413 protein-coding genes, 3 tRNA genes, 2 pseudogenes and 2 riboswitches (1 of these 420 only partly in view) are annotated in these 461,373 nt (G+C 56.6%); of the genes and pseudogenes, 238 read left to right on the plus strand and 180 right to left on the minus strand.

Going from position 1 to position 461,373, the window contains the following annotated elements; all coding sequences use genetic code 11:
• Positions 1-248 precede the first annotated feature (248 nt).
• The 4 genes from Q9R35_RS09870 to Q9R35_RS09885 all read right to left on the minus strand — a co-directional run bounded on the left by Q9R35_RS09870 (position 249) and on the right by Q9R35_RS09885 (position 7,345).
• A complete protein-coding gene (locus tag Q9R35_RS09870) occupies positions 249-3,161 on the minus strand; it encodes an EAL domain-containing protein (RefSeq protein WP_311219783.1) in 2,913 nt (970 codons plus the stop codon).
• 195 nt (positions 3,162-3,356) lie between these two features.
• Positions 3,357-4,625, minus strand: coding sequence for a diaminopimelate decarboxylase (gene lysA, locus Q9R35_RS09875; RefSeq protein WP_199265182.1), 1,269 nt, complete (start codon positions 4,623-4,625; stop codon positions 3,357-3,359).
• A gap of 41 nt (positions 4,626-4,666) precedes the next feature.
• Positions 4,667-4,801, minus strand: a complete 135-nt coding sequence (locus Q9R35_RS09880; protein ID WP_094198126.1) for an LPS translocon maturation chaperone LptM — start codon at positions 4,799-4,801, stop codon at positions 4,667-4,669.
• Positions 4,802-4,897: 96 nt separating this feature from the next.
• Positions 4,898-7,345 (minus strand): penicillin-binding protein 1A, encoded by a 2,448-nt coding sequence (locus tag Q9R35_RS09885; protein ID WP_149721014.1) that lies wholly within the window; start codon positions 7,343-7,345, stop codon positions 4,898-4,900.
• 119 nt (positions 7,346-7,464) lie between these two features.
• Here Q9R35_RS09885 and Q9R35_RS09890 point away from each other — a divergent pair, with 119 nt between their 5' ends.
• Genes Q9R35_RS09890 through Q9R35_RS09900 form a run of 3 tightly spaced genes read left to right on the plus strand, consistent with a single transcriptional unit; the run spans position 7,465 to position 10,289 of the window.
• On the plus strand, positions 7,465-8,070 hold the full coding sequence (locus tag Q9R35_RS09890) for a shikimate kinase (protein WP_042485349.1): 606 nt from the start codon (positions 7,465-7,467) through the stop codon (positions 8,068-8,070).
• Positions 8,071-9,159, plus strand: a complete 1,089-nt coding sequence (gene aroB / locus Q9R35_RS09895; protein ID WP_063692170.1) for a 3-dehydroquinate synthase — start codon at positions 8,071-8,073, stop codon at positions 9,157-9,159.
• Positions 9,160-9,164: 5 nt separating this feature from the next.
• Entirely contained in the window at positions 9,165-10,289 is a 1,125-nt protein-coding gene (locus tag Q9R35_RS09900; RefSeq protein ID WP_197314027.1) for a deoxyguanosinetriphosphate triphosphohydrolase, read from the plus strand.
• A 150-nt stretch (positions 10,290-10,439) separates the two neighbouring features.
• Here Q9R35_RS09900 and uvrA read toward each other — a convergent pair whose 3' ends face one another.
• Positions 10,440-13,403, minus strand: coding sequence for an excinuclease ABC subunit UvrA (gene uvrA / locus Q9R35_RS09905; RefSeq protein ID WP_311219917.1), 2,964 nt, complete (start codon positions 13,401-13,403; stop codon positions 10,440-10,442).
• Positions 13,404-13,514: 111 nt separating this feature from the next.
• Here uvrA and Q9R35_RS09910 point away from each other — a divergent pair, with 111 nt between their 5' ends.
• The 6 genes from Q9R35_RS09910 (at position 13,515) to Q9R35_RS09935 (ending at position 18,674) form a co-directional block, all read left to right on the plus strand.
• On the plus strand, positions 13,515-14,726 hold the full coding sequence (locus Q9R35_RS09910; protein WP_022983677.1) for an MFS transporter: 1,212 nt from the start codon (positions 13,515-13,517) through the stop codon (positions 14,724-14,726).
• Positions 14,727-14,986: 260 nt separating this feature from the next.
• The gene (gene ssb / locus Q9R35_RS09915) at positions 14,987-15,505 is read left to right on the plus strand and encodes a single-stranded DNA-binding protein (protein WP_063692165.1); all 519 of its coding nucleotides are present in this window, start codon (positions 14,987-14,989) and stop codon (positions 15,503-15,505) included.
• A gap of 147 nt (positions 15,506-15,652) precedes the next feature.
• A complete protein-coding gene (locus Q9R35_RS09920) occupies positions 15,653-16,312 on the plus strand; it encodes a GntR family transcriptional regulator (RefSeq protein ID WP_042485360.1) in 660 nt (219 codons plus the stop codon).
• A gap of 14 nt (positions 16,313-16,326) precedes the next feature.
• Positions 16,327-17,244, plus strand: coding sequence for a fumarylacetoacetate hydrolase family protein (locus Q9R35_RS09925; RefSeq protein ID WP_042485364.1), 918 nt, complete (start codon positions 16,327-16,329; stop codon positions 17,242-17,244).
• 11 nt (positions 17,245-17,255) lie between these two features.
• Positions 17,256-18,230, plus strand: a complete 975-nt coding sequence (locus Q9R35_RS09930) for a tripartite tricarboxylate transporter substrate binding protein (RefSeq protein ID WP_042485367.1) — start codon at positions 17,256-17,258, stop codon at positions 18,228-18,230.
• 57 nt (positions 18,231-18,287) lie between these two features.
• Positions 18,288-18,674, plus strand: coding sequence for a RidA family protein (locus Q9R35_RS09935; RefSeq protein ID WP_009461960.1), 387 nt, complete (start codon positions 18,288-18,290; stop codon positions 18,672-18,674).
• Between the two features lie 40 nt (positions 18,675-18,714).
• On the opposite strand, the gene Q9R35_RS09940 is transcribed toward Q9R35_RS09935, so the two are convergent.
• Both Q9R35_RS09940 and Q9R35_RS09945 read right to left on the minus strand, forming a co-directional pair.
• A complete protein-coding gene (locus Q9R35_RS09940; protein WP_404977946.1) occupies positions 18,715-19,971 on the minus strand; it encodes an MFS transporter in 1,257 nt (418 codons plus the stop codon).
• On the minus strand, positions 19,925-20,458 hold the full coding sequence (locus Q9R35_RS09945; protein ID WP_311219784.1) for a Chromate resistance protein ChrB: 534 nt from the start codon (positions 20,456-20,458) through the stop codon (positions 19,925-19,927). The genes Q9R35_RS09940 and Q9R35_RS09945 overlap by 47 nt, the downstream gene beginning before the upstream one ends.
• Before the next feature lie 555 nt (positions 20,459-21,013).
• Between Q9R35_RS09945 and Q9R35_RS09950 the strand changes: the two genes are divergently transcribed.
• From Q9R35_RS09950 to Q9R35_RS09960, 3 genes are all read left to right on the plus strand, one after another.
• A complete protein-coding gene (locus Q9R35_RS09950) occupies positions 21,014-21,562 on the plus strand; it encodes a ferritin-like domain-containing protein (RefSeq protein ID WP_045929383.1) in 549 nt (182 codons plus the stop codon).
• 183 nt (positions 21,563-21,745) lie between these two features.
• Entirely contained in the window at positions 21,746-22,981 is a 1,236-nt protein-coding gene (locus Q9R35_RS09955; protein WP_311219785.1) for a multidrug effflux MFS transporter, read from the plus strand.
• A gap of 64 nt (positions 22,982-23,045) precedes the next feature.
• Positions 23,046-23,636 (plus strand): TetR/AcrR family transcriptional regulator, encoded by a 591-nt coding sequence (locus tag Q9R35_RS09960; protein WP_125301689.1) that lies wholly within the window; start codon positions 23,046-23,048, stop codon positions 23,634-23,636.
• Here the strand turns inward: Q9R35_RS09960 and Q9R35_RS09965 are convergent, their stop codons facing one another.
• Together Q9R35_RS09965 and Q9R35_RS09970 are read right to left on the minus strand one after the other, a co-directional pair.
• Positions 23,637-24,344, minus strand: coding sequence for a GntR family transcriptional regulator (locus tag Q9R35_RS09965; RefSeq protein ID WP_042485392.1), 708 nt, complete (start codon positions 24,342-24,344; stop codon positions 23,637-23,639). It lies immediately after the preceding gene.
• A 94-nt stretch (positions 24,345-24,438) separates the two neighbouring features.
• Complete coding sequence (locus tag Q9R35_RS09970) at positions 24,439-25,179, minus strand: sulfite exporter TauE/SafE family protein (protein WP_199265175.1); 741 nt, start codon at positions 25,177-25,179, stop codon at positions 24,439-24,441.
• 170 nt (positions 25,180-25,349) lie between these two features.
• Between Q9R35_RS09970 and Q9R35_RS09975 the strand changes: the two genes are divergently transcribed.
• From Q9R35_RS09975 to Q9R35_RS10000, 6 genes are all read left to right on the plus strand, one after another.
• Positions 25,350-26,867, plus strand: coding sequence for a hypothetical protein (locus Q9R35_RS09975; RefSeq protein ID WP_086061463.1), 1,518 nt, complete (start codon positions 25,350-25,352; stop codon positions 26,865-26,867).
• A gap of 5 nt (positions 26,868-26,872) precedes the next feature.
• Positions 26,873-28,345, plus strand: coding sequence for a gamma-glutamyltransferase (locus Q9R35_RS09980; protein WP_311219786.1), 1,473 nt, complete (start codon positions 26,873-26,875; stop codon positions 28,343-28,345).
• Between the two features lie 123 nt (positions 28,346-28,468).
• Positions 28,469-29,203, plus strand: coding sequence for a TenA family transcriptional regulator (locus Q9R35_RS09985; protein WP_022983674.1), 735 nt, complete (start codon positions 28,469-28,471; stop codon positions 29,201-29,203).
• Positions 29,204-29,263: 60 nt separating this feature from the next.
• Entirely contained in the window at positions 29,264-30,724 is a 1,461-nt protein-coding gene (locus Q9R35_RS09990) for an aldehyde dehydrogenase family protein (protein WP_311219787.1), read from the plus strand.
• A 31-nt stretch (positions 30,725-30,755) separates the two neighbouring features.
• Positions 30,756-31,235: a heme-binding protein gene (locus Q9R35_RS09995; RefSeq protein WP_022983673.1), complete on the plus strand. Its 480-nt coding sequence runs from the start codon at positions 30,756-30,758 to the stop codon at positions 31,233-31,235.
• Positions 31,236-31,255: 20 nt separating this feature from the next.
• The gene (locus Q9R35_RS10000; RefSeq protein WP_125301704.1) at positions 31,256-32,290 is read left to right on the plus strand and encodes a 2Fe-2S iron-sulfur cluster-binding protein; all 1,035 of its coding nucleotides are present in this window, start codon (positions 31,256-31,258) and stop codon (positions 32,288-32,290) included.
• Here the strand turns inward: Q9R35_RS10000 and Q9R35_RS10005 are convergent.
• On the minus strand, positions 32,287-32,478 hold the full coding sequence (locus tag Q9R35_RS10005) for a hypothetical protein (RefSeq protein ID WP_125301709.1): 192 nt from the start codon (positions 32,476-32,478) through the stop codon (positions 32,287-32,289). The two genes, Q9R35_RS10000 and Q9R35_RS10005, sit on opposite strands and share 4 nt — an antisense overlap.
• 200 nt (positions 32,479-32,678) lie before the next feature.
• Here Q9R35_RS10005 and Q9R35_RS10010 point away from each other — a divergent pair, with 200 nt between their 5' ends.
• The 8 genes from Q9R35_RS10010 (at position 32,679) to Q9R35_RS10045 (ending at position 38,822) form a co-directional block, all read left to right on the plus strand.
• The gene (locus Q9R35_RS10010; RefSeq protein ID WP_042485411.1) at positions 32,679-32,987 is read left to right on the plus strand and encodes a 2Fe-2S iron-sulfur cluster-binding protein; all 309 of its coding nucleotides are present in this window, start codon (positions 32,679-32,681) and stop codon (positions 32,985-32,987) included.
• Positions 32,987-33,331 carry a ferredoxin gene (locus tag Q9R35_RS10015; protein WP_252605725.1) on the plus strand — a complete coding sequence of 115 codons (345 nt, stop codon included), beginning with the start codon at positions 32,987-32,989 and terminating at the stop codon, positions 33,329-33,331. Before Q9R35_RS10010 ends, Q9R35_RS10015 begins: the two co-directional genes overlap by 1 nt.
• An 11-nt stretch (positions 33,332-33,342) precedes the next feature.
• Positions 33,343-33,621, plus strand: coding sequence for a 2Fe-2S iron-sulfur cluster-binding protein (locus Q9R35_RS10020; RefSeq protein WP_009457378.1), 279 nt, complete (start codon positions 33,343-33,345; stop codon positions 33,619-33,621).
• Positions 33,622-33,632: 11 nt separating this feature from the next.
• Positions 33,633-34,577, plus strand: a complete 945-nt coding sequence (locus Q9R35_RS10025; protein ID WP_042485417.1) for an ornithine cyclodeaminase family protein — start codon at positions 33,633-33,635, stop codon at positions 34,575-34,577.
• A 42-nt stretch (positions 34,578-34,619) separates the two neighbouring features.
• On the plus strand, positions 34,620-34,970 hold the full coding sequence (locus Q9R35_RS10030; protein ID WP_042485420.1) for a Na-translocating system protein MpsC family protein: 351 nt from the start codon (positions 34,620-34,622) through the stop codon (positions 34,968-34,970).
• A gap of 248 nt (positions 34,971-35,218) precedes the next feature.
• On the plus strand, positions 35,219-36,241 hold the full coding sequence (locus Q9R35_RS10035) for a Nif3-like dinuclear metal center hexameric protein (protein WP_042485425.1): 1,023 nt from the start codon (positions 35,219-35,221) through the stop codon (positions 36,239-36,241).
• A 26-nt stretch (positions 36,242-36,267) separates the two neighbouring features.
• Entirely contained in the window at positions 36,268-37,374 is a 1,107-nt protein-coding gene (locus Q9R35_RS10040) for a hypothetical protein (protein ID WP_311219788.1), read from the plus strand.
• Between the two features lie 347 nt (positions 37,375-37,721).
• Positions 37,722-38,822: an MBL fold metallo-hydrolase gene (locus Q9R35_RS10045; protein WP_311219789.1), complete on the plus strand. Its 1,101-nt coding sequence runs from the start codon at positions 37,722-37,724 to the stop codon at positions 38,820-38,822.
• On the opposite strand, the gene Q9R35_RS10050 is transcribed toward Q9R35_RS10045, so the two are convergent.
• Positions 38,819-39,568: a tyrosine-protein phosphatase gene (locus Q9R35_RS10050; protein ID WP_311219790.1), complete on the minus strand. Its 750-nt coding sequence runs from the start codon at positions 39,566-39,568 to the stop codon at positions 38,819-38,821. The two genes, Q9R35_RS10045 and Q9R35_RS10050, sit on opposite strands and share 4 nt — an antisense overlap.
• 475 nt (positions 39,569-40,043) lie before the next feature.
• Between Q9R35_RS10050 and Q9R35_RS10055 the strand changes: the two genes are divergently transcribed.
• Positions 40,044-41,237 (plus strand): amino acid aminotransferase, encoded by a 1,194-nt coding sequence (locus tag Q9R35_RS10055; RefSeq protein ID WP_042485435.1) that lies wholly within the window; start codon positions 40,044-40,046, stop codon positions 41,235-41,237.
• 339 nt (positions 41,238-41,576) lie between these two features.
• Here Q9R35_RS10055 and Q9R35_RS10060 read toward each other — a convergent pair whose 3' ends face one another.
• Positions 41,577-42,527 (minus strand): LysR substrate-binding domain-containing protein, encoded by a 951-nt coding sequence (locus tag Q9R35_RS10060; protein WP_311219791.1) that lies wholly within the window; start codon positions 42,525-42,527, stop codon positions 41,577-41,579.
• 157 nt (positions 42,528-42,684) lie between these two features.
• Between Q9R35_RS10060 and Q9R35_RS10065 the strand changes: the two genes are divergently transcribed.
• Both Q9R35_RS10065 and Q9R35_RS10070 read left to right on the plus strand, forming a co-directional pair.
• The gene (locus Q9R35_RS10065) at positions 42,685-43,728 is read left to right on the plus strand and encodes an aromatic ring-hydroxylating dioxygenase subunit alpha (protein WP_086061454.1); all 1,044 of its coding nucleotides are present in this window, start codon (positions 42,685-42,687) and stop codon (positions 43,726-43,728) included.
• Between the two features lie 5 nt (positions 43,729-43,733).
• Positions 43,734-44,930 (plus strand): FAD-binding oxidoreductase, encoded by a 1,197-nt coding sequence (locus tag Q9R35_RS10070; protein WP_311219792.1) that lies wholly within the window; start codon positions 43,734-43,736, stop codon positions 44,928-44,930.
• A gap of 287 nt (positions 44,931-45,217) precedes the next feature.
• Here the strand turns inward: Q9R35_RS10070 and gcvA are convergent, their stop codons facing one another.
• Complete coding sequence (gene gcvA, locus Q9R35_RS10075; protein ID WP_311219793.1) at positions 45,218-46,102, minus strand: transcriptional regulator GcvA; 885 nt, start codon at positions 46,100-46,102, stop codon at positions 45,218-45,220.
• Positions 46,103-46,247: 145 nt separating this feature from the next.
• On the opposite strand from gcvA, the gene Q9R35_RS10080 reads away from it, so the two are divergent.
• From Q9R35_RS10080 to Q9R35_RS10090, 3 genes and pseudogenes are all read left to right on the plus strand, one after another.
• Positions 46,248-46,871 (plus strand): glutathione S-transferase family protein, encoded by a 624-nt coding sequence (locus Q9R35_RS10080; protein WP_311219794.1) that lies wholly within the window; start codon positions 46,248-46,250, stop codon positions 46,869-46,871.
• Between the two features lie 84 nt (positions 46,872-46,955).
• Positions 46,956-47,773: pseudogene (locus Q9R35_RS10085) on the plus strand (LLM class flavin-dependent oxidoreductase).
• 18 nt (positions 47,774-47,791) lie between these two features.
• Positions 47,792-48,268, plus strand: coding sequence for a GNAT family N-acetyltransferase (locus tag Q9R35_RS10090; RefSeq protein WP_042485450.1), 477 nt, complete (start codon positions 47,792-47,794; stop codon positions 48,266-48,268).
• A gap of 72 nt (positions 48,269-48,340) precedes the next feature.
• On the opposite strand, the gene Q9R35_RS10095 is transcribed toward Q9R35_RS10090, so the two are convergent.
• The 4 genes from Q9R35_RS10095 to Q9R35_RS10110 form a co-directional block, all read right to left on the minus strand.
• Entirely contained in the window at positions 48,341-49,729 is a 1,389-nt protein-coding gene (locus tag Q9R35_RS10095) for a type II toxin-antitoxin system HipA family toxin (protein WP_042485452.1), read from the minus strand.
• Entirely contained in the window at positions 49,719-50,081 is a 363-nt protein-coding gene (locus tag Q9R35_RS10100) for a helix-turn-helix domain-containing protein (RefSeq protein ID WP_042485454.1), read from the minus strand. The genes Q9R35_RS10095 and Q9R35_RS10100 overlap by 11 nt, the downstream gene beginning before the upstream one ends.
• Before the next feature lie 219 nt (positions 50,082-50,300).
• On the minus strand, positions 50,301-51,491 hold the full coding sequence (gene cml, locus Q9R35_RS10105) for a CmlA/FloR family chloramphenicol efflux MFS transporter (RefSeq protein WP_311219795.1): 1,191 nt from the start codon (positions 51,489-51,491) through the stop codon (positions 50,301-50,303).
• Positions 51,492-51,758: 267 nt separating this feature from the next.
• Positions 51,759-52,232, minus strand: a complete 474-nt coding sequence (locus tag Q9R35_RS10110) for a helix-turn-helix domain-containing protein (RefSeq protein ID WP_045929405.1) — start codon at positions 52,230-52,232, stop codon at positions 51,759-51,761.
• Positions 52,233-52,312: 80 nt separating this feature from the next.
• Here Q9R35_RS10110 and Q9R35_RS10115 point away from each other — a divergent pair, with 80 nt between their 5' ends.
• From Q9R35_RS10115 to Q9R35_RS10130, 4 genes are all read left to right on the plus strand, one after another.
• Entirely contained in the window at positions 52,313-52,804 is a 492-nt protein-coding gene (locus tag Q9R35_RS10115) for a DUF2938 domain-containing protein (RefSeq protein WP_311219796.1), read from the plus strand.
• Positions 52,805-52,832: 28 nt separating this feature from the next.
• Positions 52,833-54,023 carry an MFS transporter gene (locus Q9R35_RS10120; protein ID WP_311219797.1) on the plus strand — a complete coding sequence of 397 codons (1,191 nt, stop codon included), beginning with the start codon at positions 52,833-52,835 and terminating at the stop codon, positions 54,021-54,023.
• Between the two features lie 120 nt (positions 54,024-54,143).
• Positions 54,144-54,464 (plus strand): thioredoxin, encoded by a 321-nt coding sequence (gene trxA / locus Q9R35_RS10125; protein ID WP_270117794.1) that lies wholly within the window; start codon positions 54,144-54,146, stop codon positions 54,462-54,464.
• Positions 54,465-54,619: 155 nt separating this feature from the next.
• Entirely contained in the window at positions 54,620-55,474 is an 855-nt protein-coding gene (locus Q9R35_RS10130; protein ID WP_311219798.1) for an arylamine N-acetyltransferase, read from the plus strand.
• A 9-nt stretch (positions 55,475-55,483) separates the two neighbouring features.
• On the opposite strand, the gene Q9R35_RS10135 is transcribed toward Q9R35_RS10130, so the two are convergent.
• Positions 55,484-56,038: a GNAT family N-acetyltransferase gene (locus Q9R35_RS10135; RefSeq protein ID WP_063692096.1), complete on the minus strand. Its 555-nt coding sequence runs from the start codon at positions 56,036-56,038 to the stop codon at positions 55,484-55,486.
• A 133-nt stretch (positions 56,039-56,171) separates the two neighbouring features.
• Between Q9R35_RS10135 and Q9R35_RS10140 the strand changes: the two genes are divergently transcribed.
• Positions 56,172-57,032, plus strand: coding sequence for an AraC family transcriptional regulator (locus Q9R35_RS10140; protein WP_042485482.1), 861 nt, complete (start codon positions 56,172-56,174; stop codon positions 57,030-57,032).
• 133 nt (positions 57,033-57,165) lie between these two features.
• Here the strand turns inward: Q9R35_RS10140 and hutC are convergent, their stop codons facing one another.
• Positions 57,166-57,855: a histidine utilization repressor gene (hutC, locus tag Q9R35_RS10145; RefSeq protein ID WP_223253976.1), complete on the minus strand. Its 690-nt coding sequence runs from the start codon at positions 57,853-57,855 to the stop codon at positions 57,166-57,168.
• A gap of 316 nt (positions 57,856-58,171) precedes the next feature.
• Here hutC and hutU point away from each other — a divergent pair, with 316 nt between their 5' ends.
• Together hutU and hutH are read left to right on the plus strand one after the other, a co-directional pair.
• Positions 58,172-59,902 (plus strand): urocanate hydratase, encoded by a 1,731-nt coding sequence (hutU, locus tag Q9R35_RS10150; RefSeq protein ID WP_311219799.1) that lies wholly within the window; start codon positions 58,172-58,174, stop codon positions 59,900-59,902.
• A gap of 18 nt (positions 59,903-59,920) precedes the next feature.
• The gene (gene hutH / locus Q9R35_RS10155; protein WP_270117785.1) at positions 59,921-61,456 is read left to right on the plus strand and encodes a histidine ammonia-lyase; all 1,536 of its coding nucleotides are present in this window, start codon (positions 59,921-59,923) and stop codon (positions 61,454-61,456) included.
• Between the two features lie 90 nt (positions 61,457-61,546).
• Here the strand turns inward: hutH and Q9R35_RS10160 are convergent, their stop codons facing one another.
• The 3 genes from Q9R35_RS10160 to Q9R35_RS10170 are packed head-to-tail and all read right to left on the minus strand — an operon-like array spanning position 61,547 to position 64,804.
• Positions 61,547-62,968: a formimidoylglutamate deiminase gene (locus Q9R35_RS10160; RefSeq protein ID WP_081251500.1), complete on the minus strand. Its 1,422-nt coding sequence runs from the start codon at positions 62,966-62,968 to the stop codon at positions 61,547-61,549.
• Positions 62,965-64,194, minus strand: coding sequence for an imidazolonepropionase (gene hutI, locus Q9R35_RS10165; protein WP_311219800.1), 1,230 nt, complete (start codon positions 64,192-64,194; stop codon positions 62,965-62,967). The genes Q9R35_RS10160 and hutI overlap by 4 nt, the downstream gene beginning before the upstream one ends.
• A gap of 4 nt (positions 64,195-64,198) precedes the next feature.
• Positions 64,199-64,804: a HutD family protein gene (locus Q9R35_RS10170; protein WP_311219801.1), complete on the minus strand. Its 606-nt coding sequence runs from the start codon at positions 64,802-64,804 to the stop codon at positions 64,199-64,201.
• 295 nt (positions 64,805-65,099) lie between these two features.
• Here Q9R35_RS10170 and Q9R35_RS10175 point away from each other — a divergent pair, with 295 nt between their 5' ends.
• The 11 genes from Q9R35_RS10175 (at position 65,100) to rpoH (ending at position 77,337) form a co-directional block, all read left to right on the plus strand.
• The gene (locus Q9R35_RS10175; RefSeq protein ID WP_042485496.1) at positions 65,100-66,296 is read left to right on the plus strand and encodes a PLP-dependent aminotransferase family protein; all 1,197 of its coding nucleotides are present in this window, start codon (positions 65,100-65,102) and stop codon (positions 66,294-66,296) included.
• A 210-nt stretch (positions 66,297-66,506) separates the two neighbouring features.
• Complete coding sequence (gene ubiA, locus Q9R35_RS10180) at positions 66,507-67,451, plus strand: 4-hydroxybenzoate octaprenyltransferase (protein WP_311219802.1); 945 nt, start codon at positions 66,507-66,509, stop codon at positions 67,449-67,451.
• Between the two features lie 43 nt (positions 67,452-67,494).
• Positions 67,495-68,754, plus strand: a complete 1,260-nt coding sequence (locus tag Q9R35_RS10185) for a putative Na+/H+ antiporter (RefSeq protein WP_125301792.1) — start codon at positions 67,495-67,497, stop codon at positions 68,752-68,754.
• 264 nt (positions 68,755-69,018) lie between these two features.
• The gene (locus Q9R35_RS10190; RefSeq protein WP_332840192.1) at positions 69,019-69,222 is read left to right on the plus strand and encodes a zinc ribbon domain-containing protein; all 204 of its coding nucleotides are present in this window, start codon (positions 69,019-69,021) and stop codon (positions 69,220-69,222) included.
• 11 nt (positions 69,223-69,233) lie between these two features.
• Positions 69,234-69,893, plus strand: coding sequence for a DUF502 domain-containing protein (locus tag Q9R35_RS10195; protein WP_026483570.1), 660 nt, complete (start codon positions 69,234-69,236; stop codon positions 69,891-69,893).
• A 42-nt stretch (positions 69,894-69,935) separates the two neighbouring features.
• Entirely contained in the window at positions 69,936-71,723 is a 1,788-nt protein-coding gene (gene aspS / locus Q9R35_RS10200) for an aspartate--tRNA ligase (protein ID WP_042485503.1), read from the plus strand.
• Between the two features lie 18 nt (positions 71,724-71,741).
• On the plus strand, positions 71,742-72,593 hold the full coding sequence (locus Q9R35_RS10205; RefSeq protein WP_042485507.1) for an endonuclease/exonuclease/phosphatase family protein: 852 nt from the start codon (positions 71,742-71,744) through the stop codon (positions 72,591-72,593).
• A 40-nt stretch (positions 72,594-72,633) separates the two neighbouring features.
• A complete protein-coding gene (clsB, locus tag Q9R35_RS10210) occupies positions 72,634-73,875 on the plus strand; it encodes a cardiolipin synthase ClsB (protein ID WP_063692083.1) in 1,242 nt (413 codons plus the stop codon).
• 152 nt (positions 73,876-74,027) lie between these two features.
• Positions 74,028-75,134 (plus strand): S-(hydroxymethyl)glutathione dehydrogenase/class III alcohol dehydrogenase, encoded by a 1,107-nt coding sequence (locus Q9R35_RS10215; protein WP_026483572.1) that lies wholly within the window; start codon positions 74,028-74,030, stop codon positions 75,132-75,134.
• Positions 75,135-75,260: 126 nt separating this feature from the next.
• On the plus strand, positions 75,261-76,154 hold the full coding sequence (gene fghA / locus Q9R35_RS10220; RefSeq protein WP_063692081.1) for an S-formylglutathione hydrolase: 894 nt from the start codon (positions 75,261-75,263) through the stop codon (positions 76,152-76,154).
• A gap of 286 nt (positions 76,155-76,440) precedes the next feature.
• The gene (gene rpoH, locus Q9R35_RS10225) at positions 76,441-77,337 is read left to right on the plus strand and encodes an RNA polymerase sigma factor RpoH (protein ID WP_009457472.1); all 897 of its coding nucleotides are present in this window, start codon (positions 76,441-76,443) and stop codon (positions 77,335-77,337) included.
• Between the two features lie 250 nt (positions 77,338-77,587).
• Here the strand turns inward: rpoH and Q9R35_RS10230 are convergent, their stop codons facing one another.
• Positions 77,588-79,639: a TonB-dependent copper receptor gene (locus Q9R35_RS10230; protein WP_311219803.1), complete on the minus strand. Its 2,052-nt coding sequence runs from the start codon at positions 79,637-79,639 to the stop codon at positions 77,588-77,590.
• A gap of 98 nt (positions 79,640-79,737) precedes the next feature.
• Positions 79,738-80,175, minus strand: coding sequence for a DUF2946 family protein (locus tag Q9R35_RS10235; RefSeq protein WP_086069234.1), 438 nt, complete (start codon positions 80,173-80,175; stop codon positions 79,738-79,740).
• A 283-nt stretch (positions 80,176-80,458) separates the two neighbouring features.
• Here Q9R35_RS10235 and Q9R35_RS10240 point away from each other — a divergent pair, with 283 nt between their 5' ends.
• Complete coding sequence (locus Q9R35_RS10240) at positions 80,459-83,083, plus strand: cation:proton antiporter (RefSeq protein WP_311219919.1); 2,625 nt, start codon at positions 80,459-80,461, stop codon at positions 83,081-83,083.
• 46 nt (positions 83,084-83,129) lie between these two features.
• Here the strand turns inward: Q9R35_RS10240 and cyoE are convergent, their stop codons facing one another.
• From cyoE to Q9R35_RS10260, 4 genes are read right to left on the minus strand one after another with little or no spacing between them, the layout of a single operon-like run.
• Positions 83,130-84,023 (minus strand): heme o synthase, encoded by an 894-nt coding sequence (gene cyoE, locus Q9R35_RS10245; protein ID WP_045929422.1) that lies wholly within the window; start codon positions 84,021-84,023, stop codon positions 83,130-83,132.
• Positions 83,962-85,035 carry a heme A synthase gene (locus Q9R35_RS10250; protein WP_026483577.1) on the minus strand — a complete coding sequence of 358 codons (1,074 nt, stop codon included), beginning with the start codon at positions 85,033-85,035 and terminating at the stop codon, positions 83,962-83,964. Before Q9R35_RS10250 ends, cyoE begins: the two co-directional genes overlap by 62 nt.
• Positions 85,036-85,039: 4 nt before the next feature.
• Positions 85,040-85,633: an SCO family protein gene (locus Q9R35_RS10255; protein WP_404977948.1), complete on the minus strand. Its 594-nt coding sequence runs from the start codon at positions 85,631-85,633 to the stop codon at positions 85,040-85,042.
• Positions 85,634-85,670: 37 nt separating this feature from the next.
• Positions 85,671-86,453 carry an SURF1 family protein gene (locus Q9R35_RS10260; protein WP_063692068.1) on the minus strand — a complete coding sequence of 261 codons (783 nt, stop codon included), beginning with the start codon at positions 86,451-86,453 and terminating at the stop codon, positions 85,671-85,673.
• 28 nt (positions 86,454-86,481) lie between these two features.
• Between Q9R35_RS10260 and Q9R35_RS10265 the strand changes: the two genes are divergently transcribed.
• Complete coding sequence (locus Q9R35_RS10265; RefSeq protein ID WP_003805161.1) at positions 86,482-86,688, plus strand: twin transmembrane helix small protein; 207 nt, start codon at positions 86,482-86,484, stop codon at positions 86,686-86,688.
• 44 nt (positions 86,689-86,732) lie between these two features.
• Here Q9R35_RS10265 and Q9R35_RS10270 read toward each other — a convergent pair whose 3' ends face one another.
• From Q9R35_RS10270 to coxB, 5 genes are all read right to left on the minus strand, one after another.
• On the minus strand, positions 86,733-87,608 hold the full coding sequence (locus Q9R35_RS10270) for a cytochrome c oxidase subunit 3 (protein WP_042485545.1): 876 nt from the start codon (positions 87,606-87,608) through the stop codon (positions 86,733-86,735).
• Between the two features lie 50 nt (positions 87,609-87,658).
• Positions 87,659-87,883, minus strand: a complete 225-nt coding sequence (locus Q9R35_RS10275; RefSeq protein ID WP_003805158.1) for a DUF2970 domain-containing protein — start codon at positions 87,881-87,883, stop codon at positions 87,659-87,661.
• A 1-nt stretch (position 87,884) separates the two neighbouring features.
• On the minus strand, positions 87,885-87,998 hold the full coding sequence (locus tag Q9R35_RS10280) for a cytochrome oxidase small assembly protein (RefSeq protein WP_009457495.1): 114 nt from the start codon (positions 87,996-87,998) through the stop codon (positions 87,885-87,887).
• A gap of 17 nt (positions 87,999-88,015) precedes the next feature.
• Positions 88,016-89,623: a cytochrome c oxidase subunit I gene (gene ctaD, locus Q9R35_RS10285; protein ID WP_149721052.1), complete on the minus strand. Its 1,608-nt coding sequence runs from the start codon at positions 89,621-89,623 to the stop codon at positions 88,016-88,018.
• Positions 89,624-89,698: 75 nt separating this feature from the next.
• Positions 89,699-90,859, minus strand: coding sequence for a cytochrome c oxidase subunit II (gene coxB, locus Q9R35_RS10290; RefSeq protein WP_311219805.1), 1,161 nt, complete (start codon positions 90,857-90,859; stop codon positions 89,699-89,701).
• 275 nt (positions 90,860-91,134) lie between these two features.
• Here coxB and Q9R35_RS10295 point away from each other — a divergent pair, with 275 nt between their 5' ends.
• From Q9R35_RS10295 to Q9R35_RS10310, 4 genes are all read left to right on the plus strand, one after another.
• Positions 91,135-91,962: an NUDIX hydrolase family protein gene (locus Q9R35_RS10295; RefSeq protein ID WP_009457498.1), complete on the plus strand. Its 828-nt coding sequence runs from the start codon at positions 91,135-91,137 to the stop codon at positions 91,960-91,962.
• Positions 91,963-92,006: 44 nt separating this feature from the next.
• Positions 92,007-92,891: a PhaM family polyhydroxyalkanoate granule multifunctional regulatory protein gene (locus Q9R35_RS10300; RefSeq protein WP_311219806.1), complete on the plus strand. Its 885-nt coding sequence runs from the start codon at positions 92,007-92,009 to the stop codon at positions 92,889-92,891.
• A gap of 26 nt (positions 92,892-92,917) precedes the next feature.
• Positions 92,918-94,288 (plus strand): bifunctional UDP-N-acetylglucosamine diphosphorylase/glucosamine-1-phosphate N-acetyltransferase GlmU, encoded by a 1,371-nt coding sequence (gene glmU / locus Q9R35_RS10305; RefSeq protein ID WP_162090971.1) that lies wholly within the window; start codon positions 92,918-92,920, stop codon positions 94,286-94,288.
• A gap of 108 nt (positions 94,289-94,396) precedes the next feature.
• Positions 94,397-95,515, plus strand: coding sequence for a glycosyltransferase family 4 protein (locus Q9R35_RS10310; protein WP_203145328.1), 1,119 nt, complete (start codon positions 94,397-94,399; stop codon positions 95,513-95,515).
• Positions 95,516-95,710: 195 nt separating this feature from the next.
• On the opposite strand, the gene Q9R35_RS10315 is transcribed toward Q9R35_RS10310, so the two are convergent.
• Positions 95,711-96,187 carry an Lrp/AsnC family transcriptional regulator gene (locus tag Q9R35_RS10315; RefSeq protein WP_125301820.1) on the minus strand — a complete coding sequence of 159 codons (477 nt, stop codon included), beginning with the start codon at positions 96,185-96,187 and terminating at the stop codon, positions 95,711-95,713.
• 201 nt (positions 96,188-96,388) lie between these two features.
• On the opposite strand from Q9R35_RS10315, the gene glmS reads away from it, so the two are divergent.
• The 6 genes from glmS to Q9R35_RS10345 all read left to right on the plus strand — a co-directional run bounded on the left by glmS (position 96,389) and on the right by Q9R35_RS10345 (position 104,664).
• On the plus strand, positions 96,389-98,215 hold the full coding sequence (glmS, locus tag Q9R35_RS10320; RefSeq protein ID WP_045929428.1) for a glutamine--fructose-6-phosphate transaminase (isomerizing): 1,827 nt from the start codon (positions 96,389-96,391) through the stop codon (positions 98,213-98,215).
• Positions 98,216-98,449: 234 nt separating this feature from the next.
• Positions 98,450-99,013, plus strand: coding sequence for a sigma-70 family RNA polymerase sigma factor (locus tag Q9R35_RS10325; protein ID WP_269848141.1), 564 nt, complete (start codon positions 98,450-98,452; stop codon positions 99,011-99,013).
• An 11-nt stretch (positions 99,014-99,024) separates the two neighbouring features.
• A complete protein-coding gene (locus tag Q9R35_RS10330; RefSeq protein ID WP_197314257.1) occupies positions 99,025-100,029 on the plus strand; it encodes a FecR domain-containing protein in 1,005 nt (334 codons plus the stop codon).
• A gap of 290 nt (positions 100,030-100,319) precedes the next feature.
• Positions 100,320-102,854, plus strand: a complete 2,535-nt coding sequence (locus Q9R35_RS10335; RefSeq protein ID WP_311219807.1) for a TonB-dependent siderophore receptor — start codon at positions 100,320-100,322, stop codon at positions 102,852-102,854.
• 85 nt (positions 102,855-102,939) lie between these two features.
• The gene (locus tag Q9R35_RS10340; RefSeq protein ID WP_311219808.1) at positions 102,940-104,127 is read left to right on the plus strand and encodes a hypothetical protein; all 1,188 of its coding nucleotides are present in this window, start codon (positions 102,940-102,942) and stop codon (positions 104,125-104,127) included.
• A 198-nt stretch (positions 104,128-104,325) separates the two neighbouring features.
• Entirely contained in the window at positions 104,326-104,664 is a 339-nt protein-coding gene (locus tag Q9R35_RS10345; protein WP_311219809.1) for a DUF6616 family protein, read from the plus strand.
• A 127-nt stretch (positions 104,665-104,791) separates the two neighbouring features.
• On the opposite strand, the gene Q9R35_RS10350 is transcribed toward Q9R35_RS10345, so the two are convergent.
• From Q9R35_RS10350 to Q9R35_RS10365, 4 genes are all read right to left on the minus strand, one after another.
• Positions 104,792-105,940 (minus strand): YncE family protein, encoded by a 1,149-nt coding sequence (locus Q9R35_RS10350; RefSeq protein WP_311219810.1) that lies wholly within the window; start codon positions 105,938-105,940, stop codon positions 104,792-104,794.
• A gap of 35 nt (positions 105,941-105,975) precedes the next feature.
• The gene (locus Q9R35_RS10355) at positions 105,976-108,315 is read right to left on the minus strand and encodes a TonB-dependent receptor (protein ID WP_311219811.1); all 2,340 of its coding nucleotides are present in this window, start codon (positions 108,313-108,315) and stop codon (positions 105,976-105,978) included.
• 267 nt (positions 108,316-108,582) lie between these two features.
• Positions 108,583-109,578, minus strand: a complete 996-nt coding sequence (locus tag Q9R35_RS10360; protein ID WP_311219812.1) for a FecR family protein — start codon at positions 109,576-109,578, stop codon at positions 108,583-108,585.
• Positions 109,579-109,613: 35 nt separating this feature from the next.
• Positions 109,614-110,162, minus strand: a complete 549-nt coding sequence (locus Q9R35_RS10365) for an RNA polymerase sigma factor (protein ID WP_045929780.1) — start codon at positions 110,160-110,162, stop codon at positions 109,614-109,616.
• 225 nt (positions 110,163-110,387) lie between these two features.
• Here Q9R35_RS10365 and Q9R35_RS10370 point away from each other — a divergent pair, with 225 nt between their 5' ends.
• The 4 genes from Q9R35_RS10370 to Q9R35_RS10385 all read left to right on the plus strand — a co-directional run bounded on the left by Q9R35_RS10370 (position 110,388) and on the right by Q9R35_RS10385 (position 115,512).
• The gene (locus Q9R35_RS10370; RefSeq protein WP_311219813.1) at positions 110,388-112,343 is read left to right on the plus strand and encodes a sigma-54-dependent Fis family transcriptional regulator; all 1,956 of its coding nucleotides are present in this window, start codon (positions 110,388-110,390) and stop codon (positions 112,341-112,343) included.
• A 158-nt stretch (positions 112,344-112,501) separates the two neighbouring features.
• Entirely contained in the window at positions 112,502-114,319 is a 1,818-nt protein-coding gene (locus Q9R35_RS10375; protein ID WP_197314438.1) for an NAD(P)/FAD-dependent oxidoreductase, read from the plus strand.
• Positions 114,320-114,916: 597 nt separating this feature from the next.
• A complete protein-coding gene (locus tag Q9R35_RS10380; RefSeq protein ID WP_035269768.1) occupies positions 114,917-115,261 on the plus strand; it encodes a BON domain-containing protein in 345 nt (114 codons plus the stop codon).
• Positions 115,262-115,314: 53 nt separating this feature from the next.
• Positions 115,315-115,512 (plus strand): CsbD family protein, encoded by a 198-nt coding sequence (locus Q9R35_RS10385; protein WP_009456875.1) that lies wholly within the window; start codon positions 115,315-115,317, stop codon positions 115,510-115,512.
• Positions 115,513-115,647: 135 nt separating this feature from the next.
• Here the strand turns inward: Q9R35_RS10385 and Q9R35_RS10390 are convergent, their stop codons facing one another.
• Positions 115,648-116,553, minus strand: a complete 906-nt coding sequence (locus tag Q9R35_RS10390; protein ID WP_045929781.1) for a LysR family transcriptional regulator — start codon at positions 116,551-116,553, stop codon at positions 115,648-115,650.
• Positions 116,554-116,661: 108 nt separating this feature from the next.
• Between Q9R35_RS10390 and Q9R35_RS10395 the strand changes: the two genes are divergently transcribed.
• The 5 genes from Q9R35_RS10395 (at position 116,662) to fabG (ending at position 121,015) form a co-directional block, all read left to right on the plus strand.
• Positions 116,662-117,540: a pirin family protein gene (locus Q9R35_RS10395; protein WP_042485587.1), complete on the plus strand. Its 879-nt coding sequence runs from the start codon at positions 116,662-116,664 to the stop codon at positions 117,538-117,540.
• Positions 117,541-117,606: 66 nt separating this feature from the next.
• On the plus strand, positions 117,607-118,293 hold the full coding sequence (locus Q9R35_RS10400; RefSeq protein WP_042485591.1) for a hydrolase: 687 nt from the start codon (positions 117,607-117,609) through the stop codon (positions 118,291-118,293).
• 75 nt (positions 118,294-118,368) lie between these two features.
• A complete protein-coding gene (gene ycaC, locus Q9R35_RS10405) occupies positions 118,369-118,995 on the plus strand; it encodes an isochorismate family cysteine hydrolase YcaC (RefSeq protein WP_045929437.1) in 627 nt (208 codons plus the stop codon).
• A gap of 92 nt (positions 118,996-119,087) precedes the next feature.
• Positions 119,088-120,029, plus strand: a complete 942-nt coding sequence (locus tag Q9R35_RS10410; protein ID WP_042485597.1) for a pirin family protein — start codon at positions 119,088-119,090, stop codon at positions 120,027-120,029.
• Positions 120,030-120,274: 245 nt separating this feature from the next.
• A complete protein-coding gene (fabG, locus tag Q9R35_RS10415) occupies positions 120,275-121,015 on the plus strand; it encodes a 3-oxoacyl-ACP reductase FabG (RefSeq protein ID WP_042485601.1) in 741 nt (246 codons plus the stop codon).
• Positions 121,016-121,305: 290 nt separating this feature from the next.
• On the opposite strand, the gene proP is transcribed toward fabG, so the two are convergent.
• Both proP and Q9R35_RS10425 read right to left on the minus strand, forming a co-directional pair.
• Entirely contained in the window at positions 121,306-122,838 is a 1,533-nt protein-coding gene (proP, locus tag Q9R35_RS10420) for a glycine betaine/L-proline transporter ProP (protein WP_311219814.1), read from the minus strand.
• A gap of 249 nt (positions 122,839-123,087) precedes the next feature.
• Positions 123,088-124,032 carry a LysR family transcriptional regulator gene (locus Q9R35_RS10425; protein ID WP_311219815.1) on the minus strand — a complete coding sequence of 315 codons (945 nt, stop codon included), beginning with the start codon at positions 124,030-124,032 and terminating at the stop codon, positions 123,088-123,090.
• Positions 124,033-124,138: 106 nt separating this feature from the next.
• Between Q9R35_RS10425 and Q9R35_RS10430 the strand changes: the two genes are divergently transcribed.
• From Q9R35_RS10430 to Q9R35_RS10455, 6 genes are all read left to right on the plus strand, one after another.
• Positions 124,139-125,623 carry an amidohydrolase family protein gene (locus Q9R35_RS10430; RefSeq protein ID WP_197314182.1) on the plus strand — a complete coding sequence of 495 codons (1,485 nt, stop codon included), beginning with the start codon at positions 124,139-124,141 and terminating at the stop codon, positions 125,621-125,623.
• A 121-nt stretch (positions 125,624-125,744) separates the two neighbouring features.
• Complete coding sequence (locus Q9R35_RS10435) at positions 125,745-127,157, plus strand: hypothetical protein (protein ID WP_063692031.1); 1,413 nt, start codon at positions 125,745-125,747, stop codon at positions 127,155-127,157.
• 19 nt (positions 127,158-127,176) lie between these two features.
• Complete coding sequence (locus Q9R35_RS10440) at positions 127,177-128,022, plus strand: serine hydrolase (protein WP_063692029.1); 846 nt, start codon at positions 127,177-127,179, stop codon at positions 128,020-128,022.
• Positions 128,023-128,044: 22 nt separating this feature from the next.
• Entirely contained in the window at positions 128,045-128,869 is an 825-nt protein-coding gene (locus tag Q9R35_RS10445; protein WP_026483610.1) for a carbon-nitrogen hydrolase family protein, read from the plus strand.
• Between the two features lie 29 nt (positions 128,870-128,898).
• Positions 128,899-129,702, plus strand: coding sequence for an N-formylglutamate deformylase (hutG, locus tag Q9R35_RS10450; protein WP_042485621.1), 804 nt, complete (start codon positions 128,899-128,901; stop codon positions 129,700-129,702).
• 80 nt (positions 129,703-129,782) lie between these two features.
• The gene (locus Q9R35_RS10455; protein WP_125301863.1) at positions 129,783-130,631 is read left to right on the plus strand and encodes a putative RNA methyltransferase; all 849 of its coding nucleotides are present in this window, start codon (positions 129,783-129,785) and stop codon (positions 130,629-130,631) included.
• Here the strand turns inward: Q9R35_RS10455 and Q9R35_RS10460 are convergent.
• Positions 130,628-132,214: a diguanylate cyclase gene (locus Q9R35_RS10460; RefSeq protein WP_260466860.1), complete on the minus strand. Its 1,587-nt coding sequence runs from the start codon at positions 132,212-132,214 to the stop codon at positions 130,628-130,630. The genes Q9R35_RS10455 and Q9R35_RS10460 overlap by 4 nt on opposite strands.
• A gap of 261 nt (positions 132,215-132,475) precedes the next feature.
• Here Q9R35_RS10460 and acnA point away from each other — a divergent pair, with 261 nt between their 5' ends.
• Together acnA and Q9R35_RS10470 are read left to right on the plus strand one after the other, a co-directional pair.
• Entirely contained in the window at positions 132,476-135,229 is a 2,754-nt protein-coding gene (gene acnA / locus Q9R35_RS10465; RefSeq protein WP_149721075.1) for an aconitate hydratase AcnA, read from the plus strand.
• A 124-nt stretch (positions 135,230-135,353) separates the two neighbouring features.
• On the plus strand, positions 135,354-136,769 hold the full coding sequence (locus tag Q9R35_RS10470; RefSeq protein ID WP_063692019.1) for an MFS transporter: 1,416 nt from the start codon (positions 135,354-135,356) through the stop codon (positions 136,767-136,769).
• Here the strand turns inward: Q9R35_RS10470 and Q9R35_RS10475 are convergent.
• Entirely contained in the window at positions 136,766-137,620 is an 855-nt protein-coding gene (locus Q9R35_RS10475) for an aldo/keto reductase (protein WP_149721076.1), read from the minus strand. The genes Q9R35_RS10470 and Q9R35_RS10475 overlap by 4 nt on opposite strands.
• 300 nt (positions 137,621-137,920) lie before the next feature.
• Here Q9R35_RS10475 and panB point away from each other — a divergent pair, with 300 nt between their 5' ends.
• On the plus strand, positions 137,921-138,742 hold the full coding sequence (gene panB / locus Q9R35_RS10480) for a 3-methyl-2-oxobutanoate hydroxymethyltransferase (RefSeq protein ID WP_042485639.1): 822 nt from the start codon (positions 137,921-137,923) through the stop codon (positions 138,740-138,742).
• 64 nt (positions 138,743-138,806) lie between these two features.
• On the plus strand, positions 138,807-139,772 hold the full coding sequence (locus Q9R35_RS10485) for a LysR family transcriptional regulator (RefSeq protein WP_149721077.1): 966 nt from the start codon (positions 138,807-138,809) through the stop codon (positions 139,770-139,772).
• Between the two features lie 50 nt (positions 139,773-139,822).
• On the opposite strand, the gene Q9R35_RS10490 is transcribed toward Q9R35_RS10485, so the two are convergent.
• Genes Q9R35_RS10490 through Q9R35_RS10505 form a run of 4 tightly spaced genes read right to left on the minus strand, consistent with a single transcriptional unit; the run spans position 139,823 to position 142,176 of the window.
• Positions 139,823-140,200 (minus strand): RidA family protein, encoded by a 378-nt coding sequence (locus Q9R35_RS10490; RefSeq protein ID WP_045929449.1) that lies wholly within the window; start codon positions 140,198-140,200, stop codon positions 139,823-139,825.
• A complete protein-coding gene (locus Q9R35_RS10495; RefSeq protein ID WP_311219816.1) occupies positions 140,200-141,105 on the minus strand; it encodes an alpha/beta hydrolase in 906 nt (301 codons plus the stop codon). The genes Q9R35_RS10490 and Q9R35_RS10495 overlap by 1 nt, the downstream gene beginning before the upstream one ends.
• Complete coding sequence (gene kynA / locus Q9R35_RS10500) at positions 141,105-141,977, minus strand: tryptophan 2,3-dioxygenase (RefSeq protein ID WP_149721079.1); 873 nt, start codon at positions 141,975-141,977, stop codon at positions 141,105-141,107. Before kynA ends, Q9R35_RS10495 begins: the two co-directional genes overlap by 1 nt.
• Positions 141,978-141,996: 19 nt before the next feature.
• Entirely contained in the window at positions 141,997-142,176 is a 180-nt protein-coding gene (locus Q9R35_RS10505; protein WP_149721080.1) for a hypothetical protein, read from the minus strand.
• A 114-nt stretch (positions 142,177-142,290) separates the two neighbouring features.
• Here Q9R35_RS10505 and Q9R35_RS10510 point away from each other — a divergent pair, with 114 nt between their 5' ends.
• The 11 genes from Q9R35_RS10510 (at position 142,291) to Q9R35_RS10560 (ending at position 152,326) form a co-directional block, all read left to right on the plus strand.
• Entirely contained in the window at positions 142,291-142,779 is a 489-nt protein-coding gene (locus Q9R35_RS10510; protein WP_042485654.1) for an Lrp/AsnC family transcriptional regulator, read from the plus strand.
• Positions 142,780-142,949: 170 nt separating this feature from the next.
• Positions 142,950-143,642, plus strand: a complete 693-nt coding sequence (locus Q9R35_RS10515; protein ID WP_042485657.1) for a GntR family transcriptional regulator — start codon at positions 142,950-142,952, stop codon at positions 143,640-143,642.
• 35 nt (positions 143,643-143,677) lie between these two features.
• Positions 143,678-145,390: a dihydroxy-acid dehydratase gene (gene ilvD, locus Q9R35_RS10520; RefSeq protein WP_042485661.1), complete on the plus strand. Its 1,713-nt coding sequence runs from the start codon at positions 143,678-143,680 to the stop codon at positions 145,388-145,390.
• Position 145,391: 1 nt separating this feature from the next.
• Entirely contained in the window at positions 145,392-146,288 is an 897-nt protein-coding gene (locus Q9R35_RS10525) for an NAD(P)-dependent oxidoreductase (RefSeq protein ID WP_149721082.1), read from the plus strand.
• A 13-nt stretch (positions 146,289-146,301) separates the two neighbouring features.
• On the plus strand, positions 146,302-147,132 hold the full coding sequence (locus tag Q9R35_RS10530; protein WP_149721083.1) for a hydroxypyruvate isomerase family protein: 831 nt from the start codon (positions 146,302-146,304) through the stop codon (positions 147,130-147,132).
• Positions 147,133-147,135: 3 nt separating this feature from the next.
• Positions 147,136-148,083, plus strand: a complete 948-nt coding sequence (locus Q9R35_RS10535; RefSeq protein ID WP_311219817.1) for an NAD-dependent epimerase/dehydratase family protein — start codon at positions 147,136-147,138, stop codon at positions 148,081-148,083.
• A gap of 53 nt (positions 148,084-148,136) precedes the next feature.
• Positions 148,137-149,177: a TRAP transporter substrate-binding protein gene (locus tag Q9R35_RS10540; RefSeq protein WP_042485673.1), complete on the plus strand. Its 1,041-nt coding sequence runs from the start codon at positions 148,137-148,139 to the stop codon at positions 149,175-149,177.
• 68 nt (positions 149,178-149,245) lie between these two features.
• On the plus strand, positions 149,246-149,749 hold the full coding sequence (locus Q9R35_RS10545) for a TRAP transporter small permease (protein ID WP_223253980.1): 504 nt from the start codon (positions 149,246-149,248) through the stop codon (positions 149,747-149,749).
• Positions 149,742-151,034, plus strand: a complete 1,293-nt coding sequence (locus Q9R35_RS10550) for a TRAP transporter large permease (protein ID WP_199265142.1) — start codon at positions 149,742-149,744, stop codon at positions 151,032-151,034. The genes Q9R35_RS10545 and Q9R35_RS10550 overlap by 8 nt, the downstream gene beginning before the upstream one ends.
• A 15-nt stretch (positions 151,035-151,049) precedes the next feature.
• A complete protein-coding gene (locus tag Q9R35_RS10555; protein WP_045929458.1) occupies positions 151,050-151,379 on the plus strand; it encodes an NIPSNAP family protein in 330 nt (109 codons plus the stop codon).
• The gene (locus Q9R35_RS10560; protein ID WP_109089270.1) at positions 151,376-152,326 is read left to right on the plus strand and encodes a 2-hydroxyacid dehydrogenase; all 951 of its coding nucleotides are present in this window, start codon (positions 151,376-151,378) and stop codon (positions 152,324-152,326) included. The genes Q9R35_RS10555 and Q9R35_RS10560 overlap by 4 nt, the downstream gene beginning before the upstream one ends.
• 25 nt (positions 152,327-152,351) lie before the next feature.
• Here Q9R35_RS10560 and Q9R35_RS10565 read toward each other — a convergent pair whose 3' ends face one another.
• Complete coding sequence (locus tag Q9R35_RS10565) at positions 152,352-152,573, minus strand: hypothetical protein (RefSeq protein ID WP_311219818.1); 222 nt, start codon at positions 152,571-152,573, stop codon at positions 152,352-152,354.
• Here Q9R35_RS10565 and Q9R35_RS10570 point away from each other — a divergent pair.
• Both Q9R35_RS10570 and Q9R35_RS10575 read left to right on the plus strand, forming a co-directional pair.
• Positions 152,560-153,693, plus strand: coding sequence for an alpha-hydroxy acid oxidase (locus Q9R35_RS10570; protein ID WP_311219819.1), 1,134 nt, complete (start codon positions 152,560-152,562; stop codon positions 153,691-153,693). The genes Q9R35_RS10565 and Q9R35_RS10570 overlap by 14 nt on opposite strands.
• 85 nt (positions 153,694-153,778) lie before the next feature.
• Complete coding sequence (locus Q9R35_RS10575) at positions 153,779-154,150, plus strand: GFA family protein (RefSeq protein WP_404977949.1); 372 nt, start codon at positions 153,779-153,781, stop codon at positions 154,148-154,150.
• 68 nt (positions 154,151-154,218) lie between these two features.
• Here Q9R35_RS10575 and Q9R35_RS10580 read toward each other — a convergent pair.
• Positions 154,219-154,294, minus strand: a tRNA-Thr gene (locus Q9R35_RS10580).
• A 247-nt stretch (positions 154,295-154,541) separates the two neighbouring features.
• Here Q9R35_RS10580 and cysP point away from each other — a divergent pair.
• The 3 genes from cysP to cysW are packed head-to-tail and all read left to right on the plus strand — an operon-like array spanning position 154,542 to position 157,282.
• Complete coding sequence (gene cysP / locus Q9R35_RS10585; RefSeq protein WP_311219820.1) at positions 154,542-155,546, plus strand: thiosulfate ABC transporter substrate-binding protein CysP; 1,005 nt, start codon at positions 154,542-154,544, stop codon at positions 155,544-155,546.
• A 3-nt stretch (positions 155,547-155,549) separates the two neighbouring features.
• Positions 155,550-156,440 carry a sulfate ABC transporter permease subunit CysT gene (gene cysT / locus Q9R35_RS10590; protein ID WP_042485689.1) on the plus strand — a complete coding sequence of 297 codons (891 nt, stop codon included), beginning with the start codon at positions 155,550-155,552 and terminating at the stop codon, positions 156,438-156,440.
• Positions 156,437-157,282, plus strand: coding sequence for a sulfate ABC transporter permease subunit CysW (gene cysW, locus Q9R35_RS10595; protein WP_042485692.1), 846 nt, complete (start codon positions 156,437-156,439; stop codon positions 157,280-157,282). The genes cysT and cysW overlap by 4 nt, the downstream gene beginning before the upstream one ends.
• Positions 157,283-157,466: 184 nt before the next feature.
• On the opposite strand, the gene Q9R35_RS10600 is transcribed toward cysW, so the two are convergent.
• The 5 genes from Q9R35_RS10600 to petA form a co-directional block, all read right to left on the minus strand.
• A complete protein-coding gene (locus Q9R35_RS10600) occupies positions 157,467-157,892 on the minus strand; it encodes a ClpXP protease specificity-enhancing factor (protein WP_042485696.1) in 426 nt (141 codons plus the stop codon).
• 6 nt (positions 157,893-157,898) lie between these two features.
• Positions 157,899-158,507 carry a glutathione S-transferase N-terminal domain-containing protein gene (locus Q9R35_RS10605; RefSeq protein WP_009455466.1) on the minus strand — a complete coding sequence of 203 codons (609 nt, stop codon included), beginning with the start codon at positions 158,505-158,507 and terminating at the stop codon, positions 157,899-157,901.
• A 126-nt stretch (positions 158,508-158,633) separates the two neighbouring features.
• Complete coding sequence (locus Q9R35_RS10610) at positions 158,634-159,488, minus strand: cytochrome c1 (RefSeq protein ID WP_080723769.1); 855 nt, start codon at positions 159,486-159,488, stop codon at positions 158,634-158,636.
• A gap of 19 nt (positions 159,489-159,507) precedes the next feature.
• Positions 159,508-160,896 (minus strand): cytochrome bc complex cytochrome b subunit, encoded by a 1,389-nt coding sequence (locus Q9R35_RS10615; RefSeq protein WP_311219821.1) that lies wholly within the window; start codon positions 160,894-160,896, stop codon positions 159,508-159,510.
• 50 nt (positions 160,897-160,946) lie between these two features.
• Positions 160,947-161,591: a ubiquinol-cytochrome c reductase iron-sulfur subunit gene (gene petA / locus Q9R35_RS10620; RefSeq protein WP_035269839.1), complete on the minus strand. Its 645-nt coding sequence runs from the start codon at positions 161,589-161,591 to the stop codon at positions 160,947-160,949.
• Positions 161,592-161,717: 126 nt separating this feature from the next.
• On the opposite strand from petA, the gene mscL reads away from it, so the two are divergent.
• Entirely contained in the window at positions 161,718-162,173 is a 456-nt protein-coding gene (mscL, locus tag Q9R35_RS10625) for a large conductance mechanosensitive channel protein MscL (protein WP_042485708.1), read from the plus strand.
• 181 nt (positions 162,174-162,354) lie between these two features.
• On the opposite strand, the gene Q9R35_RS10630 is transcribed toward mscL, so the two are convergent.
• On the minus strand, positions 162,355-163,131 hold the full coding sequence (locus Q9R35_RS10630) for a Nif3-like dinuclear metal center hexameric protein (protein ID WP_311219822.1): 777 nt from the start codon (positions 163,129-163,131) through the stop codon (positions 162,355-162,357).
• Positions 163,132-163,156: 25 nt separating this feature from the next.
• Between Q9R35_RS10630 and Q9R35_RS10635 the strand changes: the two genes are divergently transcribed.
• A complete protein-coding gene (locus tag Q9R35_RS10635; RefSeq protein ID WP_045929463.1) occupies positions 163,157-164,326 on the plus strand; it encodes a S1C family serine protease in 1,170 nt (389 codons plus the stop codon).
• 263 nt (positions 164,327-164,589) lie between these two features.
• Here Q9R35_RS10635 and tatC read toward each other — a convergent pair whose 3' ends face one another.
• The 23 genes from tatC to Q9R35_RS10750 all read right to left on the minus strand — a co-directional run bounded on the left by tatC (position 164,590) and on the right by Q9R35_RS10750 (position 180,584).
• The gene (gene tatC / locus Q9R35_RS10640) at positions 164,590-165,357 is read right to left on the minus strand and encodes a twin-arginine translocase subunit TatC (RefSeq protein ID WP_042485717.1); all 768 of its coding nucleotides are present in this window, start codon (positions 165,355-165,357) and stop codon (positions 164,590-164,592) included.
• A complete protein-coding gene (gene tatB / locus Q9R35_RS10645) occupies positions 165,354-165,845 on the minus strand; it encodes a Sec-independent protein translocase protein TatB (RefSeq protein WP_042485721.1) in 492 nt (163 codons plus the stop codon). Before tatB ends, tatC begins: the two co-directional genes overlap by 4 nt.
• Before the next feature lie 22 nt (positions 165,846-165,867).
• Positions 165,868-166,101: a Sec-independent protein translocase subunit TatA gene (gene tatA / locus Q9R35_RS10650; protein ID WP_003805401.1), complete on the minus strand. Its 234-nt coding sequence runs from the start codon at positions 166,099-166,101 to the stop codon at positions 165,868-165,870.
• Between the two features lie 12 nt (positions 166,102-166,113).
• Positions 166,114-166,482: a histidine triad nucleotide-binding protein gene (locus Q9R35_RS10655; RefSeq protein ID WP_026483636.1), complete on the minus strand. Its 369-nt coding sequence runs from the start codon at positions 166,480-166,482 to the stop codon at positions 166,114-166,116.
• Between the two features lie 83 nt (positions 166,483-166,565).
• On the minus strand, positions 166,566-166,919 hold the full coding sequence (locus tag Q9R35_RS10660; RefSeq protein WP_086069093.1) for a phosphoribosyl-ATP diphosphatase: 354 nt from the start codon (positions 166,917-166,919) through the stop codon (positions 166,566-166,568).
• Positions 166,916-167,320, minus strand: a complete 405-nt coding sequence (gene hisI, locus Q9R35_RS10665; protein WP_042485724.1) for a phosphoribosyl-AMP cyclohydrolase — start codon at positions 167,318-167,320, stop codon at positions 166,916-166,918. Before hisI ends, Q9R35_RS10660 begins: the two co-directional genes overlap by 4 nt.
• On the minus strand, positions 167,320-168,111 hold the full coding sequence (hisF, locus tag Q9R35_RS10670; protein ID WP_311219823.1) for an imidazole glycerol phosphate synthase subunit HisF: 792 nt from the start codon (positions 168,109-168,111) through the stop codon (positions 167,320-167,322). Before hisF ends, hisI begins: the two co-directional genes overlap by 1 nt.
• Positions 168,108-168,848: a 1-(5-phosphoribosyl)-5-[(5-phosphoribosylamino)methylideneamino]imidazole-4-carboxamide isomerase gene (hisA, locus tag Q9R35_RS10675; RefSeq protein ID WP_042485730.1), complete on the minus strand. Its 741-nt coding sequence runs from the start codon at positions 168,846-168,848 to the stop codon at positions 168,108-168,110. The genes hisF and hisA overlap by 4 nt, the downstream gene beginning before the upstream one ends.
• A 77-nt stretch (positions 168,849-168,925) precedes the next feature.
• Positions 168,926-169,573, minus strand: a complete 648-nt coding sequence (gene hisH / locus Q9R35_RS10680) for an imidazole glycerol phosphate synthase subunit HisH (RefSeq protein ID WP_042485734.1) — start codon at positions 169,571-169,573, stop codon at positions 168,926-168,928.
• Between the two features lie 20 nt (positions 169,574-169,593).
• Positions 169,594-170,181, minus strand: coding sequence for an imidazoleglycerol-phosphate dehydratase HisB (hisB, locus tag Q9R35_RS10685; protein ID WP_009455482.1), 588 nt, complete (start codon positions 170,179-170,181; stop codon positions 169,594-169,596).
• A 25-nt stretch (positions 170,182-170,206) separates the two neighbouring features.
• On the minus strand, positions 170,207-171,511 hold the full coding sequence (gene hisD / locus Q9R35_RS10690) for a histidinol dehydrogenase (RefSeq protein ID WP_252605668.1): 1,305 nt from the start codon (positions 171,509-171,511) through the stop codon (positions 170,207-170,209).
• A gap of 129 nt (positions 171,512-171,640) precedes the next feature.
• A complete protein-coding gene (gene hisG, locus Q9R35_RS10695) occupies positions 171,641-172,315 on the minus strand; it encodes an ATP phosphoribosyltransferase (RefSeq protein WP_311219824.1) in 675 nt (224 codons plus the stop codon).
• Entirely contained in the window at positions 172,315-173,574 is a 1,260-nt protein-coding gene (murA, locus tag Q9R35_RS10700) for a UDP-N-acetylglucosamine 1-carboxyvinyltransferase (RefSeq protein ID WP_311219825.1), read from the minus strand. Before murA ends, hisG begins: the two co-directional genes overlap by 1 nt.
• A complete protein-coding gene (locus tag Q9R35_RS10705) occupies positions 173,567-173,815 on the minus strand; it encodes a BolA family protein (RefSeq protein WP_009455487.1) in 249 nt (82 codons plus the stop codon). The genes murA and Q9R35_RS10705 overlap by 8 nt, the downstream gene beginning before the upstream one ends.
• 4 nt (positions 173,816-173,819) lie before the next feature.
• Positions 173,820-174,578, minus strand: coding sequence for an ABC transporter permease (locus tag Q9R35_RS10710; protein ID WP_042486095.1), 759 nt, complete (start codon positions 174,576-174,578; stop codon positions 173,820-173,822).
• A gap of 95 nt (positions 174,579-174,673) precedes the next feature.
• The gene (locus Q9R35_RS10715; RefSeq protein ID WP_009455490.1) at positions 174,674-175,465 is read right to left on the minus strand and encodes an ABC transporter ATP-binding protein; all 792 of its coding nucleotides are present in this window, start codon (positions 175,463-175,465) and stop codon (positions 174,674-174,676) included.
• 186 nt (positions 175,466-175,651) lie between these two features.
• Positions 175,652-176,323: a phospholipid-binding protein MlaC gene (locus tag Q9R35_RS10720; protein ID WP_042485746.1), complete on the minus strand. Its 672-nt coding sequence runs from the start codon at positions 176,321-176,323 to the stop codon at positions 175,652-175,654.
• A 40-nt stretch (positions 176,324-176,363) separates the two neighbouring features.
• Positions 176,364-177,143 carry a VacJ family lipoprotein gene (locus Q9R35_RS10725; RefSeq protein WP_086061731.1) on the minus strand — a complete coding sequence of 260 codons (780 nt, stop codon included), beginning with the start codon at positions 177,141-177,143 and terminating at the stop codon, positions 176,364-176,366.
• 38 nt (positions 177,144-177,181) lie between these two features.
• The gene (mlaD, locus tag Q9R35_RS10730; protein WP_026483643.1) at positions 177,182-177,658 is read right to left on the minus strand and encodes an outer membrane lipid asymmetry maintenance protein MlaD; all 477 of its coding nucleotides are present in this window, start codon (positions 177,656-177,658) and stop codon (positions 177,182-177,184) included.
• Positions 177,659-177,679: 21 nt separating this feature from the next.
• A complete protein-coding gene (gene mlaE / locus Q9R35_RS10735) occupies positions 177,680-178,465 on the minus strand; it encodes a lipid asymmetry maintenance ABC transporter permease subunit MlaE (RefSeq protein ID WP_042485749.1) in 786 nt (261 codons plus the stop codon).
• Positions 178,462-179,286 (minus strand): ABC transporter ATP-binding protein, encoded by an 825-nt coding sequence (locus Q9R35_RS10740; RefSeq protein WP_081251494.1) that lies wholly within the window; start codon positions 179,284-179,286, stop codon positions 178,462-178,464. The genes mlaE and Q9R35_RS10740 overlap by 4 nt, the downstream gene beginning before the upstream one ends.
• A gap of 195 nt (positions 179,287-179,481) precedes the next feature.
• Positions 179,482-180,012, minus strand: coding sequence for a chromate transporter (locus tag Q9R35_RS10745; RefSeq protein WP_042485755.1), 531 nt, complete (start codon positions 180,010-180,012; stop codon positions 179,482-179,484).
• Positions 180,009-180,584, minus strand: coding sequence for a chromate transporter (locus Q9R35_RS10750; protein ID WP_026483647.1), 576 nt, complete (start codon positions 180,582-180,584; stop codon positions 180,009-180,011). Before Q9R35_RS10750 ends, Q9R35_RS10745 begins: the two co-directional genes overlap by 4 nt.
• A gap of 723 nt (positions 180,585-181,307) precedes the next feature.
• Between Q9R35_RS10750 and Q9R35_RS10755 the strand changes: the two genes are divergently transcribed.
• The 16 genes from Q9R35_RS10755 (at position 181,308) to tssG (ending at position 200,900) form a co-directional block, all read left to right on the plus strand.
• Positions 181,308-183,662 (plus strand): 3-hydroxyacyl-CoA dehydrogenase NAD-binding domain-containing protein, encoded by a 2,355-nt coding sequence (locus Q9R35_RS10755; protein ID WP_311219920.1) that lies wholly within the window; start codon positions 181,308-181,310, stop codon positions 183,660-183,662.
• Between the two features lie 19 nt (positions 183,663-183,681).
• On the plus strand, positions 183,682-184,875 hold the full coding sequence (locus Q9R35_RS10760; RefSeq protein WP_311219826.1) for an acetyl-CoA C-acyltransferase: 1,194 nt from the start codon (positions 183,682-183,684) through the stop codon (positions 184,873-184,875).
• Between the two features lie 225 nt (positions 184,876-185,100).
• A complete protein-coding gene (locus tag Q9R35_RS10765) occupies positions 185,101-185,697 on the plus strand; it encodes a DUF3540 domain-containing protein (RefSeq protein WP_042485759.1) in 597 nt (198 codons plus the stop codon).
• A gap of 2 nt (positions 185,698-185,699) precedes the next feature.
• On the plus strand, positions 185,700-188,051 hold the full coding sequence (locus tag Q9R35_RS10770; RefSeq protein WP_042485763.1) for a type VI secretion system Vgr family protein: 2,352 nt from the start codon (positions 185,700-185,702) through the stop codon (positions 188,049-188,051).
• Between the two features lie 14 nt (positions 188,052-188,065).
• Complete coding sequence (locus Q9R35_RS10775) at positions 188,066-188,554, plus strand: hypothetical protein (protein ID WP_125301953.1); 489 nt, start codon at positions 188,066-188,068, stop codon at positions 188,552-188,554.
• Between the two features lie 119 nt (positions 188,555-188,673).
• Positions 188,674-191,196, plus strand: coding sequence for a DUF2169 domain-containing protein (locus Q9R35_RS10780; RefSeq protein WP_311219827.1), 2,523 nt, complete (start codon positions 188,674-188,676; stop codon positions 191,194-191,196).
• Complete coding sequence (locus Q9R35_RS10785; RefSeq protein ID WP_311219828.1) at positions 191,196-192,257, plus strand: pentapeptide repeat-containing protein; 1,062 nt, start codon at positions 191,196-191,198, stop codon at positions 192,255-192,257. The genes Q9R35_RS10780 and Q9R35_RS10785 overlap by 1 nt, the downstream gene beginning before the upstream one ends.
• A gap of 9 nt (positions 192,258-192,266) precedes the next feature.
• Positions 192,267-193,076 carry a DUF4150 domain-containing protein gene (locus Q9R35_RS10790; protein ID WP_045929476.1) on the plus strand — a complete coding sequence of 270 codons (810 nt, stop codon included), beginning with the start codon at positions 192,267-192,269 and terminating at the stop codon, positions 193,074-193,076.
• A complete protein-coding gene (locus Q9R35_RS10795; protein ID WP_311219829.1) occupies positions 193,073-193,525 on the plus strand; it encodes a hypothetical protein in 453 nt (150 codons plus the stop codon). Before Q9R35_RS10790 ends, Q9R35_RS10795 begins: the two co-directional genes overlap by 4 nt.
• 185 nt (positions 193,526-193,710) lie before the next feature.
• Complete coding sequence (tssA, locus tag Q9R35_RS10800) at positions 193,711-194,781, plus strand: type VI secretion system protein TssA (protein ID WP_311219830.1); 1,071 nt, start codon at positions 193,711-193,713, stop codon at positions 194,779-194,781.
• Between the two features lie 27 nt (positions 194,782-194,808).
• Positions 194,809-195,366 (plus strand): type VI secretion system contractile sheath small subunit, encoded by a 558-nt coding sequence (tssB, locus tag Q9R35_RS10805; protein ID WP_172805360.1) that lies wholly within the window; start codon positions 194,809-194,811, stop codon positions 195,364-195,366.
• Positions 195,367-195,378: 12 nt separating this feature from the next.
• The gene (gene tssC, locus Q9R35_RS10810) at positions 195,379-196,872 is read left to right on the plus strand and encodes a type VI secretion system contractile sheath large subunit (RefSeq protein ID WP_009455530.1); all 1,494 of its coding nucleotides are present in this window, start codon (positions 195,379-195,381) and stop codon (positions 196,870-196,872) included.
• A 50-nt stretch (positions 196,873-196,922) separates the two neighbouring features.
• A complete protein-coding gene (locus Q9R35_RS10815) occupies positions 196,923-197,405 on the plus strand; it encodes a type VI secretion system tube protein Hcp (protein ID WP_035270090.1) in 483 nt (160 codons plus the stop codon).
• A 29-nt stretch (positions 197,406-197,434) separates the two neighbouring features.
• The gene (gene tssE, locus Q9R35_RS10820) at positions 197,435-197,977 is read left to right on the plus strand and encodes a type VI secretion system baseplate subunit TssE (RefSeq protein ID WP_042485785.1); all 543 of its coding nucleotides are present in this window, start codon (positions 197,435-197,437) and stop codon (positions 197,975-197,977) included.
• A complete protein-coding gene (gene tssF, locus Q9R35_RS10825) occupies positions 197,974-199,860 on the plus strand; it encodes a type VI secretion system baseplate subunit TssF (RefSeq protein ID WP_311219831.1) in 1,887 nt (628 codons plus the stop codon). The genes tssE and tssF overlap by 4 nt, the downstream gene beginning before the upstream one ends.
• Positions 199,857-200,900, plus strand: a complete 1,044-nt coding sequence (gene tssG, locus Q9R35_RS10830) for a type VI secretion system baseplate subunit TssG (protein WP_086061193.1) — start codon at positions 199,857-199,859, stop codon at positions 200,898-200,900. Before tssF ends, tssG begins: the two co-directional genes overlap by 4 nt.
• A 3-nt stretch (positions 200,901-200,903) precedes the next feature.
• Here tssG and Q9R35_RS10835 read toward each other — a convergent pair whose 3' ends face one another.
• Positions 200,904-201,494 carry a hypothetical protein gene (locus tag Q9R35_RS10835; protein WP_311219832.1) on the minus strand — a complete coding sequence of 197 codons (591 nt, stop codon included), beginning with the start codon at positions 201,492-201,494 and terminating at the stop codon, positions 200,904-200,906.
• Positions 201,491-201,880, minus strand: a complete 390-nt coding sequence (locus Q9R35_RS10840) for a TssQ family T6SS-associated lipoprotein (protein ID WP_222654105.1) — start codon at positions 201,878-201,880, stop codon at positions 201,491-201,493. The genes Q9R35_RS10835 and Q9R35_RS10840 overlap by 4 nt, the downstream gene beginning before the upstream one ends.
• A gap of 186 nt (positions 201,881-202,066) precedes the next feature.
• Here Q9R35_RS10840 and tssJ point away from each other — a divergent pair, with 186 nt between their 5' ends.
• From tssJ to Q9R35_RS10870, 6 genes are read left to right on the plus strand one after another with little or no spacing between them, the layout of a single operon-like run.
• Positions 202,067-202,570 carry a type VI secretion system lipoprotein TssJ gene (gene tssJ / locus Q9R35_RS10845; RefSeq protein WP_283737987.1) on the plus strand — a complete coding sequence of 168 codons (504 nt, stop codon included), beginning with the start codon at positions 202,067-202,069 and terminating at the stop codon, positions 202,568-202,570.
• A 24-nt stretch (positions 202,571-202,594) separates the two neighbouring features.
• Positions 202,595-203,917, plus strand: coding sequence for a type VI secretion system baseplate subunit TssK (gene tssK, locus Q9R35_RS10850; RefSeq protein WP_311219833.1), 1,323 nt, complete (start codon positions 202,595-202,597; stop codon positions 203,915-203,917).
• Between the two features lie 14 nt (positions 203,918-203,931).
• Positions 203,932-205,188 carry a DotU family type VI secretion system protein gene (locus Q9R35_RS10855; protein ID WP_042485803.1) on the plus strand — a complete coding sequence of 419 codons (1,257 nt, stop codon included), beginning with the start codon at positions 203,932-203,934 and terminating at the stop codon, positions 205,186-205,188.
• The gene (gene tssM, locus Q9R35_RS10860; RefSeq protein WP_311219834.1) at positions 205,185-208,784 is read left to right on the plus strand and encodes a type VI secretion system membrane subunit TssM; all 3,600 of its coding nucleotides are present in this window, start codon (positions 205,185-205,187) and stop codon (positions 208,782-208,784) included. Before Q9R35_RS10855 ends, tssM begins: the two co-directional genes overlap by 4 nt.
• Position 208,785: 1 nt before the next feature.
• Positions 208,786-209,529 (plus strand): type VI secretion system-associated protein TagF, encoded by a 744-nt coding sequence (gene tagF, locus Q9R35_RS10865; RefSeq protein WP_042485810.1) that lies wholly within the window; start codon positions 208,786-208,788, stop codon positions 209,527-209,529.
• Between the two features lie 8 nt (positions 209,530-209,537).
• Positions 209,538-211,151 carry a PEGA domain-containing protein gene (locus Q9R35_RS10870; protein ID WP_311219835.1) on the plus strand — a complete coding sequence of 538 codons (1,614 nt, stop codon included), beginning with the start codon at positions 209,538-209,540 and terminating at the stop codon, positions 211,149-211,151.
• A 55-nt stretch (positions 211,152-211,206) separates the two neighbouring features.
• Here the strand turns inward: Q9R35_RS10870 and Q9R35_RS10875 are convergent, their stop codons facing one another.
• Positions 211,207-212,112 carry a DMT family transporter gene (locus tag Q9R35_RS10875; RefSeq protein ID WP_311219836.1) on the minus strand — a complete coding sequence of 302 codons (906 nt, stop codon included), beginning with the start codon at positions 212,110-212,112 and terminating at the stop codon, positions 211,207-211,209.
• Positions 212,113-212,205: 93 nt separating this feature from the next.
• Entirely contained in the window at positions 212,206-213,597 is a 1,392-nt protein-coding gene (locus Q9R35_RS10880; protein WP_311219837.1) for a PLP-dependent aminotransferase family protein, read from the minus strand.
• 128 nt (positions 213,598-213,725) lie between these two features.
• On the opposite strand from Q9R35_RS10880, the gene Q9R35_RS10885 reads away from it, so the two are divergent.
• Positions 213,726-214,589, plus strand: coding sequence for a DMT family transporter (locus Q9R35_RS10885; protein WP_311219838.1), 864 nt, complete (start codon positions 213,726-213,728; stop codon positions 214,587-214,589).
• Positions 214,590-214,804: 215 nt separating this feature from the next.
• On the opposite strand, the gene Q9R35_RS10890 is transcribed toward Q9R35_RS10885, so the two are convergent.
• A complete protein-coding gene (locus Q9R35_RS10890) occupies positions 214,805-216,295 on the minus strand; it encodes a nucleobase:cation symporter-2 family protein (protein WP_311219839.1) in 1,491 nt (496 codons plus the stop codon).
• 1,001 nt (positions 216,296-217,296) lie between these two features.
• Here Q9R35_RS10890 and Q9R35_RS10895 point away from each other — a divergent pair.
• From Q9R35_RS10895 to Q9R35_RS10945, 11 genes are read left to right on the plus strand one after another with little or no spacing between them, the layout of a single operon-like run.
• The gene (locus tag Q9R35_RS10895; RefSeq protein WP_311219840.1) at positions 217,297-224,871 is read left to right on the plus strand and encodes an SDR family NAD(P)-dependent oxidoreductase; all 7,575 of its coding nucleotides are present in this window, start codon (positions 217,297-217,299) and stop codon (positions 224,869-224,871) included.
• Positions 224,864-226,204: an aminotransferase class I/II-fold pyridoxal phosphate-dependent enzyme gene (locus Q9R35_RS10900; protein ID WP_311219841.1), complete on the plus strand. Its 1,341-nt coding sequence runs from the start codon at positions 224,864-224,866 to the stop codon at positions 226,202-226,204. Before Q9R35_RS10895 ends, Q9R35_RS10900 begins: the two co-directional genes overlap by 8 nt.
• Positions 226,205-226,206: 2 nt before the next feature.
• Positions 226,207-227,406 carry a polysaccharide biosynthesis/export family protein gene (locus Q9R35_RS10905; RefSeq protein ID WP_262479182.1) on the plus strand — a complete coding sequence of 400 codons (1,200 nt, stop codon included), beginning with the start codon at positions 226,207-226,209 and terminating at the stop codon, positions 227,404-227,406.
• 42 nt (positions 227,407-227,448) lie between these two features.
• Positions 227,449-228,237, plus strand: coding sequence for an ABC transporter permease (locus Q9R35_RS10910; protein ID WP_149721109.1), 789 nt, complete (start codon positions 227,449-227,451; stop codon positions 228,235-228,237).
• The gene (locus Q9R35_RS10915) at positions 228,234-228,896 is read left to right on the plus strand and encodes an ABC transporter ATP-binding protein (protein WP_149721110.1); all 663 of its coding nucleotides are present in this window, start codon (positions 228,234-228,236) and stop codon (positions 228,894-228,896) included. Before Q9R35_RS10910 ends, Q9R35_RS10915 begins: the two co-directional genes overlap by 4 nt.
• Complete coding sequence (locus Q9R35_RS10920) at positions 228,893-230,083, plus strand: chain-length determining protein (RefSeq protein WP_149721111.1); 1,191 nt, start codon at positions 228,893-228,895, stop codon at positions 230,081-230,083. The genes Q9R35_RS10915 and Q9R35_RS10920 overlap by 4 nt, the downstream gene beginning before the upstream one ends.
• A gap of 24 nt (positions 230,084-230,107) precedes the next feature.
• Entirely contained in the window at positions 230,108-232,807 is a 2,700-nt protein-coding gene (locus tag Q9R35_RS10925) for a hypothetical protein (protein WP_149721112.1), read from the plus strand.
• Positions 232,808-232,817: 10 nt separating this feature from the next.
• The gene (wecB, locus tag Q9R35_RS10930; protein ID WP_149721113.1) at positions 232,818-233,939 is read left to right on the plus strand and encodes a non-hydrolyzing UDP-N-acetylglucosamine 2-epimerase; all 1,122 of its coding nucleotides are present in this window, start codon (positions 232,818-232,820) and stop codon (positions 233,937-233,939) included.
• Positions 233,940-233,953: 14 nt separating this feature from the next.
• Entirely contained in the window at positions 233,954-235,219 is a 1,266-nt protein-coding gene (gene wecC / locus Q9R35_RS10935; protein WP_149721114.1) for a UDP-N-acetyl-D-mannosamine dehydrogenase, read from the plus strand.
• A 26-nt stretch (positions 235,220-235,245) separates the two neighbouring features.
• Positions 235,246-238,611 (plus strand): glycosyltransferase, encoded by a 3,366-nt coding sequence (locus Q9R35_RS10940; RefSeq protein WP_149721115.1) that lies wholly within the window; start codon positions 235,246-235,248, stop codon positions 238,609-238,611.
• Between the two features lie 47 nt (positions 238,612-238,658).
• Positions 238,659-240,212: a heparinase II/III family protein gene (locus Q9R35_RS10945; protein WP_149721116.1), complete on the plus strand. Its 1,554-nt coding sequence runs from the start codon at positions 238,659-238,661 to the stop codon at positions 240,210-240,212.
• Between the two features lie 298 nt (positions 240,213-240,510).
• Here the strand turns inward: Q9R35_RS10945 and Q9R35_RS10950 are convergent.
• Both Q9R35_RS10950 and Q9R35_RS10955 read right to left on the minus strand, forming a co-directional pair.
• Positions 240,511-241,278 (minus strand): annotated as a pseudogene (locus Q9R35_RS10950) (integrase core domain-containing protein); the annotation flags it as partial.
• Positions 241,279-241,706: 428 nt separating this feature from the next.
• The gene (locus Q9R35_RS10955) at positions 241,707-243,215 is read right to left on the minus strand and encodes a hypothetical protein (protein ID WP_149721118.1); all 1,509 of its coding nucleotides are present in this window, start codon (positions 243,213-243,215) and stop codon (positions 241,707-241,709) included.
• 717 nt (positions 243,216-243,932) lie between these two features.
• Here Q9R35_RS10955 and Q9R35_RS10960 point away from each other — a divergent pair.
• The 8 genes from Q9R35_RS10960 to Q9R35_RS10995 all read left to right on the plus strand — a co-directional run bounded on the left by Q9R35_RS10960 (position 243,933) and on the right by Q9R35_RS10995 (position 253,312).
• A complete protein-coding gene (locus Q9R35_RS10960) occupies positions 243,933-245,153 on the plus strand; it encodes a heparinase II/III family protein (RefSeq protein WP_149721119.1) in 1,221 nt (406 codons plus the stop codon).
• Between the two features lie 156 nt (positions 245,154-245,309).
• A complete protein-coding gene (locus tag Q9R35_RS10965; protein WP_115634511.1) occupies positions 245,310-246,140 on the plus strand; it encodes a polysaccharide deacetylase in 831 nt (276 codons plus the stop codon).
• A 14-nt stretch (positions 246,141-246,154) separates the two neighbouring features.
• Complete coding sequence (locus tag Q9R35_RS10970) at positions 246,155-247,117, plus strand: polysaccharide deacetylase (protein ID WP_311219842.1); 963 nt, start codon at positions 246,155-246,157, stop codon at positions 247,115-247,117.
• Between the two features lie 5 nt (positions 247,118-247,122).
• On the plus strand, positions 247,123-248,439 hold the full coding sequence (locus Q9R35_RS10975; RefSeq protein WP_311219843.1) for a glycosyltransferase: 1,317 nt from the start codon (positions 247,123-247,125) through the stop codon (positions 248,437-248,439).
• Positions 248,436-249,521 carry a glycosyltransferase gene (locus tag Q9R35_RS10980; RefSeq protein WP_042485845.1) on the plus strand — a complete coding sequence of 362 codons (1,086 nt, stop codon included), beginning with the start codon at positions 248,436-248,438 and terminating at the stop codon, positions 249,519-249,521. The genes Q9R35_RS10975 and Q9R35_RS10980 overlap by 4 nt, the downstream gene beginning before the upstream one ends.
• Before the next feature lie 15 nt (positions 249,522-249,536).
• Entirely contained in the window at positions 249,537-251,015 is a 1,479-nt protein-coding gene (locus tag Q9R35_RS10985) for a glycosyltransferase (RefSeq protein WP_109089234.1), read from the plus strand.
• A complete protein-coding gene (locus Q9R35_RS10990; RefSeq protein WP_311219844.1) occupies positions 251,002-251,775 on the plus strand; it encodes an SDR family NAD(P)-dependent oxidoreductase in 774 nt (257 codons plus the stop codon). Before Q9R35_RS10985 ends, Q9R35_RS10990 begins: the two co-directional genes overlap by 14 nt.
• Positions 251,765-253,312, plus strand: a complete 1,548-nt coding sequence (locus Q9R35_RS10995) for an LTA synthase family protein (protein WP_311219845.1) — start codon at positions 251,765-251,767, stop codon at positions 253,310-253,312. Before Q9R35_RS10990 ends, Q9R35_RS10995 begins: the two co-directional genes overlap by 11 nt.
• Before the next feature lie 40 nt (positions 253,313-253,352).
• Here Q9R35_RS10995 and Q9R35_RS11000 read toward each other — a convergent pair whose 3' ends face one another.
• The 12 genes from Q9R35_RS11000 to Q9R35_RS11055 form a co-directional block, all read right to left on the minus strand.
• Positions 253,353-253,733, minus strand: a complete 381-nt coding sequence (locus tag Q9R35_RS11000; RefSeq protein ID WP_157664317.1) for a PIN domain-containing protein — start codon at positions 253,731-253,733, stop codon at positions 253,353-253,355.
• Between the two features lie 5 nt (positions 253,734-253,738).
• The gene (locus tag Q9R35_RS11005) at positions 253,739-254,050 is read right to left on the minus strand and encodes an antitoxin (protein WP_042485857.1); all 312 of its coding nucleotides are present in this window, start codon (positions 254,048-254,050) and stop codon (positions 253,739-253,741) included.
• Between the two features lie 117 nt (positions 254,051-254,167).
• Entirely contained in the window at positions 254,168-255,739 is a 1,572-nt protein-coding gene (gene pgi / locus Q9R35_RS11010) for a glucose-6-phosphate isomerase (protein WP_311219846.1), read from the minus strand.
• Positions 255,740-255,828: 89 nt separating this feature from the next.
• Entirely contained in the window at positions 255,829-256,836 is a 1,008-nt protein-coding gene (locus Q9R35_RS11015) for an FAD:protein FMN transferase (protein ID WP_063691823.1), read from the minus strand.
• 32 nt (positions 256,837-256,868) lie between these two features.
• Positions 256,869-257,384, minus strand: a complete 516-nt coding sequence (locus tag Q9R35_RS11020) for a nitrous oxide reductase accessory protein NosL (protein ID WP_086061209.1) — start codon at positions 257,382-257,384, stop codon at positions 256,869-256,871.
• Positions 257,381-258,211: an ABC transporter permease gene (locus tag Q9R35_RS11025; protein ID WP_042485871.1), complete on the minus strand. Its 831-nt coding sequence runs from the start codon at positions 258,209-258,211 to the stop codon at positions 257,381-257,383. The genes Q9R35_RS11020 and Q9R35_RS11025 overlap by 4 nt, the downstream gene beginning before the upstream one ends.
• Before the next feature lie 3 nt (positions 258,212-258,214).
• A complete protein-coding gene (locus tag Q9R35_RS11030; protein WP_311219847.1) occupies positions 258,215-259,126 on the minus strand; it encodes an ABC transporter ATP-binding protein in 912 nt (303 codons plus the stop codon).
• A complete protein-coding gene (locus tag Q9R35_RS11035; RefSeq protein WP_226348264.1) occupies positions 259,110-260,450 on the minus strand; it encodes a nitrous oxide reductase family maturation protein NosD in 1,341 nt (446 codons plus the stop codon). The genes Q9R35_RS11030 and Q9R35_RS11035 overlap by 17 nt, the downstream gene beginning before the upstream one ends.
• Before the next feature lie 7 nt (positions 260,451-260,457).
• Entirely contained in the window at positions 260,458-262,362 is a 1,905-nt protein-coding gene (nosZ, locus tag Q9R35_RS11040; RefSeq protein ID WP_042485877.1) for a TAT-dependent nitrous-oxide reductase, read from the minus strand.
• A 62-nt stretch (positions 262,363-262,424) separates the two neighbouring features.
• Positions 262,425-264,686, minus strand: a complete 2,262-nt coding sequence (locus tag Q9R35_RS11045) for a 4Fe-4S binding protein (RefSeq protein WP_311219848.1) — start codon at positions 264,684-264,686, stop codon at positions 262,425-262,427.
• Positions 264,687-264,857: 171 nt separating this feature from the next.
• Positions 264,858-265,952, minus strand: a complete 1,095-nt coding sequence (gene mnmH, locus Q9R35_RS11050) for a tRNA 2-selenouridine(34) synthase MnmH (RefSeq protein ID WP_311219849.1) — start codon at positions 265,950-265,952, stop codon at positions 264,858-264,860.
• Positions 265,942-266,946, minus strand: coding sequence for a LysR substrate-binding domain-containing protein (locus tag Q9R35_RS11055; RefSeq protein WP_042485889.1), 1,005 nt, complete (start codon positions 266,944-266,946; stop codon positions 265,942-265,944). The genes mnmH and Q9R35_RS11055 overlap by 11 nt, the downstream gene beginning before the upstream one ends.
• A 104-nt stretch (positions 266,947-267,050) precedes the next feature.
• Between Q9R35_RS11055 and gntH the strand changes: the two genes are divergently transcribed.
• Both gntH and Q9R35_RS11065 read left to right on the plus strand, forming a co-directional pair.
• A complete protein-coding gene (gene gntH / locus Q9R35_RS11060; protein WP_042485892.1) occupies positions 267,051-268,106 on the plus strand; it encodes a guanitoxin biosynthesis MBL fold metallo-hydrolase GntH in 1,056 nt (351 codons plus the stop codon).
• 8 nt (positions 268,107-268,114) lie between these two features.
• Positions 268,115-269,137 carry a tripartite tricarboxylate transporter substrate binding protein gene (locus tag Q9R35_RS11065; protein WP_197314068.1) on the plus strand — a complete coding sequence of 341 codons (1,023 nt, stop codon included), beginning with the start codon at positions 268,115-268,117 and terminating at the stop codon, positions 269,135-269,137.
• 137 nt (positions 269,138-269,274) lie between these two features.
• Here Q9R35_RS11065 and selD read toward each other — a convergent pair whose 3' ends face one another.
• Entirely contained in the window at positions 269,275-270,309 is a 1,035-nt protein-coding gene (selD, locus tag Q9R35_RS11070) for a selenide, water dikinase SelD (protein WP_063691807.1), read from the minus strand.
• A gap of 237 nt (positions 270,310-270,546) precedes the next feature.
• Between selD and Q9R35_RS11075 the strand changes: the two genes are divergently transcribed.
• On the plus strand, positions 270,547-272,667 hold the full coding sequence (locus Q9R35_RS11075) for a TonB-dependent siderophore receptor (protein ID WP_311219850.1): 2,121 nt from the start codon (positions 270,547-270,549) through the stop codon (positions 272,665-272,667).
• 33 nt (positions 272,668-272,700) lie between these two features.
• On the opposite strand, the gene Q9R35_RS11080 is transcribed toward Q9R35_RS11075, so the two are convergent.
• Both Q9R35_RS11080 and Q9R35_RS11085 read right to left on the minus strand, forming a co-directional pair.
• Positions 272,701-273,789, minus strand: coding sequence for a hypothetical protein (locus Q9R35_RS11080; protein WP_311219851.1), 1,089 nt, complete (start codon positions 273,787-273,789; stop codon positions 272,701-272,703).
• 208 nt (positions 273,790-273,997) lie between these two features.
• Positions 273,998-276,256 (minus strand): FepA family TonB-dependent siderophore receptor, encoded by a 2,259-nt coding sequence (locus tag Q9R35_RS11085; RefSeq protein ID WP_311219852.1) that lies wholly within the window; start codon positions 276,254-276,256, stop codon positions 273,998-274,000.
• A gap of 358 nt (positions 276,257-276,614) precedes the next feature.
• Between Q9R35_RS11085 and Q9R35_RS11090 the strand changes: the two genes are divergently transcribed.
• From Q9R35_RS11090 to Q9R35_RS11105, 4 genes are all read left to right on the plus strand, one after another.
• Positions 276,615-277,586, plus strand: a complete 972-nt coding sequence (locus Q9R35_RS11090; protein ID WP_311219853.1) for a tripartite tricarboxylate transporter substrate binding protein — start codon at positions 276,615-276,617, stop codon at positions 277,584-277,586.
• Between the two features lie 10 nt (positions 277,587-277,596).
• Positions 277,597-278,208 carry a glutathione S-transferase family protein gene (locus tag Q9R35_RS11095; protein WP_311219854.1) on the plus strand — a complete coding sequence of 204 codons (612 nt, stop codon included), beginning with the start codon at positions 277,597-277,599 and terminating at the stop codon, positions 278,206-278,208.
• 30 nt (positions 278,209-278,238) lie between these two features.
• A complete protein-coding gene (locus Q9R35_RS11100) occupies positions 278,239-279,021 on the plus strand; it encodes an aldolase (protein ID WP_311219855.1) in 783 nt (260 codons plus the stop codon).
• Between the two features lie 67 nt (positions 279,022-279,088).
• Positions 279,089-279,688, plus strand: coding sequence for a helix-turn-helix domain-containing protein (locus Q9R35_RS11105; protein WP_042485912.1), 600 nt, complete (start codon positions 279,089-279,091; stop codon positions 279,686-279,688).
• A 57-nt stretch (positions 279,689-279,745) separates the two neighbouring features.
• Here Q9R35_RS11105 and Q9R35_RS11110 read toward each other — a convergent pair.
• From Q9R35_RS11110 to Q9R35_RS11150, 9 genes are all read right to left on the minus strand, one after another.
• Positions 279,746-279,841 (minus strand) — tRNA-Sec (locus Q9R35_RS11110).
• Positions 279,842-279,928: 87 nt separating this feature from the next.
• On the minus strand, positions 279,929-281,848 hold the full coding sequence (selB, locus tag Q9R35_RS11115) for a selenocysteine-specific translation elongation factor (RefSeq protein WP_311219856.1): 1,920 nt from the start codon (positions 281,846-281,848) through the stop codon (positions 279,929-279,931).
• The gene (gene selA / locus Q9R35_RS11120) at positions 281,845-283,263 is read right to left on the minus strand and encodes an L-seryl-tRNA(Sec) selenium transferase (protein ID WP_311219921.1); all 1,419 of its coding nucleotides are present in this window, start codon (positions 283,261-283,263) and stop codon (positions 281,845-281,847) included. Before selA ends, selB begins: the two co-directional genes overlap by 4 nt.
• Positions 283,264-283,350: 87 nt before the next feature.
• A complete protein-coding gene (gene fdhE / locus Q9R35_RS11125) occupies positions 283,351-284,277 on the minus strand; it encodes a formate dehydrogenase accessory protein FdhE (RefSeq protein WP_063691782.1) in 927 nt (308 codons plus the stop codon).
• A 77-nt stretch (positions 284,278-284,354) separates the two neighbouring features.
• Entirely contained in the window at positions 284,355-285,008 is a 654-nt protein-coding gene (locus Q9R35_RS11130; RefSeq protein WP_026483687.1) for a formate dehydrogenase subunit gamma, read from the minus strand.
• Entirely contained in the window at positions 285,001-285,918 is a 918-nt protein-coding gene (gene fdxH, locus Q9R35_RS11135; RefSeq protein ID WP_149720898.1) for a formate dehydrogenase subunit beta, read from the minus strand. The genes Q9R35_RS11130 and fdxH overlap by 8 nt, the downstream gene beginning before the upstream one ends.
• A gap of 3 nt (positions 285,919-285,921) precedes the next feature.
• On the minus strand, positions 285,922-288,996 hold the full coding sequence (fdnG, locus tag Q9R35_RS11140) for a formate dehydrogenase-N subunit alpha (RefSeq protein WP_270117525.1): 3,075 nt from the start codon (positions 288,994-288,996) through the stop codon (positions 285,922-285,924).
• A gap of 237 nt (positions 288,997-289,233) precedes the next feature.
• Positions 289,234-289,908, minus strand: coding sequence for a DUF1971 domain-containing protein (locus Q9R35_RS11145; protein WP_042486141.1), 675 nt, complete (start codon positions 289,906-289,908; stop codon positions 289,234-289,236).
• Positions 289,909-289,996: 88 nt separating this feature from the next.
• Positions 289,997-290,710 carry a Crp/Fnr family transcriptional regulator gene (locus Q9R35_RS11150; RefSeq protein ID WP_270117522.1) on the minus strand — a complete coding sequence of 238 codons (714 nt, stop codon included), beginning with the start codon at positions 290,708-290,710 and terminating at the stop codon, positions 289,997-289,999.
• 358 nt (positions 290,711-291,068) lie between these two features.
• On the opposite strand from Q9R35_RS11150, the gene Q9R35_RS11155 reads away from it, so the two are divergent.
• From Q9R35_RS11155 to Q9R35_RS11180, 6 genes are all read left to right on the plus strand, one after another.
• A complete protein-coding gene (locus Q9R35_RS11155; RefSeq protein ID WP_311219857.1) occupies positions 291,069-292,052 on the plus strand; it encodes an MqnA/MqnD/SBP family protein in 984 nt (327 codons plus the stop codon).
• A complete protein-coding gene (locus Q9R35_RS11160; protein WP_311219858.1) occupies positions 292,049-292,828 on the plus strand; it encodes an ABC transporter permease in 780 nt (259 codons plus the stop codon). Before Q9R35_RS11155 ends, Q9R35_RS11160 begins: the two co-directional genes overlap by 4 nt.
• Positions 292,821-293,522, plus strand: a complete 702-nt coding sequence (locus Q9R35_RS11165; protein WP_086069053.1) for an ABC transporter ATP-binding protein — start codon at positions 292,821-292,823, stop codon at positions 293,520-293,522. The genes Q9R35_RS11160 and Q9R35_RS11165 overlap by 8 nt, the downstream gene beginning before the upstream one ends.
• A complete protein-coding gene (locus Q9R35_RS11170) occupies positions 293,519-293,962 on the plus strand; it encodes a CopD family copper resistance protein (RefSeq protein ID WP_035270184.1) in 444 nt (147 codons plus the stop codon). Before Q9R35_RS11165 ends, Q9R35_RS11170 begins: the two co-directional genes overlap by 4 nt.
• A 23-nt stretch (positions 293,963-293,985) precedes the next feature.
• Entirely contained in the window at positions 293,986-296,094 is a 2,109-nt protein-coding gene (locus Q9R35_RS11175; RefSeq protein ID WP_311219859.1) for a TonB-dependent receptor, read from the plus strand.
• Positions 296,095-296,754: 660 nt separating this feature from the next.
• Complete coding sequence (locus tag Q9R35_RS11180) at positions 296,755-297,174, plus strand: helix-turn-helix transcriptional regulator (protein ID WP_081251488.1); 420 nt, start codon at positions 296,755-296,757, stop codon at positions 297,172-297,174.
• A 143-nt stretch (positions 297,175-297,317) separates the two neighbouring features.
• On the opposite strand, the gene Q9R35_RS11185 is transcribed toward Q9R35_RS11180, so the two are convergent.
• Together Q9R35_RS11185 and Q9R35_RS11190 are read right to left on the minus strand one after the other, a co-directional pair.
• Entirely contained in the window at positions 297,318-298,268 is a 951-nt protein-coding gene (locus Q9R35_RS11185; protein ID WP_311219860.1) for a carbon-nitrogen hydrolase family protein, read from the minus strand.
• A gap of 20 nt (positions 298,269-298,288) precedes the next feature.
• On the minus strand, positions 298,289-299,611 hold the full coding sequence (locus Q9R35_RS11190; protein WP_042485943.1) for an MFS transporter: 1,323 nt from the start codon (positions 299,609-299,611) through the stop codon (positions 298,289-298,291).
• A 135-nt stretch (positions 299,612-299,746) separates the two neighbouring features.
• Between Q9R35_RS11190 and Q9R35_RS11195 the strand changes: the two genes are divergently transcribed.
• The 7 genes from Q9R35_RS11195 (at position 299,747) to Q9R35_RS11225 (ending at position 307,115) form a co-directional block, all read left to right on the plus strand.
• Positions 299,747-300,646, plus strand: a complete 900-nt coding sequence (locus Q9R35_RS11195; protein ID WP_223253989.1) for a LysR family transcriptional regulator — start codon at positions 299,747-299,749, stop codon at positions 300,644-300,646.
• A gap of 67 nt (positions 300,647-300,713) precedes the next feature.
• On the plus strand, positions 300,714-301,397 hold the full coding sequence (locus Q9R35_RS11200; protein ID WP_042485950.1) for a response regulator: 684 nt from the start codon (positions 300,714-300,716) through the stop codon (positions 301,395-301,397).
• A gap of 30 nt (positions 301,398-301,427) precedes the next feature.
• A complete protein-coding gene (locus Q9R35_RS11205; RefSeq protein WP_226791391.1) occupies positions 301,428-302,828 on the plus strand; it encodes a sensor histidine kinase in 1,401 nt (466 codons plus the stop codon).
• A gap of 124 nt (positions 302,829-302,952) precedes the next feature.
• The gene (locus Q9R35_RS11210; RefSeq protein ID WP_042485957.1) at positions 302,953-303,945 is read left to right on the plus strand and encodes a tripartite tricarboxylate transporter substrate binding protein; all 993 of its coding nucleotides are present in this window, start codon (positions 302,953-302,955) and stop codon (positions 303,943-303,945) included.
• A gap of 86 nt (positions 303,946-304,031) precedes the next feature.
• Positions 304,032-304,475: a tripartite tricarboxylate transporter TctB family protein gene (locus Q9R35_RS11215; RefSeq protein ID WP_042485960.1), complete on the plus strand. Its 444-nt coding sequence runs from the start codon at positions 304,032-304,034 to the stop codon at positions 304,473-304,475.
• The gene (locus tag Q9R35_RS11220) at positions 304,472-305,995 is read left to right on the plus strand and encodes a tripartite tricarboxylate transporter permease (protein WP_042485963.1); all 1,524 of its coding nucleotides are present in this window, start codon (positions 304,472-304,474) and stop codon (positions 305,993-305,995) included. Before Q9R35_RS11215 ends, Q9R35_RS11220 begins: the two co-directional genes overlap by 4 nt.
• Before the next feature lie 79 nt (positions 305,996-306,074).
• Entirely contained in the window at positions 306,075-307,115 is a 1,041-nt protein-coding gene (locus tag Q9R35_RS11225) for an AbrB family transcriptional regulator (RefSeq protein ID WP_311219861.1), read from the plus strand.
• Positions 307,116-307,202: 87 nt separating this feature from the next.
• On the opposite strand, the gene Q9R35_RS11230 is transcribed toward Q9R35_RS11225, so the two are convergent.
• The 6 genes from Q9R35_RS11230 to Q9R35_RS11255 all read right to left on the minus strand — a co-directional run bounded on the left by Q9R35_RS11230 (position 307,203) and on the right by Q9R35_RS11255 (position 312,891).
• Positions 307,203-307,742: a pyridoxamine 5'-phosphate oxidase family protein gene (locus Q9R35_RS11230; RefSeq protein ID WP_042485969.1), complete on the minus strand. Its 540-nt coding sequence runs from the start codon at positions 307,740-307,742 to the stop codon at positions 307,203-307,205.
• Positions 307,743-307,778: 36 nt separating this feature from the next.
• Positions 307,779-308,327, minus strand: a complete 549-nt coding sequence (gene sodC / locus Q9R35_RS11235; RefSeq protein ID WP_042485972.1) for a superoxide dismutase family protein — start codon at positions 308,325-308,327, stop codon at positions 307,779-307,781.
• Between the two features lie 114 nt (positions 308,328-308,441).
• Positions 308,442-309,368 (minus strand): LysR family transcriptional regulator, encoded by a 927-nt coding sequence (locus Q9R35_RS11240; protein ID WP_063691735.1) that lies wholly within the window; start codon positions 309,366-309,368, stop codon positions 308,442-308,444.
• Positions 309,369-309,613: 245 nt separating this feature from the next.
• Positions 309,614-310,675, minus strand: a complete 1,062-nt coding sequence (locus tag Q9R35_RS11245) for a carbon-nitrogen hydrolase family protein (RefSeq protein WP_311219862.1) — start codon at positions 310,673-310,675, stop codon at positions 309,614-309,616.
• Between the two features lie 19 nt (positions 310,676-310,694).
• A complete protein-coding gene (locus tag Q9R35_RS11250; protein ID WP_270117499.1) occupies positions 310,695-312,542 on the minus strand; it encodes a cation acetate symporter in 1,848 nt (615 codons plus the stop codon).
• Positions 312,543-312,552: 10 nt separating this feature from the next.
• Positions 312,553-312,891 (minus strand): DUF485 domain-containing protein, encoded by a 339-nt coding sequence (locus Q9R35_RS11255; RefSeq protein ID WP_060185399.1) that lies wholly within the window; start codon positions 312,889-312,891, stop codon positions 312,553-312,555.
• Between the two features lie 199 nt (positions 312,892-313,090).
• Between Q9R35_RS11255 and Q9R35_RS11260 the strand changes: the two genes are divergently transcribed.
• The 3 genes from Q9R35_RS11260 to Q9R35_RS11270 all read left to right on the plus strand — a co-directional run bounded on the left by Q9R35_RS11260 (position 313,091) and on the right by Q9R35_RS11270 (position 317,406).
• A complete protein-coding gene (locus tag Q9R35_RS11260; protein WP_042485975.1) occupies positions 313,091-313,597 on the plus strand; it encodes an RNA polymerase sigma factor in 507 nt (168 codons plus the stop codon).
• Positions 313,598-313,675: 78 nt separating this feature from the next.
• On the plus strand, positions 313,676-314,662 hold the full coding sequence (locus Q9R35_RS11265; RefSeq protein WP_311219863.1) for a FecR domain-containing protein: 987 nt from the start codon (positions 313,676-313,678) through the stop codon (positions 314,660-314,662).
• Between the two features lie 470 nt (positions 314,663-315,132).
• The gene (locus Q9R35_RS11270) at positions 315,133-317,406 is read left to right on the plus strand and encodes a TonB-dependent receptor (protein WP_197314000.1); all 2,274 of its coding nucleotides are present in this window, start codon (positions 315,133-315,135) and stop codon (positions 317,404-317,406) included.
• A 69-nt stretch (positions 317,407-317,475) separates the two neighbouring features.
• Here Q9R35_RS11270 and Q9R35_RS11275 read toward each other — a convergent pair whose 3' ends face one another.
• The gene (locus tag Q9R35_RS11275; protein WP_311219864.1) at positions 317,476-318,240 is read right to left on the minus strand and encodes a class I SAM-dependent methyltransferase; all 765 of its coding nucleotides are present in this window, start codon (positions 318,238-318,240) and stop codon (positions 317,476-317,478) included.
• A 120-nt stretch (positions 318,241-318,360) separates the two neighbouring features.
• Here Q9R35_RS11275 and Q9R35_RS11280 point away from each other — a divergent pair, with 120 nt between their 5' ends.
• Positions 318,361-319,104 carry a methyltransferase gene (locus Q9R35_RS11280; protein ID WP_042486151.1) on the plus strand — a complete coding sequence of 248 codons (744 nt, stop codon included), beginning with the start codon at positions 318,361-318,363 and terminating at the stop codon, positions 319,102-319,104.
• A gap of 142 nt (positions 319,105-319,246) precedes the next feature.
• On the opposite strand, the gene Q9R35_RS11285 is transcribed toward Q9R35_RS11280, so the two are convergent.
• A complete protein-coding gene (locus Q9R35_RS11285) occupies positions 319,247-319,567 on the minus strand; it encodes a hypothetical protein (RefSeq protein ID WP_253820608.1) in 321 nt (106 codons plus the stop codon).
• Positions 319,568-319,938: 371 nt separating this feature from the next.
• Here Q9R35_RS11285 and Q9R35_RS11290 point away from each other — a divergent pair, with 371 nt between their 5' ends.
• The 3 genes from Q9R35_RS11290 to Q9R35_RS11300 all read left to right on the plus strand — a co-directional run bounded on the left by Q9R35_RS11290 (position 319,939) and on the right by Q9R35_RS11300 (position 322,910).
• Complete coding sequence (locus Q9R35_RS11290) at positions 319,939-321,552, plus strand: ShlB/FhaC/HecB family hemolysin secretion/activation protein (RefSeq protein ID WP_311219922.1); 1,614 nt, start codon at positions 319,939-319,941, stop codon at positions 321,550-321,552.
• A gap of 124 nt (positions 321,553-321,676) precedes the next feature.
• Complete coding sequence (locus Q9R35_RS11295) at positions 321,677-322,237, plus strand: filamentous haemagglutinin family protein (RefSeq protein WP_063691693.1); 561 nt, start codon at positions 321,677-321,679, stop codon at positions 322,235-322,237.
• A gap of 22 nt (positions 322,238-322,259) precedes the next feature.
• Complete coding sequence (locus tag Q9R35_RS11300) at positions 322,260-322,910, plus strand: RNA polymerase sigma factor (protein WP_052362962.1); 651 nt, start codon at positions 322,260-322,262, stop codon at positions 322,908-322,910.
• Positions 322,911-323,108: 198 nt separating this feature from the next.
• Here the strand turns inward: Q9R35_RS11300 and Q9R35_RS11305 are convergent.
• Positions 323,109-323,184 (minus strand) — tRNA-Phe (locus tag Q9R35_RS11305).
• A 295-nt stretch (positions 323,185-323,479) separates the two neighbouring features.
• Here Q9R35_RS11305 and hemA point away from each other — a divergent pair.
• The 5 genes from hemA (at position 323,480) to Q9R35_RS11330 (ending at position 327,726) form a co-directional block, all read left to right on the plus strand.
• Positions 323,480-324,754, plus strand: coding sequence for a glutamyl-tRNA reductase (gene hemA, locus Q9R35_RS11310; protein ID WP_045929550.1), 1,275 nt, complete (start codon positions 323,480-323,482; stop codon positions 324,752-324,754).
• A gap of 97 nt (positions 324,755-324,851) precedes the next feature.
• Positions 324,852-325,931, plus strand: a complete 1,080-nt coding sequence (gene prfA / locus Q9R35_RS11315) for a peptide chain release factor 1 (protein WP_042486000.1) — start codon at positions 324,852-324,854, stop codon at positions 325,929-325,931.
• Positions 325,932-325,933: 2 nt separating this feature from the next.
• Entirely contained in the window at positions 325,934-326,800 is an 867-nt protein-coding gene (prmC, locus tag Q9R35_RS11320; protein ID WP_149720875.1) for a peptide chain release factor N(5)-glutamine methyltransferase, read from the plus strand.
• Between the two features lie 21 nt (positions 326,801-326,821).
• Entirely contained in the window at positions 326,822-327,148 is a 327-nt protein-coding gene (gene grxD, locus Q9R35_RS11325) for a Grx4 family monothiol glutaredoxin (protein ID WP_003804985.1), read from the plus strand.
• Entirely contained in the window at positions 327,145-327,726 is a 582-nt protein-coding gene (locus tag Q9R35_RS11330; RefSeq protein ID WP_080723783.1) for a UbiX family flavin prenyltransferase, read from the plus strand. The genes grxD and Q9R35_RS11330 overlap by 4 nt, the downstream gene beginning before the upstream one ends.
• A gap of 160 nt (positions 327,727-327,886) precedes the next feature.
• Here the strand turns inward: Q9R35_RS11330 and ttcA are convergent, their stop codons facing one another.
• The 3 genes from ttcA to Q9R35_RS11345 are packed head-to-tail and all read right to left on the minus strand — an operon-like array spanning position 327,887 to position 331,184.
• Positions 327,887-328,942 carry a tRNA 2-thiocytidine(32) synthetase TtcA gene (gene ttcA, locus Q9R35_RS11335; protein ID WP_042486008.1) on the minus strand — a complete coding sequence of 352 codons (1,056 nt, stop codon included), beginning with the start codon at positions 328,940-328,942 and terminating at the stop codon, positions 327,887-327,889.
• Positions 328,943-328,997: 55 nt separating this feature from the next.
• Positions 328,998-329,357, minus strand: coding sequence for a dihydroneopterin aldolase (gene folB, locus Q9R35_RS11340; RefSeq protein WP_086061608.1), 360 nt, complete (start codon positions 329,355-329,357; stop codon positions 328,998-329,000).
• 51 nt (positions 329,358-329,408) lie between these two features.
• A complete protein-coding gene (locus Q9R35_RS11345) occupies positions 329,409-331,184 on the minus strand; it encodes a PDZ domain-containing protein (protein ID WP_311219865.1) in 1,776 nt (591 codons plus the stop codon).
• 34 nt (positions 331,185-331,218) lie between these two features.
• Here Q9R35_RS11345 and Q9R35_RS11350 point away from each other — a divergent pair, with 34 nt between their 5' ends.
• The 10 genes from Q9R35_RS11350 (at position 331,219) to Q9R35_RS11395 (ending at position 339,708) form a co-directional block, all read left to right on the plus strand.
• Complete coding sequence (locus Q9R35_RS11350; RefSeq protein WP_035270221.1) at positions 331,219-331,995, plus strand: enoyl-CoA hydratase; 777 nt, start codon at positions 331,219-331,221, stop codon at positions 331,993-331,995.
• A 282-nt stretch (positions 331,996-332,277) separates the two neighbouring features.
• Complete coding sequence (locus Q9R35_RS11355; protein WP_042486014.1) at positions 332,278-332,763, plus strand: ATP synthase subunit I; 486 nt, start codon at positions 332,278-332,280, stop codon at positions 332,761-332,763.
• 56 nt (positions 332,764-332,819) lie between these two features.
• The gene (atpB, locus tag Q9R35_RS11360; protein WP_042486016.1) at positions 332,820-333,701 is read left to right on the plus strand and encodes a F0F1 ATP synthase subunit A; all 882 of its coding nucleotides are present in this window, start codon (positions 332,820-332,822) and stop codon (positions 333,699-333,701) included.
• A gap of 104 nt (positions 333,702-333,805) precedes the next feature.
• Positions 333,806-334,048: a F0F1 ATP synthase subunit C gene (atpE, locus tag Q9R35_RS11365; protein WP_003805001.1), complete on the plus strand. Its 243-nt coding sequence runs from the start codon at positions 333,806-333,808 to the stop codon at positions 334,046-334,048.
• 154 nt (positions 334,049-334,202) lie between these two features.
• Positions 334,203-334,673, plus strand: a complete 471-nt coding sequence (locus tag Q9R35_RS11370; protein WP_009464119.1) for a F0F1 ATP synthase subunit B — start codon at positions 334,203-334,205, stop codon at positions 334,671-334,673.
• 14 nt (positions 334,674-334,687) lie between these two features.
• The gene (locus Q9R35_RS11375; protein WP_003805005.1) at positions 334,688-335,227 is read left to right on the plus strand and encodes a F0F1 ATP synthase subunit delta; all 540 of its coding nucleotides are present in this window, start codon (positions 334,688-334,690) and stop codon (positions 335,225-335,227) included.
• Positions 335,228-335,262: 35 nt separating this feature from the next.
• Entirely contained in the window at positions 335,263-336,804 is a 1,542-nt protein-coding gene (atpA, locus tag Q9R35_RS11380; protein WP_026483720.1) for a F0F1 ATP synthase subunit alpha, read from the plus strand.
• Positions 336,805-336,898: 94 nt separating this feature from the next.
• Positions 336,899-337,807 carry a F0F1 ATP synthase subunit gamma gene (atpG, locus tag Q9R35_RS11385; RefSeq protein ID WP_035270228.1) on the plus strand — a complete coding sequence of 303 codons (909 nt, stop codon included), beginning with the start codon at positions 336,899-336,901 and terminating at the stop codon, positions 337,805-337,807.
• 44 nt (positions 337,808-337,851) lie between these two features.
• Entirely contained in the window at positions 337,852-339,273 is a 1,422-nt protein-coding gene (gene atpD / locus Q9R35_RS11390; protein ID WP_042486019.1) for a F0F1 ATP synthase subunit beta, read from the plus strand.
• A gap of 12 nt (positions 339,274-339,285) precedes the next feature.
• Positions 339,286-339,708 carry a F0F1 ATP synthase subunit epsilon gene (locus Q9R35_RS11395; protein WP_009464130.1) on the plus strand — a complete coding sequence of 141 codons (423 nt, stop codon included), beginning with the start codon at positions 339,286-339,288 and terminating at the stop codon, positions 339,706-339,708.
• 111 nt (positions 339,709-339,819) lie between these two features.
• Here the strand turns inward: Q9R35_RS11395 and rfbD are convergent, their stop codons facing one another.
• Both rfbD and rfbC read right to left on the minus strand, forming a co-directional pair.
• Positions 339,820-340,746, minus strand: a complete 927-nt coding sequence (gene rfbD, locus Q9R35_RS11400; RefSeq protein WP_311219866.1) for a dTDP-4-dehydrorhamnose reductase — start codon at positions 340,744-340,746, stop codon at positions 339,820-339,822.
• A 4-nt stretch (positions 340,747-340,750) separates the two neighbouring features.
• A complete protein-coding gene (rfbC, locus tag Q9R35_RS11405; protein WP_311219867.1) occupies positions 340,751-341,299 on the minus strand; it encodes a dTDP-4-dehydrorhamnose 3,5-epimerase in 549 nt (182 codons plus the stop codon).
• 196 nt (positions 341,300-341,495) lie between these two features.
• On the opposite strand from rfbC, the gene Q9R35_RS11410 reads away from it, so the two are divergent.
• Positions 341,496-342,605: a hypothetical protein gene (locus Q9R35_RS11410; RefSeq protein WP_311219868.1), complete on the plus strand. Its 1,110-nt coding sequence runs from the start codon at positions 341,496-341,498 to the stop codon at positions 342,603-342,605.
• On the opposite strand, the gene rfbA is transcribed toward Q9R35_RS11410, so the two are convergent.
• Genes rfbA through Q9R35_RS11430 form a run of 4 tightly spaced genes read right to left on the minus strand, consistent with a single transcriptional unit; the run spans position 342,602 to position 347,096 of the window.
• Complete coding sequence (gene rfbA, locus Q9R35_RS11415) at positions 342,602-343,492, minus strand: glucose-1-phosphate thymidylyltransferase RfbA (protein ID WP_311219869.1); 891 nt, start codon at positions 343,490-343,492, stop codon at positions 342,602-342,604. The genes Q9R35_RS11410 and rfbA overlap by 4 nt on opposite strands.
• Positions 343,492-344,556 carry a dTDP-glucose 4,6-dehydratase gene (gene rfbB, locus Q9R35_RS11420; protein ID WP_311219870.1) on the minus strand — a complete coding sequence of 355 codons (1,065 nt, stop codon included), beginning with the start codon at positions 344,554-344,556 and terminating at the stop codon, positions 343,492-343,494. Before rfbB ends, rfbA begins: the two co-directional genes overlap by 1 nt.
• Before the next feature lie 26 nt (positions 344,557-344,582).
• Complete coding sequence (locus Q9R35_RS11425; RefSeq protein ID WP_311219871.1) at positions 344,583-345,827, minus strand: flippase; 1,245 nt, start codon at positions 345,825-345,827, stop codon at positions 344,583-344,585.
• Between the two features lie 3 nt (positions 345,828-345,830).
• Entirely contained in the window at positions 345,831-347,096 is a 1,266-nt protein-coding gene (locus tag Q9R35_RS11430) for an O-antigen ligase family protein (protein ID WP_311219872.1), read from the minus strand.
• A gap of 174 nt (positions 347,097-347,270) precedes the next feature.
• Between Q9R35_RS11430 and Q9R35_RS11435 the strand changes: the two genes are divergently transcribed.
• Positions 347,271-348,545: an exopolysaccharide biosynthesis polyprenyl glycosylphosphotransferase gene (locus tag Q9R35_RS11435; RefSeq protein WP_311219873.1), complete on the plus strand. Its 1,275-nt coding sequence runs from the start codon at positions 347,271-347,273 to the stop codon at positions 348,543-348,545.
• Here the strand turns inward: Q9R35_RS11435 and Q9R35_RS11440 are convergent.
• A complete protein-coding gene (locus tag Q9R35_RS11440) occupies positions 348,523-349,404 on the minus strand; it encodes a glycosyltransferase family 2 protein (protein WP_311219874.1) in 882 nt (293 codons plus the stop codon). The two genes, Q9R35_RS11435 and Q9R35_RS11440, sit on opposite strands and share 23 nt — an antisense overlap.
• Before the next feature lie 6 nt (positions 349,405-349,410).
• A complete protein-coding gene (locus Q9R35_RS11445; protein ID WP_311219875.1) occupies positions 349,411-350,130 on the minus strand; it encodes a glycosyltransferase family 2 protein in 720 nt (239 codons plus the stop codon).
• Between the two features lie 587 nt (positions 350,131-350,717).
• Here Q9R35_RS11445 and Q9R35_RS11450 point away from each other — a divergent pair.
• The 9 genes from Q9R35_RS11450 (at position 350,718) to hpaI (ending at position 360,450) form a co-directional block, all read left to right on the plus strand.
• The gene (locus Q9R35_RS11450; RefSeq protein ID WP_311219876.1) at positions 350,718-351,146 is read left to right on the plus strand and encodes a hypothetical protein; all 429 of its coding nucleotides are present in this window, start codon (positions 350,718-350,720) and stop codon (positions 351,144-351,146) included.
• A 187-nt stretch (positions 351,147-351,333) separates the two neighbouring features.
• On the plus strand, positions 351,334-352,125 hold the full coding sequence (locus Q9R35_RS11455; protein WP_311219877.1) for an ABC transporter permease: 792 nt from the start codon (positions 351,334-351,336) through the stop codon (positions 352,123-352,125).
• Positions 352,115-353,374: an ABC transporter ATP-binding protein gene (locus tag Q9R35_RS11460; RefSeq protein WP_311219878.1), complete on the plus strand. Its 1,260-nt coding sequence runs from the start codon at positions 352,115-352,117 to the stop codon at positions 353,372-353,374. Before Q9R35_RS11455 ends, Q9R35_RS11460 begins: the two co-directional genes overlap by 11 nt.
• Position 353,375: 1 nt before the next feature.
• Positions 353,376-355,598 (plus strand): methyltransferase domain-containing protein, encoded by a 2,223-nt coding sequence (locus Q9R35_RS11465; protein ID WP_311219879.1) that lies wholly within the window; start codon positions 353,376-353,378, stop codon positions 355,596-355,598.
• Positions 355,591-356,628: a glycosyltransferase family 4 protein gene (locus Q9R35_RS11470; RefSeq protein ID WP_311219880.1), complete on the plus strand. Its 1,038-nt coding sequence runs from the start codon at positions 355,591-355,593 to the stop codon at positions 356,626-356,628. Before Q9R35_RS11465 ends, Q9R35_RS11470 begins: the two co-directional genes overlap by 8 nt.
• Before the next feature lie 274 nt (positions 356,629-356,902).
• The gene (locus Q9R35_RS11475; RefSeq protein WP_063691600.1) at positions 356,903-357,916 is read left to right on the plus strand and encodes an ABC transporter substrate-binding protein; all 1,014 of its coding nucleotides are present in this window, start codon (positions 356,903-356,905) and stop codon (positions 357,914-357,916) included.
• Positions 357,916-358,743: an ABC transporter permease gene (locus Q9R35_RS11480; protein ID WP_172401081.1), complete on the plus strand. Its 828-nt coding sequence runs from the start codon at positions 357,916-357,918 to the stop codon at positions 358,741-358,743. Before Q9R35_RS11475 ends, Q9R35_RS11480 begins: the two co-directional genes overlap by 1 nt.
• On the plus strand, positions 358,731-359,462 hold the full coding sequence (locus Q9R35_RS11485; RefSeq protein ID WP_311219881.1) for an ABC transporter ATP-binding protein: 732 nt from the start codon (positions 358,731-358,733) through the stop codon (positions 359,460-359,462). The genes Q9R35_RS11480 and Q9R35_RS11485 overlap by 13 nt, the downstream gene beginning before the upstream one ends.
• A 181-nt stretch (positions 359,463-359,643) precedes the next feature.
• The gene (gene hpaI / locus Q9R35_RS11490) at positions 359,644-360,450 is read left to right on the plus strand and encodes a 4-hydroxy-2-oxoheptanedioate aldolase (RefSeq protein ID WP_311219882.1); all 807 of its coding nucleotides are present in this window, start codon (positions 359,644-359,646) and stop codon (positions 360,448-360,450) included.
• A gap of 120 nt (positions 360,451-360,570) precedes the next feature.
• Here hpaI and Q9R35_RS11495 read toward each other — a convergent pair whose 3' ends face one another.
• The 4 genes from Q9R35_RS11495 to rimO all read right to left on the minus strand — a co-directional run bounded on the left by Q9R35_RS11495 (position 360,571) and on the right by rimO (position 364,734).
• On the minus strand, positions 360,571-361,458 hold the full coding sequence (locus Q9R35_RS11495) for a LysR substrate-binding domain-containing protein (protein WP_063691677.1): 888 nt from the start codon (positions 361,456-361,458) through the stop codon (positions 360,571-360,573).
• A gap of 271 nt (positions 361,459-361,729) precedes the next feature.
• On the minus strand, positions 361,730-362,491 hold the full coding sequence (locus Q9R35_RS11500; protein ID WP_042486802.1) for an aspartate/glutamate racemase family protein: 762 nt from the start codon (positions 362,489-362,491) through the stop codon (positions 361,730-361,732).
• Between the two features lie 238 nt (positions 362,492-362,729).
• Positions 362,730-363,254: a gamma carbonic anhydrase family protein gene (locus tag Q9R35_RS11505; RefSeq protein WP_149720863.1), complete on the minus strand. Its 525-nt coding sequence runs from the start codon at positions 363,252-363,254 to the stop codon at positions 362,730-362,732.
• Positions 363,255-363,414: 160 nt separating this feature from the next.
• On the minus strand, positions 363,415-364,734 hold the full coding sequence (gene rimO, locus Q9R35_RS11510; protein WP_042486799.1) for a 30S ribosomal protein S12 methylthiotransferase RimO: 1,320 nt from the start codon (positions 364,732-364,734) through the stop codon (positions 363,415-363,417).
• A 204-nt stretch (positions 364,735-364,938) separates the two neighbouring features.
• Between rimO and rsmB the strand changes: the two genes are divergently transcribed.
• The 4 genes from rsmB to Q9R35_RS11530 are packed head-to-tail and all read left to right on the plus strand — an operon-like array spanning position 364,939 to position 369,929.
• On the plus strand, positions 364,939-366,243 hold the full coding sequence (gene rsmB, locus Q9R35_RS11515) for a 16S rRNA (cytosine(967)-C(5))-methyltransferase RsmB (protein WP_311219923.1): 1,305 nt from the start codon (positions 364,939-364,941) through the stop codon (positions 366,241-366,243).
• A gap of 48 nt (positions 366,244-366,291) precedes the next feature.
• Positions 366,292-366,876: a DUF4390 domain-containing protein gene (locus Q9R35_RS11520; RefSeq protein ID WP_042486797.1), complete on the plus strand. Its 585-nt coding sequence runs from the start codon at positions 366,292-366,294 to the stop codon at positions 366,874-366,876.
• Entirely contained in the window at positions 366,876-369,212 is a 2,337-nt protein-coding gene (locus tag Q9R35_RS11525) for an ATP-binding protein (RefSeq protein ID WP_035270606.1), read from the plus strand. Before Q9R35_RS11520 ends, Q9R35_RS11525 begins: the two co-directional genes overlap by 1 nt.
• Before the next feature lie 21 nt (positions 369,213-369,233).
• Positions 369,234-369,929: a response regulator gene (locus tag Q9R35_RS11530; protein WP_042486795.1), complete on the plus strand. Its 696-nt coding sequence runs from the start codon at positions 369,234-369,236 to the stop codon at positions 369,927-369,929.
• A 112-nt stretch (positions 369,930-370,041) separates the two neighbouring features.
• On the opposite strand, the gene Q9R35_RS11535 is transcribed toward Q9R35_RS11530, so the two are convergent.
• From Q9R35_RS11535 to Q9R35_RS11545, 3 genes are all read right to left on the minus strand, one after another.
• Positions 370,042-370,533 carry a 6,7-dimethyl-8-ribityllumazine synthase gene (locus Q9R35_RS11535; protein WP_045929568.1) on the minus strand — a complete coding sequence of 164 codons (492 nt, stop codon included), beginning with the start codon at positions 370,531-370,533 and terminating at the stop codon, positions 370,042-370,044.
• A gap of 98 nt (positions 370,534-370,631) precedes the next feature.
• Positions 370,632-370,773: riboswitch (FMN riboswitch) on the minus strand.
• A gap of 33 nt (positions 370,774-370,806) precedes the next feature.
• Positions 370,807-372,102, minus strand: coding sequence for a HAMP domain-containing sensor histidine kinase (locus tag Q9R35_RS11540; protein ID WP_311219883.1), 1,296 nt, complete (start codon positions 372,100-372,102; stop codon positions 370,807-370,809).
• Between the two features lie 50 nt (positions 372,103-372,152).
• Positions 372,153-372,860, minus strand: a complete 708-nt coding sequence (locus Q9R35_RS11545; RefSeq protein WP_223253991.1) for a response regulator transcription factor — start codon at positions 372,858-372,860, stop codon at positions 372,153-372,155.
• Between the two features lie 57 nt (positions 372,861-372,917).
• Here Q9R35_RS11545 and Q9R35_RS11550 point away from each other — a divergent pair, with 57 nt between their 5' ends.
• Positions 372,918-374,939 (plus strand): TonB-dependent receptor domain-containing protein, encoded by a 2,022-nt coding sequence (locus tag Q9R35_RS11550; RefSeq protein ID WP_042486784.1) that lies wholly within the window; start codon positions 372,918-372,920, stop codon positions 374,937-374,939.
• Between the two features lie 7 nt (positions 374,940-374,946).
• Here the strand turns inward: Q9R35_RS11550 and Q9R35_RS11555 are convergent, their stop codons facing one another.
• Positions 374,947-375,861: a methyltransferase domain-containing protein gene (locus Q9R35_RS11555; RefSeq protein ID WP_063691591.1), complete on the minus strand. Its 915-nt coding sequence runs from the start codon at positions 375,859-375,861 to the stop codon at positions 374,947-374,949.
• 231 nt (positions 375,862-376,092) lie between these two features.
• On the opposite strand from Q9R35_RS11555, the gene Q9R35_RS11560 reads away from it, so the two are divergent.
• A complete protein-coding gene (locus Q9R35_RS11560) occupies positions 376,093-376,692 on the plus strand; it encodes a phosphoribosyltransferase family protein (protein ID WP_311219884.1) in 600 nt (199 codons plus the stop codon).
• Positions 376,693-376,746: 54 nt separating this feature from the next.
• Positions 376,747-377,217 (plus strand): tRNA (cytidine(34)-2'-O)-methyltransferase, encoded by a 471-nt coding sequence (locus Q9R35_RS11565; RefSeq protein WP_042486775.1) that lies wholly within the window; start codon positions 376,747-376,749, stop codon positions 377,215-377,217.
• A 127-nt stretch (positions 377,218-377,344) separates the two neighbouring features.
• Here the strand turns inward: Q9R35_RS11565 and Q9R35_RS11570 are convergent, their stop codons facing one another.
• The 5 genes from Q9R35_RS11570 to Q9R35_RS11590 all read right to left on the minus strand — a co-directional run bounded on the left by Q9R35_RS11570 (position 377,345) and on the right by Q9R35_RS11590 (position 380,700).
• Entirely contained in the window at positions 377,345-378,343 is a 999-nt protein-coding gene (locus Q9R35_RS11570) for a tripartite tricarboxylate transporter substrate binding protein (protein ID WP_042486772.1), read from the minus strand.
• A gap of 79 nt (positions 378,344-378,422) precedes the next feature.
• A complete protein-coding gene (locus tag Q9R35_RS11575) occupies positions 378,423-379,475 on the minus strand; it encodes an NAD(P)H-dependent glycerol-3-phosphate dehydrogenase (RefSeq protein ID WP_404977947.1) in 1,053 nt (350 codons plus the stop codon).
• Positions 379,475-379,969, minus strand: a complete 495-nt coding sequence (gene secB / locus Q9R35_RS11580; RefSeq protein ID WP_026483747.1) for a protein-export chaperone SecB — start codon at positions 379,967-379,969, stop codon at positions 379,475-379,477. The genes Q9R35_RS11575 and secB overlap by 1 nt, the downstream gene beginning before the upstream one ends.
• Positions 379,970-380,008: 39 nt before the next feature.
• Entirely contained in the window at positions 380,009-380,266 is a 258-nt protein-coding gene (grxC, locus tag Q9R35_RS11585; RefSeq protein ID WP_009458616.1) for a glutaredoxin 3, read from the minus strand.
• 23 nt (positions 380,267-380,289) lie between these two features.
• Positions 380,290-380,700 (minus strand): rhodanese-like domain-containing protein, encoded by a 411-nt coding sequence (locus Q9R35_RS11590; protein ID WP_042486767.1) that lies wholly within the window; start codon positions 380,698-380,700, stop codon positions 380,290-380,292.
• A gap of 98 nt (positions 380,701-380,798) precedes the next feature.
• On the opposite strand from Q9R35_RS11590, the gene gpmA reads away from it, so the two are divergent.
• From gpmA to Q9R35_RS11610, 4 genes are all read left to right on the plus strand, one after another.
• The gene (gpmA, locus tag Q9R35_RS11595) at positions 380,799-381,545 is read left to right on the plus strand and encodes a 2,3-diphosphoglycerate-dependent phosphoglycerate mutase (RefSeq protein WP_026483748.1); all 747 of its coding nucleotides are present in this window, start codon (positions 380,799-380,801) and stop codon (positions 381,543-381,545) included.
• A 3-nt stretch (positions 381,546-381,548) separates the two neighbouring features.
• Positions 381,549-383,117: a murein hydrolase activator EnvC gene (locus tag Q9R35_RS11600; protein WP_045929575.1), complete on the plus strand. Its 1,569-nt coding sequence runs from the start codon at positions 381,549-381,551 to the stop codon at positions 383,115-383,117.
• Between the two features lie 164 nt (positions 383,118-383,281).
• Positions 383,282-384,793 (plus strand): S41 family peptidase, encoded by a 1,512-nt coding sequence (locus Q9R35_RS11605; protein WP_045929576.1) that lies wholly within the window; start codon positions 383,282-383,284, stop codon positions 384,791-384,793.
• A 15-nt stretch (positions 384,794-384,808) separates the two neighbouring features.
• Positions 384,809-385,582 carry a HesA/MoeB/ThiF family protein gene (locus Q9R35_RS11610; protein ID WP_042486758.1) on the plus strand — a complete coding sequence of 258 codons (774 nt, stop codon included), beginning with the start codon at positions 384,809-384,811 and terminating at the stop codon, positions 385,580-385,582.
• Between the two features lie 19 nt (positions 385,583-385,601).
• Here the strand turns inward: Q9R35_RS11610 and Q9R35_RS11615 are convergent, their stop codons facing one another.
• Positions 385,602-386,531 carry an AraC family transcriptional regulator gene (locus tag Q9R35_RS11615; protein ID WP_197313303.1) on the minus strand — a complete coding sequence of 310 codons (930 nt, stop codon included), beginning with the start codon at positions 386,529-386,531 and terminating at the stop codon, positions 385,602-385,604.
• A 195-nt stretch (positions 386,532-386,726) separates the two neighbouring features.
• Between Q9R35_RS11615 and Q9R35_RS11620 the strand changes: the two genes are divergently transcribed.
• Entirely contained in the window at positions 386,727-388,181 is a 1,455-nt protein-coding gene (locus tag Q9R35_RS11620; RefSeq protein ID WP_311219885.1) for an aldehyde dehydrogenase family protein, read from the plus strand.
• Positions 388,182-388,187: 6 nt separating this feature from the next.
• Here Q9R35_RS11620 and Q9R35_RS11625 read toward each other — a convergent pair whose 3' ends face one another.
• The 6 genes from Q9R35_RS11625 to Q9R35_RS11650 all read right to left on the minus strand — a co-directional run bounded on the left by Q9R35_RS11625 (position 388,188) and on the right by Q9R35_RS11650 (position 392,314).
• Positions 388,188-388,913, minus strand: a complete 726-nt coding sequence (locus Q9R35_RS11625; RefSeq protein WP_042486749.1) for a pyrimidine 5'-nucleotidase — start codon at positions 388,911-388,913, stop codon at positions 388,188-388,190.
• Between the two features lie 3 nt (positions 388,914-388,916).
• Complete coding sequence (gene argB / locus Q9R35_RS11630) at positions 388,917-389,813, minus strand: acetylglutamate kinase (RefSeq protein WP_042486745.1); 897 nt, start codon at positions 389,811-389,813, stop codon at positions 388,917-388,919.
• Positions 389,814-389,889: 76 nt separating this feature from the next.
• Entirely contained in the window at positions 389,890-390,393 is a 504-nt protein-coding gene (locus Q9R35_RS11635; protein WP_042486742.1) for a peroxiredoxin, read from the minus strand.
• Entirely contained in the window at positions 390,390-391,079 is a 690-nt protein-coding gene (locus tag Q9R35_RS11640; RefSeq protein WP_045929581.1) for a BON domain-containing protein, read from the minus strand. Before Q9R35_RS11640 ends, Q9R35_RS11635 begins: the two co-directional genes overlap by 4 nt.
• Entirely contained in the window at positions 391,076-391,669 is a 594-nt protein-coding gene (locus Q9R35_RS11645) for a phosphoheptose isomerase (RefSeq protein ID WP_009458645.1), read from the minus strand. Before Q9R35_RS11645 ends, Q9R35_RS11640 begins: the two co-directional genes overlap by 4 nt.
• A gap of 186 nt (positions 391,670-391,855) precedes the next feature.
• Positions 391,856-392,314, minus strand: coding sequence for a YraN family protein (locus tag Q9R35_RS11650; protein ID WP_045929582.1), 459 nt, complete (start codon positions 392,312-392,314; stop codon positions 391,856-391,858).
• A 34-nt stretch (positions 392,315-392,348) separates the two neighbouring features.
• Here Q9R35_RS11650 and rsmI point away from each other — a divergent pair, with 34 nt between their 5' ends.
• Complete coding sequence (gene rsmI, locus Q9R35_RS11655; RefSeq protein WP_063691574.1) at positions 392,349-393,287, plus strand: 16S rRNA (cytidine(1402)-2'-O)-methyltransferase; 939 nt, start codon at positions 392,349-392,351, stop codon at positions 393,285-393,287.
• 94 nt (positions 393,288-393,381) lie between these two features.
• Here rsmI and Q9R35_RS11660 read toward each other — a convergent pair whose 3' ends face one another.
• The 10 genes from Q9R35_RS11660 to Q9R35_RS11705 all read right to left on the minus strand — a co-directional run bounded on the left by Q9R35_RS11660 (position 393,382) and on the right by Q9R35_RS11705 (position 401,187).
• Positions 393,382-394,473 carry a septal ring lytic transglycosylase RlpA family protein gene (locus tag Q9R35_RS11660; protein ID WP_270117387.1) on the minus strand — a complete coding sequence of 364 codons (1,092 nt, stop codon included), beginning with the start codon at positions 394,471-394,473 and terminating at the stop codon, positions 393,382-393,384.
• Positions 394,470-395,345 (minus strand): RNase adapter RapZ, encoded by an 876-nt coding sequence (gene rapZ, locus Q9R35_RS11665; RefSeq protein ID WP_042486727.1) that lies wholly within the window; start codon positions 395,343-395,345, stop codon positions 394,470-394,472. Before rapZ ends, Q9R35_RS11660 begins: the two co-directional genes overlap by 4 nt.
• Positions 395,346-395,443: 98 nt before the next feature.
• Positions 395,444-396,370, minus strand: coding sequence for an HPr(Ser) kinase/phosphatase (gene hprK / locus Q9R35_RS11670; protein ID WP_042486723.1), 927 nt, complete (start codon positions 396,368-396,370; stop codon positions 395,444-395,446).
• Positions 396,342-396,842, minus strand: a complete 501-nt coding sequence (locus Q9R35_RS11675) for a PTS sugar transporter subunit IIA (RefSeq protein ID WP_042486920.1) — start codon at positions 396,840-396,842, stop codon at positions 396,342-396,344. Before Q9R35_RS11675 ends, hprK begins: the two co-directional genes overlap by 29 nt.
• A gap of 151 nt (positions 396,843-396,993) precedes the next feature.
• Positions 396,994-397,320 carry a ribosome hibernation-promoting factor, HPF/YfiA family gene (hpf, locus tag Q9R35_RS11680; RefSeq protein WP_009458652.1) on the minus strand — a complete coding sequence of 109 codons (327 nt, stop codon included), beginning with the start codon at positions 397,318-397,320 and terminating at the stop codon, positions 396,994-396,996.
• A gap of 189 nt (positions 397,321-397,509) precedes the next feature.
• Entirely contained in the window at positions 397,510-398,301 is a 792-nt protein-coding gene (gene lptB / locus Q9R35_RS11685; RefSeq protein WP_311219886.1) for an LPS export ABC transporter ATP-binding protein, read from the minus strand.
• A gap of 18 nt (positions 398,302-398,319) precedes the next feature.
• Complete coding sequence (lptA, locus tag Q9R35_RS11690; RefSeq protein ID WP_042486714.1) at positions 398,320-398,970, minus strand: lipopolysaccharide transport periplasmic protein LptA; 651 nt, start codon at positions 398,968-398,970, stop codon at positions 398,320-398,322.
• Positions 398,967-399,587: an LPS export ABC transporter periplasmic protein LptC gene (gene lptC, locus Q9R35_RS11695; RefSeq protein WP_042486709.1), complete on the minus strand. Its 621-nt coding sequence runs from the start codon at positions 399,585-399,587 to the stop codon at positions 398,967-398,969. The genes lptA and lptC overlap by 4 nt, the downstream gene beginning before the upstream one ends.
• Positions 399,588-399,589: 2 nt before the next feature.
• Complete coding sequence (locus Q9R35_RS11700; RefSeq protein ID WP_311219887.1) at positions 399,590-400,195, minus strand: HAD hydrolase family protein; 606 nt, start codon at positions 400,193-400,195, stop codon at positions 399,590-399,592.
• Positions 400,196-400,197: 2 nt separating this feature from the next.
• A complete protein-coding gene (locus Q9R35_RS11705; protein WP_042486706.1) occupies positions 400,198-401,187 on the minus strand; it encodes an SIS domain-containing protein in 990 nt (329 codons plus the stop codon).
• Positions 401,188-401,344: 157 nt separating this feature from the next.
• Between Q9R35_RS11705 and Q9R35_RS11710 the strand changes: the two genes are divergently transcribed.
• The 7 genes from Q9R35_RS11710 (at position 401,345) to Q9R35_RS11740 (ending at position 408,923) form a co-directional block, all read left to right on the plus strand.
• Complete coding sequence (locus tag Q9R35_RS11710; protein ID WP_042486704.1) at positions 401,345-401,911, plus strand: GbsR/MarR family transcriptional regulator; 567 nt, start codon at positions 401,345-401,347, stop codon at positions 401,909-401,911.
• Positions 401,904-403,487 (plus strand): cytochrome ubiquinol oxidase subunit I, encoded by a 1,584-nt coding sequence (locus Q9R35_RS11715; RefSeq protein WP_109089166.1) that lies wholly within the window; start codon positions 401,904-401,906, stop codon positions 403,485-403,487. Before Q9R35_RS11710 ends, Q9R35_RS11715 begins: the two co-directional genes overlap by 8 nt.
• A 15-nt stretch (positions 403,488-403,502) precedes the next feature.
• Positions 403,503-404,654 (plus strand): cytochrome d ubiquinol oxidase subunit II, encoded by a 1,152-nt coding sequence (cydB, locus tag Q9R35_RS11720; RefSeq protein ID WP_042486698.1) that lies wholly within the window; start codon positions 403,503-403,505, stop codon positions 404,652-404,654.
• Positions 404,655-404,668: 14 nt separating this feature from the next.
• Positions 404,669-404,809 (plus strand): cytochrome bd-I oxidase subunit CydX, encoded by a 141-nt coding sequence (gene cydX / locus Q9R35_RS11725; protein ID WP_042486696.1) that lies wholly within the window; start codon positions 404,669-404,671, stop codon positions 404,807-404,809.
• Positions 404,810-406,510: a thiol reductant ABC exporter subunit CydD gene (gene cydD / locus Q9R35_RS11730; protein WP_311219888.1), complete on the plus strand. Its 1,701-nt coding sequence runs from the start codon at positions 404,810-404,812 to the stop codon at positions 406,508-406,510.
• Complete coding sequence (cydC, locus tag Q9R35_RS11735; RefSeq protein ID WP_311219889.1) at positions 406,507-408,201, plus strand: thiol reductant ABC exporter subunit CydC; 1,695 nt, start codon at positions 406,507-406,509, stop codon at positions 408,199-408,201. The genes cydD and cydC overlap by 4 nt, the downstream gene beginning before the upstream one ends.
• A 170-nt stretch (positions 408,202-408,371) precedes the next feature.
• Positions 408,372-408,923 (plus strand): adenine phosphoribosyltransferase, encoded by a 552-nt coding sequence (locus Q9R35_RS11740; protein WP_045929588.1) that lies wholly within the window; start codon positions 408,372-408,374, stop codon positions 408,921-408,923.
• 144 nt (positions 408,924-409,067) lie between these two features.
• On the opposite strand, the gene Q9R35_RS11745 is transcribed toward Q9R35_RS11740, so the two are convergent.
• The 5 genes from Q9R35_RS11745 to Q9R35_RS11765 all read right to left on the minus strand — a co-directional run bounded on the left by Q9R35_RS11745 (position 409,068) and on the right by Q9R35_RS11765 (position 420,773).
• Positions 409,068-411,878, minus strand: a complete 2,811-nt coding sequence (locus tag Q9R35_RS11745; RefSeq protein ID WP_311219890.1) for an autotransporter domain-containing protein — start codon at positions 411,876-411,878, stop codon at positions 409,068-409,070.
• A 246-nt stretch (positions 411,879-412,124) separates the two neighbouring features.
• On the minus strand, positions 412,125-414,926 hold the full coding sequence (locus tag Q9R35_RS11750) for an autotransporter domain-containing protein (protein ID WP_311219891.1): 2,802 nt from the start codon (positions 414,924-414,926) through the stop codon (positions 412,125-412,127).
• Between the two features lie 418 nt (positions 414,927-415,344).
• Positions 415,345-415,839, minus strand: a complete 495-nt coding sequence (locus Q9R35_RS11755) for a pyridoxamine 5'-phosphate oxidase family protein (RefSeq protein ID WP_311219892.1) — start codon at positions 415,837-415,839, stop codon at positions 415,345-415,347.
• A gap of 303 nt (positions 415,840-416,142) precedes the next feature.
• Entirely contained in the window at positions 416,143-420,084 is a 3,942-nt protein-coding gene (locus Q9R35_RS11760; RefSeq protein WP_311219893.1) for an FAD/FMN-binding oxidoreductase, read from the minus strand.
• 146 nt (positions 420,085-420,230) lie between these two features.
• A complete protein-coding gene (locus tag Q9R35_RS11765; RefSeq protein ID WP_042486671.1) occupies positions 420,231-420,773 on the minus strand; it encodes a YqaA family protein in 543 nt (180 codons plus the stop codon).
• Between the two features lie 150 nt (positions 420,774-420,923).
• On the opposite strand from Q9R35_RS11765, the gene ilvA reads away from it, so the two are divergent.
• Complete coding sequence (gene ilvA, locus Q9R35_RS11770; protein WP_311219894.1) at positions 420,924-422,432, plus strand: threonine ammonia-lyase, biosynthetic; 1,509 nt, start codon at positions 420,924-420,926, stop codon at positions 422,430-422,432.
• Between the two features lie 277 nt (positions 422,433-422,709).
• On the opposite strand, the gene Q9R35_RS11775 is transcribed toward ilvA, so the two are convergent.
• The 5 genes from Q9R35_RS11775 to phoB all read right to left on the minus strand — a co-directional run bounded on the left by Q9R35_RS11775 (position 422,710) and on the right by phoB (position 426,946).
• On the minus strand, positions 422,710-423,723 hold the full coding sequence (locus Q9R35_RS11775; protein ID WP_311219895.1) for a biotin-dependent carboxyltransferase family protein: 1,014 nt from the start codon (positions 423,721-423,723) through the stop codon (positions 422,710-422,712).
• Positions 423,720-424,418, minus strand: coding sequence for a 5-oxoprolinase subunit PxpB (gene pxpB / locus Q9R35_RS11780; protein WP_063691554.1), 699 nt, complete (start codon positions 424,416-424,418; stop codon positions 423,720-423,722). The genes Q9R35_RS11775 and pxpB overlap by 4 nt, the downstream gene beginning before the upstream one ends.
• Positions 424,419-424,420: 2 nt before the next feature.
• A complete protein-coding gene (locus Q9R35_RS11785) occupies positions 424,421-424,852 on the minus strand; it encodes a VOC family protein (protein WP_022983640.1) in 432 nt (143 codons plus the stop codon).
• An 80-nt stretch (positions 424,853-424,932) separates the two neighbouring features.
• Complete coding sequence (gene phoR, locus Q9R35_RS11790) at positions 424,933-426,231, minus strand: phosphate regulon sensor histidine kinase PhoR (protein WP_045929596.1); 1,299 nt, start codon at positions 426,229-426,231, stop codon at positions 424,933-424,935.
• A gap of 4 nt (positions 426,232-426,235) precedes the next feature.
• Positions 426,236-426,946 carry a phosphate regulon transcriptional regulator PhoB gene (gene phoB / locus Q9R35_RS11795; RefSeq protein ID WP_042486659.1) on the minus strand — a complete coding sequence of 237 codons (711 nt, stop codon included), beginning with the start codon at positions 426,944-426,946 and terminating at the stop codon, positions 426,236-426,238.
• Between the two features lie 259 nt (positions 426,947-427,205).
• On the opposite strand from phoB, the gene ubiE reads away from it, so the two are divergent.
• The 6 genes from ubiE (at position 427,206) to rfaE2 (ending at position 433,080) form a co-directional block, all read left to right on the plus strand.
• A complete protein-coding gene (gene ubiE / locus Q9R35_RS11800; RefSeq protein ID WP_042486915.1) occupies positions 427,206-427,976 on the plus strand; it encodes a bifunctional demethylmenaquinone methyltransferase/2-methoxy-6-polyprenyl-1,4-benzoquinol methylase UbiE in 771 nt (256 codons plus the stop codon).
• Positions 427,977-428,189: 213 nt separating this feature from the next.
• Entirely contained in the window at positions 428,190-429,182 is a 993-nt protein-coding gene (locus Q9R35_RS11805; RefSeq protein WP_311219896.1) for a Tim44-like domain-containing protein, read from the plus strand.
• Positions 429,183-429,363: 181 nt separating this feature from the next.
• Complete coding sequence (locus tag Q9R35_RS11810) at positions 429,364-429,993, plus strand: SCP2 sterol-binding domain-containing protein (RefSeq protein ID WP_311219897.1); 630 nt, start codon at positions 429,364-429,366, stop codon at positions 429,991-429,993.
• Positions 429,994-429,995: 2 nt separating this feature from the next.
• On the plus strand, positions 429,996-431,552 hold the full coding sequence (gene ubiB / locus Q9R35_RS11815) for a ubiquinone biosynthesis regulatory protein kinase UbiB (protein WP_311219898.1): 1,557 nt from the start codon (positions 429,996-429,998) through the stop codon (positions 431,550-431,552).
• Positions 431,553-431,726: 174 nt separating this feature from the next.
• The gene (locus Q9R35_RS11820) at positions 431,727-432,596 is read left to right on the plus strand and encodes a ferritin (protein WP_026484472.1); all 870 of its coding nucleotides are present in this window, start codon (positions 431,727-431,729) and stop codon (positions 432,594-432,596) included.
• A gap of 1 nt (position 432,597) precedes the next feature.
• A complete protein-coding gene (rfaE2, locus tag Q9R35_RS11825) occupies positions 432,598-433,080 on the plus strand; it encodes a D-glycero-beta-D-manno-heptose 1-phosphate adenylyltransferase (protein WP_311219899.1) in 483 nt (160 codons plus the stop codon).
• A gap of 158 nt (positions 433,081-433,238) precedes the next feature.
• Here rfaE2 and Q9R35_RS11830 read toward each other — a convergent pair whose 3' ends face one another.
• The 5 genes from Q9R35_RS11830 to Q9R35_RS11850 all read right to left on the minus strand — a co-directional run bounded on the left by Q9R35_RS11830 (position 433,239) and on the right by Q9R35_RS11850 (position 437,700).
• Positions 433,239-434,561 carry a TolC family outer membrane protein gene (locus tag Q9R35_RS11830; protein WP_270117350.1) on the minus strand — a complete coding sequence of 441 codons (1,323 nt, stop codon included), beginning with the start codon at positions 434,559-434,561 and terminating at the stop codon, positions 433,239-433,241.
• 15 nt (positions 434,562-434,576) lie between these two features.
• Positions 434,577-435,257 carry a protein-L-isoaspartate O-methyltransferase gene (locus Q9R35_RS11835; protein WP_026484469.1) on the minus strand — a complete coding sequence of 227 codons (681 nt, stop codon included), beginning with the start codon at positions 435,255-435,257 and terminating at the stop codon, positions 434,577-434,579.
• A gap of 74 nt (positions 435,258-435,331) precedes the next feature.
• Entirely contained in the window at positions 435,332-436,027 is a 696-nt protein-coding gene (locus tag Q9R35_RS11840) for a 5'-methylthioadenosine/adenosylhomocysteine nucleosidase (RefSeq protein ID WP_311219900.1), read from the minus strand.
• Positions 436,028-436,067: 40 nt separating this feature from the next.
• Entirely contained in the window at positions 436,068-436,886 is an 819-nt protein-coding gene (gene thiD / locus Q9R35_RS11845) for a bifunctional hydroxymethylpyrimidine kinase/phosphomethylpyrimidine kinase (RefSeq protein ID WP_311219901.1), read from the minus strand.
• A 7-nt stretch (positions 436,887-436,893) separates the two neighbouring features.
• A complete protein-coding gene (locus tag Q9R35_RS11850) occupies positions 436,894-437,700 on the minus strand; it encodes a thiazole synthase (protein ID WP_042486634.1) in 807 nt (268 codons plus the stop codon).
• 678 nt (positions 437,701-438,378) lie between these two features.
• On the opposite strand from Q9R35_RS11850, the gene Q9R35_RS11855 reads away from it, so the two are divergent.
• The 11 genes from Q9R35_RS11855 (at position 438,379) to Q9R35_RS11905 (ending at position 449,178) form a co-directional block, all read left to right on the plus strand.
• The gene (locus Q9R35_RS11855; RefSeq protein WP_311219902.1) at positions 438,379-438,720 is read left to right on the plus strand and encodes a hypothetical protein; all 342 of its coding nucleotides are present in this window, start codon (positions 438,379-438,381) and stop codon (positions 438,718-438,720) included.
• 109 nt (positions 438,721-438,829) lie between these two features.
• Positions 438,830-439,168, plus strand: coding sequence for a hypothetical protein (locus tag Q9R35_RS11860; RefSeq protein ID WP_311219903.1), 339 nt, complete (start codon positions 438,830-438,832; stop codon positions 439,166-439,168).
• Positions 439,165-440,103, plus strand: coding sequence for a CorA family divalent cation transporter (locus Q9R35_RS11865; protein ID WP_162090840.1), 939 nt, complete (start codon positions 439,165-439,167; stop codon positions 440,101-440,103). The genes Q9R35_RS11860 and Q9R35_RS11865 overlap by 4 nt, the downstream gene beginning before the upstream one ends.
• Positions 440,104-440,166: 63 nt before the next feature.
• Positions 440,167-440,466: a hypothetical protein gene (locus Q9R35_RS11870; RefSeq protein ID WP_045929601.1), complete on the plus strand. Its 300-nt coding sequence runs from the start codon at positions 440,167-440,169 to the stop codon at positions 440,464-440,466.
• Positions 440,467-440,469: 3 nt separating this feature from the next.
• On the plus strand, positions 440,470-441,423 hold the full coding sequence (locus Q9R35_RS11875; RefSeq protein WP_311219904.1) for a CorA family divalent cation transporter: 954 nt from the start codon (positions 440,470-440,472) through the stop codon (positions 441,421-441,423).
• Positions 441,420-442,322 carry a CorA family divalent cation transporter gene (locus Q9R35_RS11880; protein ID WP_063691535.1) on the plus strand — a complete coding sequence of 301 codons (903 nt, stop codon included), beginning with the start codon at positions 441,420-441,422 and terminating at the stop codon, positions 442,320-442,322. Before Q9R35_RS11875 ends, Q9R35_RS11880 begins: the two co-directional genes overlap by 4 nt.
• Before the next feature lie 163 nt (positions 442,323-442,485).
• The gene (locus Q9R35_RS11885; protein WP_311219905.1) at positions 442,486-444,201 is read left to right on the plus strand and encodes a porin; all 1,716 of its coding nucleotides are present in this window, start codon (positions 442,486-442,488) and stop codon (positions 444,199-444,201) included.
• A 390-nt stretch (positions 444,202-444,591) separates the two neighbouring features.
• Positions 444,592-444,909, plus strand: coding sequence for a hypothetical protein (locus tag Q9R35_RS11890; protein WP_045929604.1), 318 nt, complete (start codon positions 444,592-444,594; stop codon positions 444,907-444,909).
• Positions 444,910-445,195: 286 nt separating this feature from the next.
• Positions 445,196-445,708 (plus strand): sigma-70 family RNA polymerase sigma factor, encoded by a 513-nt coding sequence (locus Q9R35_RS11895; RefSeq protein WP_042486616.1) that lies wholly within the window; start codon positions 445,196-445,198, stop codon positions 445,706-445,708.
• A 5-nt stretch (positions 445,709-445,713) separates the two neighbouring features.
• Entirely contained in the window at positions 445,714-446,691 is a 978-nt protein-coding gene (locus Q9R35_RS11900) for a FecR domain-containing protein (protein ID WP_311219906.1), read from the plus strand.
• A gap of 63 nt (positions 446,692-446,754) precedes the next feature.
• On the plus strand, positions 446,755-449,178 hold the full coding sequence (locus Q9R35_RS11905; protein ID WP_311219907.1) for a TonB-dependent siderophore receptor: 2,424 nt from the start codon (positions 446,755-446,757) through the stop codon (positions 449,176-449,178).
• An 18-nt stretch (positions 449,179-449,196) separates the two neighbouring features.
• Here Q9R35_RS11905 and Q9R35_RS11910 read toward each other — a convergent pair whose 3' ends face one another.
• Positions 449,197-450,159 carry an ABC transporter substrate-binding protein gene (locus Q9R35_RS11910; protein ID WP_404977950.1) on the minus strand — a complete coding sequence of 321 codons (963 nt, stop codon included), beginning with the start codon at positions 450,157-450,159 and terminating at the stop codon, positions 449,197-449,199.
• Positions 450,160-450,331: 172 nt separating this feature from the next.
• On the minus strand, positions 450,332-452,176 hold the full coding sequence (locus Q9R35_RS11915; RefSeq protein WP_052695569.1) for a TonB-dependent receptor domain-containing protein: 1,845 nt from the start codon (positions 452,174-452,176) through the stop codon (positions 450,332-450,334).
• 69 nt (positions 452,177-452,245) lie between these two features.
• Positions 452,246-452,411: riboswitch (cobalamin riboswitch) on the minus strand.
• Positions 452,412-452,553: 142 nt separating this feature from the next.
• Between Q9R35_RS11915 and metH the strand changes: the two genes are divergently transcribed.
• The gene (metH, locus tag Q9R35_RS11920) at positions 452,554-456,327 is read left to right on the plus strand and encodes a methionine synthase (RefSeq protein WP_311219909.1); all 3,774 of its coding nucleotides are present in this window, start codon (positions 452,554-452,556) and stop codon (positions 456,325-456,327) included.
• Position 456,328: 1 nt separating this feature from the next.
• Positions 456,329-457,168 (plus strand): helix-turn-helix transcriptional regulator, encoded by an 840-nt coding sequence (locus Q9R35_RS11925; protein WP_045929608.1) that lies wholly within the window; start codon positions 456,329-456,331, stop codon positions 457,166-457,168.
• 88 nt (positions 457,169-457,256) lie between these two features.
• Here the strand turns inward: Q9R35_RS11925 and Q9R35_RS11930 are convergent, their stop codons facing one another.
• On the minus strand, positions 457,257-458,690 hold the full coding sequence (locus Q9R35_RS11930; RefSeq protein WP_042486592.1) for a DHA2 family efflux MFS transporter permease subunit: 1,434 nt from the start codon (positions 458,688-458,690) through the stop codon (positions 457,257-457,259).
• 77 nt (positions 458,691-458,767) lie between these two features.
• Between Q9R35_RS11930 and Q9R35_RS11935 the strand changes: the two genes are divergently transcribed.
• From Q9R35_RS11935 to Q9R35_RS11950, 4 genes are all read left to right on the plus strand, one after another.
• Positions 458,768-458,959 (plus strand): DUF3460 family protein, encoded by a 192-nt coding sequence (locus tag Q9R35_RS11935; protein WP_042486589.1) that lies wholly within the window; start codon positions 458,768-458,770, stop codon positions 458,957-458,959.
• A gap of 45 nt (positions 458,960-459,004) precedes the next feature.
• Positions 459,005-459,847, plus strand: coding sequence for a ScpA family protein (locus Q9R35_RS11940; RefSeq protein WP_042486887.1), 843 nt, complete (start codon positions 459,005-459,007; stop codon positions 459,845-459,847).
• A gap of 11 nt (positions 459,848-459,858) precedes the next feature.
• Entirely contained in the window at positions 459,859-460,707 is an 849-nt protein-coding gene (gene panC, locus Q9R35_RS11945; protein WP_045929610.1) for a pantoate--beta-alanine ligase, read from the plus strand.
• Between the two features lie 226 nt (positions 460,708-460,933).
• Positions 460,934-461,209: a response regulator transcription factor gene (locus tag Q9R35_RS11950; RefSeq protein ID WP_045929611.1), complete on the plus strand. Its 276-nt coding sequence runs from the start codon at positions 460,934-460,936 to the stop codon at positions 461,207-461,209.
• Between the two features lies 1 nt (position 461,210).
• On the opposite strand, the gene Q9R35_RS11955 is transcribed toward Q9R35_RS11950, so the two are convergent.
• Positions 461,211-461,373: the 3' end of a hypothetical protein gene (locus tag Q9R35_RS11955; RefSeq protein ID WP_042486579.1), read on the minus strand. Its footprint extends 476 nt past the window's final position; the window shows 163 of its 639 coding nt (coding positions 477-639); the start codon falls outside the window, past its right edge; its stop codon occupies positions 461,211-461,213.

The following is a 461,373-nucleotide window of genomic DNA, read 5'->3' on the forward strand; positions in this document are numbered from 1 at the left end:
ACACCCCCGCCCAGCACACCAGCGGCTCACAGTGGTTATCTATGTCGCCCCTGACTTTGGAACTAGGCAGGCGGTGGGTGGGTTTCTGGCTGAGTGTGATTGTGGTTTCTGGAGCAGGTGTTGATCGGAAGCGTGTTGTATCGAGGTGGCTCGGCCTAGTCATAGCCAGACTCAGGTGAAGACCTAGACCTAGACCTAGACCTAGACCTAGACCCCAGGCCCTCTATGGGGCTTGGGTGGTTATTTGTCTACATGGATGGCGGGAATTTATCTTGCGATTCGATCAGGAACTGGCGGGCTGCCGGGTCGTTGACCAGGTCGGGCATGGCTTTGGCCTTGAGCAGGTCTGCCGGGGTGCAGGCTTTGGAGATGATGAAGCCTTGCACGTAGTCCACGCCCAGTTCTTGCAGAGCTTTCAGGGTGGGGACGTCTTCTACCCATTCGGCGATGCTGATCATGCCCAGGTTGTTGGCCAGTTCGACGATGGTGCGCACGATGGCGACATTGGTCTCTTTTTTGAGCATGTCGCAGATCAGGGCGCCGTCGATTTTGATGGCGTCGGCAGGCAGTTCGCGCAGGTAGGAGAAGGAGGTGTAACCGGCTCCAAAGTCATCCAGTGCGATGCGTACGCCCATTTGTTGCAGACGTCGCATGAAGTTGCGGGTGTGCTCCAGGTCGTCCAGGGCGACGCCTTCGGTGATCTCTACACACAGGCGGCGAGCCAGGTGTTCAAAGCGGGCCAGGATGTCAAAGAACCACTGGATGAAGGTGTCGTCGTTCAGCGACACGCCGCTCAGGTTGATGGTGACCCATTGGGTTTTGCTTAGCTGTGCTTCGTGTTTGGACATCCACTCCAGCGTGGCCGAGAACACCCATTTGTCGATGATGGTAATGGTGCCGCTTTCTTCGGCTGCGGCAATGATGCGGCCGGTGGGGATGAGCTGGCCGGAGGAGTCTCGCACGCGCAGCAGCGCCTCGAAGTTCAGGCTGTCCATGGGGCGGCGCAGGGCGGCGATGGGCTGCATTTCCAGATACAGCGCGCGTGATGAACCACCTTCCAGCTCTTCGAACAGGCGCAGTTCTTCAGCGTGTTCCTGCAAGGCGTTGGAGTCCTGCTCGTAGATGATCATGTCCTGGTGCAGGCGGCGGGCGTCGCGGGCGGCTCGGCTGGCGGCGGAGATGGCCTCTTGCGGAGCCATGCCGGGCGCAACTTCGACCAGGCCCAATGTGCTGCGCAGGTTGAAGCTGCGGTTGCCGGCCAGCAAAGGGTTTTTGTTCAGTGATTCCAGCACGCTATTGGCCAGCTCTCGTGCTTGTTCGGGTTCGCAGTCTTCGAAGATGATGACAAATTCGTCGCTACCGATGCGGCCGATTTTGTCTTTGCTGCGCAGGACCGATTCCAGTTGTTCGCAGACTTTCAGCAGCAGGGCGTCGCCCGAGGAGTGGCCAAAGGTGCCGTTCACATATTTGATGTGATTCAGGTCCAGGTAGGCCAGCAGGCAGGGTTTGTCGTCCTGGCTGCGGCTGAGCAGGCCGTCCAGTGCTTTTTCAATACCACGCTGGTTCAGGACATTGGTGACCGGATCGTTGTCGGCCATCAGACGCAGTTGGCGGTAGGTCTCGGCGCGGGCGGTGATGTCTTGCAGCGAGCCTTCTATGCTCTGGTTGACGATAGCAACGCGCAAGGCGAATTGGCACGGCTGTGCGTTGCTGTCGTAGTGGGTGATGGTGACATCCTGGCCATTCTGGGTGCTTTGTGCGACGGCCTTCCAGTCCTGCTCAGGGAAGAAGTCTGTCCAGTAAATGGTGTTTTCACTTGGGTCTGCTTCTATGTTGAGCATGCGGCTCAGCATGGGGCTGATACGCTGAAAGACACCGGATTCGTTCAGGGTGAACATGCCGACGGGGGTCAGCAGGTAGTGGGCCATCAGCTCGTTACGGGCGCGCAGGGATTCGCTGCGGTCTTCTCGCAGGCGTTCACCCACGGCCAGAGCCACCATCAGGTTGGAGAGCAGGAAGGCGATGACGCCGTTGAAGTTCTCCACGAAGCTGGAACGACCAAAAGCCACCAGGAAAATGGCTGAAATCAGCATGCACAAGGCCATGCTCAGCAGCACCAGTTGCCACAGCAGAATGCGCGAGCGGGTATGCAGGAGGATAGATAGCAGCACGGCAGAGACGCAGCACAGCGCGTAAATGGTGCTGATCCACATGACAGGCTGGAACACCGAGGCTGGGGCCAGCAGGGACACGGGCAGCAGGATCAGGCCCAGTATGCCCACCGTAGGCAGCAAGCGTTGCAGGCGGGCGGTGGTGATGGAGTTGCCCAGCAAGACGGTGAACAGGGAGTAGCTCAGGATGAAGTAGCAGGCGATGGTGACCTGACGTAGCGCAGGCATGTACTGCGAGGGCAGCATCTGGCCCAGCCATTGCGTGTCCCAGCCCATGGCCATGGAACCCAAGCGCAGGTTGCCAATCAGCCAGACCGACAGCAGCAGGTAGATCCAGGCCCGGTTGGTGGCGGCCAGTACCAGCATGAACATGGCCATGGTCAGCAAACCGCCTTCCAGCAGCCCTATACCGCGGCTAAGGCGAATGGATGAGTTGCTGATGTCCGCTCTGGCCCAGAGTTGAGCTTGCAAGAGAGTCGGGCGGGAGGTGTCGACACGGCACAGAATGGTGTCAGGATGGTTCGTCTGGCCCAGTTCCAGGGTGTAGCTTTTGACCGGCGCCGGAGACAAGGGAGCAGGCGGGTCCAGTTCGCTATCGCGCAGGGTCTGGCCGCTACGGGCATCTTGACAGTGCAGCGAGGAAATCGGAGAGGCGGGAAAGTGCAGGACTTGTTCTTGCTGGGGGAAGGGAGCAGGCAGGGTCAGCAGGAGCCAATGGGGCTCGCTCAGGTGCAGCCGTTGCCGGGACGGCGCATTTCTCAATCGCGTCAGTAACTCTGGATCCGCATGCTCTTGCTGACTGGCTAGTGCCTGAATGCTTAAGCTTTGACCGGGGGCCGTAGGGTAGCGATTCGGCAGGAACAACAATGCCCATAAAGTGAGCATGATCAGAAACAAAGGGATGACGTAAAGACTCAAGCCGCGAATCAGGCGTTCGCTAGCCGATGTAACGGGCTCAAAGCCGTGTGTCGGTATCCCTGGGGTGGTCATGATGGTGGTACAGCCTCCAGCGCTTACCATCGAACTGTCTGGCCACTGACAGCGAAATCTGTGCTTTCCCGGCTAGGACGCAACAGGCCGGGACTGCTTTGCCTGCTGATGGCAGTGCAGTCCCGGCCTGTTTTACGGTCAGATTCGAGAGTTCTTTAAGGCTGAATGGTTGTTACCTGCATTCTTGCCCCGGCTTTATGGGAGTAATCGTTCGCTGGCAAACAAACTTTCCAGTGTTTCGCGGGGGCGGATCACATGGACTTGATCCCCATCGACCAGAATTTCAGCCGCACGGGGGCGGGTGTTGTACTGGCTGGCCATGGTAAAGGCGTAGGCACCGGCGGACATGATGGCGATCAGGTCGTCCTGTTCCAGCGCCAGCTGACGGTCTCGTGCCAGCCAGTCACCGCTTTCGCAGATAGGGCCAACCAGATCGTAGCGGGGGGTGTCCTCGGTCACGGGACGAGGCTCTACCGCTTCCACACTGTGCCAGGCATCGTACAGGGTGGGGCGAATCAAGTCGTTCATGGCGGCATCAATGATGGCGAAGTTTTTGGTCTCGCCATGCTTGAGGTATTCCACGCGGCTTAGCAGCACACCGGCATTGCCCACCATGGAGCGGCCGGGTTCCAGCACGATTTCCAGATGGCCCAGGCCGTTCTTGTCCAGAGCGGCAAAGACTTCGGTCAGCAGCTGGGTGGGGGTCACCAGGGTTTCGTCGGTGTAGCGAATGCCCAGACCGCCGCCCAGATCCAGGTGGATCAGGTTAACGCCTTGCTCTTTCAGGGCCAGGATCAGCTTGATCAGCTTGTCCAGCGCATCCAGATAGGGGCTGACTTCGGTGATCTGCGAGCCGATATGGCAGTCCACACCTACAATATTCAGGCTGGGCAGCTCTTGAGCGCGTGCGTAGATGCGGGGGGCCTGATCAATCGGCACGCCGAACTTGTTGTCTTTCAGGCCCGTGGAAATATAGGGATGGGTGCGGGCATCCACGTCCGGATTCACACGCAAGGAAACAGGCGCTTTCACATTCATGCGTTCTGCAACCTGGGCAACACGCTCCAGCTCGCCTTCGGACTCGACGTTAAAACACTTTACGCCTGCTTTCAGGGCTGCTTCGATTTCCCAAACCTGTTTGCCGACACCGGAGAACACCACTTTGCCTGGATCGCCACCGGCGGCGATGACTCGGGCAAGTTCACCGCCCGAGACGATGTCAAAGCCGGTACCCAGGCGGGCAAATTCTTGCAGAATGGCCAGATTGGAGTTGGCCTTCATGCCATAGCACACCAACAACTTGCGGTCCTGACCTGCCACTCGATAGGACTCCCAGGCGTCGCGCAAGGCTTGGCGGGAATACACATACAGAGGGGTGCCGAATTCTTCAGCCAGCTTGTTCAGGGGAACTTGCTCGGCATGCAGCGTGTTGTTCTGAAATTGGAAGTGAGGTGCAACGGTCATGGTGTCGTCAAATAACAGAGGTTAAGCCAGCAGGGCGGAAATCAGCGCGGCGCTGTTTGGGCGTCCGCTGCTTCCTGCGCAGGAGGGTGGTACAAGGGGCCTTTGTAGCCGCAAGCGCTAAGAAAAACGCTTAGTGTCAGCAAGGCCAGCAGGCGGGAGGAACGTAGTTTGTTCATAAGTGTTGAGCGAGTGCGGACAATGCAGAACATTATGCCATTGTGAGGGGCAAAGCATAAAAAACGCCGGCTGGGGCCGGCGTTTGGGTACTAGATTTAGAAGGGGACGAAGGGCTGGGCTCCCGTGCCCGAAGAACCGGAGTCAGAGTCCAGTTGTCGCAGCAGGTCGCCAATACCGTCGCTTTGATCCCCACCGCCTTGTTGCAGGGCGCCGTCACCGGGAGCAGGCAGGCCAACACGGGCGATAGCTTGTCCGGGCGGGAATTCGTCAAAGTAGAAGTCCCCATTGATGCGCGACAGGCCTGAAGGTGCAGGGCCCGGAGGCACGATGGGCTTGTCCTTGAGCGCGCTGCGCATGTAGTTGATCCAGATTGGCATGGATGCACCACCGCCAGTCTCGCCCGAACCCAGGCTGCGGGGCTTGTCAAAACCCATCCAGGCAATGCCGACCAGATCAGGTGTGTAACCCGCAAACCAGGCGTCTTGCGAATCGTTGGTAGTCCCTGTCTTGCCGCCAATGTCCGTACGCTTCAACTCACGGGAGGCGCGGGCACCCGTGCCGGAGGTCGCTACACCACGCAGCAAATCGTTCATGACATATGCAGTGCGAGCGTCAATGGCGCGAGCCGCTGCGTCCCCGGCCACAATGGGCTTGGCGCGCATGATGACTTTATTGGTGCTGTCGGTGACGTAATCGATCAGATAAGGCTCGGTACGGTAGCCGCCATTGGCAAAGACCGAGTAGGCACCCGCCATTTGCAAGGGGGTCACGCTACCTGCACCCAGAGCCAGCGGCAGCACCGCAGGCTGACGAGCCTTGTCGAAACCGAAGCGAGTCACGTATTCCTGCACGTACTTGGGGCCGACGGCCTGCATGATACGGATGGACACCATGTTTTTGGATTTGTACAAACCTTGACGCATGGTCAGCATGGGTTCGTAGGTACGGCCGTAGTTCTTGGGCGTCCAGGGCTTGGAGCCAGTCTGGGCGGCGGTCAGAACAAAGGGTTCGTCCGAAATCTGGGTGGCAGGGGTCAGGCCGCGCTCCAGCGAGGAAGCGTAGATGAAAGGCTTGAAGGCCGAGCCAGGCTGGCGCCAGGCTTGCGTGACGCGGTTGAACTTCCCGTCGGAGAAGTGGAAACCACCCACCATGGCTTGAATGGCGCCGTCTTGTGGGCGTACCGACACAAAAGCGGCTTGTACCGCAGGCATATTGATCACTTCCCAGTAATCGCCATTGCGGAACAGATAGACCACGGAACCGCGCTGAATGCGTACGTCTGCCTTGGCGTTTTTCACCAAGCCACGAGCGACAATCTTCAGGGCGCGCTTGTCGTTGACGTCAATAATTTGCTGGGCGGTACGGGCTACGCGAATCTGGTTGGGGCTGGCGTCCAGCACCACACCTGTCAGCAGATCGCCCGTGTCGGGATACTTGTCCTGCAAATCATCCAGAATGGAATCCAGCTGCGCGTGGTCGTTTTCAATACCGGCAGGCAGATCCACCTGGCCTTGCGGGCCAGTGTAAGGAGCACGACGGGTGTAATCCAGAATACCGTTACGTACGGCCAGATAAGCGGCTTCCTGATCGGTGGACTTGATCGTTGTGTAGATGTTGAAACCGCGCGAGTACACATTGTCCTGGTAGACGCCGTACAGCAGTTGGCGAGCCAGTTCAGCCGCGTATTCACCGTGGATGGCGTAGCCACCCGCAGGCGTACCCAAGGCCGATTTCACAACGATTTCCTGAGCCATCGCATCCTGGTATTCCTGCTCAGTGATGTAACCCAGGCTACGCATACGGCCCAGCACATAGCCCTGGCGGGTTTTGGCGCGCTCGAAATTGGCAATCGGGTTAAAGCGCGAAGGCGCTTTGGGGATACCAGCCAGCATGGCGGCTTCTGCTGTTGTGATCTCGCCAAGCTGTTTACCCAGATAGGTTCGTGACGCTGCCGCAAAACCATAGGCGCGGTGACCCAGATAGATCTGGTTCATGTACAGATCCAGAATCTGGTCTTTGGACAGCGTGGCCTCAATCTTGAAGGTCAGCAGCAGTTCGTAGAACTTGCGGGTATAGGTCTTTTCCGATGACAGGTAGAAGTTACGCGCTACCTGCATGGTGATCGTACTGGCCCCTTGCGTCTTGGACATATGGGTCATGTTGGCCAGGGCTGCGCGGCCAACACCCATCCAGTCAATCCCGCCGTGCTGGTAGAAACGGTCGTCCTCGGCCGCCAGAATGGCCGATTTCATCACATCGGGGATTTCGTCAAAACGCAACACATTGCGGCGTTCTTCACCAAATTCGCCGATCAACACCTTATCCGCCGTGTAAATGCGCAGCGGCACTCGGGGGCGGTAGTCGATCATGGCGCTGAGATCGGGCAGGTTGGGCCAGGCCAAAGCCAGCGCAAGTGACCCGAGCAGGACGGCACACAGACCAAGCCCCACAAAAAAGACCGAGGTCTTGACGATGAGGCGGGCAAGCCAGGAACCGGAGCTTTGCTCGGGTTTAGAATTGGGGGAGCGGGAAGAAGAACTCATTAGGGCTGATTTTAAAGTCCAAACGCAGCAGGACTGGGCCTCAAACCAAGTATCAATGTAACAAAATAATACTAAGCAAGCGGACTGTGCTTAGGGAAGGCTAATGGGATAATACACAAATGAACCACTCTTTACCCGCCGAGCTGATGCCTGTAGAACATCCTGATCCCTTATCAGACGCCGAGCTGCTCCATTTACAACAAACTGGCCCACGTCCCATTATTTTGGTGGGCATGATGGGTGCCGGTAAAACGACCATTGGTCGTCAATTGGCGCGGGAACTCAAGCGCGAGTTTATGGACCTGGACCACGAGCTGGAAGCCCGTAGCGGCGTGCGAGTGTCCACTATCTTTGAGTTCGAAGGCGAGCAAGGGTTCCGCAAACGTGAATCTGCGGTGCTCGATATTTGTTCGCGCCAGACCGGAATTGTGCTGGCAACGGGAGGCGGGGCCATTTTGTCCGAGGCCAATCGCCAGATCATCAAAGATCGCGGTATCGTAGTGTACTTGTGCGCCACCGTAGACGAGCTGTACCGCCGTGTGGCCCGAGACCGTAACCGGCCGCTGCTGCAAACAGCGGACCCACGCGCCCGCATCCAGGAACTGCTGCAAGCGCGCGAACCCCTCTATGAAGAAGTGGCAGATGTCCGCTTTGAAACTGGCTCGGCGCCAGTCCATCATGCGGTGCGCCACTTATTGTCCCTGTTGAAAGAACGAGGTTGCTAAATGTCTGTAGTGCATGTTGACGCCCAGGGTGGCGCTTATCCCATCCACATCGCCGCCGGGCGTTTGGCGCAGCTTGCAGACACGGTACCAGCCGATACGTCTGCCATTGCCATCGTCACCAATCCTACGGTGGCGGCCTTGTACCTGGCGCCTGTGAAGAAAGCCCTGGCCGCAACGGGCAAGCCTGTTCATGTGATCGAGCTGCCCGATGGCGAAGCCTACAAGAACTGGGAATCCCTGAACCTGATTTTTGATGCGCTGCTGGGTGGTCACCTGGATCGCAAGGCCCTGATCGTGGCCTTGGGCGGTGGCGTTATTGGCGATATGGCCGGTTTTGCCGCAGCCTGCTTCATGCGTGGGGTGCGTTTTGTGCAAGTGCCGACGACTTTGCTGGCGCAGGTGGACTCCTCAGTAGGCGGCAAGACGGCCATCAACCACCCGCTGGGCAAGAATATGGTGGGCGCGTTCTACCAGCCTATCGCCGTGGAAGTGGACACGGACGTACTCAAGACTTTGCCTGCGCGAGAGATTTCCGCCGGTCTGGCTGAAGTCATCAAATACGGCATGATTTACGATCTGGATTTCTTCAACTGGTGTGAAGAGCAGATTGATCCCATGCGCACGTTGGCACAAGAGCAAATCGTCTATGCGATTCGCCGCTCCTGCGAGGTCAAGGCTGAAGTCGTTTCCCAGGATGAACGCGAATCTGGCTTGCGCGCTATTTTGAATTTTGGTCACACTTTTGGCCACGCGATCGAGTCCGGCATGGGCTACGGCCAATGGCTGCATGGCGAAGCCGTGGGTTGCGGCATGATCATGGCTGCCGAGCTATCCGCCCTGGTTTGTGGCTTGCCGGCTCAGGATGTGGCCCGTATCAAAGCCCTGGTGCAAGCCAGCGGATGCCCGATCACACCACCACAATGGCCTGCGGATCGCTGGCTGGAATTGATGCAGGTGGACAAGAAAAATGAAGGTGGCCAGCTGCGCTTTGTGCTGCTGGATAAATTAGGCCATGCCAAGGTGCAGGCGGTCGCGCCTGATGTGGTGCGCCAGGCATTGGCCCGCTTTACAACGGTGGAACAGGAGTAAAACCTATGCAAATGCTTGCCGCTTATGCCTGTCACCCTGAACAGTCCCGCGGTCGGCGTTATGCAGAGGCAGCGCCCCAAGGCCGTAACGCCTTTCAGCGGGACCGTGACCGGATTATTCACTGCAATGCCTTTCGTTTGCTGGAATACAAGACCCAGGTTTTCATTAACCACGAAGGTGATTTATTCCGAACACGATTGACGCATAGTCTGGAAGTGGCCCAGCTGGCGCGGGCCATTGCCCGCAATCTGGGTTTGCACGAAGATCTTATCGAAGCCATCTCCCTGGCCCATGATCTGGGCCACACCCCGTTCGGGCATGCAGGCCAGGATACGCTTAATAGCTGTATGCAGGAGTTGCGGCCCGAAGCAGGGGGCTTTGAGCACAATTTGCAAAGCCTGCGCATTGTGGACGAGCTGGAAGAGCGTTACGCCGCCTTCAATGGTTTGAACCTGTGTTTCGAAACCCGCGAGGGGATTTTGAAGCATTGTTCGCTTAAGCACGCTCGCGAGTTGGGCGAGGTGGGCCAGCGCTTTATTGATCGCACCCAGCCATCGCTGGAAGCACAAATGGCCAATCTGGCCGATGAAATTGCTTACAACAATCACGATATTGATGACGGTTTGCGCTCCGGTCTGATCCGCTTGGAACAATTGCTGGAACTGCGCCTGTTCAACAGTCATTACGAGCATGTACAGGCCCAATATCCGGGCTTGAGCGGTCAACGTTTGGTGGCGGAGATTATCCGCGGCATGATCAACACGCTAGTGGTGGATTTAACCGAAACCACGCGTGCCAAGCTGGAAGAGCATAGGCCTGACAGCGTGGATGCGATTCGCCATTTGCCTCGTTTGGCCGGATTCTCGCCAGAGATGCGGGCGCAGGCTGATGAGCTCAAACGCTTCTTGCACGCGAATCTGTATCGCCACTACAAGGTGGTGCGCATGATGAGCAAGGCGCAGAATATTGTGCGTGAACTGTTCCACGCTTTTCTGGATGATCCTCGTTTGCTGGCGGCGGAGCATCGCCGTGAAGACCCGATTGCTCAGGCCCGTGCCATTGCTGATTACATCGCTGGCATGACGGACCGCCACGCTATTCGCGAGCACGACGCTATCTTCAAGATGTAGGTTTTGCAGCCTGTGGCTAAGTCCCGCGATCTGCTATCTGCCAGTAGCCGTGTGCTGTTCAGGAGCTCTTCTTCATTGATAAAGCGCCAAAAAACCGTATTTTTTGGTGTTTGGGGCCTGAACAGAGTGGCCTTTTAAGAGAGACAGTCTTTAGCGCTGCAATAAAGGCTTCAAATAGCGCCCTGTATGGCTTTGCTCACAGGCAGCAACCGTCTCCGGGGTGCCTTGCACCACAATCTGCCCACCGCCCTGGCCACCTTCCGGTCCCATGTCCACAATCCAGTCTGCCGTTTTGATCACATCCAGATTGTGCTCAATTACGACCACGCTATTGCCCGACTCAACCAGTTTGTCCAGCACTTCCAGCAAGACAGCAATGTCCTGAAAGTGCAGGCCGGTTGTGGGCTCGTCCAGCACATACAAGGTTTGACCGGTACTGCGCTTGGACAGCTCCAGTGACAATTTCACCCGCTGCGCCTCACCACCAGACAGGGTAGTCGCGCTTTGACCCAAGCGGATGTAGGACAGGCCCACATCAATCAAGGTAGTCAATTTACGCGCGACCGCTGGCACCGCATCAAAGTATTCCAGCGCCTGCTCAACCGTCAGGTCCAGCACTTCGCTGATATTGCGGCCTCGGTAACGAATGTCCAGCGTTTCACGGTTGTAGCGACGGCCCTGGCAGACATCACAAGGTACATAGACGTCCGGCAGGAAGTGCATCTCTACCTTGACCACGCCATCGCCCTGACAAGCCTCGCAGCGGCCGCCTTTAACGTTAAAGGAGAAGCGGCCTGGGTCGTAGCCACGCAATCGTGCCTCGGGCACGCTGGCGAACAGCTCACGAATAGCCGTGAACATGCCCGTGTAGGTGGCTGGATTACTGCGTGGGGTACGACCAATTGGGGTTTGATCGACGTTGATGATCTTGTCGAAATGCTCCAGGCCTTCCATACGATCGTAGGGCGCCGGTTCGGCATGGGCACGGTGCAGCAAATGCGAGAAGGCGGTTGCCAGCGTGTCGTTGATCAGCGTGGATTTGCCCGAACCGGACACGCCGGTAATGCAGACCAGTCGTCCAGCTGGAATCGCCAGATCAACGGACTTCAGGTTATTGCCGCTGGCACCATACAGACGCAGCCAGTTCAGGCTGTCATCAACAGGACGTCGTTTGGGCACGGCAATCTGACGCTTGCCGGACAGGTACTGGCCGGTCAGAGAGTCGGGGTTCTGGGCCAGCTCTGCCGGCGAGCCTTGAGCGGTAATTTGACCACCATGTTCACCTGCGCCGGGGCCCATGTCGATGACATAGTCGGCGGTGCGTATCATGTCCTCGTCGTGCTCGACCACGATCACGCTATTGCCCAGGTCCCGCAGGTGCTGCAGGGTCTGGATCAGTTTGTCGTTATCGCGTTGGTGCAGGCCAATGGAGGGCTCGTCCAGCACGTACATCACGCCGGTCAGGCCGGAACCGATCTGGCTGGCCAGACGAATGCGCTGGGCCTCGCCACCGGAAATGGTGTCGGCGCTGCGGTCCAGAGACAGGTAGTTCAGACCCACATTGTTCAAAAACTCCAGCCGCAGGCGGATTTCACGCACGATGCGGTCGGCAATTTCTTTTTTCGCACCTGTCAGCGACAGATGCTCGAACCAGGCCAGGCAGTCGGACAGGGCCAGGGCTTCGACTTCATAGATGGCCAGTCCTTTGGCTTGTCCTTGCGCTGCGGAGTGAGTCTGCGTGCACTGTGCGGCATTGTCAGACAGCTGGTCGACATTGAGGGTTGCCGAGTTGGCAGACGCGGTGCCTGCATGATGCTTGCACCCAGTATGGCTGGGAATCGGATCATCCCCAATACGGACGTGACGCGCCTCCAGACGCAGGCGTGCGCCATGGCAGGCTGGGCAGGTCTGGGTGCGACGCAGCTTGTTCAGTTCCTCGCGCACGGCGCTGGAATCGGTTTCCGCCCAGCGACGTTGCAAATTCGGAATCACCCCTTCAAATGGGTGAGTTTTCACGGTGGTGCGGCCTTTCTCATTCAAATAGAGAAAGGGGATTTCTTCCGCGCCGGAGCCATACAGCACGGTGCGACGTAGCGCTTCGGGCAGGGACTCGAAGGGGGCCTCTATATCAAAGTGATAATGAGCCGCCAGGCTGGTCAGCAAAGTGTAGGTAAAGGCATTGCGTCGGTCCCAGCCCGCAATGGCACCGCCTGCCAGGCTCAGTTCCGGAAAGGCCACCACCCGTTCGGGGTCGAATACATCCACTTGCCCCAGGCCGCTACAGTCCGGGCAGGCTCCTGCTGGATTATTGAAACTGAACAGGCGTGGCTCCAGCTCGGGCAAGGAGTAATCGCAGACCGGGCAGGCGTAGTGACTGGAATAGGGCTGTTCCAGGCCCGTGTCCAGATTCACCACCAGACAACGCCCGTTGCTGGTGGACAGGGCGGTTTCCAGGCTCTCGGCCAGACGCTGCTGGCTATCGGGCCGAATGCGCAGACGGTCTATGACCAGGTCCAGGTCGTGTGCCTGTTGGGCATTGAGTGCGGGCAGATCTTCAATGCTGGAGATCTCGCCATCGACGCGTACCCGTACAAAGCCTTGGGCTTGCAGGCCGCGCAGTTCAAGCTGCAGGTCACCAACCAGGCCACGGTGCATGGGTGCCAGCACAGCAATACGGGTTTCAGGTTCCCATTGCAGAATCTGGTCTACCATCTGGCTCACGCTATGAGCCTGCAAGGCCAAGTGGTGTTCCGGGCAGTAAGGAGTCCCGACCCGCGCGTACAATAGGCGCAAATAATCGTGGATTTCGGTAGTGGTCCCCACGGTGGAACGCGGGTTATGGCCTGCTGCCTTTTGCTCGATGGCAATGGCAGGCGACAAACCTTCGATCAAGTCCACATCTGGCTTGTCCATCAGTTGCAAGAACTGACGTGCATAAGCGGACAGGCTTTCCACATAGCGCCGCTGGCCTTCGGCATACAAGGTGTCGAAGGCTAGAGAGGATTTCCCAGAACCGGACAGCCCCGTCAGCACGACCAACTGGTGGCGTGGCAGGTCTACGGAGACATTTTTCAGGTTGTGGGTACGGGCACCACGAATGCGGATGGCTTCCATCGCTTTATTTAGGCTTGTCAAAAGGCAACTTGCTACTATAGCGCGTTGCGTCAGAATTTATGTGAACGGGTATCCGGGCTCTCTGCTAGCCCAGTTGTGACAGAGTATTAAATGAGTACACACCAAACCATGAATACGGCCGGATCGCGCCCAGCGCGCCTGAGTCTGACTCAGCAAGAGCGCAAGGCCAGCATCCTGCTTGCCCTGTTGTTTGCCTGTCGAATGCTGGGTCTGTTTTTGCTGACCCCGGTCTTTGCAGTGGCCGCGCACTCCTTGCCCGGCGGTAATGATGCCGCCCGTGTGGGTCTGGCATTGGGTGCCTATGGTCTGACGCAGGCTGTCTTGCAGATTCCCTTGGGGATGGCATCGGACCGTTTTGGACGCAGGCCGATTATCGTCATCGGCATGGCCTTGTTCGTGATCGGCGGGGTGATCTCCGCGCTGGCCCAGAATATTGACTGGGTGACGGTAGGCCGCTGTATTCAAGGTCTGGGGGCAGTTTCAGCGGCAATTTCCGCCTGGGTTGCCGACTCCACCCGTCCCGAAGTGCGCACACGTGCCATGGCGATGGTGGGTGGCTCGATTGGGCTGTCTTTTGCTGTATCGCTGGTGCTCTCGCCAGTGCTGGTGGGGCAATTTGGTTTGTCGGGACTGTTCTGGGCCATCAGTTTGCTGGGCTTTGTCTGCTTGTTGATTGCCGCTTTTGTCGTGCCCAGCGCGCCTAAAGCACCCGCCTCGATTGTGCAGGTTACCGCCGGACAGGTGTTGCGTCATTTGGATCTGCTGCGCCTGAACTTTGGCGTGTTCTGTCTGCACTTTATCCTGATGTCCCTGTTCATCGTCGTACCGGGCATTCTGGCGACCTTGGGTGGCTACGGCACTCAGGATTTGTGGAAGGTGTACTTGCCCGTTATTCTGGTTTCTTTTGTGCTGATGGTGCCAGCGGTGTTTTGGACAGAGACCCGCAAGCGTCACAAGCATGCGCTGGAACTGTCTGTGTTGCTGCTGATTGTGGTGCTGGCCGTGATGCCATGGGCGCGCGATTCGCTGGTTCCCATGGTGGCCGCGCTGACGTTTTTCTTCATCGGCTTTAATGTGCTGGAAGCCTTGCAGCCTTCCTTGGTGTCGCGTGTGGCGCCACCAGAATACAAAGGTTTGGCGCTGGGTTTTTACAACACCTCTCAGTCCCTGGGCGTGTTTGCCGGCGGCCTGATCGGCGGCATCCTGGCAGGGCGAGGGCTCACCCAATGGGTCTTGTGGACCGGCGCTGCTCTGGCTTTGCTCTGGTTGCTGACAGCGCGTGGTTTCAAAGACAAATATTAAAAGGCATTGCCTGTTACGCTTGTGCAAAGACGTGGCAGGCAGCAACAAGTAAAGTGGCTGGATTGGCCGCAAGAATCAAGAGCTGGGCGGAACAGGCGACACCATCAGGTGCTTAGCTATATACGCCGTTCAAGATGCCGTAACGGGATCGTTTGCATGGATAAAACTGCCCTCCCTGGAGTGGGGAGGGAGTGTTAATTAAGGCACGAATCCACGATAATACGGCTTGATATCGAATTTTTGACTACAGGATTTTTTTCATGGCATCGGTAAATAAAGTCATTCTGGTGGGCAATCTTGGCCGCGACCCAGAAGTACGCTACAGCGCAGAAGGATCGGCCATCTGCAATATTTCCATTGCCACGACTTCGCAGTGGAAAGACCGTACCTCCGGCGAGCGCCGTGAGGAAACCGAATGGCACCGTGTGGTGTTCTACAACCGTCTGGCTGAAATCGCGGGTGAGTACCTGCGCAAAGGCCGTCCCGTTTACGTAGAAGGTCGCCTGCGCACCCGTAAATGGACAGGTCAGGATGGTCAGGAGCGTTTCACGACCGAGATCATCGCCGAGCAAATGCAAATGCTGGGTGGCCGTGACGGTGGTGATATGGGCGGCGGCAGCATGGGTGGTGGCGAATACGGTGGCGGCGGTGGTGGTGCACCAGCTCCGCAACGTGCTCAGCGCCCAGCGCCTCAGCAACAGCAGCAACAACAGGCCCCACGTAATAACGCTCCTATGTCGGACAATCTGGCCGATATGGATGACGATATTCCGTTCTGAGGTCTCTAGCTCTTAGCGGGCCTCAAGATCAAAACCCTGGCAAGCAGATGCTTGCCAGGGTTTTTTTTCGTTCGTACAAACACCAATGTGTACCAACATCCATTCTTGTATACAATCCATAAAAAATGAATGCAAAATAGGAAAGCAATGACCACGATCAAAACAGCAAGTCACAGCGATGGGGTGTATGAGTCGGTGCGGGCTCACGTTCTTGGCCTGGTGAAGGATATTGATGAACCCGTGCGGGTTCGGGAAGAAGAGCTGGCCAAGATGCTCAATGTCAGCCGCACGCCGGTGCGCGAAGCGCTGCTGCGTCTGGGGCAGGAGGGCATTTTGACCATGGAGCCTCGGCGCGGAGCCTTGCTCTCGCCTTTGACCAAGCAGGACTACATCGAATGGCTGAAGTTGCGTATTGAACTGGAAGCCTTTGCGGCGCGTGAAGCTGCTTTGAATGCCTCGCAGCGGGACGTGGATGCCTTGCGCGCTCTGTTTGCGCCCTTCAATCAAGACAATGTGGAAGAGCGTGTCAGCGAATACGCAGCAGCCAATGTGGAGTTTCACGCCGCCATCATGCGTCTGGCTGCAAACAGCTTGCTGGAGAAGGTGTGGAAGTCCTTTGGGCACCGCGACATGCTCAAGACCAAAACCATCGAGCGCTTGAAACGTGCACATGAGTCTTTGGCCGAGCATCTGGCCATGATCGACGCGATTGAAAAACGGGACGCGGCGCTGGCAGATCGCCTGGCGCGTGAGCACGTTCAAGGGCTGCTGACGCAAACCTTGAACAGTTCCAACAACATCCGATAAGGAGGTTTGCTGTCATGAAGTTACTGACCTTTGTAGCCGCAGGGGAAACGCATTTGGGCGGAATGCTGGACGATGATCGGGTGGTAGACCTGACGCAGGCCTGGGGGATGTACGAGCATCCCTTAAGTGCTCGGCAAGCGCCCACTGAAGTCATCGATGCCATTTTTATGGGTGACGAGATCCTGATCAGCCTGCAACTTTTGATGGAGCAGGCAAGCCAGGCCAAGGCTCCCGTCCATGCCGCTGAGGATCTGTGTTTTCTGGCTCCTGTGCCGAACCCGGCTAAAAACATTTTCTGTGTGGGACGCAATTACCGTGCCCACATCGTGGAAGGCAATCTGGCACGTGGTCGCGCGGCGGATGATTTCCCCAAAGCACTGGAGTTTTTCAGCAAACCGCCCACTACGGTGGTGGGCCATCAGGCCCTGGTCAGCCGCCATGCGGCCCACACCAAAATGCTGGATTACGAAGTGGAGCTGGGCATTGTGATCGGCAAGGAAGGCCGGGACATTCCGGTTGAAGACGCGCTGGATTACGTCTTTGGCTACACGGTGATCAACGATATTACGGCGCGCGACCTGCAAGCACTGCATGGCCAGTGGTTCAAGGGCAAGTCTTTGGACGGCACCTGCCCGATTGGGCCGGTAGTGGCACTGAAAACGTCCATCGCAGATCCCAACGCGCTGGATCTTGAATTGGAAGTGAATGGCGAACTGCGCCAATCGGCCAATACGTCGGACATGTTGTTCGATGTGCCCAACATCATCGCCCAGTTGTCGGCGGGCATGACCTTGGAGCCGGGAGACATTATTGCGACAGGTACACCTTCCGGGGTGGGTTTTGCCATGCAACCTCCGCGCTCTTTGGAACCAGGCGATGTCATCAAAGCTCGCATCCCCGCTATTGGCGAGCTGGTCACTACTATTGAGTAAGGTTGACGACTATGCGCTTCAAGTTAATTTTGTCAGGCGTGGCTGCATTAAGCGCTTTAACGGCTGTGCCTTCGCTTGCGGCGGCACAGGACTATCCCACCAAACCTATCACCATCATTGTTCCGTTCCCGGCGGGCGGCACACTGGATAACCTGACCCGCAGTCTGGCGCAGAAAATGTCGGATGATTTCAAGCAGCCCGTCATCATCGACAACAAACCCGGTGCCGGTACGGTGATTGGTACTGAAATCGTGGCCCGTGCCGCGCCGGATGGCTACACCCTGGGGATGGTGGCAAACAGTTTTGCCATTAATCCCAGCCTGTACGACAACCTGCGTTACGACACGGTGAAGGACTTTACGCCGGTTAGCTGGGTGGCCTACACGCCGCACTTGCTGGTGGCGAACCCGGATGTGCCGGTCAAGAGTCTGGCGGATGTCATTGCTACGGCGAAATCCAAACCGGGTGAGCTGTCCTTTGCTTCCTTTGGTGCAGGTACGTCACCGCATATCGCCATCGAACGTTTGAAGTCAGAAGCCAAGATTGATGTGCTGCATATTCCGTACAAAGGCCAGGCCCCGGCGTTGAACGATTTGCTGGGCGGTCATGTGGACATGATGTTTGCCAATACGCCCGATGTTTTGCCCCACGTGAAATCCGGCAAGCTGCGTGCGATTGCACTGGCGAATGACGCTCGTCTGGAATCCATCCCGGACGTGCCTACCTTCAAAGAAGCAGGCGTGGACAATATGAACTCCAACTCCTGGTATGGCGTGATTGTGCCTTCCGGTACGCCAGCACCGATTGTGGAGAAACTGAGTGCTGAATTTGTCCGCATTGTGAACCTGCCTGAAATCCGCGAGCGCTTGTTGGCTCAAGGTCTGGAACCGGCGGGTACGACCTCGGCCGAGTTTGCCGAGTATCTGAAGTCTGAAATGGAAATGGCCGCCACAGTGGTAAAAGCCTCCGGCGCCAGCGTGCAGTAAACCCTCAACGAGTACGAAAGAGCCCAGAGAGCTCAAGCTACTCACCAGGAGATGAACATGATCAAAGAAATTATCCGGTCCGACAAAGTGACTCCCCCTCGTGCCCCCTTGTCGCCTGCTGTGCGATCCAATGGCTTTGTGTTTGTGTCGGGCCAGCCAGGCTTTTTTGACGATCGCCAGATTGCTGAAAACGACTTCGACGCCCAGATGCATCAGGTCATGGCCAATGTGAAAGCCCTGCTGGAAGAGGCCGGTTCCAGCCTGGACCATATCGTCAAAGCCAATGTGATTCTGAAGAACGCTGGTGACTTTGCTCGCATGAACGAGATCTATCGCACTTACTTCAAGGACGGCGAATACCCGGCCCGCACCACGATTGCTGCGGATATGGGGAACCCCTTGTTCCTGCTGGAAATTGAGTGCATCGCTGCCGTCGCGGAATGATGAAATGAAAAAAGGCCGACATGAAGTCGGCCTTTTTTATTCAGAACGCTCCTTGAGCGGAACGTCGCAAGGTAATCAACCCTGCACCAGCCAAAACCGCAAAGATCGCGCCAGCGGCAAAGGTGCCTTGAAAGCCTAAGGTATCCCAGAGCACACCAGCGATGACGCTGGCCAGCAGCAGGGCGACGCCGGTCAGCAAATGGAACATGCCAAAGGCAGTGCCACGCAGTTCGGCGGGGGCGTTGCCGGCAATCAGGACGTTGAACAGACCTTGAGTAAAGCCCATGTGCAGGCCCCACAGGGCAACCCCCAGGCCCAGGCCAAGCAGACCAGGAACGAAGGCCAGCACCAGATCGGCTGCAATGAGAAGAGCTACGCCGATCAAGAGCAGATCGGTCTTGCGCATGCGATCCGACAGCACACCTGCAGGATAGGCAGATAAAGAAAAGGCCACGCCCATGACGACCAGGACCGCAGGAGCCCACATGGGCGGCAAACCGCTGGCTTCACCACGCAGGATCAGGAAGGCTTCGCTGAAACGGGCCAGGGTAAAGGCCAGACCGATAGCGACAACCCACCAGTAGCGGGAACCCAAGCGGCCGAGGTTTTCCCGATTCAGAGGCAATTTGCGGGGGCGGGTGTTGGCGGGCAGTTTGGGCTCGCGCACAAAGAACACCAGGATGGCGATGGCTATAAAAGCGGGCAGCACGGCGATCCAGAAGATCAGCTGGTAGTTGTTGGCGGTCCACCACATCAGGCCGATAGCCAGCAAGGGGCCAACAAAAGCACCAATGGTATCCAGAGTCTGACGCAAGCCGTAGGCGGCACCTCGCATTTCCGGCGGGGTCACATCTGCGACCAAGGCATCGCGTGGCGCACCGCGTATGCCTTTGCCGATACGGTCTACAAAGCGGGCACCAACCAGCCAGTCCAGCGAGTTCGCCAGCGGGAAAATGGGTTTGGTCAGGGCTGCCAGGCCATAGCCAATGACTGCCAGCAGTTTGCGCTTTCCAAAACGATCGCTGACCGCTCCGGAAAACACTTTCATGATGGAGGCGGTGGCTTCGGCAATACCTTCGATAAAGCCGACGGCCAGTACCGATGTACCCAGGACGGTAACCATGTAAATGGGCAGCAGGGCGTGGATCAGCTCCGAAGAAATATCCATGAACATGGACACAAAACCCAGCGCCCAGACGCTGCGGTGAATCTTGGCTCGAGGCATGTCGGCAGCCGGTGTGAACGCCGGATTAGCGGTTTTCTTCATGAGCGTCGTAGACCATTTGAGCGTACTCATCCAGCCGTGCCTTGCAGTCTTGCAGGCGCTCTTGAGCGACCTGTGCCAGGGGGGCGCCATAAAAATCCAGCTTCTGGATTTTCTCGTACCAGTTTTCCAGCTTTTTCAGGTCGGTTTCTTCTTCGTCCAGCTCGGCGTAGGTGAATTTCAGAATCGAAATTTCCTTGGCGATTTCCACTTCAAAGTCTTTGCAGCGCCCCAGCAGCTCCTGGTATTGCTCATTGCGGTCGTCCGTAAAACGGGCGATGACTTTGTCCTCTTGTGCCTTGTCCAGAGCAATGGTCTCCAGCAAGACGCATTCACCTTCCATGGTGGTGATGTCGTTTTCCAGCACCTTCAGACGGCGCACATGCTCGTCGGTTTTGGGCAGGACGCATACCCCATTTTGCAGATACACCGCACCCAGCGTTTTCAGGCGTCGCCATAAGGCCAGTCGTTTTGCACTGGGTTCAGGGGGGACTTTATAGGTCAGTAACAGCCAGCTCATTGAAGTCATGATCTTGATTTAAAAGTAACGGCCGTTTCATATTAATTGAACTTATTGAATCTGAAAAGAAGCAGTGAGGTATGAGCGCTGGAGCAGGGATTTGCCTGCTGTCGTCTGAACAGAGCCCGGATTCTGTATCCAAGTGTTTGGTCTTGTATCTCTGCTTGAACAAGAACGCGGCTCTTTATCTTGGGGAAAACCAGTAAAAAATTTCGTGCCAAGCCCGCATGCCGTGTGAGGTTGAACAGTTTTCAGACGGCCTGATTTCTGGTTCTCTGGCCTTGAAAAGCCGGTCTATTTGCTACTGGTGGCCGCGGTTTTGCGCTTTCCAAGCCAAGGAGCAATGGCTACCATGACAACACCTATCCACTTTGTTCAGTTTCTTGCACGACCGGTCTCGACCACAAGCAGCGTGCAGACTTCAAGCCCAGGTTTAGGTAAAGCGCTTGTCCCAAGGACAAGCTCTTGTTGGTTATGGAGTCAGTGTGTTCGTTTCCGGTTGTTGCGCGATACAGCGCCGCACTTTCGCGGTGGGAATCAATACGGAGGAATGCAATGAATAAGCAGAAAGCTGTCAAACCAAACCAAGGTCCAATCGATGTTGCCGCTATCCGCGCGGCTGCCAAGAAGTTTGTGGACGATGGGGCGGTGGCATCCGGCTACAAGGGCAACCGTGAAGAAATCATTCAGATGCTCAATGAGGCCCTGGCTACCGAGCTGGTCTGTGTGATGCGCTACAAGCGCCACTACTTCACCGCTACCGGCTTGAACAACGAGCCCATCAAAGCCGAGTTTCTGGAACATGCCCAGCAGGAAGCCGAGCATGCGGACCGCATTGCCGAACGTATTGTGCAACTGAACGGCGAGCCGGATTTCAACCCCCAGAACCTGGTCCAGCGCAGTCATGCGGAGTATGACGATAGCGGCGATATCAAATCCATGATTCGCGCCAACCTGATTGCCGAACGTATTGCCATCGAGTCCTATCGCCAGATGATCGAGCGTATTGGTGATACCGACCCGACCACCCGCCAGATGCTGATTGAAATCATGGCAGTGGAAGAAGAGCATGCCGACGATATGGGCGATTTGCTGGATATCTAAGTTATTTGTACAGACGCTCACCAAAACCCCGGTATTTTCCGGGGTTTTTTTCTGCCTGAATCCTGAAAAGGAGTACAGTAGCGGCTTTCCTACCTATCGGTAGGTAGTTTTAAGTATCGGCGCCATATACGGGGGTGTGAGCGTGTTTGAACTTCTGTTTTTCCGCAGTGTAGAGGGCGCGATATGAACGCGTTGTCGCGTAGCAGAGGCTTGGCCTGGCCTTTGATCTTGTTGCTGGCCTTGTTGACGGCCCTGGATGCCATGGCCATCGATATGTATTTGCCGGGCATGCCTGCCATTGCGCAGGAGCTGGGCGCTTCTGCGGGGCGGATTCAACAAACCCTGTCCGTGTTTCTGGCTGGCCTGGCGTTGGGGCAGGGTATTTATGGTCCCTTGTTGGATCGCTTCGGGCGTCGAGTCCCCTTGCTGCTGGGTGTGGTGATTTTTGTGGTGGGCTCGGTTTTTGGCGCTCTGGCCACATCGGTTGAAGCCTTGTTGGCAGCACGTTTTATCCAGGCTTTGGGCGCTGCGGCGGGCTTGGTCACACCGCGCGCCATTGTGGCGGACTTGTGCGACATAAAAGAGTCGGCACGTATCTTCTCCCTGCTGATGCAGGTGATGATGATCGCACCGATTGTGGCCCCTATCCTGGGCGCGTATCTGTTGAGCCATGCGGATTGGCGGGCCATCTTCTGGATGCTGGCCTTTTTAGGAACGTTAGGTTTGTTGTGGGGACTGAAGGCTATCCCGGATTCCCTGCCGGTGACACAGCGTGTTCCTTTGAATCCTGGTCATATTGTTCGGGCCTATGGGCGGGAGCTGCGCAACAAGACCTTCATGGCTTATACCGGTTCCGGCGGTTTTGCCTTGGCTGCCTTGTTTGTCTATATCAGCGGCTCGGCCTTTGTGTTCACACAGCATTTTTCCTTGTCGCCTGCCGTGTTCAGCTATGTGTTCGCTGGTAACTCGGTGGCACTGGTGCTGGGTGGGGTCGTCAGCAATTACTTGTTGAAGGCCGGGATGCCTACCTCTCGGGTGCTGGCCTTGGGGCTGATTGTTCATACGGCTTCAGCTTTGCTCTTGTATGGGGCGGTGCAAGCAGACGTGGCGGGCCTGATCCTGTATGCCGCCTTGATCGCCATTTCGGTCGGCTCCTTAGGGATGGTGTTTGGCAACGTAACGGCCTTGACCATGGATGTGGCTGGCCCGCAGGCTGGGACGGCTGCCGCCTTGATGGGCATGTTCCATTACCTGATTTCGGCGGTGGTGGGCTATATCGTCAGCCTGGCGGTGCCCGGGCCGCAGGTCTTGCCGCTGGCCATTGGCGGCTGCGGACTGCTGTCGATCCTGCTGTACGTCCTGGCTGGTCGTTGCCACACGGTGACAAGATCGGTCAGTGAACTGGGGGCTGTAAAATAGACAGTTGCTGCGGGCCGCGATGGCGGCCTTGATACTTGGCCTTTGACTGAGAGCTTGTTGGACTGTGAGCAAAACCACTACTGAAAAACTGCAGGATGCCGCGTTGGCGCGTTTTGCCGTTCAGGGCTTTGATGCCACCACCATGAACGAGATTGCCGCTGATGTAGGCATTAAAAAGCCCTCGGTCTATGCCCATTTTCGTAACAAGGACGAGCTGTTCCTGAGCCTGATTCCAAAGATTGTGGAAGATGAGTTGAACCATGCCCGTCAGGTTCTGCACGGAGGCGAAGGGATCAAGCAGCAGTTGCGGGCCTATCTGGAAGGAATACAGGAGCGTTTCGAGCAATCGCATCAAGTACGTTTCTGGATTCGCACCTTGTTTGCGCCGCCTGTGCATTTGTACGATGTGGTGATGGAACCCATGCATGTGTTCATGGCGGATCTGGAAGGCATCATCCATCGGGCCCTGGCACAGTCTGCCCTGGCCAGGCCTGAAATGGGCTTGAGTGTAGATACCTTGGCCATGACTTACATGGCCTTGATCGACAGCCTGCAAAGCGAGCTGTTATTTGGTGGTGCGCGCAAGTACCAGCGGCGTCTCGAATCGGTTTGGCTAGTCTTTGAGGCGGCATTGAGAACGGACCGCCCTGCTTGATCAGACCTTCTCGCCGTTCTGCGCGTCCTGATAGGCTTTGGCCGCATTGTGCACGTGCTGGGTGGCCAACAGGTTGGCCAGATCGCCATTACCGGCCACAACCGCATTGAGAATCTGGGAGTGATCTTCCCAGTTCTGGCGGATGCGCTGCAAATTGCTGGGCGCAAATAACAAGGCGGTGCGATCTCGCAGAGAGCGCATCAGCTCGGTCAGCACGATATTGCCCGACATGGTGGCCAGAGTTTCATGAAACTGGCGGTTCAGGGATTTGAGCAAATCCAGATTGCCGGCATCCATGGCTTCATGGCCCTGGCTCAAAATGGTTTGCAGCTTTTCGATATTGGCCGGGTCCCGGCGCTGGGCGGCCAGTTTTGCATTCAAGCCTTCCAGCGTGGCACGCACTTCAGCCATGTTGTAGGCAATCTCTGCCGACAGGACGGCCACAGAGGCGCCACGTCGTGGTTCGATAGTGACCAGCCCTTCGGAGGCCAGCTCGCGCAGGGCCTCTCGTACAGGAATACGCGACACACCCAGCTCGCTCGCCAATTTTCCTTCCACCAGACGGTCGCCTGGATGGAATTCACCACTCAGGATACGTTCACGTAACTGGTCGCGTATCACCGCAAACAGTGACGCGTGTTGATCGCCCAAGCGACGGTTATCTGTATCGCCAAGGGAATGGGGGAGGTGGAAACTGGGGATATTCATGGTGCGACCTGTGCAATCGGGCAGAAGGGCCAGACACGATTATACGGTGTGAACGCACTTTTCTGAATATGGTATACAGTTTGCGGCCTAAGCATTATTGCCACAGCGTACGGGTAATCAAGACCACGGCACTTAGAGAGCAAATTCCCAGTAGCAGCCTACGCATCAACGGCAGGCTGACTTTATGACGTAGTTGCCCCGATAGCGTGAAGCCCAGCAGCATGAAGGGGTAGAGCACGATGCTGAGCATTGCCTGTTGCAAGGAGAACAGGCCCGCCACAATAAGCAGGACCAAGGACAGGCTTGCGCCCAAAAACAAAATAAGACCCAATGAAGCCCGTAGCTGTGCAGGAGCCAGATTTTGCATGGCAATGGCCAGAGCGGGAGCGCCTACTGAGGTCAAGGTTCCCATGATGCCCGAGGCAATGCCCGCCAGGATCATGTTTCGTTTGGAGGCCAGGATACGCAAGCCCCAGGCACTCAGTGCGACTGCCACCAGAATGGCAAGGGCAAAACCCAGGTTGACTGCTTCTATGGGGAGTTGCGTCATGGCCAATATGGCAATGATCGATCCGGTGGCGCGGCCACCCAGTGCACAGACAACGACATCGGGCACGATATGTTGGCGCTCTCGCAAGGCGGCCAGCAGAGAGACACTGCCACCCAAGGCCAGTAGGGGGCCTGGAACCAACTGCGGAAATACCAAGGCGGCAATTGGCGCGACCAGCATCGCAAACCCAACTCCACCAACGCCTTGCAAAAAGGCAGCCAACACAACCAGCAAGGCCATGAGCAGCCAGGAGAGCGGGTCCACCAGATCAATCAAAGCCGCCATAGTTTCCTCTTTATTTGTATAAGGTATTCAATCTAAGTGTTTCAAACATGAAATTCTTAGAGTTTTCCCCAGTTTTTGATAGTTTTTTCTGATTTCGATCATTGATTGAAGATAGTATACCGTTTCAGGAATGCTAAATATTCAGAAAAAAGAGAAGGAAAGGGGGATACATGCAAAGCGACGTGGTGCTCAGTGCGGCGCACTGGGCTTATTTGATCAGCGTTCTGGTCATCATCATTACGATGATTTTTCGGGCCAACGTGGTGGTGCCATCCGTGATTGGTACTTTGGCGGTTGTCACTGCCATGACGGGCAGTCCGATTCAGGGCTTTATCAGTATTTTTTCTGCCAGCTTTGTGGCCGCTCAGGAACTGTTCAATATTTTCCTGGTGATCACGTTCATGACTGCCTTGCTGAACTCGTTAAAGCGCTTGGAGGCCGATGTGAAGATGGTGGCCCCTTTCCGCAAGGTCATGGTCAATAGTGGCTCGTCCTTTTTGATGATTGCAGCGGCTACCTACTTTATTTCGCTGTTCTTCTGGCCGACACCTGCTGTGCCTCTGGTGTCGGCCATTTTGCTGCCGGCGGCTATTGCTGCTGGCTTGCCGCCCTTGGTCGGTGCGATGGCTATCGCCATCTGTGGGCAAGGCATGGCGCTGTCGTCAGACTACATTATTGGGGTTGCCCCGGGCATCAGCGCCAAGGCGGCAGGTGTCGGTGCCGATGTGGCCGTGCTGGCTGATCGTGCTCTGGTGCTCTCCTGGATTACAGGTGGTGTTGCGCTGACGTTGGCATTTCTGCTGATGCGCCGCCATTTCAAACCGGCCGATAGTCGTTTGCTGGATGCCTGGATGCGCCAGGCGCCCGATAGCACCCTGGATGAAATGGAATCTCAAGGGACTTATGACAAGGCGGAGATTGCCCGTGGCACTGCAGGGAATGAACATACGGTGCATTCCGGTTTGAGTGCCAAGGAAGAGCGCTATTCACGCATTCTGGCCTGGATTACGCCACTGGCGTTCCTGGCGGTGATTGGCATCATGCTGCTGCCCCGCTTTATCCCGTCCTTGCCAGTCCTGCGTGGTGGAGATGCCGCCGGTTTGGTTGGGGGTGTGGCCTTTGTGCTGATGATGATTGCCACCTGTATGGCAGAAGGTCCACGCCGCATGCTGGACACCTGCCCGGACCATATGACCGATGGCTTTGTATTTGCGTTTCGAGCCATGGGCTCGGTGTTGCCCATCGCCGGCTTCTTCTTTCTGGGTGCCAGTGAAGCAACGTCTGCCATTTTGGGCACCCCACTGGAACAAACGCCCAGTCTGCTGTTCGAGCTGATCTCGGCGGGTCAGCATCTGATTCCGGACAATCATTTTCTGGTGGCTTTTGGTGTTTTGTTGGTAGGCATGATCTCGGGCATTGATGGCTCGGGCTTCTCGGGCCTGCCATTGACGGGCACGCTGGCGTCGGCTTTGAGTCCGGTGTCCGGGCTGGAGGTGGAAACTCTGGCTGCGGTAGGACAGATCGGCGCCATCTGGACCGGAGGCGGCACGCTGATTGCCTGGTCTTCATTGATTGCCGTGGCGGGCTTTGCCCGAGTGCATGTGTTGGATCTGGTGCGAGCCCTGACGGTTCCTGTGCTGGCGGGGATGGCGCTGTCGACAATTTGTGCCGTGCTGATATTCGGATGAGCGATATGGGTACGACAGCCTATCGCGCAGGTGAAAAACAGGGATTGGGGAAACATTGGGCCGTTGCTGCCGGGCACCCCTTGGCGGTGAGGGCCGCGCAGGCCATGCTGGAACTCAAGGGTAGTGCAGTGGATGCGGCTATTGCTGCCGATGCCGTCATGGGGGTCGTTGAGCCTATGGCGACAGGCATTGGTGGCGATCTGTTAGCCATGATTGCACCGCCCGACAGTATGCCAGTGGCTTACAACGGCAGCGGCGCGGCCCCCCTGTTGTTGAAGGCTGAGCCTGTTCAGGCTTTGCCTGGGGGGCGGATCCCCGAGCGTCATGTGCTGTCCATTACCACGCCCGGTCTGGTGCGAGGGTGGTGGGATATGCATCAGCGCTATGGCCGTCTGGATTGGGCGCGCTTGTTTCAGCCTGCCATTCAGGCAGCGTGGGAAGGTTTTGCGGTCGCGCCGGTGGCGGCGCGTGAATGGAAAATCTTCGATTTTGTGCTGCATCGCGATCCCGTGTGTGCCGCCCTTTATAGGGCAGGAAAGCCGCCCCAAGCAGGGGAGCAGTACCGGAATCCGGAGCTGGCGGCTGTCTTGGAGGAGATAGCCGCGCAAGGGCCAGATGCCTTTTATCTGGGTCGCCCCGCGCAGCATGCTGAACAGGCAATGGAGCAGATGCAGGGATTATTGAGGGCTGAGGACTTTCGCCGTCATAAAGGGTTTTTCTGTGAACCTGTCAGCGCATCGCTGGGTGAGTTCAGCCTTTATGAATGCCCTCCCAACACGCATGGGGTGGCGGTACTGGAGGCCGTACAACGTGCCTGGAAACGCCCCGTTGATCAAGATGCGGCGGAGCTGGAGCTGGTCAAGGCGACGGAAGCCGCAATGGCTCAGGCTTCACGAGTCGTGTGTGATCCGGCCGGGAATACGGTCTGCACTGTTGTGGTCGATGCGGACGGGCTGGCCGTTACGTTCATGTCCAGCATCTTCAAACGGTTTGGGTCAGGCTATGCCGTGCCCGGCTGTGGGTTTGTGCTGCAAAACCGGGGGTTCGGTTTCTCCGAGCCAGGGCATGTGAATGGCCCGGGGCCGGGCAAACGGCCCTATCACACGGTGGTCCCGTCTTTGGCCTTGAAGTCCGGCCAGTTCCATATGGGACTGGGCGTGGTGGGCGGCTTGATGCAACCCCAAGGGCAGATACAGATATGGACCCGTGTTTTGCGCGATGGCTGGCCTTTGGATAAAGCGATGTTTGAACCGCGCTGGCGTCTGGAAGGGGCCGGGCGTCTGGCCCTGGAGGATGGTTTTGATGCGAACCGTACAGCCTTTTTGCGTGAGCACGGGTATGTGCCGCCTGATAAAGGCGTAGGCGAACTGGCTGGCCGCAGCGACTTTGGCGGGGCTCAGGCGGTTGAGCGCTTGGCAGACGGCCGTTTGCAGGCTGTTTCTGACCCTCGTAAGGATGGTTGCGTGGCGCTGGCCTGATAAACGGGCAGGGTTATTCCCTACTTTCTAAAATAGTAGACGGTATACAATATACTTAAATAGTCCAAACCTCATCTTTCGTCGGCTGCTGTCAGGGCGACGTCTTTCAACAAGGAAACAGTCATGGAAAAACTGCTGAATCGCGATGAATTTCGCACCGCACTGGAAACCGCCATTAAAGGGAAAAGTGCCAATACTTCCCCTTTCAGTATTGCCTGGGCCAGCGGCAAGCTAAGCCGTGAACATCTGGCTCGCTGGGCTGAAAACCACTATCACTATGTCGGCCCTTTTGCCGATTACCTGGGTTATCTGTATGCCCGCACTCCCGCTGAATACGTGGAGGCCAAAGACTTCTTGCTGGCCAATATGTATGAAGAGGAAATTGGCGGTGACCGCCACACAGATCTGCTGATCCGCTTTGGCGAAGCGTGCGGCACGACACGGGCACGTATTGAAGACCCCGACAACATGAATGCCACCACCCGCGCCTTGCAGGCCTGGTGTTACGCCATTGCCATGCGCGAAGATCCGGTCGTTGCGGTGGCGGGGCTGGTTGTGGGTCTGGAGTCCCAAGTGCCCTCTATCTACCGCAAGCAGACCCCAACCTTGCGCGAAAAATACGGCTTCACGGACGAAGAAGTGGAGTTTTTCGACCTGCACATTGTGTCGGACGAAATCCACGGCGAGCGTGGCTACCAGATCGTGCTTGAGCATGCGAACACGGTGGAACTGCAGCAGCGTTGCTTGCGTATCTGCGAAATTGGTGCCGAGATGCGTCTACTGTATACCACTTCTCTGTACAACGATTACGTCAAAGACGAGATCAGCCTGCAAGAACTGCAGCTGGAAGCAGCCTGAGCCAGAAAGCCGAGCGGGCAGATGGGCTGCCCGCCGACCTAGAAACAAGGAAGTACAGCGGTGGACAATCTCAAGGACGTCGTTTTCGACAATTACATTGATGGGCAGTGGCTGCCCAGCCAGAGCGGGCGCACGACGCCTAATCTGAATCCGGCCGATCGGGACGATGTGGTGGGAGCTTTCCCTCTGTCCACGGCTGAGGACGCGCAGGCTGCCGTTGCTGCTGCTCAGGCCGCCTTTGCGGGATGGCGAGCAACGCCTATCTCTACTCGGGCCCGTGTGCTGAATGCAGCAGCAGCCTGGCTTGATGCCAATGTGGACCGTATCGCTCAGGGTCTGACGCGAGAAGAGGGCAAAACGCTGGCGCAGAGCAAGATGGAAGTTGGGCGCTCGGCCCAGACCCTGCGTTTTTATGCGGTTGAAGGCCAGACCTATACCGGCGAGACATTCCCCCAGGACGATGCACAGCAACTGGTCTATACCCAGCGTGAACCTTTGGGTGTGGTATCCGTGATTGCGCCCTGGAATTTCCCTATCTCCATCCCGGCACGCAAAATTGCCCCCGCCTTGATCACCGGTAATACCGTCGTGTTCAAACCTTCATCCGACACACCTTTGACGGGCTATTACCTGTGCGAAGCCTTTGCGCAAGCCGGGATTCCGGCGGGTGTGCTGAATCTGGTGCATGGCAGGGCCAGTGAGGTGGGGCCCACGCTGGTGCAATCCCCTCAGGTACGCGCTATTTCGTTTACTGGCTCGACCCAGGCGGGTGAAGACATTTGTCGTCAGGCCCGCATGAGCACCCGGACCCAAATGGAACTGGGTGGCAAAAACCCCTTGATTGTCATGGAAGACGCCGACCTGGATCTGGCCGTCAAACTGGTGGTTCAAGGCGGGTTCTCCTTGAGCGGCCAGGCCTGCACGGGAACCAGCCGTGTGCTGGTGCATCGTCAGGTCAAAGAAGAATTCACGCGGCGCCTGGTAGAGAAAGTCAGCGCTTTGAGCGTGGGTAATGGTTTGAATGGCAACCCCGATCTGGGGCCTATTGCCACCGAAAGCCAACTGGAAAGCATTCTGGAATATGTGGCCATCGGCAAGCAGGAAGCCACCCATTTACTGGGCGGCGAACGCTTGACTGAGGGTGACTACGCACGCGGCCTGTTCATGCGCCCGGCTTTGTTTACGGACGTGACCCAGCAGATGCGTATTGCTCGCGAAGAGATTTTTGGCCCGGTGATTGCCTTGCTGGAAATCGATTCCTACGAGCAGGCACTGGCCATGGCCAATGACACCGAATACGGCTTGTCTGCCGCCATTGTGACGCGCAGTGCTGAATATGCGCATCGCTTTGCCAATGACATTGAGGCCGGGACGGTCAAGATCAATCGCACGACAACCGGCAACTTGATCAATGCTCCTTTTGGTGGGCTGAAACAGTCCAGCACCTCCACCTTCCGCGAGTCGGGCCGGGCGGGCCTGGAGTTCTATACCCAGATCAAGACCGTGTATCGCGGTATCTGAATTTTATTAACCCGAAATACTGAGAAGACTTATGAAAAAAATCCTACGTCTCGAGCAGCGCGAAGCGCGCTTGATGGTGGACGCGGCGATTGCCAAATCCAAAGAGATTGGCGTGCTGGAGACCGTTTGCGTGGTTGACGAAGGGGGTTACCCCATCGTCATGGAGCGTATGGATGGGGCTCGTATTACCGGCGCCCAGATTGCCTGGAACAAGGCGTTTACCGCTGCCGGCCACAAGCGCTCCACCCATTTGTTCACCACGCCGCCCAATGGTCCCGCCTTGCCGGGTAATGAGGCCTTCGGGATTCAGTTGAGCTTTGAAGGGCGTTTTGCGGCCTTTGTGGGCGGCTATCCCATTGTGGTCAATGGCGAAGTCATTGGTGGCATAGGCCTGAGTGGCGGTAACGGCGAGCAGGACACGGCAGCCGGTGTGGCCGGCTTGCAGGCCTTGGCCGAGGCCTTGAAGGCAGAGGGTCTGGACGTGCTGGTTCAGGCGGACATCAAGAAATAGTGGTATCAGGAGGACGGGTCATGGCCCATCGTGTCGACATCAAGGAAACCGGCGAGCAATTCTGGGTAGAACCGCAAGAGACCATCTTGCAGGCCGCCCAGCGCCAAGGCGTGCGCATTTATAGCGACTGTGAGTTTGGCGGTTGCGGTACCTGCCGTATTCAGGTCACTCGCGGGAAGGTTTGTTATGAGGATGACTGCCTGCCCATGAGCATTGCTGATGAAGAACACGAGCAGGGCCATGCCGCCGCCTGCCAGGCTCGACTGGATGCCGATATTGAAATCAGTCTGGCCGCTCATCGTGACGAGTTGCCTGAAGTGCAGCAAGTCAGGACACAGGTTCATAGCGTGGAGCGGGCGTGTCAGGGCATCTGGCGCTTGACCTTGCAGTTGCCCCAGGACGTGCAAGTGCAGTTTCGTCCTGGTCAGTATCTGAACATCCTGTTCGAGGACGGGCGTGCACGCAGTTTTTCCATGGCCAATGCCGATGCCGCCCAGGGGCGCATTGAATTGCATGTGCGGGAAGTGGAAGGCGGCCGTTTCACCCAGGCATGTCTGCCGGCGCTGAAAGCCGGAGACGAGCTGCTGCTGGAGCTGCCCTTGGGCGTTTTCTATTGGCGCGAGCGGGACTGGAGGCCCATGGTCATGGTGGCCACCGGTACGGGTATTGCACCGATCAAGGCGATTCTGGAGTCCTTGCTGGACAAGGACGATTGCCCGCCTGTCAGCCTGTATTGGGGGATGAACCGACCCGAGGATTTGTATCTGGCCCAGGAAATTGAATCTTGGGCGGACCGCTTGTGCGAGTTCCGTTTCGTCCCTGTGCTCTCTCATGCTGACGAGAGTTGGCAAGGCGCGCGCGGCTATGTGCAGCAACAGGTGTGTCGAGATGAACCTGACCTGTCAGAGCATGCCATTTACTTGTGCGGCTCGCCCGTGATGATTGAGCAGGCCCGTGGTCTGTTCAAGGAGCATGGCGCCAATGAGCAGTTCATGTATGCCGATGCCTTCAACTTCCAGTCTGATACCAGTTCGGCAGAGCCTTCTCTTGCCTAGGCGCTGTGCGGGAGCTGATCCTGGGCCGCTTCAGGGTCGCGCTTCTTTCCGCTGCCAAACAGTTCAGTGAGCGAGGGCAGATTGATGAGTGGAATACGACGGCGCAGATGCTTGCGCTGAGCCAAATGAGGCAGCAACTGCTCGCCGACAGGACGCTGCAAATAGCGAAGTTCGACGGGGGTTTTCATGGCAATCTCGTTTAGGGTTTGAATTGAATTAAGTATACCGCAATAGGGGTTTCTACTCAAATTGACAGAAAAGTGTGTCTAAAGCCAAGAAAATCTGTTGCGGGGAAAGCGCATTTTTCGACTTGGTATACCGTTCTTGGTTTTTCAGGCGGTCAGGGCTCGCAATCCGGTCGCATCATTGGCAGCAAGCAGGAGGTCTTATGCCAACCATTACTTTTCATAAAAACGGCCAGACTCATGTGGGCGAGGTGCAGGAGAACACGAATTTGGTGGTCAGGGCGGGCATCAAGCAATTCCCCTTTCCTCATTTGACCTACGGTTGCGGCATGGGCAAGTGCGCCAAGTGTGCGTGTCGTGTGCTGGAGGGGGCCGAGCATCTGCCTGCGGCCAACTGGAAAGAGAAAAAGCAGTTGGGCGAGCGACTGGATCAGGGCTGGCGGCTGGCGTGCCAGCTGTGGATTAACCAGGACATCGTTCTGGAGCAGGCAGAAACACAGGAGGTGCAGTGATGTATGTGGTGCTGACGAGCAAGCCGGGGGAATACCGCACGGAGCCGGGAGTGGGCGTGGAAATGGTGGCAGCGTATGAATACCATTTTCAGGGTCGTTTCAAAGCGGTGTTTGCCATTGCACGCATTCAGGAAGGGTCGCGCGTTCGCATTGTGGAAGAGACGCCAAATGGCACGATCAATGACATTCCTACCCGGCAAATGGAAAAGTTTGCGACAGCCGAGCAGGCTTATGAAGAGCTGGCGGGATTGACACAGTTTGGCAGCATACAGGCCGAGTTGCGTCAGTGTGGGGTCGTCGGTCACAAGGCTGGGGTCCAGGCCCCGGTACAGCAGCAATCCTGAGGTAGCAGAATATGGTTCAGATTACATTTGCGTCGAATAATGATTTGGTGGTGTCTGCCGCCGAGAACAGTAACTTGCTGCGGGTTTCCATCCGCGAGCGCGGTGGCATCCCGTTCAAGTGCGGGGGCGGGATCTGCGGCACCTGCAAGTGCCGAATTACGGAAGGGCTGAGCAATACGGATGAGGTTAAGGCCAAGGAACACAAGCATTTGTCCGAGCAGGATCTGGCAGAGGGTTTTCGTATGGCGTGCCAGACCTTTGTTCGTGGTGACGTTACGGTGAGCTGGTAAAAGGAGCGGCCATGCTGCATTTGACCGATCAGCAACTACACGAGCTGCTTGATGCGCCTGCCGTACAAGAGGTGCTGGAGCAGGCTTTCATCGAGTTTGGACAGGGCCAGGCGGCCCAGCAGCGTCGTGTGCGCACGCAGGTGGGCGATACCCGCTTGTCGACCTTGGGCGCGGTCATCCCAGGCCAGCAAGTGGCGGGTGCCAAGATTTATACGACCGTGCATGGCGCATTCAATTTTGTCATTGTGCTGTTTGATGCACTGAGCGGACAAGCTTTGGCCACCTTGGATGCTGGCGCGATCACGCAGTGGCGTACTGCAGCCTGCTCGGTTCTGGCAGCACAGCGTGGCGCCAATCCCCATTCGCAAACCTTGGGAGTGCTGGGTCTGGGTGCCCAGGGGATGGCGCATGCCCTGCAGTTTTGCCAGACCTTTGATTTGCAGCGTGTGCTGGTGTGGAGCCCGAATGTCGATGAGAAGCGCTGCCACCAGCTGGAGCTGGAGTGTGGTGTGCCTGTGCGAGCCGCCCGAGCGGAAGAGATCGCCGCACAGGCGGATATTCTGGTCACGGCCAGCCGCAGTCGCGATCCCCTGTTTGATGGACGCAGCCTGAAGCCAGGCTGCTTTGTCGCCGCCGTTGGCTCCAGTTTGCCAACAGCGCGGGAATTGGATGATGCCTGCCTGCAGCGGGCAGGCAAGATTGTGGTGGAGTGGGGTGAGCAGACTCTCGCGGAGGCGGGGGACCTGATTCTGGCTGCGTCCAATTGCGGCGTTTCGGACAAGTTGTGCGAGTTAAGCGATTGGTTGCAATTAGACCGGGGACAAGGCTACGACGCACAGGGAATTTGCGTGTATAAATCAGTGGGTGTGGCGATTGAAGATATTGCCGTCGCTGGATTGGCGTATCGCCGTCATCAGCTTGGCAAGACAGCGCAGGAGGCGCTTGCCGCACACTGAAAAACGACAATAATTCAAGCATGTTGGGGGTAGGCAATGGCGATGGCAGGCTTTTCTTCTATAGGCGAACTCAAGCAGGCACTGACCCGGGACTACAACCGCATTAACAGCAGTATTTTTGCCTCAGGTGTGGTGACGCTAAAGATTGATGTGCTCGAGGACCGGATCAGCATGCTGGCCGTTCACAAACGACAGCCTGCCCTGCAGACGCTGAGCCGTGAAAATGCGCATATCGCTGACTTGGCAGATCTGTATCTGATCAAGGCGTTCAAAAAAGAGATGAAGCAGGTTTTGGTGGAAGAGTATGGCCTGGACGTCGTGGCCATCTTCAAGGATTACGACGCGACGGCGCAGTTGTCTTCCACCATGGTGTTGTTGCACAAAGGAGTGTGAATGCAGTGACATTGGTGAGAGCCGATGTCCTGAATTCCAAATCGATAAAAAGAAGCTGACTGGTAGACAGTCTTGTTGTCCTTCCGTCCGGAGTGGATTGCCTTGTGGGCAGTGTGCTCTGGAACCGAGTCCAGACCCTGACCGGTCCGCTTGGGGAAGTTGCCGACAGGAAGTGCTCGCATACCGCCGGCCTCGGGCCCTGGGAACTCCCAGGGCCCGAGGCCGGCTTTTTATTTGGAGACAAAATCATGGCCTATGTAGCCGATTTGCTGGATGCATTGAACGTAATTACGGGGGGACGCATGGTGTCCTGTATGGATGAGGTCAAATGCGGCCATCATCCCTTCGTGATCTGGAAGTCCTCTGGAATTTACGGCAAGGAAGTACTGGAGATCCCGGGACTGATTCATGGGGATCCCAACAAGGAAGTGCGCAAGGTGGCGGTGTGCATGACCATGTCCGAACTGAGCATTGAGCTGGCAGGTGCCACCGGGGTGGATGCCATTGTTGCGCATCATCCGATCGCCGATGCCGCCAGTTGCGGGGGCGTGACCCTGAAGGATTATCTGGACTTGTATGGCGTCGCTGCGCTGGAGTGCCACGAAGCGTTTCATGGTTTGCATCCGGGTATTGCGTATCTGCATGGCCACAAAGTGGGCAAAAGCGATATCGCTTATGGAGGCATTCATGGCAATGTGATGTTCGTGGGCGAGCCCCTGGAAGGGGTGAACACCTTGGGCGACATGCTGGATCGGCTTGACGGTTTCATGGGCTTGGATCTGGAGGATCAGGTCTTGCAGGCTGAACGCCGTATCAAGGGCAATGAAAACATTCTGGAGACCAGTACTCTGACGCGGGGAGCCATTCGGCTGGGCGAGCGTAGTAGTCGAGTCGGTCGTATTTTGCACATCTTTCCGCATACCGGCTTTAGCCCCGACCATCTGCGTCAGGCGGTGGCCGAGAACCCGGGCGTTGACACGGTGCTGGCTTCCATCAGCCGGGTCTACGACGGCCATGCGCTTATCGAATGCGCGCGTGAACTAGGCCTGAATTTCCTGGTGGGCAACAGTCATGTACTGGAAATTCTGGAAAATGGGTTGCCCTTGGCGTATGCCCTGAGCGCTTTGCTCGATGGTGTCGAGGTGGTGATGTTCCGCGACCGGGTGACATCGACACCTGTGCATCAAGTGGGTGGGGCCCGCCTGCGTGAATATGCTCAGCATTTTTCGACTGCCCATTTGATGGGCAAGAATGTGTTGAGCTTCCAGTAAGTCCAGCTTCCTGAACGGAGAGAGACATGGATAACAAAACAATAGAAATCGATAAGGTAGTGCATTCACCGCCTGCGGGCCGCCGTCCCTTGGAACGTATCGAGGTGGTGGGCCTGAGTTTGCTGGCCGTGGCCATGCTGACGCTGTTTTTCTTTCCCGCTACCTTGTCGGGCGCGTTTGATACGGTGCTCAACAAGGTCAAGCCCGTGGTAGTGGATGTATTTTTGACCGGGCAGGTTGGGGTGGCTGTCATTATCAGCGTCATCATTGGACGCCTGCTGGAGCGTTTGGGTTTTACTGACGCCATGATGCGGGTCTTTATGCCAGCGATGCGGGCCATTGGAATCAATCCGGCCGTCATCATTCCCAGCGTGTACAACATTTTTGGTGATATCAACGCGGCTGGTCGTATTTCGGGGCCTTTGTTGCGGCAGGCTGGTGCAACCAAGGACGAGCAAAAGATTGCGGTAGCCACGATGGTGCAGTCACAGCAATCGTTCTCGACCTTCATGCTGGGCATGATGGCCTTGACCTTTGCCGGGGTGAATGTCTTTGCCGTGGTGCTGATTGCGATCTTTGGCCCCTTGTTGTTGTCGCCCTTATTGCTGTCACGGCTGGTTTACCGCAATGTCCGCTCGGTGGATTTGCTGGCAGCGCCTCGTTTCACACCGAATATTGATTTCGCACCCATGCTGTTCAAGGCAGCCCGCGAAGGGGTGGAATTGTTGCTGCTGATCCTGATTCCAGCCGTGGCTTTGGTGTTCTGTGTCATTGGCTTGCTTGAACACATGGGTATTTGGGCACCTGTCAGCGATGTGCTTGAGCGCGGTTTGCTGGCCTTGAATATTCACCCTGAAACAGGCGTGTTGGCGATGCTGGTCAGCCCCACTTTGGCAATGGGCAAGTTGCAGGCGATGGCGTCAACACTGGACCCCTCTTTGGTGGTGGGCTCCTTCGTACTGGCTTCTTCAGGACTGCCGTTGTCCGCGGTATTTGGGCAGATTCCGGTGGTCTGGGCCGAGTGCTCGGATCTGAATGAAAAAGAAGTCATGCTGGCGGCCGTTCTGGGCATCGTCATGCGCTTGTTGATGGCTGTGATCCTGGCCGTATTTTTGACGCCTTTGATTATTTGATTTCCTGTTTGCAGTCCCCCCTTTTCAGGAGCGCTAAAGCTGGCGCTCTTTTTTTATTTTGTCTGTTTTACGCAGGGCAGCTCACTGCCATCGAACTGCCATAAAACTGTAACAGGGCTGAAAGAACACTTGTTTAACCTGAGCCTGTCGTGGTTTTTTTAAGGCAGGGCACTTAGGTGACTCTGGTTCTTTAAGTTGATGCCTTCTTCTGTCCGGCAGCGTGCGCTGCGGCCCATTGCGCTTATTGATGCTTTGCTTTTGTGCCCGGTGTTGCGCCGTGCTGCAAAGCAGGATGCCGGATGTGGCTTGGTGATGTATTGGCCTGCATGCCTTGTGGGGGACGGAGCATGAACCAGACCCTGGTGACGGTGTTAAGTGGCTATGGAAGTAAAGCGCCAGCCGCCATTCTCGTGCAGGCATGCGGCTTGCGATTGCTGCTGGATGCCGGCGGGCCTTTGTATCCTGGGCAGGTGTGCGACTGGTATGAAGGCCTGGAGGTAGATGCCGTTCTGGTGACGCACGATCACCAGGATCATATTGGTTCCTTGTCCAAGCTGCCTGAACACATACCTATTTATGCCACGGCCTCGACGGCACGCAGTTTGCCTGCGGGGCGGATCTGGCGTGAACTGCCAACCCGAGGCACGACCTACATTGGCGATATTGCCGTGCGTACCGGCTTGTCTGGCCATGCTTTGGGTGGTGTCTGGCTGCATCTGGATGTGGGCGGCGGGCTGTTTTATAGCGGCGACTTTTCCTGCGAGTCCTTGCTGTTCCCCTTTGATTTGCCACCCCCTGCCTATCTGGCTTTGCTGGATGCGTCTTACGGTTTGTACGACCAGTCCCATCATGTGGCCTGGAGCATTCTGGAGTCCCTGCTGGAGTCTCATCCGGCCTTGCTGCCTGTGCCACCCTCAGGCCGGGCGATAGAGATTGCCTTGTGGCGCCAGCAACAGGGTTTTGAGGACTGGAGCATGGATGCGTCCTGCTACGAAAACCTGACCCGCATGATCAGCCAAAGCAGCGATCTGTTGTTGCCAGGTGTGCAGCAATCCTTGCGAGAACTGATGCCGCGTGCGGCTACGTTTGATCCGCAAGCGCACCTGCTTCTGGCCGGTGAGCCGGACGGTTGCCAGGGCAAGGCGGGGGAGTTGATTCGGGAGCATCAGGCGCGGGCGGCAGACCCCAATGCCGACTCTAGCGAGCGCTTGCTGATTCACACCGGCTATGTAGCCCCACATGCACCGCGTGGCACGCATACCTTGTGCTGGAATGTGCATCCGCGTTTGACGGATTTGCGCTGGTTGGTCGACATGGTGCAGCCGCGATATTGCATGCCTTTGTTCACGCCAATGCATGATTTGCCGACCTGGCGCAATGTGATGGGTGCGGCCCTGAGCCTGGAAGGTCACTGGGAGTTGCCAGCGTCCTCCGTAGGCGTGGTTTAGGCGGTGTAGCGTTCCAGCAAGGCCTCGCGTCGTGCTGGGCTGAGTTTCAAGGCGTTCTGAAAGAAGTTGTCCAGATTGCCGTGTGTCTCATCAATGGTCCTGAAAGCGGTTTCCAGAAATTCGGGCTGAACGCCCCAGAGAATATCCAGCACTTCCTCGCTGATGCCACGGTTATCGGGCAGATCGGGGCGGCGGAAGAACTGATTGGTCAGCAGATAGTCGTGCATGACATCATCAGGGTGGACCCCGGCGGCGCGGTGCAGCAAGGCGACGGCAAAGCCGGTGCGATCTTTCCCGGCGGTGCAGTGCATGACGACAGGGGTATCGGTTTCCAGCAACTGGTCAAAGACCCGTCCAAACGTAGCGGCATGTCCAGTCACGAATTCCGTGTAGGTCTTGTTCATGGTGCCGTAGGCAGCTTTGACGTCCACTTCGCCCTTGGCAAGCATGTCCAGAAAATCAGGCAATACGGTGGGTTCGACGGTCAGCGCATGACTGGTCAGAAAACTGTACTGGTAGGGAGAGCGTTTGCGCTCATGTGCACCCCGGAAATCCAGTGAGCAGGCAATGCCCAGCTCTTGCAAGGTGTCCAGATCATGGCTGCTTAAATCCGCCAAATGGTCCGAACGGTAGACGCGGCCTTTACGAAAGGAGCCGGAGTCTGTGGCATAGCCGCCAATATCACGGAAGTTGCTGGCCCCTTCTAAAGGGCAGGATAGGGAACTGGGCAGCGACGATACGGACACGGCGGACTCCTGTTGAAACGGTGAAAGTCCCATGTTAACGGTCTTGGACGGGATCTGCATATGACAATGCGGTGACAGGAGGGGAGTGCGGGCGGACCAAAAGCAAAATGAATGCAAGTGCACGGTTCTGTATCGTCAGAAAGCCATGTATATTCGTTGCTGGCAAGGCCCAGGCAGACAAGCAGGTACACCGCGTTCACGTTCTTGAACCTTCGGTTTACTGGAACTGTGAACAGACTTCATGGTGACGCTGGAGTTTGACCGCCTGCACCGACTAGACAAGAACAGGTGCCGCGCCGAGCCAAGGGGGGACAAGACTGATGACGCATTCACGCATCGCTCGCGTGCTCATGTGCTGCAAAAAGATCCCCAGGATATTGGCTAAAGTAGGCCCAAGGTATAAGGTCAATGGTTATCTGAATAGACCGTCGACCAGACCGGGCGGCCCACAACCGTAATTTTTCAAGGAACAAGCATGTTTGAGCATTTGCAGGCCTATGGTGGCGATCCGATTTTCCGTTTGAACGAGGCATTTCACGCCGATCCACGTGATCGCAAGGTCAACCTGACCATTGGTTTGTATTACGACGACCAAGGCCGTCTGCCATTGCTGGATGTGGCTCGCCGGGCTGAAGAACAATGGGCGGCCAAGGGCCAGCCCCGTGGCTACCTGCCTATCGAGGGTTTGGCTTCGTACCGTAGCGCCGTGCAAAAACTGGTTTTTGGTGCCGACAGCAAAGTGCTGCAAGAAGGTCGTGTTGCGACCATTCAGACACTGGGTGGTTCGGGTGCCTTGAAAGTGGGTGGCGACTTCCTGCACGAAGCCTACCCCAATAGCGAAATGTGGATCAGCGATCCAGCCTGGGATAACCACCACTCCATTTTCCGTGGATCGGGTATTCCTACCCACACTTACCGTTACTACGATCCAGCCACTCGCGGTCTGGATTTCACCGGCCTGATGGAAGACATCTCCGTCCTGCCCGAGCACAGCATTGTCTTGCTGCACCCCTGCTGTCATAACCCCACCGGGGCTGATCTGAGCGACGAGCAATGGCTGCAACTGATTCCTGTGCTGCAACAGCGCAAGCTGATTCCTTTCCTGGACATGGCTTACCAGGGGTTTGGTCGTAGCCTGGATGAAGATGCCTTCGCCGTGCGCGCCATGGTCGATGCTGGCCTGACTTTCCTGCTGGCCAACTCTTTCTCCAAGAACTTCTCCTACTACTCCGAGCGCTGCGGCGGCTTGTCGGTGGTGTGCCAGAGCGCGGACGAAGCTGACCGCGTTCTGGGTCAGCTCAAAGCTGTGGTGCGTCGCATCTACTCCAACCCGCCATCGCACGGTGGTCAGGCCATTGCCACCATCTTGTCCGATGAGTCCTTGCTGGCCGAGTGGACGGCAGACGTGGAAACCATGCGTCAGCGTATCGCCGCCATGCGTCAGCGTGTGCACGATCGTCTGAAAGAACTGGCTCCTCAATACGACAGCAGCTACTTCGTCAAACAGCAAGGCATGTTCTGCTACACCGGCCTGACCAAAGAGCAGATCCAGAAACTGCGTGACGATTTTGGCGTGTACGTGCTGGAGTCGGGCCGCATCAGCGTGCCAGGCCTGAACCAGTCCAACGTGGATTACTTCGCGGAGTCGCTGGCTGCTGTGGTGGCCTAAGACACTGACGTCTTTCCAGCAGGATTAAAAAGCGTGTTTATGGCCCCTTTGGGGGCGGTAAACACGCTTTTTTGTTGATGCTGGAAATGCGTCCACAACTGCGTGGATCGGGAGGTAGAAAGCGCTTATGCGTACTTGTCTGATCCAGGCGCTCGACTTGTTTTGCTCACCTGGCTGGGTGTTTGAGCCTGAACTGAAAAGTGGAACGGTGTAGAGCTAAGCCATCGAACAACCCTGCGCTTATATAGCTGAAGCACTCAATGGTTTAGTGCTTAGCCACGGCCAGGCGAGCAAGGTCTATCGGCAATCCAGCCGTGTTTCGTCGTGCTGCGACATTGCTCAGGCTAATGCTTGCAGGAGCAGTTCCTGATTGATCTGCTCCTGCTGCCGCGCCCGGTTCAATAAGTAGCGATGAAAATCCTGGCTATGAGGCGACTCAAACGCACCCGCCCGTCGGGTCAGTACGTACGGCCAGGGCAGGGGCAGGGAATGGGAAAAAGGCAGGATCAACTGCCCGCTGCGCACTTCCTTTTCTATCATCGAGCATTGCGCCAATACAAAACCCTGACCGGCCACCGCAGACTCCAGCGCCATATGCGACAGGGAAAAAATGCGGAAGCGATCCAGGGGCGTATCGCCTATGTCTATATCCAAAGACTCAAACCAGTCGCGCCAGGATGGAGGCGAGGTAAAGCGTGGCTGCCAGTCCGAGGATAGCAAGGGATAGCTCAATAGATCACGGGGATGCCGCAAGCTGGCTTGTCCTTGGAGCAGGGTTGGGCTGCAGGCGGGCACGACACGGTCCGTATAAAGCTCGGTAAAGCTGCGGGGGCGGGCGGCGGCCTGGCCGTAGGTAATCCGAAAGTCGATTTGCTCGGCCTCCAGATCGGGCTCGGCATGGCTACCTTTCAGATGCAGTGTCAGCTCCGGGTCGTACTGTTCCTGCCATTGAAATGCCAGCGGTGCCATCCAGGTTTTAAGCATGGATGGCAAAGCGCTGATCGAAAGCAGGCTGGTGTTGCGCGAACGCTCCATTTCTTGCTGGCCGTCGCGCAATAGCTCAAATGCCTGGGTACAGATTTCATGAAAGCGCACCCCCGCCGCTGTCAGTCGCAAGCGTTTGCCTTCTTTGTAGGTCAGGCTGCAGCCCAGCGAGTCTTCCAGCAAACGTAATTGCTGGCTGATGGCACCGGGAGTAATTTTCAGACGACGGGCGGCTTCTTGCAGGCTTTGGCTATGGCCCAGCGTCTCAAAGACTTGCAGTGCGCGTAAGGGAGGCAAGGTATCCATGATGGTCAGACCCCGTCCAGAAAAGTAATTTAACTTTAGAAATTCTAAACGATATGGATAGTAGGCTGAATTTGATTGCGACTATCATGACAAACAAGAGAGCATGAAATGGACTCGTTCAGCCATCATGCACCGCATTTAGAGTTGGGGGTAAATCATGTTTGTACGCAATGCCTGGTATGTAGGCGCATTGGCTACGCAGCTCGGTCGCAGCTTGCAGCCCGTGCGTATGCTTGGCGAGAACCTGGTGCTGTATCGCCGTGAAGACGGCCAGCCAGTCGCCCTGGAAGATTCCTGTCCGCACCGTCGCCTGCCTTTGTCCAAAGGCCGCTTGATTGGCGATCAGGTGGAATGTGGCTACCACGGCCTGACATTTGATTGCAGCGGCTCCTGTACCAAGGCGCCCGGTGTGGCGCAAATCCCTAAAAGCGCGGTGGTGCGCAGCTACCCCTGTACGGAGCGTTTTGGTCTGGTCTGGATCTGGATGGGTGATCCTGAATTGGCTGATCCGTCCAAACTGATCGATATTCCCGAGTGGGACAATCCCGAGTGGGGTGTGAACCGTGGCGATGCCATGGAGCTGGACTGCAATTACCTGTACGTCACGGACAATTTGCTGGACCCATCGCACGTGTCCTGGGTACACCAAAGCTCGTTTGGTAGCCCCGACATCATCGGCCTGCCCTTGACGGTGAAGGTTGAAGACAATGGCGTGACGGTCTCTCGCTGGTCCAAAAATGTGGAAGTTGCGCCGTTTTACAAGCAATTTGTGAAATTTGAAGGCAATTGCGACCGCAAGCAGCAATACGAAGTGCGCTTCCCGTCGCTGGCCGTGATCAAGGCCATCTTTCTGCCCGCCGGTGCGGCTACCGAGGAGCCCAGCGAGTACCACCAGGACGTCTTCCTGATGGACTCCTATAACTTCCTGACGCCTATCGACGAGGAGCACACCCGCTACTTCTGGTTCCAGCTGCGCAACTTCAGCCCGGATGACGAGGCCATCTCCAAGATTTTCAACGAAGACGTGCGCCACGCTTTCCTGGAAGACAAAGTGGTTCTGGAAGAAGTGCATAAAGCCCTGAAAGAGCGTCCTGCCGCTTTGGACTTGCCCTTGGATTCCGGTCCCTTGCGCTTCCGTCGCAAGATCAGCCAGATGATCCAGGCCGAGCAAGCCGTCGCCAGTGAGACGGCAACGGCTTGAGCGTGATGAATACGACTGCATCATCTGCGTCTACGGAGGCTACGGCCAACCGCCGTTTCCGGGATTATCGTGTCCTGGAAAAGCAGCGCGAAAGCGAAGTGATTACTTCGTTTGTACTGCAGCCGGTGGACGGTGTTATGCCGCCTTATCAGCCGGGTCAGTATCTGGTGTTCCGTCTGGAGATTGACGGGCAAACCGTGCTGCGCAATTACAGCGTGTCAGGGGATCCCGACTGCACGGATCGTCTGCGTATTTCCGTCAAACACGAGAAGGCCCCGGCAGGGTCAAGCGTGGCCGATGGTTTGGCCTCCTCCTATCTGCACCAACAGGTGCAGCCGGGCGATGTGCTGAGCGCGGCCGGGCCGATGGGTGAATTCGTGCTGGACGAGAGCAGTCAGCGGCCTGTGGTGCTGCTAAGCGGTGGCGTGGGCCAGACTCCTTTGCTGGCCATGCTGCATCGCTTGCTTAAACGCAGTCAGCGTAAGGTGTATGTGATTCATGCCTGTGATAACAGCGCGGTGCATGCCTTTGCGGATGAGATGCGCGAGCTGGTGGCACAACGCGACGGCGTGCGGCTTTACTTCTGCTATCGCAACCCGACGGAAGATGATGAGCAAGCCGGTTTGCACCATGTGGCGGGACTGATTACACGTGAACAGTTGCAGCGTTGGTTACCGCTGGATGATTACGAGTTTTACCTGTGTGGGCCCAGTGCCTTCATGCAGAGCAATTACGGTGTGCTGCGTAGTTTGGGTGTGGCGCGAGAGCGCATTCACTACGAGTTTTTTGGCCCGGCCACGGTGTTGGAAAAGACCTTGGCTGGTGATGTTGCTGCCCGCGTTGTGCAGCCAGAGGCAGGGCCTGCCGTGTCTGGTGGTGGTGCGACTGCAAGTGCATTAGCACCGGAGTCGCTTGCAGCCGTTGATGAAATCGTCACCGATGTCACGCAGACCGTGACGTTCTTGCCCGACGGTCGTCAGGCCCAATGGCATGAGGACTGTCCTTCCTTGCTGGATCTGGCTGAAGAAACGGGCTTGAGTCCGGACTTCAATTGCCGGGCGGGCCTGTGCAATACCTGCATGTGCACTCTGGTATCGGGCGAGGTCGATTATTTTGAAGAGCCTCTGGACCCTGTGCCAGAGGGCAAAGTCTTGCTGTGCTGTTCCCGTCCCCGTGGTCCGGTGGCTGTGGAATTGCCTTAAAAGTTTTTCACTTGCCTGTTGAGGTTTGCCCCGTCCTTTTTGGACGGGGCTTTTTTTTCAAAAAATCATATGCTTCCTTGTTGGAAGTCAGGCGGTTTTTTGATGTCTGAAGCTGGGGGTGTGGACATGAGAGCTGTTGAAATGGTGGTGCTACATGGGCTGGAGTGGGAAGCGATTAAGTGCTGTTTTATTTTCCCTACCGTTGTGCGATAGCAGTCATCGTTACTGCCACTGCCACTGCCACTGCCACTGCCACCGCCGCCGCAGGAAGAAGCTTGGCTACCTTGCTATAACTGGGCTTGCTCGATTATCCAATCACTAAAGGCACGGACCTCTGCTTTTTGTGTTGCATCGGGCAAGGTCACCAGGTAGTAGGCAAAGCGGGCTGGCCAAGGCTTGTCCAGCACTTGCACCAAGCGGCCTGCGGCTATTTCATCCTGCGCATACTCCTGCGGTATCAAGGCCAGTCCCAGGCCCGCAATCGCACCGCGTATTAGCAGGTAATCATCCTCAAAAGCTGTGCCTCTATCGGCGCGCGCATCGTCCTCCACCCCGTGGGCAGACAGCCAAAGCGCCCAGTCGGCCCGGTCGGCATCTTGCAGCAGTGGCCACTCCAGGCAATCTGCTGGTTCCTGAATAGCCGGCTTGTCTTTGAGCAAAGCAGGGCTGGCTACAGGCAGCAAGACAGGGGCCATCAAGGGCTCGGCCTGCAAGCCGGGATACACGCCCAGGCCGTGGCGAATGGCGATATCCACTTTGTCGCGACGCAGGTCCACCAACGTGGGGGACGCCTCCACACGGATTTCGATATCAGGATGGCGTTGCTTGAAGTCGGCCAGCCGGGGAATCAGCCAGGATGCGGCAAAGGAAGGCACGGTGCTGATCGTCAGTGTCTTCCTTTGCTTGGTGGCTTCCAGCGTGTGCATGGCCTGTTCGATCTGGTCGAACGCCGTCAGCAGGACAGGGTAGACCTGATCACCTGCTTCGCTCAGGCTCATTTTGTGGTGGCTGCGCACAAACAGTGTCACGCCCAAGCGATCTTCCAGTAGCCGGATTTGCTGGCTGACTGCGCCCGAGGTCACGCCCAGCGCCTGGGCGGCCAGCTTGATGCTGCCGTGGCGTCCGACTTCGGTAAAGGCGCGCAGAGCCTGCAGAGGAAAGACAGGATTCATGGTTTAGTTTATCTAAATCTTTAAAGCAGATTTAATCGTTTTTATTTGTCCATATAGCTGGGGAAAATAGGCTTCTGAATCATTTTTAAAGTTTAGCTTATCTATACGTAAAAGAAGAGCGAACTTTCAGTTTGGGAGCTACATCATGATTGATCTGTACACCGATAGTTCGCCTAACGGCTTTAAGGCGACTATCGCCCTGGAAGAGCTGGCGCTTCCGTATCGCCTGCATCACGTACGTATCGAAGCGAACGAGCATAAGCAGCCGGAGTTTCTGGCTCTGAATCCGCATGGGCGTATCCCGGTGATGAGGGATGATGAAACAGGTGTTGTCCTGTTCGAGTCCGCCGCGATCCTGTTGTATCTGGCGGAGAAAACCGGCCAATTGCTTTCAAAAGATCCTGTTCAGCGCTGGGAAACGATCAAATGGCTGCAATTTCATTCCTCCAGCGTGGGGCCGATTCTGGGCCAGCGTGTGCATTTCGAGCTGTTCGCGCAAGAGAAGATTCCGGCCGCCATCGAGCGCTACCGCCGTCTGGTGAATGATCTGTTCACCGTGCTGGATACACGCTTGGCAGACCATCCTTATCTGGCAGGACAGGACTATTCCATTGCCGACATTGCGCATTTTGGCTGGACGCATATTGCGCGAATTATCGACTTTGATTTCAGCCAGTACCCTCATATGAGTGTCTGGCATGAGCGCGTGGCCCAACGCCCCGCAGTTCGTAAAGGCATCACCTTGCCTGAACCTGCTACCGGCGCTTGAGGGGAAAACATCATGACGATTGAAACAAGCCTGACTCAAGGCGCCTCTTGCCCTGCCTTTGCCACGCATCCCGGTTATAGCCGCATGTTTGCGCCGGGTTGCCTGACCATGGGTATTTTTCTGCCTCTGCGCTTTTATCAAGGCGATATGAGTGTGCTGGCCGGACAGGCGGCCCTCGTAGAGGAGATAGACCGGCAGGATTTTGCGGCGGTGTGGGTACGTGATGTGCCCTTGCATGATCCAAGTTTCGGAGATGCGGGACAGGTGTCTTGGTGCTGGGTATTGCTTCCGGGGACAGGCCGGTGGAGTTTTCCGCCTACGGCGTGGAGCGGGCCGAACGGGCAGAGCGTTTTGCGCAGGCTGTCAGCTACTTCCGTCAGCTAACGCAAGCGGGGCAACTGGATATTGATTCTCCGCTAGGTCGCTTCGATACCGCAGAGCTGTTACCCAAGCCTGTGCGTGGCTCCATTCCCTTGATTGTCACCAGCTCCTCGGGGCAGTCGCCCGAATGGATCGCAGAACATGCCGATGGTTGGCTGACCTATCCAGAAGCCACACATACTCCGTTAGGACCGCAAAAGCTGGCTGCCAAAATTCGGGCTTGGCGCGCCCGGATTCCAGATGGCGGTTTCCGTCCGCACATGACCAATGAATGGCTGGATTTGGTGGAGGACCCCGATTATCCACGCACACCTTTGCGCGGTGGTTTTACACTGCGTACCGGGCGCAAGGGGCTGATTACCTTGCTGGAGGAGTGGCAGGCAGCGGGTGTGAATCATGCCGCTTTGGGTATTCAGTTTGCGCAGCGACCGGCGGCGGAAATTATCCAGGAGCTGGCTGAGTATGTGCTCCCGCATTTTGCCTCTCACCAGGCGCAGCCTGCCCTTGCAACAGCATGGTAGCAACAGGGGAATACAAGCATGACTAGCAGTGCAGAACAGCCAGTAGCCGATGGTATTCAGATCCGGGATTTGCAGCCGCAAGACCGGGTCGCTTGGGAGCGGCTATATCGGCAGTACGCCGAGTTTTACAAAGAGCCCATGAATGAAGAGATCCTGGCTTGTACCTGGTCCTGGCTGCTGGATGCGCAGCATCCTTTGCAGGGGAAGGTGGTAGCTACGGCGAATGGTGTGCTGCTGGGTTTGGCGCATTACCGTTCTTTCCCGGAGCCCTTGCTGGGCAAGGACGCAGGTTTTCTGGACGACTTGTTTGTGTTGCCGGAACAGCGAGGCGGCGGGCTGGGCCGCCGTTTGATTGAGGCAGTCGCCCAGGCAGGTAAGGAGCAAGGCTGGCCGTTCCTGAGCTGGATTACGGCGCAGGACAATGCGCAGGCGCGAAGGCTATACGATGGTCTGGCTCAGGCGACAGCGTGGGTGACGTATGACTTGAATCTGTAGAAGGGGGCTAGGGGCGTGTAGAAGGTGATACGTTTTTCAGGTTGCCAGTATGTAAATAACAGGAATGATGGTTTAGTTCCCGAAGGCTCGCAATTCCTTCGCTAAGGAGGAGGAGGCCAAGCGCTCTAGTGGTCTGAATGCTCCCTCCAGATAGTCCATGTCTTGGGCGGATGCATCGAACTGCTCAAAATAAGGCTTCCAGGCTCTGACGACTATCCATACTTCATGCAAGGCGCGAATGGCTTCTTGGCGGCTAGAGAAGTAGGCTGCCCAACGTGTCATTAAGTTGTCCAGGGTGGCCAGCCTTCCTTGCTCTCCTAGTTCGAGGTGCAAATAACGTTCGCTTGCCACCGTGTTCATGGGCAGAACGTCATAGAGCGGACTTAACCTCCATCCTTTGCCGACCACGTCATAGATGAAGGCGTGGTTTCTCAAGTGATCGTCATTGTTGTTGGCAAAGATGTTCAGGGCTTGGCGCTTGAATAGTTCACGTAAATCACGATCGATGAAGGTGGGCAAACAACGCTCTCGTAGTTTGAGGGCCAGTGCCTGATAGGAACTGCTTCTTGCTTCGTACTCGTCAATGCCCATCAGGGTCATAGCGGAGCAAAAGCCGATACGCCCCTCAACGGTAGAAGCATTGTGTTCTGGGGTGGAGGGCGACCAACTGTCCTGGCCGGGGGCGGGTGCTTCTCCCGGAGCTGCCCAGTAACGGTCAAATCTACGAATGAAGAGCACGCGCGCCGTGCCAACAGATTGGATATGCACGGGTGGAACGCATAGATCTGCAGCACGTGCCAATTCCAAGGTGCCAGCTTCAAGTACAGCATTGCAGGCGCGATCAGACTTGGAAGGGAATTTCGCCAGCCACAGCACATCGGATTCATCGCGAATAGATGCTTTGGGCCGGGCTCCGCCAGCCGAACCTAGGCCTTCAAAGCAGTCAGCCAGGCCCTCACCGATGTCTTCGTCATTTTCAATACGATCAGCGGCTTCAAGTAGGCGTTCAAGGCTGACCTCCCCAACTGCCGATTTCTTGGCGGGGGAATCGAGCGTCAGTCGAATATCCAGTGCGCCTACGCGATCCACTCCGGCCTCCAGTAAATAGGCGACTTCAGGTAAAACGCCCGAGCCTACTTTGAGTTTGTTTTCGATGACACGTCGACCCCATGCATCAGGGGCCGCGTCGCGCAGTCCACCAAACTCGTGCAGCCCAGGTAAGGTAAAACGTTGTATGCCTCCGTTTTCTGCCGTTAGTGGCAGTGCTGCAGGATCGATTTCAATCGCGTGTTGCCGTTGTACATAGCGCTTACCGTAGGTGAAGCTTGGCGCATCGGAATTCGCGTTCTCCAGTAGTCCTGCCGGTACAAAAGCATTGCCCTGATCGCTTTGGGCAATATGAGCAAACACAGCAACCTGACTGGGTGGTCGGCTGTATGGATTGCGCGGTTTAGAAGTCATATTTGTCCTTGGCTGGAGCGATGTTGGCCGTATTCGATGCATTTTTCCTGGAGACACGCTGTACCTTGTTGGCATTGTTGAAGCTCCGCACAGCGCCGGACTGCTCTGTGAGCAGATCCAGCAAGGTAAGTTCGGGCTCAATGGCATGGAGGTAGCGCAGGATCTGAGACATCGTTCGGCTTTCATTACCTTGCTCAAGCAGGGCGGCCGTGGACCGTGAAATACCAGCACGAGCAGCCACATCGCTTTGAGTCATTCCATGGGCGATGCGCAGTTGCTGGAGCTTCTGACCAATGGCGCTGGCTTCCTGCAAACGTTTAGGGGGGGTGCGTTGTGCCTCATCGTATTTCATAGTTGGCCCTTTCTGCCATGTTCGTCATGGACAATTCTGTGAAACATGTAGAGTCAAGACTTCTGATTTATTGACCGTAATAACAGTCCTTAAATTGATTAAGGACTGTTATTACGGTCATGTTAATTGAATTTGATTGTTTGCTGAATAGACGCGTAGTCTAATGTCCGTAATATCAGTCTTAATAACTATTAAGGACTGTTATTACGGACATTTTGGTTAGGCTTTCCTTCTCTCCAGCAACATCAAAGCAAGCAAAACCACGCTGCTCATCCCCAGCCCAAACACCACTAGCGGCCACGCAGTATCCCCATCCAGCAAGGTCACTGCCAAGGTGCCGATCACGCTAACGATCAGGCTTTCTACGCAAAAGTAGATCGCCACGGCGGAACCGGCCACGTCGTTGAACTGGGCCAAGGCGCCATTGGCGGTGACGGATACGGTCATCACAATGCCAATGGCGGCCAGCCACATGGGCAGGATAAAGCTGGCAAAGGAGGGCTCCAGCAAGCGCTGTCCTGTTGCCAGCAATAGGGCGGCCAGGGCGATCAAGCCCATGCCGCGTTTCAGGCTTCCGGCGGTGCCCCAACGAGCCACAAAGGTTTTGGACAGGCGGGTGGTGGCAATCATCACCAGGGCAACGCTGGCAAAGGCCAGGCTGAAGCTCATTTCTGAATAAGCCGCTTGTCCGATCAAGACTCGTGGCGCGGTCGAGAAGTAGACAAAAAATGTCCCCATCCCGGTGGAGAAGCCCAGGGTGTAGACCCAGAACGCCGGGCTTTTGAAGACGGCCAGTGCGGATTGTTGTGACTGCATTGGTTTGGCGGGCCGGGTTTCCTGCCAACGCAACAGCGCATGGATCCAGGCCAGCAGCCCCATTCCGGCCAAGCTCAGGAAGATGGCCTGCCACCCGCCCGCACGGGCAATCAGAGCACCTGCAATAGGCCCCAAGGCGGGTACGAAAGCCAGAATGGAGCTGAACAGGCTGTAGATCACCACGCCCTCGGGGCGATCAGCATACACATCGCGCACCGTGGCAAACAAGGCCACGAGGGTGGCCGAGGCCCCCAGGGCTTGCAGCACCCGAAAACCGACAAAAGCCCAAGCGGAACTGGACAAGGCAGCGGCGGTTGAAGCCAGCACGAACAGGGCGGCGCCTGTCAGCAAAACAGGTCGTCGGCCTATGCGATCCGACAGGGGGCCAAAGAGCAGTTGCCCTGCACCCAATAGCAGCATGTACAGGCTAAGGGTCAGCTGGATGACGGCTGGAGTCGTGCCCAAAAGCTCCGGCATGGCCGGGACGACGGGCAGGTAGATATCCATCCCCAGGGAAGCGAGGATGTCGAAGGGCGCCATCAGCAGCAGGGCGGCTGGCAGCGTATAAGCCCAGGAAGAGCGTGAGGAAGACATAACAAAATTACCACTCGAAAAAGAGATCGGGCGGCGTCTGTTTGTTATCAATCAGCGGGATTGGGAGTACAGAACGCCACAACAAGACTAGAGCTTGTTGCGGCTTACTCAGTTGCTGACTCAGTGCTCGTCATGCAGACGGCTCCTCACATAAATAACTTGAAAGTGTGTCGCGGGGAAAACGTTATGGCTGCGTCTGGCCCAGTCCAAAGGGGCGGGGCGCGACAGCTGACCATTATAGGGGGAGGTTTTTACGGCCTTGAAGACTCAGTCCGTGATAGCTGTTGGTTTTTTGCCCTGCAAAGTTTTGGCAAGACGCGACACCGCCTCGCTGGAGTTGCCGGTCTTGTTCTTCTTCACCCGGACGGCGGCAGCTTTCAGCAAGCGCTGGAATGTCGGGCATTGCGTATGGTTGGCGGCGGGGCAGTGGGCAGCGTGGCGCAAGCCTTCGCTCATGGCTTTCAGGCGCTTGATAGTGGCATCCAGTTGATCGGCCTTGGACAGCAGCAATTGCCTGTCTACCTGCGGAGCCCCATCGGGAGGCAGCATGGCCCGTATTTCTTCCAGCGACAAACCGCCCGCTTGCCCCAGGGCAATCAAGGCCAGTTGATCCAGCACTTGTGGCGTAAAACGACGCCGTTCTCCGGGGGCGCTGACCGCGCTGATCAGGCCTTCCTTCTCGTAATAGCGCACGGTGGAGGAGGGTAAGCCGGTTTGTTTGGCGACTGCTGAAATATCCATCTTGCACCTATTGACTTGAAGTTGACTTCAACTTCTATGATCACTCAAAACGATGTGCTTATCAATGGAAAGGATTACCAATGTTATCGATCAATGAGTGGATGCATGTGATTCTAATCGGGGGCGGGGCCACCATCTTCATGGATATCTGGGGCCTGATTCAAAAGGCGATGGGCGTTGCCACGCTGAACTACGCCATGGTGGGCCGCTGGGCCGGACATTTGCTGCGTGGTCAGATCGCGCACAGCAATATCGGCAAGGCTGAACCGATTGCGGGGGAGTCTGCCCTGGGCTGGTTCATTCACTATGCCGTGGGCATTGTTTTCGCCTTTTTGCTGGTCGCGGTCTATGGCACCGCATGGCTGCAAGATCCCCGCTGGCTGCCCGCCGTCCTTGTGGGCACGGTGACGGTCGTGATGCCCTTTTTTGTCATGCAGCCCGCCATGGGAGCCGGAGTGGCTGCATCGCGTACCCCTACGCCTTGGATCAATCGTTTGCGCAGCTTGCTGACACACGCGATTTTTGGTCTGGGCATGTACCTTGCGGCCTTGTTGATCCAGCAAGTGGCCTAAGGCGCTGTAATTTGTTGGGACATCTGTCATGAGTAGCCTGAAAACCACTGGAACCATCCCGTCTGCCGTCTATCTGCTTGCCCTGAGCCTGTTTGCCATGGGCAGTGCCGAGTTTCTGATGGGCGGCATCCTGCCCATGATTGCGGAGGATCTGCGCATTTCCTTGCCTACCGCAGGCACCCTGATTTCAGCCTTTGCGGTGGGGGCGCTGATTGGTGGTCCGCCTTTTGCGATCCTGGCCTTGCGCTGGCCCAGCCGCAGTGCCCTGTTCATCAGTCAGCTGACTTTTATTGCGGTTACGGTGGTCAGTTTGCTGGCACAGGGCTACTGGGCCATTTTGCTGGCGCGCTTTGGCATGGGGCTGGCCTATGCCTGTTTCTGGTCCGTGGCAGCGGCCACAGCTGTGCAGTTGTCGCCACCGGATCGCCGCGCCAAGGCCTTGTCCATTGTGGTCAGTGGCTTGACGGTGGCCATGGTGCTGGGCGGCCCGGCGGGTACGTACATCAGTGAGGCGACAGGCTGGCGAGGCGGTTTCTGGGCGGTGATTGCCGTCACCGTGATTTCTGCGGTCGCCGTCCTGCTGGCCTTGCCCAAGCACACTGCCCGTGATGCAAAAGCGCCGGATCTGGTCACTGAATTGCGTGCCATGAAGCGTCCCGCCCTGTGGGTGGCCTATGCCACCACCATGTTCACCACAGCTGCGTATATGGGCACCTTTGGCTATATCGCCGCCTTGCTGATGGAGGTTAGCGGTTTGAGTGCGGAATGGCTGCCGGCGGTCCTGATCCTGTTCGGTGTCGGTGCCTTTATCGGTTTGACGATAGGTGGACGTACCGCTGATGCTCAGCCGCGTGGAACCTTGGTCGCGGGGATTATTGGCTTGATTGTGAGCTCGGCCGTCATCGCCTCGTTTGCCGCTTCTGTATGGGCAACGGTTGCCATGGTGTTCATGTTGGGCCTGGCTGGTTTTCTGTTGAACCCGGCAGTGTGGGGGCGCGTGTATGTGCTGGCACCGGATGCATCCATGCTGGCAGGGGCCACCAACGCCTCCGCTTTTCAGGCTGGTTTGACCTTGGCTCCTTTGTTGGCCGGTATCCCGATCAGTCTGGGCCACGGCTTGGCCTCGGTTGCCTGGGTGGGTGTCATCATCGCTGTGGTTTCCTTGCTGTTGGCGGGGCTGGATGCACGTTTAAGCCGTACGGCGGCTCACTCCAGGTAGAAGACTGGTCCGGCCCTCTGCCGGGACCTTGTTTGCTTGCCTGATTATTGCCTTCGATCGCCGCGATACCGTGGCGATCTGGAGCGGGCGTCTCGCCCTTACCTTATGGAGTCTCCATTCATGTTCAAGACACTTGATAACGACAATTTTGATGCCGAGCTGGGCCAGGCCTCCCATGTGTATGCCGTGCGTTTCTGGGCGCAGTGGTGTGGGCCGTGCCGGGTGATGGCTCCCATTTTCAATGCTTTGGCTGACGATATGCAGGGCCGCGCCCAGTTTGGCGAGGTGGACCTGGACAAGTCGCCGGACCTGGCCGTGCGCTATGGCGTCCAGAGCATTCCGACTGTGTTGCTGTTCAAGGATGGCATGGTCATTGACCGTTTGGTGGGTGCGGTTCCCAAACAGAATTTGCTGAACTTCGTCAGTCAGCATAGCGCTTGAGCCACTAGGGTCTGTCGCTTTGCTGGCAATGGGGTGTCGGTAGGGTGGCAGACCTGGCTCGCCGGGTGCAAGACAGCTTTGGGCGGTCGTTTTACCTGTATAAACAGGTGGAGCAGACTGCCGTTTTTCATAATCGCGATTTTTTGAGGTGTCAGATGACTGCCATTTCTACAGCGGCTTTTCTTGATTCTTACTTTGCCCGTATCGGCTATCAGGGGCCGGTGGAACCGAGCCTGGAAGTGTTGCAGCAGCTGCATTTGCTGCACCCGCAAGCGATCCCGTTTGAGAACATTGCGCCCTACCGGGGAGACAGTGTGCCCCTGGATCTGGAGGCTATTGTGGACAAGCTGATTCACCGCCGACGCGGTGGTTATTGCTTCGAGCACAACACGCTGTTTCTGGCGGTTTTGCAGCAGATGGGCTTTAACGTCACGCCTTTGATTGCCCGCGTGCGCTGGCAAGTCCCCGCCGAGGTGGAAACCGGTTTGACGCATATGTTGCTGCGAGTCGAGATTGAAGGCCGTAGCTGGTTTGCGGATGTGGCTTTTGGCTCCACCACGCAAACGGCACCTTTGGAGTTTGTGCTGGATACGCCGCAAACAACGCCACATGGCATGTATCGGATTACGCGGGCCGGAGAAGTGCTGAGCTTGCAGTTCCAAACCCGTAGCGGCTGGCAGACGGTGTATCAGTACGGCTTGGCTCCGGCCTCGCAGATCGATTTTGAAATCGGTAATTGGTATACCTCGACCTATCCGCAGTCGGTGTTCTTGAACAGCCTGCTGATCAGCCGCACCCAGCCCGGTATACGCGAGCTGATGGTCAATGACACGTATACACAGCGGGACAATGCGCGCCTGTCGCAACGGCATCAGTACAAGGACGCGGCCGCCTGGGCTGAATGCCTGCAGACACGCTTGGGCCTGACATTAAGCCGCGAAGAAGCCCAGGAGTTGTTTTTGTGTGTGAGTCAGTCCCAGGATGCCGCTTCCGAGCTGACCGGAGGGTGATGGCTGGGGTTAGGCCTGTTGTGTGGGCAAGGCCAGCCATTCCTGAGCTGTAATGCGGCTGATGTGTTCAGTCCGGTAGTCCTGCAGGAACTGGTTGTACTTGTTTTTCTCAGTGTGATGATGGCGAAAGCCGCACTTGGTTTGCGCAATTTGCGATTGGGCATTGTTGGCAAAGTAGCCGCACCACAGGGCCTTCAGCTTCAGCGTTTCAAAAGCGTGTCGCATCACTTCGCGCACGGCCTCGGGAATCAAGCCCTGACCCCAGTAAGGCACGCCGATCCAATAGGCAATTTCGCCTTCTTCTTCACTAATCTCGAAGTTGCTGTTCTTGCCGATCAGGATGCCAACGCACCCAACAGCTCGGCCATTGTCCTTGTGCTCGACGGCATACACTTCGGGCATATTGAAAACTGTGCGGATAATTTCAGCACTTTCCTCAACGCTGGTATGAACCGGCCAACCGGCAATCGGGCCGACTCGGTCGTCCTTGGCGTATTCGTATAAATCCTCGGCGTCGCTGTCCTGCCAGGGGCGTAAAATCAGCCTTTCTGTTTGGAGTTTCATTTTCTTTACTCACTAATTAAGCAGAAAACAGAATAGAACCTGGCGGCTTCAGGGAACAGAGCAGGAACTTGGCAGTTTCGGTACTTTTAGAAAATCTTGCGGATTGCCGGGCCGTAAAGGAAAGACGAATACCATGCATCAGATTCCACAATTATTCAGTGCCAAAGACAGCTGGCTGACAGGCGAGACAACGCTGGCGGAAGGCGTGGGAATACCTTTGTCTTTTGGTCATACCTATATGACCTTGATGATCTGCCTGTCGGGCCGCGCTCTGGTCAGCCTGAACTTCAAGGATCAGCTTGTACGTCCTCATGATGTGCTGGTGCTGGCGGAGGATACGATTGCGCTGCTGAAACGGCGTTCGCACAGTTTCAAGGTGTTTTTCCTGTTGATGCCCAAGAACCTGGCCTCAGAAGTGGCGTATCAGTTGCCTAACCCCTTGTTTGTATTCCTGCATGACAATCCGCTGTGTGTGCTCCCGCGGAAAGAGCGGGCTTTGCTGGCTGCCTGGCTGGTGCAGCTACGCGAGATTGTGCAGACTCGCACCTTGTATCAGCACATCATGCTGCGCAATCAGCTGCAGAACTTCTTTCTGCGCATTGCCGAGCAGATTCCGCCTGAATATCAGGGTAGTCAGCAGTTCAGCCGCAAGGAAATGATCAGTTGGCGGTTTTGGGAGCTGGTTGGCCAGCATTGTCGGGAGCATAGGGAGGTGAAGTTTTATGCCGATGCGCTCAACATCACCCCGTTTTATCTATCTCAGTTGAGCAAAGAGTTTTTCAACGACAGTCCCAAGGCCTTGATCGACAGGCAGGTGGTTTTGGAGATCAAGGCACTGCTTTCCTACAGCCGGCTGGCGATCGGGCAGATTGCCGATCAGCTGAATTTTGAGGATCCCTCTTATCTGTGCCGGTACTTCAAGCGCCACACAGGCTTGTCGTTGACCCGCTATCGCCAGCATGAGCAGGCTCGTTCCGGTGTGGTTGGCAATTGATCAGCTCAAGGGTTGGTCGTGCTAGGTCAATGCGACAAGAAAATGGCGACGGTGTATGACTCAGAAGGCCAGAAGCCTGTGCGCCTGATCGATGCGTTTGTGAGTCAAACTCTAGGCAGAGCAGATTTACGGCCTACATCTTGCCGGTGAATTTATAGCGATCCCCCGGATGCCACAGCCTGGCGTGAGTCGTGAACTGATCGCTGGAAAAAGTGCGGCGGTCCATCACCAAACAGGGCTGCTGCTCTTTCATGTGCAGGGCCTGTGCGATTCCCGTAGGCGGCACCAGCACTTCAATGCTGTAAAAGCCGGTCGGCAAGGGAGCAACCCGCACCAGATACTCATTAGGCGTGATCTGGCTCCAGTCCTGCTCCATGTAATCCGGCGCCATTTGCGCATCCACCAGACGATCCTCGTACTGGATAGGCAAGCCGTTTTCGGCATGAACAATAATGGAATGAAACAGCGCCGCGCCCGGTGCAATGCCATACAGCCGCGCTTGAGCCGGGCTGGCTTGCAGCCGCTCCATGCTCAGCACCTGACAGCTGTGTTGGTGGCCGCGCTCCCGTATGTCTTGCGCGATGCTGCGTATCTCGATCAGGGTGGACTGGAATTTGGGCTGTGCCACATAGGTGCCCGAGCCTTTGATGCGAACCAGCAGCTCATCGTTCGTCAGTTCCCGCAGCGCGCGGTTGACCGTCATGCGCGACACGCCAAACTGCTCGCATAAAGCCAGTTCGGTAGGGATCAGATCACCTTCACGCCATTGGCCGGACTGGATTTTCTCCAGCACAAAATTCTTGATTTGCAGATAGGCAGGCATGCTTGGTTCAGTTGACGAATGACTCGTCTGGGGGACATCCATTTTTATGCTTTCCTGTAGGACGTGTTCTCACGCAAAAGAGTCTCGCGCAGGCCAGATCCGAGGTCGTGCACCAGGCCACGGGTGATGCCTTGCCATGCTTACATTCACGGGCTTATGCAAGGCTCTCTTTTATATGTATAGACAACTTGGAAAAATGACTATACATTGGCATGAGCTTACAAGAAAACCGTTGTTTTGTCGGCGTTTGGACCTGCCTTCCGCGTGTGGAAACAGCCTGCCAGATAGAACCAGCGCGTATCCAGAGACACCTCAGATGGAGGACAGCATCATGCCTGATCATCACACTTCGGCGGCCAGCCAAGATCCCCGCTTCGATCCTGCGCGGCAGATTCATGCCCCTACGGGGACACAGCTCAGTTGCAAGAACTGGGTGGCGGAAGCCGCGTACCGCATGATTCAGAACAATCTGGACCCGGCCGTGGCCGAGAATCCCCAGCATCTGGTGGTGTACGGCGGCATCGGGCGTGCGGCCCGAAACTGGGAGTGCTACGACCAGATTCTGGCCAGCCTGCGCCAGCTGGAAGATGACCAGACTTTGCTGATTCAGTCCGGCAAGCCGGTGGGTGTGTTCCGTACGCATAGTGATGCGCCACGTGTGCTGCTGGCCAACTCGAATCTGGTCCCTAAATGGGCCACGTGGGAGAAGTTTCACGAGCTGGATCAGGCCGGTTTGTTCATGTACGGACAGATGACGGCGGGTAGCTGGATCTACATTGGCAGCCAGGGCATTGTGCAAGGCACGTACGAGACGTTTGCTGAAGCAGGTCGTCAGCATTTTGGTGGTTCGCTGGCCGGGCGCTGGATTCTGACTGCTGGCCTGGGTGGCATGGGCGGCGCACAGCCCTTGGCTGCCAGCTTTGCCGGGGCGGTATCGCTGACGATTGAATGCAAGCAAAGCAGTATCGACTTCCGTTTGCAGACTCGTTATCTGGATAAGCAAGCGCGCGATCTGGACCATGCGCTGGAGCTGATTGCCCAGCACACGGCCGCCAAGGAGGCTGTGTCGATTGGCTTGCTGGGTAACGCTGCCGACGTACTACCTGAACTGGTGCGACGTGCCCAAGCCGGTGGTTTGAAACCTGATCTGGTGACGGACCAGACGTCCGCCCACGATCTGCTTAATGGCTATTTGCCTTCGGGGTGGTCGGTGGAGCAGTGGCAGGCGGCGCAGAAAGACCCGGCGCAACACGCCCGCCTTCAGCAAGCCGCAGCCAAGTCCTGCGCTGTTCATGTACAGGCCATGCTGGATTTCCAGAAAATGGGTATTCCGGTTGTGGACTACGGCAATAACATTCGCCAGGTCGCGTTTGATGAAGGCGTAGCCAATGCCTTCGATTTTCCCGGTTTTGTACCTGCCTATATTCGCCCCTTGTTTTGCGAGGGCAAAGGCCCGTTCCGATGGGTGGCCTTGTCGGGCGACCCGGAAGATATTTACAAAACCGATCAAAAAATCAAAGAGCTGTTCCCCGACAATCAGCACGTGCATCGCTGGCTGGACATGGCGCAGGAACGCATTGCTTTCCAGGGCTTGCCTTCACGAATTTGCTGGCTGGGGCTGGGCGAGCGTCACCGCGCCGGTCTGGCCTTTAACGAAATGGTGCGCAAAGGCGAGCTGAAAGCGCCGATTGTGATTGGTCGTGACCATCTGGATACCGGCTCGGTGGCCAGCCCCAACCGCGAAACCGAAAGCATGCGTGATGGCACGGATGCCGTGTCGGACTGGCCGTTGTTGAATGCCTTGCTGAATACCGCAGGCGGGGCGAGCTGGGTCTCGCTGCACCACGGGGGCGGAGTAGGCATGGGTTACAGCCAGCACGCAGGCATGGTGATTGTGGCTGACGGTAGCGAGCAGGCCGCGGCCCGTCTGGAGCGGGTCTTGATTAACGATTGCGCCAGTGGTGTGATGCGTCATGCGGATGCCGGCTACGAGCTGGCGATTCAAACAGCCAAGAATTTCGGGCTGACATTGCCCATGATCAAGTAAGAAAAACAGGACAGATAAATGAGCAAGAGTATCGAGCTTTCTCCCGGCGCACTGACTTTGGCACAGCTGCGCCAAATCTGGCAGGAACCGACTGTTCTGACTCTGCCGCCAGAGGCGATCGGGGCCATGGATGCGTCCTCGGCCATTGTGGCCAAGATCATCCGCGAAGGTAATCCGGCTTATGGCATCAATACCGGCTTTGGCAAGCTGGCCCAGCAACGCATTCCCGACCACGATCTGGAGCAACTGCAAAAGAACCTGATTCTGTCGCACTCCGTGGGGGTGGGTGAGCCGGTGTCCGATGCAGTGGCCCGCTTGATCATGGCCATGAAAATTGCCAGCTTGGCGCGCGGCTTTTCGGGCATACGCTCGCATGTGGTCACGACCTTGCTGGATATTCTGAATGCGGGCGTGGTGCCGTTCATTCCGTCCAAAGGTTCTGTAGGCGCATCGGGTGATTTGGCACCCTTGTCGCACATGACCTTGACGCTGATTGGGGAAGGGCAAGCCAAGTGGCAAGGTGAATGGATGCCGGCCCAGCAGGCTTTGGCCAAGGCGGGTATCACACCGATTGTGTTGGCCGCCAAGGAAGGGCTGGCGCTGATCAATGGCACGCAAGTGTCTACGGCCCTGGCGCTGAATGGCTTGTTCCGCACCCAGACCTTGTTCCGTAATGCGATTCTGGCCGGTGCCTTGAGTGTGGATGCTGCCAAAGGCAGCGATGCGCCTTTTGATGCGCGTATCCATGAGGTGCGGGGACAGCCAGGGCAGATTTATGCGGCCCGCCTGTATCGGGAGCTGCTGGCTGGCAGCCAGATTCGTCAATCGCACCGGGACAATGACAACAAGGTGCAGGACCCCTACAGCTTGCGTTGCCAGCCCCAGGTGATGGGTGCGATTCAGGATCTGATCACGCAAAACGAACGTACCTTGCTGACCGAAGCCAATGCTGTCACGGATAACCCGCTGGTGTTCCCCGGCAAAAATGGCGAGCCGGATCAGGTGATTTCTGGTGGCAACTTTCATGCCGAGCCAGTGGCGTTCGCAGCTGATGGTTTAGCTCTGGCGATTGCTGAAATTGGTGCCTTGGCAGAGCGCCGAGTCGCTTTGTTGATTGATGCCAGTATTTCCGGCTTGCCACCGTTTCTGGTCCCATCCGCAGGCTTGAATTCAGGCTTCATGATTGCCCATGTGACCGCGGCGGCTCTGGCTTCGGAAAACAAGTCGCTGGCACATCCTGCCAGTGTGGATAGCCTGCCTACTTCCGCTAACCAGGAAGATCACGTCAGCATGGCAACCTTTGCGGCGCGCCGGCTGGAAGACATGGCACAGAACACGGCTGCGATTGTGGCGATTGAGTTGCTGTGCGCGGCACAGGGCATTGATTTCCATGCGCCTTTGCTGACTTCCGAGCGCTTGAAGAAGGTGCAGGATGTGATTCGTCAGGCCGTTCCTTTCTACGATCAGGACCGTTATCTGGCTCCCGATATCGAGGCTCTGAAAGCCCTGGTGCTGGACGAGAGCCTGGCAGCGACGGCGGCTGATCTTTTCTAGTTTTCATGAAGTACTGCTGATTGTTTTTGTCTCCACGAACTTGTCCCTGGCCTGGATCACCAAGCCGGGGATTTTTTTGCCTTCATGTATTTAAGAGCTGCTGAGCAAACTCCGCAGCGTTTTTTGGTAGGCGGCAAAGGCCGTCTTTTCTTGCGGATGATAGCCGTCCCTAATGCAGGCTCTCCCACTGACGAATACATCACGAATCGGGTTGGCGTGGGCGCGTTCCGCAAAGACCAGAGCCGACAGCCAATGCTGGCTATCCAGCACCGCCAGACTAGGGTGCTCCAGATCAATCACCATTAAATCTGCCTGATGGCCGGGGCTGAGTTGCCCGCTGGTTCGTCCTGAAGCTTGCGCGCCACCGTGTGCGCAGGTCTCGAACAAGTAGTCCGCCACAAAAGGCTGTTGGGGCGAAGCCAGTACATTGCGTTGCTGGTTGATCAATCGTTGACCATATTCCAGCAAGCGTAGTTCGGCACGCCAGTCTACGCAGATATGGCTATCCGAGCCTATGCCCATACGTCCTTGCTCGGCCAGAAAGGCGGCGGCGGGGAACAGGCCATCGCCCAGATTCGCCTCGGTGGTCAGGCACAAACCCGCTACGGCACCGCTGCGGGCAATTTGCTGGCGCTCCTGCTCGTCGATATGGGTGGCGTGAACCAGGCACCAGCGTTCATCCACATTGAAGTTGTCGTACAGATAGGCAACCGGGCTGCAGCCCTTGATGTTCCCGCACGCCAGCACTTCGGCCATCTGCTCGGCAATGTGGATGTGGATCGGGTGGCGCGAGGGCAGGCTGTGCAGGCCGTCGATCAGGGTATTGATGGAACCGACATTGGCGGCACGCAGGGAGTGGGGCGCAACACCGTAACGCCGGTCTGCATTCAAGGGATGGCTGTTGTGCAAGGACTCCAGCAGGTACAGCAACTGCGTGGGGCTGTTCAAAAAGCGCTGTTGATCCTGACGCGGCGCCTTGCTGCCGAAATCGCTGTATTGGTACAGCACGGGCAGCATGGTAATGGCCAGCCCGCTGGCGCTGGCCGCTTCCATGACACCTTGGGCCAGCAGGCCTATGGGCGCGTAATTCTGACCGTCGCGCTGGTGATGCAGGTAATGGAATTCACACACGCTGGTATAGCCCGCTTTCAGCATTTGTATATAGAGCCATTGGGCAATGGCCTGCATGTGCTCGGGCTCCAGGCGGGCAGCGAAACGGTACATCAGGTCGCGCCAGCTCCAGAAGCTGTCCTGGCCTTGCCCGCGAAACTCGGTCAGCCCGGCCATGGCACTTTGAAAGGCATGTGAATGCAGATTGGGCATGCCCGGCAATACAGCACCCTGCGCTGTGTGGACGGAGCCTGCCGCGTCTATATCCTGCTGGCTGGCGTCGGGCAGAACGTCTGTCAGTGTGCCGTGCTGGTCCCAGCGCAGCAGCACATTGGCTTGCCACTGGCCGTCCAGATAGGCCCAAGGGGCCCAGAGTGCTTCATATTGCCGGGGGATGCTCATGGTGATTCCTTACGCAGGTCGCGGCTGATGCTGCCTTGGTACACGACCAGGGCGCAGCGTGGCAGGCCCAGCCAGTAGACCAGCTCGGGCAGAGAGTCGATATCCCAGGCGACAAAGTCGGCGCGGGACCCGATGCTCAGTTCACCGCTGATGTCCGGGGCGCCCAGGGCCTGGGCGGCATGGCGGGTGACGCCTGCCAGAGCTTCGGGAACGGTCAGCCTGAAGAGTGTGCTGCCCATGTTCAACATGAGCAACAGGGAAGCACAGGGGGAAGTGCCGGGGTTGCTGTCAGTGGACAGAGCCATGGGCACGCCGTGTTTGCGTAGTAGTTCAATCGGGGGGAGCTGGGTTTCGCGCAGAAAATAGTAGGCTCCGGGCAGCAGGACGGCCACGGTACCGGCTTTTTTCATGGCGATGACGCCTGCTTCATCCAGATATTCCAGATGATCGGTGGACAGGGCCTGGTAGCGTGTCGCCATTTCCGTGCCGCCCAGATTGGATAACTGCTCGGCATGCATTTTGACGGGCAGGCCCAGGGCTTGAGCTGCTTTCAGGACGCGCTCGGACTGTTTCAGATCAAAGGCAATACGCTCGCAAAAGACGTCAACCGCATCGATCAGCCCTTCTTGTGCAAGGGTGGGCAACATTTGATCGCAGACCAGATCCAGGTAGGCATCGGTTTGCCCGGCAAATTCGGGGGGCAGGGCATGGGCGCCTAAAAAGGTGCTGCGCACCGTGACCGGACGCAACTCACCCAGACGGCGGGCGACGCGCAGCATTTTGCGTTCACTGTCCAGATTCAGGCCGTAGCCGGATTTGATTTCAATCGCGGTGACGCCTTCGTCCAGCAAGGCATCCAGACGGCGCAGCGCTTGGGCCAGCAATTCGTCCTCGCTCAGGGAGCGGGTGGCTTTGACGGAGGACACAATGCCGCCACCCTGGCGGGCGATTTCTTCATAAGAGGCCCCGGCCAGCCGCAGGGCAAATTCCTGGGCGCGGTTGTCGCCGTAAACAAGATGGGTGTGACAGTCGATCAGGCCGGGGGTCACCCAGCGATTTCCCAGCTTGTGTTCGTAAGTGGGGTGTTGCCACTGCACGGGCAGGTCATGACGTGGGCCCATCCAGGCGATACGGTCTGCCTGCACGACCAGGCAGGCATCTTCGATGACGTGCGCGGGGTCGGCGTTGGGGGCCAGGCGTAAATCAGTCCAAAGTGTGTGGCTCATCATTTCATTCCATGGGAGCGATATAGGCGTAGACCAGCGGGGCATCAGCATGGTTGGCCTGCAGTTGCAGCGACAAGGGGGCGGGGGTGTGGCCGATCAAGGCTTGCCCGGTGTCCAGGGTCCAGCTGTGTGCCTCGGCCTGGAGCTGATAGCCGCCTTGCGGCGCATACAGAAAGTGTGTGCCAGCAGCCAGGCTTATGGAGTCGTTCCGCCCTTGCCATGCCTGCAAGCTGCCTTGGGCCCGGCCTCGACGCAGCATCAGGTTCAAGTCCTGTGTCGGCCCTAGTGGTAACAAACAGGCCATCTTGTCCTCGCCAGCGAAGGCGTAGGGCTGGAATGGGTGCAGCACATGGATATGTTGGTCGTGAGTCAGCTGCATGTTGTCGCCCTCGATCAACATGATGTGTCGGTCTATGCCGGGAAAGCGGGAAAAATCGCCGGAGGTCTGGATCTGGGCCAGGCTGATGCGCCAGTCAAAGTGTTCGTAGCCAGCATGTTGAGGATGGCACAGCACTTCGCGCGTGGTGCCGCCACCATTTTTCCAGGGCTGCGCGGGCAGGCTGCTGATGTTCAGCAAGCGAAGCAAAGTGGCAGGGTGGGGATCGCTCATGGTGGCATGGCTCCGGGCGGATTTTTAATTGTATATACAATAGCTGAGTATAGACAAAGCGCGACGATTGCCTTGACGGGCGGGCCGTTTTTTCAGGGTAAATCCCGAGCATAAACCCTTTGGCTACTTGCGCTGCAAGCCGCTTGGTGGCAAGGTATACGCTAATAAACTCGCGTCATAACTCATTCAAAGGTGCAGGATGCCTGGTTTCTCCGGCATCCTGCGTTCATTGTTGCAAGCTGGAAAGTTTGCATATGAAGTATTTAATCGTTCTTCTTCAGGACTTTTCCGAATCATGGATACCCTCTCGCAGTCTTTTACCTTTTCCCAACGTGCCCAGAAACTGAGTGGCTCCGCAATTCGTGAAATTCTCAAGGTCACTGCGCGTCCCGAGATTATTTCCTTTGCGGGTGGTCTGCCCACGCCAGTCGGCTTTCCTGTCGAGGAAATGCAAAGCGCGTTCAACAAGGTACTGAGCGAGCAGGGCCGTGTGGCGCTGCAATACACCACGACAGAAGGCTATCTGCCCCTGCGCCAATGGCTGGCCGAGCAAATGAGCGCCGAAGGCGCTCCTGTGGATGCCGACGAAATTTTGCTGGTGAACGGTTCGCAGCAAGCGCTGGACATGCTGGGCAAGCTGTTCATTGACGAAGGCAGCAAGGTGCTGGTGGAGTCGCCTACTTACCTGGGCGCCTTGCAGGCTTTGTCTGTGTACGATCCGTCTTTTGTGGCGATTCCTACCGATGGCCAGGGCATGATCCCCGAGTACGTGTCGGCTCCTGAAGCCATGGGTGCCCGTCTGCTGTACGCACTGCCCAACTTCCAGAACCCCACCGGCCTGCGCCTGCCTTTGGAGCGTCGTCAGGATCTGGTAGAGCGATGTGCTGCCGCGCATATCCCGATCGTCGAGGACGATCCCTATGGTGAACTGCGTTACGCTGGCGAGCGTCTGCCCAGCCTGCTGTCCCTGGGCCGCAAGGCCGGTGCCACCGTGATACGCCTGGGTACCTTCTCCAAAGTGCTGGCTCCCGGCCTGCGCCTGGGTTACATCGTGGCTCCTGCCAAGATCATCGACAAACTGGTGCAGATCAAGCAGGCCACGGACTTGCACACGTCTACACTGACGCAGATGGCGGTTTACGAAGCCGTACATAACGGTTTTCTGGAACAGCATCTGCCCAAAGTGCGCGATATTTACCAGAAACAGTGCGCCATCATGCTGGACGCCATGGACAAGAACTTCCCGGACACGGCCCAATGGACCCGTCCTGAAGGCGGCATGTTCATTTGGGTGACCTTGCCCGAGCACGTGGATGCCACGGCCCTGTTGCAAAAAGCGATTGAAAATCTGGTAGCTTTTGTGCCTGGCGAGCCCTTCTACGCGGGCAAGGACGTCAAGCGCAATACCTTGCGCCTGAGCTTTGCCACCGTGCCTGAGGAAAAAATTCGCGAAGGCATCGCCATCTTGGGTAAACTCATCAAAGAAGCCTGATGGCTGTTTGGCAGGCAATGGACGCAGACTGATGGTCTGCGTCTTTTCATGCGCTGGCTGGGCCAGCGTTGTGGTTTTCAAGGGCCGCCCATCCAGTTTTCTGTGCTCCAGGAGCATGGGCACGTTCCCGGAATCCACCGCATACCCTCTGCCAGAGGGTATGCCTGTTTTCAGTCTATGGCCCAAGGCCTGGATTTAGGTTTTACCTCTATGACATCTCCATCCGCTTCGGAATCCTCCCCGCGCCCTGATCTGTCCGATATGCGCCCCAACAATGATTGGGTGGCCCGCTATCTTCCCGCTTCTTGGGGGCCGTATGCCCGCTTGTGCCGGCTGGACCGCCCCGTTGGTACGTGGTTGACCCTCTTGCCCGCCCTGGCCGCTCTGGTGCAGGCAGCAGACGGTATTCCTACCTTGTGGCGTGTGGTGATCTTTTCCCTGGGTGCCTTGTTGATGCGCGGCATTGGCTGTTGCTTTAACGATATGGCGGACCGTAATTTCGACCACCAGGTTGAACGCACCCGTTTCCGGCCCCTGACCAGCGGCCAGCTCACCATGCGCAAGGCCGTGATTTTCGTGCTGGCGCAGATGGCTGTGTGTGCCTTGCTGCTTTTTGCCATTAATGAGTACAGCCGCTGGCTGGCGCTGGCCCTGTTTCCCATTGTGATGATCTACCCCTTGTGCAAGCGCTTTACCTACTGGCCACAAGTGGTCCTGGGTATCTGCTTTAACTGGGGCATGCTGATGGCCTGGTCCGACACGCAGAATATGGTGCCTTTTGGCGCCATCCTGATGTGGGTGGGCGCGATTTTGTGGCAGGTGGGGTACGACTCCATCTATGCCTATATCGACGTGGCTGACGATACCAAGCTGGGCCTTCACTCCACGGCCCTGCGTTTCCGCGAGGCAGGCAAAACCTGGATCAGCGGTTTTTACATCGCCGCCATGGCCTGCTGGCTAGTGGGCGGTTTTCTGCTGAACGAGCGGATTTTGTACTACGTGGTGATGGCCGTGATTGCCATTCATCTGTTGTGGCAGATGCGGCACTTTGACGTGCGTTACCCCGAGCGGGGCTTGCGTCTGTTCCGCGCCAATATCTGGGTTGGTGTGTTGCTGGTGGTAGCCGCTTTGGTGGGCACGATCAGTCTGGCTTGAAACGCGTTCAAGCAATTTACCTAAAGCTTTAAAGGTTTGAAGAATGGCCTCTCCTCTTGAGTATGTTGCAACGGTGCTCTTTGCCATTGCTATCGTCCACACCTTCTCGGTCCCGGTGTTTGCGCGCCTGGCCAACAAGGGCGGCAATCATGCCGGCTTGTGGCATATGTTGTCCGAGGTCGAGGCCGTATTTGGCGTCTGGGCCTGTGTGCTGGTGGCCTATATGGCCGTCTTTGTGGATTTGCAGTCGGCCATCGAGTATCTGGAAGGCCGCAACTTCACCGAGCCCATGTTTGTGTTTGCCATTATGGTGGTTGCCGCCAGTCGCCCGATTCTGGAGCTGGTGAACAAGACGGTGTCGGTGCTGGCACGTGCGCTGCCCATGTCGGACAAGATTTCCACCTACTTCATCACAATTTCCGTGGTGCCTTTGGCGGGCTCCCTGATTACCGAGCCTGCTGCCATGACTTTGGCGGCTCTGCTGCTGCATAAAGCCTATTTCCGTCACCAAGGCCATGCTGGTTTCAAGTATTTGACGGTGGGCGTGCTGTTTGTGAACGTCTCCATCGGTGGTGTGCTGACGGCCTATGCCGCACCTCCCGTTCTGATGGTGGCCAGCACCTTTGGCTGGGATACTTCCTTTATGGCAACGCATTTTGGTTGGCGCGCCGTTCTGGCCGTACTGATCAATGCCATCTTGGCGACTCTGGTTTGCCGTAAGGCCTTGCTGGAAATGGGGCAGGGCATGCCCGAGTCCGGCCAGACCCAGCGTTCGGTGCCCATCACTGTCATGGCCATTCACGTGGCTTTCCTGGTGGCGATTGTGCTGGGTGCGCATCACCCCATTGTATTCATGGCTTTGCTGATGCTGTTCATTGGCTACGCCCACTCCTACAAGCATTACCAGAACCCCTTGCTGGTGCGCGAGGGGCTGATGGTGGGGTTCTTCCTGGCCGGTCTGGTGGTGTTGGGCGGTTTGCAAAAGTGGTGGTTGCAGGATCTGCTGGGCGGCTTGTCGCCCACCGTGCTGTTCTGGGGCGCAACGGCGTTGACCGCTGTGACCGACAATGCTGCCCTGACCTATCTGGGCTCTCTGGTTGAAGGCACCTCGGATATCTGGCGCTACATGCTGGTGGCCGGTGCGGTAACGGGTGGTGGCTTGACCGTCATTGCCAACGCACCCAACCCGGCGGGTTTCTCCATTTTGAAGGGCAGCTTCCCGGACGGGGCTATTTCGCCCCTGCGTTTGCTGATCAGTGCGGCTGTTCCGACCCTGATTGCCGCCTGCCTATTTTTGATTTGATCCGGATGGCCGCCTGGCGCGGCCCGTCTGGCTGAGGCAAAGTTCAGTGCGATTGAACGCCAAAAGGGCTAAAATCACGGCAGAAGTGCCCCTGGGCACTCTTTGCGGGTTCTGTTTGAGCGGGTCCCCAGCTTGAAATTTGCTGGTATCGACCCTACTTATTTGTCTCTCGAAGTTTGTTTCGGCTTTTTGTTAGGATGAGTCGTGCCTATCTATGCGTATAAATGCAGCTCGTGCCAATACGAGAAAGATGTGCTGCAAAAAATGTCGGACCCCGTTTTGGAGGTTTGTCCAGAATGTAACCAGCCTACCTTTACCAAACAGGTAACGGCGGCCGGATTCCAGCTCAAGGGTACGGGCTGGTATGTAACGGATTTTCGTAACCAGGGTGGCAGTAAGCCGGCGGATAGTGGTTCTACGTCCACACCCGCTGCTTCGACGACACCTTCTTCCTCATCGTCCAGCTAACACCATTCCTTATGCGCCCCTTCAAGCGTTATTTCGTCACTGGCCTGCTCATTTGGGTGCCCTTGGTCATCACCGTCTGGGTGCTGACTTTGCTGATCGAAACGCTGGAGAGCGTCGTGCCGGAGTTTCTGTCTTCGCAGGCCCTGTTCGGCCTGCGGATTCCCGGCTTTAGAATTGTGCTGGTGCTGGCCGTCTTGTTTGGCACGGGTTTGCTGGCGGCCAATTACCTGGGCCGTGCCGTTGTGGATCGTTGGGAATTGCTACTTGGGCGTATTCCTTTGGTGCGTTCCATTTATAATTCCGTCAAGCAAGTCAGTGATACGGTGTTGGCACCCGATGGTCAGGCGTTTCGCGAGGCCGTTCTGGTGCAGTATCCCAGGGCCGGTTCCTGGACCATTGCCTTTTTGACCGGCACGCCGGGCGGACAAGTGGCGCAGATACTGGGAGAGGACTTTGTCAGCGTCTACGTGCCCACCACGCCCAACCCGACTTCCGGTTTTTTCCTGATGATGCCTCGGGCGGATGTACACAAGCTCGACATGACAGTGGATGCGGCGCTTAAATACATCGTATCCATGGGAGTGGTCAGCCCTACCGAGCCGATCGCTTTACCCCCTGTTTCTGACCAGCCGGAGGGTCCTGAAGGGACACCCCCCTTGGCTGGAACCTGAATTTTCCAATTTGCAGTTTTTACTATTTCGGAGTCATCCTAGATGCGTACGTGTTATACCGGCGAGGTTTCCAAAGAATACCTGGGCCAGACGGTCAATTTGTTTGGCTGGGTACATCGTCGCCGCGACCACGGGGGTGTGATTTTCATTGATCTGCGCGACCGTGAGGGTCTGGCGCAGGTTGTCGTCAACCCTGACAACGTTCAGGCCTTTGAAGTGGCCGAACGTATCCGTAATGAGTACTGCCTGCGCATTACCGGCCGCGTTCAGGCTCGTCCTGAAGGCACGGTCAATCCTGATCTGCGCTCGGGCGAGATTGAAATCGTTTGCGACGAAATCGAAATCCTGAACGCTTCGGTCACGCCTGCTTTCCAGCTGGATGATGACAATCTGTCCGAAACCACGCGTCTGACGCACCGTGTGCTGGATTTGCGCCGTCCGCAAATGCAGAACAACCTGATGCTGCGCTACAAAGTGGCCATGCAGTCCCGTCGCTACCTGGACGACCTGGGTTTCATCGATATTGAAACCCCCATGTTGACCAAGAGCACCCCTGAAGGCGCTCGTGACTATCTGGTTCCCTCGCGTGTGAACGCAGGCGAATTCTTTGCACTGCCCCAGTCGCCCCAGCTGTTCAAGCAAATGCTGATGGTGTCGGGCTTTGACCGCTACTACCAGATCACCAAGTGCTTCCGCGACGAAGACTTGCGTGCTGACCGCCAGCCTGAATTTACCCAGATCGACTGCGAAACCTCCTTCCTGAACGAAGAGCAGATTCGCGATATTTTTGAAGGCATGGTCACGCACATTTTCCGTACTGTGCAAAACGTGGAACTGCCCAAGTTCCCCACCATGAGCTGGACTGAAGCCATGCAGCGCTACGGTTCGGACAAGCCTGACCTGCGCGTCAAGCTGGAGTTCGTGGACGTGGCTGACCTGATGCGTGAAGTGGATTTCAAGGTCTTCTCCGCTCCCGCCAACGACCCATCCTGCCGTGTGGTTGCCTTGCGCATTCCTGGCGGTGGCGCCATGCCCCGCAGCGAAATCGATGCCTACACCAAGTTCGTCGGTATCTACGGTGCCAAGGGCTTGGCTTACATCAAGGTCAACGATGTGACCTCGATCCCTGAAGGCCTGCAGTCGCCTATCGTCAAGAACATCAACGTTGAGGTTCTGAAGCAGGTGATGGAGCGCACCGGCGCCCAGAACGGCGACCTGATCTTCTTTGGTGCTGACAAGGCCAAGATCGTGAACGACGCGATTGGTGCCCTGCGTATCAAGATCGGTCACAGCGAATTTGGCAAGGCCAACGGTCTGGCCGAAGACGGCTGGAAGCCTCTGTGGGTGGTGGACTTCCCCATGTTCGAATACGACGAGGGCGAAAACCGCTACTTTGCTGCTCACCACCCCTTCACCAGCCCCAAGGACGGCCACGAAGATCTGCTGGAAACCGATCCCGGCAAGGCGTTTGCCAAGGCCTACGACATGGTGTTGAACGGTTGGGAAGTGGGTGGCGGTTCGGTCCGTATCCACCGCGCTGACGTTCAGAGCAAAGTGTTCAATGCCTTGAATATTGGTCCTGAGGAAGCACAACTGAAGTTCGGCTTCCTGCTGGATGCGCTGCAATACGGTGCGCCTCCACACGGTGGTCTGGCCATGGGCCTGGATCGTCTGGTCACCTTGATGGCCGGTGCCGATTCGATCCGTGACGTGATTGCTTTCCCCAAGACACAACGCGCTCAGTGTTTGCTGACCCAGGCCCCATCGGCCGTGGACGAGCAGCAACTGCGCGAGTTGCATATTCGTCTGCGGGCTGTTGAAAACAAGTAAGTCAGATGGGGGGACGGCGTGTCAGTGATTCGGGTAGTTAGCTACAACATTCACAAGGGCCGCTCGGCTTCGGGCAAACGGGAGTCTTTGGCGGATCTGCGTCTGGGGCTTTACGGGCTGTCTCCCGACTTGTTGTTTTTGCAGGAAGTGCAAGGGCGTAACCAGCTGCAAAGCAGCCTGGACGCCCAGCACGAATCGCTGGCTGCTGCCTTGCGCATGAATACGGCTTACGGCTGCAACGTGGTGCGTCCCCATACGGACCATGGCAACGCCTTGTTGTCGCGCTTTCCCATTTTGCAGTACGAAAACCAGGACATCTCCGACCATCGCATGGAACAGCGCGGTTTGCTTCATGCGGTTGTGGATGTTGGCGGCCGTCCGGTGCATTGCATTGTGGTGCACCTGGGGCTGTTCAACAGTGGTCGGGTGCGTCAGGTTCAGGCCTTGCTCGATCGCATCAAGCGCATTGTCCCTGCGGACGAACCTTTGCTGATCGCGGGCGACTTCAACGACTGGAATAACCGCCTGGCGCCTATCTTTGTGCAGCAATTGAATCTGTATGAAGTGTTTTCCTTCTCGCCTCGTGGTCAGGCCGATAACCGCTTCCGTTTGCGTCAGCCCATCAAATGGCTGCGCACCATGCGCAAAAGCGGGCTGGTCGTGCCGGATCAAGGCATTCAGCTGGGCGTGAATGGTGCCGCCCGCATGACGCCACCTCCCCGCACCTTCCCCGCCGCCTTCCCCTGGCTACGTCTGGATCGTGTCTATCAGCGTGGTTTTGCGGTGCGTAATGCCCGTGTGCTGGTGGGTGAGCCCTGGAAGCAATTGTCCGACCACGCCCCCATCCTGACCGAGCTGGAGCTGCCTTAAAGGGCATTCAGTGGTTTCCTAACGCATAGGCCTAGCAAGCATGCCGAGTCTGAAGCGCGATCCACTTTGGCACGAAGGTAATCAGATCACCTTGCTGCAAAACGGCCAGGAATTTTTTCCGGCTATTTGCAAGGCGATCGACCAGGCCCAAAAGCGCCTGCACCTGGAAACCTACATTTTCAACCTGGATGACAGCGGTAATAGTGTCCTGGACGCCTTGCGCCGGGCCTGCGAGCGGGGTGTGCGCGTCCGCGTGGTGATTGATGGTTTTGGCAGTGATGTGCATGCCTTGCAGATTGCCGAACAGCTAAAGGCCATGCGTGCCCGCTACCGGATTTATCGCCCCAAGCCCCAAGGCTGGCGCGAACCGCGCTTGTCTTTGCGACGCCTGCGCAGGCTGCACCGGAAAATGCTGGTGGTCGATGAGCGCATTGGCTTTGTCGGTGGCATCAATATTCTGGATGACTTTGATGATGTGCCCTTGATCAATGGCGAGGGCAGGCCGCGTTTTGATTTTGCCGTGCGTTGCGAAGGGCCGATTGTGGATGACATGGTGCGGGCTCAGCAGGCTTTATGGCTGCGTATGGCCTGGCGCAGACGCAAGGATTGGGACAGCTTCACCCAGCGTTTTACCTTATGGCGTGAATGGCGCAAGCGCCGTCAGGAACGCAAGAAGGCAGAGCAGGCCGGCCAGGTTTTTGAAGGCATACGGGCCAGTTTGCTGCTGCGGGATAATGTGCGCCATCGTCAGCAAATTGAGCAGGCCTACTTGCAGCTGCTGTGCAAGGCAAAGGAGCAGGTCATTTTGGCCAATGCCTATTTCTTTCCGGGGCGCACCTTGCGCCGTCGTATTGAACAGGCCGCGGAACGGGGCGTGCGGGTGCGCTTGTTGCTGCAAGGCCATGCTGAATACTTCCTGCAATATCGGGCCTGTAGATTCATGTATGGACAATTGCTGGATCATGGCATCGAGCTGTACGAGTACAAGGCCAGCTATTTGCACGCCAAAGTGGCCGTCATTGATGACTATTCCATGGTGGGTTCGTCCAATCTGGATCCGTTCAGCCTGCTCCTGGCGCGTGAGGCCAATGTACTGATTCAGGATCAGCCGTTTACCCAGAACTTGCAGGCCAGGCTGGAGTACGAGATCGAGCACAATGCCGCGCGAGTCTACCCGGAGCAGTATCAGCGTCTGGGTGTATTCAGCCGGCTGGTCGATTACCTGGCCTATGGTATGTTGCGCCTGGGCGTGCTGCTGACGGGTAAATCGTCCTTGTATTGAGGACAATCCTGTACGTTGTGCGGGTCTTTACCCATACAAGGTGCCGCCAGCCGGGCAGCACCTTATAAAATACTCTCTATACTTTAAGAGTTTGGTCCCGAAGGACCGAGTTTGCCGTAACCATAATTACTTTTATCCGGAGGGTGGACCACATGAAAACACGTGCAGCTGTTGCCTGGAAAGCGGGCGCACCGCTAACGATTGAAGAGGTCGATCTGGCAGGTCCCAAAGCGGGCGAAGTGCTGGTCGAGATCAAGGCGACGGGCATTTGCCATACCGATTACTACACCCTGTCTGGCGCGGATCCAGAAGGTTTGTTCCCAGCGATTCTGGGCCATGAAGGTGCAGGCGTGGTGCTGGATGTGGGCGCTGGCGTGACCAGCCTGCGTCCCGGCGATCACGTGATCCCTCTGTACACACCCGAGTGCCGTCAGTGCAAATCCTGCCTGTCGCGCAAGACCAATCTGTGTACCGCCATTCGCTCTACCCAGGGCAAGGGCCTGATGCCCGATGGCACCTCGCGCTTCTCTATTGGTGGCAAGCCTGTGCACCATTACATGGGCACATCGACTTTTGCCAACCATATCGTGGTGCCAGAAATTGCATTGGCCAAGATTCGTAGCGACGCGCCTTTCGACAAGGTGTGCTACATCGGCTGTGGCGTGACCACAGGCTTGGGCGCTGTGCTGTTCACCGCCAAAGTGGAAGCGGGTGCTAATGTGGTGGTCTTCGGTTTGGGCGGTATTGGCCTGAACGTGATACAGGGCGCCAAGATGGTCGGCGCTGGCAAGATCATTGGCGTGGACATCAACCCCGAGCGCGAAGCCATGGCTCGCCAGTTCGGCATGACCGATTTCGTGAACCCCAACGAGGTTGAAAACGTGGTGGATCACATCATTCAACTGACAGACGGCGGCGCGGATTACTCCTTTGAATGTATCGGCAACACCAAGGTGATGCGTCAGGCGCTGGAGTGCTGCCACCGCGGTTGGGGCCAGTCCATCATTATTGGTGTGGCCGAGGCCGGTGCTGAAATCTCCACCCGTCCGTTCCAACTGGTCACAGGCCGTGAATGGAAGGGCTCCGCTTTTGGTGGCGCCCGTGGCCGTACCGACGTGCCCACGATTGTGGACTGGTACATGGATGGCAAGATCAATATCGACGATCTGATCACCCACACCTTGCCGCTGGAGCGCATCAACGAAGGCTTTGACCTGATGAATGCCGGTAAATCCATCCGTTCGGTGGTGATGTACTGATAGACGTCGCTTGAGGAGGGCGCAGGCAGCCGCCTGCACCCTTTATCCCGGTTCCAGAGTCCGTGGCCGCCCTTGGGCGTGCCACAGGATGTGGGCCGGATCTGCAATTGAGAACAAGAGGGGGCTATGACTCAGACACTGGAACTGCTCAACGAACACCGCTGTTTTAATGGTTGGCAGCGCTACTACCAACACGCTTCGCAGACAATTGGCCTGCCCATGCGTTTTTCTGTGTATATGCCGCCGCAACTGCAGGCCAGCGCCCAAAAAGGGGCCGCCAGTCTGGCAGAGGCCATCGGACAAGGCCGTGTGCCTGTGCTGTTTTTCCTGGCAGGGCTGACCTGCACGGAAGAAACCTTCATGATCAAGGCCGGTGCCCAGCGCTACGCTGCCGAGCACGGCATCATGCTGGTCACTCCCGATACCAGCCCACGTGGCGCTGGTGTGGACGGGGAGGAGGAGGGCTGGGATCTGGGAACTGGCGCCGGTTTCTATCTGGATGCCACTGAGCCTGGCTGGAACAAGAATTACCGCATGGAAAGCTATGTGACCCAGGAGCTGTTTGATCTGGTCACGACCATCCTGCCCGGCGACGCCAGCCGTGTGGGTATTTTTGGTCATTCCATGGGCGGCCATGGTGCCTTGACGCTGGCTCTGCGCCATCCTGGCAAGTACCGCTCCGTGTCGGCCTTTGCGCCTATTGCTGCGCCAACCCGCTGCCCCTGGGGTGAAAAAGCCTTTGGTGCCTACCTGGGTCAGGATCGCCAGGCTTGGGAACAACACGACGCCAGCGCCTTGATGGCCAAGGCCAGCGCACCGTATCCCGCCGGTATTCTGGTGGATCAGGGTTTGAACGACGGTTTTCTGGCCGAGCAACTGTATCCGGAAGTATTCGAGCAGGCGTGCGAGCAGGCCAAACAGCCTTTGACCTTGCGCCGTCACGAAGGCTATGACCACGGCTACTACTTCATCTCGACCTTCATTCAGGACCATCTGAATTTCCACGCCGAGCGACTGTGATCGCTGGATAAACAAGGTCGCACTTTGTTATTTTCAGGTGGGCATGAAGGCGTTACTCTCAGGCAGCCACAGTTTTTTGCCTGTTTGTGGCGTTCTGCCCACCGATTTGTCGCAGTTTTCCTCCAAGTAGTGAACTTTTTCTTGCTGCGACGCTCTTATTCCTGTATTCGAAATTTTTAGCACTCCAGACCATCGAGTGCTAAACTCAATGATTGTTGAAATACGTTTTCTGCGGTTTGAGGGCCTTGTTTAGTGCTCTCGCCGGCTGACTTTTGAAGGATTTTCCATGACACAACAAGCGAACGCTTTGGCCCTGACGTCTGGTAATGAACTCGTCGCCGCCGTGTCTAATCCAGGCGCACTGGGGACGATCGAAGCGTATATTTCTGCTGTTAACCGCCTGCCCATGCTCAGCGCCGAACGCGAAACTGAGCTGGGTCAGCGCCTGCGCGACCAGGATGACCTGGATGCTGCGCGTGAACTGATTTTGTCGCACCTGCGTCTGGTGGTTTCCATTGCCCGCCAGTACCTGGGTTACGGCTTGCCTCATGCCGACCTGATTCAGGAAGGTAACGTGGGCCTGATGAAGGCCGTCAAACGCTTTGACCCCGATCGCGGTGTGCGCCTGGTGTCGTTTGCCGTGCACTGGATCAAGGCCGAGATCCACGAATATGTCGTGCGCAACTGGCGCATGGTGAAAGTGGCCACTACCAAGGCCCAACGCAAACTGTTTTTCAATCTGCGCCGCATGCGTCCGGACGGACAAACGCTGGATACGGCTCAGGTAGACGCGATTGCCCGCGAACTTGATGTGCGTCCACAGGACGTCAGCGAGATGGAAGTGCGTTTGTCTGGTCACGATATGGCTCTGGAAGCCCCGGCCAATGACGACGATGACAATTTTGCGCCTATCTCCTACCTGTCCGATGAAGGGCACGAGGAACCTACGCGCGTGCTGGAGCGTCGTGCCCAGGACATGCTGGAGGGCAGCGGCCTGGAAGAGGCGATCGACACGCTGGACGAGCGTTCGCAGCGCATTGTGCGCGCCCGCTGGTTGCAGGACGATGGCGGTGCCACCTTGCACGATCTGGCCGCCGAATTTGGCGTGTCGGCAGAGCGTATTCGTCAGATTGAAGTGGCGGCATTCAAGAAGCTGCGCGTCGCCTTGGCGCCAGCGGCTTAAGTCGTTTTAAAGAGTTACAACTTTTCGGGGAATCCGAAGAACTTAAGCTGATTTTCGCGGACTAAACAATACATTTGCTGATTTTTGCCACCTATGCAACTCGGCATTTGCGCATCCGCTTCGGCTTCTCCTCTTCCCCTCCCTTTTGAAGCGGATGTTTACGGGACACCAGCTAGGTGTCCCTTTTTTTTGCCCTGATTTTTCAGCTGTTTTGCCTGCTGAGTCAGCCCGACCCAGCAGGCAAAAACGATCAGAAGGTCAAAGCGGCACGCAGCCAGACGGTGCGGCCAGGGTCATTAAAGCGGCTTGCTGCGCCAAAACCAAAACCGCTGTTCCCGGCCAGATTCAGGTGCTCGCCGTAAGCCTTGTCGAACACATTATCCACACCGGCAGTCAGCGACAGATTGCGGTTGATCTTGTAGCCGCCATACAGCGACAGGGTGCTAAAGCCACCCGTAGGCCCGAAGTCGTAACCCACCACATTCCCTTGCCCCTGTGAATAGCGATTTTGCTTGGCCACAATGCGCCAGACACCGCCTGCAGACCAGGGGCCTTGCACATAGTCCGCTGTCAAACGCACATCCAGCGGGGGCATTTGCGGCAGGGCGCGGCCATCCGTACTGTTGCGGCCCCAGGCATAGGCCAGGCTGCCGCCCAAGGTCCAGTTGGGCGTGGCTTTCCAGTCCGCACCCAATTCCCCACCCATGATGCGGGCCTTGACGTTTCTGGCCTGGGTTTTCGTGCCCATCATGCCGCCGGGCAGGTAGTCGAACAGGATGTAATCCTGAATCTGGCCAATATAGGCGGAGGCCCAGGCCGAGACTGTTTCATCCTTGTACTGCGCGCCAAAATCCAGCTGTGTGGTTTTTTCAGGCTGAATGCCCAGGAAGGCACTGGCGCTGCCTTGCGGGCCGCTGGCCGGGGAAATCAGCTCCCAGTAGTCCGGCATGCGCTGCACATGGCCAATACCGGCGTACAGACTCAAAGGCAGGGAATCCAGATCATGCTCGATACGCAGGAAGCCACTGGGCAGGGTTTCTCTACGGCGCTCGTTTGCACCAGGGTTAGGCTTGCTCATCATGCCGCTGCCCAGGCTGGGGCGCAGGTCACGGGCGCTGGCCCAATCCAGACGTGCACCACCAATCAAACGGCTGGCGTCGTTCAGATCCCAACGGGCTTCGGTGAACAGGCCAATATTGTCGAACTCGGCATCTTTCACCCAATCCTGATCGCGGTAGTCCTGCATGCCCATGCCACTGCGTTTGCGATGGCGGCTGCGCATCAAATCAGCACCTGTGGTCAGGGTCAGGTCTTCGCTCAAGGCCCAGTCCATGCTGAGACGGCCGCCCCAGGTCAGGCGATCCACATTGGAGGCCATAGGCATGGACATGCCACCACCCGGTTTGAAGGTGCGCAGCCCGTAGTTGTCCATAACGTGATCGGCGTAGTTGTAGTAGAGCTGGGCCTCCACATTGCGCAGCACGCCTTCGTGCATATCCTTCTTGAAACGCAGACCCAGGGTTTCACGCTTGAATTTCGTACCATCCATGCCACGACCGGCGTAGCGGGCATAACCGTCACCCGTACCTGCGCTTAACTCCAGCAAGGTATCGGCATCCGGTGTCAGGCCAATGGCGACGTCTGTATTCCACTTTTTCCAGCGCGAGGGCACACGTTCACCATCCCCGTCCTTGTAGTCCTGTGCACGATCTTGATTGGCGGTCAGGCGGGCATAGTAAGAGGCATTGCCAGCAGCAAAGTCCACATTGCCTGCGTGACGGCCAGCCGAGCCGCCCAGAATACTGGCGTCCAGCGTGGCATCGTTTTCGGTAAAGCCGGGTGCTTTGCGCTCGAAACGTACCGTCCCGGCAGAAGCCCCTGGGCCCCAGCGCACGCTTTGCGGGCCTTTGATGATGGTCAGTTCATCAAAAGACTGGGGCGAAATGTAGGAGGTCGGCGCATCCATGCGCGACGGGCAGGCACCGGGCATGGAGCTGCCATTGGTCAGTATGTTCAGACGCGAGCCAAACATGCCGCGCAGTACCGGGTCCCCGTTGCTGCCGCCATTACGAATGGCGGCAAAGCCAGGAATGGTTTTCAAGTAATCTGTGCCGTCGCTGGCCGGCAAGGGCAGGCGGGGCAGCTTGGGGTTGGTGCTGAACTGCAAAGGGGATTCAGGAGCCACCCCGGTCACCACAATGGGGCTCAGTTGTTCAATAACGGTGGATTGGGCCAGGGCAATAGAGGGCACGCAGGCCAGCACACCGGCGCTGATCAGGCCGGGGTTTATTAATTTCTTCATGACTAAATTCCGAAGAGCAGCCGTCGTCCAGCGGCAAACCCGCTTGGGCGATAGCAACAAAGGAGAAAAGGCGTAGCGACAGGGCCGAACGCGGGGAATCAGGCAGGAAGAAGAGAGGGCGGGGCGCGTTGCCCCACAGGCGGGCCACGAATAAAGGCCTGTGCCAGGGCCGGGCTAAGAGGGGGAAGCAGGAAGGGCCGGAAGTGGCCCAGGCTCAAGGGCGTGACGACCGCAACAGGAGCCGGTGTCAGCGCGGCTTGCAGCATGACAAAGAAGGGACAGGTCGCGCTGGTGGTGGCCTCGTCCGAATGGGCGCTGTTGTCCTCGCCTAACAAGGCCGCCCAGTGCTGAATCATTTCAGGTGGCAGGCTTTGTCCTGAGGGCAGACAGAAGGCCAGCGCATAACCCTGATCGGTCTGCTTGGGCATATAGCCCGCAGGCACCATTCCGCGTAGCACCACCGCCAGCAACAACAAGCACAGGCCCAGACGATGGGGCCAGTGTGTCGCAGCGAGGAAGGTGCGTGGAAAATTCATGATGCGAAAGTATAACGAGTTATGTCAGAGACGAATTTGCGCTGGCGCAGATTTTGGCTTGCTGCCGTATCACCGTCTATTTGTGTTTCTGACTGCGGGCTCGGAGGCCAAAAAACGTAAATTTTGCGAGAAAAAGATAATTCGGCGGCTGTAGGTCGGGAAAAAGGCGCTATTCTGATTCATGCGGAAAGCGGGGGGATTTTCCGTGCCGATCTGGCTTGCCCATGCCTGAATGCGTATGCACATGCCGATCGACTCAATGCCGATGACAAAGGATGTCGCGATGCAGATTGGGCAGTTTGTTTTTGGATTGGCAGGCCTGCTAGGGCTGGTTGCCTTTATGCCGCCTTTGGCTGGACGCTTGCGACTGCCGTACTCCGTACTTCTGGCCCTGATCGGCTTTGCACTGGGTATCTTGCTGCATCTGCATGCCTGGGCGCCCAAGATGGTGTCGGACTTCCTGAATACCTTGCAGGCCTTCGACATCTCCTCCGAGACCTTCCTTTACGCCTTCCTGCCTATCCTGCTGTTCGAGACATCGCTGGCCATGAACTTGCGCCGCCTGCTCGACGATATAGGCGCCATCCTGATGATGGCTATCGTGGCTGTGGTGGTCTGTACCTTTGCCGTGGGCTACGCCCTGAATGCTGCTTCTTCCTATGGGCTGGTGGTCTGTCTGATGCTGGGCGCGATTGTGGCCACCACTGACCCAGTCGCTGTGGTGGGCATCTTCCGTGAAGTGGGCGCACCCAAACGTTTGTCCACGCTGGTGGAAGGCGAAGCCCTGTTCAACGATGCGGCCTCAATTGCCTTGTACTCCGTGCTGCTGGCCGTGCTGACCGGCGGCGGCGAGTTAAGCGGCAGCACCGTGCTGGGCAGCTTCCTGTTCAGCTTCTTAGGCGGTGGTGTGGCAGGTTTCCTGATGGGGCGTCTGGCCAGTGGCCTGTTCGTGCTCTTGCGTGGCTGGCCGGCGGCTGAAGTCACCTTGACGATTGCCTTGGCGTATCTGGCCTTCTTTGTGTCCGAGCATTATCTGGGCGTATCGGGTGTGGTCGCCACGGTGATTTCCGGCTTGGTGGTGGGCTCCACGGGGCGTACCCGCATGTCGCCTGCGACCTTCGAGCTTTTGAGCAGCTCCTGGACGCAGATGGGCTTCCTGGCTAACTCCCTGATCTTCTTGTTTGCTGCCATGCTGATTCCGCGCCTGATGGCCGAAATCACCTGGACGCAGATTGGCCTGGTGGCCTTGCTGTTTGTGGTGACCTTGCTGGCACGGGCCGCCATGGTGTTTGCCGTACTGCCTTTGCTGGGGCGCACCCGCTTTGGCACCCGAGTCAGCCGCCCCTATCGAGTGGTGATTTTATGGGGTGGCCTGCGCGGCGCTGTCTCCCTGGCACTGGCCTTGGCCGTTACGGAACAGCATGCCATTCCGCATGATGTGCGCCAGTTCATCGGCGTGGCCACGACGGGCTTTGTGCTGCTGACCCTGTTTGTGAACGGGATCAGTTTGCGACCCTTGATTCGTCGTCTAGGCCTGAACCAACTGACACCGCTGGAACGTCATTTGCGCGATCAGGCGGTGAGTCTGGCCCTGGAAGAACTGCGTGACAAGACGGAGGAGTTGGGTCGGCAAGAGCAGATCAAGCCACAGGTCATCGAGCGCCTGTGTACAGTTTTTGATGCCAGTCAGGCTGGTGTGGCATCTGGCCAGATTCAAAGCCTGACCGAGGCGCAGAAAGTGAAAATGGGCATGGCGATTCTGTCGGCCCGCGAGGTGGAGCTGTTTTACGAGCTGCTGAAATCGCAGATTGTGGATTGGAAAACAGCCGAGTCCTTGTTGAGCCGCGCCGAACGCATGAACGATACGGTGCGTCTGGCTGGCTTGGCCGGTTTCGAGGCCGCCATCGCCAATGATCTGCGCTATTCCCGAGGTTTCCGGTCTGCTTTGCGCTTGCACTATCTGTTTGGCTTGCAGGGCTGGCTGGTGCGGGAACTGGACAAGCGTTTTTCGAACCTGATCGCCAAGCGCTCGGTGGCCCAGCGTCTGATACGTTTTGCCGAAACCGAATTGGCCCCCTTACTGGGCCAACAGGCCACAGGCACGATTGTGCAGGCTCATAAGCTACGCCTGTCTCAGCTGGAAGATGCCTTGCATTCCTTGACGCTGCAATACCCGGTGTTTGCGCAGTGGTTGCAGGAGTCCTATCTGGCACGAGTGGCGGCGGCCCAGGAACGGGCGCACTACCGCACTATGCTGTCGCATTCCCTGATTACCAGCGAAATGTACGCGGATCTGGTTAAACAGATTACGCAACGCTGGCGCTATCTGGACGAGCGTCCCACGTTGGACATGACCATGAGTGCGATGGAACTGATCGCCCAGGTACCCATGTTTGACGGTATTTCCGAGCAGGCCAAGAAAGACCTGTCACGACGCTTGCGCCCACGTCTGGCTTTGCCGGATCAGAAAATCCATCTGCGCTATGGTGGCATGCGCGTCATGTTCTTTGTGGCTTCCGGAGCCTTGGAAATTACCTTGCCGGATGGCAGCCTGGTGGAGCTGGGAACAGGGCAGACAATAGGCGAGGTAGGAGTGCTGGAGCACAGTGACTATGTGGGCACCGTCCGATCCTTGGGTTACAGTCGCCTACTGATGTTGACCGAGCGCGACTTCGACACCTTGCGAGGCAAAGACCCAATCTTTAGTGAAAAGATCGAGGCGGTTGTGCGCCAACGCCAGCGCGCCTACCAGGTCTGGCAGGAGTTCGAGTCTGGCCAACGTCAGCACGAAGAGTTGCCACCGCTGTTTGGCCTGGCGCATGCCTTGAGTGAAGCGGAAAATTTTGTAGGGCCGCCCTTGCCACCCAAGCTGGTGCAACAGACAGAGCCTTCCGAGGCGCAGGTGTAAAAAAAAAGCGAGCCAAATCTGGCTCGCTTTTTTAATGTGGGGTCGATCAGATCAAACGCACCCAATGATCCAGCAGCAGCGCCCCAAACAAGACGGCCAGATAAATAATGGAAAAGCGGAATAGCTTGCGGGACAGCTCATCGCTGTAGTTGCGATGCAGTTGATGGGCGTATTGAATGAAACGTGCGCCCAGCAAGAGGGCCGCGGCCAGGTACAGAGGGCCACTCATGCGGATGATGAAGGGCAGCAGGCTGGAAGCCATCAGGATGTAGCTGTAGAGCAGCACATGCAGCGTCGTAAAGGTTTTGCCGTGGGTGACGGGCAGCATGGGCAGGCCGGAGCGCTGGTAGTCGTGCTGACGGTAGAGCGCCAATGCCCAGAAGTGCGGGGGCGTCCAGATGAAGATGATCAGCACCAGCAGCCAGGCTTCAGCCGGTACGGCATTGGCAATGGCGGCCCAGCCCAGGGCAGGGGGCATGGCACCGGACAAACCACCGATCACGATGTTCTGTGGGGTCAGGGGTTTGAGGATCACGGTATAGATCACCGCATAACCAATGAAGGTGGCCAAGGTCAGCCACATGGTCAGCGGATTCACCCAGTAATACAGCACCAGCATGCCCATGCCGCCCAGCAAACCGGACATGGCCAGGACTTGCGGCGGGGTAATGGTGCCGCGTGCCGTACCGCGCCGAGCGGTACGCAACATGCGGGCATCAATCTGGCTTTCGATCAGGCAGTTGATGGCAAAGGCGGCAGCCGCCAGCATCCATATGCCCAGCGTGCCCGCGACCACGGTGCCCGGATCGGGCAGGCCGGGAGCAGCCAGAAACATGCCGATAACGGCACAGAAAACAGCCAGCTGGGTGACTCTGGGTTTAGTCAGTACCAGATACTGGCGCAGGAGCGAGGCGGGAGCCAGGGTAGCGGTGTTTGTCATACTGTATTCCTTGGGGGACAGTCGACTTGCGGGAAAGCCGTACCAACAGGGTGACGCAGCATAAAACGAGACCGGCAGCTCCCCCATTATGCAGGACGGCAATCAAAAGAGGCCATTGGAAAAAGATCGTGGTTAACCCCGTGATGAGCTGGGCCAGCAGCAACAAAAGCACCAAAGTCGCGGGGCGACGCAAGATGGGATCGGCGCGTAATTTCCACGCAACGGAACCCAGAACCAGAAACACCAGAAAGGCCATATTGCGGTGAACCCAATGGATGGCGGTCAGCGCGGCCTGGGAAATCATTTCACCGGAAGGCAGCTCGCCCAGCGCGCGGAACAGCGAGAATCCGCCGTGCAGATCCATCTCGGGTATCCATTGGCCGTGGCACTGCGGGAAGTCCATGCAGGCCAGCGCAGCGTAGTTGGTGCTGACCCAGCCACCCAAACCAATCTGAATGGTCAGCAGGAGAAATGCGCCGATCAACCAGGGTCGCCAGCGGCGGGTTACCGGGGACACAGGCGGGCCGGGGTTCTCGCGTACAGCAAGCCAGGTCATCAAGGCCAGCACGCTCATGCCGCCCAGCAAGTGGGTGGTGACGATAATGGGCATCAGTTTGTGGGTCACGGTCCAGGCGCCAAAGGCGCCTTGCACGCACACCGCCAGCAAGGTGAACAGAGCCAGTCGGGCCGAATGGCCCAGCGTATGGCGGTGCCGCCAGGCCATCCATACAATGGCAATAATCAGCATGCCCAGGGCCGCGCCTACGTAGCGGTGGATCATTTCAATCCAGGCCTTGCCCCAGCTGACCGGGCCATAAGGCATGGCTTGATAAGCTTGTTCGATATGTGCGCCCGCGCCCAGCGGCGTGAGCTTGCCATAGCAACCGGGCCAGTCCGGGCAGCCCAGACCGGAATCTGTCAGGCGCACAAAAGCGCCAAACATGATCAGGTCCAAAGTCAGGAACCAGGTCAGGTAAACCAGCTTGCGGTAGCGTTGGCGGATATCGGCCATAAACTTATCCGATGCGTGAATTGTTCAGCAGTTTGCGTATATCGGTGCGAACCTTGAGCGGGTCGGCATCGCCGGGAAACAGCATCATCAAATTACCATTGGGGTCGATGATCCACATGCCATTCTTGACGGCTTGTTCGGGGGCCTTGCCAGCAGCGTCAGGAGTCAGAAATTCGGCCAGCTGGCGCGGATCGGCGCGCAGCATATGCGTACCTTGATAGGCCTCCAGAATTTGCTCGGTTGGTTGGCCTTGGTCGGTCACAAACCAGACACGGGCCAGGCGATCCACGTTCTTGCCTTGGCTGGCGTGGGAGTTGCGCAGGATGAACAGCTTACGCACGCAGCTTTCGGGGCAGGCGCTTTCATCGGCGCTGACCAGTACCCAGCGACCGCGCAGCGATTGCAGATCAAAGGCCTCGCCTTGCAAATTGTGCAGGGGCAGGGCGGCGGGTTCAGGCACGCTGCGCTGGGGCTCAATCAATTGACCGTAGGCATTGCTCTCGTCTGGCCGCAGTCCCAATGAAGGCATGTAGTAGGCGGCCAGTGCAAACAGCACAGGTGCCAGACTGATCGCCAGCAGCAGATACAGCGGAGTCATGGAACGCGGGCGGGCAGGGGTTTGAGTCGTGTCCACGTCAGGTTTTCCTTGTAGGGGCAGAGTTGGGCCTGGAGCGTCGCAGCCATTTCCACGCTACACCGATCCAGGCACACAGGGCAATCAGGGCAAAACCGAACCATTGCAGTGCATAGCCCCGGTTCTTTTCAAAGTCGATATTCGGGTCGGGCCAATTGGTTTGCAGCTCCGAGGCGGGGGCGGTCTGGGCCAGTACACGCGGCAGCACAGGTAGATCAATGCGGCTGCGCAGATCTTCCAGGGCCAGGTTCTGCACGACAGGGGGCGTACCCGACGAGTCGGGCAAGTGTTCAGGCAAGGGGCTGCTGCCCAGCTCAAACAGACGCGGAACGCGTTCCATCAACTCGCCCGAAATGGTTTCGGAGCCGGAAGGCGCAGCCGGAACGCTAGGGGTTTGCCCCGGTACGCGAGCCAGCCAACCACGTAGCACGAGCAGGCTGGAGCCCGCCAAATCGCCCTCATCCAGCACAAAAGGGGTAGCAATCCAGTAGCCCGGCTTACCTTTGAAATTGCGATTATCCAGGAGTACAGTTAACTCACTGCGCCAGGAGCCGTGCACCGCGACAGACTGCCACAAGGCACCTTTATCCAGGCTGGCCTGGGAATCAATATGAAGGGGAGCTTGTTGGCGGCCTTGTTCTATTTGTTGTGCCAGACTTTGACGTTCCTGCGCGCGGCTCAGTTGCCAGCGCCCCAGGCTAATGAACAGCAGCATCAGCAAACCCAGACAAACCAGGGCAAGCAGGGATCGAGTCGAAGAAGAACGAGGATTGTTGCTGGACATCAATTCAACCTGAAGCGGGGGAGACGTAATGCGTGTGCTAGTCCTGATCGTGTTTCTGGGGATTATTGTTTCGCTGGGTTCGGCCCTGGTGTATTTGATGCGTGACCGGGGTAACTCCAGTCGCATGGCCTATGCTCTGACCTGGCGAGTGGGTTTGTCCGTGGCCCTGTTCCTGTTTGTGTTGCTGGCCCATTATCTGGGTTGGATTGAAAGCACCGGCGTGCCCTTGGCCTGAAGTAAAAACCCAGGCCCGAAGAAATGGGCCTGGGGCATGAATCACTAGAACCAGTAGACGTACAGGTACAGGCCCAGCCACACCACGTCCACAAAGTGCCAGTACCAGGCGGCACCTTCAAAACCAAAGTGGTGCTCAGCGGTAAAGTGGCCGCGCATCAGCCGTATCAGCATCACCGTCAGCATGGTGGCGCCGATAATCACGTGAAAGCCGTGAAAGCCCGTCAACATATAGAACAAGGCCCCGTACGCACCGGAGGTGAACTTCAGGTTCAGTTCGGCGTAGGCGTGCATGTACTCGTAAGCCTGGCAGGCCACAAAGGCAAAGCCCAGCGCCACTGTCATGAACAGCCAGAAGATTGCACCGCCACGCTTGCTGGCGCGCAGGGCGTGGTGAGCAATGGTCAGGGTGACGCCCGAGGTCAGCAGCAAGGCCGTATTGATCGTAGGTAGCCACAGCGGGCCTACGGTCTGGAACGGGGCGACAGTGCCAGCGGGGCCCTGGTTGGGCCAGGTGCCGGTGAAGTCAGGCCAGAGCAGGGCGCGGTGATCCAGGTCGCTTAACAGCGGCGTGGCAATTTCACGGGTATACCAAAGTGCCCCGAAAAAGGCCGCAAAAAACATGACTTCGGAAAAGATGAACCACGACATGCTCCAGCGATAGGAGATATCGACACGCGTGCTGTTCAGACCCGTTTCAGACTCGCGCACGGCGTCGCTGAACCAGAAGAACAGCACCAGCAAGAAGCTGAGAATCCCGACCAGAAACACCCAGAAGCCGCCCGGCCAGTTATTGATCCAGGTAGCCGCACCCAACAGCGTCAGGCACAGGGAAATGCTGGCGCGTACCGGATGCCCCGACAAGCCGGGGACGTAGTAATACGGCGCCTTGGACGGGTGAGCCGTAGTCTCGACATGCATAGTGTTCTCCTTCGGGTCATGTGCCCTTGGGCGCAGTATCCGGCCAGGGTTCAGCTGGCCTGACCAATGAACCAGCGGGCCACCATAATCAGGCCCACAACGAAAACAACCGTGGCGATCAAGGCGGCAATAATCAGATAGACCGGATTGATCTTGGCAATGTCCTGCTCATGGTCGCGGCCACGACGGACTCCAAAAAATCCCCAGGCAATGGCTTTCAATGTCTGGAAAAAACTGAGCTTGCGCCGTGTGAGGTCCCGAAAATCGTCATCCATATCACTGTCCTAAAAATTGACTGCCTTTTAGAAAGGTCCAGGCCATGACGGCAATGACGAACACGGCCAGGAGCAATCCCAGACGGCGGTTGCGACGGCGTTGTTCGGGGGTCATACGGCGTTCCTCCAGTGTTACTTGACGACAGGGGGTACTTCAAACGTGTGATGCGGGGCGGGCGAGGGTACCGTCCATTCCAGACCCTCTGCGCCTTCCCATGGCTTGGCACTGGCCACTTCACCCTTGCCGCGCGCCGCCTGAATCACGATGTAGATCAGCAGCAGTTGCGACAGGCCGAACCAGAAGGCGCCAATGGTGGCAATCTGGTGGAAGTCCGTGAACTGACCGGCGTAGTCCACATAACGACGTGGCATGCCCGCCAGACCCAGAAAGTGCATGGGGAAGAAGGTCACGTTGAACGAGATCATGGTGGACCAGAAGTGGATCTTGCCCAGGCGCTCGTTGTACATGCGACCTGTCCACTTGGGCAGCCAGTAGTAGGCACCACCAAACAGGGCGAACAAGGAACCGGCCACCAGCACATAGTGGAAGTGAGCCACCACGTAATAGGTGTCGTGTACCGCAATATCAATCGGAGCCACGGCCAGGATCAGGCCGGTAAAGCCGCCAATCGTAAATACGAAGATAAAGCCGATGGCAAAGAGCATGGGCGTTTCAAAGGACAGCGAACCGCGCCACATGGTGGCCACCCAGTTGAAGATCTTCACCCCGGTCGGAATGGAGATCAGCATGGTGGCGTACATGAAATACAGCTGCCCGGTCACCGGCATCCCGGTGGAGAACATATGGTGGGCCCATACCAGGAAGGACAGAATTGCGATGGCGGCGGTTGCGTACACCATGGAGGCATAGCCAAACAGGGCTTTGCGCGAGAAGGCAGGCACGATGGCAGAGACAATGCCAAAGGCCGGCAAGATCATGATGTAGACCTCGGGGTGACCAAAGAACCAGAAGATGTGCTGGTACAGAACCGGGTCACCACCACCGGCGGCGTTAAAGAAGTGGGTGCCAAAGTGGCGGTCCGTCAACAACATGGTCACCGCAGCGGCCAGCACGGGCATCACGGCAATCAGCAGGTAAGCGGTAATCAGCCAGGTCCAGCAAAACAGCGGCATTTTCATCAGCGTCATGCCAGGGGCGCGCATGTTCAATACCGTCACCACAATATTGATGGCCCCCATGATGGAAGACGCGCCCAGAATATGGACTGCAAAAATCGTGAAGTCCATGCCCGGTCCCATCTGCAAGGACAGCGGGGCATACATGGTCCAGCCACCGGCAGGCGCGCCGCCAGGCACAAAGAAGGACGCGGTAAACAGAACGGCACCCACGGGCAGCAGCCAGAAGCTGAAGTTGTTCATGCGGGCAAAGGCCATGTCCGATGCGCCAATCTGCAGCGGAATCATCCAGTTGGCAAAGCCCACAAAGGCCGGCATGATCGCGCCGAAAATCATGATCAGGCCGTGCATGGTGGTGAACTGGTTGAACAGCTCGGGCCGGAAAAACTGCAGGCCCGGCTGGAACAATTCGGTACGCAGCAGCAAAGCCAGCACGCCGCCCTCCAGCAACATCACAAAGGAGAAGATCAGGTACATGGTCCCGATATCTTTGTGATTGGTGGCGAACAGCCAGCGACGCCAGCCGCTAGGGGTGGCATGGGCATGATGGTGATCATCATGTCCGCTCGGGTTCGCTACATGGTCGACGGTGACGCTACTCATGCTTGACTCCTTGCTGCACTCCCCCTGGCCGTAGTCAGGGATAGATTGATAGTGTGATAGGCGGCGCGCGCAAAATTAGCGCTGTTCCTTGACGTCGGCGGGCATCACGACAGGGTCAGGCCCTTTGCCAGCGTTGCCCCAGGCATTGCGTGTGTAGGTAATGACCGCAGCAATCTGTACATCTGTCAGTTGATTGCGGAAGGCGGCCATCGCGGTGCCAGGGTGACCATTCAACACCGTGTCGATCTGGCCTTTCTTGGGGGCGAGCACAAATTTCGTATCGCCATCCAGAGCAGGGAAAGTGCCGGGCATGCCCTTGCCATTGGCCTGGTGGCAAGCCACGCAGTTCTGCGCAAAGATCTGTTTGCCGCGCTCGGTCAACTCGTCCTTGGTCCACTCTTTATTGGGATCGTCGGCCTGAGCCGTCATCAAGTCGTTCTGCTCCTGGGCCCACTTGTCGTAGTCTTCTTGCGCCATCACTTGCACCACGATGGGCATGTAGGCGTGGTCCTTGCCACACAGCTCGGCACATTGGCCGCGGAAGGTGCCGACCTTGTCCGCACGGAACCAGGTATCGCGCAAAAAGCCGGGGATGGCATCTTGCTTGACGCCAAATTCGGGCACCATCCAGGAGTGGATGACGTCCTCGGCCGTCAGCATGACGCGCACTTTCTTGTTAACCGGCACGACCAGTGGCTTGTCCACTTCCATCAGATAGTTCGGACCAATGGGTTCGCGGCCTTCAATCTGGGCGCGCGGGGTGGACAGGTTGGACAGGTATTTCACACCCGTGGCCGGGCCGTCCAGATACTCGTAGCCCCATTTCCACTGATAGCCTGTGACCTTGACGGTCAGGTCGGCGCTGCTGGTGTCCTTCATGGCCACCACGGTTTTGGTGGCGGGTAGTGCCATGCCGATCACGATCAGGAAAGGGATGACGGTCCAGGCCACTTCCACACCCAGATGTTCGTGAAAGCGGGCGGCAATCGCGCCCTTGGACTTGCGGTGCCGGATGATGGAATAGAACATCACGCCGAACACGCCAATAAAGATGATGGTACAGATGATCAGCATCATCCAATGCAGCCAGGCAATGTCCTGAGCGATGGGGGTCACCCCGTTATGCAAATTGAGCTGATTGACACGGGGACCACCCTCCATGTGGGTGATCTGAGCCAGGCTTGGCCCTGCCGTCGAACAGGCGGTCAGAGCAAATAAACTTCTCCACATCTTCATTGTTGTCCCTCTTTTGGTGTTGCCATGCCAAACCGGGGTTCGGCTGCGTCAACGCTCCGAAAAATCCAACGCTGGAAGAAACTGCTGTGTTGCAGTGGCGGGCTTGTCGCAGCTAAGTGCTGGTCCGCTCGAAGTTTTTAGTAGCTTATCTGTTCACGGAAATTATATAGAACTTGCTTTAGCCTTCAAGGGCAGGGTATGTCCCTAGAAGACAAGGTTGGACTAAACGCTACAAAAGCCGTAATGGGGCAAGGCTTGAATTACAATCGCCGACTATGACTTTGTTCCAGAACCGATCACTTACTCAGGCCCTGCGTCAGCGCATGGCCAGCTTGACCAGTCAGCTGCAACAATTGCCCCCACCGGGCAGCCGTCCTGTCACTGTTGATGGGCGTGTTGCCGGATGGATCACCCCCAAGGCTGCTCGTTGCATCGAGCCTTTGCCAGGGGTCTCGATTGAAGAAGATGTCTTGCGTCTGAGCGATTGCCCCAGCCAGGAATTGAGCCTGGCTCAGGTCCTGGATCAGGTCGCCTTGCGTTTGCAGGAAGGCGGTTGCATTCGGGCCTGGCGTGACGAGTTGCTGGACGTGGTCGGCGAAGGGCAATGCCTGTCCCGAATTGAACGTGGTGCGGTGCGGCCTCTGGGTTTTTTGACGCAAGCGGTGCATTTGAATGGCTGGTCTACAGACGGCCGCATCTGGGCCGCGCGTCGTTCACCCACCAAATCGACAGACCCGAATATGTGGGACACGCTGGTCGGTGGACTGGCGGTCAGCGGTGAGTCGCTGCATACCTCCCTCATACGCGAAAGTTATGAAGAAGCGGGTTTGGCCGAGTCCGTGCTGGACAATTGCACCCCCTTGCGCGTGTCCTTGCGCATGCACCGTCGCCTGCCGGAAGGCTATCAGGTGGAGAACGCCCTGGTCAGCGATTGTGTGTTGGCCGACGATGTGCGGCCCTGCAATATGGACGGCGAGGTTAGTGAGTTTCGCTTATTGACGCTGGATGAAGCCTGGCAAATGATAGAAGCAGATTTGTTCACCCTGGAAGCGCAAGTGGTGCTGATCGACAGCATCAAGCAGCATCTGGAACAGCTGGCCTGAACCTGGGAATCACCGGGCAGGCACCAACCCGATGGGAGCTACGCATGAACCCGAATCCTTTTGGTATACCTGATTTCAATGCCCTGGGCGGCGGCAACAATCCATTGCTGCGCAGCATGGACATGATGGCGCAGGCCTGGAAAAACATGGCCAGTGGCGGGGCGGGCGATTTGAGCTCGGGCATGATGCCCAGCTTGTCCCCCGATGATCTGGATCGTCGTATTCGTGACTTGCGTGCGGTGGAAAGCTGGTTGCAGTTGAACCTGTCCATGCTGGGCACCACCATCCAGGGTCTGGAGATTCAGCGCTCCACCCTGGCGGCCATCAAGACCATGGCGCAGCAAGGAACGCAGGCGGCGGGTGGGGCAAATCCCTTTGAAGCCTTTATGGCCTTCAATCCTATGGCAGCGGGTGCTGCGGGTGCAGATAATGCAGCCGGTGCCAAGGCGCAGGCCAGCAAGCCGGAGGCGGCAGTGCATACGGCATCTCAGTCAGCAGCGGCTCAGCCCTCGCCACAGTCTCAACAGGCTGCGCCACAGCCCGAAGCGGCTGCCAAGCAGGACAGCCCCAAAGATAAACAGCCCGGTGCTCAGCAGGAAGCCGGTGCAGGCAATCCCGCTGCGCAAGCGTGGTGGAACATGCTGCAACAGCAATTTGATGCCATGGCGACCGCCACAGCCGCATCGATGCAGCAGGTAGAAAACTATCGCCAGCAGGCGACCAAGGCCAAAGCGGCTGGCTCGGCCAAGACCCCTAAACCGGCGGCTGCCAATGCCCAGACTTCTGCCAAGACCAGTGCTCCGGCAGCGGCCAAATCGGTAAAAACGGCAGCGAAAGCAGCCGCTAAAACTGCGGCCAAGGCGGCCACCAAAACGGCGGCTAAAAAGACCGCCACGCGCAGCACCAAAAGCAGTACCAAAAAGAACTGATCGACCAACCTAGTAGGTAAATTTTTATGCTTAATATCGTGATTCTGGCAGCAGGCATGGGCAAGCGTATGCAGTCTGACCTGCCCAAAGTACTGCATCCTATCGCCGGCAAATCCATGCTGGCCCACGTGCTCGACAGCGCACGTGAACTGGAGCCGGAAAAAGTTGTGGTCGTGGTGGGTCATGGCGCCGAGCGCGTTCAGCAAACCTTCGCACAGGCCGAGCTGGCCTTTGCCTTGCAGCAACCTCAGCATGGCACGGGCCACGCGGTGCAGCAGGCGGTACCTGAACTGGTCGGTGGCGACCAGGAAGAGGACGCGACGCTGGTTCTGTATGGCGACGTTCCTCTGGTCCAGGCCGACACTTTGCGCCGCTTGCTGCAAGCACGTGGCCAAGGTGTGGCCGTGCTGACCGAAACGCTGGCAGACTCCACCGGCTACGGCCGCATCATTCGCGGTGAAGATGGTTCGGTGCAACGCATTGTTGAGCACAAAGATGCCAATGAAGCTGAACGTGCCGTGAAAGAAGTGAACACCGGCATTCTGGTTGCACCTACGGCCCGTCTGAAAGACTGGTTGACCCGCATCACCAACGACAATGCGCAAGGCGAGTACTACCTGACCGACATCATCGCCTTGGCGGTTGCTGATGGCGTGCCTGTGCAAGCGGCTCAACCGGCTGCTGGCTGGGAAACTTTGGGTGTGAACAGCCGCATTCAACAGGCCGAGCTGGAGCGTTTGTGGCAAGCCGAGCAGGCCCGTCGCTTGCTGGAAAAAGGCGTGACGCTGGCCGATCCGACCCGCTTTGATCTGCGCGGCACACTGGAATGTGGCCGTGACGTGTTCATTGATGTGGGTTGCGTGTTTGAAGGCACGGTTGTGCTGCAAGACGGCGTGCGCGTCGGCCCGCATAGCGTACTGCGTGACGTGACTATCGGTGCCGGTACGCAAATCGAAGCCTTCAGCCATCTGCAACAAGCCCAGGTTGGCGAAGAAGCCCGTATCGGCCCTTACGCCCGTCTGCGTCCTGGTGCTGTTCTGGCCAATCACACCCACGTGGGCAACTTCGTGGAAATCAAGAACACCCAGCTGGGCGAAGGCTCCAAAGCCAATCATCTGGCCTATATCGGTGATGCCGATGTGGGGCAGCGCGTGAACATTGGCGCAGGCACCATCACCTGCAATTACGACGGCGTGAACAAGTTCCGCACCGTGATTGGTGACGATGCCTTCATTGGTTCCGATACGCAGTTGGTGGCCCCGGTGACTGTTGGCCGTGGTGCAACAATTGGTGCGGGTACGACCCTGGTGCGCAATGCGCCGGATGATCAGCTGACCTTGTCGCGTTCGGAACAGCGCAGCGTGTCCGGCTGGAAGCGCCCGGTCCGCAAATCTTGATGTGTGTTAGCCCATCTTTGGCATCCCTCCCTTTGCATTGCAAGGGGAGCATTGCTGCGTACGCTTGTGGCACACAGTGCCCGGATGGGCTGATTCTGGATTTTCGCCATGCGCATTCTGCAGCTTAATTTCGAGCGCGGCTGGCGCGGTGGCGAGCGGCAAACCCTGCTGAGTATCCAGCAGATGCAGCAGGCTGGTCATCAGGTCAGTCTCCTGGCCCGACGTGATGAAGAACTGGCCAAGCGTGCTAAAGAGCAGGGTTTGAGCGTGGTGGAATGCGCCTCTGTAGGAGCCGCGTTGCGCTATTTGCTGGTGCACGGTCGTGGTTTTGATATCGTTCACTCCCAAACCGCGTCCTGCATGAGCTGGCTGGCCTTGCTGCATTTCTGGCTGCCCAAGCGGGTGGTCTTTACGCGCCGTACGGCTTTTCCGATTGACCGCAAACGCGTCGAGCAACGTAGCGGACAGCAGCCAGACAGTGCTTTGACTTCCAAGGAACGACGCACGCGTTGGAAGTGGCGCAAGGCGGATCGTTTGGTAGCGATCAGCCAGGCAGCAGCGGCAGAGCCGCGTCGCCTGGGCTTTTCCGTAGATGTGATTCCTAGTGCCATCGAGTACGTCGAGCAGGATGAAGCCTATGTGAACCACTTGCGGCTGCGGTGGAATCCGCAGGGCTTGCACGTTCTGGGGACGATGGCGGCACTGACGTCCGAGAAAGATCCCCAGACTTTGATACGTGCGGTTCATGCCTTGTATCAGCGTCGTCAGGATTTTGTGTTTTTGCATTTCGGTGCGCCAGGCTCCGAGACCTCGGCGGCAGAGGAACTGATTGCGCAGTTGGGGCTGGAAGACTGCTACAAGCTGGCTGGTTTTGAAGCCCGTCCCGAACAGGCTTATCGCCTGATGGATGGATTTGTCTTGAGTTCCCGGCATGAAGCCCTGGGCTCCAGCGTTCTTGATGCGTTCGTGTACGGCGTGCCCGTTACGGCCACGATGGCGGGCGGTTTGAGTGAGCTGCTGGATAATGGCCGTGGCAAGTTATGCGCGGTAGGGGATGCACAAGCCATTGCACAGGCTCTGGATGATACTTTGAGTAATCCGACAGCAGCGCGGCAACAGGCAGCGCTGGCGCATCGCTGGGTGCAGCAGGAGCATGACCCCGCTGTCATGGTGCAGCGTTACTTGCGTCTGTATCAGCAACTGGTACAGCAGCGCGTACGAACCTGAGTGCGGCTGTTTTATTCGGTTGCTGAGCGTTCCACCCTTTGCTCTTGTACTGGCTTTTACGCGTGTTTTAATTCCTGCCACAGCCACAGCCACAGCCACAGCCACAGCCACAGCCACAGCCACAGCCACAGCCACAGCCACAGCCCATGCCTTGTTCATTGCCGATAGCGTTTCGGCGTAAAAACTCGGCCTGGTTTAGATCTTCGGCGCAGGCAAAGGGACTCGCGTCTCGAACTTGGCCTGATGAATCGAAAAAAAGCTGCGAATATTGCGGATATTCGCCTGGCTGGTGAACAGCGCATGAGCCAGCTTGTGATACGCCGTCATGTCGCTGACCTGCAAGATCACAATGAAATCCACCCCCGTAGAGACGCGATAGCATTGCGTCACTGCCGCTTCGGGGGCCATCAGGCGCTCGAACTGCTGCAAGTATTCTTCACCCTGACGGTCCAGCGTAATCTCCACAATCGCCGTCAAACTGGGGCCCAGTTGCTTCGGGTCCAGCAAGGCGACCTGCCTGCGAATCACTCCTTGTTCACTTAAACGGCGCACTCGCCGCAAGCAGGTTGGGGGAGAGGCATGCACGCGCAAAGCCAGCTCCTGATTGCTGATGGAAGCATCATTTTGCAGCTGCTCCAGAATGCGTAAATCCAGCTCGTCCAGTTCAATCATGACAATGTTTATCTATCTATGATGAAATAAAATTCCGTTAAATAAAATTAATTTTTTATTTATTTTAAATTGATTATGAAATGAAATTTTAATTCATTTGTCTAAAAAAATAGACATAAAATTTTCCTTGTTTCAGATCAGAATAAGCGGATTGAATTGATTAGCTGGCCCACCCAAAGGGGCCATGAACAGGAGTTGGCTATGTGTGGAATTGTTGGCGCTGTGGCGCAACGCGATATTGTTCCCGTGCTGCTGGAAGGTCTGAAGCGTCTGGAGTACCGGGGCTACGATTCGTGCGGCGTTGCTGTTCATGCGCAGGGCCAGTTGTTGCGGGCACGCAGTACTCAGCGCGTGGCCGAGCTGCAGGAACAGGTCAAGGCAGATCATCTGCAAGGCTTTACCGGCATTGCTCACACCCGCTGGGCAACGCACGGCGCGCCTGCTACTCACAATGCTCACCCGCATTTCTCCGGCAAGGGCAAAGCACGTATTGCGCTGGTGCATAACGGCATCATCGAAAACCACGACGAACTGCGCGCCGAGCTGCAAAGCATTGGCTACGTGTTCGAGAGCCAAACCGATACCGAAGTGATCGCTCACCTGATCGACCACCTGTACAACGGTGATCTGTTCGAGGCCGTGCAACAAGTCATCCGTCGCTTGACGGGCGCTTACGCCATTGCCGTGTTCTGTCAAGACGAGCCTCACCGTGTGGTCGGTGCTCGCCATGGTTCGCCCCTGGTGGTGGGCGTGGGCCAGAACGAAAACTTCCTGGCATCGGATGCCCTGGCATTGGCCGGCACGACCGATCAAATCATCTATCTGGAAGACGGTGATGTGATCGATTTGCAGATCAATAAAGTGTGGATCATGGACAAGGACGGCCGCTCCGTTGATCGTCCTGTACACACCGTGCATCTGCATACTGCAGCGGCTGAACTGGGCCCATACCGTCACTTCATGCAAAAGGAAATCTTCGAGCAGCCTCGCGCTGTGGGCGATACCTTGCAAGACATTGAAAGTGTTACGCCTGAACTGTTTGGCGACCAGGCCTACAAGGTTTTTCAGGACATCGACAATGTGCTGATTCTGGCTTGCGGCACCAGCTACTACGCCGGTCTGACTGCCCGTTACTGGATCGAGTCTCTGGCCAAGATTCCCGTCAATGTGGAAATCGCCAGCGAATACCGCTACCGCGACAGCGTGCCCAACCCGCGCACCTTGGTAGTGACAATTTCCCAGTCCGGCGAAACCGCCGATACCCTGGCCGCCTTGAAACATGCCCGCAGCCTGGGCATGGAGCAGACCCTGACCATCTGCAACGTGGCCACCAGCGCCATGGTGCGCGAGTGCAAGCTGTCCTACATCACCCGTGCTGGTGTAGAAATTGGCGTGGCTTCCACTAAAGCCTTCACCACCCAGCTGACCGCCTTGTTCCTGCTGACCATCGCACTGGCTCAAGTCAAAGGTCACTTGAATCAGGAGCAGGAAGGCGACTACCTGAAAGCCCTGCGCCACTTGCCTACTGCTATCGCGGCTGTGTTGGCTTTGGAGCCGCAAATCATGGCATGGGCTGATCGTTTTGCCAGCAAGGAAAACGCCTTGTTCCTGGGCCGTGGCATGCATTACCCCATCGCCATGGAAGGCGCGTTGAAGCTGAAAGAAATCAGCTACATCCACGCCGAAGGCTATCCCGCTGGTGAGCTGAAACACGGCCCTCTGGCCCTGGTCACCGAAGCCATGCCCGTGGTCACCATCGCCCCACGCGATGAACTGCTGGAAAAGCTGAAATCCAATATCGAAGAAGTCCACGCACGGGGTGGTGAACTGTACGTGTTTGCGGACGCCGATACCCGTATCGGCAGCAGTGAGCGAGTGCATGTGATCCGTATGCCCGAACACTACGGCAAGCTGTCACCCATTCTGCACACCGTGACCCTGCAATTGCTGGCGTATCACACGGCTTGCTCACGTGGCACGGACGTGGATAAGCCACGGAATTTGGCCAAGAGTGTCACCGTTGAATAGTTTTTTTGACTAAATCGACTGTAAAGAGCCGCTGATGCGGCTCTTTTTTCATGCCGCTTCGCTTTACGATTTCAGGCAGATTTTCAGAGAGGGATAGGCCTGACGACAGGGGGTGAAGCATGTCTCAAGGCCAGTCCATGTGTCGCCCCAAACACACACCGCTAGCGAACTGCACAAACAGCACCATATAATAATTGATAACGATTCTCATTATATGTAGTGCGGAGTACCTTCGTGTCATCTTCAGTTCTTCCCTTGTCAGGCGTGTATTCGGCCGAGTCGGTCGAGTCACTGTACTGCGACCACCACAGTTGGTTGCAGCGCTGGCTGCATCATCGATTGGGCGGAGCAGACCAGGCGGCTGACTTGGCGCAGGACACCTTTGTACGCCTGTTAAGCAGCCGTTCCCGCTGGCAATTTGCCAGTCCCGGCGAAGCCCGTGCCTACCTGCGCAAGACAGCACAAAACCTGTGCATCAACTTGTGGCGACGTCAGGAAATTGAACAGGCCTGGCTGGATATTCTGGCCACTACGCCCGAGAACTTTTACCCTTCGGCAGAACGCCAGGCCATGATTTTGCAGGCGCTGGAAGAGATCAGCGCCATGCTCAGCAGCCTGTCTCCCAAAGCGGCCAAGGCGTTTACCCTGGCCGTCATTTGCGAGATGACGGACGATGAGGTCGGCGCAGAAATGGGTATTTCCGGCCGCATGGTGCGCAAGTACGTGGCACAAGCCATGTTGGGCTGCATCAGTCTGCATGCTTGCCAGACCGTCGCCGAATTGCGTCAGGAACCTTAGTACTAAGTCTCATGAAGCACGGTTCCAGCTTTTCTTCTCCCGCTACACCTCCCCATGCCGTTTTGATGCAAGCCGCTGAATGGTATGCCTGCCTGCGCGATGGCAAAGCCAGTGCGGCGCAGCGCTCTGCCTGGCAGAGCTGGCTCAAGCAGGACGAGATGCACAGCACCGCCTGGCGATATGTGGAAGAAGTCAGCCGCAGTTTTGAGCCTGTGCGCACTGCGCCAGATTCGCGCCGAGTGGTAGAAACATTGCACACGGCCAACGAGCGTTTGCATCAGCGCCGTCGCGTGCTGACCAGTGTCGCCGTACTGGCGGGCACAGGAGTTCTCAGTTGGTTGGGCTGGCGTCAGTCCTGGCTGCCATCCAGTGTTCTGGCCTTGGCGGCTGACCACTCTACACAAACCGGCGAGCAGAACCAGATTGTGCTGGCAGACGGTTCCCGGCTTTGGCTGAACACAGCCTCTGCGATTGATGTGCAGTTCACCGCACAGGCTCGCCATATTGTTCTGATTTCAGGCGAGATCTTTATCCAGACGGCCAAGGACGACATGGACAGGCCGTTCACCGTTCAAACCCCCCAGGGCAATATGCGCGCTTTGGGTACGCAATTCAATGTGCGTATGGACCAGGACTGTACGCAGTTGGCGGTCTATGAAGGGGCCGTGCAGGTGTCTACGGCAAAAGGTCAAAACACCGCCACGGTACAGGCGGGCAAGCAGGTCCACTTTAGTGCGCAGCGTATCCGGCAAAGCATGGACGCCGAGCAGGCGCGCGAGGCCTGGACCAAAGGCGTTCTGGTGGCTGACAACATCGCCTTGCGTAGCGTGATCAAGGAATTGGGCCGTTACCGCAAAGGCTATCTAGGTGTAGATGATGCCGTGGCCGACCTGAAGGTTTATGGCAGCTTCCCCATTCATGACACGGACCGTGTGCTGAAAATGCTGGCTTCGGCATTGCCGATTCGTATCGACCAGCCCATGCCTTGGTGGACCAGTGTGCAAGCTCTGGATTGATTGAGCAGGGCATTTCACCAGCGATGGTCGTAAATAATAAAAAATAAAAACAGTTTAGATTCAAAGGCTTGCCAGGCTTTGGGCAAAAAATCCTGAAAAAACAGCAAAAGCAGGTTCCGGGTTTTGGAGACTTGGTGGTTTTAGACAGTAAGAGGACCTGATTGGCGTGAGGCCAATGAAGCAGGAGGCGGGCCGCAGTGCCCGCTCAGTACTGAACATCAACGCAAGAACATCGTTCAGGTTCATCGTTTTTATTGTGACTGACCCGTGTTTTTGAAGGATGTCTCCTTATGCATCGTCGCCCCGATCCCCTTTCCCTGTCCAAGGATGCAGGATCGCATTGCGCCCCTTTGCGTCCACTGGCCTTGGCCCTGTATGTGTTGATGGCCGGCAGCGCCTTTGTCGTGAGTACCCAGCCTGCTCAGGCGGCCACGCAAAACAGCCCGACGGCAGACAAGACCCAGCGTTATGACATTCCAGCCGGCCCCCTGAGCCGCGTGCTGATGCGTTTCTCGCAAGAAAGCGGGGTCTATCTGGTTGGCGCAGGCAGCGTGGCCGAAGGCAAACAAAGCGCGGGCCTGAAAGGCAATTACAGCGTGACGCAGGCCTTGGATACCTTGCTGGCAGGCACGGGCATTCGCTACTCGCGCGATGCCAATACGGTGAACTTGTGGCCGATCACGGAAACCACTCAGCTGGAACCTGTGCGGGTTAAAGGCACCCTGAATCGCGCAACTGAAGACACCGGCTTGTACACACTGAATGGCACCAGTAGCACCGCCACCCGATTGAATATGGACACGCAGCACACGCCGCAATCGGTCAGTGTGATGACGCGTCAGCAAATGGACGATTTTGGCCTGACCAGCTTTGATGATGTGATGAACTTCACCACCGGCGTGACGGCCAATACGGCGGCGGTGGGTGGCGGCTTTCAGTTTCAGGCTCGTGGATTTGACATCAGCAATGTGCAGGTAGATGGCGTGCAAAGCAGCTACCGGGCGGCCGGACGTGGTGCGTTCAACCCCATTTCTCTGGATATGGATTTGTACGACCGGGTGGAAGTGGTGCGCGGTGCGACAGGCTTGCTGTCTCCTACGGGCGAGCCTTCCGCCTTGATCAACCTGATCCGCAAACGCCCTCAGGCCGAGTTTGGTGGCAAGTTAAGTGCTCAGTACGGTTCCTGGAACGACAAGCGTGTGACGGCAGATGTGACTGGCCCGCTCACTGACGATGGCCGTTTACGCATGCGTGTTATTGGTTCGCGCAAGCAGGCGGATTCTTTCATGGATCACCAGGATCACAAGAACGACTTGCTGTCCGGCATGCTGGAATTCGATTTGACTGACCGAACCTTGCTGACCGCAGGCTACGACTACCAGACCGCCAAGCTGCGTGGTGAAGGCAATATGGGCGTGCCTTTGTTCACCAGCGAGGGCGACCGTATCGATGTGTCGCGCTCCATGTCGCTGGTGCCGGATTGGACCTACTGGGACAAGAAGCATCAAAACGCCTTCTTTTCGGTTGAGCACGAGTTTGAAAACAAGTGGAACGCCAAGCTCAGCTACAGCCATCAGCGTGACGATGGCGATGCCTTGATTACAGGCTTGGGGCAGGGCGTTAACCCCGTTGTGCGCCCCGATGGTTCTGGTATCGGCATTCGCGCCAACCTGGCCGCCAACGGCTACCGTCATCAGGACAATCTGGAGCTGTCGGCCAATGGTCCTTTCGAACTGTTGGGCCGTACTCACCAGTTGATGTTTGGTTTTAACGGTACACGCAAGCGTGACACTACGTACACCATGCAGGTCAGCGATACCCGCAACTGGTTCATCCCCAATATTTACGACTGGGACGGCTATATGCCCGAGCCCAGCGTCAGCCGCACGGGTGAATGGAACCGGGTCCACACACGCGAGTACGGTTTTTTTGCAGGCACGCGCTTGAACATTATTGATCCGCTGAATGTGATCATGGGCCTGCGCTTGTCGGACTATAAAACCTACCGTGACAACTACGGTAAAGATGGCCAATTCACCGGTGTGTCCAACGAACTGCGCAACCGCAATGAAATTACGCCGTACTTTGGGGTGACGTACGACATCAACCCCAATCTGACGGCTTACGCCAGCTATACCCGTCTGTTCCAGCCGCAAAGCTACAAGGACATCAACGAGAATTTCCTGGATCCTATCACCGGGGTTAACCGTGAGATCGGTCTGAAAGGCAGTTTGATGGAGGAGGCCCTGCAGTTCTCCCTGGCTGCTTTCGAGACCCGTCAAAACAACCTGGCCGTCCTGGACCCTTCGGTGCCGGATGACTTCCTCTTGCCCGATGGCAGCCGCCCTTATGTATCTTCGGGTGCAGGCAATAAAACCAAGGGTTTTGAAGTGGAGCTGAACGGCGCGCTGACCAACAACTGGAACGTGTTTGCCTCCTATAGCTACGCCAGCACCAAGAACGGTGAAGGCGAGCGGATCAACACCTATATTCCAAGCCAAACCTTCCGTCTGGGCACCATGTACCAATTCTCCGGTGCACTGCAGGGCCTGAGCGCCGGTGCCACCGTGAACTGGTTTGGCAAGCGTGATCTGTGGACGGCCGGTCGTCCTTACACCGCCAGCAATGGCAAGGTGCTGGAAGATACCCACAGCAGCTATGCCCTGGTTGGCCTGCACGCCAATTACCGCGTGAACCAGCATTGGAATGCCAAGCTCACCGTCAACAACCTCTTTGACAAGCGCTACTACGACAACTTCGTGATCTTCCGGGCACGTTACGGCGCGCCGCGCAATGTGCATCTGTCCATTGATTACCAGTGGTAATTCCTTCACCCACTTTTATCGAGCCTAAATTATGACGTCGTCTACTACTCGCCATCTTGTGCGTGGTCTTTACCTTGCTATTGCAATGAGTTTGTCGGCTGGCTACGTACACGCCAAGACTCCTGCCCCTGCGGGCTACCAAGCCGTTACCCAAGCACAGATCATGCAAAAACCGACTGCCGCCGAAGTTCTGGAAATTGTCTTCAGCCCCGCTCAATCCAGCTTGTACGTGTCCTCGCCCAACTGGAAGGACGAGACCTTGTCGCGCACGCTGGTGCTGGACCCCAAGACCCTGGAAATCAAGCAAGAGATTGCCATGGAAGCCAAGAGCTTTGGGGTGGCTCTGGATGATGCCGCCAACCGCCTGTATCTGACTCAAGGTTTCAACGGCACGATTGCCGTGGTCGATACCGCCAAGAACGAGGTAATCAAGCGCATTCCTGTGCAGGAAAAAATCAATTTCCAGGACACCATCAACGCTGCTGACTTCGGCCAGGCACGTAAAGACGGTTTGTTGAAGATGATGGAGCGCTTCAAGATCACCGAGGACTTCCAGTACAAGATGCGTGAACTGGTTGTGGACAAGAAAAACCACCGCGTGTTTGCGCCTGGTCTGGGCCTGGGTTTCGACAGCGTGCTGTTCGTGGTGAATACCCAGACCATGGAACTGGAAAAAGTGCTGCCCGGCTTTGGCTATAACGTCGTGGGCATCACCCTGGATGAGGCCAATAACCGCTTGTTTGTCTCCAATATGCAGGGCCAACTGATGGTCGTGAATACCCAGACCTTGAACATTGATCAGGTCTTGGAAATTGAGGCCGACCAACTGCTGAATCTGAGCTACGACCCGGCCCAGAACCGCTTGTTCGGTGTGGACCAAGGTATCGACCGCGATGACGCCCGTAATCTGCACCTGGAGCGTGAATACAAGCGCCGCAGCGCGGGCCACCAGGTGTTTGTGCTGAATGCCGATAACGGCAAAACCCTGGCTGTGATGCCTACTGGCGAAGTGCCAATTGGCGTGCGTTTTGATGCTGAATCCCAGCGTCTGTTTGTAGCGAATCGTGGCGGTGTGCGCGAGAAAGAAGGCAAGGGTTCGGTCAGTGTTTTCGATACGGTGAACTACAAACCGCTGCAAACCATTGAGCTGGCTCCACACCCCAACAGCCTGGAATACCTCCCCGCTGAAAAAGCCTTGTACGTGTCGGTGAAGAACGACGGCAATAGCAAGGAAAAAGGGACCAAAGAACGTATGGTGCGTATCCAGTTTTAAGCTGGTTTCGCAGGCAGCCATGCTGCACGACTGATTGACAAGGTGGGTCCAAGCCCGGGTTCGGCGTCATGCCGAGCTCGGGCTTTTTTACGTGTGTGCACTGCTTGCGATATTTAGTGTGAATCTATAAGATTTGATATCTAATCAAATTGGACTTTTCAGCACTTTGTGCCTATTTCAGCTAAAGGAAAACTGCCCATGTCTCACTATCTGATCGAGCTTTATTCGCCCAATGCCAAGTGGAAGGCATTGCCCGAAGAGCAGCGTCAGCATTTTCTGGCCAGTCTTCAGGAAGCGATGGGTGGCCTCTCCAGTCTGGGTATCGAGGTGCTGTCCCTGACAGCAGCTGAGCACGATATTGACCACGCCAGCGACCACCGCTTTATGGGTGTTTGGCGCTTCCCGGATCAACAGGCATGCAAGGCACTGCTGGCTGGTATCAAAGCCAGTGGCTGGTACGAGTATTTCGACTATATCAATGCGGCAGGGGCAGAGGGAGGCTTTGCCCAGCATCTGACGGATCTGGCCCAGGCCTGATCGCGGGCAGTGCTGTTTTGCAGGGCCGGAAGGCCGTGGTGTGAAAGCTGATGCAAATAGGGGTTGGGAACAGGCGCTCCAGCCCGTTCCCAACCCCGTTATCACTATTGGTGATCAGTTCCCAGCATCAGAACTGAATGCGCGCCACACTCTCGAACGTACCCTTGGCAGCATCTTCGCCGTTCTTTACCGTGGCATACACATCGCCGTTTTTCTTGGCGATAGCCAAGGTATTAGGGTGCGCCGGGGTGCTGATGCTGTGCAGTTGGCGGTAGGTATTGCTGTCGAACACGGTGATCTCGCCTGACTCGCGGTTGGTTACCAGCAAGCGTTGGCGTGCCGGGTCCAGCTTCAGATTGACGGGTCCGGAGGCGGGCATTTCTGCCACCATTTTCTCGGTATTCAAGTCAATGGCTACAACGCGGTGGCCGGGGTGGCGGGATTCATAACCCGGAATACCGCGCTCCTGGAAACCACGCATTTTGGGGTGGCCCTGGTCTACCGCCAACAGGCGATGGTTAGCCTCGTCATAGGCCAGATTCAAGGGCTGTTCCGCACCCAGCTTGAAGCGATTTACGATTTCATTGGATTGCGTGTCCACCACCACCGCCTCGCCCTGCATGTTGGAGACATACAAGCGTTGGTGCTTGGCATCCAAAGCAATTCCGGTTGCCGTAAAGCCAAAGCCTGGAATGATTTTCTCTACCTTATTGGCCTGGGTATCAATCACGAACAGCTTGCTTTGTGTGTTGTCGAAAGCAGGCATGTACAGGCGGTGGTTGGCGGGGTCCAGCATCAGTTGCCGGAAGTGATATTCAGGCCGTTCCTTGCCGTCCTTGCCCTTGAGCATGGGGGCCAGTTGTACGGTCTGCAGCACCTGGCGGCTTTGCGTGTCGACAATGGTGATGGCTCCTTGGCCGGTGTTGCCTACATACAAGCGGTTAGCCTGGTCATCCAGAGCCAGGCTAAATGCCTTGCGAGTCAGCGGAATGGTGCCCACCACCTTCAGGTCTGCGGGATTCACGATCAGAATTTGATAGGGCACGGTGCTGTCGCTAAAACTGCCGGCAGACGCCACAAACAGCAGGTCCAGCTTGTCGCTATAGACCAGTTCGTAAATGCCCTGGGCAATTTGGGCGCGGCTTACCGTAGGCTCGGCACGGTTTTCTACTGCGGTTGGGGCGGTGCTGTGCGTATGTTGTGCGGGTGTGCTGCATGCCATCAAGCTGGCTGCCAACGCCGCGTATACCAGGGTAGAAGCAAAAGTTCGGGTCATGGAAGTGGGCCGTATAAAAGGGTTGAACATCGCCATCAGAACTCGAAGGTGGCAGAAAGGTTGAAGGTGCGAGGCTGGCTTACGCCGCGCCACAAGACCCCATACCAGTAGTGGGAGTTGGCGACGTTATAGACCGTGCCACGGAAGGTGACAGGGGTAGACGCAATCCTGGTGGCATAGGCAAAGCCCAGGTCGTAACGGCGCCAGCTGGGGATGGACTGCACATTGGCTTGATCCAGGTATTGTTTGCCGGTGTGGATGGCATTGGCTGTCAGCGTCAGGCCGTTGATCTGCGGTACGTCATAGGCCACGCCCAGCTTGGCTTCAAAGCGTGGAACTTCCGGGGCGTCATTGCCTTGGTACAGGCCGCTTTGGGTCTTGGTCAGCTTGGCTTGTTTCCAGCTCAGACCACCGATCAGGCGCAGGCCTTTCATGGGTTCGCCAAACACTTCCCACTCCACACCGCGATTGCGCTGCTCGCCATCAAAGCTGTAGATGTTGTCGGCATTGGTGACAGCGCTAGGACGGGTGATTTCAAACACGGCCAGCGTGGTGGCGAAGCTGCCAGCGTCGTACTTCACGCCCAGCTCTTTTTGCCTGGACTTGTAGGGTGCAAACATTTCACCTGCATTGGCGGCGCTGACCGGGGCCTGGGCTCCCGCACTTAGCCCTTCAATGTAGTTTCCGTAAACCGAGACTTGATCCGTCAGCTTGAACAAGGCGGCAACCGCAGGCGTCGTGGCGCTCTCGTCATATACATCCCCTTTGACCTGGCCGGTAATGGGGTCAAAGGTCTTTTGCTTGACCCGCTGCTGGCGTACGCCCACGGTCAGCTGCAAGCGATCGTCCAGCATGGACAGGGTATCCGCTACGCCTATGCTTTGCAGGGTGTTTTCATTGCTTTTGGGGATGCTGGGTGAATAGTCGACATTGGTCGGTTTGGAGACGTAGGTGGGGTCATAAATATTGCCTCCGGGCAGACCGGCAATCGGGTAGTTGGCGCGTACTTGATAGACGGTCCGTTCCGAGGCATTGGCGTTAACCGACAATTGGTGGCTGATAGGACCCGTCTCGAATTTGGTCTGGGCACCAATGTCGGCGGCCAGATTCTTGAACTTGGAATTCCACACCAGCACGGAGTCTCGCGCAAAGTCGCCATTTTCATTCAACAAACGCCAGTTCATGACGTTGGCCGTCATCTTGCGGTCGTTGTGACCAACACTGGCCCAGACCGTGGTGTCATCGCTCAGGTCGTACTCGCCCTTAAGCATGAACAAGTCACCCTTGGTGTTGTAGATGGACCAGGGCTCGCCAGCAATCAGCTTGTCGTGGGTGGGAGGGGCCGGAACCGCAGACAGACGGGACGTGATCTGGGCAGAGACCCCGTCGGTGTTTTCTTCATTGTGAATCCAGTCCAGGCCTACGCGCAGTCGGGAACCACGGTAATCCAGCCCCAAACCAACGGCTTCGTTGTCCACCTTCTTGTGCTTGACGGCGGTTTCGCCCTTGCGCTTGCTGGCATTGATGCGAATGCCCCATTCATTGTCAGCCCCGAAGCGACGACCAAAGTCCACCTTGCCGGAGTAGATGGAGTCGCTTTCATAACCCAGCGTCACGCGGTTGATGGCTTCGTCCGTGGCTCGTTTGGTGACCGTATTGACGGTACCGGCCACGCTGCCGCTGGGCATCATGCCGTTGAGCAGGGCAGAGGGGCCTTTGAAGATTTCCACACGTTCAGCAAAGTCGCCCAGGCTACGGTTGCCGTAAGAGGCCAGACCGTACAGGCCATTGATCCCCAGATCCTCAAAACCGGCGGTGCTGAAACCACGGATATGGACCGAGGCGTAGTTGCTCAAGTCGTAGTCGCTGCCTGTGGTGGAGACCGAAGGGTCCGAGTCCGAAATTACTTTCAGCAGATTGCCGGAGGAGCTGTTTTCAATCGACTCGCGGGTATACGCCTTGGTGCTGAAAGGCGTTTCCATAAAGTCCTTGTTGCCCAGCATCCCCACCCGACTGCCCGTGGCCAGTTGTCCGCCTGCATAGGCGGGTGTCAGGCCATTCAGGGAGCCGGTAACGGTGACGGGAGCCAATTGCGTGACCTGGCTGTCTGCGTTGGGGGCCAGGGCTGTCAGGGACACATTCTTGCCGCGGCGTTGATAGCGGATATTGGTATTGGCCAGCACTTGGCCCAAGGCCTGATCCGCCGTCAGGCTGCCCGAGACTGCAGGGGCGTACAGTCCTTTGACAATCTCGGGAGAGTAAGCCAGATCCAGTGAATAGCGGTTAGCCAGTTCAAGCAGGGCCTGGCTCAAAGGTTGAGCGGGAATGCTGATGGAGATGGCAGCGCTTTGAGCGTGGGCAGGGGCCGCACTCATGCCTAAAAGCACAGCAGCAGTTAGGCAGCTTATTGAGAAGGAAACAAAAGTCTTGCTGCTCGCAGCACGGCTGCGGCCTGTTCGGGTCTGGTTCACTGAGCGAGGGTTCCGTTAGGGTTGCGGGCGTTTCGTGACACAGGCACAGCGATGGCGCGGCGGGGTGTACAAAAAACGGCCTCTTATGGATAAAGACAAAGCAGCCGAAACAAAACCTGATAAAAATCTGAGCCGAATTTGAAACTAATTGTTTCTTCATTCGGCCATGCCTTATGGGCGGCGTGACACCACGGGTGTGCCGTCCCGCAAATAACTGACGGTGACAGGAACAATATCGGGCAGCAGTTCCAGAAAGCCCGCCGTGTCCCCGGTGCTGAAGGCCCCGGCAATATGCAGTCCTTGCAGTTCCTGGTGGTTCGCCCGCAGCGCCTTGGGAGCGTAGCGGTTGATCTCGTTGATCGCGTCGAACAACGGCGTGTCGCTAAACAGCAAGCGGCCCTGCGTCCAGGCCATCAGGGAGGCGACATCACCGTCACCCATAGGAACCAGATCCGTGCCCGCTTGCGCGCTGACGCCTTGCTTGGCAGTTAGGGCGGCAGTGCTGCGGCTCCACCAAGGACCATGCTGAACCTGTACGGAGCCCGATTCCACCACTACCCGCACTTGTGCCTCATCCCGTCGCACTCCAAAGCGGGTGCCTGTGACACGTACAGAGGTATCCCCGGCATCCACCAGGAAGGGGCGCTGGGTATCACTGGCAACGGTGAAGGAGGCTTCGCCCGAAGCCAGGGTTACGACACGGCTCTGTTCAAACAGTTGCACATGCAGGGTGGTGGCCGTGTTCAGCTCAATAATCGAGCCGTCCGGTAAAGAAACCTGTTCGCGCTCGCCCTGACGAGTGGCAAATTGCTGCTCATACAGCGTTTCGCCCTGATGAAACCAGGACAGGGCAATGCCGCCACTGATGGCGGCGGTGCAGGCAGCAGCGCCACCAATCAGTAAACCACGACGTTGCAGAAAACGGGGAGCGGGGGTGGCTGGTTCCTGAGCCAGCTGACGCAGGCGATTGCCAGGCACCAGGCTGATGGCATTCCAGATCCCTTGGGCCCGCTTGTATTCCAGCAGGTGTGCCGGATTGGCATCCAGCCAGGCTTGCAGCTGTTTGCGCTCGGCCTCGTCCATGCGTCCCGATTTCTCGCGCGCAAGCCAGAACGAGGCCGCATCGCGGGGGTCCTGCTCGCTGGAAGGGGCAATGGGATCGTTCACAGAATCAAGGTCCGACAAGGGGGCGCCAAATAAACTCATGGGATTATAGGCTTGCCAGCCTTGTCCACGTGGCCGATATCAGGGGGGCAGAAGCTGTGCAGCTGCCCGCGGATATGGCGTGTTGAGTCGATGACATAGCGTTCGACAGTATTGATCGCCAGCCCCATTTTCTGGGCAATTTCAGCGTGGGTATAGCCTTCCAGTCGGTGATAAATAAAGACCTGGCGCTTTTTCAAGGGCAATTGCGCCAGCGCCGTCTCCAAGGCTTGAGCCAGATCGCTGGCATGCAAATGGGATTCGGGGTCGGCCAGCAGCGGGTGATCTTCCTCGGCCAACTCTTCCAAAGAAACCAGATTGGCACGGGACTGCCGCTTGACCTCATTGATCAGGCGATTGTGCGCAGAGCGCATCAAATACGCCTTGGGATTCAGAACCGCTTCCGAACCCTTGCTAAGAAACTGCAGGGCCGATTCCTGGGCGGCATCTTCTGCATCGCAGGGCAGGGAGTTGCGCTTTGCCCATGTCCCGATCAACCCGCTGTAATGAGCGAGCCAAGCTTTCAGGAATGGCGGTGGGCGGGACATGACAATGCAGGCAAACAAAGCGGGTGAGCAGGGAAGCGCTCATATTAGCAATAATTCTCATTCCCATGTCCGAATTGCTTGCAGAGTGTGTCTGCTTGGAGACGGTGTGTGATGCTGCACCGCATCTCAAGGAAAACCTCCATGTACGGCAGCTAAGCATGGCGGCACACTGGAAGATAGGCCGCGCCCGCCCGGGGGTGGTCTGTTTTCGGGATGAGCGCAGATATGCAGTCTTCACATGTGGCACACGTCCAAGAGATCACGGCTGTTTGGCAGGGCAGCCTGTCCCGGCGCGATCAGGCTGTGGTCCATAGCTGGCGGCGGTGCATTGAGCATCACAGGCTGGACCCGGCGCAGGCTTGCGAGGCCTATATCGTGCCGGACTCCCAGTTGCGCGAGCACCGTCAGCAGTCCGAAGCCCTGATCAATATCGCGCGCTCCGGGCTGGAGCGTCTTTATCAGCAGGTTTCCGGGCTGAATTACGTGTTGCTGCTGTCCGATAACAAGGGCGTTACGGTAGATTTCCTGGGCTCGGATGGTCAACGCGATGCCTTGCGGCAGGCCGGTCTGTATATGGGCTCGGAATGGTCTGAAGAGCGCGCGGGAACGTGCGCGGTGGGCACTTGCCTGCACACGGGCGAGGCTCTGACCATTCATCAAAACGATCATTTCGATCATATGCATGCGCCTCTGTCCTGCACGGCGGCGCCTATCTATCACTACGACGGCAAGCTGGCCGCGGTGCTGGATTTATCCTTGTTGCAGTCGCCGGAGGCCAAGGCCAGCCAAGGCTTGGCCCTGCACCTTGCCAATGCGGCGACCCGCCGTATTGAACTGGCCAATTTGATGGCCTGTCACCGTCAGGAATGGATTCTATGTTTGTCGCAGTCGCCGGAGTTTCTGGATATTGATCCGGAAGCGGCTATTGCGATTGATGGTTCTGGCCGTATCAAGGGCATGACGCATACGGGTGCCCGGATTCTGGCGCGGGCAGCGGGGGTGGACTGGCGTAATCCTGCAGATCTGCTGGGGCAGAGTTTGATGCGCTTTCTGCATCTGGAAGTGGATCAGTTACCGACCTTGATGCGCTATCGCCCCACGCAGGAGCGAGTCGTCATGGCGCGGGATGGCAGTGTGCTGTTTGCCCATGCCATTGAGCCACGGCGTGTATTGAACAATCGGTCTGTGGGGATGGATGGGGCGGCCGTGGATGCCGCCTTGCCACAGGCATTGCGAGGCTTGGCAGGCACGGATGCGGCCATGCAATCCATGTTGCTGAAGGCCGCCCGTTTGGCAACGCGGGAAATGCCGGTACTGTTGCAGGGCGAGACGGGTTCGGGCAAAGAATATCTGGCCCGTGCGATTCACACGGCCAGCGGTCGTCGCGGGAATTTTGTGGCCGTCAATTGTGCGGCCTTGCCCGAGAGTCTGATTGAAAGCGAATTGTTCGGCTATTTAGCTGGCACGTATACCGGCGGTGCTGCACGAGGTCGCACGGGTTTGATTGAGGCGGCTGATGGCGGCACTCTATTCCTGGACGAGATTGGCGACATGCCGCTGGCTCTGCAAAGTCGTTTGCTACGAGTGCTGGCCGAGTCCGAGGTAATGCCCTTGGGCGCACGCACAAGCAAGCGCGTGGACCTGCGCGTGATTTCAGCCAGCCACCATGATTTAAGCGCCTTGGTAGAGCAAGGCCGCTTCCGTGCGGATTTGCTGTATCGCTTGAATGCGGCTGTGTTGACCTTGCCTGCCTTGCGTCAGCGCAGTGACCTGGAATGGCTGGTGCAGCAGATATTGCATCGGCGTAATAAGGGTGATGTGCCCGGTTTGTCTCCCGAGGCCTGGCAAGCGCTGCAAGCGTACGAGTGGCCGGGTAATTTGCGCGAGCTGGACAATGCGCTGGTGCTGGCCCTGGCCTTGGCGGAAGGTTCCTGCATTGAGGTACAGGACTTGCCGGAGGCTTTGCGAGAGCGGCGTCTGGCCACCACATCTACAAGCAACCCGACGTCAGTTCTCTGCGCCGGAGAATCGTCCTGGCAGCAGGTTTTGCAAGCCTGTGGCGATAACGTGAGTGCGGCGGCCAGACAGCTGGGTATCAGTCGGTCCACCTTGCATCGTTATATCAAACGAGCGGGACTGGCTCAGCAAGACTCGGCTCCTGACACAGGCTGCGACACCTGATACACCACCTGTGTCACAGCTGGCACAGTTTCACCGCCTTAAAACGAGCGAGCCCCCGTTAAAACAAGCCGTTCCCGGTTTGGCACGGTGTTTGCTATGTACTCCATAGCTGGGCATAAAAAGCCCGGCGCAACATTAAAACGATATGGAGACAAATCATGCAAACACAGCAGCAACTGCAGCCGTCTGCGCGACAGTTGGACACGGTTCTTGAACAGTTGACCCATGCGCTTGCCAGCAATGCACCGGACGATGCGGCAGCCCTGTTTGCCGAAGAATGCTTTTGGCGTGATCTGGTCATGTTCACCTGGAATATTCGAACCATGGAAGGGCGCGATCAGATCCGCGACATGCTGACGCAGCAGCAACAAGGCGCCGTGTCCGCCAGGTTCGAGCGCGACAGTGCCGAGCCGGTCAGTGATGATGGTCAAGGTCTGGTGGAAGGCTGGTTTCGTGTGGAAACCGATGTGGCGCGTGGCTACGGCCATATTCGCATCAGGAACGGCAAGATCTGGACCTTTCTGACCACCATGTCGGAACTGAAAGGGCACGAGGAACCGTTGGGCGTGCGTCGCCCCATGGGTGCCGAGCATGGTATTCGACGTGGACGTCAGACCTGGCAGGAACGTCGTCAGCAGGAGCAGGCCGAACTGGGCACGACCGAGCAGCCTTATGTGCTGGTGATTGGTGGCGGGCAGGGCGGTATTGCGCTGGGGGCGCGTCTGCGGCAGTTGAATGTGCCTGCGCTCATCATTGATCAACATGCGCGCCCTGGCGATAGCTGGCGCAAGCGCTACAAGTCTCTGTGCCTGCACGACCCCGTTTGGTACGACCACCTGCCTTACATGCCTTTCCCCGACAATTGGCCTGTCTTTGCTCCCAAGGACAAGATTGGCGACTGGCTGGAAATGTACGTCAAGGTGATGGAGCTGAATTACTGGAGCAGCACCGTATGCAAGAAGGTGCGCTACGACGAGTCCAGCCAGACCTGGGAAGTGGAGATCGAGCGTGATGGCAAGCCCATGACGCTACGACCACAGCAATTGGTTTTTGCTACGGGCATGTCCGGCAAGGCCAACGTGCCCAGCATAAAGGGGCAGGATGTGTTCAAGGGTGAGCAGCAACATTCCTCGCAGCACCCCGGACCAGAAGCGTATGCGGGTAAGAAAGTAGTGGTGATCGGGGCCAATAACTCGGCGCATGATATTTGCGCCGCGTTGTGGGAGGCAGGGGCAGACGTCACCATGGTGCAGCGTTCGTCTACCCACATTGTGCGATCCGACTCCTTGATGGAGATCGGCTTGGGAGATCTGTATTCCGAACGGGCACTGGCATCGGGAGTCACCACGCGCAAGGCAGACTTGCTCTTTGCCTCTTTGCCGTATCGCATCATGGCGGACTTCCAGATTCCTGTGTACGACAAGATCCGCGAGCGTGATGCAGAGTTCTACCAGAAGCTGGAGGCGGCAGGTTTCATGCTGGATTGGGGTGACGATGGTTCTGGCTTGTTCATGAAATACCTGCGCCGTGCCTCGGGCTACTACATCGATGTGGGTGCTTGCGAGCTGATTATCGATGGCAGCATCAAGCTGAAATCCCGGACCGGCATCAGCCATTTGACCGAGAACGCTGTGGTACTGACAGACGGCACGGAATTGCCTGCGGACCTGGTGGTGTACGCCACGGGCTACGGTTCTATGAATGGCTGGGTGGCCGATCTGGCAGGTCAGGAAATGGCGGACCGGGTGGGCAAGTGCTGGGGACTGGGTTCGGAAACCACCAAAGATCCAGGGCCGTGGGAGGGCGAGCAGCGCAATATGTGGAAGCCCACTCAGCAGCCGAATCTGTGGTTCCATGGCGGCAATCTGCACCAGTCGCGCCATTACTCACAGTACCTGGCCTTGCAGCTGAAGGCGCGTCAGGCGGGCTTGCCGGTGCAGGTTTACGGGATGCAGGGGGTGCACCATCTGCGTTGATGGGTAGTGACCTTGTTGTTCGAGTGGAGGTGTGTGGGTCTGCACCTTGTTCTGATTTTGGCCAGATTATCAATTTGATGATCTGGTTTTTTTTGTGTTTACCGGCTGCGGCAGGCGTATCTGCACTGCAAGCACCGTGGCCAGGGCGCTTGTTTTGTTAGAAGTTTTGCTAAATTTTTTACTTGATGTATCTGGCCCGGACGACCCCTCTGCAGAGAGCGACGCCCTGCTTTACTGCTCTGTTCTCACTCAGGATTGCCAGTCTCAAGGGCGCGCGGGATCTTGGTTGAAAACGTGTGAAAACCAGTCGTGTTGTAGGTGGGAGCTGATTGAACTTGGCCAGCATGCAGGCCAGAATCTGACGAAACACAGCAGCCTGTCATAAGCAGGACGAATAGAATTTTATGGAAAGCAGGAAAAATTCTTATAAAGAAATCGCTTGTAGCATTTCGTAGTTTTCAGCCTGGTTGGGAATGTTACGGTGGAACCATCCATTGCAAACAACGAAAAATTTGTTGATTGAACTGGACTTCTTTTAATAGCAGGGGCAAGGGTTTTTGAAATTGAAAATTCCCTTTCTGATATTGGAGAGCATATATGAAAAAATCCGCCATCCTATCCAGTGTATTAATGGCTACTGCTTTGAGCTTTGGTCTGCAAAGCGGCGCAATGGCCAATGAGCCAGCGGTCAATCAGGATCACTCGGCAACCGCAGGCGAAGCCGTCAGCGATACCTGGATCACCACCAAGATCAAGGCTGATCTGGCCAGCACCAAGGATTTGAAGAGCACGGATATCTCTGTTGAGACCAATAACGGTGTTGCAACATTGACCGGTACCGTGCCCAGCGAAATTGAACACAAGAAAGCCGTTGCTGCAACGGAAAGTGTGAAGGGCGTTGTGAAAGTCGATTCGTCGGGATTGAAAGTAAAACCGGAATAAATGTTCCGACATCAATCCTAATTGTGAATTCCCGTTGAAACAGGAGAACGACTATGAATGAAGATACGATCAAAGGTAAATGGAAACAGTTGTCCGGAAAAATCCAGGCCAAATGGGGCAAGCTGACCAATGACGATATTGATGTTGCCGAAGGCAATACCGAATATCTGGTCGGGAAAATCCAGGAACGCTACGGCATTGCGCGTGAAGAAGCGGAAAAGCAAGTTCGCGACTTTAATGGCGGCGCCTGATCCCCTGGCTTGACTGCTCAGGAATACAAAACGCCCTGCATATGCAGGGCGTTTTTGTTTGTGCTGTAGGAGGGGCGCGGGCCAGTGATGTTGCGCTTTGATGAGACGTAGAGACCTTGGACCACAGCGTCGCTGTCAGTCCTCATCCATCTGCTGATAGCGCTCGGCCAGGTAATCCAGCAATGCCCGCACAGCAGGCATTTGCCCGCGACGGGAGGAAAACACCGCGTGAATGATCTCGCGCCGGGGTGCCCAGTCCGGAATCAGCTTCACCAACGAGCCGTCGGCCAATTGATCGCAGACCACCAGGGTAGGCAATTGCACCACACCCACGCCTTTCAAGGCGGCACAGCGCAAAGCGGTCATGTCCGTGGTAATCAGGCGGGGCGTGTGATGCAGTACGGCTTGTGCGCCATCGGGACCATACAAGGTCCAGGTATGACTTTGCTGCGGCAGGCCCAGAGCCAGGCTGGGGTAGTCCGCCAGATCCGCAGGTGAACCGGGCATGCCGTAACGGGCGATCAGCTCCGGGCTGGCAATCAGGCATTGGCTGCGGTCGGACAGCACGCGCATGACCAGATCGCTGTCTTGCAACGGAGGGGGGCGGACGCGAATGGCAATATCCAGCGCTTCGCCGATCAGGTCGACACGCCGGTTGGTCGCATCCAACTGCACGGTGACATGCGGGTAGCTGACCATGAAGTCGGCCAACATATCACTGACATGAGCGTTCAGTAAGGTGATCGGGCAACTGATGCGAACCACACCACGAGGCTCGGCGCGTGTCAGTTCGATGGCTGCTTGGGCTGCTTCAGCCTCCACCAGCATGGCCTTGCAGTGCTCGTAATAGGTCTGGCCGATCTCGGTCACGGTGAAGCGGCGGGTGGAGCGCTGGATCAGACGCACTCCCAGGCGTTCTTCCAATGCCGCCAGCCTGCGGCTAAGGGTAGATTTGGGCAAACCCAGAGCCCGACCAGCAGGGGCAAAACCTCCGTGATCCACAATCTGAACGTAGAAGTACAAGTCATTTAAATCTTGCATGGCGGTTTTATCGTTCCATAAATGGAACATAGATGGCCGATTTAGGGGGCTACTGCCTTCGTTGTCCCGAGTTTATTCTGTCTCTTATGTTGAAACAAGGAGATGGACATGAAGAAAATTCTTGGTATCTATAGCGCTCCCCGTCCTCACTGGGTGGGCGACGGCTTCCCCGTTCGCTCCCTGTTTTCGTACCACACACACGCAAAACAGTTGAGCCCTTTCCTGCTGCTGGACTATGCCGGCCCTGCCGAGTTTGCCCCTAGCAATCACAAACGCGGCGTTGGCCAGCACCCACACCGTGGTTTTGAAACCGTCACCATCGTCTACAAGGGCGAGGTGTCGCACCACGACTCCACGGGCCAGGGCGGCACGATTGGTCCCGGTGATGTGCAGTGGATGACAGCCGGTTCGGGCATTTTGCACGAGGAGTACCACTCCGACGCCTTTGCCCGCTCGGGTGGCACCTTGGAAATGGTGCAGCTGTGGGTCAACCTGCCTGCCAAAGATAAGGGCGCTCCCGCTGGCTATCAGGCCATTACCGACCAGCAAATTCCTGTAGTCGCTTTGCCCGATGCCGCTGGCATGGTGCGTGTGATTGCCGGAGAAAAGGACGGTGCCGCAGGCCCTGCCAAGACCTTCACTCCCATGAATGTATGGGATTTGCGTCTGAATCAGGGTGGGATTGCCGAGCTGGAAAGCCCAGAGGGCTGGACGGCTGCGCTGGTGGTTCTGCAAGGCACCGTACTGGTCAATGGCCAAAGCGTGGCACGTGAAGGGCAACTGGTGGTGCTGGATCGGACAGGCAGCCAGTTCAGCGTGGAAGCCAATAACGACGCCGTGGTCTTGCTGATCAGTGGTGAACCCATTGATGAGCCGATTGTGGGACACGGCCCCTTTGTTATGAATAGCAAGCAAGAGATCTTGCAGGCTATGGATGACTTCAGCAGTGGCCGCTTTGGTGCGATGGCACCAGGGTCGGCATCCTAAAGCAAGGCCCGTGAGGGGCCACACCAACCTGGTGGCCCCTCGCTTTTCCTCCACAGGAGAAACATGATGACTATCCCCAGCAATGTAGCCAATTTCAATGGCGCCGCCCCGGTAATTGATCCTGATGACGCAGTCATGCTGCTGATCGACCACCAAAGCGGTCTGTTCCAGACCGTGAAGGACATGCCCATGACCACCTTGCGTGACCATGCGGCAGCACTGGCCAAAATCGCCACCTTGAGCAAGCTGCCCGTGATTACCACGGCTTCCGTGCCACAAGGCCCGAACGGTCCTCTGATTCCCGAGATTCATCAGAACGCCCCCCACGCCCAGTATGTGGCCCGCAAAGGCGAGATCAACGCCTGGCACAACGAGGATTTTGTGGCTGCTGTCAAAGCCACTGGCCGCAAGACCCTGATCATTGCTGGCACCATTACCAGCGTGTGCATGGCGTTCCCTGCAATCAGCGCTGTGGCTGAAGGCTACAAGGTGTTTGTGGTGATTGATGCCTCCGGCACCTACTCCAAGATGGCCGAGGAAATCACCTTGGCTCGTATGATGCAGGCAGGTGTGGTGCCTATCGATACCGGCGCAGTGGCCTCCGAATTGCAGAGAACCTGGAACCGCCCTGATGCCCAGGAATGGGCGCAGGTCTACACCAAGATTTTCCCTGCCTATCAGTTGCTGATCGAGAGCTACGCCAAAGCGCAGGATGTACTCAAGAATCAGGAACAACTGGATTCGCAGCGCTAATACCCTCAGCGCTGTTGCAGTGCCGGGTGCAGTGCCTGCACCCATCCCTTTCAATCATCGTTAAGGAAAACTGAGATGACTACGCCTTACAAACGTCTTGATAAAGACCAAGCCGCTGTACTTCTGGTAGATCACCAAACCGGGCTGCTGTCTCTGGTTCGTGATATTGATCCCGACAAGTTCAAGAACAATGTGCTGGCTCTGGCTGATCTGGCCAAGTACTTCAACTTGCCTACTATTTTGACGACCAGCTTTGAGGAAGGCCCTAACGGTCCTCTGGTCCCCGAGCTGAAAGAAACCTTCCCCGATGCGCCTTACATCGCTCGTCCTGGTCAGATCAACGCCTGGGATAACGAAGACTTCGTCAAAGCCATCAAGGCCACTGGCAAGAAGCAGCTGATTATTGCGGGTGTGGTGACTGAAGTGTGCGTGGCTTTCCCGGCCTTGTCGGCTCTGGAGGAAGGCTTTGATGTGTTCGTGGTCACCGATGCGTCGGGCACCTTTAACGAACTGACTCGCCATTCCGCATGGGATCGCATGTCGGCCGCCGGTGCGCAATTGATGACCTGGTTTGGTGTGGCGTGCGAACTGCATCGCGACTGGCGTAACGACGTGGAAGGTCTGGGTGCCTTGTTCTCCAACCACATCCCTGACTACCGCAACCTGATTAACAGCCACACCAAGTTCACTTCTGGCAAGTAAGCGCCCTGGCGCAGCGCTGTCCATTTCGGTGGGCAGCGTTTTTTGCTGTTTTGATGGCTGGCCCCTGTTCATGCATTTTTGGAGTTTGACCCATGAGTACCCTCAGTTCCGAAGTCTCCGTATCCTTTGATTGTCCTGAAGACCAAAATGGTGACAAACAGATCCAGCGCGTGCCCGCACGCAGTGCACAAGTGGGCGGGGGCATCACTGTTGGCCGTATCTTGCCGTCCTCGCAGCGGCGTATGGTGGGAGCCTGGTGTTTTCTGGATCACGCCGGACCCGCCGTGTTCACTTCCGGCCCCGGTCTGCGTGTCGGGCCGCATCCCCACATTGGTCTGCAAACCTTTACCTGGATGATCCAGGGCGAGGTGCTACATCGCGACAGCCTGGGCCATGTGCAAGTGATCAAGCCTGGTCAGGTGAATTTGATGACGGCAGGCCGGGGCATCAGCCATACCGAAGAGTCCTTGCCCGGCGAGGACAAGCTGCATGCGGTGCAGTTGTGGATTGCCTTGCCCTTCAAGGATGCCGCCTGTGAGCCCGCTTTTGATCATCACCCCGATTTGCCGCGTTGGCGTGAAGGCGAGTGCGACTTCACCTTGCTGGCCGGTAGTTACGAGGGGCGGCAGGCACCCAGCAAGTTGTATTCGCCTCTGATGGGCATGGATTTGAACAGCGTCAAAGCCGGTCGGGTTGCGTTGAACTTGAAGCCGGAGTTCGAGTATGGATTTCTGGTGGTGCAAGGCACTGTGGGCATTGGCAATGAGCAGTTTCAGACCAATGAACTGGCTTATGTAGGCCGTGGCTTGACGCAGCTGTCGCTGGACTTAAGCGTGGGCTGCCGTGTCATTGTGCTGGGCGGAGAGCCGTATACCGATGAGCTGGTTCTGTGGTGGAACTTTGTAGGCCAGAACAAGGAAGTCATCACCCAGGCGCAACGCGATTGGCGGGCAGCCCATGATCGTTTTGGTGTGGTGCAGGGCTATGATGGCGATCCTTTGCAGGCTCCTGACTTGCCTTGGGAAACCGCCTGATTCTATTGAGAGGTCTGCAAGGCCGCTGCTTACCTTGATTCTGCTTCTGATGCTAGGCCTGAATGGCCCCTTTGGGGGCCATTGTTTTTGGACGAAATTTGCCTACCTTGACTGGCGGTCTGCCAGTGATCGGAGTACAAAACAGTGTGCTGGTGTGAACGAGCTTGCGGGCCATGGCCTGTTGGGGTGCGGTAAAAACCTGTGTTTGCACGACAGCGTTGAGCGATTTTTAAAAGGTAGCTGGAATGCGATTGAAAGATAAAGTGGCGGTTGTTACCGGATCGGCAGCGGGTATTGGTTTGGCAACGGCCAGGAAGTTTGCCCAGGAAGGGGCGATTGTGGTGTTGTGCGATCGCAATGCGGATGCCGTCAATCAAGCAGCGCAGTCTTTGAGCGGCAATGGCGTTACCGCTGTGGGCTATACCGTGGATGTGACGGACCGTGCGCAAATTGATGCCATGGTGGCGGAGGTGAAGCAGAAGTTTGGCCGCATTGATGTGCTGGTGAACAATGCCGGGATCACCAAAGACGCCAAGCTGGTCCGCATGACCGAGCAGCAGTTTGACGATGTGATTGACGTAAACCTGAAAGCGGTATTCAACTTCACCCAGGCCGTGGCTGCAGTGATGCTGGAGCAGGAAAGCGGTTCCATTCTGAACGCTTCCAGCGTGGTGGGTCTGTACGGTAATTATGGTCAAACCAATTACGCGGCCAGCAAGTTCGGGGTGATTGGCTTTACCAAAACCTGGGCCAGGGAATTGGGGCCCAAAGGGATTCGCGTCAATGCCGTCTGTCCCGGTTTTATCGAGACAGACATTCTGAAAACCATCCCGGAAAAAGTGCTGCAAGGCTTTCGTGACCATTGCTGGCTGCGCCGCATGGGTAAGCCTGAAGAAATCGCCAATGTGTATGCGTTTTTGGCCTCGGATGAAGCCAGCTTCATCAATGGCACCACGCTGGAAGTGTCGGGTGGTTTGACGGTTTAATGCCGCGTAGACAAGGATTGAATCGTTCGTAGCCTTTAGTTGGCAGCTTCTATTTAGTAGTGAAGGATACTGGCTCCAAAAAAACCTCCACGCTACGCCTTCGGCTGGCTGCCCCTCGAGGGGGAGTTTTTGCCTTGGGGCGGCCCGGCGACAAAAAAACGGGTCTGAGCGTTTTGCTCAGGCCCGTTTTTAATGTGCTCGTATTTAGGTGGAGAGTTAAAGGATGGGAAGGTGAACGGTTGGCATCATGGATTGATTAGATCGCACACTGCCTGCGTTCAGATTTCCCTTTAATCCAGCTCGGGGTGGCGGTCCACCAGGCGCTGGCGCTTTTGCTTCAAGGCTTCCAGTTCTTCCTCGGCCTTGGCAATGGCTTCTTCCACATCCTGCACGCTTTGTTCGATGTGGTCATAAGCCTGCTGCAGCAACTCCTTGGCCTCCTTGCGGTTGGAGGCCGTAGGCGTATCGCCGCGCAAGGGACGGTTGGCCGTTTCAGGCAGGAACAAGGCGGTAATCAAGCCGATGACGCTGGCGAAAATCAGGTAGTAGGCAGGCACCAGCAAGTTGTTGGTTTGCTCCACCAGCCAGGCCGCAACGGTAGGCGTCAGACCCGCCACAATAATGGCGATATTAAAGGAAGCGGCCAAGGCGCTGTAACGTAGCCGGGTCGGGAACAGGGCGGGCAGGGTAGAGGCCATGACCCCGGTCAGGCAGTTCAGCAAAACGGCCAGAATCAGCAGCCCCAGGAAGATCTGCACATTGCTGTCGCTGCCGATAAAGTGAAAGGCGGGAATCGCGAAAATCAGCAGGCCCAGACTACCGGCCATCAGAAAGGGTTTGCGACCTATCTTGTCGCTGACAAAACCCACCACCGGTTGCACGAACAGCATCCCTATCATCACCACCACAATAATGAAGACACCATGTTCTTCGGCATAGCCCAGGCTGCTGGACAGATAGGTGGGCATATAGGTCAGCAACATGTAGTAGGTGATGTTGGTGACCAGCACCATACCAATGCAAATCAGCAGGGCTTTGCGGTACTTGGAGAAGATCTCGCCAAAGGAAACCGTAGGACGCTCCGTCAGGGCGGCGCGGTCCTCTTTTTCCATCTTTTCCAGCTGCTCGGTAAAGGCAGGGGTCTCTTCAGCGGCATGGCGCAGGTACAAGCCCAAAATACCGAGGGGGCCGGCAATCAGGAAGGGAATGCGCCAGCCCCAATCCTGGAAGGTCTCTTCGGTCAGGGACGTTTGCAGCAGCACGACCAAACCGGCGCCCAGAACAAAGCCCGCGATAGAGCCAAAGTCCAGCCAGCTGCCCAGGAATCCGCGCTGCCGGTCGGGGGCGTACTCAGCCACAAAGACCGCCGCGCCGGTGTATTCACCGCCTACGGAAAAACCTTGGGCCAGCTTGCACAGCAGCAGCAAGACGGGAGCCCAGATGCCGATGGATAGGTAGGAGGGAATCAGGCCAATCAGGAAGGTGCTGATTGCCATGATGATGATGGTCAGGGAGAGCACCTTTTGACGACCGAACTTGTCCCCCATCAGCCCGAAGAACACACCGCCCAAAGGCCGCACCAAAAAGGGCACCGAAAAGGTACCCAGGGCAGCAATTGTTTGTACGGCAGGTGATGCGTCGGGGAAAAAGACCTTCCCCAAGGTGGCGGCCACAAAACCGTACACACCAAAGTCAAACCATTCCATGGCGTTGCCCAAGGCAGCGGCCGTCACGGCTTTTTTGAGTTTGCTGTTGTCTACGACGGTAATGTCGTCAATGTGGAGCGGCTTGGCGTTGCTGGATGCCGCGGAGGACTGCGTCATATGGCTTCTCCTGGAGAGCAGGACAATGACCTGCAGGGTCGCCCTTGTGCTGTCGATACCAGAGAAGAAGCACTGGCATGACGGCATTCTGATCAGGCGAGGCTGGCAGGCGCTACGTCCAGCTTTGCTGTTCGTCTATCAATTGAAAGGGTCGAGCAGTCAGTGCCAAGTCGCGAGAAAAACCGGGCGCGACTTGCAGTCCCTATTGTTACTGAGCCGCGGGCCGACTCCCACGACATTTGCACATACTTACAGAGCGCGGCACCCAGGCGGTAAAGGGGCTTTTTTCACGTAGGTTCGCACCTCTTCCACCAGAGCGGCGGCGGCAGGTGTCAGATCATGTTCCTGATGGAACATCAGGCACAGGGTGCGGACCAGTGTGGGGGCCTGTAACAAGGAAAACGTCAGGCCGGGCATCAGGACACGTTGTGCGGCCAGGGCTGGCAGCAGGGCAATGGCCAGACCACTTTGCACCAGTGCTGCTTGAGAGGTGGTACTGGAGGCCTCGTAAAACGGAGCCGACGCTTCGATAGGCAGATCCGGACGCGATTGCAGCACGGCCATGATGCCGGTTTCGTCTACGACGCCCACCAGCTTGCGCTCATTCAGGGCGGACCAGCTGACGGTGTTGTTGGCATCCGGTTTGATCAGCTTGTCATCGCTGCGATAGAGCACGCCAAACTGGTCTTCCAGCAAGGGGTGACTGTCCAGTCCTTGGACATCTGCCCAGGGGCTGGTCAGACCAAAGTCAATTTCCCCCGCCACGATCTGGCGCTGAATGCGTCCTGAGTTGTCATCCCGTAAATACAGACGTACGGCTGGATGCTGCTGCGAGAAATTCGCGGCCGCCGGTGCAATCAAATCCGTAATGGCTGACGGAGCGGCGGCCACGCTGACTCGCCCGCTTTTCAATTCCCCATACCGCATGACATCGCTGATGGCGCCATCAAAATCCGCCAGCAGGCGGGTGATGCGCGGCAGGAACTCCAGGCCAATAGGCGTCAGGGATACGCGGCGGCTGGTGCGGTTGAACAAGGTGGTATTCAGGGCAACTTCCAACTGCTGGATCAGGCCCGTTACCGAGGATTGTGTTTGAAAAAGACGACGCGCGGCATGGGTGAAACTGGCCTCCTGGGCCACGGCGACAAACGCGTTCAAGTGCTTGAGCGTGATGTGCTTGGGAAGTCTGTCCATATCATTTTCTGATTAATCAATTAACTTAAACAATTTTTCATATTAATAATACCTTTGGATAATGCGGTCAACTCCCCTTTTTGTGGGAGGGTTAGTGGAGACGTAGATGCAGACAGACGACCGCAGGCTGGACGTCAAGATCAGCAATGGCTGGATTATTGATGGCTTGGCCACCCCGCGTTGGCGTGGTGACGTGGGTATTCGAGAAGGGCGTATTGTCGCCCTGGGCGACCTGAGCGCCTGGCACGCCGATCAATCGGTGGACGCCAGCGGCCATGTGGTGGCTCCCGGATTTATTGATACTCACGGCCATGATGATTTGATGTTCATCGAACGGCCTGTTCTGGACTGGAAAACCAGCCAGGGCATTACGACGGTTGTGGTCGGTAATTGTGGTGTCAGCGCCTTCCCCGCCCCTTTGCCGGGCAACTCGGCAGCGGCTTTGGCCCTGCTGGGTGATTCGCCCTTGTTTGAAGACATGGCGCAGTACGTGCAAGCCGTGCGCAAGCTCAAGCCCATGATCAACGTGGCAGCTTTGGTCGGTCACGCGAATCTGCGCATGGCCGTGATGCAGGACCCCTTGTCCCAGCCGAGTACCGACGAGCAAAAGGCCATGGAAGCCTTGCTGGTCAAGGCCTTGGAAGAAGGCGCCGTGGGCTTTAGTACCGGCCTGGCTTACGAGCCTGGTTGCATGGCCCAACCGGCCGAATTGGAAGGTCTGGCCCGTGTTGCCGCTTCCAAGGGCTCTTTGCACACCAGCCATATTCGCAATGAAGGCGACACGGTGCAGGAGTCGGTAGAAGAAGTGCTGGCGGTAGGCCGCCAGACGCAGTGCGCCACCCTGGTGTCGCACCACAAGTGCATGATGCCGGCCAACTGGGGCCGCAGCAGCCATACCTTGGCCAATATTGATCGGGCCCGCGCCGATGGCGTGCAGGCCACCCTGGATATTTATCCCTATTCGGGCAGCTCCACGATCCTGATCCCCGAACGCGCCCACACCATAGACCAGATTCTTATTACCTGGTCCGAGCCTCACCCCGAGTGCAATGGCCTGTATCTGGCCGAGATTGCCGAGCAGTGGGGCTGCGACCGGGAAACTGCCGCACGGCGTTTGCTGCCTGCTGGCGCGATTTATTTTGCGATGGACGAGAAAGAAGTCCAGCGCATTTTCAGCCATCCATGTTGCATGGTGGGCTCGGACGGATTGCCTGCGGATGCGCATCCCCACCCTCGTTTGTGGGGTAGTTTCACGCGCATTTTAGGGCGGTACGTACGCGAAGATGGCCTGATGTCCCTGGAGCAGGCGGTTGCCAAAATGACCGCCATGCCTGCCTCGGTCTTCGGGCTGGAAAACCGCGGCGTGTTGCAAGTCGGCGCCTGGGCGGATCTGGTGGTGTTTAATCCCGAAACGGTGCAAGATTGCGCCACCTGGGAAGAGCCCACCTTACCGTCTCAAGGTGTGCAGACCGTGTTTGTGAATGGCGTGCAGGTTCACCCTGTCGCCCCGGAGCAGCGGCCCGGCCAGGTGCTTAATCGCGCCTTTGCCGCTCAGGCGCAAAGCCTGGATGCGCCGATTATCCCGCTATAAGCGGCGCGTCGGACAAGAAAACAGTCGCCGTGATTTGGGGTAGTCAACCAGGCCAGGGCGATTGCATCACATGCAGGCCGGTTTTTGATAACTGGCCAGGAAGGATCGTTAAGGAGACGACATGAGTGTCATTCAGCAACAAATGCCAACGGGCAAGCGCAATGCTGCCATGGTGGTGTTTTTAATTGGCATGGCGATTGCCTTGTACACCCACTTTTACATGCCGGGTGAAAGCTCCCTGTGGGGCTTGACGCCGGTAGTGGTGTTTGCGCTTATCGCCTTGTTGGGTGTGGATATTGTTCTGGCCACGATTGGTGCGATTGTATTGGGCGCCATCATGACCAGCACCACGCCCATTGCCATGGGCAAACTGCTGGCCGAGTCCCTGGGCTCGTTTATTGCCGTGGTGGGCTTGATTATTGTGCTGGGCGCCGGGGTGGGTGAAGTGGCCGCCCGTACAGGTGCTGCCGAGCAGTTGGTGCGAGCCATTGTGAAGCGTATTGGCTTGTCCAATCCGGTGCGCGTGCGTCTGGGCATCATGGTGGCGTCCACCCTGATCTGTGGCGCTCTGGGTACGCTGGCTGGTGGTAACGCCATTATTGCTGCGGTGGTGATTCCAATTGCCGCCGCCGTGCGTCTGTCTCCTCCCGCTGTGGCTGCCTTGTTCCAAAGTGCCGGTTCCGCCGGTCTGGTGCTGGGCCCATTCACCCCTAACGTGGTGACAGTAACGGGTCTGACAGGTCTGAGCTACACCGACTACCTGCTGGTTGCCGGTCTGCCCATGGCCGCTGCCACCTTGCTGACGGGCTGGTTCATGTCCGGTCGTATCCAGAAGATGACCAAGGATCAGTTCCAGTACGAAGAAGCCTCCCAAGGTCAGGCTGCTTTTGACGTGAATGCCAAGGCTTCCCCCAAGGCTGTGCGTGCTGCCTGGGCTTTCTGCATCACCATCGTGGGTTTGGCTGCGGTGGGTATCGCCTCCAAAGCCGGTTTTGCCTACGCCATTATTGTGATGGTGTCTCTGGGTGCTACCACCGGTCTGGCCGGTGGCATGAATCCGCGTGAAATTTTGCAGGCCATGTATGCCGGTGCGGGCAAGCTGATCTGGATTTTCTTCCTGTTCTGGCTGTTCAACCCGGTGCTGGTGCTGGTGGATCAGCTCAATGCCTATCACGCCTTGCTGGATTCGGTGCAGCCCTATCTGGTCGGTATTAGTGGCGCGGTGCTGTGCATGCTGATTGTGGCCTTTAACGTGGTCGGCCACATTCCGGGTGCTGCTGTGGCGCAGATGACTTTCACCGCCAAGATTTTTGGTCCTGTGCTGGCTGCCGCCGGTGTGGGTCCTGCAGCCACTGCTGCCGTGATTCTGGGCAGTTCGCAGATTGACTGGTTTGGTCCTTTCCCTTCTTCAGATATGTTCGGCCAGATGGGCCTGGCGCGTTCCACTCAGCTCAAGTACATGTTGTATAACGGCTGGGCGGTCATGGCGGTCAACTTGTTGATGTTCGTCGGCCTGTTCCTGATTCTGGTCTGAGTATTGAAGGAGTGTTTGTATGTTTACCTTAGGAAGCGAGTTGTTGGATGCGCCACTGGTTCGTGAGCGCTTGCAAGAACGACTGGAGCCTTTGCTGACCCAGGAGTCCGCCCGTATTTCGATGGCGGTCTACGCTACCGACGGTACCTCCTTGTTCGAGTGGCATGCGCAGCGCGTCATGCCCTCGGCCAGCCTGATCAAAACGCCCATGCTCCTGTGTCTGCTGGAGCAGGTTGCCCAGGGCAAGCTGTCGCTGGATACGGTTTACCCTTTGCCCGAGGGCGACCGTACCCCCGGCACCGGCATTTTGAGCCAGCTGCCCGGCGTGCCCAGCCTGAGCCTGCGCGAGCTGGCTCTGCTGATGATTATCCTGAGCGATAACGTCGCCACCAATGCCCTGATTGACTTGCTGGGCATGGATAACATCAACGCCTGGAGCGCCCAGGCTGGTTTGCAGCATACGGATTTGCAGCGCCACATGATGGACATGAAGGCGCGCGAGGCCGGTAAAGATAACTGGACGACCGCGCAGGATGCCTGCTCGACCTTGCTGTACCTGTTGCATTCGCCTGCCTTGCCCGAGAACCTGCGTCAGCAGGGGCTGGACATGCTGGCGGATCAGCGTGAACGAGGTCACTTTGCGGCAATTTTGCCTTCTATCGCCCAACTGGCTCACAAGACCGGCTCCTTGCCCGGCTTGCGTCACGATGCCGGTATCTTGACGATGGGCGAACGCAGTGTGGTGCTGGCCGTGATGGCCGATGGCTTTACCGATGGCCGCACCAGCACCTCTCTATACGGTGGCCAGGGGGCGGGTGTCTTGTCCCGTCTGGCCTTGGAAACGGCCCGCGCCCTGCAGTATTGAGCCGGTCCGAAAGGATAAAAGTATGTCTACGACACGTGTTGCCCTGGTTCAACTCGATAGCGGCCGCGACCGCCAAACCAATCTGGACCAGCTGGAACATTGGGTGCTGGCCGCTGCCAAAGACGGCGCACAACTGATTGTGACCCCCGAGTACAGCGATGTACGTGGCGATACGGAATGGTTGCAGCAAAACGCCACGCCTATTCCGGGTCTGGTGACGGATCACATGGCCAGCCTAGCGCGCCGCACCGGTGCCTGGATTCATCTGGGCTCCATGCACGAGCGCCGTCCGGATGACCATCGCCTGGGCAACACGAGCGTGACGTTTTCACCAGAGGGCGAGATCGTGGCGCAATATCGCAAAGTACATTTGTACGATGCGGTGGTGAACGGTCTGGAATACCGCGAGTCTGATGATTTCTGCCATGGCCAGCATCTGCAAAATGTGCAGGTCGGGGATTTGAATCTGGGCCTGAGCATTTGCTACGACATGCGCTTTGCCGAGCTGTTTCGTACCTTGCGTGCCCGTGGCGCGAATGTGCTGGTAGTGCCAGCTGCCTTTAATGTGCATACCGGCCGTGACCACTGGGAAGTGCTGTTGCGTGCCCGTGCGATTGAAAACCAGTGCTACGTACTGGCTGCCGCGCAGATCGGTGGTCCCGGTCCTGCCATGCCGTGTTTGGGTCGCAGCATGATTATTGACCCATGGGGCACCGTATTGGCCTGTATGCCTGATCATCCAGGCTATATTTGCGCCGATCTGGACCCCGCTCGCGTGCAGCGCATGCGTGAGTCACTTCCGGCCTGGCAGCACCGCCGGGGTGATCTGTATCCTATTCCTTCTTGATTGTGTGCTGAAACAGACTGGAGTCTGCCATGACCGTACCTGCTGCCTTTGAGTTTTATCCGGGCACTGCCCCCTTGTTGATTTCCATGCCCCATTCGGGCACCTACGTGCCGTCGGACTTGCTGGCGCGTTTTACGGAGTCAGCGCGTCAGGTGCCGGATACGGATTGGCATATTCCCCGCTTGTATGAATGTGCCCAGAAATTGGGTGCGTCCGTGTTGGTGGCGACGTATTCGCGTTTTGTGGTGGATCAGAACCGTCCGCCGGACAATGCCAGCCTGTATCCCGGTCAAAGCGTGACCAGTCTCTGTCCTGTGGACACCTTTGGCGACGAGCCTATTTACCAGCCCGGCCAGGAGCCGGACGAGCGTGAGGTTGCCCAGCGTCGCGAGACCATCTGGCTGCCGTATCACCAGAAGCTGGAAGAAGAGCTGACACGCCTGCTGGCCCTGCATGGCCGTGTGGTCTTGTGGGATGCGCATTCGATTCGTTCGGTAGTACCGCGTTTTTTTGAAGGCCGCCTGCCGGATCTGAATTTTGGGACCGCCAATGGCCAGAGTTGTGATCCTGCCTTGAGCGAAAGTCTGATGAAAACGGCCTCGGCCAACAAAGACTACAGCAGCGTGTTGAATGGCCGTTTCAAAGGTGGTTACATTACCCGCCACTACGGACGTCCCGAGCAGAACATCCATGCTGTGCAGCTGGAAATGGCGCAGTGCTGCTATATGGAAGAGCAGTGGCCCTTTGATTACAAAGAAGAGGCTGCCCGCAACATTCAGCCGCTGATCGAGGCCTTGCTGCGCGACGCGCTGGCCTTTGCGACCGAGTCGTAAATTCATCCTGAGCCCCGGCACAGACAGGCCGGGGCGCTACACTATCGCCTTGGCCACGGTGGCCGTAGAGCGATTCCTCCATGTCTGATCTTTCCCCGCCCCTGTTTCAGAAACTGTGCTGTCCCTTAGACGGTTTGCCGCTCGTGTTTGAGGCACCCAGCTGGCGCTGCGCGTCGGGCCATTGCTTCGATACGGCCAGTCAGGGCTACATCAATCTGCTGCCCGTACAAAACAAGCGTTCCCGCGATCCGGGCGACAGCAAGGAAATGGTGGCGGCGCGTCGCCGTTATCTGGAGTCGGGGGTGTACGAGCCCATCGCTGCCGGTGTGTGGCGTGCCTTGATGGATGGCCTGGAAGGGGAGGCCCCTTATGCCTGTCTGGATGCGGGCTGTGGCGAAGGTTATTACCCACGTTATCTGCGTCAGCAGGATCAGGATGGGCAGTTGGCCTTGATTGGTCTGGATATCTCCAAGTGGGCCGTCATGGCGGCGGCGCGCAGTTCCTCGGACATCCGTTGGCTGGTGGGCAGCAATGCACAATTGCCCGTGCCTGATGGCGCTTTGGATGCCTTGTTGTGCATGTTTGGTTTTGCCGTGCCCGAGGAGTTTCTGCGGGCCTTGAAGCCAGGCGGGATCTGGGTGCAGGTGGAAGCGGGTACCGACCATTTGCTGGAATTGCGCCGCATTATTTATCCGACCTTGAAGGCTGATAAGGACGAGGCCCAGGAGCCGCCCGTCGGTTTCAGCCTGGAGAGCACCGAGCGCATCCGTTGTCAGATCAGCCTGGACTCACAAGAGAAAATTGCAGATCTGCTCTTGATGACGCCTCACCTGTTTCGGGCCAGTGCACAAGGCTTGGAGCAGGCTCGTCAATTGACGAGCCTGGAGGTACAGGTGGATGTGCGTATCAAGGTCCTGCGCCGTCTTTAAGCGCTTTTTACGTCCGAATCGCTGACGATGGGGTCGCACAGTTCGACACGGTTGCGGCCATTGCGCTTGGCCTTGTAAAGCGCTGCATCAGCCAGTTTCAGCACAGTACTGTGGTCGCGGGCATGGACGGGCCAGTGCGCCAGACCAATAGAAATCGTAATCGGCGAACCCGTGGGACTATTGGTTTCGCTAATCAGAATGCGCAGTCGCTCAGCCAGTTGCAGCGCCTGATCTATATCCTGATCGGGCAGGAAAATACAGAATTCCTCCCCCCCGACACGACAGATCAGGTCTGTATCACGGGTGCAGGCTCGCATGGTGTCAGCCAGAAAGCTCAGCACCAGATCGCCCACATCGTGTCCGTAAGTGTCGTTGACGCGCTTGAAGTGGTCTATATCCACGGTCAGCACGGAAAAGGGCGTGTCCGTTTCCTTCCATTGCTGCAGGACGGTCGCCATGCCGCGTCGGTTGTTCAGGCCAGTCAGCGGGTCCGTGTTGCGCTCGACATTCATGACGCCAATCTTGCGGTTGACGCGTTTCAGGCCCAGCAGCATGGCCAGCTTGATCTGGCGGGATTCGAAATACCAGGCGTGAACCTGCGCGATGCGCGAGCTGGCGTTGGCTGAATCCAGATGCGGAGCCTGGCGAGCCAGCTGTCGCAAGGGTTTGGCAATCAACATGGCCAGCATCCAGATCAGGATTTGTACGGCCAGGAAAAAGGGGATGGAATTGCGCAGCACCTTGCCCAAGAGGACCGTTAATTCATCCAGCACGACTTTGGTGGGGCTTTGCACCACCACGCCCCATTTCACATCGCTGCTGGGAGCAAAGCCCGCCAGCATGTCCACGCCTTTGACGTTGCGCAGGGATAGTGCGTCGCTTTCGCCCTGACTGACGGCATCAATGGCCGGGTTGCCGTGTACAACTTCGCCGATACGAGCGACATCGCGGTGAAAAATCAGCCGCTTGTGCTGGTCCACCACATAAATGTAGGAGCCATCGCGGTAAAAGTGCTCGCCCAGCAAGGCGTTCAGGCTATTGGGTTCGTGCAGGTAAATAGAGCCACCGACCAGGCCCTTGTAGTTACCTTCTGCATCAAAAATTGGGTGTGACAAGAAGATCAGCAAGCGCCCGGTTGCGGACAGATAGGGTGGGCTGACCACTGGCTTTCTGGTTTTCAAGGCCAGTTGCGTGCCTTCGCCGCGAAGCGTTGTGCCAATCAGGCTGAGCTGGTGGGGGGCATTGGCCAGAACCCGGCCCTCGGCATTCAGGATCAGGACTGAATTAAAACTGTTGTTCTGTTCCTTCAGGCGCCTGACCTCATCGCCTAGCAAAAGCTCGCCCTGGTACAGAGAGCGGGAGAGCACGCTGGCGCTGTAGCTGAGTTGCTGCTGCAAATTGGCAATGAAGGCATCAGTGCTGCTGGCCAGTTTCAGGGCGTAGGCACGGTTTTTCTCCAGCGCCTGCTCGATCAGCAAGGTGCGCTCAGCCGAATAGGCCCCATACAAGGTGTAGCCCATGGTCAGCAGACTGCTGGCGGTAGCCAGCAAGAGAATCAGCCGGCGCAGATCAACAAAAAACATGAGATGGGCGAATGCTCGAAGAAAAGGGGGCGTTGAAGCCAAAAGACGGGTGGAAGGCACCTAAATCATTATACGTAAAGAATGTTTCCGAGTTTGAGTAGGTGTGACGTAAGGCCACAGGAGGGACGCTGCACAGGGCGGGGGATTACGCCAGAGTGTAAGATGTGGAATGGTCTAGACCAATAGACAATTACCACATGTGTATCGCTGGCTGGGTAAATTGGATGGTATCGGCCGGCACTTTTCCATGGAGATCCCGATATGAAAAGCGTAGATAGTTTTAAGGCTTTGCACCAGTTGGATGTCGGCGGGCAGTCCTACGACTACTATCGGTTGGATGCGGTTCGTGGAGATGGCCTGGATGTTGCCAGCCTGCCCTATGGCTTGAAGATTCTGCTGGAAAACTTGCTGCGCACCGAAGATGGTGGCGATGTAACGGCCGATGATATTCGCGCCCTGGCCGCCTGGGACCCTGCTGCCGAGCCCGATCGTGAAATCGCCTTTACCCCCGCACGTGTTGTGCTGCAGGACTTTACCGGCGTGCCAGCCGTTGTGGACCTGGCTGCCATGCGTGAAGCCATGCAGGCGCTCGGTGGTGACCCGCAAAAAATCAATCCCCTGGCACCGGTAGAGCTGGTTATTGACCACTCGGTGATCGTGGACGATTTTGGCAAGCCCAGCTCGTTCGAGCGCAACGTGGAAATCGAATACGAGCGCAATATGGAGCGTTACCAGTTCCTGCGCTGGGGCCAAAGTGCATTCGATAACTTCAAGGTCGTGCCACCTGGCACAGGTATTGTTCACCAGGTGAACCTGGAACACCTGGCTCGCGTAGTCTTTACACGCGACGAGCAGGGCCGTCAGCTGGCCTATCCCGACACCTGTGTGGGCACGGACTCGCACACGCCCATGGTGAACGGTCTGGGCGTGGTGGCCTGGGGCGTAGGCGGTATCGAGGCCGAAGCCGCCATGCTGGGCCAGCCCATTTCCATGCTGATTCCCCGTGTTGTGGGTTTCAAGCTGACAGGTCAAATGCCTGAAGGCACTACCGCCACCGACCTGGTGCTGACGATTACCGATATGCTGCGTCAGCATGGTGTGGTTGGTAAGTTTGTGGAGTTCTATGGCCCTGGTGTGAGCGCTGTGCCTTTGGCCAACCGTGCCACGATCGGCAATATGAGTCCCGAATACGGCTCCACCATCTCCATGTTTCCCATTGACGAAGAAACCCTGCGTTATATGGAGCTGACGGGCCGCAGCAAAGAACAGATCGAACTGGTGCGCGCCTACGCCAAGGCTCAGGGCCTGTGGCACGATCCGCAGCATGAGCCTCGCTACTCCGAGCGTCTGGAGCTGGATCTGTCCACCGTCGTTCCTTCGATTGCCGGTCCCAAGCGTCCTCAGGACCGCATCGCCCTGTCTTCGTCCAAGCCGGCATTCCGTACTGCGGTGCGTGATTTGTTGGGTGATGATGTGGCCACCTATGACGAAGCCGTCGAAGAGAGCTTTCCTGCCTCGGACGTGCCGTCGCACAAACCGCCAGCACCCCGGAAAGCGGCGGTGGAATTTACGCTGGCCGATGGCAGCCAGTGCACACTGGATCATGGCTCGGTCGTCATTGCCGCGATTACTTCGTGTACCAACACCTCCAACCCCAGCGTCATGATGGCGGCGGGTCTGCTGGCCAAGAAGGCCGTGGAAAAGGGCCTGAGCCGCAAACCTTGGGTGAAAACCAGTCTGGCCCCCGGATCGCGCGTGGTCACGGACTACTACCAGCGCGCAGGTCTGACCCCCTACCTGGACAAGCTGGGTTTTGATCTGGTTGGCTACGGGTGCACCACATGTATTGGTAACTCAGGCCCCTTGATTCCGGAAGTCAGCCAGGCCATTAACCAGAATGATCTGGCTGTAGTGTCCACACTGTCCGGCAACCGCAACTTCGAAGGCCGTATTCACCCCGAAGTAAAGATGAACTATCTGATGTCGCCACCACTGGTGGTGGCGTACGCCCTGGCTGGCACCATGGATATCGACCTGTACCATGAGCCGCTGGGACAGGGCAGCGATGGCAAAGATGTGTTCCTGAAAGACATCTGGCCGTCTGCCGCTGAAGTGCAGGATGTGATCAGCAAGGCCATCGCCTCGGATATGTACCGTGATGGTTATGCCGATGTGTTCGCTGGTGATGAGCGTTGGCGCTCTTTGCCTACCCCCAAAGGGGATCGTTTCGAGTGGCAGGAAGACTCCACCTACGTGCGTAAACCGCCGTATTTCATCGACCTGAAACGCGATCCAAGCCCGGTCTCGGACATTCGTGGTGCCCGCGTGCTGGCCAAGCTGGGTGATTCGGTCACCACCGACCACATCAGCCCGGCTGGTTCGATTGCACGTATGTCGCCTGCCGCCACGTATCTGATGGATCACGAAGTCAAGCCGCAGGATTTCAACTCCTACGGCTCGCGTCGCGGTAACCATGAAGTCATGATTCGCGGCACCTTTGCTAACGTGCGTTTGCGCAACCAGTTGGCCCCAGGCACGGAAGGGGGTTATACACGCGACTTCACGCAAGACGGCGCGCCCGTGGCAACGATTTACGATGCCTCGCGCAATTACTTGAGTGCCGGCGTCCCGCTGGTGATTCTGGCAGGCAAGGAATACGGTTCCGGTTCCTCGCGTGACTGGGCCGCCAAAGGTACGGTGCTCTTGGGTGTACGTGCCGTGATTGCCGAGTCTTACGAGCGTATTCACCGCAGCAACTTGCTGGGCATGGGCGTGATGCCTTTGCAGTTCCCGGCCGGCCAAAACGCTGAAACTCTGGGTCTGACGGGAGATGAGGTCTTTGATATTGAAGGCATTACCGCCCTGAATCAGGACAAGATCCCCGAGAAGGTCAAAGTGCGTGCGGGCGATATCGAATTCGAGGCCCTGGTCCGAATTGATACGCCTAGCGAAGCGCATTACTACCGTCACGGCGGTATCATGCAGTACGTTTTGCGGGGCTTGTTGAAAGCATAAGCTTGGCAGCAGGTCAAGGCGTGGTTTGACACGCCAGCAGGTGCGTCAGTGGTGTCATGCCCCTGGCGCACTTGTGTGTTTAGGGGCCGGCTCCTGCGCCGGCTTTTTGCTTGGATACAGAAAAATGGCGAATACCCAAGAAGCTTCTTGGTCCGAATTACTGTCTGGCCGCAATGGCTTGCGTTCGCTGGCGTTGGCCGGTGGCGTGGCGGTTCACGCGATCAACGTGTATGTGGCGACCACGATTTTGCCCTCGGTGGTGGAGGATATTGGCGGGCTGGAGTACTACGCCTGGAACACCACGCTCTTTGTGGTGGCTTCGATCCTGGGCTCGGCCCTGTCGCCACAAGTTCTGGAAAAACTGGGTCTGCGACACAGCTTTCTGGTGTCGCTGCTGTTTTTTGCCATTGGTACAACCTTGTGCGCGGCAGCACCTTCCATGCCTTTTCTGCTTTTTGCCCGCACGATTCAGGGCTTGGGCGGCGGCCTGCTGCTGGGTCTGAGCTATTCCTCGATCCGGCTGGTGTTTGAAGAGCGCCTTTGGCCGCGCGTCATGGCTTTGGTGTCCAGTATGTGGGGCGTGGCCACTTTGTCAGGCCCGGCGATTGGCGGGGTGTTTGCCCAGATGGGGCAGTGGCGTCTGGCCTTCTGGAGCGTCCTGCCGTGTGCCGCTTTGCTGGCGATTCTGGTCTGGACGCAATTGCGCGACGCGCGTGCGCCCGAATCGCGTAAATCCGGCTCCACCTTGGGCAAGGTCTTGCTGCTAACGGCCTCTGTGCTGGTGATGTCGGCAGGGAGCCTGTCGACTTCCTGGATGATCAATCTGGCTGGTGTGGCAGGTGGTGCAATTCTGGTGTATTTGATGGCGCGTGCCGATAGCAAGTCTACCAGCCGCCTGTTTCCGCAGGGCACCTACTCCATCAGCACGGCCTTGGGCAGTCTATATGCCGGTATTGGCCTGGTCAGCGTGGCCGTGGCAACGGAAATCTTCATTCCGTATTTCCTGCAGATCATCCACCACATGAGCCCCCTTAAAGCAGGTTACCTGACCGCCTTGATGTCAGGTGGCTGGACCTTGGGTTCTATTGCCAGTTCCAGCCGGGGGCTGAAAACCGGGGATCGCATGATTATTGCCGGGCCTGTGCTCTCGGGCTTGTCCTTGGTTGCCTTGGGCGTGTTTATTCCATGGGAAGGCTTGAGCGAAGGCACGGATTATTCCTGGGCCTTGTACCTGTCCCTATTGGGAGTCGGGGTGGGGATTGGTCTGGCCTGGCCGCATCTGCTGACGCGGGTGTTTCATTCCGCACCCAAGGGGCAGGAGAATATTGCCTCGGCTGCCATTACCACCTTGCAGCTGTTCACGATGGCATTGGGGGCCGCTCTGGCCGGGATCATCACCACGGCCTCGGGCTTTGTAGACCCCGGTGGGGTGCAGGGCGCGCGCCAGTCGGCGCAGGCTCTGCTGTGGCTGTTTGCTCTGGCGCCCCTGCTTGCCGCCTTCTTGTCCGGCCCTGCAAGACGGGTGCGCCCCAAGGCTTAGTCTTGGACGGTGCTTTTGGGCAGGCGGAACAGTTCTGGATCCGGGCCAAGACGACCGTCGGCCTGGTCCAGACCGGCAATGGCAGCCATATCCTGTTCGCTTAGCTCGAAGCTGAAAATGTCCATATTGTCGCGCTGACGCTTGGGGGAATTGGACTTGGTAATCACCATATTGCCCAGCTGAATCTGCCAGCGCAGCATGATTTGCGCCACCGAACGGCCATGTTCCTTGGCGATCTTGTTCAGCACCGGATTGTCCCACAGCGTACCCAATCCCAGCGGGCTCCAGGCCTGGGTCTGGATGGCGTGGTCTTCATGGTAGTGACGTGACTCGGCCTGCTGAAAGCCGGGGTGCAGTTCGATCTGGTTCAGCACGGGCAGCACGCCTGTCTTGTCCAGCAAGGTTTGCAGGTGCTGGGGCAGGAAGTTGCACACGCCAATGGATTTCACGCGGCCTTCGTTGCGCAGATTGATCAGTGTTTCCCAGGTCTGGATGTACTGACGGTTCTTGGGCACGGGCCAGTGGATCAGGTACAGATCCACATAATCGAGCTGCAGCTTGTCCATGCTTTCTTCAAAGCCTGCACGGGTGTTGTCGTGGCCATGCATGTCATTCCACAGCTTGGTGGTCACAAACAGTTCTTCGCGTGGCACCTTGGACTGACGAATCCCTTGGCCGACTTCGGCTTCGTTGCCATAAATGGCGGCAGTATCGATCAGGCGGTAGCCCGCTTCGATGCCACTGCACACCACATCGGCCGTTTGCTCGGCAGGTACCTGCCACACGCCCATGCCCAGTTGGGGCGCACGGTTATCGTCGTGGAAGGTGATGGTTGGGGGGGTAGTCGACATAGGTCTCTCCTCGGTAGAGTGCATGGCAAAACAGCCAGGACATGGCTGATGAAACCACCGCGCATTGGGAACGATCGGGCTCTAGAGTACAGGCGATGTCAAAACAAAAGTCCTTAAAAGGACCTGAATCCGCACGGGATGGACACGCGAAGCTTGTACGTAGGCAGGAAATTAGCTTATTGTTTTTTGTCCTGCGGCGATTATAGAGGCGTCGACTGGATTTTTGATTAAGATGTTGCAATCTGCATCATTCATAATCCCATATAAGCTTTTGCCTATGGGGTTCCAGCTGGAGTAAGTATGAGCGTACATACCACGCAGGTTCGCATTAGCGTTCCCGCTCTGACCGCCTATAAGGGCAAACAAAAAATTGCTTCGTTAACAGCCTACATCGCGCCTATTGCACGAATGCTGGACGAGCACATGGACATGATCCTGGTGGGCGACTCGACCGCGATGGTAGGTTATGCCATGCCTGACACCCTGAGCATTACGGTGGATATGTTGGCTGCCCATGCCGCGGCCGTGGTGCGTGCAACTAAACACGCTTGTATTGTCGTGGATATGCCTTTTGGCAGCTATCAGGAATCACCCCAGCAGGCATTTGCCAATGCATCGCGTATGCTCGCGGCCAGCGGCGCCCAGGCGGTGAAGATGGAAGGCGGCCAAGCCATGGCTGAAACCACGCGTTTCCTGGTTGAGCGCGGCGTGCCTGTGCTGGCCCACGTGGGCTTGATGCCCCAGTACGTCAACACCATGGGCGGTTACAAAGCTCAGGGCATGACCGATGCCGCCGCCCAGCGCGTGCTGGACGATGCCGTCGCCCATGCTCAGGCAGGTGCCTGGGGCGTGGTGCTGGAAGGTGTGGCCGAAAGCGTAGGCCGCCGGATTACTGAAACCATCGCCATTCCTACTATTGGTATCGGCGCTTCACCTGCATGTGATGGCCAGGTTCTGGTGACAGAAGACATTCTGGGCCTGACAAACGGCAAGATTCCCAAATTCGCCAAACCCTACGCGGATGTGGGTGCCCTGATCTCGCAAGCAGCGGCGCAATATGCGGCCGAGGTGCGTGATGGCTCTTTCCCCACGCTGGATCAATGTTTCGGTGTGAAACGCTAGTCCGCCTAACTATTCCGCATTAGAATATTCCATGTTGATAAATGCGGCATCCACATAGAACGACATGGAAATTCGCCAATTAGAAGCTTTTGCAGCTGTGATGTCCGCAGGCAGCGTTACCGCTGCCGGCCGCTTGCTTGACCGCTCTCAGCCAGTGGTTAGCCGCCAGATCCAGGAGCTGGAGCAGGAGCTGGGGTTCAGACTCTTTACTCGCACCCGTCCGCAAGTTACCCTGACCGAGCAGGGGCGCGAGTTTTATCTGGAAGCCCGGCCTGTGCTGATGAATCTGGAGGTGCTGCAAACCCGCGCTCTGGAAATCGCCCGTGGGGGGCTGCGCCCCCTGCGTATCGTGACCACTCACGCCTTGGCGATTGGCCTGGTGCCGCAAGCGCTGGGCATCATGGAGCAGCACGATCCGGCCTTCAAGCAAAAGCTGATTATTGATACGGTGAAACCGGAAGAAGTGGTGCAAGCCATCGACGAAGGACGGGCAGATCTGGCGGTGACCAGTTTGCCGCTGGACATTGATGGCTGCACCTTGCATTGGTCGGGTCAAAGCCCGTGCCTGTTGGGCATGGCCGTGAACCATCCCCTGGCCAAACAGGAACTGGTGCGTCTCAGCGACATTCAGGGCACTCCCCTGATTTCCATCCAGAACCGCCACCGCTTGCGTCATACCCTGGCCACCGCCTTGCTGCGTGCCAGTCCGCAAGCCCCGGAAGATATCCGTCACATCGAGGTTGCCTCGTCTCTGGAAGGCCTGGTTCTGGCCAGCCAAGGGGTAGGCGTGTCCTTGATCGATCCCTTCACCGCCCACGGCCTGCCGCTGCCTAATGTGGTGCTGCGCCCGATTGATATCCACGTGCCTTATATGGTCGGCGTGGTGTCCTTGCGGTCTCGCGAACTGCGCCCCGATGCGCAGCGCCTGGTCGAAGCCATGCGGCAGTACGTGCTGCAATTCATCCCGCGCTTTGTGCTGGGGGATGACACAGGCTTACCCAGTACGCAGGACCCGTTCGACTCGCTGTAATCCGGCGGGTACGGGCAGGTTTTGACTGCAGCTTCCCGACTTTGTCAGCCTCAAGGAATCATGGCGTAAGCTACCACCTCCAGCTTCATGCCCGGCTCCACCAAGGCCGCAACGCCCACACTGGCGCGGTTGGGGAAGGGCGCGGAGAAAAACTCCCTGTACACCTTGTCGATGATGTCCATGTCGGCAACATCGGTCATGTAGATCAGCACTTGGGTGACATTTTCCAGGCTGCCACCTGCCGCTTGTGTGGCCCGCTGCATATTTGCGAAGGTCAGGCGAGCTTGCTGCTCGATGCTTCCCGTATCGATGCTGCCGTCCGGCCGCACAGGCCCGTTCACCATGAACAGCATTTCTCCTTTGGCTTTGACGGCCCAGGAAAACGCTTGCTTCAGGGGCGGAAGCCCGACGTCGACAACTTGTTTCATCACTTGCTCCGAGTAGAGGTGACCGGCAAGGACGCAAAGAGCGCGTGCGTGGCATCGCCCAAGCGGGTGTGGGGACGAGCCTGGTCAAGAATGACATCGAAGTGGTTGCGTGCTGGCATTTCGATGGGGGGCAGATACTGGGCACTCTGTGCGTTCAGCGCATCGGCAAAAGCCTGGCTCTGGCGCTTGAACTCCGAGGTTTCAATTTCTCCCCAGCTGATGATGGCGGGCGGAAAACCCGTCAAATCAAGCAGTTGGGGGCTGATCGCCTGTGCGCTTGCTACATCCAGGGACAGTGCCTCATTGATGCTGGTGCCAATCAGAGGTTGCAGCTCGTAAATGCCGGAAACCAGCACTGCTGCTGCGGGTGCGCCTGCAGGCAAATCGGCATCATCCTTCCACCCACGCAAGCAGCACATGGCCGCCAGATGCGCCCCGGCAGAACTGCCGGAAATGACGATGCGTTGTGGGTCAAAGCCCAGTTCTTCGCCATGTTGATGCAGCCAGCGCAGAGCCTGGCGGCACTCCAGCACCATGTCGTGGACAGAGGCTTGCGGCGCCAAGGTGTAATCAATAGCGGCAAAGGCGATGCCCGTGTTGGTGCAATCCGGGGCTGAGAACAAAGAGGACGCCTTGGAGAGCTCCTGCCAGTAGCCGCCGTGGATAAACAGCAGCAAGGGCGGAAGCGCCTCCGAATCGCGGGGCTCAGGCAGGAACAGGTCAAGCCGGTGCGCGGCAGCGCTGCCATAGGCATGCTCGGTATGCCGTGATCCGCTTGCCAACGCCGCTGCGCTAAGCGTGGCGTAGTCCTCGATGTAGGGCGCGTAGTTCCCGCCTATACAGGAGCTGGGCGAATATTCGCGCTCGCGCTCCTGCGCGGAGAGGGAGTCGTGGGGAGCCTGCATTACAGCGCGGTCCGAACAGTCCAGATCTCGGGGAACAACACAACATCCAGCATCTTGCGCAGGTAGCTGACGCCGCCTGTGCCACCAGTGCCGCGCTTGAAACCGATAACGCGTTCCACCGTCGTGACATGACGGAAACGCCAAAGACGGAAGGCGTCCTCAATGTCGGTCAGTTTTTCGCCCAGTTGGTACAGATCCCAGTGCGCATACGGGTCACGGTAAACCTGCAACCAGGCGGCTTCGACCTCGGGGCTGGCCACGTAGGGCTGCGTCCAGTCACGGTCCAGATAGTCAGCGGGAATGTGGAAACCCTGGCGGGCCAACAGGCGCAGCGACTCGTCGTACAGCGAAGGCGCTTGGTAGGCAGCTTCCACCTGACGGAGCAGGTCAGGGCGGTGCGCATGCGGCTTGAGCATGGCGGCGTTCTTGTTGCCCAGAGCAAACTCAATGCAGCGATATTGCGCGCTTTGAAAGCCGCTGGAACTGGCCAGATAAGGCCGCATGGCGGTGTATTCCGGCGGGGTCATGGTCGACAGCACAGTCCATGCACTGACCAGTTGCTCCATGATGCGCGAGACACGCGCCAGCATCTTGAAGCTGTCGGCATAGCGGTCGGCGGCGACCGATGCGGTGGCCGCATTCAGTTCGTGCAGCATCAGTTTCATCCAGAGTTCGCTGGTCTGGTGCTGGATGATGAACAGCATTTCGTCGTGGGCAGGCGAGAGCGGGTGTTGGGCGCCCAGCACCTCGTCCAGGTGCAAGTAGTCGCCATAGCTCATGGATTGGCTGAAATCCAACTGCGCTTTTTCTTCCGAAACAATGCGCTCTGTCTCGCCGATTCCCTTGTCAGCCGATGCTTTGGAAGCATTCATTTGTTCTGTTCCCGGTACGTTAATAATGACCTGTGCGACGTGTGGAACAGGTCGCGTGAGTCGATAAAAAACCAAAGTCGCGTTGCGCGCCGAGGGGAGCTTGCAGTGCATCCTGCCCGAAGGTCTCCATCAGCGGCAGGATGCGGTCACCCGAGTAGGCGGGCATAGGGGTGAAGCTGAAATTTCTCTGTGGTTTCATGATTTCATCCCACTTAAATTTATGCGTTGATCTTATGTATTTAAGGGTCTTGCGCCAAGCTGTTTTTTATAGAAGCATAACTTTTTCTGAAAAACTTAAAAAACGGGTTTTTTTATGCAAATAGAACTGGATGAAGTGGACTGCAGTTTGCTGGCCGAGCTGCAACGAAACGCCCGGCTCACAACGAGCGAGCTGGCGCAAAAAGTGGGCATATCGCAGTCGCCCTGCTGGCGCCGGATTCGACGCATGGAAGAAGCCGGGCTTATTTCAGGCTACCACGCCCGGCTGGATCGGCGCGGCCTGGGCTATGGCGTGGTGGCCTTCGTCAGCATCAGTGTGGACTTTCAAAATGAAGAGCGTTCGGTGCAGTTTGTGGAGGCCGTGCGCGATATTCCGGAGGTGGTGATGTGCCACGGTATTGCCGGTCCAGCTGACTTTTTGCTGATGGTGGTGGCCAAGGATCTGGACAGCTATTCGGAATTATTGCAAAGAAAATTGCATCGTTTGCCGGGTGTTCGGCAAGCGCAGACCAGTTTTTCCTTGCAGGAATTCAAGGGTCTTCACGAGCTACCTATCCCAGCAATGGCCAGCCCTACGGCCTGATTTACCGCGTTGCAAAACCGGATGCGCGGCTCGCTCGCAAGGCTTGCCGCGTCGTCCATGACGAATTAGGAGGCTAAGGGTTAGCTCTGATTTGTTGTCGGAGAAGTCCGTCCTTAGAATTGATCAAAAATCACAAATCTTTGCTCGAATTCACTTTGTGACGGAATTTAATGAAACATTCAGATGCTGCAAGCACCAGTGCTCCGCTCGAAGCTTTCCAACCTATCGTTCGGCAATCCGTTAACGAAGCGGTCTATCAAGCCCTGCGCAACAAGCTGATGCACGGTGAATACCGTGCCGGCCAAGTGCTTGGCATCCAGTACCTGGCCGATGCGCTGGGCACCAGCACCATGCCGGTGCGCGAAGCCCTGCGTCGTCTGGTGGCTCAGCAAGGGCTGGAGCCCTTGCCCAACGGCACCACGCGTGTCCCCCTGATCACCAAAGCCTGCCTGAGCGACATTCGCCGTGCTCGCGTTCTGATCGAAGGCACCGTCACCGAATGGGCTGGCCCCCTGCTGACATCTTCCGTGCTGGATCAGCTGGAACAGTTGGCGCAAGAAATTACACAAGAGCGCCGCACGCCCAAAGGCGTGGCCAGCAGCCTGGAAAAAAACCGGATCTTTCATTTCACGATCTATGCCGCCGCCCAGTCCCCCGTCATGCTCGCCATGATCGAGAGCCTGTGGTTGCAGTCGGGGGCCTATTTGCGTGAAACCCGCGAACTGCTCCATAACGAAGACTCCTCAGACCAGTTGCATGAGTCCACCGTCAACGCGCTGCGTGCCGGTAACTTCGCCCAGGCGCGCCAATACATTCAGGAAGATGTTTCCTGGATCTTTGATCGCTTGGACCTGACCGATTAAATCGATCTTTCAATTACTCATCACCACCAAAGACCATGCTAAAAAAACATAGATCAAAAGCAGTTACCGAGGGCGTGACCCGCACACCACACCGAGCCTTTCTGCGTGCCACGGGCCTGGACGATGATGATCTGGACCGCTCGATGGTCGCCATCATTGGAACCGCCGGAGACAATACACCCTGTTCCAAATCGCTGGGCCCGCAGGCAGACAGCGTGCGCCTGGGTGTAGCACAGGGTGGTGGCGTACCCGTCATGATGAACACGATCTCCGTGTCTGATGGCACCTCCATGAACCACGCTGGCATGCGCATGAGTCTGGTCTCGCGCGAGATGATTGCCGACAGCATGGAAATAGCTGTACGTGGCCATGCCTATGACGCTCTGGTCGGTCTGGGTGGTTGCGACAAGACCTTGCCTGGCACCCTGATGGCCATGGCGCGGCTCAACGTCCCCTCAGTCTTCATTTATGGTGGCTCCATGTTGCCGGGCTACTCACCCGATGGCACTGAAAACACGGTGCTTACCGCCATTGAGGGTGTGGGTCGCTACCAGACTGGGGCGATTTCCCTGGAGCAACTGCATGGCATCGAGCGTACCTGTGCCATGACCGTGGGCTCCTGTCCGGGCCAGTTCACCGCCAATACCATGGGTATGGTGGCAGAGGCCCTGGGCCTGTCTTTTCTGGGTTCCTCGACCACCCCGGCGGTCTACAGCCAACGACACGCGCTGGCTCGTCGCGCCGGTCGCCGTGTGATGGAGATTCTGGAACACGGTGGTCCTTTGCCGCGTGATCTCATCACCCGCAAGAGTCTGGAAAATGCCACTGCTGCTGTTGCTGCGACTGGCGGATCGACCAATGTGGCCTTGCATATTCCTGCCATTGCGCACGAAGTCGGTATTCGTTTCACCACGGACGATATGGCCGAGGTGTTCAACCGCACGCCATTGATTGCCGACTTGCAGCCCGGCGGCCGTTATCTGGCACGCGATCTGGACGTGATCGGCGGGGTGCCCGTAGTGCTCAAGGCCCTCTTGAAGAGCGGTCACCTGCACGGCGATGCCTTGACCATTACCGGCGAAACCTTGGCCGAGGCTCTGGAAAACTTCCCCGATGTGGATGGTCGTATCGTGCGCAGCAGCGATCAGCCGATTCACGCGTCGGGCGGCCTGGTCGTGCTCAAGGGCAATCTGTGCCCCGATGGCGCCTTACTGAAAATTGCTGGCTTGAAGTCTCTGGTATTTGACGGGCGCGCACGCGTTTTTGAAACCGAAGAAGACTGTATGGCGGTGGTATCCAAGCAGGCCTATGAGGCTGGCGACGTACTGATTATCCGTAACGAAGGCCCTAAAGGCGGCCCCGGTATGCGCGAGATGCTAAGTGTCACTGCCGCCATTTATGGTCATGGCAATGGCGAAAAAGTGGCACTGCTGACGGATGGCCGTTTCTCCGGTGCGACACGCGGCATGTGTATCGGCTATGCCAGCCCCGAAGCAGCAGCCGGTGGGAACATCGGTTTGGTAAAAGACGGCGACCGTATCACCATCGATGCTACCCAAAGCAGCATGCAGCTGCATGTGTCCGAGGAGGAACTGGCTGCACGCCGGGCGCAATGGAAACCTTACGTACGAGACCGCTTGGCTGGCGCGCTGGAGAAATACGCACGCCTGGTTGGACCGACCAATGAAGGTGCAGTGACCCATTCGGGTGCTGCCGAGTGGCCGCAAGAACAGCTTGAGGACGTATAAGATGAAACTCGGTTTTTGCGGTTTGGGATTGATGGGGGCTGCCATGGTGCAGCGCCTGTTGAAAGCGGGTCACGAGGTCAAGGTCTGGAACCGTTCCAGAGAAAAGGCCGAGCCGCTGGCGGCGCTGGGTGCGCAGGTCGTAAGCACGCCACGCGAAGCGGCTGAAGGCGCCGATGGCGTGTTGTTATGCCTGTTTGATGCCAAGGCCGCCGAGGCCGTGGTGTTTGGCGCGGACGGGATTGCTCAGGCAGCGGGCCTTAAATGGCTGGTGGATCACTCCAGTATCGACCCTGAGGCCACACGCAAGCTGGCCGCTCGTTTGGCGGAGATCTGCGGCGCTGACTGGATTGATGCCCCGGTGTCCGGCGGTATTCCCGGCGTGGAGGCCGGTACGCTGGCCATCATGACGGGCGGTAGCGAAACCCATATGCCTGAAGCCGAGGCCGCCATGCGCGCCTACGCCGGCAATATCACGCATATGGGGCCTTCCGGGACCGGGCAGGCAACCAAGCTGTGCAACCAGGCCATCGTGGCAACCTCGATTGCGGCATTGGCTGAAGCCATTGGCTTTGCCCAGCGCAATAACATCAATGTGGACAAGCTGGCGCCCGCGCTGGCGGGTGGTTGGGCGGACTCCAAGCCCTTGCAGATCTTTGCCCCGCGCATGATAGAGGCCCAGGAAAAAAGTATTGGTGCGCTGTCCACCATGCTCAAGGATATCGACACCCTGATCGCCAATGCCCAACAAAGCGGCGCGCCTATGCCGGTTGCCGCCAGCGTGCAGCAAATGTTGCGCGTGGCAAGCGCCATGGGGCTGGGTCAGGCCGAGGTGTCTGCCTTGGTCAGCGTTGTGCTGCCCGAGCAGCGTGACGCTTTTCTTCGCCAGATAAGCACATAAGGCAGGCTGCCCCATGCAACTATCCGCTAATCTCAGCTGGTTGTATCGGCATCTGGACTGGAGCGAACGCTTTGAGGCTGCGGCGGCCGATGGGTTTCAGGGCGTCGAGATTTTGCTGCCTTACGACTACGCTCCGGCTTGGTACGCTCAGCGACTGCAAGCCGCACAGCTGGAGCTGACGCTGATCAACACGCCTATAGGCGAGGGGCAGGGCAGGTTGGGCTGGGCGGCCATTCCCGGCGCACAGGCCCAGTTCCAGGAAGCCTTTGATCGCGCCCGTGCTGTTGCACAGGCTACCGGGTGCCGCCGTATCCATGTGATGGCGGGCGATGTCAGCCCCTTCGATCAGGAAGATTGCCGGGCTGCACTGCTCAGTAATCTGGAACAGGCTTTGGCCTTGGCTGAAGCAGATGATCTGGTGCTGACGCTGGAAGCGCTCAACCGCAGCGATATGGCCGGGTATTTTTATTACTTGCCAGAGCAGGTGATTGAGGTGCTCCAGCACTTCAATTCCCCGCGCCTGCGTCTGCAGTTTGATTACTACCATTGCGTCAAAGAAAGCTTGGACGTCCCTTCCAGTGTGGAGGCCTGTGCTCCGTGGATCGGCTATGTGCAGATCGCGGGTGCCGATGGGCGCTACGAGCCGGATCTTGCACAGCACGATTTGCTGGCAGGCGTGGCGGCCTTGCCTGCCTTGGCTTACGACAGCTGGCTGGGCTGCGAGTATCAGCCTCGTGGATCATCTTCGGACGGTTTAGCCTGGTGCCAGCCCTTGTGTGATCGCGGTGTGCTGGCTGCGCCACGTCGTCGTGATGCGGCTTGCACGCAGGCTGCCGGGAGATAAGCCATGAAGCATGTCTTGATTACCGGCGCCAACGGCTACATCGGCCAAGCGCTTGCCCGTGCGGCGGCCAAACTGCTTGAAGCCAAAGAGATTCAAAGCCTGACGCTGACCGATCTGGCCTTTGAAGAGCAAAGCCATCACCACGTGCCTGGCCTGCGCTGCATTAGTGGCGACCTGGCCGATAAAACCGTGCTGGAAGCGGTGTTGTCGCCAGCACCCGACACGGTTTTCCATCTGGCATCGGTGACCAGTCGGCTGGCTGAAGAGAATTTCGCACTGGGTTTGCGCGTCAATATAGACAGCACCATAGGCTTGTTTGAGCATCTGCGACAGCAAGGCCAGTGCCCCGTTGTGGTGTATGCCAGCAGTATCGGCGTCTTTGGGACGCCACTGCCCCAGCAGGTGGATGACGACACGCCCGTCGCACCTACTTTAAGTTATGGAACGCAGAAGCGGATGGTGGAGCTGCTGCTGGCCGATTACAGCCGCCGGGGTTTTCTGGATGGCCGCTCGGTTCGCTTGCCTACCGTGGTCGCCAGACCCATGACCGCTGAAACAGCGCTGTCTTCCTTTGCCAGCTCTTTGATCCATGCCTTGGCTGCGGGCGGCACCTACGAGTGCCCCATCGGCCTGCAAGGGTGGATCTGGCTGCTTTCCTTGCCCGCCTGTGTGCAGCACCTTCTGACAACAGCGAGCCTGGCAGCCGCTCGCTTGCCTGCAGGTCGGGTGTGGAATCTTCCCGCCCAGCGTCTTCAGGTGGCAGAGCTGGTACAGGCTGCCAAAACCCGCTATGGCCGGGGGGCCGACGCGGGATTGAGCTTTCAGTCCAACCCTCAGTTTGACCAGCAGTTTGCCCAGTGGCCGCCTTTGACAACGGCAATCGCCACACAGTTGGGCATGCATCATGACGGCGATGCCGAAACCTTGATTGAGCAGGCCCTTTTCTCCTGACGGGCCTGGCTAACTATACCTATAACGATCTACCACCAAAAAAGGATTTCCCCATGAAGAACCGATGGATTTCTCGCCTGTTGGGTATGGCCTTAACCAGCCTGGCTGTGGCGGCTGGCCCCGCAAAAGCGGACAAGCCTGTGGAGCTGACTTTTTCTGCCTGGATCCCGCAAACACATGTTCTGGTGGCTAACTTCATGAAGCCCTGGGCCAAAGAGGTGGAGCAGGCCACAGAAGGGCGCGTCAAGATCAACTTCCTGACCAAGGCAGCCACTAATCCGGTTGGGCATCTGGATGCGGTGCGCAATGGCATTGTTGATCTGGCCTTTATTTCCTACTCCTATTACCCCGGCAATTTTGATTTGATGAAATTTGCCATGTTGCCGTTCTCGGGCAATAGCGCCGAGTCCACTTCGCTGGCGGCCTGGAACATCTACAGCAAGTACCTGCAAGATGCCAAAGAGCATCGCGGCATCAAATTGCTTGGGCTTTATGGTCATGGCCCGGGCAGTGTCTACACGACCGGCAAACAGGTGCAGACCATTGCAGACTTCGATGGCCTGAAGCTGCGTATTGGTGGTGGCATGCAGGCTGATCTGTCCAAGGCGCTGAACGTGAATGCGGTTGTAAAGCCTGCGTCCGAATCGTACGAATTGCTTAGCACCGGCGTGGTGGATGGGGTACTTTTCCCTCCGGAGTCCGTGGTTTCCTTCCGTCTGGACAGTGTGGTCAAACATGCGACGGTTTTCCCGGGCGGTCTCTATGCGGATCTGCACGGCATCATCATGAATCCGGGTGCGTTTGATCGCTTGTCTGAAAAGGACCGCGAGATCGTGATGAGTCTTTCCGGTGAGCATATTGCTCGCATGGGGGGCAAGGCCTGGGGGGATGCGGATGTCGCCGCCATGAAAACTCTGGAGGCCAACAATGTGCAGTTCCATCCCGCCAGTGAAGAGCTGATTGCCGCCGTCAAAGAGCGCACAGCATCCTTCGAGCAGGCCTGGCTGGATGCCGCCAAGGCCAAGGGTATAGACGGGCCTGCCGTGCTGGCCGAGTTCCGTGCCGACCTGAAGCAGCGGGAAAGTGCCAACTGATCAGTACACGCAGACTGTCTTGAATCTGCTGTGCGCCTCGTGCGCCAGCAGCCCCGGAGCTACAAAGCATGAACTCCATTCTCTCTTTATTAAGAGCGGGTCTTCGACGTCTGACCGAGTTATGCATGGTCTCGCTGGCCTTGCTGACTTTGGCCGATGTATTAGGGCGCTACATTTTCAACGTATCGGTGATGGGGGCGGTAGAACTCACTGAAATACTCATGGTGGGGGTGATCTTTTGCGGCATCGTGTTTGCCACCATGGAGCGCGAACACGTTGTGGTTGATCTGGTGCCCGTCCCCGGTGGGGAGAAGGGGGCGCGGATTGTCCATGTCTCCAGCCACTTGCTGGCCGCTGGGATCAGCGCGTTGTTGGCCATGGTCAGCTGGACACAGGCCGAATCGGCAGCCGAATACCTGGATCAGACCACCTTGCTGGGGTTGCCACTGGCCCCGGTTGTTTATTTCATGAGCATCATGCTGTTCGTCAACACTATCGTGGAGCTGGCGCAGCTTCGTCGAGATCTGAGCGCAGACACGGCCCATCTGGAAGAAGAGGCACAGAATGACTGAAGCACTGATTGGCTTTGCCGCCATGCTTGTCTTGATCTTCCTGCGGGTGCCAGTGGCCTTTTCCATGGCACTGGTGGGCTTTATCGGCGTAGGACTCATGCGCAACTGGCCGTCCGCCTATGCCATGACCGGCGCAGTTGTGCGTGAAAGCGGTTTTCAGTATTTGTTGTCCGTACTGCCCTTGTTCATCTTGATGGGCAACTTCATTACTCAGGCCAAGCTGTCCAAAGAACTGTACGCCGCCGCCTATGCATTTCTGGGCCATAGAAAAGGTGGGCTGGCCATGTCTACGGTGGTGGCCTGTGGCGGCTTTGGGGCGGTGTGTGGTTCCAGTCTGGCAACGGCAGCCACCATGTCCAAGGTGGCTTATCCGGAAATGCGCAGACTGGGCTACAGCCGTGCGCTGGCTTCCGGTTCCATCGCTGCCGGTGGCACGCTGGGCATTTTGATTCCGCCCTCTATTGTCATGGTGGTCTATGCCATCCTGACTGAACAAAGCATAGGCAAGATGTTTGCCGCCGGTATTTTGCCGGGTCTGCTAGCTGTGGGTTTTTACCTTTTGGCAGTCAGGTGGACGATCTGGCGCGACCCCAATGCCGGGCCGCCCGGAGAGCGCATGAGCTGGAAAGAGCGCTTGCATGCATTGCGAGATGTCTGGGGTGTGCTGGTGCTGTTCATCATCGTCATGGGCGGTATCTATGGCGGGGTTTTCAGCTCGACGGAAGCCGCCGGGATTGGTGCTTGCGGAGCCTTCCTGTTTGCTCTGCTACGTGGCCGTTTAACCTGGCAGATACTGTCCAACGTGTTGGTTGAGTCGGCTCGTACCACGGGCATGTTGTTCATGGTGCTGATCGGAGCCCTGCTGTTTTCCAGCTTCATCAATTTCACGTCCATGCCCAGTGATCTGCAGGACTGGGTGCAGCAGGTCGACATGAGCCCGATCGTGGTGATCCTGTTGATTTGCGCGATTTACATTGTGCTGGGCAGTGTGCTGGAGAGCATGTCCATGGTCTTGCTGACCGTGCCTATTTTCTATCCACTGGTGCAGCACCTGGGCTTTGATCTGATCTGGTTCGGCATCATCGTGGTGGTGGTCACTGAAATCAGTTTCATCACTCCGCCTGTGGGCATGAACGTCATGGTTCTGAAAAGCCTGCTCCCAGACGTGAAGATGAGCACGCTGTATCGGGGTGTGATTCCCTTCGTGGTAGCCGATGTTTTCCGCCTGGCAGTGCTCTTGGCTTTCCCAGTCATTTCGCTGCTCTTGCCCAAATACCTTGGATAAAAACGGATTCACAACATGATTATCGACCAAAGAACCTATACCATCCCCACCGGCCTGCTGCGCGATTTTCTGTCCCTGTATGCGACGGAAGGGCGTGCCGTACAAATCGAGCATCTGGGCGCTTGCCACGGTTACTACACCACGGAAGTGGGTGAGCTGAATCAGGTGGTGCATCTGTGGGCATACGAGGATATGGCTGACCGGGAAGCCCGTCGCAATGCACTGGAAGCGGATCCGCGCTGGTTGGCCTATCGTCGCAAAGCCTCTGCTGCCGGCCATGTCATACGCCAGAGCAATGCACTGCTGAAACAAGTCGATTTCGACGCCTTTACGAGCGAAGCATGACCATGAACCAGAAGATTCTCCAAGCCTGCCCCTTGCCGCCACCGCTGGCGGGCAAGCTGCCTGCCTTGTGCCCGGTTGAGATCCTGAGTGATGCATCTGATCAAACGGCATTCTTGCGTGAGCACGGTGACGAGTTCACAGTGCTGATCACCACAGGAACGCATGGCGCAGACAAGGCGCTGATTGATGCACTGCCCAACTTGAAGGCTATTTGCAGCTTGGGCGTGGGCTACGATGCCATCGACCTGGATGCAGTCCGTGCGCGTGGGGTGATGCTAAGCAATACTCCGGACGTTCTGAACGACTGCGTGGCCGACTTGGCTATAGGCTTGCTGATCGATGCGGTACGCGGCATTTCTGCTTCCGACCGCCATGTTCGACGTGGCGACTGGCCTCGTGTCGGTCCTACCATGCCAAGCATGCGGGTCAGCGGCAAGCGTCTGGGCATGTTGGGCATGGGGCGAGTTGGTCAGGTCATTGCACGGCGCGCGGTTGGTTTCGATATGGATATCCGCTACCACACACGCAGTGCGAATCCCCAGTTGCCTTGGCATCACGAGCCTTCACTGCTGACCTTGGCGCAATGGTGCGATTTTCTTGTTGTGGCGTGTCCAGGCAGCCCGGAAACCTACCATCTGGTGTCTGCCGAGGTCTTGAAAGCCTTGGGCCCCAACGGCTACCTGGTCAACGTCGCCCGTGGCTCCGTAGTGGATGAAAAAGCATTGGTTGCGGCTCTGGAAAATGGCCAATTGGGCGGAGCAGGACTGGATGTGTTCGAGAACGAACCTGAAGTGCCTGCTGAATTGCTCAGGAACGAGCGAGTCGTGGTGCTGCCCCATGTAGGGAGCGCAACTCGCGAAACCCGAGCGGCCATGTGTGAATTGGTGCTGAGGAATGTCGAGCGCTTCGTCACGGAAGGGGGGCTTGTGACACCGGTGAACCTGTAAGGGTTGGCGTAGAAAAACAGCGGTTTCAAGCTTCAGGTTTGAACCGCTGCTTTTTTATGAGCAATCGATCGTGTGTATCGCCTGATTCTGGCAAAACCTTCCCCTCTGGCTGAGCAGAGACAGGCGTGTTTTCTTTGCATGGCGCAGCGTTTTCAGTCATATACTTGATGCTTAAATAATTAAATTGAATCGGGTCTTGAACGCCCGGCATCAGGTGGGAGACAGCTGGCATCATGCGGCTCAACATTCAGGATTTTCAGTTAGCGGCTCAAAGCAGCCTGCCACGTTTTGTCTATGACTATGTAGCGGGTGGAGCAGAAGACGAGCTTTGTCTGGCTCGCAATCAGGCCGATTTGCAGGCTCTGACTCTAGCGCCACGCAGTCTGCGTGATACTTCAGCGCTTTCAACCGAGATAGAAGTCTTTGGACGGCGATGGTCAGCGCCTTTTGGCGTTGCTCCTGTTGGCCTGATTGATGTTGTACGTCCTCGTGGAGATCTGCACGCCGCACGTGCCGCAGGCAAGGCGGGCTTGCCATACATCCTGTCTACTGCCTCCAATAGTCCTTTGGAGCAAGTGCGCGAAGCCTGCGCAGGTCCATGCTGGATGCAACTGTATGTGATGCAGGACAGGGGCATGGCCAATTCCATTCTGGATCGCGCCCGCCAGACCGGCTTCGAGGCTCTGGTTTTGACCGTAGATGTGCCTGTAGGCGGCTACAGAGAAAAAGACATACGTCATGGCTTCAAATTGCCCTTCCGCCCTGGTCCGCGTTTGTTGCTGGACATGGCGTCGCAGCCTCGCTGGCTGTGGCGTCAGGCCTTGGCCGGCCAACCCCAGTTCGTCAACCTGATGCCGACAGAGGGGGCCAGCTCCGCCCAGGCGCAGGCGGCACTGCTGGCGCGGAGCATGGATCGCCGTTTGATTTGGGACGATGTCTCCTGGTTGCGTTCAAAATGGGATGGCCCCGTATTGATCAAGGGTGTTCTGCATCCCGAAGATGCACGTCAGGCGCTGCATTATGGCGTCGATGGGCTTATCGTCTCCAACCACGGTGGCCGACAACTGGACTGCGCACCTTCAACAATCAGTGTGCTCCCGCAGATCATGGATATCGTCAAAACGCAGATGCCGGTATTTATCGACAGCGGTTTTCGGCGGGGTTCGGATGTCGCCAAGGCCATCGCTTGTGGAGCGACGGGCGCATTCCTGGGGCGTGCCGTTGCCTATGGTTTAGCGCAAGGCGGCGAGCAGGGAGTGGCGCAGGTGCTGGGACTGGTAGCCCAGGAGCTGGAGCGGACGATGGTTCTACTGGGGGCTTCATGCCCGGCAGATTTGGCCCAATGTCTTGTATCCTCTACTAAGTAGCGTGTTAGATAAGCGCTGAAATCAGCAGCGGGAAATTTACCTTGTGGGGGTGTGGCTTGTGAAAGGAAGCTGTCTTTGCCAAGGCGTGGTCTTTGAGATTGAGGGCGCTGTTACGGATCTGCTGTATTGCCATTGCAGCATGTGTCGCAAGTCTCATGGTTCTGCGTTCAGGGCGCGGGGCAAGGTAAAGACCAAGGAATTTCATTGGCGTCGCGGTCAGGAGTTACTGCGGTTTTATGAGTCTTCACCCGGAGAGCACCGTGGTTTTTGCTCTCGGTGTGGATCAAATATTTTGACCAAATTTGATCAGAAGCCGGGGGAGCTAGGTTTGGCTCTAGGTGTATTGGACGATGACCCTGGCGCGCGTCCGACATGCCATGTGTTTGTAGGCTCGAAGGCACCTTGGCATGAGATTTCTGATGAACTGCCTCAGTATGAAGCGTTCCCGCCGGAGTAAAGACAGGTTCCGACAGCAGAAAAACAAAACGCCAAGCTTTTTGAAAGCTTGGCGTTCTATTTTATTCGTGGTGCCGGCTAAAGGAGTTGAACCCTCGACCTTCGCATTACAAGTGCGCTGCTCTACCAACTGAGCTAAGCCGGCGAATTGACGATTATAGCCGGGTTTTTTGCAAAGAAGCAATCACCAGAAAAATATCGTTGCGGCCCAAGACGCACACGCTCAGCCAATAGATAGGTTCTGGTTATAAGAGCATGATGAAAATGTCGTTTTAAATGCCTTTTCCCCTACCCATAATCTGATCTATCCAAGCTGTGCTTATATAGATAGCACGCGATTGAACATCAGTGACGGGCTCCGAAGGCCGCGTCCGGGAACTTTGGGGAACACCATGAAATTGAAGTCTGTTGTTGGCTCTGCCTTGTTGTTGGCGTCTTTGCTGGGTGGCACAGCCAGTGCCCAGGTTTCTTTGCTGAACGCCTCGTTTGACGTGGCACGCGAGACCTTTGCGGCGATCAACCCCAAGTTTGCCGAACACTGGAAAGCGACTACAGGCGAAGACATCAAGATTGATCAGTCGTTTGCCGGTACCTCCCGTCAGGCCCAGGACATTATTCAGGGCAAGAAAGTCGATACGGTGACCTTCAACCAGGTCACCGATATTGAGTTCCTGGCCGAGCGCGGTGCCGTTGCCAAGGATTGGGCCTCTAAATTCCCGAACAACAGCTCGCCTTACTACAGCACCATTGCTTTCCTGGTGCGCAAAGGCAATCCCAAGAACATCAAGTCCTGGGATGATCTGGTGCGTGACGACGTGAAGCTGGTGTTCCCGAACCCCAAGACCTCGGGCAATGCTCGCTACACCTACCTGGCTTCCTGGTTGTATGCCAACGAAGCATTCGGCGGTGACGAGGCCAAGATCAAGGAGTTTGTCGGCAAGGTGCTGGGTAATGTAGAGAGCTTCCCTACGGGTGGTCGTGGCGCGACGGTCGCTTTTGCCCAGAACGGTCAGGGCGATGTGTTGCTGACCTTTGAATCTGAAGTGATCAATATCGCTGCCAGCGACGAGTTCAAGGGCAGCGAGCTGGAAGTGGTGGTGCCACCTGTCAGCGTATTGGCCGAGTTCCCTGTCGCCGTGGTGGACCGTGTGGTTGACCAGAAGGGCACCCGCAAGGAAGCAACCGAATACCTGAAGTTCCAGTACACCCCCGAGATTCAGCGCCTGCTGGCTGGCTTCAACTACCGTGTGACGGACCCTGCCGTGGCCAAGGAATTCGAGTCCAAGTATGCGCCGGTCAAGCTGATCAATCCTACCGACGTTCTGGGTTCCTGGACTGACATTCAAAGCCGTCACTTTGCCGCAAACGGCGTGTTGGACCAGTTGCTGGCCAAGTAATTCATGAGTCGTACTCTTGTGGGCGGGGCGCAGGATTCCGGGGCGAAGACTGCGCTAAAGCCCATCTTCTTTCTGCGCCGCCCCGTCATGCCGGGTTTTGGACTGAGCTTTGGCTTTAGCGTCCTGTACCTGTCCATTATTGTGCTGCTGCCTTTGTCGGCCTTGTTCATGTACGTCAGTGACATGAGCCTGGCCGATTATTGGCGTGCGGTGACTGATAAACGTGTTGTCAGCAGTTATCAGGTCACGATCAGTGCTGCTTTTTACTCCACCGTGATCGCCAGTGTGGTGGGGTTCATCATTGCCTGGATCATTACACGCTTTGAGTTTCCGGGGCGTCGTCTGATTGATGCCTTGGTGGATCTGCCGTTTGCCTTGCCAACTTCGGTGGCGGGTTTGACCCTGGCGACGCTGTTTGTGCCTGGCGGTTGGTTTGGCCAGTTTCTGCCGGAGGGCTGGAAGGTGGCTTATCAGTACCCTGGTATTGTTCTGGCCATGACGTTCACCAGCTTGCCCTTTGTGGTGCGTATTGTGCAGCCCGTGATTGAAGAGCTGGGGGCCGAGTACGAAGAGGTTGCCCACACACTGGGTGCCAATGGCTGGCAGACCTTCAGCAAAGTGGTGTTTCCTCCGTTGATTCCCGCTCTGGTGACCGGGGCTTCCCAAGCCTTTATTCGTAGTTTGGGTGAATTTGGCGCCGTCATCATGATTGCGGGCAATATCCCCTTCAAAACTGAAGTGTCATCCCTGATGATTTTTGTGCGTCTGCAAGAGTTCAACTATCCGGCCGCGGCTGCGATTGCCTCGGTAATCTTGATCGCCTCCTTGCTGCTGCTGTTCACCTTGCAGCTGGTGCAGAACCGTTTGTTGGGCTGGCAGCGGAGGGCGCCATGAGAAAAACGCCTAAAAGCATGGCTGATCGCCTGATTCTGGCCTTGGGTATTGCCTTGGTGCTGGGTTTGCTGGTGGTCCCCCTGATACTGATTTTCTCCAAAGCTTTGGGCGACGGTTTGCCTGCCTTGTGGAGCAATCTGCAAGAGGATTACATGCTGCACGCCATTGGGCTTACCTTGTTTGTAGCGGTGCTGACGGTGCCTCTGAACATGGTCTTTGGCATTCTGCTGGCCTGGTGTCTGACGCATTATGAGTTCCGTGGTCGCCGTCTGCTCAGTACCTTGGTGGATCTGCCTTACGCGGTATCGCCGGTGGTGGCGGGCCTGTGTTATCTGGTGGTCTATGGCGTGGAGTCGTCCCTGGGGCAATGGCTAAGCGCACGCGACATTCAGCTGATGTTTGCCTGGCCAGGGATTCTGATGGTCACGATCTTTGTGACCACGCCCTATGTGGCCCGTATCCTGATTCCTATCATGCAGGCGCAAGGCTCGGACGCGCAGGCAGCGGCTCTTAGTCTGGGAGCTAATGGTTGGCAGATCTTTTGGCACGTCACGTTGCCGGATATTAAATGGGCCCTGCTCTATGGTGTGGTGCTGACCAATGCTCGTGCGATTGGCGAGTTCGGTGCGGTATCCGTGGTGTCTGGCACCATCATGAATCAGACCTTGACCTTGTCCTTGCTGGTGGATCAGCTGAACAACGATAACAAGGCCGCTGCAGCTTTTACAGCAGCGGCGCTGCTGGCAGTATTTGCCATTGTGTCCGTGATGCTCAAGAGCCTGCTGGAGTGGCGTGTGGCGGCTGGAAGGCGTCGCAATCAGGAAGAGGCGGTGCAAGGGTAAATGGTGGATTGAGTGTGTGGGCAATATGTCAGTGGCTTTAGAAGACTGACTATTCCCTGAGGAGCCTTAAGCAGTTGCTACTGATCTGCCAAAGCCAAAGCCAGCGTTCGGATGCTTGTTAACAAGTAGACCAAAAAAATAGAGCCCCATGCGGGGCTCTATTTTTGTTTGCGTCGAACGCGCCTTATTTGACGATTTTCAGGTGCGAGACCTTGTCAGCGTCTTTCTTGGCAGCGGGCGTTTCCGGTGCCGCTTCAGGAGCTGCATCTTGCGCCTCGTCTTCAGCGTAAGGTTCGGATTCCACTACTTCAAAACCCATACCAGCACCTGTTTCGCGTGCGTAGATGGCCGACACGGCTGCCACGGGAACGAAGATGTCTTCCGTCACGCCGCCAAAGCGGGCCTGGAATTCAATGTAGTCGTTGCCCAGGATCAGGCCATTGGTGGCCAGGTGCCCGATATTCAGGGTGATTTGTCCATCCTGAATATGGCCGCGTGGAACCACGGTGTTGGCGTCTACCGTCACCACGATATGAGGGGTGTAGCCGTGATCGGAACACCATTCGTGCAGGGCGCGCAGCAGGTAAGGCTTGGTCGAGGTTTCTTGCATAATGGATTAGCGACGCATGACTTTTTCGGAAGGAGTCAGTGCTTCAATGTAAGCAGGACGCGAGAACACGCGCTCGGCGTACTTTTGCACAGGAGCGGCGCTCTTGGGCAGTTCGATACCGTAGTGGTCCAGGCGCCAGAGCAGGGGAGCGATCGCCACGTCCAGCATGGAGAACTCTTCGCCCAGCATGTACTTGTTCTTGAGCAGGATCGGAGCCAGCTGCGACAAGTGGTTGCGGATTTGCTGACGGGCCAGTTCCTGTGCCTTGGCATCCGCATTGCGGCGGTCTTCCAGGGCGGCCACGTGCACAAACAGTTCCTTTTCGAAGTTGTACAGGAACAGGCGTGTGCGGGCGCGCATCGTGGGGTCCGCAGGCATCAGCTGAGGATGCGGGAAACGCTCATCAATGTACTCATTGATGATGTTCGATTCGTACAAGATCAGGTCACGTTCTACCAGGATTGGCACCTGTCCGTAGGGGTTCATGACGGCGATATCTTCAGGCTTGTTGTACAAGTCGATGTCGCGGATCTCGAAATCCATGCCTTTTTCAAACAACACGAAACGGCAGCGCTGTGAGAATGGGCAAGTTGTTCCAGAGTAGAGCACCATCATGGTAGGAGATTCCAGTCGTAGAAATAAAAACAAGAGCCTCACGGCTCAGAATTTAAAACCCTGCAAGGGGTTTTAACAATAAAAAGCCGGGCAGGCTAGTTAGGCCTGCCCGTCTAGCATAGCGTTTTACTTGATGTCTTTCCAGAAAACGCTGTTCAGTCGCCATGCGACGGCAAAGAACAAGAGCAGGAACAGGATCACGCCTACACCGATCTTCTTGCGCTCCAGCTGCACAGGCTCTGCCATCCAGTCCATGAAGTTGGCCAGGTCGGCCACGTCGCTGTCGTACTTGGCAGCAGCCTTGGCGTTAACAGGCTCCAGCTTGACGGTGTCAGTAGCATGGCCGGTGTAATCGGCCAATACTTCTTTCTTGACGTCGGAGAAGCCGGCTGGATCGTAGGTGGCCACAGTCTTGACCCATTCCTTGCTGCCATCGTCCTTGGCTTCCTGGGCCACGGTCGTGCGGTGCAAGGTCACGCCACCTTGGCGCTCCCACATGGCGTGAGGCATACCCACGCTTGGGAAAACCAGGTTATCCCAGCCTGTAGGACGGGATGCGTCACGGTAGAACGTGCGCAGGTAGGTGTAGATGTAGTCTGCGCCGCTAGGACCCAGGTTGGTGGACTTGGCACGCGCAATCACGGACAGGTCCGGAGGAGCGGCACCAAACCACTTCTTGCCCATTTCCGGGGTCATGGCGATCTTCATCAGATCACCCACCTTGTCCGAGGAGAACAGCAAGTTTTTCTTGATGTCTTCTTCGGTCAGGCCGATGTCTGTCAGCTTGTTGTAGCGCATGGAGTTGGCGCTATGACAGTTCAGACAGTAGTTCACAAACAGTTTTGCGCCATTTTGCAAAGCCGCCATGTCATTCATGCGGTCGGGCGCGCGCTCCAGGGCATAGCCACCTTCGGCGGCCACAGCCACCGTGCAGGTAAGGGACAAGGCCAGAGCGCCAAGCAGTTTCTTAATCATGGTCATTCCGTTTCGTGTTGGGGGCCTAGTGAGGGCGGAAAGTCACGCGATCAGGTTCGGGTTTGAACGTACCCATGCGGCTCCATACTGGCATCAGCAGGAAGAAGGCCAGGTAGATCACCGTACCGATCTGGCTCAGCAGGTTGAACAAGTCGTTCGGGGCCTGCGTGCCCAGGTAACCCAAGATCAGGAAGTTGATGATGAAAATCGCGTACAGCACTTTGTGCCAGGTAGGACGGTAGCGAATCGACTTCACAGGCGATTTATCCAGCCAAGGCAGGAAGAACAGGATCACGACCGTACCACCCATGGCCACCACGCCCCAGAACTTGGCGTCGATAACACGCAGCAGCACAGCAACAGCGATCAGGACAGCGGGTACGACCAGACGCCAGATACCGGGCAGCTTGCCTTTGACGAACAGCACCAGAGCACCCAGCACGGAAGCACCGGCCAGAACCCAGGTAAAGTCGGCAGTCGTGGCACGCAGCATGGAGTAGAAAGGCGTGAAGTACCAGACAGGAGCAATGTGCGGAGGAGTCTTCAGTGCATCGGCAGGGCTGAAGTTGTTGAACTCCAGGAAGTAGCCGCCCATTTCAGGGGCAAAGAACACAATCGCGGCAAACACAATCAGGAAGCCAGCCACACCCAGGATGTCGTGCACGGTGTAGTAAGGGTGGAAGGGGATGCCATCCAAAGGACGACCTTGAGCGTCTTTGGGGCCTTGCTTGATTTCGATACCGTCGGGGTTGTTGGAACCCACTTCGTGCAACGCGATCAGGTGAGCCACAACCAGGCCCAGCAGGACCAGAGGCACAGCAATCACGTGCAGAGCAAAGAAGCGGTTCAAGGTGGCGTCGGACACCACGTAGTCACCACGGATGAAAATAGCCAGGTCAGGACCAATGAAAGGAATGGCCGAGAACAGGTTAACAATCACCTGGGCGCCCCAGTAGGACATCTGGCCCCATGGCAGCAGGTAGCCCATGAAGGCTTCAGCCATCAGACAGAGGAAAATGGCAACGCCAAAGATCCAGACCAGTTCACGTGGCTTGCGGTAAGAACCGTAGAACAAGCCGCGCAGCATGTGCAGGTACACCACCACGAAGAACATGGAAGCGCCTGTGGAGTGCATGTAGCGGATGATCCAGCCACCGGGCACTTCACGCATGATGTATTCAACCGACTCAAAGGCCAGCTTGGCATCAGGCTTGTAGTTCATGACCAGGAAAATACCCGTCACGATCTGGATAACCAGCACCAGCAGTGCCAGGGAGCCAAAGAAATACCAGAAGTTGAAGTTCTTCGGCGCGTAATATTCTGACATGTGCTCTTTGTACATGGATGTCAGGGGGAAGCGCCTGTCAATCCATCCCAAGAGTCCTGTCGTTTCGACGGTTTTCTCGCCAGCCATGAAACGGCTCCTTTATCTTTTTAAATAGTACGTATTGGGTTACAGCCGCCTTAGGCCTTGTTGTTTTCGTCTACGCCGATGGTAACCATCGTGCCGTCAGCCGAGAACTCGTAGGGCGGGATTTCCAGATTGTCTGGAGCAGGCTTGTTGCTGTAGACGCGGCCGGCCAGGTCGAACGTGGAGCCGTGGCAGGGGCACAGAAAGCCGCCTTCCCAACCACCGGGCAGACCAGCGCCAGCGCCAGCAGCCAGATGCGGGGTCGGGGAGCAACCCAGGTGGGTGCAGATACCGATACAGATAAAGATTTCAGGGCGACGCGAACGGTATTCGTTCTTGGCGTACGCAGGGGTGTAACCGGGGCGATCCGAGTCAGGGTCGGCCAGCTGGCTGTCCAGCTTGGGCAGTGCGTCCAGCTGCTCTTTGGTGCGGTGCAGAATCCAGACGGGTTTCCCGCGCCATTCCACGGTGCGCATCTGACCGGGGGCGATACCAGAGATATCAACCTCTACGGGAGCGCCGGCCGCTTTTGCTTTCTCGGAAGGAGCAAAGGAGCTGACAAAGGGAACAGCTGTCGCCACACCAGCGACACCACCTAATGCACAGGCGGTGGCGACCCAGGTGCGGCGCGAAGGATCGGGCGGAAGATTGAAATCAACCGCGCCTATGGCATCGGGCTGTGTCGTATTCTGACTCATTCTAGTATCCTTATTCCTGCCCGACTCGGGCAATACCACAATTTACGGATTTGGGCCTGGGTATATTATTCAACCGCACATTATACGCGTTACCCAGCGCAGCATAACTTGATCAAAGGTGAACATATGAACAAGGCTCGAGGTTTCCTGAACGAATTCCGGGAGTTCGCAGTTAAGGGCAACATGATGGACCTTGCGGTCGGTGTCATTATTGGCGCTGCTTTCGGCAAGATTATCGACTCGCTGGTAAAAGACATCGTCATGCCCGTCATCAGTTTCATCCTTGGCGGCGAAGTGGATTTTACCAACCAGTTCACGGTCTTGCGTACACCTGAGGGCTTTACTGGCCCAGAAACCCTGGAAGCTCTGAATGCGGCCGGTGCTGTTGTTTTGTCGTGGGGTAACTTCCTGACCATCTTGATCAACTTCATCTTGCTGGCCTTCGTGGTGTTTTGCATGGTCAAGATGATTAACCGTATGCGTGCCACTGTGGCCAAGGCCGAGGCCGCTGAAGCCGTACCCGAACCAACCCCTGAAGACGTGCTGTTGCTGCGTGAGATCAGAGATTCGCTGAAAAAATAAAAGCCCAAACCAATCAAAGCTTTAAGGTGCCTTTCGGCACCTTTTTGTTTATGTAAACCCACCGGCAGGGTCAAGTTTGTCCGCGCCGGATGCCTGATTTTAGCCTTTCATGGCCTGGGCTTGTCTAGCCTGTGGCGCTTTAAAGCTTGTTCAAGGTCATATGTGCGGGTTTTTGATGAAATCAGATCGGGTTGTCCAGGTCGATGAACTCGACTTCGATACCAAACCGGCGCGCAATTTCTTCGCCCAGGGCCTTGGCACCATAGCGCTCGGTGGCGTGGTGACCGGCAGCCATGAAGGCAATATTGTTTTCCTGCGCGCTGTGGAAGGTCTGCTCCGAGGCTTCTCCACTGATGTAAAGATCAGCCTGTGCAGCAACGGCACTATCAATAAAGCCCTGAGCCCCTCCTGTGCACCAGGCTATTCGGCGGATTTTCCGTTGTAAATCGCCAACAATCAGTGGTTTGCGTTGTAAGTTATTGCAAACTGACAGGCCGAATGTTTCCAGTGAAACGGGGGCTGGCAGTTCACCCAGCCAGACCAGGCCGTCCGGACCACAGGTTTGTGCCAAGCCGTTTGCGTCGCGAAGTACCTCGATGCCCAATTGCCGGGCCAATTGCGCGTTGTTGCCAAACTCGGGGTGCGCATCCAGCGGCAGGTGGTAGCCCAAGAGGTTAAGCTGATGCGACAGGACGCGTTCGATACGAGTTTTTCGGGTGCCAACAATGCATGGGTTCTCGTTTTTCCAGAACCAGCCGTGGTGTACCAAAATTGCGTCCGCCTGGCGGGCAATAGCCGCATCAATCAATGCCAGCGAGGCCGTCACACCGGTGACGAGTTTGCCAATGTATGGCTTGCCTTCGACCTGGAGCCCATTGGGACAGTAGTCCTTGAAACGGGCGATATCCAAGGTGCTATTGAGCCAGCTGGCCAGTTCGGCTGTTGATACCTGAGTCATGGAAATCCTTATCTGAAAGAGTGCTATGAGTCGATTGTGGCTAGTGTTTGCTCAAGCGGTGACGATCTGTTTGGCAGGTTTTTTTATTGTGGTGACGTTGCGACCGCAGTGGATAGGGGCACCTGAAGCACCCGCCCGCTCTACGAATACGGTGGTCCTGCCTGCGCCCGTGCCTTCCACTATCCTGACGCCCGTCGTGCAAGAGGGGCCTGTCTCTTATGCCCTGGCCGTCACCCGTGCCGCGCCTGCTGTCGTTAATGTGTACACCAGCAAGCATTTGGAAGGCAATTCTCCACTGCTGGAAGATCCTGATCTGCAGCGTCTGTTTCGCGAGCTGCCAGACCTGATGGGCCGCCGCTCCACGATCAACCTGGGTTCGGGCGTGATCGTACACGACCAGGGCTATATCCTGACCAATTACCACGTGATTGAAGCGGCTGATGCTATCGAGGTGGCCTTGGCGGACGGGCGTCAGGCCAAGGCGCGCTTGATTGGCTCGGACCCGGAAAGCGATCTGGCGGTGCTGAAGGTCGACCTGCCCAAGCTGGCCGTCATTCAGACTCAGGCGCAAGGCCAATTGCAGGTGGGTGATGTCGTCCTGGCGATCGGCAATCCGTTCGGGGTGGGGCAGACCACGACCATGGGCATTGTGTCCGGTTTGGGACGTAATCGCCTGGGTATCAATATTTACGAGAACTTTATCCAGACGGATGCCGCCATTAATCCGGGTAACTCTGGTGGTGCCCTGGTGGACGCCGTAGGGCGTCTGGTGGGCATCAATACGGCTATCTACTCCGAGACTGGCGGCTCTTTAGGGATTGGCTTTGCGATTCCTGCCTCTACCGCCTTGGCCATCATGGACGAGATTATCCGCAATGGGGAAGTGACGCGGGGCTGGCTGGGCCTGGAACCGCAAGACATTACTCCAGACCTGATCAAATCCTTCAAGCTAAAGAGTGATGCCGGCGTGATCATTGCCAGTGTGCAGCGTCATGGCCCGGCGGCCGAGGCGCATCTGCAGGTGGGGGATATTGTGCTGCGTTTGAATGGTCAGCAAGTAGCCGATTCAATTGGTCTGCTCAATCAGATTGGCCCTGTGCAACCCGGGCAGACCGTCACGCTGGGTGTATTGCGTGATGGCAAGGAACTGGATGTTCCCGTTAAGGTCGGTATGCGGCCTCAGGTGCGCAAGTAAGGGGCAAGCCCTCCTTCGGACCTGCAGGGAGTTTTTGAAGCGGCTAGGGCGGTGTTCATGACTGCCCTGGCAGTGCACGGTGGTACGGATGTGCTGGTAACGTGAGCGGTTTGCATTTGGCTACGCTGGCTTGCAGATCGTAGTGGCGCAAAGGGCTTTGCAAGGTACCAAAAAAATGGCTCTCTGGCTGCTCCGTTCGGAGCAAGGCAAGAGAGCCATTTTCGGGTCTGAGCGACCTGCGGCGGATGTGCCGTCTGTGCTTTTTACAAGTCCAGTTCGCGCCCTTCGCTGCTTTCCGCTTCTCGCTTCTTGAGCATGCTGGCGGCCAGAATGCCCAGTTCGTACAAGATGCATAGCGGAGCGGCCAACAGAATCTGGCTGACCACATCAGGTGGTGTCACGATGGCGGCAATGACGAAAGCGCCGACAATGACATACCCACGAATCTCGCGCAGCTTTGCAACGGTTACCACCCCGGTTTTCACCAGCAAGATGACGGCGATGGGCACTTCAAAGGTGATGCCAAAGGCCAGGAACATCGTCATGACAAAGCCAAGATAGGCTTCGATGTCTGGTGCGGGCGTAATCGATTGCGGAGCAAAAGACGCGATGAAATGAAAGACCGTGCGAAACACCACGAAATAACAAAAGGCCATCCCGGCAATGAACAGCAAGGTGCTGGTCATGATCAGGGGCAGGGCCAGTTTTTTCTCGTGGTTATACAGGCCGGGGGCAATAAAGGCCCAGGCCTGATACAGCACGACGGGCAAGGCCAGCACAAAGGCTGCCATTAGCGTCACTTTGACCGGCACCATGAACGGGGTAATCACCCCGGTGGCGATCATGCGTGTGCCCTCGGGCAGCGAACTCATCATGGGCTGGGCCAGCACATCATAAATGGCCGAAGCGCCCGGGTACGTAAACAGCACGATAAAAATCCCGACCACAGCAATGACCGCGCGCAGCAGGCGTGTGCGCAGCTCGACCAGGTGGGAGATGAAGGTATCTTCTTGAGGCGCGTCGGTGCTCATGCCGTAGGTCCTTTAGCGGGGTGGGCGGGAGCATCCGTAGGACGGGGAGCGTCGTCACTGGCCGGCGCGCTGGGCGCTGGCGGGGCGGCTGCATCCGTGCTCGGCTGGCTGGCAGCCGGTTCTGTAGTAGCGGCGTCGGGCGTTGCAGTGGCACTATCGGGTTTGTCCGAGAAGGCCTTGCGCGCGGACTCCGACGCATTTTGCAGGGTATCGCGAGCTTCAGTCAGAGGCTGGCTTATGCTTTTGCCCGTGTCTTCGACCGAACTGCGTACCGAGCGCGCAGCGTCCTCCATCTGGTCTTTGAGCTTGTTCACCTCATCCAGATTGATTTCGCGTTGGATATCGGTCTTGACCTCGTTGACGTAGCGCTGCGCGCGGCCAAGCAGGTGGCCGACAGTGCGCGCTACTTTAGGCAGACGTTCGGGACCGATGACGATCAGGGCGACTACTCCAATCAGGAGCAGTTCGCTAAAGCTGACATCAAACATTCAGACTCACACAAGAAGGGGATCAGGCGCGATCGGATTTTTCCTTGGCCTGCACGTCGATCGTTTGGGGATCGGCAGCGCGCTGGCTGACGCTTTCGGGTGTTTTTTCTTCTTCACCCACGTCTTTCATGCCTTCTTTAAAACCTTTGACTGCACCGCCCAGATCCGAGCCGATGTTACGCAGTTTCTTGGTGCCGAAAACCAGGGCAACGATGACCAGAACGATCAGCCAGTGCCAAATGCTAAAGCTACCCATAATGTATCTCCCTTAAGCAGCCATGGCTGCGCGTTGTTGCCATGGGCGCTCACCGCCCAAGATGTGCATGTGTAAATGGTTGATTTCCTGCCCGCCATCCAAACCGTTGTTGATGACAATGCGGAAACCGCCTTCTGGGCCGGGGCGACAACCAGCCTTTGCGGCCAGGGAAGGTGCCAAAGCCATCATTTTACCCAACCATTCGCTATCCTGGCCTGATACGTCCTGCATGGACACGACGTGTTTCTTGGGGATTACCAGGATATGGATAGGTGCAGCTGGGTTGATGTCGTGAAATGCCAGAAAGTCCTCGTCCTCGTACACTTTCTTGGACGGGATCTGATCGGCAGCAATTTTACAAAACAGACAGTTCTCGCTCATAACAACCTCGGTAGCGAGGCACTTGCTGGGCAAGTGCCAAAAATCTAGGTATCAGGACAGTGTAGCGCGTCTAAATGACAGAATTACACCTGATCCTTAGGGCGCGAAGCTTTTTCTTCCAGGCCTGATGTACCTTCGCGGCGCAGCAGTTCTGTCAGGACATCGCGGGGCTCCAGACCGTAGTAAGTCAGTGCCACCAGGCTATGAAACCACAGGTCTGCCGTTTCGTAGACGATGCGCTCGCGTTCTTCATCCTTGGCAGCCATGACCAGCTCGGTTGCTTCTTCCCCGATTTTCTTCAGGAAGGCATCCGGTCCCTTGGCCAGCAGCTTGGCGGCGTAGGATGACGATGGGTCCCCGCCTTGTGTAGGCAGACGGGACTTCAGGGTGCGGCCAAGATGATCGAGGATGGTCTCGACAGTAGGTTGTTCACTCATCGGTAAATATGCTCCGGGTCTTTCAGGACGGGATCAACCGCCACCCATTGTGCTTGATCGCTCTGGCCTTGCAGCTGGCGATAAAAGCAGCTTTCGCGACCCGTATGACAGGCAATCTGACCAATCTGTTCCACGCTGAGCAAAATAACATCGCCGTCGCAGTCCAGACGCAAGTCGCTGACATGCTGCACATGGCCGGATTCCTCGCCTTTGCGCCACAGGCGCTGGCGGGAACGCGACCAGTACACGGCACGGCCGGTGCTGACGGTCTCTTGCAGGGACTCCTGGTTCATCCAGGCGACCATCAAGATCTTGCCCGTGGCCTGGTCCTGCGCAATCGCCGGGATCAGACCTTGTTCATCAAAGCGGATTTCAGCCAGCCATGCCGGTAAGTCTGCCATTAGCGTCGCACCTGAATACCTTGCGCAGCCATGAAATCCTTGGCTTCGGCAATAGTGTGTTGACCGTAGTGGAAGATGCTGGCGGCTAGTACGGCGCTGGCGCCGCCCTTGATCACGCCGTCGGCCAGGTCTTGCAGGCCGCCCACACCGCCCGAGGCGATAACGGGAACGGAGACCGCCTCGGATACGGCGCGGGTCAGTTCCAGATCAAAGCCGGATTTGGTGCCGTCGCGGTCCATGCTGGTCAGCAGCAGTTCGCCTGCGCCGTATTCGGCCATGCGGGCTGCCCATTTCACCACGTCCAGGCCGGTTCCACGACGACCGCCGTGGGTAAAGACTTCCCAGCGGGGGGCTTCGTTTTCAGCACTGACGCGGCGAGCGTCAATGGCCACGACCATGCATTGCTTGCCATGGTGATCGCTGGCGGCACGCACCAGATCCGGGTTGCTGATGGCGGCGCTGTTAATGGAAACCTTGTCCGCACCAGCATTGAGCAGGCGCTGGATATCGGCCACTTCGCGCACACCGCCGCCCACTGTCAGGGGGATGAAGATCTGGCTGGCTACCTGTTCGATGATGGGCAGGATCAGATCACGGTTGTCCGAGGTGGCCGTAATGTCCAGAAAGGTCAGCTCGTCGGCGCCCTGGTCGTTATACTTGCGGGCGATCTCGACCGGGTCACCGGCATCGACCAGATCCACAAAGTTGATCCCTTTGACCACGCGGCCAGCGGTCACGTCCAGACAAGGGATGATGCGGCAGGCTAATTCGTTGGCGACGTCCTGGCTCATGCCTGGTACTCGTCAGCGAAGGTTTGCGCCTCGGCAAAATTCAGGGTGCCTTCGTAAATGCTGCGACCCAAAATGACACCCTCAACGCCTTCGTGCTCAACCTCGCACAGGTCTTCGATGTCTTTCAGGTTGGTAACACCGCCCGAGGCGATGACAGGAATCTTCACGTGCTGGGACAGCTTGACTGTGGCTTCAATGTTCACGCCAGTGAGCATGCCGTCGCGGCCAATATCGGTGTAGATAATGGACTCGCAGCCGTAGTCTTCGAATTTCTTGGCCAGATCCAGTACGTCGTGGCGGGTCAGCTTGCTCCAGCCGTCGGTGGCGATTTTGCCATCACGGGCGTCCAGGCCAACAATGATGTTGCCAGGAAAGGCGCTGCAGGCGTCTTGCAGGAAACCAGGGCTCTTGACGGCGGCGGTGCCAATAATGACATAGCTCATGCCGGCGTCCAGGTAGCGCTCGATGGTGTCCAGATCGCGAATACCACCGCCAATCTGCACGGGAATCTCACCGTCGATGGCAGCAATAATGGATTTGATGGCTTCGCTGTTCTTGGGCTTGCCGGCAAAAGCGCCGTTCAGGTCCACCAGATGCAGGCGCCGAGCCCCTTGTTCCAGCCATTGTGTTGCTATTTTGGCCGGATCATCCGAGAAAATAGTGGCATCGTCCAGGTCACCCTGGCGAAGGCGCACACAACGCCCGTCTTTAAGGTCGATGGCGGGAATCAAAAGCATGGTCTTTAGCCGTAAAAAACGTAAGAAATACTGGGTCGGAAAAAGTCAGAACAACGCCGGGAAGCTTGCTTGAAAAATCATGGCTTCCAGTTGGCGAAATTCCGGAACAGTTGCAGGCCGTTGTCTGCGCTTTTCTCAGGATGGCATTGCAACGCAAAAATATTAGCGTTTGCTATCGCCGAGGTAAAGCGTTGGCCATAGTGCGTCGAACCACAAGTTTGATCTATATGCAGCGGATCGACAAAGTAGCTATGTACAAAGTAAAAGAACGCGCCATCTTCAATACCAGCCCATAAGGGATGATCCTGAGTCTGGTGTACGCGGTTCCAGCCGATATGGGGCACTTTCAGCCCGGAGCCGGAGGCGTGGTCGCTGCTTTTGTAGTTCGGGCCCTCAAAACGGCGTACCTGGCCGGGAATCAGACCTAAACAGGGGACATTGCCTTCCTGACTGGAATCGAACAGCATTTGTTCGCCTACGCAAATGCCCAATAAGGGCTTGGTGCGGGCGGCTGTCAGCAAGGCATCGCGCAAACCGGATTGGTCCAGGTGGGCCATGCAATCGGGCATGGCGCCCTGGCCGGGTAAGACAACCCGGTCCGCATCCAGAATGGCTTGAGGGGTTTGAGCAAGAATGATGCGCGCATCAGGTGCGGCGGCATGCAGTGCTCGGGCAACCGAGAAGATGTTGCCCGAGCCGTAATCGACAATAGCGATAGTGGTCACGATGTGTGTCCGAAGGACGTTTACAGAACCCCTTTGGTCGAAGGCACCACGCCTTCGCTACGTGGGTCCAGCTCCAGAGCCATGCGCAATGCTCGGCCAAAGGCTTTGAACACGGTTTCGCACTGGTGGTGTGCGTTTTCGCCGCGCAGGTTATCGATGTGCATAGAAACCAGGGCGTGATTCACAAAACCCTGGAAAAACTCGCGTGCCAAGTCTACATCGAACTGGCCGATTCGTGCGCGGGTAAAGGGCACAAAATAAAACAGGCCGGGGCGACCGGAGAAGTCCACCACTACGCGCGACAGCGACTCGTCCAAGGGGACGTAGGCATGACCGTAACGGCGCAGACCGGCTTTGCTGCCTACGGCCTTGGCAAATGCCTGGCCCAGCGCAATGCCGATATCTTCGACGGTATGGTGATCGTCGATGTGGGTATCGCCCTCACAGTGCACGTCCAGGTCAATCAGACCGTGGCGGGCGATCTGGTCCAGCATGTGGTCCAGAAAGGGCACACCGCTGTTGAGCGAGTGACGGCCGGTGCCGTCCAGGTTAACGGCCACGCGGATGCGGGTTTCATTGGTATTGCGGGTAATCTCGGCGGTACGCATATCAGAGCCGGCGGCAAGGCCGGTATCAGGATTGGTTCAATCGGAATTGCGCGCTGGCAGCGTGGGCGTACAGCCCCTCGCCTTGAGCCAGCGTAGCGGCTATAGGTCCCAGTGTTTGGGCGCCTGATTCTGAAACCTGAATAATGCTGCTGCGTTTCTGGAAATCGTAGACGCCCAAGGGTGACGAGAAACGCGCAGTGCGTGCCGTCGGCAGGACATGGTTAGGCCCGGCACAGTAATCGCCCAGCGATTCAGAGCTGTAGGGGCCCAGGAAAATGGCGCCAGCATGGCGGATTTTGCCCAACAGGTCCTGGGCGTTCCGGGTAGAGACTTCCAGGTGTTCCGGCGCGATATGGTTGCTGATCCGACAGGCCTCGTCCAGATCACGGACGTGGATCAGAGCACCCCGGCCAGACAGGCTGCGACGGATGATGTCCGCGCGTGGCATGGTGGGCAACAGGCGTTCGATAGCGGCTTCAACCTGATCCAGGAAGTTCGTATCCGGGCACAGCAAGATGGCCTGGGCCAGCTCGTCGTGTTCGGCCTGGGAGAACAGGTCCATGGCCACCCAGTCGGCAGGAGCACTGCCGTCGCTGATGATCAGGATTTCGGAGGGGCCGGCAATCATGTCGATGCCAACCACGCCAAAGACACGACGCTTGGCAGCAGCCACGTAGGCGTTGCCGGGACCGACAATCTTGTCTACCGCAGGAATGGTGTCCGTACCGTAAGCCAACGCGCCTACGGCTTGTGCGCCACCAATGGTGAACACGCGATCGACACCGCCCAGGGCGGCAGCGGCCAGTACGATGGGGTTGCGCACGCCATCGGGTGTAGGCGTGACCATGATCAGTTCAGGAACACCGGCCACTTTCGCGGGGATGGCGTTCATCAGAACCGAGGAGGGGTAAGCGGCCTTGCCACCGGGAACATACAGTCCCACACGGTCCAAGGGGGTGACTTGCTGGCCCAGCACGGTGCCGTCGGCTTCCGTGTAGGTCCAGGTTTCAGTGCGCTGGTGCTCGTGGTAACGGCGCACGCGCTCGGCGGCCTGTTCCAGTGCCTTGCGCTGATCGGCAGGCAGGCTGTCCAGAGCCGCAAACAGTTCTTCCTTGGAGATTTCCAGTGCCGAGGCCTGTTCAACAGCCAGGCGGTCAAAGCGCTGGGTGTAATCCAGCAAGGCCGTGTCTCCCTCATGCTGGATACGATGCAGAATCTCGGCACAAGCGTGCTCGATAGACGCGTCTTCGGACGCTTCGTAAGCCAGTAGCGTGCGCAGTTCGGCATCGAACTGGGCGGATTGGGAGGTCAGGCGATGGATCAGTGACATGTCGCTATAGGAAAAAGCTAAGGTTCAAGGGCCAGTGTATAACATTTCGCTTAGGCAAAAGGCGGTCTGCGCCTTTTGCGCAAGCAGGATCGTCAGGCGGTTTGTCCCCTGCCAGCAGCAGGGGAGGTTTTACTCGTCCACCGAAGCGCGAGAGAAGGCGTCGATCAGGGGTTGCAACTGCGCACCGCGGTTTTTCATGGCGGCCTGATTGACGATCAAACGCGAGGAGATGGGGGTGATGTCTTCCACTTCCACCAGCTTGTTGGCGCGCAGGGTGCCGCCGCTGGAGACCAGGTCCACAATGGCGTCGGCCAGACCCACCAGCGGGGCCAGTTCCATGGAGCCATACAGCTTGATCAGATCCACGTACACGCCCTTGCTGGCGAAGTGCTCGCGAGCCGCACGGGTGTATTTGGTGGCAATACGCAGGCGAGAACCTTGCTTGACTGCCGAATGGTAGTCAAAGCCTTCGGCCACGGCCACGCACAGGCGGCAACGGGCAATGTTCAGGTCCACAGGCTGGTACAGACCGCCGGGGTGCTGTTCCATGTGCTCGTACAGCACGTCCTTGCCGGCAATCCCGATATGGGCGGCACCGTATTGCACGTAGGTCGGCACGTCGGTGGCACGCACAATAATCAGGCGTAGGTCCGGATTATTGGTGGACAGGATCAGTTTGCGCGACGTTTCGGGGCTTTCCAGCACCTTGATGCCTGCCTCTTCCAGCAAAGGCAGGGTTTCGTCGAAAATCCGGCCTTTGGACAAGGCCAGCGTCAGAGGTTGATTTAAACCGGCGGGACTCATTAGGTTTCCTTGCTGCTGATTCGCTCGATGTTGGCGCCGACGGCCTGAAGCTTGGCTTCCATGCGGTCGTAGCCACGGTCCAGATGGTAGATGCGTTCGACGGTGGTGTCACCCCGAGCAGCCAGACCCGCAATGACCAGGCTGGCCGACGCACGCAGGTCGGTTGCCATGACAGTGGCGCCAGTCAGGTAGGGTACGCCGGTAACGACGGCCATATGGCCTTCGATATCGATCTGTGCACCCAGGCGGTTCAGTTCCTGTACGTGCATGTAGCGATTTTCAAAGATGGTTTCCACGACCGAGGCAGTGCCGTCGGCGATGGTGTTCAGTGCCATCAATTGAGCCTGCATGTCCGTAGGGAAACCGGGGTATTCGCTGGTGCGGAAGCTGACTGCCTTGGGGCGACCATTCATGCTGGCTTTGATCCAGTCCGGGCCGGCTTCAATCTGCAGACCGGCTTCGCGCAGCTTGTCCAGCGTGGCGCCCATGGCGTCAGCATCGGTATTGCGCAAGGTCAGTTCGCCACCCGTAGCGGCAACGGCGCACAGGAATGTACCGGCTTCGATACGGTCGGGGCAGATGGTGTGTTTGGCACCGTGCAGGCGCTCGACCCCGTCAATGACGATACGGTCGGTACCGTGGCCCTGGATCTTGGCACCCATTTTGATCAGCAGTTCGGCCAGATCAATAATTTCCGGTTCGCGGGCTGCGTTTTCCAGAATGGTTTGGCCTTTGGCCAACACAGCCGCCATCATCAGGTTTTCGGTGCCGGTAACCGTCACCATATCCGTGCGCACCACGGCACCACGCAAGCGCTTGGCGCGGGCATTCACAAAGCCGTGTTCGACATGGATTTCTGCACCCATGGCGGCCAGGCCCTTGATGTGCTGATCCACAGGGCGTTGACCAATGGCGCAACCTCCGGGCAGGCTGACGCGGGCCTCGCCAAAGCGGGCCAGCAGGGGGCCCAGCACCAGAATGGAGGCGCGCATGGTTTTCACCAGTTCGTAGGGCGCTTCCAGATTGGTGATGTTGCCTGCATTCAACTCCAGCGTGCCATTGCGTTCCTGGGTGACACCTAACTGACCCAGGAGCTTCAGGGTGGTGTCGATGTCACGCAGGCGCGGGACATTGTCCAGGTACACCGTGTCGGCAGTCAGCAGACTGGCGCACAGAATGGGCAGGGCAGCGTTTTTGGCGCCAGAGACGGTGATTTCGCCATTCAGGCGTTGTCCGCCCGTGATGCGTAATTTATCCATTCGGATTGGCCTTGTATTCGTCGGGGGTAAGCGTGCGCATGGACAGGGCGTGGATTTCGGCTTTCATCCGGTCGCCCAGGGCTTTGTAAACCAGTTGGTGACGCGCAATCAGGCGTTTGCCTTCAAAGGCGGTGCTGACGATCAGGGCCTCAAAGTGCGAACCATCGCCTTGCACTTGCAAGTGTTCACAGGGCAGGTTGTCGGCAATGTATTGGTGAACTTGTTCGGGGGTCGGCAACATGAAATCAATTCCGTAATTTATAGCCTGAGGCAAGCAGGCGTAGCGAAATCAGACACAGCGCAACAAAGACGCTGGCGACAACGGTCAGGCTGAACCAGGGAGAAATATCCGAGGCGGCAAAAAAACCGTAGCGGAACCCGTCAATGGTATAGAGCAACGGATTCCAGTGTGAAACAGTTTGCCAAAACGGCGGCAGGCTATGAATCGAATAGAACACACCCGACAGGAATGTCGCGGGCATGATCAGGAAGTTCTGGAACGCAGCCAACTGGTCGAACTTCTCGGACCACAGACCGGCGATCAGACCCAGGGTGCCCATGATGCCGCAAGACATGACGGCAAAGACCAATACCCACAAAGGCTTGGCCACGGGCAGGGACACGAAGAACAGCGACACCAGCCAGACACAGAGGCCCACACAGACGCCGCGGGCAATGGACGCCAGCAGATAGGCGGCGAAGATTTCGCGGTGCGAAAGCGGCGGCAGCAGGATAAAGACCAGATTGCCCGTAATGCGGCTTTGAATCAGTGATGAGGAGGGGTTGGCAAAGGCGTTTTGCAACATGCTCATCATCATCAGACCCGGAATCAGGAAGGCGGTGTAGGGCACGGAGTCGTATACCGTGACGCGGCCTTCCAGCACGTGGGCGAAAATCAGCAAGTACATCAGCGCCGTCAGTACGGGCGCTGCAATGGTCTGAAAGCCCACTTTCCAGAAACGCATCAGCTCCTTGCGCAGCAGCGTAGGAAAGCCCGAACCCATCTTGGGCTGCGGGGGCAGGCTTAAGGTACCGATCTTGGTAGCGGGGGCGTCGGTGTTTTGAGGCACGCCCCAGTGTTTGGGGGAGTTGTTCTGGTTCACAGGGCGACTCCCATTTTCCCTTCGTTGTGCATGATGCGCACAAATGCATCCTCCAGATCGTGGCCGCCTGCGCGCTCCATAATGGCTTGCGTGGTATCTAGGGCGACGATCTTGCCACTTTTAAGCATGGCCAGGCGACCACAGAGGGCCTGAGCTTCTTCCAGATAATGGGTAGTCAGCAAGATGGTGTGGCCTTGTTGATTCAGGCGAATGATGAACTCCCACAGCGTGCGGCGCAGGTCCACGTCCACACCGGCAGTGGGTTCATCCAGAATAATGACAGGGGGGCGGTGCACCAGTGCCTGGGCGACCAGAACGCGGCGCTTCATGCCGCCGGACAAGGCGCGCATGTTCACATCGGCCTTGTCGCTCAAGGCCAGATTGGCCAGAATTTCGTCGATCCAGTCGTCATTGTTTTTCAGGCCGAAGTAGCCCGATTGCAGACGCAGGGTTTCACGGACGGTGAAAAAGGGATCGTAAACAATTTCCTGTGGCACCACGCCCAACGATTGGCGGGCTTTTTGGTACTGGGTGCGCACATCGTAACCACAGACACTGACCTGGCCGCTGGTGGGCCGGGTCAAGCCGGCCAACATGGAAATCAGGGTTGTTTTGCCGGCGCCGTTAGGGCCGAGCAAGCCAAAAAATTCACCATGTTCAATAGTCAGGCTGACCTGATCGACGGCCAGAAAACCGGCATCGGAACGGGGAGGGGAAAACAGGCTTTTGAGTCCCCGGCTTTGGGGAGCGAAGCGTTTGCTGACGTTATCGAGTTTGAAGGCGGACATGGCAATTTGGGTTGGCCTGACGCGGGTGTGGCGGTGGAAGTCGTCGCGGTAGCGTCTTTGTTAACTAAACAGGCCTACGCATGGGCGTAGACCTGTTTGGGGGTGATCAGGCTCTTTATTATAGAGTACGACTCTGGTCTGCTTAGGAAAGCCCGACCAAAGCGACCGTGCTTGCCACGGCCTGTCTTAGCTGTTTTGCTTGTTCAGCGCCTGAATCAGGCCATCAATGCCACCTTGCTCAATTTGCTGGGCAAACTGGTTGCGGTAGTTTTGAATCAGCCAGATGCCTTCCACGTTCAAGTCGTAGATTTTCCAGCCTTCCGGTGTTTTTTCCAGGCGGTAATCCACGCCAACCGGGCCGCCGTTGGGCTGGGTCAGCGAGGAGCGTACAACCACATCGTCCGCATTGGCATCGCCACGGAAAGGCAGAATGGTCAGCTGGGTCTTGTCATCCACACGGGACAAGGCACCGCTGTAGGTGCGAACCAAGGTGCCCTTGAACGCGTCCACCAGCTTCTGACGCTGTTCGGGGCTGGCTTGACGCCAGTAGCGGCCCGCGGACAGGCGCGTCGTCTTTTCCAGGTTCACGTAAGGCATGATGTTTTCGTTCACGGCAGCCAGGATGGCAGCGCGGTCACCCTTGCGGATGGCGTCGCTTTCCTTGACCACTTGCAATGCCTGATTACCGACCGATTCAACAAATTTGTTGGGCTCGCCTTTCGGGTCAGCAGCTTGGGCTTGCGCGGCCACCGCATGCAAACACAAGGCCAGCACTGCACAGGCGGTCAGGATCCAGGAAATCAGGCGAGAGGGAGAGGACTGCAAAGCAGTCCCGCCCAAGGCGGGACGGGAAATCATAAAAAAAGCTCCAGATGAGTGTTCTGCGGGCAGGGCGTTTTTATTCGTCTGCGTCCGAGTAGTCAGGCAAATCCTGGCTGGTGTCGCCACCGGTACGGCGCGCTTGCACCATCGCATGACGTCGTTGCAGGTAAGCGTCGCGTATGAAGCTGTAGCGGTCAAGGGCGATGTCGTTAACAAGTTTTTCTGCATCCAGCACGCCAGCGCGGGCATCCAGAGCCCACAGGCCCATGATGCTGTTGCGTACGGGTACATCCTTGATGGCCATGATCGGGCCAGTGGACGAGAAGCCTTCCAGGAAGCTGGTACCGCGTGCCACACCGTCACGAACGGTGCTGGGGCCAAAGAAAGGCAGAACCACGTAAGGGCCAGATTTGATGCCCCATACGCCCAGCGTCACGCCAAAGTCGTTGGGGATGCGCTTGGAGCCGTTCATGGTGGCAACGTCGATACAACCACCCAGACCCATGGTGGAGTTGAACAGGACGCGACCCAGGGTGTTGAAGAAGTCAATGTGCTCGCCTTGCAGGAAGCTGTTGACGGCCGACCAGGCATCGCCCAGGTTGTTGAAAATGTTACTAATACATGTGCGTGCAGGCTGCGGGGTCAGTGCGTTATAGCCTTCTGCAATCGGTTTGATCAGCGCGCCGTCCACGGTTTCGTTAAAGGCGTAAATGCCGCGGTTCATGCCTTCCCAGGGATCCTGGGGGTTGGGGTTGGGCACGCTGGCGCAACCAGCCACAAGCGCAGCACTGGCACCGATCAGGCTCAAACGGACTCCACGAGGCAGGGAGTAAGAGCGGCGAGTTGTTGTATTCATGATTGTGTCGTCTGTAATGAGCATGAGCTGGCGGTTTATTACTCCGATTTGGAGCCGCCGTCACTGGAGGCTGTGTTGTAGAGGAACTTGCTGATCAGTTCTTCCAGCACAACCGCGCTTTGTGTATAGGTAATGGTGCTACCGCCTTGCAGGTCCTTGTCGTCGCCACCGGCAGTCAGGCCAATATACTGTTCACCCAGTAGGCCTGACGTCAGGATGGAAGCGGAGGTATCGACAGGAAACTTGTAGTGCTCATCCATATCCAGGGTAACCACGGCCTTGAAGTCCTGATTGTCAAAACCAATGGAGCCAACCCGGCCAACGACCACACCGCTGGCCTTGATGGGAGCGCGTGGTTTCAGGCCACCCAGATTATCGAACTTGGCCGATACCTGGTAGGTTTTGGCAAAGGAAAAAGAGCTGAGGTTACCCGCACGCAGGGCCAGGAATGCCAGTGCGACCAGCCCCAGCAAAACAAACAGGCCAACCCAGAAATCGGTTTTCTCGCGATTCATCGTTGAGCAATTCCTAAATAGTTAACTGAACATAAGGGCGGTGAGCAGGAAGTCCGTGCCCAATACCGCCAAAGCGCCGCTGACGACCGTGCGTGTGGTCGCGCGAGAAACGCCTTCGGGGGTGGCCTTGGCATGCCAGCCCATATACAGCGCAATCAAGGTCACGATCAGGCCAAATACCAGGCTTTTGATCACGCCGTTGAGTACATCATCAATGACATCGACGCCGTTTTGCATTTGCGACCAGAAAGCGCCGGCATCAATGCCGATCATTTGTACGCCGACGATATAGCCACCCAGGATGCCGACCATGGAGAACACGGCGGCCAGAATGGGCATGGCGATAATGCCGCCCCAAAAGCGCGGCACCAGCAGGCGGCGCAAGGGATCTACCGCCATGACCTCCATGGCGGCAATCTGTTCACCAGCCTTCATCAGGCCGATTTCAGCGGTCAGCGACGTGCCGGCCCGGCCCGCAAACAGCAGGGCGGTGACAACCGGCCCCAGTTCGCGCACCAGGGACAGGGCGACCAGCAGGCCCAGAGCTTCTTCGGACCCATAGCGGTTCAGTGTGTAATAACCTTGCAAGCCCAGCACAAAACCCACGAACAGGCCGGAAACGGCAATGATCAGCAGCGAATAGTTGCCAATAAAGTGGATTTGCTGGGAAATCAGTCGCGGGCGACGCCACAACAGCGAGGAGCGGGCCAGCAAGGCCACAAACAGGCGGCTGAAGGCACCCAGGCCGTAAATGCTATTGCGGATGGCCGCGCCTAGCGCACTAATCGGGGCAGTAATGAAATTCATGAGCGCGTCGTCCGGTTCTGCAGCCAGGCTTCAAAAGCCGGGGTGACGGGGTAGTTAAAGGCGATAGGGCCGTCGGGTTCGCCACGCAGGAACTGTTGCACGTAGGGATCCTGGGAAGCGCGCAGCTCGGTGGGCGTACCTTGAGTCAGCAAACGTCCTTGACCAACAATATAGACTTGGTCGGCAATGGCAAAAGACTCGGCCACATCGTGCGTAATCAGTACCGAGGCGCAGTTCAGGCGGTCTGTCAGGTCGCGAATCAGTTGTGCGGTAATGCCCATGGAAATAGGGTCCAGACCGGCAAAGGGTTCGTCGTACAGAATCAGCTCGGGCTCCAGCACAATGGCCCGAGCCAGGGCAACCCGGCGAGCCATACCGCCAGAAATTTCATTGATGCCCAAATGGGCCGCAGCGCGCAGGCCAACGGCGTCCAACTTGTCCAGTACACGGTCCTCAATGGCCGCTTCGGAGTCGTTCGTCAGCTCTCGCAGAGGGAACGCCACGTTTTCAAATACGTTCAGGTCGGTAAACAGGGCGCCCTGCTGAAACAGCACGCCCATGCGTTGACGCGTCTGGCGTAGGGCCTCGCCGTCCAGCTTGGCCAAGTTCTGGCCAAAAACCGTAACAGTCCCTTTCTGCGCACGAATTTGTCCGGTAGCAGCACGCAGAAGTGTTGTTTTTCCGGAACCGGAACCCCCCATCATGGCGACGACCTGCCCTTTCTGGACGCTCATGGATACGTCCGCCAGCACGGTAAAGGCACCATAGCCCAGCGAAGCAGAATCCAGATTTAGTACGGCTTGGTCAGTATTTACAGCCATGTCGCGGGCAAAAGGGGTAAAAGGGGTAAAAGGACCTGCTATTGTACCGCTTGCAGCTCTGGCGGCTCAATGTCTTGCGCTTTCTGAAGGCGGGATCCTGACGTTTTCATGGTCCTTTTTGTGACCCTTGATACAGCCCCTTACTTCCGGTCGAGTTCAAGCGCCCAGTGGGCCTTTTTATGTGTCAAATTTGTTTTAGATAACAGGTTGTATCAAGGCGAACAGCAATCCGCCTCCTGCCAGCAGCCATAGGGGGTTGATGCGGCTAAGCAGCAAAATGGCCGTACAGGCCAATGCCGTCCCCCAGGCCCACAGTCCACCTTGAGCTGCCTTCAGAATTGTGCCGCTGGCCGCCAGAATCATCCCGGCGGCTATGGGCAGCAGCCCGATTTCGATGGCGCGGATGAGGCGTGTGCCTTCATAGCGTTTCCAGATCGTCGCCAGGTAATAGATCAATAGTGCGGAGGGCAGAAAAATGGCGATGGATGCGGCCAGGGCCCCGGCCCAGCCTGCGGCTTTCCAGCCGACCAGGGTGACCAGCAGGGACTTCGGGCCAGGTGTCAGGCGTGACAGGGCGAACAGATCCAGAAACTCCTGATTGCTGAGCCAGCCATGGATTTCCACCGACTGCCGGTGAATTTCCGGAATGATGCTTTGCCCGCCACCAATGGTCAGAAAGGACAGAGGCGCGAACACGCGCATGAGCTGGAGCAGCACCGTGATCATGATTGCTCCACCGCTTTATCCCCAAGCTGCAGCCAGGCGTACCAGACGGACAGTGGCGCACAGATCAGAATAACGGGGATCAGGCTCCATTCCATGACGAAAATGCCAACAAAAACCGCCAACATGATCGCAATTGGCACGATTCCGGTGGCTGCGCTGCGTGCCGAGCGTACGCCCATTTCAAGCGACAGGCCGATGGCTGCGGCGGCAATCCCGGCCATGACCTGAGGCACCAGGGTAGAGCCCGTCAGTTGTTCCAGACCAATCAGCATGAAAATGGCCAGGAGCAGCGGGGGGAGCACCATGCCCAGTGTGGCAACCAAAGCCCCCGGTCCGGCCAGCAGTCGGTAACCAATCCAGATAGAGAGATTCACCACATTGATGCCGGGCAGTGCCTGGGACAGAGCCAGGCCGCTAAGAAAGTCTGCCTGACTCATCAGGCGTCGCTGGACGACAAACTCACGCATTAACCAGCCACTCAAGCCCCCGCCAAAGCTGGTCAGGCCAATGCGGGCAAAGATCAGAAATAGAGCGCTCAGGGATAAAGGGGCAGCTTCTTGAGACCGGGTCATAGAGCAATGAAGGCGGATAGGGCTCGTCAAAAGTGGAAGTTTGAACATTCTGGCATACAAATTAAGCCGTTTTTGCCCTCTTGTGCGCTCGGGTAGGGGGCTGATCCTTCTTGTTGGAGCTGCGGCGGGGCCTTTATCGGCAAGAAAACGGCCGTGGGGCAGGGGTTGCTCAAATTTTTTTCTATCCCCAAGCGCTGCTTATTTGTTTGAAATATTTAAAGATAAAAATTAATTAAAGTGGGCGCAGAAATTAAATAAAAAATGAATTGAAATAAATAAGAAAAGAATTAAAAAAATAACTTGAAACCATGTGTGATGCCCGCTTGAGGGGACGGGTGCTTCCGGCGGCTAATGAAGGGTGTAATGAGCTTTTTATGGGTTCAATCTGTTGAAATAAAAGAGATTGAAACGATCGTTTGAATTTTTGGTGGCTTGTTGGAGAGGCTGATCAGCCCGATCCGGATCCAAACATGGACAGTTTCATGAAGATGGATTTGATCTATACCCATCTTTGATTGAAAATAAAAAAGACTTTATGGTCGTAAAAGCGGTTGTGCGTGTACGATTATTCGATTGCCTCGCATCGTAGAGCGTCCGTTTGGGACCTTATGCTGCGTGGGGTTTCAGTTTCCTGGAGACAAACCTATGACATCTAGTTCAGCCAGTGCAGTGACGGGCAGTGCCCGTACCTTGCGTCGGGTCGCCGTGTGCGGTGCCGGCGTCATGGGCGCGCAAATTGCCGCCCATTGCGTGAATGCAGGCATACCAGTAGTTCTGTTTGATCTGCCCGCCCGCGAGGGGCCCAAAAATGGCATCGCTATCCGTGCCATTGCCAATCTGCGCAAAATGAATCCTGCTCCCTTGGGTACGCCAGACCTGGCCGACCTGATCGAGCCCGCCAACTACGACGACAATCTGGACCGTCTGGCCGATTGCGATCTGGTGATCGAAGCCATTGCCGAGCGTCTGGACTGGAAACAGGACCTGTACCGCAAGATCGGGCCAGCACTGAACCCGAACGCCATCATCGCCAGCAACACGTCTGGCCTGTCCATCACTTCCCTGGCAAACGTTTTGCCTGAAGCGCTGCGCCCACGTTTTTGCGGCGTGCACTTTTTCAACCCACCACGCTACATGAGCCTGGTGGAGCTGATCCCCACGAAGTACACCCAGCCCGAGCTGCTGGATGTTCTGGAAACTTTCCTGGTATCGCAGCTGGGCAAAGGCGTGGTTCGTGCCAAAGATACCCCCAATTTCATCGGTAACCGCATCGGTGTTTTTGGCATTCTGTCCGTGTTTGAGCAGGCTCGCCGTTTCTCCCTGACTTACGAGCAGGTTGATGAATTGACGGGCACTCGTCTGGGGCGCGCCAAATCGGGTACTTACCGTACTGCTGACGTGGTTGGTCTGGACACGTTGGCACACGTGATCCGCACCATGCAGGATCAACTGCCCGATGACAGCTTCAAAGCACACTTTGGCCTGCCCCCAGAAGTGCAGGGCCTGATTGATGCAGGCGCATTGGGTCAGAAGACCGGCGCCGGTTTCTTCCGCAAGAAGGGCCGTGAAATCCAGCGTTTTGACGCTCAGCAGCGCGATTACGTGGCCGCTGACCAGAAAATCGATCCCGATGTCGCCGCCATTTTGGCCGTACGTGACCCGGCTGAGCGCCTGCGCCAGCTGCGTGAGTCCGACAAGCCTCAGGCTCAATTCGTGTGGGCGGTGCTGCGCGACACCTTCCACTACAGCGCGATTCATCTGCAAGACATTGCCGACAACGCACGTCAGCTGGACCTGGCCTTGAAATGGGGTTTTGGTCACAAGCAAGGCCCGTTCGAGATCTGGCAGGCTGCCGGATGGCGTCAGGTGGCCGAGTGGATCAACCAGGATATTCAAGACGGCAAGACATTAAGCAGCCAGCCGCTGCCAGACTGGGCGACTCGTGGTCCTGTGTGGGAAGCGCAAGGCGTACATACCGCTGCCGGTTCCTGGAATCCGTCGCAAAGCCGCTTTGAAGGCCGTAGCGATCTGCCTGTTTACCTGCGTCACATTGGCACGCCGTTGCTGGTGGGCGAGGTTGATTCTCTGGAAACCACTACGGTTTTCGAGGATGAATCGGTACGCTGCTGGACGCTGCCCGCACCGCACCCACAAGATGTGCTGATCGTGTCTTTCAAGACCAAGATGCACACGCTGAGTCCCGGTGTGGTCAATGGCATGTTCAAGGCAATTGAACTGGCCGAAGCCTCGTATCAGGCTCTGGTGGTGGCCCAGGATGGTGATCCATTCTCCGCAGGCGCTGACCTGAAAGCCATTTTGCCCGTGTTCGAGAAAGAAGGCGTGGCCGGTGTTGAGCCGGTAGAGCGCGCCATGCAGGACATGGTTCTGCGTATCCGTTACGCCCAAGTACCTGTGGTGGCTGCGGTTGCCGGTCTGGCTCTGGGTGGTGGTTGCGAACTGGCTGTGCATTGCGCGCACCGCGTCGCTCACTTCGAGTCCTACATTGGTCTGGTTGAAGTGGGTGTGGGTCTGGTTCCAGGCGCAGGTGGTCTGGCTTACTCGGCTCGTCGCTCGGCTGAACTGCAAGCCATGGGTGCACCTGATGCCCCGCTGCTGGCTTACCTGAAGCGCTTTGCTCTGGCGATCGCCAGCGCTCAGGTGTCGCGCTCCGCTCTGGACGCCCGTCAGCTTGGCTTCCTGAAAGAGTCCGACACCATCGTCATGAACCGTCAGGAACTGGTTTACGTGGCCGTTCGTCAGGCACAGGCTCTGGCCAGCGCCGGTTGGCGTGCTCCATTGCCACGTCGCTTCCCGGTTGCCGGCCGCGATGGCATCGCCACGCTGAAAGCGCAACTGGTGAACATGAAAGAAGGTGGTTTCATCTCGGAATATGACTTCCATATTGCCGAGAAGGTCGTAACCGTGATCTGCGGGGGCGATGTGGATCCAGGCTCGCTGGTGGATGAAGCATGGATGATGGCGCAAGAGCGGCAGGCTTTCCTGGAGCTGCTCAATTCCCCCAAGACCCAGGAACGTATTACTGGGATGTTGACCACTGGCAAGCCAGTGCGTAACTAGAGCGGATCAAGGAGTAGACATGACTGTACAACAAGCTTATATCGTCGCTGCCAAGCGTACGCCCATCGGAAAAGCGCCTCGCGGTGTGTTTTCGTCCTACCGCCCTGACGAGCTCTTGGCGGAAGCCATTCGCGGCATGCTGGCCGATGTACCGAAACTGGACCCTGCCGCCATTGAAGAAGTGGTAGCCGGTTGCGCCCTTCCTGAAGGCCCGCAAGGTTTTAACGTTGCGCGTATTTCTGCCTTGCTGGCAGGCCTGCCGCACACCGTGGCCGGGATGACCGTCAACCGTTTCTGCGCCTCGGGTTTGAGCGCCATTGCGATTGCTGCCGACCGTATCCGTACGGGCCAGGCAGACATCATCGTGGCGTCGGGCGTGGAGTCCATGAGCCAGGTGCCGGTAATGGGCGTGAACACCACGTTCAGCCCCGAGATTTTCGCCTCGGACGAGAACTACGGTATTGCCTATGGCATGGGGCTGACCGCTGAAGAAGTGGCGCGTCAGTGGAAAGTGTCCCGTGAAGATCAGGACGCGTTTGCCCTGGCTTCGCACCAGAAAGCCGTCAAGGCCTGGGAATCGGGCGAGTTCACGGGCGAAGTTCTGCCTGTGACGGTGACACGTCGGCAGCCGAACCTGAGCACTCAGGAAATTTCCGTCAAAACCCAAGTGGTTGATCGTGACGAAGGTCCACGTCCTGATACCAGCCTGGAAGTGCTGGGCAAGCTGCGTCCTGTGTTTGCTGCGCGTGGCTCGGTCACGGCCGGCAACAGCTCGCAGACGTCGGACGGGGCAGGTGCCTTGCTGGTTGTTTCCGAGCGTGCGTTGCGCGAGCACAATCTGACGCCGCTGGCCCGTTTTGTGACCTTCTCGGTCCGTGGCGTGCCTCCGCAGATCATGGGTATCGGTCCTAAAGAAGCCGTGCCTCATGCGCTGGCCTTGGCCGGCCTGAAGCAAGATCAGATGGACTGGATCGAGCTGAACGAAGCTTTTGCTGCTCAATCTCTGGCGGTGATTCGTGATCTGGGCCTGGACCCCGAGCTCGTCAACCCGCTGGGTGGCGCTATTGCCATGGGTCACCCGTTGGGTGCAACCGGTGCTATGCGTGCTGCCACTGTGGTTCATGCCTTGCAGCGTCGTCAGCTGAAATACGGCATGCTGACCATGTGTATCGGTACAGGCATGGGCGCTGCCGGGATTTTCGAGCGTACATAATTTCCGATCTGCTGCTGTTTCTATCGTTGCTGGACAAAGCCGCCTTCGGGCGGCTTTTTTATTGGCTCTCCCTTGTATCGGTGGGTAATAGCGCAATACGTGTAAGCAAATTTGCTTAAAACCCGCTAAATGTCAAAAAAGTAAAGTTTTGTTGTTGTCATAGAGTAGACATGGGCTCGCGCCATAGTCCTTTTCATTGTGTTGAACAGCTCACACGGAGGATGTATGGGATTGCCCTCGCGCATGGTGTCCAGCCTGCACGTTCCCCCCTTGTTCTGGCAAGGACAGGTCAAGGCCCGTCTGGAGTCGGGACAGCTTGAGGTCGACTGCGGCGAGCGCTGCTGGATTGTGCCGCAGGCCGTCAGTTGCCTGGTGCAGCCGCAAGTGGGCGACAAGGTCTGGGTAGGCGGTGCCGATGGTGAGCAGGCCTATGTGTTCGCCGTGCTGGAGCGGCCCCAGGGCGGGGCTTTGCATCTGATCGCCGAGCAAGGCTTGCATGTGCAGGCTGCACAGGGTGGGGTGCATATCCAGTCCGAGGCAGACCTGACTTTGCAGGCTGGTGGCCATTTGCGCCAGTCCGGCCGGGAAATGAGCCTGACGGCGGGCACATTGCGGATCTTGTCGCGGGTTCAGGAAACCGTGGCGGATCGCCTGTCCCAAGTGTGCAATCACGTATTTCGTCTGACTGAAAAAGAGGAGCGTTGGCGTGGGGGCCGCATGGATGTGCAGGCCCAGCATCAAATGCGTTTGCATGCCCGCCATACCTTGATGACCGCTCGCGAGCTGGTCAAAGTCGACGCTGACCAAATCCATATGGGGTAAGCATGCTGACAGAACGTCTTGTACAAGTGCATAGCCCGTTGGGGCCGGAAGTCTTGCTGTTTCAGGCCCTGCAGGGTCGAGAAGCCTTGTCCCAGCCCTTTGAATTGCAAGTGGACGTGGTCTGCAATACTCCCTTGCTGGATTTGCGCAGCTTGCTGGGCGAGTCCCTGAGCCTGGAAATCAAAACACCTTTTGCGGTGCCACGTTTTCTGGATGGCCGCATCAGTGCGTTTCGCCTGATGGGTAAAACCGGCCGCAGCGACCGCTTCTACACCTACAGGGCCACCTTGCGCCCCTGGCTCTGGTTCTTGAGCCAGAACATGGACAGCCGGATCTTTCAGGAAAAGACCGTGCCCGAGGTCTTACAGGATGTGCTGGGCCGTTATCCCTTTGCCTGGGAGTCGCGCCTGACGCAGGACTACCCGCGCCAAACCTATTGCGTCCAGTATCAGGAAAGCGACTTTCAGTTCGTGAGCCGCTTGATGGAGCGCGAGGGGATTTACTACTGGTTCGAGCATCGCAATGGCGCCCATACCCTGGTGATGGCTGATGATGCCGGTCAACACGCGGCTGCACCCTGGTTGTCTGAGCTGCCCTTTGTTTCCCCCGACCGGGTGGCGCATCCTGATGTCGAGCACATTCACGCCTGGCATCCGTATGAGCAAGTCACTCCGGGCCGCTATGCGACAGCTGACTACGACTATTGCAAGCCGGGAGCCAGCCTGGACGCTACACGCAGCAACCCGGCTGAACACGCCTTGGGTGATCTGGAAGTCTACGAATGGGCCGGTGGTTATACCGAGCCTCAACACGGCGAGCATTACTCCCGCTTGCGGCTGGAAGCCTTGCAGGCGGTACGCAGTCAGGCACAGGCCCAGACCAATGCACGCGGTGTCGCGCCGGGTTATTTGCTGTCTGTGCGCAATCATCCACGCCCCGAGGACAACCGTGACTATCTGGTGACCCAGGTCGATTACGACTTTCTGGATGTAGGCCATACCGGCGAGAGCGGCATGGCCAGCCATTACTTCATTGATTTTCTGGTGATCCCGTCCAGCCAGCCCTATCGCCCTTTGCGACGCACACCTATTCCGCGTACCTACGGCCCGCAAACCGCCAAGGTGGTGGGCAAGAGCGGCGAGCAGCTGTGGACTGATCAATATGGCCGTATCAAGGTTCAGTTCCTGTGGGATCGTTACGGGCAGGCTAATGAAAACAGCTCCTGCTGGCTGCGCGTTTCCAGCCCGTGGGCAGGTGGCGGCTTTGGTGGCATTCAGCTGCCCCGAGTGGGCGACGAAGTGATTGTGGACTTTCTGGGGGGCGACCCAGACCGGCCCATTGCTGTTGGCCGCGTGTATAACGCCAGCAATATGCCGCCCTGGAACCTGCCGGACAATGCCACGCAAAGCGGCTTTTTAAGTCGCTCCAAGGACGGCGACCCAAGCAACGCCAACGCCTTCATGTTCGAGGACAGAGCCGGGCAGGAGCGCATCTGGCTGCATGCCGAGCGCAATCTGGACACGGAAGTCGAGGGTGACGAAACCCATACCGTCGACGGTAACCGGACTACTGTGGTCACAGGCCACGATACCTTGAGCGTCATGGCAACCCGCACGACAACGGTGCAGGATCTGGAAACCGAGACCTTCAATAGCGGGGTCGTACGAACAGTCATCGGGGACCTGGTTGAAACCATAGAAGGTGAGCAGACCCGAACCCACACCGGCGATGTGACGCGCACCGTGACGGGCAATGTCACCGATACGCTGACGGGCGATCTGACCCGAACCATCACGGGTGATGTCACCCATACCGTCACCGGCGAGGTCACGGATTTAATTACCGGCACCCGCGACTCCACCCAAACCGGTGACTACGCCCGCACGATTACTGGCGCGGTGGACTACACCGTGACCGGGGATGTCAAAGAAACCGTTACGGGTGATGTGGATCTGACCACTACCGGCAATGTCACCGACACCCTGACCGGCAATCTGACCAAAAGCATTTCCGGGCCCGTGGACATCACCGCCTCAACAGGCGTGAATATCACCACGCCCAGTTGGAAGGTGAATGTCACGGGTATTGAAAAGTGGTGGATCCCGCATACCGAGAAGGTGACGGGCTTTCGCCTGAACGGCACGATTTCCTCTCTGGATGCCTGGGGTATCCGGGCACAGGGCTATCTGGTCAATTTTCAGGCTGCCGTCATGAAGATGGACCACTCGGCCTTCAAGGACGAGAAAGCCTACGCCGCCATCAAGACCAGTGCGGTGTACCTGGGCAAGCAGGCAGTGCGCGTCGGCAGTTCGGCGCTGCGTTTGGCCAAGTCCGGCTTGCACATCTTTTTTTAAGGACGTCCACGACGATGTTGGGACAGATTATGTGGATGGCTTTCAGCGCCTTGATGGGGGCCATCATGATTTCGATTGGTGTTGCCCTGGAATGGCGAGATTGGCTGCCTTATCTGGTCATCTTGCCCATGCTGATCGCAGTGGGTGGCTTTGTGGCCGGATACAGAGGCTTTATTCGTTACTGGCGTGCCCGTCCTGAAGAGCTCTTGTATCAGCGTCTGCATCGTGCTGAAGTCGTTCCCCAACAGGCAATGATCGTCTCTCAGGATGAGCTGCTGCCAGAAGTCTTCAAGTCTGCTTATCCGCTGGTGCGCCTGGGCCTGGACGTGGATGGTCAGAAAACCCATGTGGATGTGCTGGTACAGCCCGAACTGAACAAGCGATTCAAACCGGGTAATTGGGTCAGCGTACTGTGCGATCCGGCCAATGCTCAGCTGTGCGCTCTGAACCGCGAACAGGTGACCTTGCAGCTGAAACCCGCCGCCAACTCCTATGGGGATTGATTGATGGTGGCGCTGGTTTTGCAGTTGATCGGGGATGACCCACACGCTGGTCCGGTGCAGTCAGGCAGGACCCTTGCTCCAAGCCAGTCCTGCTCGTGCTCTCCCAAAGGACAAATTTCATGCGCATCGTAAAACCCTTGCGCTTGGGTATTCTGGCGCGCCCCTGGAGCTGGCGCGGACAACATGCGCTAAGCGTGTCGGTACAGGCCTGGTGCTCCATGGATGCCCCGCATGTCTTGAGCACCGATGCACGCATGTGGCAAAGCGTATCCGACCTGATGCAGGACGATGATGTGCTGGATCTGGCCTTGCCCAAACCTTGTGCAGAGTTTCTGGTGTCTGGCCATGCCTGCGCTCCGGGTGGTGAGCCGGTATCTCAACTGGCTGTACAAGCGCGTGTTGGCCCGATAGAAAAGCAGTTGGCTGTATTTGGGCAACGTCAGTGGCGGCAAGGCAGACCGGGCGAGGCAGAGCCTTTTACCCGCGTGCCTTTGGATGGCAGCCGTAGCTGGGGCGGGGCAGAGTATCCCGATAATCCCGCCGGCATGGGAATGGAAGCAGCCAGTCCTGGCGAGCCGCTTTGCTTGCCACAGGTAGAGCCTTGGGAAGGGCGTTTGCACCGTTCTGGTCAGCAGGGCCGTCCAGCGGGTTTGGGGCCTGTATCGCCTTTGCGACCACGCCGCTTTCGTTTGGCGGGCCGTTATGAGCCTGCCTGGCAGCAAGGCGATCCCGGCATGATGCTGGACAGTCTGGACCCACATTTTTTCAATGCTGCTGAACCGGACCAATGGTGGCGTGAGCAAAGTCACTGGCCCGCAGACAGTTCTTGGGAACTGCACCATCTGCACGCTCAGCGACCACGGTGGAGTGGCAGCTTGCCGCAGTGGGAGGCGATCTGCTGGTATCAGGATCGTCGTCTACCCGGCCTGCAAAAGCTGGAGCTGCGGCACACCACCGTTTGGTTCTTCCCTGACTTGGGCCACATGCTCTTGCTTTACCAAGGAAGCGTGCCGGTTCAGGACGCGCAAGCGCAAGATGTGAGCTTATTAATGCCAGCCCTGGAACCCGTGGGGCAACCGCGTGGTCAGGATCATTACGAGCAAGTGCTGCGCTTGCGTAGCGAAGGCGATCAGGCCGGGTTATTTGCCTTGCGCGACCAGGATTTGCTACCCGCTGACTGCTGTGCGCCTTTGGATAATTTTCAGACTAGTTCAGACGACCCCTTGTCCTTGACCATGCGGATGCGCCTGGAGCGATGGGCGCAGGACGCGGCACACGAACACCCGGCTTGGCAAAACGAGTTGTTTTCCCTGGCGCAGGTCGGGCCTCCCAAGCCCATGGACGTGGACCGGACGGATTGGGTGCAGGAAGTGCGCCAAGCCAATCGCCAGCAATGGGAGGCGCGCCAGCAGATGGAGGAGGGCATGGCGAAAGTGCAGGATTTGCAGCGTGAATCCCCCTTTCAGAATCAGGCCAGCACTCGTGTGACGGCTCGTGATACGCAGCGCATGTTGTGCGAGCTGGATGCCACAGCCAGCGATCAAGCCCCTGTGTCGGGCTTGTTGTCCAAACCCATGGAAGAGGCCAGACGCGCGATGCAAACCTATGCCCCTGCGTCGCCTGCTGCGTCCGATCTGCGTCAGCAGCGGCTGCGCAGGCGCGTGGAATTGATTCTGGCCGGAACTCGCAATTTATCTGGTCTGGATTTGAGCGGTCTGCATTTGCAGGACTTCGATTTTTCCGGGGTGCGCTGCGTCGGCACCAATTTTAACGACGCGGTTCTACACCAAGGCACGTTTGCAGGAGCAGACTGTTCTGGGGCCACTTTTTTGCGGGCGCGACTGGAGCAGATTCAGTTCGATCAGTCCCAATTGGACGATGTGGATTTCAGTGCGGCTGTGCTGCAATCTGTACAGTTTCGCCAGGTACAGGCTGCTCGCTGGCAGCCGCGCGAGTCCAGTTGGCAGGATGTCTTGTTTCAGCAGTCCCATTTGCAGGAACAGGAGTGGCTGGATGTGGACCTGCTGCGCTGCACCTTTGAGGCCTCACACTTGCAGGGTGTGCAGTATTTGATGCGCTCGCGCTTGTCTGAATTGTCTTATCTGGATTGCCAGTTGCAGCAATGCGCCTGGCTGGATTGTGATCTGCGGAGTTTGTCCTTGAAGGGCTCCAGCCTGGAGGACTCGTCCTGGCTGCTGGGCCTGTTGGACGGTGTCGTCGACTGCCGTGATAGCACCTGGCGTCAAAGTGTGGTGTCCGGTTTGGCCATGCCAGGGTCAAATTGGCGCGGTGCCCGCCTGGAAGAAAGCAATTTGCGTGGGCTGGATTTGTCGCAATCCTGCTTTGAACAGGCCCAGCTGATTCGCTGTGATTTAACCGGTGCCAATCTTCAGGGTTCGCAGTGGACGCAGGCCCGCCTGAGTGATTGCATTCTGATTGAGACCGACTTTAGCCTGGCCACCTTGAACAAGGTGGACATGAGCAATAGCCTGGCCGGGGGCGCGAATGTTCAGGGCACGATGCTGGATACCGTGAACTTCTTCCGTGCTGACTTGATGGGTTTGCAAACGGATGCACGTACCCGCAGCCGCAATCTGTATTTGCGCACGGCACGTCGCGACCCGGCCGGGGGACAAGCCTGATGGACGCCCATGCTTTGCGTTTGCGTATTCGGCAAGGTGAGCCTTTGCTGGGGCTGGATTTCAGAGATCTGTACTTGCCACCGGGCGATTATTCAGGGGCGGTGTTCATCTCTTGCCGTCTGCCGCGTGTGCAAGCCTTGGGCGTCAATCTGGCGGGTAGCCGCTTCCATCAATGTGACTTGAGCGGGGCGGTACTGGACGCCAGTGTGCTGGATGGCTGTGTCTTCATGGAGTGCGTGCTTACCGACCTGTCCTGCAAGCATGTCCAGGTCAGTGAGGTCATGTGGCAAGACTGTGATTTGCAGGGAGCCATTTGGCAGGGTGGTGCATGGAGCGACACCCATTGGGCGCAATGCGTTTTGCAGGCGGGAAACTTCGACCAAGCCCTTTTGCAGCGCTGTACTTGGACGGGCTGCCGCGCAGGGGATTTGTCCTTGCAGTCGGCCCGGTTGGAGGACGTGGTGGTCATCGACATGGATTGGCGTGGCAGTGTGTTGGCTGGAAGCCGCTGGAACAGAGTGACGGCCAAAGCCTGCAATTTCCATGGCATGAACCTGTCCGGGCTGGATTTCAGCGGCAGTGTCTTGATGGAGTCCGACTTTACTCAGGCGGACCTGAGCCACGCCCGTCTGTGCGGCACAAACTTCAAGTCTGCCACCCTGAATCAGGCTGTGCTTAACAAGGTGCAAGCCAGCCAGGCTTTGTTTGTCCAGGCGCAGGCTCAAGGGATGCAGATTCGGGAGGCGAATCTGACCCAAAGCCTGTGGGCTCAAGCCCATGCCCCCGAGGCAGATTTTCGGGCTTCCTTCTTGCAGCAAGCCTACTTCGCGCAAGCGGTGCTGGAGCAGGCCCGTTTCGAGTATAGCCAGCTGCGTTATGCGGATTTCTCGTATGCAGATTGCCGCCGTGCCCGTTGGGATGGCGCGCATTTTGAACGCACCCAGTTTCATCGCTGTCTGCTGGACAAGGCCGGGCAAGAACAGGCCGCAGGCTGCCTGCCCAACGACCCAGCTTTGCACGAGTCTGAAAGCTGGACGGCGCGCCACATGAATCTTGAATAAGGAGCCCTGATGTTTGCCAATTGCCAGCGGGGCGGCATGGACATTGCCTTTCCCGATATCTGCAAGACACCACCGGCTCTGTTGCCGATCCCTTACCCGAATTTTGCGACGGGCCTGATGGGTATTCCCAATGCCTGGAACATCCTGTTGCAGGGTGGGCCTGCCCATAACTTGCTCACAACGATACCCTTGAGTAATGGTGACAATCCGGGTGTGGCTTTGGGCTTGATCTCGCAAACCGTGATGTCGCGTTCGCGCTCCATTACCTGTGTGCCTAATGTGCTGTGGAAGGGAATCCCGGCGACCCGTCTGACTAGCTTGAGCATGCAGAACACGGTGAATACGGTGGGCATGCGGGTAGTGCCCAGCCAGTTCAAAGTGCTGTTGCTAGGTGGCGGTGGTGCCGGGGGCGGCGCCGGTAAAGGCGGCAAGGGTGTGTCGGGCAGTGGGCCGGATGCGGCACGCAAGGCAGCGGCACGCGAAGCCAAGCGGGCACAGCTGAAACGCAACCGGCGTCGGGGTGCACAGCGCGAGCGTGAGGTTGAGGCCGAGCTGAAGCAGGAAGGCCACGAGGTCATGGGCACGCAGGTGTCTGCAAAAACCCCATTGACCCGCCGTGTGATCGATATACTGATCAAGGACAAGAACACGGGCAAAATCCGGGCGGTCGAAGTCAAGAGCGGGGGAGCGCGCCGCTCCGCAACCCAGAAGGCCAAGGACAAGGCGATGGAGAACAAGGGTGCAGAGTTGATTGGCAAGAATGCACCCAAGCAGCCACTCCCCAAGAACATACGCATACCTACGGAGGTTCGACATTGAAAACGCACACTGATCCCGTTAAATATGACGCTGTGGACTGGCATGTAGGCGGGGAGTACCCCTCTGACCTGGGCCCGCAAGGCGGTCGTACACACATAGGCATGTATCTGGCCTGGCTGGTGGAAAAAGGTCTGCTGGCCAATGCGTTCATGGATCGCTACCCCAACGAGGTTCGCCAGTGCCGTGATCACATGCTCAAAGGTTCACAATTGCTGCAAGAGTGTTGCGACGATGTGCTGGTCAGCGAAGATATGTCCGAGCTGGGCAAGGCCTTCAGCGATTTTTATTACGACGAGCTGTATCTGGATGATTACGTGGATACGCTGGACGACGAGGTTCTGCCTTCCATTTATCACGTGCCTGACGATTGGGACAGCTACGAAACCTTGCGGCCGGTTCTGGAGCGACGCTACCAGCACTGGCGACAGGAGCAGGGCCTGGACGACTAGCCTCTGACCGATCTGTTTTCTTCTTTTGAAAAGCGCTGCCTGTGGGCGGCGCTTTTGCATTATTTGCTTCAAAAAGAGCGTAAATACGTCCATTTTGCAAAATAAGTAAGGAAAAATTTTCGTCAAAAAGGTGTCACCTTCGCTTCCTAGACTGGGTCCGTGATCAGTTATCCGAGACGACAGCTATGGTCGAAGGAATACAGGAGCAGTGGCAGCCAGCCTGGATTTTGGCTCCCGAAAATGCCTACTACGGCGAGAACCTGGAATACGAAGCCGACTTTCTGGCCTTGATGCAGGCTCTGCAAGTGCAAGGCGAGCAGCAGTTTGGCCAAACCATTATCCCGGCTCAGGTTCCGGACTGGACGCGCATCGTCCGCCTGGTGCAGGACTTGCTGGATCGCTCGGCGGATATTCGCTTGCTGGTGGTGCTGGCTCAGGCGCGATTGCAGACAGGTGGATTGCCCGCCTTGGTGGAGGTGTGCGACTGGCTGTTGAGCGCCCTGCAACAAGGCTGGGAGCACGCTCACCCGCGTCTGCACGAGGACGGTGAGCTGGACCCATTACCGCGCGTCAATGCGTTGGCCGGGCTGTCGGCCATTGATGGTCTGGGCCGCCTGATGCGTGAAGCTCCCGTAGTCAGCCTTGGGCATCGTCAGCTGAATTTACGTGAAGTCGGCCACGTGCTGGATGGCAGTCAGAAAGATACTGGCCTGCCCGGTCGGGATCGACTGGTCGAAGAACTGCGCCGTGCCTTTGCGGCGGGCCAAAGTCAGACAGTGGCCTTGAACCGGTTGCGCCAGTTCCGCCAGGAGCTGGAGGCCTTGGTGCATCACCATCTGGATGCCGAATGGTCCGTGCGTCTGGATGGGGCCTGGGACACTGTGGAAGCCGCCTGCGCAGTGCTGGACGCGGCAACCTCACTCTCTGCTCCTTCCGCTCCCGAGCCTGTGCAGGCAAACCACCCCACCATTCCTGTGCCGCCGCAACCTGCTCATCAGGTTGCCCCGGTGATGGGCTTGGCGAGTTGGCAAAACCTGCATGTTTCATCCCGCGAAGAGGTGGTGCTGTTGCTGGACAAGCTGGTGGCGTACTTCGAGCAGCACGAACCCAGCCATCCCGCCCCTTTGCTGCTGCGTCGTGCCCAGCAACTGGTGCCCATGGGTTTTCACGAGCTGATTCGTGACCTGGCACCCGGCGCCTGGGATCAGATCCAGGTTTTCATGCCTCGATCCGAAGCGGCCTCTGCCGCTTCTTAATTCCATAAATCAACTGGAGAAGACCTGATGTCTGTGAAATCCAATTCTGGCAGCGGCCAGAAATTCCTTGGGCGCAATCGGGCTCCGCGTGTGCAAATTGAGTACGACGTTGAACTGTACGGCGCCGAGCATCGTGTGCAACTGCCATTCGTGATGGGTGTGCTGGCTGATCTGGCCGGACACAACACGGAAAGCCAGCCGGAGCTGGGCGAGCGCAAGTTTATGGAAATCGACGTGGACAACTTCGATGACCGCATGAAGTCCATCGCACCCAAGCTGAACATGCAGGTTCCCAACAGCCTGAAGGGCGATGGCGTGCTGGGAGTGGAAGTGTCTTTTGACTCCATGGACAGCTTCTCCCCGGCTGAACTGGCCCGTCAGATCGAACCTTTGGCCCGCTTGCTGGAGGCTCGGACTCAACTGGCGAATTTGCTGACCTATATGGACGGCAAGAGCGGGGCGGAGGAACTGCTGTCCCGTCTGCTCCAGCAGCCCGAACTCTTGCGTGCCTTGGCTGGCCGCCCGCCCCAGGCCCTGACGATGGGCGAGTCCCAGCCCGATCAGGACAACGAGCCCAAAGCATAAGGAGCCTACCCCATGACTTCCACCCAGACATTGACCGCCACCCGCGACACGGCCCAGCTGGACGAACTGTCCAGCCTGTTGCAGCAGGAGTTTCGCCCCAAAACCGAGCAGGCTCAGCAGGCGGTTGAGTTCGCCGTCACCACGCTGGCCGAGCAGGCTTTGGACCAGTCCGTGACCTTGAGTGACGACGCCTACCAAACCATTCAGGCGGTGATCGCCCAGATCGATCAGAAGATGACTGAGCAGATCAATCACATTCTGCATCATCCCGAATTTCAGCGCCTGGAAGGGGCATGGCGCGGCTTGCACCATCTGGTCAGCAATACCGAAACCGATGAGCTGCTGCGTATCCGCGTGATGCCTGCCACCAAGAAAGAACTGGCACGTAACCTGAAGCGCTACAAAGGCGTGGCCTGGGATCAAAGCCCCTTGTTCAAGAAAGTCTACGAACAGGAATACGGCCAGTTTGGTGGCGAGCCTTTTGGTTGCCTGGTGGGGGATTACCACTTCGACCACAGCCCACCGGATGTGGAAATGCTGGGTGAGCTGGCTCGTATCGGCGCCGCTGCGCATAGCCCCTTTATCGCGGGTGCAGCGCCGTCCGTGATGCAGATGGAATCCTGGCAGGAGCTGGCCAATCCGCGTGATCTGACCAAGATTTTCTCCAATACCGAGTACGCCGCCTGGCAAAGCCTGCGCGAGTCGGATGATGCCCGCTATCTGGGCCTGGCCATGCCGCGTTTTCTGGCACGTTTGCCCTACGGCGCACGTACCAACCCCGTTGATGAGTTCGACTTCGAGGAAGACACCGACGGAGCCAGCCACGACCGCTACACCTGGGCCAACTCGGCCTATGCCATGGCGGTCAACATCAACCGATCCTTCAAGCATTTTGGCTGGTGCACGGCGATCCGTGGTGTGGAGTCGGGCGGTGCGGTTGAGAACCTGCCTTGCCATACTTTCCCCACGGACGATGGCGGTGTGGACATCAAATGTCCCACGGAAATCGCCATCAGTGACCGCCGCGAGGCCGAGCTGGCCAAGAACGGATTCATGCCTTTGGTCCACCGCAAGAACTCGGATTTTGCGGCCTTTATCGGTGCTCAGTCCTTGCAGAAGCCCCAGGAGTATTACGACGCAGACGCTACCGCCAATGCCCGTCTGGCCGCGCGTCTGCCCTATCTGTTTGCCTGCTGCCGTTTTGCGCATTACCTGAAATGCATTGTGCGCGACAAGATCGGCTCCTTTCGCGAACGCGACGATATGGAGCGTTGGCTGAACAGCTGGATCATGAATTACGTGGACGGCGACCCGACCAATTCCTCGCAGGAAACCAAGGCGCGCAAGCCGCTGGCCGCCGCCGAAGTCTCGGTACAGGAAGTGCCGGACAACCCCGGTTATTACGCCGCCAAGTTCTTCTTGCGCCCGCATTACCAGCTGGAAGGCCTGACGGTTTCTCTGCGCCTGGTGTCCCGCTTGCCGTCACTGAAAGGCGAGCAGAACTGATTTCCACCCTGGCCTTTTGATGGCCTTATTCGACCTCCAAGGAGAAAAGCGTGTCTGTTGATATGTTCATGAAGATTGAAGGCGCCAATGGCGAGTCCAAAGATTCCAACCACAAGGATTGGACCGATATCCAGTCCTTTTCATGGGGCGCTTCGCAACCTGGCAGCATGAGCTCGGGCGGCGGTGGTGGCCAGGGCAAGGCCAATTTCAACGACCTGCATGTGGTCGCTCGGATCGACAAGGCCGCCCCTGCGGTGATGAAGCATTGCGCCAGCGGCAAGCACCTGGGCAAGGTGGAACTGTCGGTGTGCAAGGCCGGTGGCGAGCAGGTGGAATACTCCAAAATTACCCTGGAAGAAGTGTTGGTGACTTCGGTTCAGCTCAATGCCGAGCGCGATGTGGAAAGCGTAATGGTCAATTACTCCTTCCAGGCCGCACGCGTCAAACAGCAGTACTGGGAACAGTCCGACCGTGGCAGCAAAGGTGCTGAAACGCTGGTGGCCTGGGATATCAAGCAAAACAAAGAAGCCTGATCGGACTTGGGTTTTCAGGCAGGGCCGCTATGGACCGCTTTCGCTTACCGGGACGCCGCGGGGCCGCGCTGATGCGCGGTCAGGCGGATCGCTTGCAACCTTGTCTGCTGGACAGGTTGACCGACGAGCGGCCCGATCAGACCTGGGAACCACCCCAGCCTATGAGTCAGTACCAGATGCGTCAGGCGGTACTGCGCGATCTGGGCCATTTGCTCAACACGCCCAATCAGGGGGCCACCCCCTTGATGCAGGCCTTGGCCCATGTGCGTCGCTCCTGCCTGAACTATGGCATGAGCCCGCTGGCGGGCAAGACCATGAGCGAAGTGGAATGGCTGGATGTGGAAGAAGCACTACGTACCGCGATCTTGTATTTCGAGCCGCGCATCCTGCCCGATACCTTGCAGGTGCATTGTCTGGATCACAGCGCTCAGCGCGATTTGCATAACGTCTTGAGCCTGCGCATTCAGGGCCATGTCTGGTGCGAGCCGTATCCGCAGGAATTCTTGCTACGTACCAGTATTGATCTGGAAAGCGGGCAACTGGACCTTGAAGAGAGTTACGCGTCGGGATGAATCCGGAGCTGCTGCATTACTACAACCGCGAACTGGCTTACCTGCGCGAGCTGGGTGCCGAATTCGCGCAAGCCTACCCCAAAGTGGCAGCCCGTCTGGGCGTGCACGATACGGCGGTGGCTGACCCGTATGTCGAGCGTTTGCTGGAAGGCTTCAGCTTTCTGACGGCTCGTATTCAGATGAAGATGGACGCGGAATTTCCCCGGCTCAGCCAGCAATTGCTGGATGTGATTCAACCTTCCTGGTTGATGCCCACCCCCAGCATGGGGCTGGTGCAGTTTCGGCCCAGCATGAGCGAAGGCGCTCTGACCAAAGGCTTTACCCTCCCGCGCCATACAGCCTTGCGCTCCCGTATTCCGGCGGGTGAACAAACTGCCTGCGAATTTTCTACCTGCCATGCGGTGGATTTGTGGCCTATGAGCTTGTCGCAAGTCCGTTTGGGGGATGTGGCGGCTGATCTGCCCTTGGCAGCATTGGGCAACCGACAGGCCGCACAAGCCCGTTCGGCTTTGAGACTGGACTTCACGGTACAGGGCGGTTTGACGTTGGAGGAACTGGCACTGGATGAGCTTAGCCTGCATCTGGACGGCCCGGAATCTGACAGCAGCTTGTTGCTGGATGCCTTGTTGCGGCAAGCGCTGGGGGTGTTCATCCAAATGGAAGATGAAGCCCCACAGTTTCTGGCCACGTCTGATTGTCTGACGCACGATGGCCTGGAAGATGATCAAGCCATCTTGCCCATGGTGTCCCACGAGTTCTCCGGTCATCGATTACTGCGGGAATATTTCGCCTTGCCGGGTCGCTTTGCCTTTGTGCGACTGCGTGGTTTGCAAGCCGCTATTGCCAGAGGGCGCGCGCAGGAGCGGAAAAGCCGCCGCTGGAGCCTGCACATTGTGCTTAAACAGGTTTGGCCGGATCTGGCGGCACGCGTAGGCCCCGGCCATGTGCGTTTGTATTGCACGCCTGTCGTGAATCTGTTTCGTCGTCGCAGTGAACGTATGGCCTTGCGCCCACAGGCAACAGATCATCATGTGGTCATGGACCGAACGCGCCCCATGGATTTCGAAGTCTGCTTGATGGAGCAGGTGCAAGGGCACAGCCGGCAGGGCTCCGATGATGTGCTGTTTCGTCCCTTGTATGCCAGCACGGCCCAGGATGCAGGGCGCTATGGCAGTTACTACACCTTGCGCCGCGAACCACGCGTGGTATCTGACACTCAGAAGCGCTGGGGTGGCCGCAGCAGTTACGGCGGTAGCGAAGTGTATTTATCGTTGGTGAATCAGCATGAGCAGTCCGAGTTTTTCGGCATGAATCAGATTAGTGTCACCGCCTGGTGCAGCAACCGGGATTTGCCCTTGCTGCTGCCGCGCTCGCCCGAGTCTGACTTCAGCCTGCAAGTCTCGGCGCCTGTAGCCGGCGTCAGTTTATTGGGGGCTTTGACCCGTCCGCGAGCGGCATCAACAGGTGGTCGTCAGGCCTGGGATTTGATCTCGCAGATGAGCCTGGCCCAACTGGGGGTGGCCCAGTCAGACCCTACGCAGGCCGCCGGTCGCTGGCGTACCTTGTTGGCTCCGCATGTGGACAGCTCTGATGCCGGTGCCTTGCGTCAATTGGCGTCCATTGTGTCCGTGCAGGCGCGGCCTGTGCAGCGGGCCATGCCGGGGCCAGGCCCCTTGGTGATGGCGCGTGGCGTGCATTTTGAGGTCACGCTGGACCAAAGCGGTTTCCCCGGCGGTCGCCCTTTTGTGCTGGCTGCCGTGCTCAGTCGTTATCTGGCTCGCCATGTCAGCCTGAACAGTTTTGTGTCTACTCAGTTTCTTTCCGAGACAGGGGTGGAGCTAGGTGCCTGGGGACCGCAAGCAGGTACGCGGGCAGTGCTGTGAACCGGGCCGAGCAGGAGCAGTTAAAGCCACAAGCTTCTTTGGAAGAACTGGGCCGGATTATTCAGCAATGGCCTTTTGGCCATGATCTGTTTCGGGTCTTGCGGGCCATTGATGCCTTGCAGGCCGCCCAAGGCCAGCCCCGTTTGGGAACCGCGCCTACGCCTCGTCAGGAAGAAGTGCGGGTAGGCCAGCCGCCTAGTCTGGCTTTTGCCGCCTCCAGCGTGCAAACCGCTCGTTGGGAGGATGAGCAGCTGCATCTGGATGTGCAGGGCTTTGGCTTGTGGGGGCCCAATGGCCCTTTGCCACTGCACATGACGGAGTACTTTTTCCAGCGTAGCCGCAACTTTGGAGACCGTGCTGGCGTAGCCTTTCTGGACCAGTTTCATCACCGTCTGTTTTTGTTGTTTTTCAGAGCCTGGGCACAAGCGCAGGCGGTCTGTGATCTGGAGCATGATCAGGACGGTTTTACGCGCTGGCTGGCCAGCCTGGCTGGCGTAGGGAGACAGAGCGAATCGGCTCCCATGAGCGACCATGCCGTGCATTTCCAGGCACCGGCGCTGGCGTCTCAAACCCGCAGTGCACCGGCCTTGCAAGCGCTTCTGGCCAGCTATTTTCAATTGCCCGTGAATATTCAGCAGAACGTGCCAGTGTGGGTGCCGCTGGATGATCAAACCCAGGTCTGTCTGGGCCGCAGCTGTTCGGGGCTTGGGAAAAACACCGTGCTGGGTGCACGTATTCTGGACGTGCAGCAAACCATACGGATACGGATTGGCCCCTTGAGTCGGCAGGACTATGGGCGCTTCTTGCCGGGTCGTCCGGCCTGGCGGCAATTGCGCTATTGCCTGGCGCTGTATCTGGGGCTGGAGTGGTCGGTTCAGTTGCAACTGGTGCTGCAAGCCAACGAGCAGCCTGATCTGGGCTTGGGGACAGGCTTGGGTTTGGGTCAGGAAACCTGGCTGGGCCAGCCCGGCACGCAGGACAGAGCGGATCTGTGCCTGTTTCTGGACAGCCGCCCAGATTGGCAAGATCCGCGCAGCTAAGGCCTAGGCCTGCCGCACTCCCTGTAAAAGATCGAACTCGTTTTCCTTATCGGACAAGGTGCTGACCCACTCCGGTGCGCGCCCCAATTCGGGCTGCCAGCTGGCTGCCGGAATGGTGCTGTCGGTGCTGGACGAGCTGGCTGGTTTAGCTGCTGTATCAAAGGGATGCTTGTCCGAAGGAGCAGGCACGGGACCACCCACTGGGAGCATGCCGGGAACATGCAGATCTGCAAAAGGATCGGCCGCCGGCGCAGTTGCCAAAGGCGTTTCATCCTGTGTGACAGGGCTGACTCCCGATTCCACCCGGTAGTGCATTTCCCCCAGAGTCAGACGATCTCCGTTCTGCAAAGTCTTGACCTGTGCCAGTGCCAACTCGATGCCATTCACGGCAACTTGACCGTCTGCGCTAGCTCGTTGAATTGTCAGCACATCTTGCTGACGACGCAGGTAAGACAGCACGGGCGGCGTCTGATTGTTATCTGGCAAAACCAGATCAGCCTGAGTCCAGGAACCGCAGACCAGACCGGGTTCAGGCACAGGGCGCGGGGCTCCGCCGGACTCTGCTTGCAAGCGCCAATCTACAGCGGTGCTCATGGCTGTGCTCCTGTCACTTTTTCATAAACCGGCCCCCAGGTGGGGTGACCGCGCTCGGCCTGGGCCAGGGCAAAGCCAGGGTCTACGGCCAGTGCCTGCTTGAAACGCTCCTCACACAAGAAGGTGTATTCGCGCACGCAAAAGCTGAAGGCCTGCAGTTTCAATGCTTCGCTGTATTGATTGGGCGCGGCAGCGGGCAGGGTGCTGGAGCGGCCCACTTGCCGGATCACGGTGCTGTAGTCGCCTTCATTGAAGGCAGAGCGTATTTGCTCCAGTTCAGCTTCGGCAGCCGGGCTGAAAACAGCCACCGGCTTGTTCTGGGTTTGGGCGCAGGCTGTCAGTAAAACGGCCAGGGCCGGAATGATCAGGCGGGCAGGTAAATACATGGCAGGAAAAAGAAAAGTTGTACTTGCCCTCAAGACTAGGAAAGGAAAAAGACAGCCACATGACATGACGCGGAGGGTTTTGTAAGAGTTGTTGCGCAAGGGTAAGCACCGAAACACCCCGTGTCCTTAACAAAGTTGTCGCATTCATGCTTTTAGATGGGGCGCATTGCCATTCAAGGAGACATCGTGACCGCTTGCCGATTGCTTCGTGTGTGTTCGCTGCTGATGCTGGGTTTGCTGGCCTCATGCGCGTCCACCTCCAGTCGCATGGCCGTGCCCTACGAGATTGTTCTGACTGCGGATGAACAGCTCAACCCGGATGCCACGGGTCGGCCTTCCCCGGTACAGGTGTTTGTGTTCGAGCTGCGCTCGGGCAGCACCTTTGAATCCAGGGACTTCTTTGCCCTGCAGTCCGACCCGCAACAAGCCTTGCAGGCGGATCTGCTCAATGTGGAGCAGATCGTGCTACGCCCTGGTCAAGCCCATACCTTCAGGCGGCCAGGCGATCTGCAGGCCACCGCTGTGGGCGTGGTTGTGGGATATCGCGAGCTGGATGCCAGCGTGTGGCGCGTTCTGTTGCCGCTGCCCGAGTCGCGCACCACCAATATCTACAAGTTCTGGCAGTCGGCCCCGGATGCCGTCCAGGTCAGCCTGCAATTACGCAAAAACGCCATTCATGTTGTTGATTGACAGGGCGTAGAACGGATTATCTCAATGGATAAAGTCATTTGGACCGAAGGGCTGTTTTTACGACCCCAGCATTTTCAGCAGATGGAGCGCTATCTGGAGCACTATGCCCACGCCGGACGGCGGGCTGCGCAGCCATTTTGCTGGGGCTTTGAAACCTTGAGTCTGGACGAGCAGGCCCTGAGCATGGGCAGTGTCGCCTTGCGCGAAGCGTGTGGCCTGCTGCCGGATGGCACGCCCTTTGATTGTCGGCCGGGTGCGATGCAGGTTGTGTCCTGGACAGCCCCCGAAGTGGTGCGTCCCGAGCGCCTGATGCTGGTGCTGCCCCGTCGTCAGGCTGGTCGGGCAGAGATTCAGTTTGAGGGGCACAGCTCGCGTCGTTCGCGCTATGTGGTCAGCGAACAGGATTTGTATGACAGCAGTGGTTTGTCGCCTGAACCTTGCCTGTCGCAACTAGGGCGTTTGCAGCCAGTTTTGCTGCCCGAATCCGAGGTGTATGAAGACAGCATTGCCATGCCCGTGGCTCGCATTCTGGAGCGCAGGCCTGACCGCTCGCTGGTGTTGGACCCGGATTTCATTCCCCCCATCCTGTCCATTCAGGCTCATGCACGCCTCAGTGTTTTAAGCGCGGATGTGCAGGCTTTATTGCAGGCCCGTGCACAAGCTTTGGCAGAACGCCTGGGGCCGGGAGGGCGCGGGCAGGGCGATGTGGCCGACTTGATGATGCTGGAGCTGGTCAATCGCTACCGGGCTGCCTTGTGGGCCATGGAGCAGCGCGTACACGTGCATCCTGGCGAGCTGTATCAGACCTGGATGGAGCTGTATGGCGCCTTGGCCACCTACACCCAGGACGGACGTCAGCCGCTTGTCTGGCCCTCCTATCAGCATGACGATCTGGCCCAGTCCTTTTTGCCGCTGGTGCTGGAGTTGCGCCGCGCCTTGTCTGTGGTCCTGGAACAGCAGGCCGTGTCGATTGCTCTGGAGGACAAGGGGCAGGGTGTACGGCTGGCCCAGATTGCGGACCGCGCACTCTTGCGTCAGGCGGGGTTTGTGCTGGCCGTACAGGCCGATTTGCCCGCCCAAACCGTGCGGCAGCATTTTGCGGCACAGGTGAAGTTGGGGCCGGTAGAACGCATCCGCGATCTGGTTCATCTGCAATTGCCGGGCATCGGTTTGCAGCCCTTGTCTGTCGCGCCACGAGCCTTGCCGTATCACGCCGGCTTCACCTACTTCGAGCTGGAAAAAGGCGGCGAGCTGTGGCGTCAGCTGGAGCAGAACGGCGCATTGGCCCTGCATTTGGCCGGAGACTTCCCCGGCCTGCAACTTGAGTTTTGGGCAATACGCCGCTGATCCGGAGCATGGCTATGAACGAGACAGTTTCCTGGAATAACGGCCCGGTCCCGGACGAGCGCCGATCGCGGGCCGATGCGCCACGCTTTGTTGCGCAAGGGGCCAATCCCTTGCTGGAGGCCGCCAATCCTTTGCTGGTGATGGTGTCCGATATACGCCGCAGTGCCCGACATGCGGACCCGGCGGGTCTGCGTGCCAAGCTGGTCGCTGAAATCCGTCAATTTGAATTGCGCGCCCAGGCCGTGCCCGTGGCCAATGAAACCATTTTGGCGGCTCGCTACTGCCTGTGTACGACCCTGGATGAGGCGGCTGCGCTCACCCCTTGGGGGCAGGCTGGAGTTTGGTCCTCGCACACTTTGCTGGTCACCTTTCACAACGAGACCTGGGGCGGGGAGAAGTTCTTTCAGCTTCTGGATAAATTGATGCAAAGCCCGGCGGCGCATTTGCAGTTGTTGGAACTGATGTATTTCTGCCTGGCTTTGGGTTTTCAAGGCCGCTATCGCGTGCATGAGCAGGGCGCCAGCCAGCTGGAAACCGTGCGCCAACGACTGTACATGAGCTTGCGCCAGTATGGGCAAACGGTGCCAGCCGCTCTGTCCCCGCATTGGCGCGACAACCCGGCGCAGAAAGTTGGCAAGCCTTTGCCTGTGCCTATCTGGGTGGCCGTTTGTGTGGCCTTGCTGCTGTGCTTGTTGATGTATCTGGGTGCCAGTCTGTTGCTGAACCGGCAGTCTGATCGGGCTTTCGAGGACATCGTGGCTTTGCGCCTGCCGGCCTTGCAGACACAGGGCCAGCCGCCGTCCAGTGGCGTCGCACCGCAGGCACCCTTGGCCTTGGCAGAGCTGTTGGCCCCCGAAGTGGCCGAGGGTCTGCTGACCGTGCGAGATCAGGCCGATCGCAGCGTCATTATCTTGCGAGGCGACGGTCTGTTCGACTCAGGAGCCGACCAGGTCCGTGCGCCGCTACTCCCTGTCATTGCTCGTATTGCGGATGCCGTTGAAGCTGCACCGGGCTTGGTACTGGTGGATGGCTATACCGATAACGTCCCCATACGCAGTGTGCGCTTTCCTTCCAATTTCCATCTCTCGCAGGCACGTGCCGATTCGGTTAAAGCCGTCTTGCAGGAGCGCTTGAGTCAGCCGGAACGTGTACGCGCCCAAGGTCGGGCCGATGCCGCGCCAGTGGCTGATAACGGCACTGCTCAAGGTCGGGCACAGAACCGTAGGGTGGAGATCACGATTGTGCCCTTGAGCAAGGAGGCCGGGCAATGACACGTCTTTTGAGTCTGGTCTTCAGCCGCAGCGTCTGGACCTTTGTGGGTGTGCTGATCCTGCTGGTGCTGATCTGGTTGCTGGGACCCTTGTTGGCGATTGGTCAAACCCGGCCACTGGAAACCGAGCTGTCGCGCTGGATTGCGATGGCGGTTGTGGTGGTGTTCTGGTTGTTGCGCCTGTTGTGGCGCAGTTGGCGGGAAGGCCGCTTGAACGCGCAATTGCTGGGGCAATTAAGCCGCCCGGCACAGAAGACGGCAGCACCGGGCAATACGGCTACGCCTCATCCTTTGCAAAGCCAGTTTGATGAGGCCATCGAACTGCTCAAGCGGATTCGCTTTGGTTCGCATATGGGCGGCCGCCTGCGCTCCTTGCTGTCGCGTCAGTACGTGTATCAATTGCCCTGGTATGTCTTTATCGGCGCACCTGGAGCGGGCAAAACCACGGCGCTGGTCAATTCCGGCTTGCAGTTTCCCTTGTCGGAGCGCTACGGAAAAACGTCGCTGCGAGGCGTGGGTGGTACGCGCAATTGTGATTGGTGGTTTACCGACGAAGCCGTCTTGCTGGATACGGCAGGCCGCTACACCACACATGAAAGTGACCCGGTGGGCGATGAACAGGAATGGCGTGGTTTTCTGGGCCTGCTCAAGCGCTATCGCCGCAGGCAGCCGATTAATGGCACCTTGTTGACCATCAGTGTGCCGGATTTATTGTCCAGCACGGCCGCGCAACGTCATGATCATGCGCAGGTCTTGCGCCAGCGTTTGGCCGAATTGCGTGAGCGTTTGGGGATTCAGTTTCCTATCTATGTGCTGGTCACCAAAATGGATTTGCTCCAGGGATTTCAGGAGTATTTCGACCATTGTGATCGTCAGGAGCTGGAGCAAGTCTGGGGCTTCACCTTGCCTTATGAAAGCTCTCGCGAAGCGGGATTCTCCTTGTCGCACACCTATGGGCGCGAGTATGAAGCCTTGCATCAGCGTCTGGAGCGTGGCCTGGCGACCGTGATGGCCGAGCAGCCCAATGAAAGCGTGCGGGCCGAGGCCTATCTGCTGCCACAACAGTTTGCTCGCCTGGGGCCGGTGCTGGAGGAGTTTCTGGAGCAGGTGTTTAGTCAGTCCCGCTTCGAGGCACCGTTGTTGCTGCGTGGCGTGTACTTCACCAGTGGTCGGCAAGGAGGTGTGCGCCTGGATCAGGTGCGGGACTCCATGCGCGAGTATCTGGAAGTGGATGTACAGGCGGATCAAGCGCAGCCGGTGGCCGGTCAGGGCCGCAGCTATTTTCTGACGCAGCTGCTGAAAGAGCTGATTTTTCAGGAAGCGGGTGTGGCAGGCCGGGACGAGCGTTGGGAGCGTCGTGTACGTTTGCGCCATTTTCTGGTCTACGGTCTGGTGGCGGTGGGCGTGCTGCTGCTGGGGCTGGCCTGGAGTCGCAGTTTCCTGTTGAACCGCAGCTATGTGGAGCAGGTTGACGGACGTGTCCCCCAGGCTCAGCAACAGGCGGATCAGACACAGGTGCTGGATACCACACCGGCAGTCGGTTTGCTGCCTTTGCTGGATATGTTGTCGCTGCTACCGCAAAGCGATCAGTTTCGCTTGGATGCGCCCGGTCTGGAGCGGCGCATGGGCCTGTATCAGGGCGACAAGATGAAGGCCGCCGCCGATACCGTCTATCAACGCGCCTTAGAAAAACTGCTGGCCCCCTTGCTGGCGCGTCGTATCGAAACCGTGCTGCGCAGCGAGCAGGCGCAGGACCTGGAGTACGGCTACGAGGCGCTGCGCGCCTATCTGATGCTGTATGACACGCGACGCTATGACGCAGCCCATTTGCAGACCTGGCTGCTGGGCAGTTTGAAGCAGGACTTGCCGGCAGGATTTACCCAGTCGCAATACGACAGGCTGGAGAGCCATGTTCGTGCCGTGACACAGGCGGGCTTGCTGCTCAATCCCTTTCCGCGCAATGAAGCCCTGATTGAACAAAGCCGGGAGCGTCTGGCGCGTATCAGCCTGGAGCAACGCACATACAGCCGCATGCGCCGCATTCTGGCGGCCACACCTGGACTGATGCCCATGTCTGTTGCAGGTATGGCCGGGCCGTACGCGGCCTCTGTGTTCAAGCGTGAAAGCGGTAAACCGCTGACTGAAGGGGTAGAGGGTCTGTACACCTACGAGGGATACTGGACCGTGGTTGAGCCACGCATCGACAGCGAGTTGCAGCAGATGCGTGAGGACGATCGCTGGATTCTGGGGCTGGATACGGGAGCCGGACAGTCCGAGGCGGCGCGTCGTGCGGCCAGCCAGGAACTGCGCCGCTTGTATCTGCTGGATTATGTGCGGGTCTGGGATGAGTATCTGGCTGACTTGCGCTTGCTGCAAGGCGGCAGTTTGCTGGAAAACATTCAGTTGGCGCGGACCTTGTCCATGGCCGATTCGCCCCTGAAGCAGTTGGTCCAGCAGGTGGCCTTGCAAACCCGTTTGTTGCGAGAGGATGCGCAGCAGGGGGCGTCCTTGGGAGCGCAAGCCAAAGTGCGGCTGGACGATACCCGGCAGGCGCTGGAGCAGATGTTCGGCCCGGTCGGTTTGGAGGGCAGCCGTCGTAATGAGCCTCAGGCCAAGCAGGTAGAGGCGATTGTGGATCAACACTTTGAGCCTTATCACCGCTTGGCTTCCAGCAGTGGCGGGGCACCCGCGCCTATTGATGGCACCCTGGAATTGCTGGATGAGTTCTATGCCTTTTTGACTTCCTCGGATGCGGCTTTGCGTAGCGCGGGCACTCCTCCACAGTCCAATGTGCTGACAAAGCTGCAAGCAGAGGCAGGCCGACTGCCCGGCCCCTTGCGTGATGCGCTGGATCAGTTCTCAGTGGGGGCTTCTGCCGAGATTGCGTCGCGGACTCAAGCCAGCCTGGGGCAGCTGGTGAATGCCACCATTGGCCAGTTTTGTCGTAGTGCGATTGCAGGGCGCTATCCCTTCGCCGCTCAGTCCAATCAGGATGTGGCCCCTAACGATTTTGCCCGCATGTTTGCGCCGGGTGGTTTGATGGATGCCTTCTTCCAAGAGCACCTGATGCATCAGGTGGATATGTCGGGTGGACGCTGGCGCTTCAAGCCGGGCATAGATGGACAGGCGGCGGCCAACTTCCGTTATCTGGAGGCGTTTCAGCGTGCGGCTGTGATTCGGGATGTGTTCTTCCCGGCAGGCAGTAATCAACCGCGTATCGATATGGCGTTCACGCCTGTTCAGCTGGATGCCGAGCTGTCACAAGTGCTGCTGGATGTGGATGGCCAGGTGCTGCGTTATGCCCATGGCCCGCAGGTTGCCATGGGGGTGCAGTGGCCGGGGCCGCGCGGGGGCCGTCAGGTCAGTCTGGAGGCACAGCCACAGTCCGAAGGCTCGGGGATGAGGGCGACCGGTGCCTGGGCGCTGCTGCGCTTGCTGGACAAGGCACAGCCTGTATCGGGCGCGTCTGCCGGGGCCCAGCGCTTGTCCTTTGCCTTGGGAGGTCGCCAGTTTGTGGTGGATGTGGTGGCCAATAGCTCCAAAAATCCGTGGCGTTTGGCGGAGATGAGAGGCTTTAGCTGCCCGGGGAGCCACTGAGATGCGCCAGGATGATTTCGATTCCAGCCCGGTGGTGATGTGGTACGGCAAGATTCCGGCCATGGGGGACTTTGTGCGCAGACGTATGCCCGAGCCGATTTTGTTGCCGTGGGAGCGCTGGTTCAGCAGTGGTGTCAGCCAGATTCGTTCGCCCAGCAAGACGGCTGGAGCCAATATGCCCAGCTCGCCCGTCCATGCCTGGGGATTTCTGATGTCCTTGCCGCAAGGGGGTGTGCAAGCAGGGGCGGTCATGCCCAGTCAGGACCGGGTTGGGCGCGAGTATCTGGTGTGCGCTTTGGTGCCACTGGATGCCGATCAGTCTCAGCGTGTCCGCCTGCCTGTGCTGGCCAGTATGGTTGAGCAATTGGGCCTGACCTTGCAGCAAGGTGTGCGTTTTTGCTGGGCGGCAACGCAGCTGGACCAGACCTTGTGCAGTGCCGTGCCCTATGCCGGTTTGCTGGCGGATAGTGTCGCCGCCAAGTCCCAGCAGCGCGATGCGGGGCAGGACATTCTGGATGTCTTGTACGGCTCTCAAGCGCCCTCTGTGTCACAAAACCCCTGGGCTGTCTTGCAGCCTTGTCTGGAGCCCGGTTCCCACCGCAGTTACTGGTGGTGTCTGGGCATGAATAATCCAAGCTGGCGCAGCGTGACGCACAGCGGCGAGTTAAGTCTGGCCCTGTTTCGGCGTCTGTTCGTTTCAGCCACAGCGGCAGATGCAGAAAGCCGCGCTTATCAACCATGGTGAGACCGCTCATGAAACGTACACACTCTGCCAAGGATGTTCAGGGCCGCCCTCTGGGGCAGATTCTGGACTCCCTGTCGCTGGACCAGCGGCTGGTGATTCTGGAGCAGTTGGCTATGCAACTGGCCGATCTGCATGAGCATCAGGAATGGTATGGCGCGCTGGGGCTGGATACGGTGGTCTTGAGTGATGAAGGTCTGGTTCAGCTATTGCCGCTGGAACAGAACCTGCACAAGCGCAGTCTGGCGCAGGCGCGTGCTCAGGGGGTGGCATTTGATGAACCTTGTGCGGCTCCAGAGCAATATGTGGACGATCCGGTGCGACCTGCCGGCCCCTGGACGGATGTCTACGGTTATGCGGCCTTGCGCTGGCAGTTGACGAGCGGCCTTCCCCTGATGGCCGCTCCCTGGCGGCAACTGAAAGATCCTGTGGTGATGGATGAGGACGCAGATGGTCCTACGCAGGCCATGTTGCAGGGTCTGGCCCTTGACTGGGTACAGCGGCCTCAATCCATGGCTTCTTACCGACGGCTGGAACGATTGGGGCAAATGCCAGAGCCTTTGCCCGAACATGCTCCCGCTGCGCAAGCGGTGCGGCCGATTACGCCTGAGCGCCGATCTTCCTTGCCACTGTGGCTGGCGGGCTTGGCAATAGTCGTTCTGGCAGGGCTGGGGGCGGCGTATTGGAGCGGTGATAGTGACACTTCCGGGCCCGCTGTGGCATCGTCTGATGCCAATCGTCCGGCGGTGGTGGGCGCCACGCCTGAAGAGTCCACAACAAGGCCGGGACCAACTACGTCGGAGCCGCCAGGAGGGTTGGTGGTGGGTGGAGAGTCCAAGCCGAATGATGTGGCTGCTTTGGGTGTAGGGGGTGTGTCTGCACCTCAATCGGGGCAGTCTTTGGAGGCAGGAGCAGATCAGCTTGGGTCGCGGCTGACAGGTACGCAAAATGGCACGGAGGCAGGGCAGCAATTAGCCCAGGCTTCGGGCTCACAAGCCGCGACAACACCGGAGTTGAAACTGCTGTCCGAGTCGGGAGCTTTGCAGCCTGCTTTGCCAGTTCAAATACAAAACACATCGGATGATGCAGCTCGTCTGGCTTTGGCTGATCATGCTGCCGGAACAGTCGGAACAGTCGGAACAGTCGGAACAGCCGGAACAGCCGGAACAGCCGGAACAACTGGAGCCGTTGGAGTTACAGGAGTTACTGAAGGGGGGGCTGCAACAGCAGAGGCCTCCGGAGTTAAGGAAACTACCGGGGCTGCGGGAAGTGCCGGAGCAATGGGACTTACCGAGACTGCCTCGGCCACTGCATCAGGAGTGGCCGCAAGCACACAAACCGAATCTTCAGAGCCTACCGCGCAAGTCGATCATGTGGAACAACTGGAGCCCGTCGCCGCCAAGCCCGCGCCACCGGCTAAGGGCACGGTTGCCCTGGATGTACGCCCTTGGGGGGAGGTCTATGTGAATGGCCGCAAGCAAGGTGTCAGTCCGCCTTTGAAGTCCTTGTCCCTGGCTCCAGGCTCGCACCGCATCGTTATCAAAAATGCGGGCTTGCCGGAGTTCAGCACAACAATACGGGTACGCTCAGGAAAGACGGCCAGCGTCAGCCACGAGTTCAAATAGGCTGCGAGAACCGAGAACTAAGACGGAGGAGTTATCACACGGCGGCGTAGCTGACTTACGCCGCCTTGCGCTTGCCGATCAGTCCAGTGGCCAGCAAGGTCCCAAACAGCACGGTACTCATGCCGATCAGCATCTGTGCGGTCAGGGCCTCGTCCAGCAGCAAGGCGCCCCACAACACCCCAAAAGGCGGCACCAAAAAGGTCACCGTAATGGTTTTGGAGGGGCCGACATTGGACAGCAGGCGGTAAAAAATCAGGTAAGCGACTGCTGTACACAGCAAGGATAAGGACAGCGCAGCGCCCCAGGCATGCAGGCCCGGAAACTGTGCGGGCCACCAGTAAATGGCTGCGGGCAATAGAACCAATGTTGCGCTGACCATGCTGCCTGCTGCTACTGCCTGTGGCTGCACGCCGCGCAGATAGCGGGCGGTAAAGTTGGCGGCAATACCGTAAAACACTGTGGCCAGCAAAGATGCCAGCACAGCCCAGCCTTCGGCGCCTTTATTGAAGCTGAGCTTGTCGTACACCAGAATCAGAATGCCCAGGAAGCCCAGACACAGGCCCAGAATGCGGCTGGGTGTCAGGCGCTCTTTCAACCAGACTCGTGCCACCAGTGCGCCAAACAAGGGAGCCATGGCATTCAAGACGGCCAGCAAGCCCGACTCCAGTCGCAAGGCTGCGAAGGCGTATAAGGAGAAGGGCACGGCGGCATTCAGAATGCCCAGCGCAAAGATGGGTTTCCAGTTCGCCAGAAAGATGGGCAAGCGTCCCGTGGCGGTGATGTAGCTCATCAAGGCCAGGGCGCTGACACCGACCCGTATGGCGGTCAGGGGAAAGGGGCCAAAGTCGGGGACCGCTTGCAGCGTAAATAAAAACGAGCCGCCCCAGATGGCGGCCAGCAGGAATAAATCGCGTAAGTCTTTGGGGGACATGGGAGTCAGATTGGTGGCGGCGGTCCGCATGGGCCGCATAACAGAGCCGATTGTAATCCTCTGGCCGCGACCAGGACACCGATGCGGGACGTTCAAGTGGAAGGTCTGAAATCCCTTGATGCTTTAAACAGACAGCTCGTTGTTCAAAGCCCGTTTCAGGACGTTGAAGACGCGTTTGTCCCCGCATTGAGCGACGTTGAAGCGCAGAAACTGGGCAGCATCAGGAGCTTGGCTGAAAACAGGGCCAGGGGCCAGCACGATGCCATGGGGTAGACAGGCGCGTGTCAATGTCAGGGCATCATGCCCGGCGGGCAGGCGCACCCAGAGAAACATGCCCTCGCGGGGGCGCAGCCATGGCGTCAGGCCAAGTTGCTGCAGCTGTGTCACGGCGTGATCCATGGCTTTGGAGAGCCGGTATCGAACTCGTTCCAGATGTTTGCGATAGCCGCTGTCGCCAAGCGCGCTGTTCAGAATATGCGAGGCCAGGCGGTTGCTGCTGAAACTGGTGGCGGTACGCAAGTCGACCAGGCTCTCGATCCATGGAGTCTGGGCCGCGATATAACCGCAGCGCAAGGCGGCCGACAGTGTTTTGGAAAAACTGCCTATCTGTACTACGCGGGACAGCCCATCCAGTGCCGTCAGTCGGGTAGCGGGTCGGGTCTCCAGATCCCCGAAAATATCGTCCTCAATAATGTAGAGGTCGGCGCGTTGCGCCATGGCCAGCACGCTATGGGCCGTCATGGCCGAAAGACGTGCGCCGGTTGGATTGTGTATGCCTGAATTGGTGATGTACAGGCGGGGTTTGTGTTCTTTAAGGGCAGCCTCAAAGGCCGCCAGATCAGGGCCCTGATGGGTATAGGGCACGCTGGCGATTTTGGCCCGATGCGCTCGCAGCAGCGCATGGAAATTGAAGTAGCAGGGGTCGTCCACCAGGACCGTATCGCCTGGCTCCAGAAAGAAGCGACAAAGCAGGTCAATAGCTTGAGTGCCCGAGTCGGTCAGCATGATGTGATGCGGGGCAGCATCTATTTCGGACTGCACGAGACGACGGGCCAGCATTTGTCGCAAGGGCTCCAGGCCCAGAGGCGAGCCGTAGTCCGTCAAGTCCGCGCTGGGGCTACGGGCGGCCTTACGTAAACCGCGGCGAACTCCTTGGTCATACATCCAATCCGAGGGCAGCCACCCGCAGCCGGGCATCAGGACATCGGCCTCGGCTTCCAGAGATTGGCGCGAGATCCATAAAGGATCGATATCCTTTTCCAGAGCTGGTTCCAGGGCGGCCAAGCTGAGTGGAGCCAAAGGAGCCGTCACATAAAAACCGGAACCCGCGCGAGCCTCGATCAGACCTTCGGCGGCCAGCCTGCCATAGGCTTCGACAATCGTGGACACTGACACGCCCGCCGATTTTGCTTGTGCGCGTACGGATGGCAGGCGGGTGCCGGGCGGGTAGGTCCGTGCCGCGATGCGTTCACGCACAGATTGCATGATGTAGTCGATACGGGTCAAGGCAGACATGGGGCAGGTTCGGGCACGGTGTGTGGGTCTTGTGAGCAGTACAGTTTTTTAAAACTGTACTGGACTGTGCCTGTGTATGCTGGCATAGCTGTGTTGTACTGACAAGCATCTTTGTTGGAGAGTGAAAGATGGATAGCAAGGCAGTCAGCTGGCTAAACGGCTTTATTGGTGTGGCAATTTTTGCCGGTTCTTTACCGGCTACACGCGTTGCTGTACTGGGTATGGATCCTTTTTTTCTGACGGGCGCGCGAGCGGTGCTCGCCGCCTTGTTGGCGGCTATCTGGTTGCTGATCGGGCGCGTGGCACGGCCACAACGCTCGGACCTGTTGCCCCTGGCCGTGGTTGGTTTTGGTGTTGTGCTGGGATTCCCCTTGTTGACAGCACTGGCCCTGCAGTACATCACTTCGGCGCATTCCATTGTGTACGTCGCCTTATTGCCTTTGTGCACAGCGCTTTTTGGGGTGGTCTTGGCCGGTGAACGGCATAAACCCGTGTTCTGGGTGTGTTCTGTTTTAGGTTGCTTGCTGGTGATGGCCTATGCCGCGCGAGAAGGTCTGGATGCGGCCTGGCAAGGGGATCTGTATATGCTGGCAGCCGTGGTGGTGTGTGGCCTGGGTTATGCCGAAGGCGGACGCCTGTCACGTCGCCTGGGCGGTTGGCAAGTGATTTGCTGGGCCTTGGTGCTTTCCTGGCCTTTCATGTTCGTTTTGATGCTGTGGTTCTGGCCTCAGAGCTTCAGCAACGTGAACACTGCCGCCTGGTTAGGTTTTGGCTATGTCTCAGTATTCAGTATGTTCCTGGGCTTTGTGTTCTGGTACCGGGGCCTGGCACACGGTGGGATTGCCGCGGTGGGGCAATTACAGTTGCTGCAACCTTTTATGGGCTTGGGGCTGGCTGCCGCTTTATTAGGTGAGTCCGTCAATGCCAGCATGATCTGGGTCACTTTAGGCGCTGCCTTGTGCGTGGCTGGTGCACGGCGCTTTGCGTCGTGATGTCAGAAAAGGGGAGCGGCCACACGCTGCGCCTTTGGTTTGATGTCCTGCAAGGAGATGATCTTTCTCTTTGGACTGTCCAGCGAACATTAACTTGTACGTTGTTTTCAGTTGGCAGTTCCTGAAGGGGGCGTTTTCGCTTGGTATATCGGACGATAAAAAACCGGCCTGTCATGGATTTGACAGGCCGGTTTCAATACAAGCTGGCAAGCGTCTTAGGCTTCAGCGTGCTTGGCGGCTTCTACCGCTGCGTGAGTATCTTCTTTAGCACCATTAAAGAACAAGTTCAGCAGAACGGCAGCAATCGAGGTCAGCAAGATGCCGGATTCAATCAGCGGGTGAATGGCGTGAGGCATCCACTGCATGTAGTTGGGCGCAACCAGAGGAATCATGCCCACGCCAATGGAGATGGCCACAATCATGGAGTTGTTGCGGTTGGTCTTGTAATCCACGCCGGACAGAATGCGGATACCGGTGGCGGTCACCATACCGAACATCACAATCCCGGCGCCGCCTAGAACCACGGTGGGCAGGGATTCAACCAGGGCCGCCATCTTGGGCAGCAGGCCCAGAATGATCAGGATCACACCACCGGCCACGCAGACAAAGCGGCTACGCACGCCAGTCACGGCAACCAGACCCACGTTTTGCGAGAAGCTGGAGTAGGGGAAGGTATTGAAGATACCGCCCAGCAAGGTGCCTAGACCGTCGGTACGCAGGCCGCGAGCCAGATCCTTCTGATCGACTTTCTTGCCTGTCATGTCGCTCAGCGCCAGGAACATGCCGGTAGATTCAATCAGCACCACAATCATGACCAGGGTCATGGTCGCAATGTGCAGGATATTGAACTTGGGCATGCCAAAGTGGAACGGCAGAACCAGATCAACCCAGGCAGCGTTGGCGACTTTTTCGTAAGTCATGATGCCCATGGCTGAGGCCACAATGGCGCCAATAACAATACCCAGCAAGACGGCCACGTTTGCCAGAAAGCCTTTGGCAAATTTGGCGATCAACAGGATCGAGGTCAGCACGATGGCGGCAATGCCCAGGCCAGTCAGGTTGGCATAGCGCGGGTTGGGTACCGTAGCTTTCAAGGCCAGACCTTCTGGAGGTGGGGGCAAGGCAGAGCCGGGCATGGCCGCGGCCGATTGTGCATGCTGAATCCAGGCCAGGTGGTCGGGGTTGATGACCGTGGGGGCGGTAGGGCCGACAGGGTTACCGAAAATCCAGTTGATCCCCACGCGCATCAGCGTAATGCCGATCATGGCAATAATCGTGCCGGTGACCACGGGTGGGAAAAAACGCAGCATACGGCTGACTGCAGGGGCGATGATCATGGTGATGATCCCCGCCCCGATCACGGTGCCAAAGAGCAGTTGGGCTCCTTCCTGGCCGGGGTTAGCCTGAGCCATGGAGACCATGGGGCCGACAGCGGCAAATGTCACGCCCATCATTACGGGCAGCTTGATACCAAAATACTGCGTAAAGCCCATCGATTGAATGATGGACACGATGCCGCAGACAAACAGGTCAGCGGCAATCAGGATCGATACTTCTTCAGACGTCAGGTTTAATGCCCGGCCCACGATTAGTGGAACCGCGACAGCACCGGCGTACATTACCAGAACGTGCTGCAAGCCCAGTGCAGCCAGCCTGCCGTTCGGTAATCGTTCGTCGACGGGTGCGGTGGTCGCGTTCGTACCCATGAAATGTCTCCAGAGTGGATTAATTATTAGATGAAGCCATTTCAATGTAACGGCGTGCGACAGCCATGCCATAAGACATTTCGTATAGAGCCTAGGTGGACCTGGCTATAGATGAGGGATAACCCCCAAAAAAACGCCCTGATTCGGGCGTTTTGGATGCGGCTAAGGGAAAACACTGCTTTGGTGGCACATGGTCAGGTCTGGGTGTGAACTCGTTGTATATCGGCACCAATAACGGTTTTGCGCTCGTTGCGGGCCTGTCGTCTTTGTATCAAAAATGAGTTTTTGAATACGACCGGATGGTCTTTTCTTCTCTGCAGCAAGGCCTGAAAGTGTCAGTTATGACTGGCTTGTAAGTTGCCTGATAGTCCCGAAGAAGCTTGTTTGGCGCCTTTAGCGCAGCATCGGATTGTTACAGTGAACCGCTGCTCCATTTCAATTCTTTATGGATTAGAACAACTGCGTAATGGTAACATTCCCAACTGCTAATCTTTTTGCGGTGCAGCAGCGTTCTGCCAAGCGAGAAGAGTTTTCTAGGTAGACAACGGTCTTTGTTCAAGATTGAATTAAAAGTTTCATTTTGCTCAAGGTGGCAGCGAAATGAAAATATCTTTGAAATTTTGCCTAGTAGCTTGATTAGACTGCCTTGGTAAATTATCCCAAGGCTTTGTTATTTTTCAAACACTCGTTTTTGTTGTTAACAATAAATAGAACAATATTGTCAGTGGATATTTAATTTGGATGTTTTATTTTTTGCACAGATGCTTAAATAAAAACCGAAAATAAATATTATCAAATTGCATGAGGTTTATATAAATTCCATGTAATTATGGTTTGTAAATCATAGTAACTGGACGTAAATTTCGCCATTGTTTACTGGTGTGCTTCCTGCGACACGGCTATGTCAGAAGTCGTTGTCCGAAATAGCGTTTTATCAAATATGACTATTCCGTGCTCCGCGTTGACAGGGCAAGTCAGTAAAGATCGAAAGGGTAGGGTGCGTGTCTCAAAATACAGGCAAGGGTGCTAAGGAGTTAGAAGCATCCCGTACGGATATTAATAAAAGTAATACTGCGTCTGGAGCAATCGCCATTATTGGTATGGCATTTCGCTTCCCGGGCGATTTGTCGCAGCCCGACCAATTCTGGAATGCTTTAATTGAAAAGCGCGACCTGGTTACGGAAATCCCCGCGGATCGCTGGGCGACTACCGAGTTGCAGCACGATAAACGATCCGAACCTGGTCGTAGTATCACTTTTTCGGCCGGCGTCCTGTCGCGTATCGACGAGTTCGATGCGGATTTCTTTGGCATTTCCCCTCGTGAGGCTGCCTGGCTGGATCCTCAACAGCGTTTGTTGCTGGAGCTGTCCTGGGAGGCCATGGAAAACGCGGGCGTTTTGCCCTCCAGCATGGCCGGTAGCGACTGTGCGGTATATGTCGGTATTTCCGGTCTGGATTACGGCATGCGCGGCCTGGATGATCTGTCCAGCCTGACTGCTCATATGATGACTGGCAATACCATGAGTATTGCGGCCAATCGTCTGTCCTATATCTACGATTTGCACGGACCATCCATGGCGGTGGATACGGCCTGCTCGTCCTCCTTGGTGGCCTTGCATCAAGCTTGCTCAAGTTTGCGCAATGGCGAGGCGTCCACCGCTTTGGTCGGTGGCGTCAATTTGTTGCTGCACCCTTATCCCTTTGTGGGCTTTACCAAAGCGTCGATGCTGTCGGCAGATGGCCGCTGCAAGGCGTTCGATGAAGCCGGTAATGGCTATGTCCGTTCCGAGGGCGGTGCTGTCCTGATGCTCAAGCCCTTGGAGCAAGCCCTGGCCGATGGTGATCAAGTACAGGCTGTCATTTTGGCAACCGGCGTGAATGCCGATGGTGCCCGCAAGACCGGCATCACCATTCCTAGTTGCCAGGGACAAATTGAGTTGATGCGCTCCGTGCTGGAGCGCAGTGGCCTGGCTGCGAGTGATGTGGACTTTGTAGAGGCTCACGGCACCGGTACGGCAGTAGGTGACCCTATCGAAACCACCGCAATCAGTGCGGTGTATGGAAAATCGCGCGAACAGCGTTTGCCTATCGGTTCGGTCAAAGCAAACCTGGGGCATATGGAGTCGGCCTCTGGGATGGCCGGTCTGGTCAAGACCGTTCTGGCTTTGCAGCATCAAGCCCTGCCGCCTGCTTTGCATTTGAACACCCCCAATCCCGCGATTGATTTTGACGGCTTGAATCTGGAATTGTTGCCCCAGGGCCGGGAGCTGCAACGCACCGACGGCAAGCCTTTGGTGGCGGGCCTGAATTCTTTTGGCTTTGGCGGTGCCAACGCGCACGTCCTGCTGCAGGCTCCCGTAGCGATGGCGACTCAATCGGCTGTCGTGCCGAACTCGGATTTGCCGCCTTTGGTCCTGTCGGCCAAGACAGAAGGCGCTCTGCGCGAGCAGGCTGGTAATTACGCGGATTTGCTGGATAACAAGACCGCGCAGAATTTTTACGATATCAGCTATGCAGTCGCTCATCGTCGTCAGGCTTTGTCGCGTGCTTTGATCATTCAGCCCGAAACGGTCGCAGAAGGCGTGGCACAACTGCGTGCTTACGCCCAGAGACAAAATCCGCAAGGTCTGCAAACCGTAGATGCCTTGGATAAGGAAGGTCAGCTGGCCTTTGTGTACGCCGGCAACGGAGCGCAGTGGTTGGGCATGGGTTTGACCTTGTTGCGCGAGTCCCCTCGTTTCGCGACTTTGCTGTCCGAGTTGGATGCGATGATGAAGCCCCTGGCGGGTTTCTCGCTGCTGGAGCAATTGCAGGCAGAGCCAGCTGCCTCTCGCATGGACGACACGACAGTCGCCCAGCCTTTGCTGTTTGCGGTGCAAGTGATTGTGACGCGCATGCTGCGCGAAGACGGTGTTCAGCCTGATGCCGTGACCGGTCACAGTGTGGGCGAAATCGCTGCAGCCTGGGCCGCCGGTGCCCTGGATCTGGAGCAAGCCATACGCGTGATTTGTGCCCGTAGTCAGGCCCAGGGTCTGACTCGTGGCCAAGGCCGGATGGCCGTTATTGGTTTGTCACTGGAAGCGGTGAATAGTTTGCTGGAAGGCCTAGGTGCGGACTTGGGCGTGAATGTGGCGGGAGTGAACAGCCCCTCCAATATCACTCTGTCCGGTAGCCTGGAAGGCTTGCAACGTATTCAGTCTGCGCTGGAAGGCCAAAGCGTTTTCTTCCGCCTGCTGGATTTGGATTACGCTTTTCACAGCCCCTATATGGATGGCTTGTTGCCGCATCTGGAAAAGAGTCTGGGCGATTTGCAGCCCGGCCAGCAGGCGCCACAAGCCCGTTTTATTTCGACTGTTACTGGTGAGGAACTGCCCCCACAAGAGCTGGGCGTGGACTACTGGTGGCGCAATATTCGCGAACCCGTGCAGTTTGAGCAGGCCATTGCCTGCCTGGCCAAACAGGGTTGTCGCGTCTTTCTGGAAATTGGCCCGCACGCCATTTTGCAGCGCTATATGCGTGAAACCCTGACTCAGCGTGATGTACAGGGTGTTGTACTGTCCAGCCTGCGCAAGCATGACGATGGCCCGCAGCGTCTGGCCGATACGGCTTTGCATGCCTTGGCCTTGTTGCCGACCCAATTGAAAGCCCGTTTCCCCGTGGCGGGTAATCCGGTGGATCTGCCTGTGTATCCGTGGCAGCGTGAGCGTCACTGGTACAAGAACAGCACGGAAGGAATGCGTTCCATCGAACGCCGCCGTGTGCATGACTTGCTGGGTTGGCGTCTGCCAGATAGCGACATCAGCTGGGAAAACGTACTGGACCCAGTGATTTTGCCTTGGCTGGCCGATCACAAAGTGGGCGGAGCCATGGTGTACCCGGGTGCCGCTTATCTGGAGATGGCTTTGGCCGCGGCCCGCGAGTGGCTGGGCGAAGCGCTGATCCTGGTGGACGAGCTGGATATTCTGGCGCCGCTGGTTTTTGACGGCGAACATGCCCGCAGCCTGCGTTTTGTGCTGAGCCCGCGCGATGGCAGCTTCCATATCAAGAGTCGTCAACGCCTGAGCCAGGACGAATGGGTGGTGCACGCCAGGGGCCGCATTCTGGCATCGGATGAACGCATGCCCAAGCCGGAGCTGGCAGCTCTGAGCTCGGCGGAACTGCAGATTGATCGTGAACGACACTATCGCCTGGCGCACTCCTTGGGCTTGGACTATGGTCCGGCTTTTCAGGGATTGAAGGCCTCGCAGGTTCAAGGTACTTGCCTGAATGCCGAACTGGAAATGCCCCTTGGCCTGGAGCAAGACGGCTATCTGTTGCACCCAGCCTTGATGGACGTGTGCTACCAGTCTCTGGTGGATTTCTTCGCACAAGATATTGAAGCCGGCCAAGGCGTGGCCTTGCTGCCTGTGAAAGTAGGCCGCTTTACCTTGGCCACCGAAGGGCAGGTGACACATTTCCGTGCGCATCTGCGTCGCAGCAGTGCCCGTTCGGTACTGGCGGATTTCGAGCTGTATGGTGCTGATGGCCGCTTGCTGGCCAGCGCCCAAGCCTGCCGTTTCCGCGCTGCGTATTTCTTGCGCCAGGATCGTCACGCGGTGTCCAACTGGCAAATTACCCCGTATCTGCGTCCTCATCCTCGTGATGAGCGAGTTGCTGTTACGCTCTCGCCTGAGCAACTGGCCCAAAGCGGCTGGGCAGCACTGGCTGACCAGCAGCAAGAGCGAGAAACCTGGTTCCAGCAGACTTTGCCTTTGCTGGATGCCTTGAGCCTATCCTTTATTTATGAAACCTTCCAGAATGTAAAGCCTTCCGAACTCAGCACCGAAGTATTGAATAGCCCGTATGGCCGCTGGCTAAGCGAGCTGCTGCGCGCTGAAGAGCTGCTGCAAGATGACGAAGGCTATCGTGTGGTGGAGCAGGCCGATATGCCTGCCGCCCAGGACTTGTGGCGCACAATTTTGCAGGATTCGCCTAGCAGCTTGCCGCAACTGACCCAGATTGGTTCGGTCGGACGCCAATTGCCGGCCTTGTTGCGTGGCGATATTTCAGGCGAAAAACTGCTGGCTTCCTTGCGCCGTTCCCCCGTGGTTGAAGTGCTGTATGACGATGACCCCATGTATCTGGGTGTGCGTCTGGCACTGGAAACCCAGTTGCGAGAACTGGCTGCGAACTTGCCTGCCTCCCAGCGACTGCGCGTGCTGGAAGTCACCGTAGGCCCAAGCGATTTGCCCAAGACTCTGGCTGCTTGCCTGTCCGAAGACCAGTTTGAATACGTATTGGCTTTGCCAGATGCTGATTTGCAGGCTCGTCAGGCGACGCAGCACCATGCTTTGGCCAACGTGCAGGTGCTCGGTTTTGATCTGCAAGACTGGCAACTGGAGCAGGTCGATAAGCCCCAGTTCGATGTCGTGATTTTGCGCCACAGCCTGCACCGTACCGTGCATGTTCCGCCGGCCCTGATGCGTAGCAAACAATGGCTGGCGACGGGTGGGGTCCTGCTGGTGGCCGAGTGTCACCCTGACTGGCATGCAGACTTCTTATCCGGTCTGGACCAAAGCTGGTGGCACGCCGCCGGTGAGTCGCAATCCTCCTCCTTGTTGTCGCCCGAAGGCTGGCACAAGGCGTTGGAGCAAGCAGGTTTTGAGCAGGTGCAAACTGCGCAAGAGCCTGCCGCACAGGAATTGAGTGAAGGTGCCTATTTGTTGCTGGCCAAGGCCGCCACAACGCAGGCGATTCCAAACCAGGAAGCCGTCGCTGCAGCGAAATGGGTCTTGTTGTTTGATGAGGCTTCTCAAGTTCAAGCTCATTCTTTGCAAGCCCGTTTGGAAGCAGCTGGCCAAACAGTTAACGCTCAAATCTGGCCGCTCAGTGCCGACATTTTGGCTGATGAGAGTCCTCTGAATGTAGTGCAGATGCTGGGTTGGGCCGATACTGCTGCTGCGGTCAGCCAGACCAGCGCGCAACTGCTGAGCCTGACGCAGGACTTGTCCGCCCGTACCGTTGCAAGTCGCCTGTTCCTGGTGACGCAAGGCGGTGCCTTGCCGGCGATGGCAGAGGAATTGGATTGGGCGGTGAATCCAGCCCAGTCGGCCTTGTGGGGCTTTGGTCGCGTCGTGATGAATGAGCTGCCCGCCTTGTCCTGCACCTTGATTGATCTGGCCGGTGATGTGAATGCCAGCGATATCGCTCAGCGTCTGGAACTGGAGTTGCTATGGCCGGATGAAGCAACAGAAATTGTCTTGTCTCAAGACGCACGCCATACCTTGGTGCTGGAAGAGGCTACTGCGGCAGCGATTGCCCCGCTAAGCCAGGATGCCCGCTTCAAGCTGGACTTTCAGGTGCCCGGACAACTGCGCAATCTGGAATGGCAAGCTGTTCAAGCACCGAGCCTGGCTGCGGGTCAGGTTGAAGTCCGTACCATGGCAGCGGGCCTGAACTTCCGTGATGTGATGTATTTGATGGGCCTGCTACCAGACGAAGCTGTAGAAAACGGTTTTGCCGGGGCCAGTCTGGGCCTGGAGTTCTCGGGTGTCGTCACCCGCGTTGGGGCTGATGTTACCAATGTGGCTGTAGGCCAGCCGGTGATGGGCTTTGGTTCCTCCTGCTTTGCCAGCCACGTGGTGACACGTGCGGATGCGATCGCTCCCATGCCTGAAGGTTGGGATTTTGAGGCTGCTGCCACCGTTCCCACTGTGTTCTTCACCGTGTACTACGCGCTGACGCATCTGGCTCATATCCAGCCTGGTGAAAAAGTATTGATCCACGGTGCTGCTGGCGGCGTCGGAATTGCAGCAATCCAGCTGGCCCGCCATTTGGGCGCAGAGATTTATGCCACCGCTGGTACGGACGAGAAACGCGTGTTCGCTTCCTTGCTGGGTGCCGACCATGTATTTGATTCGCGCAGCTTGAGCTTTGCCCAGGACGTGATGGATGCTACTGGCGGCGAAGGCGTGGACGTAGTGCTGAACTCGCTGGCAGGCGAAGCCATGCGCCGCAGCCTGGACGTATTGAGTCCATTTGGCCGTTTCCTGGAGCTGGGCAAGCGCGACTTCTTCGAGAACACGCCGATTGGTTTGCGCCCCTTCAAGAGCAATATCAGCTACTTCGGTATTGATGCCGACCAGTTGCTGACGGGTCGCCCAGCTCTGGCAGGACGTTTGTTCAAGGAAGTCATGGAGCTGTTCCATGACGGTGCGCTGTTCCCACTGCCTTATCGTAGCTTCGGTGCCGAGCATGTGGTTGATGCATTCCGCGCCATGCAACAGGCTCGTCACATCGGCAAGCTGGTGGTGTCCTTGAAGGATGCCCGGCCCAGCCTGCCCACTCAACAAGTGGCCGCCCCTGTCGACTTGTCCGCACAGGGCACGTGGCTGGTAACGGGCGGTTTGTCTGGTTTCGGTTTGGCTTCAGCCCAATGGCTGGTCAAGCGTGGTGTGCGTTCCCTGGTTCTGGCGGGTCGTCGTGGTGCTGATACTCCTGGTGCACAAGCGCTGCTGGAGCAGTTCCAGGCACAAGGCTGTCGTGTGCAAATTGTGGCGTGTGACGTTACGGATTTCGCAGCAGTGCAAGCTGTCGTTGCGCAGATTCAGACGGGTGATAGCCCACTGACCGGCGTGCTGCATGCTGCCGCCGTATTTGATGATCGTTTGATCGCCAATATGGATCAGGACAGCCTGGACAAGGTGCTGCAAACCAAGTTGGTGGGTGCATGGAATCTGCACCTGGCTACCCAGGATTTGAAACTGTCTCACTTCGTGTTGTATTCCTCGGTGACGACTTCTATTGGTAACCCCGGACAGGCGAACTATGTAGCCGCCAACGCAGGCCTGGAAGGCCTGACGCGCTTGCGTCAGAACCTGGGCCTGGCGGCTTCGTGCATCGCCTGGGGGCCGATTGGCGACGCAGGTTACCTGACCCGCAATGAAACTGTGAAGGACAGCTTGGGCAAACGTCTGGGCAAGGCACCTTTGCAGTCGGATCAGGCGCTGAATCAACTGGACCGAGTATTGGCCGTCAATGGTGAGGTGTCCATCGTCGCCAACTTTGACTGGAATGCCCTGGCCCGCTTGCTGGCTTCGGCTCAGAGCGAACGTTTCGCCATCTTGAACCGCGCTCGCAAGGATCATGATTCGGGTAGTGACGGCCAGGATATTCACGCCTTGATTGCTGGCAAAACGCCTGAGCAAATTCACGCTTTGGTGGCCGAGTGGGTGGCACAGGAAGTGGCCAACATTTTGCGCACGGAAGTAGACCGTATCGAAACCCAGCGCTCCTTGCATGATCTGGGCATGGACTCCTTGATGGCCGTGGAATTGGCCTTGGGCTTGGAGCAACGCTTTGGCGTGCAGTTGCCCGCCATGGTGCTGAATGATTCTCCCACCGTCTGGAACGTTGCGGCCCGCATTGTGGACAAGCTGACGGGCGGTAGCGAGGACTCGGCAGAGCAGGATGCTGGGCATTTGGTAGCCGATGTCGTACGTCAGCACGGGGATGATATGTCCGAGGCGGACTTGCAAGGCTTGGCCAAGGATGTACAGCGATTGGCAGAAAAAGGAACATCACTGATCCATGAGTAAGAACGATCTGGCGCCAGGCAGTAAAGCACAACTGATCCAGCGCATTCTGGGACGTAAAACCGGGCAAGCGGCCAGCGATGGCCGCATGGCCGAGCAGTCCGCAACCCGTCAGGCTGCGGCCAGCCATATTCCGGAGTCCTTCACCCGCTTTGACCGCCATCCCGGTTACGAGAAAATGCTGGTGCCCAAGGCCATGGCAGATCGTATGGGCGTGCGTAACCCCTTTTTTCGCAGCCACGACGGCGTGGCCGCTGCGCACACTCGTATTGATGGGCGCGACTATCTGAACTTTGCCAATTACAACTATCTGGGTCTGTCTGCACACCCTGAAGTGAATGCGGCCGCCAAAGCCGCGATGGACCAGTACGGCACATCGGCCTCGGCCAGCCGTTTGGTAGCGGGCGAGCGCCGCGTACAGCGTGAGCTGGAAGAAGAGCTGGCGCAGAACTACGAAGTGGATGATTGCGTGGTTTTTGTCAGTGGACACGCCACCAACGTCAGCACCATTGGTTACTTGTTCGGCCCCAAGGATCTGGTGATTCACGATAGCCTGATCCACAACAGTATTTTGCAAGGCATCCAGTTATCGGGTGCCGCTCGCCGTTCATTCCCTCACAACGATAGCGCCGCTCTGGAGCGCATTCTGGCTGACATTCGTGGCCAGTTCGAGCGTGTGCTGATTGTGATCGAAGGCTTGTACAGCATGGATGGCGACATTCCCAACCTGCCTGCATTTATTGACATAAAACGGCGGTATAAAGCGTTTTTGATGGTCGATGAAGCTCACGCCCTGGGCGTGCTGGGCAAGACGGGTCGCGGCTCGCACGAACATTTTGGTGTGGCAGGCCGTGATGTCGATATCTGGATGGGCACCTTGAGCAAGACCCTGGCAAGTTGCGGCGGCTATATCGCTGGCGACCGCGCGCTGGTGGAGCTGCTCAAGTACGCTGCCTCCGGCTTTGTGTACAGCGTGGGGATTTCCCCCGTGCTGGCGGCTGCTTCACTCAAAGCCCTGCAGATCATGCGCCGGGAGCCCGAGCGTGTGCATACCCTGCAAGAGCGGGGTAGTCAGTTTCTGAATTCGATGCGCTCGATGGGAATCAATACCGGTTTTGCCGAAGGCTACGCCGTGATTCCCGCGATTACAGGCAGTTCTCTTAAAGCAGTCAAACTGTCCGGCCAGTTGTTTGATGCCGGTCTGAATGTGCAACCCATTATCCATCCTGCGGTGGAAGAAAAAGCAGCACGTTTGCGCTTTTTCCTGTCCTCCACGCATAGCCAGGATGACATAGACCTGGCGTGTGAAATCGTTCACACGCTCATGAAGAAATAAGCATGGCTCAATTACTACACACAGCAGTAAGCAAGATTGCAGCAATGGGACGGCCAGTACTGGCCAGTACCCTGGTCGCCGTACTGGCCGGATGTGCCACGATGCCCGACTGGATGCCTGCAGACGGCCCCAGCCGCCAGCAAGTCCAGGAACGGCGTGAAGGCCGTATCGAAGGCATCACCCTGGTCAACGTGACAGACGAGCTGACCAAGAAATTGGCCGCTAAAAAGCGCATGGGTGACTTTGCAGCCCAGTTTCCCAGCTCCGGCTCGAATAATTACCTGATTGGCCCTGGCGATGTGCTGGAGGTATCGGTTTGGGAAGCGCCGCCAGCTATGTTGTTTGGCACGATCTCTCTGGATCCTAAAGCAGCGGCAGCAACAACCAATGCAGTTGCGTTCCCCCAGCAAATGGTGACTCCAGACGGCATGATCAGTATGCCTTTCGCTGGCCGTATTGCTGTCAAAGGCCGCAACACCCAACAGATTGAAGAAAGCATTGCCAAGCGTCTGCAAGGCAAGGCGAATAATCCTCAAGTGCTGGTGCGAGTCATTCAGAACAACACCTCCAACGTGACCGTGGTGGGTGAGGTCAATCAAAGCGTCTTGATGCCGCTGACGCCTAAAGGTGAGCGTTTGCTGGATGCTCTGGCCGCAGGCGGTGGCGTCAAGCAAGCAGTCAACCGTATCGCCATTCAGCTCTCGCGTGAGATGAATACATCGACCATGGCGCTGGATACGATTATTCGTAATCCGAATCAGAACATCATGCTGAAACCGGGTGATGTGATCACAGCGCTGTACCAGAACCAGAGCTTCTCCATTTTGGGTGCCACCGGCAAGAACGAAGAAATTCCGTTTGAAGCCAAAGGCATTTCCTTGGTGCAGGCCCTGGCCCGCTCCGGTGGCCTGGATACGTCACGCGCTGATGCTCGTGGTGTCTTTGTCTTCCGCTTTGAAGATGCTGCGCTGGTGGAAGGCGCCCCTGAGTCGACCCTGCTGGACAAGAAGGGCGTCGTGCCCGTGGTGTATGAAATCGACCTGCGTGACCCGGCTTCTTTCTTTGTCACCCAGAACTTCCCGGTTCAGGACAAGGACGTGATCTATGTCTCGAACTCGCCAGCGGCAGAGTTCCAGAAGTTCTTGCGTTTGGTGGTGTCGGTGGCTGTGCCTAGTACGACGTTGAACAATATGGTGAATTGATGAACGTCATGTCGAAAGCTAAATTCCTCAACCGAGGTGGGTATGAGTAATCAGGTACGCAGCCCCATGGCTGTCACCTGGGCAGTCTGGCGGGCGCTGGTTTTGCGTGAAGCGCTAGATCGTTTGTTTGATATGCGTGCGGCCTGGTTCTGGTTGTTGATGGAACCGGTGCTGCATATCAGCTTCGTCACGTTTATCTTCACCGTGATCCGTTTGCGCACAGTCGGTGGCATTGATGTCACTGTCTGGATTGTGGTGGGGATGCTGGCGTTTTTTATGTTTCGTCGTACGGCGATGCAGGTCATGTATGCGGCCGATAGCAATAAGCCTTTGTTCGCTTATCGGCAAGTTCACCCGTTTGATACGGCTATTGCGCGTGGATCATTAGAAGCATTTTTGATGGTTTTGGTCGCGGCTGTCATTCTGACGGGGGTGGCATTGCTGGGGCATGACGTTCGACCTGATGACCCTTTACGCGTTTTTATTGCCATGTTTGGTTTATGGCTGTTTGGCGTGGGCTACGGATTGGTCGCTTCGGTCTTAATGGCCTTGGTTCGCGAAACCGAGCATATTCTGAAGATTCTGATGATGCCTTTGTATCTGATTTCGGGTGTCATCATGCCAGTTTCTGCTGTGCCTCAGCCCTATCGGGATTGGTTGCTTCTTAATCCTTTAGTGCATGGCTTGGAGTTTGTGAGGCATGGCTTTTCAAGTTACTACCATATGGTGCCTGGGGTAAGCATGGCGTATCTGTATACGTGGGGTATCACCAGTTTGTTTTTGGGCTTGTTGCTATACCGACGCTTCTCCCAAGAGTTGGTGATGAAATGATCATCGTCAATGATATGTACAAACGCTACAAGACGGCACATGGGGTGGGCCGATGGGTCCTTGAGGGCGTAAACCTAACGATTCCTCCCAAGGTGAATGTGGGGTTGATTGGCTCTAATGGTGCCGGCAAATCAACGTTGTTACGCCTGATCGGTGGCGTGGATCACCCGAACAAGGGCTCCGTTCAACGTCTGTGTCGTGTGTCTTGGCCCATGGGTAATGGGGGCTTGGAAGGCACATTGTCGGGGCGTCAGAATGCCAAATTTGTATGTCGTGTACATGGGCACCAAGACGATTTGGCCGATCGCCTTGCGTTTATCAAAGACTTTTCGGAGTTGGGCCAAGCATTTGAGGAGCCAGTGTACACCTATTCATCGGGTATGCGTTCTAGGTTGCAGTTTGCCCTTTCCTTCGCTTTCAACTTCGATGTGTATATCTCGGATGAGGTCACGGCGGCAGGCGATGCCGCCTTCCGAAAAAAGGCGGCGGACGCCTTCAAGACAATGACTGATCGTGCTGGCCTGATTATGGTTGCACACGACAATATGACATTAAGACAATTTTGCCAGGCTGGCGTCTGGCTGCATAAGGGAAAAGCGCACTGGTTTGACCAGATCGATGATGCGCTCAAGGCCTACAAGGATTCAATTCCAAAATGACAGATACACCCCAAGCTCTTACGCATACCAACGGCGCGTCTTCAGACAAGACGGCAGTTAAGAAACCTTCGCTGATAGCGCGTGTGCGCTCTTGGTTTTCTTTGCAGCTGTTTGATCATGCGGTACGTGTAATTTTTATTCTGGCCGTTTTGACCTCGGCTTACTGGCTGTTCTTTGCATCCGATCGTTATGTCTCCGAGGCCAACGTCATTATTCGCAAGACGGACTCGGTTGGCTCACCTTCGTTTGATCTGGGCATGCTGGTGTCAGGAGTCGCTTCTGCAGATCGGGCTAATCAGTTGCTTTTGCGCGATTATTTGCTTTCTGTGGATATGTTGAAGAAGTTGGATGAGTCGTTGAACTTGCGTGCTCACTACAGTTCGTCGGAGCACGACTGGGTTTCTCGCATGTGGTTCCAAGATGCGTCCATGGAATGGTTCCACCGCCATTATTTGTCACGGGTAAAAGTTGAGTTTGACGAATTTTCTGGGGTTCTGCGAATGCAAGTCCAGGCATATGGACCTGAAATGGCACAGGCGATTACTCAGCAGTTGGTCCAGGAAGGTGAGCGATATATGAATGTGCTGGGCCATGAAATGGCTCAGGTGCAAGTGGATTTTTTGGTCACTCAGGTTGATCAGGCCCAGGAACGTTTTCAGAAAGCCAGCCAGGATTTGATGAACTATCAAAATAAAGCTGGTTTGTTGTCGCCTCAGGCTACAGCGGAAAGTATTAATGCCATTATTGCGACTTTAGAAGGGCAGCGGGCTCAACTTCAGACTCAATTAGCCTCTTTGCCCAAAACCTTGGATCGTGATCATCCTAATATCCAGATGCTTAAGCAGTCTTTGAGGGCCGTCGATGCGCAAATTAAGGCGGAGAAACTTAAATTGGCGACTCCATCGGGTGGCACCTTGAACAAGTATGTGGAGGAGTTCTACCGCTTGGAGATGAACGTTCAGTTCACTCAGGAGATCTACAAGTCGTCATTAAGCGCTTTGGAAAAAGGACGTATCGACGCTACTCGCATGCTTGAAAAGGTTTCCGTCTTACAGTCGGCTACCTTACCAGAATACCCAATGGAGCCTCGTCGTTTATACAACACGTTGGTGACTCTGCTTTTAGCTTTGATCCTGGCTGGGATCCTGAAGTTGCTCAAGAGCATTGTGCTGGACCATGTGGACTAATAAGAAAGATAGGGAAGTCATCTAATGTCTATGTCATCTGTTATGCCGCTTGATTGCGGGGTTATGGAATCTCTATCTGACCATGAGCAGCGCCTGGTAAAGGAGAACCGCCTATTACTGGACCAACTGCAGCTCGTGCAGGAAGAATTGGGACGTTTGCACGATAGCCCTCATTCAATAGGAGGGGGCAAGACGCAAACAATTATTCATGTGGCTCCTGCGGATATTAGATTTGTAAAGGCCGAGACGGAGAGGCTTAGACTGGAGTCTCTGCTGGGAGTGCAGGCCAGATTGCATGAGCTAAAGACACAGTATGCGTTATCAGGTCAGTTGGGCGAGATATTGATTGATGGTATGCGGTCTACGGGAGCCTTGCTGACTGTCCCAAAACGGTTACGTCAGGCTTGGCGCCAGAACAGGCGTAGTCAACCACCGGCTGTGCTGGGTGGAAAGTCATTTGACAAGGTTGTACAGGCTTATCAGCAAGGTGGCGATAAGCAGGTTGAGACGCTTTTCAACCAAGTTGCAGTGTCGAAAAGTATTCAAGCTAGTGCGTGGACTGCAGTAGCACGCACTTATCAGACTAGTGACCCTGAGTTGGTGGCAACGTTGGCACGCCGTGCCTTTGAACTGGAACCGCGAGGTTTCCGGCAAAAATGGCTGGCCTTTCGTTTGCATGAAGCAGGAGGTTTGTTTGAGGCAGAGGCCTTGTTGGCCTTGTTGCCAGACGATGTTCCATTTACGGATTCTGAGTCGCGGCAGAGAGACCGCTTGCTGAACCAGGCAAAAGAATTGCGTTTGGCCCAAGTCAACGCACAGTATCAGGTAGCGTCACAGAACGAGGCTGTGCAGCGTCAATGGGACGAGTTGGTTCAGGAACGTAACGCTTTATTGAATCAGCTCAGGACCCTACAGGGGCAACTAGATAACCTGCAGAGGGAATCGAGTCGCGTAATGCGAGTCAGGGATGAACAGCTCATGCTGATCGACGAGCTCCGGGCCAAGCTTGCGCAGACACAAAAGGATCTGGCAAACAGTGGCCAGGAGCAAGAGCAGCAACGGCAGTTTGTTCTGCAAGAACAGCTGGCTAAGCAGGGAATGCTCAGGCAAGTGACTGACTTAACACTTGCGCTTGAGCAGGAGTCTGCGTTGAGGCTTCAATTTCAGAAGAAAGATGTAGGCTTGCAGGCAGAGCTTAAACGGCTTAACCAAACGCTTGTTGAGAAAGAGGCACAAGCGGGGCAATGGTTTGAGCAATGCGTCACTGTGCAGGGTGGCTTAGCGGAGATGGCCCAGCAATATGAGGGTCTGAAGACGGAGTTGCAGATGCATCATCAGGACAAAGAGGCAGCTTTGTCACAACTTCAAACTTTGAGGATCGCTCACGATGAGTTGCTTGTAATAGCGGAGCAACGCTTGGAGGAAGTTGGGTCCGTATTGGTTCAGTTAGAAGAGTCAGTAACTGAGTCTGAAGAGCTTCGGGGGCAGTTACGGGACACGCAGGGAGAAAAAGACTTTTTACTGTCGCAAGTGCAAGAGTTGGCTGGTGCTCGTGAGGAACTGGTCGGGCTTGCTGCTCAGCGCTTGGAAGAAGTGCACGCATTGCAATCTCAAGTTCAGGTAATAACACAGGAGCGAGATGAGGCAAGGCAGCAAATCAATGTGGACCGAACAGACTACAAGTCTTTGCAGGCGCAGTTGAATCACGCTTTTCAGGTTCGTGATGAGTACATTGCTTTAGCCGCACAACGTCAGGGAGAACTGTTGCAGCAAGCTAAAGAGCAACTGAACTTGGAAAAAAGTAAAGCCGCACTGGAGGCCCGTCAGCTGGAGTTACAGCAATTATTGTCGGCGCAGAATGCACGTGAAACAGATCTGTTGGAGCGGTTGAGTACCCAAGTGCAGTCTTTGGCAAAGCGTGAGACGGTTGTCCCAGCGGCCTATGAGGAGTTATTTAAAAAACAATCTGACGATTTGGTACGAGTCCGTCGCCATCTTGAAACAGCAGTTAAGAATAATAGTGCCAATGCTGTACGCCAGATCCAGTCCTTTGTTGGGATGCAAGAGTATTTTGCCACCGGAGTGCTACCTGCATTCAACAGCGAGGCTCACAGCTGGCCAATCTCTGCAGACTTTGCATTGTGTTTGGTGCAGCAGTTGGTGCTTAAGCCTTATGACCTCGTGATTGAGTTTGGGTCGGGAATGTCTACAGTCCTGGTGGCGAAAACCTTGGCTTCGATGGCTGAGCGTAATGGCACTCGTCAGACTCAGTTTGTTTCCTTCGATCATCTGGATTCGTACTACCAGCAAACATTGGCTTATGTCCAGCAAGCTGGGCTGGAGAAGGCTGTTCAGCTGTTATTGACACCTATTGAGGATTGGCAGGCAGCGGATGGCCAAGTCTATCCTTATTACGGCTGCCAAAGCACCTTGGCCAAACTTGCCAAGCAAAGACAAGCTACCCGAAAACGCATTTTGGTGATTGTAGATGGTCCTCCGGCTGCTACGGGCCCTCAAGCTCGATATCCCGCAGGTCCTTTGTTAATGGAGCATTTCCCCAATGCCCATATTGACTTTTTGATGGATGACTATATCCGCGAAGATGAAAAGCAAGTGGTGCAGCACTGGCTGGCAGATATGGAAGCCTTGGGGCGGGCAGGAACATCTACCGAATACAAACTTGAGAAAGACGCCTGTTTACTAACTGTTTACCCTAAAGATTAAAAGTAATTTTATGAAGATTTTGACCGTATTTGGCACACGACCGGAAGCCATCAAAATGGCTCCGGTGGTTAAGGCATTAGCTGCCGACTCTGCGTTCGAGGCACGTGTTTGCGTGACGGGGCAACACCGTCAGATGCTGGATCAGGTTCTGGATATTTTTTCCATCAAACCTGATTTTGACTTGAACCTGATGAAGCCAGGTCAGGACTTGTATGACATCACCAGTAACGTGCTGTTGGGCATGCGTGATGTCTACAAGCAATGGCAACCAGACATGATTCTGGTGCATGGTGATACGACTACCACCATGGCCGCAGCTTTGTCGGCCTATTACGCCAAGATCAATGTTGGCCACGTCGAGGCTGGATTGCGCACTCACAATAAGTACTCGCCATGGCCAGAGGAAATGAATCGTCGCCAAGCAGGCGTGCTGGCTGATGTGCACTTTGCCCCAACCGAGCAATCACAATCGCATTTGTTGCGTGAAGGTGTGGATCCCAAGACAGTACATATCACGGGCAATACCGTAATCGATGCGCTGCTGGATGTAGCAGCACGCGTACGCCAGGACTCGGAACTACGTAGCCGTTTTGAGGCTCAGTTCTCTTTTATCAACCCAGCCAAACGCTTGGTTTTAGTGACGGGGCATCGTCGCGAAAACTTTGGCTCTGGCTTTGAAAACATCTGCCTGGCCTTGCGCCAGATTGCCTCCCGTGGCGATGTGCAGGTGGTGTATCCAGTGCACTTGAATCCAAATGTTCAGGAACCAGTACGTCGTATCTTATCCGACGTTTCCGATGTTCATTTGATCGAACCACTGGATTATTTGCCCTTTGTTTACCTAATGGACCGTTGTGACCTTTTGGTTACCGACTCTGGGGGCATACAGGAAGAAGCGCCTTCTTTGGGCAAACCGGTATTGGTGATGCGAGACACGACCGAGCGCCCTGAAGCCGTGGATGCAGGAACTGTGCGGTTGGTGGGAACAGAAACACACGCCATTGTCAGCGCTGCCACGCAGTTGCTGGATGACGCTGCGGAATATGAGCGTATGGCTCGGGCGCACAACCCCTATGGGGACGGTAAAGCCGCCACCCGCATTAGTGAAATTTTAAAAACTTTGATCTCTTGATTCGGAAGACCAGCATGTTTGAAACTCTATCCATGATCGGCCTGGGCTATATCGGCCTGCCTACTGCAACATTATTTGCCTCCCGCCGCAAAAAGGTCATTGGCGTTGATGTGAACGCTTACGCGGTTGACACGATCAATCAAGGCCGGATTCATATTGTTGAACCTGAACTGGATATGCTGGTGCAGGCTGCCGTACACGGTGGTTACCTGCGCGCTACGCTGACACCAGAACCTGCTGATGCGTTTCTGATTGCCGTCCCCACTCCCTTTCTGGAAGGCAATAAACCTGACCTGAGCTATATCGCCGACGCAGCCAAAGCCATTGCACCAGTGTTAGCCAAAGGCAATCTGGTCATTCTGGAGTCGACATCCCCTGTTGGTACGACTGAGCAACTGGCCCAATGGTTGGCTGAAGCTCGTCCTGACCTGAGCTTCCCTCAGCAGGCGGGTGAGGAGGCTGATATTCAGGTGGCCTATTGCCCAGAGCGTGTTTTGCCCGGTCGCGTAGTCCATGAGCTGGTTAGCAACGACCGCGTGATTGGTGGCATGACTCAAAAAGCCACCGAGATGGCGATTGAGCTGTACCGGATTTTTGTGGAAGGCGCTTTGGTGCCAACCAATGCACGCACCGCTGAAATGTGCAAACTGACAGAAAACAGCTTCCGCGACGTGAATATCGCGTTTGCTAACGAGCTGTCTCTGATTTGCGATCGCCTGAATATTAATGTGTGGGAACTGATCAGCCTGGCTAACCGTCACCCACGCGTTAATATTTTGCAGCCTGGTGCCGGAGTGGGTGGTCACTGCATCGCCGTGGATCCTTGGTTCATCGTGGACAAAACTCCTGAAGAGGCTCGCATTGTTCGCTTGGCTCGCGAGATTAACGACTACAAACCTGAGTGGGTTGTAGAAAAAGTGAAGGCTGCTATTGCCGGAGTATTGTCGCTGCGTCCTGATGCACGCATGTCTGATATCAAAGTGGCATGCTTGGGCCTGGCTTTCAAACCCGATATCGATGACTTGCGTGAAAGTCCTGCTGTTGGTGTTTCCAAGAAGATTGCCAGCCTGGGTTGCAAGGTCCAGGCCGTAGAACCCAATATCAGCGAATTGCCAGCCAAGCTACAAGGTACGGGTATTGAGTTGTCCGCGCTGGGTAGCGCTATGGCTGATGCCGATGTTGTCTGCGTTCTTGTTAAACACCGTCCATTCATCGAGCAAGTTGCTGAGATTCGCAAGCACGCCCAGTGTATTGACGTTGTAGGTTTGTTTGCGGAATAAGCGCTAGGAAAGCAGAAAAGGCTGATATGTTGCAATCAAAAGTAAGTAGTGCTGCGCGGGCATTTCGCGATGAGGATTACGCACAGGCGATGACCCTTTATAAAGAGCTGGGGGAGCAGTTGGGACACCAGTTCTTTGCTGCAAATTTGGCTCTATGTCAGTCACGTTTAGGTGCTTCGCTAGGCCAAGGAGAATTGGCCAGCCTGCCAGCTAAGCAGCTGCGTGTGGCAGGGGTGATGGATGAGTTTACTTTTCACTCTTACGACCCGGAGTGTGAGCTGTTGCAGTTGCATCCCGAGCACTGCATTGAGCAGCTAGAAAGGTTTAAGCCACATATACTTTTTATTGAGTCAGCCTGGCAGGGATTCGAGCAGCTTTGGAAACTGAAGATTAGTACAAATGGCCCGGAAATTAACGCTTGCATTGATTGGTGCAAGCGTAATGGCGTGCCTACCTTGTTCTGGAATAAAGAGGATCCTGTGCACTTTGGCACATTTATCCCTTTGGCCAAGCAAGTGGATTATGTGTTTACGACAGATATTGATTGTGTGCCCAAGTACAAGGCTCACGTAGGCCATGAACAGGTCTATTTTTTACCTTTTGCGGCACAGCCCAAAACACATAATCCAATCGAGATTTTTGATCGTAAGGACGCGTTCAATTTTGCGGGCTCTTACTATCTTCGTTATCCAGAGCGCCAACGGGACTTTGCTGCGTTGATTAACGCAGTAAAGGATTTGCGCCCAGTTGAGATCTACGATCGCAATGCGGATAACCCACATCCACATTACACCTTCCCTGATGAGTACAAGCCCATGATCTTGGGCAAGTTGCCGTTCTCTGAAATTGATAAAGCCTATAAAGGCTATCGCTACGGCATCAATATGAACACGATCAAGCAATCACAGACGATGTTTGCACGAAGAGTGTTTGAGTTGCTTGCGTCGAATACGGTTGTAGTATCGAATTTTTCCAGAGGCGTTCGTTTGCTGTTTGGCGATCTGGTGGCCTCATCAGATCAGCCTGAAACATTGACGCACTGGCTGAAGGATGTTGTTCAAGACGATGTTATTTACCGTAAGACTCGTTTATTGGGTCTGCGTAAGGTAATGGGGGAACATACCTATTCGCATCGCTTGGCTTATATACGCGCCAAGCTGACGAATACTGTTTACGCCCCTCCGTTGCCACCTGTTGTGTTGATCGCGACCGCATCGACACAAGCAGAGGTGCTGAGTCTAGTGGAGGCTTTCCGACGCCAAGCGTATCCATACAAGCAACTGCATATTGTGTGCAGTTTGCCAAAGCCAGAGACTAGTTCTGCTGACTTCACCCAGCATGAGACTGCAGATACTTTGCTTAATCATCTGCGTACGGTGGATCCGGGAGCGTTGGTAGGCGAGTGGAGTAAGGATGACTACTATGGCGAGCATTATCTGACTGATTTGGCTTTGGCCAGTACCTATAGCAGTGCCTCCGCGTTTGGTAAGTCCACTCATTACAAGGCCAAAGATGGAGGGCTTGTATTGGAATCCCCTAATGGACAATATCGTTACGTGGATTCAGTAAGCGCCCGTAGCGGTGTCGCTAGGTTGCCGGCGTTGCCACAAGGGTGGCTGGCCGAAATGCTGAATCAACCTGGGCAGTTTAGGTTCAATTTGAAACAGGCATTGGCGATTGACGAGTTCAATTACATTGCAAATGGTGCTGCTTTGTCGGTCGAGCTGCACAGGCAAGTGGATGATCTGCCTTTAGCTGATCTGGGCGTGTCATTTTCTGAGCATCTGGCGAAGACATCGGCACGGTTACCTGCTGCTTCCTACTTAGCGGGAGGAGATAGCAGTAACTTACCTCAAATCAGTGCGACAGAATTACGCACTATTCTTGCGGCCCGCGAGGGGGTGAGTCTCGGTGTACACGAGAATCGCTTGCGGATAGTTTCGACGTTGAGGCCTGGACAGTTTGTGTATTTATATGCCAAGAGGGTCAAAACACGTGAGGAAATGAATTTGCTGCTTAATAGCCAGTTTGAGCTTTGCTGCGAGGGCAATTTGGCTGTTAAGACCGTATTTGAGTTTCAGGATAAAGACGGTAAGAAAATCTCCCATCAGATGAATCATGCAGGTGACAAACATGCACTTGCTATTCCTGCCCATTGCACTCAGATTCGTTTTGGCTTGCGCATTGAAGGAAGGGGCGATGTATTGATTGAGCGGTTGGTTTTAGGTAGTAATGCGGAACGGCCCGCCGCCATCATCTGTCGGTCTCCGTATCTTGTCTTAACCAAGCAGTATCCGGCCTATGATGACTTATATAGGTATGGGTTCCTACATAGCCGGATTCGTGCTTACAAGCGTGAAGGGCAGATTGTCGATATTTTCCGAATCAGTAAGGATCCCGCGGGCTATCGTGAGTTTGAAGGGATCGATGTGGCAAATGGCGATGCCGACCTGCTTGATGCCACACTGGCTACTGGTCAGATTCGTCATGTACTAGTGCATATTCTTGACAGTAACATGTGGCGCGTGCTGCAGAAGTATTTGGACACTGTCCGAGTTACTGTTTGGGCGCATGGGTCTGAGATCCAGGCTTGGGAGCGTCGTCAGTTTGAGTTCGAGGGGCTTACTGAATCGGAAATTACCCGTCGGAAGAAACTGGGGGAGCAACGCAACGCATTCTGGCGCGATATCTTGAAGGCTCCCCACCCTAATCTGCATATGGTGTTTGTGTCTCAGTACTTTGCGGAAGAAGTGTTCGAAGATCTAGGGGTAAGTATTTCTAAGGATAAATATAGTATCATTCACAACGCTATCGATACCTCACTGTTTTCCTATCAGAATAAAAATAAGGAGCAGCGCAAGCGTGTATTATCCATTCGTCCGTATTCAGCTCGCGCTTATGCTAATGATCTGAGTGTGAAAGCGGTGGGGCATTTGAGCTCGCTCCCTTTTTTCCCAGATTTACAGTTCCACTTTGTGGGTGATGGTGAATTGTTTGAGGAGACAATCGCGCCATTACGTAAGTTCTCTAATGTGCGTATTGATCGAAAGTTTGTGACGCAATCAGAGATTGCACAATTACACAAAGAAAATGGGATTTTTCTTGTGCCGACTCGCTGTGATTCGCAGGGGGTATCACGCGATGAAGCGATGTCTTCTGGCCTAGTGCCCGTCACCAATCGCGTGTCTGCTGTTCCTGAGTTTGTGGATGAATCCTGCGGTATTTTGGCTTCGCCAGAAGACGCAGAGCAATTGGCAGACGGGATTGCGGCTCTCTATTCGGATGTAGATGCCTTCTTGGCTTACTCGAAAAAGGCGGCGGAACGTGTGAGAGCGCAAAGTGATGCTCGTTTGGTGATCAAGCGAGAAATCAGTCTTTTTGCTGATCATTAATTGATCAGCGAACAGAAAAGAATATAAAACAGGGCAGCGATTATAAGATGATGCACAGCGGTCTTTTCCCAGCCAAAACTGACAACGATGAGGTGTTGGCAAGAAGGCTTGTTGATGAGAATTTCATCGACACAAGAAATTTTGGCTCGGTTTACTGTGGTGCCGACATCTGGTCCAGTGGTCCGCAGCAGGACCGTTCCTGGCGTTGGACCTTACATGCTTTTCTTCCCTTGGACCCGTTGATTGCGACGGGTCGTATAGGCATGCTCAGTCAGTTGATTGGGACGTGGAGGAGCAAATTCGAGAGTGAGGCCATTGAGCAAGACTTTCCTTGGCATGATCATGCGACTGCATTGAGGCTTGATCGCTTATCAAGGATAAAGTTGCAGTTTCCCCAGTGTGACTTTATGGATTTGGCGCAACGGCATGCCGAGTTGCTGATGCGTGACGATTTTTATTCCAAGCATACCAATCATGGCTTTGATCAGGCGCTGTCCTTAATACTGGCTGCTTTGGCCTTTCCTGAAGCTGAGGCTGCCGGGGCGTGGCGTGAGCTCGGACTAGCTCGCCTTAATGCTGAAATCCACTTCGCTTTCACGGACGAGGGTGTTCATGTGGAGAACAGCCCCGCCTACCATTTCGGCATGATTTCCAACATGTTGAGAGCAAGGCGGTTGTTGAAAGCTTCTGGGCAGTACAGTGCAGACTTTGACGAGCATTTTGACAAAGCTCTCCGCTTCTTGATTTGGGTAACCAGACCTGATCGATTTTTGGCCTATATGGGAGACAGCACCAGCTATCGCCCCAGTGTGCATCCTGAACTGGTTGATTTGCCAAGTGTGCCCTTGGTGGAGTGGGTGTCAACAGGCGGCAGGGTGGGTACTGAACCGACTGGCAATTTCGCTGTTTACGAAGAGTCTGGCTACGCTGCGTACCGGTCTTCATGGAAGTCGTGGCCGGGCCATACGCATATTGTCATGAAGAGCGGATTTCTTAGTCCTTATCATCGACAGGATGATGACTTGAATGTTCTTGTCCATGCCTATGGTGAGGATTGGCTGATTGATTCGGGACTCTACAATCACAACCGACTCGATCCTGTCAGGATCTATATGCGGTCCGCGCGAGCTCATAATGTGCCTTTCGTTGCTGGTGCCAAAATAGATCGTTCAAGTGTCGGAAAAAATTTTGCGACGTTAAAACGAATGGAAGCGCCTGGATTCCCTTATGCGGTCAAGGCTGAGACGAGGATGTATCAGCCGGGATCGGTGACACGCGAGCTTTTAATCGAAAATCAGGATCATTTTCTGATTCGAGATGTATTTTCGGGCTATGAGCAAATGCCGCGGTACTGGATCTTTCACGTTCCTAAAGACAAGTCCGTAACATTGAATGATGGGGCGGTTTTAGTATCGGGTAAGAAAAAAACGATGGTTATTACTCCGTCAGACAGCGAGCTCTCTGTGTCTTTATATCTTGGCTTCAAGCAACCTTTTCCTAGCGTGACCAGTACGGCTATCAATAAAACTAGCGACTCTCGAGCGATAGTTTTTGGGCCGTTTGCAAGCGAAGCAATGCAATTTGACTTTCAGTTTATATAGAATGGAGTTGGATTCGTGGGTAAACGAAAAGTGACCTGGCCCCGCGGCAGTTCGTGGGAACACTGAGCAACGATTTAACAGCCATGGTCTGTGTCTCTAGTTCCGATTGGTAGAAAATTTCCGGACAGGTCACAGGTACAGAAGGCATAGCATAAAGTACCCAGGTGCAATGATTTTTGGTCAGGCGCAGCAGCCAATCGGCGATCTGATCATTCGTGAATTTTATCGCTTCCTTGGCTATCTCGCGTTGGCGAGACGGTAATCCCCCCATTTTTATCGCTTAACCGAAGTAGAAATGCTACGTAGCTATGGCCAGCTGCTGTTTTGGGGTATATCCGCCCAGTATTATATTTGGGCCTTCATGATTGTAGGACCACACCCACTGAGTGGCGACGCGCTGTACGTGGCCTAGATCGTCCCAGTGATACTGGGATAACTATTCATAGCGCACGGTCCTATTGAACCGCTCGACGTAGGCGTTCTGCTGCGAATGGCCGGACTGGATGCACTCGAGTTTGTTGCTCCACGTCTGCGCTCACTGCACGATGGCTGTGCTTAGATATTTCGGGTCGATGTCATAGCGAATAGCCGATGGCCTTCCTCGCCAGCTGATGATCTGCTTTAGTGTGCGGACCACCCGCTCGGAGGGTATCGAGAAGTCGACCTCGATGCCCAACGCCTCGCGATTGAAGTCGGCGTTTACATTCAGCACCCGGATGCTGCGGCCATCGGCAAGCTGGTCCTGTATGAAGTCCATCGACCACACCTGATTTACTGCACTCGGAGCTGTAAATGGCTCGGGCGTCTGCCGGACCTGACGTTTACGCGGCTTGATTCGCCGGTTCAGATAGAGCGCGCGGCAGATCCGATACACGCGCTTGTGGCTCCAACCGAAGTCTCGAGCGTTGCGTAGACACAGAAAGCACAGACTAAAGCTCCAACTGCGATGATTGTCCGTCAGGCGCAGTAGCCAGTTCGCGATGGCTTCGTTTCTGACATCGGCCTTCGCTTTGTATCGATAGCAGGTTTGGCTTACGCCGAAAACCAGGCAGGCCAGTCGAATCGACTCGTCCATGCCGCCGTGCTTCGCACGCCATTTGTAAAATGTTTCCCTTGTAGTTAAGGTCAGTATTCTCTGGCGGCCAATTCTGGAGGAGAGTTGGCGCTGTACGGGAAGGACTTGGCAAGGGTTTCAAAATTATACTTATTAGGATTCCTCCCTTAGCAAACAGTCGTGGCGGGATGATAAAGATGCGTCTAGATCAGCATTCTAATGCGTCGATAGTTAGTAAGTGTATTGAATTTCTAGCCGTAGGGATTTTCAGAGACTTAGCGTCAAAAAGCCTTAATAGCACAACGATTTGACAGAGTACAGATGCGGAAAATATTTTCCGCATTTTTTTGCTAGTTTCCGATGAACTGGTGTAGATAATTGGTATGCATACATATGTAGCAATGTAGAAGTAGCCTGTTGCTTCGCATTCCCTATTGGCTCTATCCTTGGCTGACAATGCCTTGCATTGCTGTTAAGGCTGTAGATCGGTGCGCTCCCCTGTTTTCATATTGTTTTGGTAAATATTCTACGATATCTGTGATGGGCTTTATTTTGGATTTTTGGTGGATTGAACATGATTGATATACAACCTCCAATGCAGTTTGGTCGAGCATCCATCCATCGCGATCTGAGTTTAGGCAGAAACTTAAGAAGGATTTCAGTTTTGTCAAAAACTCAGATTCGCTAGTGTTTCTGCCGAATAGATTGAAGCCTGCCAAGATTTTTGTCCATGGCAGGAACGAGTCGCTTGTGTATAAGGCTATTTCATTATCCGCCATCTCAAAAAATCCTTGTTCAAGCGGTTTATTAAAATCAATGTCAATGTCAGCTACTAAAACATTTTCTTTGTAAGTTTGAATTATTTTTTGTAGTATTAGATATCTAGCCGTTGCATAGTAGGTTTTTCTGTTTTCTTTTTCTCTCTGCTCTTTAGTCTCAAGTTCAATGCTCACTCCAACCGATGTTCCCTTTATGATTCTTAATATTTCGCTCATGTTTATTTCGGCTGGGGCAATTATATGAATGTGAAGCTTCGCTCCGATTTTTAATAATTTTTCATAGGTTTTCTTAAAATACGCGACAAAATACCCATAGTCGCACGACATTAAGATTATTGGGCCGATCTTGTTTTCGGTTTTCTGCAGAAAATCTAACTCTCTGTGATAAGTTATATCATTAAATTGCGCATCATCTAGGTGATAAAAATATGATAGTGCTCCTGTCTGATGGAAAAGCAAGTTATGCTTGGCTTTAATGAGTTTTTGGAACTCATTCTGAGCATTCATGTAATTGCCTGCTCTATATTCAAGAAGGCCACTTAAGAAATTTCTATCGGATTCAGGAATGCCTTTCTTGGTTTTAACTGACTGTTCTATTTCTGATCTATTGTTAATAATAGTTTGGTTGGGGGCGGTGTAGAGTATACTGTTGATTAGAAATATATGCTGCGCAGGAGTCAGCCAGTCAAAGTTGATCAAGCTTAGGCATGCATCAGCGAATTTTGATCCAGATTTGTTTTTTGTTTTGCCATTGTGAGTTTTACTGCGAATTATTTGAAATAATCTGGAAAGATGTGCCGGGTATTTCTTAATAAATTCTATTAAATTTTCATTGCTGAAGTCATTTAATAGTATTTTGTTTAATTTTTTTTCTGCATCCTGGTTTTTGTCTTTGAACGCAATTTCTATTACGCTTGTCCCCCAGGCGGTTTTTTGTTCTGTTTTTTTATCTTTGGTAAATAGACGGATTCTATATTTACCTATTGGTAGTTTATTGAATTTAAAAAAATTTTCTTTTTGATATTTTATTTTTTCTATACATACGGATCTTGAGTCTAGTAAATATGCTGCATAAAGATATTCTTTATCTTCTGCTGTGGTAACTTCTATATGTATATTGTCATCAAGAATATTGATTTTTTGTGTGTTCGTTTTGAAAGTATGTGTCATTTTCACATTTCCATGCACATGCCATGGCCATAAGGTTGGGCAACGTATTGTAGAACGATCAGCCTCTTAAGCGGCCTTTTTAATGGGAGCCCTATGCCCCAAAGATTCCTACGAATGAGTAGCGATGGCTTGAATTTTGTTTTCAGTACGGGCGGAGGTCTGGCTGCCTGGATCACTACCTTTAGTCTTATAGCCCCTATTTTGTGAGGTGTGTATGTACTGATCCTTAACGCGATAAAGCCACCTGAGCTGTATGAGGATAACCCGGTTTTCCGTAGTGGTCGTAATTGGCTGGGAAGTCATTGTCGCCTGGGGTACCTTGGATAAGAGGAAGATTGCTGCTGGCGTGGTATTGGCGGTTATTGCTTTAATTGCCGCGTGTGAAGGCGTTCTTTGATCGCCTATGTGGACCCGGTGGGTATTCCGACAGTTTGTGACGGCCGATTCACTGGGCATTGAGGTTGATTTTTCGCTGCTGTCCGAGCGCGGGAGCTGCACTTCAAGCAGATTATCAGCTGGTGGGGAAAGCCCTTAGCCATTCGGTGCGATAATAGACCCGGATACCTTAGCGCAGCAATTGTCGAGTAGGCTAAGGCATGATATATAAACCTTTAATATGTTCAGCCTAGTAAGTCACGACAGAATGCCTATGTCGCACGGTTCAATAGGGCCGTGCGTTACGAATGATTGTCCCATATTACTGGGACGACCTGAACCATGTCCAGCGCGTCAACACACAGTGGATGCGGTCCTACAATCACAAGAGCCCAATTATTGCTTTTTGGGGATTACCCTGTTTTCCAGGTTGCGGTCAGACGCATTACGAGTTTGGCGCAATATACTTATCGTGCCGAGGCGAGCGGAGATGTCTACAATCAGTGGGATCAAAATCCTCATGCGGTCGTGATGGGGACAGGGTCTCCTAAAGACCAGTTTTTTGTTGGGACCAGTGTTTCACCCATGGGCCATATTCAGGCGGATCGCGACAGCATCGTTCTGGGTATGCGTAAGCGCTGGTGGGTTGATGAACCTGGTTATCAACAGTATGCCCAAACAACGGAACGGGATTTCACCGTTGGACCTACGGCTCATAACACTCCTGTGATTAATGGGCAGGGCCAGGTTTTTAAGCTGGCAGTGATTGTGTCAGAGCCTGACGTCAAAATCGATGGGAGCGGGACGATGGAGCTGACGCTAGATCTGACTGCTTGTTATGAGCCGCAGTGTGGTGTGAGGAAGTTGGAGCGAACTGTTTGGATGTTGCCAGCAGGGAACCATGTTGTTATTTGCGATGTAATCGATACGGTTTTGCCTGCTCAGGTGACTTGGCATTGGCATGGGCATTCCGAACTGTATTGGGCCTTGAATAAAACAGGGGTTTCATTGGTGGACGGTGAAATGGGCGATGTGCTTCATGTCACGTCCCCCCAATTAATAACGACAGCGGCCAGTATTCAGCGCTTACCGGGTTCACGAGGACAGAAGACTCTTGTGTCATCGGTGTTTGTAATGGAGCGTGTAGCGGTCTGGTGGGTGTTCTCCCGTACCGAAGCGCTGCCTGTGTGTGAATTACAGAAAAATGTGTTTGTAGTTGACGGGCAGTCTATCCCTTTGGGAGACCGGTTGGATGGAATGGCTGAGACGTTATCTCTTTTGCCAACTGAAGCACCTTCGTTACAAGTGACTGCAGTGCGCAAGGGTAGAATCGTGACTGCCGTATGTCATGTGAATAAAAATCGTTTCCCGGGAGATGTGGAATTCGCGTTTTATCTTATGTCCGGGGAGTCGAAACTTCAGGTTCTGTGGTACAGCCCTAGCGCTCAAGTAGAGCTGCATGTACCGGATAGCGTTGATATAAATACGTTGAAGGTACATGGGTTTGTCCGGAATAAATCGGATCACACTCGAAAACTTATGAAAGCTGCACAGGTGCTCTGATGAGACCATTCAGTCTGGGTGGTTAATTTGAGGACAAGAAATCGTTTCGTTTTACTGACAGTGGATACCGAGGCGCTACAGCGCAGGGCATCGGACAGGCATGTCCAACGCCTGGTCTGGGGCGAGCACTCCACCGGAACTGCTGGAATCCGCGAAATGAGCTCCATTGGTGACGAGTTCGGTGCCAAGCATGTCTTCTTTGTGGACTTGTGTGCCACGATTGCGCAGCAGCCTCAGATGTTGGAAGCGGTTCGCTGGTTGGATCAGCAGGGTCAGGATGTGCAATTGCATGCCCATCCTGAAACTTTGCCCAAGTCTTTCTGGGCCAAACACCGTTTGCCTCCCAGTCCCGGTTTGATGAACCAATACAAAGACCAGGCTCGTGCCGAATTCGTCTTCCGACACTTTGGCAAGTTGATCTCCGACGTTACAGGCAAGCCCATCCTGGCCCATCGCGCAGGCTCGTTCCGTTGGAATGCCCTCACAATCCGTGCTTTGCAGGCCGTTGGTATTCCTTTGTCGTTCAACCAGTCCATGCGGGCTGCCTTGTTAAAGCGTTGTCCAACAGGCCAGCCTGATTGCTTGCCTTATGCCTGGTCGAACGGAACGATTGAAGTCCCGGTAACAGAGCGGTTTACCCCGGGGGTGTCGGATGCCAAGCCAGATCGCTGGTCCAGTCTGACCTATCCGGAGTCTTCTTATTTTCAATATGGTTCGCGGCCTACGACTTTCTGGAAGGATCCCTTGTGGTCCTTGCCCAAGGTCTCGGTGGTGTTGATGCACTCCTGGTCCTTGTTGGACCTGGATGAAAACGGCCATTTCCAGTACACGAACGATCGCTTGCTGGAGGGTTACCGCCTGTTCTTGCAACGAGTTGTTAAGGATTACGACGTGATCACCACAGCTGATTTTTTAGATCTGCAGGCGCGGGGTAAAATCCGTCTTTCGCGAACAGTTAACTTAGAGCAGGTAGAAACACAGGTATGAGGGATCGCTACGCAATGATTACGGTCGACACAGAGGCGCTGCCAAAGCGGGCCTCTGACGACCATGTTAATCGTCTGATCTGGGGGCGATTTCCAAAGGGTACGGCCGGTGTGGCCGAAATGTGCAAGATCGGTGACGAGTTTGGCGTCAAGCATGTGTTCTTTACGGACTTGTGCGGGGCTTATTCTCGCCTGGACGAGCTGAAAGAAGTGGTGCGCTGGCTGGATGAGCAAGGTCAGGACGTACAACTGCATACCCATCCGGAGTACTTGCCTGACAGCTTCTGGAAAGAGCATGGCTTATCCAACCGTCCGCAGTACATGAATCAGTACACCGAGCAGGCCCGTGCGGAGTTTGTGTTCAAGCACTTTGCAGGTTTGATGTCCGAGGTAACTGGCAAGCCGGTTCTGGCGCATCGTGCCGGTTCATTCCGTTGGAATGCGGATACGATTCGTGCCCTGAAGGCAGTGGGTATTCCTTTGTCCTTCAATAATTCTGTGTGTGCCGTACATAACAACCAGTGTATTTACAGCAAGCCCACGAACAATCCTTTTGTTTGGTCTAACGGCGTGATCGAAGTGCCTATGACCGAGAAACGGATTTTAGGTAAGGTAGGCAAGCCAGAGTGGTGGGCTCGCCTTACTTACCCAGAGTCCAGCTATTTCCGTTTCCGCCCTTGGTGGGGACAGTTGTTGTTGAATACGCTTAGCGGCAATCCGTCATTTGCGGTTTTCTTGCTGCATTCTTGGTCCTTGCTGTTCTGGGACGAGAACGGCTTGGGTGAATATCGTGACGATAGTCGCATGGAAGGCTATCGCAAGTTGCTGGCCCGCCTGACTAAGGACTATGACGTGATTACGACGGCAGAGTTTCTGGATTTGAAGGCTCGCGGAAAAATTGTTGTGCCTGACACGGTGGACTTGTCGCTGGCAGAGCTGCAAGCAGAACCGGACAATAAAATTCAGAAAAAGGCCTGAGGAAAATGTTCTTTAAGTTATGGCGTGGGCTGGTGCGCGAGCCTTGGATGGCTTTGAGCCGGCGTTTGACCTTGTTTACTGTGCGTCGGCAAACCCGACGCGGTCAGCGTCGTCAGACACCTTACGAACCCGTGCCAGGACGTTTGCTGTATGTGCCGGCTAGTGCCTTGCCGTATCACATCAGTGGTTACACCACCCGAACCCATGAGATTATCCGTGCCATGCAAGCGGCAGGCGGGGATATCTGCGTGCTGACCCGCCCCGGCTATCCATGGGATCGTAAAGACAGACTGGTGGATGCCGAGCAGGATGAAACCTTGGTGGATGGGGTGTGTTACGCACATGCTCGCAATCCTTCCAACAAGCGCCCCGTCATGCAGTTCGCCATAGAAGCCGCCGCCTCCATTGCTCAGGAAGCCATCAAACAGCGTGTCGCCGTCATTCATGCCGCCTCTAATCACGTCAATGCCTTGCCAGCCTTGATTGCCGCACGTCAGTTAGGCATTCCGTTCCAATATGAAATGCGTGGTTTGTGGGAGCTGAGCCGAGCCTCCCGCATGCCGGAGTTCCGTGACTCGCAGGGCTTCAAGCAGGGTCTGGAGTTGGAAGGTCTGGTTGCCAGTCAGGCAGACCGGCTGTTTGTGATTTCCGAGCAGTTGGGTCAATACGCTCGCGAGCATTGGAATGTTAACCCTGCACGCATGGGCCTGATGCCCAATTGTGTCGACCCCTCGCGCTTTACTCCTGGCGCTGTTCAGGATGTGCAGCCCAATACGATTGTCTACGCTGGTTCTTTGATTGTTTATGAAGGGCTGGATGTCTTGATTGACGCTGTAGCGGATCTGGCGGGTCGTGGCAAAGATGTGATCCTGACCATTATTGGGGATGGGGAGGCGCGCGCTCCGCTGCAGGCTCAGGTGCAAAGTCTGAGTATGGAAAAGCACGTGCTGTTTGCTGGTCGGGTCTCGCCTGAAGAGGCTCGCACCTTGCAGGCCAAGGCCGCGCTGGTATGTATTCCTCGTCGTCCCTTTGAAGTGTGTCGCATTGTGCCTCCCATCAAGTTGGTCGAGGCGATGGCGATGGGCAAGCCTGTTCTGGTGCCGGATCTGCCGGTGTTTCAGGATGAAGTTGGTCCCTGTCGTTCGGTACGCTTTTTTAAAGCGGGTGATGTGCAGGATCTGGCTCGTGTGTTGGAGGAGACTTTTCAGGCTGGTCCGGAAGTGTTGGCACAGGATGGTGCCTTGGCACGTGAAGAAGCCACGCAGCGCCGCAGCTGGGCTGACTTTGTGGTGCATGCTTTGCCAGCCGGGGCTAACTCATGATCGGTCGTGCAATCCGGGCTCTGGGGGCGCGCGTCTACACGCACCCAACCGTCAGCGAAGACGGCAAGCCTGCAGGGCAGTTTGGGCAATTGAAAGTGGCCTTGGTCTCGGACTACTTCACGGCAGATTGCCTGTCAGCCGAATGCTCCATCCGTATTCTGAACCCGCGCAATTACGAGGAGGTCATCTCCTCCTGGAAGCCTGATCTGCTTTTTGTGGAGTCCGTGTTTCATGGGCTGGGTGGCGCGTGGCGTTACGAGCTGGCCAAACAGTCACGCCTTATCCGTTTGCGCACGCCTCGCACGATTTATAAGCTGGTGCAGTTCGCTAAGGATCAGGGTGTGCCCACGGTGTTCTGGAACAAGGATGACGGGGCGTACTTCGAGCACTTCATTGATGTGGCCAAGGCCTTTGATTATGTATTCACCACGGACAGCGATTGCCTGCCGCGTTATCGGGCCCGTTTGAGTCCTGATGTGCCTGTGAATACCTTGAGCATGCCGTATCAGCCTGCGTTTCATAGTTTCACGGGCTTTGATTTCACGCGCAAGGAAGGGTGTTTTACGGGCAGTTATTACCGCCGCATTCTCAGTGAGCGTCGGCGTTTTCTGGATATGATTTTCGGGGCCTGTGAAGATGCTCAAATGCATCTGAATGCCTACGACCGGAATCATGACAGATTGTCCCGTCATATTGAATTCCGTTTTCCTCGTTCGACCCATTTACAGGTGCACGGCCAGGTGCCGCACCGCGAGACGGGGCGTATCTACAAAGAGCACGTGATGTGCCTGAACGTGAATTCGGTCACGGACTCGGACACCATGTGCTCGCGCCGCTTGCTGGAAATTCTGGCCAGTGGGGGCATTGCGGTGACTAACCCCGGTCGTGCGGTGGATCGTTATTTTCGTGACTTTTGCCATGTGGTGCATTCCCGTGAGCAGGCCAGTGAATTGTTTGCCCGTCTGCTCCAAGGTCCCACCGCACAGGACTGCGAGCGTGCGGCGGCGGGGGCGGCTTATGTACGCCAGTTCCACACCTGGGAGCATCGCCTCCAGGAGTTGGCTGATGTGGTCGGCTTCTAGGGTGCGCTTGTTTCCATGATTGTGAACATTTTTGCGTACCTGATTCAGGCGCTGTTCTTGCTGGTTGTCGGGGCCTTTGCCCTGTACGTCATCCTGGAGTTGCGGGTACTGTTGATCTCGCGGCGCGTGGAGCGCCGCAAGTTAAGCGATCTGGTGCAGACGTCTGCCTCATTGCAGCAGGACTGGTATCCCAAGGTCAGTGTTCTGTTGCCGATTTATAACGAGGCGGCCGTTGTCGAGCGTCTGATTGATGCGGCTTGTCGCCTGGATTATCCGGTGTCCGCGCTGGAAATTCTTGTATTGGACGACTCAACGGACAAGACGGCGCTGTTGGCCCAGAACAAGGTGGATCAGTGTGCTCGGCAAGGTGTGCCTATTCGCCGCATTCAGCGTGCCGATCGTGCGGGCTACAAGGCCGGGAATCTGGTGCATGGCATTCAGCATTCCCAGGGCGAGTTTTTTGCGATCTTTGATGCGGACTTCTTGCCGCCTGCTGATTTTCTGCAGAAAACCATTCCGCCTTTCAAGGACGCGAAGCTGGGTTTTTTGCAGACGGGTATTGGCTATGAAAACCGTGATCACTCTTTCTTGACCCGCTTTCAGGCCATGGAAATGGGCCACCAGCAATATGTGACGGTGGGACTGAGCGAAGACGGGGATATGGCTTCCTTAAGTGGCAGTTCCTGTGTCTGGCGACGCGCTTGTGTGGAAGCCCTGGGCGGTTGGAATGCCTCCACCATTACTGAGGACGTGGACCTGGGTTATCGGGCCCAGTTTGGTGACTGGAAGTACGCTTATTTGCGCGATGTGGTGTCCATGTCCACCTTGCCCGAGAACATCAGTGCGTTCCGTGTGCAGCGGGAGCGCTGGGGGCGAGGGCTGATTCATAGTGCCTTCAAGCACCTGGGGCAGATGTGGCAGCAGGACATGCCCTTGATGAAGCGCATGCATGCGTTTTCCATGATGTTTTCATCGGTCATGCTGGCCTCCATTTACGCCTTGATTTTGTTGAGCCTGCCGCTGAATTATTTGCTGGATTTCGACCATGTCGTCTTGCTTTGGGGCGCGCCGCTGTTCTTCTTGCTGGTCGCTGTCTGGGCGTTGAATAATGCCTTTGGGGCACGCAAGGGCGCGCGTTTCGATGACAGGCCGGGTGTCTTGGGGACCGTGTGGCATACCTACTTGTATGTCGCCATGTTTCCGCCCATGGCTTGGTATTATTTTGTCGGCGGTGTACGAGCCGCCTTCAAGGTTTACGGGGAATTTAACCGTACGCCTAAAGGCGAAGGCGAGAAGGCGGCAAGACAGCCTCGCATCAATCTGTATTTGCTGATCGGAGAAGTGTTCACGTTTCTGTATTCGGCACTGGCCTTGTATGTGGCCATACGCATGGGCAACTACTTGTTGGTTCCCTTGAATGCGACTGTGTGTGTAGGCTTTGGCATGGTTTTGTACTGGTCCTTTCAAGAAAGGAGAGCGCGTGGGCGTAGCTGAACCAGCAGGGCAGGAGCGGATTCTGATCACCGGAGCTACCAGTGCCATTGGTGGCGAGCTGGCGCTTTATTATGCCAAGCACGGTACAGAGCTGACTTTGCATGGTCGCAATGCTGCGATTCTGGAGCCTTTGGCCGAGCGCTGCCGTCAGGCGGGCGCGCAAGTGCATACCTATCAGCTGGATTTGCGTGATCTGGATGCCTTGCATGATTGGTTGTCGCAATGTGCCGCGTTTGATCTTGTCATCGTGAATGCGGGCATGAATATCCATGTAGGTCCTAATGGCGAGCCAGAGGCCTGGGAAGATACCGAGCTGTTGCTGGATATCAATGTGAAGGCTTCGCTGCGAGTCGTGCAATCTGTGCTGCCTGCCATGCGCGCGAGAGGGCGCGGTCAGATTGCCTTGATGAGTTCCTTGGCCGCTTACTTTGGTTTGCCTACCACGCCGTCCTATAGCGCCAGCAAGGCGGCTGTCAAAGCTTATGGTGAGGGGCTGCGTGGCTGGTTGGCCCCGGAAGGGATCAAGGTCAATGTGGTAATGCCAGGCTACGTTAGCTCGCCCATGTGCGATGCCATGCCGGGCCCCAAGCCGTTCTTGTGGACCCCGCAACGAGCAGCCAAGCGTATTGCCCGTGACCTGAAAGCCAATAAAGCGCGCATCAGCTTTCCTTTCCCTTTGAACCTGGGCTGCTGGTTTCTGGCAGTGCTGCCCGCCCGGGTGTCCGTTTTTATTCTGAGCAAGATCGGTTATGACGCTTGAGCCAGGATTCTGGACTGCTATCCTGGCGGCCTTGTCGGGGCTGGCCCTGACAGTTGTGCTGGAGCGTTTCTTGCAAACGGCAGCCAGCTTGCGTCGTCCCGCAGCGGCCTGGGCTTTGCATGCTGGCCTGTATGGCCTGGCGTATGTTGTACTGGTTTTCGTGTTGGGACGGCCTATTTTTGCCACAGCCTTGCTGTGCGCGTTTTTCCTGCTGCTGGTCGTGGTCAGCAATGCCAAGTTCAAGGCGTTGCGTGAAGCCTTTGTGTTCCAGGATTACGAGTATTTTACGGATGCGATTCGTCACCCACGGCTCTACATTCCTTTTCTGGGCTGGGGGAAGTTCTTCCTGGCGGCAGCGGGTTTTATTGCTGCTCTGACGATTGGCTTATGGCTGGAAGCCGTGCCCGTTTTGCGGGCTGCCTGGACCGGGCAATGGGGAGCCTTGGCTCTGCTTGCTGTGTTGAGTCTGGGCTTGCTGCTTTGGGGTAATAGCGCGCGTTTGATGGTGCAGATTGCCCCGGAACAGGACGTGCAGGCCTTGGGGCTGTTAGCCAGCTTCTGGCGATACTGGCAACAAGGCCGAGAGCGTCCAGGCTTATCTTCCCCTTTTGAGAATTCGGCTCCGAAGACCACGTCTGTTCTGGCCGGTGCTGATGCTTTGGCTGATCTGCCTCATCTGGTTTCCGTGCAAAGCGAGTCCTTCTTTGATGCCCGGCGAATTTCTGATGGAATTCGGCCAGAGATTCTGGCGGAGTTTGACCGCTTCAAATCCGAAGCGGTTGCCAGCGGATATTTGCAGGTCCCCGCTTGGGGGGCGAACACAGTGCGCTCGGAGTTTTCCTTCTTGAGCGGTATTGAAAACAGTACTTTGGGTGTGCACCGCTTCAACCCCTATCGCGCAGTATGCGCGGGATGGTCGGTGGCGACCTTGGCTTCCTGGTTGAAACAGCAGGGCTACCGCACGATCTGCATTCATCCTTATCCCGCCAGTTTTTACCAGCGTAATCGCGTATTCCCACTGTTTGGGTTTGACGAGTTTCTGGACATCAAGGCTTTTGCTGATGTGGAACGTACCGGCCCTTATATTGGTGATCTGGCGGTGGCAAATAAAGTCGCCAGCGTGCTGGAGCAGGCTACAGGGCCGGTATTCATCCACGTGATTACGATGGAGAATCACGGACCTTTGCATCTGGAAAAGGTCGATGCGGGTGATATCGAGGCCATGTACCATCGGCCTCCTCCGCAAGGCTGCGAGGATCTGACGATTTACTTGCGTCACATCCGTAATGCCGATGCCATGCTGACACGTTTGCGCGGAGCCTTGAGCTCTTCGGATAGGCCAACCAGCCTGTGCTGGTATGGTGACCACGTTCCCATCATGCCCTCGGTCTACGCAGCTCTGGGGACGCCGTGTGGGGATGTGGATTACTTTATCTGGAACTCTATGCAGGGCCAGACAAGAACGCCGCATCGGGATGCGGCGATTCATGATCTGGCGCGGGAGTGGATGTGTTTTAGTGGATTGATGGGTAAGTAGACATTTTCTCCGATTGCGGCACTGGTATCTATTATTAGTTTTAGTACCAATCGACAGCCTTGTCTGCCAGGGCGTTATGCATTCCCGCATCGCTGGATACCAAGATGGCTCCTATTGAATGGGCATGGGCTGCAATCAGCATGTCCATATACGAAAGTGAGCGACCTTTGGCTTCTATTCCTACACGGAAAGCTGGATAAACATCAGAAACGGAGTCATCCCAATCCAGCACAGTCATCGTGCTTAGCAGGGCTTCTGTTGTTGCCTGCAAGGTAGGTCTGGACTTCTTGGCAAACCCATACATTAGTTCAGCAAGCACAATATTAGAGACAAAAATATTGCTGGGACTGTGCCCCAGCATGGTTTCTCTTACCTTGCCCCTGTTCATGGCAGCGTTCGAAACTGCATTGGTATCCAGCATGTAGATCATTCTTCCCACCCTGCGAAGTGATCTTTTTCGGGAGCCGGCTCTTTGTCTCTGTTCAGATCTTCCAGGAAGCCTTCGAATTCAGCAGGGTCAGTATTAGCGGCAACATTAAGGAAGTGATCCCAGCCTCTTGGTTTTGAGGACAGAATGACATCGCCAGACTCTTGATCTCGTCGTATGAAGACTCTTTTCCCCTCGAAGCGAAAACCTTCTGGTAAACGCACAGCCTGACTATTTCCGCTCATGAATACGCTTGTTGTCTTGCTGGTAGGGTGAGCTTTCTTGGCGGGTAATTTTATGTTTGTACGCATAGTTACCTCCATAGTCTGTATATACGAATAGTATACACGCAAAGGCTGGCGAGAAAAATGGAACCGTATGACGTTGATATAACAAGAAATTAGTTGGATGAAGCTCAGAGGATGACTTTAGTTCTTGAAAGCCCCTATCCAATGCCGAGTAGACGCATCATGCTCGGCAGACATTTCTTTTTCTCCCGACAGCTCCTGCAAAATCCCGTTCGCCAATACTTTCCCGTACTCCACACCCCATTGGTCAAAGGGGTTGATTCCCCAGATCAAGGCCTGCACAAAAATCTTGTGCTCATACAAGGCCAGCAGGGCGCCTAGCGAGAAGGGATTCAGGCGTGGCAATACGATCAGCGTGTTGGGGCGTCCGCCCGAGTGCACGCGGTGGTGGGCCAGCTCGGCAGCTTGCTCACCCAGACCTTGCTTTTCGCATTCGGCCAGGGCTTGCTCGTAGGTTTTGCCGCGCATCAGGGCTTCTCGTTGGGCCAGGCAGTTGGCCAGCAGCAGGTTATGGTGCTCGGCCTGATTGTGATCCGCCTGCTGGCACACAATAAAGTCTACTGGAGCGCCATCGCTGCCTTGGTGCAGCCATTGGTAGAAGGTGTGTTGTGCGTCTGTTCCAGCCAGTCCCCAGACGGCTGCGCCTGTGGCTAAGCCGACGGGTTCGCCGCTGGTGGTGACGGATTTGCCCAGGGACTCCATATCCAGTTGTTGAATGTAGGGCACCAGATTGCCTAGTCGGAAGTCGTAGGGCGAGATATTCAATGAGCCATAGCCCAGTACACTGCGGTTGACCACACCGGCCAATGCCATTTGTACGGGCACGTTGGTGGCGATGGGAGCTTCCTGAAAGTGCTGGTCCATGGCGGCAGCGCCCGATAGCATGCCAGCGACAACATCACTGCTGACGGCCAGGGCAGTGGTCAAGCTGACGGCAGACCATAGTGAAAAACGTCCACCGACCCAATCCCAGAACTGGAATATCTGTTTTTGTGGGACGCCCCAGCTGGAGGCGGTGTCAGGACGGGCCGTGACAGCAACGATTTGCTCGTAAGGGTTGGCAACGCCCGCGGCTTGCAGCCATTCCAGGGCGCGCTGGCCGTTCTTGAGGGTTTCGGTCGTGGTGAAGGATTTGGAGGCGATCACAATCAAGGTGTCGTGAGGGTCCATCCCCGATAAGGCATGTTCCAGCGCGTGGCCGTCGATATTGGCCAGGAAACGCACGTTGCGCCAGCTGTGGCGATAGCCAAAGGCTGCCAGGGACAGGCGCACGCCCCAGTCACTGCCACCAATACCGATATGAATGATGTTGCGCCAGCGGCGTTCGGAGTCGGCTACGCGTACGAATTCGTTCATGCGCTCGCGTTCTTTGGCGACTTCCGCCGTGGGGGCGGGCGCACGCAGGGCGCTGTGCCAGGCAGCGCGATGCTCGGTACGGTTGACGATACCGCCGCTCAGCAGTTGTTGGCGTGCCGTGTCGAAATGGCGGGCCGCCAAGAGGGCTGCCCCGGCTTCCTGTAATTCCGGCGAGTGCCGCTGCCCGCTCAAGTCCACTTGCAAACCTGCTGCCTTCAGGCAATGCAGTTCTAGCGCGTAGCGGTCGGACTGGCGTGCTGCCTCGCAAAACCCGGTCCATTCTGGCAGACCGGGCAAAGGGGCAGCAGAGGGAAGGGTTTGGATATCGAGGGGCATGGGGATTTGGCCTGCAGTAGACGAAACCGCCATTGTACGAGGCTTTATCGGGCTTGAGCGTCTGCCGGTAAGCGGGTTTGTCTTGGTGTTTACGAGTGCATGGGCACGAGCTGATCCCCATCGTAGGGCAATATCCATGCCCGCAAACCAGGATCGCTGGCCAGAACCCGCGTAATCTCTTGTGGTGACATCCAGGAAAAAGCGGTGGACAGGGCGTCGGCAATCGTGGCATTCCCAGCCACGACAGAGACACTGCGATACAAAGGTCGGGCCTGACCATTGGCGGGGTTGAACAGATGAGTCACAGAGCCATCGCGGTTAAGCGCCGTGCCTGACCCCGATGAGGTGCTGACTGCCTGATTGTGTACGTCCAGACTTAACAGGCTTGCGGGTTCTGCTTGATCGCCTGCCAGACCGACGCGCCAGGGACGATTGCCCGGAGCCATGCCCAGGCCGCGTATCTCGCCCATATCGACCAGAGCGTGCTCCAGACCTGCCTGTTTCAGCTGCTCGGTGATGCGATCGGTAATGTAGCCTTGGGCAATTCCGTTCAGCGTCAGAGCCATGCCAGGACGTTGTAGTTGAACAGTGTCGCCTTGAATGTGGATGGCTTGGTGGCCAACCTGCTGCAGCGTTTGCTTGATCTCGGCTGCAGTGGGAATGGAAGTCGTGTCGCTGCGTTGAACGGCCTGACTATACAGTTCCCAAAGCACCTGCACGGTTGGATCAAAGGCCCCGTTCGTTAATTCACTCAGGCGCTGTGACTCCAGCAGCAAGCGCGTCAGATCACCGGGGGCTTGCTTCAGATAGCCGTCGCGGTTCAGACGTCGCAAGGCGCTGTCTTCCTGATACAGGCTGAATATTCGCTCCAGTCGTCGCACTTCGGACAAGGCCTGATCGATCAAGGTCTGTGCAAAAACCGGGTCGGGGTGGTGGATATGCAGTTGTGCGTCCGCACCCAAAGCCACACCTTGCCAGGAGCTGAGCGGGGTAGGGACCGCTTGCATCGCTTTGACTGCCCAAGGCACGCAAGTCAGTGCGCTGGTCGCGGCCACGATACCGATAAAACGACGACGGGAAACAGGAGTAGAAGTCATGGCAAATACCTGGGATCAGGAAGATAAGCGTTTCAAGGCAGTGCGACTGCACCGAAGATGTAGTTCTCCGGCATGTCGGCAAAGCGAACCAATTGGCCGCCATGTTGTTGCTGGAAGTCCTTGGCGGCCTGCTCCTGGCTAAAGGGCAGGGCATCGATGGTGCCCATGCCGCCGGTATAGCGGCTGTAGATCAGATACCAGGCATCTTGTGCCGGTATCCAGGCTTGTTCGGGGAACTGACCGTCCTGATCGCGCTGGGCCATGTCTTGGACATAAGTAGCGGCGATGGCTTTGGATTCTTCAGGCAGCATGGTGTAGGCAAAGACCTCGCGTATGGTGGTGAACCAGAGCGGCGCTTCGCGTTCGCGCAGAAGAATCTGCCCTTTGGGTCCTTGGTGCTCGAACAGGTACATGCCGCAGTAGTGGCCCACGGCGGTTTGGGGGATCTGGACGACTGGCGGCGGTGGGGCCTGTATAGGCTCAGGCTGGCCACAAGCGGCCAGTATCAGTCCCAGGCACAGCAACAGAAAAGTGCGCAGTTTTTTCATAATGCTTTTCTTTTGAATACCAGGCTTGCCAGACCAAAAGGCACAGCGATCCATAGCAGCAGAACGCCCATCAGCACGCTGGCGGGCAGGCGAGCCTGTTCACTTAAACCGGCCATGCCGGCAAACATGGCGACATTCTCATAGCCGGTCAGATTCAGCAGGCGGTACACGTCGGTAGGGTTGAACAGCAGAATGATGTTCAGCCAGGACGCGGTGATCATGGCGCCTTGATCGGCAACCAGAATGCCTAGCAGAGCCATGTCATAAATCACCACGAAGAACAGCCAGATACCGATGGCCAGACCTGCCGCCGTTGCCCGCTCTCTGACCAGGGTGCTGATGAAATAGCCCATGGACAGGAAACTGGCGCCGAGCAGAACGCTGGCCCCCATCATGGCCAGAAAGGGTGTCCAGACGCTGAAGTCCAGGCCGCCATGCGCCACTTGCAAGGTGATGCCTGCCAGGCCATAGCCCACCACCGTGGACAGGCTCAGGATCAGGGCATGGCCCAGGAATTTACCGACCAGAACCTGCCAGCGATGGACGGGGTAGCTCAGCAGCAAGGACATGGTGCCGCGCTCGATCTCGCCCACAATGGCGTCGTAGGACAGCAGCATGGCGATCAGCGGGATCAGGAAAATAGACAGGCTGGACAGGCTGACAACCGTAACTGTCAACGGATCTACCTTGACGCTGCCCGTGGGGGCGCTGCCCAGAAAGCCCAGAGACAAAGCCAGTGCGGCCAGCAAGAGGGTGACCGCCAGTACCCAACGATTGCGCAGTCCGTCGCGCACTTCCTTTTGGATGATGATCAGGACAGGGTTCATGGCTTAGTAATCCTCGCGCTTCAAAAAGTGCGCATACAACTCGTCCAGACCGGGGGATTCCAGCTCCAGGTCGGTCAATCCGGGGATGGCGTGCGCTTCGCGCAGAATCTGGATTTTTTCGGCTTCGGTGCAATGACGCTCCAGACGATTGGCACCGATGACATTCCAATGCGGTGGAACAGAATCGGGGATCTGCTCCACGGTCAGGCGAATACGTACCGGCAAGCCAGCGTGTTGGCGCAGTTCGGACAAGGTGCCATCGGCAATCTTGCGTCCTTGTTGCATCACGATGATGCGGTCTGCCAGACGTTCCATCTCTGCCAGAGCGTGGGTGCTGAGTAGAATGGTGGCCCCGGCATCGCGCAGTTCTTGCACGATCTCGTAGAACAGCAGACGGGAGGCCGGGTCCAGTCCGGTTGTGGGTTCATCCAGCAAAAGCACACGAGGTTTGCCTAGCAGGGTTTGGGCCAGTGCCAGCCGTTGGCGCATGCCTTTGGAGTACGTGCCTACGCGTTTGTGAGCCGCTTGGGCAATGCCGACACGTGCCAGTAAAGCCTGGTTGTCACTGGTCGGCAGCCCTTTGAGGCGGGCGTAAAACGCCAGTGTTTCGGTGCCAGTCAAGGCAGGGTGCAAGGCGACAGTTTCAGGCAGGTAGCCGATATGGGCTCGCAGCCGGGCAGCTTGGGATGAACCCGCATCGTGGTCCAGCAAGGTGACCTTGCCTTCATCGGCACGGATCAGGCCCAGAATCAGTTTGATGACAGTACTTTTGCCTGCGCCATTGTGGCCAGCCAGCACCGTGCATTGGCCGGGGTAAAGCTCGAAGTTCACCGCGTTGGCGGCACGCTGCTGGCCATACAGCTTGCTGACATTGGCCAGCGCGACGGGGGCCGTACAGTTATTGGATGGAGTCATGATTGGCCTTGTAGCGCTCCCAGACGGGATTGTCGGGCGCACGCATCAGCGGTGCGCTATCGATGATGCCGCCGGGCAAAATGGCAGGAAATTGGGTTTGCGCCCAGCGCACAATGGAAACGGCGGGGCTGTTCAAGAGCACGCGGGCCGAAGGGGCTCGCCACACCAGTTGTTCAATCAGGCCATTGGGGCGATAAGCGGTGTCACCGATGCCGTCACCGTTCAGGTCAAAGGCGCTGTGATCGCTCCAGTAATTGCCCCGGTCCTTGCTGGACCACTCCAGGTAGCGGGTGCCCACATACTTCACCTGATTCTGGTTCTGGATGAAGGCGTTTTCCGTGATCTCATTGCCTTCGGAACCGGCGGTGTAGTGCACCCCGATCTGGGTGTTCTGAATCAGGTTGCCGGAGATCTTGTTGAAGTTGGCGTTGTAGAGAAAAACGCCTTTCTCGGCCCCGTCCACGATATTGTCGGTAATGGTCGATTGCTGGGCGGCGTTGAGCATCAAGCCTTGATGTGTGCTGTTGATGCTGATGTTTTCACGTACCGTCAGGAACTGCGAAAACATCAGGGCATAAGCAATGTCATTGCCTATGGAGACATTGCTGCTGACCTCGCTGTTATTGGTGTACATGTAGTGCACCGCATAGCGTAGCTGGGTAAAGCGGTTGTGGCTGAACACATTGTCGCGACTGGTATTGGAAAAAATCCCGTCGCGACCCCAGGAAATATCGTTGTACAAGATGCGTGAGCCGGGGGAGTTCCAGACGGTCACGCCATTGCCACGCTCATTCAGACGCAGCTCTTTATTGCCCACGATAGTGTTGTGCTGCACCAGCGCGTTGTGGGGCCCCCAGACATATACCCCCACCAGATTGTCGAGGATGTCGTTGTTTTCGATCAGGGCGTTATGGGCGGGCTTGTCCAGGAAGATGCCCGCATCCATATCCGGCAGGCTCAAGCCGGAATTGCGCACGGTGATCTGACGTATCTGCACATCTTCCGCCTGGACCCACACCGTGCGACCTTCACGTTCGCCCATCAACACGGCTTGCCGGTTGCTGGGGCCTTGAAGCGTCAAAGGTTTGTTCACGATGATATTGCCCTGATACGTGCCGGGAGCCAGCATCAGGATGTCGCCGGCTTGGGCGGCATCGATAACGGCTTGCAGCGCGGTATCGGCAGGCACCTCAATGGTGGCCGCTTGAGCAGCCAGACCACTGGCCGCAAGGGCCAGGATCGTAAGCGGCTTGAAGGCCAGCCTCAGCACCAGGGTTGGGCTGAGGCATCGTGCACGGGCGGGGAGCAGGCGGAAAGGCTTCATGTCACCGTCAGGCTTTGGGTTTCACATTCATCTGACCGGACATTTCCATGTGCAAGGCGTGGCAGAACCACTGGCAGTAGTACCAATGCACACCGGGGCGAGAGGCCGTGAAGGTGACCGAGCTGGTTTGCTGCGGTCCAATTTCCATGGCCACGCCATAGCCAGACAGGGTGAAGCCGTGGGTCAAGTCTTCGATCATTTCCATATTGGTGACTACGACGGTGACTTCATCGCCCTGATTGACCTCAAAGCTGGGCACGGAGAACACGGGTGCCACGGCAGTCATGTAGACCCGAACCTTGTTGCCATCCCGGATGACTTTGGAAGCACCTTCCAGGGTGACGCCATCTTTCTCGGCCATTTTCCGAGCGCCGTCCCACCATGGGTCGTCGCGAGTCCAGACGCGCTTGGGTCGTACTTTTTCGGCGGCGACCAGCAGCATGTCGTGCGGTTCGGCAAAACTCGGGCCATCGTGGACCAGCTTCATCACATCGCCTGAAATGTCGATCAACTGATCGTTCTCGGGTTTGAGCGGGCCTACGTTCAGGAAGCGGTCTTTGGAGAACTTGTTCAGCGACACCAGCCATTTGCCATCGGCCTCTTTGGTCTCGCCCATGGTGGTGTGGTTGTGGCCGGGCTGGTAGTGCACGTCCAGTTTCTGGATGATGGGGTCTACGTCCTTGCCCTGATACGCCTCGATGGCCTTGGCAATGTTCCACTTCACGATCTGGCTGTCGATAAACAGCGTGGTGTAGGCATTACCGCGGCCGTCATAGGCCGTGTGCAGTGGGCCTAGGCCCAGTTGAGGTTCTGCCACTACGCAGTCGCGTGGTTTGATCTTGTCGGCAAACAAGTCATCCAGGCGGCGCACGTCGATCATGGTGACGGTGGGCGAGAGCTTGCCGTTAAAGACCACGTGGATGCCATCGGGGGAGGCATTGCAACCGTGGGGGGAGTTGGGTACGGGGATGTAGCGGGTGTAGCGCGAGCCTTTGCGGCCATCCAGCACTTTGACGCCCTGCATTTCTTTGAAGTCGCCTTTCTTGACGCCGTCTTCAATGGCTTTCAGGTTGAACACCACGGCCCAGTCCTGCTCGTTGGCGCTCATCTCGCCTACATCTATTCCCTTTTCGGAGTTGTAGCAGGTGGAGAACGCGTACTTGCCCTGGTAGTCGGCGTCGCAATTGTCCAGGTTGCCGTCCACGATCACCTGCCAGGCGATTTCCATGGTGTCGCCATCAATGGCGGTAAACACCGAGAAGTAGTTTTCCTTGGGGTTGCCAAAGATTGTGCCGTTATTGGGCAGGGGGACAATGTGCTCGCCGTTGCAGAACACATAGCCGGTGCGTGGGTAGCGTTGGGGTCGCAGGCCGTGGATACCGTCGGCATTGGGAATCTCAATGATCTTGTCGCACTTCATGACATCGCAGCGCACGCGAGCCACGCGGTTGTTGGCCTTGTCATTGATGTAGATGAAGCGCCCGTCATAGGTCCCGTCGGTAAAGGACATATGGGGGTGGTGAGCATCGCCGTTGGGCAGGATGCCGCCCAGGGAGTCTGCAAACGCCAGGGTTTCAGGCGTCAGATTGGCGCGCATGATCTGGCGGCTTTCGTTGGTAATCCCCCAGCCGGTGGCACTGCAAATATTGAAGATCGGGATGCGCATCAGTTCGCGCATGGAGGGCAGACCCATGATGCGGATCTCGCCGGACTGACCACCGGAGTTAAAGGCGTAGTACTGGTCCAGCTCGCCCGGCTCAATATGGGCGCTTTGCCCGTTCGGCGCCTTTTTGGTATCGGCCAAGGCATTGCCAATGTGGGTGGCGCTGACCACAGCAGCGCCGGATAAGGCGGCAGTGCCCAAAAAGGCGCGGCGGCTCAAACCCTGTTTATCCTGCTTGTTCTCGGACATGGTGTGATTTTCCTTGTGTGTGATGACGTGACCGACTTGGCGCTGGGGCGCGCCCAGGCGTCTCACGGCGTGGCGGGGGTGGAATCGGTACTGTCTACGCTGCGCGGACGCACGGTAGGGCGGGCGGCAGCATCGTCTTGCAGCGAGCTGGCAACGGCGACGGGGGCCGGTTTATCTCGCTTGCGTTTGGCGATCTTTTGAATCAGGTGCGGGCATTTTTTCTCGTGGTGATACAGCATCTGGCAATTCAGACACTGGATACATTCGTTGGGGTTGATGGGGCCTTCGGGCTCGATGGCTTGTACGGGACAGTCGGTCGCACAGCGCTGACAGGGGTTGCCACACATGGGGTAGCGACGCAGCCAGTCAAAAATGCGCAGGCGGGCGGGGATGGCCAGGGCAGCGCCCAGGGCACAGAGATAGCGGCAGTAAAAACGCTCGATGAACAGGCTGGCAATCAGCAGCAGTACGGCAAAGATCGTGAAGGGCCAGTCGCGGATGAATTTCAGGATGATGGCGGTCTTGAAGGGTTCGACTTCGGCCATCTTTTCGGCCACGGCCATGTCGTACAGGGCAAAGCCAAACAGCAGAATGAAGATCACGTACTTGATGGCCACCAGCCGTTTATGGGCGCTGTAGGCCACCTTGATCTGGGGAATACGCAGGAAGCGGGCCAGCTTGTTGGCCAGCTCTTGCAGCGCTCCGAAAGGACAGAGCCAGCCACAGAAGGCGCCCCGGTTCCAGAAAATCAGGGAAATGGCGGTCGCGATCCACAGAATGAAGACCAGTGGATCCATCAGGAAGTATTCCCAGCGGAAATCGGTGCGCAGGGCGTGGGAGAAAGTCAGTACATTCACCACGGACAATTGGGCCGAGGCGTACCAGCCAATCCAGACCAGGGAGAACAGCAGAAAGCCGATGCGAAAGCGTCGGTAGAACACCTCGTGTTTTGTCAGCGTGTCCTGGAAGAAGAAGACTCCGCCCAAGGTCAGCAAAGACACCAGCAGCACGGCAATTTGTACTTTCTTGCCGGCCCAGATTTGCTTGTACAAGGGTTGGCTGGCGGTTTCCAGGTCATCGTGCTCTGCGGCTTCGGGGGCCGCTGCAGCGGTTGCTGGAGGAGGCGCCGTCAAATAGGAGTCAGGAAGCTGGTAATTCAGGTTCAGCGTGACAAAGGCTTTGTCTTTGACGCTAAGGACGCGCTGCACCAGCAGTTGCAGTCGCCAGGGCAGAACGGGGTCAAAGGTGGCGGTAGCAGGGATCTTGAACAGGGCGGCTTCTTTGAAATCCGGAGCGCCTGCGGCTTTCACGCCGGGCAGACGTTGGTGATCCAGGTCGGTGAAGTGAAAGCTGTCCAGGTCCTGGATGATTTCGATGCGGTCAAAAATCCCGCCTCGCACATAGCCCGATCCCTTGAAGGAATACAGCCCATTGCCCACGACCAGCATGGCCTGCTGGCCGGGTTTCAGTTCTTGTTGCAGGTAGTTGTAATCGGCCTCGCCTAACAGGCTTTGTCCAATGCTGGGCACGCTGACCAGGGCGGCGTACAGGTCGATAAACGTGTCTTGTGGATCGCCTTCCTGAGGATGGGCGGCGGCCTCTGTACGGCCATTATCAATAAAGGCCTGGTTGATGTCGGCCACGCTGACATGCAGGCGTTGGATGGCACCGCTTTGGAGCAGTTCGTCCCAGCTGGAAATGGTGTGGTTGCTGGTATCGATGCTGCGCTTGACGGCGACGGGTGCCGTGGCGGGGGCGGCAGGCTGGCCTATGCCTTCTTGCCGGGCCACCAACTGAGAAGAGCGCATGATGCTGTCGCCCACGACCATCAAGGTCACGGTGGCACCGCTGATGATATCTACGGGTGGCGGTGCGCCGGGTTTGGGGCGGTTCTTGATGTAGTTCTGGCCGATATAGCCTTGAATAAAGGCTTCGACGCGCGACTCCGGAATACCGATCAAGACAATGGGTTCATGGTGTTCCAGCAGCTTGGCGGCGACGATGCTGCCATCCATGCTCATGGCAACCAGAGTGTCGATGGGGAAACTGGAATAGCCGCGGGTGTTGACGATGTCGGTCGTCACATACACATACCCTAGCTGCTCCTGATCTTTAAATACCTTGGCGACAGGCAGCGAGCCTGCGGGCTCGCTGGTGTGGGTGGCGGTGGGAAAGATCTCGTTGAGGGCAATGTCCGGGAGGAAGTGGGCAATGCGCGACGTGGAGTGTGCGGAAGTGCTGCTTAAACAGGCTGCCAGCAGGAAAAGCAGGAGCCAGATAGTACGTAACTGGACATGCCGGGCCAAGCGATTGAGGGACGTCATTTCTTACCACCTGCAACAAGATTCTTGCGAGATTGTAGGGGTTACCCTTTGTTTGCTCTTTGTGTCAGATCAAGGACAGACTCTGACAAGAGTGGGCGCGGGGTCGCTTCAGTCTGTCATTGGTCTGTGATAAATGATGGCAGGCCTTGCGGGCCGGGCTTTAGAGGAGGCTCAGCCGTGGCGGCGCAAATAATTCAGGACCGCGTCGGCATCACCCTGAAAAATGACCCGATCTTTTTTTTGCTCGCGCTGATAGCTGTACATGGGGTCGTAGTATTGCGTCAGCAGGCCCCCAATCCAGTCGCGGTGGCCGTCCAGTGCGCCACTACACTCTTGTTCCTGCAAGGCGGCGTCCATGATGGCTGATAGTTGCTGATAGCGTTGATGACCCAGCCGTTTGGTGATGCGGGCTAGGCTTTGACGCAGTTGCTCGGCAAACAGCGCAAAGCCGGTTTGCGGGTCGTGCTGCTGTGTAAACTCCGCGTGCAGATTCTGAACGTAGTCGCGCACGATGCGCGTAATGCGGTTTTCCAGACTGTCTTCCAGCCAGATAATGGGCCACTGCTGCATGCCACGATACAGGCTCAGTGGCAGGCTGCAACGACCAATGGTCTGGCTTTCATCTTCCAGCACAAAGCCTTGATGCCCTTGTGCGGTTTTCTTGAGCATGGAGATGGACAGGCGGTGTTCAAAGTCGATCTGGCTAGGCTGGCCAGTGGCATGTTTGCCAAAGCTGGAACCGCGATGGTGGGCATAGCCCTCCAGATCCAGACTGTGATCAAGTTGCTGCAGCACATCAGTTTTGCCTGTACCTGTCATGCCCCCCAGAATCTGAAAGCGGGCACTGCTGATGGTTTGTTCCAGATTGTGCAGCAAAAAGCCACGCATGGCCTTGTAGCCGCCCACCACGCGTGGGTAGCGAATGCCCGCCTCTTCGCGTAGCCAGGTTTGTGTGATCTGGCTGCGCAGACCACCTCGGAAGCAATACAAATAGCCGTCGGGGTGCGCTTGCGTGAATTGCACCCAGGCTTGCAGCCGCTCTTTCTTGATCTGACCGCTGACCAGTTTATTGCCCAGCGCAATCGCGACGTCCTGACCATGCTGCTTGTAGCAGATACCCACTTGATGACGCTCTTCATCGTTCATCAATGGCAGGTTCAACGCGCCGGGAAAGGCACCTTTGTTGAACTCGATGGGAGCGCGAGCGTCCATCAAAGGCACGTCGTTCAGGAACAGCTCGCGGTAGTGGTGGGTGTCAGGGCGCATCGGTTGACTTCAGATTACTGGGTGGGTCGGTCTGCTCTTGAACTGCCGTATTGCGCAGGGTTTGAATCAAAGCCTGCACGCCACCACGAGGTATGCCATTTTTCAAGGTAACAATCGTCAGTGCTCCGAACAGTTGGCCTAGCTCAAACGACAGAATGCGTAGCAGTCCCTGCTTCTCCAGGCTTAGTGCAGTGGTGCGCGGCAAGATGGCCAAGCATTGCATTTCCTGAAGCAAGACCTGATTAAAAGATAATGATACTGAGTCGATGACGCGCTCAGGTGTTTGTTGGATATTTTTGATAAACAGGCTATCAAATACATGTCGGATGGGAGTGGTCCTTGGGGGCAATATCCATTGCTCAGCCACAAGTTCATGCGCCTGGACTTGAGACCGTTTTGCAAAAGGGTGGTGACAGTTGGCCACGACGACAAACGGTTCGGTGCTGAGAATCTCCACATTCAGCTCGTGGTGCGTTGATCCCGTGTTCAAACGTCCTACCAGCAAGTCCAGCTTGCCCGCCCTGAGGGCGTCCGCCAGCATGTGAGACTCACCCTCCTGAATGGAGATGTGCAGGCCTGGGTGCTGGCTGAGCAGGCGCGCGACGCTGCGCGGCAATATCTGGCTGGCAGAAGATTGCACTGCCCCCACCTTGATGCTACCTGTCAGCCCGCCCTCCCGTTGTTGTAATTCGTGCTGTGCGGCCTGCAGATCGTTAATCATGCGTCGTGCATAGCGAATCATCAGTTCGCCTTCTGGATTGGGCCGCAGGCCATGTTTGCCACGTTTGAATAAAGGCATGCCCAGCAAGCTCTCAATGTGCTTGAGCATCCGGCTGGCTGCTGGCTGGGTCATATATGTGTGTTCCGCGGCCAGACGCAAGTTTTGCAACTCTCCGATGGCATCAAGGAGCACGAGATGGCGAAGCTTGAAACGAGCAACCTGCTGCCAGCGTTGACGCGCTTGTTGCAAGGTGGGATCGAGATCTTCAGACATATCAATATTGGTATGGATTGGGGCCGGAATGTAAATAGTCAGGCAAGTCGTCCAATTCTAGACTGATCGTGCGTATTTCAATAACGATGATTCAGGAGACAAACATGACGCACTATCGGGACCAATTCTTTCCTAATACCGAGGAACTGGGAAAGGATGAAATGCGGATTACAGCATTGGGGACAGGACGTCCTTTTTTAAGACCCTCGCAAGCCAATGCAGGCTGGCTGGTTGAACTGGGAAATGGCGACAAGTTTCAGTTCGATTTTGGCTACGGCACCCAGACTAATTTTGGTGCCTTGCAGATCCCTTATCAAACAATGACGGCGTATTTTGCGACTCATTTGCACACCGATCATGTTGGTGATTTTGCGCAAATATGGATAGGCAGCTGGGCGGGGGGGCGTACAAGGCCGCTGGAGGTGTATGGCCCGTCCGGCCCCGTTGAAAAATACGGTATGAAGCATTTTGTGACCAAGCAGATGGAGTCTTATGCCTGGGATACGGACACGCGAGTGGGGCTGCTGCCGGCGGTGGGGGCAGAGGTCAATGTGCATGAGTTTGATTACTCCAGAGCCCATGTGATTTATGAGCGCAATGGAGTGAAGGTGAGCAGTTTCCCGGCTGTGCATATTTACGATGGTGCGGTTAGCCTTCGACTGGATTGGAATGGTTTGTCCTTTGTGTATTCCGGAGACACTACCCCCAGCTATTTCTTTGTGGAAAATGCGCGCGATGCTGACGTGGTGGTCCATGAGACTTTCAATACCCGTGAGCAATTGATGGAGCGGTCCGGCTACGACGAACGTACTGCCATTGGTGTTGGCAGCATGGCGCATTCGGATCCGGTCGAGGCGGGCAAGGTTTTTGAGCTCTGTGCTCCCAGATTGGCCGTGGCGTACCATTTTTTTAATGATTTCGATACGGCGCCACAGATGGAGCAGGCGATCCGTACGCACTATCAGGGGCCCTTGGTGTTGGCTAAGGACATGATGGTTTTTAACGTGACGGCGGAACGGATTGTGACGCGGATGGCTGTGACCAGTGCGGATGTATGGCCCAATAAAGAACATCACGAAGAGTTCAAGAAGGCGCCTCGCAAAGAGCGCATGAAGATGTCACCTTGGCTGTCTGAAAAACAGATTTTCCCCAAGTTTTAGGAACCGTCATGACCAACACTCTCGTAGCGCTGCACCGTGCGGGCCTGCGGTGTCGTGTCGTTTTACGCCGTCTTGTGGTGACGGCAATCCTGGCCCTGCCTGGTATGAGTACGCAGGCCTCAGACTCTTATCCTGACCAACCCGTGCATATCGTTGTGCCCTACGGTGGCGGTGGTATTGCAGACCAAGTGCCTCGCTTGCTTGGAAACCAGCTGCAACGGCATTTTGGGCAGGCTTTCATTATTGAATCCAAGCCGGGTGCGGGGGGACTGATTGGTGCGGATTATCTGCTGCGCCAACCCGCAGATGGATATACCGTGCTGTCGGCGGCGACCAACAATCTGGTGATCAATCAGTTTTTGTTTCCGGATCAGAAACTCGATCCTCTGGAGCAATTTACGCCAATTGCCAAACTGGTTTCTGTGCCTTTGTTAATCGTGGTGAATGCTGAATTGCCCATACGAAGTCTGGATGAGCTGATAGCCTATCTGCGCGTTCAAAAAGGCGATGCCAATTATGGTTCGCCCAGTGCAGGGACCTTGCCCCACCTGGCCGGAGCGCTGCTTTTGCAAGCCAGCAATACCAAAGCGGTGCATGTGCCTTACCGGGGCGGAGGTGCGATGGTGACGGGCCTGGGCGCGGGCGAAGTGCAGTTTGCTGTCATCGGCTATCTTTCTGTCCAGGCCATGCTGCAGTCGGGGCGTGTTCGTGCTTTGGCGGTAGTGGCACCACAGCGCCTGGCTGTTTTGCCTGAGGTGCCCACTGTACAGGAAGCTGGCTGGGGGAAGTTGCTTGCTGCTATTCCCGACAACTGGTGGATGCTGGTGGCTCGCAAAGATACGCCAGCGGAACGCAGGGAGGCGTTGTCCTCGGCCGTGCTATCGGTTTTGCAGACACCTGAACTGGTGCGCCAGTATGAGGATGCAGGATTGCAAATCAATGCACAGGCTGGTCCTGCCCTGGAACAGGAGTTGCGGAAGGAAGCTCAGGTTTGGCAGGAAAAGCTGCAAGGGCTGGAGCTGAACATGTAGCCCTAGCTGCCGAAGAGAGGAGTTGCAGGAAAAGAGCCGCCGCTTCAATGAGTTGGCGGCTCTGTTTCGCCATCAAGGGTTATACAACCTGGATCGCCCGTGCTGTCCCTGGGGGCGAGCAGGGTGCCTATATTGATTTATACGACTTCGACAGCATGCTGTTGCTGCGCAATCATTTGTCCAATAGGTTCCAGCGTCAGGCCCAGCTCTGTTGCTACGGCCAGAAATTCGGCCGTGGCAGAGGGCTCAACGGCCACCAGCAAACCGCCACTGGTTTGAGGGTCGCACAGGATATTGATTTGCTCCTGGCTGATAGGGGCGATGCGGTGGCCGTAACTGTCGAAGTTGCGTTGCGTGCCGCCAGGGACGCAGCCTTGTTCCAGGTAGTACTCAATGCCGGGCAGCAAAGGTACACGGTCCAGGTTCAGACGAGCAGTCAGGCCGCTGCCGTCCGCCATTTCGATCAGGTGGCCCAGCAGGCCAAAGCCGGTCACGTCCGTCATGGCTTTCACGCCGGGCAGTTGTGCAAAGCGGCTGCCGGGCTTGTTCAGCGTGCACATCCAGTCGCGTGCCAGGTTTTGATCTTCGGGGCGCAGCTTGGCTTTTTTCTCGGCGGTGGTCAGCACGCCGATGCCTAAAGGTTTGGTCAGATAGAGCTGGCAATCTTCAGTAGCCGTGTCGTTGCGCTTTAACTGGCCTTTATCAACCACGCCGGTGACGGCCAGACCAAAAATAGGTTCGGGTGCATCAATGGAATGGCCACCGGCCAGGGTGATGCCTGCAGCATCGCAAGCAGCCCGTCCGCCTCGCACCACTTCGCGGGCGACCTCAGGAGACAGCACATTGATAGGCCAGCCCAAAATGGCAATGGCCATGATGGGTTTGCCGCCCATGGCGTAGATATCGCTGATGGCGTTGGTCGCGGCAATGCGCCCAAAGTCATAGGGGTCGTCCACGATAGGCATGAAAAAATCGGTGGTCGAGACGACGCCCGTTTCCTCATTCAGGCCGTAGACAGCGGCGTCGTCGCGCGAGGTATTGCCTACCCACAGGTTCGGGTCCATGTTCTGGGCGCCACTACCGGCCAGGATAATGTCCAGTACCTTGGGGGAAATCTTGCAGCCGCAACCGGCTCCATGACTGTATTGGGTCAGACGAATAGGAGTATCCATATTGCTCGGGGGTAGGTTGTGATCGGAAGCTGTCATGGTAAATCGATCAGAGCACTTAGGCGAGGTCTGGGCGTCATGGACAGGTGAACGGTTTGCCCGCTGAGCACGTTTGGGTATTTGAAAAGAGCGGGTTTCGTGCCTGAGTATTTACCTGTTGCTTATTAAATTGCATATTCAAAAATAATTAGTTCGCATTACAATAATGAGAACAATTCGCATTTAATATAAGGGGAAGGTATGAAAGCAGTGGTTTGGGCTGGCGGGTATTCCATGGTTTTGGGGCTTTTGATGGGTGTGGCACAAGCTCAGGAAACGCCTCAGGAGGTATCCACCCTGTCGTCCATCAAAGTGCGGGCTCAGAATGAGAAGTCTGAGGGCACAGGCAGCTATCAGCAACAGGCTGTGCCTCAGGTTTTGAAATTGCCCATCACGCTACAGGAGCTGCCCCAGTCTGCAACGGTCATTACGCGACAACGCATCGAAGATCAGGGCCTGGATACCTTGGGGCAGGTCATGGAGCAAAGTCCCGGGGTCAGTCGCCGGCAATACGGGGATGACGGCGCAGGCTATACCTCATTTCAGGCACGTGGTTTCAACATCACGAATTACGTTATTGATGGTGTCCCGACGACGGCTGCCGCCTTGCAAGGGTATGGCGGGGTCAGCGTCATGGATACCGCCATTTATGACAATGTCGCCATTGTGCGCGGTGCGACCGGCCTGCTCAGTGGGGCTGGAGAGCCGTCGGCATCCATCATGATGCAGCGCAAACGGCCAACGGCCGAGTTTCAAGGACAGGTTTCAGCAGGAGTGGGGAGCTGGGATCGGTACCGGGGCATGGCGGATATTTCGGGCCCGCTCAATGACAGCGGCTCTGTGCGGGGACGGCTGGTTGCTGCTTATGATCAGTCCCGCTCCTGGAAGGATGGCTACAAGGGCAAACGGGATGTTTTCTATGGCGTGATAGAAGCGGATCTGGGGGCGCGAACGGTCGCCAGACTGGGTCTTGAGCACATGGATAATCGTTACGATGGCTCCAGCATGCACGCATTCAGTGTCTCGGATACGGCTGGAAATCTGGTGGAGTGGGATCGTAGCGATTCTGCGACGGCCGCCTGGGCCTACAGCAAGCAGCGCCGGACGATGGCATTTGCTCAACTTGAACACGAGTTCAATGATGACTGGTCCATTCAAATGGCGGTGGGGCGTTCTTGGCTGAATAACGAGCAGTTGTATGGAGTGGCCGCTCCGGAGCCGACCCCGCAGGGGCGAGGTTCCATGACGGCGGGCTTCAATGAAAAAACACCCACGCAGGATACGGCCGATATCACGATCAAAGGGCGCTTTCAGGCATGGGGGCAAGGGCATGACATTATGCTGGGGGCCAATTACTACGAGCTCTCCCGACATGACATGGCTTATGCGCGCCAGCGTATCCCCATTGCTCAGATCAAGGACTTTGACCGTAACCTGCCACGTCCGGACTTGAAGATTACCGGGCCGGATAATCAGCGGGCGCGCCAGTGGGGGGCGTATGCCGCAACACGTTTGCGTTTGACGGACAACTTGGCCTTGATTGCGGGCGGACGGGTCACGAACTGGAAGGACCATTCCAATACGACCTTGCGTAAAGAAAATGGCGTGTTTACCCCCTATGCAGGTCTGGTCTACGACTGGAATGAGCAGTGGGCGACGTATGCCAGCTATACGCAAATCTTCAATCCCCAGTCCAGCCAGGACAGAGATGGCAATTATCTGGACCCTGAAAAAGGCAATAACTATGAACTGGGGGTCAAATATTTGTTCCCTGGAGAGGCGGCTTCAGCCTCTTTGGCGGTGTTTCAGACCCGCAAGGACAATCTGGCTGTTGTTGACGGCAAGGAACTGACTCCTAGCGGATCCCAAGCGTACACCGCAGCCAGCAATACGCGTTCTGAAGGGATTGAGTTCGAGATCAATGGCGAGCTTGCCCCTGGCTGGCAAATGGGGGCGGGCTATACCCACTACCGCTTCCGGGGTGCTGACGGGGAGAAGATCAAGACGGATATTCCGGCTGACCAGGTCAAGCTGTTCACGACTTATCGCTTGCCGGGTGCATGGCATAAATTGACGGTAGGCGGCTCCGTGCAATGGCAAAGCAAGATTTTTGATAATCAGCTGACCGGCGTAGCTCGTGAAACCAATACACAGAAAGCCTATGCGGTGGTGGATCTGATGGCTCGATATGCCATTACGCCTCGGGCGGATTTGACCGTGAATTTCAATAACATCTTCGACAAAACCTATCGCCTGGCGTACAGCAGTCATACCTACGGCGCACCCCGTAATGTGATGGCATCATTGCGCTATCAATTCTGAGCTGACTGGCACTTGTTGTGTGGCAAGCGCCGCTTATGGGAAGGGCAGGGGGCGTACAACCTGGGCAAGCTGGTCATCAGCGACCCATTGCGCAAACTGCTCGCCCAGGCGCTGGCTTTGTTCAACGGAGTGTTGCCAGGCCAGACGTCGCTCCGAATCAGACAGCCGTTTGTAGTCGGAGCGATCCGGGATTTTTTGGCCTTTCAGGCGCTGATAAAAGCGCGGAGTGGGGCACAGCAGAATCAAATTATCCAGGCAGTGGGGGCGGCGGGCTTTCTGCCAACGCGGCAGATATTTGTCGAACCAGCTGGCGCTGATTTTTTGCGTGAAATGGGGAAACAAGGTCAGGCCGGGACTATCCAGATCCAGCGCGCAGAAGTTGTAGTCAACCAGCCCTCCATCCCGGTAAAGCCCGGCGGGCCAGTTGTGGGCCGCATCCACACCATCGATGACCAATGGAATGGCCGTGCTGGCGGCCAAGGTCTCAAACAGATTGTGCTGATCCAGCGTCGCGTAACGGGCCCGGCCTTGATGCTTGCCATGAATGGGCAAGGGGCTGCGAGCGTCGTGCACGATGACCCGCTCAAAGAACCAGTGCGGGATGGCAGGGTGTACATAGTTGCCGACCATGCAGCTAAGCAGGGCCGCGCCAAGCTGCTTTTGATTTCGGGAACCCGCCCAGCCTTTGCTGCGCGCCACGGTAATGGCGAAGCGATAGCGTGGGTGGTTCAGGATCGCTGCTTGTGAATGACTATCCCCCAGCACGTTTTTCAGCATGGTCTGGGTCGACCGGGTAATGTCCGCTACCGTGGAGTTGGGCAGAAAGGGGCTGTGTATATAAAGCTGCGCAAAGTCCGCAAAGGCTTTGTGCGGATCGCTTTGCGCTGCGCAGGCGAAACGCCAGGAGGCAATGGAGCTGCCAAACAGCCACAGCGGTTCGTCATGTGTGTTGAGCCAGTCCCCAAACAGATACTGATCCAGTCCAGTCAGAGCCAAGGCCTTGGGCCCGCCTGCGCTGCCAATCAGCGTGCTGATGTCCTTGGCATGCAAACCATGGCTTTGTATGTGGCGATAGGCACGAGGCCCGGCGTAGATCGCGAGATCAGGCTCGGTGGACGACAAGATCAGCTCCCGAATGTGGTGATTCTGTAGCCAGAAAGCTGGCCAACAAGGCTTTAGTCTAGCGCTGTTGGAGCGGGGTCGGGGAGGGGGGCCGTGGGTTAAAGCCGGGTACGACGTAGCCCCTGCTGCTCCAGACGGGGCAGGCAGGGGCGGGTAAAACGATCAATCCTCCGGACTCCTGCTGGAGTCCGGAGTAGAGCGTGGGGCATTAGAAGCTGGCAGTCAATGTCGCGTAGTACTGACGACCAGGTTCGTTATAGGTGTTGGCACCTTGGCCGCTACCCGAGTCTTCACGGTACAAGCGCTTGTCGAACAGGTTGTTGACGCCCAGACGGATATTGGTGGACTTGGTCACCTGGTAAGCGCCGCTCAGACCGAAGATGGCATAGGAGCCACGTTCACGCAGTCCATCGCCTTTCACTTCCGAGTTATTGGACAGGTTGTGCGAGCGTGGCTTTTGCTTGCCATACAGCGTGGCGGTAGCCAGCATGGACAGTCTGTCGTTCACGCGCCAATCCAGTGTGCTGTTCAATGTGTAGCGTGGAATGACGGTCAACGGCTGATTTGTTTCCTTGGACTTGTTGGTGATCATGTAAGTCAGGTTGTTGCTCAGGCTCAGTGTGTCGCCGTTCTCGCCCAGGATCGGGATAGTCAGGTTGCCTTCCAGACCGCGGATCACGGCCTTGCCGGAGTTGACCCACTGGAATGGGCGGACCAAGGAGCCGCCAATGTACACCGCATCCGGAATGGTCTGGTCGCCCATATCGGCCACAATCTTGTTGCTGTAGTCGTTCTGGAAGTAAGTCAGACCGGCTGCCCAGCCTGCGTTGTCGTAGGCCAGACCAATTTCCTTGTTGATGCTGCGCTCGGGCGACAGATTGTCGTTACCGAAGATGTAGCAAGGACCGCTGACACGTTGGCCAGTTACGGGGTCGTACGGGCAACCGTTACCGCGCGTCTGGTACAGGTAGTTCGGGTTGGACTGATACAGGTTGGGTGCCTTGAAGGCACGCGCAATACCGCCCTTCAGAGTGATGTTGTCGGTGATGAAGTAGGAGGCGTTCAGGCTGGGGCTCCAGTTGTCACCGAATTTGCTGTGATGGTCAAAACGGACACCGGGAGTGACGGTCAAGGCCTCGGTCAGTTCGATATTGCCTTCCACGAAGGCGGCAGTGGTGCGCGCCTTGCTTTTAGAGTCCGTGTTGTTGTTGATGGATTGGCCAGAGCGGGTGGCGTAATCATCGTCCAGGCTTTGATCGCGGTGTTCAAAGCCCACGGTCATCAGAACATGTTTGTCGGCAATCTGGAGGGGGGTGTTGTATTCGCCCGAGATGTTCAGCGAACGCAGCTCGGAAACAGAACCAGCGCCCGGGTTGGAAATACTGCCTTCCACTGAGCCGGCCAAGCCTTCGTTCAGACGCGAGTTCGTTGTGCCTTCATAGGCAAAAGTCAGACGTGAGGTCCGGCCTTGACCATAGTCGCCATAATGACTGAGGGAACCGGCGCGACGATACATGATATTGGTTTCCGCACCTTCTTCGGCCAGTGAAGCAATGGTAGAGGTGCTGCGGCTGAACAAGCGCTCGCCAGCGTAAATATTGCCTTGTCGGCTGAACGACCCCTCCAGTTCCAGACGGTGATCGCGATTGATATCCAGCCGCACTAAACCATTAATGTCTTTGTTGCGTACCCCTTCTCGACCAGCTGGCGGGACAGTGGTTGCGTTTACTTCCATGCCTGAGGCCTGAGAGTTTAGTGCGGGCTTGTCGGCGTCGGTCTTGGCGATGTTGCCGTAAACACGGAAAGAGAGTTTGTCGGCGATGGGGCCAGACAGGTTAAAGCCGGTACGGCGGGTGGAGCCGTAGTTGCTGTCTTCAGGAATTAGACCGTAAGCGGTTACCGAGCCGGAGAAGGTGTCGGTAGGGGCCTTGGTGATGATGTTCACGACACCACCGGCAGCGCCAGAGCCGTAACGGGAGGCGGCTGGACCGCGCAACACTTCAATGCGTTCGATCGCGTTGACGGGCACCCAGTTACTGTCGCCGCGGGTATTGCGCTCACCGTCTCGCCCCATGCGGATGGAGTCGCGCGAGCTGACAGGCTTGCCGTCAATCAGGATCAAGGTGTTTTCCGGGCCCATGCCGCGCAAGTCGATCTGGCGACTATTGCCGTAGGAACCGGACGGGCTGTTACCGGTCAGGTTCACACCAGGCATGGTGCGGATCAGTTCGGACAGGTCGTTGGCGGGAGGACGTTTTTCAATATCCTTGGCGGTAATGGTGGACACGCCGGGTGCCTGTTTGACAGCTTCTTCCGCCGAAGGCAGTACACGAATTTCTTCCAGCGAGGTCACCCCACCCCGGACGCTGGAGGTTTGCGCGTTAGCGCTGAAACTGGCTGCCAAAGCCGTGGCGAGCAAGCCCAATGCAAAGATCGGGCGGCGGGCCGGAGGCGCCGATAAATTCATAACACTTTCCTAGTAAACGATAAACAGAATGAGAATTGTTCGCGCTACGGATTGTGTTTAAAAATGTGACGGCTGTCGAGAAACCTGACGGTTTTGTGGTGCATGAAACACGCACAGAAAAGAGGGATATGAATAAGCGCACCAGACACGAATTGTCTGAAAGGATATTTTGGTGGTTTTTTAGACAGATTTAGTTCTTGGAAAGCATTCTGAGTATTGCGAACTCATGTTTTGTTTAATTTTTTTAATACGTTAAAAAAATCATCAAGGACATTTTTGTTCTATTTGACACGATGGGTCATTTTTGATGAGAATGTGTCCTGAACAATTCAAACTTAAAAAGTTCAGGAGACATCCAGTGAAAAAGACGCTTGGTTTGATGATGGCCGGGTGGGCGGCCTTGACGATGATGGCGGGTCCGGTACAAGCAACAACGTTCCCGGCACAGCCCGTACGTTTGATCGTGCCCTTTGGTGCAGGGGGGATTACCGATCTGGTAGCACGCCTCCTTGCCCAGCAGTTGGGCAAGGAGTTGGGTCAGACTGTCATTGTTGAAAACAAGGCAGGAGCCGGGGGCATGATCGCCGCTCAGGCTGCACAAAATGCGAAAGCGGACGGTTACACCGTGTTCATGGGGACAGTAGGCACACAGGTGGTCAACCCGTTGATTCTTTCCAAAATCAACTACGACCCGCAGGCCTTTGTGCCCATCGGCATGGTGACGGGGTCTCCGTATGTTCTGGCGGTTCGTTCGGATTTGGGTACGGAGAACTATGCCCAACTGGTTGCCCATGCCCGTCAGGAGCCAGGGCTCCTTAACTTCGGATCGGCGGGGATAGGAAGTGCTCCGCATTTGGGGGTAGAGCTTTTCAAGTTGACCGAGAAACTTGATGTGCGACATATCCCTTTCAAGAGTGGAGGGGAAGCGGTCAGTGCCGTTGTGGGCCGTCATGCCGACATGGTGATGGATGCCATTCCCGTGATCATGCCGCAGGTGAAGGCAGGCAAGCTTCAGGCCCTGGTGCTGGCTGATAGCCAACGTTCCCCAGCTGCTCCCGAAGTGCCCTCCAGCGCAGAGCTGGGGGCTGCTGAGCTACGCATCAGTTCCTGGAACGTATTGTTGGCCCCGCCGGGCACTCCACAGGAGGTGCTTGCGGTATTGGAGACGGCATTGCAAAAGACATTGGCCAACCCGGAGTTCAAAACCCATCTGGAGCAGCAGGGCAGCCAGGTCTACACCGGCACCCAAGATGAATATCAAACCTTCATCGCGGCTGAGCGCAGCAAGTGGCAGCGTATTGTTCAGACCGCAGAAATCAGTCTTGAGTGAGGTAACGACAATGAACCACGCCGCTCTGGAGCTTATCGACACGGTGTATACCGGCAATGGCTGGAAGGTACGATTGTTGTGCGGTTATTTGGGTATAGCGCTACAGCGGCGCAGCCTGTCTATTGTGGAGGGGGATCTGGATACCGAGGTGTTCCGGCAAATCAACCCCTGGGGACAGGTTCCGGTACTGCGAACCCGGGAAGGGCCCTGGCTGGCAGAGTCGGCCGCTATTTTGTGGTACCTGACGCAGGGCACAGACTTTCTGCCCGCGGACCCGCTTGCGCAGGCTCAGGTGCTGCAGTGGCTGTCTTTTGAGCAGACTCAGCATATGACCAACCTTGCACAGCCCAGACTGTGGGTGGCGTTGCGGGGGACGATGACGGTGGATGATCCTGCGGTGCTGGCGTGGCGCGAACAGGGCGATAAAGCTCTGGCTCAGATGGAGGTGCACTTGCAGTTGCATCGCTATTTCGTTGGGGGCAGGCCCAGTATCGCCGATGTGGCCTTGTTTCCCTATACCTGCATGGCAGAGCAGGGCGGGTACGACCTGCACCCCTATCCATCGGTACGACATTGGCTCGAGCGTATGCAGGCCCTGGCGGGCTATGTCCCGCTGTTGTGAGCAGGATATTAATTTACAAAAGGAGTTGTTATGAGTGACACCATGAGCTTGTCCAAGTCCGTGCTGATTGAACAGGCGCAAAGTAAGATGCAGGCCCTCTTCGAAATCCCTGAGCGGAGTGTCTCCGAGAAGCTCGCACTGACTTGCCGTATTCTTTTTGATGGCGGCCATGACTCTGGTTTGGCTGGCCAGATCACAGCACGCGGCGAACAGGAGGGCACGTATTTTACGCAGCAGCTTGGGCTTGGATTTGATGAAATTACGTCGACCAACGTCTTGCTGGTAGATGAAGATTTAACGGTTTTGAAGGGATATGGGATGCCTAATCCAGCAAACCGTTTTCATTCCTGGGTATATCGTGCCCGGCCGGATGTGAACTGCATCATTCATACACATCCCTTGCACGTGGCCGCCCTGTCCATGCTGGAGGTGCCCTTGATCGTATCCCATATGGACAACTGCCCTTTGTATGAGGACTGCGCGTTCCTGAAGGATTGGCCGGGTGTCCCTGTGGGCAATGAAGAGGGACAGATCATTTCTGAGGCCTTGGGTGACAAGCGCGCTATTCTTTTATCGCACCATGGAATGTTGGTGGCGGCGGCCTCCGTAGAAGAAGCCTGCGTATTGGCGTTGCAATTTGAGCGCACAGCGCGCATGCAATTGTTGGCGATGTCAGCCGGAACGATCAAGCCTATTGCGCCGGAACTGGGCCGAGAGGCACATGACTGGATTCTGAGACCGCGCCGCTCCCAGATCGGCTTTGAGTACTATGCCCGCAAAGCGCTGAAACGCCATACGGATGTTTTTGAGTAGAATAAGAGGCCGCTTTTTTATATGCGCTCCGAGGCTGACCTCGGGCGCTGCACCTCTTGTTTAACCCATGACCCATCTTCCCTTTCGCTTGCGCGCCCTGCGTCGCCAACATGGCTTGTCGCTGGAGCAGTTGGCCCAGCGCACCGGTCTGACTAAAAGTTATCTGTCCAAGCTGGAGCGGGCAGTCAGTGCGCCGTCCATCTCTACCGTAGTCAAGCTGGCCCAGGCTTATGGCATGGGGGTGTCGCAGTTGATTGGAGAGGGGGATCTGGATCAGGACGAAAGTGTGTGTGTCGTGCGTCGACACGAACGTATGCCCTTGCCCAGTGTGGCAGGTCATAGCGCCTACCGTTACGAAAGCATGGCCGGACGGCGGCGCTTTCGTTTGATGGACCCCTTTGTGATCTACCCTCCACACGAGCAAGAGCAGCCGGCGCCAACTTTCCCGCATGGGGGAGAAGAGTTTTTGTTTGTGATCCACGGGCAAGTGCAAGTCACCATTGCAGAGCACAGCATGACCTTGGAGACGGGGGATTCCGTATATTTTGATTCGGAGCTACCACACAGCGTGCTTAGCCTGGGGGATCAACAGGCGCAGGTACTGGCGGTGACGTGCTCTGACTCGGGACCAACAGCAGGTCGTCCAACGTCCGATACGCCGGCGTAGTCAATGGACACGTGTCCCTGGCATGTGGTGGGGATGAAGAATGCTCGGTCAACAAAGTGGCGGAAAGCAGCAGGAGTCGAACCTACCTGGGAACGTCTGACGCCCCCAACCGGGTTTGAAGCCCGGCCGTGCCACCGGGCACGGATGCTTTCCTTCAAGAGGCCCTATCATACGTTAGGGCTGATTACGCTTCAATGATCCGGGCGCTGCCTGCTCTGGCTCTTGCATGACGCTTCGGGTTCAATCCGCTGCTGCCCAGGCTTCACCCCGTAATACATGGCGATCACGTACACGCCGTGTATAGCCGACGCGATCAAAGAACTCCAGAATCTGAATGGCCCGTTTGCGGCCCAGTCCCGTTGCGTCCCGGAACTGCGCGGCGCTGACGCCTTGGCCGCTGTGCAGCTCCTTGACGATATTGGCTAGCACCGCGATCTGGCGGCGGTGATAGAACAGATCGTGCACGATCTGAAACAGCTCGCCTTGGCGCACCAGTCGGCGCAGTACGTTGCGGGTCTGCTCTTCTGGGGCTTCGGTTTCTTTGGCCAGATCACGTGTCCATGGAGGATCAAAGCGGCCTGCCTCGATCAGGGGCAGCAGGGCGGTGGCCAGCGCTTCATCTTCGGGGCTCAGGGTGACGCGGTGGCCTGGCGTATGCAGCCAGGCTCCTTGTCGGGCCAGCCGCTGTTCTGCCAGCAGATATTCGGTCAGGAGCTGCCAGATTGCGTCGGGCATGGTGGGGGCGGCCATGCGTCGCAAGCGGCTGATGGACAGGCCCGGCTCGTCCGGATGGCGCTCGTGGAACTGCAGCATCACGCTTTCTATGTGCTGACACAGCGCTTCCAGGCGTGCATCGCTCAACAAGATAGGCTGACTTTGTGGGCGAGATCCGGTGTGCCAGCGGGCATTGGCGGGGGCGCTCAAGCCTTGTTGAGATCCTCCCGACAGACGCAGCAGCGTTGCTTCGTCCAGACCGTAAGGTGCTTGGGCCAGCAGGCCCTCCAACGGTCCGCCGCGCGTCCATTGCGCCAAGGCGTCCAGCCAGGCCAGACGTGTCGTAGAGCGACGCTTGCGGTCTGGTGCATTCGGGTCCAGCACAATCCCGCCGCCGACGGTCTCGCTGGCCTGGGCGTTGCGCAAGATAAAGCGCTCGCCCGTCATGGTGCAGATCGGGCGGTCAAAGACCAACTGGACCTTGCCGGTCTGCCCGGGCTGCAAGGACTCGCCATCCAATGGGACGGCATGGGCTGTCAGGTGCGCGGCTCCCATGTGGACATGCCAGGGAGACCAGGTGCGCAAGGCGGGGATGTCTTTGTCCAGCAGGCTCAGTTCCACATCGATACGCGTGGAGGGGAGGAAGCAGCGGGCATCGGCCAGCCAGTCCCCACGCTCGATATCCTGTACATCAATCCCGCCCAGGTTCAGGGCGCAACGCTGGCCGGCACGAGCCTGGCGCGAGGCCTGGTTCTGTGCGTGGATGCTGCGTACTCGAACTGGCGTGCCGCGTGGCATCAGGCGCAAGTCCATAGCCGGGCCATCCAGATCCAGCACGCCATCGTGCACGGTGCCGGTTACGACGGTGCCGTGGCCCTGCAAGGTGAAAACGCGGTCAATGGCTAGGCGAAAATAGCCCTGGCCATTCTGTTTAGTGGACTGCATGGCCTGTGCGTGCAAATGCTCGCGCAACGCTTCCAGGCCGGGTTTGTCGTCGGACAGGGCATCGACCACGAAGATGGGGGCATTGTCCAGAAAGCTTCCTTGGACAAGTACTTGCAGCTCGGCTTTGACGGATTCAATACGAGCCGCATCGGCGCGATCCGCCTTGCTCAGGACGATGGCGCCCGCCTGCAAACCCAGCAATTGCAGCACGGCCAGATGCTCGCGGGTTTGCGGCATGACACCGTCATCTGCAGCTACGATCAGCAAACCAAAATCAATGCCGGTTGCGCCTGCGACCATGGTATGTACCAGGCGTTCGTGGCCGGGCACATCAATAAATCCCAGAATCTGGCCATCGGGCAAAGGCGTATAGGCATAGCCCAGCTGGATGGAGATACCGCGTTTTTTTTCTTCTTCCAGACGGTCGGTATCCACACCCGTCAAGGCGCGGATCAAGGTGGTTTTGCCGTGATCGATATGTCCTGCGGTTCCAACAATCATGCTTGCTCGGGAATCAGTTGTGCGCTGAAGGCGGCCTCAAAGGGTTCTTCCAGACAACGCAGGTCCAGCCAAAAGGCATCTTGCACAATGCGCCCGATGACGGGCTGGGGCAAAGTGCGCAGGCGTTTTTCCAGTTGAGTCAGATGGCGGCCCGGACGGCCGGTGCCTTGGTAGGCAAAGCGCAGCCCGAAGCTGGGCAGTACGTCTTCGGGCAAAGCACCGCTGCCAATCTGGCTCAGCATGGCAGTGGGTTCGACTGCAAATTGTGTCCCCACCCATTGCTGCAGGACGGGTGCCAAACGCAGCGCCTGGGCGCGCATTTCAGCAGAAGGTCGGGTCAGCAGACGCAGGGTGGTCAGGTGTTCGGGTAAGCGCTCTGGCGAACGGTACAAGGCCAGCACAGGCTCCAGCGCGGCCAAGGTGATTTTGCCTACGCGCAGAGCGCGTTTGAGCGGGTTTTTCTTGATCTTGGCGATCAGGTCTGCCCGGCCTACGATCAGACCGGCCTGGGGGCCACCCAGCAGCTTGTCGCCGCTGAAAGTCACGATATCGGCACCGGCTTCGATGGTCTCGCGCACGGTGGGCTCGGGCGGCAGGCCCCACTGGCTCAGGTCCACCAAGGTGCCGCTGCCCAGATCCACGCTGGTGGGCAGGCCGTGCTTCCTGGCGATCTGTGCAACCTCTTCGACTGCAACGCTTTTGGTGAAACCTTTGACGGCGTAGTTGCTGCAATGCACCTTCATCAACATGGCGGTGCGCTCGTTGATGGCGTTTTCGTAGTCAGCCGCGTGGGTACGGTTGGTGGTGCCCACCTCATGCAGACGAGCACCGGCACGCTTCATGATGTCGGGGATACGGAAGGCGCCGCCAATTTCAACCAGTTCGCCGCGCGACACCACGGTCTCGCGCCGGGGGCTCAGGGTGCTGAGCATCAGCAGCACGGCGGCGGCATTATTGTTCACCACTGTGGCGGCTTCAGCGCCGGTCAGTTCGCAGAGCAAGGGGTTGATCAGGTCATCGCGGTCGCCTCGGCCGCCGGTTTCCAGATCAAACTCCAGATTGGCGGGCGAACGCATGGCCTGGACGACAGCCTGTATGGCTTCATCCGGCAGCATTGCTCGCCCAAGATTGGTGTGCAGCACGGTGCCGGTCAGATTGAAGACCGGGCGCAACTGCAGGCGGGATTCTTCTTGCAGCTTGGCCTGCAGTGCATTGGCGAGCTGGGTGGGCTCCAGGTCCTGGGGGCGTAGTGTTCCCTTCAACACGGCATCCCGTAGTGCCTGCAAATGGACGCGAGTGCTTTGACTGAGGCGTGTGTGGCCGAACTGGCTTAGCAAGGGCTGGAACTCTGGCGAGCGCAGCAAGCGGTCCAGGGAGGGAATGTGGGCGGGAGAGAGTTCAGGAGTAGGGCTCATCATTCACAGGCAGGCATTTGAGTCTATGGGCAGGGTCCATCAGCTACGCCTTGTGCGTGAAGCAGCAAGGCGTAGGGGAATCTTAGCTTAAGACTGATGCCAAAGAAGCGGATTGCCGCTGGCGCGGGAATAGCCTTCTTCGCCCATCAGAACGTCCAGAGCCAGACTGGCCAGGTCGTCTGCAACTGGATCAAGGCCCAGTTGTTTTTCCTGGTAGAAGATTTTGCGGTAGGTGTGGCAGTTGTCGCAGGACTCGGCCTTGATCCCTTCCGGGCCATCTTCAATGGCATGGTAAGCCACGCTTTTGGTGCTCTCGCAGTGCGAGCAGGTCACGCGTACCAGATGCCATTCCACGCTGCAACGAGGGCAGCACATGTAGCGGCAACCATCTTCACGACCACCGACACGTACCACGCTGGATACGGGCAGGCTGCCGCAGGAGGGGCACACGCCAAAGGGGCTGGTCACAGACAGTTGGCCTTCGGTCAGCGAGCAGGCCAGATGTGTCCAGTAGACCTGCAAGGCGGCCATGACAAAAGGTGCGGCGGCACCATCTTGTTCTGGCAACTGCTCGGCCAGAATCGCGTCAGCCAGATCTTCCAGCTTTTGTGGGTCAGACTCGGCTTTCTGGAGCAGATCCTGGCAAACCTCTTGGGCGGCGGCAGGCACGTCCGAGGAATTGATCATGTGATTGAGCAGGCTGTTCAAGATGCTGAGCCACTGCGGATCGCGTTTCCAGCCCGAGGCCAGCAAGGGCGGCATACCGTGCCTTTGTGCCGTTTCCAGCACATCAGCGGGCAGTTCGGCCGGGGCAAGTGCAGTAAGCTGCCTGTGCTGCCCGTCCACCAGATGTGCCAGCAAGAGCAGGTAGGCGCCGACGGGATTGCCATCAGCCAATTGGCGCAGACGTGCTGCCCGGTCTGCAAAGACGCTGGCTCGCACAGGCAGGCGCAGTCGGGGGATGGAGGTGTGGTCCAGACTTTCGATTTCGCCGCGCGGAAGGATGCGTTGCAAGACAGACTCCTGAAAACAAGGCTGCCATGCCCGAAATGGTGCATGGCAGCCGGGTTACTTATGTACCAAAGCCCCGCTTATTCGGCAGGACGGCTGGGACCTTTTTCCATTTCTTCACGGAACCAGGCGCGGTGGTGTTTCCAGGCCCAGGCACGGGTGACCGTGCCACGGGTCATGGCTTTGACCGAACCCTTTACCCAGATACCGGCGTAAATATGCACGATAATCGCGCAAATCATCAGCAGGGCGCAAACCGCGTGCAGCACGGAGGCCAGGCGGATAGCCCAGATGGGGAAGAAGGCGGAAAAGTATTCGCGCCACATCACCACACCGGTTGCCAGCAGGCCGATCATGAAGATCACCAAAGCAAAAAACAGGATTTTTTGCCCGGCGTTATAGCGGCCTACTTCGGGAATGCGCTCGTCCTTGGCATTGAGCACGTCCTTGAAGTGACGCAGCCAGGCCGCGTCACCCTTGGAGAACATATTGTGCCGTACCATGCGAGCCGCAAACAGGAAAAAGCACACAAACATCACCACGCCAATAAACGGGTGAAGAATGCGTGTCCACGGACCGCCGCCAAACAGATTGGTCAGCCAGAACATTGACGGATGAAACAGCGCCAGCCCGGACAAGGCCAGCAGCACAAAGCTCATGGCAATGATCCAGTGATTAATGCGCTGACTGGTGGTGTAGCGCTGAATCATGCCCTTGCGGTTGTGATCAGTCATGGTGAGCCTCCTGGATCTTGCGTGCGTCCTCGTCGGCGCGGCGCTCGTCTTCCTCGTCAGTCTCGTTAGGACCGGTTCGGATGTAGTGGAAGAAACCAATCAGGGCGGTCAGTGCCATGGCAGCAACCCCCAGTGGTTTGGCCACTCCCTTCCAGAGCGAGACCATCGGACTGATCTGCGGGTCTTTGGGCAGATCGCTGTACAGCTCGGGCTTGTCGGCGTGGTGCAGCACGTACATGACGTGGGTGCCGCCCACTCCGGCCGGGTCGTACAGACCGGCGTTCTCAAAGCCACGCGATTTCAGGTCTTCGATACGCTCTTCAGCGTGGTGCTGCATGTCTTCTTTCGTACCGAACACAATCGCGCCGGTAGGACAGGTCTTGGCACAGGCCGGTTCCTGTCCGACCGCGACACGGTCTGAACACAAGGTGCACTTGTAGGCTTTCTTGTCCTTTTCCGAGATGCGGGGCACATCAAAAGGACAGCCGGTCACGCAGTAGCCGCAGCCAATGCAGTTTTCCTCGTGGAAATCCACAATGCCGTTGGTGTACTGCACGATGGCGCCCGGCGAGGGACAGGCCTTCAGGCAGCCTGGGTCCTCGCAGTGCATACAGCCGTCTTTGCGAATCAGCCATTCCAGATCGCCAGCGGGGTTTTCATACTCCGCAAAACGCATGATGGTCCAGGACTTGTCGGTCAGGTCAGCCGGGTTGTCATACACCCCGACGTTGTGGCCGATTTCGTCGCGCGTATCGTTCCATTCCATGCAGGCGACCTGACAGGCCTTACAGCCAATGCACTTACTGGTGTCGATCAGCTTGGCCACCTCCCCGCCCACGGGCTCGCGCACGCTGGGCATGGGGGTGGTGGTTGCGGAGCGCCGTTTGATATCAAGTGATTGCAAGGCCATGGCTTACTCCTTAATCTTTTCAAGTTGAACCAGGAAGGCCTTGGTCTCTGGCGTTTGCGAGTTGCCATCACCCACGGGTGGTGTCAGTGCATTGATCAGGAAACCGGGTCGTGCCAGACCCACAAATCCCCAGTGCAGCGGGATACCCACCTGGTGGACAACCTTGCCATCCACGTTCAGGGCCTTGATGCGCTTGGTCACCACCGCCACGGCCTTGATGTAGCCACGGTTGGAGGACACCTTGACGCGGTCGCCTTGCACAATGCCCACTTCCTTGGCCAGTTCCTCGCCAATTTCCACAAACTGTTCCGGCTGCACGATGGCGTTCAGCTTCACGTGCTTGGTCCAGTAGTGGAAGTGCTCGGTCAGGCGGTAGGTCGTGCCCACATAGGGGAACTTGTCTACCGTACCCATGGCTGCCAGGTCGTCCTTGAAGATACGCGCTGCCGGGTTGGTCAGGGCACGTGGCTCGTCAGGACTGAGCGGGTTGTAGCTGAGCGGGCTTTCAAAGGGCTCGTAGTGCTCGGGGAAGGGGCCTTCTGCCATGCCTTTACGGGCAAAGAAGCGGGCGACACCTTCGGGGTTCATGATGAACGGACCCATGCCATCAGCCGGATTTTCATCGGCCTTGTAGTCAGGGACGTCCGCACCACCCCAGCGCTTGCCATCCCAGTGAACCAGGCTGCGGCGTGGGTCAAAGGGCTTGCCGGTCAGGTCACAGGAAGCACGGTTGTAGAGCACGCGGCGGTTTGCTGGCCAGGCCCAGGCCCAGTTCAGCGTCTGGCCGATGCCGGTTGGGTCGCTATTGTCGCGGCGAGCCATCATATTGCCTTGCTGCGTCCAGGCACCGGCATAGATCCAGCAACCGCTAAGCGTGGTGCCGTCGTCGCGCAATTCGGCAAAGCCATCCAGCTGCTCGCCTGCTTTACGCGTGATCTTGGTCGGATCCTTGGGATCATGCAGATCCACGAGTGCGCGGCCCGAATATTCCTTGGCCAGTTCAGCGGCGGTTGGATCATCCGGGTTGGAGTAGGGCCAGGACAGGTTCAGGATCGGATCAGGGAAGGCGCCGCCTTCTTTCTGGTACAGCGAGCGAATACGCGTGAACAGCGTACTCATGATTTCGATGTCGCTCTTGGCCTCGCCCGGAGGGTTGGCGGCCTTCCAGTGCCATTGCAACCAGCGGCCCGAGTTCACCAGTGCGCCTTCTTCCTCGGCGAAACAGGTGGTGGGCAGACGGAAGACTTCGGTCTGGATGGAAGCGGAATCGACATCATTGTGCTCGCCATAGTTCTTCCAGAACTCTGACGTTTCCGTGACCAGCGGGTCCATGATGACCATGTACTTGAGCTTGGAGAAACCACGCAGCAGCTTGGCCTTGTACGGTGCCGCCGCCAGGGGGTTGAAGCCCTGACAGATGTAGCCGGTCATCTTGCCTTCGTCCATCAGCTCGAACACTTGCAGCATGTCGTAGAGCTTGTCCAGCTTGGGCAGATAGTCGTAGGCCCAGTTGTTCTCGGCCTGGGCGGCATCACCAAACCAGGCCTTCATCAGGCTGACGTGGAACTTCTTGTAGTTGCGCCAGTAGCTTAGCTGGTTGGGGCGGAGCGGTTGTTGGGCACGCGCGCCAATGTAGCCGTCAAACTCTTTCTCGGCCTGGTTGGGCAAAGTCAGATAGCCGGGCAGCAGGTTGGACATCAAACCCAGGTCAGTCAGACCCTGAATGTTGGAGTGTCCGCGCAGCGCGTTCATGCCACCGCCGGCAATACCAATATTGCCCAGCAGCAGCTGGACCATGGCGCCGGTACGGATGATCTGCGAACCAATCGTATGTTGCGTCCAGCCCAGTGCATACAAAATGGTGCCAGCACGACCCGGCTCAGCGGTCGAGGCCAGCATTTCACAGACTTTCAGGAACTTGTCCTTGGGCGTGCCACAGACGCGTTCCACCATCTCGGGCGTGTAGCGCTCGTAGTGCTTGCGCAGCAGTTGGTAGACCGAGCGTGGGTGTTGCAAGGTGGGGTCGGTTTTGACGTAGCCGTCCTCGCCCAGCTCGTAGTCCCAGGAGGACTTGTCGTAGCTGCGTTTTTCTTCGTTGTAGCCCGAATACAGCCCCTGCTCGAAGTCAAAGTCTTCGCGCACGATAAAGGGCATATCGGTGTAGTTGCGCACGTATTCGTGCTGGATCTTGTCGTTGTCCAGCAGGTATTTGATGACGCCACCCAGGAAGGTGATGTCACTACCGGTACGTATAGGCGCGTAATAGTCCGCCACGGATGCCGAACGCGTAAAGCGTGGATCCACAACGATCAGTTTTGCATTGTTATGTGCTTTGGCCTCGGTCACCCATTTGAAACCACAGGGGTGCGCCTCGGCTGCGTTGCCGCCCATAATCAGCACAATATCCGCGTTCTTGATGTCGACCCAATGGTTCGTCATCGCTCCACGGCCAAACGTCGGGGCAAGACCTGCCACCGTCGGGCCGTGTCAGACACGTGCTTGGTTATCGAACGCCAGAACACCCATGCTGCGGATGACTTTATGGGTGACATAGCCCACTTCGTTACTGCTTGCCGAAGCAGCCAGCATGCCAGTGGTCAGCCAACGGTTGACGACAGTGCCGTCTTCAGCCGTGGTCTGGAAGTTGGCGTCGCGGTCTTCTTTCATCAGCTTGGCAATACGCGTGAAAGCGTCTTCCCAGGAGATGCGTTCCCATTTGTCCGAGCCAGCGGCGCGGTATTCGGGGTATTTGAGTCGGTTGGGGCTCTTGATGAAATCCACCAAGCCTGCGCCCTTGGGACAGAGTGTGCCGCGGTTGACCGGGTGGTCCGCGTCGCCTTCGATGTGAACCACGCTGGGCTCGGCATTCATGGCACCGTCACCACGGGAATACAGCAGCACTCCACAGGCTACAGAACAGTAAGGACAGGTATTTCGCGTCTCTGTCATGCGGGTCAGTTTGTACTGCCTGACTTCCGCCATGGCGGGGGTGGGCGCAGCGCCCAGCAAAACCATGCTGGAACTGGCCAGCGAGGCCCCCGTCACTTTGAAGAACTGACGCCGATTCATGTTCACCATGCGGCTCTCCAATAGGATTGTGTTTTCGTGTTTGAAATCGTGAGGGGAGTCGCCTTGTGAGCTCTGCCCCTGTTTTATAGTTGAACAGTATAAGCGTTGAACTTATGGGTTACTGCCCAAAGGGCGTGACTAATTGATCAAGGACAATCTTGATTCTATTGAGGTTTTCACGCCGGAGCCGCAAGTGTAGTCGGTGATGCGGGTATTCACCTACTATTTGCAAGGGATTTTTTCAATTTAGCGGGCTTGTTTGAAGAATTCGATCTGAAAGCTGCCGGGCAGCTCGAACTCCACGTGGTGCAGAATCTGGGGCTCGATGACCACGCATTGGCCGGCTGTCAGGACTACTTCGGTAAAGGGCTCCTGGTCCAGCGCAAAGCGCAGTACGCCGGTTTGAACCCGCAGCAGGCCCCAGGTGCCGGCCTTGGTGTTGTGGGCACGGCGCAGGGCCTCGGGCAAATTGTCCGGCGTGAAAACGGGGGATTGGCTGTAGCGTTCCAGCCCTTCGGGCAGGGTGTCGGGCAGGCGCGTTTGATTGCTTTGCGCCTGATAGGTTTGCCAGAGTTTGGCGGCAATTCGGTCTGCCATGGCGTCTGCCTTTTCTTGCAGGGCGGGTTTGCCCAGATTGGCCGTGGTTTGGTGGAAAATTTCCAGCCAGCGTTCAAACAAGGGCCAGGATAACTCGGGCAGGGCCGCATGGCGCGCAATCGGGGCGCCCTTGAAGCGGCGTGTGCCCAGCAAAATGGCCGACCAGAAATCACACAGCATATCCAGATGCTCGTCCCAGTCCTGCACATGGTGTTCAAAAATCGGGCCTAGTTGTACATCTTGCCGTACCTGGGCGTAGAACTGGGTCACCAGTTGGCGGATGTCGGCTTCGGTGTAATCGGCCTGCGGCGGCGAGTGTGTCATGGGTATCAAGCCTGAGAAGCTAAAAGTCGGCATTCTCGGTCTGCTTGAAAGGGTCTCCAATGACAAAAGTCATGAGTGCGTCGATCGCTTAAAAAGAGCGTTGGGCTGGACTGGCCAAACGGCGCAGGTGGGCCTGGTCATGTACCTGCCAGTCGCTGCGCTTGCCGCTGACATAACCACGCGCCTGCCAGTCGGTAAACAAGCGGCTCAAGGTTTCTGCCCGTATGCCCAAATGGGCGGCCAGTTGCCGTTGGTTCAAGGGCAATTGGATATGTTCCCCTTGGCGGGCCTGCAGATTCAGCAAGTAGTTCGCCAGGCGCTCGGCGGCCGAGCTGGCGGAAAACCAGTCTACTTTATTGACCTGGGCATACAAGGCGCTGCTCAGGCCAGCCATTATGTTCATGGCCAGTTCGGGCCAGCGGCGGCAGGCTTCTTGCAGACTGCTGCGCGAGAGCTTGTAGACGCGTACTGTCCCTTTGGCGCGGGCGCACATGGGGTAGCGACCATGCGGCATGAACATGGCGGCTTCCGCTACCAGTTGGCCGGGCTCGAATACGTTGAAAACACGTTCGTCGCCATTTTGGCTGTAGCGCAGGATTTCTACCTGGCCGCTATCGACCAGCAAGCAATAGCGGGCCTCGTCACCTTCATTGAACAGAATCTGGCCGGCGCTGGCGTGCTGAGCCAGGGCGTCATGGCACAAATGCTGGATGACCTCGATGGGCAGACCTTGCAGGAGGCGGTGGCGGGCCAGCAATTCAAACAAAGCTGGACACGGGCCGGGCATGTTGACTTTTGTCATTGGGGCGCTGGGATGAAGATGGGAGAATTCCCATTTGATAATAGTTCTCATTATACGAATCTTCATGCCATATATCTATCAAGGGTTTTGCCGCTGGGTTGCTCCCCAGGCAAAAAGTGCCCGTTCAGACAGAGGGCAGCAGGCTATAGCCAGCCATGCGCGTGGGCTTTCCTTAAACCAGGCTGCTCCCAAGGCAATCGATGCTGGCTTATCGGGTAAGCATGCTGCCATGCTCCGTCTGGATGAACCTGATCTAAAAAACGGGGCACAGGTTCACGTTTTGGGTGGAGTTAAGGAGCGGGTTCTTGCTCGGTTTGCCTCTAAGGCGCTGGGTAACTCCAAAAGAGATGGCCGTGGGATGCTCGTTCGCAAAGTCTTGAGCCGTGTTTTGCCTGGCTTGCTCCTGGTCTCGCTGGCAGTAGGTGCCCAGGCCGCTCCCCGTTACGAGTCTCTGACTCTGGCCGGTCCCGGCGCGGTGGTGTCCTATCCCTTGATGCATATGGCGCAGACCCAGGCCTTGAGCCAATACACGGACAAGCTGGAGTTTCGTCTTTGGCAGAACCCGGATCAGTTGCGTGTCCTGCTGGCAAAGAAAGAAGTGGATTACAGCGCTGCGCCCAGCAATTTGTCCGCTTTGATGTTCAACAAAGGGCAGGCCGTCAAACAGCTGAATATCTCGGTCTGGGGGATTTTGTGGCTGGTCAGCCGTGATCCTGCCGTCAAGAGCTTTAGCGATCTGGCCGGTAAAGAACTGCTGGTGCCATTCCAACGTGATCTGCCTGCTGTCCTACTGGACACCTTGCTGGCCAAGCAAGCCGAACCGGGCAAGGAAGCCGTGCGCTTGCGCCGTACCCGTGATGCTCAGGATGCGATTGCCTTGATGCTGACCGGGCAGGGCGATCAGGCCCTGCTGGTTGAACCTACTGCCTCCTTGCTCTTGTGGCAGGCCGAGCAGAAAAAGGTGGAACTGCATCGCGGCCAAAGTCTGGAGCAAGCCTGGGCCGAGGTGTTCCCTTCGCAACAGGCGCTGCCTCAAGCCGGTGTCATGGCTAACGTCACCGTTGCCCACGATACCGAGCTGAATCAGGCCGTGGAACGGGCTTATGCCGAGTCGGCCCGTTGGTGCAGCCAGCAGCCGCAAGAGTGCGCCCAAATGGTTCATGGCTATTTGCCCCAGTTCCCGGTTCCGGCAATTCAAACCGCGATTGAAAAGACTCGTCTGGACAGCCGCCCGGCCACTGAAATCCGTCTTCAACTGGAAGCGCTGTACCAATTGCTGGCGGATCAGCATCCCCAAGCCTTGGGTGGTGGTCTGCCTGCTGCCGGGTTTTATGGACCATGAAAACCTGGTCTCATTTAACGGCCCGTAGCTCTCGTGCATGGGGCGTAGCGGGCGTGCTGCTGATCTTGCTGTGCTGGCAGATCAGCGCCATGTTTCTGGGGCCTTTGCTGATGGCCTCGCCCATAGAAACCGCTCGTGCGATTCCGCGCTTGATGATGTCCGTCCATTTTCTGAATGACGCCGGAGCCAGTTTGCTGCGCGTGGCCATTGGCGTCAGCGTAGGTTGTTCCATTGGTTTCACGCTAGGCATTTTGGCGGCGCACAGTCCGCGGCTGCGCGGCTTGCTGGAACCTTTACGTTGGTTGTTGATGGCGATTCCGCCTGTGGTGGTGGTTGTGCTGGCCATGCTCTGGTTTGGTCTGGGTTCGGGCATGGTGATTTTCATGACAGTGCTGATGATGGTGCCGGGCATGTACGTGAACACCGTCAAAGGCATGTTGCAGGTGGACCGCGATCTGATCGAAATGAGCCACGTTTACCGCTTTGGCTGGTGGCGTCGTCTGCGTCACCTGTATCTGCCTTCCCTGACGGCCCCCTTGACGGCTGCTTTGCTGATCGCTTGCTGCGGTGGTGTGCGTCTGGTGGTGATGGCCGAAGTGCTGGGTGCGGAAAGTGGTGCGGGCTATGCCCTGGCCAATGCGCGCAGCACCTTTGACAGTGCCGAGCTGTATGCCTGGGTGGTGCTGATTCTGGGCTTGGTCGCCGCGATTGAATTTGTCCTGCTGCAACCCTTGCAGCGTCGTCTGGGACAGTGGCGGGAGGACAGCCATGCTTGAGCTAAGCCATGTGCAAGTCCTGTTCGGGCAAAAACCGGTTTTGCAGGATTTAAGTTTCACCTTGAAAGCCGGGCAGCGCCTGGGCGTTCTGGGGCCTAGCGGTGAAGGCAAAAGCACCTTGCTGCGTTTGGTGGCCGGGCTGATCAAGCCCGATAACGGCCAGATCTGGAACGAATTTCGTCATCCCGTGCTGGTGTTTCAGCAGCCTCGTTTGCTGCCTTGGCGCAGCGTACTGGACAACGTGCAGATTCCGCTACGTGCGCAAGGTTTGTCCGCTACGCAAGCCAAAGAGCGTGCCATGTATTGGCTGGGGCAGGTGGAACTGGCCGATGTCGTCCAGTCCTGGCCCGGCGAGTTGTCAGGTGGCATGGCGCAACGGGTGGCACTGGCCCGCGCCTTTGCCTTGCAGCCGGATCTTTTGCTGCTGGACGAACCTTTTAGCGCTCTGGACCCGGCCCTGCGTAACAGCCTGGCTCAAGTCTGCCTGCGTTGTCTGGAAGAAACTGGAGCGGCGCTGCTGTACGTCAGCCATCAACCCCGTGAGTTGATGCGGGTCGCTGATTCCTGCCTGCTGCTGCAAAAGGGACAAGGCCAGCTGTTTGAGCCTGTGGCCCCGGCGGATACCGCTGCTCGTGAATGCCTGGCCGATTCCTTGTACGCCCAACTTTTGTCTCAGGAGGCTTTGACGCCATGACTGCCTATCCCGTGATTCTGTTGTTCCATCTGTTTGCCGCTTTGTTTTTCATCGGCACGGTGTTTTTTGAAGTCCTGATGCTGGAAGGCATACGCAAGCACGTTCCGCGAGAGGCCATGCGTACCCTGGAGATTGCGATTGGTGATCGCGCCCGCCGCATCATGCCCTGGGTGCTGCTGGTTCTGTACAGCGCCGGGATAGGTCTGGCCTGGCATCACCGCGCTGCGCTGGCCCATCCTTTTGACAACACCCTGGGTCTGTTTCTGACGATCAAGATTCTGTTGGCGCTCAGCGTTTTTGGCCACTTTCTGACGGCCATGACTTTGCGGCGCACCGGACGCATGAAGTCCATCCATTTCAAGCGGATTCACCTAAGCGTGTTCTGTCACATGGTCGGGATCGTGATCCTGGCCAAGACCATGTTTTATCTGCACTGGTAATTTCACTTTCTATCGAGAATACGATGTCACACGTTCCTGTATTGCGTCGGCTGACAGTCAGCCTGGCGCTGGGAGGGCTGTGGTCGGGCGCCGCCTGGGCCGACCCGTCTACCTCCACCCTGTCTCCCATTGTCATCAAGGCGCCTGTCGGGCAAAGCGTGCTGCAGGCTGACCTGCGACAAGAGAAAGCCCGCCTGGACGCCGTGCCCGGTGGCACCAACTTGATTCAGCCGCAGGAAGAAGTGCGTCTGGTGACCTTGCGCGATGCCCTGGATTATCAACCCGGTCTGGTGGTGCAGGATTTCTTTGGCGGGATTGATCAGCCACGGCTCAATATTCGCGGTTCGGGCATTCAAAGCAATCCGGTCAATCGAGGTGTCTTGTTGCTACAGGATGGCCTGCCTTTGAACGAGGCGGATGGCTCTTTTGTGATTGGTTTTCTGGAACCGCGCAACAGCTCCTTGATCAGCGTGCGGCGTGGTGCCAATGCCTTGTCCGCCAGTGCAACCACCTTGGGGGGCGAGCTGGACTTCCGTTCGATGAATGGCACACAGGGCGATGCCATCAGTGTGGAAGGTGGCAGCTTCGGGCGTCTGGGCTTGTATGCCGCCAAAGGCTTTCAGACGGACGAGTTTGATGGGCGATTGGCCGTCAGCCATGACAAGGCCGATGGCTATCGCCATCACTCGGATTCCGAGCGCACGAATGTGCAGGGCAATATCGGTTTCAAGCGCGGGCAGTTCGAGAACCGCACTTACCTGTCCTATGTGGATTTGAAGTTTGATATTCCCAATGTGGTCCCGCGTGAGCGTCTTTACAGCGATCCGCGCAGTGTAATGGGGGACTATGGCACGCCGCAGGATATGGCGGCCAATGTCTATAAGCGTGATCCGAATCGCAAGGCCACTCAATTCCGTTTGGCTAACCGTAGTTATTGGGGTACCGAGGATTTCAACCAGACCGTGGGCCTGTACTGGCAGACGGTGGACGATACCTTTACGAATCCGCAGGTGTCTTCGCCCACCAAGGGGAATACCTATGGCGCACAGTGGCAGTTGGCCGGTCGTGAAGGCAGCCTGGATTATCGCCTTGCCCTGGACTGGGCGCGCAGTGATATGGATCGTGAGTTGTATGCGGTCAATCCTGCCAATGGCAGCCGTGCCTTGTTCTTTGGGGACTATCGCCTGCGGGCTGAAAACCGCAATGCGCTGTTGGGTTTGAGCTGGAAGGTTGCGCCCCAGTGGACCGTGGTGGGGGATGTGAAGTACAGCCAGGCGATTCGTGATGCGCGCAATCGTTTGGGGGGCGATACCCTGAACCAGAAATGGTCTTACGCCAGCCCGAAACTGGGTGTGGTCTGGCAGCCATCCGAGGATTTGCGGGTGTTTGCCAATGTCAGCCGCAGTCATGAAGCGCCTACGTATTGGGAGATCATCAGTGCGGAAGTGCCGCAGCCCATGAATGTGCGCTCGGCCGTGACGGGGCTGACGGAATTGAATGTGCAAAAGGCCACGACTTTTGAGTTGGGCGGGGCCGGGCGTTTGGGTAGTGGCGAGTCGGCGGTGGACTGGTCTTTGGCCGTGTATCGCAGCAATGTGAAAGATGAGCTGATGGCTGTCAGTGATGCGGCAGGGGCGTCGTCGGTGACGTTCAACTATGGTGATCGTACGCGGCATCAGGGTGTGGAGGCGGGTTTGAGCGGTTCTTTGCCTGCTCCGGCGGCAGGGCGTTGGGACTATCGTCTGTCCTATACCTACAGTGATTTCCGTTTCCGTGGCGGCGAGTATGAAGGCAATCGTATTGCCGGGGTGCCCAAGCATTTGCTGGGAGCAGAGCTGATGTATCGCCGTGGTGGCTGGCGTTTTGGGCCGAATGTGCGCTGGCTGGCTTCGGATACGCCAACCAATCATCAGAATGTGGAAGGCACGCATCAAAATGCCTATGCCATTTGGGGCTTCAAGGTCGCTTATCAGCATGACAAGCATTGGAGTGCTTATCTGATGGCGGATAACATTTTTGATAAGACTTACGCTAGCAGCTATGTGATTCGTCGCTCGGCTTCGGAGGCGATGCCGACTTATCTGGCGGGCAATGGCAGGAGTTTCTTTGGTGGGGTGAAATATAACTTCTGATTGTTTTGATGCCTGCAGGTTGTAGTTGGGGGGCGGAATAAGGACTCAGGCAGGAATTGTCTCAGTGAAGACGCCCCTCTGGCCTGCGCCGGGGCCTTGGGGCTTGAGCACTTGCCGGTGCTGCGCACCGGTCCCCTTGTCGAGAGATCAGGCAGGGCGCACCCAGAACTCACCCGGTACTTGGTCCCCCGGACCAAGTACAAGCGTCGGGTTCAAACAGCTGGGCGCTTGAACCCCTGCCTGATCTCTCGCCCGCGGCAAGCACTCTGAATCGCCCCAAGGCCCCGGCGCAGGCCAGAGGGGCGCACAGGGGATTCACGCCTTAGGGGTTCTGACTCTGGGCTTTGGATTTGGGCTTTGTTGCGCAATGCCTTGGATAGGCCGCGACTTTAGATGCTGTGCTTGGGCGGGTTCAGGGTTTCTTGTGTCTAAACTTGGTGTTGCTGGTTGTAGTTGTAGTTGTGCGTAGTACTGTGTTCTGAAAGAGTGCCTCTGACGTGTTCAGGGGCATTTTTTATGGTTTGTCTGGATGTGTATCTTGATCAGGATCAGCCGATAGGGTGGGTTGGGTGCACTTTCAGAATTATCTGACAGACCGGGCTGGAACGGGTCGGTAAGTTCTGGGTATACCGTCCTCTTACATCCTTAGGTTTGTCGGCCATGATGAATACATACTTGTTGACCACAGAAGATATTGATCCTCGCACATTGCCCGAGCAGGCTGTGCTGTATGCCCATCTGTTGACACGCGACTCCCTGAAAGATGAGTGTGTGCGCAAGCTGGTGGCCGCACCGCGTTTTGTGCGCTCGGACAAGGGTATTCCGTATGCGGTGCTCAAGGATATGCGCACGCATCGCTGGACCTTGATTCGAGCCTGGCGCGAGTATCTGGAGATCAAGCGCGAACGCCTGGCTGGCCGGCTGGGGATCAGCGTGGCGGAATATAACGTGATCGAGAAAGGGCTTGTTCCGTTGAGCCAGACGATGCTGGCTCTTCTGGCGCAGGGAATGGGTCTGGACGAGACGCAGTTGCAGGTGTCTACGTATCAGCCCGTGCTGGACCCCTTGGCTTTGAGCTAGAGCCAAAGGGTTAAAAAAGAAAGCTGTCACAGGAAAGAGCAGGTACAGGGAGCAAGCTGTCCCTGGCTCTGAAGCAGGTCCGGCCCCCTCACGTCAAAAGCGCGATGGGGCCGGTTTTTTTTAAGGTGCAGGATGGAGCGGTTTTATTCGCCTGAGTCTTCGGTTTGCAGCTTCACAACCTGTTTGGCGCGGGTGTCTACATGCAGGGAGAAGATGTCAGGACGCGAGTAGTGGCCGTAGACGTCAAAGTCCAGATTGGCCTGTTTGAGCAGGTCCATGTCCAGCTCGGCATACAGCTCGGTTTCTTCGTCGAACACCGGGCCGGCCAGCACTTCGCCGGTAGGGCTGACGATCATGCTGCCGCCGTGCATCACGTAGCTGTCCGGAGCAAATTCGCCGGGCAGGGCAAACTCTTTCTGGAAGGACTCGGGATAGTTGTTCAGGCGGATGGCCTGGCAGGCGGACAGTACAAACACTCGGCCTTCAACAGCGATGTGAATCATGGACGAGGCCCAGGTGGGGCGGTCGTCTGCCGTGGGGGCGCAGTACAGCTCGGTGCCTTGGGCGTACATGGTCTGACGCAGGGTGGGCATGTAGTTTTCCCAGCAGATCACGTTGCCGATACGGCCCATGGGAGTATCGACGGTGCCCATGGTGGAACCATCGCCAAAGCCCCAGACCAGACGTTCCTGACCAGTAGGCATCAGTTTGCGGTGGATGCCCACCACACCTTTGCCCGGAGCCAGTGTCAGCGCGGTGCAATACAAGGTGCGGCCCATTTTTTCGATCACACCCATCACGGTGTAGACCCCGGTTTGAGTAACGGCATCGGCCAGTGCTTCCAGTTCTAGACCTCCCAGAGTGACGGCACCTTCCACATACATCTGGTACAGGGCACGGCCTTCGGGACGGCGGTTGCCGATCACGCTGCCAAAGCTGATGCCTTTGGGATAGCCACCCAGAAAGGCTTCAGGAAAGACCGCCAGGGTGGCTCCGTTGGCGGCCACGCGCTGCAAGATGGCGGCGGCTTTTTCTACACTGCTGGCAGAGTCAAACGGGATGGACGCCGCTTGGATAACAGCAACTTTGCTCATAACTAGGTCTCCTTTAAAGGTCAGCCTGCGGACAAGTCCACGTTTTTGGTTTCAGGCAGGCGGGTATACAGGATCAGGAAGCACAGCAGGGATACCGCAGCCAGGTACCAGGCCGGTACGTTGGGGTTGCCTGTGTACTGGATCAGCGCAGCCGCAATGAAGGGGCCGGGGCCAGCCAGCAGTGCCGACGATACGTTGTGGCCCAGTGCGGCGCCAGTCGAGCGGATCGAGGCGGGGAACACTTCCACCAGCAGCACCACGTTCATGACGGCAGAGATGGCGACCAGGAAAGCCATGATGATCAGGCCCAGCAGGATCAGCGCAGGTTTGCCGGAGTTCATCATGATGAAGATCGGATAGGCCATGATCGTCAGGCCCGCAGCGGCAAACAAGGCCAGTTTGCGGCGACCATAGTGGTCCGAGAAGCGGCCAACCAGTGGGTGCAAAATGCAATACACCACCAGCGAGGCGCTGCACAACCACAGGGCAGAAGTCTTGCTCATGCCCAGAATGGAAACCAGGTGGTTATTGGCGTAGGTGATGAAGTAGTACAGCGACACCAGGAACAGCGCAGAGAAGGCAAAGGACAGAATAAAGGCATTGAGCTTGTCCTTGGAGGAAACACGTTCCAGGGTGTTGTTGGCCTTCTTTTCTTGCAGCTCGTGGTAGACGGGAGTGTCGTTCAGCTTGCGGCGGATAAAGACCGCGATGAAGGTCATCACGATGGACAGGACGAAAGGCACACGCCAGCCCCAGCTGTAGACCTGGGCTTCGGTCAAGGTTGCGTTGATGGCTGCGGCGGTCGCGGTACCCAGCAAGAAGGCGATGCCGGCGGTAAAGGTCACCACGCTGGCTGCCGTTGCACGACGGTTGGCGGGGGCGCTTTCCACCAGGAAAATACCGGCAGCGGACCACTCGCCGCCGACCATCATGCCTTGCAGGAAACGCAGCACAACCAGCAGGATGGGCGCCGTAATGCCGATGGTGTTGTAGCCGGGTAGCAGGCCGATCAGGGTCGTGAATACGCCCATGCCAAAGACCGTAATCATCAGCACGGTCTTGCGGCCAAAGCGGTCGCCAATGGGGCCCAGGATCAGGGCGCCAAAGGGGCGCGACACAAAGCCCACGGCAAATACGGCCAGGGACGACAGCAGGGAAACGCCAGTGGCGTCGGAGGGGAAGTAGATGCTGCCGATAATGGCTGCAAAGTAGCCATAGATAGCGAAGTCAAACCATTCCATAAAGTTGCCGATACCGACGGCAACAACTTGTTTTCTACTCAGGCCAGGCTGGCCTGGGGGTGCCGAATTGGCATGCGAAGGGGCGACGGTAGCAGTGCCCATAGATATCTCCTCGAGCAGGGCAGGTGAATACCTGCCCTTATTGTGGTTGTGGCTGATTTTTAGTCTAATCAAGCCAAATAATTATTCAAACTAATTAGAAAAATGGCTTCCATTAATATCGCTAATATCAGGCGGATGGACTTGAACTTGCTGCTGGTGTTCCAGTGCTTGATGAACGAGCGCAGCGTGACCAAGGCCGCCAACGCCTTGTTTCTGACCCAGGGCGCGGTCAGTGCGTCCTTGCGCAAGTTGCGGGTGGTGTTCAATGACGAGCTTTTTACGCGCGGTTCGCACGGGATGACACCTACGCATCGGGCCTTGGAGATCGCCCCGCAGATCTCCGAAGCCTTGAAAAGCATCTCCGCGCTGGTCACGTCCGATCAGGAGTTCGATCCCAGCCGCTCCAGCCGGGTTTTTCGCATCGCTTTGTCCGACGATCTGGAAAATATGCTGGCCAAACGCATGATTCGCATGGCGGACGAGCAGGGCTGGACGATCAGCTTCTCCTTCTATCAAACCAATAGCTATTTATGGCCGCAAAGCATGGTTGAGCATGGGGCGGATCTGGCGATCTGTTCCAGCCCCAAATTCCTGAGCACCATGCACAAGTCCCAAGTGCTGTTTTCCGCGTCGTATATTTGTGTCTACGACAAGGAAGCGACCCAGTTCTCTACGCCCATGAGCAAGCAGGAGTATCTGCATGCGCGTCATGGCCGGGTGTCCTTTGATGGTCTGCGCGGTTTTGTGGATGAGCTCTTCGATGCTGAACGCCTGCAACGCAAGGTCAAGGCTTCATTCACGCATTTTTCCGGGGCAATCAATGCGATTATTGGCAGCCCTTTGGTGCTGACCATGCCCGACTACGCTGCCCGCTCTTTTGCCGAGTGCAATAGCCGCCTGGCTGTATCCCCGGTGCCCTTGCGTGTGCCTTCCTTTGTGGTGTCCATGATCTGGGATATCAACAAGGAGCATGATGAGGAAAATCGCTGGTTACGTCGTTTTGTGCTGGAGCTGACCGAGCCGGTTAGCGCGTAAAGCGCTGCCAATACGATCTGGCGGCGTACTATTGCCCCCTGTTCTGCTTTCTTTTCTACTATCCGCCATGCGAATTTTATTGATTGAAGACGAGCCTGATTTGGCCCTTTGGCTGACCCGCAGCTTGCAGAAGAAAGGGTTTACGGTTGAATGGTCCAACGATGGAGTGGTGGCCTACCACCGTCTGCTGATCGAGGAGTTTGATGCTCTGGTTCTGGACCTGGGCTTGCCGGGTATGGATGGTCGTGCCTTGCTGGCCCGTTTGCGCTCGGAGGATAACCGCACGCCAGTGTTGATTTTGACGGCGCGTGACTCCTTGCAGGAGCGGGTGGAGGCGCTGGAGTGCGGGGCAGATGATTTCCTGCCCAAGCCGTTTCGTATTGAAGAACTGGTGGCCCGCGTCAATGCCCTGATTCGTCGTAGCCGTGGCAAGGACAAGCCTCGCATGGCATGTGCCAGCCTGGTTTATGACCTGTCCACGCAGCGTTTTACGCTGGACGGTGCGCTGTTGTCCGTGTCGCCGCGTGAGGCCGAGGTATTGCGTATTCTGGTGCAGCGTAGTGGCGAACCCGTGAACAAGCAGTTCATTCTGGATCGCCTTAACGAGAAGGATGAAGACGAAATCAATATTGAGGCCATCGAGGTGCTGGTGCATCGTTTGCGCAAGAAGTTGCAGGCCTCGGATGTCCACATCGTGACCTTGCGCGGCGTAGGCTACTGCCTGGAGCCGGTCAGCGACGATGAACCGTAACCTTATGCTCTTGCAGGAGGCCCTATGGCCATGAGCAGTCTGCGCCGCACCCTGTTGGTCATGCTGATTCCGGCGGCCTTGCTGACCTCGGGCGTGTCCCTGTTCATTTCCAGCATGACGCTGAAAGATCAGGTGAATGCAGCATTTGATCGCGCCTTGGCGGGGGCGTTGAAATCCATGTCGGCCAATGTGCTGACCATCAGCGGCGGGCTGGCCATGGAGCAGTCCTACTACATGATGGAGTTCATGGAATACACCATTAGCAGCCAGGTGTATTTCCGGGTGGCCACCGAAGATGGTTTGTCGGAAATCGGCTTTACGGGCATGCCTTTGCCATCGGCCAGGCTGGTAAATAATCAGCCGGTTTTCTATGACGCGCAGTATTTGGGAGAGCCTTTACGTATCGCAGCGGTGGCGTTGGAGTCGGATGGGCGGCTGCAAACCTACCAGGACAGCCGGGTTCTGATTCAGGCGGGCGAAAACCTGGGCGAACGCGACGAGTTCATCCGCAAAGTGATTATTCAAAACCTGATTCAGGACGTGGCAGTTCTCAGCCTGTTTACCGTGCTGATTCTGGTCGGGACCTTGCTGGCTTTGCGACCCTTGCGCAAGCTGAGCGCAGAGGTGCGGCATCGTTCGCCCGATAATCTGGAGCCTATCAGTGATGCCAGCTTGCCCCGAGAAGTGCGCCCCTTGGTGCAGACCATTAATTTGCAAATGGAGCGGTATGCGCGCAAATCACGCGAGCAGCAGCAGTTTCTGGATGATGCGTCACACCAGCTGAAAACCCCCTTGGCCGTCTTGCTGACCCAGGTGGACTTTGCCTTGACGCTGGCCAGGACAGATGAAATGAAAGAGGTGCTGGAGGCGATTCAGTCGCGCTTGAATAATACCGCCCAGATGACGCATCAAATGGTTGCCTTGTCACGTGTGCGCGATGCGGCTGATCAGTTGCGAAGCCGCGCTGCCTTGGGAACGGTAGATCTGTGTCAGCAGGCCGGTCAGGTGGTTGACGAGTTGTGGAGCCTGGCCAGGTCGCGTCGTCAGGATCTGGGGCTGGATGTACCTTCCACACCGGTGTGGGTGGCGGGAGAAGCCTGGCTATTGCAGCAGGCCGTGAGCAATATTGTCAGCAATGCCATCAAGTACTGTCCACGGGCGGCTCGCATCACCGTTTCAGTCAGGGAAGAGGGGGGAGTGTGCTGCCTGCAAGTGGAGGACGACGGCCCCGGCATGAGCGCGGACGATCTGGCCAAGGCGGGCCATCGCTTCCGACGGGGAGAAGCAGGCAAGGCTTTGCAAGGCTCGGGTCTGGGCTTGGCGATTGTGCAGGCTATCGCGCAAATTCATGGTGCTCGCATGAGCTTGCAGCCAGGACCGCAGCAGCGTGGCCTGATTGTGCGTTTGGAGTTCGAGGCGCTTGAACATTGAACTTTTAATCTAGGGTATACCCTTGAGATTGGCGGTTTTCGGCGGAATTGAAAGGTAGGCGAAAGCTTCGCTCCGGTAAGGTCGCAACCATTACAACTACGACGATCCTCCAGGAGGCGATCCAATGGCTATTCACACGACACTGCGGGTGCTGCTGGCCAGCAGCATTCTGGGCCTGAGCAGCTTGAGCGGCGTACAGGCCCAGCAACCTTCCAAACCTGAATGTATTGCCCCGGCGCAGCCAGGCGGCGGCTTTGATTTGACCTGCCGTGTGGCCGTCAATGGTTTTCTGGAAACCAAGCTGCTGGAAAATGCCATGCGTACCATTTACATGCCCGGTGGCGTGGGTGCGGTGGCCTACAACCACATCGTTGCGCAGCGCCCTGGTGATGGCAATGCCATTGCGGCCTTCTCCGGTGGCTCCTTGCTGAATCTGGCCCAGGGCAAGTTCGGCAAATACTCGGTAGAAGATGTGCGCTGGCTGGCATCCATAGGCAGTGATTACGGTGTGGCTATCGTACGTAACGACTCTCCCTACCAGGACCTGAAGTCGCTGATGGAAGCATTCAAGGCTGACCCCAGCAAGATTGTGTTGGGAGCGGGCGGATCCGTTGGCGGTCAGGACTGGATGAAAGCGGCCCTGACGGCGCGGGCAGCCGATGTGGATTTCCGCAAAATGCGTTTCGTGGCGTTTGAAGGCGGTGGCGAAGCCATGACGGCTTTGCGTGGTGGTCACATCCAGGCGTATATGGGTGATGCTGCCGAAGCTCACACCATGCTGGAAGGGGGTGCGCCCATCCGCGTATTGGCCGTGTTCAATGACAAGCGACTGGATGGTGCCCTGGCTGATATTCCTACGGCCAAAGAGCAAGGCTTTGATATCGAATGGCCGATTATTCGCGGTTTTTATGTCGGCCCCAAAGTCTCTGACGAGCAGTATCAATGGTGGGTTCAGGCTTTTGATCGCCTGATGAAAACTCCTGAATTTGCCCGCTTGCAAACACAGCAAGGTCTGTTTCCGTTCAACATGAGCGGCCCCGAACTGGACACCTACGTAAAACAACAAGTGCTTCAGTATCGTGAGCTGGCTGATTCTTTCGGCCTGATCAAGAAGTAAATCTGTACGGTGTTCCCGAGGTTTTGAATCGGGAACACCGCCTTTTTGCCCCGCCGTTCATGGCGGGTGAATCCGGAGATTCCATCATGACGCTAAATGATCGCGTGCTAGGCGTGGGCGCGCTGGTGCTTGCCGCCTTGATCACCGCCTTTGGCTACGACCTAGAGCCCCCCTTTTCCTATGAACCTGTCGGGCCCAAAGCCTTTCCCTTGCTGCTGGCGCTGATTATTGCCCTGTGCGGTGTGCGCTTGATCATCAAGGGCGGCGGGCAAGTGGCTCCCAATCCCTCTGGCGCCAACGGCCGCATCCTGATGATGGTGGCGTATTTGGCAGCCTATGCCTGGCTCTTTCAATGGTTGGGCTTCATTGTCGCCACCACGATCATGGCGACACTGGTCGGGCGCTTGTTTGGTGGTTCCTGGAAGCAGGCTCTGATAGGCGGGCTGGCGATGGGCGTAGGCCTGTTCTTGTTGTTTGACCTGGGCCTGGATGTGGTTCTGCCATACGGCATCCTGGGAGAGTGGCTATGAGCTCTATTCTTGAATATTTAAGTGTCGGTTTTGGCGTGGCATTTTCCGCCCAGAACCTGCTGGTGGCTGCGATTGGTGCGTTTATTGGCACCATTGTGGGAGTTCTGCCGGGGCTTGGGCCGATCAATGGCGTAGCCATGCTGGTACCCATTGCATTTGCGATGAAGCTGCCGCCCGAGTCGGCCTTGATTCTGCTGGCTGCCGTGTATGTGGGCGCCGAGTATGGTGGACGCATTACATCCATCCTGATCAATGTGCCCGGCGAAGCAGCCGCTGTCATGACGACACTGGACGGTTATCCGCTGGCACGTAAAGGCCTGGCCAGCGTGGCCTTGTCCTTGTCGGCTTTTTCTTCCTTTATTGGTTCTACGATTGCCATTTGCGGCATTGTGCTGCTGGCCCCCATGCTGGCAGGCTGGGCGGTGGCGTTCGGTCCTGCCGAGTACTTTGTGCTGATGGTATTTGCCTTCTGTGCCTTGACCAGCCTGCTGGGCGATGAGCCGGTGAAAGGCATTCTGGCAGCCATGCTCGGCCTGTTCATTTCCACGGTTGGGGTGGACGCGAACTCGGGGGTGTACCGATACAGTTTTGATATTCCGAATCTGGCCGATGGCATCGATTTTGTTGTCGTGGTGATTGGTTTGTTTGCCGTGGCCGAGATGTTGCAGATGCTGGAGAACTTGCTGGGCGGCGTGTCGATTGAAGTGCCTAAAAGCAAGCGCAAGCTCTTTAATCTGAAAGAACTGGGCATGACCTGGTGGAGTACGGTGCGCGGTGGCGTGATGGGCTTTTTTATTGGTATCTTGCCTGGAGCTGGGGCCAGTGTGGCCTCCGCTGTAGCCTATGCCAACGAGAAAAAATATATCGAAGGCAAAGACCCCAATGCCATGTTTGGCCAGGGTGACATGCGCGGTCTGGCTGCACCAGAAGCGGCCAATAACAGTGCCGCAACCGGCTCTTTCATTCCCATGCTGACATTGGGTGTGCCTGGCTCGGGGACGACGGCGGTCATGATGGGTGCTCTGACGCTGTACAACATCACGCCCGGCCCGGTGCTGTTCGAGTCGCAACCACAGATTGTGTGGGGCTTGATTGCCTCCTTGATGGTCGCCAACGTCATGCTGTTCCTGATGAACGTGCCCATGGTGCGGGTCTTTGCCTCCATGCTGGCTATTCCTCCGCGCCTGCTGGTGCCTGGTATTTTGGCGATCAGCTATATCGGGGTCTATGCCATCAATGGCACGACGTTTGATCTGCTGCTGGTCGTTGGCATCGGTGTCCTGGGCTACTTCTTGCGCAAGATGAATGTGCCTATGGCCCCCATGGTGCTGGGCGTGGTGCTGGGCAATATGATGGAGCAGAATTTACGTCGTGCGCTGTCCATCACGAATGGTGAAATCGGCATTCTGTTCGAGAGCAAGGTGTCAATTGCCTTGTGGATCGCCGCTGTTTTAGTTAGTGTAGGTCCGATCTTGCTGCGCCGTATTGCCGCTCGCAAGCAAGTACACGACAAGACATAAATAGGGGGACCCCACCTGCTGGGTGGGGCTTTTATCGGGAGAAAGCGCCAGGCTGCGGCCTGGCCTTGTTGTTTCTGTTATGGCTATCTGGTTTCGAATTGCCCTTGGTTTCGGGGTGGCTCTGGTCGGCGCTCTGGTCGCGAGCTGGCTGAGCATGCCTTTGCCCTGGATGCTGGGTGCCCTGATCTTGACAGCGGCCACCAAAATGGCCGGCAGCCCCGGTGCTTGCATGCCGCTGGCGCGTAATGCAGGGCAGTGGGTTATTGGGGCATCCCTGGGGCTGTACTTCACCCCTGCCATGGTGCATCTGATTGGCAGCAATGCCGTGTTCATTGTGATGGGCATGGTGTTTGCGCTGGTCTTGTGCTGTATCGGTACTTTCATGCTGACCCGCTTTGCCGGTACGGATCTGCGTACGGCCTGGTTTGCCAGCGCGGTAGGCGGTGCCAGCGAGATGACCGGGCTGGCGGAACGCTATGGCGCACGGCCGGATCTGGTCGCCTCTGCACATGGCCTGCGCGTATTGATGGTGGTGGTGATTATTCCCTTCGCATTCGAGGCTTTGGGCTTTTCGGGTGAACAGCTTGGGGCCGTGGTCAGACCCGACTTTTTGAACCTGTCCGGTCTGGCTCTTCTGGTGTTATTGAGCAGTGCCGCAGGGCTTGCCTTTCAAGTGTTCCGTCTGCCCAATCCCTGGGTATTGGGGCCTTTGCTGGTGGTGGCCATCCTGACGTACAACGACATTATTCTGTCGGGCTTGCCGGTAGAGATTTCCAACCTGGGGCAGCTGTGTATTGGCTGGGCCTTGGGCGACAAGTTCGGCCCGGATTTCTTCCGTCGAGCGCCCCGTTATCTAGGGGTTGCCGCTGTCAGCAATGTGATCAATCTGGCCTTGGCATTTGGCTTTGCCTACGGCTTGTATCGATTGTCTGATATTCCTTACCCCACGCTGGTGCTGGGTGTCAGTCCCGGTGGTATTGCAGAGATGGCCATCACCGCCAAAGTCCTGCAGTTGGGCGCGCCCATGGTGACCTCTTTCCAGGTTGCCCGCATGGTGTGTGTACTGGTGCTGACCGGGCCTTTGTACACGCGCATCGCCCGGTTTTTGAAAGCTCGTTAAGCAAGGCGGCACTCCTGCGTAACAGAGTGCCAGAAAAAGCCCGGCGCGAGGCCGGGCGTCGGGTTTCAGGCAAGCAGCAGGCTACATTCAGCGATCTGGTTTGGAGGCAGGGCTGATTTTGCCGTGCTCCCCCAGTTCTGTCAGTTGCTCGCCCATCAGGGTGGCTTTGAGCATCTTGCCTGCCTGAGCCAGCTTGCCTTCGCGCACGCTCCAGTACTCGGCACTGTCTATCTGTACGCAGACCAGAGCAACATCGGGATCGGTAATGCCTTCTTCAAACCAGGCCTCGACCAGCGTGTTCCAGAAGCGCTCCTTTTGATTCATGGACTCCACAACGCTAGCCAGGCCCGAAACTGATACATAGGTGTCTGTTTTGGGGTCGGCATAGCTGATATTGACGTGCGGGTTGACCACCAGGTTGTGGACCACCTGGCTGGACCTGGCCATGAAGAACCAGAGCTTGTCGTGCTCAAAGTCCTCCTGTTCCGAACTCATCTTGGCCTGTTGCGTGGTCATGGGCCAGGCATGAAGCTGGCCGCCCTGCGCGTGGGTGACGAACATCGCATAGCGAATGTCCTTGATCATCTCTTGCAGTTGTTCAAAGGAAGATTCAATCGTTTCGTTCATGGTATCTCCTTGAAAAAGTTAAAGGGATGAAGGCGCTTACTTGATCACTCCGCAAGCAAAACGTCCGGCACCGCCGCCCAGTGGTGCAGGGTGATCGGAGTGGTTGTCACCGCCTTCGTGGATCATCAGGGCTCGGCCCTTGATCTGATCCAGTGACTTCAGGCGCGGAGCCAGAACGGGGGTGGTGGCACTGCCGTCGGCCTGGACATACAAGGCGGGCAAATCACCCAGGTGGCCATTACCCCATGGGAAACCGTGCTTGCCGGTCTTGTTGGGGTCCAGATGGCCGCCGGCTGCCCCGGCAGGCGTTACCTTGCCGTCTTTCTCGCTGGGGGCGCAGCTGGCGTTCTCATGTATATGGAAACCATGTACACCGGGTTTGAGATTTTTCAGATCTGGCGTGAAGACCAGACCGTGTTCAGTCTGCCGAACGCTAACCTGGCCGATTTGCTCGCCAGCACCGCTTTCGGTAGCCAAATTCATGGGAATAATGACGTCCGCCAGTGAAGGGGCCGACAAGGCAAGGGTGGCGCTGACGGTGGCCAAGGCCATTGCGCATCGCGCTTTGAAGGAAGAAAAACGCATAAGGCTGATTCCTTTGCTGAATAAACAGAGGGTTAGATCAGCCTAGCATTGCGAGCACGAGATGCCGTTAAGAGACGTTTCTCTTTGTCAGTAAAGTACGCCTCAAATGCCTGTTTAGACGAGTGGGTGCGGCTGAGTCTGGTCTGTCTGGCAGGGATAGTCCCGGCCAATTGTTTTCTCCAGAAAACGGGTGACCGCCTTGATGCGTGGCAGGTATTGCAAGTCTCTATGGACTGTCATCCAGATGGTGCGACGGACGCTGACGAGCTCATTCAGTAACCTGATCATGCCTAGTCGTTCAGGCTTGGCAAAAGAGGGCAGCATGACGATACCTGCACCGGCTGCGGCGGCAAACATCTGCGCAATCATGCTGGAGGACTGAAAAGCCAGCTTGGGCCGGGGAATGATTTCGTTCAGCCAGCGCACGGTATCCAGCTGGATCAGGTCGTCCACATAAGAGGCAAACTGGTGATCTGGCAGGTCGTCCAGGTCACAGGGGTGGCCGTGGCGCGACAGGTATTCGGGGGACGCGTATAGATGCAGCGGAAAGGACCCCAGAGGCACCACATCAATGGATTTGCCTGCCATGGGAAAGAAGCTCAGGAACACATCTGCTTCGCGCCGGTTGACGTGCATTTGCTGGGTGGTTGTGACCAGCTCAATCGCAATTTTGGGGTGGAGCGCGGAAAAACCTTGAAACTCCGCTGCCAGATACAAGGAGGCAATGCCTTCCATGGAGCCGACTCGTACCGTGCCGGAGGGCTCTTTGGGGCGATCTCCCAGTTGCTCGGTCAGGGCGAGCGCACTGGCTTCCATAGACTCCACATACTCCAGAAGGCCGTGCCCTCCGGCGGTCAGGTGAAGTCCTTGGTTAGTGCGCTCGAATATGGGCGCGTTAATGGTTTCTTCCAGGCGGCTGATGTGACGGCTCAGTGTGGACGGGTCCACCTTCAAGCGTCGGGCGGCTGCTCCCAAGGTGCCGCAGCGCGCTACCTCCAGAAAAATTTTTAAATCATGCCAATTGGGAACAATAGGGGACATGGCCACAACCCTGGACAAGAATATTTGCAAGGCGGGTACAAAAACAAGTGCGAAAACCCGTGCGTATTTTTAAGTCTACTGCGAGCTATCACTGTATAGATCAAGCTTTCAGGGAGTTGCGAATTTGCAATGCACAATATGCTGCTGACGGTCTTGTTCGGAAAGAGGAATAGGGGCTGCCATGTACCCCGAGGCAACGGGAGTACATGGCAGGTACTGCTAGCAGGGGTGGTCAGACGATCGCTTTACTCCTCCATCGTTTCCGAACTGGCTACCTGACTGTCCTGCACGGGCTCACTGCTACGTGACTGTTTACTGCTTGCGTTGTTGGGGCCGCGGAAAGTGGCGGGCGTAATGCGTCGACGATCAATGGACAGATCAAACACATCGAAACGGTTGTAGTAGCCCACAATGTCGTGGAACTGCTTGGGTTCAACGCAGGCGTTCAAATCAAAAGTGGCATAGGCAATTCCTTCCTCATTTTGCAGAAAGTCGCCTACGGATGCGCCGGTGGGGTCCAGGAACTGGGTGGCGGCACGCGGGGTGTTTTCCAGCACTTCGCGTGCCTGGGCGTCCCCGCCTTCGGTCAGCGCATCAAGCATGGCCTGATCCATGAAACCGGCATTCAGAATGCCGAAGACTTTGGACTCAAAAGAATGGCCGCCTGCCCGTATTTTGTTGGCGGCCACATTGTCAAAGTTCTGGCCGGATTTGGGCATGCGGGTTGGCCAGATAGCAGGCCAGGCGGAGATGTGAATCTGCTCGCCCTGAGCCGCCAGTGAGTAGCGCGCCAGCGGGTTGGTGTTCTCCCCGCAGATCAGGGCGCCGATGCGGCCTATGCGGGTTTGACACACGCGCAGACCGTGGCCATCGCCCGGTGCCCAGACCATTTTTTCGTAAAAGGTGGGTACCAGTTTGCGGTGGTGATTCAGGATGGCACCGTCATCGCCAATGATCACATTGGAGTTCCAGATGCAGCCTACGCTGGCCTCGGTGCTTTCGCTGAAGCCCAGGGACACAAAGATGCCATTGCGCTTGGCAGCAGCACGAATCTGGGCGATTTCGGGGCCATCAATATGGATGCTGTTGGCCGCCATTTTCTTGAACCAGTCGTGGTTGTAAATAGGTGCCCACAGCGCAGCCCAGACCGGAAAGCCGGGGATGAAGGCTTCGGGAAAGGTGATCAGCTCGGCGCCGTGGCGGGCGGCCTCGTCAATAATGGCAATGGCCTTGCGTACCGAGGCGGCCGCGTCCATGTAAACAGAGGCAATATGTGCCGCGGCAACTTGAGTGATTGGAAGTGACATGGTGTGTTTCTCTCTACGTTTAGTGAACCGTGGCCTTGGCCACACCTAATCCGGTCTCCCGGCGAACCGACATTTCTACCCACCTGGATTCCGACAGGGCGCTGCGGGTGAACAGCGAGAACAGAATCACCAGCAAAAAGCCCAGGGGGATGGAGATAATTCCGGGGTTGCGCAGGCTGATCAGGGGCTTGGACAGACCCACCACGCTGTTTGCATTGGCAGGAATGGCATCTGCCGTGGCCTGGGCTGCGTTGCGTTCAGTGAGCAGCTTGTCGCGCAGGGCCGGGTCGCTTGCCGTGCTCAGCTTTTGATTGACGCTGGTGACGGTGGCCAGCGCTGCTTCTTTTTGCAGCAGTGGGTAGCTCATATTGGGCGATACCAGCACCAGCCCGATGGACAGGATCGTTCCGCCCACTACACCCGCCACGACACCGGCGGTATTGCAGCGTTTCCAATACAAGGTGCAGACCAGTGCTGGCAGGTTGGCCGATGCCGCAACGGCATAGCCCAGGCCCACCAGATGCGCCACGTTCTGTCCCTTGGCCGCAATCCCGGCAGCGATGGAAATCACCGCCATCAGCAAGGTGGCGATACGCGCTGCAATGACCTGTTCACGCTCGGTGCCTGCACCGTTGCGAATTGCGCCGATATACACGTCATGGGCCAGCGAGGAAGCTGCGGCCAGTGTCAGACCGGCCACCACCGCCACAATCGTGGCAAAGGACACGGCAGCCACTACGGCCAGCATGAAGTTGCCCATCATGCTTTCCGGGCCACCGCCCAACAGTTGTGCCAGCATGGGAGCGGCCAGATTGCCGCCCTTGTCCAGGCCTAGAATTGCGCTGGGGCTGACATTCAGTGCGGCAGAAAAGCCGATCACCACGATGAACAGATGGCACAGGCCGATGGCAAACATGGCGTACAGCGCCGATTTGCGGGCGGCTTGGGCATGTGGCACGGTGAAAAACCGCATCAGGATATGCGGCATGGCGGCGGTTCCCAGCACCAGTGCCATACCCAGCGAAATCTGTTCAACCGGGTTCTTCAAATACAGGCCCGGCTCCAGGAAACGCTGCCCGGCCTCGGCCACACCCAGCGAGGATTGTCCCAGGAAATTGATTACATGATTCTGGATGGCGGGGCTGGAAATGACCGAGCCAAAAAACGCTTCCACGTTAAAGCCGTAGGGCGCCCAGGACAGAATCACCAGCACGAAGCAGAAAGAGATCAGCAGACCGGCCTTGAGCACTTGCACCGAGGTGGTGGCACGCATGCCACCAAATAACACGTAAATCAGCATCATCAGGCCGACGATGCCAACGGAGACTTCATAGGGAATGCCGATCAGTGCCCGGATAATCACGGCACCGCCCACAATCTGCGGGACCATGTAAAACAGCGCGACCAGAATGCTGGACCCGGCCACAACCAGCTTGGTGGCACGGAAGTTGTTGCGATAGGACAGCACATCGCCCAGTGTGTAGCGGCCCAGATTCCGGCACGGTTCGGCCACCAGAATCAGCACTGGGATAAAGGACACGAAAAAGCCCACCAGATAGCTGATACCGTCCAGACCATATATCGCGATCAACCCGGAAACGCCTAAAAACGCGGCGGCCGAGAGGTAATCCCCGGCAATGGCCAGCCCATTGAAACGGGCGCTGATACCGCCGCCCGCGGTGTAGAAGTCGCTGGCAGTAGCGTTGCGGCGTGCCGCCAGAAACGTGATGCCCAGCGTGAACAAGAACAAGAAGGCGAATACTGAAAACGTCAGCACCCTGTTGCCTTCATTAACCAAGGTGCTTTCCTGTGCGAGCGCAGCTTCGCTGACAGCCATCAAGGCCGTCGCAAATACTATTTTTTTCATGATGAGCCCCTTAAACCGTCGCGGAGCGCATTGAGAACTGCTGGGATTCTTCTTGTGTTAACTGCTGAACCATCTTGTCCAGGTGACGCAACTGGACGGCATAGCGCCAGGCCACGGCACCGCCCACCAGATACTGGGCGATCAGATACCACAGCCCGAAATTGGTGGAGTTGCTCAGTTTCAGACGAAAAAGCTCGGGGCTAAGGCTGGAAAGAATGGGAACCAGAAAAAAGAAGGCCATGCTGACAAACAACAACCGCAGCACAACGCCTCTTCGCTTGCGTACCAGATCCTGGAATTGAGGCTTTGCGTACAGCGCCTCATAAACCTGGGCAGAGATATCCGCCATGTTTGTCTCCTTTTTATGATTGGATTTGTACTTGCCATTCTTAAGAAGGAGGGCGCGATAGGAAAGCGCCAATGTTGCAAGCCCTCTTGCAAATTTGCAGGAGGAGGCGGGAGACCACACCGCAGGGACTTTTCTATATCTAAATGAGAATTATTGTTAATATTCTCGCTTCATTCGACATTCGTCTCTTGTATTTGCCATGTCCCGCCGACCTTCGCCCAAGAAAGGCTGGCTCGCTCACTACAGCGGGCTGATCGGCTCGTGGGCGAAGCGCAGTTCCTTGCCGCAGGACGCGGAGGATGCCGCGCAGGACTCCATTGAAGGCTTGCTGCGCGGTGAACATGCTGCGGCACTGAATCAAAAAGCCTATCTGTATCGCAGTGCGCAAAATCAGCTGATCAGTGAAATCCGCCGCCAGTCGCGCCATGACGTGGTGCCCTTGCATGATTTGCGCGAGGAGGAGCACCCGGTAGACCCTGGCCCGGAAAGTGATCTGCGCATGGAGCAGCTTAGCCAGGCGTTGCGGGAGGCTTTGCAGGAGCTGCCCTTGAAGTGCCAGCAGGTGTTTTTGTGGAACAAAATAGAGGGCTACACGCAAAAGGAAATTGCAGAGAAGCTGGATCTGACACCCAGCTCGGTGGAAAAATACATGAAGCGGGCATTACGGCATCTTCAGAAGAAGTTACAAAACTATGCCCCTCATTGATTCCGGATTTCCTTATGCATAAACGTCTTATCAGTGAAGGGCACGGTTTTTTGCCCTGTGTCCCTGGCGACGCGAGCCATGCCTAAAAACGACAAGCCCACCCCCTCTCATCTGCCGCAAGAGCAAGCGCTGGACTGGTTTTCCAGAGAGCAGCTCGGTGAGCTGACGCTGCAGGAGCAGCGTGAGCGGGATGCGTGGTTGGCGCAGGATCCGGCCAATGAGCGGGAGTACCGTTCATTGCAGCAGGTCTGGCAGGTGGCGGACCATCTGCCCATGGACGAGATGCGGGAGATCATGAATCGTCCGGCGCAAGAGGAGCCCAACTTCGCGCGTCGACGCTGGGTGTTGGGTACAGGGGCGACGTTTGCCACGGTGGCTGCCGGGGCCTGGTTCAGTCGTTCGATGTGGGCCGAGACACCTGTGTTTACCCAGCGCGTGCTGACGGCACGCGGTGAGCGTAAGCAACTTGAATTGCCGGACGGTTCGCGTCTGGATTTGAATACGGACACGGAAGTGAACATCGCGTTTTATGCGTCACGCCGTAGCGTGGAGTTGCTGCGGGGCGAGGCCTTGTTTGCGGTGAAGTCCGACAAGAATCGCCCCTTCTCCGTAGACGTGGGCCAGGCGCAGGTGCTGGTTACCGGCACGCAGTTCAATGTGCGTCGAGAGGCTGAAGGTGTCACCGTGGCGGTGCGTGAGGGTTCGGTGCAGCTTTCTATGGGTCCGTGGTGGCGCAGGGATCGGGTGATGTTATCGGCCGGGCAGGTATCCGGCGCGGTAAACAACAAGGTGACGCCTTTGGGGCAGGAGCGTGTGGAAGCGATTACGGCCTGGCAAGAGGGGCGCATCGTGTTCCGTGATGTGCCTTTGACGACGGTGGCACAGGAGCTGAGCCGCTATCTGGATCACCCTTTGCGGGTGGCAGACTCACAGATCGCCAAGCTGCGCATTTCGGGCACTTTGAGTATTGAGGAGCCAGCAGCGGCGTTGGACATCCTGCCCGGCATTGCGCCAGTCCTGGTGGCGCGACAGGCGGATGGCAGCGTTTCGCTGATGGCGCGTTAAGGTTTCGGCTCGTTTTACGCTTGACTGCAAGCAGCAAGCAGCAAGCAGCAAGCAGCAAGCAGCAAGCAGCAAGCAACGAACCGTGAAGTGCGGACGGTGAATAGCGACTCGAAGTCGAACCATGTTGTGCTGTCGAGTCCCGTCGCCAAGCCAGTCCTGCATCACTGACGATACATTTTGTATCAAAAAGAGCAGTGAGAATCATTCCGGAAAATTTTTCGCTACGGCGTCTTACTTATGGGGGCCTGCTTTCCAGACCGGAAGCAGACTGGCCCATAGCCTTGGCCAAGGGCGTCTGCGCACCGTGCGCGTACTTATTTTTTGGAACTCTGTTCATGCTGGACACGCAAGCTATACCCTCCGCCGCCGCGCGTCGGGGTACGACATCAATTGGTCTTAACGCCCTCGCATTTTCTCTTTTTCTGGCCCTTGGTCTGCACGCGCCCCACGCTTGGGCGCAGGAAACGCCGGTGGCGATCAGTATTGCCGCGCAACCCTTGGAGGCCGCGCTGGAAAAACTGGGAGCACAGGCCGGCTTGCAGATTTTCTATCTGCCTGAGGCGGTTAAGGGGATGACGGCTCCCTCTGTGTCCGGCAGTTTGACGGCGGATCAAGCCTTAAGCCGCTTGCTGGCAGGTACGGGCCTGGAGTTCCGACGTAAGGGCAAGAACGTATCCCTGACCCGCCCGGTTCAAGGCGAGGCGACTCAGCTGGCTCCGGTTCGTGTGGTGGGGCGTGATCTATCTACTGAAGGCTCGGGCTCCTATGCCGTGCAGGCGACTACGGCAGCAACAGGTTTGCGTCTGTCACCGCGTGAGACCCCGCAGTCCGTCAGTGTGATCACACGCCAGCAGATGGAAGACATGAATCTGACAACACTGGGTGAGAGCTTCAAGTCCGTGACGGGGATTGCGACTTCCATGTCGGATATTGACCGTACCGACATCCATTCGCGTGGTTTCTATGTCGACACTTACCAATACGATGGGGTGTCCATTGCCACGCAGAATGATTTTTTCGGGACGTCCAACTTTGATCCCATTCTGTACGACCGCATCGAGATTGTGCGTGGTGCGACTGGTTTGATGACGGGGGCGGGTAATCCAGGCGCCTCGGTGAATATCGTGCGCAAACGCGCGACCAGTGATGTGTTTACCGGCACCGCTTCTGTTGGCATAGGGTCCTGGGACCAGCACCGAGGCACGATTGATCTGTCCACGCCCTTGAACAAGGACGGTACAGTGCGTGCCCGCGTGGCAGGGATGATGGAGGAGCGCGACTCGTATATCGACCGCTATCACACGCGCAATCGTGCCTGGTTGGCAACCGCGGAAGCGGATCTGACGGCAGACACCACTGTGCGGGTTGGGGTGGAGCATCAGGCCAAGCGTCCGACAGGGGTGACCTGGGGCGGTCTGCCTACCTTGGATAACAAGGGCGGGGATCTGGATTGGCGTCGCTCGTTCAGTGTTGGAGCAGATTGGACACGCTGGGATACGACCAGCAATACCTTCTACGCGGGTATCGACCATCGCTTTTCCAATGGCTGGTCCTTGAAAGCCAATGTCAGCCGTCTGGAAAGCGAGTACGACTCCAAGCTGGTGTATTTGATGGGCCACCCTGATCCTGTCACTGGCCTGGGTATGACTTCCTTGCTGAATAACTCGCATCAGGAGTTCGATCAGAACAGCGCGTCGCTGGAGTTAAGCGGGCCATTTAATGCTTTCGGCCAGGAGCACGAGGCATTTGTGGGGGTAATGGGCAGCAAGTCCAACTACCGCTACGGCAATCATGCTCCACAAGGCAATACGCCAGTAGGCAATGTTTTTGAATGGGACGGCTCCTATCCCGAGCCAGTATGGGGGAATTTCCAGCTGCTGGGCGAGCAGGAAACGCGCCAGAATGCGGTCTATGGTGCTCTGCGCTTGTCCTTGAGCGATTCCCTGAAGCTGATTGTGGGTGGCCGACAAACCAACTGGAAGCGCGAGTCCGGCGATGACACCATGAACCATCACGTGTTCACGCCTTACGCTGGTCTGCTGTACGACTTCACCGAGAACTTCACGGCCTATCTCAGCTACACCGATATCTTCCAGCCACAGACCTATCGTGACGCCAGTGGTGGCTATCTGGACCCGGTGCAGGGCAAGAGCTACGAGCTGGGCCTGAAGTCCGAACACTTTGACGGCAAGCTCAACACTTCGCTGGCACTGTTTCGTATCGAGCAGGACAATGTGGCCGAAAAAGACGGCGACAGGACTGTACCCGGTTCTAGCGATTTTGCTTATCGCGGGGCCAAGGGCGTGACCAGCGAGGGCTTCGAGCTGCAGGCTTCAGGTGAAATCCAGCCAGGCTGGCAGGTGTCCGCAGGTTTTTCCCGTAATCTGGTGCGTAATGCCGAAGGCGGTCCCTTCAAAACCTCTGAACCGCAGAATCTGGCTAATCTGCAGACCTCCTATCTTGTGCCGGGCACTGAAGGCAAGCTGACGGTAGGTGGCGGTGTGCAATGGCGCAGTCATGTTTATGTGGATAGAACTGTGGCGCCAAACCTTAGCGCCCGACGCGAGCAAGGCTCCGTGTTGCTGGCCAACGTGATGGCGCATTACCGTTTCTCGCCCAGCTTGTCGGCGCAGTTGAACGTGAACAATTTGTTCGACAAGAAGTATGTGGATCTGACGGAAGATTCCCAGGGCTTTTACGGCGCACCCCAGAAAATCATGCTGACGATGAAATACCAGTTCTAAAACAAAAGCCCTGCTTGGGTGTCAGGGCTTGATATTGGTATCGATGTTGCGAAGCAGGGGCCTGCGGGATCAGGCCTCTTCGTCCACCTCTTCTACGGACAGCAGTTCCTGATGGTCGAAGTACAGGTTGGAGCTGATGACGGGGGAGGCCGCATCGGCCTGTGCGCTTAGTTCCAGACAATCGCCGGACAGGTACAGGTCAGTCAGCAGGGCGGGCTTGCCGTTCATCCAGATTTTTCCGCTGGCATCCTGATAACGCTGCTTGAGCTGCAAGCGGTAGTCTGTTCCGTCCAGACCTTCCCACTCCCATTCGCCTGCCACCTGCGCCGGCACAATCCATTTGTAGATTTTGATGCCGCCCACATGCAGGATCTCGTCGGCTTCCCAATCGCCCATATCAAAGGCGTGCGACACAATGCGCGCACCGGGTCGCAGCTCCTGCAACAGGCGCGGGCGCAGGATGGCATTGATGGTGTCCATCAAGTACAAGGTCACGATAGTGGCCTGGCTGAAGTCTGCGGTAAACAGATCTTCTTCCACAAAGTCCACCAGATACTCCACGCCTGCATGGCCCGCTTGCTCCATGGCGTCGGCAACGCGCAGCGGGTCCAGCTCTACGCCTATGCTGGTGCAGCGGTATTTTTTGGCGGCGGCGATGACAATGCGTCCATCGCCACAACCCAGGTCATACAGGATGTCCTTGCGCCCGGTCTGGGCCAACTGCAGCATGGTGTCGATGACGCGGTCGTCACTGGGGACGAAGGGTACATCCAGAAAGATGTCAGGTTCCACGATGGAATGGTCGTTGAGGTCGTTAATCAGGTCTTTGAACAATAGCGGTCCTTATCAGCGGTATTAAGCGGAAATTTGTCTAAATTCTGCTATCTGTAGTTTAAACCACAGCAAAATAAGCCAAAATTCGCTTTTTGTGTGGATATGGACGATCATCAGTCTATGTCAGACTTATATGGCTCGACCTCATCCACGCCCGCCAAGTTAAAAACCCGTCTCCAGCATATACGAATCTCGCCCACAGAATCGTTACGTATTCGCTCCTTGGCCGATCACATGCAATATGCCGACCCGTTGGGACACGCCCAGTCTCTGGGTATAGGCCCGGCTGTCTGGCCTTTGTTTGGTCTTGTGTGGCCATCCAGCATTCAACTGGCGCGCAAACTGAAAAACCGCCCCATTCGGGCGGATGAAAGCATTCTGGAGTTGGGCTGCGGCTTGGGCCTGACCAGTCTGGTGATGCATAAACGGGGTGCGCAAATTCACGCCAGCGATTGCCACCCCATGGTGCCGCATTTTCTGAAGCTGAATCAGGCTTTGAATGGCTTGTCCGATCTGCCCTATGTTCATGCGCAGTGGGGGGAGGAGTCCTGCCCTGATTTGCTGGCGTCCCTGGGCCTGAAACCTGCCCGTCAGCGTTACGACCTGATCGTGGGCAGTGACTTGCTGTATGAAGGTAATACGCCTGCCCAATTGGCCCAGTTGGTAGACCAGCGAGCGAAGAAGCAGGCCGAGGTCTGGGTGGTAGACCCGGATCGGGGGCATCGCAATAAATTTACCCAGGAAATGTCGCGCTACGGTTTTGAACTGGTGCGACAGGTTTGCTTGCGTGACCGCCCCATCTTGCTGCCCGAAGGCAAGGAGTTGTCTTACAAGGGGCGCTGTTTGCAGTATCAGCGCAGCTAGACAACAAAAATCACCTCAGGTTTTTTACCTTGGGGGCAGGAACGAGAAAGCGATAGCAACCGCCCTGCACAAATCGGCTTCGTGCCTGATGTGTGCAGGGCTTTTTATATGCAAGCAGATTTGTTGACGGCTGGCTGCTTTCTTAGGGATTGGGTGGCGCAAAAGGCGAGGGCGCTGAAGGCCGTGGCGGGCGTTGCGGATACGCCGAAGTCCCGAAGTTCGAGCCCATGCGATTGCTGGTCGTTGCCGGATTGACCAAACCCATCGCATTCGGGCCTTTCTGAATGATAGTTTCAGACCCCATCCCGGCCGTCCCGGGTGCTTTCGCCTTGGGCTGCATTTGCTGGCTCAAGCAATCGTAGGACAGGGCTGCTTGTCCATCTACCACCACACTGACACAGCCGGGAGGCGTACCGGACGGGGGCGTTTTTGCGCCTTCAGCTTGTGCAGTTTCCTGGGCCATGCTGCTTGCCTGGGCCAAAAACAATAAGAAGAAAAGAATGGGGCGCATAGGGCAGTGCCATTAAGAAGACGTCACATCACAGTGGTGCTTGGGTTCTCCACACCCTAGCGCAAGCCTTTCCTTTTCTGGGTGAAGTTTTCATGACAAAGGCGGCGTATTGTGCCGCTGGCAGGCCCTCACGCAAACCCTGCCCTTGGGGGGCGAATCCGCCTGTTTTGCCCCTGCCTTCCAGAAAGAAATATGAGGTTTTTGTTACAAACGAAAGTTTTTGATTTCTGCTGCGTCTAGATGTCAACGAGTCGCGCGGCCTGCCTTCCCAGCAGGGATACACAAGCACACCGCTCATCAGATTGAGGATCGTAAGCATCGTGATGCCAGCAGAAACTACAGGGCGCAAGGTCCGTTTGTCCGGGTGGAGAGGCCACCCTCTTTGTGCTGCGCCAGTCATGGCGCTGGCCTTGTTGCTGCCTCATATCGCCTCCGCGCAGGCTCAGGGCAAGGTCAATATCAATGAATACATTGTGCGTGGCAATACCGTGCTGGATGCCCGCAGCATTGAAAAAGCGGTCTACCCCTCTCTGGGCCCCGAGCGCAGCTTGAGCGATATTGAAAAAGCGCGCGACGCCTTGCAGGAAGTCTATAACGCTCAGGGCTATCAGTCCGTGTACGTGGACCTGCCCGAGCAGGCCGTAGCCGATGGTGTGGTGTTTTTTCAGGTAACGGAAACCAAGGTAGGCCGCGTACGCGTGGTCGGTGCCGAACACTATTCGCCGCTGGCCATTCGTGATGGCGTACCGTCCTTGCAAGAAGGGCAGGTGCCCGACTTCAGCAAGGCGCAGACCGAACTGGCCGAGCTCAATCGCGGTGCCAGCCGTCAGGTCATGCCCATGGTGAAAGAAGGGCGCGTGCCCGGCACCATGGACGTGGATCTGCGCGTTGACGATAAAAGCCCCTGGAGTGCCAGTGTGGGCTTGAACAATGATTACAGCGCCGACACCAGCAAGCTGCGCGGCATGGTCACCCTTGGCCACGACAATCTTTGGCAAAGCGGCCATACCTTCTCCCTGACCTACTTCACGGCTCCGCGCGACATGCAGGACGCCAAAGTCTGGTCGGCCGCCTACACCATGCCCCTGTCGCCACGCTGGAGCCTGGCGTTCACCGGCTACAAGTCTGATAGCGATGTCTCTACCGTGGGCGGCACCAATGTGCTGGGTAAAGGTCAGTCCTACGGCATTCATGCCACCTACACCTTCCCGCAGTCCGGTACGTGGTACCACACCGCTTCGATCGGTATGGACTACAAGGATTTTGAAGAACAAACCCGCTTTGGCGAGACCAGCGACCGTGTACCGCTGACCTATCTGCCGTTCACGCTGGCCTATAACGGCTACCGCTACACCGAAGATTCGCAAACCAGTGTGGGCCTGACCCTGACTGGCGCGAGCCGCAGCCTGTTTGGCCTGAACAGCGAATGGGAAGAGTTCGACTACAAGCGCTGGATGGCCAGCCCCAGTTTCATGGTGTTCAAGGGCGATCTGAACCACACCGAAACCTTTGCCAAGGACTGGCAGGCCTATGGCCGCGTGGGCTTTCAGATTGGTTCGGGCGCTCTGGTTTCCAACGAACAGTTTTCGGCCGGTGGCGCGACCAGCGTGCGTGGTTATCTGGCCGCCGAGCGCAGTGCGGACGATGGCTGGATGGCCAGTGTCGAGCTGCGCACCCCCTCATTGGCTCGCTGGATTGGCCCCTCGGTGAACGAGTGGCGCTTCTACGCCTTTAGTGATGTTGCGCGTTTGCGTTTGCGCGATCCCTTGCCCGAACAGGAATCCAGTTTTCATCTGGCCAGTGTGGGCATAGGCACGCGTCTGCAAATGTTTGACTGGCTGTCTCTGCACGCCGACTGGGCGTATCCCCTGACGCAAGGCGTCAACACCGAACGACACGATCCGCGTGTGCACTTCAGCCTGCGCGCCTCCTTCTGACCCCTTTAGCCAGAACAATCTGCCTGATTTTGTTCCCGGAGTAATTCGATCATGAAACGCCTTCTTCTCTTGATGCTCGCCATGATGGTGGGCTGGCTACACCCCGCAACGCCGTGTTTATGACTTGTTTGGCAACGTGGCGCTGTCGCCATCCACACCGAATACCGGCGCGGGTATTGCCACGCTGAATCCTGTTCCTGAAGTTCCACCAGGCTATATCGATTTGATTGCGCCGCTGGGAACCGTGGATGCGGGCGAGGCCGGGATTCGCGTGTCGGGCGACATCAATATCGCCGCCTTGCGTGTGGTCAATGCCGACAATATTCAGGTACAGGGCGAGTCCAAAGGTATTCCGGTCATGGCGACGGTCAACACCGGAGCGCTGACCAACGCCAGTGCAACGGCATCCTCGGCCGCTTCGGCGGCGCAGGATACCGTGAACCGCGCTCGTGCTCAGGCTCGTCAGAATCTGCCGTCGGTCATTACCGTTCAGATTCTGGGATTTGGGGATGCAGGGCAGTCAGGGGGCGGGGCCACATCGTCAGGAGCAGGCCCAGCGACTTCCAGGATAGATGCCTCTGCGTATCGCCAAGACAGTACGGTGCAGGTCCTGGGACTGGGCGCCAATCCGCAATCCGCTCTGGATCGATTGACGCCCGAGGAGCGGCGGCGGATGACACTGTAGCCTGAGCCTGGGAGATCTGATCATGTTGTCGACATGCCTGCCCTTGCCGACCCGCAAGTGGAACGAGGACTGCGTGACGCCGCAGTATTCACTGTGCTTGTACTTGAAGGTGCACTACGAAGAACTGCTGCGGCAGTTGACCATCCGTCTGCGCTGTCGTGACCGCGCAGCGGATGCCCTGCACGATACCTGGCTGCGTCTGCATGGCAGCCGGGAGATCGGGCCGGTAGCCAATCCGCGCCTGTATCTGCTGCGTATGGCCAGTAACCTGGCGATTGATGAATGGCGTGCCGAATCAGGCAGGGGCACACTGGTGTCTTTAGACGAACTGGAGGAGCACCAGCAGGTGTCCCCTATGCCGGGGCCAGAGTCCAGCCTGATCGGCCGGTCCCTGCTGTCAGTCCTGATCTACGCGATTGAACTGCTGCCCCGCCAACGCCGCGCCATCTTTCTGGCGGCCCGCCTGGAAGAGCAAAGCCTGAGCGTGGTGGCCGAACGCTTCGGCGTCACGACCAGCAAGGCACGCAATGAACTGCGCCGGGCAGAGGCACATTGCGAACAGGCGCTGTTGGGGAATTGGGCGGAATTGCGGCAGGGGCGCAATACTTGTGTGAAGCCACCACCGACCATGAGCGCCGGATTTGGCTGGATGGCGGAGCCGGTGGGGTTTTGAGGGAGGCCCCTTGTTCAGGGCCTCTTTTGATGAATATCGATATTCTCGATATTTTTGATTTATCGGTATTGTCGATATGGGGGGGCAGTGGATTGCCTTCCCGTGCCTGCGAATACGGTTTTGTGCTTTGTTGGCAGGTTTTGGCAGACAGAAAAACAAAAAGCCCAGTCGTTTGACTGGGCTTTTTGTTTGAATTCTTGGTGGCCTGGGGCGGAATCGAACCACCGACACAAGGATTTTCAATCCTCTGCTCTACCGACTGAGCTACCAGGCCAACGTGTACTGCTCGGTAAAAATAGAACTATACCACGTTTTTTAATTTGTGCGCATAGTACAACAAAAAATTTATGCATCTTTTCGACTTCAAATTTGCCGTACCCCTAGGGAGAGGCCCTTTTCAGCGAAAAGAGGGCTGCATAAAGGAGTGCAATTGTAATCACAAAAAGGCAATTCAAGTAACATTTTTGGCAAAACTCCTGCTTGCGGCGTAAAATCACTTAAATTTCATGCGTTTTGCGTCTGCGAAATTGCCTGTCTTGGTCTTTTCAGGGCTATAGCCTGTACTGCTCATGTCTGTAGATGTTCTAACCTTTGGTCTGAATCATGTGTCCGCGCCGGTTGCCGTGCGCGAGCGCGTTGCGTTTCCGATCGATGTGTTAAAGCCTGCGCTTGATACCTTGCGTGCCACTTTTGGTACCGGTGTACGTGAAGCAGCCATCCTGTCTACCTGTAACCGTACCGAGATCTACTGTGCGGCCGAGCCCCATGTGGCCGAACGTCTGCCCGAATGGATGGCAGACTTCAACAGCCTGCGCTCTGCCGAGCTGACCCCACATTTGTATCGCTACAACCAGAACGAGGCCGTGCGCCATGCGTTCCGAGTTGCCAGCGGTCTGGACTCCATGGTCTTGGGCGAGCCCCAGATTCTGGGTCAGATGAAAGATGCCGTGCGTGCCGCCAACGAGGCCGGCTCGCTGGGCACTTTGCTGCATCAATTGTTCCAGCGCACCTTCTCGGTGGCCAAGGAAGTCCGTACGCAAACCGCTATTGGCGCCCATTCGGTGTCCATGGCGGCGGCGGCTGTCCGTTTGGCCGAGCGTGTGTTTGGTGACCTTAGCCAGGCCAAAGTGCTGTTTATTGGTGCTGGCGAAATGATCGAGCTGTGCGCCACGCACTTTGCCGCGGTGAACCCCTGTAGCATCGTGGTTGCCAATCGTACTCAGGAGCGCGCAGAAAGCCTGGCGTCCCGCTTTATGGGCAGCACCATGAAGCTGGCGGATGTGCCCGAGCGTCTGGCAGATTTTGATGTGGTGGTGTCCTGTACGGCCAGCACTTTGCCCATTCTGGGTCTGGGCATGGTGGAACGAGCCGTGCGCTCGCGTCGTCACCGCCCTGTGGTCATGGTCGATTTGGCTGTGCCACGCGATATAGAAACTGAAGTAGGCCGTCTGGATGACGTGTACCTGTACACCGTCGATGATCTGGGCCGCTTTGTACAACGGGGTGCCGATGCCCGTCAGGCTGCTGTGGTTCAGGCTGAAGCCATTATCGACACCCAGGTGCAGCACTATATGCACTGGCTTAGCACCCGTGCAATTGTGCCTGCCATTCTGGATGTGCAGCAGTCGGTCGAAAAGGTACGTCAGCACGAGCTGGAACGTGCCCGTCGCATGTTGGCCCGCGGTGATGATCCGGCAGAAGTCATTGAAATGCTGGCGCATGGCCTGACTCAAAAGTACATGCACGGTCCCATGGCCGAATTGACGCGCAGCGAAGGTGCAGAGCGCGAGCAGCTGCTGGATCTCTTGCCTCGCCTGTTGCCCTCGACCACCCGTCGACGTTAGCGTCTGGGCTGCTGTCTGTTCACCGACCTCCTGCGGTGCAGCCTGATTGCTTTGAACTGCGCCCAGACCCTCTGATTTTCCCTTGAGGCTGTTCCCTATGAAAGACTCTATGCGCAGTCGGCTTGAGCAATTGTCTCGCCGTCTGCATGAAGTTGATGCCATGCTTGCCGAGCCCGAAATTGCCGGCAATATGGATGAATTTCGCAAACTGTCGCGCGAGCGTGCCGAGCTGGACCCTGTCGTTACGGCTTTCAAGAGCTATGAAGCGGCCGAGGGCGATTTGCAGGCGGCCCAGGACATGATGTCCGACCCTGAATTGAAGGAAATGGGCGAGGAAGAATACAAGCTGGGCAAAGAGCGTATCGCCCAATTGGAAGACGAGCTGCAAATCCTGCTTTTGCCCCGCGACCCGGACGATACCCGCAACGTGTTCATTGAAATCCGTGCCGGTGCCGGTGGCGATGAAAGCGCCTTGTTTGCCGGGGATTTGCTGCGCATGTACATGCGTTACGCCGAAAACTGCGGCTGGCGCACGGAAATCATGTCCGCCAGCGATTCGGAAGTGGGTGGCTACAAAGAAGTCATCGTGCGTATTGAAGGCCAGGATGTATATGGTCGTCTGAAGTTCGAATCTGGTGCGCACCGTGTGCAGCGCGTGCCTGAAACCGAAGCCCAGGGCCGCATTCATACCTCTACGTGTACCGTGGCTGTCTTGCCTGAAGCCGAAGGTCTGGCTGAGATCACCATCAACCCCGCTGATTTGCGCGTGGATACCTTCCGCGCTAGTGGTGCCGGTGGTCAGCACGTGAACAAGACGGACTCCGCTGTCCGTCTGACCCACTTGCCTACGGGTCTGGTGGTGGAGTGCCAGGATGACCGTTCCCAACACCGCAACCGTGAAAAAGCCTTGCAGGTTCTGGCCGCGCGTTTGAAAGACAAGCAGCAGCGTGAGCAATCCGACAAAGAAGCCGCCGAGCGTAAAAGCCTGGTCGGTACGGGTGACCGCTCCGAGCGCATCCGCACCTACAACTTCCCGCAAGGTCGCATGACAGATCACCGTATCAACCTGACCTTGTACAAGCTGGGCTACATCATGGACGGTGATCTGGACGAGCTGATCAAGGCCTTGCTGTCCGAGCATCAGGCCGGTTTGTTGGCTGATCTGGCGCAGGCGTGAGCATGAGCCTATCCGGTGAGCAGGCAGCGCCCCAAACGGCCACGCTTGCCGATTCTCCCCGTACCTTGCGAGCCTTGCAGCCGTTAAGTCCTTTGCCGCGCCTGGAACGTGACATGCTGTGGATGCAGGTGCTGGGCGTCGGTCGTTCCTGGCTGATTGCGCACGACACGGACGAGTTGCCGCTGGACAAGATCCAAGCCTATCAAGCCCTGGAAGCCCGCCGCGTAGCGGGTGAGCCCATGGCTTATATCGTGGGCGTACGTGAATTTATGGGCCATGAGTTTCTGGTGTCGCCCTCGGTGCTGATTCCGCGCCCCGATACGGAAACCCTGGTTGAACGTGCGCTGGAGCGCGTGCAGAACATTCCCTCTCCCCGCATTCTGGATATGGGCTGTGGCAGCGGCGCCATTGCGGTTTCACTGGCGCTGGCACGTCCTGATGCCCATGTGGTCGCCAGTGATATCAGTACGCTCGTATTGGCGCAGGCGGGCTTAAATGCTCAGCGTTTGTGTGGGAAAGTCGAGTTTTGCCTGGGGAGTTGGTACGATGCCGTGGCAGGCCAGGAACCTTTTGACCTGATCGTGTCCAACCCACCATACATTGCAGTGGATGACGAACATCTGGGCCAGGGCGATGTGCGCTTTGAGCCGCGTCAGGCGCTGACAGATGGTTCTGACGGCTTGACGGATTTGCGTACAATAGTTCAGGGAGCCGGGCCGTATCTACGTCCTGGTGCGAGTCTTCTCATGGAGCACGGCTGGGATCAGGCCGACCATGTGCAAAATATGCTGCGGCAGGCAGGGTTCAAACAGGTCATCAGTTACGAGGATCTGGCAGGAATCCGGCGGGTCACAGGTGGACAGTGTTAATTCTTTTCTTAAGAGAACATCATGAGTGAAGTTCAAGATTTCATCCGCGAAACCGTAACGGAAAACCCAGTTGTGCTGTTTATGAAGGGCACAGCTCAAGCTCCTCAGTGCGGTTTCTCCGCACGCACCGTGCAGATCCTGCGCGCTGTTGGCTTGAGCCAAGTGGTTGTGGTCAACGTGCTGGACGACGCCGAAGTGCGTCAGGGCATCAAGGACTTCTCCAACTGGCCCACCATCCCTCAGCTGTACATCAAGGGCGAATTCGTCGGCGGTTCGGACATCGTGTCCGAAATGTACGAAAACGGCGAACTGGAAACCATGCTGCGCGAGGCTGGGGCTCTGGAGTGAGCACCAAGCGACGCCTGGTCATAGGTATGACCGGGGCCACCGGGGCGGTCTACACCGTGCGTCTGCTGCAAGTGCTGCAGTCCTGTCCGGATGTGGAAACCCATTTGGTGATCTCGCCTTCCGGGGTGCTGAACATCAAATATGAGCTGGATATCGGCAGGCACGAGATCCAGGCTTTGGCCGATCAGGTGCACAGCTTCCGCGATGTGGGCGCAACCTTGGCCAGTGGCAGTTTTCCTACCGCCGGCATGGTGATTGTGCCCTGTTCGATGCGCACCCTGGCCGCTGTGGCGCATGGCTTGTCCGACAACCTGATTACCCGGGCGGCCGACGTTACCTTGAAGGAGCGTCGCCGTCTGGTGATGATGGTGCGTGAAACGCCATTCAATCTGGCGCATTTGCGTAATATGACGGCCGTGACGGAAATGGGCGGGATTATCTTCCCGCCTATGCCCGCGTTTTACCTGCGTCCCAACAGCATCGACGATATTGTCGATCACACGGTGATGCGGGTGCTGGAACTGTTTGATATTCAGGTGCCCGGTGAGCGCTGGGATGGTTCGCAAAAGCCGAACTAAGACCTGATAGCCGTTCGGTGGGTGCAAAAAAGCCCCGATATAAATCTCCAAAACCTGGGTCTTATTCCAGATGATGGTGATTTATATCGGGGCTTTTTATTGTCTGTCGCTGGTGTGCTTGCTGACGACAAGCGCTACGCTAAGTTGCAGACCAATCGCTTTATTGGCCGGAGCGCCTTTTGCTCATGAACACAATTTGCTGTTCACCAGAAGCGGCAGGCTGAGCTGGCGTGAAGGCATCCTGACGCACGCCCGGAGTAGCTTCGTCGTGATCTTCCTCAAAGCCTGCAGCCAGCAAGCTCTCGGGCAGGTGATCATCAAAATAATCCTGATCAAAGCCTTTATCACCTTCCGGGTCCGCCTGTCCTGTCACCTTCAGGTCTGCAAAGTTATGCAGCTTGGGGTCCATCAGGTGCGAAGGCACGACGCGGGTCAGGGCGCCAAACACGTTCCAGGAACGGTGCGGGAATTTCTTGTCCCAGTCCGCAATCATGCGGTTGATTTCCTGGCGCTTCAGGTTTTCCTGCGAGCCGCACAGGTTACAGGGGATGATGGGGAATTCTTTCAGCTTGGCGTAGGCGATCAGGTCCTTCTCGGGCACGTAGGCCAGAGGGCGGATCACAATATGTTCGCCGTTATCCGACATCAGCTTGGGCGGCATGCCTTTCATGCGGCCACCGTAAAACAGATTCAGGAAGAAGGTCGCCAGAATGTCGTCACGGTGGTGGCCCAGGGCGATCTTGGTGGCACCCAGCTCCTTGGCGACACGGTACAGGATCCCGCGACGCAGGCGCGAGCACAGAGAGCACATGGTCTTGCCTTCGGCAATCACGCGCGTCACTACCGAGTACGTGTCCTGAGTTTCGATGTGATAGGGCACGCCCAGCTTTTCCAGATACTCGGGCAGGATGTGGTCAGGGAAACCGGGCTGCTTTTGGTCCAGGTTCACGGCCACGATGTCGAACTTGATCGGAGCGCGCTTTTGCAAGGTCATCAGTACGTCCAGCAGGCCGTAGGAATCCTTGCCGCCGGACAGGCAGACCATGATCTTGTCGCCTTCCTCGATCATGTTGAAGTCCCCGATAGCGCGGCCCACTTCACGCATGATGCGTTTGCTCAGCTTGTTGTCGTTGACGCGCTGCTTGCGTTCAGCCTTGCTGGCAAACACGGGAGTATCGGTTTCGGAGGTGGGTAGAGTGCTGGTGTCTTGGGACATAAGGAAAAGCGGATAGAAGTGTCATCGTGGCCCCGGCAGGAAGCGGGGCGGGGCTTTAGCGGCTGCGTTCGATCTCGATGCCGACGGCATCACAGTCGGCAAAGGCCTCGGGTTTGCTGGCCCGGATTTTAACGCGTTCCACGGTCGGGAAATCATTCTGGATGCGATCAGCCAGGCGTTCCACCAGCGTTTCCAGCAGATTGGTGTGCTCGGTGGTGCTGACTTCAATCAGTGCCTCGCGCAGCTGACGGTAGTCCAGCACGGTACCAATATCACTGTCTTCTACGTCTTGCGTAATGGTGGTGTCGAATTCGGCATCAATATGCAGGGGCTGGCGGTGAACCAGCTCGTGGTCCAGCATACCGATAGAGGCTTGCACCACCAGATTGTTGATAAATATACGGCGTGTCGTCATAGCAAAAACAAAGTAGCAGACCCGCCGGGTGGGGCGGGTCTGTGAAGTCAATCAGGGCTGGCGGCTCAGGACGCATTCGTCCAGGGCGGGGCGTGCCAGTTGCAGCGTGAAGCAGTGTAGTTCATCGCGGCGGAAGGCGTGGACCTGAACGGTCTGGCCGGGCTCGTACGCAGCCAGCAGGCGCTCCAGGCTGGCGGTGTCGCTGACACGCAAGCCGTCAATCGCGACCAGAGCGTCACCCGCAGACAGGCCTGCTTGATGCGCTGCACCATCGGTGAACACGGTGGCCAGATGACATTGGCCTGCGCTTTGGCGCAAGCGGGCGTTCAGGCTGGGCAGCTTGGAGGAGGCTTGCCATTCCAGCTTCAAGCCTTGTTCGGCCAGCCAGGGTTTCAAGGGCAGGTCCTCGCAGCCTTCAACGTAGCGAGCAATGAAATCCGTGGCGTCGTAGCCGGTGGCTTCCAGAATCAGGGCAGGCATGGCATCTTCAGGAATGCCTTCTGGCTTGCCTTGATAGAAGTCACGACCATAGCGCTCCCACATCAGCAGCATCACATCGTCCAGACTCTTGGCTTGCTGGGTGTGGCTGCGAATGCGAAGGTCCAGGCCCAGGGCGATCAGTGCGCCCTTGCTGTAATAGCTGACCAGTGCGTTGGGGGAGTTCTCGTCCTGCTTGTAATAGCGCGTCCAGGCGTCAAAAGAGCTTTGTGCGGCGGACTGCTTGAAGCGCCCGGGGCCACGTTCAACGGCATTGATGTTCTTGGCCAGCAGCTTCAGGTAGTCGGCTTCGCTCAGCACGCCCGAGCGCAGCAGCATCAAATCGTCGTAGTACGAGGTGAAGCCTTCAAACACCCATAGCAAGCGGGTGTGGTTTTCACGGCTCAGGTCGTAGGGTGCGAAGACGGCGGGTTTGATCCGTTTGACGTTCCAGGTATGGAAGTACTCATGGCTGACCAGGCCCAAAAAGGTCTGGTAGCCCGCGCTTTTCACCGATTTGTCCTGGCCCTGAGTAGGTAGGTCGCGGCGCGACGCCATCAGGGCGGTCGAGGCACGATGTTCCAGACCGCCGTAACCGTCATCGGTCACCATGGTCATGAATACATAGCGCGAACTGCCATCCAGGAAGGGGGCACGGCAGGTTTCAGGCTCAAAAAAGGCGATTTGTTCGGCGCAGATTTTCTCTACATCACGGGCGATGCGCGGCAAGTCCAGATTGGGGATGACGCCAGTAAAGACCAGTTCGTGCTCAGCGCCGTGAGCAAAGAAGCTGATGACCTGGGGAGTGCCCATCTCAATAGGGTGGTCGATCAGCTCGTCGTAATTGCTGGCGCGGTACAGGCCAAAACCATAGCGTTCTGCCGCGCCTGGCATGCCGCTGGCCTCGGGCAGGCTGGTGTAGACCTGCCAATCTTCCATGTCCTCGTTGGACACCAGTTCCAGCAGGCACGGCTGTTCAGTCTGGCCCTCAACGGCCAGCAGGGCGCTGGTGCCATTAAAGAAAGCGTGGGTCTGATCAATATGTGCGCCTCGTACGGACAGGTCCCAGGCGTAGACCTGATACTGCACGCTCAAGGGGCCCTCGCAGGGTTCGCACTGCCAGCGATGATTGTCCAGCTTGCGGATGGAAACCGGCTTTTCGCCAGAGAAGGCCGCTATGCTTTCGATCTGACGCGAGAAGTCGCGGATCAGGTAGCTGCCAGGGATCCAGGCCGGAAGGCTCAAGATCTGGCCATCTGTTTGGGGGGAAGTGATCTGTATCTGGACAGTCAGACGGTGGCCGGCGAGATCTGTCGGCTCGGCACGGTAAAGTACGGGTGTAGGTTCCATTCCCCTATTCTATTTAATTTTTCTGGGAGTCAGCATGAACGAACCCTTAGTCAAAGCAGAGGTGCATGGTCGTGTTGCTTTATTGACATTAAATCGGCCCAAGGCTTTGAATGCGCTCAATAACGAGCTGATCGCCGAGTTGTATGCCCTGTTAAAGAAATACGATGCCGACAACGAAATCGGTTGTATCGTGCTGACCGGTAATGAAAAAGCCTTTGCGGCCGGTGCCGACATTGGCGCCATGAAAGACTGGACTTACCACGATGTCAGCTCCCAGGACTATCTGGGTGGCCAGTGGGAAGAACTGCGCCGTTTCCGCAAGCCCATCATTGCCGCCGTCGCTGGCTACGCCTTGGGTGGAGGCTGCGAACTGGCCATGTTGTGTGACTTCATCATTGCCGCAGACTCCGCTCGTTTTGGTCAGCCAGAAATCAAGCTGGGCGTGATTCCCGGTTTTGGTGGTACGCAGCGTCTGCCCCGTGCCGTGGGCAAGGCCAAGGCCATGGATCTGATCCTGACTTCGCGCATGATGAATGCCGAAGAGGCCGAGCGCTCCGGTCTTGTGTCGCGTGTGGTGCCTGCCGACAAGCTGATTGAAGAGGCGCTGGAAGCCGCAACGGTTATTTCCAGCATGTCCTTGCCCTCGGTCCTGATGGCCAAAGAGTGTGTGAACCGTGCTTTTGAGTCGTCGCTGGAAGAAGGTTTGCTGTTCGAGCGTCGTAACTTCCATGGCTTGTTTGCCACTGACGATCAGAAGGAAGGCATGCGTGCTTTTGTCGAGAAGCGCAAGCCCGAGTTCAAGCACCGCTAAGTTTCTCAATCGCTGATAAAACAGGGGGTGTGTTGTAAAATTGCTGCACTGCAATGTTACAAAATAAGCTTACCCCTTGATGCCATTGAGATTGCGTATATCAGCCTTGCATTAAGTATCAAACAAGCAAGGCTGAGTTTGCTTACAACAAAAAAAAGACGCTATACTTTATGGGTTTGACGACACCGGCTTTTGAAAGGGGCCGATAATATTGCGCGGATGGATTGGCTCAGGCCTTTGCAGTACATCCACCCACACAACGTTATCTGATTGTTTCCTACTATGAATCAGCCGATTTATCAGCAGACAGGCACCACAGTCAAGGTGCAGGCAGCAGGGGACAAAGCACCATTTCCTGAACCCGTAGTACTTACGCCCGAGCAACGTAGCCGCATGGCTCGCCGGGCAGGGCAAGGAATTGTGCGCGCACTTGTTGCCCAGGCTTTTATGGGTCTGTTGGCGATTGGCCTGTCGGCATGGATTTCCGGCGCATATGCAGCAGCCTCGGCACTTATTGGTGCGGCTGCTTATTTTGTGCCTAACGCATTGTTCGCATTGCGTCTTTTGCTGGGTTTGATGGGCGGCGGCAACGCCGGAGCGCTTTCCTTCTTCTGGGGGGAAGCATTCAAGCTCGGTTTTGCAGTATTGACACTGGCAACGGCTGCCATGGCAAACACAGGCTGGTTAGTTTGGCCTGCCTTGCTCTTTGGCCTGCTATGTGTCTTGAAGGGATATGTGCTGCTGCTGTTTTTCCGCAAGCTGCCATAACGAATTTTTGTTTCACGGGCTTGTCCCATAACGTATACATCACAGGGTAAATACAGATGGCTGCTGCTAGTGATATTTCGCCTCAGTCAGGGTACATCCAGCATCACTTGGTTCACTTGAACAACTTGGGTGAAAAACAGGATGTTCTGGCCAACTTCGGTGTCATTAACTACGACTCCATGTTCTGGTCCCTGCTGATGGGTCTGGTTGTGGTTTTCTTTCTGTGGCGCGCCGCCTCGGCCGCAACAGCCGGTGTACCAGGCCGCTTGCAGTCTTTTGTAGAAATGCTGGTCGATTGGGTTGAAGACCAGGCCAAATCCATTGTTCCTAATGCCGAGTCCCGGAAATTTGTCTCGCCCCTGGCGCTGACCGTGTTCCTGTGGATCATCATGATGAACGTGCTGGACTTGCTGCCCGTTGATGGTTTGGGCTGGATTTTCATTCAGACCGGTCTGGCCTCCGAGCATGGCGACCCTCTGTACTACCACCGTATTTTGCCTACCGCTGACTTGAACGTGCCAATGGGCATGTCCATGGGCGTGCTGCTGCTGATGTTCTACTACGGCATCAAGATCAAGCACCCCGGCGGCTTTGTCAAAGAGCTGTTTACTGCACCGTTCACCGCGACCGGCCTGATGGCTGTTGTGCTCGCACCTTTCAACTTTTTGCTGAACTGCATCGAATACGCGGCCAAGTCTGTGTCTTTGGGCATGCGGTTGTTCGGCAATATGTTTGCCGGTGAACTGGTTTTCATGTTGATCGCTCTGCTGGGTGGCGCATGGACAGGGTTTAATGGCGCCAGCCTGGGACTGGGTATCGGTCACATTCTGGCCGGTTCTGTGTGGGCAATCTTCCACATTCTGATTGTGTTGCTCCAGGCGTTCATCTTCATGATGCTCACCCTTGTCTATATCGGACAAGCACACGAAGGCCATTAATCCGATTCCGACTGGACAATGGTGTCTGGTTGGGGGGAGCAGGCTTAGCTTGCTAACGCTTTGATTTTTTTGAATTACACCTGATTTTTAACCAAGGAGTTGTCATGACCAACGTAGCTTTCGTTGCTCTTGCTTGCGGTATCATCATCGGTCTGGGCGCATTTGGCGCTTGCATTGGTATCGCCCTGATGGGTGGTAAATATCTGGAAGCATCCGCTCGTCAGCCAGAACTGATGAACGCTCTGCAAACCAAGATGTTCCTGTTGGCCGGTCTGATCGATGCTGCTTTCCTGATCGGTGTCGGTATCGCCATGTTGTTTGCATTCGCCAACCCATTCGTTGGGTAAGAAGGCGAGTCCGTTGCCGCTTTTGGCAGACGGGCAGGCAGTCGTCGTTAGCGGTGTGTTGCTCGGTTTGATCATGCACCGCTTGTCGACTTGAACATACATGTGTCAGGACGCATACCGCATCCTACACACGTGGTATTGAAGGGATACGACCGTGAATTTAAACGCGACTCTCTTTTTTCAGATGATCGTGTTTTTCGTTTTGGCCTGGTTTACGATGAAATTCGTATGGCCGCCACTGACGAAAGCAATCGATGATCGTCGTCAGAAAATCGCTGATGGTTTGGCTGCTGCCGATAAAGGCAAAGCCGATCTGGCACAGGCCCAAGCGCGTATCAGCCTGATGGACGCTTCGGCCAAGTCCGAAAACCATCAACGCATTGTCGACGCTGAAAAACAAGCGACTGCTCTTTTGGAGCAAGCTCGTCGTGAAGCCGAAGCCGAAAAAGCCCGCATTATTGCGCAGGCCCAGCAAGACGCCAACCAGGAAGTGCAACGCGTACGTGAAGGTCTGCGTAGCGAAGTGGCTGCCTTGGCTGTCAAGGGTGCCGAGCAAATCTTGCGACGCGAAGTTGACGCGAATGCGCACGCCCAGCTGCTCGAGCAGCTCAAGGCAGAACTTTAACATCAAGGCAGGCCATGGCTGAACTATCGACTATTGCCAGACCTTACGCCGAAGCCCTGTTCGCCGCCGTGCGCGACGACAGCCAGGGCCTCGAATCGTGGTCGGCCCTGTTGTCCGAAATGGCTCAGGTGGCCGGTCTCCACGATGTGCGCGAGGCACTGAACGATCCGCGCCTGAATAACGGGCAGCGACTCGAACTCTTTACGGGCCTGGTTAAGTCACAGGTCACCGAAAAGGCTCGCAACTTTCTTCAATTGTTGGTGGATAACCAGCGCATCTTGCTGTTGCCACAAATTGCAGAACAGTTTGATCTATTGAAACACCAACTCGAAGGCACGGCGCAGGCACAAATTATCAGTGCTTTCCCGATGGCTGAGGCTCAGGTTGCTGAGCTGACCGCTGGGCTGGAGAAAAAGTTTGGCCTGAAGCTAAAACCGACTGTGACCGTCGACGCTGACCTTATCGGCGGTATTCGGGTGATTGTTGGTGACCAGGTGCTCGACACTTCCGTGCAGGCCCGGCTGGCCAGCATGCGCGATACGCTGACCGCATAGCGCGAGTCAGTAAACAGGATTTCAGGAGTCTGAACATGCAACTTAATCCGTCCGAGATCAGCGAACTGCTCAAGAGCCGCATCGAAGGCCTGGGTGCGTCGACTGACGTTCGTACACAAGGTACGGTCGTATCCGTGACCGACGGTATTACGCGCATCCACGGTTTGTCCGATGTGATGCAGGGCGAAATGCTCGAATTTCCGAACAACACGTTCGGTCTGGCCCTTAACCTCGAGCGCGACTCTGTCGGCGCCGTGATTCTGGGTGAATACACAGGTGTTTCCGAAGGCGACGCAGTTAAAACAACTGGCCGCATTCTGGAAGTGCCCGTTGGCCCCGAACTGCTGGGTCGTGTGGTTGATACTCTGGGTATGCCTATCGACGGCAAGGGCCCGATCAACGCCAAGATGACTGACGTCATCGAGAAAGTGGCTCCTGGCGTTATCGCCCGTGAGTCCGTCTCCCAGCCCATGCAGACCGGCACGAAAGCCGTGGACTCCATGGTGCCAATCGGCCGTGGTCAGCGCGAACTGATCATTGGTGACCGTCAGACCGGTAAAACTGCCGTGGCTGTGGACACCATCATTGCTCAAAAGGGCAATGGCGTTAAATGTATCTACGTTGCCGTGGGCCAAAAAGCCTCCACGATCAACAACGTGGTGCGCAAGCTCGAAGAGCACGGTGCTCTGGAGTACACGATTGTTGTGGCCGCCTCGGCTTCCGAGTCCGCTGCCATGCAGTACCTGGCTCCTTACTCCGGTTGCACCATGGGTGAATACTTCCGTGATCGTGGCGAAGACGCCCTGATCATTTATGACGACTTGACCAAGCAAGCTTGGGCCTACCGTCAAGTATCCCTGTTGCTGCGTCGCCCACCAGGCCGTGAAGCCTACCCTGGTGACGTGTTCTACCTGCACTCCCGTCTGCTCGAGCGCGCTGCTCGTGTGAACGCCGAGTACGTGGAAAAATTCACTAACGGTGAAGTGAAGGGCAAGACCGGTTCGTTGACCGCACTGCCTATCATTGAAACGCAAGCCGGTGACGTTTCCGCTTTCGTTCCAACCAACGTGATTTCGATTACTGACGGTCAGATATTCCTGGAGTCCGACCTGTTCAACGCTGGTGTTCGTCCCGCTATTAACGCCGGTATTTCGGTGTCCCGCGTGGGTGGCGCTGCTCAAACCAAGGTCATCAAGAAGCTGTCCGGCGGTATTCGTACCGACTTGGCTCAGTACCGTGAATTGGCCGCGTTTGCTCAGTTCGCTTCCGACCTGGATGACGCAACCCGTCGCCAGCTGGAACGTGGTAAGCGCGTGGTCGAACTGCTCAAGCAGCCCCAGTACCAGCCTCTGGCTGTGTGGGAACTGGCCGTGAGCCTGTACGCTGTGAACAACGGTTACTTCGACGATCTGGAAGTCGCTCAGGTTCTGCCTTTCGAGAAAGGCCTGAAAGATCACCTGCGCAGCAAGTTCGCTGCTCTGGTTGAGCGTATCGAAAGCAAGAAGGAACTGGTTAAAGAAGACGAGGCTGAGTTGGTTGCAGCCATCCAGGACTTCAAAAAGCACGGCGCTTTCTAATCATTGTTGGCAGGCGCCGGAAACCCCGGCGTCATGATTAGCGGGAGTCGACAGCCTAGTCAGGCTCCCGATAATGCCCTTACAGGAAAGTGTGATGGCCGGAATCAAGGAAATTCGTACTAAGATCAAGAGCGTGCAAAACACGTCCAAGATCACCAAAGCCATGGAGATGGTGGCGGCATCCAAGATGCGCAAGGCGCAAGAGCGGATGCGTGCTGGCCGTCCCTATGCAGACAAGGTGCGCGAGATTGCTTCGCATCTGATGCAGGCGCACCCCGACTACACTCACCCCTACATGGTTGAGCCTGCCGAAGTCAAATCGGTAGGTATCGTGGTTGTCAGCACGGACAAAGGTCTGTGTGGCGGCCTGAACACCAATATTCTGCGTCTGGTACTTGCGCGTGTTCGCGAGTTTGAAGACAAAGGTATTAAAGTTCAGACAACGGCTCTGGGTGGTAAAGCTGCTGGAACATTGGCGCGTGTTGGTGCCAATCTGGTTTCTCAGGAAGTGGGTTTGGGCGACGCGCCTAACCTGGAACGTCTGATTGGCGCTATCAAGGTGCAGATCGACGACTTCGTGGAAGGCCGCATTGATGCTGTTTATCTGGCGACCAGCCGCTTTGTCAATACGATGAAGCAGGACCCAACATTTATTCGCTTGCTGCCTCTGCCTTCCGGTCTGAAAGATCCTTTCCAGGCTGGTGATCAGGTAGTCGCTCAAGAAAGCGCTAACTCTTCCGAATACGGTTGGGATTACATCTACGAACCCGATGCCAAGTCGGTTATTGACGACTTGTTGCTGCGTTACGTAGAGGGTCTGGTGTATCAGGCCGTTGCCGAGAACATGGCCTCTGAGCAGTCTGCCCGTATGGTGGCCATGAAAGCCGCTTCGGACAACGCCAAGACCGTTATCGGTGATCTTCAGCTGGTCTATAACAAGACCCGCCAGGCAGCGATTACGAAAGAAATCTCTGAAATCGTGGGGGGTGCCGCTGCTGTGTAATCACGGCAAGGCACACCATCAAAGTTATATTGCAAGGACTCAACATGAGCAACGGTACCATCGTTCAGTGCATCGGCGCCGTGGTGGATATTCAGTTCCCCCGCGACAGCATCCCTAAAGTCTACGAAGCATTGACGCTCGTTGACGAAAGTTCGGCTTTCGCAGAAAAAGGCCTGACTTTTGAAGTACAGCAACAATTGGGTGACGGTGTAGTTCGCACCATCGCCATGGGTTCCAGCGACGGCCTGCGCCGCGGTATGGAAGTGGCCGGTTCGGGCGCTCCCATCTCCGTACCTGTGGGTGTTGGCACCCTGGGTCGCATTATGGACGTTCTGGGTCGCCCCATTGACGAAGTCGGTCCTATCCAGTCCGACGAGCGTCGCGCCATTCACCAGGCTGCTCCTACTTTCGACGAACTGTCGCCTTCCGTAGAGCTGCTGGAAACCGGTATTAAAGTGATTGACCTGGTTTGCCCGTTCGCCAAGGGTGGTAAGGTTGGTCTGTTCGGTGGTGCCGGTGTGGGCAAGACCGTGAACATGCTGGAGCTGATCAACAACATCGCCAAGGCACACAGCGGTCTGTCCGTGTTTGCCGGTGTGGGTGAGCGTACCCGTGAAGGTAACGACTTCTACCACGAAATGGCCGATGCTGGCGTTATCCAGATGGACAACCTGAGCGAGTCCAAAGTGGCCATGGTGTTCGGTCAGATGAACGAACCTCCAGGCAACCGTCTGCGTGTGGCACTGTCCGGCCTGACCATGGCCGAGAAGTTTCGTGACGAAGGCCGTGACATCCTGTTCTTTGTGGACAACATCTACCGCTACACGTTGGCCGGTACCGAAGTGTCCGCTCTGCTGGGTCGTATGCCTTCCGCAGTGGGTTACCAGCCTACGCTGGCCGAGGAAATGGGTAAGCTGCAAGAGCGTATTACCTCCACCAAGACCGGTTCGATTACGTCCATCCAGGCCGTTTACGTTCCAGCCGATGACTTGACTGACCCATCGCCTGCTACGACCTTCCTGCACTTGGACTCCACCGTTGTGTTGTCTCGTGACATTGCTGCTCTGGGTATTTACCCCGCTGTGGATCCTCTGGACTCCACCAGCCGTCAGCTGGATCCACAAGTTGTGGGTGAAGAGCACTACGCAGTGGCTCGCGGTGTTCAGCAAACGCTGCAGCGCTACAAGGAATTGCGTGACATTATCGCGATTCTGGGTATGGACGAGCTGTCTCCTGAAGACAAGCAGGCTGTTGCCCGCGCTCGTAAGATCCAGCGCTTCCTGTCTCAGCCTTTCCACGTGGCAGAAGTGTTTACCGGCTCGCCTGGTAAGTACGTTCCACTGGCTGAAACCCTGCGCGGCTTCAAGATGATCGTCGACGGCGAGTGTGATGCACTGCCAGAACAGGCGTTCTACATGGTCGGTTCGATCGACGAGGCTTTCGAAAAAGCCAAGACTATTCAGTAATAAGGATTACTCATGGCTAAGCTTCATGTTGACGTGGTTAGTGCTGAAGAATCGATCTTTGCTGGTGAAGCAAAGTTCGTGGCACTGCCCGGCGAGGCTGGGGAGCTGGGTATTTTGCCCGGTCACACTCCACTGATCTCGCGGATTCGTCCCGGCACGCTGAAGATCGTTATGGACGATGGCAGCGAAGAGCATATCTTTGTCGCTGGCGGCATACTCGAGGTTCAGCCTGGGAAAGTCACTGTATTGTCGGATACCGCGATTCGCGCACAAGACCTGGATGAAGCAAAGGCGCTGGAAGCCCGCAAGCATGCGGAAGAAGCCCTGCGTAACACCAAGGACAAGGCCGATATCGCTGTTGTGGAAGCCGAGCTGGCCATGCTGGCCGCTCAAGCTGCCGCAGCACGTCGCTTGAGCAACGCGCGCAAGCACTAAGCTCAAGTCGGTAGCATCCGTGAAAAAGCCACCCTTAGGGGTGGCTTTTTTGCGTTTGAGTTCTAGTGGAGTTGCTGAAGGAGCTATTGTCAGGCGTGAAGGGATTCAGCCTCAGCGTGTACTTATAAGTGATAGCAGGCTTTTCTCGATGCCCTGGCGCCAGTTTCGATCTATATTTTGTGCGCCTAATACAGCATCCAGTCTGGTTTGCAGCAGGCTCGATTGTGCTGGTCGTTTTGCGGGTGTGGGGTATTGGCTTGTGGGAATCGGTGTCAGCTTTGGTGCTTGCGCCAATAGTCCCAGCCTGAGCGCCTGACTAAAGATTTCTTGGGCAAACTCATACCAGCTGACGTTGGGCTGCCCTGCGAAGTGGTAAATGCCTGAGGGCGTCTGATTTTTGTTTGGGTTCTGTTTCGACTCAAACAGCTTTTCTGCTAGTGCTAACAGCACTTGGGCGATATGCGGTGCGTAGCTTGGACCACCAATCTGATCAGCCACAATGCTTAACTCAGGACGTTCCTGCCCTAGGCGAAGCATGGTTTTCAGAAAGTTGGTGCCGAATTGGCTGAACACCCAGCTCGTGCGCAGAATGATGGCAGAGGGTAGGGTGGCCAAGACTGCTTGTTCTCCTTCCAGCTTGCTTTGCCCGTAGGCACCAAGTGGATTGGTAGGGGCGTCTTCGGAGTAAGGTTGTGTCGCTGAGCCGTCAAAGACATAGTCTGTAGAGACCTGCACCATTTTTATGCCTCGCTCAGCGCATGCCCGGGCGAGTAGGCCAGGGGCTGTACCGTTGATTAGCTGTGCTGTCTCTGGCTCTGACTCAGCCTTGTCGACTGCCGTATAGGCAGCAGCATTGATCACGATATCAGGACGATGCTGATCCAGAGCCTGAGTAATGGACTCTGCTTGTGTGATATCCAGATCGGCACGGCCAAGCAGGATTAGGCTGGCGTCAATCTTTGTACTTGTATCGAGCCAGGCAAAAGACTGGCCTAATTGACCGTGGGCTCCAGTAATCAGGAAGGATGGGTGTGACATGGATTCAGGCTTTGCTCTGTGCGATGAGCTGGCTCAGCACAGGGTAGTTCTTATCCTTCTTGGACAATTGCGGGTTCTGGATTGGCCAGGCAATCGCTACTTCAGGGCAATTCCATGCCAATCCACCTTCATCTTCAGGAAAGTAAAAGTCGGTGCACTTGTAGCTGAAGTCGACAAAGTCAGACAGAACACAAAAACCGTGGGCATAACCTGGAGGGATCCACAACTGTTTGTGGTTTGATTCGCTGAGCTCAATGCCTACATATTGGCCTAAGGTGGGCGAGTCTGGCCGTATATCTACGGCTACATCGTATACTGCTCCCCGGCTGACACTGACCAGCTTTCCTTGAGGTCGGTTTTTTTGAAAATGCAGGCCACGTAAAACCCCTTTCTCGGAGCGGGAAAAGTTGTCTTGCACAAAAGGTAGATTGATCCCAGCCAGTTCCTGATAGCGTTGCTGGTGGAAGGTTTCCTTGAAGAAACCACGCTCATCACCAAAAACAGCTGGTTCAATAATCAGAACACCAGGCAGGCGGGTGGGATAAATGGTCATTGCAAATATTCGGTTTGGGGTATTGGGGTGTTGCTGTGTCGGGCGGGAAAATCGGCGCAAGCTGTGGTACTTACAAACCTGCTAGAGCCTTTGAAGCAAGTATAAGGCTGGCACGATAGGGAGCCTGAAATTGTATCTATTTGACCTTTTTTTAGCTATCGTGGATGGCTTGAGTAAAACACTGGATTAAGCGCGAATGGTTGTTTTTATACGCTCGTACCTGCGCCATGTGGATGGCAAGCTAGCCAAGTACCTAAAGGTTTTGGACGAGGCGCAGATCCCTTACCACTTTGTAGGATGGGAGCGAGGAACGGTTCCTGCACAGAAATCTAGTAACGATACTTACTACACACGGGCAGCCGCACTGGGTGCTGGGTGGCGTAGCCTGATTGGCATTGCTTTTTGGAATTTGTTCGTCTTGCGCTGGTTGTTAAAAAATAACCGCAAGATCGATTTGGTCCATGCCATCGACCTGGATACCGCGATGGCGGTGAAGGTGTACGCGGTGCTATGTCGGAAGCCCTGGATTTTTGATATTTACGACAAGTACAGCTCCTTGCGCTATTTTCCGGGCGCTTTAGGTCGATGGGTAGACAAGCTGGAAAACTATCTATTAAAGACAGCCGATGCGGGCATTCTGGCCGATCCATGCCGTATAGAGCAGCAAGGAATTGATCCAGCAACCCCCTCTTTGATGGTGTTGGAAAATGTGCCACAGAAATCCGAGGTTCAGAACTATGTGCCGGTCTCTGATGAGCAAGCCGTAAAGATTGCTTATTTTGGAGTGCTGGAAGCAAAAAACCGTGGCCTGGAAGACCTACTTGCGGCGTGTGAGCAGTTTCCTGCTTGCGAACTGCATGTGGCGGGATACGGTCCATTGGCGGATTTGTTTACGCACTCGGCACAGAAGCATCCTCATATTCATTACTACGGGGCTCAAAGTTCGGTTCAAGGGCTTCAGCTGATGCAGTCATGCCAGATTGTGGTGGGGATGTATTACAAGACAGTTCCCAATCATTTATTTGCTGCGCCTAACAAATATTATGAGCACTTGATGCTCGGGCGCGCCATGTTGACGACAGCCGGTATTCCGACTGCTACGAAGGTACTTGAGCATCAAACAGGTTGGGCCGTAGAGGAAGGTCAGCAGGCGATTGAAACCTGGTTAAAAGGCCTGGACATGCAGCAGGTTCAACAAGCGGCAGCACGTGCACGGGGAGTATGGCAGGCCCAATATGCAGACTATTTTGACCAGCATTATGCTGGGCAATACCTGAAAAAAGTGCAGGCCTTGCGCAAAAGTTAAGGGGCTTTTCCAGGCAGAATTGGATCTTGGAGAAGCTTTTGCAAATATTGCCCGTATTCTGTTTTTGTCAAAGCCTGTGCTTGCCGTTCCAAGGCGCTACGTTCAAGCCATCCTTGCTTAAAGCCAATTTCTTCCAGGCAGGCGATTTTCAGTCCTTGGCGATGCTCAATCGTGCGTACAAAGCTGCCGGCTTCTTGCAGACTTTCGTGAGTGCCGGTATCTAGCCATGCAAAGCCTCGGCCTAACAGGCTGACATGTAAATTATTTTGCTGTAGGTAGGCATTGTTTACGTCGGTAATTTCCAGCTCACCACGAGCAGAGGGGCGTACCTGGCGGGCGATATCCACGACGTGATTGTCGTAGAAGTACAGGCCAGTTACGGCAAAATTGGATTTGGGCTGCTGGGGTTTCTCTTCGATCGAGACAGCTTTACCCTGGGCATCGAACTCCACCACGCCAAAGCGCTCTGGATCGCTGACTTGGTAGCCAAAAATAGTGGCTCCTTGTTCGCGTTGCGCCGCCTCTTTCAGCATCTGGCTAAAACCGTAGCCATAAAAAATATTGTCCCCCAGGATCAGGCTGACCCGGTCGGAGCCAATAAAATCGGCCCCGATCAGAAAAGCCTGTGCTAATCCATCTGGGGAGGCTTGCTCGGCATAGCTCAGCTGAATGCCAAAGTTGCTGCCATCGCCCAGCAGGGTACGAAAGCTGGGTAGATCGGCAGGGGTGGAAATGATCAGAATTTCACGTATCCCGGCCAGCATCAGTACTGACAAGGGGTAATAAATCATGGGCTTATCGTAGATAGGCAGTAGTTGCTTGGATACCCCCAAGGTAATAGGGTGCAAGCGGGTACCGGATCCACCGGCGAGGATGATGCCTTTCATTATTCTGTCTTGCCTAAGCGATGTAGCTGATATTGACCGTTAAGGATACGCTCCCACCAGCCCGAGTTTTCTAAATACCACTGTACAGTTCTGCGCAAGCCCGTCTCGAAGGTTTCCTGGGGTCTCCAGCCCAATTCCCGTTCAATCTTGCTAGCATCAATAGCGTAGCGCTGATCGTGGCCAGGTCTGTCCTGCACGTAGGTGATCAGGTCTGTGTAACGCTGGATACCAGCGGGTTTTACCGGAGCCAGCTCTTCGAGCAGTGCGCAGATCTCTAGAACGACATGGATATTCTGCTGCTCGTTATGGCCACCAATATTGTAGGTTTGACCTACCTGGCCTTTTTTCAGGACCGTCAGCAAAGCTCGTACGTGATCTTCCACATACAGCCAGTCACGGATTTGCTTGCCCTCGCCATACACAGGTAGCGCTTGCCCTTTGAGGGCATTCAAGATCATGTGAGGAATAAGTTTTTCAGGGAAATGGTAAGGGCCGTAGTTATTGGAGCAATTGCTAAGCAAGGTGGGCAGGCCATAGCTACGTTGCCAGGCTCGGACCAGGTGGTCTGAACTGGCCTTGCTGGCTGAGTACGGAGAACTGGGTGCGTAGGGCGTGGTTTCTACAAAGAACTCTGTGGTGTTGTGTAGATCGCCATACACTTCGTCCGTTGATATGTGATGGAAGCGGAAATTGGATTTTTTGGGCTCCGGCAGTGTGTTCCAATAATGGCGCGCGCACTCCAGCAAGGTGCAGGTACCTACAATATTGGTCTGAATGAACGCTGCCGGGCCATCTAGAGATCGATCCACATGCGACTCGGCTGCCAGGTGCATGATGGCATCGGGTTGGAATCTGGCTAGCAAAGCCTGTATGGCTGGCCCATCCTGGATATCGTTTTGCGCAAATTGATATCGAGGGTGTTCCTGGACCGAAGCCAGCGACTCCAGATTGCCTGCGTACGTCAATTTGTCCACATTCAGGACAGAGTGCTCTGTCTCCTGAATAAGATGACGGATCAAGGCTGAACCGATGAAGCCGGCGCCACCGGTAACGAGAATATGCATGACGATTAAGTAGCGTTCCGAATGGCTTAGCGATAGCGTTTAGCCAGAATTAATAGGGCAAGGCAGTCTACGATAACCCGGCTGGTCCAGGCAATTGCGGCGCCCAGCAGCCCGAACTGAGAAATCAGTACGTACAGCAAAGCGATATAGGGCAGGATCTCGGCCAAGTGTACATAGGCGGTAATCTGGGCGTGCCCCTGGGCTTGGATCACGGTGTAAGGGATCTGGGCAATGGCGTTGAACAAGAAACCCAGCAACAGAATTTGTAGAATCGGTACGGATTGCTCTACATAGGTTTCACCAAGCCAGAGCAAGATAATCCACTTGGCTCCCACAATGCCTATCAGGCTGATCAGTCCGCATACTGCCAGTAGCAACAGGTAAGTCAGACGAGTTTCCTGGCGAGCATCTTTTTGAGCGCTGAGCAAGGGGAAAATTACTCGGACGACTGCCCCTGGAATGTTTAGCAAGCGAGTAATAGCTTCTGATGGTGCTGTATAAAAACTGACTGTGCTTGCCCCATTCAGGTTAGATAGCAGGAAGCGATCAAAATACACCATTAAAGGGCTGATCAAATTGCTGACTGTCAGCCAGCCCCCAAAGCGCAATAGGGCCTGCGCTTGTTGTTTGTCCCAGCGCCACATTCCTTGACGGACATGGGCAGGCAGAGCCCAGAAGTAGGCGAGCAGGCAACTGATCAAACGTCCAGCAAAGAGACCGAGAACGGCATAGCTGAGACTGGCCTGATAAAGAATGGTCAGCAAGGGCAAGACGGCGAGCAGCAAGCCACTGATGGTGCGTTGTATGTTGACCCGTTTGAAGTCTGATAGTCCTTCCAGGTAGGACAGCCACACTGCTTGCAGCAGCAACAAAGGCAGAGTCAGTGCCAGGAGACGAAAGGCAAACAGGCTGTCTGAGCGTAACTCCGTGCTGATATGGAGCCATTGCACCAAAAAGGGGCTGAGCAGATAAACCAGTGCAGCGGCAACACTGCTGCTGAGCAAGATCAGTAAACTTGCTGTACCTAGAATTGATTGAATTTGCCGAGAGGACTTGCTGGCCATGGCAATGGCTCTGATCAAGGCTCGGCCGATCCCCAGGTCAAATAGGCTGGCATAGCCGATCAAGGCAAAGAGTAGCGTGTAAATGCCAAAAGGCTCCAGGCCCAGCAGTCGTGCCATCAAGCCCATGGAGGGCAGGAACGCGAACATGAGCACTATATAGGAGCTCAGATTCCAGAATGAATTACCGAGTAATTTCTTGGCAGACATGGGCTAGGTCGCAGAATGACGCTTGGCTTGGTTGGGGTAAATCTGGCTCCAGAATATCGCTACACTAATCAGGAAAAACAGGAGCGTGTTATTGCGTTCCATCATGTTCTGGGTCAGGTTGGCCAGTATGTATACGGCAACAACAATACTTCCGCAGGTAGCGTACGCGCGAGTGAGCGTGTCTGAGGAATGAACCCGGCGAATAAAGCCATAAAAGCAGTAAAGCAAAAGTGAACATTGCAAGAGCAGACCTGCCAAGCCCCAGTCTACCCAGGTCTCAATGTAATTGTTATGTGAGTTGGCCAACTTCAAAACTACGGGATCTGCCTGTCCGTCTTTAACCAGGTCCTCGAGGGCCTGTTGGTGTTGAGCGTAGGACCAACCAGAAAACGGCTGCTCCTTTATCAGGGTCCAGTTCGCTTGCCAGATGGCAAAGCGGGCGCCAATGGAGGTGTTGGCGTTGCCTGCTTCAAATTGTTCAATATCGTGCTGCGCCAGAGCAACCCGTGACTGGATGGTATCAGTTTGCCACAGGATACTGGCGCTCAGGAGCGCGGCCAAGGAGAGGATCATTACACCTCGCCGAAAGTGTTGCTTGGGTAAATAGGCGTAGGCAAGTATCAGAAACACGACAGGAAGGGCAATCCAGCCGCCACGGCTGCCTGATAGAAGCGATAGGAGAAAACCCGCCAGACAGCCCAGCACAGATAGAAGAAGAACCGTTGTAGAGCGATGCTGCTGGCTGAGCTGGCTCAGTATGGCCGTCAGGCAGAAGCAAGCTAGGCTTAACGCGATATTGCCAAACTGGATGGCGCCGGTATAACCGTAGATACGACCGTCGTGTAAAGGGCCGCCGTATTGGGCTGGGACGATCCACAAAGCGGACAGGGTGCCTAAAGCAAAACAGACCCAGATCACATTGCTATGCATACGAATTGAACTGAGCATGTACAGAATAGGGACAAGCAGCAGGTAACGGCTCAGCAGATCCAGCTGATTGCTAGGGTTCTGGTGCAAGAGCCAGATTAGCAACCCGTTGGCAAAGGTTAGTGCCAGTATCGTATACAAGCCTTGGCTGATGCCCTGGCTTTGCATGGACCGACGAGTTTGAGAACACACCAGATACCCTGAAACGGTTGCCAACAGCAAAATGGCGACACCCACCGAATAGATATTACGAGTGGAAAGCAGACTAATAAAGAACAGACTTACGCCTAAATGAGCGGCCGCATTGAATGAGAAAGTAGACTTGGATACGGGCTCGGACATGAGAAAAAAGATGCAAAAAGTTTGCTTGGGAAAAAGCGCGTGAGCAGATCACACGAAGGTTGCGGTATTTACCCGTCAGACCCATCAAGTAAATCTGCTTGGGCTATCTAGCGTTACTCGGGAGCGACGTATAATTGGCGCGTAAATGGGCTATTTTAGGTTATTAGTGCTTCGATGAATCAAATTAAAATCAGGCGGTTTAAGCGTTTGCACGAGATACTCCTACTATCCGGGCCAAGCTCGTGGTTGATTGGGTTTGTTGTCGTGGTGCTAGCCCCGGTTTTGCTGTTGTGGGGATGGGACCGGTTATGGAGCCTGGATGATGGTCAACGTACAGCACTGATTCTGGCCATAGTCGCATTTGTCAGTTGCAAGCTGCTGATTGACAAGAGCCAGCAAGGCTATCCTGGAGCCCGTAGCGCGTGGCTGATTATCCCTACGGTGGGGGTGACTTACGCTGTCATCTACATTACCAGTTTTGTGTTTCGTTATGACGCCTCACGGGCGCTGCTGTTGAGCAGCAGTTTTCTGGCTTTGATCTGGTTTTTGCTGGAAAGCTTATTAACCACTCGCTACCGAGTACTGAAGCTGGCCATTGTGCCCGGAGGGGAGGCCGAGACCCTGCTGGATCTACCAGGCTTGGATGGTCGCATGCTGAGCAGCCTTGATCTTGCCGGGTATCGTTACGATGGAGTTGTAGCGGATTTTTCTTGTATACAGCCTGATGCTGAGCGCTTTCTGACACGCTGTGCGCTGGATCGGGTCGCGGTGTACAACTCTCGACAAGTGTTTGAGTCTTTGACCGGGCGCGTCAAAATTGATCGTATGTCGGAGAACACGATCGGTTCCTTGCTGCCCTCTAGGGGCTACGAGATTTTGAAGTTGATTTTTGACTATTCAATGGTCATTGCCAGTGCCGTGGTTGTGATCCCTGTGTGCCTGGCAGTGATGGTGGCCATCCGTTTGGAAAGCCCAGGTAAAGTCATTTATTGCCAGCAGCGGATAGGCTTGGGAAACCGCGAGTTCACTATTTATAAGCTGCGCAGCATGCGCTTTGACCAGGAATGTGAGGTTGAACAGTTTGCAGGGGAGGATGACCCCCGCATTACTCGGGTTGGCAGAATTATTCGTAAATTACGGATTGATGAGTTACCCCAGTTTTACAACGTGCTGCGAGGGGAAATGAGTTTGATCGGCCCTAGGCCCGAGCAGCCCTCTTTCGTGCGGGAGTTTGATGAAAAAATCCCGTTTTATAGCTACCGCCATGTCGTGAAACCCGGTATCACGGGTTGGGCCCAGGTGCGCCAAGGGTATGTGGCTAACGCTGACGACACTCGCGTCAAGATCGAGCACGACTTCTATTACATCAAGCATTGTTCGGTAATGCTTGATGTTTATATTGTATTTTTGACAGTAAAAACGATGCTTACTGGCTTTGGGGCGCGTTAGGTTTGTGTTCGCGCAGTAGGCATTTGACGATGTGACGTGCAGGACGAGTTAAACGGTCCAGGACTTCGTAAACCGTAAAAATCCACCTGCCGGCTGCACCGTAGCGCTTCTTCAAATAAACTTTCATGCCCGCGCTGTAGCATTGACCACGGAAAGACTTATCTGTGAAGGTGCCCCCAGCTTCGTGGAAGTATTGAGCAGCAGGAATATGAAAAGACGGGATACCCATTTCACGGGCACGGAACTGTAGATCGGTCTCTTCAAAGTACAGGAAAAATTGCTCGTCAAAACCGTTTAGCGCTGTGTAGTGCTCGCGGCTGATAAACAGCAAACTGCCCGACACATGGTCAACCTGTGTTGGAGTGGTTAGTGGATGCCTACTGCGTAGCAGACGACCTAAGCCCACCGCTTTCAGCAGTAAGGTAAAGCAGTTTGGGAAGCGCTCGAAAGCGAAATCAGGTTGCCCTTTGATGCCTAAGGCTAAACCACCTAGTATCGGGCTGGGGGAATCCGGATATGTGCTTAAAAATTGCTCAAAAATACTCAGAACAGCGGTTTGCAGCTTGGCGTCCGGATTGATCAGAAGGATGTTGGGGGCTTGCGTGTGAGCAACTCCAAGATTGCAGGCTGTGCCAAAACCGAGATTGGCATGCGCCTGAATGATTTGGGTGTCAGGATGCTGTTGGGCGATCAGACTGCAACTTTGGTCAGTGGAGTCATTATCGACAACGGTAATGGTGTAAGAGTGTGTAGTGCTAAATTGCTTGATACTGTTGATGGTATCAACAATTTTTTTGCCACCGTTGTAGTTAACCAGAATAAAGTCGACCCAAGGTGCAGACTGAACGACGTCATTCATGGTTAGCTAAGCCCGCTTGAGAATTGCTTTCACGACGTAGTGAAACATCAGGTAGCTAGATTGTACAACGGGCAGTTTCAGATGATGTCGATAGATCTGCCAGGTCCACAGTAAAGACTTGATTTTGTTGCCTGATAAGCTGGTTGCACTGACCCGGTAAGCCGCCAATACTTCTTGTAGCCCATAGGCGCGCCCTGCTTTGTGTACTATCTCCAACCACATCAAATAGTCCTCGTGGCGGACAGCCTTTTGATAAACCTTACCTATAGCTTGGCAGTCGTACATACCCGTTAGGTTACCAATAGCGTTCCCTTTTAGCAGGCTCGCATAGTCCAACCAGCGGGGTGGTGTTGTAGCGCCTTGCCACTGAGGGACGTGCTGAAAGCGGTAGTAGGCTGTCATTGAGGCTAGCGCGTGATTCTCTTGCATCGCCTTTACTTGTTGACTCAGTTTCTGAGGAAACCATAGGTCATCGGAGTCTAGAAAGGCTATGTACTGCCCCTTAGCAGCTGCAATTCCGGCATTACGCGCAGCAGCGACCCCTTGGTTGCTCGGTTGCCTGAGCAGTTTAATCCTGGGATCTGTCTGCGCGTATGCTGCAACCAGCTCCACGGTGTTGTCATTTGACCCGTCATCAATGACGAGCAGTTCCCAGCAAGGGTAGTCTTGCCGACAAACAGAGCTAAGGGATTCCGGCAAGGTACCAGCAGCATTGAAGGCTGGCATGATTATGCTGACTAATATTGATTTTTGGGCGCTCATAAGTGGGGAAGGCGCAGGTGAGACACGAATAATGTTGATGAAGCGATTTTTTTGGGTGTGCCCAAGAATAACGCCTGTATGAAGGCTGTGATTTGACTATTTATATAGCGTGTTTAAACCAATATTAATTTGTCAATTCGATTATGGTTGTTTTGTGCATGGATGATATAGAGAATACCTGTTTTGATGATTAGATCTTATCATCAGAAGGCAAGACTACGCGGGTTCGCTTACACGAGACATTTGATTGCTATAGAGGGCTCACAAGGGCCTGGCCAAGCGAGTGCTGTTAACGGTCTGAGGCGCTAGCACATGCCCTCTGAAGAATGGATACGTCTTGTTGTCGGCAGTCGCAGGGCAGGCATGCTAAGCGTGTAAAGTGGCGTTAATAAGGGGTGCTCCAACTCACTAACTGGACGCTTTCCCATTTTGAGGTATCAAGGGAGTTTCATGAAGATTCTGACGGTTTTTGGGACACGGCCAGAAGCAATTAAAATGGCGCCCTGGCACCGTGGTTGTGGTACGAGGTGCTCAATGAGTTGGCTGAGCGTGTGCCAGATCACGGATTTGTGTACTTGGATCCGGATTATTACGGTGGCATTGAGAAGTTGTCCAAGCGGGCTAATGTGTTGTGGCTGGTGGCGATTGATTATGCGGTGCTTCCCGCCTATGCCCAGCGCTTTGATATCGCGATTATTCCGTTTGAACCCGGTGAAATCGCTCGTACGACTTCACCCTTGAAGCTTTTCGAGTATTTTTCGTTAGAAGTGCCTGTGGTGGTGACTTCGGCGATGGATGAGTGTACCTGCTACCCCGAGGTGTTTTCAGCCGCTTTTCTTGACGAATATCTGGAGCAAATCGAGCGAGCCTTTGCGGTGAAGGACGATGTGGAGTACCGAGCTCGCATGCGTCAGTTGGCTGACGAGAATGATTGGTTGGCTAGGGCTGAGAAAATGACACCCTTGTTTCCAGCTGTATAGGGTACACCGGCTATGGCAATGATCGTCGTATTTAGCGGGTGGAGATGGTATGTGGAGCCGAGAAATTGTGAGCTACCCAGAAGGGTGAGTTATTCGTTTTTTTTGTTCTTTTTTGGGACATCACCTTGTAGGACGTTATTAGGTTTTTGCTGACTTTTTTATTGTCTTGCTTTCATAGTGTTGATTTATGATATTTTCTGATTTAATAAGAAATCGGTATCTTATAAAAGTATTGATTTTCAGGGATATTCAGACGAAATATAAAGGCTCTGCCCTTGGTTTGTTGTGGTCTTTGTTGATTCCTTTGGTTTTGCTTCTGGTTTATACCTTTGTGTTTAGTGTGATCTTTCAGGCTCGCTGGGGTACTTCTGGTGGCAATAGAGTTGAGTTTGCCTTGATTCTATTTGCCGGGCTTATCGTATTTAACTTTTTTTCAGAATGCGTAAATAGAGCTCCAGTTCTTGTTTTGAGCAATGTTAATTACGTAAAAAAAGTTGTTTTCCCGATTGAGGTTTTGGGGGTCGTGGCTGTAGGTTCTGCTTTTTTTAATTTTTTTGTAAGTTTTTTTGTTTGGGTAGTTGCTTATTTTGTTTTAGTAGGAATCCCAAGTCTCACTATATTGCTAGCTCCGCTGTATATAATTCCATTAATTTTTTTTGTTTTGGGATGTGTGTGGCTAATTTCTGCGATAGGGGTGTATTTAAGAGATGTAGGTCAATTTGTTGGGATTGCAACTACGATTTTAATGTTTATGTCGCCAATATTTTATCCTATAGAGGCTCTTCCTGCTAAATTTCAAAATTTTTTATATTTAAACCCCCTCTCATTTTATATTGAATCTTTTAGAGATGTAGTGTACTGGGGTAGGCTTCCAGATATTGGCTTAAGTCTTTTTTCTTTGTTTTTTTCAATAATTTTCTTGTTTATGTCGTTTGGTGTTTTCAAGAAATTGAAGAAAGGATTTGCTGATGTCCTCTGAGATGATCATTATAAAAGATGTTTCTAAGGTGTATAAAATTTATGACAAGCCTTCGGATCGTCTAAAACAGATGCTGCAACACAAAAAACAATATTATAAAGAATTTGTTGCTTTGCAAAACTTAAGCCTTAGTATTTATCGAGGAGAAACTTTTGGAATAATTGGTCGAAATGGTAGTGGAAAGTCTACTTTGTTGCAAATGATATGTGGGACTCTGGCTTCTAGTACGGGAAGTATTAGGGTTCAAGGTAGGATTGCGGCCTTGCTAGAACTTGGTGCAGGATTTAATCCGGAGTTTACGGGGCGAGATAATATTTTTCTCAATGCAGCCATACTGGGATATCCAAGAGAAAAAATAGAAAAAAAAATTGGTGATGTGATCAAATTCTCCGAGTTAGAAGATTTTATTGATCAGCCAGTAAAAACATACTCTAGTGGGATGTATGCACGCTTAGCATTTTCTGTTGCGATTCATGTTGAACCAGAAATACTGATAGTTGATGAGGCCCTTGCGGTCGGAGATGCTCGTTTTGTGGCGAAATGCATGCGTAGAATTAATGAGATAAAAGAGTCTGGAGCGACAATTATTTTTGTTAGCCATGATGTATCTAGTGTGCGGACTCTTTGTGATCGGGTTCTTTGGTTGGATAGGGGGCGACTGATTGATATCGGAGATGTATTCCCAATCACTAGTAAATATATGGAATACATGTTTAAGGACGATAGTGATATAGAGTCCGTAGCGCCAGTCGGTCAGATTATGTCTGAATCTTCTGTACCACAACTTGAGCAAAATCTTGATGACCGGCCTTCGTCGCATTGGGGCTCAAATATCGGAATTATTAAATATGCAGCTATTCAGGATAAGGAAGGAAGGCGAGTTGATCTTATTGAATGGGGTATGGATATCAAGGTTAAAATTAAATATAAATTAACTGAAGATATCGTCAGAGAAGATTTAACTGTTGCTTTTTCTATAAAAGATTTAAAGGGAAATGATATATTGGTGGCGACACATCTCGAAGAGTTTGATTGTGCGCCTTACGCGATGGAAAGGAAAGTTGAGTTTAGGCTTAAGAATTATTTGTCGCCAGGTAAGTATTTATTGGTGGCAACTATAGAGAAAAGAAATAGCACTGATATACATTATTATGAATACTATGAAGGTGCACATTATTTTGTAAGCACCAGCGATAAGAAAATGTTTGGTGTTTTCTGTCCCGAAATAGAAGTTGAGTCTGTGGCCTAGTATGAACAAAAATATTAATTCTCGCGATTATTGGAATAGTCGATTTGCAAGCGATTGGGAAGATAATTCTGGTCCTGCTCAATCTCGATTTTTCGCCAATGTTACTTTAGATAATCTTCCTTCTTGGCTCATTAGAGCAATTAAAAAAGAAGAGTTAACTATTGTGGATTGGGGGTGCGCACAGGGAGATGGAACTGATGCTTTAGCGAAGGTTTTTAATCCGAAGAATTTAACCGGTGTGGATTTCTCTTCGGAATCAATTCTTACCGCTAAATCGCGTTATGGATCAATAGGATTTTTAACGGAAGATTGGTTGCATGAAAAATATTCTAATCAGGAAGAAGAATATGACTTTGTTTTTTCCTCAAATACCCTAGAGCATTTCCATAATCCATTTGACGTTATAAAAAAAATATCCTCGAAGGCCAAATTAGGATTAATTTTTGCATTGCCTTATAGGGAATATGAGCGCATAGATGAGCATTTTTTCACCTTTACTAAGGATAATCTTCCTACGCGCATAGGTGGATTTAATCTTTTTTGGTCTAAAGTCGTTGATTGTAGTTTGTTTGCTGACACAATGTGGGACGGAGATCAGGTTATTCTCGTCTATGCAGATTCGGCATGGGCATTCAATCACTCAACGTTCCTTGGTGATATGCATATTGATTCAGGAGTGACCAATGAGCAGTTGGCAGGCTATGACTCGTTAAGCTGGCATCGTGAGTATGAATTTGCAAAAATTTTAAGGCATTCCCTGGATAAAGTTTCTACGGAATTAATAAGTATTAAGGATAATTTGGCGCAGCAAAAGAAAGATAGTAAATTTTTGCAAGATCAAATTTCTGAGTTGAAAAACGCTGTTCGGCAGAAGGAGGATTTAATTTGTATGTTGAAGGCTTCTACTTCTTGGAGGCTTACTAAGCCTTTGCGAATGGCCGGAGATTTTTCAAAGAAAATTAAGTTGCATAATTTTTTTCACTATGTTCTAAAAAGCATTTATAAGATATTGCCAGAAGTTTTTAAACAAAGGCTTAATGGATTAAAGGCTAAATATCTTAGTAGACGATATTCTGGTTTTGTCAGCCAGCAAGAGGGTGTTAGTATTCTGGAGGCTCCACAATGGCTTTTAATGGCTAACGAAAGTGAAAGCTTAGCGATTGTACCTTGTGGCTTTGAATTTGATGAGCTTGTTAATCAACGGCCCATAAATTTTGCGAAATGCTTTTCCGGTGATGGTGTAAGGACACTATTTGTCTCTTGGCAGTGGAGTCCTGACGAGCGACAGGAGAAGGCTGATTCTGAGGTGTATCCTAATGTTTGGCAGGTGTCTTTATACGAGTTTTTAAAATACCTTCCATTGCTAAAAGGAGATAGGAAAGAATCTATTTATCTGGCTACTTTACCTGCGGAAATCCTAGTTGATCCTATGTATCTTTTAAGAAGCAAAGGGTTCAAAATTATATATGATGTGATGGATAACTGGGAGGAGTTTTTTAAAGCAGGACAAGCTCCTTGGTATAAGACAGAAGCAGAAGAATTAGCTGTTCTTAGTGCTGACGGGGTAACAGTGGTGACACCAGCACTGCGTGAAAAGTTTTTGCACCTACGTAACGATATAAAAGTAGTAGGTAATGGTTTTAGTTCTGCAGTCATTGGTGAAAGCAGTGCCATGATCAGCCTGGACAGCTCCAGTAGTGAGGGACCTAAAGTTATAGGGTATGTGGGGCATTTAACTGATGCATGGTTCGAATGGGATCTTTTATTTTCCTTGGCTGCACAATTTAAAAATTATCATTTTGAAATTATTGGATATGGTGAACCTGATTGGGTTTCTGAAAAGTTAACACAGTTTAAAAATGTTAGTTTGATTGGAAAAATATTGCCAAAAGATCTGCATGCTTATGTTAAAAATTGGAGTGTAGCATTAATTCCTTTTAAGGCAGGAGATTTGGCGCTTTCGGTTGATCCTATAAAAATTTACGAGTATTTGTATTTTGGTTTACCTGTATTGGTAACGGGGATAGAGCATTTGCAGTCCTATCCCTTTACGGAGGTTGCGGATAAGTACAACGTGGCGGAAAAATTGGAAAACTTACTTGCTTTAAATGTAAATTACGCCTGTGTTCAGGAGTTTCTGGCTGATTGTACTTGGGATAAGCGGTTTGAGCAGGTTTTAGGCACGGTTAGGGGGGAGCCTACTATGAGCATTTTATATGAATAAAAAAATTCGCTTTTTTTATCCCTGGGCAACACTAGGTGGTGTTGAGAGAGTTCTTATAAATAGGGCTCGAGTGCTCCTGGATAAATCATCTGAGTATAAAATCTGTTTTCATTTTTTGCATGATTCGGGTGGCTTGACCGCTTTTAAGAGTACTCTGTCTCGGTATGACTTGGACGTTCAGGTGGATGTTGGATTTTCAATTGATAATAGTTACGATGTGAATTTTATTATTGATTGCCCGGAGGTTTTGGACCTTTTCGAAAATAAAGCTTGGTCTTACTTTATAGAGTGCCATACTGCATACCGAGAGAATCAAGGCTACTTGGCAAAGAAACGCTCGTCCTGTTTGGGGGTGGTGGTACCTAGTGAAGATTTTGGAAAAGAGGTCGGGGCACGGTATCAGATCCCTGAACATCATATTCATGTGTTTGAAAATTTTGTCCCGTGGGATCTAGAGGAAGACTACAGTTCTTTGCGCTGCTTACCGAGGTGGAGTCGGACCCCACTGTGTTTTCTTGGCAGAATGGACAAGTTGAAAAATCCTGAGTTTTATTTGGACTTGCTCTTGGATCTTGAGACGCGATACCCAGGTAGGTTTATGGGAGTAATGTGTGGACCCCGAAGTCCAGAGGTGGATGTCAGGAAAGAGATAGCTCAAAGAAAAATGCTTGGGCGAGTGGTAGTGCTCCCATCCATCCCCTTTTATTCTGTGTCTCGGTTTTTTCATTCCCTCAAAGGCGCTGGTGGCATATTTGTTTCGCCTTCTCAAGGTGAGTCGTTCGGCTTGTCTGCTGCTGAGGCTATTTGTACTGGCCTGCCTGTACTACTTTCTAAAATTGATGCGCATAAGAAACTAGTAGGGGCTTTCGGTCGAGACTTTATTTATGAAGATCAGAAAGATGCTTTGGTGAAGGCAGGGAAAATTATAGCGAATTACGAGGGGTTTTCATCTAATTCTATGATTTTAAGGGATAATTTCAGGTCTTCCTTGTTTGTTAGTAACTTTACGAAGTTACTCAGTAGTCTGTAACTGCGCGCTAGACAGGCTGCTCAAGGTTGATGGGGGCTCTAGCTTTGTGAGCATATGCGGACTGGAGCAGTAGACACAAGGCATCCTGATTGGTGCCTGGAGTTGCAAAGTGTCTCCTGCTCGGACGATTGACGGCTTCTTTTTTGTCAACGGTTAATGCTTTCAGGATATTGTGTAAAGAAATGCATTTTAATTTCTTTTCGTTATAAACAAATAAAGATGCGTCTCCCCAACAGGTTTAAGCTTCAGTTTTCGCCTGTTTCACGAGATCGTTATGTTTTCCCGTTATTTAGCCCCCAGCCTTCTTGCCCTCTCTGTTTCCGTCTCCGCACAGGCTGCCGAGCAAGCGCTGGAGATTGGCTATTTGCCCATCATGCCTGCCGCTCAATTGTTCGTGAGCTTAGGGTCTGGCGACTTATTGCCAGAGGGGCAAGCGGAGCCCAAGCTGGTCCAGTTTCAAAGCGGTCCGGCGCTGACTCAGGCCTTGATCGCCGGTCAGCTGGACGTGGCCTATGTGGGTATTGGCCCCGCTTTGGTGGCCAAGGCTAAAGAGGCCGACGTCAAAGTTGTGGCCTCCAATATCGTGGAACAGGTCAGCGTGGTCGCTATTGGCGATCTGGCCGCTTATCTGGATGCGGACAAACCTGATTTCGCAGCGGCGGTCGCCAAGTTCACCCAAGAGAAGGGTCACAAGCCCAAGGTTGCCAGCTACCCCAAAGGGGCTGTGCCAGAGGCTGCCTTGCAGTACTGGCTACGCAATATGCTGAAAGTAGACCCGAATGTGGTCGAGGTTATTTACCAGGGCGAGGCCCAGATTCAACAGGCTTTGAGCAATCACGCGGTTGATGCCGCCGCCATTCTGGAACCTACCGTTAGCCAGATTCTTCAACGCCAGCCTGATGCCAAAATCGTGGCTCATGGTGGTGAGCTGTTCCCCAATGAACCCGGTTCGGTATTGCTGGTACGTGAAGGTCTGATCAAGTCCAATCCTGATCTGGTTCAGCACTTGGTGAATGCTCACCTGCGTGCCACTGCCATGCTGCGCGACGAACCTGCCAAGGCAACGCCTTATGTCCAGAAGTATGTAGGCGGTGGTCGCTTGCCTAAAGACATTGTGCAGGCCGCTATCGAGCGTTCGCGTGATCAGTTCCAGCCTGACCCTCGCAAGATTATTGATGGCACGGTTCAGCTGCAGGATTTCCAGGTTTCTTTAGGTACGCTGGCGACCAAGCTGGATGATGTTGAAAGCCTGTTTGATATTCGCTTTTATGAGAAGGCAGCACCGTAATGAGCGTTGCGAAACAAGCCAGTTTGCCCGCCGCGGCACCAGCACCTTCGGGGGCCTTGGTTGATGCCTTATGGCGTCGCGGTCTGGAGCGGGTTGTCTACGGGGTCGCCGGCTTGGCCTTGTTCATCGTGGTGTGGCGCCTGGCTTATGTCTATGGCTGGGCTCCGCGCGGTACGCTGCCTGATCCGTTGAGTCTGCCCTCGGCTTTGTTCCAGGAGATTGAAGCCGGTCGTCTCTGGCCTGCTGCTCAGTCCAGTCTGGTGCATTACTTCTGGGGCTTGGGCATAGGCACCTTCTTGGGCATTGCTTTTGGTCTGGCGGCGGCAACTATTCATCGCTTTGATTTGCTGCAAGCTTATTTGGTGCGCTTGCTGCGTCCTATCCCGCCCTTGGCGTGGGTGGTGTTTGCGATTGCCTGGTTCAAGGTCAGCCATACTGGCGCAGCCTTTGTGATTGCAATTGGTGTGTTCTGGCTGAATTACTTTGCGACTTACAGTGCGGTGCGCTCGGTAGACCCCCGCTATTACGAGCTGGCTGCGGCTTTCGGACATAACTCCTATTTCGCTCGCGCCTGGACGGTGGTTTTGCCAGCGATCAGCCCCGGCTTGTTGAGCGGTGTGCGTGCCGGTATCGGTCAAGCCTGGATGACGCTGATTGCGGCCGAGTTGCTGGGTGTGCCTGGCATGGGTCAGGAAATGAATGCCGCTGCGGGTGTGGGTGCTTACGATGCGGTTGTGGTCTATATGTTGATCATCTCGGTGGTCTACACCTTGTGCGATATGCTCTTTCTGGCTTTCAACAAATGGGTACTTCAATGGCAGCCTTGATCCAGTTTCAGGGGTTTGGTTTTCAGTACCCCGGTGCGCCTGCACCTGTGATCCGCGATGTGAATCTGGAAGTGCAGGCAGGGCATTTTGTAGCGATTGTGGGTGGTTCGGGCGTAGGCAAGAGCACCTTGCTGCGTGCGGCGGCCGGGTTGAGCCAGCCCAGCTTCGGACATCTGAGATCCAATCTGCAAGATAGTCCTGGCCGTCGTGCCAACGCCTTCGTGTTTCAGGACAGCCGCCTCTTGCCGTGGCGACGTATTGCTGCCAACGTGGCTTATGGTCTGGAAGGGTTGGGCCTGCCGCGTGAAGAGCGCGATCAGCGTGTGGATGCCGCCTTGAGTCAGGTGGGTTTGGCGCATCTGAAAGACCGCTGGCCGCATCAATTGTCGGGTGGTCAGGTGCAGCGTATTGGCATTGCCCGTGCCTTGGCTGTGCAACCCGATTTGCTATTAATGGATGAGCCTTTTTCTGCGGTGGATGCTCTGACTCGTCAGGCCTTGCAGGACGAGCTGGTTCAGGTGTGGCAGCGCAGTTCGGCAGCGGTTCTGTTCGTGACGCACGATATTGATGAGGCTGTCTTTTTGGCCGATACCATTATCGTTCTGGGTGGCAGCCCGGCCGGTGTCAGCGCCCGGATAGAGGTAGATCTGCCGCGCCCACGAGATCGCACTACGCCCCGCTTTGGGGAGTTGGTGAAAGAGGTCGGCCAGGCCTTGTGAGCTCGTTAGCCAATGCAATAAGACATACGGCCCATGCAGTGGGCCGTTTCTTTTGCCTGTTCGTGCCTGAGGGCGATGCATGATGATGCGCTTGTTCAAAATAGTCAGCACTCATGCTCACTTCCGTCTTGTGCGCTTTACACTGCTTGCTTGACGCCTAAGCACGTGACAAGGAGAGGACATGAAGCACCCGGTAAATGCGTTCAAGCAGGCTTTGCGGCAGGGCAAGTCCCAGATTGGTTTGTGGCATGGCTTGGCCAGCCCTTATGTAGCGGACCTCTGTGCTGGCCTGGGCTACGACTGGATTTTGCTGGATGGCGAGCATGCCCCCAATACGATACAGACCTTGCTGGCGCAGTTGCAGGCCGTCTCGGCTCATCCCATCGCGCCGATTGTGCGTCCCAGCTGGAATGACCCCGTGCAGATCAAGCTGCTGCTGGATATGGGGGCTCAGAATCTGTTGATTCCCATGGTGCAAAACGCTGAACAGGCCAAAGCGGCTGTTGCTGCGACACGTTATCCGCCTCATGGCATTCGAGGGGTGGGTGCAGCCTTGGCACGTGCTGCTCGCTGGGGAGCGACTACCGACTATGTGGCGCGGGCCAATCAGGAAATGTGTGTGATTTGTCAGGTGGAAACTCGCGAGGCACTGGATAATCTGGACGAGATTCTGGCGGTAGAGGGCGTGGACGGTATTTTCATCGGACCGGCGGATTTAGCGGCCAGCATGGGGTATTTAACTGAGCCGGGGCACCCGGATGTCCTGTCAGCAATTGAGGACGCGATTGTGCGTATTAGCAAGGCGGGTAAGGCCCCCGGAATCCTGCAGGCGAATGTCGAGGCAGCGCATCACTATTTGTCCTTGGGCGCCTTGTTTGTGGCCGTAGGGGTGGATGCAGTGTTGTTGCGACAGGCGGCAACGGCTTTGTTGGCTCAATTCAAGGACGAGGTCGAGGTGCCAACTGCTCAGCCCGGCGCAGCTTACTAAAGCTTGTTAGATCGCCAGGTGTCTTGCGGATAGCTGCGCTGTCTCAGTTATGTTGTAAAGGCCGGGCCTGCTTATTAGACGATATGACCTTGGCCGTAGCACCGGCTAAGGTCGGCTTTCTTAAGCGCCGCTCTCGAGCAGGAAGCTCAGCAAGCTTTCTGCGCTCGGTTGCAGGTCACTGCGGCGGCGCACACCGATCAGAATTTCTCGCTGACTCCACTCTTCGTCCAGCTCAATCACACGGGTATTGGGGATCTGATAAATACTGGCGCTCTTGCGCGGCAAGATGCCAATACCCATGCCTGCATTAATCAGCAAACACATGGCGTCGTAGCCCGACACTTCGGTGCGAATGCGCACGGAGCGGTTGGCTTCCATGGCGATTTTGGTGATCTGGTAATGCAGCTGCGTGCCCGTTAGCAGCGTGATCTGCTCATGCTCCAGCGTTTGCTCGAAGCGGATTTTTTCATGCTGAGCCAAGGGGTGATTGAGAGGCACCAGCACGACCAGCTTGTCACTGCGAAAAGGATAGGCCTCGATGTCGGCCGCGTAGGGCAGGCGGGTAAATACTCCCAGATCGGCTTTACCCTCTGCCAGGGCCCGAATAATGTCCAGGCTGGTTTGTTCTTCCAGTTGCAGGGGAATAGCCGGGTGCAGACGTCCAAACTCGCCCAGTGGCTCGGCCAGAAACTGAGAAATAGCCGATGTATTGGCCAGGATATGCACCAGGCCTTGCTGGCCTTGCGAGAACGCCTGGAGGCGCGTTTCGATCTCTTGCGCGCTATTGAGCAATGCGCGCGAGCGGTACAGCAGTTCCAGGCCTGCTGCGGTCGGGCTGACACCTTTGTTCGTACGCAGCAGCAAGGTGGTGTTCAGAGACTGTTCCAGATCTGCAATCCGGCGGCTGACCGCAGCCGCAGCAATATGCTCACGCTCCGCCGCTTGGGTGATCGTGCCTTCTTCCAGTATGCGGACAAACAGTTTGAGGGTCAGCAGGTCCAGTTTCATGCAGGCATCATATCGCTTTTTTTTGCTGATCTGCACATGGGGTGACTGTGGCAGCGTAGAGAATCATCGTCCTACGCCATATGCCCATATGGATGTAGTAGCAGAGGGTGGCATCAGCCTGTATCGACGATGAATGGCTGTTCGTGCCTTGGCGGTTGTTTATGAGCCGGCACAACGGCGGTTTTTACAGCAGGCTTTGATGAGGTCTAAACATAAAAAAAGCCCCGCCGACTGTATGTCGGCAGGGCTTTGTACAGCTAAGCCTGTTTGATCAGGCTTGTGGCTTGGCGCCCGACAGGATGTGGCCAGCGTTAGGTACGCGGGTTTCCAGACCCAGGGTCTTGAGCATTTGGTACACGGTGCAAACAGCAGCGGACAGAACGGGCTTGCCGATCTGGTCTTGAGCGCGCTGGATGGCGGGCAGGGAAGGCATCTGTACGCAAGCGGACAGGATGACCGCGTCCACGCCGTCGTGGTTCAGGCGTTTGACGTGCTCCAGCAGGTTTTCCGGGTTCAGCAGGCCCACTTCCAGGTTGTCCGACACTTCCAGGCTGATGGAGTCTTGAACTTCGATGCCTTCAGCTTCGATGTAGTCAGCCACGCGCTTGGTCAGCGGTTTCATGTAAGGGGTGATGATGGAGACTTTCTTGTAGCCGAATTCTTTCAGCGTATCGACCAGGGCACCGGCCGAGCTCAGCACAGGAATTTCCACGCCGTTTTCTTTAACGGTGTTTTGCAGACGGGCTTGCGAGACGCGGTGGTAGCCGTCGCCTTGGGCCATGATGGCAACCAGGCAAGCGTAGGCCATCACGCTCATACGGGCGTCGCTCAGTTCAACCGCGCAGCGGTCGCTGGCAATGTCCATGGCTTTCAGCTCTTCGGGGTTCACGTGCATCATGCGCATGCGCGAGGAGTGGAAGGTGAAGCGTTCTTCAGGAAACTCGGCGTAACGAGCCTGCAACATGGCAGGAATCTCGGTTTCCATAGTGGTGTTGGAGCTGGGAACGATCTGGCCGATGCGGTAGGTTTTCATAGGAATCTGTCTCTGAAGGTGGTTTTTAGATTGACGCCTTCATTCTAGGACCCGTTTTCTTCCTTGCAAATCAATCATCTGTCAACGTGCCATCGCCAACGGCGATGGCAGGGTTGGCAGAGATCAGGACTGGCCGGATTGCCAGCGCCAGGCGTCGTCGCTCTCCGTTTGGAGACTGTGTAAGTGACCTTCAACTGCGTGGTGCACTGCCAAGAGGGGCCAGTGTGTACTTGCTTTTTTAGTCTATGCGTTTCAAGGCTGTTTTGTAGTGACCGCCGCGCTCGGCGTAAACACTGGCGTTCTGGCGCAGCTTGGCAATGTCTTCATCGCTCAGGGTGCGCACGGCTTTGGCGGGTGATCCGATGATCAGGCTGCGTTCCGGGAAGACTTTACCTTCAGTGACCAGTGCCCCGGCACCGACCAGGCTATCGCGACCGATGACGGCACCGTTCAGCACGACGGCCTGGATGCCGATCAACGCGCCTTCACCGATGGTACAGCCGTGCAGCATGGCTTGGTGGCCGATGGTGACGTGGTTACCAATATCCAGGGGATAGCCGGGGTCGGTGTGAAGTACGGCACCTTCTTGTACGTTCGAGCCTATGCCAACGGTAATGGTTTCGTTATCGCCACGGATAACAGCGCCGGGCCAGACACTGCTGTGCTCTTTCAATACGACCTTGCCAATCAGGGTGGCCTCTGCGGCAACAAAGCTGCTGTCGTCGATTTGTGGGGCGTGTTGATCTAATTGGTAGACAGGCATGAAAGATCCTTGGGTAATGTGCCGGGCCGCCTATGCCTGAATGAAGAGGCTGGGCAGCAGAGCAGGTGAGCAGGGAAGTTAATGAGGGGCTTGTGTACAAAAGCCAGTGTGGTCATTGTGACCTCACTGGCTTGATCAGGCTATCAGGACTAGCCAGTGCTTAGATCTGTTCACCAAACAAATCGTACTCACTGGAATCCGTAATGCGCACGCGCACCATCTGGCCGGGTTCCAATTTTTGTTCGCTGGTGATGAAGACGTTGCCGTCAATTTCGGGAGCGTCGGCGCTGGAGCGGCCTACGGCATCGCCGTCTTCGTCGATCTCATCAATCAGCACATCCATTTCGCGGCCCACTTTGGCGGCCAGGCGAGCGGTGGAGATGGCTTGTTGATGCTCCATGAAACGCTCCCAACGTTCTTGTTTGACTTCGTCGGGGACGATGCCGTCGAGCTTGTTGGCGGGGGCGCCTTCCACGGGGGAGTATTGGAAACAGCCGACGCGATCCAGCTGGGCTTCGGTCATCCAGTCCAGCAGGTATTGGAAGTCTTCCTCGGTCTCGCCGGGAAAGCCCACGATGAAGGTGGAGCGGATGGTCAGATCCGGGCAGTCCTGACGCCATTGCTTGATACGCGACAGGGTGCGATCTTCAAAAGCAGGGCGCTTCATGGAACGCAGCACCGAAGGGCTGGCGTGCTGGAAGGGAATATCCAGGTACGGCAGCACTTTGCCTTCAGCCATCAGCGGGATGATGTTGTCCACGTGTGGGTAGGGGTAGACGTAATGCAGACGCACCCAGGCACCCAGTTCGGACAGGGCGGCGCTCAGGTCCAGCATGCTGCTCTTGACGGGGCGACCATTCCAGAAGCCGGTACGCTGGCGGATGTCCACGCCGTAGGCGCTGGTGTCCTGCGAGATCACCAACAGTTCTTTGACGCCGGCCTTGACCAGACGCTCGGCTTCGCCCAGTACATCACCGACAGGACGGCTGACGAGCTTGCCGCGCATGGACGGGATAATACAGAAGCTGCAGCTGTGGTTACAGCCTTCGGAAATCTTCAAGTACGCGTAGTGACGTGGGGTCAGCTTGATGCCTTGTGGGGGAACCAGATCAATATAGGGGTTGTGATCCAGCGAAGGCGGCGCGGCTTCACGCACGGCGCGCAGTACCTGTTCGTATTGCTGGGGGCCGCTGACGGACAGCACCGAGGGGTGCACGTCGCGAATCAGGCCTTCGTCCACACCCATACAGCCGGTGACAATGACGCGGCCGTTCTCAGCCAGTGCCTCGCCGATCGCTTCCAGCGATTCGGCCTTGGCGCTGTCGATAAAGCCACAGGTATTGACCACCACCACATCTGCATTGTCGTAGCTGGGGGTGATCTGATAGCCGTCGGTACGCAGCTGGGTAAGAATTCGTTCGGAATCGACCAGGGCCTTGGGACAACCCAGGCTCACGAATCCGACTTTGGGGGCGCTCATAGAGGGTCCTTCTGGAGCTTGAGGGCTCGAAATTGGGAAATAGGCTTGATTTTACCGTCCCATGCCCGGATGCGTACGGATCTTGTGCGTTTGAGCCCGGTTTATGCGGCAAATAGTGCTACAGTCGCAGTCATATTTTTCTTTTCTAGCGGTTGTTCTGTGTCCGACACCCATCTTTCCCCCTCTTTGCCCCTGTCCGAAGTCATGCTGCTGAGCGCGCGCAATATTGAAGGCGTGCTGGCAGGCAAGTCCCTGACTGAAAGCCTGGCTGCAACGCCAGCGCCTGCCCGTGCGGCGGTGCAGTCTGTCAGCTTCCATGTTTTGCGCCGTCTGGGCCATGCCCGTCAGATTCGTATCACGCTGGTGCCACGCCAGCCCAGCAATACCTGGCTGGATGCCTTGCTGATGGTGTCGCTGGCCTTGCTGGATACAGCCATGCGTGTGCAAGAGGATGCCAAGACTTTTGAGGATCGCCCGGATGTGCCGGTCTATGCCGTGCATACGGTGGTGGATCAGGCTGTGCGTGCGGCTGATAGCCAGGCTGCGCTGCGTCTGTCCAAGGGGTTGGTGAACGGGGTGCTGCGTCGCTTTACACGTGAACGCAAGATGATCCTGTCTCAGGTGGAGAGCCGCCCTGAAGCACGCTGGAATCACCCCGGCTGGTGGGTCAAGGAGTTGCGCCGTGCTTACCCGCGTGATTGGGAAGCGCTGTTGCAAGCGGCCAATCGTCCTGGGCCTTTGACCTTGCGCGTGAATCAGCGTCGTTGTTCAGTGGAGCGTTTGCAGGCTGTGCTGACAGAGGCCGGTATTGCTTCCAGCAGCCCTGGCACGGGTGCCGTCACCTTGGACAAGGCGATGCCGGTTCAGGCGATTCCTGGTTTTGATCTGGGCTGGTGGTCGGTGCAGGATTGGTCGGCTCAGCAAGCGGGGCTGCTCTTGCCGGTCAAGGATGGCATGCGCGTGCTGGATGCATGCGCGGCTCCGGGTGGCAAGACGGCCCATTTGCTGGAACAGGCGGATGTTTCCTTGCTGGCCTTGGACTCGGATGGTGAACGTCTGGAGCGTGTAGGTCATAACCTGCGTCGTCTGGGCCTGGCCAGCGACAAAGTTCAATTGAAACGGGGCGATGCGGCTCGTCCTGCTCAGTGGTGGGATGGGCAGCCCTTTGATGCCATCCTGGCTGATGTGCCTTGTACCGCTTCGGGTATTGTGCGTCGTCACCCCGATATTCGCTGGTTGCGCCGCGAGTCGGACATTGCCGATACCGCGCGTTTGCAAAGCTCTATACTGGATGCCTTGTGGTCCACATTGCAGCCCGGCGGGCATTTCCTGTATTCGACCTGCTCGATTTTCCCAGCTGAAGGGGAGCAACAGGTCGAGGCATTTTTGGCCCGTCATCCCGAGGCGCAGCTTTTGGACTCTCCTGGCCAGATTTTGCCCGGCGTTGCGGGACGATCGCTGGCAGATGGCGACGGTTTTTTCTACGCCTTATTTACGCGCCCGGTTTGACTTGTCACAATTAGGGCTCTGACTTTGTCCTTTTTGCGGTTAATCACGATGTGGCGCGTTTTTCTGTCTTTTCTGCTGATTTTCAACTGCGCGCTAAGCTCGGCCAATACCATTGTGCCGGTCGCTACGTCGGGAGAGCGGGTCGTCAAGGTCGAGCCCCATATTCGGGATGAAAAACTGTATATCGACGCGGATGTCGAATTCGAGTTAAGCCCGGAATTGCGCACCGCTGCCGAGAAAGGGGTGCCGCTGTATTTCACGGTTGAAGTGGAGTTGGCGCAGCCCCGCTGGTATTGGTTTGATAAAAACGTTGTTAAAGAACAACAAACCTGGCGGGTTGTGTACAACGCCCTGACCCGTCAGTGGCGCGTGGGCACGGGTGACCTGTCTTTACCCGAATCCTCCATGAATGACGCACTGGCCATGCTGCGGCATATCCGCGGCTGGGCCGTGGCGTACGTGGCTGATCTGGACCGCGACCAGGAATACCAGGGTCGTGTGCGTCTGCGCCTGGATACCTCTTTGCTGGCCCGTCCGTTTCAAGTGGACGCCATCAATAGTTCTGCCTGGACACTGGCTACTCCATGGAAAACCTTTTCCTTTTCCGTCTCCGTCGACGAGCCCCAACCTTGATACGTTGGATCTTGCGCACCGCTCTGTTTGGAGCGGGTGTCAGCGCGTTGGCGCTGTTTTCGCTTCTTGTCTGGTCTACGGGCAACGCTTCGCGCTACGCGCAGCAGTATGACTTGCTGCTGGTGCTCAACGGTGTACTGGCCGCCACGCTGATTTCCTGGGTGCTGTTGCTGACGATTCGTCTGTTCAGGCAAATCCGTCGGCGTCAGTTTGGTGCCCGCATGACGGCGCGCTTCGCCTTTTACTTCACTTTGATTGGCATTATTCCGGGGGCGCTGATTTATCTGCTTTCGGTGCAGTTCATGTCGCGCTCGATCGAGTCCTGGTTCAACGTGCGGGTGGATACGGCACTGGAATCGGGCCTGAGCCTGGGCCGCGCCGCCCTGGATTCGCAGCTCAATGAGCTGGAAGGTCGTGCCAATGAAATGGTGTCGGCATTGAACAAGGCGGACAGCGCGCAGTACAGCAGCTTGCTGATCTCCTTGCGTGAAAACAGCGGGGTGACGGAGGCAATGGTGTTTTCGGGCAATGGTCGTCTGATTGCCTTTTCCTCGGGCCGCTACGACACGCTGCTGCCTGATATGCCGCCGTCCAGCGTGATGAATCAGCTGCGTATTGCAGGCCGCTATTCGGCTGCCGAGGTGGATGATGATGCGCCTGTTCACGACAACGGTCTGGACGAAGGCGGGGTTCCCGCAGAGTCCACAGGTTTGCGTCTGCGCACGGTTCTACCATTGGCCGATCCCAATCGCTTTGCAGCAACCTTGAGTGGTACGGCAGACTCGCGCTGGCTGCAGGTCATTCAGCCTGTGCCGGACAAGATTGCACGCAATGCCAACCAGGTGCAGCAAGGTTTCCGGGACTATCAGGAGCTGGCCTTGTCTCGTCAGGGCTTGCGCAAGCTCTACGGTATTACGCTGACGCTGGCCTTGATTCTGGCGGTGTTTACGGCTGTGGCGGCTGCCCTGGCTTTGTCTCGTCGCCTGACGCGTCCTTTGTTGACGTTGGCTGCCGGGACGCAAGCGGTAGGGGTAGGGGATTACCGGGCTTTGCCTGAGCCGCCCGCCAAGGATGAAGTTGGCCAGTTGACGCGCTCTTTCAATGCCATGACCCGACAGCTGGATGAAGCGCGCCGCATGGTCGAGAAAAATCGTCTGCAGCTGGAGCGCTCCAATATGTACCTGGAGTCGGTGCTCAGCAACCTGTCCAGTGGTGTGCTGGCTTTTGATGAGATGTTCCGCGTCACCATGTTCAACCAGGGGGCGCAGCGTATCTTGCAGGTGGATCTGCGTTCGATTAAAGGTCGCCCGTTGGAAACGCTGGAAGGGGCCATGACCTTTGCCTCGGTGATACGTGAAGCCTTTTCCACGCATCAGGCCATGGGCTCGGACCATCCTTATTGGCAGCAGCAGTTTGAATTGGAAATGCAAGAAGGTAATGAAGCGCGTGATACTATCGTCACCGTTTTGGCCCGTGGTACCTTGTTGCGTGTAGATGGTCAGCCAACCGGCTATCTGGTGGTGTTTGACGATATTACCGACGTGATTTCCGCCAGCCGTCTGGTGGCCTGGAGCGAGGTGGCTCGACGCCTGGCACACGAGATCAAGAACCCATTAACGCCTATTCAGTTGTCTGCCGAACGTCTGGCCATGAAACTGGAGTCGCAGCTGGATGAAGTCCATGCTGCCATGTTGCTGCGCTATACCAATACCATCGTCAATCAGGTGAGTTCGCTGAAAAAGATGGTGGAAGATTTCCGGGAGTATGCCCGTAAACCTGCTACTCAGATGCAAGCGCTGAATCTGAATGAGCTGATTACCGAAGTGCTGACTTTATATGGTTGGGACCCGGAAGAAGGCATGGTCCGGGACGATGGCTATAGTGTGGCGATTGATGTGGAGCTGGACCCTGATCTGCCCATGGTGCAAGGGGATCCGACGCAGCTGCGTCAGGTTATCCATAATCTGCTGGCCAATGCTCGTGAAGCGGCGGCCCAGGATCAATCACTTGACCAGGCGCATGTATTTGTTAAAACCATGATTGCGGGCGTAGAAGGTTCCGATTCTTCTGATGCGGTCAGTTTTGTGGTCTCAGATAACGGGCCTGGTTTTGATCCTCAGATGCTGGTGCGCGTTTTTGAACCTTACGTAACCACCAAGCCCACCGGCACGGGTCTGGGACTTGCTATAGTTAAGAAAATCATCGAGGAGCACGGCGGCAGAATCGATGTTTCCAATCGTCGTGAGGGGGGGGCTCGCATTTCCATCCTCTTTACCCGGCTTGCTGGCCAGCATATTCGTCTGGACTCTGGGCGGCGAGCAAACGATAATGCGTAAAAATCACGTAGGTGACGTTTTATGGCCAGAATTCTGGTAGTTGATGACGAAATCGGCATTCGGGAACTTTTGTCGGAAATTCTTTACGACGAAGGGCACACCGTGCAATTGGCAGAGAATGCCGCCCAGGCTCGCGAGGCACGCTTGCGGGGCCGCCCCGATCTGGTCTTGCTGGATATCTGGATGCCAGACACTGACGGTGTCAGCCTGCTCAAGGAGTGGGCCTCCCAAGGCTTGCTGGATATGCCAGTGGTCATGATGAGTGGCCACGCCACGGTGGATACCGCGGTGGAAGCAACCCGTATTGGTGCGGTGGACTTCCTGGAAAAACCCATCACCATGCAGCGCCTGCTCAAGACCGTCGCCTCCGGTCTGGAGCGTACCGTTGCGCCCAAGGCGCTGGCAGCCGCTGCCCGCCCAGTGGTTCAGGGTGGTGATCGCCGCCCCGAAACAGCCAGCATGGTTCCCGGCATGGCGCCAGCCATGGCCGTGCCTGAAGTGGAGCAGGATGAGTCCCAGCTAGGCAGTATCTCGTTGGATCTGCCATTGCGTGAAGCCCGTGACGAGTTCGAGCGCATTTATTTTGAATATCATCTGCGTCGCGAAAATCACAGCATGACACGCGTGTCGGAGCGTACTGGTCTGGAGCGCACCCACTTGTACCGCAAGCTCAAACAGCTGGGTATAGACTCGTCGCGCAAGCGTAACCAGTCTTGATACAGTAGTTACCAGATGCATGGCCGAAGAACCTCGGCCAGTGTTGGCGTTACGAGTTAACGCAGCCCGAAGGATCGGGATTGAAGGCGGCCTTTTCAGGCCGCCTTGCCGTTTAGAGAGCGGCGACAGATGCCGCAGGCAGCGCCTGCAACTTGCTCACGGTATCCAGGCATGTACGGGCCGCTTCCTGGCCCTTGAGCACAAAGTGACGATGGAAGTAATCGTGGTGCTCTTTGCCATCATGGAAATGGTGTGGAGTCAGCACGACCGAAAACACGGGCACGTTGGTGCTGAGCTGGACTTGCATCAAACCTTGAATCACTGCGGTAGCCACAAAGTCGTGGCGATAGATGCCGCCATCAACCACCAGACCCGCAGCGACTACAGCAGCGTACTGTCCCGATTGGGCCAGACGTTGTGCATGTAGCGGAATTTCAAAGGCGCCGCCCACTTCAAAGAAGTCGATTAGGCTGCTGTCATGGCCCATGGCTTTGACTTCGTCGATAAAACCCAGACGGGCCTGATCCACAATGTCCTTGTGCCAGCAAGCTTGAATAAAGGCGATACGGGGAGCCAGAAGATTGGCTGGGGTAATACTGTTCATGTTGATTTCCTGTTTTATGACAACAAAAACAGGGCATGCAGGAAGCAGGATAGCTCAAGCCCATAGCAGGATGACTCCTGTACAGGTGGTTGAGGATATCCCGTTCTCTCTTTATCCGGACTATACCGTCGGCCCCGGAATCACACCGGGTCTGCTGTCCCTGACCAATGCCAGGCGCTCGCGGGCTAGGCTAGTGCCATTACCGCCGGTGGGGACTTGCACCCCGCCCTGAGAACGTAGTTGGCCGGGGAGGCCAACTGGACGAGTGTAACGCTAAACGCCTGGTTTGTCAGAGGCCACCTGGGCCTGCGTATCCAGCGGAAGCAGCAAGCGCAGGGTGCAGCGGGAGCCGGGCAGGAACAAGGCTTGCCCGCCATGGCGCAACAGGATTTGGCGCACAATGGTCAGTCCTAATCCCGCTCCTTGGCTGCCGCTGTCCTGTTTGTGGAAACGTTCAAAGACCAAGCTTGCCGTTCCCTCATCCAGGGCGGGGCCCTGGTCAATGATATCGATGGCGCACAAGCCTGGCTGTGGCTGGTGCAGATGCAAGGTGACCGTGCCGGAGCCATGGGTCAGGGCATTGTCCAGCGCATTGGCAATGGCTTCGGCCAGATCCATTTCGGAGGCCTGCACGATGTCCTGCTGGCTATCATCCTGAAACTGCAGCTCGCGGCCTGCCTGCTCGAAAAGCGGCCAGAGCTCGCCCATGGCGCGACGACAGAGTGGAGCCAGGGCTGTCTGGTCTGGCAGTGCCATGGTTTGCTCCTGCTTGCGCGCCAGGCTCAACCACTGGCTAAGCAGACGTTGCAGGTGGGCGATGTCCCCGCGTAACAGATCCCAGTCTTTCTGTTGTGCTTGAGCCGTTGTTTGCAGACGCAAGGACATGACCGCCAAGGGTGTGCGTAGCTGGTGGGCTGCATCAGCGACCAGGTGCTGTTCGTGCTCATAAGCCTGCATCAGCCGGTCCAGACTCTGGTTCACTGCGTGTGCCAGTGGACGAATTTCCGTGGGCAATTCGCTGACGGGCAGGCGCAGTTCGGGTTGTGCCGGCCCCAGGGTAGCGGCCAGCTCGGCGGCTTGCCGAACAGGACGCAATGTCCAGTGAACAAGCCAGGTAATCAAGAGCAGGCTCAGGGCACAGAAGGGCAGCCAAAGCATCAGGGAGCGCCACATCCGCGCCTGGAGCAAGGCACCGATCAACTCGCGTTCGCGTTCATCCCGTTTGGCGACCATCAGAATGTCACCATTGGACAGGGTGACGGAGACAGAAACGATGTTGCCACTACGCTGTGGCAGCTTGAACAAGGCCAGTTCGTCTTCGGGCCGGGAAGGACGAAGACGCCGGGGGCTGTCCAGGTTGTCTGATATCTGCAGCAGCCCGCCTTGCGCGTTGTAGAGCGAATAGGACATTTCACCGTCAGCGTAGTAGCGCGGCAATTTGTCCAGAAAATCATGCGTTTGGAAATCGTGGGCGATTTCCTCGGCCTGCAAAGACAAGCTGATACGGCGCAATTCGTCGCGGGTGTCGTACAAGGACAGCGCCAAGGCCAGAAATCCCAGCGCTAGCATGGGAAAGAGGATGATAAGCAACCGTCGCCGCAGGCTGAAGGCGCGCTTGTTCATAGCGGGCGCAAACGGTAGCCGACACCTCGAACCGTGTCTATGCACACTTGTGCATGATGCTCGCGCAATTTACGGCGCAACTTGGAAACCAGGGCTTCGATGGCATTCAGGCTGATGTCGGTCTGGCTTTTGTACAGCTGTTCCAGCAAATAATCTTTCACGAGCAGGCGGGGGCTGGCCTGCATCAACTCCTGCAGCAGCAGGCTTTCGCGCCGGGGCAGCATCAAGGCGTGTTCATTGACCCAGGCTTGGCGTACTTCGGGCTCAAAGCGCAGGTTGGCGACCATCAGCTGTTGATAGCGATGGGGGGCAGCCCTGCGCAAAATTGCGCTCAGACGCGCCTCCAGTTCCACCAGATCAAAGGGCTTGAGCAGATAGTCATCTGCGCCGCCACGCAGCCCTTGAATGCGATTGTGGACAGCATCGCGGGCACTCAGAATCAGGCAGGGCAGGCGCTGGCTGCGATCCGGATGATGCAGCTGCGCCAGAATCTCCATACCGTCCATATCGGGCAGGCCCAGATCCAGGATCAGGGCGTCAAAGCTGTGTTCCTGGAGCAAGGCCAAACCGATCCGGCCCGTGGTGGCGGTGCGGATGGAGTAGCCCTGTCCTTGCAGATGGCTTGCCAGCAGGCTCAATAAAGGCCGATGGTCTTCAATAATCAGAATGTTTTTCATCAGACTACGGTCAGAAACCGGGCTCATGATAGTAGCAAATAGAAATGAGTTTGGTTCGTATTATAAATAATGGAAGAAGCCGTGATGAAAATGAAAACGGGGCTGCGCTGGCCCTTGGCCGCCTTGTCCTTGGCGTGCATGTCTGCTTGGGCTCAGGAGCGTAATGAAGTTGAACAGCTGGGTGCTATCTCGGTGACGGCATCGGGCTTTGCTCAGGAGGTGGTAAGTGCACCCGCGTCCATCACAGTGATTCCGCGTGAGGAGCTGGAGGGGAAACGCTTCGAGTCCTTGGCCGATGCCTTGCGGCAAGTGCCGGGTGTCAGTGTTCTGGGAGGTGACAAGGGGGCGATTTCGATCCGTGGCATGGAGTCCGAGCACGTGCTGGTTCTGATTGATGGTCGTCGTCAGGACATGCGTCAGATCACCATGAAGGGGGGCGTGTCTGAGGCTCTGGACATGAACTGGATTCCCCCGCTGGAAGCTATCGAGCGTATCGAGGTGGTGCGAGGCCCCATGTCGACCTTGTACGGCTCCGAGGCTTTGGGTGGGGTCATCAATATCGTGACACGCAAAGTGGCCGATAAATGGCACGGCTCACTGACAGGGGGCTATACCTTGCAAGACAGTGGTTCGGCAGGAAATAGCGGCTCAGCCGATCTGTACCTGTCTGGCCCCCTTGTGCCGGGGCGTCTGGGCTTGCAGTTCTGGGGCTATCACAAGCAGCGTCAGGAAGATCTGGTTCTGAATGGCTTTGCGCGCGCCAAACGCCAAAACGGCACGGTACGCTTGTGGGCGACTCCCAATGACAATCATGAGTTCATGTTTGAAGCAGGCCGCACGACTCAGCACTTCTGGACTACACCGGGCAAGTCCCTGGCATTGACGGGCAAGGCTAATGAAAACGAGTACGTGCGCGATAGCTATACGCTGGCGCATACCGGCCGCTGGGGTAGCTTTGATACCGAATTGAGCCTTAACCGCGAGCAGGCTTATCGCGATGGCCCAACGCAAACCGCTCGCCCTGATATTCGCAATACCGTGATCGATGGCAAGCTGACTTTGCCTTTGGCTGATCACATGCTGGTAGGCGGTTTTCAGTGGCGCAAGAGCGAACTGCAGGCCGACGGCTACTATGCCAATCCCAATGGTGCGGGCGTAGATACTTCCGTGCGTGAGTACTCTTTGTTCCTGGAAGATGAATGGAGCCTGAGCCCATCCTTCGCCCTGACCGGCGGCGTGCGTATGGACGACAACGAGTTCTATGGCCGTCACTGGACTCCCCGTTTGTACGGTGTCTGGAGTGCGACGGATGCCTGGACGCTGAAAGGCGGGATCGCCAAGGGTTTCAAGTCCCCGACCATCATGCAAAGCAATCCGCAAATCGGTTTGCCACAGCGTGGTGGTGCCTACACCTGGGGTAATCCGGATCTGGAACCTGAGGTCAGCACCAACGTAGAGCTGGGCCTGTATTTTGACGATGGCGGCCCTTTGAGCGCCAACGCCACCTTGTTCCACACGCGCTACAAGAACAAGATTGCCAATACTGGCTCGCGTCAGCTGTACTACCCCGATGGTCGCCCTGTGCCACCGGATCCGTATACCAACAGCATGTACAGCACTTACTTCAATATCACTGAAGCACGGGTGCAGGGTCTGGAGTTGGGCTTGGCTTACCGCTTTAACGAGCAGTGGAAAGTGCGCGGCAGCTATACCTTCACGGACTCCAAGGTTCGTAATGGCAGCGCCACGATTCTGGGCTTTGGCTACCCGCAGTCCGAAGGTCAACCTTTGGTGGCAACCCCACGCAATATGGGTAGTCTGACGGTGGATTGGACGCCAAATGAAGCGGTGTCGGCCTTCTCGACCTTGAGCGTACGGGGCCGGGAAACCAATATTTCCTGGGGGCAGGGCGGTGCCGTCAGCGAAAGCATGGGGACGATTGCCACGGTGGATCTGGGAGCCAGCTGGCGTGCCAGAAAAGACCTGAGCTTGAGTGCCGCCGTCTATAACCTGACCGATCGCCGCCGCGACTCGGGTACCAGCGGGGCCTATTCCTACGCGGAAGATGGCCGCCGCTTCTGGTTGCAGGCCGAGTACCGCTTCTAAGCGCGGTTTATTCCTGGGGTTTGGGGCGGCGGCTGATCGTGGAGATCGGTACGCTGACCTCGCCCTGGGTACTGCGACGGCTACGGGCGCGCCAGGCGTGCCCGTAGGCAATTTCCAGGCTCAGATGCAAAGTGCCATCCATATGGCGCTGTTTTTCCAGCGCATTGAGCAGGCGCTGACGCCAGGGCAGGGTGCTCAGGCTGGCCTTGCGTTGAGGGTGCGGATTGCCGCCCAGCAGACGTAAATCATCCAGCAGTTTTTCAGCACTGCGATACGTCAGCGTCACGACTTCCTGATCCATCACGGGATCAGCAAAACCGTTCTCCAGCAGCAGATCACCAAAGTCGTGCATGTCCACGAACTCCAGCGTTCTGGTGCCCAGGTCCGCTTGCTCCATGGCACTGCGCAGTTCGGCAAAAGAGCCGGGGCCCAGGCAGGAGAACATGACCAGCGTTTCGGGTTTCAGCAGGCGGTTCCATTCAGCCAGGACCCGATGCGGTTCCGGGTGCCAGTGCAGGGCCATGTTCGACCAGACCAGTTCCTGGCTTTCTGCGGGCAGACCGCTATTGGCCATATCGGCCTGAATCCAGTTGGCCGCTGGCGTAGGCTGATTGCGCAGTTTTTGCCACAGGCTGGGTTTGGACTGGTAACGCTCGCGGGCGACGTCCAGCAGCTTGGCGCTGCGATCCAGACCGGTGTAGTTCATGTCCGGGTAGCGGGAACGCAAAGGTTCCAGCGCATGGCTGGCCCCACAGCCAGCATCCAGAATATGAGTGGGTTGCAGGCGTACCAAAGCCAGCCGGGACAACATCCGTTGCGCGACTTCACCATAAAGAAACTGAGCGTGATCCAGGGGAGCGCGGCGATTGAATTGCTGCTCGACGTGGGCGGAGTTGATTGGCAAAGAAGGTAACTGGGACATAGTTGCGCGGACGTTACTGGCGTGGATCAGTGGCATGTGCTGTGATCGGATCAGCCTGGCTCTGAAAGGTAATGATCTATTATGGCGCATCCCCTGTTTCGGCGCGAGCCGAGCCATCGTCTTGTAGGGATTCCACTGCTGGCACGACCTTGTGTGCTGTGTGGCTTACGTTCGCCAAGCGGCGCGCTGTGCCGCTTTTGCCGACACGCGCTGGCAACACCAGCAGAAGATTTGCGCTGTCCACGTTGCGCTCTGGCATTGCCCCCCTTGGCCTTGCTGGCCTGCCCGGATTGCGGAGCAGGGCAATTGTCCGTGCAAGCGACGGTTGCCGGATTTGACTATGAACATCCTGGCGATATGTTGATACATGCGTTTAAAATTTCCCGGCGGCTGGAAATGGCCGCGGTGCTGGCTGAGCTGATGGTGCAGCAATGGCGTCGCCATGGGCCTGTGCTGAACGCAGCTTGCCGGGTCATACCCGTGCCTTCGCAGCGTAGCGCCTTGCACCGTCGGGGCTTCAATCCGGCCGCGGTACTGGCCAGGCGCGTGGCGCATTCATTGGGTTTGTCAGCTCGCCTGCATATCGTTGTGGCCCAGCCACGGCCTGAACAGGCTCAGAAAACCTTGGGGCGGCAGGCTCGCAGGCAGGCCATGCGGGGTGCTTTTAGCGTGTGGGAGTCCTTGCAGGGGCATGATGTGTTGCTGGTCGATGATGTGTTGACCACCGGAGCCACCTTGGATGCCCTGGCGCGGGCGTGCCGGTCGGTTGGTGCCCAGTCTGTTTATGCCTTGGTTGCTGCTCGTGCTCCCTGGCGATTGAAGGTCTTCTAGCCCTGTATACTTCGTCGCTTGTTCGCGGCTTTTTCTGCACTTTTCAGGTTTTTCATGTTTCATATCGTCCTGGTTTCACCCGAGATCCCTCCCAACACAGGTAACGTCATTCGACTGGCGGCCAATACGGGCTGTGTCCTGCACTTGGTACGGCCTTTGGGCTTTGAGCTGGAAGACAGCAAGCTGCGTCGTGCCGGGCTGGATTATCACGAATGGGCGCAGGTGAAGGTACATGACAGCCTGGAAGAGGCCTTGCAGGCGACGGGCTCTGCGCCTGATCGCGCGTTTGCCCTGACCACACGTGGCAGTCATTTGCTGGCTGAGCAAAGTTTTCAGCCCGGTGATGTGTTTGTGTTTGGCCGTGAAACCGCAGGCTTGTCTGCCGAGCAACTTGCGCTGTTTCCCAACGAACAGCGGATTCGCCTGCCCATGTTGACGGGCCAACGCAGCCTGAACCTGTCCAACGCCGTGGCAATTTGTGTTTTTGATGCCTGGAGGCAAGCGGGTTACGAAGGTGGTGTTTAAACAAGCGGATGCTTGTCACGGAAAACGCTGATTTATGCCTATTAGTTTTCCGTTGATCGTCTTAAAGAAAACGGCCCTGCAAACGATAAATTTGCAGGGCCGTTTTGATGGAATCTAGTTTTCGGTTTTATTCCAGCGACAGATTCAGACGTTCAATCACCTCATCCCAACGAGCTTTGTCGGCAATGATCTTGTCCGTCATTTCTTGCGGCGTTGATGGCTCGGACGAGAAATAAAAGGCATTGAGTTTGGCCTTGATATCGTCGCGTTGCAGGATGGTGGTGATTTCCTGGTTCAGGCGTTTGACCACATCATCCGAGGTGTTGTGGGGCACAAAGAAGGCGTCCCAGGAAATTGCCTCGAAGTTTTCCAGTCCGGCTTGTGCCATGGTGTCCAGACCGGGCAGCAATTCGCTGGGCTGCAGGGACGTCACGGCCAGGGCTTTCACCTTGCCTGCTTCAACCTGGGGCATGGCAATACCGGGCACCATGAAGGCAGCGTCAATGTCACCACCAATAATGGCGGTCAGGATTTGTGGAAAGCCCGAGTAGGGGATTTGCTCCAGCTTGATATCAACCGCATGTTCCAGCATGGCCATGGCCAGGTGGGCCGAGCTGCCGGGGCCAACCGTGCCGTAGTTCAATTCGCCGGGGCGGGACTTGGCCAGGGCAATGAACTCTTCCACCGTGTTGGCGGGCGAGTTGGCTGGAACGACCAGCACATTGGGGCTGGTGCCAATCATGGAAATAGCCTGCAAGTCTTTCAGCGGGTCGTAGCCCAGCGAGGTCTTGTACAGGGTGGGGGCGGTCACCATGGGACCATTGATGGTCAGCAGCAAGGTGTAGCCGTCGGGTTTGGCGTGCGCCACAAAACGCGTGCCAATATTGCCGCCAGCACCGGGACGGTTATCAACAATGACGGTCTGCCCCAAGGCTTGGGACAGGGGCTCGGAAATGGCACGGGCCAGGGCGTCAGGCGAGGAGCCTGCCGGGAAAGGCACGACCATTTGAATGGGACGCTCGGGCCAGCTGGATTGGGCCAGAGCCGATTGAGCCAGCAAACCAGTGCAGGCCAGCCCCAGGACGGAGCGGATCAGAAGATCACGAGAACGAGCAAGCAATGACATTGTTTTGATTCTGAGTAAAAGACGGTTGACCGCAGATCCGGCAGCGTGGAGAAGGTGCCAGACCGGCAGACGGAAGGTATTAGTGGCCTTCTTGTTTGGCCTCGCGGGCGAGCAAGGCGTGGACAGCTTCGCGCGGGGCCAGCTGTTCAAACAGGATTTGGCAGACCGCTGCAGTAATCGGTAATTCAATCTGGTGCGCCCGGCCCATTTCCAGAACCGAACGGGCACAGCGTACCCCTTCAGCGGTAATGCCGGTGGCCAGGATGCTGTCCAGGCTTTCACCTGCACCCAGCGCCAGGCCCACTTGGCGGTTACGGGACAATTCGCCCGTGGCCGTCAGGACCAGATCGCCCAGTCCCGCCAGACCGGAGAAGGTTTCGGCCTGACCACCCAGCGCAACACCCAGGCGCTGCATTTCAGCCAGGCCTCGGGTGATCAGGGCGGCACGGGCGTTGTGGCCCAGGCCCAGTGCATCGGCAATGCCACAGGCAATGGCCATGATGTTTTTGACAGCGCCGCCCACTTCCACGCCGATCATGTCGGTGCTGGTGTAAAGGCGCGCTTGTTTGCCATGCAAGGCCTCAAGGGCAATGCCGGCCATATCAGCAGGTTCGCAAGCCAGTGTCAGCGCAACGGGCAGGCCTTTGGCGACTTCCAGGGCGAACGAGGGACCAGAGAGCACGGCACGGCCTAACCAGGGATGGTCGGGCAGGTTTTCACGCACAATCTGATGGGGTAACAAGCCGCTTTCCTGATGGAAGCCTTTACAGGTCCAGACCAGCAGGACGGGATGGCGGCGTGTGGCAGGCAGGTACTGCGCCAGATCCACACAAGTTTGCGCCAGGCCACGCACAGGCACGCCCAGAATCAGCAGGGCAGGGCCGGTGTCATCAGCCAGGGCAAATTCCATGACTTGCTGCAGGCTGTCGCTGGCTTGTAGCGAGTCGGGCAGCACGACATCGGGCAGGTAGGCAGGGTTGCGATGATCCTGCCCGATAGCCTGTGCTGTTGATGCCTTGCGCGCCCACACCATCGTGGGAGCCTGGGTGCTGGCCAGGGCGGCCAGCGCCGTTCCCCAGCTGCCTGCGCCCAGGACTGCGACACGAACAGGAGTGTGCGCGTTTGACATCATCAGGCCTGCAAAGGCTGGCCGTCAGCTTGGTCGGCACCTTGTTGCTGAGCCAGGCGCTGCTCGTACAGGGACTGGAAGTTCACTTCAGTCAGGTGCAGGGCAGGCAGGGAAGTGCGGTTGATGGCGTCAGCCACGGCAGCGCGCAAGTAGGGGTACAGCATGGTGGGGCACACGATGCCCAGCAGGGGCTCGAGCTGTTCTTCAGGGATGTTGGCAGCCTCGAAGATACCGGCTTGAGTGGCTTCCACCAGGTACATGACCTTGTCGCCAATGCGCGTGGTTACCGTGGCGGTGACGGTGCTTTCGTAGACCGTGTCAGCCAGGCGTTGGCCGCCCACATTGATGGACACTTCCACAGAAGGGGCCTCTTGCTCCAGAAAGATCTGGGGAGCGTTGGGCATTTCAATGGACAGGTCTTTGATGTAGGTGCGCTGCAGGCTGAAGCTGGGTTGTTGAGCTTCTTGTTCAGCGGCTGGGGTGTTCTGGTCGGCCATGGGTGATCCTATGGGATAAAAAAATTGTTAGAAAAAAAATCAGGCAGCCAGCAGAGGCAGCAGGCCACCTTCGCGGTCCAAAGCGGCCAGATCATCGTAGCCACCTACATGGGTGTCGCCAATGTAGATTTGGGGAACGGTACGCCGACCGGTGCGCTCCATCATGAGAGCGCGCTGTTCGGGTTCGCGATCAATCATGATTTTATTGATTTCAGTTACGCCGCGTTGCTTGAGCAGCATTTCAGCGCGCACACAATAAGGGCACACCATTGTGGAGTACATCGTGACTTTTGCCATGAGAGCCTCGTAGAAGGGGGAGCTTACGATTTTTTGACAGGCAGGCTCGATTGCAGCCAGCCCTGAATACCGCCTTGCAGTGTGTAGGCTTCGGTGATGCCGTGCTTGCGCAGGACGGCGACGCTGCGCGGGGCGCTGCGACCGGTATCGCACACCAGAATGACGGGCTTGTCTTTGGGCAGCGTGCCGGCCTTGGCGTCAAGGTCGGCAGCAGGAATGTTGCGAGATTGTGCAATTGCCCCGGCCTTGAACTGATCGGCGCTGCGCAGATCAATCAAAATGGCGTCTTTCTGGTTTACCATCTGTACCGCTTCCGAGCTTGAAACTGCGCGTCCCGCACGGCCTTTGAAAAAGCTGGGTATTAACAGCATAATGCCGGCAAGCACCGCAATTGCTAAAATTAGAAGGTTATTCTGACTTAAGATGAAGTCCACGTTAAATCCTGTTGATTACCAAGAAAAGCAAGAAAAAAGGGCAAGATCACACGATTATAGAGTGGCGCCAATTTTTCAACCTCGAGGCTGTTTTTACCATGTATAAACTTGTACTGATGCGGCACGGCGAAAGCCAGTGGAACCTGGAGAACCGGTTTACTGGCTGGACCGATGTCGATCTTACCGAAACCGGGCGTCAACAGGCAAAGCAGGCCGGTGATCTGCTTAAAGAAAACGGTTTTGAGTTCGACCTGGCTTTCGCTTCGGTCCTCAAGCGCGCTATCCGTACCCTGTGGATCGCCCTGGATTCGATGGACGCCATGCACACCCCCATCGGTTTGAGCTGGCGCCTGAACGAACGCCATTATGGTGCTTTACAAGGCTTAAATAAAGCCGAAACCGCACAAAAGTACGGTGAGGATCAAGTCTTGGTCTGGCGTCGTGCTTACGCGATCGCTCCTGATCCTGTCGCTGAAGACGATCCACGCAACCCGCGTTTTGATGCCCGCTACGCCCGTGTGCCCGCCGATCAGCTGCCTCGTACCGAGTGTCTGCAAGACACCGTGGCCCGCGTGGTTCCTTTCTGGGACGAATCCATTGCCCCTGCCATCCGCTCCGGCCGTCGCGTGCTGGTGACCGCTCACGGCAACAGCCTGCGCGCGTTGATCAAGCACCTGGATGGTATTTCCGACGAGGACATCGTTCACCTGAACATTCCTACCGGCCAGCCTCTGGTGTACGAGCTGGACGAAAACCTGCGTCCTATCCGTCATTACTACCTGGGCGACCAGGAAGCAATTGCGGCTCAGATGCAAGCCGTGGCCAATCAGGGCAAGGCGCAGTAAATAATGTGGCGCTACAGCGTTTGCCTGTTGCTGGCAGCCTGGACCTTACCGGCCCTGGCTGCTGATCCGGACTTGGCTGCACGCCAGGCCCAGGCTCAAAAGCAGCAGGCAGAGCTGCGCCAGAAGATCGAATCGCTGCGCAAAACCATCGACACCAGCGAAAGCTCGCGTCGTGATGCCGCCAATGCCTTGCGCGAATCCGAGCAGGCTATTTCCGATATCGATCGCACGCTGGCTCAGATCGAGCAGCGGCAAGAACAACTGCACCAGCAACTCGGTACGCTGGGCAAACAGATCAGCGAACAGCAAGTGATCAAAGAGCAACGTCAGCAGGAGCTGGCCGAGCAATTGCGCGCGCAATACGCCAATGGCGTCTCGCCCTGGTCCGCCCTTTTGTCGGGTGATGACCCCAACGCCATTAACCGTGAATTGCATTACCTGGGCTATGTCTCGCGTCAGCAGACCGAGCAGGTTCATAAGGTGCGTCGCACCGTAGAGCGACTGGACCGTTTGCAGACTCAGGTTGCCGCGCGTGAGAAAGAGCAGGAGCAACTGGCCAAGGATGCTGCGGCCCAGAAAGAAGCTCTGGAAGAACAAAAAGAAAAACGAGCCAAGGTAGTGGCTGACATCAGCGCCGAATTGGAGCGCCAGCGCGGACAGGCTGCGAACCTGCAAAGTAATGACAAGCGATTGGGGGATTTGATCTCCGGCCTGGAAACCGAAATTGCCCGACAGGCCGAGCTGGCCCGTCGCGCCGAAGAACAACGCCGACGTGAGGCCGCGCGCCGTGCTGAAGAAGCACGCAAGGCTGAGCTGGCTCGTCAGCAAGAATTGCAACGCAAAGCCAAGCAGGAACAGGCTGCTCGTGAGCAGGCGCGTCTTGAACGTGAGCGGGAGTTACTGGAGCGGGCTCGTGCTACGCAACCACCGCTGCCTCCAGCCTTGCCACGCAGCAAACCGGAGCCTGCCGAGCCACAACAGCCAGAGCCCATGATTCCGCGGCCTCCGCTGACCTACACGCCGCCGACGGCGAACGAGCGCTTATTGTCCGATAGCTTGGAGGCTTCGTCGGAGCCCAGCGAACCGATCAGCAAACCAGCCGCTCCCAAAGTGCGCGAGGTGCAGGTTGTTGAGGAGCCTGTGGAGCAGGCATCTGCTCCTGCTTTGGAACCAGAAGGGGGGTTCCCGGGTCTGAAACGTGGCTTGCCTTATCCGGTACGCGGCGAAATGCAGGGCAAGTTCGGGGCGGAGCGTCCGGATGGCGGTATTTGGCGCGGTATCGTGTTGCGCGCTCAGGCAGGCACCACGGTTCGTGCGGTGGCCCCGGGCCGAGTGGTTTTCGCCAGCTGGATGACCGGCTTTGGCAATTTGCTGATTATTGATCATGGTCGCGACTACTTGAGTGTCTATGCCTATAACCAGAGCACGCTTAAGCAAGTAGGCGATATTGTGGGACGTGGAGATGCGGTTGCGCGGGTGGGGGCCACCGGCGGGCAGGTTGAACCCGGCCTGTACTTTGAGCTGCGCCATCAAGGCAAGCCCATTAATCCGCAGGTTTGGCTGGGTTCCTGAGCCGCTTTTGCCCCTGGCGTTTACTTTTGCTCGCATTTGTTGCGCCGGGTAGCGACTCCAGCCCAGTTCACGCTGGTCGACGCTTTACGCTACTCTTATAATGCATGGTCGGGTCAGCTCCGGGAGGTGGCCCCGTCTTGAATCTGAAAATAATGGGAATGTGCATGAGCACTCGAAGGATTGGCAGCATTGGTCTAGTGGCAGCAGGTGCTGTAGGCGGTATTTTGATCAGCCTGGGCATTACTGCGGTCGCTCAACGCGGCGAGCCATTGCCTTTGCGCGAACTGCAGCAGTTCGCCAATGTGTTCGCTGCCATCAAGAACACGTATGTGGAGCCCCTGACGGATCAGGCCCTGGTCAATAATGCGATCAAGGGGTTGTTTACCGATCTGGATCCGCACTCGGCCTATCTGGATGCCGACGCTTTCAAGGAAATGGAAGCCATGACTCAAGGCGGCTTTGGCGGCCTGGGCATAGAGATCGGCAGCGAGGACGGGATGCCCAAAGTCATCTCGCCCATTGAAGATACGCCTGCTGCGCGCGCCGGTATTCTGGCGGGCGACATCATTACGCACATCAATGGCAAACCCACCAAGGATTTGAGCCTGAACGATGCCGTCAAGCAAATGCGTGGCGAGCCTAAAACCTCCATCAAGCTGACTATACGTCGTGCTGGCCGCGACAAGCCACTGGAATTCAACTTGGTACGCGATGTCATCAAGGTGCGCAGCGTGCGCTCCAAGATGCTGGCTGACGACGTGGCCTACGTACGCATTGCCCAGTTCCAGGAACGCACGGCCGCTGATCTGGTCAAGCAATTGTCCGAAGTTCATAAAGGCCCAGGCGCCCCGAAAGGCTTGGTAATTGACCTGCGCAATGACCCCGGTGGCTTGCTGGAAAGCGCCATTGGCGTGTCTTCGGCCTTCCTGGATTCGGGTTCGCTGGTGGTTTCCACCAAGGGCCGCATTCCTTCCTCCAACCGCGAGTACTACGTCAAATCCATGCAGTCCGTACTGGGCGAGCTGGATACGGATGCGGATGTTCTGAAGAAACTGGATTGGCTCAAGAACGTGCCTATCGTGGTGCTGGTGAACGTGGGTTCGGCCTCGGCGTCGGAAATTGTCGCCGGTGCTTTGCAAGACCACAAACGCGCCACCATTATCGGTAACCGCACCTTCGGCAAGGGCTCGGTGCAAAGCGTGGTCCCTCTGTCCGAGGAATCGGGCCTGAAACTGACGACCGCCTTGTATTACACACCGAACGGTACTTCCATTCAGGTAACGGGCGTACAGCCGGACGTGGTGGTGGATGACACCGCCCAGGGCAATCTGTTCCGCCTGCCGCGCGAAGTGGACTTGAAGCGTCACCTGGTCAACAGCAAAGTGGACGAAACTACCGAAGAAGAACAGCCTGATCTGGGCATGAGCCCGGAATTCAAGATGTTTGAATTCGGTGGTGACGACGACTTCCAGTTGCAGCAAGCGCTGAATCATTTGGCTGGCCGTCCTGTGATCAAGAATGATCCAGCCAAAGTGGCGGCCGCCAAGGAAGCGGCTGCCAAGCGCGAAAAGGAAGTAGAGTCCGAGTCGCCAGAAAAAAAAAGTCCCCTGAATCAGCAACCCAGCGTTGAGCGGTTCCGAATCACCCCCAAGGGGCTCGAACCGGTAAACCCGTAAACACAGGTTCTTGACGTGGAAGATCAGCAATTACTGCGCTATGCGCGGCATATTCTGCTCGATGAATTCGGGGTAGAAGCGCAGGAGCGGATTCTGGCTTCCCGCATTCTGGTTGTTGGAGCCGGAGGCCTGGGCTCCCCCGTGGTGGCTTATCTGGCTGCCTCGGGTGTGGGCTCCATCATCCTGGTGGATGATGACCAGGTGGAACTGAGCAATCTGCAGCGTCAGATTGCTCACACCACAGATCGCCTGGGCTGGGACAAGGTTGAATCTGCCAAGCTGCATATCGAGCAGCTCAATCCGGAAGTGAAGGTCACGCCTGTCGTTCAACGTCTGGACGAGGCGGGCTTGATGCATTGGGTTCAGCAAGTGGATCTGGTGCTGGATTGCTGCGACAACTTCGCCACTCGCCATGCCATCAACCGTGCCTGCGTGGCATTGCGCAAACCTTTGGTGTCTGGTGCGGCGATTCGTTTTTCGGGCCAGGTCAGTACCTATGACTTGCGTCAGCCCGAGGCCCCTTGCTATCACTGCCTGTTCCCTGAAGCGGATGATGTTGAGGAACTGCGCTGCGCCACTACAGGCGTTCTGTCGCCTTTATTGGGTATGGTGGGAAGCGCACAGGCGGTTGAGGCCTTGAAGCTGTTAGGCGGCTTCGGAGAGCCCTTGGTGGGCCGTTTGCTAAGCGTGGATGCTTTCAACATGAATTGGCATACCGTGCGTTTTCGCAAAGACCCGGCTTGCCCGGTATGCAGTTCAGCAGCGGCTGAACACGCCGATCACACTTGATCTGTTCTTGATTGCGGCTTCATGACTCCAGGCCATGCCCATAAAAATGGCCTGGTGTGATGCCAAAGCGCCGTCGAAACTGGCGGTGAAAGTAGGACAGATCCGAAAACCCCACTGAATACGCGACTTGCGCCACCGTGTTGGACGGTGTCTGGCGTAGTAGCTGTGCGGCCGCGTCCAGCCGTAGCTGCATCAACTGAGCAGTGAAGGTGGTTCCCTGCGTTTTGAACAGTTCCTGAACGGTGCGCGGTGCCATGCCCAGATGCTCGGACAGGGTTGCAATAGTCAAGGCAGGATCGCCCAGTCGATCAGACAGATAGCCCAGAGCGTCCTCGTAGCGTGCGGTGCTTGGTGCCAGCGGGGCAGAGCGCCGCTCGTTAATGCTCATGGCCAGCAAGTCGCGCAGGCAACGCCAGGCCTGATCGTGCTGATCCGCCCGCAAGCCATCGGCCGATAGCAGCAAGCCTTGCAGATAGTGCTCCAGCAAATGCAGGCTGGCGCCTGGGGACAAGGGCTGCGCGACCACATCATTTAACGGGCCGGTATAGGGCAGCAGCCCATCCAGAGGCAAGCGCAGCGTGGTCATGGTGACCTCGTCCACAAAATCCAGCGTGAAGGGGCTGGTGCCCACGTTCAGGCTCAGGCTGCCAGCCGGCAACCACTGTTCACGTCCGTTCTGAATCAGGCGGCAGTGGCCTTGCTGATGCACATTCAAGAACAACCAGGGCTGGTCCGTTTGCGGCCTGCTTGTGCTGACCCGATAGGGCTGCGCGGTCAGCCGGTTGATCGCCACTTCCCCCAGGCGTTGCGAGCGCAAGGTGCCATGGAAGTTTTGTCCGTAGCACTGCGTTTGCACGTGTTGAAAGGACTGTGAAATGGCTTGGGTCCAGAGCTTGGTGCCTTGTCCGGGCGGCAAAGCCTGCGTGTCCCAGTGATAGTTCGTGCTCATGCGGTTTTTTCCGTCTTCTGCGTCATTGTCCAGATTGGGCTGCGCCCCAGTCCACGACACAGAGAGGCAATCGGCTCAAGAATAGTATCTAAGACAGTACTGCATGGTGAGCTATGGCGCACCTCGGTGGCTATCGGGTTTAACCATGAAGGGTGCCCAAAGCGCACCTGGAGACAATACAGGAAAGGAGCAGTCATGACAGAGCAGCTAAAGCAGATCTACCCCTACATCAACGGACAGGCCTGGAAGTCGGAAGGCCAATCGCATAAGGATCTGGTCAATCCTTACACGGGCAAAGCGCTGGCACGTGTTTTCCTTGCGACCAAGCAGGACATTGAAGAAGCGCTGGCCAGTGCAGAACGTGCACAGCGTGCCTGGGGCAAGATGCTGGCCCGTGAACGTGAAGCCATCTTGTGCCGTGCGGCCGACATTGTGGAACGCCGCCGCGACGACATCGTGCGTGTGCTGGTTGAAGAGGGCGGTAATGTCTTTGGCAAGGCCATGTTCGAGTGCGATTACATCGTCAGCACCTTCCGTATTGCTGCCGGTCAGACCCGCGATATTCGGGGTGAAACCATGCCTTCGGATCTGCCTGGCCGTATTTCCATGAGCATTCGTCGCCCCTTGGGGGTGGTAGCCGGGATTGGTCCTTTCAATGCGCCCCTGTTGCTCAATGGCAAGAAACTGGCGCCTGCGCTGGCTGCGGGTAACAGCTTCATCCTGAAGCCTTCGCCGCACACGCCTATGGCCGCGCTGATGTTTGCAGAGATTCTGGAAGAAGCGGGCCTGCCCCCCGGTGTGTTGACGGTGCTGCTGACGACGGACGAAGCCCTGGGCGATACCTTGTTCTCCGATCCGCGCGTCAAGCTGGTGACCTTCACGGGTTCGGCTCGAGTGGGCCGTATCCTGGCCGATCTGGCGGGTCGTCATCAAAAGCGCATTGTGTTGGAGCTGGGCGGTAAAAGCCCGGTGGTGGTGCTGGATGATGCCACGCTGGATTACGCCGTGCGCTCTGCTGCTTTCGGCATCTATTTCAATCAGGGCCAGGTGTGCATGGCCAATTCGCGCATCATCGTGGAGCAGGGTATTTACGATGCGTTCTGCGAAGCCTTTGCCAAGCAGGTTGCCCGCATTCCTATTGGTGATCCCGCTTTGCCGCAAACGGCCGTGGGCCCCTTGATCAGCTCCGAACAGGCTGATTTTGTGCAGGCCCATATTCAGGATGCCGTCTCCAAGGGGGCAACCTTGCTGGCAGGTGGTGGCCGTGAGGGCAATGTGATTCAGCCGACCGCCTTGTGCGATGTGACCCCGGACATGCACCTGTACCACGAAGAAACCTTTGGCCCTGTGGCAGCCATCTACAAGGCACGCGATTACGAGCACGCCCTGGAAATGGCCAATGACACCTCTTACGGCTTGTCCTCTGCCATCCTGACCAATGATCTGCAAAAGGCCATGGATTTTGCCGAGCGCATTGAGGCAGGTTCGGTTCACATCAACGACAACTCGTTTGATGATGATCCGAACGCGCCTTTCGGTGGTTTCAAGGACAGTGGCTACGGCAAGGAAAATGGCCGCTATTCGATTGCGGACATGACCGAATTGAAGTGGGTCACCATCCAGCAAGGGGAGCGCCAGCTGGCGTTCTAAGCAGGCTTAGGGGCGTGGCCAGTTTTTGACCAGTTGCGCGATGCGGTTGATGCGATGGTCAACATACGGGCTGCGTCCATGATATAGAGCGCTGAACGGAGTGCCTGCGTTATAGATGTGGATGGTCTGCATCCCTAGCTGGCGGGCACTTTTCAGATTGCGCAGGGTATCTTCGACCAGCACAATGTCGCGGGCCTGAGACTTCAACACGGCCAGAGCCTGCTTCATCAATGCCTGAGAGGGCTTGGGGCGATAACGGCCTTGCAGCTGCATGTGCTCGATGGCCCAGAGCCCGTCAAAAACAGGCAGTAGATTCAAGGCTTTCAGGACACGCTGTGCATACTCCAGCGGCGCATTGGTCAGCAGCAGTTTGTAGCCGGGCAGACGGCGTAACTGGTAGGCCAGACCTGGCTCGGCGCTGATCAGGGAGGGCACGTCAAAGTCGTGAGCGTGCTTCAGGAAGGTGGCCGGATCTGCTCCGTGGTGGCGTTGCAGGCCGATCATGGTGGCGCCGTAACGCTTCCAGTATTCCAGACGCAGCCGGTCGGCCTCGTCCATATCCACCCCCAGCGTTTGCGCCACACCGATGCGCATGCGCCCGTCAATCGCCTGGAAAATGCCTTTGGAGGCATTGTGCAGGGTGTTATCCAGATCAAACAGCCAGATGGTTTCATCTGTCTGACAGGCTGACAAAGGCCGTGCCCAGGCATGGGCACGGATAGGAGCGCGCACGGATTAATGCGAGCTGATCATGGTGCCAACACCACGGTCAGTCAGGATTTCCAGCAACAGGCAGTGGGGGACACGGCCGTCAATGACATGTACGGAGTTGACGCCATTGCGTGCTGCATCCAGGGCCGAAGAGATCTTGGGCAGCATGCCGCCGGAGATCGTGCCATCGGCAAACAGCTCATCAATAGTCTGGGCCGACAGACGGCGCAACAACTGGCCTGCCTTGTCCAGCACACCGGGGGTGTTGGTCAGCATGACCAGTTTTTCAGCGCTAAGCACTTCGGCCATCTTGCCGGCAACCACGTCGGCATTGATGTTGTAGGCCTGACCGTCCTCGCCGTAACCGATTGAAGAGATCACGGGGATGAACTGATCGTCCTGCAGGGCTTTGACCACTTCAGGCTGGATGCTTTCAATATCACCCACAAAGCCAATATCCAGCAGCTCGCCAGGGTGTTCGGCATCGGGCAGCATTTTCTTGGTGACGCGAATCATGCCGCCATCTTTTCCGGTCAGACCCACCGCCTTGCCGCCGGCTTCATTAATCATCATCACGATGTCTTGCTGCACCTGCCCGCCCAGCACCCACTCCACCACTTCCATGGTTTCTGCATCGGTGACGCGCATGCCCTGAATGAAGGTGCCTTCTTTGCCTACCCGTTTGAGAGCGTCATTGATCTGGGGACCACCACCGTGCACCACAACGGGGTTCAGGCCAACCAGCTTGAGCAAGACGACATCATGGGCAAAGCTGCGCTGCAAGGCTTCTTCGGTCATGGCGTTGCCACCGTACTTGATGACAACGGTCTTGCCGTGGAAACGACGAATATAAGGCAGGGCCTCGGACAAAACGTCTGCTTTGACGGTCGAGGAGTAATTCTGCGAATCTGTGGTGCTCATTGATGCGCTCACTTGAAGAAAACCCGGGTCCACTGCTGGTACCCGGGGTTATGTGGCTGGGGGCAGAAACAGGCTTTTAGCTGCTGGCCAGGGCTTTTTCGACAGTGGCAATGAATTCCTGCTTGTCGTAGTTACCCAGGTAGCGCTTGATGATGTGGCCCTGTTTGTCGAGTAAAAAGGCTGTGGGCGTCAAACGGACGTCCCCAAAAGCCTTCGCGATTTCGCCCTTGTCGTCATGGACAACCGTGAACGGCAGTTGGCGGGATTGGGTGAAGTTGCGCACGTAATTGATGGGGTCGTGCTTCATGGCCACGGCCACGATATCAAAGCCTTTTCCGGACAAGGCATTGAAGTTCTCGATGTTGTCGGGCATTTGCGCCACGCAGGTGGTGCAGTCCGTAGCCCAGAACTTCACCAGGACGACCTTGCCCTGCAAGTCTTTGGTTTCAAAGTGCTTGCCATTCAGATCGGTAAAGGCGACATCGGGAGCGCTGGCCTTGGAGCTGCCACCGGACATGGTCCAGACGCCCAGACCGACGGCGATGGCAACAACAAAGGCAATGATGACTACTTTTTTCATTGGACGGGCATAACTTCTACAGAGGAGGCGGGCGCAGGCTCAGCTGCAGGGGCCGCTGTGCCAGAGGTATTGCTTGGCTGGTTATTGGTGCTCAAAGGCTGTGCCAGGCTTTCGGCACTGACGTACTCAAAGAGTTTGGCCACCTTGTTTACGCCAGGGACGCTGGAGGCAGCAATCGCAGCGCGTTCACCTTCTTCGTGGGTGACGCGGCCCAGCAGGTAGACTACGCCACGCTCGGTGGTGGTGGAGATCGTGCGGCTGGGAACGTCCTTGGCGTTCAGCAAGGCGGTGCTGACGCGGGTGGTGATCCAGGAATCGTTCGAGCGTACGCTCAAGGGGGTCGGTTCGCCCACACGCAATTCGTTAACCACGCGGGTTACCTTATCAACCTTGGAAACCAGGCGCGCGGCTTCTTCCTTGTCGGCCTGGGTAGGCACATCGCCCGTCAGCAGGGCAACCCCGGCGTAAGACGTGGTGTTGATGCGGCCTTCCTTGTTTTCCAGCAGGCGGCGTGTTTCCGCGCCGGCTTTCATGACAATGGTTTTGTCCTCGACCTGTTCGCCTGTGGTACGGCGGTCGGTAGCGACAACGGCAGTCGTGGCAGCAGCGCCGCCAACTACCAGCAGACCGCAACCGGTCAGAGTAGTGCTGGCCAGCAGGGCGGCCAGAATCAAACGGTGTTTCATAGTGGATCTCCGAGCAGCAGCGCATCAATGCCATCGCACATGGCATGCAACAGAACAATGTGTACTTCCTGAATACGCATGGTTCGATCGTGCGGTACGCACAGATGGATGTCGGTATCCGAGAGCAGGTCGGCGATTTGCCCGCCGCCTTTGCCGGTCAGGGCAATGATGACCATATCGCGCTCGCGAGCCGCTTCAATGGCGCGAATCACGTTTGGCGAATTGCCGCTGGTGGAGATGGCCACCAGAATATCGCCAGTCTGGCCCAAGGCGCTGACCTGGCGTTCAAAGATGCTGTCAAAGCCATAGTCATTCCCCACCGCCGTCATGATGGAGGTGTCGGTATTCAAGGCAATGCCAGCCAGGGGCAAACGGTCGCGCTCAAAGCGGCCCACCAGCTCAGCAATAAAGTGCTGGGCGTCGGCTGCTGATCCGCCGTTTCCGCAGGCCAGAATCTTGCCGTCGTTGGCCAAGGTGGCAAACAACAGCTCGACAGCGGCGGCCAAAGGTTCGGCCAGTTCGCGTGTGCTGGCTTTGAGAGTATCGACGGAATCGTCGAAATGCGAAGTCATTAAGGCGATAAGGTCCATAGCGCGCATTATCGCACGGAGAATTTCCCCGTGGGGCAGGCAGATCGTGTCATGTTGAAAAAAACGCCACGGTATTGAAACGAGATGCTGTAACAGGGCCGAAATACGGGGTGGCGGCGGGGATTTTTGTATAAGACAGCGCTTTTGTCTGAAAATTCCCAGGGTGGCTTTGCTACTGCTTATTGTTCAACGCTGCTCGAAGGCGTTCTGGATCCAGCGCAGAGTCTCGCCTTCAATGGCGATCACGTCAAAACGGCAGGCGGGCAGCTTGCCCTGGAAATAGCGCTGGCATAGCGTGGGCAGCCATTGTTGTGCGGTCAGGATCAAGCGCCGTTGCTTATCCCGGTTTACACTGGCAAGCGCTCCGCCGTAGCCCTTGTGATTGCGCTGGCGCACTTCCAGAAAGACAAGATGTTCCTGGTGCCATAGAACCAGGTCAATTTCCCCAAAGCGAGTACCCAGTTGACGCGCCAGAACGCGGGCGCCGTGAGCGGTGACATGATCGCAGGCCCGTTGTTCGGCTTGATCGCCGCTTTCCTGGCTGGGCGAACGCAGGGGTTTTTCCTTTCTGGCGGCAGGACGACTACGCCGCCTGCGCCGCAATTGCCGGTTTTGAGCCTGGCGAGCGTATTCAAAGGGATTCATAGGAATGCATGAAGATGAACAAGCAGGATCGAGCATGAGCGATACCGAAAACCGAACAGGGAATGCCGGCGTCTGGCAAAGCATGATGGACAAGGTGCAAGGCCAAGTCTGGCCGCAGTCTTGCCTGTATGTAGTGGCCACGCCCATTGGCAATATGGGAGACCTTAGCCTGCGCGGCTGGCAGGCGCTGGAACTGTGCGACATTATTGCGGCAGAGGATACGCGGGCTACGCGTCCTTTTCTGCAGGCCTGGGGCATACAAACGCCCTTGATGGCTGCCCATCGGCATAACGAGGCGCAAGCGGCTCAAGCCATTATCGAACGGCTGGAGCAAGGGCAACGAGTGGCTTTGGTGTCGGATGCAGGCGCGCCCGCTGTCAGCGATCCTGGTGCTCGTGTAGTGCGCTCGGTGCGGGAAGCAGGTTTTCAGGTCGTCCCTCTGCCCGGAGCATCGGCTGTTATTACGGCTTTGATGGGCAGTGGCGCAACCAGTGACGAGAACCCCGCTTTTGCCTTTGCCGGTTTCATGCCGCCCAAAACCGTGGCACGCCGCAAGTGGCTACAGCACTGGTCCAGCCTGGGGATGCCGGTATTGATGTTCGAGTCCCCTCACCGTTTGCGAGCCGCCTTGCGTGATATGGAAGAGGTGTGTGGGCCGGAGCGTGAACTGACTTTTGCGCGTGAACTAAGCAAGCGTTTCGAGCAGATTCATACCGTGCCTTTGGGGCAGGCGCTGGCTTGGCTGGACGAGGACAGCCATCGGGAGCAGGGTGAGTTTGTCCTGATTCTGCATGACGCTCTTCGCGAAGTGGACGAGGATGCGCCTGCGTTGGATGCCACAACAGAGCGTTGGATGAAAGTCTTGCTGGAACAGGTCTCGCTGCGTGATGCCGCCCGGATCGCCAGTCAGGCGACCGGGATTCCTCGTGATGTTCTGTATGCCTGGGGTTTGGCAAATTCGCCCAAGGACTAGGATGTCCGGGTTTCAGGCACGGTGTCGCAGGCCGGAGCGTAGAATACAAACAGCCCCGTGAAGGGGCTGTTTTGTTTGGTGGGCCGGGTGTGACTTAGCGTACGGCAACCGAGGGGCTCAAGCCGGTTTTCTGCTGGATGCGGTAAGCCGCATTGATTGCTTCGGTCCGGTTCTGATAAGGGCCAATTTGCACACGGTACAAATCCTTGTGCATCTGAACCTGGGCATCCCGGTATTCCACTTGTGAAATCTGACGGTTCAACTGCTGAGCCAGTGCGGCGGCATTTTCGCGTGCGGAGAAAGCACCAAATTGCAGGTAGACCCGATTCTGGCCTGATGGGGCCTGGGGTTTGCTGCTTGCCGTGGACGAAGACTGTACGATCAGCTGCTGATCGTTGGCATCGCTGCTCCAGCTGGGCGTATCGTCCAGCTCAACCGTCAGTTCTTCGGGAGGCAGAGCGGCCAGGGCGTCAGGGGTAGGCTCCAGTTTTTCCGTGATGGTCAGACTGGATTTGGGTGCTGCAGGGGCCGGTGCCGTGCGGGCGGCGGGCGCTTCAACCACATTGACCTCTTCACGACTAAAGCTGCCGCTACGAATTTCTTCCTGAGTGATCGTTTCAACCACCACTGTACCGCTGCCAGGCGCAATCAAATCCAGCTTGGCTGCCGCGACATAGGACAGGTCGATGATGCGGGAGCTGTGGAACGGCCCGCGATCATTAATGCGCACAATCACAGATTTGCCGGTTTTGGGCCGGGTGACGCGGGCGTAGCTGGGAATGGGCAAGGTGGGATGTGCCGCTGTCATAGCGTACATATCGTAGGTCTCGCCATTGGCGGTTTTCTTGCCGTGAAACTTGCGTCCATACCAGGATGCGGTGCCGGTCTGGGTAAAGGCTTTGTGCGAGGTGTGTGGAACAAAGCTTTTGCCGAGCACGGTATAGGGGCGGGTATTGCTGCGGGCGATGGGTTCTATTCGGGGAACTGCGTCGGGGGTGGCGTGAAGATTGACGGGTATTCGGTCGTCGGGGCCATCATCTTTGTAATAACCTCCTCCGCGTGGTGCCGAAACGGTAGCCCCTGGTTTGGCTTTGGATTTGGCGCGCTTTGGGCTGGATGCGCATCCGGCCAATATGGCCAGAATGCTCAAGGCGGCGCCCAGTTTGAGTAAAGTCGGATGGCTCATGGGACGGGATTGATGGGCGGTTGATTGCGATGGCGCACCAGCAAGGGGGCGTAATCAGCAAAGCGCAGCGCCAGTTGTTCGGTAACGTACACGGAACGGTGTTGTCCGCCTGTGCAGCCAATGGCGACCGTCAGGTAATTGCGAGTGTCCTGCATATATAAAGGTAGCCAGCGGCGTACAAAGCCTGCAATATCATCCACCATGGTTTCTACAGAACCGAACTGGGCCAGCCATTTGGCAACCGGCTCGTCGCGACCCGTCATGGGGCGCAGCTCCGGGTCGTAATGGGGGTTGGGCAGGCAGCGCACGTCAAAAACCAGGTCCGCATCGCCCGGTACGCCACGCTTGTAGGCAAAGGACTCGAAGGTCAGTACCACGCTGGCGCGATCGGCCTGTACCAGATCGCGAATCCAGGCACGTAGCTGGCCGGGGGTAAGGTCGGTGGTGTCGATAATGTGGCCCAGCTCGCGCAAGGGGGCCGTCATTTCACGTTCGACCTCAATACATTCCTGCAAGGAAGGCGAGCGGCCATCCTGACGCAAACGGTCTGTCAGCGGATGTCGGCGGCGCGATTCCGAGTAACGCTGCATCAGGGTGTGATCGCTGGCGTTCAAAAACAGGACGCGCAGGGCGTAGCCTTCTTCATTCAGTTTGCTGATGACGCCGGGAAGAATGTCCAGATCACCGGCGCCGCGCACATCAATCGCAACGGCAAGCCGCTCCAGCCCTTGTTCGGCAGAGCGTTCGACAAATTCGGCCAGAAATCGGGGTGGCAAGTTGTCGATGCACAGATAGCCGGTATCTTCCAGCAAGCGCAAGGCAACTGATTTTCCCGAACCGGATATGCCGGTAATCAATACAACTTTCAGCATCGTGGCAAAGGGCTCCGAGTCACTGCCCGTTGGGCAGCGGTTAGGTGAAACAGGACAAAGCCGTCAGGGCCGTTTAATGCTAACAGACCCTTAGGTGCCTAGTCTTCGCGACTATTCATGATAGCCAATGCCTGGCGTTCGATGAAGTCGCCCATGGTATCAATGCCGCGGAAGGCGAGAATAGTGTTGCGCACGGCGGCCTCTACCAGCACGGCCAGGTTTCGGCCTGCGGCCACTTGGAGCATGACGCGTTTGATGTCGACCCCCAGCACTTCCTGGGTCTGGTCCTGGGTAGGCAGACGCTCGAAGCTGTCGGGGTTGGAGCGAACCAGGTGCACAATTAATTTAAGCTTCATTCTACGGCGAACCGAGGTTTCACCGAAAATGGTGCGGATGTCCAGCAAGCCCAGCCCGCGTACCTCCAGCAGGTTTTGCAGCAAGGGTGGGCATTGGCCATCAATCATATTGGGCGCCGTGCGGGACAGTTCCACCGCGTCGTCCGCGACCAGTCCGTGTCCACGGGAGATCAGTTCCAGCGCCAGTTCGCTTTTGCCCAGACCGGATTCGCCGGTAATCAGTACCCCCAGGCCCAATACGTCCATGAAGACGCCATGCATGGTGGTTTTCGGGGCCAGACGCTTGCCCAGATAGATGCGCAGCAAGTCAATCAGCTGGGCGGCATCGATAGGGGTATAGAGCAGTGGTACGCCTTGCTCTTCGCAAAACTGGATCAGGTCATCGGGCGCAACAGCGTCGTTGGCGATGAACAGGGCAGGAACACCGCCTTGCCTGAGATCATCCAGATGATGCAGGCGACGTTTGACGTCAAAGCGGTTGTAGAAAGAGAGTTCTTCAGGACCGAAAACCTGGATGCGGCCAGGGTGGATCAGGTTCAGGTGGCCGACCAGATCCGCGGCAGAGGCGCCAAGATCGGGGATGGGACGTTGAGCAGCGTGTTTACCGGCCGCCCAGCTTACCTCGAGCTTGTCACTATTATCATTGACCAGTTCTTGAACTGTCAGCATCGGGGTCGTCCGCGTTGAGATCAGGGGTCTGGGTCAGGATCTGGTGGATTTGAACAGGGTCCGTTTCCTGGGCCAGTGCCTGGCGAATGTCCTGATCGGCCATCAAACGGGCGATTTCGGCCAGCAGGTCCAAGTGGATTTGAGTAGCCGTTTCGGGAACCAGCAAAAAGAACAGCAGGCTGGCAGTGCGACCGTCGCTGGCATCAAAACGCACCGGCTCGGCCAGACGCATGAAAACGGCACAAGGCTCTTTCAAGTCCTTGATGCGGCCATGCGGGACGGCAACGTCGTGCCCAAGGGCGGTGGAGCCCAGACGCTCGCGAGCGATCAGGCTATGGAAAACGGCTGTCCGGGCAATGCCGTGATGGTTCTCGAAAATCAGACCGGCTTGTTCAAAAGCGCGCTTCTTGCTGGTAACAGCAAGATCCAGAACCACGTTGGACAAAGGCAAAATACGCGACAAGAGATTCATGACGGCCATTATAGGGGGGAATGTTTTTTAGCTAAACATTTTTTGGATGGCTAACAACAGGCGGACACTGTGCCAAGAAACACAAAACCCCGAACTTCTGAAAGAACGGGGTTTGTCGGCAGGCTATGCCCGCTGTAACAGTTCGGCGTGATCAGGCTGCCGGAACTTCGAGCCGCTTGGCGGGCTCATGCGCATGGCTGTTTGCCTTTTCCTTGTATTTCAGAATCTGGCGGTCGATTTTATCGGCCAGCAGATCGATAGCAGCATACAAGTTTTCGTCTGAAGAGGCGCAGTGTATATCTTTGCCGGGAACGCGGACGGTTACTTCGGCATTGTGCTTCAGACGTTCAATGGAAAGCATAACCTGCGAGTCAACTACGTTATCGAAATGTTTTTCAATTCGACCAATTTTGCTTTTGACGTAGTCGCGAATGGCAGGAGTTATGTCAAGATTACGGCCAGTGATATTAAGGCTCATATAGGCTCTCCGTAGTAGTCAAACAACGTGTTCAAGAAGGGGAAGGTTGATCGTCTTTAGCCTCCTTACTACTGATCCTGGATATTCCAGTATACCTATATGTGGGTCAGATAACATGACCTGAATCAATCTGTGATGTGCTGGATAACCCTTGTTTTGATTGGCCCCGTTACAGGGCCAAAAATCGGCTTACATTCGGAAGTTCGATCCCAGATAAACCTTGCGCACGGCTTCGTTGTCGATGATCTCGGATGGGTGCCCGCTTGTCAGTACTGTGCCTTCGCTGATGATGTAGGCGCGGTCACAGATGCCCAGCGTTTCGCGCACGTTGTGGTCGGTAATCAGCACACCAATATTGCGGCCTTTCAGAAACTGTACGATGCGCTGAATTTCAATCACGGCGATCGGGTCCACCCCGGCAAAGGGTTCGTCCAGCAAAATAAAACGGGGGTTGCTGGCGAGCGCGCGGGCAATTTCTACGCGGCGGCGCTCGCCACCAGACAGGGATAGGGCGGTATTTTGTCGGATGTGTGCAATTTGCAGTTCGCTAATCAGGGTTTCCAGGCGCTCGTTGATATCGTTCTTGCTGATGCTGCGACCGTTATCGTCCAGTTGCAGCTCCAGCACGGCGCGGATGTTTTCTTCGACCGTCAGGCGGCGAAAGACGGAGGCATCCTGAGGCAGATAGGACAGGCCCAGGCGCGCCCGCTTGTGCATGGGCATGGCAGTAATGGGCGTGCCATCAATTTCAATACGGCCTGCATCGGCGGCCACAATGCCCACAATCATATAGAAGCTGGTGGTTTTGCCAGCCCCGTTCGGGCCTAGCAGGCCCACCACTTCGCCGCTTTCCACAGTCAGGGAAACATCCTGCACGACGGTACGTTTGCCGTAGGTCTTGCGCAGTCCTTGCGCAATCAGGCTGCCTTTGGTCGAGTGGCTGGCGCGGGTAGGGGTAGACGGGTTGTTAGGAGCAACCATGATTCAAAGGGGTCCGGGCTATTTGCGTGGGGAGGACTTGCGTTGGCATTCGGCCAGAGCAGCATCGGCATTGGCGCGTGGGCGGGCCACAGAACGGACCCGGCCATCACGTGTGGCGGAGTCCGAGCCGCCAAAGGCTTGGTACGTGCCATCTTTTTGGCGATAGATAATGCGCTGGCCCTGGACTGAGTCCTGCAGCTTGCCGCAAACATAACGATTGACGACAGCCTTGCCAATCAGTTCGACCTCTTCGGTTTTACCGTTGTAGATAGCTCGGACACCTTCAGCGACCATCAGTTCAAATTTGGCCGGATCTTCCTGGCGAATCGTCACGCGGGCGCGCTCGCTGACCGTGGCCGTGCCGTGCTGGAAACCTTCCGCATCTTGCTCGATCGCCAACTGGTCTGCCATCAAGGTCATGGCGCCACGAGTCAGGATGATGTTGCCCTTGTAGATCGTCTGCTTGGCAATATCGTCGTAAGTCAGGGTGTCGGACAGCACGGAGGTGTCCGGTTCGGCGGCAGCAGAGGCAGCCGCTTGGGCCAGAGCCGGGGCCGTAGGCAGCAAAGCCAGGGTTGCAGTGCTCAGGCACAGGGCCAGGGCACCACGCAAAAGGCTAAATGAGAGCATGGGCTTGTGGCCCAGGCGGGCGCTGTCAGGCGTGGTCATGGAGGGGAATCCTTAGAACTATTGGAAGAACGCGCTTTTTGTGTTTGTTGGCCCGAGATTTTAACGTCGGATTCCGACATGACGTTCAATTGGCGAACGCGATTATCGTAACGCATCCCGGTACCGCGCATGGTGGACTGGCCATTGACGACCAATGCCGGTTCGTTGGTGTACACCACGTCCTCTTCGGGCAGGATGATCAGCACTTCGCTGCGCACATCCATGGCTTCATCCTCGGGGGTGGCCTGGCGGTGAATATGGGCGTTGCCTGTCATGGTGATCATGTCCCCGCCTGCATTCATATGCGCGGTATCGGAGGTGGCAATCGTCAAGGGCGAGTCCGCCCGGTTGCTGACCGCGCGCGGGGAGGTGATGTCGTGCGAGTCGTCATCCGGGTAGTGGTAGGCAATCTTGCCATCCAGGCGGCTGATGGCCATTCCGGTTTGGTCAGAGCTGATCATGGTGAAGTCGCGCGCCCATGAGTCGGGCTCGTGGGTAACACGGCGCGGGGGATCAATGGCAACCGAGCTCTGGGTGTAATCGACCGCCCACAGCGTTGCCAGCACCAGCATGGTCAGCAACAGCAGTGAAATGACGGTGGGTAGACGGTCACGCATGATTACTGGATGACTCCTGTGGTCTTCAAGGGACCACCTGTAATAAAGGCGGCAAGGCGACCCTGGGAGGCCAGGATGGCATCACAGCATTCTCGCACTGCGCCGTGGCCGGCGGGCTGCGTCGCAACCCAGCTGGCAATTTGACTGATATAGAAGGGAGCTTCAGGCACGCTGGCGGAAAACCCCACGCGCTGCATGGCGGGCAGATCGATCAGGTCGTCGCCCATGTAACCCACTTCGCTTAAAGACAGGCCGTTTTCCTGAGCCAGTTGGGTCAGGGTTGCAATCTTGTCGCGGACACCCTGGTGGACAAAAGGAATCCCCAGTTCGGCAGCGCGACGCGACACGATGCCGCTTTCGCGCCCGGTAATCAGGGCAACATGAATGCCGCTTTCGCCCAGCATGCGCAAGCCATGGCCATCCAGAGCGTGAAAGCTCTTGAATTCCTCGCCGTTTGCGCTGTACCACAGGCGTCCGTCGGTCAGCACGCCGTCCACGTCAAACACCATCATGCGCAACTGACGTAACTGGTTGCGCACGTTCTCGGGCAGCTTGGCCAGAATTTGTGCTTCAGCGGGGTGGAGCGGGATGGTGGGCGTATTCATCATGATCAGATTACCTTTGCAGCCAACAGGTCGTGCATGTGCAGTGCTCCCAATAGTAGCCCGTTTGTGTCCAATACCAGCATTTGACTGATACGCAGGGCATCCATTTGCTCGGCCGCTTCAATGGCCAGGGCTTCGGCCGCAATGCTGCGCGGTTCGCGTGACATGCCTTCGGACACGGGCAGCTTGCGTATGTCGCCTGCGCGTGCAATCAGGCGGCGCAGGTCGCCATCAGTGAACATCCCCACGGGATGGCCTTGCGAGTCAGTGACAATGGTCATGCCCATGCCTTTGCTGGACATTTCTATCAGGGCATCGGGAACCAGGGTCTCGGGGGAAACAATGGGCAATTGTTCGCCGCTGCGCATGATGTCGCGCACAAACGTCAGTAATTGACGACCCAGCGCGCCGCCAGGGTGGGAGCGGGCGAAATCTTCGCGGCTGAAGCCTCGTGCTTCCAGGCAGGCAACGGCCAGTGCATCACCTAATACTAATGCGGCGGTAGTGCTGGCTGTGGGGGCCAGGTTCAACGGGCAGGCTTCATGCTCCACATGCGCATCCAGATGCAGGTCGGCATTTTGGGCCAGTTCGGACTGGGCATTGCCGGTGATGGCAATCAGCTTGGCACCCATGCGGCGCAGCACGGTCAGCACGGTCACCAGTTCCTGGGCCTGGCCGGAGTAGGAAATGGCAATGACCACGTCCTGCTTGGTAATCATGCCCAGGTCGCCGTGCAGGGCTTCGGCAGCGTGCATGAAAAAAGCGGGGGTGCCCGTTGACGCCAGGGTAGCCGCAATCTTGCGTGCCACATGGCCGGACTTGCCGATGCCGGTCACCACCACGCGACCCTGACAGTGCACGAGCAGTTGGGTGGCTTCTACAAAACTTTGGTCCAGACGCCCGCCCAGCGCTTGTAACGCGTCAACTTCAATGGCGAAGGTGCGTTGAGCTGAGGACAGGATATGGGCGGGATCTAAAAGTGCCGGTGTATTCATGGCGAAATTGTAAACGTGAAGTGTCTGCTTGGCATGCAGATTTGCAGGAGGCAAATTGTAAGGTCAGATGCTCTTGGACCAGTGGCAAGCAGAATAGTTTAGGGTTAAGATACGTCTTGTTTTGTAATTTCAGTAATTACTGAAAATTCAGGAAGCCATGAATCTAGGACCACAGGCAGAGCGTTTCATTCTGCACTTTGGGGAGATGGGCGGGCGCTGGGGGGTCAACCGGACGGTGGGCCAGATCTATGCGTTGCTGTTTATTGCGCCCGAAGCCCTCCACGCCGACGAGATTGCCGAAACGCTAGGTATCTCCCGCTCCAATGTCAGCATGAGCTTGCGCGAGTTGCAGTCTTGGCGACTGGTCAACATGACGCACAAGATCGGCGAGCGCCGCGAATACTTTGAATCTCCCAAGGATGTATGGGATATTTTCCGTACCTTGGTGGAGGAAAAGCGCAAGCGCGAGATTGATCCCACATTGACCTTATTGCGAAGTATCCTTATGGAGGCGCCCGTAAATGAGGAAGAGGAATATGGGCAGCAGCGCATTAACGAAATGCTGGAATTGATCGAGTTGGCTTGTGGTTGGTTTGACGAGGTTCATCACTTACCGCCCGAGACCCTGCAAAATCTGATGCGTTTAGGTAGCAAAGTTCAGAAAGTGCTGGGGTTCGCCGGGAAGATTCGCAAAGCTGATCAAACTGGGGGTCGTCATGATTGATCTGGATGTCGTTACCTTGTCGCGGTTGCAATTTGCTTCCACCGCGATGTTCCACTTTTTATTTGTTCCCTTGACGCTGGGCCTGTCTTTTTTGCTGGCCATTATGGAAAGCGTCTATGTCATGACGGGCAAGGCCATCTGGCGTCGCATGACCAAGTTCTGGGGCGTGCTCTTTGGCATTAACTTTGCCCTGGGTGTGGCCACCGGGATTGTGATGGAGTTTCAGTTCGGCATGAACTGGGCCTATTACAGCCACTATGTTGGCGATATTTTCGGAGCGCCGCTAGCCATCGAAGGTTTGATGGCGTTTTTCCTGGAAGCCACCTTTGTTGGCCTGTTCTTTTTCGGCTGGGATCGCCTCTCCAAGCTGGGACACCTGATTGTTACCTGGCTGGTTGCCATCGGTACCAACCTGTCGGCCTTGTGGATTCTGGTCGCTAACGGCTGGATGCAAAACCCGGTCGGTGCCATCTTCAACCCCCACACCATGCGTATGGAAATGACCGACTTTGCCGAGGTCATTCTCAATCCCGTTGCGCAAGCCAAAGTTGTTCATACCGTCAGTGCCGGTTATGTCCTGGGTGCCATGTTCGTGATGGGCATCAGTGCCTGGTATTTGCTGCGTGGTCGCCATATTGATCTGGCCAAGCGCTCGATGACGGTAGCGGCCAGTTTCGGCTTGGCAGCGTCCCTGTCCGTGGTGGTGCTGGGTGACGAAAGTGGTTACCTGACGACAGAACACCAGCAAATGAAGATTGCGGCCATGGAGTCCATGTGGGAAACCGAGGAAGCGCCTGCCAGCTTCAATCTTCTGGCCTGGCCGGATCAGGAAGCCCGTGAAAATCGCTTCGCTATCGAGATACCTTGGGTGATGGGCTTGATCGGGACGCGCTCGGTCAGTACCCCCATGCTGGGTATCAATGAGCTGGTCGAGCATGCCAAGATCCGTATTGCCAATGGCTTGCGCGCTTACGAGGCGCTTCAGTTAGTTCGTGCCGATGCGAGTAATGTCGAGGCACGCCGCGTCTTTGACAATAACTGGAAGGACCTGGGTTACGCCTTGCTGCTCAAGCGTTATACAGACGACATCACCAAAGCGGATACTGACACTATCGCCCAGGCTGCCTGGGACACGGTGCCACAGGTTGCGCCCTTGTTCTGGAGCTTCCGCATCATGGTGGCGTTGGGGCTGTACTTCATCCTGTTCTTTGGTGTGGCCTTCTTCCTGGCCTCGCGTGACCGTCTGCAACGTCATCCGCGCTTGCTCAAAGCGGCGGTCTGGAGCATTCCCCTGCCTTGGGTCGCGATCGAATGTGGCTGGTTTGTGGCCGAATTCGGACGTCAGCCCTGGGCGATTGAAGGCGTCTTGCCGACTTACTATGCCGCTTCCGGCCTGTCCTTTGTGGACTTGATGATCAGTATGACCATCTTCCTCTTGCTCTACAGCACCCTGGCGGTGATTGGCATCAAGGTCATGCTGCATTCGATTCGCAAAGGTCCGGACGAGGCTGGCGAGACCGTCACACCTTCCGCTTTGTCTTATGGTTCGCGCAACGCTCCGTTGCTGCGCGGTTAAGGAGGGGGAACCATCATGGAAAATTTGATTCTTCTCGATTACGACACCTTGCGCATCGTCTGGTGGTTGCTGCTGGGCGTGCTGCTGGCTGCCTTTGCCATCATGGACGGGGCAGACCTGGGTGTGGCCATGGTGTTGCCACTGGTTGCCCGCAGCGATGACGAGCGGCGCACGCTGTACAACGTGATTGGCCCGGTCTGGGAAGGTAACCAGGTCTGGCTGATCGTGGCCGGTGGGGTCGCTTTTGCGGCCTGGCCCCTGTTGTATGCCATGGCTTTCTCGGGCTTTTACCTGGCCATGATGCTGCTGTTGGTGGCCTTGATCGTGCGCCCGGTTGCCATCAAGTACCGCAGCAAGCTCAGCTCGTCACGCTGGCGTCGCAACTGGGACGCAATCTGGACCGCTTCCGGTCTGGTTTGTGCCCTGGTATTCGGGGTGGCTATTGGCAACGTCATGCTGGGCGTTCCATTCGGCTTTGACGAAACTACACTGCGTCCGATGTACCAAGGCAATTTCTTTGGTCTGTTCCAGCCCTTTGCCATTCTGTGCGGGTTGCTCAGTGTCTTGATGCTGGCATTCCAGGGCGCGGTGGTAGTGGCCTGGAAAGGTAGTGATCATGTAGCTCGTCGTGCGCGTGCCTGGGCCATGCCTTTGGGGCTGCTGTCCATCGTGGCTTTTGCTGCCGGTGGCTGGTGGATTAGCGCCATGAATGGCTACAGCATGCCTTGGCCTGAGGTGGCTCATGCCATGTCCAACCCCATTGGCAAGACGGTCGAGATGGTGGAAGGCGCCTGGCTGGCCAACTACCGGACCTGGCCTGCATTGTGGGCGGCGCCCATTGTCGGTTTCGCAGGTCTGCTGCTGGGTGCATTGCTGGCTGGCCGTGGCCGTGGTCTGCTGGCCCTGCTGTTCTCTTCCCTGGCGCTGGCCGGCATCATTCTGACCTTTGGCTTTGCGGTCTTCCCCTTCCTCTTGCCTTCGTCCTTGAACCCAGGCTCCAGCCTGACCTTGTTTGATGCCTCGGCCAGTCATCTGACCTTGTGGATCATGCTGCTGGTGACACTGGTGTTCTTGCCCATCATCGTGCTCTATACCTCCTGGGTGTACAGCGTAATGCGTGGCAAGGTATCGGTTGCCAGCATGAAAGATTCTTCTCATTCTTACTAAGGAGGCCAGCGCATATGTGGTACTTCTCTTGGGTTTTAGGTTTGGGTCTTGCCTGCGCATTCTCCATCCTGAATGCGATGTGGTTCGAGCTGCGTGAGAGCACGGCTTTGCAGAACGCGGCCTCTTCCAAAGCCAATGCCGATATCGAGGTCTGATTGACACCGCAAAGTCCAACGGCGCAACAATGGCTGGGGCAGTTCTCCAGCCGCGCCCGCACGGCTTTGCGGGCCTCCATGCTGGCACCGGTGCTGGCGGGCGCTTTACTGATTCCCCAGGCCTGGTTGCTGGCAAAGATTGTGCAGGCAATTGTGGTCGATGGCCTGCCCTGGACAGGGCAGCTTTTCTCTATCTTGATGGTGGCTGCACTCTTGCTGCTGCGCGCCGCCATTTCCGCGTTGGGTGAGCGGCGTGCGCAGAAGGTGTCGGAACAGCTGAAACAAGGACAGCGCTCCGAGTTGTTTGCCCGCTTGTTCCGCAGCACCGTACCCCGTTTGCGGGCCAGCAATAGCGGTGAGCTTTCTACCAGTTTGATCACGCAAGTCGAAGCTCTGGACGGCTTTGTGACGCGATACATCCCTTGCATGGCGGCTGCGGCTCTGGTGCCTTTGGCACTGGTGCTGGCGGTGTTGCCCGTGGACGGCATTGTTTCCTTGATTCTGTTGTTGAGCACGCCTTTGATTCCTTTGTTCATGGCCCTGGTGGGGTGGGGCGCGGAGGCTGCCAGCCGTGAGCAACAACAAACAACCTTGCGCCTGTCTGGTTTTTTTGCGGACCGTTTGCGCGGGATTTTTACCCTAAGTCTGATGGGGCGCGGGCAGGATGAGTTGCACCGTGTGGAACTGGCCAGCCAGGAGTTGCGCACACGCACCATGAAGGTGCTGCGTATCGCATTCCTGTCATCGGCTGTACTGGAGTTTTTTGCGGCCTTGGGTGTGGCCGGGATCGCTGTATATATTGGTTTGGGTTACCTGGGCTATCTGGGCGAGTCCTTTTCGGGCATCAGCTTGCAACAAGGCTTGTTCTGTTTGCTCCTGGCCCCGGAGGCCTACCAGCCCTTGCGCCAATTGGCCGCCAATTATCACGATCGGGCAGCGGCACGTGCTGCTGCGGTAGAGCTTGACCGACTGTGGGCGAGCTTGGGGCAGGACCTGATTCCTGCCGCTCCCACCAGTGCAGACGCCGAAGCGGTTTTCCCCAATTTGCCGGTACTGGTATTGCGTCATCTGCATTTGCCGCAACTGGGCGGGCAGGAGACTTTGCTGGAAGTGCCCGGTTTGCAACTTTATATAGATCAGTCCTACGCAGTGCTAGGGGCCAGTGGTTCCGGCAAGACCAGCTTGCTGGAAAGCCTGATTGGCTTGCGTCCCCTGGCGCAGGGCGAAATTCTGCTGCGCAACAATGATACGGCCGGGCGTTTGCTGACGCGTCATGACGGAGTCGTGCTGATTTCCCAGCAGGCCTTTTTAGCCATGGGGACCATTGCTGATGGCCTGCGTCTGGCTGCTCCCCAAGCTAGTGATGAACAACTGTGGCAAGCCCTTGAACAAGCCTGTGCGGCTGAGTTTGTGCGTACCTTGCCAGATGGCTTGCAGACGGCGCTGGGCGAAGGCGGGTTTGGTCTTTCCGGCGGTCAGATTCAGCGTCTGGCACTGGCCCGCCTGTTCCTGACGGACCCGCATGTGGTCTTGCTGGACGAACCCAGCTCTCGCCTGGATGCGGCGACACGGGACCGCGTCATGCGCAATATTCTGCATTTCTGTCAGGGGCGCTGTCTGGTGGTGGCCACGCATGACCAGGAACTGGCGGCAATGTGCTCGAACCAGCTGCACATCGCCCAAGGAGTTCTGACGGCATGAAAGCCTGGTTTCGTCTTTTAGGTTCCAGTCTGCGCGCACGACGCGGGGCCTTGTTGTTTACGGTTCTTCTGGCGATCAGCACGGTAGCGGCGGGTGTAGGGCTTTTGGGGGTAGCGGGCTGGTTTCTAAGCAGCGCTTTCCTGGCAACCATGGGCATCGTATTCAATCTGTTCGGCCCTTCGGCCATGATTCGAGGCTTGTCTTTCTGGCGTATCGCTTCCCGGTATCTGGAGCGAGTAGTTGGTCATGCGCTGACCCTGGATCTGCAAGTACGTATTCGTAGCCTTGTTTTTGGACGCTTGAGTCGTTTCAGTCAGTCGCGCCTGGCCCAATTCCGGGATGGAGAACTGGCGTCCAGTCTGACTTCCGATGTGGCTGTGCTGGATCTGGTCCTTCTGCTGATTTTGGTGCCGTTGACTACCGCTGTCGTGGCAGGCCTGGTGTTTAGCGTGTTGCTGCAAACCTGGCTGTCCTGGTGGGCCTGGCTGATTCTGGCTTGCTTGTTGATGGCGGCCTGTCTGATCCCGTATATCTGTGCTCGCGGTGCCAGCCGTGCGGCCCAGTTGGTTCATCAACTGGAAAATCGCCAACGTGTTCTGGTGCATCAGGCCATTCGTGCCTATGCCGATATTCAGGTGTTTGCCGCTGCTGACGCGGTGCAGGGGCAAGTGGACAAACTTGGCCAGGAATTGGGGCAGGCTCGTTTGCGCAGTAATGGCTGGGGCATTGTTGGGCAGTTTTCCCAGCAGGTCTTGATGGGTGTGGCCTTGATGACTTGCCTGTTGGTCGGAGCGCAGCAAGTCAATGTGCAAGCGATGAGCGGTCCCCTGTGGGTGGGGCTGGTATTGGCTTTGCTGGGCTTGTTCGAAATCATGGCCCCCATGATGCGCGGCGCGTCCCGTTTGGGAGAAGTGCAGGCGGCCAGTAATCGTTTGCTGTCGATTCTGGATGAACCTGAAGATACCGATCAGGAGCAAGGGCAGGCGATTGTGCTGGATAAGCCGGCCTCTCTGGAAATCACGGATCTGAGCTTTGCCTACGGTTCGCAGCCGGTGCTGGATCATTTGTCGCTACAGGTTAAAGCCGGTGAGCATATTGCCATTTTTGGGCCTAGCGGTTCGGGCAAGTCCACCTTGCTGGGCGTGCTGATGCGCTTGTTGCCCGTCACGGGTCAGCAGTATCGGGTAGAGGGTGAAGCGGCCCAGCATTGGAGCCGCGCCAGCTGGTTTGATCATTGTGCCTTGCTGGCGCAGGATTCGCCGCTGTTTCTGGGCTCGGTGCGGGATAATCTTTTGCTGGCTGAGCCGACTGCTTCAGAGCAACAAATCTGGCAGGTTCTTCACGATGCTCAACTGGACAGTGTGGTACGTGATTTACCCCAAGGGCTGGACACTTGGTTGGGTGAAGGGGGACAGCAGTTGTCCCTTGGGCAGCAGCGCCGCCTGTGTCTGGCGCGCGTGTTGTTGTCACCCGCCCATATCTGGTTTCTGGACGAGCCTACGGCCAGTCTGGATGGCCCGACCAGTCAGGCTTTGATGCAGGATATTCTGGCCGCAGCCCGTGGGAAAACCGTGATTATGGCGACTCACGATACCCGTTTGCTGCCTTTGGTCGATAGCGTTTATCAGTTTGAGGCGGGTCGTTTGCAGCGACAATCCGGCACGTCAATAAATACTTTAGAGCCAAACTAAAAGGTCGCTTAGGGTCAAGTCTGTGGCGTTTTTTGCCCAATCGCGTCGTATTAGTACAACTTACGGGCACAAGCCGGGCGAGCCCTTGTTGCTGCTGCCCAATTGTGTACACTTGCAACGTATCCAAGTGCGCCCTTCGCGCCCGGATTTTTTGTTGTAGAAGCTTTGACATGCAAATTGATCCCACCCAGTACATCCGTCAAATCATTCGCAATGTGCCGGACTGGCCAAAGCCAGGGGTGACGTTCCGAGATATCACCACGGTTCTGCAGGACCCGCGTTCCTTCCGGGTGTTGATTGACCTGTTTGTCTACCGTTACATGGGGCAAAAGCTGGATCTGGTGGCGGGTGTGGATGCACGCGGCTTTATCGTCGGTTCGGTTCTGGCTTATGAATTGAACCTGGGTTTTGTGCCGGTGCGTAAAAAGGGCAAGCTGCCTTTCAACACCGTGGCCGAAGAGTATTCCCTGGAATATGGCAATGCCAGCGTCGAGATGCACACCGACTCCGTGCGTCCCGGCCAGCGTGTCTTGCTGATTGATGACCTGATCGCAACCGGTGGTACGTTGCTGGCGGCTGCTCGTTTGTTGCAGCGTCTGGGGGCCAATGTGGTGGAGGCTGCCGCGATTATCGATCTGCCCGAGTTGGGTGGTTCCCAAGCCGTTAAGGATTCCGGCCTGTCGGTTTACACCGTCTGTAGCTTCAACGAATCTGACCGCTAATTGCTATTAACCGGCCTGTGCCGGTTGGGTGTTTTAGCCTGAGTCCCTGCCATGCCTTCTGCGCATCGCAGGGATTTTTCATGTCTGTCTGCTTGGTAAGGTACGGGGCTGACGTACTGCCAGCCCCGTGCCTTGTTGTGTGGCTTAGAAACGGACCTTCATGAACAAGGAGCCTGCGTGGTCCTGATTGCGACCAAACTGACCCTGGTAGTTCAGACCGAAGGAGGTGCTCTTGCCGGCTTTCAGTTCGGCGCCCAATTCGGCAACAGCGGCATTCTTGGCGATAGGTGCGCCGCTGACGCGGAAGGTGCTGCCAGGCAAGGCGGCAAAGGCCAGTTCACGGTCGGGTGTGGTGTCACCCAGGGCATGACGCCAGCCCAAGCCAGCGCTCAAGGACAGCGTGGTTTTAGACAAGTCCAGCTCGGTGGTGCCGCGCAATCCCAGTGTGACGGTACTCAGGTTCTGGCGTTGCGAGTCGCCACGCAAAGCGGCTTGGCCACCCGATTCGCTAAAGGAGCCGTGACGCAGCTGATGCCAGTTCACGCTGGCATAGGGTTCTACGCTGGAGCGCGGGCTGACCGGCATGCGGTAACCCAGTTGGGCAAAGGCCTGGATGCTATGGGCCTTGTAGTCTGCCTTCAGTGTCTCGCTTTGGTGAACAGAGATAGAGCGCTCGCTGTCCAGGCTATGGCGCGTGTAAGCACCACCGGCCAGCAGGTTCAGACTGCCCGAGCCCATTTCCCAAGCTTGCGTCCCGTACAGGGCCGCGCTGTAGCTGTTGCTGCGTGAGGTCTGACGACGGTCATCCAGCTTGATGCGGTTTTCCAGATAGCTCACGGAGGCACCCATGCGCCAGCCTTGCTCACCGATGGCCGTATCGCCGCCCAGGAACAGACCGCCCACTTTGTGGCGTACATCCTGGCTGTTGTCGTCACCGTCCAGATCACGTTGTTGATGGATGACTTCAGCCCACAAGACGGTGTCTTTGCCGGTTGCATTACGGGCGCCCGAAGCTTGTTTACCCAAGGTGCGCGGCAGCAGGTCGCCGTTACTGAGCAGGGCCGAGGTAGTGCCTGCATGGATTTGGCCTTGCAATTGCTCCATATAGCCTGCCACGCTGCCAGACTGGGCATTGAGTACCGTGTCATACAGTTCAGCCATCGCGGCTGGCGGTTGATCCGAGCCGGTATCCAGTGCATTGGCCACCGCTTTCTGGTTGCCCGTATTGGCAAAGGTGGCAAACGGCGTGTCATTGCGCTTGATCATCAAGGACAGGCTGGGGCCGTAAAGCAGTGTGGGGGAGAGGAAGGCCATCTCGTAAGTGATGTGGCTGTACTGACCTGTCACACCATTGGCGGCATCCAGGAAGGAGTAAGCCACGTTCTGACGGAAGGGGCCACCGGCCAGCTTCAGGGTGCCGTCTATATGGGCAGCACCACCCACCACCAGGCGATCAGTGGCGCCCGCCGGACCGACTTCCAGTTCATGCACCGAACCAGCGTGAGCCGTGTAGTCGCCGCTGACAGTCAAGGTGCCTACCGAATTACCGGGGGCCAGGGTGCCGTAGTTATCTACTTGAGAAACCGTACCGGAACCACCCAGTGTTCCTTCACGTTCAACAGTTACGGCAGAAGCCAGTGTGCCATTGACGGCCAGACGCCCTCCGCTGACAGTGGTGTCGCCAGTGTAGCTGTTGTTGCCAGTCAGTTCCAGGGAGCCAGAGCCGCGCTTGTGCAGGCCGCCTGTGCCACTGATGTCATTGGCGAAGGTCGAGTGGTAGCCCAGCGTGTCTACATCGAACAGGCGGGTAAATTGTGCGGGGCCTTGCACGGCCTTGCCCACGTTCATTAAACCCCAGCCGTACGTGCTGGGGTCGCCCAGAGGGGTTGCGGTGGTCAGCAGGGTTTGTTGCAGATGATAGGCGGTGAAGTAGGGGTAGGCTTCTTTAACTAACGCTGCGGCTCCGGCCACGTGTGGCGATGCCATGGAGGTGCCGCTTTTATAAATATAGCCTCCATCCGAGTTGACGGAGTTAATGCCAGGGGCCCACTCTCCCCCTGGCGCGGTCAAACACCACTCGGCGGAAACACCACATTTATTAGCGTAGACGGCCAAAGAACCATCTTCCCCGACTGCCGTTACGGCCAGCCAGTTGTCTTTCAGTTCGGGAAACCAGTAGGGAGAGCCGGCCAGAAAATCAGGGTGGTCTTGAGACTCATTGCCGGTAGCAAATACCATCAGGGAGCCGGCCTGTACGCTGTTCTTAAAGGACTGGATAATCAGAGGCTGCGTATCTAGAGCGCCTTGAGCTGAGCCGTAGTCCAGTACATGGCAGGGTGGGGCATATGAGTCGCGGCAGTCATTGAGCCCCAGACTGCTATTAATAATAGGCAGCTTGAACTGGGCGAGATAGTTCCAGCCATTAGAGAGCATTCGATCTTGAAAGGCCCTTATATCGTCTGGAGTCGGGGTAGCGTCATCATCACCACCAGCATCATCATCGTCGTTATCGTCCTCAGCATTGATGCCGTAGGCAACAGCAAAAAGCTGGCTATTGAAGGCGACGCCGTGCATGCCTGCTTCGTCGCGTCTCGCACCAATGATTCCGGCAACATGGCTCCCGTGTCCGGCAGGAGGCTGAGTATCGACTCCTTGGCCATTGGCGTAGGGGGTATTGTTGGCAAAGTCAAAGCCCCCAGCAATGGCGCCGGCAAACTCAGGGTGATCTGCCTGAATGCCCGAGTCCAGATAACCGACCGTGACGCCTTTGCCGGTAAAGCCCAGCGAATAGGCTTTGGCTGCATTGATCATGTCCAGGCCGGGTTGACGCTTGTATTCTTTAGTGCGCCATTGTTCCAGTGAGCTCTCAGAATCGGCATGGACGATGCCAGGTAAAGTCAGGCTTAACAAAGCCAACTGCACCAACATAGAGGTGTTGCGTTTCTTGTTCGACATGTCTTATCTACTTGGATTTTCTAAGGAGGGTGGCCACTCGTTGTGAAAACCTGCCGTGGAGGTTCTCAAGGCATCTGTCATTTAACGGCATAGCCGTTTAATCCGGCAGTTATGGGCTGCTGTATTGTCGAGATCGTGTTCTTGTGGGGCCCCTGTCATGCACGCGCATCGCAGGGATTCTTGATGGCGGTCTGTTATGCCTGCCGCGGGATCGGCGGAACGCCAACCCCGCCTCGGGGCCTTAAATCAGAAACGCACCTTCATGAACAGAGAGCCCGCATGATCCTGATTACGACCAAACTGTCCCTGGTAGTTCAGACCGAAGGAGGTGCTTTTGCCGGCTTTCAGCTCGGCGCCCAGCTCGGCGACAGCAGCATTCTTGGCGATAGGCGCGCCGCTTACGCGGAAGCTGCTGCCGGGCAAAGCCGCAAAGGCCAGTTCACGCTCGGGTGTGGTGTCACCTAGGGCGTGACGCCAGCCCAAACCGGCGCTCAGGGACAAGGTGGTTTTGGACAGGTCCAGTTCCGTGGTGCCGCGCAGACCCAATGTGACGGTACTCAGGTTCTGGCGTTGCGAGTCGCCACGCAAGTCGGCTTGGCCACCCGATTCACTGAAGGAGCCGTGGCGTAGTTGGTGCCAATTGACGCTGGCATAAGGCTCTACGCTGGAGCGTGGGCTGACTGGCATGCGGTAACCCAGTTGGGCAAAGGCCTGAATGCTGTGCGCCTTGTAGTCCGCTTTTAGTGTTTCGTATTGGTGAACAGAGATGGAGCGCTCGCTGTCCAGGCTGTGGCGTGTGTAAGCACCACCAGCCAGCAGGTTCAGACTGCCCGAGCCCATTTCCCAAGCCTGCGTCCCGTACAGGGCTGCGCTGTAGCTATTGCTGCGCGAGGTCTGACGGCGATCATCCAGCTTGATGCGGTTTTCCAGATAGCCCAGAGAGGCGCCCATGCGCCAGCCTTGTTCGCCGATAGCCGTATCGCCACCCAGGAACAGGCCGCCTACTTTGTGGCGTACATCCTGGCTATTGTCGTCACCGTCCAGATCTCGTTGTTGATGGATCACTTCAGCCCACAGGACGGTCTCTTTGCCGGTTGTATTACGTGCGCTTGAGGCTTGTTTGCCCAAGGTGCGCGGCAGCAGGTCGCCATTGCTGAGCAGCGCCGAGGTGGTGCCGGCATGGATCTGACCTTGTAGCTGCTCCATGTAGCCTGCCACGCTGCCGGATTGTGCATTGAGCACCGTGTCATACAGTTCAGCCATAGCGGCTGGCGGTTGGTCCGAGCCGGTATCCAAGGCATTGGCCACGGCTTTCTGGTTACTTGTATTGGCAAACGCAGCGAACGGCGTGTCATTGCGTTTGATCATCAAGGACAGGCTGGGGCCGTAGAGCAGCGTTGGCGACAAGAAGGCCATGTCGTACGTAATGTGGCTGTACTGACCTGTCACCCCATTGGCTGCGTCCATGAAGGAATAGGCCACGTTCTGGCGGAAGGGGCCACCAGCCAGTTTCAGGGTGCCGTCGATATGGGCTGCACCGCCAACCACCAGACGATCGGTCGCACCTGCGGGGCCGACTTCCAGTTCATGCACCGAACCGGCATGGGCGGTATAGTCGCCGCTGACGGTCAGGGTGCCAACTGAGTTGCCTGGAGCCAGGGTGCCGTAGTTATCGACTTGTGCGACCGTACCGGAACCACCCAGCGTTCCCTCACGCTCGACGGTTACGGCAGAGGCCAGCGTGCCATTGACGGCCAGACGACCTCCGCTGACGGTGGTGTCACCGGTATAGCTGTTATTGCCCGTCAGCTCCAAAGAGCCGGAACCGCGCTTGTGCAAGCCTCCGATACCGCTGATGTCATTGGCGAAGGTGGAGTGGTAGCCCAGCGTGTCTACATCGAACAGGCGGGTAAATTGCGCTGGCCCTTGTACGGCCTTGCCCACATTCATCAGACCCCAGCCGTAAATGCTGGGGTCGCCCAGAGGGGTTGCGGTAGTCAGCAGGGTTTGCTGCAAATGGTAAGCGGTGAAATAGGGGAAAGCCTCCTTCACCAAAGCCGCTCCACCCGCGACATGCGGGGAGGCCATAGAGGTGCCGCTAAAAGCGATATAGCCACCCGAGGAATTGACTGAATTGATTCCGGGCTTGTCGTCCCCCCCTGGGGCGGCCAGACACCACTCGGCTGCCACGCCGCATTTGTTCGCATAGGAGGCTAAAGATCCATCCTCGCCCAGAGCCGTTACCGCCAGCCAATTATCTTTTAGCTCAGGAAACCAGTAGGGAGAGCCAGCCAGCAGGTCAGGGTGGTCCTGCGATTCATTGCCGGTGGCAAATACCATCAGGGAGCCTGCATCTACGCTGTTGTGAAAAGCCTCGATAGCCAGTGGCTGCCAATCCAGCACGCCTTCGGGTGAGCCGTAGTCCACGACATTACAGGGTGGTGGGGAGCTGGCATTGTTGCAACCATTGACTCCCAGGCTGCTGTTGATGATGGGCAGCTTGAACTGGGCCAAATAGTTCCAACCTTGTGAGGCAACGCGATCAAAGGCGGCGGCCGCTTCACGTGGGTCTGGTTCATAAGGATCATTGCCAAGTATGTCGTCGTCCTCATCCGCGCCGTCGTAAGCGACGGCAAAAAGCTGACTGTTGAACGCGACACCATGCATGCCAACGCCATCACGACGTGCGCCCATAATGCCCGCAACGTGGCTGCCGTGACCTGATGGAGGGTCAGAGTCGATGCCTTGGCCATTGGCGTAGGGGGTATTGGTGTTGAAATCAAAGCCACCCGCAATGGCACCGGCAAATTCGGGATGATTGCCTGCAATGCCGGAGTCCAGATAGCCGACCGTGACGCCTTTGCCGGTAAAACCCAGCGAATAGGCTTGGGCGGCGTTGATCATGTCCAGGCCAGGCTGACGTTTGTATTCTTTAGTCCGCCATTGTTGCAGCGAGCTATCTGGTTCCGCGTGGGCGGTGCCAGGCAAAACCAGGCTCAATAAGGCCATTTGCACCAGCACATAGGTGCTGCGTCTCTTGTTCGACATCTCTTCCTCTCCAGGGTGTTTTTCTATGCGTGGCGGCAACTCGTTGTGAGGTCGTGTTGTCGGGTCCATGCGTGCTATTTAACGTCGTATCTGTTGAATCTTATAGCGGTCAAATTTACGTTTTGTCATGTTTAGCGTTTGAAACATGCGAAAACGTGCGACTGAGTCGGGGAGCCTGGATAGAGAGTGGCGATTCTTCTTGTGAACAAGGCGTTTAATTGATGATCTGGTTTCTGTGTCTGAAAACCAGTTAGTGATGATTTTGTTGCACGGGTTGCAACATTTGGGATGTTGACTGGAGCCTGGAAGGGGTGAAGGTACCCCTGTTTGCTGCTGTTTTAAGGTGTTTTAACGTGGTGATGACCGGAGCGGGATTTCAGCGCTTCCAAGGGTGGCTGTGATTTCAAACCCAGGGACCTTAATTGGCCACAGGCTCTGCCAGCAAGGTGCGTACCAGTTCTGGTTTCAATGTTCGTGCCGCCGCAAAGCCGGCAATATGGCGCACCCTGACCAGATCCAGGGCGAAGAAATGGAAGTCGGTAAAGCTGCTTAGAAGTTCCATGTCGGGAAAGCGGGCAGTATAGGCTTGTTTGGCCTGTTCCCAGTCGGGCTGCCCGCGTTCCAGTTTGCGGGCCTGCATTTGAAAGGTGACACGGGGCAGATCATGAACAGCATCCTGGCCGTGCTCGCTTTGGCTGATCATCAGGCTGGCGTCGGGGCGTTGCAGCAAATAACGGGTATGGGCCGCCATTTCGCTGATGTGGATGATGATGCTGGCTTGCTCGGGGCAAATTGCAAAAGGAACGCGGGAAACCACCGGCAAGCCCTGATTGCTGAATGTACCCAAAGACGCAGTGCGTTCGCTGCGGAGCAGAGCTTGCAGGCTGATTAGCAATGGATCATCAACAGACATAAAACCCCTATTCTGAAAAAGCTTCCATACTGCGTTTTGGGCTACATGTGCCTCGAGGGGGCGTTGCTTGGGTTGCCCCGTAGAAAAGTGCTCAACGTGGCACCTTCGCATAGCTGCCATCCGAAGAGTACCCTTGAGAATAGCCCAGCCAGGAAAAAGTCCCTCATGCTGCGCCTTCGGTTTGCGGCTCCCCGAGGGGCGCTTCTACCTTGGAATCGGCCCAGCGGTAAAAAATACTCACACACCACGTATAAAACAGGCCGACATAAAGCAGGCCTGTTCAGGGGGAGTGATGCGCGTGGTTTACACCAGAACGCGCTCAATACCACCATCGTTGGCGCGGCGTACGTAGTCCGCCATCCAGTTTTCACCCAGCATGTGCTTGGCCATTTCCACCACGATGTAGTCCGCATCCATCTTGGTTTCGTCCTCGTAACGGGACAAACCTTGCAGGCAGGACGGACAGGAGGTCAGCACTTTGACTTCGCCCTGGAAGCCATCGGCGCGGACGGCATCCTGGTTCTTCTGCAGTTCTTCGTGCTTGCGGAAACGGATTTGCGTGGAGATATCCGGACGCGACACAGCCAGCGTGCCCGACTCACCACAGCAACGGTCTGCCTTGATGGTGCTGTCGCCCACCAGGGATTTGACCGTTTTCATGGGGTCTTGCAGCTTCATGGGGCTGTGGCAAGGGTCGTGGTACATGTAGCGCACGCCTTGCACATCTTCCAGTTTCAAGCCTTTTTCCAGCAGGTATTCGTGGATGTCGATCAGGCGGCAACCGGGGAAGATCTTGTCGAACTCATAGCCTGCCAACTGGTCGTAACAGGTACCACAGCTGACTACCACGGTTTTGATGTCCAGGTAGTTCAAGGTGGTGGCCATGCGGTGGAACAGCACACGGTTGTCGGTGATGATCTTCTCGGCCTTGTCGCTTTGACCGCTGCCGCGCTGCGGGTAGCCACAGCACAGGTAGCCAGGAGGCAGAACCGTCTGTACGCCTACATGCCAGAGCATGGCCTGGGTTGCCAGACCCACTTGCGAGAACAAGCGCTCCGAACCACAGCCGGGGAAGTAGAACACGGCTTCTGAATCCACCGAGGTGGCTTCCGGGTTGCGGATGATAGGTACGTAATCCGAGTTCTCGATATCCAGCAATTTACGGGCAGTCTGCTTGGGCAGGCCGCCGGGCATCTTGCGGTTGATGAAGTGGATGACCTGTTCACGGATCGGAGCCTTGCCAATCGTGGCGGGCGGGGCGCTGACCTGTTTGCGGGCGGGAGCCGCCAGCAGATTGTGTACAGCACGCTGGGCTTTGTAGCCCACTTCGATCATGGCGGTACGAGTGGCCTTGATAACGCGTGGGTCCTTGGCGTTCAGGAAGAACATGGCCGCTGCCGAACCCGGGTTAAAGGACTTCTTGCCCATGCGTTTTAACAAGGAACGCATTTCCATGGACACATCACCAAAGTCGATATCCACCGGACAGGGGTTGTAGCACTTGTGGCACAGGGTGCAGTGGTCGCCCACATCTTCAAACTCTTCCCAGTGCTTCAGGCTGATCCCGCGACGCGTTTGCTCTTCGTACAGGAAGGCTTCGATCAGCAAAGAGGTGGCCAGAATCTTGTTGCGGGGCGAGTACAGCAGGTTGGCGCGTGGCACGTGGGTGGCACAGACCGGTTTGCACTTGCCGCAACGCAAGCAATCCTTGATGGCGTGGGAGATGGAGCCGATTTCGCTGCGCTGCATGATCAGCGATTCGTGGCCCAGCAGGTTGAAGCTGGGGGTCCAGGCGCGGCTCAAATCCGCACCGGGCATCAGCTTGCCGGCGTTGAAGTGGTTGTTCGGGTCCACTTCGCGTTTGTAGTTCTGGAAGGGATCCAGCTCTTCTTGCGTCAGGAACTCGTATTTGGTCAAACCAATACCGTGCTCACCGGAGATCACACCGTCCAGACCACGCGCGATTTGCATGATGCGGGCTACGGTGACATTGGCCTGCTGCAGCATGCCGTAGTCGTCCGAGTTCACGGGGATGTTGGTGTGTACGTTACCGTCACCGGCGTGCATGTGCAAAGCCACAAATACACGGCTTTTCAGCACGCGGTCGTGAATGGCTTGCAGTTCGGTCAGTACGGCCGCGCAGTCGGCACCCGGGAAAATATGTTCCAGGTTTTCACGAATCTCGCTCTTCCAGGAGGTGCGAATCGTGTGATCCTGCAACAGCTGGAAAATCGAGGTATTTGGGTCTTCTTGCAGGCGGGCGTCGATAGCGGCGCTGTCCAGCGGCACGCCAATCTCGGCCAGATCAGCCTGCGAGTCTTTCAGAGGCTTGTCCAGATTGTCCTGCAGCCACTGCCAGCGCTGGCGTACCGAGCGCACGATTTGCAGAGCGTCGTGACGGCGCTCGTCCAGGATCTCTTCGCGAGTGTGCTCGGCGTCGCTGTGGTCTTCGATCTTGCCGACGGGCAGATCGCCTTGCAGGAAGTCTTCCAGTTCACGGGTCAAGCGCAGCTTGTTGTCCGTGGACAGTTCGATATTGATGCGTTCAATTTCTTCGGTGTACTCACCCATGCGGCGCAGGGGAATCACCACGTCTTCGTTGATCTTGAAGGCGTTGGTGTGGCGGGCAATGGCGGCAGTACGGGAACGGTCGGCCCAGAACTTCTTGCGGGCTTCGGCGCTGACGGCCACAAAGCCTTCACCGGAGCGGCCATTGGCCAGACGCACCACTTCCGAAGCGGCTGTTGCCACGGCATCGGGATCATCGCCCACGATGTCACCAATCAGGACCATCTTGGGCAGGCCGTCGCGCTTGCTCTTGGTGGCATAGCCCACAGCGCGCAGATAGCGTTCGTCCAAATGCTCCAGACCCGCCAGAATCGCGCCGATGCGCTTGCCTTCGCCGTTCAGGTAGTCAATGACTTCCACAATGGAGGGCACGGCCTGTTTGGCCTGGCCGAAAAACTCCATACAGACGGTGCGCGTATGCGCCGGCATGCGGTGCAGCACCCAGCGGGCCTGCGTGATCAGGCCATCACAGCCTTCTTTTTGGATACCGGGCAGGCCAGCCAGGAATTTGTCGGTAACGTCTTTACCCAGACCTTCCTTGCGAAAGCGCCGGCCCTCAATGTGCAGGGTCTCGCTGCGCAGCAGCTGGGCACCGGGAGCGTAACGGCCATCAAACCATTTGACTTCAAAGTGGGCCATTTCCACGTCGTGGATCTTGCCCATATTGTGTTCAAGACGGGTCACTTCCAGCCAGTTGCCCTGGGCATCCACCATGCGCCACCAGGCGAGGTTGTCCAGTGCGGTGCCCCACAGAACGGCTTTCTTGCCGCCTGCGTTCATGGCGATATTGCCGCCCACACAGGAGGCGTCCGCCGAGGTCGGGTCTACCGCAAAAACAGCACCGGCTGCTTCAGCGGCATCGGCCACACGACGGGTTACCACGCCAGCACCGGTCAGGATGGTGGTGACGGGCTCGCTCATGCCGGGCAGCGTGCTTTGTTCGGGTTTGCCAATGGCGTCCAGCTTTTCGGTATTGATGACTACCGAGCGCCAGCTAAGCGGAATCGCACCCCCGGTATAGCCGGTACCACCTCCACGCGGGATGATGGTCAGCTTCAGTTCGATACAGGCACGGACCAGCGCGGCCATCTCGTTTTCGTGATCGGGGGTGAGCACGACAAAGGGATATTCCACACGCCAGTCGGTGGCGTCAGTCACGTGCGAGACGCGCGACAGACCATCAAACTTGATGTTGTCCTTGGCCGTCAGGCGCGACAGGGAGCGCACGATTTTCTGGCGCAGTTCGCGGGTATCGGTAAATTCTTGCTCAAACGCAGCCACAGCGCCACGGGCTGCGTGCAACAGACGCAGAACCTTGGCATCGCGCTCGGGCACAGCGCTGTCACGGCGCTGGTCGATTTCATTCAGGCGATGGTTCAAGGCTTCGATCAGTTGATGCTGACGCTTGGGATTGTCCAGCAGATCGTCCTGCAAATAAGGGTTGCGTTTGACGACCCAGATATCACCCAGCACTTCAAACAGCATGCGTGCAGAGCGGCCGGTGCGGCGTTCGGAGCGTAGCTCGGACAGCTTTTCCCAGGCTTCTTCACCCAGCAGTCGCAGGATGATTTCCCTGTCCGAGTAAGAGGTGTAGTTGTAGGGGATTTCACGCAGGCGCGGCGTGTCGTTGTTGCGTGCCTGGGCAGCCAGGTGCTTGCTTGCAATGGGGGCGTTCATGGCGATAGTTGGCAAGGCCCGTCAAGGGCGGCTCAGCGAGGAGCAGATAGGCAAAAGACAAGTGTATACGAATCGTAGCCGGGCTGCCCCCTTACTACAGGGCCAAGTCAGGGTTAAGGGGGCGTTTGCGGCCAGTTTGCTGCAAATTACCAACCCAATTTGGGGAAAATCCACAGCAGACCCGCGGTCATGGTGATATAGCGCGCCAGTTTCCCCACCGCCATGTAAAACAGGCTGGGCCAAAATGGCAGGCGTAGCCAACCGGCGACGGCACACAGGGGATCACCTACAACCGGCAGCCAGGACAAGAGCAGAGCGGGTGGCCCCATGCGGGTCAGCCAGCGTTGTCCCAGCTCGTGCCAGCGGCCAGCGGCCTTGTTCTTGGGGCGTGCCCCATCTTCTGTCTGTTGCGGGTGCTTTTCGCGCCAGGCTTCGTAGGCTTTTTCGGCTGCCAGACCGGTGGCATAGCTGATAGCGCCGCCCGCTGTATTGCCCACGGTGGCTACCAGTACAGCAGGCCAGAACATGTCCGGGGCCAGGTTGATATAGGCGAATACCGCCGGTTCCGACCCCAAGGGCAGGAGAGTAGCCGAGACCAGACTGACGATGAAAATGGCGCTTAAACCGATTTCGGGCAGAGACAGAGTGGTCAAGAGCCACGAAATAAGATCGGAGATCCAGGCTTGCATAAGTAAAGTGGGCGGGTTTTGTAGGGAATAATGGACGCCAGTTAGGGCATCCGCCTATGGTATTCTGTTTTTCTTTCCCGGTGAGCGGTCTCAGGCAGGGGCCTGCGACTGGCCTTGGTGGCAAAACCGGTTGTTGATTAAAGCTGAGTCATGTCGAACGATTACCTAAAGCGCATTCTGACCTCGAAAGTGTACGATGTAGCCATCGAAACACCACTTGAACCCGCTCCCCAGGTATCGGCACGAATTAGTAACACGGTCCTGCTCAAGCGCGAAGACTATCAACCTGTTTTTAGCTTCAAGCTGCGCGGTGCCTATAACAAGATGGCCAATCTGTCGGCCGCAGAATTAAAACGGGGTGTACTGGCGGCTTCGGCTGGCAACCACGCGCAAGGCGTGGCCATGGCAGCACGCAAGCTGGGTTGCCGTGCCGTTATCGTGATGCCAACCACCACTCCTCAAGTGAAAATTGACGGTGTCCGCAATCTGGGCGGCGAAGTGGTCTTGGTGGGCGAGAGCTATTCGGACTCCTATCAGCACGCTCTGGAATTGCAAAAGAACGAAGGCCTGACCTTTGTGCATCCCTTTGACGATCCTGATGTGATCGCCGGGCAGGGCACGGTGGCCATGGAGATTCTGCAGCAGCACCCCGGCCCGATTGAAGCGGTCTTTGTCGCGATTGGCGGTGGTGGTCTGGCAGCGGGCGTGGCCACATACATCAAGTCCTTGCGTCCTGAAATCAAAGTGATCGGCGTACAGACCGAAGATTCCTGTGCCATGGTGCGCAGTATCAAGGCCGGTCGTCGTGTGAATTTGTCGGATGTGGGCCTGTTCTCCGACGGTACTGCCGTCAAGCAGGTGGGCTCTGAAACTTTCCGTCTGGTGCGTCAGTATGTGGATGATTTTGTCATCGTGGATACGGATGCGATTTGTGCGGCTATCAAAGATGTGTTCCAGGACTCGCGTAGCGTGCTGGAACCAGCGGGTGCCCTGGCTTTGGCCGGTGCCAAGCGCTACGCTGCTCAAAACAAGCTCAAGAACAAGACGCTGATCGCGGTCACGTCTGGCGCGAACATGAATTTTGACCGTATGCGCATGGTGGCAGACCGTGCGGATGTGGGGCAGGCTCGTGAAGCCTTGTTTGCCTTGATGATCCCCGAGGCGAAAGGCAGCTTCCGCCGCCTGTGCGATGCCCTGGGCACCCGCTCGGTGACGGAGTTCAACTACCGCATGTCCAACCCTGAAAAGGCGCACGTCTTTGTGGGTATGTCGATTTCCTCGGAAGCGGAGATCGAAAAGCTGGAAGAGCGTTTCGTGAAGAAAGGTTTTGGCACCTTGAATCTGACGGGCAACGAGTTGGCCAAGACCCATGTGCGTCATATGGTGGGTGGGGTGTCCAGCCAGGCCACGGACGAAGTTCTGCTGCGTTTCGAGTTTCCAGAGCGCCCCGGTGCTCTGCGTAAATTCCTGTCCAGCATGAACCAGGACTGGAATATCAGCCTGTTCCACTACCGTAATCAGGGGGATGACTACGGTCGCATCCTGATCGGTATCCAGGTGCCGCCTTCGGACAAGAAAGAGTTCAAGGCTTTCCTGGGCAATCTGGGCTACCCGCATTGGGACGAGACAGACAACCCGGCTTACAAGCTGTTCCTGTAAGTCAGACGGGTGGTGCAAGGCATTCGCTGCCTTGCGCCAGACCAAATGAAAACACCTCGCCCGTAAGGGCGAGGTGTTTTTTATTGGGCTTGAATGTGATGGCTGTCGTTGGAGCCGTATTGAGCCTGGGAGCAAAGAGCGGTGGGGTCTGTTCCTGGGTTCGTCAGGGGGATTGGCCCAAGCCGCCTATCTCCGTGCGAGCGAATGGCTAGTTAGGGCATGCGAATGTGGGACAGCGTCAGAAGCTCTGCCTGTACGGGCGCTGCCTGAATAGAATTTATGCCACACACTGTTTTAAAGCCTGCCGCAACGGCTCCAGACTGTCATTCAGGCGCACAAAGGCTTGTTCCTGACGAGCGGACAGCGCATAAGCCTGCTCTGCGCTCACCACTTCAAAGCCCAGACTCTGACCTGGCAGGCGTTGTGCTACTTGAGCCAGATCCACGCTGGAGACTTGTCCAATGCGCGGATAGCCTCCTGTGGTTTGTCGATCCGCCATCAGCACAATGGGCTGGCCATCGTTGGGAACTTGAATCGTTCCAAAGCAGGTGGGGGCGGACAGCAGTTCTTTTGGCGTTTTGCGCTGCAGGGGCTGGCCTTCCAGGCGATAACCCATTCGTTCTGAGGCCGGGCTGATGCGATAGCTTTGGTTTTGAAACAGTTCCAGTGATTCGTCGGTAAACAAATCGGCTTGATCCAGCATGACACGCAAGCGATCCCGTGGAGCCAGGGCCAGTGCCGCCGGCATGTAAATCCGTAGCTCATCCAGCACGTCTTGCAGCTTGTCTAGCGCCGCCTCCTGATTGGGGAGGGGTTGAGCCAGCTGAATCTGATCGCCCTTTTTCAAGGCGCGGCCTTCAAAACCACCCAGGCCAACGCGCATATGAGTGCTTTGGCTACCCAGCAAGGATTCGACCTGAAAACCGCCGTAGACAGACAGGTAGCTGCGGGCACCTTGGCCGGGTTTGGCGGACTGCATGGTCAGTGTCTGTCCGGCACGCGCCAGAGTAGGGCGCAAAACTGCCACGGGCAGACCGTCCAGGCTGGCATTCATATCCGCGCCCGTCAGGACAAACAGGGTGGGTTCGTCAAAACGCAGGCTTGGGCCTTGTACAGTAATTTCCAGGCTGGCCAGATCTCGCTCGGCGGTATTGCCCGCCAGCAAATGGGCCAGTCGGTGGGCACGTTCATCCATGGCACCGCTGGGTGAAACCCCCAGGTGCTGGTGTCCATAACGGCCTCGATCTTGCAGGCTGCTCATCATGCCTGGCTTGAGGATATGTACCGTCATGCGGGAGTCCAGTGATCAAACTGCTCGTGGGGCAGGGGCACAAAGCGCACCTGGTCGCCAGGGGCGAGCAGGGCCGCGGGCGAGCGCCGGGCGTCGAACAAATTAACTGGCGAGCGGCCAATCAAATGCCAACCGCCGGGAGATTCGTTGGGGTAAATAATGGTTTGCTGGTTGGCAATGGCCACCGAGCCTTTGGGCAAGACGGTGCGAGGAGTGGCTCGACGCGGCACATTCAACTGCTCGGGCAAGATGCCCACATAGGGGGCGCCGGGCGCAAAGCCCACCATGAATACCAGCTGCACCTGGCTGCTGTGCAGTTCAATAACTTGTTCCTGGCTCAGTCCTAACTGCTCGGCAATGGCAGGCAGGTCGGGGCCGAAGGGGCCGCCATAGCAGACGGGAATATCCACCAGAGCACCAGGGGCAGCCTGATCCTGGCTGGCATCCAGTTCGGCCAGTGCTTGGTGAACATAGTCGTGCAAACGGGCGAGCTGGTCGCTGCTGCCATCCGGGTAGAAGTGGATAGCGACTGCGGTAAAGCTGGGGACCAGATCACGGACACAGGCGGGTGCGTGGTCGCGCAGCAAGCGTGCGGCGCGGGTACAGCGCAAGCCGGTGTCCAGAGAAAGCTCACCGCTGAACTGCACTAGCAGACAGCGGTCGCCTTGCTCGGTAAGTAGCCAGGTTTTGTGCATCTTTATTTGGCGAAAAGGGAATCCAGGCTGTTGAAGGCTTTGAATTCCAGGGCATTGCCCGAAGGGTCCATGAAGAACATGGTGGCCTGTTCGCCAGGCTCGCCCTTGAAACGGATGTAGGGTTCGATGACGAATTTGGTGCCAGCGGCAACCAGCTTGTCAGCCAGTGTTTGCCAGGTGGGCATGTCCAGCACGACGCCAAAGTGGCGCACGGGCACGTTATGGGCATCCACCGCACTGGTGGCATTGCTGCCGCATTCCGAAGGGGCCAGGTGGGCCACGATCTGGTGGCCGTAGAAGTTGAAGTCAATCCATTGGTCAGAGGATCGGCCTTCGGGACAGCCCAGTGTCTGTCCGTAGAACTGGCGTGCAACGGCCAGATCATGGACCGGAAAAGCCAGGTGGAAAGGGCGCAGCTCGTTGGTATGGGACATGCTTGGCTCCTGTGCGGCATAAGGCCGCCAACGTGGTCTTCAGAGCCGTTTATTGTAGGGCCAATATGGCCCCACATGTTCTAGCTGTCCTGGAGTCGAACCCGGCTCTTGGGGAAACGCAACATAAACACGCTGCCCACGCCCAGACGGCTCTGGATCTGCAGGTCGGCGTTATGTCGCACGATAATGTGTTTGGTGATGGCCAGGCCCAGGCCGGTGCCGCCCGTGGAGCGGGAGCGTCCCTTGTCCACGCGATAAAAGCGTTCGGTCAGACGGGGAATATCCTGGGCGGCAATACCGATGCCCGTGTCCTGAACGGAGTAGCAGGCCTCGCCATTGTCATTCAGGTACCAGCGCACGGTGATGGTGCCGTCCTTGGGGGTGTAGCGCACGGCATTGGTAATCAGATTGGAGACAGCCGAGCTCAGTTCGGTTTCCATGCCCTGAATGGCAATGCGCGGGTCCAGATCCGTGACAAAGCTGTGCTGGCCGCCGGAAATGGCCTCGCCTTGTTTCAGCGCGCTTTCGATCAATTGGCTGACCTGCACGGTTTCCCCCTCTACTGTGGGCGAAGATTCCAGCGTGGACAGGGTCAGCAAGTCGGCCACAATCGACTGCATGTGGCGGGTCTGCTCCAACATCATTTGCTCGTAGCGCTGACGCTGTTCCAAAGGCAGGCTTTCGGGAGGCATGTCTTGCAGGGTTTCCAGAAAACCCAGCAATACGGTCAAGGGAGTGCGCAGTTCATGAGACACATTGGCCACAAAGTCCTTGCGGGTGGTCTCCAGCATTTCAACCTGGGTGACATCACGTGTCACGATCAGGAACTGGCCTAGGCCATAGGGGGTTAACTGCAGCAACAAGGAGCGTTCACGTCCATCTTTGCTCAGGTGCAGCAGCAAAGGGCCGTCCCATTGGGGCTGGCGGGCGTAACGGGAAAACTCGGGTTCGCGCAGGATATTGAAGATGCTGTGATGGCGGTCCGTCGCCAGATTCAAGCCTATGTGTTCACAGGCGGTCTGGTTGCACCATTGCAGCTCCATGTCCCCATTCAGGGTGATGGCACCGTCGGGCAGGGCCTCGGCGGCCATCATGATGCCGTCTACGTAACGATTCAGGTCCTGAATTTCCTGCCGGTCGCGGCGCAATTGGCGATAGATGGGAGCCAGGATGGCGTCCCAGGGGCCGACAGCGGGCGGTGGGGGATCGTTCAGGTTGCGGGTCCAGCGCTCAACGCGGGACAACTGCAAGGTGCTGATGACAACCAGCATCAACAGGCCGCCACAAAACAAGGCCAGGCCGATGAATGGCCCGAGCCACCAGCCAATCAGGCTGCCCAACAGGGCCCAGATAACAATAGACGTGAATATGCTGAACATGGGATCAGGCGCTTGGAGCCTTTTCCAGTGGGGAAAGGGCAAAACGATAGCCCGAGCCACGAATCGTTTCAATATGTTTGTCGTGTCCGCTAGGCTCCAGCGCCTTGCGCAAGCGACGAATATGGACGTCTACCGTGCGTTCTTCCACAAAGACGTGATCACCCCAGACCTGATCCAGCAATTGGGAGCGGGTAAATACGCGCTCGGTGTGTGTCATGAAGAAATGCAGCAGACGGAACTCGGTAGGCCCAATGGTCAGCGCCATGCCCTGGCTGGACAAGCGGTGCGTGCTGGGGTCCAGCTGAAGGTTGCCAATAGAGATCACGTCATCGGTCAGTTGGGGGGCGCGGCGACGCAGTACAGCCTTGATGCGGGCAATCAGTTCTTTGGGCGAGAAAGGCTTGGTGATGTAATCGTCCGCGCCAGCTTCCAGGCCATCGACCTTGTCCTGCTCCGAGCCTTTGGCGGTCAGCATGATGACCGGGATATGGCGGGTACGTTCGTCCGAGCGCAACTTGCGGGCCAGATTGATGCCCGAGGAGCCAGGCAGCATCCAGTCCACCAAAATCAAATCAGGCAGTTCCGCGCGAATGAGGATCTGGGCTTGTTCGGCATCGAAGGCGCGCAGCACTTTATGGCCGGCAAAAGACAGATTGACAGAGATCAGTTCCTGGATCGCAGGCTCATCTTCCACGACTAATATGCTTGTACTCATTGTTAGCTTCAGACTGGTCCGATAAAAAATAAAAGATGGTCAGGCAGGCTGTCTGCATGGTGCCTGGGCGCCAGGCCCGCTGATGTCAGCAGGCGGCTCAAGGGCATGGCAGGAGGCGCTGATTCATCCCTGACTGCACGTAATAGCGCCATCATATGGCGTTAATGTTTCAGGTTTGTGAATGTGCAAAAAAGGGCAGCGCTTAGCCAGCGGGATTTTCGTTTCTGTACCGGGAAATCTGCGTTACGATTATGCCATTATGGAAAAACAGCGTCCCCAACACTCCTCCGCCCAGAACGCCGATACGCACTTTGGCTTTCAAACTGTCGCCGAAAGCGAAAAAGCGGGCAAAGTTGCCCAGGTTTTTCATTCGGTGGCTAACAACTACGACATTATGAATGATCTGATGTCGGGCGGCCTGCACCGTATCTGGAAAGCCTTCACCATCGGTCGAGCGGCTGTGCGTCCTGGCATGAAAGTGCTGGATATTGCGGCGGGAACGGGCGATTTGACCAAGACCTTTGCCCGTCAGGCCGGTGCGGACGGCGAAGTCTGGCATACCGATATCAATAGCTCCATGCTGCGCGTGGGGCGTGATCGTTTGCAGGACAAGGGCATCATCACGCCCGTTGCGGTCTGTGATGCCGAGCACCTGCCATTTCCTGACGGCTATTTTGATCGCGTCTCGGTGGCCTTTGGTTTGCGCAACATGACGCACAAGGACCGTGCGCTGGCTGAAATGAAGCGGGTGTTGCGTCCGGGCGGCAAATTGCTGGTGCTGGAGTTTTCCCGCGTGGCCAAGCCTCTGCAGGCCCCTTATGACTGGTATTCCTTCAATATCCTGCCCCGTATTGGCAAGTTTGTTGCCAAGGACGAGGAAAGCTACCGCTATCTGGCTGAATCCATTCGCATGCACCCCGATCAGGAAACCCTGGCCGACATGATGCGTGAAGTGGGCCTGGAGCGCGTGCAATATTTCAATCTGACAGCCGGCGTGGCCGCGCTGCATGAAGGCATCCGCCTGGATTGATGCCGGGCGCTCCCCCTCTATATACAGCGGCACCTTCAGGTGCCGTTCGTTTTTGGTCTGTAATTAACGGTAAAAAAAACATGGTGCATGAGAACTTGTCATGTTAATGTTCAGCTTATCGTAAGTTTTCTTGAATAATCGACTGGGATGGCATGGCCGGGGGCTTCAAAACCCTGTGTGTTAACCGCTTGTTCTGGTCAGGAGTTTGTGACTATGTCTGGACGGCTTTCTCGTTATTTCATGGCCGCTGTATTGGCTTTTAGCACCGGCGCCTTGCTGACCGTTTCTTATGATGCGGAAGCACGACGCATGGGTGGTGGCTCCAGTTTTGGCCGCCAATCCTCCAACATCACCAGCAATCGCTCGGCAGCGACGCCTCCTGCTGCAGCGAATAACACCACTCGTTCGGCAGCTCCTGCTGCGGGCGCTGCTGCTGCCGGTACTGCCGCTGCGGGTACTGCTGCCAAGTCGGGCATGTCCCGCTTCCTGGGCCCGATCGCCGGTATTGCCGCCGGTCTGGGTATTGCCGCCTTGCTGTCCAGCATGGGTCTGGGCGGTGCTTTCCTGGAAATGATGTCCAGCCTCTTGTTGATCGGTCTGGTTATCTTCGCTGTTCTGTTTATTGTGCGTCGTTTCCGTGGTTCGGCTGCTCGCCCAGCCATGCAACAGGCCGGTGGTCAGTCCATGATGCGCAATGCCGATCCGGCTCCTAGCCCATGGCAACAGCCTCAGGCCGCGCCAGCACCTATGCCTGCTGCCGCTCCTGCTGCTCAGCCCGCTGCTGCTGCCGCTGTTCCAGCGCCGCCAGTCGACGAAAGCTGGTTCATTCCTGGTGATTTCGATACACCTACTTTCCTGGCCAATGCCAAGACCCAGTTCGTGGAAATCCAGAAGCTGTGGGACAAGGGCGACGTAGAACAACTGCGTACCTTCCTGACCGACGACCTGCTCAAGGAAGCCGCTCCTCAAATCGCTCAGCGCCAAGGCGAGAACGTGACTCAAGTGGTACTGCTCAATGCAGAGCTGCTGGGTATCGAGAAAGTAGCCGACGGTCACCTGGCCAGCGTGCGCTACTCCGGCATGCTGCGTGAAGAAGCGGGTGCAGAGGCCTTCCGCTTTGAAGAAGTCTGGAATCTGTTCAAGGCTGACGGCGCTGGCTGGTTGCTGGCTGGCATTCAGCAGATCCCGGTTGACCCCAACGCTTAATGCGTATCTAGACAGACAGCCGCCTCTTTAACAAGGCGGCTGTTCTGTTATGAGCACCTCTCGTTTCTCTGTGATCCCATCTGCCCGTGTTCCTTTAGCCCCTTGCATCCGGCCATGTCTGTGTCGGGTTAAACTGGCTGTTTTAATTGGACTGGTTTACTCGCCCCGGCAGTAGACTTGCATGGACATGCTTGGTATCCCTTCATTCCTAGAACCTGGCGCCGTGGGCGTGCGTTTGCTCAATGCCTTGCTTGATCGTGAGGATTGGGCGCGTGAGCGTTTGCGCAGTTATGCGGGTAAAACCGTCTCGCTGATTGTGGGCCGTTTGCAACTGGTCTACACCATCAGTTCTCAGGGAAAGCTGGAGCAGGGCCATCCTGCCGTGGTGCCGGATGTCACGCTGACGCTGCCCCAGGACAAGCTGCCCGAGTTGCCACAAATCCTGCAAGACGGCGATTTCAGCCGTGTAGCGCAATTAATGCATGTACAAGGCGAGGCGGGTCTGGCCAATCTGGTATCGGATCTGGCGGCCAATCTGCGTTGGGATGCCGAGCATGATCTGGCCAAGATCGTCGGTGATGTCATGGCAGTGCGCCTGTTCAGCGGTGCGCGTCGGGCTTTTTCCGGCCTGCGTGACCTGGGACGGCGTCTGGCAGGCAATGCCAGCGAATACCTGACTGAAGAAAGTGCCTTGCTGGTGACGCGGCCCGAGCTTGAGCGGCTGCGCGAGCAATCGACAATTCTGGCTCAACGCCTGGACGAACTGGACCAGCGCTTGAATCGTCTTGATGCGCGTCGGCGGGAGTCCTGAGCATGTTCTCCTTGTGTCGTTTGCTGACTATTTTGCTGGTTGTATTCCGTTATCGCCTGGACGAGCTGGTGCTATCGAGCATCCGCTATCCCTGGGCGTCCCGCATGTTGCGCGTCGTGCGCCTGGGCCGCAAACCCAAGTTGCCACGCGGTGTGCGTTTGCGTTTGGCCCTGGAAAGTCTGGGCCCTATTTTCGTCAAGTTCGGTCAGGTGCTCTCCACGCGCCGGGATCTGATCCCGCTGGATATCGCCGAACAACTGGCCTTGTTGCAGGATCGTGTGCCCCCATTCCCTTCCGAGGTGGCAGAAGCGACGATTCTGAAGGCTTTGGGTGCATCGCCGTACGAATTGTTCAAGAAGTTCGATCGCGAACCTATTGCTTCGGCTTCGATTGCTCAGGTTCACTTTGCCGAGCTGCATAATGGTCGCGAAGTAGCCGTGAAGGTGTTGCGTCCCGGCATGCGCGAGGTCATCCATAAAGACCTGCGCCTGATGCGTGTTCTGGCTGCGTTCATGGAACGCCTGGGCCCCGATGCCCGCCGCCTGAAACCGCGCGAGGTGGTGGCCGAGTTCGACAAGTACCTGAACGACGAGCTGGACCTGATACGCGAAGCCTCCAATTGCAGCCAGTTGCGCCGCAACTTCACCAAAGATGTAGAGCGTACGCAACTGCTGATCGTACCCGAAGTGCATTGGGACTATTGCGCCTCGACCGTGTTCACCATGGATCGCATGAAGGGCATTCCGGTTAACCAGATTGACCGTTTGCGTGCTGCCAATGTGGATTTGAAGGATCTTGCCCGCAAAGGGGTGGAGATTTTCTTTACCCAGGTATTTACCGACGGTTTTTTCCACGCCGACATGCACCCCGGCAATATTTATGTCTCGGACGCACCCGAAACCTTGGGCCGCTACATCGCCCTGGACTTTGGCATTGTGGGTTCGCTGTCCGAGTTCGACAAAAATTATCTGGCACAGAACTTTCTGGCTTTCTTCCGGCGCGATTACCGCCGGGTGGCTCAATTGCATATTGAGTCTGGCTGGGTGCCACCTGAAACCCGCGAAGAGGAGCTGGAAGGCTCGGTACGCGCGGTATGTGAACCGTATTTTGACCGGCCCTTGTCCGAGATCTCCCTGGGGCAAGTGCTGTTGCGCCTGTTCCAGACTTCGCGCCGGTTCAATGTAGAAATTCAGCCGCAGCTGGTGCTGCTGCAGAAAACCCTTCTGAATGTGGAAGGGATGGGGCGGGACCTGGATCCGGAGCTGGATCTGTGGGATACCGCCAAACCGTATCTGGAAAAGTGGATGTACCAGCGTATTGGTCCATCGGGCTTTTACTCGCGTTTGAAACAGGAAGCCGGGCAGTGGGCCCAGATCATGCCGCAGCTTCCGCGTCTGGTTTATTCCAGCTTGAATAGACCGGAGACAGGGCAGGCGTTGAACCAGGAACTTAAGCTGTTGCGCCAGTCGCAGCAGCAGACCAACCGATTGCTGACGGCCTTGTGCGCGGTATTGGCGGTTGCGGTCGGTGTGGCCATCTGGGCTTTGGTGGGGCGATAAGTGTGATCTCTCCGCAACGCGTCAGTTTTTTTGTGGCTGACATATTTCTGATAACTGCAGGTTCTACGATAGACGCAGGTCCGCCAGCTGATTGCTAAGCTGGCGCTTTCCGGCGCCTTCCGGACGGTAAATGGCCGCCCTCAAGGAACCGCTTGATTCTTTTTAGGAATCGTTATGCTTTACCATGACTTATTTAAATCCATGGAAGCGGTGCGCTGGAATTTCGCGCATGACATACCGTGGGATGACTTTGATGGCAGCAAGCTCACTGACGAGCAAGCCTATACCATCAAGATGAACGCCATTACCGAGTGGGCAGCCTTGCCTGCTACCGAAATGTTCCTGCGTGACAATAAAGATGACAGCGATTTTTGCGCCTTTATGTCCGTATGGTTCTTTGAAGAACAAAAGCACTCGCTGGTTCTGATCGAATACCTGCGCCGTTTCCGCCCCGAGCTGATGCCTACCGAAGAAGAACTGCACAAAGTGCGCTTTGACTTCGATCCGGCCCCAGCCATGGAAACGCTGATGCTGCACTTTTGCGGCGAAGTGCGTCTGAACCACTGGTACCGCCGTGCTGCCGACTGGCATACCGAGCCGGTGATCAAGGCTATCTACAAGATCGTGGCTCAGGACGAGGCTCGTCATGCTGGCGCTTACCTGCGCTACATGAAGCGCGCTCTGGTGCACAAGGGCCAGGAATTTGGCCTGCAAGCTCGTCTGGCTTTCTCCAAGATTGGTGTTCTGATGGCTTCGGCTCACCGCACCGCTCAGGCGCTGCACCCCACCAACTTGCACGTGAACAAAGCCATGTTCCCGGAAGATACCGTGCAGTCCAAGCTGCCCTCGCCCGGCTGGCTGGAAAACTGGCTGGATACGCAGATTCGCTTCGACAAGGAATGGGAGCACAAGGTCAGCTCGCGCATCTTGCACAATATGTCGCTGCTGATGGGCAGCTCCTTTGAAACCGTGCAGGAATTGAACCGCTACCGCAAGGATCTGGCCCGTCAGGTCGGCTCCGATTCGACTCTGGTACAGGCTTGATATGAGCGCACGTTTCGAGACCAAGGTGCTGGGTCTGGATGCCTTGCGTGAAGCGGTGGAGCAGGGGCGCCTGGCGCGCCCGCTGGTCTTTACCAACGGTGTGTTTGATATCTTGCACCGTGGGCATGTCAGCTACCTGGACGAGGCTGCCCAGCTGGGTGCCTCGCTGATTGTCGGTGTGAACACCGATGCCTCGGTTCGACGCCTGAACAAGGGGCCGGAGCGCCCCATCAATCCCGAGCAGGATCGCGCCGTCTTGCTGGCTGCACTGGCCTGCGTGGATGCGGTGGTCCTGTTTGACGAGGACACGCCTGAAGCCTTGATCGCAGCACTGCGCCCGGACCTGATCGTCAAGGGCGGCGACTACGATATGGAAGCCTTGCCTGAAACGGCCTTGGTGCGTAGCTGGGGTGGTGACGCTGTCGCAATTCCCTTCGAGTTCCAGCGGTCCACGACAGCACTGGTCAAGAAGCTGCGTGACTAATCAAGCTGTATGGAAGTTTTGAATCCCGGCATGGTCCGGGATTTTTTTTGCCTGTTTGATCCAGTCATCGTGTCTTGTACACATAGACAGGGGCATGTGCGCCGAAGCTGCCGGCACTGGGTTTTGCGTTGTTTCGCTTGTGTCTGGATTGAGCTGCGTCAGGACGCCGGTTCAAGCAGATCGTTGACAGCACGCAGATCGTTTTCGTTCAGTGTGCCGCTGGCTGCTTTCAAGCGCAGGCTGTTCATCAGAACCTCATAACGGGCCTGAGCCAAGCTACGTTGTGCTTCGTAAAGCTGCTGCTGGGCATTGAGCACGTCGATATTTACACGCACACCGACTTCGTAGGCCAGCTTGTTGGCCTCCAGTGCATCCTGGCTGGACTTGGTGGCTGCTTCCAGTGCTTGCACACGGACCAGGCCCGTGGTGACGCCAGAGAAGTACTGGCGCGTCTGCTGGATGGATTGCTGAATGGCGAACTGATGATCGTAGCGGGCTTGTTGCAGGCGCGAGCTTTGTTCACGAACTTGTGAGCTGGTTTCACCGCCACGGAAAATCGGGATGCTTAGTTCCAGACCCAACGCGCTGTTCAGCGAACGTGGGCCGCCGCCCGCCTGGCCAAACAGAGTCTGATCGCTACCGCTGCCGGTCTGAGCCTTCAAGGCCAAGGTTGGCTCGTGCAGGGCCTGGGTGCTTTTCAGCTGTTCTTCGGCGGCACGAGCCTTGATATCGGCCAGCGCGACGCTCAAGCCGGATTGGCTCGACTGAACCAGCCAGTCTTGCAGGTTCGCAGGCTGCGGGGCGGGCAGACGCAACGGTTCGCGCAGGCGAGCCAGTGTTTCATAGCGCTCCAGCGTTAGCGCAGCCAGCTTGTCCTGAGCCACTTGCAGGGCATTTTCTGCCTGCAAGACGCTCGCCCGAGTCAGATCCAGGCGTGATTTTGCTTCGTAGGTATCGGTAATTGTGGTGCCGCCCAACTGAAAGTTCTGATCAGCCGCGCGCAATTGCTCGTCAATGGCGGCTTGTTGGGCTTTCAGAGTAGAGAGCGTATCTTGCGCCGCCAGCACATCAAAATAGCTTTGGCTGACGCGCAGCATCAAATCCTGCCTGTCCAGCGTCAGCTGAATATCCGCGCCCTGCGCCAATAGCTGAGCGCGTTCATAACGGGCCCAGGCATTGCGGTTGTATACGGGTTGGCTCAGTGTTAGGGTCCAGGCGGCTCGGTCGCTGGAATGCTGATTGGACAGCTTGCTGGTTTGACGACGCTCTTGCAGTTCGGCCGTGCCGATGGCGCTGATCTGCGGCAACAACTGCGCCCGGCTTTGGGGCACCTGTTCCTGATCGGCTTGATGTACAGCCTGGGCAGCGCCAAATTGCGGTTCATGTGCCAGGGCCTGGTTCCAGGCCTGCAGCAAATCTTGCGACTGGGCGGTGCTACTGAAGGCAAACAGCGAAAGCAATACCAGGCGCAAGGGAGTCATGAACCGCATAGGTACTTAAAAGCGAAATTGCGAAACGGCGGTGCCGCGCAAAGGTTTGATCCAGGTGTCGAACAGGGGCGTGGTCTCGAAGCTGGCGGCGCTGGTGCGAGTAATGCGCACCGCCGTCATGACCGGGTTTTGACCGACCACCACAACCAGACGGCCCCCGATACAGAGCTGGTACTTCAAGGCATCAGGAATGGTGGGCACGGAGCCGGTGACCAGAATGGCGTCATACTCGGTGGTGCCCCAGCCTGCGTGTGCATCACCCACTTCAACCTTGACGTTGCGCACATTGTTGCGCTGCAGGTTTTCCTGGGCGAAAGCAGCCAGTTTGCTGTCAATTTCGATGGAGGTGACTTGTTGGGACAGGTGAGCCAGCAAAGCGGCCTGATAGCCCGAGCCGGTACCAATTTCCAGCACGCCGTCGCTAGGCTGCAACAGCAGTTCTTGAGCCAGACGGGCTTCGACTTTGGGCGAGAGCATGGTCTCGTGCGTGTCCACGGCATTGATGATCAGTGGCAGCTCGGTGTCCGAAAAGGCCGACGAGCGCAAAGACGAGGGAACAAAGCGTTCGCGCTGGACCTCGACCAATGCTTGCAGCACTTTTTCGTCGGATACGTTCCAGGGACGGATCTGTTGTTCCACCATGTAGTAACGGGCACGTTCGAGTTCAGACAGCGCAATATGGTTCATAGCTTCCAGAAAACTAAAGGCTTGGCAAAGAGCCGATTATAAGCCAGCGCATCGATAAAGATGCGCAGTTGGGCTTAGCAGGACGGCACCATCGCGTGGAGCAAGGTGCTGGCGTTATTGACGGCGATGGGCAAAAAGGTATCAAAATCCATGTGTGCTTCGTTATTGGCATAGTCTGAAATACTGCGAATGCAGACAAAAGGCACGGTATTCAGATAGCACACCTGGGCAATGGCGCCACTTTCCATTTCGCAGGCTAAGGCATTAAAGGTGGCGCTTAACCACTGTATTTTATCGTTACATGCGATAAATTGGTCGCCGGTAACAATTCGGCCCGTATGGACCTGATGGCCTTCGATTTGCTGGGCGGCGGTTTGGGCAATCGTCAGCAGGGCGGGGTCAGCTGGAAAATCAAAGGTATCCAGACGGAAAACCTGTCCCGGTGCCAAACCCAGGGCTTGCAGTTCCACATCGTGCTGGACCAGCGTATCGGCAATGACGATGTCGCCTGGCCGGATGCTGGGCTCAACTGCACCGGCGATGCCGATATTGATGATGCTGCCCACGGCAAATTCCGAGATCAGCATCTGGGTGCAAGCTGCGGCATTGACCTTGCCCACGCCGCAGACCACGGCCACGACGGGCTTGCCCAGATAGCTGCCGCGATGAAAGTCCATGCCGGCGCGCTGGATGGTCTGGGGCTCTTGCAAGCGCTCCAGCACAATCTCCAGCTCCTCGCGCATGGCGACAATAATTCCAAGTGTAGGCATAAGACAGGGGCCTTCAAGCGGCCCGATCAAACGGCACGTATCAGGACGATGGCCACAGTTTATGGAAGTGATGCACCGGACCGTGTCCGCTGCCCACTGTCAGTTCCCCCGAACGGGCAATGGCTTCGTACAGGTACTTTTTGGCAGCCAGGGCGGCGTCAGGCACGTTGCTGGACTGGGGCAGCAGGGCGGCCAGTGCAGCGGACAAGGTGCAGCCGGTGCCGTGCGTATTGGCAGTATCAATACGCTTGGCGGGCATTTCGATCATCTTGTCGCCATCGTGCAGCAAGTCTATGCAGTCCGAACCGGGCAGGTGGCCTCCTTTCAGGAAGACCCAGCGCTGATCGCTGTGATTTATCAGGCGACGCAGGCGCTCGGCGGCCTGGCGCATTTCCTTGACGGTTTCTACCGGGCGGGCGTCCAGCAGGACACCGGCTTCGGGCAGATTGGGCGTGATCATGGTGCACTGGGGCACCAGTTGCTCGCGCAAGGCATGAACGGCCGACTTTTCCAGCAGATGGTCGCCACTTTTGGCGATCATTACCGGGTCCAGCACCAGATGCTTGGGTTTGAAGTGAGCCATGCGTTCGGCCACCACAGTGGTGACGGCTTCCTGGCCCAACATGCCGATCTTGACGCTATCAATGCGCACATCGGCAAACAGCGTATCAATCTGCTGGCGCACAAAGTCGGCAGGAACCGGGCTGATGCCGGTGACCCCTTGGGTATTTTGTGCCGTCAAAGCGGCAATCACAGCGGTGGCATAAGCACCCAGAGCGCTCATGGCTTTGACATCAGCCAGAATACCGGCGCCGCCGGAGGGGTCAACTCCGGCAATGGTCAGCGTATTGGGAATCATGTCTCGATCAGGTACGGGAGTGAATCAGCCCTTCGGTAGGGGAGCTGGGGTCGGCATCGTAGTATTTGCGGGGTACGCGGCCAGCCAGATAAGCCTGGCGACCGGCTTGTACCGCCAGATTCATGGCGCTGGCCATCATCACAGGCTGGCGGGCACCGGCAATGGCGGTGTTCATCAGGACACCATCACAGCCCAGTTCCATGGCAATGGCCGCATCCGAGGCCGTCCCCACACCGGCATCCACCAGCACAGGCACCTTGCTCTGATCGATGATCAGGCGCAGGTTCCAGGGGTTGATGATGCCCATGCCCGAACCGATCAGCGAGGCCAAAGGCATGATGGCCACACAGCCAATATCTTCCAGCATGCGGGCCTGGATAGGATCGTCGGCGCAATACACCATGACATCAAAGCCTTCATCCACCAGAGTTTTGGCGGCTTTCAGGGTTTCGGGCATATTGGGGAACAGATTGCCGGAGTCGCCCAGCACTTCCAGTTTGACCAGCTTGTGACCGTCCAGCAGTTCGCGAGCCAGACGCAAGGTACGCACGGCGTCGTCAGCGGTATAGCAACCCGCAGTGTTGGGCAGCAGGGTGTATTTGGAAGGGGGCAGGTAATCGAGCAGATTGGGCTCGTTGGCGTTCTGGCCGATATTGGTGCGGCGAATGGCCACAGTCACAATTTCAGCGCCGCTGGCTTCAATAGCCAGACGAGTTTCATCAAAATCTTTGTATTTACCGGTGCCTACCAACAGCCGGGATTGGTAGCTGGTTCCGGCCAGGATAAAGGGGTCGTTGTTCACTGTTTGGGTCATGGTGGTGCTTTGTTGCGCATCCGTCTTCGTTGACGGATAAAGAATTGGTTTTTTGCTGGGCAAACACTGCAAGAATAATCCATTTGGCCGGTGCCCGCAGGAAAACCCGTACAGCGACTTGGCCATGTTGGTTGGGTATTTGGCCTGGGCACAGAGCAGGCCAAGGATGCGGGCCGGATTGGCGTGCGGACGAAGCAAATATATACCTTGGCATATTCGCCTTATGTTTAAGGCCATGCATCAGGCCCCAATGCAGGCTGGCCCTGCCAGGGTGGCGATGCGAAAATTCTGTTGTTCCTCAAGAACGGGATTTTTCTTGAGGGATCCGTAGATTCCATGTGCTCTTTCTGTTTTATCGCTCGGACCCAAGCCTCAGGTGTTTATGTGCCTGGGGCTTGAGTCCGATTGGACAAGGCCAGATGCCTTGTCGCCCTGAAACAGACAGTGCGTGTATGGCTGATGCCCATGCAGGACACCCAGGCAGGCAGCCGATATTTTTTGATTGTTAAAGGAGCACGTTCTTGGGCCCTGACCCTGAATCTGAAAGACGCAGCCCCGCGTTCTGCCCAGCGTTTCATGCCCGCATGAAACCCCATTGCGAATTGAGCACCGGCTCCAGGTTCCTCACGGTCTAAGACGTGTGGGGTACTTCTGTGGCCGTGTGCCCAGGAGAATCCCATGCTGTTTTCCCGCCCCCACGATAGCCTGCAGCGCGCTTTGCGCATGGCTGTCACCACTTACCGCCCCGTCGCCGTGTGCGACTTGCTGGCCTCGCACGGCACCCTGGCTTTTGCACGGGCTCTGCCCGAGCTTTCGGCTCGTGTCCGTGCCGATGTTCTGGCCATGCTTTCCGAATTTGACCGCAACCAGGTCTACAGCGCCATGCATACCGGTGTCCGAGTAGGGAATCTGGGCCGCCGCCGGACTCATGGCCCCTCGCCCAGCCTGTTCACCCTGTTTCCGCACCGTTACGGCACGCAGGACTGGCTGCGTGAGTATCGCCAGCCCCAGCGCTCTTGAGCACTGAACGCTATCCATTTCTATTTAACCCACCACAGCAGACTGGCCCATGCGGGGATCGCATCGCCATGGACGACTGCTGTGGCTTTCATCAAGCCAAAAGAGTGCTATGCCGCAAACCATTCCCTCTTCCTTGAGCAGCAAGCCGTATCAGGACAACTCGCTTGCCGCTCAGGTCTGGACCCGCTCGGCGCGTCGCCCCAGTGCCGCGCCGTTTAAGGGCCGCAAGCGTTGGTCGCGCTACGAGCGTCTGTCTTTTTCCATGCTGCTTTCTTCGTGGGGCATTTTGATTGTGGTGGTGAGCTGGCTGTTTTTCAGCAACTCGCATCTGGAAACCCGGACCAGTTCCACCTCCGGCTCGCATTCCAGCTTTTACATGGGGACCTCGACGCAATCACCTGATTCGTCCACCTCCCCAGAGACCCATTCTGATGGAGATCAACAATGACAGACCAAGGTAAAACGCCGCCGCTCTTTGGCAACGATGGCCAGCCCAATAACTGGATGCGCATCAGCATCCATGCCACCGAGCAGATCGGTGGCCTGCGTAAAAAGCTGGGCGTGGAGATTCCACAGACCTTGCAGAACAGTCCCACTCAGGAAGGCCCTTTCAGCTTTGTGCCCGTGACGTTTCTGAACGTGGACAAGGGGTTGAAGAAAGCCAGCCGTGTGGTGTTCATCCTCAGTCGTGAAACCCTGGTCTCCATTGAACCTGATCCCAGCCCCAAGCCGCTGGCCCAGGCACTGCAGCGCTTGCAGCGCGATGGCCGCGAAAATGATGCTTTTGAAAGCTTTGCCGTGATCTTGCAGTCCATTAATGATGCTGCCGATGAACTGCTGGACGCGCTGAGCCACGATCTGGGTAAGGTGCTGACCCAGACCAATGCCGTGCTCAACAGCCTGGAAACCAAGGACCGCGACTTTGGCGTCAGTGATGTGGTCTCCACCCAGATGGATTTGAGCGAAGTGGAAGAACTCTTGTCTGACTGCCTGGAGAGCCAGTTGCAGCTGGCCATGGCTGCCCGCCATGCCCTGGCGCGTTTGCCCGCAGACCAGGAAAAACTGAAGCCCGTTTTCCATACCTTGATCGACGACATTGAGGCTGTGGAAAAGCAGGTGAACTTTGTGCACGACCGCGTCCGCCTTTTGCAGACCACCAACAATATGGCGCTGAACGTGAAGCAGAACCAGATTGTGAAAGTGTTCTCGGTAGTAACTGCCGTGTTCCTGCCTGCCATGCTGATCTCGACCTACTACAGCATGAACTTTGCCTATATGCCGATTTTGCAGTGGGAGCACGCCGAAATGGTGGGGATTATTTCTACCGCCTTGTTCTCCATGTTGCCGCTGATCTATGTGAAACACCGGGGCTGGCTGCGCTAGAGCGCGCCGGGTGAGCCCTGGGCTCGCTGCCTTTGACAATTAAATGAATGGGAAGAATTTCGTATGTTGAACACACAGAAAATCAGCGCCGAGATGGCAACAGCAGGCTCGGATAAGTTGCGTGGTCTGGTCTGGAATGAAGATTTGAGTTTGCAGTCGGACTCCAACGCGGCTGTCCAGCAGCGCCGTCAGGCTATTGATCGGGCGCGTGCCAGTCGCCCACGCACTGCGCATATCGAGCGCGAAATCATGATTGCGGTGGTGGTGCTGTACATCCTGATTCTGGGCAGCTTTGCCGGTCTGCATGTGTATGGTCACTACATGGTTTCCCCGGAAGCCGAACAGGTACAAAGCGAGGACTAAGCCATGACTGATAAAAAACAGGGGGGCGCGGTGGTGTCCAGCCTGAGCGACAAGCGCGGGCAAAAAACGGCCTGGTTGCAGTTGTCGGCCAGCCGTCACGATGAGCTTGCCGCGGCTCAGGCCAAGCTGGGCCTGGACCTGAGCGTCAAACGGGGCCGAGCAGCGGCGGAAGAAGCAGGCTTTATTCTGATTCCCGTGGAGATGGTGATACGCCAGGGCCAGCAATACCGCGAAACCAGCCTGCTGTTCGCCTTGAGCAAGGACCGCCTGATCAGCGTGGAGCAGGACGTCCGGGTTGATACGCTGGAGCGAGTCAGCCAGCAGTTGAACGCCATGGCAGAGGCCGGACAAGCTGCGCCCAGCCCCGCGTCAATTCTGTTCATGATCCTGCAGGCTCTGAACGACAAGGCTCGTGCCACGATTTCCGATATTGCCGGACGTCTGGATGAGCGCAGCGATACGGTGGCGGCAGCCAGTGGCGGCTTTGATACCTCCGGCCGTCAGGCCGGGGTAGCGGATATTGCCAGTACCGCTATCGGTCTGGGTGAGGCCGAGGAGCTGGTCGCCAAAACCGTGGAAGGGCAATTGATGCTGGCTCGCGCAGGTCGTTGGCTACGTCGTACTCCCGGTGGTGAAAGCCCCGAGAACCTGTCTATGTTGCTCTCGGATATTCAAAGCTTGCGTCGCTATGCCCGCTTTCAGCACGACAAGATCCGCAATCTGCAGCAGTCCTTGATGACCACGCTGGATTTGAAGCAGAACCAGGTGATCAAGGTCTTTACAGTGGTTACTGCGGTGTTCTTGCCGCCTACGCTGATCGCGGCGTTTTATGGTCAGAACTTTGCCAATATGCCCGAGCTGGAAATCATCGGCGGTGAGTGGCTAGTCATGGGCATGACCGCTGTATTTGCCTTGGCTCCTCTGGCGTATGTGAAACGTAAAGGGTGGATGCGATGACGGCCCGCTTCAAGGATATGGTTTCCTGGCGGCGCTTGCAGGCCCCCGACCGTCAGGCGCTGGAAGATCTGGGCAAGCTGTATCGCGTGGATCTGCTGCCGCAAGCCCAGGCCAGCCTGGGTATGGCGACACGGATACGCTGCGTGCGCCTGAGCGACGAGCAGATGCAGGTGTCCGATCTGATCTGGTGTCTGGGCGAGGACGACCAGCCCCTGTATACCGTGGAAACGGGCCATCGCCTGTTGCGTCCGGGTCAGGCGCTGGAGCGCTTGAGTGCCCAGGAAATGTCCCTGTCCAGCTCCCACGCCTTGGCGTTGACCCTGCTTTATCAATTGCTGGCGCAGACCTCGCAAGTGCTGGACCGCATGGACCAGGGCCTGAGTGTCTCGACCCTGTCCTTGCGCGGCTTTCTGTCCAATGTAGGCACAGACTATTCCCGTGGTGCCGAGGACATGATTGATCTGGACAGCCACATAGCAACCCTGCACAAGCCGCTCTCCCACGTGATGCATTCCATTGATGATCTGGAGCAGGCTGCGCAACGCTTGCGTCGCTGGGTCTATCAGGAAAAAAGCATGGATCTGGGCCGCGTGGACGAGCTGATCGCCGCCATTGAAGGCATGCAGCGCCGTGCGCATTTCGCCATTGAACGCCAGCGTTTTCATTGGCGTGCTGCCGGTGAGTCCGTAGCCATGAGCGATCTGAACGTGACCAAAGTCTTTACGGTGCTGTGGGCCTTGCTGGTGCCCGGTACAGCCCTGATCAACTGGTATGGCCAGAACTTCCATGTCATGCCCGAGTTGTCTTGGGAAGGCACCATGTGGGTGCAGTTGGTCACCGTCTTGCTGTTAACGGCAGTACCGATCTGGACAATCAAAAAATCGGGTGCATTGCGTTGATGGGAGCGCTGTGTGCCGGCCCGCTGGTTCTGCATGCAAGCCAGCGGGCGGCAACTTCTACCCGAGTCAATTCGCGATTTTTGTCTTTCCACTGCGACGGTAAACACATCCTTAGCCTTTTAGAGCGGGGTGGCCGTCCCTGCACCAATGTGTAGAGGTCCCCATGAATGCAAGCCAGTTTTACCATCCCGATCACAGCGCCGTCGTACACCAGAGCTCGGTGCGTCTGGTACGCCGCGCCCACTGTGCGCTGAGCTACTACGCCACCCGCAGCGTGCCACAAGTGTTGCAAGCCTTGAATACCCAGCGCCACGGCCTGGCCTTTGATGAAGTCTTGCGCCGTCTGATTCAGAACGGCCCCAATCAAGTACGGGTACTGCGTTCCAGTCCCCCTGATCTGACCCAAGTGGTCCAGATCATGAAAAAACAAACCTGTCAGGTGCGCCGCGATTTGACCATGTACGATCTGGCGCGGGATCACCAGTCACGCGTGCCGGCTCGTATGCTGGTGACTGGCGATATCGTGCTGTTGTCTGCCGGTGATTACGTGCCGGCGGATCTGCGCTTGATCCATCAGGATCACCTGATTCTGAACCGCGCCATTTTGCAGGCCGCACCCGATACGTGCGCCATGGGCGACCGGGTTGTGGCCGGGACCGCACACGGTGTGGTGGTGGCGACGGGTAATCAAACCTTGTTAGGCGTTCTGATGCGTGAGCCTGTTCCTGTCGTCTCAGGCTGGCGTCGTGTGCTGGTGTGCAGCCCTTTTCAATTGAGCAAAGCCGCTGCTTTAGCGGCAGGGGTAGCCCTGTTTGGTCTGGCAGGGGTGCTGATGCCCGGCCACAGCCATGCTGAAACCTCGGTGCAGCTTTATGGCACTTTGGATGCCGGTTTGGGCTGGACGCGCGTGAGCGGCGAAGGCTCGCAGCGTGACGTGCTAAGTGGCGGGCAGACGGACTCTCTGTGGGGGATTCGCGGCCATGAGGATTTGGGCGATGGGCTGCGCGCCACCTTCAATCTGGAAAGCGGCATTGATCTGGCTACAGGCCGGGCCGAGGAATCCGATCGACTGTTCAACTATCAGGCCTGGCTGGGTCTGGGCAGTGATAACTGGGGCGAATTGCGTTTTGGACGCCAGTACACCGTGGGCCAGGAGTTTGTCTCTGCCATTGAAGTGGGCTCCTGGAAGGACTTTGGCATGGGCGCCCTGATGCGTGCCTCGGACAACTACCAGATCTCCAATCAGTTCAGCTGGCGCAGCCCGCAATGGGCTGGCATGCAGTTAGGAGCTAGCTACAGTGCGGATGTGGGCGAGCAGGGCATGGGAGGCTCTCGCAGCAAACTCTATAGCGTGGCTTTGCGCTACGAGGAGGGGCCCTGGTTGCTGGGGGCCAGCTACGAGAGCTTGAGTCGTGTCGAATCCAATCGTCCTACGGCCTGGCAATTGGGTGCCAGCTATGACTTCGAGGTAGCCCGCCTTGCAGCAGGCTGGAGCCGTCAGAGCAATGGCTTTGTGGGCCTGAATGGTGATGATGGCCCTGCCCATCTGAAAGACAAGGGTTTGGAAGGCTTGGGCCCGGCGGAGTTCATTAACGGTGGCCGTTTGGATACCTGGTATGTAGGTACGGCGATTCCTGTGGGTAAGGGTGAGTTCCAGCTGCAATGGTCCCTGGGTCGTCCGAACTGGAGCTGGGAGGATACCGATGAGCGCGCACGTCGCATTCAGGTGATGTCTGTGGGCTATGTGCATGCCTTGTCGCCCCGTACCAGCGTCTATGCCTTTGCGGCTCAAGGACGTCGCTTTGATATGGAAACGGCAGCCAGTGCCAGCGAACCGCGTAGTAGCCGTGTGGCTTTGGGTGTGACGCATCACTTCTAAATAAAGCACTGCATTCCTGCGCTTGGGCTGATCCTGTATCAGGCCCAAGGGCAGGGGGCCTGCAAAGCTGGCAGGTGTCTGGGGATAAGGGAGCAAATCACTTATCCCTAAGTATATTTTTGATGGCTCCAGGGTGATGAAAAGTGTGCCAATGCCTGGCAGACAAGCCCATACGCAGATGCGAAAATACTGTTGGTGCAAAAACCCTTGTACCTTCTTTTTTAACTACTCACGTTTAAAAGTAAATGGACCCTGATCCTTCTTTATGGCTTTGTTCCTGTAAAGGGCAAGCCTCCTTAATGACCAGTCAATTGGACGCTGGACCACAAAGCGGGCCCCTCTGATGAGGTAAGCACTCTTTCTGGGCCCCCGTGTCCGAAGGAGAATGCTATGTTCCGCCTCAACCTGTTCCGTTCCGCTCCACACAACAACGCTCTGCAAGACGCTCTGCGCCTGGCTGCATCCCGCCAGCGTCAAGGCTACCTGCTGGAGCTGCTGCAAACCCACGGTGCCCGCGAGTTTGCTTACGCCCTCAACGACCTGTCCGGTCGCACCATTGAAAATGCACTGTCCACACTGCCTACCGTGGAGCGCAGCCAGGTCCTCAAGCATCTGTCCCGTCGTGCCAAAGCCCGTCTGAACGATGTAGAAGGTTTCCGCTGCCAGCCCACTCACGCTGTGCTGACCCTGCCTTCCTTTGTGATGTAAGGGTTTGGCAGATGCCCCGGAAACTCGGGACCTAATCTCGCGCTATTGCAATGATCTGTGCATGGATTGTTGGGCGGGCATGGCTTGATAGCGATGCCCGCCTTCTTGTTTCCAGTCCGAACGCCTTTCCCTTTGTTTTTGACAGCCCTTGCAGGGCGATTAGCTGCTTTTCAGCGACGATCTGTCGTGGCCAGACGACGCTTGCAGCCCTTGCCATCAGAATCCTTGTCTTTTCATGTCATAATTTTGGAATGAGAATGATTATTGATTAGTGCGTTCAGGGTCTATGGACTATCCGTCAACGCCCATCGGGATGGGAGATTTCTATCAGGATCACCGTGGCTGGTTGTTGCGGTGGTTGCGCGCGCGTCTGCATTGCAGCTTTACGGCGGAAGATCTGGTTCAGGACACTTTTGTGCGTCTGCTGCTGGCCCCCTGCGCCGTTCATCATTTACGTCATCCTCGTGCGTTTCTGGCTACCACGGCCAGAAGGCTGTTAATTGATCGCAGCCGACGCATGGCTGTCGAGCAAGCATATCTGGAAGCCTTGGAGGCGACCTTGGCCGAAGGGGCACAAGCACCCTCGGCAGAGCAGTGCGCCCAAACCCTGGAGGCGTTGGCCTTGTTGGCCCAGGCTCTGGACGAGCTGCCCGCGCGAGCTCGCATGGTGTTTCTGAGCTGCTATTTGGATGGGGAAACGCAATCCACCGTGGCCAAGCGCCTGGGTGTCAGCGAACGCACCGTGCGCAATGATCTGGTGCAGGCCTTGCTCCATGTTCAGACCTTGATCCCAGCTTGAGCCCCATGTCCAGCGAGGAAATAGAGCGACAGGCGGCCCAATGGGTTGTGCTCTTGTCTGATCCCGAACAGTTCACCGAACAGGCTCAGGTCGAGTTCATGGCCTGGCGCGCGCAGGATCCGCGTCATGAAGCTGCAGCCGTAGGCATGGAAGCGGTCTTGGGTAGAGTCAGAAAACTGGCTGTGCAGGCCAATACCCCCCCTGGCCGCAGTGCGCTGGATGCAGGATTGTCGGCGCGTCCCAAGCTGTTGCGTGATTGGCGTCAGGGCATGATGCTGCTGCTCTGGGCCGTGGTGTTTATCTTGCCGATTCTGGCCTTTGTGTTGCCTTGGTCTCATCAGTCCGTACACACCGCTGCCGGAGAATGGCGCAGCGTGGTGCTGGAGGATGGCACTCGCCTGGAGCTGGCCGGGGCCTCGCAAGTCAAGATTTTGTATAGCAAGCAGTATCGGGATATTGAGCTGCTGGAAGGGCAGGTCCGAGTGGTGGTGGCCAAGCAGCCGGATCGGCCTTTGCGGGTCTTGAGCAGTGAGGCCGTCTCGCAAGCCTTGGGTACTGAGTTTATTGTGCAGGAACAGCCGCAAGGCACACTGCTGACGGTGCTGTCCTCTCGGGTACTGGCTTATCCGCGCAACCGGGGTCCGGAAGCGGCTCGCGAACTGGGGCCGGGCGATCAGGTGCAGATTAATGCGCAAGGTCTCGGGGCGAATCTTCAGACCGATGTGAACCGCGTCATACGGACTTGGGATCAGCGACAGCTGCTTCTGGAGCATGTGCCTCTGACACAGGCTCTGGAGCAGATCACCCGCCAGTATTCCGGCAAAACACAGATCAATCCGCAAGGCATGGAGGGGCTGACGGTCAGCGCGGTCTTGCCTGCTGACAAACCCTTGTCGGCTCTGGCTTTGCTGAAAGATTTGTATCCCCGCTTGCAGGTGCAGAACACGCCAGATGAAGGATTGATGATTAATTTCAGGCCTTGATTGCCGCTTTTTTGGGCTCGTGCGTCTTTAACGGATAGACCTTGCCAAAGAAGGAGAGATTTCATGGTCCCGAAGAGTGCGCCGCCTTTGGCGCTTGTGAAGACGACGTTCATGCCCAATACCTGCCGGCGCCTGCTGGGCTTGGCCTTTGTGGGGGCCTTGATGCTGAATGTGGCACCGGCCTCGGCCCAGACGACCCAAGCCTATGCGCTGGAAGCCGGGGATCTGGCCAGCCGCTTGAGCCAGTTTGCTCAACAGGCCGGGGTAGCGCTGGTGATGGATTCCTCCCGATTGCAAGGCCTGCGCGCTCCGCGCTTGCAGGGTCAGTATTCCGTGCAGGAGGGCTTTGCCGCCTTGCTGGCCGGGCAGCCGTTTCAGGTTCAAAGCCGGGATCAGGGCTATGTCTTGATTGCCTTGCCCGATAGCGGTGCTTTGGCTGATGACGCTGGTGTGCAGTCGTTGGCCAGTATTGAAGTACGCCGCAATGCGCTGGGCGATATCACCGAAGGTTCAGGCACGTATGCGGCGGGCACGATTGCCACGGCAACCCGTTTGCGCCTGACGCCACGTCAGACACCGCAGGCCATCAGCGTGACCACCCGCAAGAAGATGGACGACTTCAATCTGACCAGTATTGATGATGTGGTACGCCATACGCCGGGCGTCAGCATCATTACTTACGACAGCGAACGTACCGCCTACGAGGCTCGTGGCTTCGATATCAAGAACTTCCAGTACGACGGCATCCCCACCTTGCGGGATTCGCCTTACTCCGCCGGCAATACGCTCAGCGATATGGCGATTTACGACCGGGTTGAAGTCTTGAAAGGGGCCTCCGGTCTGTTGACCGGCAGTGGCAACCCTGGCGCCACAATCAATATGATTCGTAAAAAGCCAACGCCAGAGTTTCAAGGACACGCCAGTGCGGGCGCAGGTACTTGGGACAACTATCGTGGTGAGGTGGATTTCTCCGGCCCCTTGAACGAGACAGGCTCCATACGTGGCCGTATGGTCGGCGCTTATCAGGACAAGAAAAGCCAGCTGGACCACTACCAGCGTCAGACTTTGGTGCTGTACGGCATTGTGGAAGCTGACCTGACACCGGATACCCGACTGACCCTGGGGGCGGACTTGCAGGATAACGACCCCAAAGGCTCGACCTGGGGCGGCATCCCGATTTATGACGCGCAAGGTAACTTCAATGATATGGACCGCTCCTTTAATAACGGTACGCGCTGGAGTCGCTGGAATCAGTACACCCGCTCGGCTTTTGCCACTTTGGAGCATGAGTTCGACAGTGGTTGGATGGCCAAGGTGCAGCTCAATCACCTGATCAACGGTTATGACTCCGAGTTGGCGGCGGTAGCTGCCGGTAATCCCGATCCTTTGACGGGCAAAGGCACCTCCTTATGGTCCGGGCGCTACGTGGGCAAGACGGTCTCCAATACGGCGGACTTCTATGCGACTGGCCCCTTTGAGTTGTTCGGGCGCGAGCATGAGCTGGTTGTCGGGGGCGGCGTATCGCGTCGTCGCTGGACCAATGCGTCTTACGGTGAAAACAGCAATACCGATGTCGCGAATTACTACGATTGGGATGGCCGTTGGCCGCGCATGAACTGGCAGCATCTGGGCGATGATCGTGAAGTAACACGAGAAAATGGCTTGTACGTCAGTACGCGCCTGAACCTGCGTGACGACTTGAAGCTGCTGCTGGGTACCCGCTACGCCAACTACAACAAGATGGATATGCGTGAGACGGGCGTATGGGTGCCTTACGTTGGAGCCGTGTACGACCTGAACGACAACTTCTCGGTCTATGCCAGCTACACCAATATCTTCCAGCCTCAAGACCTGCAAGACGAGGGCGGCCGTACTCTGGACCCCTTGCGCGGCGATAACTACGAGGTGGGTGTCAAAGGTGAATTCATGGGTGGCCGCTTGACGTCCAGCCTGGCTTATTTTGAGCTGCGTCAGGATAACTTTGGCAAGGAAACAGGTGGTCGTACTCCATCTGGGGGTATCGCTTACGAGGCGACTCAAGGTGTGCGCACGCATGGCGTAGAGCTGGAAGTGGCTGGTCAGCTGACACCGCAATGGCAGATGCACGCAGGCTATGCCTACAAGCTGTCGCGCCGCGATGGTGAAAAGGTGTCGACCTTATCGCCCGAGCATCAGTTCAATATCTACACCACCTACGATTTCGAGGGTGATCTGAATGGTCTGACCCTGGGTGGCGGTGCACGTTGGCAAAGCAAGACCTGGGGGGACGTCAGCCGCCCCGGATCGCCGGGCAAGGTGCAGCATACGGTCTCGGGCTACTGGCTGGTGGATGCGATGGCGCGTTATCGCTTCAACAAGAATTTGTCGGCCACCTTCACCGTCAATAACCTGTTCGACAAGCGCTATTACTCCATGTTCTCCTGGTACAGCACTTATACCTGGGGCGAACCGCGCAACATGATGCTGGCGGTGAAGTATCAGTTTTAACGGGCAGTAGAAAGCCGCTCAGGACACCTGGGCTCGATAGCGATCCAGCTGCTCGCATAGTATGCGAGTCGCCTCTATCAGCCTGGGGCCGGGGCGGTACAAGGCATCCGGGTTCAGGTTCAGCAAAGCGTGGGGGCTCAGGCCCAGATGCTTTTCCCAGAACAGGTGGCGGGCGCGCAGTTGGGCCGGATCACGGTAGGCCATGATGACCACTTGCGGACGTTTGTGCAGCACGTCTTCCAGACTGATGGTGGGGGCGACAGCGGCATGGCGGGCGTAGATGTTTTGCGCTTTGCAGGTGGTCAGCACATCCTGAATCAAGGGGTCGCGCGCCAGGGTGTACAAAGGCTCGGAACCGATTTCCAGAAACACGCTGACCGTCTCACCCAGGCGGCTGTTCTGGCGCAGGGAAGCAATCTGATTGTCCAGCAAAGCAGCCATCGGAACGGCTACGTCAGCCGTATTCAGGCTGTCTCCTGCCAGACGGACAAAGGCGGGGATGTCGTCCAGTTTTTCAGGGGCAGCAAAGATCAGATTGATATGGGTTTGCTGTAGCTGGCGCTGTAATTCAGGCCCGATCTGATTAGCCTGCCAGGCCCAGACCTGATCAGGTTTCAGCTCCAGTAGCCGTTCTGGGTTCACGCGCAAGGCGTCCCCAATGCGGGGCAGGTTCTTGGCGGCAGGAGGGTAGTCACTGGAACTGTCTACGGCGATCAAATGGTCTTGAGCACCCGCGGCAAACAGGATTTCAGTGATGTGAGGGGCCAGACTGATCGCGCGGGCTGGAGCGACGGTTTGTGCGGATTGGGCCTCTTGCTCTGCCGCGGCTTTTTGTACCGTTTTATCTTGCTGCTGGTTCTGTACTTCTTGAGTGCTTTGCTCTGTTTTTTTCTGTGTCTGTGTTTCAGGCTGTCCATGAATCTGCGCCTGTGATTGCAGAAAGTCTTGCTCCTGCGCTTGCGTCAGGATAGGCAATCCCAAAAGCAGGACGCACAGGGAATGCAAACCCCATAGCCCCAATCCGCTCCAGACAGAGCGCGTCGGGTGCTGAAGACGATAAGTCGCAGGCAAAGAGGGCATCATGCGCCTTTAAGTAAATGGCGCGGCTCTTGAGCAGAACCGCGCCAGAATCACGCAAAGCTGATTTTACTGATTACATGCGCCAGGCAAAGTTCAGGAACACGCTGGAGCCGGCGTTGTTGTAGCCACGAGCCAAGGTGTAGTCCTTGTCGAACACATTGTTCCAACGCAGCTGGGCTTCCAGACTGGAGGTCAGCGGGTAGCTGGCGGTCAGGTTCAACAGGCCGTAGCTGCCCAGACGCTGTTCGTTCTTTGCGTCTTCATAGCGATGGGATGCGAACAAGTATTCTGCGCCGGTTTTCAGGTCACCAAACTTGTGCTCCACAGCAACCTTGTAGTTTTGCTTGGCACGACGCACCAATTGCTTGTCGGTGTTTCGATCTTTGGGGTCGGTGAAGTCGGCACTGGCAGTCAGCGTGGTGTCGCCCAACTGTTTCATGGCAGTCAAGGTCACGCCAGTGATACGTGCTTTTTCGGTATTGCTTGTCGTGCATTCGAAGTTGGCGTCACACACATAGGGGTTGATCATGTCGCGAATGCGGTTCTGGTAGACCACCAAACCCAGTTCGGTCGTCTCGTCTGTGTAGCGGATATGACCTTCCACGTTGCGGGATTTTTCCGGTTTCAGGTCAGGATTACCTTGGAAGCCCCAGTCGTATGGCGAGTACAAGTCCGCGAACGTAGGTGCACGAAAGCCCGTGTTGGCGGCCACACCCACGGTCCAGTTGCTGGTGATGTCCAGGTCATAGCCCAGGCCGCCCGTCACTTTATTGCCGTAGCCGCTGATATTGTCATTACGCACGCTGGCTTGCAGGTGGTGTTGATTGATATCGCCGCGGTAAATCAGGGCAAAGGCGTTGGTGTTGCGCTTGTCATCCTTGTGTACGGTAGTGTGCGTCATGCGCTCTTCCAGACGCTCGGCCAGCAAGGACACGGTATGGCCTTGGGCAAGCGTCAGGTCGTTTTGCCAGCTGTATTGGCGTTGCAGCGTGGAATAGCGAGAGGAAAAAGCGCGGTTTTCCACCGTTTCTTTGCTTAGCGAAGCGCTCAGGCGGCTGGTCCACAGTTCAGACAACTTGTTGGTGCTGGTCAGGCCGTAGGCTTGCTGACGTGTTTGCGTGCTAGGGGTGCGGCGTTCGAACAGACCATTATCGAATTGACCATCCATGAAGCTGTTGATGGCGGTCAGGCCCAAGTGTTGGCCTTGAGCCCATTCGTAGCCCAAGGAGCCGTTCAGTCCGTGCTGGGTGTAGCCGTTCTTGTCCGGGTTGTAGCTGAAGGACAGTGGGTTGGTGGCATTGAAACCATCGCTGGTGCCGTAGCTGGAGGCCAGGCTGTAGTCCCAGCCTTGGGACGCACCCGAAAAACCGGCGCTGGCTTTGAAGGTGTCTTGGGAGCCTATGCCCACATTCCCCCAGGCGCTCAAGGCACGGTCGCCGCCGCCTTTTTTGGTGATGATGTTCACCACACCACCAATGGCATCCGATCCGTAGAGGCTGCTGCCCGCGCCACGCACAATTTCAATGCGCTCGATCAGGGCAGGGTCAATCGCTTGCCAGTTTACCGAACCACTGGTGGAACTGTTGATGCGCATCCCGTCGATCATGACGCGGGTATGTTGTGGGTTGGTACCGCGCAGGTAAATGCCAGTTGTAGTCTGCGGACCCCCACTGCTGTAAATCTCCACCCCAGGCTGACGCTGCAAAATCTCAGCCACGCTGCTTTGACCCGCTTTCTGCAAGGTTTCCTGATCAATCACCGTCACGTCACCCACCACGTTTTTCAGTGGCTGAGCCATGCGGCTAGGGGTAACAACAATTTGATCCAGTTTGGTGACAGGGGCAGTTTGGGCCGTGGCGATCAAAGGCAGGGCGCCCGCCAGGGCGACCATCAAAGGTCGGATGGACAGTAGAGTCATGGAGATTCCTGTGGGATGTGCGTCCCCGCACATCGGTAAGCGAAGCCGCCCACCGTGGGACGGCCATGAATTCAGGGTCGAGAAGCAGGCTGGTGTCGGGCTTTGCGCGTGGCAGGTACCGTTGCGGGGGCAGCACGTTTGGCAGTTCCGGGGTGGAACCGCTCACGTTTCCCATTTGACTTTCCCAGGCCCAAGGCTGCATGGGCCGGAAAGCACCTCTTTCCGAGCGGAAAATGTTACATGCCGCTGGGGCAAAGGTTAAGTGTTTAGGGTGGATTCGCTGTACAAAGCGCTACAATTGTGGCGCCAATCCACCATTCTCGCGGCTCTTGCTGTCAGATGCCGTCAATGTCCCGTTTCGTGTTACGGAGCTTTTAGTGTCTTATCCTGCCTTGCCTTATCCGATCTCTGCCTATACGCGTGGTGCCGAGTTTGCGCGCCGTTTGGGGCAGCAAATTCTGATTCTGGACGGTGCGATGGGCACCATGATTCAGCGTTACAAATTGGGCGAGGCCGATTTCCGGGGCGAGCGCTTTGCGGAGCATCACAAGGATGTGAAGGGCAATAATGAATTGCTGTCGCTGGTGCGCCCTGACATCATCCGCGAAATTCACGAGAAATATCTGGCCGCCGGGGCCGATGTCATCAGTACCAATACCTTTGGTGCAACAGATATTGCCCAGGGCGACTATGATTTGCAGGGCATCAGCTATGACCTGAACCTGGCATCGGCCCAACTGGCCTGTCAGGCGCGCGATGCTTTCAGCACACCTGAATGGCCGCGTTTTGTGGCCGGTGCTTTGGGCCCACAGCCCAAGACGGCTTCTATTTCTCCGGATGTTAATGACCCGGCCGCCCGAAACGTCACCTTTGAGCAACTGCGTGTGGCTTACACCGAACAGGTGCGTGCCTTGCTGGATGGCGGCGTCGATATTCTGCTGATCGAAACCGTCTTTGACACGCTCAATGCCAAGGCGGCTGTTTTTGCTCTGGAAACGGTCTTTGATGAGCGCGGCGAGCGCGTTCCCGTGATGGTGTCGGGCACGGTCACGGATGCCTCGGGCCGTATCTTGTCTGGTCAGACCGTGGAGGCTTTCTGGAACTCCATGCGTCATGCCCGTCCTATTACGATTGGCCTGAACTGTGCCTTGGGTGCTGCCTTGATGCGCCCTTACGTGGCCGAGCTGTCCAAGATTTGTGACACCTATGTGTGTGTCTACCCCAACGCCGGTCTGCCCAACCCCATGGCGGAAACCGGCTTTGATGAAACACCTGCCGATACCTCCAGCCTGCTCCAAGAGTTCACGCAAGCCGGTTTGGTGAATATGGTGGGTGGCTGCTGTGGCACGACGCCAGAGCATATTGCCGCCATTGCCGAGCTGTGCCGCAAGCTGCCTCCTCGCATTGTTCCTGAAGTTCCTGTTAAAACCCGTTTGTCGGGTCTGGAGCCACTGAATATTGACGAAGAAACCCTGTTTGTAAACGTGGGTGAACGTACCAACGTCACGGGCAGCAAGGCTTTCTTGCGCCTGATTCAGCAGGAAAACTACGAAGAAGCCTTGTCGGTGGCGCGTCAGCAGGTGGAAAACGGCGCGCAGATTATCGATATCAATATGGACGAGGGCATGCTGGACTCGGCAGCCTGTATGCATCGCTTCCTGAACATGATTGCCTCCGAGCCGGACATTGCTCGCGTGCCCATCATGATCGACAGCTCCAAATGGGATGTGATCGAAACCGGTTTGCGTTGCGTCCAAGGCAAGGCGATCGTGAACTCGATCTCCATGAAAGAAGGTATTGAGCCCTTCCTGGAACATGCTCGTTTGTGCCGCAAATACGGCGCCGCTATTGTTGTGATGGCGTTTGACGAGCAGGGGCAGGCTGATAGCTACGAGCGTCGGGTAGAAATTTGCGAACGCGCCTACCGCTTGCTGGTTGATGAGGTTGGCTTCCCGCCAGAGGACATTATTTTTGACCCCAATGTCTTTGCTGTGGCAACCGGCATGGACGAACATGCGACTTACGGTCTGGACTTTATTCGCGGTGTGGGCTGGATTCACAAGAATCTGCCGCACGCACGCTTGTCGGGCGGTATTTCCAACGTCAGTTTCTCCTTCCGTGGCAACGAAGCCATGCGCGAGGCCATTCACACCGTCTTCCTGTACTACGCCATTCAGGAAGGTCTGACCATGGGTATTGTGAATGCCGGTCAGCTGGGCGTGTACGCCGATATCGAGCCGCATCTGCGCGATCTGATTGAAGACGTGATCCTGAACCGGGCCGAACCCAAAGGCAAAACCGATCCGGCGGACGAACGCACCCCCACTGAACGCCTGGTGGAAATGGCCGAGAGCGTCAAAGGCTCCGGCGCCAAGAAAGAGGAAGATCTGAGCTGGCGTGAAACCACGGTTGAACAGCGTCTGATCCACTCGTTAGTGCATGGCATTACCAGCTTCATCGTGGAAGATACGGAAGAAGTTCGTCAGAAGATCGATGCCCAGGGTGGTCGCCCCATCAGCGTGATTGAAGGCCCCTTGATGGACGGCATGAACGTGGTGGGCGACCTGTTCGGTCAGGGCAAGATGTTCCTGCCGCAGGTGGTGAAATCCGCGCGTGTGATGAAGCAGGCTGTGGCCCACCTGATTCCTTTCATCGAAGAAGAAAAGCGTCAGATTGAAGCCGCGGGTGGTGACGTGCGCTCCAAAGGCCGCATGGTGATTGCCACAGTGAAAGGCGATGTACACGACATCGGCAAGAACATTGTGTCCGTGGTGATGCAGTGCAATAACTTTGAAGTGGTGAATATGGGCGTGATGGTGCCTTGCGCCGAGATCCTCGCCAAGGCCAAGGAAGTGGAGGCCGATATTGTGGGCCTGTCCGGCTTGATCACCCCTAGTCTGGAAGAAATGGCCTACGTTGCGTCCGAGATGCAGCGTGACCCCTACTTCCGCGAGCGCAATATTCCTTTGATGATTGGTGGCGCAACCACCAGCCGTGTTCACACGGCGGTGAAGATTGCCCCGCATTACGACGGCCCGGTTATCTACACCCCTGACGCCAGCCGCTGCGTGGGTGTGGCTACTCAACTGGTGTCGGACAATGTGGACGAGTTTTTGGCCGAGGTGCGCGAGGAGTACGAACAAGTGCGCCAGCGCCATGCCAATCGCAAAGCCACTCCGCTGATCTCTCTGGAAAAAGCGCGCGCAGACAAGCCTGCCATCGACTGGTCCACCTACGTGCCGCCACGCCCCAAATTCATTGGTCGTCGTACCTTCAAGAATTACGACTTGGCCGATATTGCCCAGTTCATCGACTGGACACCGTTCTTCCAGACCTGGAGCCTGTTCGGCAAGTACCCGGCCATTCTGGAAGACAAGGTGGTGGGCGAGCAGGCCAAGACCCTGTTTGCCGAAGGCCAGGCCATGTTGAAGAAAGTCATTGAAGGTCGCTGGTTGACGGCAAACGGCGTGATTGCGTTCTATCCTGCCAACACCGTTAATGGTGAAGATATCGAGGTCTACTCGGACGAATCGCGCAGCGAAGTTCTGTTCACCTGGCGCAACCTGCGTCAGCAAGGCGTCAAACGTGAAGGTGTCGATAGCAAGTGTCTGGCCGACTACATCGCTCCTAAAGAAAGCGGCGTGCCTGATTACATCGGCATGTTTGCGGTCACCGGCGGGATTGGCGTGGATAAATTGTCCGAGCGCTTCCAGGCTGCTGGCGACGATTACTCCGACTTGATGATCAAGGCGCTGGGCGACCGTTTTGCCGAAGGCTTTGCGGAATGTCTGCATGCTCGTGTCCGCACGGATTTGTGGGGCTATGTGACAGACGAGCGCCTGTCCAACGAAGAGCTGATCGACGAGAAATACCAGGGCATTCGTCCTGCACCCGGCTACCCGGCTTGCCCGGAACACGTGGTCAAGCACGATATGTTCCGCGTCTTGCAGTGTGAGGACATCGAGATGTTCATCACCGACAGCTACGCCATGATTCCGGCTTCCAGCGTGTCGGGTTTCTATTTCAGTCACCCGCAGTCCAAGTACTTCAACGTGGGCAATATTGGCCAGGACCAATTGCAAGACTACATCCAGCGCAGTGGCCGCACGGAAGAAGACGTACGCCGTACTCTGTCGGGCGTGTTGGGCTGATATGGGAACGACGGGGCCAACAGGGGCTAATCCGGGAGGCGCCGAGAGCGCGTCCCAAACCCGGCGTCAGGCGTTGGGGCGTTTCTTGCGTCATGCGCGGGAACGCATCCGGCCTGTCGACCTGGGCCTGGCCCCCGGCGTGCGCCGTCGCACTCCCGGTTTACGTCGCGAAGAGGTGGCTCAGCTGTGCGATATCAGCACCACCTGGTACACCTGGATCGAGCAGGGCCGCGACGTTACCGTGTCTCCCACTGTCTGCGCCCGCCTGGCAACGGTCCTGAAACTGGCCCGGGCCGAGCGCCACTACCTGTTTGAACTGGCCGACTGCGCCGATCCCGAGCATTGGCAGGGTGATATTCAACCCTTGCCGCAAGGCCTGAGCGCCTGCGTCGATAGCATCTCCGCCCCGGCTTATATTCTGGACCGCAGCTGGAACGTACTGGCCCGCAACGAAGCCTTGTTGGGCTTGTTCGATGGCTGGCCCGATCGTAGCGAGCAGCCCAATCTACTGCGCTATATCTTCCTGGACCCGGCAGCGCGTGAGCTGGTGGTGGACTGGGAGCAGCGTGCCAGCCGCGTCGTGGCCGAATTCCGCGCCGACGTAGGTGCCCATGCCGACGAAGCCGATGTGCAGGCCCTGATCCAGGAACTGGCGCATCAAAGCCAGGTATTCGCTTTCTGGTGGGGACGTCAAACCGTGGTGGAGCGGGAAGGGGGCTTGCGGGATTTCCGACACCCTAGCCAGGGCGTGCGCCGCTTTCAGCAATTTACCTTTCGCCTGGCAATACGCCCGGACTGCAAGCTGGTGATGTTGCTGGAGGATGAGGATAAGCCGGTATAGACGCTTTTGGAGCAAGACCGCAGCTTGAGTCGCTGCTTGCCTTGTTCCTTCAGTTCTGTCGTCCTGCACTTGGTGTGGGACAGCAGTCCTACTTCTTCTGCAAAGACTCACCATCACTGGCTGACAGCCGGGCAAAAGACAGGCTGGAGATGGCCGTAATCGCACCCAGAATCAGAAAGGCCCAGATCGTATCCTGGGTCTCCACGCTGCTGGCTCCGCGCAATGCCATGCTGACATTCAGCGTTACCGCCGCACATGCCACACCCAGGCTGATGGCCAATTGCTGCGCCATGGCAGCGAAACTGCTGGCCTGGCTCATGGCTTCGGATTCCAGATCGGCGTAGGTCAGGGTGTTGACTGCAGTGAACTGCAGGGAGCGGAAGAAACCGCCTGCAGTCAGGACGGCAATCATGAGCCACATGGGCGTCGTAGCCTGGAACATGGCGCACAGGGCGATGAATACGCCCGTCAGCCAGGCATTCACGATCAGTACCTTGCGAAAGCCGTAGCGCCGGATGATAGGTGGGGCCACCAGTTTCATGCCCAAGGCGCCAATGGCACCAGTAAAGGTGATCAGACCCGCCGATAATGCGCTCATGCCAAAGTTGGTTTGCAGCATGATGGCCAACAGAAATGGTGCAGCGCCTAGCGAGAAACGGCACAGATTGCCGCCCAGCACAGAAATGGCAAAGGTTTTGGTGCGCAGCAAGGACAAATCAATAATTGGATAGGCTACTTGCCGCGAGTGCCAGATGTACCATGCCCCCGCGACCAGACCGGCCAGGGTCAGCCAGCCCAGCGTGGTCCAACTGATGGTGCCGTGACCTACGTTCTCGAAACTGGTCACCAGCGTGGCCAGACAGATAGCGCTCAAGATAAAGCCCAGCCAGTCCAGAGGGGGGCGCTCGGTGGGATAGTCCTCACGTATATAGCGCAATACCAGAGCGATACCCAGCGCACCCACGGGGATGTTGATCAGGAAGATCCAGTGCCAACTGGCATAGGTGACTAAAAAACCACCCACAGGCGGGCCGATGATGGGGCCCAGCAAGGCAGGCAAGGTCAGCACCGCCATGGCGCTTAAAAGCTCATCTTTAGGGACGCGTCGCAGTAAGATAATGCGTCCCACCGGCACCATCATGGCCCCCGCCATGCCTTGTATCACGCGGGAAATGACTAATTGGGGCAGGGTCTGGGACAGGGCACATGCAACAGAACTGGCGGTAAAGAGTAGAATGGCGGCCAGGAACACCTTGCGTGCACCAAAGCGGTCTGCAGCCCATCCACTGATCGGAACGAATACGGCCACGGCCAGCAGGTAGCTGGTAATGATGGTATTCATCCGGATGACGCTGGTATCCAGTGACAAGGCCATCGTGGGCAGGGCAGTGGCTACAACCGTAGAGTCCAGCATTTGCATGAACAATGCACATCCCACAATGTAGGGAATAATGCGTATGGCTCGACGTTCTTGGGGGGACATGGTCGCCGCTTGGACGGCTTCGGTCTGTTCAGATGCCATGCAGCGAACTCTCTGGTGTGCGGTGCAGTAAACTCAAACTTTTCTGTTATCCAATTTATTTTAGGCGTACAGGTATTATGGCAAAGAATTTCGAATCCGAAATTACCCAGTTTCTTAAACAGTATAAAGATCAGAATGCGGATACCGAAGCACGGCAGCGTGAAGGCCGCTATCGTCTGTGGGACAAGCAGATTGATCAGGAGCTGCAAGACGGTTACAAGGCTGCTCGCACGCCTCAGAAACCTTACGTGTACTACGAAAACAACTAAATCTGTACACCTGCGCCTGTGACTGAGATTGCACAGCAGCCTGTTGTGGATACGCCAGCTCCTCAGACCGAGGATGTGCTGGCGCGTCTTTATGGCGAACCGCTGTTTGCGATCCCCCAGGATCTGTACATTCCGCCCGATGCGCTGGAAGTGTTTCTGGACGCCTTTGAAGGCCCGCTGGATCTGTTGCTGTATCTGATCCGCAAGCAGAACTTCAATGTGCTGGACATTCCGATGGCCCAGGTCACCGGGCAGTATCTGGCTTATGTCGAGCAGATTCGCGCCACGAATCTGGAGCTGGCGGGCGAGTATCTCTTGATGGCTGCGCTGCTGATCGAGATTAAATCGCGCATGTTGCTGCCGGTACGCCGAGCTGACACGGGTGAAGAGGTGGATGACCCGCGTGCGGAGCTGGTGCGCCGTTTGCTGGAGTACGAGCGCATGAAGGAAGGGGCACGTCGTCTGGACGAACTGCCCTTGATGGGGCGCGACTATCTGCTGGCCAATGCGCAGGCCGAGCTGGTTGTGGAAGCGATCCCACCCGAAGTGAATGCGGATGATTTGCGCGAGGCCTGGCTGGGTATCCTGAAGCGTGCCAAACTCAATGCCAGCCACAAGATTACGCGTGAGCAGTTGTCGGTGCGCGATCACATGAGCCAGATTCTGCGACGTTTGCAGCATGTGCGCTTCATGGAGTTTACAGAGCTGTTTAATGAACGCCTGGATCAGGGTGATCCGGCGGCGGTGCTTGTCGTGCATTTTCTGGCGATGCTGGAATTGGCACGAGAGTCACTGCTTGAAATTACGCAGGCCGAGCCCTACGCTCCTATTTATTTGCGCCTGACCTATATTCGAGCGCAGGCCGATGGGCCTGATCTTATTCCGTAGCGGAGAATTTTTTGAAAGTCGTCCATAACATCCAAGAACTGCGCGATCAGCTCCAGGGCCAGACACGCGTGGCATTTGTTCCAACCATGGGGAATTTGCATCGAGCCCACCTGGACTTGATGAAGATGGCTCGCCAGCATGGTGATCCGGTGGTGGCCAGTATTTTTGTGAATCGTCTGCAATTTGGCCCGAACGAGGATTTCGACCGTTATCCGCGTACGTTGCAGGATGATGCGGCCAAGATGGAGCAGGAGCGTGATGTCTATGTCCTGTTCGCCCCCTCGGAGCGCGAGATGTACCCGGAGCCACAGAGTTTCCGTGTCAGCCCGCCTGATCATTTGGGCCGAATTTTGGAAGGCCACTTCCGTCCGGACTTCTTTGAAGGTGTCTGTACTGTTGTGTTGAAGCTGTTTTCCTGTGTGCAGCCACGTGTGGCGGTGTTCGGGAAGAAGGATTATCAGCAACTGATGGTGGTGCGTCAGATGGTGCGTCAGTTCCAGTTGCCGGTGGAGATTCTGGCTCACGAGACGGTACGTGAAGAAGATGGGTTGGCCATGTCTTCACGCAATCGCTATTTGAGCCCCGAGGAACGCGCTCAGGCTCCGCAGATTTATTACGCGCTGCAGGAAATGAATGAGCGTTTGCAGCAAGGTCAAAGCCGCGAGGAGATTGAGGCTTATGCGACCAAGAAAATGACGGATCTGGGCTGGAAGGTGGACTATATGGCCTTGCGTCGTCAGTCGGATTTGCTGGAACCGACTCAAGAGCAAATCGCAGCCGGTGAGCCCTTGGTGGCATTGGCCGCGGCCAAGCTGGGCGCGACACGCTTGATCGACAACCTGGAAATGGTTAAAGCCTGATTTTTTGTGTTCTTTGGTGAGAAAAGCACAGTTTTTACTGTGCTTTTTTTATACCTGCGGCACCCTGGCGCATTGAAATCCTCGTCCTTATATTAGTCCTGTGACAAAAACATCCCGTATAAGTTAACAGTCGTGTAGTCCCTGCCTAAAATGACAAACTCTGTCTATGGTTAATTCTTCACATCGCAGGCGGCCTGTTCGCCTGGTACAGATATACGAGACTGACATGGTATTGAATAGTCATTTACCCGCCTCTGTGCTGTTTGAAAGCCTGACTCCGCGCGAGCGCGACGTACTGTCCTATATCGCCATTGGCAAGGCGAATAAGGTGATTGCGGCTGAATTGGAGATTTCCCAGCGTACGGTGGAGGCGCATCGGGCACGCGTTTTTCAGAAGTTACGCGTGCGCAATGCGGTTGAATTGACTCGCTTTGTGTTCAGTGAGCCGGGCCTGCGGGATGTGCTGCCGCCCAGCTTGGTGGGCGGCCTGTCTGTGCCTTAGCTTAGCGGCAGGCTGGGGTGGCCTGGCCGTCCAGTTCGCTGACCGGGTCCAGGTCGGCCTGGCGAGTCAGGTGGCTTTCCAGCGTAGGACGCTGCTGGTTGAAGGTGTTGATACGCAAGACGTTATTGTTCACAAAGCTCAGGTCTGCCAGTGTCGAGTCGTTA

The organism is Alcaligenes sp. AB3, assembly GCF_031844565.1.
In the GTDB taxonomy this organism is placed as follows: Bacteria; Pseudomonadota; Gammaproteobacteria; order Burkholderiales; family Burkholderiaceae_B; genus Alcaligenes; species Alcaligenes faecalis.

Coding starts and splice junctions, on each gene's coding strand:
- Q9R35_RS09870 (WP_311219783.1), bottom strand. CDS start 3,161: ATGACCACCCCAGGGATACCGACACACGGCTTTGAGCCCGTTACATCG.
- lysA (WP_199265182.1), bottom strand. CDS start 4,625: ATGACCGTTGCACCTCACTTCCAATTTCAGAACAACACGCTGCATGCC.
- Q9R35_RS09880 (WP_094198126.1), bottom strand. CDS start 4,801: ATGAACAAACTACGTTCCTCCCGCCTGCTGGCCTTGCTGACACTAAGC.
- Q9R35_RS09885 (WP_149721014.1), bottom strand. CDS start 7,345: ATGAGTTCTTCTTCCCGCTCCCCCAATTCTAAACCCGAGCAAAGCTCC.
- Q9R35_RS09890 (WP_042485349.1), top strand. CDS start 7,465: ATGAACCACTCTTTACCCGCCGAGCTGATGCCTGTAGAACATCCTGAT.
- aroB (WP_063692170.1), top strand. CDS start 8,071: ATGTCTGTAGTGCATGTTGACGCCCAGGGTGGCGCTTATCCCATCCAC.
- Q9R35_RS09900 (WP_197314027.1), top strand. CDS start 9,165: ATGCAAATGCTTGCCGCTTATGCCTGTCACCCTGAACAGTCCCGCGGT.
- uvrA (WP_311219917.1), bottom strand. CDS start 13,403: ATGGAAGCCATCCGCATTCGTGGTGCCCGTACCCACAACCTGAAAAAT.
- Q9R35_RS09910 (WP_022983677.1), top strand. CDS start 13,515: ATGAGTACACACCAAACCATGAATACGGCCGGATCGCGCCCAGCGCGC.
- ssb (WP_063692165.1), top strand. CDS start 14,987: ATGGCATCGGTAAATAAAGTCATTCTGGTGGGCAATCTTGGCCGCGAC.
- Q9R35_RS09920 (WP_042485360.1), top strand. CDS start 15,653: ATGACCACGATCAAAACAGCAAGTCACAGCGATGGGGTGTATGAGTCG.
- Q9R35_RS09925 (WP_042485364.1), top strand. CDS start 16,327: ATGAAGTTACTGACCTTTGTAGCCGCAGGGGAAACGCATTTGGGCGGA.
- Q9R35_RS09930 (WP_042485367.1), top strand. CDS start 17,256: ATGCGCTTCAAGTTAATTTTGTCAGGCGTGGCTGCATTAAGCGCTTTA.
- Q9R35_RS09935 (WP_009461960.1), top strand. CDS start 18,288: ATGATCAAAGAAATTATCCGGTCCGACAAAGTGACTCCCCCTCGTGCC.
- Q9R35_RS09940 (WP_404977946.1), bottom strand. CDS start 19,971: ATGAGTACGCTCAAATGGTCTACGACGCTCATGAAGAAAACCGCTAAT.
- Q9R35_RS09945 (WP_311219784.1), bottom strand. CDS start 20,458: ATGAGCTGGCTGTTACTGACCTATAAAGTCCCCCCTGAACCCAGTGCA.
- Q9R35_RS09950 (WP_045929383.1), top strand. CDS start 21,014: ATGAATAAGCAGAAAGCTGTCAAACCAAACCAAGGTCCAATCGATGTT.
- Q9R35_RS09955 (WP_311219785.1), top strand. CDS start 21,746: ATGAACGCGTTGTCGCGTAGCAGAGGCTTGGCCTGGCCTTTGATCTTG.
- Q9R35_RS09965 (WP_042485392.1), bottom strand. CDS start 24,344: ATGAATATCCCCAGTTTCCACCTCCCCCATTCCCTTGGCGATACAGAT.
- Q9R35_RS09970 (WP_199265175.1), bottom strand. CDS start 25,179: ATGGCGGCTTTGATTGATCTGGTGGACCCGCTCTCCTGGCTGCTCATG.
- Q9R35_RS09975 (WP_086061463.1), top strand. CDS start 25,350: ATGCAAAGCGACGTGGTGCTCAGTGCGGCGCACTGGGCTTATTTGATC.
- Q9R35_RS09980 (WP_311219786.1), top strand. CDS start 26,873: ATGGGTACGACAGCCTATCGCGCAGGTGAAAAACAGGGATTGGGGAAA.
- Q9R35_RS09985 (WP_022983674.1), top strand. CDS start 28,469: ATGGAAAAACTGCTGAATCGCGATGAATTTCGCACCGCACTGGAAACC.
- Q9R35_RS09995 (WP_022983673.1), top strand. CDS start 30,756: ATGAAAAAAATCCTACGTCTCGAGCAGCGCGAAGCGCGCTTGATGGTG.
- Q9R35_RS10000 (WP_125301704.1), top strand. CDS start 31,256: ATGGCCCATCGTGTCGACATCAAGGAAACCGGCGAGCAATTCTGGGTA.
- Q9R35_RS10005 (WP_125301709.1), bottom strand. CDS start 32,478: ATGAAAACCCCCGTCGAACTTCGCTATTTGCAGCGTCCTGTCGGCGAG.
- Q9R35_RS10010 (WP_042485411.1), top strand. CDS start 32,679: ATGCCAACCATTACTTTTCATAAAAACGGCCAGACTCATGTGGGCGAG.
- Q9R35_RS10015 (WP_252605725.1), top strand. CDS start 32,987: ATGTATGTGGTGCTGACGAGCAAGCCGGGGGAATACCGCACGGAGCCG.
- Q9R35_RS10020 (WP_009457378.1), top strand. CDS start 33,343: ATGGTTCAGATTACATTTGCGTCGAATAATGATTTGGTGGTGTCTGCC.
- Q9R35_RS10025 (WP_042485417.1), top strand. CDS start 33,633: ATGCTGCATTTGACCGATCAGCAACTACACGAGCTGCTTGATGCGCCT.
- Q9R35_RS10030 (WP_042485420.1), top strand. CDS start 34,620: ATGGCAGGCTTTTCTTCTATAGGCGAACTCAAGCAGGCACTGACCCGG.
- Q9R35_RS10035 (WP_042485425.1), top strand. CDS start 35,219: ATGGCCTATGTAGCCGATTTGCTGGATGCATTGAACGTAATTACGGGG.
- Q9R35_RS10040 (WP_311219788.1), top strand. CDS start 36,268: ATGGATAACAAAACAATAGAAATCGATAAGGTAGTGCATTCACCGCCT.
- Q9R35_RS10045 (WP_311219789.1), top strand. CDS start 37,722: ATGAACCAGACCCTGGTGACGGTGTTAAGTGGCTATGGAAGTAAAGCG.
- Q9R35_RS10055 (WP_042485435.1), top strand. CDS start 40,044: ATGTTTGAGCATTTGCAGGCCTATGGTGGCGATCCGATTTTCCGTTTG.
- Q9R35_RS10060 (WP_311219791.1), bottom strand. CDS start 42,527: ATGGATACCTTGCCTCCCTTACGCGCACTGCAAGTCTTTGAGACGCTG.
- Q9R35_RS10065 (WP_086061454.1), top strand. CDS start 42,685: ATGTTTGTACGCAATGCCTGGTATGTAGGCGCATTGGCTACGCAGCTC.
- Q9R35_RS10070 (WP_311219792.1), top strand. CDS start 43,734: ATGAATACGACTGCATCATCTGCGTCTACGGAGGCTACGGCCAACCGC.
- gcvA (WP_311219793.1), bottom strand. CDS start 46,102: ATGAATCCTGTCTTTCCTCTGCAGGCTCTGCGCGCCTTTACCGAAGTC.
- Q9R35_RS10080 (WP_311219794.1), top strand. CDS start 46,248: ATGATTGATCTGTACACCGATAGTTCGCCTAACGGCTTTAAGGCGACT.
- Q9R35_RS10090 (WP_042485450.1), top strand. CDS start 47,792: ATGACTAGCAGTGCAGAACAGCCAGTAGCCGATGGTATTCAGATCCGG.
- Q9R35_RS10095 (WP_042485452.1), bottom strand. CDS start 49,729: ATGACTTCTAAACCGCGCAATCCATACAGCCGACCACCCAGTCAGGTT.
- Q9R35_RS10100 (WP_042485454.1), bottom strand. CDS start 50,081: ATGAAATACGATGAGGCACAACGCACCCCCCCTAAACGTTTGCAGGAA.
- cml (WP_311219795.1), bottom strand. CDS start 51,491: ATGTCTTCCTCACGCTCTTCCTGGGCTTATACGCTGCCAGCCGCCCTG.
- Q9R35_RS10110 (WP_045929405.1), bottom strand. CDS start 52,232: ATGGATATTTCAGCAGTCGCCAAACAAACCGGCTTACCCTCCTCCACC.
- Q9R35_RS10115 (WP_311219796.1), top strand. CDS start 52,313: ATGTTATCGATCAATGAGTGGATGCATGTGATTCTAATCGGGGGCGGG.
- Q9R35_RS10120 (WP_311219797.1), top strand. CDS start 52,833: ATGAGTAGCCTGAAAACCACTGGAACCATCCCGTCTGCCGTCTATCTG.
- trxA (WP_270117794.1), top strand. CDS start 54,144: ATGTTCAAGACACTTGATAACGACAATTTTGATGCCGAGCTGGGCCAG.
- Q9R35_RS10130 (WP_311219798.1), top strand. CDS start 54,620: ATGACTGCCATTTCTACAGCGGCTTTTCTTGATTCTTACTTTGCCCGT.
- Q9R35_RS10135 (WP_063692096.1), bottom strand. CDS start 56,038: ATGAAACTCCAAACAGAAAGGCTGATTTTACGCCCCTGGCAGGACAGC.
- Q9R35_RS10140 (WP_042485482.1), top strand. CDS start 56,172: ATGCATCAGATTCCACAATTATTCAGTGCCAAAGACAGCTGGCTGACA.
- hutC (WP_223253976.1), bottom strand. CDS start 57,855: ATGCCTGCCTATCTGCAAATCAAGAATTTTGTGCTGGAGAAAATCCAG.
- hutU (WP_311219799.1), top strand. CDS start 58,172: ATGGAGGACAGCATCATGCCTGATCATCACACTTCGGCGGCCAGCCAA.
- hutH (WP_270117785.1), top strand. CDS start 59,921: ATGAGCAAGAGTATCGAGCTTTCTCCCGGCGCACTGACTTTGGCACAG.
- Q9R35_RS10160 (WP_081251500.1), bottom strand. CDS start 62,968: ATGAGCATCCCCCGGCAATATGAAGCACTCTGGGCCCCTTGGGCCTAT.
- hutI (WP_311219800.1), bottom strand. CDS start 64,194: ATGAGCCACACACTTTGGACTGATTTACGCCTGGCCCCCAACGCCGAC.
- Q9R35_RS10170 (WP_311219801.1), bottom strand. CDS start 64,804: ATGAGCGATCCCCACCCTGCCACTTTGCTTCGCTTGCTGAACATCAGC.
- Q9R35_RS10175 (WP_042485496.1), top strand. CDS start 65,100: ATGGATACCCTCTCGCAGTCTTTTACCTTTTCCCAACGTGCCCAGAAA.
- ubiA (WP_311219802.1), top strand. CDS start 66,507: ATGACATCTCCATCCGCTTCGGAATCCTCCCCGCGCCCTGATCTGTCC.
- Q9R35_RS10185 (WP_125301792.1), top strand. CDS start 67,495: ATGGCCTCTCCTCTTGAGTATGTTGCAACGGTGCTCTTTGCCATTGCT.
- Q9R35_RS10190 (WP_332840192.1), top strand. CDS start 69,019: ATGTCGGACCCCGTTTTGGAGGTTTGTCCAGAATGTAACCAGCCTACC.
- Q9R35_RS10195 (WP_026483570.1), top strand. CDS start 69,234: ATGCGCCCCTTCAAGCGTTATTTCGTCACTGGCCTGCTCATTTGGGTG.
- aspS (WP_042485503.1), top strand. CDS start 69,936: ATGCGTACGTGTTATACCGGCGAGGTTTCCAAAGAATACCTGGGCCAG.
- clsB (WP_063692083.1), top strand. CDS start 72,634: ATGCCGAGTCTGAAGCGCGATCCACTTTGGCACGAAGGTAATCAGATC.
- Q9R35_RS10215 (WP_026483572.1), top strand. CDS start 74,028: ATGAAAACACGTGCAGCTGTTGCCTGGAAAGCGGGCGCACCGCTAACG.
- fghA (WP_063692081.1), top strand. CDS start 75,261: ATGACTCAGACACTGGAACTGCTCAACGAACACCGCTGTTTTAATGGT.
- rpoH (WP_009457472.1), top strand. CDS start 76,441: ATGACACAACAAGCGAACGCTTTGGCCCTGACGTCTGGTAATGAACTC.
- Q9R35_RS10230 (WP_311219803.1), bottom strand. CDS start 79,639: ATGAAGAAATTAATAAACCCCGGCCTGATCAGCGCCGGTGTGCTGGCC.
- Q9R35_RS10235 (WP_086069234.1), bottom strand. CDS start 80,175: ATGAATTTTCCACGCACCTTCCTCGCTGCGACACACTGGCCCCATCGT.
- Q9R35_RS10240 (WP_311219919.1), top strand. CDS start 80,459: ATGCAGATTGGGCAGTTTGTTTTTGGATTGGCAGGCCTGCTAGGGCTG.
- cyoE (WP_045929422.1), bottom strand. CDS start 84,023: ATGACAAACACCGCTACCCTGGCTCCCGCCTCGCTCCTGCGCCAGTAT.
- Q9R35_RS10250 (WP_026483577.1), bottom strand. CDS start 85,035: ATGGCCGATATCCGCCAACGCTACCGCAAGCTGGTTTACCTGACCTGG.
- Q9R35_RS10255 (WP_404977948.1), bottom strand. CDS start 85,633: ATGACTCCGCTGTATCTGCTGCTGGCGATCAGTCTGGCACCTGTGCTG.
- Q9R35_RS10260 (WP_063692068.1), bottom strand. CDS start 86,453: ATGTCCAGCAACAATCCTCGTTCTTCTTCGACTCGATCCCTGCTTGCC.
- Q9R35_RS10265 (WP_003805161.1), top strand. CDS start 86,482: ATGCGTGTGCTAGTCCTGATCGTGTTTCTGGGGATTATTGTTTCGCTG.
- Q9R35_RS10270 (WP_042485545.1), bottom strand. CDS start 87,608: ATGCATGTCGAGACTACGGCTCACCCGTCCAAGGCGCCGTATTACTAC.
- Q9R35_RS10275 (WP_003805158.1), bottom strand. CDS start 87,883: ATGGATGACGATTTTCGGGACCTCACACGGCGCAAGCTCAGTTTTTTC.
- Q9R35_RS10280 (WP_009457495.1), bottom strand. CDS start 87,998: ATGACCCCCGAACAACGCCGTCGCAACCGCCGTCTGGGATTGCTCCTG.
- ctaD (WP_149721052.1), bottom strand. CDS start 89,623: ATGAGTAGCGTCACCGTCGACCATGTAGCGAACCCGAGCGGACATGAT.
- coxB (WP_311219805.1), bottom strand. CDS start 90,859: ATGAAGATGTGGAGAAGTTTATTTGCTCTGACCGCCTGTTCGACGGCA.
- Q9R35_RS10295 (WP_009457498.1), top strand. CDS start 91,135: ATGACTTTGTTCCAGAACCGATCACTTACTCAGGCCCTGCGTCAGCGC.
- Q9R35_RS10300 (WP_311219806.1), top strand. CDS start 92,007: ATGAACCCGAATCCTTTTGGTATACCTGATTTCAATGCCCTGGGCGGC.
- glmU (WP_162090971.1), top strand. CDS start 92,918: ATGCTTAATATCGTGATTCTGGCAGCAGGCATGGGCAAGCGTATGCAG.
- Q9R35_RS10310 (WP_203145328.1), top strand. CDS start 94,397: ATGCGCATTCTGCAGCTTAATTTCGAGCGCGGCTGGCGCGGTGGCGAG.
- Q9R35_RS10315 (WP_125301820.1), bottom strand. CDS start 96,187: ATGATTGAACTGGACGAGCTGGATTTACGCATTCTGGAGCAGCTGCAA.
- glmS (WP_045929428.1), top strand. CDS start 96,389: ATGTGTGGAATTGTTGGCGCTGTGGCGCAACGCGATATTGTTCCCGTG.
- Q9R35_RS10330 (WP_197314257.1), top strand. CDS start 99,025: ATGAAGCACGGTTCCAGCTTTTCTTCTCCCGCTACACCTCCCCATGCC.
- Q9R35_RS10335 (WP_311219807.1), top strand. CDS start 100,320: ATGCATCGTCGCCCCGATCCCCTTTCCCTGTCCAAGGATGCAGGATCG.
- Q9R35_RS10340 (WP_311219808.1), top strand. CDS start 102,940: ATGAGTTTGTCGGCTGGCTACGTACACGCCAAGACTCCTGCCCCTGCG.
- Q9R35_RS10345 (WP_311219809.1), top strand. CDS start 104,326: ATGTCTCACTATCTGATCGAGCTTTATTCGCCCAATGCCAAGTGGAAG.
- Q9R35_RS10350 (WP_311219810.1), bottom strand. CDS start 105,940: ATGACCCGAACTTTTGCTTCTACCCTGGTATACGCGGCGTTGGCAGCC.
- Q9R35_RS10355 (WP_311219811.1), bottom strand. CDS start 108,315: ATGAGTGCGGCCCCTGCCCACGCTCAAAGCGCTGCCATCTCCATCAGC.
- Q9R35_RS10365 (WP_045929780.1), bottom strand. CDS start 110,162: ATGTCCCGCCCACCGCCATTCCTGAAAGCTTGGCTCGCTCATTACAGC.
- Q9R35_RS10370 (WP_311219813.1), top strand. CDS start 110,388: ATGCAGTCTTCACATGTGGCACACGTCCAAGAGATCACGGCTGTTTGG.
- Q9R35_RS10375 (WP_197314438.1), top strand. CDS start 112,502: ATGCAAACACAGCAGCAACTGCAGCCGTCTGCGCGACAGTTGGACACG.
- Q9R35_RS10380 (WP_035269768.1), top strand. CDS start 114,917: ATGAAAAAATCCGCCATCCTATCCAGTGTATTAATGGCTACTGCTTTG.
- Q9R35_RS10385 (WP_009456875.1), top strand. CDS start 115,315: ATGAATGAAGATACGATCAAAGGTAAATGGAAACAGTTGTCCGGAAAA.
- Q9R35_RS10390 (WP_045929781.1), bottom strand. CDS start 116,553: ATGCAAGATTTAAATGACTTGTACTTCTACGTTCAGATTGTGGATCAC.
- Q9R35_RS10395 (WP_042485587.1), top strand. CDS start 116,662: ATGAAGAAAATTCTTGGTATCTATAGCGCTCCCCGTCCTCACTGGGTG.
- Q9R35_RS10400 (WP_042485591.1), top strand. CDS start 117,607: ATGACTATCCCCAGCAATGTAGCCAATTTCAATGGCGCCGCCCCGGTA.
- ycaC (WP_045929437.1), top strand. CDS start 118,369: ATGACTACGCCTTACAAACGTCTTGATAAAGACCAAGCCGCTGTACTT.
- Q9R35_RS10410 (WP_042485597.1), top strand. CDS start 119,088: ATGAGTACCCTCAGTTCCGAAGTCTCCGTATCCTTTGATTGTCCTGAA.
- fabG (WP_042485601.1), top strand. CDS start 120,275: ATGCGATTGAAAGATAAAGTGGCGGTTGTTACCGGATCGGCAGCGGGT.
- proP (WP_311219814.1), bottom strand. CDS start 122,838: ATGACGCAGTCCTCCGCGGCATCCAGCAACGCCAAGCCGCTCCACATT.
- Q9R35_RS10425 (WP_311219815.1), bottom strand. CDS start 124,032: ATGGACAGACTTCCCAAGCACATCACGCTCAAGCACTTGAACGCGTTT.
- Q9R35_RS10430 (WP_197314182.1), top strand. CDS start 124,139: ATGCAGACAGACGACCGCAGGCTGGACGTCAAGATCAGCAATGGCTGG.
- Q9R35_RS10435 (WP_063692031.1), top strand. CDS start 125,745: ATGAGTGTCATTCAGCAACAAATGCCAACGGGCAAGCGCAATGCTGCC.
- Q9R35_RS10440 (WP_063692029.1), top strand. CDS start 127,177: ATGTTTACCTTAGGAAGCGAGTTGTTGGATGCGCCACTGGTTCGTGAG.
- Q9R35_RS10445 (WP_026483610.1), top strand. CDS start 128,045: ATGTCTACGACACGTGTTGCCCTGGTTCAACTCGATAGCGGCCGCGAC.
- hutG (WP_042485621.1), top strand. CDS start 128,899: ATGACCGTACCTGCTGCCTTTGAGTTTTATCCGGGCACTGCCCCCTTG.
- Q9R35_RS10455 (WP_125301863.1), top strand. CDS start 129,783: ATGTCTGATCTTTCCCCGCCCCTGTTTCAGAAACTGTGCTGTCCCTTA.
- Q9R35_RS10460 (WP_260466860.1), bottom strand. CDS start 132,214: ATGTTTTTTGTTGATCTGCGCCGGCTGATTCTCTTGCTGGCTACCGCC.
- acnA (WP_149721075.1), top strand. CDS start 132,476: ATGAAAAGCGTAGATAGTTTTAAGGCTTTGCACCAGTTGGATGTCGGC.
- Q9R35_RS10470 (WP_063692019.1), top strand. CDS start 135,354: ATGGCGAATACCCAAGAAGCTTCTTGGTCCGAATTACTGTCTGGCCGC.
- Q9R35_RS10475 (WP_149721076.1), bottom strand. CDS start 137,620: ATGTCGACTACCCCCCCAACCATCACCTTCCACGACGATAACCGTGCG.
- panB (WP_042485639.1), top strand. CDS start 137,921: ATGAGCGTACATACCACGCAGGTTCGCATTAGCGTTCCCGCTCTGACC.
- Q9R35_RS10485 (WP_149721077.1), top strand. CDS start 138,807: ATGGAAATTCGCCAATTAGAAGCTTTTGCAGCTGTGATGTCCGCAGGC.
- Q9R35_RS10490 (WP_045929449.1), bottom strand. CDS start 140,200: ATGAAACAAGTTGTCGACGTCGGGCTTCCGCCCCTGAAGCAAGCGTTT.
- Q9R35_RS10495 (WP_311219816.1), bottom strand. CDS start 141,105: ATGCAGGCTCCCCACGACTCCCTCTCCGCGCAGGAGCGCGAGCGCGAA.
- kynA (WP_149721079.1), bottom strand. CDS start 141,977: ATGAATGCTTCCAAAGCATCGGCTGACAAGGGAATCGGCGAGACAGAG.
- Q9R35_RS10505 (WP_149721080.1), bottom strand. CDS start 142,176: ATGAAACCACAGAGAAATTTCAGCTTCACCCCTATGCCCGCCTACTCG.
- Q9R35_RS10510 (WP_042485654.1), top strand. CDS start 142,291: ATGCAAATAGAACTGGATGAAGTGGACTGCAGTTTGCTGGCCGAGCTG.
- Q9R35_RS10515 (WP_042485657.1), top strand. CDS start 142,950: ATGAAACATTCAGATGCTGCAAGCACCAGTGCTCCGCTCGAAGCTTTC.
- ilvD (WP_042485661.1), top strand. CDS start 143,678: ATGCTAAAAAAACATAGATCAAAAGCAGTTACCGAGGGCGTGACCCGC.
- Q9R35_RS10525 (WP_149721082.1), top strand. CDS start 145,392: ATGAAACTCGGTTTTTGCGGTTTGGGATTGATGGGGGCTGCCATGGTG.
- Q9R35_RS10530 (WP_149721083.1), top strand. CDS start 146,302: ATGCAACTATCCGCTAATCTCAGCTGGTTGTATCGGCATCTGGACTGG.
- Q9R35_RS10535 (WP_311219817.1), top strand. CDS start 147,136: ATGAAGCATGTCTTGATTACCGGCGCCAACGGCTACATCGGCCAAGCG.
- Q9R35_RS10540 (WP_042485673.1), top strand. CDS start 148,137: ATGAAGAACCGATGGATTTCTCGCCTGTTGGGTATGGCCTTAACCAGC.
- Q9R35_RS10545 (WP_223253980.1), top strand. CDS start 149,246: ATGAACTCCATTCTCTCTTTATTAAGAGCGGGTCTTCGACGTCTGACC.
- Q9R35_RS10550 (WP_199265142.1), top strand. CDS start 149,742: ATGACTGAAGCACTGATTGGCTTTGCCGCCATGCTTGTCTTGATCTTC.
- Q9R35_RS10555 (WP_045929458.1), top strand. CDS start 151,050: ATGATTATCGACCAAAGAACCTATACCATCCCCACCGGCCTGCTGCGC.
- Q9R35_RS10560 (WP_109089270.1), top strand. CDS start 151,376: ATGACCATGAACCAGAAGATTCTCCAAGCCTGCCCCTTGCCGCCACCG.
- Q9R35_RS10570 (WP_311219819.1), top strand. CDS start 152,560: ATGCGGCTCAACATTCAGGATTTTCAGTTAGCGGCTCAAAGCAGCCTG.
- Q9R35_RS10565 (WP_311219818.1), bottom strand. CDS start 152,573: ATGTTGAGCCGCATGATGCCAGCTGTCTCCCACCTGATGCCGGGCGTT.
- cysP (WP_311219820.1), top strand. CDS start 154,542: ATGAAATTGAAGTCTGTTGTTGGCTCTGCCTTGTTGTTGGCGTCTTTG.
- cysT (WP_042485689.1), top strand. CDS start 155,550: ATGAGTCGTACTCTTGTGGGCGGGGCGCAGGATTCCGGGGCGAAGACT.
- cysW (WP_042485692.1), top strand. CDS start 156,437: ATGAGAAAAACGCCTAAAAGCATGGCTGATCGCCTGATTCTGGCCTTG.
- Q9R35_RS10600 (WP_042485696.1), bottom strand. CDS start 157,892: ATGCAAGAAACCTCGACCAAGCCTTACCTGCTGCGCGCCCTGCACGAA.
- Q9R35_RS10605 (WP_009455466.1), bottom strand. CDS start 158,507: ATGATGGTGCTCTACTCTGGAACAACTTGCCCATTCTCACAGCGCTGC.
- Q9R35_RS10610 (WP_080723769.1), bottom strand. CDS start 159,488: ATGACCATGATTAAGAAACTGCTTGGCGCTCTGGCCTTGTCCCTTACC.
- Q9R35_RS10615 (WP_311219821.1), bottom strand. CDS start 160,896: ATGGCTGGCGAGAAAACCGTCGAAACGACAGGACTCTTGGGATGGATT.
- petA (WP_035269839.1), bottom strand. CDS start 161,591: ATGAGTCAGAATACGACACAGCCCGATGCCATAGGCGCGGTTGATTTC.
- mscL (WP_042485708.1), top strand. CDS start 161,718: ATGAACAAGGCTCGAGGTTTCCTGAACGAATTCCGGGAGTTCGCAGTT.
- Q9R35_RS10630 (WP_311219822.1), bottom strand. CDS start 163,131: ATGACTCAGGTATCAACAGCCGAACTGGCCAGCTGGCTCAATAGCACC.
- Q9R35_RS10635 (WP_045929463.1), top strand. CDS start 163,157: ATGAGTCGATTGTGGCTAGTGTTTGCTCAAGCGGTGACGATCTGTTTG.
- tatC (WP_042485717.1), bottom strand. CDS start 165,357: ATGAGCACCGACGCGCCTCAAGAAGATACCTTCATCTCCCACCTGGTC.
- tatB (WP_042485721.1), bottom strand. CDS start 165,845: ATGTTTGATGTCAGCTTTAGCGAACTGCTCCTGATTGGAGTAGTCGCC.
- tatA (WP_003805401.1), bottom strand. CDS start 166,101: ATGGGTAGCTTTAGCATTTGGCACTGGCTGATCGTTCTGGTCATCGTT.
- Q9R35_RS10655 (WP_026483636.1), bottom strand. CDS start 166,482: ATGAGCGAGAACTGTCTGTTTTGTAAAATTGCTGCCGATCAGATCCCG.
- Q9R35_RS10660 (WP_086069093.1), bottom strand. CDS start 166,919: ATGAGTGAACAACCTACTGTCGAGACCATCCTCGATCATCTTGGCCGC.
- hisI (WP_042485724.1), bottom strand. CDS start 167,320: ATGGCAGACTTACCGGCATGGCTGGCTGAAATCCGCTTTGATGAACAA.
- hisF (WP_311219823.1), bottom strand. CDS start 168,111: ATGAGCCAGGACGTCGCCAACGAATTAGCCTGCCGCATCATCCCTTGT.
- hisA (WP_042485730.1), bottom strand. CDS start 168,848: ATGCTTTTGATTCCCGCCATCGACCTTAAAGACGGGCGTTGTGTGCGC.
- hisB (WP_009455482.1), bottom strand. CDS start 170,181: ATGCGTACCGCCGAGATTACCCGCAATACCAATGAAACCCGCATCCGC.
- hisD (WP_252605668.1), bottom strand. CDS start 171,511: ATGTCACTGATCCATCGCCTGACCTCCCAATCCGCCCAGTTCGATGCC.
- hisG (WP_311219824.1), bottom strand. CDS start 172,315: ATGAGTCCCGCCGGTTTAAATCAACCTCTGACGCTGGCCTTGTCCAAA.
- murA (WP_311219825.1), bottom strand. CDS start 173,574: ATGGATAAATTACGCATCACGGGCGGACAACGCCTGAATGGCGAAATC.
- Q9R35_RS10705 (WP_009455487.1), bottom strand. CDS start 173,815: ATGTTGCCGACCCCCGAACAAGTTCACCAATACATTGCCGACAACCTG.
- Q9R35_RS10710 (WP_042486095.1), bottom strand. CDS start 174,578: ATGGGTTCGGGCTTTCCTACGCTGCTGCGCAAGGAGCTGATGCGTTTC.
- Q9R35_RS10715 (WP_009455490.1), bottom strand. CDS start 175,465: ATGTCCGCCTTCAAACTCGATAACGTCAGCAAACGCTTCGCTCCCCAA.
- Q9R35_RS10720 (WP_042485746.1), bottom strand. CDS start 176,323: ATGATTTCCCGTCCCGCCTTGGGCGGGACTGCTTTGCAGTCCTCTCCC.
- Q9R35_RS10725 (WP_086061731.1), bottom strand. CDS start 177,143: ATGAATACAACAACTCGCCGCTCTTACTCCCTGCCTCGTGGAGTCCGT.
- mlaD (WP_026483643.1), bottom strand. CDS start 177,658: ATGAATCGCGAGAAAACCGATTTCTGGGTTGGCCTGTTTGTTTTGCTG.
- mlaE (WP_042485749.1), bottom strand. CDS start 178,465: ATGAATTTCATTACTGCCCCGATTAGTGCGCTAGGCGCGGCCATCCGC.
- Q9R35_RS10740 (WP_081251494.1), bottom strand. CDS start 179,286: ATGGCTGTAAATACTGACCAAGCCGTACTAAATCTGGATTCTGCTTCG.
- Q9R35_RS10745 (WP_042485755.1), bottom strand. CDS start 180,012: ATGATCACGGTGCTGCTCCAGCTCATGCGCGTGTTCGCGCCTCTGTCC.
- Q9R35_RS10750 (WP_026483647.1), bottom strand. CDS start 180,584: ATGACCCGGTCTCAAGAAGCTGCCCCTTTATCCCTGAGCGCTCTATTT.
- Q9R35_RS10755 (WP_311219920.1), top strand. CDS start 181,308: ATGGGCGCGCAAATTGCCGCCCATTGCGTGAATGCAGGCATACCAGTA.
- Q9R35_RS10760 (WP_311219826.1), top strand. CDS start 183,682: ATGACTGTACAACAAGCTTATATCGTCGCTGCCAAGCGTACGCCCATC.
- Q9R35_RS10765 (WP_042485759.1), top strand. CDS start 185,101: ATGGGATTGCCCTCGCGCATGGTGTCCAGCCTGCACGTTCCCCCCTTG.
- Q9R35_RS10770 (WP_042485763.1), top strand. CDS start 185,700: ATGCTGACAGAACGTCTTGTACAAGTGCATAGCCCGTTGGGGCCGGAA.
- Q9R35_RS10775 (WP_125301953.1), top strand. CDS start 188,066: ATGTTGGGACAGATTATGTGGATGGCTTTCAGCGCCTTGATGGGGGCC.
- Q9R35_RS10780 (WP_311219827.1), top strand. CDS start 188,674: ATGCGCATCGTAAAACCCTTGCGCTTGGGTATTCTGGCGCGCCCCTGG.
- Q9R35_RS10785 (WP_311219828.1), top strand. CDS start 191,196: ATGGACGCCCATGCTTTGCGTTTGCGTATTCGGCAAGGTGAGCCTTTG.
- Q9R35_RS10790 (WP_045929476.1), top strand. CDS start 192,267: ATGTTTGCCAATTGCCAGCGGGGCGGCATGGACATTGCCTTTCCCGAT.
- tssA (WP_311219830.1), top strand. CDS start 193,711: ATGGTCGAAGGAATACAGGAGCAGTGGCAGCCAGCCTGGATTTTGGCT.
- tssB (WP_172805360.1), top strand. CDS start 194,809: ATGTCTGTGAAATCCAATTCTGGCAGCGGCCAGAAATTCCTTGGGCGC.
- tssC (WP_009455530.1), top strand. CDS start 195,379: ATGACTTCCACCCAGACATTGACCGCCACCCGCGACACGGCCCAGCTG.
- tssE (WP_042485785.1), top strand. CDS start 197,435: ATGGACCGCTTTCGCTTACCGGGACGCCGCGGGGCCGCGCTGATGCGC.
- tssF (WP_311219831.1), top strand. CDS start 197,974: ATGAATCCGGAGCTGCTGCATTACTACAACCGCGAACTGGCTTACCTG.
- Q9R35_RS10835 (WP_311219832.1), bottom strand. CDS start 201,494: ATGAGCACCGCTGTAGATTGGCGCTTGCAAGCAGAGTCCGGCGGAGCC.
- Q9R35_RS10840 (WP_222654105.1), bottom strand. CDS start 201,880: ATGTATTTACCTGCCCGCCTGATCATTCCGGCCCTGGCCGTTTTACTG.
- tssK (WP_311219833.1), top strand. CDS start 202,595: ATGGATAAAGTCATTTGGACCGAAGGGCTGTTTTTACGACCCCAGCAT.
- Q9R35_RS10855 (WP_042485803.1), top strand. CDS start 203,932: ATGAACGAGACAGTTTCCTGGAATAACGGCCCGGTCCCGGACGAGCGC.
- tssM (WP_311219834.1), top strand. CDS start 205,185: ATGACACGTCTTTTGAGTCTGGTCTTCAGCCGCAGCGTCTGGACCTTT.
- tagF (WP_042485810.1), top strand. CDS start 208,786: ATGCGCCAGGATGATTTCGATTCCAGCCCGGTGGTGATGTGGTACGGC.
- Q9R35_RS10870 (WP_311219835.1), top strand. CDS start 209,538: ATGAAACGTACACACTCTGCCAAGGATGTTCAGGGCCGCCCTCTGGGG.
- Q9R35_RS10875 (WP_311219836.1), bottom strand. CDS start 212,112: ATGCGGACCGCCGCCACCAATCTGACTCCCATGTCCCCCAAAGACTTA.
- Q9R35_RS10880 (WP_311219837.1), bottom strand. CDS start 213,597: ATGTCTGCCTTGACCCGTATCGACTACATCATGCAATCTGTGCGTGAA.
- Q9R35_RS10885 (WP_311219838.1), top strand. CDS start 213,726: ATGGATAGCAAGGCAGTCAGCTGGCTAAACGGCTTTATTGGTGTGGCA.
- Q9R35_RS10890 (WP_311219839.1), bottom strand. CDS start 216,295: ATGGGTACGAACGCGACCACCGCACCCGTCGACGAACGATTACCGAAC.
- Q9R35_RS10900 (WP_311219841.1), top strand. CDS start 224,864: ATGAGTAAGAACGATCTGGCGCCAGGCAGTAAAGCACAACTGATCCAG.
- Q9R35_RS10905 (WP_262479182.1), top strand. CDS start 226,207: ATGGCTCAATTACTACACACAGCAGTAAGCAAGATTGCAGCAATGGGA.
- Q9R35_RS10910 (WP_149721109.1), top strand. CDS start 227,449: ATGAGTAATCAGGTACGCAGCCCCATGGCTGTCACCTGGGCAGTCTGG.
- Q9R35_RS10915 (WP_149721110.1), top strand. CDS start 228,234: ATGATCATCGTCAATGATATGTACAAACGCTACAAGACGGCACATGGG.
- Q9R35_RS10920 (WP_149721111.1), top strand. CDS start 228,893: ATGACAGATACACCCCAAGCTCTTACGCATACCAACGGCGCGTCTTCA.
- Q9R35_RS10925 (WP_149721112.1), top strand. CDS start 230,108: ATGTCTATGTCATCTGTTATGCCGCTTGATTGCGGGGTTATGGAATCT.
- wecB (WP_149721113.1), top strand. CDS start 232,818: ATGAAGATTTTGACCGTATTTGGCACACGACCGGAAGCCATCAAAATG.
- wecC (WP_149721114.1), top strand. CDS start 233,954: ATGTTTGAAACTCTATCCATGATCGGCCTGGGCTATATCGGCCTGCCT.
- Q9R35_RS10940 (WP_149721115.1), top strand. CDS start 235,246: ATGTTGCAATCAAAAGTAAGTAGTGCTGCGCGGGCATTTCGCGATGAG.
- Q9R35_RS10945 (WP_149721116.1), top strand. CDS start 238,659: ATGATGCACAGCGGTCTTTTCCCAGCCAAAACTGACAACGATGAGGTG.
- Q9R35_RS10955 (WP_149721118.1), bottom strand. CDS start 243,215: ATGACACATACTTTCAAAACGAACACACAAAAAATCAATATTCTTGAT.
- Q9R35_RS10960 (WP_149721119.1), top strand. CDS start 243,933: ATGTCCAGCGCGTCAACACACAGTGGATGCGGTCCTACAATCACAAGA.
- Q9R35_RS10965 (WP_115634511.1), top strand. CDS start 245,310: ATGAGCTCCATTGGTGACGAGTTCGGTGCCAAGCATGTCTTCTTTGTG.
- Q9R35_RS10970 (WP_311219842.1), top strand. CDS start 246,155: ATGATTACGGTCGACACAGAGGCGCTGCCAAAGCGGGCCTCTGACGAC.
- Q9R35_RS10975 (WP_311219843.1), top strand. CDS start 247,123: ATGTTCTTTAAGTTATGGCGTGGGCTGGTGCGCGAGCCTTGGATGGCT.
- Q9R35_RS10980 (WP_042485845.1), top strand. CDS start 248,436: ATGATCGGTCGTGCAATCCGGGCTCTGGGGGCGCGCGTCTACACGCAC.
- Q9R35_RS10985 (WP_109089234.1), top strand. CDS start 249,537: ATGATTGTGAACATTTTTGCGTACCTGATTCAGGCGCTGTTCTTGCTG.
- Q9R35_RS10995 (WP_311219845.1), top strand. CDS start 251,765: ATGACGCTTGAGCCAGGATTCTGGACTGCTATCCTGGCGGCCTTGTCG.
- Q9R35_RS11000 (WP_157664317.1), bottom strand. CDS start 253,733: ATGCTGGATACCAATGCAGTTTCGAACGCTGCCATGAACAGGGGCAAG.
- Q9R35_RS11005 (WP_042485857.1), bottom strand. CDS start 254,050: ATGCGTACAAACATAAAATTACCCGCCAAGAAAGCTCACCCTACCAGC.
- pgi (WP_311219846.1), bottom strand. CDS start 255,739: ATGCCCCTCGATATCCAAACCCTTCCCTCTGCTGCCCCTTTGCCCGGT.
- Q9R35_RS11015 (WP_063691823.1), bottom strand. CDS start 256,836: ATGACTTCTACTCCTGTTTCCCGTCGTCGTTTTATCGGTATCGTGGCC.
- Q9R35_RS11020 (WP_086061209.1), bottom strand. CDS start 257,384: ATGAAAAAACTGCGCACTTTTCTGTTGCTGTGCCTGGGACTGATACTG.
- Q9R35_RS11025 (WP_042485871.1), bottom strand. CDS start 258,211: ATGAACCCTGTCCTGATCATCATCCAAAAGGAAGTGCGCGACGGACTG.
- Q9R35_RS11030 (WP_311219847.1), bottom strand. CDS start 259,126: ATGACTCCATCCAATAACTGTACGGCCCCCGTCGCGCTGGCCAATGTC.
- Q9R35_RS11035 (WP_226348264.1), bottom strand. CDS start 260,450: ATGAAGCCTTTCCGCCTGCTCCCCGCCCGTGCACGATGCCTCAGCCCA.
- nosZ (WP_042485877.1), bottom strand. CDS start 262,362: ATGTCCGAGAACAAGCAGGATAAACAGGGTTTGAGCCGCCGCGCCTTT.
- Q9R35_RS11045 (WP_311219848.1), bottom strand. CDS start 264,686: ATGACGTCCCTCAATCGCTTGGCCCGGCATGTCCAGTTACGTACTATC.
- mnmH (WP_311219849.1), bottom strand. CDS start 265,952: ATGCGCCCTGACACCCACCACTACCGCGAGCTGTTCCTGAACGACGTG.
- Q9R35_RS11055 (WP_042485889.1), bottom strand. CDS start 266,946: ATGTCTGAAGATCTCGATCCCACCTTGCAACAAGCGCGTCAACGCTGG.
- gntH (WP_042485892.1), top strand. CDS start 267,051: ATGACGCACTATCGGGACCAATTCTTTCCTAATACCGAGGAACTGGGA.
- Q9R35_RS11065 (WP_197314068.1), top strand. CDS start 268,115: ATGACCAACACTCTCGTAGCGCTGCACCGTGCGGGCCTGCGGTGTCGT.
- selD (WP_063691807.1), bottom strand. CDS start 270,309: ATGGATACTCCTATTCGTCTGACCCAATACAGTCATGGAGCCGGTTGC.
- Q9R35_RS11075 (WP_311219850.1), top strand. CDS start 270,547: ATGAAAGCAGTGGTTTGGGCTGGCGGGTATTCCATGGTTTTGGGGCTT.
- Q9R35_RS11085 (WP_311219852.1), bottom strand. CDS start 276,256: ATGAATTTATCGGCGCCTCCGGCCCGCCGCCCGATCTTTGCATTGGGC.
- Q9R35_RS11095 (WP_311219854.1), top strand. CDS start 277,597: ATGAACCACGCCGCTCTGGAGCTTATCGACACGGTGTATACCGGCAAT.
- Q9R35_RS11100 (WP_311219855.1), top strand. CDS start 278,239: ATGAGTGACACCATGAGCTTGTCCAAGTCCGTGCTGATTGAACAGGCG.
- Q9R35_RS11105 (WP_042485912.1), top strand. CDS start 279,089: ATGACCCATCTTCCCTTTCGCTTGCGCGCCCTGCGTCGCCAACATGGC.
- selB (WP_311219856.1), bottom strand. CDS start 281,848: ATGATTGTTGGAACCGCAGGACATATCGATCACGGCAAAACCACCTTG.
- selA (WP_311219921.1), bottom strand. CDS start 283,263: ATGAGCCCTACTCCTGAACTCTCTCCCGCCCACATTCCCTCCCTGGAC.
- Q9R35_RS11130 (WP_026483687.1), bottom strand. CDS start 285,008: ATGACTGATCACAACCGCAAGGGCATGATTCAGCGCTACACCACCAGT.
- fdxH (WP_149720898.1), bottom strand. CDS start 285,918: ATGGCCTTGCAATCACTTGATATCAAACGGCGCTCCGCAACCACCACC.
- Q9R35_RS11145 (WP_042486141.1), bottom strand. CDS start 289,908: ATGACACACTCGCCGCCGCAGGCCGATTACACCGAAGCCGACATCCGC.
- Q9R35_RS11150 (WP_270117522.1), bottom strand. CDS start 290,710: ATGACAAAAGTCAACATGCCCGGCCCGTGTCCAGCTTTGTTTGAATTG.
- Q9R35_RS11155 (WP_311219857.1), top strand. CDS start 291,069: ATGCTCGTTCGCAAAGTCTTGAGCCGTGTTTTGCCTGGCTTGCTCCTG.
- Q9R35_RS11160 (WP_311219858.1), top strand. CDS start 292,049: ATGAAAACCTGGTCTCATTTAACGGCCCGTAGCTCTCGTGCATGGGGC.
- Q9R35_RS11165 (WP_086069053.1), top strand. CDS start 292,821: ATGCTTGAGCTAAGCCATGTGCAAGTCCTGTTCGGGCAAAAACCGGTT.
- Q9R35_RS11170 (WP_035270184.1), top strand. CDS start 293,519: ATGACTGCCTATCCCGTGATTCTGTTGTTCCATCTGTTTGCCGCTTTG.
- Q9R35_RS11175 (WP_311219859.1), top strand. CDS start 293,986: ATGTCACACGTTCCTGTATTGCGTCGGCTGACAGTCAGCCTGGCGCTG.
- Q9R35_RS11180 (WP_081251488.1), top strand. CDS start 296,755: ATGATGAATACATACTTGTTGACCACAGAAGATATTGATCCTCGCACA.
- Q9R35_RS11185 (WP_311219860.1), bottom strand. CDS start 298,268: ATGAGCAAAGTTGCTGTTATCCAAGCGGCGTCCATCCCGTTTGACTCT.
- Q9R35_RS11190 (WP_042485943.1), bottom strand. CDS start 299,611: ATGGGCACTGCTACCGTCGCCCCTTCGCATGCCAATTCGGCACCCCCA.
- Q9R35_RS11195 (WP_223253989.1), top strand. CDS start 299,747: ATGGACTTGAACTTGCTGCTGGTGTTCCAGTGCTTGATGAACGAGCGC.
- Q9R35_RS11200 (WP_042485950.1), top strand. CDS start 300,714: ATGCGAATTTTATTGATTGAAGACGAGCCTGATTTGGCCCTTTGGCTG.
- Q9R35_RS11205 (WP_226791391.1), top strand. CDS start 301,428: ATGAGCAGTCTGCGCCGCACCCTGTTGGTCATGCTGATTCCGGCGGCC.
- Q9R35_RS11210 (WP_042485957.1), top strand. CDS start 302,953: ATGGCTATTCACACGACACTGCGGGTGCTGCTGGCCAGCAGCATTCTG.
- Q9R35_RS11215 (WP_042485960.1), top strand. CDS start 304,032: ATGACGCTAAATGATCGCGTGCTAGGCGTGGGCGCGCTGGTGCTTGCC.
- Q9R35_RS11220 (WP_042485963.1), top strand. CDS start 304,472: ATGAGCTCTATTCTTGAATATTTAAGTGTCGGTTTTGGCGTGGCATTT.
- Q9R35_RS11225 (WP_311219861.1), top strand. CDS start 306,075: ATGGCTATCTGGTTTCGAATTGCCCTTGGTTTCGGGGTGGCTCTGGTC.
- Q9R35_RS11230 (WP_042485969.1), bottom strand. CDS start 307,742: ATGAACGAAACGATTGAATCTTCCTTTGAACAACTGCAAGAGATGATC.
- sodC (WP_042485972.1), bottom strand. CDS start 308,327: ATGCGTTTTTCTTCCTTCAAAGCGCGATGCGCAATGGCCTTGGCCACC.
- Q9R35_RS11240 (WP_063691735.1), bottom strand. CDS start 309,368: ATGTCCCCTATTGTTCCCAATTGGCATGATTTAAAAATTTTTCTGGAG.
- Q9R35_RS11245 (WP_311219862.1), bottom strand. CDS start 310,675: ATGTCACTTCCAATCACTCAAGTTGCCGCGGCACATATTGCCTCTGTT.
- Q9R35_RS11250 (WP_270117499.1), bottom strand. CDS start 312,542: ATGAAAAAAATAGTATTTGCGACGGCCTTGATGGCTGTCAGCGAAGCT.
- Q9R35_RS11255 (WP_060185399.1), bottom strand. CDS start 312,891: ATGGCGGATATCTCTGCCCAGGTTTATGAGGCGCTGTACGCAAAGCCT.
- Q9R35_RS11260 (WP_042485975.1), top strand. CDS start 313,091: ATGTCCCGCCGACCTTCGCCCAAGAAAGGCTGGCTCGCTCACTACAGC.
- Q9R35_RS11265 (WP_311219863.1), top strand. CDS start 313,676: ATGCCTAAAAACGACAAGCCCACCCCCTCTCATCTGCCGCAAGAGCAA.
- Q9R35_RS11280 (WP_042486151.1), top strand. CDS start 318,361: ATGTCAGACTTATATGGCTCGACCTCATCCACGCCCGCCAAGTTAAAA.
- Q9R35_RS11285 (WP_253820608.1), bottom strand. CDS start 319,567: ATGGCCCAGGAAACTGCACAAGCTGAAGGCGCAAAAACGCCCCCGTCC.
- Q9R35_RS11290 (WP_311219922.1), top strand. CDS start 319,939: ATGCCAGCAGAAACTACAGGGCGCAAGGTCCGTTTGTCCGGGTGGAGA.
- Q9R35_RS11300 (WP_052362962.1), top strand. CDS start 322,260: ATGTTGTCGACATGCCTGCCCTTGCCGACCCGCAAGTGGAACGAGGAC.
- hemA (WP_045929550.1), top strand. CDS start 323,480: ATGTCTGTAGATGTTCTAACCTTTGGTCTGAATCATGTGTCCGCGCCG.
- prfA (WP_042486000.1), top strand. CDS start 324,852: ATGAAAGACTCTATGCGCAGTCGGCTTGAGCAATTGTCTCGCCGTCTG.
- prmC (WP_149720875.1), top strand. CDS start 325,934: ATGAGCCTATCCGGTGAGCAGGCAGCGCCCCAAACGGCCACGCTTGCC.
- grxD (WP_003804985.1), top strand. CDS start 326,822: ATGAGTGAAGTTCAAGATTTCATCCGCGAAACCGTAACGGAAAACCCA.
- ttcA (WP_042486008.1), bottom strand. CDS start 328,942: ATGTCCCAAGACACCAGCACTCTACCCACCTCCGAAACCGATACTCCC.
- folB (WP_086061608.1), bottom strand. CDS start 329,357: ATGACGACACGCCGTATATTTATCAACAATCTGGTGGTGCAAGCCTCT.
- Q9R35_RS11345 (WP_311219865.1), bottom strand. CDS start 331,184: ATGGAACCTACACCCGTACTTTACCGTGCCGAGCCGACAGATCTCGCC.
- Q9R35_RS11350 (WP_035270221.1), top strand. CDS start 331,219: ATGAACGAACCCTTAGTCAAAGCAGAGGTGCATGGTCGTGTTGCTTTA.
- Q9R35_RS11355 (WP_042486014.1), top strand. CDS start 332,278: ATGAATCAGCCGATTTATCAGCAGACAGGCACCACAGTCAAGGTGCAG.
- atpB (WP_042486016.1), top strand. CDS start 332,820: ATGGCTGCTGCTAGTGATATTTCGCCTCAGTCAGGGTACATCCAGCAT.
- atpE (WP_003805001.1), top strand. CDS start 333,806: ATGACCAACGTAGCTTTCGTTGCTCTTGCTTGCGGTATCATCATCGGT.
- Q9R35_RS11375 (WP_003805005.1), top strand. CDS start 334,688: ATGGCTGAACTATCGACTATTGCCAGACCTTACGCCGAAGCCCTGTTC.
- atpA (WP_026483720.1), top strand. CDS start 335,263: ATGCAACTTAATCCGTCCGAGATCAGCGAACTGCTCAAGAGCCGCATC.
- atpG (WP_035270228.1), top strand. CDS start 336,899: ATGGCCGGAATCAAGGAAATTCGTACTAAGATCAAGAGCGTGCAAAAC.
- atpD (WP_042486019.1), top strand. CDS start 337,852: ATGAGCAACGGTACCATCGTTCAGTGCATCGGCGCCGTGGTGGATATT.
- Q9R35_RS11395 (WP_009464130.1), top strand. CDS start 339,286: ATGGCTAAGCTTCATGTTGACGTGGTTAGTGCTGAAGAATCGATCTTT.
- rfbD (WP_311219866.1), bottom strand. CDS start 340,746: ATGTCACACCCATCCTTCCTGATTACTGGAGCCCACGGTCAATTAGGC.
- rfbC (WP_311219867.1), bottom strand. CDS start 341,299: ATGACCATTTATCCCACCCGCCTGCCTGGTGTTCTGATTATTGAACCA.
- Q9R35_RS11410 (WP_311219868.1), top strand. CDS start 341,496: ATGGTTGTTTTTATACGCTCGTACCTGCGCCATGTGGATGGCAAGCTA.
- rfbA (WP_311219869.1), bottom strand. CDS start 343,492: ATGAAAGGCATCATCCTCGCCGGTGGATCCGGTACCCGCTTGCACCCT.
- rfbB (WP_311219870.1), bottom strand. CDS start 344,556: ATGCATATTCTCGTTACCGGTGGCGCCGGCTTCATCGGTTCAGCCTTG.
- Q9R35_RS11425 (WP_311219871.1), bottom strand. CDS start 345,827: ATGTCTGCCAAGAAATTACTCGGTAATTCATTCTGGAATCTGAGCTCC.
- Q9R35_RS11430 (WP_311219872.1), bottom strand. CDS start 347,096: ATGTCCGAGCCCGTATCCAAGTCTACTTTCTCATTCAATGCGGCCGCT.
- Q9R35_RS11435 (WP_311219873.1), top strand. CDS start 347,271: ATGAATCAAATTAAAATCAGGCGGTTTAAGCGTTTGCACGAGATACTC.
- Q9R35_RS11440 (WP_311219874.1), bottom strand. CDS start 349,404: ATGAATGACGTCGTTCAGTCTGCACCTTGGGTCGACTTTATTCTGGTT.
- Q9R35_RS11445 (WP_311219875.1), bottom strand. CDS start 350,130: ATGCCAGCCTTCAATGCTGCTGGTACCTTGCCGGAATCCCTTAGCTCT.
- Q9R35_RS11455 (WP_311219877.1), top strand. CDS start 351,334: ATGATATTTTCTGATTTAATAAGAAATCGGTATCTTATAAAAGTATTG.
- Q9R35_RS11460 (WP_311219878.1), top strand. CDS start 352,115: ATGTCCTCTGAGATGATCATTATAAAAGATGTTTCTAAGGTGTATAAA.
- Q9R35_RS11465 (WP_311219879.1), top strand. CDS start 353,376: ATGAACAAAAATATTAATTCTCGCGATTATTGGAATAGTCGATTTGCA.
- Q9R35_RS11470 (WP_311219880.1), top strand. CDS start 355,591: ATGAATAAAAAAATTCGCTTTTTTTATCCCTGGGCAACACTAGGTGGT.
- Q9R35_RS11475 (WP_063691600.1), top strand. CDS start 356,903: ATGTTTTCCCGTTATTTAGCCCCCAGCCTTCTTGCCCTCTCTGTTTCC.
- Q9R35_RS11480 (WP_172401081.1), top strand. CDS start 357,916: ATGAGCGTTGCGAAACAAGCCAGTTTGCCCGCCGCGGCACCAGCACCT.
- Q9R35_RS11485 (WP_311219881.1), top strand. CDS start 358,731: ATGGCAGCCTTGATCCAGTTTCAGGGGTTTGGTTTTCAGTACCCCGGT.
- hpaI (WP_311219882.1), top strand. CDS start 359,644: ATGAAGCACCCGGTAAATGCGTTCAAGCAGGCTTTGCGGCAGGGCAAG.
- Q9R35_RS11495 (WP_063691677.1), bottom strand. CDS start 361,458: ATGAAACTGGACCTGCTGACCCTCAAACTGTTTGTCCGCATACTGGAA.
- Q9R35_RS11500 (WP_042486802.1), bottom strand. CDS start 362,491: ATGAAAACCTACCGCATCGGCCAGATCGTTCCCAGCTCCAACACCACT.
- Q9R35_RS11505 (WP_149720863.1), bottom strand. CDS start 363,254: ATGCCTGTCTACCAATTAGATCAACACGCCCCACAAATCGACGACAGC.
- rimO (WP_042486799.1), bottom strand. CDS start 364,734: ATGAGCGCCCCCAAAGTCGGATTCGTGAGCCTGGGTTGTCCCAAGGCC.
- rsmB (WP_311219923.1), top strand. CDS start 364,939: ATGCTGCTGAGCGCGCGCAATATTGAAGGCGTGCTGGCAGGCAAGTCC.
- Q9R35_RS11520 (WP_042486797.1), top strand. CDS start 366,292: ATGTGGCGCGTTTTTCTGTCTTTTCTGCTGATTTTCAACTGCGCGCTA.
- Q9R35_RS11530 (WP_042486795.1), top strand. CDS start 369,234: ATGGCCAGAATTCTGGTAGTTGATGACGAAATCGGCATTCGGGAACTT.
- Q9R35_RS11535 (WP_045929568.1), bottom strand. CDS start 370,533: ATGAACAGTATTACCCCAGCCAATCTTCTGGCTCCCCGTATCGCCTTT.
- Q9R35_RS11540 (WP_311219883.1), bottom strand. CDS start 372,102: ATGCTAGCGCTGGGATTTCTGGCCTTGGCGCTGTCCTTGTACGACACC.
- Q9R35_RS11545 (WP_223253991.1), bottom strand. CDS start 372,860: ATGAGCCCGGTTTCTGACCGTAGTCTGATGAAAAACATTCTGATTATT.
- Q9R35_RS11550 (WP_042486784.1), top strand. CDS start 372,918: ATGAAAATGAAAACGGGGCTGCGCTGGCCCTTGGCCGCCTTGTCCTTG.
- Q9R35_RS11555 (WP_063691591.1), bottom strand. CDS start 375,861: ATGTCCCAGTTACCTTCTTTGCCAATCAACTCCGCCCACGTCGAGCAG.
- Q9R35_RS11565 (WP_042486775.1), top strand. CDS start 376,747: ATGTTTCATATCGTCCTGGTTTCACCCGAGATCCCTCCCAACACAGGT.
- Q9R35_RS11570 (WP_042486772.1), bottom strand. CDS start 378,343: ATGTCATTGCTTGCTCGTTCTCGTGATCTTCTGATCCGCTCCGTCCTG.
- Q9R35_RS11575 (WP_404977947.1), bottom strand. CDS start 379,475: ATGATGTCAAACGCGCACACTCCTGTTCGTGTCGCAGTCCTGGGCGCA.
- secB (WP_026483747.1), bottom strand. CDS start 379,969: ATGGCCGACCAGAACACCCCAGCCGCTGAACAAGAAGCTCAACAACCC.
- grxC (WP_009458616.1), bottom strand. CDS start 380,266: ATGGCAAAAGTCACGATGTACTCCACAATGGTGTGCCCTTATTGTGTG.
- gpmA (WP_026483748.1), top strand. CDS start 380,799: ATGTATAAACTTGTACTGATGCGGCACGGCGAAAGCCAGTGGAACCTG.
- Q9R35_RS11600 (WP_045929575.1), top strand. CDS start 381,549: ATGTGGCGCTACAGCGTTTGCCTGTTGCTGGCAGCCTGGACCTTACCG.
- Q9R35_RS11605 (WP_045929576.1), top strand. CDS start 383,282: ATGAGCACTCGAAGGATTGGCAGCATTGGTCTAGTGGCAGCAGGTGCT.
- Q9R35_RS11615 (WP_197313303.1), bottom strand. CDS start 386,531: ATGAGCACGAACTATCACTGGGACACGCAGGCTTTGCCGCCCGGACAA.
- Q9R35_RS11620 (WP_311219885.1), top strand. CDS start 386,727: ATGACAGAGCAGCTAAAGCAGATCTACCCCTACATCAACGGACAGGCC.
- argB (WP_042486745.1), bottom strand. CDS start 389,813: ATGAGCACCACAGATTCGCAGAATTACTCCTCGACCGTCAAAGCAGAC.
- Q9R35_RS11635 (WP_042486742.1), bottom strand. CDS start 390,393: ATGAAAAAAGTAGTCATCATTGCCTTTGTTGTTGCCATCGCCGTCGGT.
- Q9R35_RS11640 (WP_045929581.1), bottom strand. CDS start 391,079: ATGAAACACCGTTTGATTCTGGCCGCCCTGCTGGCCAGCACTACTCTG.
- Q9R35_RS11645 (WP_009458645.1), bottom strand. CDS start 391,669: ATGGACCTTATCGCCTTAATGACTTCGCATTTCGACGATTCCGTCGAT.
- Q9R35_RS11650 (WP_045929582.1), bottom strand. CDS start 392,314: ATGAATCCCTTTGAATACGCTCGCCAGGCTCAAAACCGGCAATTGCGG.
- rsmI (WP_063691574.1), top strand. CDS start 392,349: ATGAGCGATACCGAAAACCGAACAGGGAATGCCGGCGTCTGGCAAAGC.
- Q9R35_RS11660 (WP_270117387.1), bottom strand. CDS start 394,473: ATGAGCCATCCGACTTTACTCAAACTGGGCGCCGCCTTGAGCATTCTG.
- rapZ (WP_042486727.1), bottom strand. CDS start 395,345: ATGCTGAAAGTTGTATTGATTACCGGCATATCCGGTTCGGGAAAATCA.
- hprK (WP_042486723.1), bottom strand. CDS start 396,370: ATGCTGACAGTTCAAGAACTGGTCAATGATAATAGTGACAAGCTCGAG.
- Q9R35_RS11675 (WP_042486920.1), bottom strand. CDS start 396,842: ATGAATCTCTTGTCGCGTATTTTGCCTTTGTCCAACGTGGTTCTGGAT.
- hpf (WP_009458652.1), bottom strand. CDS start 397,320: ATGAGCCTTAATATCACTGGCCGTAATCTTGACATAACTCCTGCCATT.
- lptB (WP_311219886.1), bottom strand. CDS start 398,301: ATGGTTGCTCCTAACAACCCGTCTACCCCTACCCGCGCCAGCCACTCG.
- lptA (WP_042486714.1), bottom strand. CDS start 398,970: ATGACCACGCCTGACAGCGCCCGCCTGGGCCACAAGCCCATGCTCTCA.
- lptC (WP_042486709.1), bottom strand. CDS start 399,587: ATGCGTGACCGTCTACCCACCGTCATTTCACTGCTGTTGCTGACCATG.
- Q9R35_RS11700 (WP_311219887.1), bottom strand. CDS start 400,195: ATGATGAATACGCCCACCATCCCGCTCCACCCCGCTGAAGCACAAATT.
- Q9R35_RS11705 (WP_042486706.1), bottom strand. CDS start 401,187: ATGAATACACCGGCACTTTTAGATCCCGCCCATATCCTGTCCTCAGCT.
- Q9R35_RS11710 (WP_042486704.1), top strand. CDS start 401,345: ATGAATCTAGGACCACAGGCAGAGCGTTTCATTCTGCACTTTGGGGAG.
- Q9R35_RS11715 (WP_109089166.1), top strand. CDS start 401,904: ATGATTGATCTGGATGTCGTTACCTTGTCGCGGTTGCAATTTGCTTCC.
- cydB (WP_042486698.1), top strand. CDS start 403,503: ATGGAAAATTTGATTCTTCTCGATTACGACACCTTGCGCATCGTCTGG.
- cydX (WP_042486696.1), top strand. CDS start 404,669: ATGTGGTACTTCTCTTGGGTTTTAGGTTTGGGTCTTGCCTGCGCATTC.
- cydC (WP_311219889.1), top strand. CDS start 406,507: ATGAAAGCCTGGTTTCGTCTTTTAGGTTCCAGTCTGCGCGCACGACGC.
- Q9R35_RS11740 (WP_045929588.1), top strand. CDS start 408,372: ATGCAAATTGATCCCACCCAGTACATCCGTCAAATCATTCGCAATGTG.
- Q9R35_RS11745 (WP_311219890.1), bottom strand. CDS start 411,878: ATGTCGAACAAGAAACGCAACACCTCTATGTTGGTGCAGTTGGCTTTG.
- Q9R35_RS11750 (WP_311219891.1), bottom strand. CDS start 414,926: ATGTCGAACAAGAGACGCAGCACCTATGTGCTGGTGCAAATGGCCTTA.
- Q9R35_RS11755 (WP_311219892.1), bottom strand. CDS start 415,839: ATGTCTGTTGATGATCCATTGCTAATCAGCCTGCAAGCTCTGCTCCGC.
- Q9R35_RS11760 (WP_311219893.1), bottom strand. CDS start 420,084: ATGAACGCCCCCATTGCAAGCAAGCACCTGGCTGCCCAGGCACGCAAC.
- Q9R35_RS11765 (WP_042486671.1), bottom strand. CDS start 420,773: ATGCAAGCCTGGATCTCCGATCTTATTTCGTGGCTCTTGACCACTCTG.
- ilvA (WP_311219894.1), top strand. CDS start 420,924: ATGTCGAACGATTACCTAAAGCGCATTCTGACCTCGAAAGTGTACGAT.
- Q9R35_RS11775 (WP_311219895.1), bottom strand. CDS start 423,723: ATGACGGTACATATCCTCAAGCCAGGCATGATGAGCAGCCTGCAAGAT.
- pxpB (WP_063691554.1), bottom strand. CDS start 424,418: ATGCACAAAACCTGGCTACTTACCGAGCAAGGCGACCGCTGTCTGCTA.
- Q9R35_RS11785 (WP_022983640.1), bottom strand. CDS start 424,852: ATGTCCCATACCAACGAGCTGCGCCCTTTCCACCTGGCTTTTCCGGTC.
- phoR (WP_045929596.1), bottom strand. CDS start 426,231: ATGTTCAGCATATTCACGTCTATTGTTATCTGGGCCCTGTTGGGCAGC.
- phoB (WP_042486659.1), bottom strand. CDS start 426,946: ATGAGTACAAGCATATTAGTCGTGGAAGATGAGCCTGCGATCCAGGAA.
- ubiE (WP_042486915.1), top strand. CDS start 427,206: ATGGAAAAACAGCGTCCCCAACACTCCTCCGCCCAGAACGCCGATACG.
- Q9R35_RS11805 (WP_311219896.1), top strand. CDS start 428,190: ATGTCTGGACGGCTTTCTCGTTATTTCATGGCCGCTGTATTGGCTTTT.
- Q9R35_RS11810 (WP_311219897.1), top strand. CDS start 429,364: ATGGACATGCTTGGTATCCCTTCATTCCTAGAACCTGGCGCCGTGGGC.
- ubiB (WP_311219898.1), top strand. CDS start 429,996: ATGTTCTCCTTGTGTCGTTTGCTGACTATTTTGCTGGTTGTATTCCGT.
- Q9R35_RS11820 (WP_026484472.1), top strand. CDS start 431,727: ATGCTTTACCATGACTTATTTAAATCCATGGAAGCGGTGCGCTGGAAT.
- rfaE2 (WP_311219899.1), top strand. CDS start 432,598: ATGAGCGCACGTTTCGAGACCAAGGTGCTGGGTCTGGATGCCTTGCGT.
- Q9R35_RS11830 (WP_270117350.1), bottom strand. CDS start 434,561: ATGACTCCCTTGCGCCTGGTATTGCTTTCGCTGTTTGCCTTCAGTAGC.
- Q9R35_RS11835 (WP_026484469.1), bottom strand. CDS start 435,257: ATGAACCATATTGCGCTGTCTGAACTCGAACGTGCCCGTTACTACATG.
- Q9R35_RS11840 (WP_311219900.1), bottom strand. CDS start 436,027: ATGCCTACACTTGGAATTATTGTCGCCATGCGCGAGGAGCTGGAGATT.
- thiD (WP_311219901.1), bottom strand. CDS start 436,886: ATGATTCCCAATACGCTGACCATTGCCGGAGTTGACCCCTCCGGCGGC.
- Q9R35_RS11850 (WP_042486634.1), bottom strand. CDS start 437,700: ATGACCCAAACAGTGAACAACGACCCCTTTATCCTGGCCGGAACCAGC.
- Q9R35_RS11855 (WP_311219902.1), top strand. CDS start 438,379: ATGCTGTTTTCCCGCCCCCACGATAGCCTGCAGCGCGCTTTGCGCATG.
- Q9R35_RS11860 (WP_311219903.1), top strand. CDS start 438,830: ATGCCGCAAACCATTCCCTCTTCCTTGAGCAGCAAGCCGTATCAGGAC.
- Q9R35_RS11865 (WP_162090840.1), top strand. CDS start 439,165: ATGACAGACCAAGGTAAAACGCCGCCGCTCTTTGGCAACGATGGCCAG.
- Q9R35_RS11870 (WP_045929601.1), top strand. CDS start 440,167: ATGTTGAACACACAGAAAATCAGCGCCGAGATGGCAACAGCAGGCTCG.
- Q9R35_RS11875 (WP_311219904.1), top strand. CDS start 440,470: ATGACTGATAAAAAACAGGGGGGCGCGGTGGTGTCCAGCCTGAGCGAC.
- Q9R35_RS11880 (WP_063691535.1), top strand. CDS start 441,420: ATGACGGCCCGCTTCAAGGATATGGTTTCCTGGCGGCGCTTGCAGGCC.
- Q9R35_RS11885 (WP_311219905.1), top strand. CDS start 442,486: ATGAATGCAAGCCAGTTTTACCATCCCGATCACAGCGCCGTCGTACAC.
- Q9R35_RS11890 (WP_045929604.1), top strand. CDS start 444,592: ATGTTCCGCCTCAACCTGTTCCGTTCCGCTCCACACAACAACGCTCTG.
- Q9R35_RS11895 (WP_042486616.1), top strand. CDS start 445,196: ATGGACTATCCGTCAACGCCCATCGGGATGGGAGATTTCTATCAGGAT.
- Q9R35_RS11900 (WP_311219906.1), top strand. CDS start 445,714: ATGTCCAGCGAGGAAATAGAGCGACAGGCGGCCCAATGGGTTGTGCTC.
- Q9R35_RS11905 (WP_311219907.1), top strand. CDS start 446,755: ATGGTCCCGAAGAGTGCGCCGCCTTTGGCGCTTGTGAAGACGACGTTC.
- Q9R35_RS11915 (WP_052695569.1), bottom strand. CDS start 452,176: ATGACTCTACTGTCCATCCGACCTTTGATGGTCGCCCTGGCGGGCGCC.
- Q9R35_RS11925 (WP_045929608.1), top strand. CDS start 456,329: ATGGGAACGACGGGGCCAACAGGGGCTAATCCGGGAGGCGCCGAGAGC.
- Q9R35_RS11930 (WP_042486592.1), bottom strand. CDS start 458,690: ATGGCATCTGAACAGACCGAAGCCGTCCAAGCGGCGACCATGTCCCCC.
- Q9R35_RS11935 (WP_042486589.1), top strand. CDS start 458,768: ATGGCAAAGAATTTCGAATCCGAAATTACCCAGTTTCTTAAACAGTAT.
- Q9R35_RS11950 (WP_045929611.1), top strand. CDS start 460,934: ATGGTATTGAATAGTCATTTACCCGCCTCTGTGCTGTTTGAAAGCCTG.